This window comes from Tianweitania sediminis (assembly GCF_017813335.1).
Classification (GTDB): Bacteria; Pseudomonadota; Alphaproteobacteria; order Rhizobiales; family Rhizobiaceae; genus Tianweitania; species Tianweitania sediminis.
On sequence record NZ_JAGIYY010000001.1, the window covers coordinates 508,804 to 953,326 of the forward strand.

Annotated in this window: 448 protein-coding genes, 5 tRNA genes, 1 pseudogene and 1 riboswitch (1 of these 455 cut by a window edge); of the genes and pseudogenes, 243 read left to right on the top strand and 211 right to left on the bottom strand. The window is 62.1% G+C overall.

Annotation, left to right across the window (positions count from 1 at the left end):
* From dnaK to J5Y06_RS02360, 7 genes are all read left to right on the top strand, one after another.
* Positions 1–173, top strand: partial view of a molecular chaperone DnaK gene (gene dnaK, locus J5Y06_RS02330; protein ID WP_209333491.1) — the 3' portion only. 1,744 nt of this gene lie to the left of the window's left edge; the window shows 173 of its 1,917 coding nt (coding positions 1,745–1,917); its start codon lies off the left edge, out of view; the stop codon is at positions 171–173.
* A gap of 199 nt (positions 174–372) precedes the next feature.
* Positions 373–1,503 (top strand): molecular chaperone DnaJ, encoded by a 1,131-nt coding sequence (gene dnaJ / locus J5Y06_RS02335; RefSeq protein WP_209333492.1) that lies wholly within the window; start codon positions 373–375, stop codon positions 1,501–1,503.
* Between the two features lie 121 nt (positions 1,504–1,624).
* A complete protein-coding gene (locus J5Y06_RS02340; RefSeq protein ID WP_209333493.1) occupies positions 1,625–2,218 on the top strand; it encodes an NADPH-dependent FMN reductase in 594 nt (197 codons plus the stop codon).
* Positions 2,215–2,910: an orotidine-5'-phosphate decarboxylase gene (gene pyrF, locus J5Y06_RS02345; RefSeq protein ID WP_209333494.1), complete on the top strand. Its 696-nt coding sequence runs from the start codon at positions 2,215–2,217 to the stop codon at positions 2,908–2,910. The genes J5Y06_RS02340 and pyrF overlap by 4 nt, the downstream gene beginning before the upstream one ends.
* A 29-nt stretch (positions 2,911–2,939) precedes the next feature.
* Positions 2,940–3,233 (top strand): DUF1330 domain-containing protein, encoded by a 294-nt coding sequence (locus J5Y06_RS02350; protein ID WP_209333495.1) that lies wholly within the window; start codon positions 2,940–2,942, stop codon positions 3,231–3,233.
* 114 nt (positions 3,234–3,347) lie between these two features.
* Positions 3,348–4,583, top strand: a complete 1,236-nt coding sequence (locus J5Y06_RS02355) for a polyhydroxyalkanoate depolymerase (protein ID WP_209333496.1) — start codon at positions 3,348–3,350, stop codon at positions 4,581–4,583.
* Between the two features lie 169 nt (positions 4,584–4,752).
* Complete coding sequence (locus J5Y06_RS02360) at positions 4,753–5,391, top strand: transglutaminase-like cysteine peptidase (RefSeq protein WP_209333497.1); 639 nt, start codon at positions 4,753–4,755, stop codon at positions 5,389–5,391.
* Between the two features lie 137 nt (positions 5,392–5,528).
* On the opposite strand, the gene J5Y06_RS02365 is transcribed toward J5Y06_RS02360, so the two are convergent.
* Both J5Y06_RS02365 and gshB read right to left on the bottom strand, forming a co-directional pair.
* Entirely contained in the window at positions 5,529–7,067 is a 1,539-nt protein-coding gene (locus J5Y06_RS02365) for a YifB family Mg chelatase-like AAA ATPase (RefSeq protein ID WP_209333498.1), read from the bottom strand.
* Positions 7,068–7,214: 147 nt separating this feature from the next.
* On the bottom strand, positions 7,215–8,159 hold the full coding sequence (gene gshB / locus J5Y06_RS02370; RefSeq protein ID WP_209333499.1) for a glutathione synthase: 945 nt from the start codon (positions 8,157–8,159) through the stop codon (positions 7,215–7,217).
* 190 nt (positions 8,160–8,349) lie between these two features.
* Here gshB and J5Y06_RS02375 point away from each other — a divergent pair, with 190 nt between their 5' ends.
* The 3 genes from J5Y06_RS02375 (at position 8,350) to J5Y06_RS02385 (ending at position 11,841) form a co-directional block, all read left to right on the top strand.
* Positions 8,350–9,573, top strand: a complete 1,224-nt coding sequence (locus J5Y06_RS02375) for a glycosyltransferase family 2 protein (RefSeq protein WP_209333500.1) — start codon at positions 8,350–8,352, stop codon at positions 9,571–9,573.
* Between the two features lie 19 nt (positions 9,574–9,592).
* Complete coding sequence (locus tag J5Y06_RS02380) at positions 9,593–10,006, top strand: GtrA family protein (RefSeq protein ID WP_209333501.1); 414 nt, start codon at positions 9,593–9,595, stop codon at positions 10,004–10,006.
* Positions 10,007–10,089: 83 nt separating this feature from the next.
* On the top strand, positions 10,090–11,841 hold the full coding sequence (locus J5Y06_RS02385) for a GtrA family protein (protein WP_209333502.1): 1,752 nt from the start codon (positions 10,090–10,092) through the stop codon (positions 11,839–11,841).
* 41 nt (positions 11,842–11,882) lie between these two features.
* Here J5Y06_RS02385 and J5Y06_RS02390 read toward each other — a convergent pair whose 3' ends face one another.
* From J5Y06_RS02390 to hisB, 9 genes are all read right to left on the bottom strand, one after another.
* A complete protein-coding gene (locus J5Y06_RS02390; protein ID WP_385931141.1) occupies positions 11,883–12,206 on the bottom strand; it encodes a septal ring lytic transglycosylase RlpA family protein in 324 nt (107 codons plus the stop codon).
* 584 nt (positions 12,207–12,790) lie between these two features.
* Entirely contained in the window at positions 12,791–13,801 is a 1,011-nt protein-coding gene (coaA, locus tag J5Y06_RS02395; protein ID WP_209333504.1) for a type I pantothenate kinase, read from the bottom strand.
* The gene (locus J5Y06_RS02400) at positions 13,798–14,121 is read right to left on the bottom strand and encodes a phosphoribosyl-ATP diphosphatase (protein WP_209333505.1); all 324 of its coding nucleotides are present in this window, start codon (positions 14,119–14,121) and stop codon (positions 13,798–13,800) included. Before J5Y06_RS02400 ends, coaA begins: the two co-directional genes overlap by 4 nt.
* 19 nt (positions 14,122–14,140) lie before the next feature.
* A complete protein-coding gene (gene hisF, locus J5Y06_RS02405) occupies positions 14,141–14,926 on the bottom strand; it encodes an imidazole glycerol phosphate synthase subunit HisF (RefSeq protein ID WP_209333506.1) in 786 nt (261 codons plus the stop codon).
* A gap of 97 nt (positions 14,927–15,023) precedes the next feature.
* Positions 15,024–15,341 carry a hypothetical protein gene (locus J5Y06_RS02410; protein ID WP_209333507.1) on the bottom strand — a complete coding sequence of 106 codons (318 nt, stop codon included), beginning with the start codon at positions 15,339–15,341 and terminating at the stop codon, positions 15,024–15,026.
* A 2-nt stretch (positions 15,342–15,343) separates the two neighbouring features.
* On the bottom strand, positions 15,344–16,087 hold the full coding sequence (gene hisA / locus J5Y06_RS02415; RefSeq protein WP_209333508.1) for a 1-(5-phosphoribosyl)-5-[(5-phosphoribosylamino)methylideneamino]imidazole-4-carboxamide isomerase: 744 nt from the start codon (positions 16,085–16,087) through the stop codon (positions 15,344–15,346).
* On the bottom strand, positions 16,084–16,734 hold the full coding sequence (hisH, locus tag J5Y06_RS02420; protein ID WP_209333509.1) for an imidazole glycerol phosphate synthase subunit HisH: 651 nt from the start codon (positions 16,732–16,734) through the stop codon (positions 16,084–16,086). The genes hisA and hisH overlap by 4 nt, the downstream gene beginning before the upstream one ends.
* Entirely contained in the window at positions 16,734–17,228 is a 495-nt protein-coding gene (locus tag J5Y06_RS02425) for a DUF2628 domain-containing protein (protein WP_209333510.1), read from the bottom strand. The genes hisH and J5Y06_RS02425 overlap by 1 nt, the downstream gene beginning before the upstream one ends.
* A gap of 3 nt (positions 17,229–17,231) precedes the next feature.
* Positions 17,232–17,834 carry an imidazoleglycerol-phosphate dehydratase HisB gene (gene hisB, locus J5Y06_RS02430; protein WP_209333511.1) on the bottom strand — a complete coding sequence of 201 codons (603 nt, stop codon included), beginning with the start codon at positions 17,832–17,834 and terminating at the stop codon, positions 17,232–17,234.
* Positions 17,835–18,019: 185 nt separating this feature from the next.
* On the opposite strand from hisB, the gene hslV reads away from it, so the two are divergent.
* The 5 genes from hslV to J5Y06_RS02455 all read left to right on the top strand — a co-directional run bounded on the left by hslV (position 18,020) and on the right by J5Y06_RS02455 (position 22,606).
* Positions 18,020–18,568 carry an ATP-dependent protease subunit HslV gene (gene hslV, locus J5Y06_RS02435; RefSeq protein WP_209333512.1) on the top strand — a complete coding sequence of 183 codons (549 nt, stop codon included), beginning with the start codon at positions 18,020–18,022 and terminating at the stop codon, positions 18,566–18,568.
* A complete protein-coding gene (locus tag J5Y06_RS02440) occupies positions 18,561–19,082 on the top strand; it encodes a GNAT family N-acetyltransferase (protein ID WP_280818990.1) in 522 nt (173 codons plus the stop codon). The genes hslV and J5Y06_RS02440 overlap by 8 nt, the downstream gene beginning before the upstream one ends.
* On the top strand, positions 19,072–20,268 hold the full coding sequence (locus tag J5Y06_RS02445) for a hypothetical protein (RefSeq protein WP_245247526.1): 1,197 nt from the start codon (positions 19,072–19,074) through the stop codon (positions 20,266–20,268). The genes J5Y06_RS02440 and J5Y06_RS02445 overlap by 11 nt, the downstream gene beginning before the upstream one ends.
* A gap of 6 nt (positions 20,269–20,274) precedes the next feature.
* Complete coding sequence (hslU, locus tag J5Y06_RS02450; protein WP_209333513.1) at positions 20,275–21,570, top strand: ATP-dependent protease ATPase subunit HslU; 1,296 nt, start codon at positions 20,275–20,277, stop codon at positions 21,568–21,570.
* An 85-nt stretch (positions 21,571–21,655) separates the two neighbouring features.
* Positions 21,656–22,606: a DUF1402 family protein gene (locus J5Y06_RS02455; protein WP_209333514.1), complete on the top strand. Its 951-nt coding sequence runs from the start codon at positions 21,656–21,658 to the stop codon at positions 22,604–22,606.
* Between the two features lie 12 nt (positions 22,607–22,618).
* On the opposite strand, the gene J5Y06_RS02460 is transcribed toward J5Y06_RS02455, so the two are convergent.
* From J5Y06_RS02460 to J5Y06_RS02470, 3 genes are read right to left on the bottom strand one after another with little or no spacing between them, the layout of a single operon-like run.
* The gene (locus J5Y06_RS02460; protein WP_209333515.1) at positions 22,619–23,158 is read right to left on the bottom strand and encodes a Smr/MutS family protein; all 540 of its coding nucleotides are present in this window, start codon (positions 23,156–23,158) and stop codon (positions 22,619–22,621) included.
* Positions 23,155–24,255, bottom strand: coding sequence for a murein transglycosylase A (gene mltA / locus J5Y06_RS02465; protein WP_209333516.1), 1,101 nt, complete (start codon positions 24,253–24,255; stop codon positions 23,155–23,157). Before mltA ends, J5Y06_RS02460 begins: the two co-directional genes overlap by 4 nt.
* Before the next feature lie 22 nt (positions 24,256–24,277).
* Entirely contained in the window at positions 24,278–24,991 is a 714-nt protein-coding gene (locus tag J5Y06_RS02470) for a Tim44/TimA family putative adaptor protein (protein ID WP_209333517.1), read from the bottom strand.
* 193 nt (positions 24,992–25,184) lie between these two features.
* Between J5Y06_RS02470 and J5Y06_RS02475 the strand changes: the two genes are divergently transcribed.
* Positions 25,185–25,664 carry an FxsA family protein gene (locus J5Y06_RS02475; protein ID WP_209333518.1) on the top strand — a complete coding sequence of 160 codons (480 nt, stop codon included), beginning with the start codon at positions 25,185–25,187 and terminating at the stop codon, positions 25,662–25,664.
* A gap of 118 nt (positions 25,665–25,782) precedes the next feature.
* Positions 25,783–26,271: a protein-export chaperone SecB gene (secB, locus tag J5Y06_RS02480; RefSeq protein WP_209333519.1), complete on the top strand. Its 489-nt coding sequence runs from the start codon at positions 25,783–25,785 to the stop codon at positions 26,269–26,271.
* Positions 26,272–26,320: 49 nt separating this feature from the next.
* On the opposite strand, the gene dnaQ is transcribed toward secB, so the two are convergent.
* The 5 genes from dnaQ to J5Y06_RS02505 all read right to left on the bottom strand — a co-directional run bounded on the left by dnaQ (position 26,321) and on the right by J5Y06_RS02505 (position 29,948).
* Positions 26,321–27,034 carry a DNA polymerase III subunit epsilon gene (dnaQ, locus tag J5Y06_RS02485; RefSeq protein WP_209333520.1) on the bottom strand — a complete coding sequence of 238 codons (714 nt, stop codon included), beginning with the start codon at positions 27,032–27,034 and terminating at the stop codon, positions 26,321–26,323.
* A 61-nt stretch (positions 27,035–27,095) separates the two neighbouring features.
* Entirely contained in the window at positions 27,096–27,689 is a 594-nt protein-coding gene (coaE, locus tag J5Y06_RS02490) for a dephospho-CoA kinase (protein WP_209333521.1), read from the bottom strand.
* Positions 27,686–28,528 carry a shikimate dehydrogenase gene (locus tag J5Y06_RS02495; protein ID WP_209333522.1) on the bottom strand — a complete coding sequence of 281 codons (843 nt, stop codon included), beginning with the start codon at positions 28,526–28,528 and terminating at the stop codon, positions 27,686–27,688. The genes coaE and J5Y06_RS02495 overlap by 4 nt, the downstream gene beginning before the upstream one ends.
* Positions 28,521–29,117 (bottom strand): Maf-like protein, encoded by a 597-nt coding sequence (locus J5Y06_RS02500; protein WP_209333523.1) that lies wholly within the window; start codon positions 29,115–29,117, stop codon positions 28,521–28,523. Before J5Y06_RS02500 ends, J5Y06_RS02495 begins: the two co-directional genes overlap by 8 nt.
* A gap of 9 nt (positions 29,118–29,126) precedes the next feature.
* Positions 29,127–29,948, bottom strand: a complete 822-nt coding sequence (locus J5Y06_RS02505) for a pyruvate, water dikinase regulatory protein (protein ID WP_209333524.1) — start codon at positions 29,946–29,948, stop codon at positions 29,127–29,129.
* 418 nt (positions 29,949–30,366) lie between these two features.
* Here J5Y06_RS02505 and hemE point away from each other — a divergent pair, with 418 nt between their 5' ends.
* The 8 genes from hemE to J5Y06_RS02545 all read left to right on the top strand — a co-directional run bounded on the left by hemE (position 30,367) and on the right by J5Y06_RS02545 (position 38,825).
* The gene (gene hemE / locus J5Y06_RS02510) at positions 30,367–31,386 is read left to right on the top strand and encodes a uroporphyrinogen decarboxylase (protein ID WP_385931138.1); all 1,020 of its coding nucleotides are present in this window, start codon (positions 30,367–30,369) and stop codon (positions 31,384–31,386) included.
* Between the two features lie 3 nt (positions 31,387–31,389).
* Positions 31,390–31,884 carry a protoporphyrinogen oxidase HemJ gene (hemJ, locus tag J5Y06_RS02515; RefSeq protein ID WP_209333526.1) on the top strand — a complete coding sequence of 165 codons (495 nt, stop codon included), beginning with the start codon at positions 31,390–31,392 and terminating at the stop codon, positions 31,882–31,884.
* A 159-nt stretch (positions 31,885–32,043) separates the two neighbouring features.
* Positions 32,044–33,309 carry a transcription termination factor Rho gene (rho, locus tag J5Y06_RS02520; protein ID WP_209333527.1) on the top strand — a complete coding sequence of 422 codons (1,266 nt, stop codon included), beginning with the start codon at positions 32,044–32,046 and terminating at the stop codon, positions 33,307–33,309.
* 37 nt (positions 33,310–33,346) lie between these two features.
* A complete protein-coding gene (mnmE, locus tag J5Y06_RS02525) occupies positions 33,347–34,648 on the top strand; it encodes a tRNA uridine-5-carboxymethylaminomethyl(34) synthesis GTPase MnmE (RefSeq protein ID WP_209333528.1) in 1,302 nt (433 codons plus the stop codon).
* Positions 34,649–34,661: 13 nt separating this feature from the next.
* Positions 34,662–36,518: a tRNA uridine-5-carboxymethylaminomethyl(34) synthesis enzyme MnmG gene (mnmG, locus tag J5Y06_RS02530; RefSeq protein ID WP_209333529.1), complete on the top strand. Its 1,857-nt coding sequence runs from the start codon at positions 34,662–34,664 to the stop codon at positions 36,516–36,518.
* On the top strand, positions 36,515–37,171 hold the full coding sequence (gene rsmG / locus J5Y06_RS02535; RefSeq protein WP_245247527.1) for a 16S rRNA (guanine(527)-N(7))-methyltransferase RsmG: 657 nt from the start codon (positions 36,515–36,517) through the stop codon (positions 37,169–37,171). The genes mnmG and rsmG overlap by 4 nt, the downstream gene beginning before the upstream one ends.
* A gap of 11 nt (positions 37,172–37,182) precedes the next feature.
* On the top strand, positions 37,183–37,959 hold the full coding sequence (locus J5Y06_RS02540; protein WP_209333530.1) for a ParA family protein: 777 nt from the start codon (positions 37,183–37,185) through the stop codon (positions 37,957–37,959).
* The gene (locus J5Y06_RS02545) at positions 37,959–38,825 is read left to right on the top strand and encodes a ParB/RepB/Spo0J family partition protein (RefSeq protein WP_209333531.1); all 867 of its coding nucleotides are present in this window, start codon (positions 37,959–37,961) and stop codon (positions 38,823–38,825) included. The genes J5Y06_RS02540 and J5Y06_RS02545 overlap by 1 nt, the downstream gene beginning before the upstream one ends.
* Before the next feature lie 6 nt (positions 38,826–38,831).
* Here the strand turns inward: J5Y06_RS02545 and holA are convergent, their stop codons facing one another.
* Positions 38,832–39,866: a DNA polymerase III subunit delta gene (holA, locus tag J5Y06_RS02550; protein WP_209333532.1), complete on the bottom strand. Its 1,035-nt coding sequence runs from the start codon at positions 39,864–39,866 to the stop codon at positions 38,832–38,834.
* A 161-nt stretch (positions 39,867–40,027) separates the two neighbouring features.
* Between holA and J5Y06_RS02555 the strand changes: the two genes are divergently transcribed.
* Positions 40,028–40,651 (top strand): tetratricopeptide repeat protein, encoded by a 624-nt coding sequence (locus J5Y06_RS02555; protein WP_209333533.1) that lies wholly within the window; start codon positions 40,028–40,030, stop codon positions 40,649–40,651.
* Between the two features lie 107 nt (positions 40,652–40,758).
* Positions 40,759–41,025, top strand: a complete 267-nt coding sequence (locus J5Y06_RS02560) for a hypothetical protein (protein WP_209333534.1) — start codon at positions 40,759–40,761, stop codon at positions 41,023–41,025.
* A gap of 23 nt (positions 41,026–41,048) precedes the next feature.
* Here the strand turns inward: J5Y06_RS02560 and J5Y06_RS02565 are convergent, their stop codons facing one another.
* From J5Y06_RS02565 to J5Y06_RS02575, 3 genes are all read right to left on the bottom strand, one after another.
* Positions 41,049–41,267, bottom strand: coding sequence for a hypothetical protein (locus J5Y06_RS02565; protein WP_209333535.1), 219 nt, complete (start codon positions 41,265–41,267; stop codon positions 41,049–41,051).
* 27 nt (positions 41,268–41,294) lie between these two features.
* The gene (locus tag J5Y06_RS02570) at positions 41,295–41,450 is read right to left on the bottom strand and encodes a hypothetical protein (protein ID WP_209333536.1); all 156 of its coding nucleotides are present in this window, start codon (positions 41,448–41,450) and stop codon (positions 41,295–41,297) included.
* Positions 41,451–41,640: 190 nt separating this feature from the next.
* A tRNA-Gly gene (locus J5Y06_RS02575) sits at positions 41,641–41,715 on the bottom strand.
* 151 nt (positions 41,716–41,866) lie between these two features.
* Here J5Y06_RS02575 and J5Y06_RS02580 point away from each other — a divergent pair.
* The 4 genes from J5Y06_RS02580 to J5Y06_RS02595 all read left to right on the top strand — a co-directional run bounded on the left by J5Y06_RS02580 (position 41,867) and on the right by J5Y06_RS02595 (position 44,335).
* Positions 41,867–42,364, top strand: coding sequence for a prolyl-tRNA synthetase associated domain-containing protein (locus J5Y06_RS02580; RefSeq protein WP_209333537.1), 498 nt, complete (start codon positions 41,867–41,869; stop codon positions 42,362–42,364).
* A gap of 43 nt (positions 42,365–42,407) precedes the next feature.
* The gene (gene trxA / locus J5Y06_RS02585) at positions 42,408–43,361 is read left to right on the top strand and encodes a thioredoxin (RefSeq protein ID WP_209333538.1); all 954 of its coding nucleotides are present in this window, start codon (positions 42,408–42,410) and stop codon (positions 43,359–43,361) included.
* An 84-nt stretch (positions 43,362–43,445) separates the two neighbouring features.
* Positions 43,446–44,117, top strand: coding sequence for an LON peptidase substrate-binding domain-containing protein (locus tag J5Y06_RS02590; RefSeq protein ID WP_209333539.1), 672 nt, complete (start codon positions 43,446–43,448; stop codon positions 44,115–44,117).
* The gene (locus J5Y06_RS02595; RefSeq protein ID WP_209333540.1) at positions 44,114–44,335 is read left to right on the top strand and encodes a Trm112 family protein; all 222 of its coding nucleotides are present in this window, start codon (positions 44,114–44,116) and stop codon (positions 44,333–44,335) included. The genes J5Y06_RS02590 and J5Y06_RS02595 overlap by 4 nt, the downstream gene beginning before the upstream one ends.
* Positions 44,336–44,341: 6 nt before the next feature.
* On the opposite strand, the gene J5Y06_RS02600 is transcribed toward J5Y06_RS02595, so the two are convergent.
* The 3 genes from J5Y06_RS02600 to J5Y06_RS22980 are packed head-to-tail and all read right to left on the bottom strand — an operon-like array spanning position 44,342 to position 50,167.
* Positions 44,342–47,713, bottom strand: a complete 3,372-nt coding sequence (locus J5Y06_RS02600; protein WP_209333541.1) for an error-prone DNA polymerase — start codon at positions 47,711–47,713, stop codon at positions 44,342–44,344.
* Positions 47,710–49,215: a Y-family DNA polymerase gene (locus tag J5Y06_RS02605; RefSeq protein WP_342453377.1), complete on the bottom strand. Its 1,506-nt coding sequence runs from the start codon at positions 49,213–49,215 to the stop codon at positions 47,710–47,712. Before J5Y06_RS02605 ends, J5Y06_RS02600 begins: the two co-directional genes overlap by 4 nt.
* Positions 49,208–50,167, bottom strand: a complete 960-nt coding sequence (locus J5Y06_RS22980) for an ImuA family protein (RefSeq protein ID WP_245247529.1) — start codon at positions 50,165–50,167, stop codon at positions 49,208–49,210. Before J5Y06_RS22980 ends, J5Y06_RS02605 begins: the two co-directional genes overlap by 8 nt.
* A gap of 183 nt (positions 50,168–50,350) precedes the next feature.
* On the opposite strand from J5Y06_RS22980, the gene J5Y06_RS02610 reads away from it, so the two are divergent.
* Complete coding sequence (locus tag J5Y06_RS02610) at positions 50,351–50,773, top strand: metallopeptidase family protein (RefSeq protein ID WP_209333543.1); 423 nt, start codon at positions 50,351–50,353, stop codon at positions 50,771–50,773.
* 1 nt (position 50,774) lies between these two features.
* Here J5Y06_RS02610 and J5Y06_RS02615 read toward each other — a convergent pair whose 3' ends face one another.
* Complete coding sequence (locus J5Y06_RS02615) at positions 50,775–50,981, bottom strand: DUF1737 domain-containing protein (protein WP_209333544.1); 207 nt, start codon at positions 50,979–50,981, stop codon at positions 50,775–50,777.
* Positions 50,978–51,859, bottom strand: a complete 882-nt coding sequence (locus J5Y06_RS02620) for an HpcH/HpaI aldolase/citrate lyase family protein (RefSeq protein WP_209333545.1) — start codon at positions 51,857–51,859, stop codon at positions 50,978–50,980. Before J5Y06_RS02620 ends, J5Y06_RS02615 begins: the two co-directional genes overlap by 4 nt.
* Positions 51,860–51,976: 117 nt before the next feature.
* Here J5Y06_RS02620 and msrA point away from each other — a divergent pair, with 117 nt between their 5' ends.
* Entirely contained in the window at positions 51,977–52,582 is a 606-nt protein-coding gene (gene msrA / locus J5Y06_RS02625) for a peptide-methionine (S)-S-oxide reductase MsrA (protein WP_209333546.1), read from the top strand.
* 60 nt (positions 52,583–52,642) lie between these two features.
* On the opposite strand, the gene J5Y06_RS02630 is transcribed toward msrA, so the two are convergent.
* The 3 genes from J5Y06_RS02630 to J5Y06_RS02640 form a co-directional block, all read right to left on the bottom strand.
* Positions 52,643–53,080 (bottom strand): OsmC family protein, encoded by a 438-nt coding sequence (locus tag J5Y06_RS02630; protein ID WP_209333547.1) that lies wholly within the window; start codon positions 53,078–53,080, stop codon positions 52,643–52,645.
* Positions 53,081–53,172: 92 nt separating this feature from the next.
* On the bottom strand, positions 53,173–53,631 hold the full coding sequence (locus J5Y06_RS02635) for a YbaK/EbsC family protein (protein ID WP_209333548.1): 459 nt from the start codon (positions 53,629–53,631) through the stop codon (positions 53,173–53,175).
* Positions 53,631–54,878, bottom strand: coding sequence for a ubiquinone biosynthesis hydroxylase (locus J5Y06_RS02640; RefSeq protein ID WP_209333549.1), 1,248 nt, complete (start codon positions 54,876–54,878; stop codon positions 53,631–53,633). Before J5Y06_RS02640 ends, J5Y06_RS02635 begins: the two co-directional genes overlap by 1 nt.
* Positions 54,879–54,966: 88 nt before the next feature.
* On the opposite strand from J5Y06_RS02640, the gene J5Y06_RS02645 reads away from it, so the two are divergent.
* From J5Y06_RS02645 to J5Y06_RS02680, 8 genes and pseudogenes are all read left to right on the top strand, one after another.
* The gene (locus J5Y06_RS02645; protein WP_209333550.1) at positions 54,967–55,848 is read left to right on the top strand and encodes an acyl-CoA thioesterase; all 882 of its coding nucleotides are present in this window, start codon (positions 54,967–54,969) and stop codon (positions 55,846–55,848) included.
* Between the two features lie 212 nt (positions 55,849–56,060).
* The gene (locus tag J5Y06_RS02650; RefSeq protein ID WP_209333551.1) at positions 56,061–56,399 is read left to right on the top strand and encodes a P-II family nitrogen regulator; all 339 of its coding nucleotides are present in this window, start codon (positions 56,061–56,063) and stop codon (positions 56,397–56,399) included.
* Between the two features lie 29 nt (positions 56,400–56,428).
* Positions 56,429–57,811: an ammonium transporter gene (locus tag J5Y06_RS02655; protein ID WP_209333552.1), complete on the top strand. Its 1,383-nt coding sequence runs from the start codon at positions 56,429–56,431 to the stop codon at positions 57,809–57,811.
* 142 nt (positions 57,812–57,953) lie between these two features.
* Entirely contained in the window at positions 57,954–58,673 is a 720-nt protein-coding gene (locus J5Y06_RS02660; RefSeq protein WP_209333553.1) for a Crp/Fnr family transcriptional regulator, read from the top strand.
* 241 nt (positions 58,674–58,914) lie between these two features.
* Positions 58,915–61,860, top strand: a pseudogene (locus J5Y06_RS02665) (DNA translocase FtsK); the annotation flags it as partial.
* Positions 61,861–61,987: 127 nt separating this feature from the next.
* On the top strand, positions 61,988–62,677 hold the full coding sequence (locus J5Y06_RS02670; protein ID WP_209333554.1) for an outer-membrane lipoprotein carrier protein LolA: 690 nt from the start codon (positions 61,988–61,990) through the stop codon (positions 62,675–62,677).
* A gap of 150 nt (positions 62,678–62,827) precedes the next feature.
* Positions 62,828–63,637, top strand: a complete 810-nt coding sequence (locus J5Y06_RS02675; protein ID WP_209333555.1) for an exodeoxyribonuclease III — start codon at positions 62,828–62,830, stop codon at positions 63,635–63,637.
* 50 nt (positions 63,638–63,687) lie between these two features.
* Positions 63,688–64,077, top strand: a complete 390-nt coding sequence (locus tag J5Y06_RS02680) for a cupin domain-containing protein (protein WP_209333556.1) — start codon at positions 63,688–63,690, stop codon at positions 64,075–64,077.
* A gap of 36 nt (positions 64,078–64,113) precedes the next feature.
* Here the strand turns inward: J5Y06_RS02680 and J5Y06_RS02685 are convergent, their stop codons facing one another.
* Positions 64,114–64,569: a Crp/Fnr family transcriptional regulator gene (locus J5Y06_RS02685; protein WP_209333557.1), complete on the bottom strand. Its 456-nt coding sequence runs from the start codon at positions 64,567–64,569 to the stop codon at positions 64,114–64,116.
* 60 nt (positions 64,570–64,629) lie between these two features.
* Positions 64,630–65,313, bottom strand: a complete 684-nt coding sequence (locus tag J5Y06_RS02690; RefSeq protein WP_209333558.1) for a response regulator transcription factor — start codon at positions 65,311–65,313, stop codon at positions 64,630–64,632.
* A 90-nt stretch (positions 65,314–65,403) separates the two neighbouring features.
* On the opposite strand from J5Y06_RS02690, the gene J5Y06_RS02695 reads away from it, so the two are divergent.
* Together J5Y06_RS02695 and J5Y06_RS02700 are read left to right on the top strand one after the other, a co-directional pair.
* Positions 65,404–65,961: a L,D-transpeptidase family protein gene (locus J5Y06_RS02695; protein WP_342453355.1), complete on the top strand. Its 558-nt coding sequence runs from the start codon at positions 65,404–65,406 to the stop codon at positions 65,959–65,961.
* A gap of 90 nt (positions 65,962–66,051) precedes the next feature.
* Complete coding sequence (locus tag J5Y06_RS02700; RefSeq protein ID WP_209333560.1) at positions 66,052–66,294, top strand: hypothetical protein; 243 nt, start codon at positions 66,052–66,054, stop codon at positions 66,292–66,294.
* Here J5Y06_RS02700 and J5Y06_RS02705 read toward each other — a convergent pair.
* The 5 genes from J5Y06_RS02705 to tsaD are packed head-to-tail and all read right to left on the bottom strand — an operon-like array spanning position 66,291 to position 69,780.
* A complete protein-coding gene (locus tag J5Y06_RS02705) occupies positions 66,291–66,986 on the bottom strand; it encodes a class I SAM-dependent methyltransferase (protein WP_209333561.1) in 696 nt (231 codons plus the stop codon). The two genes, J5Y06_RS02700 and J5Y06_RS02705, sit on opposite strands and share 4 nt — an antisense overlap.
* Entirely contained in the window at positions 66,947–67,372 is a 426-nt protein-coding gene (locus J5Y06_RS02710; RefSeq protein ID WP_209333562.1) for an EVE domain-containing protein, read from the bottom strand. Before J5Y06_RS02710 ends, J5Y06_RS02705 begins: the two co-directional genes overlap by 40 nt.
* Positions 67,369–67,665 (bottom strand): YciI-like protein, encoded by a 297-nt coding sequence (locus J5Y06_RS02715; RefSeq protein WP_209333563.1) that lies wholly within the window; start codon positions 67,663–67,665, stop codon positions 67,369–67,371. The genes J5Y06_RS02710 and J5Y06_RS02715 overlap by 4 nt, the downstream gene beginning before the upstream one ends.
* A 46-nt stretch (positions 67,666–67,711) precedes the next feature.
* Positions 67,712–68,698, bottom strand: coding sequence for an NAD(P)H-dependent glycerol-3-phosphate dehydrogenase (locus J5Y06_RS02720; protein ID WP_209333564.1), 987 nt, complete (start codon positions 68,696–68,698; stop codon positions 67,712–67,714).
* A complete protein-coding gene (gene tsaD / locus J5Y06_RS02725; RefSeq protein ID WP_209334339.1) occupies positions 68,695–69,780 on the bottom strand; it encodes a tRNA (adenosine(37)-N6)-threonylcarbamoyltransferase complex transferase subunit TsaD in 1,086 nt (361 codons plus the stop codon). The genes J5Y06_RS02720 and tsaD overlap by 4 nt, the downstream gene beginning before the upstream one ends.
* A gap of 104 nt (positions 69,781–69,884) precedes the next feature.
* Between tsaD and hemC the strand changes: the two genes are divergently transcribed.
* From hemC to J5Y06_RS02755, 6 genes are all read left to right on the top strand, one after another.
* The gene (gene hemC / locus J5Y06_RS02730) at positions 69,885–70,811 is read left to right on the top strand and encodes a hydroxymethylbilane synthase (protein WP_209333565.1); all 927 of its coding nucleotides are present in this window, start codon (positions 69,885–69,887) and stop codon (positions 70,809–70,811) included.
* On the top strand, positions 70,805–71,536 hold the full coding sequence (locus J5Y06_RS02735; RefSeq protein WP_245247531.1) for a uroporphyrinogen-III synthase: 732 nt from the start codon (positions 70,805–70,807) through the stop codon (positions 71,534–71,536). Before hemC ends, J5Y06_RS02735 begins: the two co-directional genes overlap by 7 nt.
* Positions 71,537–71,647: 111 nt before the next feature.
* The gene (locus J5Y06_RS02740; RefSeq protein ID WP_209333566.1) at positions 71,648–73,168 is read left to right on the top strand and encodes a COG4223 family protein; all 1,521 of its coding nucleotides are present in this window, start codon (positions 71,648–71,650) and stop codon (positions 73,166–73,168) included.
* An 8-nt stretch (positions 73,169–73,176) separates the two neighbouring features.
* Complete coding sequence (locus tag J5Y06_RS02745) at positions 73,177–74,850, top strand: heme biosynthesis protein HemY (protein WP_209333567.1); 1,674 nt, start codon at positions 73,177–73,179, stop codon at positions 74,848–74,850.
* A 99-nt stretch (positions 74,851–74,949) separates the two neighbouring features.
* Complete coding sequence (locus tag J5Y06_RS02750; RefSeq protein WP_209333568.1) at positions 74,950–75,432, top strand: tellurite resistance TerB family protein; 483 nt, start codon at positions 74,950–74,952, stop codon at positions 75,430–75,432.
* A gap of 8 nt (positions 75,433–75,440) precedes the next feature.
* Positions 75,441–76,172: a glutamine amidotransferase gene (locus J5Y06_RS02755; RefSeq protein WP_209333569.1), complete on the top strand. Its 732-nt coding sequence runs from the start codon at positions 75,441–75,443 to the stop codon at positions 76,170–76,172.
* 27 nt (positions 76,173–76,199) lie between these two features.
* Here J5Y06_RS02755 and J5Y06_RS02760 read toward each other — a convergent pair whose 3' ends face one another.
* Positions 76,200–76,637 (bottom strand): Fur family transcriptional regulator, encoded by a 438-nt coding sequence (locus J5Y06_RS02760; protein ID WP_209333570.1) that lies wholly within the window; start codon positions 76,635–76,637, stop codon positions 76,200–76,202.
* Positions 76,638–76,769: 132 nt separating this feature from the next.
* Here J5Y06_RS02760 and aztA point away from each other — a divergent pair, with 132 nt between their 5' ends.
* The 8 genes from aztA (at position 76,770) to J5Y06_RS02800 (ending at position 85,418) form a co-directional block, all read left to right on the top strand.
* Complete coding sequence (gene aztA / locus J5Y06_RS02765) at positions 76,770–77,606, top strand: zinc ABC transporter ATP-binding protein AztA (RefSeq protein WP_209333571.1); 837 nt, start codon at positions 76,770–76,772, stop codon at positions 77,604–77,606.
* Positions 77,606–78,481 (top strand): zinc ABC transporter permease AztB, encoded by an 876-nt coding sequence (gene aztB / locus J5Y06_RS02770; protein ID WP_209333572.1) that lies wholly within the window; start codon positions 77,606–77,608, stop codon positions 78,479–78,481. Before aztA ends, aztB begins: the two co-directional genes overlap by 1 nt.
* A 19-nt stretch (positions 78,482–78,500) precedes the next feature.
* On the top strand, positions 78,501–79,496 hold the full coding sequence (locus J5Y06_RS02775; RefSeq protein WP_209333573.1) for a metal ABC transporter solute-binding protein, Zn/Mn family: 996 nt from the start codon (positions 78,501–78,503) through the stop codon (positions 79,494–79,496).
* 144 nt (positions 79,497–79,640) lie between these two features.
* On the top strand, positions 79,641–80,762 hold the full coding sequence (locus J5Y06_RS02780) for a TRAP transporter substrate-binding protein (protein WP_209333574.1): 1,122 nt from the start codon (positions 79,641–79,643) through the stop codon (positions 80,760–80,762).
* A gap of 364 nt (positions 80,763–81,126) precedes the next feature.
* Positions 81,127–82,455, top strand: a complete 1,329-nt coding sequence (locus J5Y06_RS02785; protein ID WP_209333575.1) for a dihydrolipoamide acetyltransferase family protein — start codon at positions 81,127–81,129, stop codon at positions 82,453–82,455.
* Between the two features lie 3 nt (positions 82,456–82,458).
* Entirely contained in the window at positions 82,459–83,850 is a 1,392-nt protein-coding gene (gene lpdA / locus J5Y06_RS02790; protein ID WP_209333576.1) for a dihydrolipoyl dehydrogenase, read from the top strand.
* A gap of 45 nt (positions 83,851–83,895) precedes the next feature.
* Positions 83,896–84,987, top strand: coding sequence for a CaiB/BaiF CoA transferase family protein (locus tag J5Y06_RS02795; RefSeq protein WP_209333577.1), 1,092 nt, complete (start codon positions 83,896–83,898; stop codon positions 84,985–84,987).
* A gap of 101 nt (positions 84,988–85,088) precedes the next feature.
* The gene (locus tag J5Y06_RS02800; RefSeq protein WP_209333578.1) at positions 85,089–85,418 is read left to right on the top strand and encodes an ArsR/SmtB family transcription factor; all 330 of its coding nucleotides are present in this window, start codon (positions 85,089–85,091) and stop codon (positions 85,416–85,418) included.
* 15 nt (positions 85,419–85,433) lie between these two features.
* Here J5Y06_RS02800 and J5Y06_RS02805 read toward each other — a convergent pair whose 3' ends face one another.
* Together J5Y06_RS02805 and J5Y06_RS02810 are read right to left on the bottom strand one after the other, a co-directional pair.
* Positions 85,434–86,204: a class II aldolase/adducin family protein gene (locus tag J5Y06_RS02805; protein ID WP_209333579.1), complete on the bottom strand. Its 771-nt coding sequence runs from the start codon at positions 86,202–86,204 to the stop codon at positions 85,434–85,436.
* Positions 86,201–87,328 (bottom strand): TauD/TfdA family dioxygenase, encoded by a 1,128-nt coding sequence (locus J5Y06_RS02810; RefSeq protein ID WP_209333580.1) that lies wholly within the window; start codon positions 87,326–87,328, stop codon positions 86,201–86,203. The genes J5Y06_RS02805 and J5Y06_RS02810 overlap by 4 nt, the downstream gene beginning before the upstream one ends.
* 108 nt (positions 87,329–87,436) lie before the next feature.
* Here J5Y06_RS02810 and J5Y06_RS02815 point away from each other — a divergent pair, with 108 nt between their 5' ends.
* The 4 genes from J5Y06_RS02815 to J5Y06_RS02830 all read left to right on the top strand — a co-directional run bounded on the left by J5Y06_RS02815 (position 87,437) and on the right by J5Y06_RS02830 (position 92,510).
* Positions 87,437–88,357, top strand: coding sequence for a LysR substrate-binding domain-containing protein (locus J5Y06_RS02815; RefSeq protein ID WP_209333581.1), 921 nt, complete (start codon positions 87,437–87,439; stop codon positions 88,355–88,357).
* An 82-nt stretch (positions 88,358–88,439) separates the two neighbouring features.
* The gene (locus J5Y06_RS02820; protein WP_209333582.1) at positions 88,440–89,399 is read left to right on the top strand and encodes an alpha/beta fold hydrolase; all 960 of its coding nucleotides are present in this window, start codon (positions 88,440–88,442) and stop codon (positions 89,397–89,399) included.
* A gap of 56 nt (positions 89,400–89,455) precedes the next feature.
* Positions 89,456–90,427 (top strand): SDR family oxidoreductase, encoded by a 972-nt coding sequence (locus J5Y06_RS02825; RefSeq protein WP_245247533.1) that lies wholly within the window; start codon positions 89,456–89,458, stop codon positions 90,425–90,427.
* Between the two features lie 622 nt (positions 90,428–91,049).
* Positions 91,050–92,510, top strand: coding sequence for a PAS domain-containing protein (locus J5Y06_RS02830; protein WP_209333584.1), 1,461 nt, complete (start codon positions 91,050–91,052; stop codon positions 92,508–92,510).
* 34 nt (positions 92,511–92,544) lie between these two features.
* On the opposite strand, the gene J5Y06_RS02835 is transcribed toward J5Y06_RS02830, so the two are convergent.
* From J5Y06_RS02835 to minC, 8 genes are all read right to left on the bottom strand, one after another.
* Positions 92,545–92,793 carry a hypothetical protein gene (locus tag J5Y06_RS02835; protein WP_209333585.1) on the bottom strand — a complete coding sequence of 83 codons (249 nt, stop codon included), beginning with the start codon at positions 92,791–92,793 and terminating at the stop codon, positions 92,545–92,547.
* 200 nt (positions 92,794–92,993) lie between these two features.
* Positions 92,994–93,467: a hypothetical protein gene (locus tag J5Y06_RS02840; protein WP_209333586.1), complete on the bottom strand. Its 474-nt coding sequence runs from the start codon at positions 93,465–93,467 to the stop codon at positions 92,994–92,996.
* A 26-nt stretch (positions 93,468–93,493) separates the two neighbouring features.
* Positions 93,494–93,964 carry a hypothetical protein gene (locus J5Y06_RS02845; protein ID WP_209333587.1) on the bottom strand — a complete coding sequence of 157 codons (471 nt, stop codon included), beginning with the start codon at positions 93,962–93,964 and terminating at the stop codon, positions 93,494–93,496.
* 37 nt (positions 93,965–94,001) lie between these two features.
* On the bottom strand, positions 94,002–95,486 hold the full coding sequence (locus J5Y06_RS02850) for a hypothetical protein (protein ID WP_209333588.1): 1,485 nt from the start codon (positions 95,484–95,486) through the stop codon (positions 94,002–94,004).
* Positions 95,487–95,643: 157 nt separating this feature from the next.
* A complete protein-coding gene (locus J5Y06_RS02855; protein WP_209333589.1) occupies positions 95,644–95,829 on the bottom strand; it encodes a hypothetical protein in 186 nt (61 codons plus the stop codon).
* Positions 95,830–95,944: 115 nt separating this feature from the next.
* Positions 95,945–96,211, bottom strand: coding sequence for a cell division topological specificity factor MinE (gene minE / locus J5Y06_RS02860; protein ID WP_209333590.1), 267 nt, complete (start codon positions 96,209–96,211; stop codon positions 95,945–95,947).
* Positions 96,208–97,023 (bottom strand): septum site-determining protein MinD, encoded by an 816-nt coding sequence (gene minD, locus J5Y06_RS02865; protein ID WP_209333591.1) that lies wholly within the window; start codon positions 97,021–97,023, stop codon positions 96,208–96,210. Before minD ends, minE begins: the two co-directional genes overlap by 4 nt.
* 20 nt (positions 97,024–97,043) lie before the next feature.
* On the bottom strand, positions 97,044–97,718 hold the full coding sequence (gene minC / locus J5Y06_RS02870; RefSeq protein ID WP_209333592.1) for a septum site-determining protein MinC: 675 nt from the start codon (positions 97,716–97,718) through the stop codon (positions 97,044–97,046).
* A gap of 396 nt (positions 97,719–98,114) precedes the next feature.
* On the opposite strand from minC, the gene J5Y06_RS02875 reads away from it, so the two are divergent.
* A complete protein-coding gene (locus J5Y06_RS02875) occupies positions 98,115–98,633 on the top strand; it encodes a sigma-70 family RNA polymerase sigma factor (RefSeq protein WP_209334341.1) in 519 nt (172 codons plus the stop codon).
* 71 nt (positions 98,634–98,704) lie between these two features.
* Here the strand turns inward: J5Y06_RS02875 and J5Y06_RS02880 are convergent, their stop codons facing one another.
* The 3 genes from J5Y06_RS02880 to J5Y06_RS02890 form a co-directional block, all read right to left on the bottom strand.
* A complete protein-coding gene (locus tag J5Y06_RS02880) occupies positions 98,705–100,492 on the bottom strand; it encodes a YbhB/YbcL family Raf kinase inhibitor-like protein (RefSeq protein WP_209333593.1) in 1,788 nt (595 codons plus the stop codon).
* A 118-nt stretch (positions 100,493–100,610) separates the two neighbouring features.
* Positions 100,611–101,396 (bottom strand): SDR family NAD(P)-dependent oxidoreductase, encoded by a 786-nt coding sequence (locus J5Y06_RS02885; RefSeq protein WP_209333594.1) that lies wholly within the window; start codon positions 101,394–101,396, stop codon positions 100,611–100,613.
* 9 nt (positions 101,397–101,405) lie between these two features.
* Complete coding sequence (locus J5Y06_RS02890) at positions 101,406–102,575, bottom strand: zinc-dependent alcohol dehydrogenase (protein ID WP_209333595.1); 1,170 nt, start codon at positions 102,573–102,575, stop codon at positions 101,406–101,408.
* A 136-nt stretch (positions 102,576–102,711) separates the two neighbouring features.
* On the opposite strand from J5Y06_RS02890, the gene J5Y06_RS02895 reads away from it, so the two are divergent.
* Complete coding sequence (locus tag J5Y06_RS02895; protein ID WP_209333596.1) at positions 102,712–103,206, top strand: YciE/YciF ferroxidase family protein; 495 nt, start codon at positions 102,712–102,714, stop codon at positions 103,204–103,206.
* Between the two features lie 39 nt (positions 103,207–103,245).
* Here J5Y06_RS02895 and J5Y06_RS02900 read toward each other — a convergent pair whose 3' ends face one another.
* Both J5Y06_RS02900 and fni read right to left on the bottom strand, forming a co-directional pair.
* A complete protein-coding gene (locus tag J5Y06_RS02900; protein WP_209333597.1) occupies positions 103,246–103,761 on the bottom strand; it encodes a sterol desaturase family protein in 516 nt (171 codons plus the stop codon).
* Positions 103,758–104,816 (bottom strand): type 2 isopentenyl-diphosphate Delta-isomerase, encoded by a 1,059-nt coding sequence (gene fni / locus J5Y06_RS02905; RefSeq protein ID WP_209333598.1) that lies wholly within the window; start codon positions 104,814–104,816, stop codon positions 103,758–103,760. The genes J5Y06_RS02900 and fni overlap by 4 nt, the downstream gene beginning before the upstream one ends.
* A gap of 97 nt (positions 104,817–104,913) precedes the next feature.
* On the opposite strand from fni, the gene J5Y06_RS02910 reads away from it, so the two are divergent.
* The gene (locus tag J5Y06_RS02910) at positions 104,914–105,855 is read left to right on the top strand and encodes a polyprenyl synthetase family protein (RefSeq protein ID WP_209333599.1); all 942 of its coding nucleotides are present in this window, start codon (positions 104,914–104,916) and stop codon (positions 105,853–105,855) included.
* A gap of 11 nt (positions 105,856–105,866) precedes the next feature.
* Here J5Y06_RS02910 and J5Y06_RS02915 read toward each other — a convergent pair whose 3' ends face one another.
* The 4 genes from J5Y06_RS02915 to J5Y06_RS02930 are packed head-to-tail and all read right to left on the bottom strand — an operon-like array spanning position 105,867 to position 110,716.
* Positions 105,867–106,796: a phytoene/squalene synthase family protein gene (locus J5Y06_RS02915; RefSeq protein ID WP_209333600.1), complete on the bottom strand. Its 930-nt coding sequence runs from the start codon at positions 106,794–106,796 to the stop codon at positions 105,867–105,869.
* Positions 106,793–108,277 (bottom strand): phytoene desaturase, encoded by a 1,485-nt coding sequence (locus J5Y06_RS02920; protein ID WP_209333601.1) that lies wholly within the window; start codon positions 108,275–108,277, stop codon positions 106,793–106,795. Before J5Y06_RS02920 ends, J5Y06_RS02915 begins: the two co-directional genes overlap by 4 nt.
* Positions 108,270–109,439 carry a lycopene beta-cyclase CrtY gene (crtY, locus tag J5Y06_RS02925; protein ID WP_209333602.1) on the bottom strand — a complete coding sequence of 390 codons (1,170 nt, stop codon included), beginning with the start codon at positions 109,437–109,439 and terminating at the stop codon, positions 108,270–108,272. The genes J5Y06_RS02920 and crtY overlap by 8 nt, the downstream gene beginning before the upstream one ends.
* The gene (locus J5Y06_RS02930) at positions 109,436–110,716 is read right to left on the bottom strand and encodes a glycosyltransferase (RefSeq protein WP_209333603.1); all 1,281 of its coding nucleotides are present in this window, start codon (positions 110,714–110,716) and stop codon (positions 109,436–109,438) included. Before J5Y06_RS02930 ends, crtY begins: the two co-directional genes overlap by 4 nt.
* A 144-nt stretch (positions 110,717–110,860) precedes the next feature.
* Between J5Y06_RS02930 and J5Y06_RS02935 the strand changes: the two genes are divergently transcribed.
* Together J5Y06_RS02935 and J5Y06_RS02940 are read left to right on the top strand one after the other, a co-directional pair.
* Positions 110,861–111,457, top strand: a complete 597-nt coding sequence (locus J5Y06_RS02935) for a DUF2585 family protein (protein WP_209333604.1) — start codon at positions 110,861–110,863, stop codon at positions 111,455–111,457.
* A 172-nt stretch (positions 111,458–111,629) separates the two neighbouring features.
* Positions 111,630–113,300, top strand: coding sequence for a pilus assembly protein TadG-related protein (locus J5Y06_RS02940; RefSeq protein ID WP_209333605.1), 1,671 nt, complete (start codon positions 111,630–111,632; stop codon positions 113,298–113,300).
* Between the two features lie 88 nt (positions 113,301–113,388).
* Here J5Y06_RS02940 and J5Y06_RS02945 read toward each other — a convergent pair.
* Positions 113,389–113,464: transfer RNA gene (locus J5Y06_RS02945), tRNA-Ala, on the bottom strand.
* A 133-nt stretch (positions 113,465–113,597) separates the two neighbouring features.
* Between J5Y06_RS02945 and J5Y06_RS02950 the strand changes: the two genes are divergently transcribed.
* The 4 genes from J5Y06_RS02950 (at position 113,598) to J5Y06_RS02965 (ending at position 116,883) form a co-directional block, all read left to right on the top strand.
* Positions 113,598–113,888: a YggT family protein gene (locus J5Y06_RS02950; protein ID WP_209333606.1), complete on the top strand. Its 291-nt coding sequence runs from the start codon at positions 113,598–113,600 to the stop codon at positions 113,886–113,888.
* A gap of 38 nt (positions 113,889–113,926) precedes the next feature.
* Positions 113,927–114,322 carry a GFA family protein gene (locus tag J5Y06_RS02955; RefSeq protein WP_209333607.1) on the top strand — a complete coding sequence of 132 codons (396 nt, stop codon included), beginning with the start codon at positions 113,927–113,929 and terminating at the stop codon, positions 114,320–114,322.
* Positions 114,323–114,408: 86 nt separating this feature from the next.
* The gene (locus J5Y06_RS02960; protein WP_209333608.1) at positions 114,409–115,278 is read left to right on the top strand and encodes a transglutaminase-like domain-containing protein; all 870 of its coding nucleotides are present in this window, start codon (positions 114,409–114,411) and stop codon (positions 115,276–115,278) included.
* A gap of 243 nt (positions 115,279–115,521) precedes the next feature.
* Positions 115,522–116,883, top strand: coding sequence for a vWA domain-containing protein (locus J5Y06_RS02965; protein ID WP_209333609.1), 1,362 nt, complete (start codon positions 115,522–115,524; stop codon positions 116,881–116,883).
* 307 nt (positions 116,884–117,190) lie between these two features.
* Here the strand turns inward: J5Y06_RS02965 and typA are convergent, their stop codons facing one another.
* A complete protein-coding gene (gene typA, locus J5Y06_RS02970; RefSeq protein ID WP_209333610.1) occupies positions 117,191–119,011 on the bottom strand; it encodes a translational GTPase TypA in 1,821 nt (606 codons plus the stop codon).
* A gap of 125 nt (positions 119,012–119,136) precedes the next feature.
* Here typA and J5Y06_RS02975 point away from each other — a divergent pair, with 125 nt between their 5' ends.
* A complete protein-coding gene (locus tag J5Y06_RS02975) occupies positions 119,137–119,418 on the top strand; it encodes a hypothetical protein (protein WP_209333611.1) in 282 nt (93 codons plus the stop codon).
* Here J5Y06_RS02975 and J5Y06_RS02980 read toward each other — a convergent pair.
* Positions 119,395–120,381: a small ribosomal subunit Rsm22 family protein gene (locus J5Y06_RS02980; RefSeq protein ID WP_209333612.1), complete on the bottom strand. Its 987-nt coding sequence runs from the start codon at positions 120,379–120,381 to the stop codon at positions 119,395–119,397. The two genes, J5Y06_RS02975 and J5Y06_RS02980, sit on opposite strands and share 24 nt — an antisense overlap.
* Before the next feature lie 3 nt (positions 120,382–120,384).
* Positions 120,385–122,433: a M3 family metallopeptidase gene (locus J5Y06_RS02985; RefSeq protein WP_209333613.1), complete on the bottom strand. Its 2,049-nt coding sequence runs from the start codon at positions 122,431–122,433 to the stop codon at positions 120,385–120,387.
* A gap of 144 nt (positions 122,434–122,577) precedes the next feature.
* Here J5Y06_RS02985 and J5Y06_RS02990 point away from each other — a divergent pair, with 144 nt between their 5' ends.
* Entirely contained in the window at positions 122,578–123,054 is a 477-nt protein-coding gene (locus J5Y06_RS02990; protein WP_209333614.1) for a MarR family winged helix-turn-helix transcriptional regulator, read from the top strand.
* Entirely contained in the window at positions 123,051–124,316 is a 1,266-nt protein-coding gene (locus tag J5Y06_RS02995) for a multidrug effflux MFS transporter (protein WP_245247534.1), read from the top strand. Before J5Y06_RS02990 ends, J5Y06_RS02995 begins: the two co-directional genes overlap by 4 nt.
* 3 nt (positions 124,317–124,319) lie before the next feature.
* On the opposite strand, the gene J5Y06_RS03000 is transcribed toward J5Y06_RS02995, so the two are convergent.
* Positions 124,320–125,066, bottom strand: a complete 747-nt coding sequence (locus J5Y06_RS03000; protein ID WP_342453378.1) for a DUF429 domain-containing protein — start codon at positions 125,064–125,066, stop codon at positions 124,320–124,322.
* Between the two features lie 19 nt (positions 125,067–125,085).
* Positions 125,086–125,331, bottom strand: coding sequence for a hypothetical protein (locus J5Y06_RS03005; protein WP_342453356.1), 246 nt, complete (start codon positions 125,329–125,331; stop codon positions 125,086–125,088).
* A gap of 176 nt (positions 125,332–125,507) precedes the next feature.
* On the opposite strand from J5Y06_RS03005, the gene J5Y06_RS03010 reads away from it, so the two are divergent.
* Positions 125,508–126,014, top strand: a complete 507-nt coding sequence (locus J5Y06_RS03010) for a GNAT family N-acetyltransferase (RefSeq protein ID WP_209333616.1) — start codon at positions 125,508–125,510, stop codon at positions 126,012–126,014.
* 122 nt (positions 126,015–126,136) lie between these two features.
* Positions 126,137–126,676: an inorganic diphosphatase gene (gene ppa / locus J5Y06_RS03015; RefSeq protein ID WP_209333617.1), complete on the top strand. Its 540-nt coding sequence runs from the start codon at positions 126,137–126,139 to the stop codon at positions 126,674–126,676.
* A gap of 53 nt (positions 126,677–126,729) precedes the next feature.
* Here ppa and J5Y06_RS03020 read toward each other — a convergent pair whose 3' ends face one another.
* Entirely contained in the window at positions 126,730–126,966 is a 237-nt protein-coding gene (locus J5Y06_RS03020; protein WP_209333618.1) for a DUF1674 domain-containing protein, read from the bottom strand.
* Between the two features lie 103 nt (positions 126,967–127,069).
* Here J5Y06_RS03020 and htpX point away from each other — a divergent pair, with 103 nt between their 5' ends.
* The 4 genes from htpX (at position 127,070) to purH (ending at position 132,899) form a co-directional block, all read left to right on the top strand.
* Positions 127,070–128,035, top strand: coding sequence for a zinc metalloprotease HtpX (htpX, locus tag J5Y06_RS03025; protein ID WP_209333619.1), 966 nt, complete (start codon positions 127,070–127,072; stop codon positions 128,033–128,035).
* Positions 128,032–129,411: an RsmB/NOP family class I SAM-dependent RNA methyltransferase gene (locus J5Y06_RS03030; RefSeq protein ID WP_209333620.1), complete on the top strand. Its 1,380-nt coding sequence runs from the start codon at positions 128,032–128,034 to the stop codon at positions 129,409–129,411. The genes htpX and J5Y06_RS03030 overlap by 4 nt, the downstream gene beginning before the upstream one ends.
* A gap of 91 nt (positions 129,412–129,502) precedes the next feature.
* Positions 129,503–131,215, top strand: a complete 1,713-nt coding sequence (locus J5Y06_RS03035; protein ID WP_209333621.1) for a heparinase II/III family protein — start codon at positions 129,503–129,505, stop codon at positions 131,213–131,215.
* Between the two features lie 67 nt (positions 131,216–131,282).
* Positions 131,283–132,899, top strand: a complete 1,617-nt coding sequence (purH, locus tag J5Y06_RS03040) for a bifunctional phosphoribosylaminoimidazolecarboxamide formyltransferase/IMP cyclohydrolase (protein WP_209333622.1) — start codon at positions 131,283–131,285, stop codon at positions 132,897–132,899.
* Here the strand turns inward: purH and J5Y06_RS03045 are convergent.
* Both J5Y06_RS03045 and J5Y06_RS03050 read right to left on the bottom strand, forming a co-directional pair.
* Positions 132,871–134,295 carry an MFS transporter gene (locus tag J5Y06_RS03045; RefSeq protein WP_209333623.1) on the bottom strand — a complete coding sequence of 475 codons (1,425 nt, stop codon included), beginning with the start codon at positions 134,293–134,295 and terminating at the stop codon, positions 132,871–132,873. The genes purH and J5Y06_RS03045 overlap by 29 nt on opposite strands.
* Positions 134,292–139,052 carry an NAD-glutamate dehydrogenase gene (locus J5Y06_RS03050; RefSeq protein ID WP_209333624.1) on the bottom strand — a complete coding sequence of 1,587 codons (4,761 nt, stop codon included), beginning with the start codon at positions 139,050–139,052 and terminating at the stop codon, positions 134,292–134,294. Before J5Y06_RS03050 ends, J5Y06_RS03045 begins: the two co-directional genes overlap by 4 nt.
* Positions 139,053–139,156: 104 nt before the next feature.
* Here J5Y06_RS03050 and J5Y06_RS03055 point away from each other — a divergent pair, with 104 nt between their 5' ends.
* Positions 139,157–139,753, top strand: a complete 597-nt coding sequence (locus J5Y06_RS03055) for a peroxidase-related enzyme (protein WP_209333625.1) — start codon at positions 139,157–139,159, stop codon at positions 139,751–139,753.
* 16 nt (positions 139,754–139,769) lie between these two features.
* Here the strand turns inward: J5Y06_RS03055 and J5Y06_RS03060 are convergent, their stop codons facing one another.
* From J5Y06_RS03060 to acs, 3 genes are all read right to left on the bottom strand, one after another.
* Complete coding sequence (locus J5Y06_RS03060) at positions 139,770–140,789, bottom strand: LLM class flavin-dependent oxidoreductase (RefSeq protein WP_209333626.1); 1,020 nt, start codon at positions 140,787–140,789, stop codon at positions 139,770–139,772.
* Positions 140,790–140,870: 81 nt separating this feature from the next.
* Positions 140,871–141,482 (bottom strand): LysE family translocator, encoded by a 612-nt coding sequence (locus J5Y06_RS03065; protein ID WP_209333627.1) that lies wholly within the window; start codon positions 141,480–141,482, stop codon positions 140,871–140,873.
* Between the two features lie 2 nt (positions 141,483–141,484).
* Entirely contained in the window at positions 141,485–143,446 is a 1,962-nt protein-coding gene (gene acs, locus J5Y06_RS03070) for an acetate--CoA ligase (RefSeq protein ID WP_209333628.1), read from the bottom strand.
* A gap of 167 nt (positions 143,447–143,613) precedes the next feature.
* Between acs and J5Y06_RS03075 the strand changes: the two genes are divergently transcribed.
* On the top strand, positions 143,614–143,886 hold the full coding sequence (locus tag J5Y06_RS03075) for an usg protein (protein WP_209333629.1): 273 nt from the start codon (positions 143,614–143,616) through the stop codon (positions 143,884–143,886).
* Between the two features lie 39 nt (positions 143,887–143,925).
* On the opposite strand, the gene J5Y06_RS03080 is transcribed toward J5Y06_RS03075, so the two are convergent.
* Together J5Y06_RS03080 and J5Y06_RS03085 are read right to left on the bottom strand one after the other, a co-directional pair.
* Positions 143,926–144,972 carry an aldo/keto reductase gene (locus tag J5Y06_RS03080; protein WP_209333630.1) on the bottom strand — a complete coding sequence of 349 codons (1,047 nt, stop codon included), beginning with the start codon at positions 144,970–144,972 and terminating at the stop codon, positions 143,926–143,928.
* Between the two features lie 98 nt (positions 144,973–145,070).
* Positions 145,071–145,745: a YggS family pyridoxal phosphate-dependent enzyme gene (locus J5Y06_RS03085; protein ID WP_209333631.1), complete on the bottom strand. Its 675-nt coding sequence runs from the start codon at positions 145,743–145,745 to the stop codon at positions 145,071–145,073.
* Positions 145,746–145,862: 117 nt separating this feature from the next.
* On the opposite strand from J5Y06_RS03085, the gene leuS reads away from it, so the two are divergent.
* From leuS to J5Y06_RS03100, 3 genes are all read left to right on the top strand, one after another.
* On the top strand, positions 145,863–148,463 hold the full coding sequence (gene leuS / locus J5Y06_RS03090; protein ID WP_209333632.1) for a leucine--tRNA ligase: 2,601 nt from the start codon (positions 145,863–145,865) through the stop codon (positions 148,461–148,463).
* On the top strand, positions 148,450–149,106 hold the full coding sequence (locus J5Y06_RS03095) for an LPS assembly lipoprotein LptE (RefSeq protein ID WP_209333633.1): 657 nt from the start codon (positions 148,450–148,452) through the stop codon (positions 149,104–149,106). Before leuS ends, J5Y06_RS03095 begins: the two co-directional genes overlap by 14 nt.
* A gap of 96 nt (positions 149,107–149,202) precedes the next feature.
* Entirely contained in the window at positions 149,203–150,096 is an 894-nt protein-coding gene (locus J5Y06_RS03100) for a 1-acyl-sn-glycerol-3-phosphate acyltransferase (RefSeq protein WP_209333634.1), read from the top strand.
* Between the two features lie 49 nt (positions 150,097–150,145).
* On the opposite strand, the gene fsa is transcribed toward J5Y06_RS03100, so the two are convergent.
* Positions 150,146–150,799 carry a fructose-6-phosphate aldolase gene (gene fsa / locus J5Y06_RS03105; protein ID WP_209333635.1) on the bottom strand — a complete coding sequence of 218 codons (654 nt, stop codon included), beginning with the start codon at positions 150,797–150,799 and terminating at the stop codon, positions 150,146–150,148.
* Between the two features lie 107 nt (positions 150,800–150,906).
* Here fsa and J5Y06_RS03110 point away from each other — a divergent pair, with 107 nt between their 5' ends.
* From J5Y06_RS03110 to J5Y06_RS03150, 9 genes are all read left to right on the top strand, one after another.
* On the top strand, positions 150,907–153,099 hold the full coding sequence (locus J5Y06_RS03110; protein WP_209333636.1) for a primosomal protein N': 2,193 nt from the start codon (positions 150,907–150,909) through the stop codon (positions 153,097–153,099).
* A 104-nt stretch (positions 153,100–153,203) separates the two neighbouring features.
* On the top strand, positions 153,204–153,599 hold the full coding sequence (locus tag J5Y06_RS03115) for an AGROH133_08824 family phage infection protein (protein ID WP_209333637.1): 396 nt from the start codon (positions 153,204–153,206) through the stop codon (positions 153,597–153,599).
* A 242-nt stretch (positions 153,600–153,841) separates the two neighbouring features.
* Positions 153,842–154,402 (top strand): F0F1 ATP synthase subunit delta, encoded by a 561-nt coding sequence (locus J5Y06_RS03120; RefSeq protein ID WP_209333638.1) that lies wholly within the window; start codon positions 153,842–153,844, stop codon positions 154,400–154,402.
* Positions 154,402–155,931: a F0F1 ATP synthase subunit alpha gene (gene atpA / locus J5Y06_RS03125; RefSeq protein WP_209333639.1), complete on the top strand. Its 1,530-nt coding sequence runs from the start codon at positions 154,402–154,404 to the stop codon at positions 155,929–155,931. The genes J5Y06_RS03120 and atpA overlap by 1 nt, the downstream gene beginning before the upstream one ends.
* Positions 155,932–155,958: 27 nt before the next feature.
* Positions 155,959–156,843: a F0F1 ATP synthase subunit gamma gene (locus J5Y06_RS03130; RefSeq protein ID WP_209333640.1), complete on the top strand. Its 885-nt coding sequence runs from the start codon at positions 155,959–155,961 to the stop codon at positions 156,841–156,843.
* Between the two features lie 56 nt (positions 156,844–156,899).
* Complete coding sequence (gene atpD / locus J5Y06_RS03135) at positions 156,900–158,339, top strand: F0F1 ATP synthase subunit beta (protein ID WP_209333641.1); 1,440 nt, start codon at positions 156,900–156,902, stop codon at positions 158,337–158,339.
* A gap of 58 nt (positions 158,340–158,397) precedes the next feature.
* Entirely contained in the window at positions 158,398–158,796 is a 399-nt protein-coding gene (locus tag J5Y06_RS03140; protein WP_209333642.1) for a F0F1 ATP synthase subunit epsilon, read from the top strand.
* Complete coding sequence (locus J5Y06_RS03145) at positions 158,729–159,424, top strand: glycosyltransferase family 29 protein (protein ID WP_385930947.1); 696 nt, start codon at positions 158,729–158,731, stop codon at positions 159,422–159,424. The genes J5Y06_RS03140 and J5Y06_RS03145 overlap by 68 nt, the downstream gene beginning before the upstream one ends.
* A gap of 132 nt (positions 159,425–159,556) precedes the next feature.
* A complete protein-coding gene (locus J5Y06_RS03150) occupies positions 159,557–160,258 on the top strand; it encodes a glycosyltransferase (protein ID WP_209333644.1) in 702 nt (233 codons plus the stop codon).
* A gap of 73 nt (positions 160,259–160,331) precedes the next feature.
* On the opposite strand, the gene J5Y06_RS03155 is transcribed toward J5Y06_RS03150, so the two are convergent.
* From J5Y06_RS03155 to J5Y06_RS03165, 3 genes are read right to left on the bottom strand one after another with little or no spacing between them, the layout of a single operon-like run.
* Positions 160,332–160,559, bottom strand: a complete 228-nt coding sequence (locus tag J5Y06_RS03155; RefSeq protein WP_209333645.1) for a hypothetical protein — start codon at positions 160,557–160,559, stop codon at positions 160,332–160,334.
* Between the two features lie 23 nt (positions 160,560–160,582).
* Positions 160,583–160,792 (bottom strand): hypothetical protein, encoded by a 210-nt coding sequence (locus tag J5Y06_RS03160; RefSeq protein ID WP_209333646.1) that lies wholly within the window; start codon positions 160,790–160,792, stop codon positions 160,583–160,585.
* Between the two features lie 11 nt (positions 160,793–160,803).
* Entirely contained in the window at positions 160,804–160,989 is a 186-nt protein-coding gene (locus J5Y06_RS03165) for a hypothetical protein (protein ID WP_209333647.1), read from the bottom strand.
* A gap of 146 nt (positions 160,990–161,135) precedes the next feature.
* On the opposite strand from J5Y06_RS03165, the gene J5Y06_RS03170 reads away from it, so the two are divergent.
* Positions 161,136–161,285, top strand: coding sequence for a hypothetical protein (locus tag J5Y06_RS03170; protein WP_209333648.1), 150 nt, complete (start codon positions 161,136–161,138; stop codon positions 161,283–161,285).
* Positions 161,286–161,481: 196 nt separating this feature from the next.
* Positions 161,482–163,032 carry an HAL/PAL/TAL family ammonia-lyase gene (locus J5Y06_RS03175; protein ID WP_209333649.1) on the top strand — a complete coding sequence of 517 codons (1,551 nt, stop codon included), beginning with the start codon at positions 161,482–161,484 and terminating at the stop codon, positions 163,030–163,032.
* Between the two features lie 20 nt (positions 163,033–163,052).
* Here the strand turns inward: J5Y06_RS03175 and J5Y06_RS23235 are convergent, their stop codons facing one another.
* Positions 163,053–163,187 (bottom strand): hypothetical protein, encoded by a 135-nt coding sequence (locus J5Y06_RS23235; RefSeq protein ID WP_280818991.1) that lies wholly within the window; start codon positions 163,185–163,187, stop codon positions 163,053–163,055.
* A 56-nt stretch (positions 163,188–163,243) separates the two neighbouring features.
* On the opposite strand from J5Y06_RS23235, the gene J5Y06_RS03180 reads away from it, so the two are divergent.
* Positions 163,244–163,432 (top strand): hypothetical protein, encoded by a 189-nt coding sequence (locus J5Y06_RS03180; RefSeq protein WP_209333650.1) that lies wholly within the window; start codon positions 163,244–163,246, stop codon positions 163,430–163,432.
* Positions 163,433–163,563: 131 nt separating this feature from the next.
* On the opposite strand, the gene J5Y06_RS03185 is transcribed toward J5Y06_RS03180, so the two are convergent.
* Positions 163,564–164,649, bottom strand: a complete 1,086-nt coding sequence (locus J5Y06_RS03185; RefSeq protein WP_209333651.1) for a sensor histidine kinase — start codon at positions 164,647–164,649, stop codon at positions 163,564–163,566.
* A gap of 194 nt (positions 164,650–164,843) precedes the next feature.
* Between J5Y06_RS03185 and J5Y06_RS03190 the strand changes: the two genes are divergently transcribed.
* Positions 164,844–165,011 (top strand): hypothetical protein, encoded by a 168-nt coding sequence (locus J5Y06_RS03190; protein ID WP_209333652.1) that lies wholly within the window; start codon positions 164,844–164,846, stop codon positions 165,009–165,011.
* A 137-nt stretch (positions 165,012–165,148) separates the two neighbouring features.
* On the opposite strand, the gene J5Y06_RS03195 is transcribed toward J5Y06_RS03190, so the two are convergent.
* A complete protein-coding gene (locus J5Y06_RS03195; protein WP_209333653.1) occupies positions 165,149–166,315 on the bottom strand; it encodes a YihY/virulence factor BrkB family protein in 1,167 nt (388 codons plus the stop codon).
* A gap of 217 nt (positions 166,316–166,532) precedes the next feature.
* The gene (locus J5Y06_RS03200; protein ID WP_209333654.1) at positions 166,533–167,693 is read right to left on the bottom strand and encodes an iron-containing alcohol dehydrogenase; all 1,161 of its coding nucleotides are present in this window, start codon (positions 167,691–167,693) and stop codon (positions 166,533–166,535) included.
* A 231-nt stretch (positions 167,694–167,924) separates the two neighbouring features.
* On the opposite strand from J5Y06_RS03200, the gene J5Y06_RS03205 reads away from it, so the two are divergent.
* Both J5Y06_RS03205 and J5Y06_RS03210 read left to right on the top strand, forming a co-directional pair.
* Positions 167,925–168,335 (top strand): rhodanese-like domain-containing protein, encoded by a 411-nt coding sequence (locus J5Y06_RS03205; RefSeq protein ID WP_209334344.1) that lies wholly within the window; start codon positions 167,925–167,927, stop codon positions 168,333–168,335.
* A gap of 46 nt (positions 168,336–168,381) precedes the next feature.
* Positions 168,382–170,025: an acyl-CoA synthetase gene (locus tag J5Y06_RS03210; protein WP_209334345.1), complete on the top strand. Its 1,644-nt coding sequence runs from the start codon at positions 168,382–168,384 to the stop codon at positions 170,023–170,025.
* A gap of 52 nt (positions 170,026–170,077) precedes the next feature.
* Here the strand turns inward: J5Y06_RS03210 and J5Y06_RS03215 are convergent, their stop codons facing one another.
* Together J5Y06_RS03215 and J5Y06_RS03220 are read right to left on the bottom strand one after the other, a co-directional pair.
* On the bottom strand, positions 170,078–171,022 hold the full coding sequence (locus J5Y06_RS03215; RefSeq protein WP_209333655.1) for a DUF389 domain-containing protein: 945 nt from the start codon (positions 171,020–171,022) through the stop codon (positions 170,078–170,080).
* Positions 171,023–171,269: 247 nt separating this feature from the next.
* Entirely contained in the window at positions 171,270–172,085 is an 816-nt protein-coding gene (locus J5Y06_RS03220) for an SDR family NAD(P)-dependent oxidoreductase (protein WP_209333656.1), read from the bottom strand.
* Between the two features lie 102 nt (positions 172,086–172,187).
* Here J5Y06_RS03220 and J5Y06_RS03225 point away from each other — a divergent pair, with 102 nt between their 5' ends.
* Complete coding sequence (locus J5Y06_RS03225; protein WP_209333657.1) at positions 172,188–173,081, top strand: LysR family transcriptional regulator; 894 nt, start codon at positions 172,188–172,190, stop codon at positions 173,079–173,081.
* Between the two features lie 103 nt (positions 173,082–173,184).
* Here the strand turns inward: J5Y06_RS03225 and J5Y06_RS03230 are convergent, their stop codons facing one another.
* From J5Y06_RS03230 to J5Y06_RS03270, 10 genes are all read right to left on the bottom strand, one after another.
* Positions 173,185–173,964, bottom strand: coding sequence for a phosphodiesterase (locus tag J5Y06_RS03230; RefSeq protein ID WP_342453357.1), 780 nt, complete (start codon positions 173,962–173,964; stop codon positions 173,185–173,187).
* Positions 173,961–174,776, bottom strand: coding sequence for an inositol monophosphatase family protein (locus tag J5Y06_RS03235; RefSeq protein WP_209333658.1), 816 nt, complete (start codon positions 174,774–174,776; stop codon positions 173,961–173,963). Before J5Y06_RS03235 ends, J5Y06_RS03230 begins: the two co-directional genes overlap by 4 nt.
* Positions 174,776–175,816, bottom strand: a complete 1,041-nt coding sequence (locus J5Y06_RS03240) for a LacI family DNA-binding transcriptional regulator (protein WP_209333659.1) — start codon at positions 175,814–175,816, stop codon at positions 174,776–174,778. The genes J5Y06_RS03235 and J5Y06_RS03240 overlap by 1 nt, the downstream gene beginning before the upstream one ends.
* A 7-nt stretch (positions 175,817–175,823) precedes the next feature.
* Entirely contained in the window at positions 175,824–176,648 is an 825-nt protein-coding gene (locus tag J5Y06_RS03245) for an ABC transporter permease (RefSeq protein WP_385930934.1), read from the bottom strand.
* Positions 176,645–177,466, bottom strand: a complete 822-nt coding sequence (locus tag J5Y06_RS03250; RefSeq protein WP_209333660.1) for an ABC transporter permease — start codon at positions 177,464–177,466, stop codon at positions 176,645–176,647. Before J5Y06_RS03250 ends, J5Y06_RS03245 begins: the two co-directional genes overlap by 4 nt.
* 62 nt (positions 177,467–177,528) lie before the next feature.
* Positions 177,529–178,665: an ABC transporter substrate-binding protein gene (locus tag J5Y06_RS03255; protein ID WP_209333661.1), complete on the bottom strand. Its 1,137-nt coding sequence runs from the start codon at positions 178,663–178,665 to the stop codon at positions 177,529–177,531.
* A gap of 22 nt (positions 178,666–178,687) precedes the next feature.
* The gene (locus J5Y06_RS22985) at positions 178,688–178,951 is read right to left on the bottom strand and encodes a hypothetical protein (RefSeq protein WP_245247536.1); all 264 of its coding nucleotides are present in this window, start codon (positions 178,949–178,951) and stop codon (positions 178,688–178,690) included.
* Positions 178,952–178,998: 47 nt separating this feature from the next.
* The gene (locus J5Y06_RS03260) at positions 178,999–179,820 is read right to left on the bottom strand and encodes an ABC transporter ATP-binding protein (protein WP_245247537.1); all 822 of its coding nucleotides are present in this window, start codon (positions 179,818–179,820) and stop codon (positions 178,999–179,001) included.
* Between the two features lie 184 nt (positions 179,821–180,004).
* Positions 180,005–180,418, bottom strand: a complete 414-nt coding sequence (locus J5Y06_RS03265; protein WP_209333662.1) for a VOC family protein — start codon at positions 180,416–180,418, stop codon at positions 180,005–180,007.
* A gap of 483 nt (positions 180,419–180,901) precedes the next feature.
* Positions 180,902–182,146 carry a cytochrome P450 gene (locus J5Y06_RS03270; protein WP_209333663.1) on the bottom strand — a complete coding sequence of 415 codons (1,245 nt, stop codon included), beginning with the start codon at positions 182,144–182,146 and terminating at the stop codon, positions 180,902–180,904.
* Between the two features lie 278 nt (positions 182,147–182,424).
* On the opposite strand from J5Y06_RS03270, the gene J5Y06_RS03275 reads away from it, so the two are divergent.
* A complete protein-coding gene (locus tag J5Y06_RS03275; protein ID WP_209333664.1) occupies positions 182,425–184,092 on the top strand; it encodes a Na/Pi cotransporter family protein in 1,668 nt (555 codons plus the stop codon).
* Positions 184,093–184,449: 357 nt separating this feature from the next.
* Here the strand turns inward: J5Y06_RS03275 and J5Y06_RS03280 are convergent, their stop codons facing one another.
* Both J5Y06_RS03280 and J5Y06_RS03285 read right to left on the bottom strand, forming a co-directional pair.
* Positions 184,450–185,637 (bottom strand): CaiB/BaiF CoA transferase family protein, encoded by a 1,188-nt coding sequence (locus J5Y06_RS03280; RefSeq protein ID WP_209333665.1) that lies wholly within the window; start codon positions 185,635–185,637, stop codon positions 184,450–184,452.
* Positions 185,638–185,639: 2 nt separating this feature from the next.
* Entirely contained in the window at positions 185,640–186,602 is a 963-nt protein-coding gene (locus J5Y06_RS03285; protein WP_209333666.1) for a hydroxymethylglutaryl-CoA lyase, read from the bottom strand.
* Positions 186,603–186,670: 68 nt separating this feature from the next.
* Here J5Y06_RS03285 and J5Y06_RS03290 point away from each other — a divergent pair, with 68 nt between their 5' ends.
* The 4 genes from J5Y06_RS03290 to J5Y06_RS03305 all read left to right on the top strand — a co-directional run bounded on the left by J5Y06_RS03290 (position 186,671) and on the right by J5Y06_RS03305 (position 190,433).
* Positions 186,671–187,429, top strand: coding sequence for a GntR family transcriptional regulator (locus J5Y06_RS03290; RefSeq protein ID WP_209333667.1), 759 nt, complete (start codon positions 186,671–186,673; stop codon positions 187,427–187,429).
* A 71-nt stretch (positions 187,430–187,500) separates the two neighbouring features.
* Positions 187,501–188,475, top strand: coding sequence for a Bug family tripartite tricarboxylate transporter substrate binding protein (locus J5Y06_RS03295; protein WP_245247538.1), 975 nt, complete (start codon positions 187,501–187,503; stop codon positions 188,473–188,475).
* Entirely contained in the window at positions 188,475–188,906 is a 432-nt protein-coding gene (locus J5Y06_RS03300) for a tripartite tricarboxylate transporter TctB family protein (protein WP_209333668.1), read from the top strand. Before J5Y06_RS03295 ends, J5Y06_RS03300 begins: the two co-directional genes overlap by 1 nt.
* 6 nt (positions 188,907–188,912) lie before the next feature.
* A complete protein-coding gene (locus J5Y06_RS03305; protein ID WP_209333669.1) occupies positions 188,913–190,433 on the top strand; it encodes a tripartite tricarboxylate transporter permease in 1,521 nt (506 codons plus the stop codon).
* 289 nt (positions 190,434–190,722) lie between these two features.
* On the opposite strand, the gene J5Y06_RS03310 is transcribed toward J5Y06_RS03305, so the two are convergent.
* Positions 190,723–191,493 carry a DUF533 domain-containing protein gene (locus J5Y06_RS03310; RefSeq protein WP_209333670.1) on the bottom strand — a complete coding sequence of 257 codons (771 nt, stop codon included), beginning with the start codon at positions 191,491–191,493 and terminating at the stop codon, positions 190,723–190,725.
* Positions 191,494–191,689: 196 nt separating this feature from the next.
* Between J5Y06_RS03310 and J5Y06_RS03315 the strand changes: the two genes are divergently transcribed.
* Together J5Y06_RS03315 and J5Y06_RS03320 are read left to right on the top strand one after the other, a co-directional pair.
* Positions 191,690–192,493, top strand: a complete 804-nt coding sequence (locus J5Y06_RS03315; protein ID WP_245247539.1) for a histidine phosphatase family protein — start codon at positions 191,690–191,692, stop codon at positions 192,491–192,493.
* Entirely contained in the window at positions 192,490–193,395 is a 906-nt protein-coding gene (locus tag J5Y06_RS03320; RefSeq protein ID WP_209333671.1) for an NAD(P)H-hydrate dehydratase, read from the top strand. Before J5Y06_RS03315 ends, J5Y06_RS03320 begins: the two co-directional genes overlap by 4 nt.
* 109 nt (positions 193,396–193,504) lie before the next feature.
* Here the strand turns inward: J5Y06_RS03320 and J5Y06_RS03325 are convergent, their stop codons facing one another.
* From J5Y06_RS03325 to J5Y06_RS03385, 13 genes are all read right to left on the bottom strand, one after another.
* Positions 193,505–194,047 (bottom strand): 3'-5' exonuclease, encoded by a 543-nt coding sequence (locus tag J5Y06_RS03325; RefSeq protein ID WP_209334350.1) that lies wholly within the window; start codon positions 194,045–194,047, stop codon positions 193,505–193,507.
* A gap of 168 nt (positions 194,048–194,215) precedes the next feature.
* Positions 194,216–194,842: a methyltransferase family protein gene (locus J5Y06_RS03330; RefSeq protein WP_209333672.1), complete on the bottom strand. Its 627-nt coding sequence runs from the start codon at positions 194,840–194,842 to the stop codon at positions 194,216–194,218.
* Between the two features lie 398 nt (positions 194,843–195,240).
* Positions 195,241–196,632 (bottom strand): ATP-binding protein, encoded by a 1,392-nt coding sequence (locus tag J5Y06_RS03335; protein ID WP_209333673.1) that lies wholly within the window; start codon positions 196,630–196,632, stop codon positions 195,241–195,243.
* Positions 196,632–197,369 (bottom strand): response regulator, encoded by a 738-nt coding sequence (locus J5Y06_RS03340; protein ID WP_209333674.1) that lies wholly within the window; start codon positions 197,367–197,369, stop codon positions 196,632–196,634. The genes J5Y06_RS03335 and J5Y06_RS03340 overlap by 1 nt, the downstream gene beginning before the upstream one ends.
* Positions 197,370–197,667: 298 nt before the next feature.
* Entirely contained in the window at positions 197,668–198,969 is a 1,302-nt protein-coding gene (locus J5Y06_RS03345) for a PQQ-dependent sugar dehydrogenase (RefSeq protein WP_209333675.1), read from the bottom strand.
* A 229-nt stretch (positions 198,970–199,198) separates the two neighbouring features.
* Positions 199,199–200,161: an alpha/beta fold hydrolase gene (locus tag J5Y06_RS03350; protein WP_209333676.1), complete on the bottom strand. Its 963-nt coding sequence runs from the start codon at positions 200,159–200,161 to the stop codon at positions 199,199–199,201.
* 536 nt (positions 200,162–200,697) lie between these two features.
* Positions 200,698–201,504, bottom strand: a complete 807-nt coding sequence (locus J5Y06_RS03355; RefSeq protein WP_209333677.1) for an ABC transporter permease — start codon at positions 201,502–201,504, stop codon at positions 200,698–200,700.
* Positions 201,501–202,526 carry an ATP-binding cassette domain-containing protein gene (locus tag J5Y06_RS03360; RefSeq protein ID WP_209333678.1) on the bottom strand — a complete coding sequence of 342 codons (1,026 nt, stop codon included), beginning with the start codon at positions 202,524–202,526 and terminating at the stop codon, positions 201,501–201,503. Before J5Y06_RS03360 ends, J5Y06_RS03355 begins: the two co-directional genes overlap by 4 nt.
* A 281-nt stretch (positions 202,527–202,807) precedes the next feature.
* Positions 202,808–203,332, bottom strand: coding sequence for a GNAT family N-acetyltransferase (locus tag J5Y06_RS03365; protein ID WP_209333679.1), 525 nt, complete (start codon positions 203,330–203,332; stop codon positions 202,808–202,810).
* A gap of 10 nt (positions 203,333–203,342) precedes the next feature.
* A complete protein-coding gene (locus J5Y06_RS03370; protein ID WP_209333680.1) occupies positions 203,343–203,900 on the bottom strand; it encodes a helix-turn-helix domain-containing protein in 558 nt (185 codons plus the stop codon).
* A 427-nt stretch (positions 203,901–204,327) separates the two neighbouring features.
* A complete protein-coding gene (locus tag J5Y06_RS03375) occupies positions 204,328–204,966 on the bottom strand; it encodes a LysE family translocator (RefSeq protein WP_209333681.1) in 639 nt (212 codons plus the stop codon).
* 490 nt (positions 204,967–205,456) lie between these two features.
* Positions 205,457–206,392: a serine hydrolase domain-containing protein gene (locus J5Y06_RS03380; RefSeq protein WP_209333682.1), complete on the bottom strand. Its 936-nt coding sequence runs from the start codon at positions 206,390–206,392 to the stop codon at positions 205,457–205,459.
* Positions 206,393–206,907: 515 nt separating this feature from the next.
* Complete coding sequence (locus J5Y06_RS03385; RefSeq protein WP_209333683.1) at positions 206,908–207,804, bottom strand: LysR family transcriptional regulator; 897 nt, start codon at positions 207,802–207,804, stop codon at positions 206,908–206,910.
* A 149-nt stretch (positions 207,805–207,953) separates the two neighbouring features.
* Here J5Y06_RS03385 and J5Y06_RS03390 point away from each other — a divergent pair, with 149 nt between their 5' ends.
* The 5 genes from J5Y06_RS03390 (at position 207,954) to J5Y06_RS03410 (ending at position 211,824) form a co-directional block, all read left to right on the top strand.
* Complete coding sequence (locus J5Y06_RS03390; protein WP_209333684.1) at positions 207,954–208,568, top strand: FMN-dependent NADH-azoreductase; 615 nt, start codon at positions 207,954–207,956, stop codon at positions 208,566–208,568.
* 11 nt (positions 208,569–208,579) lie between these two features.
* The gene (locus J5Y06_RS03395; RefSeq protein WP_209333685.1) at positions 208,580–209,035 is read left to right on the top strand and encodes a DoxX family protein; all 456 of its coding nucleotides are present in this window, start codon (positions 208,580–208,582) and stop codon (positions 209,033–209,035) included.
* Positions 209,032–209,316, top strand: coding sequence for a VOC family protein (locus J5Y06_RS03400; RefSeq protein ID WP_209333686.1), 285 nt, complete (start codon positions 209,032–209,034; stop codon positions 209,314–209,316). Before J5Y06_RS03395 ends, J5Y06_RS03400 begins: the two co-directional genes overlap by 4 nt.
* Before the next feature lie 1,567 nt (positions 209,317–210,883).
* Positions 210,884–211,297, top strand: a complete 414-nt coding sequence (locus tag J5Y06_RS03405) for an ion channel (RefSeq protein ID WP_209333687.1) — start codon at positions 210,884–210,886, stop codon at positions 211,295–211,297.
* Positions 211,298–211,407: 110 nt separating this feature from the next.
* Positions 211,408–211,824, top strand: a complete 417-nt coding sequence (locus tag J5Y06_RS03410; protein ID WP_209333688.1) for a host attachment family protein — start codon at positions 211,408–211,410, stop codon at positions 211,822–211,824.
* A 945-nt stretch (positions 211,825–212,769) separates the two neighbouring features.
* On the opposite strand, the gene J5Y06_RS03415 is transcribed toward J5Y06_RS03410, so the two are convergent.
* The 4 genes from J5Y06_RS03415 to J5Y06_RS03430 are packed head-to-tail and all read right to left on the bottom strand — an operon-like array spanning position 212,770 to position 217,284.
* Positions 212,770–213,846 (bottom strand): SDR family oxidoreductase, encoded by a 1,077-nt coding sequence (locus J5Y06_RS03415; RefSeq protein WP_209333689.1) that lies wholly within the window; start codon positions 213,844–213,846, stop codon positions 212,770–212,772.
* A 6-nt stretch (positions 213,847–213,852) separates the two neighbouring features.
* On the bottom strand, positions 213,853–214,785 hold the full coding sequence (locus J5Y06_RS03420; protein WP_209333690.1) for an SMP-30/gluconolactonase/LRE family protein: 933 nt from the start codon (positions 214,783–214,785) through the stop codon (positions 213,853–213,855).
* A gap of 29 nt (positions 214,786–214,814) precedes the next feature.
* A complete protein-coding gene (locus tag J5Y06_RS03425) occupies positions 214,815–216,524 on the bottom strand; it encodes a thiamine pyrophosphate-binding protein (protein ID WP_209333691.1) in 1,710 nt (569 codons plus the stop codon).
* A gap of 16 nt (positions 216,525–216,540) precedes the next feature.
* Positions 216,541–217,284: a GntR family transcriptional regulator gene (locus J5Y06_RS03430; protein WP_209333692.1), complete on the bottom strand. Its 744-nt coding sequence runs from the start codon at positions 217,282–217,284 to the stop codon at positions 216,541–216,543.
* A gap of 138 nt (positions 217,285–217,422) precedes the next feature.
* Between J5Y06_RS03430 and J5Y06_RS03435 the strand changes: the two genes are divergently transcribed.
* From J5Y06_RS03435 to J5Y06_RS03490, 12 genes are all read left to right on the top strand, one after another.
* Positions 217,423–219,135 (top strand): acetolactate synthase catalytic subunit, encoded by a 1,713-nt coding sequence (locus J5Y06_RS03435; protein WP_209333693.1) that lies wholly within the window; start codon positions 217,423–217,425, stop codon positions 219,133–219,135.
* 17 nt (positions 219,136–219,152) lie between these two features.
* Positions 219,153–220,037 carry a branched-chain amino acid ABC transporter permease gene (locus J5Y06_RS03440; protein ID WP_209333694.1) on the top strand — a complete coding sequence of 295 codons (885 nt, stop codon included), beginning with the start codon at positions 219,153–219,155 and terminating at the stop codon, positions 220,035–220,037.
* Positions 220,034–221,053 (top strand): branched-chain amino acid ABC transporter permease, encoded by a 1,020-nt coding sequence (locus J5Y06_RS03445; protein WP_209333695.1) that lies wholly within the window; start codon positions 220,034–220,036, stop codon positions 221,051–221,053. The genes J5Y06_RS03440 and J5Y06_RS03445 overlap by 4 nt, the downstream gene beginning before the upstream one ends.
* Complete coding sequence (locus tag J5Y06_RS03450; protein WP_342453358.1) at positions 221,050–221,790, top strand: ABC transporter ATP-binding protein; 741 nt, start codon at positions 221,050–221,052, stop codon at positions 221,788–221,790. Before J5Y06_RS03445 ends, J5Y06_RS03450 begins: the two co-directional genes overlap by 4 nt.
* On the top strand, positions 221,783–222,502 hold the full coding sequence (locus J5Y06_RS03455) for an ABC transporter ATP-binding protein (protein ID WP_209333696.1): 720 nt from the start codon (positions 221,783–221,785) through the stop codon (positions 222,500–222,502). The genes J5Y06_RS03450 and J5Y06_RS03455 overlap by 8 nt, the downstream gene beginning before the upstream one ends.
* A gap of 4 nt (positions 222,503–222,506) precedes the next feature.
* Entirely contained in the window at positions 222,507–223,784 is a 1,278-nt protein-coding gene (locus J5Y06_RS03460) for an ABC transporter substrate-binding protein (RefSeq protein WP_209333697.1), read from the top strand.
* A 64-nt stretch (positions 223,785–223,848) separates the two neighbouring features.
* On the top strand, positions 223,849–224,898 hold the full coding sequence (locus J5Y06_RS03465; RefSeq protein WP_209333698.1) for a zinc-dependent alcohol dehydrogenase: 1,050 nt from the start codon (positions 223,849–223,851) through the stop codon (positions 224,896–224,898).
* On the top strand, positions 224,895–225,662 hold the full coding sequence (locus tag J5Y06_RS03470; protein ID WP_209333699.1) for an SDR family oxidoreductase: 768 nt from the start codon (positions 224,895–224,897) through the stop codon (positions 225,660–225,662). Before J5Y06_RS03465 ends, J5Y06_RS03470 begins: the two co-directional genes overlap by 4 nt.
* A gap of 22 nt (positions 225,663–225,684) precedes the next feature.
* Positions 225,685–226,662, top strand: a complete 978-nt coding sequence (locus J5Y06_RS03475) for an NAD(P)H-quinone oxidoreductase (protein WP_245247540.1) — start codon at positions 225,685–225,687, stop codon at positions 226,660–226,662.
* Positions 226,663–226,760: 98 nt separating this feature from the next.
* Positions 226,761–227,720, top strand: a complete 960-nt coding sequence (locus J5Y06_RS03480; RefSeq protein WP_209333701.1) for a tripartite tricarboxylate transporter substrate binding protein — start codon at positions 226,761–226,763, stop codon at positions 227,718–227,720.
* Between the two features lie 4 nt (positions 227,721–227,724).
* Positions 227,725–228,198, top strand: a complete 474-nt coding sequence (locus J5Y06_RS03485) for a tripartite tricarboxylate transporter TctB family protein (protein ID WP_209333702.1) — start codon at positions 227,725–227,727, stop codon at positions 228,196–228,198.
* On the top strand, positions 228,195–229,697 hold the full coding sequence (locus tag J5Y06_RS03490) for a tripartite tricarboxylate transporter permease (protein WP_385930904.1): 1,503 nt from the start codon (positions 228,195–228,197) through the stop codon (positions 229,695–229,697). The genes J5Y06_RS03485 and J5Y06_RS03490 overlap by 4 nt, the downstream gene beginning before the upstream one ends.
* A 274-nt stretch (positions 229,698–229,971) precedes the next feature.
* On the opposite strand, the gene nirK is transcribed toward J5Y06_RS03490, so the two are convergent.
* Complete coding sequence (gene nirK, locus J5Y06_RS03495; protein WP_209333704.1) at positions 229,972–231,108, bottom strand: copper-containing nitrite reductase; 1,137 nt, start codon at positions 231,106–231,108, stop codon at positions 229,972–229,974.
* 49 nt (positions 231,109–231,157) lie between these two features.
* Positions 231,158–231,592, bottom strand: a complete 435-nt coding sequence (locus J5Y06_RS03500) for a pseudoazurin (protein WP_209333705.1) — start codon at positions 231,590–231,592, stop codon at positions 231,158–231,160.
* A 238-nt stretch (positions 231,593–231,830) separates the two neighbouring features.
* Here J5Y06_RS03500 and J5Y06_RS03505 point away from each other — a divergent pair, with 238 nt between their 5' ends.
* The gene (locus J5Y06_RS03505) at positions 231,831–232,097 is read left to right on the top strand and encodes a DUF1858 domain-containing protein (RefSeq protein ID WP_209333706.1); all 267 of its coding nucleotides are present in this window, start codon (positions 231,831–231,833) and stop codon (positions 232,095–232,097) included.
* On the opposite strand, the gene J5Y06_RS03510 is transcribed toward J5Y06_RS03505, so the two are convergent.
* Positions 232,052–232,756 carry a Crp/Fnr family transcriptional regulator gene (locus J5Y06_RS03510; RefSeq protein WP_209333707.1) on the bottom strand — a complete coding sequence of 235 codons (705 nt, stop codon included), beginning with the start codon at positions 232,754–232,756 and terminating at the stop codon, positions 232,052–232,054. The two genes, J5Y06_RS03505 and J5Y06_RS03510, sit on opposite strands and share 46 nt — an antisense overlap.
* A 145-nt stretch (positions 232,757–232,901) precedes the next feature.
* On the opposite strand from J5Y06_RS03510, the gene J5Y06_RS03515 reads away from it, so the two are divergent.
* The 3 genes from J5Y06_RS03515 to copM all read left to right on the top strand — a co-directional run bounded on the left by J5Y06_RS03515 (position 232,902) and on the right by copM (position 236,387).
* A complete protein-coding gene (locus J5Y06_RS03515) occupies positions 232,902–234,170 on the top strand; it encodes an NnrS family protein (RefSeq protein WP_209333708.1) in 1,269 nt (422 codons plus the stop codon).
* 64 nt (positions 234,171–234,234) lie between these two features.
* Complete coding sequence (locus J5Y06_RS03520) at positions 234,235–234,663, top strand: group III truncated hemoglobin (RefSeq protein WP_209333709.1); 429 nt, start codon at positions 234,235–234,237, stop codon at positions 234,661–234,663.
* A 230-nt stretch (positions 234,664–234,893) separates the two neighbouring features.
* Positions 234,894–236,387 carry a CopM family metallochaperone gene (gene copM / locus J5Y06_RS22990; RefSeq protein WP_342453359.1) on the top strand — a complete coding sequence of 498 codons (1,494 nt, stop codon included), beginning with the start codon at positions 234,894–234,896 and terminating at the stop codon, positions 236,385–236,387.
* 124 nt (positions 236,388–236,511) lie between these two features.
* Here the strand turns inward: copM and J5Y06_RS03530 are convergent, their stop codons facing one another.
* Positions 236,512–237,402 carry a LysR family transcriptional regulator gene (locus J5Y06_RS03530; RefSeq protein WP_209333710.1) on the bottom strand — a complete coding sequence of 297 codons (891 nt, stop codon included), beginning with the start codon at positions 237,400–237,402 and terminating at the stop codon, positions 236,512–236,514.
* A 95-nt stretch (positions 237,403–237,497) separates the two neighbouring features.
* Between J5Y06_RS03530 and J5Y06_RS03535 the strand changes: the two genes are divergently transcribed.
* A complete protein-coding gene (locus J5Y06_RS03535; RefSeq protein ID WP_209333711.1) occupies positions 237,498–238,607 on the top strand; it encodes an aldo/keto reductase in 1,110 nt (369 codons plus the stop codon).
* Positions 238,608–238,928: 321 nt separating this feature from the next.
* Here J5Y06_RS03535 and J5Y06_RS03540 read toward each other — a convergent pair whose 3' ends face one another.
* The 3 genes from J5Y06_RS03540 to J5Y06_RS03550 form a co-directional block, all read right to left on the bottom strand.
* Entirely contained in the window at positions 238,929–239,924 is a 996-nt protein-coding gene (locus tag J5Y06_RS03540) for a Bug family tripartite tricarboxylate transporter substrate binding protein (RefSeq protein ID WP_209334353.1), read from the bottom strand.
* A 404-nt stretch (positions 239,925–240,328) separates the two neighbouring features.
* Positions 240,329–241,252 (bottom strand): SDR family NAD(P)-dependent oxidoreductase, encoded by a 924-nt coding sequence (locus J5Y06_RS03545; RefSeq protein ID WP_245247542.1) that lies wholly within the window; start codon positions 241,250–241,252, stop codon positions 240,329–240,331.
* A 426-nt stretch (positions 241,253–241,678) separates the two neighbouring features.
* Positions 241,679–241,768: transfer RNA gene (locus J5Y06_RS03550), tRNA-Ser, on the bottom strand.
* 340 nt (positions 241,769–242,108) lie between these two features.
* On the opposite strand from J5Y06_RS03550, the gene rplU reads away from it, so the two are divergent.
* The 14 genes from rplU to J5Y06_RS03620 all read left to right on the top strand — a co-directional run bounded on the left by rplU (position 242,109) and on the right by J5Y06_RS03620 (position 254,665).
* Positions 242,109–242,423 carry a 50S ribosomal protein L21 gene (gene rplU, locus J5Y06_RS03555; protein ID WP_209333712.1) on the top strand — a complete coding sequence of 105 codons (315 nt, stop codon included), beginning with the start codon at positions 242,109–242,111 and terminating at the stop codon, positions 242,421–242,423.
* 124 nt (positions 242,424–242,547) lie between these two features.
* Positions 242,548–242,817, top strand: a complete 270-nt coding sequence (gene rpmA / locus J5Y06_RS03560; protein WP_209333713.1) for a 50S ribosomal protein L27 — start codon at positions 242,548–242,550, stop codon at positions 242,815–242,817.
* Between the two features lie 125 nt (positions 242,818–242,942).
* Positions 242,943–243,533: a GNAT family N-acetyltransferase gene (locus J5Y06_RS03565; RefSeq protein WP_209334355.1), complete on the top strand. Its 591-nt coding sequence runs from the start codon at positions 242,943–242,945 to the stop codon at positions 243,531–243,533.
* An 83-nt stretch (positions 243,534–243,616) separates the two neighbouring features.
* The gene (gene obgE, locus J5Y06_RS03570) at positions 243,617–244,660 is read left to right on the top strand and encodes a GTPase ObgE (protein ID WP_209333714.1); all 1,044 of its coding nucleotides are present in this window, start codon (positions 243,617–243,619) and stop codon (positions 244,658–244,660) included.
* Positions 244,660–245,844 (top strand): glutamate 5-kinase, encoded by a 1,185-nt coding sequence (gene proB, locus J5Y06_RS03575; protein ID WP_209333715.1) that lies wholly within the window; start codon positions 244,660–244,662, stop codon positions 245,842–245,844. Before obgE ends, proB begins: the two co-directional genes overlap by 1 nt.
* Positions 245,828–247,108, top strand: a complete 1,281-nt coding sequence (locus J5Y06_RS03580) for a glutamate-5-semialdehyde dehydrogenase (protein ID WP_209333716.1) — start codon at positions 245,828–245,830, stop codon at positions 247,106–247,108. The genes proB and J5Y06_RS03580 overlap by 17 nt, the downstream gene beginning before the upstream one ends.
* Positions 247,109–247,131: 23 nt before the next feature.
* The gene (locus tag J5Y06_RS03585) at positions 247,132–247,563 is read left to right on the top strand and encodes an OsmC family protein (RefSeq protein ID WP_209333717.1); all 432 of its coding nucleotides are present in this window, start codon (positions 247,132–247,134) and stop codon (positions 247,561–247,563) included.
* Between the two features lie 40 nt (positions 247,564–247,603).
* On the top strand, positions 247,604–248,191 hold the full coding sequence (locus J5Y06_RS03590; protein WP_209334356.1) for a nicotinate-nucleotide adenylyltransferase: 588 nt from the start codon (positions 247,604–247,606) through the stop codon (positions 248,189–248,191).
* 66 nt (positions 248,192–248,257) lie between these two features.
* A complete protein-coding gene (locus J5Y06_RS03595) occupies positions 248,258–249,547 on the top strand; it encodes an MFS transporter (RefSeq protein ID WP_209333718.1) in 1,290 nt (429 codons plus the stop codon).
* A 189-nt stretch (positions 249,548–249,736) separates the two neighbouring features.
* Positions 249,737–250,096, top strand: coding sequence for a ribosome silencing factor (rsfS, locus tag J5Y06_RS03600; RefSeq protein ID WP_342453379.1), 360 nt, complete (start codon positions 249,737–249,739; stop codon positions 250,094–250,096).
* Between the two features lie 21 nt (positions 250,097–250,117).
* Complete coding sequence (gene rlmH, locus J5Y06_RS03605; RefSeq protein WP_209333719.1) at positions 250,118–250,600, top strand: 23S rRNA (pseudouridine(1915)-N(3))-methyltransferase RlmH; 483 nt, start codon at positions 250,118–250,120, stop codon at positions 250,598–250,600.
* 107 nt (positions 250,601–250,707) lie between these two features.
* Entirely contained in the window at positions 250,708–252,066 is a 1,359-nt protein-coding gene (locus J5Y06_RS03610; protein ID WP_209333720.1) for a murein hydrolase activator EnvC family protein, read from the top strand.
* The gene (locus J5Y06_RS03615) at positions 252,056–253,381 is read left to right on the top strand and encodes a S41 family peptidase (RefSeq protein ID WP_209333721.1); all 1,326 of its coding nucleotides are present in this window, start codon (positions 252,056–252,058) and stop codon (positions 253,379–253,381) included. The genes J5Y06_RS03610 and J5Y06_RS03615 overlap by 11 nt, the downstream gene beginning before the upstream one ends.
* Positions 253,382–253,486: 105 nt before the next feature.
* Complete coding sequence (locus J5Y06_RS03620; RefSeq protein WP_209333722.1) at positions 253,487–254,665, top strand: divergent polysaccharide deacetylase family protein; 1,179 nt, start codon at positions 253,487–253,489, stop codon at positions 254,663–254,665.
* On the opposite strand, the gene J5Y06_RS03625 is transcribed toward J5Y06_RS03620, so the two are convergent.
* Positions 254,662–255,552 carry an NAD(P)/FAD-dependent oxidoreductase gene (locus J5Y06_RS03625; RefSeq protein ID WP_209333723.1) on the bottom strand — a complete coding sequence of 297 codons (891 nt, stop codon included), beginning with the start codon at positions 255,550–255,552 and terminating at the stop codon, positions 254,662–254,664. The genes J5Y06_RS03620 and J5Y06_RS03625 overlap by 4 nt on opposite strands.
* Positions 255,542–256,006, bottom strand: a complete 465-nt coding sequence (locus J5Y06_RS03630; RefSeq protein ID WP_209333724.1) for an RrF2 family transcriptional regulator — start codon at positions 256,004–256,006, stop codon at positions 255,542–255,544. The genes J5Y06_RS03625 and J5Y06_RS03630 overlap by 11 nt, the downstream gene beginning before the upstream one ends.
* A 98-nt stretch (positions 256,007–256,104) precedes the next feature.
* Between J5Y06_RS03630 and J5Y06_RS03635 the strand changes: the two genes are divergently transcribed.
* The gene (locus J5Y06_RS03635) at positions 256,105–256,638 is read left to right on the top strand and encodes an RNA pyrophosphohydrolase (RefSeq protein WP_209333725.1); all 534 of its coding nucleotides are present in this window, start codon (positions 256,105–256,107) and stop codon (positions 256,636–256,638) included.
* On the opposite strand, the gene J5Y06_RS03640 is transcribed toward J5Y06_RS03635, so the two are convergent.
* Complete coding sequence (locus J5Y06_RS03640; protein ID WP_209333726.1) at positions 256,639–257,559, bottom strand: LysR family transcriptional regulator; 921 nt, start codon at positions 257,557–257,559, stop codon at positions 256,639–256,641. It abuts the gene before it with no gap.
* A 109-nt stretch (positions 257,560–257,668) separates the two neighbouring features.
* On the opposite strand from J5Y06_RS03640, the gene J5Y06_RS03645 reads away from it, so the two are divergent.
* Positions 257,669–258,667 carry an NAD(P)H-binding protein gene (locus J5Y06_RS03645; protein WP_209333727.1) on the top strand — a complete coding sequence of 333 codons (999 nt, stop codon included), beginning with the start codon at positions 257,669–257,671 and terminating at the stop codon, positions 258,665–258,667.
* An 8-nt stretch (positions 258,668–258,675) separates the two neighbouring features.
* Here J5Y06_RS03645 and J5Y06_RS03650 read toward each other — a convergent pair whose 3' ends face one another.
* Positions 258,676–259,692, bottom strand: a complete 1,017-nt coding sequence (locus J5Y06_RS03650; protein ID WP_209333728.1) for an alpha-ketoacid dehydrogenase subunit beta — start codon at positions 259,690–259,692, stop codon at positions 258,676–258,678.
* A 3-nt stretch (positions 259,693–259,695) separates the two neighbouring features.
* A complete protein-coding gene (locus J5Y06_RS03655) occupies positions 259,696–260,925 on the bottom strand; it encodes a thiamine pyrophosphate-dependent dehydrogenase E1 component subunit alpha (RefSeq protein ID WP_209333729.1) in 1,230 nt (409 codons plus the stop codon).
* A 184-nt stretch (positions 260,926–261,109) separates the two neighbouring features.
* Between J5Y06_RS03655 and J5Y06_RS03660 the strand changes: the two genes are divergently transcribed.
* Positions 261,110–261,622, top strand: a complete 513-nt coding sequence (locus tag J5Y06_RS03660) for an Lrp/AsnC family transcriptional regulator (protein WP_209333730.1) — start codon at positions 261,110–261,112, stop codon at positions 261,620–261,622.
* A 45-nt stretch (positions 261,623–261,667) separates the two neighbouring features.
* On the opposite strand, the gene leuB is transcribed toward J5Y06_RS03660, so the two are convergent.
* The 9 genes from leuB to J5Y06_RS03705 form a co-directional block, all read right to left on the bottom strand.
* On the bottom strand, positions 261,668–262,777 hold the full coding sequence (gene leuB / locus J5Y06_RS03665) for a 3-isopropylmalate dehydrogenase (RefSeq protein ID WP_209333731.1): 1,110 nt from the start codon (positions 262,775–262,777) through the stop codon (positions 261,668–261,670).
* 76 nt (positions 262,778–262,853) lie between these two features.
* Positions 262,854–264,437, bottom strand: coding sequence for a DUF6311 domain-containing protein (locus tag J5Y06_RS03670; RefSeq protein ID WP_483414785.1), 1,584 nt, complete (start codon positions 264,435–264,437; stop codon positions 262,854–262,856).
* 45 nt (positions 264,438–264,482) lie between these two features.
* Positions 264,483–265,088 carry a 3-isopropylmalate dehydratase small subunit gene (gene leuD / locus J5Y06_RS03675; RefSeq protein WP_209333733.1) on the bottom strand — a complete coding sequence of 202 codons (606 nt, stop codon included), beginning with the start codon at positions 265,086–265,088 and terminating at the stop codon, positions 264,483–264,485.
* Positions 265,089–265,216: 128 nt separating this feature from the next.
* Positions 265,217–265,996, bottom strand: coding sequence for a succinate dehydrogenase iron-sulfur subunit (locus J5Y06_RS03680; RefSeq protein ID WP_209333734.1), 780 nt, complete (start codon positions 265,994–265,996; stop codon positions 265,217–265,219).
* Positions 265,997–266,008: 12 nt separating this feature from the next.
* Positions 266,009–267,835 carry a succinate dehydrogenase flavoprotein subunit gene (gene sdhA / locus J5Y06_RS03685; RefSeq protein ID WP_209333735.1) on the bottom strand — a complete coding sequence of 609 codons (1,827 nt, stop codon included), beginning with the start codon at positions 267,833–267,835 and terminating at the stop codon, positions 266,009–266,011.
* Positions 267,836–267,842: 7 nt separating this feature from the next.
* Positions 267,843–268,226 (bottom strand): succinate dehydrogenase, hydrophobic membrane anchor protein, encoded by a 384-nt coding sequence (gene sdhD, locus J5Y06_RS03690; RefSeq protein ID WP_209333736.1) that lies wholly within the window; start codon positions 268,224–268,226, stop codon positions 267,843–267,845.
* 6 nt (positions 268,227–268,232) lie between these two features.
* Entirely contained in the window at positions 268,233–268,631 is a 399-nt protein-coding gene (sdhC, locus tag J5Y06_RS03695) for a succinate dehydrogenase, cytochrome b556 subunit (protein WP_209333737.1), read from the bottom strand.
* A 199-nt stretch (positions 268,632–268,830) separates the two neighbouring features.
* A complete protein-coding gene (locus J5Y06_RS03700) occupies positions 268,831–269,217 on the bottom strand; it encodes a hypothetical protein (RefSeq protein ID WP_209333738.1) in 387 nt (128 codons plus the stop codon).
* A 63-nt stretch (positions 269,218–269,280) separates the two neighbouring features.
* Positions 269,281–269,742: a GNAT family N-acetyltransferase gene (locus J5Y06_RS03705; RefSeq protein ID WP_209333739.1), complete on the bottom strand. Its 462-nt coding sequence runs from the start codon at positions 269,740–269,742 to the stop codon at positions 269,281–269,283.
* 132 nt (positions 269,743–269,874) lie between these two features.
* Here J5Y06_RS03705 and J5Y06_RS03710 point away from each other — a divergent pair, with 132 nt between their 5' ends.
* From J5Y06_RS03710 to J5Y06_RS03720, 3 genes are all read left to right on the top strand, one after another.
* Positions 269,875–270,246 carry a hypothetical protein gene (locus tag J5Y06_RS03710; RefSeq protein ID WP_209333740.1) on the top strand — a complete coding sequence of 124 codons (372 nt, stop codon included), beginning with the start codon at positions 269,875–269,877 and terminating at the stop codon, positions 270,244–270,246.
* A 98-nt stretch (positions 270,247–270,344) separates the two neighbouring features.
* Positions 270,345–271,649, top strand: a complete 1,305-nt coding sequence (locus tag J5Y06_RS03715; protein ID WP_209333741.1) for a hypothetical protein — start codon at positions 270,345–270,347, stop codon at positions 271,647–271,649.
* Positions 271,646–272,509 (top strand): COG3904 family protein, encoded by an 864-nt coding sequence (locus J5Y06_RS03720; protein WP_209333742.1) that lies wholly within the window; start codon positions 271,646–271,648, stop codon positions 272,507–272,509. The genes J5Y06_RS03715 and J5Y06_RS03720 overlap by 4 nt, the downstream gene beginning before the upstream one ends.
* A 33-nt stretch (positions 272,510–272,542) precedes the next feature.
* On the opposite strand, the gene J5Y06_RS03725 is transcribed toward J5Y06_RS03720, so the two are convergent.
* Positions 272,543–273,760: a GGDEF domain-containing protein gene (locus J5Y06_RS03725; RefSeq protein WP_209333743.1), complete on the bottom strand. Its 1,218-nt coding sequence runs from the start codon at positions 273,758–273,760 to the stop codon at positions 272,543–272,545.
* A gap of 162 nt (positions 273,761–273,922) precedes the next feature.
* Here J5Y06_RS03725 and J5Y06_RS03730 point away from each other — a divergent pair, with 162 nt between their 5' ends.
* Entirely contained in the window at positions 273,923–274,243 is a 321-nt protein-coding gene (locus J5Y06_RS03730) for a hypothetical protein (protein ID WP_209333744.1), read from the top strand.
* A 71-nt stretch (positions 274,244–274,314) separates the two neighbouring features.
* Here J5Y06_RS03730 and leuC read toward each other — a convergent pair whose 3' ends face one another.
* The 6 genes from leuC to J5Y06_RS03755 form a co-directional block, all read right to left on the bottom strand.
* Positions 274,315–275,724 carry a 3-isopropylmalate dehydratase large subunit gene (gene leuC, locus J5Y06_RS03735; protein ID WP_209333745.1) on the bottom strand — a complete coding sequence of 470 codons (1,410 nt, stop codon included), beginning with the start codon at positions 275,722–275,724 and terminating at the stop codon, positions 274,315–274,317.
* Positions 275,725–275,782: 58 nt separating this feature from the next.
* Complete coding sequence (locus J5Y06_RS23240) at positions 275,783–275,911, bottom strand: hypothetical protein (protein ID WP_280819015.1); 129 nt, start codon at positions 275,909–275,911, stop codon at positions 275,783–275,785.
* A 45-nt stretch (positions 275,912–275,956) separates the two neighbouring features.
* On the bottom strand, positions 275,957–276,511 hold the full coding sequence (locus J5Y06_RS03740) for an MgtC/SapB family protein (protein ID WP_209333746.1): 555 nt from the start codon (positions 276,509–276,511) through the stop codon (positions 275,957–275,959).
* 94 nt (positions 276,512–276,605) lie between these two features.
* Entirely contained in the window at positions 276,606–277,205 is a 600-nt protein-coding gene (locus tag J5Y06_RS03745) for a GNAT family N-acetyltransferase (protein WP_209334358.1), read from the bottom strand.
* The gene (locus tag J5Y06_RS03750) at positions 277,202–278,578 is read right to left on the bottom strand and encodes a dicarboxylate/amino acid:cation symporter (RefSeq protein WP_209333747.1); all 1,377 of its coding nucleotides are present in this window, start codon (positions 278,576–278,578) and stop codon (positions 277,202–277,204) included. The genes J5Y06_RS03745 and J5Y06_RS03750 overlap by 4 nt, the downstream gene beginning before the upstream one ends.
* Before the next feature lie 202 nt (positions 278,579–278,780).
* Positions 278,781–279,524 (bottom strand): Bax inhibitor-1/YccA family protein, encoded by a 744-nt coding sequence (locus J5Y06_RS03755; protein WP_209333748.1) that lies wholly within the window; start codon positions 279,522–279,524, stop codon positions 278,781–278,783.
* Positions 279,525–279,762: 238 nt separating this feature from the next.
* Here J5Y06_RS03755 and J5Y06_RS03760 point away from each other — a divergent pair, with 238 nt between their 5' ends.
* The 4 genes from J5Y06_RS03760 to J5Y06_RS03775 all read left to right on the top strand — a co-directional run bounded on the left by J5Y06_RS03760 (position 279,763) and on the right by J5Y06_RS03775 (position 285,448).
* The gene (locus tag J5Y06_RS03760; protein WP_209333749.1) at positions 279,763–280,548 is read left to right on the top strand and encodes a 3-hydroxybutyrate dehydrogenase; all 786 of its coding nucleotides are present in this window, start codon (positions 279,763–279,765) and stop codon (positions 280,546–280,548) included.
* Between the two features lie 306 nt (positions 280,549–280,854).
* On the top strand, positions 280,855–282,003 hold the full coding sequence (locus J5Y06_RS03765) for an efflux RND transporter periplasmic adaptor subunit (protein ID WP_209333750.1): 1,149 nt from the start codon (positions 280,855–280,857) through the stop codon (positions 282,001–282,003).
* 5 nt (positions 282,004–282,008) lie between these two features.
* Positions 282,009–285,176, top strand: a complete 3,168-nt coding sequence (locus tag J5Y06_RS03770) for an efflux RND transporter permease subunit (protein WP_209333751.1) — start codon at positions 282,009–282,011, stop codon at positions 285,174–285,176.
* Between the two features lie 113 nt (positions 285,177–285,289).
* Positions 285,290–285,448, top strand: a complete 159-nt coding sequence (locus J5Y06_RS03775) for a DUF3309 family protein (protein WP_209333752.1) — start codon at positions 285,290–285,292, stop codon at positions 285,446–285,448.
* Between the two features lie 24 nt (positions 285,449–285,472).
* On the opposite strand, the gene J5Y06_RS03780 is transcribed toward J5Y06_RS03775, so the two are convergent.
* The 11 genes from J5Y06_RS03780 to J5Y06_RS03830 all read right to left on the bottom strand — a co-directional run bounded on the left by J5Y06_RS03780 (position 285,473) and on the right by J5Y06_RS03830 (position 299,495).
* Positions 285,473–286,594 carry an MFS transporter gene (locus tag J5Y06_RS03780; RefSeq protein ID WP_209334359.1) on the bottom strand — a complete coding sequence of 374 codons (1,122 nt, stop codon included), beginning with the start codon at positions 286,592–286,594 and terminating at the stop codon, positions 285,473–285,475.
* A 171-nt stretch (positions 286,595–286,765) separates the two neighbouring features.
* The gene (gene pyc / locus J5Y06_RS03785; protein ID WP_209333753.1) at positions 286,766–290,224 is read right to left on the bottom strand and encodes a pyruvate carboxylase; all 3,459 of its coding nucleotides are present in this window, start codon (positions 290,222–290,224) and stop codon (positions 286,766–286,768) included.
* A 136-nt stretch (positions 290,225–290,360) separates the two neighbouring features.
* Complete coding sequence (locus tag J5Y06_RS03790) at positions 290,361–291,461, bottom strand: branched-chain amino acid ABC transporter substrate-binding protein (RefSeq protein ID WP_209333754.1); 1,101 nt, start codon at positions 291,459–291,461, stop codon at positions 290,361–290,363.
* A 159-nt stretch (positions 291,462–291,620) separates the two neighbouring features.
* Positions 291,621–291,974, bottom strand: a complete 354-nt coding sequence (locus J5Y06_RS03795) for a DUF6867 family protein (RefSeq protein WP_245247544.1) — start codon at positions 291,972–291,974, stop codon at positions 291,621–291,623.
* A gap of 8 nt (positions 291,975–291,982) precedes the next feature.
* On the bottom strand, positions 291,983–292,708 hold the full coding sequence (locus J5Y06_RS03800) for an ABC transporter ATP-binding protein (protein WP_209333755.1): 726 nt from the start codon (positions 292,706–292,708) through the stop codon (positions 291,983–291,985).
* Positions 292,708–293,631, bottom strand: coding sequence for an ABC transporter ATP-binding protein (locus J5Y06_RS03805; protein ID WP_209334361.1), 924 nt, complete (start codon positions 293,629–293,631; stop codon positions 292,708–292,710). Before J5Y06_RS03805 ends, J5Y06_RS03800 begins: the two co-directional genes overlap by 1 nt.
* Positions 293,632–293,720: 89 nt before the next feature.
* Positions 293,721–295,172, bottom strand: a complete 1,452-nt coding sequence (gene livM / locus J5Y06_RS03810) for a high-affinity branched-chain amino acid ABC transporter permease LivM (protein WP_209333756.1) — start codon at positions 295,170–295,172, stop codon at positions 293,721–293,723.
* Entirely contained in the window at positions 295,172–296,101 is a 930-nt protein-coding gene (locus tag J5Y06_RS03815; RefSeq protein WP_209333757.1) for an ABC transporter permease subunit, read from the bottom strand. The genes livM and J5Y06_RS03815 overlap by 1 nt, the downstream gene beginning before the upstream one ends.
* A 230-nt stretch (positions 296,102–296,331) precedes the next feature.
* Positions 296,332–297,330, bottom strand: a complete 999-nt coding sequence (locus tag J5Y06_RS03820) for a 4-hydroxyproline epimerase (protein WP_209333758.1) — start codon at positions 297,328–297,330, stop codon at positions 296,332–296,334.
* A gap of 8 nt (positions 297,331–297,338) precedes the next feature.
* A complete protein-coding gene (locus J5Y06_RS03825) occupies positions 297,339–298,583 on the bottom strand; it encodes an NAD(P)/FAD-dependent oxidoreductase (protein WP_209333759.1) in 1,245 nt (414 codons plus the stop codon).
* 18 nt (positions 298,584–298,601) lie between these two features.
* Positions 298,602–299,495 (bottom strand): dihydrodipicolinate synthase family protein, encoded by an 894-nt coding sequence (locus J5Y06_RS03830; RefSeq protein WP_209333760.1) that lies wholly within the window; start codon positions 299,493–299,495, stop codon positions 298,602–298,604.
* Positions 299,496–299,576: 81 nt separating this feature from the next.
* Between J5Y06_RS03830 and J5Y06_RS03835 the strand changes: the two genes are divergently transcribed.
* Positions 299,577–300,221: a GntR family transcriptional regulator gene (locus tag J5Y06_RS03835; RefSeq protein WP_209333761.1), complete on the top strand. Its 645-nt coding sequence runs from the start codon at positions 299,577–299,579 to the stop codon at positions 300,219–300,221.
* A gap of 64 nt (positions 300,222–300,285) precedes the next feature.
* Here J5Y06_RS03835 and J5Y06_RS03840 read toward each other — a convergent pair whose 3' ends face one another.
* Both J5Y06_RS03840 and J5Y06_RS03845 read right to left on the bottom strand, forming a co-directional pair.
* Entirely contained in the window at positions 300,286–300,636 is a 351-nt protein-coding gene (locus tag J5Y06_RS03840; protein ID WP_209333762.1) for a hypothetical protein, read from the bottom strand.
* Between the two features lie 242 nt (positions 300,637–300,878).
* A complete protein-coding gene (locus tag J5Y06_RS03845) occupies positions 300,879–302,375 on the bottom strand; it encodes a CoA-acylating methylmalonate-semialdehyde dehydrogenase (protein ID WP_209333763.1) in 1,497 nt (498 codons plus the stop codon).
* A 148-nt stretch (positions 302,376–302,523) separates the two neighbouring features.
* Here J5Y06_RS03845 and J5Y06_RS03850 point away from each other — a divergent pair, with 148 nt between their 5' ends.
* A complete protein-coding gene (locus tag J5Y06_RS03850) occupies positions 302,524–303,408 on the top strand; it encodes a LysR family transcriptional regulator (protein WP_209333764.1) in 885 nt (294 codons plus the stop codon).
* Between the two features lie 48 nt (positions 303,409–303,456).
* Here J5Y06_RS03850 and J5Y06_RS03855 read toward each other — a convergent pair whose 3' ends face one another.
* The 3 genes from J5Y06_RS03855 to J5Y06_RS03865 all read right to left on the bottom strand — a co-directional run bounded on the left by J5Y06_RS03855 (position 303,457) and on the right by J5Y06_RS03865 (position 306,008).
* The gene (locus J5Y06_RS03855; RefSeq protein ID WP_209333765.1) at positions 303,457–303,876 is read right to left on the bottom strand and encodes a hypothetical protein; all 420 of its coding nucleotides are present in this window, start codon (positions 303,874–303,876) and stop codon (positions 303,457–303,459) included.
* 81 nt (positions 303,877–303,957) lie between these two features.
* Positions 303,958–305,019 carry a TraB/GumN family protein gene (locus tag J5Y06_RS03860; protein WP_209333766.1) on the bottom strand — a complete coding sequence of 354 codons (1,062 nt, stop codon included), beginning with the start codon at positions 305,017–305,019 and terminating at the stop codon, positions 303,958–303,960.
* Between the two features lie 50 nt (positions 305,020–305,069).
* Positions 305,070–306,008 carry a tyrosine recombinase XerC gene (locus J5Y06_RS03865; RefSeq protein ID WP_385930866.1) on the bottom strand — a complete coding sequence of 313 codons (939 nt, stop codon included), beginning with the start codon at positions 306,006–306,008 and terminating at the stop codon, positions 305,070–305,072.
* 112 nt (positions 306,009–306,120) lie between these two features.
* On the opposite strand from J5Y06_RS03865, the gene rimM reads away from it, so the two are divergent.
* From rimM to J5Y06_RS03885, 4 genes are all read left to right on the top strand, one after another.
* Positions 306,121–306,672: a ribosome maturation factor RimM gene (gene rimM / locus J5Y06_RS03870; protein ID WP_209333768.1), complete on the top strand. Its 552-nt coding sequence runs from the start codon at positions 306,121–306,123 to the stop codon at positions 306,670–306,672.
* A 2-nt stretch (positions 306,673–306,674) separates the two neighbouring features.
* On the top strand, positions 306,675–307,391 hold the full coding sequence (trmD, locus tag J5Y06_RS03875; protein ID WP_209334362.1) for a tRNA (guanosine(37)-N1)-methyltransferase TrmD: 717 nt from the start codon (positions 306,675–306,677) through the stop codon (positions 307,389–307,391).
* A 192-nt stretch (positions 307,392–307,583) separates the two neighbouring features.
* Positions 307,584–308,084, top strand: a complete 501-nt coding sequence (gene rplS / locus J5Y06_RS03880) for a 50S ribosomal protein L19 (RefSeq protein ID WP_245247545.1) — start codon at positions 307,584–307,586, stop codon at positions 308,082–308,084.
* A gap of 102 nt (positions 308,085–308,186) precedes the next feature.
* Positions 308,187–308,753, top strand: a complete 567-nt coding sequence (locus tag J5Y06_RS03885; RefSeq protein WP_209333769.1) for a GNAT family N-acetyltransferase — start codon at positions 308,187–308,189, stop codon at positions 308,751–308,753.
* 4 nt (positions 308,754–308,757) lie between these two features.
* On the opposite strand, the gene J5Y06_RS03890 is transcribed toward J5Y06_RS03885, so the two are convergent.
* From J5Y06_RS03890 to acnA, 3 genes are all read right to left on the bottom strand, one after another.
* A complete protein-coding gene (locus J5Y06_RS03890) occupies positions 308,758–309,135 on the bottom strand; it encodes a DUF2794 domain-containing protein (protein WP_209333770.1) in 378 nt (125 codons plus the stop codon).
* 310 nt (positions 309,136–309,445) lie between these two features.
* The gene (locus tag J5Y06_RS03895; protein ID WP_209333771.1) at positions 309,446–310,198 is read right to left on the bottom strand and encodes a DUF1223 domain-containing protein; all 753 of its coding nucleotides are present in this window, start codon (positions 310,196–310,198) and stop codon (positions 309,446–309,448) included.
* 179 nt (positions 310,199–310,377) lie between these two features.
* A complete protein-coding gene (acnA, locus tag J5Y06_RS03900) occupies positions 310,378–313,068 on the bottom strand; it encodes an aconitate hydratase AcnA (RefSeq protein WP_209333772.1) in 2,691 nt (896 codons plus the stop codon).
* Between the two features lie 266 nt (positions 313,069–313,334).
* Between acnA and ccmA the strand changes: the two genes are divergently transcribed.
* The 6 genes from ccmA to J5Y06_RS03930 all read left to right on the top strand — a co-directional run bounded on the left by ccmA (position 313,335) and on the right by J5Y06_RS03930 (position 317,278).
* Entirely contained in the window at positions 313,335–313,943 is a 609-nt protein-coding gene (gene ccmA / locus J5Y06_RS03905) for a heme ABC exporter ATP-binding protein CcmA (RefSeq protein WP_209333773.1), read from the top strand.
* 28 nt (positions 313,944–313,971) lie between these two features.
* Positions 313,972–314,637 carry a heme exporter protein CcmB gene (gene ccmB, locus J5Y06_RS03910; RefSeq protein WP_209333774.1) on the top strand — a complete coding sequence of 222 codons (666 nt, stop codon included), beginning with the start codon at positions 313,972–313,974 and terminating at the stop codon, positions 314,635–314,637.
* Between the two features lie 79 nt (positions 314,638–314,716).
* A complete protein-coding gene (locus J5Y06_RS03915; RefSeq protein WP_209333775.1) occupies positions 314,717–315,478 on the top strand; it encodes a heme ABC transporter permease in 762 nt (253 codons plus the stop codon).
* A complete protein-coding gene (gene ccmD / locus J5Y06_RS03920) occupies positions 315,475–315,636 on the top strand; it encodes a heme exporter protein CcmD (RefSeq protein WP_209333776.1) in 162 nt (53 codons plus the stop codon). Before J5Y06_RS03915 ends, ccmD begins: the two co-directional genes overlap by 4 nt.
* Positions 315,633–316,235 (top strand): DsbE family thiol:disulfide interchange protein, encoded by a 603-nt coding sequence (locus J5Y06_RS03925; protein WP_342453360.1) that lies wholly within the window; start codon positions 315,633–315,635, stop codon positions 316,233–316,235. The genes ccmD and J5Y06_RS03925 overlap by 4 nt, the downstream gene beginning before the upstream one ends.
* The gene (locus J5Y06_RS03930; protein WP_209333777.1) at positions 316,232–317,278 is read left to right on the top strand and encodes a DUF2332 domain-containing protein; all 1,047 of its coding nucleotides are present in this window, start codon (positions 316,232–316,234) and stop codon (positions 317,276–317,278) included. The genes J5Y06_RS03925 and J5Y06_RS03930 overlap by 4 nt, the downstream gene beginning before the upstream one ends.
* A 19-nt stretch (positions 317,279–317,297) precedes the next feature.
* Here the strand turns inward: J5Y06_RS03930 and J5Y06_RS03935 are convergent, their stop codons facing one another.
* From J5Y06_RS03935 to J5Y06_RS03960, 6 genes are all read right to left on the bottom strand, one after another.
* Positions 317,298–317,465: a hypothetical protein gene (locus tag J5Y06_RS03935; RefSeq protein WP_209333778.1), complete on the bottom strand. Its 168-nt coding sequence runs from the start codon at positions 317,463–317,465 to the stop codon at positions 317,298–317,300.
* 148 nt (positions 317,466–317,613) lie between these two features.
* Positions 317,614–318,282 (bottom strand): septation protein A, encoded by a 669-nt coding sequence (locus J5Y06_RS03940; protein ID WP_209333779.1) that lies wholly within the window; start codon positions 318,280–318,282, stop codon positions 317,614–317,616.
* Between the two features lie 98 nt (positions 318,283–318,380).
* A complete protein-coding gene (ftsY, locus tag J5Y06_RS03945) occupies positions 318,381–319,688 on the bottom strand; it encodes a signal recognition particle-docking protein FtsY (protein ID WP_209333780.1) in 1,308 nt (435 codons plus the stop codon).
* Between the two features lie 9 nt (positions 319,689–319,697).
* Positions 319,698–321,017 (bottom strand): tRNA (N(6)-L-threonylcarbamoyladenosine(37)-C(2))-methylthiotransferase MtaB, encoded by a 1,320-nt coding sequence (gene mtaB / locus J5Y06_RS03950; RefSeq protein WP_209333781.1) that lies wholly within the window; start codon positions 321,015–321,017, stop codon positions 319,698–319,700.
* On the bottom strand, positions 321,017–321,901 hold the full coding sequence (gene dapF / locus J5Y06_RS03955; protein ID WP_209333782.1) for a diaminopimelate epimerase: 885 nt from the start codon (positions 321,899–321,901) through the stop codon (positions 321,017–321,019). The genes mtaB and dapF overlap by 1 nt, the downstream gene beginning before the upstream one ends.
* Before the next feature lie 80 nt (positions 321,902–321,981).
* Positions 321,982–322,965 carry an MBL fold metallo-hydrolase gene (locus J5Y06_RS03960; protein WP_209334365.1) on the bottom strand — a complete coding sequence of 328 codons (984 nt, stop codon included), beginning with the start codon at positions 322,963–322,965 and terminating at the stop codon, positions 321,982–321,984.
* Between the two features lie 188 nt (positions 322,966–323,153).
* Between J5Y06_RS03960 and J5Y06_RS03965 the strand changes: the two genes are divergently transcribed.
* The 13 genes from J5Y06_RS03965 to J5Y06_RS04020 all read left to right on the top strand — a co-directional run bounded on the left by J5Y06_RS03965 (position 323,154) and on the right by J5Y06_RS04020 (position 337,049).
* Positions 323,154–323,687, top strand: coding sequence for an AprI/Inh family metalloprotease inhibitor (locus J5Y06_RS03965; RefSeq protein WP_209333783.1), 534 nt, complete (start codon positions 323,154–323,156; stop codon positions 323,685–323,687).
* Positions 323,688–323,703: 16 nt separating this feature from the next.
* Positions 323,704–324,900 carry a cell division protein ZapE gene (gene zapE / locus J5Y06_RS03970; RefSeq protein ID WP_209333784.1) on the top strand — a complete coding sequence of 399 codons (1,197 nt, stop codon included), beginning with the start codon at positions 323,704–323,706 and terminating at the stop codon, positions 324,898–324,900.
* Positions 324,901–325,070: 170 nt separating this feature from the next.
* The gene (gene mdh / locus J5Y06_RS03975) at positions 325,071–326,033 is read left to right on the top strand and encodes a malate dehydrogenase (RefSeq protein WP_209333785.1); all 963 of its coding nucleotides are present in this window, start codon (positions 325,071–325,073) and stop codon (positions 326,031–326,033) included.
* A gap of 33 nt (positions 326,034–326,066) precedes the next feature.
* Complete coding sequence (sucC, locus tag J5Y06_RS03980; protein WP_209333786.1) at positions 326,067–327,260, top strand: ADP-forming succinate--CoA ligase subunit beta; 1,194 nt, start codon at positions 326,067–326,069, stop codon at positions 327,258–327,260.
* A gap of 18 nt (positions 327,261–327,278) precedes the next feature.
* Positions 327,279–328,181, top strand: coding sequence for a succinate--CoA ligase subunit alpha (sucD, locus tag J5Y06_RS03985; protein WP_209333787.1), 903 nt, complete (start codon positions 327,279–327,281; stop codon positions 328,179–328,181).
* Positions 328,182–328,351: 170 nt separating this feature from the next.
* Positions 328,352–331,345: a 2-oxoglutarate dehydrogenase E1 component gene (locus J5Y06_RS03990; protein ID WP_209334366.1), complete on the top strand. Its 2,994-nt coding sequence runs from the start codon at positions 328,352–328,354 to the stop codon at positions 331,343–331,345.
* Between the two features lie 4 nt (positions 331,346–331,349).
* On the top strand, positions 331,350–331,685 hold the full coding sequence (locus J5Y06_RS03995) for a YciI family protein (RefSeq protein WP_385930851.1): 336 nt from the start codon (positions 331,350–331,352) through the stop codon (positions 331,683–331,685).
* Positions 331,686–331,688: 3 nt separating this feature from the next.
* Positions 331,689–333,008, top strand: a complete 1,320-nt coding sequence (gene odhB / locus J5Y06_RS04000; RefSeq protein WP_209333788.1) for a 2-oxoglutarate dehydrogenase complex dihydrolipoyllysine-residue succinyltransferase — start codon at positions 331,689–331,691, stop codon at positions 333,006–333,008.
* A gap of 75 nt (positions 333,009–333,083) precedes the next feature.
* Positions 333,084–333,500, top strand: a complete 417-nt coding sequence (locus J5Y06_RS04005) for an MAPEG family protein (protein ID WP_209333789.1) — start codon at positions 333,084–333,086, stop codon at positions 333,498–333,500.
* Positions 333,497–334,249, top strand: coding sequence for an SDR family oxidoreductase (locus J5Y06_RS04010; RefSeq protein ID WP_209333790.1), 753 nt, complete (start codon positions 333,497–333,499; stop codon positions 334,247–334,249). The genes J5Y06_RS04005 and J5Y06_RS04010 overlap by 4 nt, the downstream gene beginning before the upstream one ends.
* A 24-nt stretch (positions 334,250–334,273) precedes the next feature.
* The gene (lpdA, locus tag J5Y06_RS04015) at positions 334,274–335,683 is read left to right on the top strand and encodes a dihydrolipoyl dehydrogenase (protein ID WP_209333791.1); all 1,410 of its coding nucleotides are present in this window, start codon (positions 334,274–334,276) and stop codon (positions 335,681–335,683) included.
* An 88-nt stretch (positions 335,684–335,771) separates the two neighbouring features.
* Positions 335,772–335,894, top strand: coding sequence for a hypothetical protein (locus J5Y06_RS23245; RefSeq protein ID WP_280818992.1), 123 nt, complete (start codon positions 335,772–335,774; stop codon positions 335,892–335,894).
* A 120-nt stretch (positions 335,895–336,014) separates the two neighbouring features.
* On the top strand, positions 336,015–337,049 hold the full coding sequence (locus J5Y06_RS04020) for an aspartate-semialdehyde dehydrogenase (RefSeq protein ID WP_209333792.1): 1,035 nt from the start codon (positions 336,015–336,017) through the stop codon (positions 337,047–337,049).
* A 74-nt stretch (positions 337,050–337,123) separates the two neighbouring features.
* Here the strand turns inward: J5Y06_RS04020 and rpsP are convergent, their stop codons facing one another.
* The 5 genes from rpsP to J5Y06_RS04045 all read right to left on the bottom strand — a co-directional run bounded on the left by rpsP (position 337,124) and on the right by J5Y06_RS04045 (position 341,656).
* Positions 337,124–337,537 carry a 30S ribosomal protein S16 gene (gene rpsP / locus J5Y06_RS04025; RefSeq protein WP_209333793.1) on the bottom strand — a complete coding sequence of 138 codons (414 nt, stop codon included), beginning with the start codon at positions 337,535–337,537 and terminating at the stop codon, positions 337,124–337,126.
* A 60-nt stretch (positions 337,538–337,597) separates the two neighbouring features.
* Positions 337,598–337,957: a chorismate mutase gene (locus tag J5Y06_RS04030; RefSeq protein WP_209333794.1), complete on the bottom strand. Its 360-nt coding sequence runs from the start codon at positions 337,955–337,957 to the stop codon at positions 337,598–337,600.
* Positions 337,958–337,967: 10 nt separating this feature from the next.
* Positions 337,968–339,539, bottom strand: a complete 1,572-nt coding sequence (gene ffh / locus J5Y06_RS04035; RefSeq protein ID WP_209333795.1) for a signal recognition particle protein — start codon at positions 339,537–339,539, stop codon at positions 337,968–337,970.
* Between the two features lie 276 nt (positions 339,540–339,815).
* Complete coding sequence (locus tag J5Y06_RS04040; RefSeq protein WP_209333796.1) at positions 339,816–340,511, bottom strand: DUF1236 domain-containing protein; 696 nt, start codon at positions 340,509–340,511, stop codon at positions 339,816–339,818.
* Positions 340,512–340,615: 104 nt separating this feature from the next.
* Positions 340,616–341,656 (bottom strand): zinc-binding metallopeptidase family protein, encoded by a 1,041-nt coding sequence (locus J5Y06_RS04045; RefSeq protein WP_209333797.1) that lies wholly within the window; start codon positions 341,654–341,656, stop codon positions 340,616–340,618.
* Between the two features lie 336 nt (positions 341,657–341,992).
* On the opposite strand from J5Y06_RS04045, the gene J5Y06_RS04050 reads away from it, so the two are divergent.
* Positions 341,993–342,808 carry a lytic murein transglycosylase gene (locus tag J5Y06_RS04050; RefSeq protein WP_209333798.1) on the top strand — a complete coding sequence of 272 codons (816 nt, stop codon included), beginning with the start codon at positions 341,993–341,995 and terminating at the stop codon, positions 342,806–342,808.
* A 79-nt stretch (positions 342,809–342,887) separates the two neighbouring features.
* Here J5Y06_RS04050 and J5Y06_RS04055 read toward each other — a convergent pair whose 3' ends face one another.
* Positions 342,888–344,117, bottom strand: a complete 1,230-nt coding sequence (locus J5Y06_RS04055; RefSeq protein ID WP_209333799.1) for an argininosuccinate synthase — start codon at positions 344,115–344,117, stop codon at positions 342,888–342,890.
* A gap of 102 nt (positions 344,118–344,219) precedes the next feature.
* Here J5Y06_RS04055 and J5Y06_RS04060 point away from each other — a divergent pair, with 102 nt between their 5' ends.
* The 3 genes from J5Y06_RS04060 to J5Y06_RS04070 all read left to right on the top strand — a co-directional run bounded on the left by J5Y06_RS04060 (position 344,220) and on the right by J5Y06_RS04070 (position 347,448).
* Positions 344,220–345,737, top strand: a complete 1,518-nt coding sequence (locus J5Y06_RS04060) for a glycosyltransferase family 39 protein (protein WP_209333800.1) — start codon at positions 344,220–344,222, stop codon at positions 345,735–345,737.
* 85 nt (positions 345,738–345,822) lie between these two features.
* Entirely contained in the window at positions 345,823–346,743 is a 921-nt protein-coding gene (locus J5Y06_RS04065; RefSeq protein WP_209333801.1) for a hypothetical protein, read from the top strand.
* A 63-nt stretch (positions 346,744–346,806) separates the two neighbouring features.
* Positions 346,807–347,448, top strand: a complete 642-nt coding sequence (locus J5Y06_RS04070; protein ID WP_209333802.1) for a LysE family translocator — start codon at positions 346,807–346,809, stop codon at positions 347,446–347,448.
* Here the strand turns inward: J5Y06_RS04070 and J5Y06_RS04075 are convergent.
* The 7 genes from J5Y06_RS04075 to J5Y06_RS04105 all read right to left on the bottom strand — a co-directional run bounded on the left by J5Y06_RS04075 (position 347,436) and on the right by J5Y06_RS04105 (position 352,164).
* Positions 347,436–347,921 carry a hypothetical protein gene (locus tag J5Y06_RS04075; protein WP_245247549.1) on the bottom strand — a complete coding sequence of 162 codons (486 nt, stop codon included), beginning with the start codon at positions 347,919–347,921 and terminating at the stop codon, positions 347,436–347,438. The two genes, J5Y06_RS04070 and J5Y06_RS04075, sit on opposite strands and share 13 nt — an antisense overlap.
* A 14-nt stretch (positions 347,922–347,935) precedes the next feature.
* Positions 347,936–349,177, bottom strand: coding sequence for a dual-specificity RNA methyltransferase RlmN (rlmN, locus tag J5Y06_RS04080; protein ID WP_209334369.1), 1,242 nt, complete (start codon positions 349,175–349,177; stop codon positions 347,936–347,938).
* A gap of 164 nt (positions 349,178–349,341) precedes the next feature.
* Positions 349,342–349,845 (bottom strand): invasion associated locus B family protein, encoded by a 504-nt coding sequence (locus J5Y06_RS04085; protein WP_209333803.1) that lies wholly within the window; start codon positions 349,843–349,845, stop codon positions 349,342–349,344.
* Between the two features lie 235 nt (positions 349,846–350,080).
* On the bottom strand, positions 350,081–350,443 hold the full coding sequence (locus J5Y06_RS04090) for a YkvA family protein (protein WP_209334370.1): 363 nt from the start codon (positions 350,441–350,443) through the stop codon (positions 350,081–350,083).
* A gap of 84 nt (positions 350,444–350,527) precedes the next feature.
* A complete protein-coding gene (locus tag J5Y06_RS04095; protein WP_209333804.1) occupies positions 350,528–350,824 on the bottom strand; it encodes a 4a-hydroxytetrahydrobiopterin dehydratase in 297 nt (98 codons plus the stop codon).
* Between the two features lie 8 nt (positions 350,825–350,832).
* Positions 350,833–351,426: an RNA 2',3'-cyclic phosphodiesterase gene (gene thpR / locus J5Y06_RS04100; RefSeq protein ID WP_209333805.1), complete on the bottom strand. Its 594-nt coding sequence runs from the start codon at positions 351,424–351,426 to the stop codon at positions 350,833–350,835.
* 102 nt (positions 351,427–351,528) lie between these two features.
* Positions 351,529–352,164: an arylesterase gene (locus J5Y06_RS04105; RefSeq protein ID WP_209333806.1), complete on the bottom strand. Its 636-nt coding sequence runs from the start codon at positions 352,162–352,164 to the stop codon at positions 351,529–351,531.
* A gap of 73 nt (positions 352,165–352,237) precedes the next feature.
* On the opposite strand from J5Y06_RS04105, the gene J5Y06_RS04110 reads away from it, so the two are divergent.
* From J5Y06_RS04110 to J5Y06_RS04125, 4 genes are all read left to right on the top strand, one after another.
* Complete coding sequence (locus J5Y06_RS04110; RefSeq protein ID WP_209333807.1) at positions 352,238–352,951, top strand: ABC transporter ATP-binding protein; 714 nt, start codon at positions 352,238–352,240, stop codon at positions 352,949–352,951.
* Positions 352,952–352,955: 4 nt separating this feature from the next.
* Positions 352,956–355,505, top strand: a complete 2,550-nt coding sequence (locus J5Y06_RS04115) for an ABC transporter permease (RefSeq protein WP_209333808.1) — start codon at positions 352,956–352,958, stop codon at positions 355,503–355,505.
* A 67-nt stretch (positions 355,506–355,572) separates the two neighbouring features.
* Positions 355,573–356,823 (top strand): flavodoxin-dependent (E)-4-hydroxy-3-methylbut-2-enyl-diphosphate synthase, encoded by a 1,251-nt coding sequence (ispG, locus tag J5Y06_RS04120; RefSeq protein WP_209333809.1) that lies wholly within the window; start codon positions 355,573–355,575, stop codon positions 356,821–356,823.
* 2 nt (positions 356,824–356,825) lie between these two features.
* Entirely contained in the window at positions 356,826–357,725 is a 900-nt protein-coding gene (locus J5Y06_RS04125; RefSeq protein ID WP_245247552.1) for a transglycosylase SLT domain-containing protein, read from the top strand.
* 12 nt (positions 357,726–357,737) lie between these two features.
* Here J5Y06_RS04125 and J5Y06_RS04130 read toward each other — a convergent pair whose 3' ends face one another.
* Positions 357,738–358,655 (bottom strand): polyprenyl synthetase family protein, encoded by a 918-nt coding sequence (locus J5Y06_RS04130; RefSeq protein WP_209334372.1) that lies wholly within the window; start codon positions 358,653–358,655, stop codon positions 357,738–357,740.
* 120 nt (positions 358,656–358,775) lie between these two features.
* On the opposite strand from J5Y06_RS04130, the gene mtgA reads away from it, so the two are divergent.
* Positions 358,776–359,528, top strand: coding sequence for a monofunctional biosynthetic peptidoglycan transglycosylase (mtgA, locus tag J5Y06_RS04135; protein ID WP_385930836.1), 753 nt, complete (start codon positions 358,776–358,778; stop codon positions 359,526–359,528).
* Positions 359,529–359,674: 146 nt separating this feature from the next.
* Positions 359,675–359,857, top strand: a complete 183-nt coding sequence (gene rpmF, locus J5Y06_RS04140) for a 50S ribosomal protein L32 (RefSeq protein ID WP_054313720.1) — start codon at positions 359,675–359,677, stop codon at positions 359,855–359,857.
* Between the two features lie 99 nt (positions 359,858–359,956).
* Here the strand turns inward: rpmF and phaR are convergent, their stop codons facing one another.
* On the bottom strand, positions 359,957–360,550 hold the full coding sequence (gene phaR / locus J5Y06_RS04145) for a polyhydroxyalkanoate synthesis repressor PhaR (RefSeq protein ID WP_209333810.1): 594 nt from the start codon (positions 360,548–360,550) through the stop codon (positions 359,957–359,959).
* A gap of 215 nt (positions 360,551–360,765) precedes the next feature.
* On the opposite strand from phaR, the gene phbB reads away from it, so the two are divergent.
* The 5 genes from phbB to J5Y06_RS04170 all read left to right on the top strand — a co-directional run bounded on the left by phbB (position 360,766) and on the right by J5Y06_RS04170 (position 367,362).
* Positions 360,766–361,488, top strand: a complete 723-nt coding sequence (gene phbB, locus J5Y06_RS04150; protein ID WP_209333811.1) for an acetoacetyl-CoA reductase — start codon at positions 360,766–360,768, stop codon at positions 361,486–361,488.
* Between the two features lie 640 nt (positions 361,489–362,128).
* Positions 362,129–365,572, top strand: a complete 3,444-nt coding sequence (locus J5Y06_RS04155) for a helicase-related protein (protein ID WP_209333812.1) — start codon at positions 362,129–362,131, stop codon at positions 365,570–365,572.
* Positions 365,573–365,574: 2 nt separating this feature from the next.
* Positions 365,575–365,934 (top strand): RNA-binding S4 domain-containing protein, encoded by a 360-nt coding sequence (locus J5Y06_RS04160; RefSeq protein ID WP_209333813.1) that lies wholly within the window; start codon positions 365,575–365,577, stop codon positions 365,932–365,934.
* Positions 365,935–366,099: 165 nt separating this feature from the next.
* Positions 366,100–366,438 (top strand): ferredoxin FdxA, encoded by a 339-nt coding sequence (fdxA, locus tag J5Y06_RS04165; protein ID WP_209333814.1) that lies wholly within the window; start codon positions 366,100–366,102, stop codon positions 366,436–366,438.
* A gap of 339 nt (positions 366,439–366,777) precedes the next feature.
* Positions 366,778–367,362, top strand: a complete 585-nt coding sequence (locus J5Y06_RS04170; protein ID WP_209333815.1) for a CarD family transcriptional regulator — start codon at positions 366,778–366,780, stop codon at positions 367,360–367,362.
* Positions 367,363–367,428: 66 nt separating this feature from the next.
* Here J5Y06_RS04170 and J5Y06_RS04175 read toward each other — a convergent pair whose 3' ends face one another.
* The gene (locus tag J5Y06_RS04175; RefSeq protein WP_209333816.1) at positions 367,429–368,547 is read right to left on the bottom strand and encodes an NADH:flavin oxidoreductase/NADH oxidase; all 1,119 of its coding nucleotides are present in this window, start codon (positions 368,545–368,547) and stop codon (positions 367,429–367,431) included.
* 258 nt (positions 368,548–368,805) lie between these two features.
* Here J5Y06_RS04175 and J5Y06_RS04180 point away from each other — a divergent pair, with 258 nt between their 5' ends.
* Positions 368,806–369,672 (top strand): RNA polymerase factor sigma-32, encoded by an 867-nt coding sequence (locus J5Y06_RS04180; protein ID WP_209333817.1) that lies wholly within the window; start codon positions 368,806–368,808, stop codon positions 369,670–369,672.
* Between the two features lie 84 nt (positions 369,673–369,756).
* Here the strand turns inward: J5Y06_RS04180 and J5Y06_RS04185 are convergent, their stop codons facing one another.
* The 4 genes from J5Y06_RS04185 to thiB all read right to left on the bottom strand — a co-directional run bounded on the left by J5Y06_RS04185 (position 369,757) and on the right by thiB (position 374,761).
* Positions 369,757–371,223, bottom strand: coding sequence for a M48 family metalloprotease (locus tag J5Y06_RS04185; RefSeq protein ID WP_209333818.1), 1,467 nt, complete (start codon positions 371,221–371,223; stop codon positions 369,757–369,759).
* A gap of 172 nt (positions 371,224–371,395) precedes the next feature.
* Complete coding sequence (locus J5Y06_RS04190) at positions 371,396–372,127, bottom strand: thiamine ABC transporter ATP-binding protein (protein ID WP_209333819.1); 732 nt, start codon at positions 372,125–372,127, stop codon at positions 371,396–371,398.
* Positions 372,124–373,734: a thiamine/thiamine pyrophosphate ABC transporter permease gene (gene thiP, locus J5Y06_RS04195; RefSeq protein ID WP_209333820.1), complete on the bottom strand. Its 1,611-nt coding sequence runs from the start codon at positions 373,732–373,734 to the stop codon at positions 372,124–372,126. Before thiP ends, J5Y06_RS04190 begins: the two co-directional genes overlap by 4 nt.
* A gap of 22 nt (positions 373,735–373,756) precedes the next feature.
* Positions 373,757–374,761, bottom strand: coding sequence for a thiamine ABC transporter substrate binding subunit (gene thiB / locus J5Y06_RS04200; protein WP_209333821.1), 1,005 nt, complete (start codon positions 374,759–374,761; stop codon positions 373,757–373,759).
* Between the two features lie 45 nt (positions 374,762–374,806).
* A riboswitch (TPP riboswitch) is annotated at positions 374,807–374,932 on the bottom strand.
* A gap of 85 nt (positions 374,933–375,017) precedes the next feature.
* Here thiB and J5Y06_RS04205 point away from each other — a divergent pair.
* The 5 genes from J5Y06_RS04205 to J5Y06_RS04225 all read left to right on the top strand — a co-directional run bounded on the left by J5Y06_RS04205 (position 375,018) and on the right by J5Y06_RS04225 (position 379,375).
* Positions 375,018–375,653, top strand: a complete 636-nt coding sequence (locus J5Y06_RS04205; protein WP_209333822.1) for a thiamine diphosphokinase — start codon at positions 375,018–375,020, stop codon at positions 375,651–375,653.
* Between the two features lie 12 nt (positions 375,654–375,665).
* Complete coding sequence (locus J5Y06_RS04210; protein ID WP_209333823.1) at positions 375,666–377,480, top strand: ABC-F family ATP-binding cassette domain-containing protein; 1,815 nt, start codon at positions 375,666–375,668, stop codon at positions 377,478–377,480.
* A gap of 150 nt (positions 377,481–377,630) precedes the next feature.
* On the top strand, positions 377,631–377,936 hold the full coding sequence (rpmB, locus tag J5Y06_RS04215) for a 50S ribosomal protein L28 (RefSeq protein ID WP_209333824.1): 306 nt from the start codon (positions 377,631–377,633) through the stop codon (positions 377,934–377,936).
* Between the two features lie 78 nt (positions 377,937–378,014).
* Positions 378,015–378,695 (top strand): queuosine precursor transporter, encoded by a 681-nt coding sequence (locus J5Y06_RS04220; RefSeq protein ID WP_245247553.1) that lies wholly within the window; start codon positions 378,015–378,017, stop codon positions 378,693–378,695.
* A gap of 5 nt (positions 378,696–378,700) precedes the next feature.
* Positions 378,701–379,375 (top strand): spermidine synthase family protein, encoded by a 675-nt coding sequence (locus tag J5Y06_RS04225; RefSeq protein WP_209334375.1) that lies wholly within the window; start codon positions 378,701–378,703, stop codon positions 379,373–379,375.
* Between the two features lie 15 nt (positions 379,376–379,390).
* On the opposite strand, the gene J5Y06_RS04230 is transcribed toward J5Y06_RS04225, so the two are convergent.
* The 4 genes from J5Y06_RS04230 to J5Y06_RS04245 form a co-directional block, all read right to left on the bottom strand.
* A complete protein-coding gene (locus J5Y06_RS04230) occupies positions 379,391–380,392 on the bottom strand; it encodes an esterase-like activity of phytase family protein (RefSeq protein WP_209333825.1) in 1,002 nt (333 codons plus the stop codon).
* 10 nt (positions 380,393–380,402) lie between these two features.
* Positions 380,403–382,301 (bottom strand): cobaltochelatase subunit CobT, encoded by a 1,899-nt coding sequence (cobT, locus tag J5Y06_RS04235; protein WP_385930823.1) that lies wholly within the window; start codon positions 382,299–382,301, stop codon positions 380,403–380,405.
* Between the two features lie 21 nt (positions 382,302–382,322).
* Positions 382,323–383,309: a cobaltochelatase subunit CobS gene (gene cobS, locus J5Y06_RS04240; protein ID WP_209334376.1), complete on the bottom strand. Its 987-nt coding sequence runs from the start codon at positions 383,307–383,309 to the stop codon at positions 382,323–382,325.
* A gap of 167 nt (positions 383,310–383,476) precedes the next feature.
* Positions 383,477–384,085, bottom strand: coding sequence for a J domain-containing protein (locus J5Y06_RS04245; RefSeq protein ID WP_209333827.1), 609 nt, complete (start codon positions 384,083–384,085; stop codon positions 383,477–383,479).
* Positions 384,086–384,248: 163 nt separating this feature from the next.
* On the opposite strand from J5Y06_RS04245, the gene J5Y06_RS04250 reads away from it, so the two are divergent.
* The gene (locus tag J5Y06_RS04250) at positions 384,249–384,554 is read left to right on the top strand and encodes a BolA family protein (RefSeq protein WP_209333828.1); all 306 of its coding nucleotides are present in this window, start codon (positions 384,249–384,251) and stop codon (positions 384,552–384,554) included.
* Between the two features lie 68 nt (positions 384,555–384,622).
* Here J5Y06_RS04250 and aroB read toward each other — a convergent pair whose 3' ends face one another.
* Positions 384,623–385,750, bottom strand: coding sequence for a 3-dehydroquinate synthase (aroB, locus tag J5Y06_RS04255; RefSeq protein WP_209333829.1), 1,128 nt, complete (start codon positions 385,748–385,750; stop codon positions 384,623–384,625).
* Positions 385,747–386,343 carry a shikimate kinase gene (locus J5Y06_RS04260; RefSeq protein ID WP_209333830.1) on the bottom strand — a complete coding sequence of 199 codons (597 nt, stop codon included), beginning with the start codon at positions 386,341–386,343 and terminating at the stop codon, positions 385,747–385,749. The genes aroB and J5Y06_RS04260 overlap by 4 nt, the downstream gene beginning before the upstream one ends.
* A gap of 134 nt (positions 386,344–386,477) precedes the next feature.
* Here J5Y06_RS04260 and J5Y06_RS04265 point away from each other — a divergent pair, with 134 nt between their 5' ends.
* The 5 genes from J5Y06_RS04265 to J5Y06_RS04285 all read left to right on the top strand — a co-directional run bounded on the left by J5Y06_RS04265 (position 386,478) and on the right by J5Y06_RS04285 (position 390,249).
* Entirely contained in the window at positions 386,478–386,645 is a 168-nt protein-coding gene (locus J5Y06_RS04265; protein WP_209333831.1) for a histidine kinase, read from the top strand.
* Positions 386,645–387,559: a site-specific tyrosine recombinase XerD gene (locus tag J5Y06_RS04270; RefSeq protein WP_209334377.1), complete on the top strand. Its 915-nt coding sequence runs from the start codon at positions 386,645–386,647 to the stop codon at positions 387,557–387,559. Before J5Y06_RS04265 ends, J5Y06_RS04270 begins: the two co-directional genes overlap by 1 nt.
* Before the next feature lie 93 nt (positions 387,560–387,652).
* A complete protein-coding gene (locus tag J5Y06_RS04275; RefSeq protein WP_209333832.1) occupies positions 387,653–388,603 on the top strand; it encodes an acetyl-CoA carboxylase carboxyltransferase subunit alpha in 951 nt (316 codons plus the stop codon).
* Between the two features lie 183 nt (positions 388,604–388,786).
* Positions 388,787–390,019 carry a L,D-transpeptidase family protein gene (locus J5Y06_RS04280; protein ID WP_209333833.1) on the top strand — a complete coding sequence of 411 codons (1,233 nt, stop codon included), beginning with the start codon at positions 388,787–388,789 and terminating at the stop codon, positions 390,017–390,019.
* Positions 390,016–390,249 carry a sulfurtransferase TusA family protein gene (locus tag J5Y06_RS04285; protein ID WP_209334378.1) on the top strand — a complete coding sequence of 78 codons (234 nt, stop codon included), beginning with the start codon at positions 390,016–390,018 and terminating at the stop codon, positions 390,247–390,249. The genes J5Y06_RS04280 and J5Y06_RS04285 overlap by 4 nt, the downstream gene beginning before the upstream one ends.
* Before the next feature lie 3 nt (positions 390,250–390,252).
* Here J5Y06_RS04285 and J5Y06_RS04290 read toward each other — a convergent pair whose 3' ends face one another.
* A complete protein-coding gene (locus J5Y06_RS04290; RefSeq protein ID WP_209333834.1) occupies positions 390,253–391,383 on the bottom strand; it encodes a CobW family GTP-binding protein in 1,131 nt (376 codons plus the stop codon).
* 7 nt (positions 391,384–391,390) lie between these two features.
* A complete protein-coding gene (locus J5Y06_RS04295) occupies positions 391,391–392,512 on the bottom strand; it encodes a D-alanyl-D-alanine carboxypeptidase family protein (RefSeq protein WP_209333835.1) in 1,122 nt (373 codons plus the stop codon).
* Between the two features lie 193 nt (positions 392,513–392,705).
* Here J5Y06_RS04295 and J5Y06_RS04300 point away from each other — a divergent pair, with 193 nt between their 5' ends.
* Positions 392,706–393,890 (top strand): M20 aminoacylase family protein, encoded by a 1,185-nt coding sequence (locus J5Y06_RS04300; RefSeq protein ID WP_209333836.1) that lies wholly within the window; start codon positions 392,706–392,708, stop codon positions 393,888–393,890.
* Positions 393,891–393,908: 18 nt separating this feature from the next.
* On the opposite strand, the gene J5Y06_RS04305 is transcribed toward J5Y06_RS04300, so the two are convergent.
* The gene (locus tag J5Y06_RS04305) at positions 393,909–395,141 is read right to left on the bottom strand and encodes a threonine ammonia-lyase (RefSeq protein WP_209333837.1); all 1,233 of its coding nucleotides are present in this window, start codon (positions 395,139–395,141) and stop codon (positions 393,909–393,911) included.
* 45 nt (positions 395,142–395,186) lie between these two features.
* A tRNA-Arg gene (locus J5Y06_RS04310) sits at positions 395,187–395,263 on the bottom strand.
* Between the two features lie 242 nt (positions 395,264–395,505).
* On the opposite strand from J5Y06_RS04310, the gene J5Y06_RS04315 reads away from it, so the two are divergent.
* Positions 395,506–395,799 carry a hypothetical protein gene (locus J5Y06_RS04315; protein WP_209333838.1) on the top strand — a complete coding sequence of 98 codons (294 nt, stop codon included), beginning with the start codon at positions 395,506–395,508 and terminating at the stop codon, positions 395,797–395,799.
* A 22-nt stretch (positions 395,800–395,821) separates the two neighbouring features.
* On the opposite strand, the gene J5Y06_RS04320 is transcribed toward J5Y06_RS04315, so the two are convergent.
* The 6 genes from J5Y06_RS04320 to J5Y06_RS04345 form a co-directional block, all read right to left on the bottom strand.
* Positions 395,822–396,970 (bottom strand): GGDEF domain-containing protein, encoded by a 1,149-nt coding sequence (locus J5Y06_RS04320; RefSeq protein ID WP_209333839.1) that lies wholly within the window; start codon positions 396,968–396,970, stop codon positions 395,822–395,824.
* A 141-nt stretch (positions 396,971–397,111) separates the two neighbouring features.
* Complete coding sequence (locus J5Y06_RS04325; RefSeq protein ID WP_209333840.1) at positions 397,112–397,867, bottom strand: iron ABC transporter ATP-binding protein; 756 nt, start codon at positions 397,865–397,867, stop codon at positions 397,112–397,114.
* Positions 397,864–398,799, bottom strand: a complete 936-nt coding sequence (locus J5Y06_RS04330) for an iron chelate uptake ABC transporter family permease subunit (protein WP_209333841.1) — start codon at positions 398,797–398,799, stop codon at positions 397,864–397,866. Before J5Y06_RS04330 ends, J5Y06_RS04325 begins: the two co-directional genes overlap by 4 nt.
* Positions 398,800–398,839: 40 nt before the next feature.
* Positions 398,840–399,829, bottom strand: a complete 990-nt coding sequence (locus J5Y06_RS04335; protein WP_209333842.1) for an ABC transporter permease — start codon at positions 399,827–399,829, stop codon at positions 398,840–398,842.
* A gap of 85 nt (positions 399,830–399,914) precedes the next feature.
* Positions 399,915–400,838: a siderophore ABC transporter substrate-binding protein gene (locus tag J5Y06_RS04340; RefSeq protein ID WP_209333843.1), complete on the bottom strand. Its 924-nt coding sequence runs from the start codon at positions 400,836–400,838 to the stop codon at positions 399,915–399,917.
* Between the two features lie 50 nt (positions 400,839–400,888).
* Positions 400,889–402,937, bottom strand: a complete 2,049-nt coding sequence (locus J5Y06_RS04345) for a TonB-dependent receptor domain-containing protein (protein WP_425348066.1) — start codon at positions 402,935–402,937, stop codon at positions 400,889–400,891.
* Between the two features lie 264 nt (positions 402,938–403,201).
* On the opposite strand from J5Y06_RS04345, the gene J5Y06_RS04350 reads away from it, so the two are divergent.
* The 7 genes from J5Y06_RS04350 (at position 403,202) to J5Y06_RS04380 (ending at position 409,876) form a co-directional block, all read left to right on the top strand.
* Positions 403,202–404,713 (top strand): glycosyl transferase family protein, encoded by a 1,512-nt coding sequence (locus J5Y06_RS04350; protein WP_209333845.1) that lies wholly within the window; start codon positions 403,202–403,204, stop codon positions 404,711–404,713.
* Between the two features lie 136 nt (positions 404,714–404,849).
* Positions 404,850–405,539, top strand: coding sequence for a ribulose-phosphate 3-epimerase (gene rpe / locus J5Y06_RS04355; RefSeq protein ID WP_209333846.1), 690 nt, complete (start codon positions 404,850–404,852; stop codon positions 405,537–405,539).
* Positions 405,536–406,228 (top strand): phosphoglycolate phosphatase, encoded by a 693-nt coding sequence (gene gph, locus J5Y06_RS04360; RefSeq protein WP_209333847.1) that lies wholly within the window; start codon positions 405,536–405,538, stop codon positions 406,226–406,228. The genes rpe and gph overlap by 4 nt, the downstream gene beginning before the upstream one ends.
* A gap of 59 nt (positions 406,229–406,287) precedes the next feature.
* Positions 406,288–406,653, top strand: coding sequence for a response regulator (locus tag J5Y06_RS04365; RefSeq protein WP_209333848.1), 366 nt, complete (start codon positions 406,288–406,290; stop codon positions 406,651–406,653).
* A gap of 162 nt (positions 406,654–406,815) precedes the next feature.
* Complete coding sequence (locus J5Y06_RS04370; RefSeq protein ID WP_385931112.1) at positions 406,816–407,871, top strand: DNA topoisomerase IB; 1,056 nt, start codon at positions 406,816–406,818, stop codon at positions 407,869–407,871.
* An 84-nt stretch (positions 407,872–407,955) separates the two neighbouring features.
* Positions 407,956–408,921, top strand: coding sequence for a lysylphosphatidylglycerol synthase domain-containing protein (locus J5Y06_RS04375; protein ID WP_209333849.1), 966 nt, complete (start codon positions 407,956–407,958; stop codon positions 408,919–408,921).
* Between the two features lie 64 nt (positions 408,922–408,985).
* Positions 408,986–409,876: a DMT family transporter gene (locus J5Y06_RS04380; protein WP_209333850.1), complete on the top strand. Its 891-nt coding sequence runs from the start codon at positions 408,986–408,988 to the stop codon at positions 409,874–409,876.
* On the opposite strand, the gene J5Y06_RS04385 is transcribed toward J5Y06_RS04380, so the two are convergent.
* Entirely contained in the window at positions 409,843–410,751 is a 909-nt protein-coding gene (locus J5Y06_RS04385) for a YihY/virulence factor BrkB family protein (protein ID WP_209333851.1), read from the bottom strand. The two genes, J5Y06_RS04380 and J5Y06_RS04385, sit on opposite strands and share 34 nt — an antisense overlap.
* 172 nt (positions 410,752–410,923) lie before the next feature.
* Here J5Y06_RS04385 and J5Y06_RS04390 point away from each other — a divergent pair, with 172 nt between their 5' ends.
* From J5Y06_RS04390 to J5Y06_RS04420, 7 genes are all read left to right on the top strand, one after another.
* On the top strand, positions 410,924–411,121 hold the full coding sequence (locus J5Y06_RS04390) for a twin transmembrane helix small protein (protein WP_209333852.1): 198 nt from the start codon (positions 410,924–410,926) through the stop codon (positions 411,119–411,121).
* Between the two features lie 25 nt (positions 411,122–411,146).
* Complete coding sequence (locus J5Y06_RS04395) at positions 411,147–411,722, top strand: cob(I)yrinic acid a,c-diamide adenosyltransferase (protein WP_209333853.1); 576 nt, start codon at positions 411,147–411,149, stop codon at positions 411,720–411,722.
* Between the two features lie 51 nt (positions 411,723–411,773).
* Entirely contained in the window at positions 411,774–412,532 is a 759-nt protein-coding gene (locus J5Y06_RS04400) for a rhomboid family intramembrane serine protease (RefSeq protein ID WP_209333854.1), read from the top strand.
* Between the two features lie 153 nt (positions 412,533–412,685).
* A complete protein-coding gene (locus tag J5Y06_RS04405) occupies positions 412,686–413,432 on the top strand; it encodes an electron transfer flavoprotein subunit beta/FixA family protein (protein WP_209333855.1) in 747 nt (248 codons plus the stop codon).
* A gap of 25 nt (positions 413,433–413,457) precedes the next feature.
* Complete coding sequence (locus J5Y06_RS04410) at positions 413,458–414,387, top strand: electron transfer flavoprotein subunit alpha/FixB family protein (protein ID WP_209333856.1); 930 nt, start codon at positions 413,458–413,460, stop codon at positions 414,385–414,387.
* 102 nt (positions 414,388–414,489) lie between these two features.
* Positions 414,490–415,365, top strand: a complete 876-nt coding sequence (locus J5Y06_RS04415) for a 3-hydroxybutyryl-CoA dehydrogenase (protein ID WP_209333857.1) — start codon at positions 414,490–414,492, stop codon at positions 415,363–415,365.
* 165 nt (positions 415,366–415,530) lie between these two features.
* Complete coding sequence (locus J5Y06_RS04420) at positions 415,531–416,367, top strand: outer membrane protein (RefSeq protein WP_245247557.1); 837 nt, start codon at positions 415,531–415,533, stop codon at positions 416,365–416,367.
* A 61-nt stretch (positions 416,368–416,428) separates the two neighbouring features.
* Here J5Y06_RS04420 and J5Y06_RS04425 read toward each other — a convergent pair whose 3' ends face one another.
* Both J5Y06_RS04425 and tlpA read right to left on the bottom strand, forming a co-directional pair.
* Positions 416,429–417,511, bottom strand: a complete 1,083-nt coding sequence (locus tag J5Y06_RS04425) for a GGDEF domain-containing protein (RefSeq protein ID WP_209333858.1) — start codon at positions 417,509–417,511, stop codon at positions 416,429–416,431.
* Between the two features lie 174 nt (positions 417,512–417,685).
* Positions 417,686–418,342 carry a thiol:disulfide interchange protein TlpA gene (tlpA, locus tag J5Y06_RS04430; protein ID WP_209333859.1) on the bottom strand — a complete coding sequence of 219 codons (657 nt, stop codon included), beginning with the start codon at positions 418,340–418,342 and terminating at the stop codon, positions 417,686–417,688.
* A gap of 29 nt (positions 418,343–418,371) precedes the next feature.
* Between tlpA and argH the strand changes: the two genes are divergently transcribed.
* The 4 genes from argH to J5Y06_RS04450 all read left to right on the top strand — a co-directional run bounded on the left by argH (position 418,372) and on the right by J5Y06_RS04450 (position 424,086).
* Positions 418,372–419,772 carry an argininosuccinate lyase gene (gene argH / locus J5Y06_RS04435; RefSeq protein WP_209333860.1) on the top strand — a complete coding sequence of 467 codons (1,401 nt, stop codon included), beginning with the start codon at positions 418,372–418,374 and terminating at the stop codon, positions 419,770–419,772.
* Positions 419,773–419,852: 80 nt separating this feature from the next.
* Entirely contained in the window at positions 419,853–420,056 is a 204-nt protein-coding gene (gene lptM / locus J5Y06_RS04440) for an LPS translocon maturation chaperone LptM (protein ID WP_209333861.1), read from the top strand.
* Positions 420,057–420,061: 5 nt separating this feature from the next.
* On the top strand, positions 420,062–421,333 hold the full coding sequence (gene lysA / locus J5Y06_RS04445; protein WP_209333862.1) for a diaminopimelate decarboxylase: 1,272 nt from the start codon (positions 420,062–420,064) through the stop codon (positions 421,331–421,333).
* Between the two features lie 125 nt (positions 421,334–421,458).
* On the top strand, positions 421,459–424,086 hold the full coding sequence (locus J5Y06_RS04450) for a TIGR02302 family protein (RefSeq protein ID WP_209333863.1): 2,628 nt from the start codon (positions 421,459–421,461) through the stop codon (positions 424,084–424,086).
* A gap of 4 nt (positions 424,087–424,090) precedes the next feature.
* Here J5Y06_RS04450 and gluQRS read toward each other — a convergent pair whose 3' ends face one another.
* Positions 424,091–424,981 carry a tRNA glutamyl-Q(34) synthetase GluQRS gene (gene gluQRS, locus J5Y06_RS04455; RefSeq protein ID WP_209333864.1) on the bottom strand — a complete coding sequence of 297 codons (891 nt, stop codon included), beginning with the start codon at positions 424,979–424,981 and terminating at the stop codon, positions 424,091–424,093.
* Between the two features lie 46 nt (positions 424,982–425,027).
* Between gluQRS and J5Y06_RS04460 the strand changes: the two genes are divergently transcribed.
* Positions 425,028–425,672 (top strand): DNA-3-methyladenine glycosylase family protein, encoded by a 645-nt coding sequence (locus tag J5Y06_RS04460; protein ID WP_209333865.1) that lies wholly within the window; start codon positions 425,028–425,030, stop codon positions 425,670–425,672.
* Between the two features lie 142 nt (positions 425,673–425,814).
* Entirely contained in the window at positions 425,815–426,372 is a 558-nt protein-coding gene (locus J5Y06_RS04465) for an HNH endonuclease (RefSeq protein ID WP_209333866.1), read from the top strand.
* A gap of 8 nt (positions 426,373–426,380) precedes the next feature.
* Here J5Y06_RS04465 and J5Y06_RS04470 read toward each other — a convergent pair whose 3' ends face one another.
* Positions 426,381–427,022, bottom strand: a complete 642-nt coding sequence (locus J5Y06_RS04470) for a disulfide bond formation protein B (protein WP_245247558.1) — start codon at positions 427,020–427,022, stop codon at positions 426,381–426,383.
* Positions 427,023–427,081: 59 nt separating this feature from the next.
* Here J5Y06_RS04470 and J5Y06_RS04475 point away from each other — a divergent pair.
* Positions 427,082–427,166 (top strand) — tRNA-Leu (locus tag J5Y06_RS04475).
* A gap of 232 nt (positions 427,167–427,398) precedes the next feature.
* Positions 427,399–427,626 carry a hypothetical protein gene (locus J5Y06_RS04480; RefSeq protein WP_209333867.1) on the top strand — a complete coding sequence of 76 codons (228 nt, stop codon included), beginning with the start codon at positions 427,399–427,401 and terminating at the stop codon, positions 427,624–427,626.
* An 80-nt stretch (positions 427,627–427,706) separates the two neighbouring features.
* Here the strand turns inward: J5Y06_RS04480 and J5Y06_RS04485 are convergent, their stop codons facing one another.
* The 3 genes from J5Y06_RS04485 to secA form a co-directional block, all read right to left on the bottom strand.
* Complete coding sequence (locus J5Y06_RS04485) at positions 427,707–428,993, bottom strand: GNAT family N-acetyltransferase (RefSeq protein ID WP_209333868.1); 1,287 nt, start codon at positions 428,991–428,993, stop codon at positions 427,707–427,709.
* Positions 428,994–428,996: 3 nt separating this feature from the next.
* Entirely contained in the window at positions 428,997–430,409 is a 1,413-nt protein-coding gene (locus J5Y06_RS04490) for a lipopolysaccharide biosynthesis protein (protein WP_209333869.1), read from the bottom strand.
* A gap of 136 nt (positions 430,410–430,545) precedes the next feature.
* Positions 430,546–433,296 carry a preprotein translocase subunit SecA gene (gene secA, locus J5Y06_RS04495; protein WP_209333870.1) on the bottom strand — a complete coding sequence of 917 codons (2,751 nt, stop codon included), beginning with the start codon at positions 433,294–433,296 and terminating at the stop codon, positions 430,546–430,548.
* A gap of 283 nt (positions 433,297–433,579) precedes the next feature.
* Here secA and J5Y06_RS04500 point away from each other — a divergent pair, with 283 nt between their 5' ends.
* From J5Y06_RS04500 to J5Y06_RS04525, 6 genes are all read left to right on the top strand, one after another.
* Entirely contained in the window at positions 433,580–434,509 is a 930-nt protein-coding gene (locus tag J5Y06_RS04500; protein WP_209333871.1) for a peptidylprolyl isomerase, read from the top strand.
* Between the two features lie 134 nt (positions 434,510–434,643).
* Entirely contained in the window at positions 434,644–435,885 is a 1,242-nt protein-coding gene (gene argJ / locus J5Y06_RS04505; protein ID WP_209333872.1) for a bifunctional glutamate N-acetyltransferase/amino-acid acetyltransferase ArgJ, read from the top strand.
* A 5-nt stretch (positions 435,886–435,890) separates the two neighbouring features.
* A complete protein-coding gene (locus J5Y06_RS04510; RefSeq protein ID WP_425348067.1) occupies positions 435,891–436,679 on the top strand; it encodes a GNAT family N-acetyltransferase in 789 nt (262 codons plus the stop codon).
* Positions 436,676–437,092, top strand: a complete 417-nt coding sequence (mutT, locus tag J5Y06_RS04515) for an 8-oxo-dGTP diphosphatase MutT (RefSeq protein ID WP_209333874.1) — start codon at positions 436,676–436,678, stop codon at positions 437,090–437,092. The genes J5Y06_RS04510 and mutT overlap by 4 nt, the downstream gene beginning before the upstream one ends.
* A gap of 78 nt (positions 437,093–437,170) precedes the next feature.
* Positions 437,171–437,479, top strand: a complete 309-nt coding sequence (locus J5Y06_RS04520; protein ID WP_245247559.1) for a hypothetical protein — start codon at positions 437,171–437,173, stop codon at positions 437,477–437,479.
* 74 nt (positions 437,480–437,553) lie between these two features.
* Entirely contained in the window at positions 437,554–437,736 is a 183-nt protein-coding gene (locus J5Y06_RS04525) for a Flp family type IVb pilin (RefSeq protein WP_209333875.1), read from the top strand.
* A 7-nt stretch (positions 437,737–437,743) separates the two neighbouring features.
* On the opposite strand, the gene J5Y06_RS04530 is transcribed toward J5Y06_RS04525, so the two are convergent.
* The gene (locus J5Y06_RS04530) at positions 437,744–438,610 is read right to left on the bottom strand and encodes a methyltransferase domain-containing protein (protein ID WP_209334383.1); all 867 of its coding nucleotides are present in this window, start codon (positions 438,608–438,610) and stop codon (positions 437,744–437,746) included.
* A 63-nt stretch (positions 438,611–438,673) separates the two neighbouring features.
* Between J5Y06_RS04530 and J5Y06_RS04535 the strand changes: the two genes are divergently transcribed.
* The 5 genes from J5Y06_RS04535 to J5Y06_RS04555 all read left to right on the top strand — a co-directional run bounded on the left by J5Y06_RS04535 (position 438,674) and on the right by J5Y06_RS04555 (position 441,424).
* On the top strand, positions 438,674–439,441 hold the full coding sequence (locus J5Y06_RS04535; RefSeq protein ID WP_342453383.1) for a ComF family protein: 768 nt from the start codon (positions 438,674–438,676) through the stop codon (positions 439,439–439,441).
* 77 nt (positions 439,442–439,518) lie between these two features.
* Positions 439,519–439,773 carry a glutaredoxin 3 gene (gene grxC / locus J5Y06_RS04540; RefSeq protein ID WP_209333877.1) on the top strand — a complete coding sequence of 85 codons (255 nt, stop codon included), beginning with the start codon at positions 439,519–439,521 and terminating at the stop codon, positions 439,771–439,773.
* A gap of 9 nt (positions 439,774–439,782) precedes the next feature.
* Positions 439,783–440,643 (top strand): carbon-nitrogen hydrolase family protein, encoded by an 861-nt coding sequence (locus J5Y06_RS04545; protein ID WP_209333878.1) that lies wholly within the window; start codon positions 439,783–439,785, stop codon positions 440,641–440,643.
* Positions 440,640–441,065 carry a DUF1178 family protein gene (locus J5Y06_RS04550; RefSeq protein ID WP_209333879.1) on the top strand — a complete coding sequence of 142 codons (426 nt, stop codon included), beginning with the start codon at positions 440,640–440,642 and terminating at the stop codon, positions 441,063–441,065. The genes J5Y06_RS04545 and J5Y06_RS04550 overlap by 4 nt, the downstream gene beginning before the upstream one ends.
* Before the next feature lie 89 nt (positions 441,066–441,154).
* Positions 441,155–441,424, top strand: coding sequence for a hypothetical protein (locus J5Y06_RS04555; RefSeq protein ID WP_209333880.1), 270 nt, complete (start codon positions 441,155–441,157; stop codon positions 441,422–441,424).
* Between the two features lie 17 nt (positions 441,425–441,441).
* On the opposite strand, the gene ubiG is transcribed toward J5Y06_RS04555, so the two are convergent.
* Positions 441,442–442,191 (bottom strand): bifunctional 2-polyprenyl-6-hydroxyphenol methylase/3-demethylubiquinol 3-O-methyltransferase UbiG, encoded by a 750-nt coding sequence (gene ubiG, locus J5Y06_RS04560; protein WP_209333881.1) that lies wholly within the window; start codon positions 442,189–442,191, stop codon positions 441,442–441,444.
* A gap of 165 nt (positions 442,192–442,356) precedes the next feature.
* On the opposite strand from ubiG, the gene J5Y06_RS04565 reads away from it, so the two are divergent.
* The gene (locus tag J5Y06_RS04565) at positions 442,357–443,064 is read left to right on the top strand and encodes a hypothetical protein (RefSeq protein ID WP_209333882.1); all 708 of its coding nucleotides are present in this window, start codon (positions 442,357–442,359) and stop codon (positions 443,062–443,064) included.
* A 189-nt stretch (positions 443,065–443,253) separates the two neighbouring features.
* Entirely contained in the window at positions 443,254–444,507 is a 1,254-nt protein-coding gene (locus J5Y06_RS04570) for an aspartate kinase (RefSeq protein WP_209333883.1), read from the top strand.
* The last annotated feature ends 16 nt before the right edge of the window (positions 444,508–444,523 follow it).

A 444,523-nucleotide genomic window follows, 5' to 3' on the forward strand; every position in this document is an offset into this window, starting at 1 on the left:
AGACCAACACGCTTGCCGAAGTGTCCATGAAGCTTGGTCAGGCCATGTATGAGGCCAGCCAGTCGGAAGCCGCAGAGGCAGATGCCAAGGCGGATGCCCGCAAGTCGGGCGAAGACGTGGTCGACGCCGACTTCGAGGAAATCGACGAAGACGACCGCAAGAAGTCCGCTTAACCGCGCGGCTTGATCAGAAGGCCCGGTTTGTCGCCGGGCCTTTTGTTTTTGGTGCCGTGGCTGCAACAGCTGCACGGCGCAAAAAGCAGGACTTGCTGCAGCGATGCACTGGCATCGTCTTCTCCGCCCGCTTACATAGGCGGCGCAGCAGGCATCTCCCGATCTCATCAGCTCGACCATCAGGGTCCATCAAGGCGACATGACCAAGGCCGACTACTACGAAGTGCTGGGCGTCCAGAAGGGTGCGGACGACAAGGAACTGAAGGCGGCCTTTCGCAAGCTCGCCATGCAGTACCATCCTGATCGCAATCCGGGTGACCATGCGGCCGAGGTCAAGTTCAAGGAGATCGGCGAAGCCTATGAGTGTCTGAAGGATCCGCAAAAGCGCGCCGCTTATGATCGTTTCGGTCATGCCGCCTTCGAGAATGGCATGGGCGGGCGCGCCGGCGGGTTCGGCGCAGCTGGCGGTTTTTCAGACATTTTCGAAGACATCTTCGGCGAGATGATGGGCGGGCGTCAGCGCCGCTCGTCCGGCGGACGCGAGCGCGGCAGCGACCTGCGCTACAACATGGAAATCGAACTCGGCGAAGCCTTCACCGGCAAAACGGCAGAGATCCGCGTACCGTCCTCCATCACCTGCACGGAATGCGGCGGTTCGGGTGCCAAGCCAGGCACACAGCCCACCACCTGCTCCATGTGCTCGGGAACGGGCCGCGTGCGGGCCGCACAAGGCTTCTTTTCCATCGAGCGCACCTGTCCGCAGTGTCAGGGCCGCGGCCAGACGATCAAGGATCCCTGCCCGAAATGCGCGGGCCAGGGACGCGTCACGGAAGAACGCTCGCTGTCCGTCAACATTCCAGCCGGCATCGAAGATGGCACCCGCATCCGCTTGTCCGGCGAGGGCGAAGCCGGTTCGCGAGGCGGACCCGCGGGTGACCTTTACATCTTCCTTTCGGTGAAGCCGCACGAGTTCTTCCAGCGCGACGGAGCCGATCTTTATTGCAAGGTGCCGATCTCGATGACGGCGGCGGCCTTGGGCGGGCAGTTCGAAGTCACGACGCTGGATGGCACCCAGGCGCGCGTGAAAGTTCCCGAAGGAACACAAAACGGCCGCCAGTTTCGCTTGAAAGGAAAGGGCATGCCGGTTCTCCGGCAGCCCACCATGGGCGATCTTTACATCCAGGTTGACGTGGAAACGCCGCAGAACCTCACCCGGCGTCAGCGCGAACTGCTTGAAGAATTCGACCAGCTGTCATCCAAGGAAAACTCGCCGGCGTCGAGCGGCTTCTTTTCCCGCATGAAGGACTTTTTCGAGTCCTTTGGCGACTAGCCACCTCCAACGCTTGGGACAGCATGGACGCTACGGCATCGGAGGCCTTCCATGCCGTTCCCTCTGCCCGTAGAGTTCGCGCCGGCAGGCGGAAGCCTGCCTTGCAGGCAGGGGCTCCACCATGATCATCCCGCGAATTCTTGTTTTTGCCGGCTCGCTTCGCGTCGGCGCCTTCAGCGGTCAGGTTGCGGACGTCGCGCAAAAGGAGCTTGCCCTTCAGGGCGCCGAGGTGACGCGGATTTCGCTCGGCGATTATCCGCTCCCGCTCATGGATCAGAACCTGGAACGGGAAAAGGGTATACCGGGTGAAGCCATGCAACTGGCGCGGCAGATCCTGGCCCATGATGGCATCCTGATCGCGAGCCCGGAATACAACGCGTCCATCCCGCCGCTCCTGAAGAACGCCATCGACTGGGTGAGCCGGGTGCGGCGCGACGGTGACCGCGCCGTGAAGCCGTTCGGAGAACAGGCGGCGGCGCTGTGCTCCTCGTCCGACGGGGCATTTGCGGGTATGCGCGGGCTCTACCACCTGCGCGCCGTTCTGATGGCCTGTGGGGCGGAAGTGGTGACGCCGCAGTGTTCGGTGCCCCACGCGAGCAAGGCCTTTGACAGCAATGGCGATCTGGTTGAAGAGCGGCTGCGCAAGCAAATGGAAACCGTATGCCGGGCGCTTGTTCAGCGCGCCGCGCAGCTTTCGAAAAGAGCAGATGCATGACCGACCCGCGTGATCGCCTGATTGTCGGGCTTGATGTGCCGGACATTCGGACTGCCACGCAGGTCGTGGGAGAGCTTGGCAATACGGTGGGTTACTTCAAGATCGGCTACCAGCTCGTTTTCACCGGCGGTCTCGAGCTCGCCCGCGATCTCGTGAAAGACGGCAAGCGCGTTTTCCTTGATCTCAAGCTGCTCGACATCGACAACACGGTAGCGAAGGGCGTCGAAAGCGTGCTGGCGGTTGGCGCTTCCATGCTGACGCTACACGCCTATCCCAAGGCCATGCGCTCAGCGGTTGCGGCAGCACGGGGCACAGACCTTTGCCTGCTTGGTGTCACCGTGCTGACGTCGATGGACGAAAACGACCTGCGCGAAGCCGGATATGGTGAAACCCCGGCCGCCCTCGTGGCCCGTCGCGCGGAACAGGCGCGCGCTGCCGGCATGGGCGGCCTCGTGTGTGCGGCAACCGAGGCCACCGCTGTGCGCCGAATCGTGGGTCCGGACATGGCGGTCGTGACCCCCGGCATCCGTTTCGCCGGATCAGACCAAGGCGACCAGAAGCGCGTGATGGCGCCCCGGCAGGCGCTGGAGGCCGGCGCGAGCCATCTCGTTGTCGGCCGGCCGATCGTTGCTTCAGGTGATCGCCGCGAGGCTGCGGAACAGATCCTCGCCGACATGAGGCGGTCAACCTGAGGCGTAGTTGATCAAAGAAAGGGAACATCATGGCCAAAGCTTACTGGATTGCACGCGTCGATGTGAAAGACACGGAGCGCTACAAGGACTACGTGGCAACCGCCAAGCCAGCGTTTGAGCGCTTCGGCGCGCAATTCCTCGCGCGCGGCGGCGCTTTCGATGCTCTCGAGGGCACGTCGCGCGGGCGCAACGTGGTTATTGAATTCGCTTCCATGCAGGCTGCCCGCGACTGCTACAACGCGCCTGAATACCAGGCGGCCAAGGCAATCCGCCTCGAATGCGCCGACGGCGACGTGATCATCGTCGAAGGTTACGACGGCTAGCGGCGGCGCAAAAACCCTGAAGAAGGCTTCTATTGCGTTGCAGCATTGCGGGAGCTACGCTGCCTTGACGCCTTGGCAAGGCTCGCATGCGAGCCGCATGACTTCAGGATCCTGATGTTCTATCAGCTTTATGCCCTTCAACACGCGGCGCTTCAGCCGTCGCGTGCCTTTGCGGACGCGGTTCATTCGCTTTACACGAACCCGCTCAACCCCCTCAGCGACACCGTGTTCGGCCGGTCCATGGCGGCCGGCGCCGAGCTCTTCGAGCGCACCACCCGCCAATACGGGAAGCCGGCCTTCGATCTTCCGGCCGCACTCGTCGACGGAAAGACGGTGGCCGTTACCCAACGCGAGGTTTGGAGCCGCCCCTTCTGCCGGCTGCTTCATTTCAAGCGCGATCTTCCCGCCAGCCGCCCGGCTGATCCCAAGTTGCTGATCGTTGCGCCGATGTCGGGCCACTACGCCACGCTTCTGCGCGGCACCGTGAAGGCGATGATGAGCCACGCCGATGTCTACATCACCGACTGGGTCGACGCTCGCATGGTGCCGCTGGCGCAAGGGCATTTCGATCTCGACGATTACATCGATTATGTCATTGCGATGCTGCATGAGCTCGGCCCGAACACCCATGTCATGGCGGTATGTCAGCCCTCGGTGCCCGTGCTTGCGGCCGTGGCGCTGATGGAACAGAACGGCGACCCGCTTGCACCTGCGAGCATGACGCTGATGGGCGGGCCGATCGACACGCGTCGCAACCCGACGGCAGTCAACAAGCTGGCGCAGGACCACGGCATCGACTGGTTCCGCACCAATGCGATCATGCAGGTTCCCTTCCCTGAGCCGGGTTTCATGCGCGAGGTTTATCCGGGCTTTCTGCAGCTCTCTGGCTTCATGAGCATGAACCTCGACCGGCATATCGGCGCTCACAAAGACTTCTTCATGCACCTCGTGAAGAACGATGGTGAGCCGGCGGAAAAGCACCGGGAGTTCTACGACGAATATCTCGCCGTGATGGACCTCACCGCCGAGTTCTACCTGCAAACGGTGGAAACCGTATTTATCGAGCATCGCCTGCCTCAGGGAAGGATGACCCACCGCGGCACGAAGGTGGACCCCTCTGCGATCCGCAACACCGCCTTGCTGACGGTGGAAGGAGAGAATGACGACATCTCCGGCCTCGGACAAACCGAAGCAGCACACGATCTTTGTTCATCGTTGCCGGCCGCTATGCGCACCCACTATGTCCAGCCAGCCGTTGGCCACTACGGCGTGTTCAACGGCTCGCGGTTTCGCGCCGAAATCGTGCCGCGCGTTGTCGACTTGATGAAGGCAAACAGCGGGAAAAGCTGAGGCGCAAACCGTACGGTCGCCTTTTGCTCGCGACCTATCGCAGCGGCCGAATGCGACAAGTCTGCAACAGAAACCTCACCGCATTCACCAAGGCGTGAGAGCACCAACTCTCCACGTTGACTTTGGTTCCAGTCCCCACTTAATTTTTTCTTAATAAGAGGGGACAAGCATGACAGCACGACGAGGGGTCACACGGGCGCTGCTTTTCGCAGGCGCCTTTCTTTTTTCTGCGGTAACGATTTCAACCAGCGCGCCGGTCGCGTCGGCCGGGAGCATGGCGACAGGAGGCATTACTTCCCAGCCCATCGGTCATTTCGAATTCTGCCGGCGGCTGCCGGGCGAGTGCACCAGCCACACCGACAACAAGCGGCCGCTGCTGCTGACCCGGGAAACGTTCGGGATGATCTCGAGGGTGAACCTCACGGTGAACCGTTCGATCAAGCCTATGAGCGACAGTCGGGTTTATGGCCAGCAGGAACATTGGGCTTACCCGACTTCCAAGGTGGGAGATTGCGAAGATTTCGCACTCGAAAAGCGCCGGATCTTGATGGGGCGCGGCGTTTCCGCGGCCAATTTGCTGATGACCGTGGTGCGCAAGCCGGATGGCGAAGGGCACGCCGTGCTGACCATCCGCACCGATGGAGGCGATTTCGTGCTGGACAACCTCGACAATCAGGTCCTGCCATGGCGGGAAACAGGCTATCGCTTCCTGAAGAGGCAGGCGGAGGACCATAGCGGTCGCTGGGTTTCCATTCGCAGCGGCACGGTGCCGGCTCTTGTCAGCGCTGTGCGGTCCACCACGCACTGAGTGGTTGCGCCCTGACTTCTCTGGATCAGGCGAAAACGAGCGAGACACAGCACAAATTGAAGGCCGCCTCCGGGTGGCCTTCTTTCGCATCTGGCCGGTCGCGGCACCACGAAGATCCCGCGTTGCTGTCAGGTCGTTCAGGCGGCCACCGCCTGCGCTGGATGATTTGCCATCATGCGATAGGAAATCGCTTCCGCGAGATGAATGCGGCCGACGCTGTCCAAGCCTTCCAGATCCGCCAGTGTACGGGCAACCCGCAGTACCCGATGATAGGCGCGAGCCGAAAAACGGAGTTTTTCACTGGCTTCGCTAAGCAAGGCGCTGCTGCGCGCATCCAGCGCCGCAACCGTTTCCACTTGTGCGGCGGCACAATGCGCGTTCGTTGTGGCGGCTGATCCCAGGGCCTGGAACCGCGCCTGCTGGACTTCGCGGGCCCGCGCAACACGCTGCGCCACCGCCGCACTGCTTTCGCTGCCCGAAGAAGGACGGATCAGGTCAGCCGCCGTTACGGCGGGTACGTCAATCCGGAGATCGATGCGGTCAAGCAGCGGGCCAGAAATGCGTGCCTGGTAATCCGTGCGGCAGCGCGTGCCACGGGCGCACTGGAAACCGGGCTCTCCGGCCATGCCGCAGCGACACGGGTTCATGGCTGCCACCAGTTGAACCCGCGCGGGGTAGCTCACGCGGCTGTTGGCGCGGGCAATGACGCATTCGGCACTTTCCAGCGGCTGGCGCAGCGAATCCAGAACAGCCGGCGCGAATTCCGGAAGCTCATCCAGAAACAGAACGCCGTGATGGGCAAGCGAGGCTTCTCCCGGACGCACGCGCAACCCGCCGCCAACCATGGCCGCCATGGACGCCGAATGATGCGGCGATCGAAACGGACGCTTGTCGGTCAAGCGACCATCGGCCAGTTCACCGGCAATGGACGCGATCATGGAAACTTCCAGCAGTTCCCTTGCCGACAAGGGCGGAAGGATCGTGGGTAGGCGTTGCGCCAGCATCGATTTGCCGGAACCGGGAGGACCCACCATCAGCAAGTTGTGTCCACCGGCGGCAGCCACCTCCAGCGCGCGCTTTGCGGTTTCCTGGCCTTTGATGTCGGCCAGATCAACGGTGGACGGCTGCGGTGGGCGGATGCTGGCTTTGGGCCGCGCCAAGGTCTGGGTGCCCCGGAAATGGTTGGCCAGCGCTATGAGGCTTCGCGGCGCGAGGATGTCGATCTCGGCGCCGGCCCAAGCCGCTTCCGGTCCGGACGCATGCGGGCAGATCAGGCCCTTGCCCTGCGCCTGCGCGCCGATCGCAGCCGGCAGGGCGCCCGCCACCGGAGCGATCGTGCCATCGAGCGACAACTCGCCCAAAACGACATAGGAGGCGAGCGCATCGGCAGGAATAGCGCCCAGCGCCGCCATCAGGCTGAGTGCAATCGGCAGATCGTAGTGGCTGCCTTCCTTCGGCAGGTCGGCTGGGGCGAGGTTTACGGTGACCTTCTTCGGTGGCAAGGCCAGGCCGGACGCGTGCAAGGCTGCCTGGACGCGTTCCCGGCTTTCCGCCACCGCCTTGTCGGGCAGCCCGACGATGTGAATGTTCATCTTGCCAGGAGCGATCATCACCTGGACGTCGACTGGAACGGCTTCGACACCCTGGAAAGCAACCGTGCGGACCCGCGAAACCATGCTCCAACTCCCGCACTCGACCCGAACCATTCCCTTGCGTCAAGGAAGCACGGCAACAAGGCCAAAGCAAGAACAATCAAGGAACAATTTAGCGTTTGGGTGGCAATCGGGTTGTGCGGGGTTGTGTCACCGGAACTTGTTCTCCGATCAGCCCTGTCGTTTGGCTTCCACCGCGTCCCAGAACAGGGAAGCGATGTCCGCGCCGCCGAAGCGTTTAACTTCCCGAACCCCTGTGGGAGACGTGACGTTGATCTCGGTCATGTAGTCTCCGATCACGTCGATCCCGACGAGAATGAAGCCGCGTTCGCGCAGCGATGGGCCAATGCGCGAACAGATCTCGCGCTCGCGGTCGGTCAGTTCGGTGGCCTCGGCCCTCCCGCCCACATGCATGTTGGAGCGGGAATCGTGATCGGCGGGAACGCGGTTGATAGCGCCCACCGGCTCGCCATCGATCAGGATGATGCGCTTGTCTCCCTTGCGCACGTCCTTGAGGTAGCGCTGAACGATAAAGGGCTCGCGGAACATCTGTGTGAACATTTCCAGGAGCGACGCAAGGTTGCGGTCGGCTTCCAGGAGATGGAAGATGCCGGCGCCGCCGTTGCCGTAAAGCGGCTTGACGATGATGTCGCCATGCTTGCGGCGGAACTCGGCCACTTCCAGCGGATCCTTGGTGATCAAGGTTTCCGGCATCAGGTCGGCGAATTCGGTGACAAAGATCTTTTCCGGACTGTTGCGAACCCAGGCCGGGTCGTTCACCACCAGCGTTTGGGGGTGGATGCGCTCCAGAATATGCGTGGTGGTAATGTAGTTCATGTCGAAGGGCGGATCCTGGCGCAGCAAGATCACGTCCATCTCGGAGAGGTCCCTGCGCACCGGCTCGCCGAGCTCGAAATGACGCCCCTTCTCGTCGGCGAGCTTCATGTCTTCCGTTCGGGCGACCACGCGGCCATCCACCAGCGACAGCCGGTCCGGCGTGTAGTGGAACAGCGTGTGGCCGCGGCGCTGAGCTTCTAGCGACAAGGCAAAGGTCGTGTCGCCCGCAATCTGCACGGTGGAAACGTGGTCCATCTGGACGGCGATCTTGAGCGGCATGGCGGAAGCTCCAAGGCATTTGGCTGCGCCACACCTAGTGCTTTCGCGGCGCGCTGCCAATCCGTCCCGGGCCCGCCGATGCGGCGTTAACGCAACGCGAAGGTGTTGATTGTAGGAAAGGCATCACCGGCCGCGACAAGCCGGCGCCCTTCAAGCGTTGCCGCGCTCAGGCTGCGGCAGGAGCGACGTGATGAACGCTGTGACGCCCGCGCACCACCTCGACGGCAAACAGATCGAGCTGACGATCCTCATGCCATGCTTGAACGAAGCGGAAACGCTTGCGCTGTGCATTCGCAAGGCAAAAGCCTTTCTCCGGGCGAGCGACGTGGCGGGCGAAGTGCTGATCGCCGACAACGGCTCCACGGACGGATCCCAGGAGATCGCCGCAGCGGAAGGCGCGCGGGTCGTTCCCGTTGCCGAAAAGGGTTACGGCGCCGCGCTGATCGGCGGGATCGGAGCCGCGCACGGTCGCTTCGTGATCATGGGCGACGCCGACGACAGTTACGATTTCAGCGCGCTCGATGTCTTTCTGCAAAGCCTGCGCGCAGGCAACGACCTCGTGATGGGCAACCGCTTCCGCGGCGGCATCGAACGCGGTGCCATGCCGTTTTTGCACCGCTATCTCGGAAATCCCGTGCTGTCGCTGATCGGCCGGATGTTCTTCAACGTGCCGACGCGCGATTTTCACTGCGGTTTGCGCGGCTTCAACACGCAGGCCATCCGCGCGCTTGACCTGCGCACCACGGGCATGGAGTTCGCCAGCGAAATGGTCGTGCGCAGTGCACTCAGCGGCCTAAGGATTGCGGAAGTGCCCACCACGCTGAAGCCGGACGGGCGCAGCCGCCCACCGCACCTGAAGACATGGCGCGACGGTTGGCGGCACCTGAAGTTCCTCTTGATGTACAACCCGCGTTGGCTGTTTATCATTCCGGGCCTTCTTGCCTGCGCGATCGGCCTGAGCCTGACCGCTGTTCTCACATCAGGGCCGGTATCGCTGACCCCCAGCCTTTCGCTCGACTTCAACACTTTCACGGCGGCCTGCTTCCTGATCGTGACGGGCGTGCAGTTGGTGAGCTTTGGCATGCTTTCACGACTTTATGCAGAGATGACAGGCGTGCTCCCGCGCACTGCAGGCTCGTCCTGGCTGAAGACGCATGTCAGCACCGACCGCCTCGCCCTGGTTGCGCTCGCCTGCTTTCTGCTCGGCGCCATCCTGTTCGGTTCGGCGGCAGCGTCTTGGGCGGCGCTGGGGTTTGGTGCCTTGCACGATCCCAGCATCCCCCGCGTGGTGCTGCTTGGCCTCACCTTGATTGTGATTGCCGTGCAGGTGTTTTTCTCCGCGTTCCTGCTCGGCGTTCTCGAGATCCCCGTAACCCGGCGGCGCCGCGCCGAGTCTGATCTCGGCAATGCGTAAGGGCCGTTTGGAGCAAGCGGTGGCGCGTGGGCAGACCCTGCGCTTCCTTGTTGTGGGCGGCGGAACGGCGCTTGGCTATTTCCTTTTGTTGCTCGCCGCCGACCGGCTCGGCCTGCCGCCGTTGTTCAGCCATCCGATGGCCTATGGACTTGCCTTTGCGGTGGCTTACGGTCTGCAGCGGCAGTGGACGTTCCGCGCAGCCGCGCCACACGCAACAGCCCTTCCGCGCTACCTTCTCACTCAACTGCTTTGCGGGTGTTTGGCCGGCATCCTCGGCCACGCAGCCCAAGCGGCAGATTGGCCGGCCGTTACATCAGCCGTTGCAGTCACGGTTGCCGTCAGCGGTCTCAGCTTCCTTTTGTCGTCACGCTGGGCCTTCAAAACGGTCCACACATCGCTTTCCGCTGACGATCTCGTGCAGTCCCGACTATGACCATGCTGGGTGCAACTCATTCGGAGCTCAATTCCCCCGCGCACCGGGCGGTGAGGCCCTCGGCGCTCCTCCTGACAGCCGGGTTGGCGACGCTCGTTCTCTTCCCCACCTATGCAGCCACTGGCTTCGCCACGCTGTCGGATGGGCGCGGCGACAACGACAGCATGATGCGCCTCGTGGAAGTGCGCGACCTTCTCGGGGGGCAGGGGTGGTTCGACCTGCAGCAATATCGCCTCGGCTTCGAAGGCGGCATTCCGATGCACTGGTCGCGGCTGGTGGACGCGCCCATCGCGGGGCTAATCCTTCTGGCGGGGGCTTTTGGAGCAACGGCCGCCGGGGCGGAGACCTTCGCGGCCATCGTCTGGCCGCTGCTTCTGTTTTTCCTGGCGCTGCTGGCGCTTCTTCACGCCGCCGCGCGCATTGCCGGGTCCGGTGCAATCCTGCCCGCCGCCGTGATCGCCTCCGTCACGCTTTACTACATCGGGATCTTCGCACCCGGCGCGATTGATCATCATAACGTCCAACTTGCGCTGACTCTGGGGATGATCGCCGGTCTTTTGTCCGGAGATAACCGCTTCTGGCTGGCCGCGGGAGCCGGTGCCTGCGCCGCGCTGATGCTGGCGGTGGGCATGGAGACTGCGCCGTACGTTGCGGTGGGCGGCTTGTGTGCGAGCCTGCTTTACCTCCTTCGTGGGGAAACCGAGCGGCTCACGGCGACCGGCTTCGGTCTCGGCTTCGGGTGCGCCGCCACGCTCGCCTTTCTCTTTACCGTGCCGTTTTCTTCCTGGCTGCGACCAGCCTGTGACGCCTTTTCCGCAGTCCAATTTACCCTTGCCGCTGTTGGCGGCTTCGGTCTGGCGGGCGTTGCGTCCTCCCGGAATGCGGGCTCAAGCCTAGCCCGACGCGTGATCGCCCTCGCAGTTCTGGGAGCGGGCGTCAGCGCGCTTCTCGTTTTGGTATTTCCCGGCTGCCTCAGCAACCCCTACGCCATGGTCGATCCGTGGCTGCGGGAGAACTGGCTGGACGAGATCTCCGAAGCGCAATCCTTTTTGGATGTCGCGCGGGACAACCCGGCCAAGCTGCTTCTTTATTATGGCTACGGGCTGATGGCGCTTGGTGTTCTTCTTTTCCGATGGAAGCAGGAAACACCTCGTCGCGCCGACCTGATCGTCATTGCCATGCTTGCTGCCGCCCTTGTGATCAGCATCTGGCAAATCCGTGGATCGCTTTTCCTGTTGCCGTTCAGTGCCATTCCCTTGGCAGGATGGGTGGCAAGGGCGCGGCTCGCTGCCCGCTTGCAGCCGACCGCCCGGACAACAGGGCAGATGGCAGGAGCGTGGATCCTGTCCTTTGTTGTGACGTGGATCCTGATCAGTGCCGGTGTAAACAGCGCCCTGGCTGCGTTAAGTGGGAGCGAAGCACCGCCGATGGCTCCGCAAACGGCGCATGCCTGCTACCGGCCGAGCGACTATTCCGTTCTGGCAAAGGAAACGCCGGCCACGGTGCTCAGCTTCACCAATCTCGGCTCAGCGATCCTGCGCAACACGCCGCATCGCGCCCTCGCAGGGCCGTACCATCGCAACAGCGATGGCAACCTGTTTGCCTTGCAGACCCTGTTGGCCGCGCCTGACGACGCGCGCGCGGCGATTGCGGGCAGTGGTGCCACGATTCTTGCGTGGTGCGCGGGCAACAGCGAAGCCGGCCATCTTGCCGCCCTCGCGCCCGAAAGCATCGCCGCGATGCTGAACCAGAACGAGGCGCCAGAGTGGCTGACGCCCATGCCGGTTCCGCTTGGCAGCGACTTGGTGCTTTACCGGATCACGCCAGCCAGCTGAAAGCTAACGCTGGATAGAGACCGCACGGCACCCGCCGCGCGTCAGGACTTTTCCATGCAGATCTTGGTGTGGCCCTTGCCGATGAAGCCAAGCTTGCCTGCGGCAGCCTTGGACAGGTCGAGCACACGTCCCTTGATGAAGGGGCCGCGATCATTGATGCGAACAACCACAGCTTTGCCGTTGCTGCTGTTGGTTACCTTGATTTTCGTTCCAAAGGGAAGGCTGCGATGCGCGGCCGTCATGGCCTGAGGGTTCATGCGCTCACCGGACGCGGTTTTGGAGGTGAGAGCGTACCAAGATGCGCTTCCGCATTGAGCGTGGGCAACTGTGGGCAGGGACAGGCTAAGGCCAGAGGCCAGCATCATGCTGGCGAGCGCCAATTTCTTCATTGTTTGGAAACCCGTTGTTCGGACGGGTGCCAAGTGCCGGTGAAAGAAGGCGGAGTCGAGGAAAGTTCCGATCACGCGGTGTCACAGTCTGAATCATCGCGTGAGAATTCGTTATGATCGGATGTATTATTGGGATTGACGCGGCGTCTCCTGCCCAATTCGTAAACTGTTACTTACCTGCCGTTGAGGGCTCGTTGAGCGGAATGCCAGCATCATCTTCAATGATGCTTGAGCATCAATTCAGTAAACGCATCTTCGTCATTCTTCCGCCAGAGCGCTCATCAACTTCAGCAGAAAGAATACTACCGGGATTCAACTTTGGTGGGCAATATTGCGGCTCCAATGGCTTCAGACCCGTCGAACCCGCTTTCACGATGAGGGTGCCTGACGCAGGCTGTTCGCGCTTTGCCACATTTTACCATCGCATCTGCGAGGCAAAAAAGTTGCGCTCCGGCTCTGGAGAGCGGCAAAGACGGTCAAGAAGGGGCACGAACTCAGGATCAAACATGGCAGGAGTGTGCCGCATTCCGCGCTGCCGCCCAAGTTCGAGACCCTCAGGTTCAGATCTTGCGGAGAGCCACTTCCTCAATGAAGTGGTTCGCGCCCTTCCGGAGGATCAGATCGGCGCGCGGACGCGTGGGCAGGATGTTGTCCTGCAGGTTCTTGAGGTTTATCTCGCGCCACAAGCCTTCAGCAATGGCCAACGCTTCCTCTTCCGTCACTTTCGCGAATTTATGGAAGAAGGCTTCAGGATCGCGGAACGCCGTTTGCCGCAGGCGCATGAAGCGCTCGATGTACCAACGATGGATGAGACGTTCGTCGGCATCGATATAGATGGAGAAGTCGAAGAAGTCGGACACGAACGGCACTGCTTTGCCGTCGCGCGGAATGTCCCGAGTTTGCAGGACATTGATGCCTTCGAAGATCAGAATATCGGGGCGATCCACCTCAACAAACGCATCGGGCAGAACGTCATAGGTCATGTGGGAATAAAGCGGCGCCCGGACATTGCGTTGGCCGGACTTGATGCTGGACAGGAAGCGGAGCAGGGCGCCCACATCATAGCTTTCGGGAAAGCCCTTGCGCTCCATCAGGCCTTCGCGGCGCAGGACTGCGTTGGACAGGAGGAACCCGTCCGTGGTGACGAGATCGACCTTTGGCGTGGAAGGCCAGCGCGCAAGCAGTTCCTTCAGAACGCGCGCGGTGGTGGATTTGCCAACCGCAACCGACCCAGCGATGCCGATGATATAAGGGGTCTTGCCGGTGCCATCGGCGTTGAAAAAGGCTTGCCGCTGCCGGAACAGAAGCTGGCTTGCTTCCACGTGGGCGGACAACAAGCGGGACAAGGACAGGTAAATGCGCCGGATCTCGTTGAGGTCGATCGGATCGTTCAACGAGCGAAGACGCCGGACTTCTTCCTCATCCAGGGTCAGCGGCGTGTCGGCCCGAAACTGCGCCCAGTCATCCGCTGAAAAGAAGCGGTAAGGAGAATATTTTTCAGCCTGGGTGAGGGTTTCGGCGAGCGCCAGACCACTCCCTGGAGGGTCGGTATCGACAGCGCCGCCGCTCATGCGCGGTCCCGCGCAGCCTTTTCGGCCAATCCGGATTGCCCGGTACGGCGCTCCAGTTCGGCCATCACCTCGTTCAACGGAACTCCGGCCACGGTCAAAACCACCAGCCAATGATAAAGCAGATCGGCGCTTTCCGCGACGAGCTCTCCGCGGTCGCCACCCACGGCTGCAATCACCGTCTCGACCGCTTCTTCGCCAAGCTTCTTGGCGGCGCGCGGCATTCCCGACGAGTATAGCTTTGCCGTCCAGCTGTCGGCGGTCCCGGAATGGGCCCGAGCGTGCACGATCGCTTCCAGATCGGCCAGTGTGAACTCGCTCATTGCAGAGGTAGCCTCGACATCAGGCTGGCGCATCCAGGCGCACAGCCAAGCCGGCTCTTGCCATGGCGGCCTTGGCTTCGGCAATGGAAAAGGTGCCGAAGTGGAAGATGGAGGCGGCCAGAACGGCGGCTGCATGACCATCCCGCACGCCTTCCACCAGATGCTCGAGTGTGCCAACGCCGCCGGACGCCACCACGGGCGCGCGCACCGCATCGGCCACCGCACGCGTCAAGTCGATGTCGTAGCCGGCTTTGGTACCGTCACGATCCATGGACGTCAGCAGGATTTCGCCGGCACCCCGCTCCACCACACTCTGGGCAAACTCGACGGCGTCCAAGCCGGTGGGCGTGCGGCCGCCATGGGTGAAGATTTCCCAGCGGTTCGCTTGACCAGGTTGCGAGACCTTCTTGGCGTCGATGGCAACCACAATGCACTGGTTGCCGAATTTGTCGGCGGCAGCGGCCACGAAATCCGGATCCTTCACGGCGGCCGTGTTGATCGACACCTTGTCAGCGCCCGCCAGCAGGAGCTTGCGAATGTCGCCGATCGTTCGCACACCGCCACCGACGGTCACCGGCATAAAGCATTGCTCGGCCGTGCGCGCGACGATGTCGAAGAGAACATCGCGCTCTTCCGACGACGCGGTGATGTCAAGGAAGCACAGTTCGTCGGCGCCGGCGGCATCATAAGCCTTTGCGGCTTGCACAGGGTCGCCGGCATCGATCAAGTCCACGAAGTTGACCCCTTTGACGACCCGACCGTCCTTGACATCCAGGCAGGGGATGATGCGGGCTTTCAGGGTCATGGGCGCGATCAGGTCCAGGAGAAACAAGCGTCAGAAGCCGCAATGCACCAGATGACCTGGAAGATCAAATCTGTTTGCCGACTTGGCAGAGGTGACGTCATGCCCTGGCTCGATACCAGCGAAGAAGGTGTTGGGAGGTTACCGCCAGCCAGCCGATCAACAGAACCAAGCCGGCAGGGATCGTAATCAGCATGAACCAGCCCATCACGCCGAACTGGTAGAGGGTTTCGCCATAGTCCGTGCCGTCGATGATGCAGGGGTTTACAAAGCCCTCATGTAAGGTGCAGCCATGAGCCTTTGCGATAGCGCCTGCAGTCAGAGCGGAGATGAGCGGGGCGGCGGCGAAGAACAGGATGGCGGCCAAGGCAAACAGCAACCAGAAGATCGTCCAGCTTTTGCCGCGCCTCGCTTGCATCCTCAAAGCTTCGGTCGGCTCGTGCTGCGCAGCAGCGCCAGTGCTTCACCGGGATCGATGCGGCCATCATAAAGTGCACGGCCGGAAATCGCGCCTTCAAGTCGTGCGGCATCCGGCTCAGTCAAGCGTCGGATGTCGTCCATGGACGCCAGCCCACCCGAAGCGATCACCGGGATCGACACGGCTTCGGCAAGCGCAATGGTGGCGCCCCAGTTGATGCCCGCCAACACGCCGTCGCGATCGATGTCGGTGTAGATGATGGCAGCCACGCCGGCACCCTCGAACTGCTTGGCGAGCTCGATCACGCCCAGCGACGAGGCTTCTGCCCAACCTTCCACGGCAACCTTGCCTCCCTTGGCGTCGATGCCAACGGCGATCTTGCCAGGAAAGCGGCGACAAGCCTCCCGCACAAGGTCAGGATCCCGCACGGCGACCGTTCCGAGGATGACCCGCGCCAACCCTTTTTCGAGCCACGCTTCGATTTGCGCGAAGGTGCGAATGCCGCCGCCGAGTTGCACCGGACTGCGTGTTGCGCGGAGGATCGCCTCCACGGCAGAACCGTTGCGGCTTTCTCCCGCAAAGGCGCCATCAAGATCCACCACATGCAGCCAGGAGAAGCCTTGCTCCGCAAAGGTGCGCGCCTGATCCGTGGGGTCTTCGTTGTAGACCGTGGCACTGTCCATTTCGCCCAGCTTAAGGCGGACGCAGTGGCCGCCTTTCAGATCGATGGCAGGAAAAAGGATCAAGGTTTCCACCTCAGGAAGTTGGCAAGCAGAGCAAGGCCGAGGCGCTGGCTTTTTTCCGGATGGAACTGCGCACCTGCAATGTTGTCGCGTGCCACCATCGCCGTAACGGGGCCGCCATAGTCGGTTGTTGCCACCAGTTGGTCGTCTTGCGCAGCCGCGAGGTGATAGGAATGAACGAAATAGGCGTGCAAGCCATCCTCGCCAGTGGGTATATCAGCCAAGAGCGCGTGTGGATGTTTCACGTGAATCGTGTTCCATCCGATCTGCGGGATCTTGAGCTGGGGGTCCGCAGGCGAAATTTCCGCCACATCGCCTGATATCCACCCAAGGCCATGGGTGGTGGTTTTCTCCAGCCCGCGCTCCGCCATCAGTTGCATGCCGACACAGATGCCCAGAAACGGGCGTCCCTTGCCGAGAACCGCGTCATTGAGGACTTCAACCATGCCTGGTACGGCATCAAGGCCGGCGCGACAATCGGCATAAGCCCCGACGCCCGGCAGCACGATCCGGTCGGCGCTTTCCACCCGGTGAGCATCGCTCGTCAGCTCAATTTCGGCGCCCAATCCGGCATCGCTGTTGGCGCGCTCCAGTGCTTTCTTGGCGGAATGAAGATTACCGGAACCGTAGTCGATGATCGCAACCCGCATTACTTTCCCCAAGGATAGCTGACGAGACCGACACTGTGCCGGATGGATGATCGGGCAGACGGTCCGGTCGGCAGCTTTTCCTGGTCCGGTAGCGTGCCCACAGCGGAAACGCCTAGGTCAGACTCACTTTCACTCGCCGCTGCAAACCGGAGCTCGGCTTCGGCGAGGTCCGCACCTTCCACAGTGCCCCAGAACACGTAGCCCCGGCGACGGAGGCTGTTCAGCCAGAGTGCAGGCGCTTCGAGACCAAAGTAGAGCGCAATCAGAAGCGACATGGCTGAACCTAGCAGGGGGTGTCCGCCCACTTGGCTCATCAAGGCTCCCGCAGCCAGCATCAGGGCGAAGGCTGCAGCGGCTTCGATCCACAGCCGGTGCAAAAGCAGCCAAACCACCGGCAGAATAAAAGCGAGCCCATGGACGCCATCGCGAACCAGAACCGCTTTTTCTGCTGCATCGCCCGCGTCGACTGGCTGCATAACGACGTAGATGGCCATGACTCAGCCCTTCAGGATGCCCTTGGTGGAAGGGATGGCATCACCCTGGCGGGGATCCGGCTCGGTTGCCGCGCGAAGAACCCGAGCCACGGCCTTGAAGCAGGTTTCCGCAATATGATGGGAGTTGGCGCCATAATGGTTGGTAATGTGCAGGGTTACTCCCGCATGCTGCGCAAAGGCCTGGAAGAATTCCCGGAACAGCTCGGTGTCGAAGGTTCCGATCTTCGGCGATGGAAAGCGGACGTTCCAGATCAGGTAAGGACGGCCGGACACATCGATTGCTGCGCGTGTCAGCGTTTCGTCCATGGCCAAATCGAGCGAAGCGTAGCGGGTGATGCCACGCCGCTCTCCAAGGGCCTGGTTAAGCGCCTGGCCGATCGCGATGCCGACATCCTCCACCGTGTGGTGGTCATCGATGTGCAGGTCGCCCTTGGCCTCGACAGTCAGGTCCATGAGCGCATGGCGCGACAACTGCTCCAGCATATGGTCGAAGAAGCCAATCCCCGTGGCGATGTCAAAAGTACCGCTGCCATCGACCGTGAGCGTGACCTTGATCTGGGTTTCCTTGGTGTTTCGTTCCACCGAAGCGCTGCGTGGCTGCGACATTCCTTGTCCTTCTCCGCGCCGAAACCAACGGGGTTCCGCGTGTGGCCGCTCCATACCAGCCGTATCCAAGGCTGAACAGTTGCCTGCTTTGCAAAGTCGTTTCCCCTTCATACATAGGGCGAAACATCAGGGGTGTTGCGCGGTGCCGCAAGGGCCGCGTCGGCACCGCCGCATCGGAGTGACCTATGAGTAATGAGATCATCATGCACGGCACAACCATCGTGACCGTGCGGAAAGGCAACAAGGTCGTGATCGCCGGAGATGGGCAGGTCAGTCTCGGCCAAACCATCATGAAGGGCAACGCCCGCAAGGTTCGCCGTCTCGGCAAGGGCAACGTGATCGCTGGCTTCGCCGGCGCCACCGCCGACGCCTTCACGCTTCTCGAGCGGTTGGAATCGAAGCTCGAACAATATCCCGAGCAGCTGACGCGCGCTTGCGTCGACTTGGCCAAGGATTGGCGCACAGACCGCTACCTGCGCCGGCTCGAGGCCATGATGCTGGTGGCCGACAAGAACGTGACGCTGGCGCTGACTGGCACGGGCGATGTGCTGGAGCCCGAACACGGCGTGATGGCGATTGGCTCGGGCGGCAATTATGCCTTGGCCGCCGCACGCGCCCTGGCGGAAACCGATCAGGATGCGGAAGCCATCGCCCGTACCGCCATGCGGATTGCCGGCGAGATCTGCGTTTACACAAACGGCAGCGTGATCCTGGAAAGCATCGACCTTGCTTGAAGCGCTGTATGATTTTCGGCCGGTGACGCCTGCCGACCTCCCAATGCTGGAAGGCTGGCTGCGCCAGCCCCATGCAACGGAATGGTGGGGCGACGATATCCTCGCTTCGCTGGAAGAGATCATCGAAGCCGCGGAAAGCGTGGAAACGGAGCCGCTGATCGTCGAGCTTGAGGGAAAGGCCCTCGCCTATCTGCAGGTGTATGACCCGCATCTGGAAGATGACCATCCATATCAGGACCAGCCCTTCGGCACCCTCGGCCTGGATGTAACCATCGGTGATGCCGCGATGCTCGGAAAAGGCCATGGCTCGGCGATGGTGCGCCAGATCGCCGAACAGCTTTTCGCTGAAGGTGCGCCACGGGTGATCATCGACCCTCATCCCGACAATGCCCGGGCAATCCGTGCTTATGCCAAGGCGGGTTTCCGCGAGATCGACCGACGCCATTCTCCTTATGGCGATGTCGTTCTGATGGCCTGTGATCCGGACGAGGACAACGCGCAGAATGGTGGCTGACACAAGCGACATGGTGCGGGAGCCCGACGAGATAACCGGTTCGACGCTCCACACAGCAGTCGCGGTGGGTGTGATCACCGCCCGCCAACGTGATCAGCTTTTTGCGCTGCAGGCCTCAGCGCCACTTGCTGCGGTCGGCAATCTCGAATCTGATGCCGACGAGGAAAACCTTCGGCTGATCGGCGGCGGCAACGATCTGTTCGTGACGGTCGGCACGGTCCTGCTCACCGCCGGCTTCTACTTCGCTTCCAACACCGTGCTGGCGGGACGGCCCCTTTGGATCGCCGGCGTGCTCGCCCTGTTCGGCTGGGGTGTCGCCGAGGTGGTGACGCGCCAGCACCGCATGAAACTGGCATCCACCGTTCTGGCATTGTTGTTCGCGGGGTCCACAGCGGCCTTGCTGGCCATCGTGGTGGAGCAGACCTACCAGATCCGGCTGCCGGAAACGATCTGGGAAGTTCTTGCCTTGCGCGGCCAGGTCTCGCAGGCCGGTTACCTCCTGCTAGGCGGCGTGATCGCAGCAGCACTCCTTTACTTCTGGCGCTTTCGCGTGCCGATCCTGGCAGGCGTGATCGCCATCGCTGCAACGTTGCTCGCTTTCCTGCAAACGACGCTGCTGCTTTACGACGGCGTCGCCAGCGGCACCGTCACTCCGCCGAGCCTGCAGGACATGCCCGAACTGCTGCGCGCCGCTCTTTACATGCCGCTGATCTGCGGTCTGGTCGTGTTCGCGACAGCCGTGGCGCTCGACCTTTATGATCGCGAGCGCCGCAAGATCTGGTCGGACTGCGCCTTCTGGCTGCATGTCGTTTCCGCGCCGATGCTGGTGCATCCGCTGTTCATCATGGCCACGGGTCAGGACGTTGTGTTCGGACGCATCGAGCCGGGTGTGGATGCCACAATCATGCTGTCGATCCTGATCATCGGCTTCGTTTATGTGGCGCTCGCCATCGATCGCCGCTCGCTGCTGGTGCCGACGCTGGCTTATTTCGGCTCGCTCGGCATCTACTATCTCGTGAACTCTGCCGCCAATACCACCGGCATTCCACCCTTCGCCTTGATCCTGCTGACGATCGGCGCGCTGGTGATCCTGTTTGGCGCGGGGTGGCAGCGCATCCGCCGCTTGATCGTCGGGTCGACCCTCCCCACATCCGTTCTCGACAAGCTCCCTCCCTTCAAAGTGTAAGTATTCATGACGAACTTCTCCCCCCGCGAGATCGTGTCCGAACTCGACCGCTTCATTATCGGCCAAAAGGATGCCAAGCGCGCCGTGGCCATTGCGCTGCGCAACCGCTGGAGGCGCCAGCAGCTGGAAGGCGCGATGCGCGAAGAGGTGATGCCGAAGAACATCCTGATGATCGGGCCGACCGGCGTCGGCAAGACGGAAATTTCCCGCCGCTTGGCAAAGCTCGCCGGTGCGCCCTTCATCAAGGTCGAAGCCACCAAGTTTACAGAAGTCGGCTATGTCGGCCGCGACGTGGAGCAGATCATTCGCGATCTCGTGGAAGTCGCGATCGGGCTCACGCGCGAGAAGATGCGCGAAAGCGTCAAGGCACGCGCCCACATGAATGCAGAGGAGCGCGTTCTGGAAGCGCTGGTCGGCAAGACCGCCAGCCCCGCGACGCGCGACTCCTTCCGCAAAAAGCTGCGCGACGGCGAGATGGACGACAAGGAAATCGAGATCGAGGTTGCCGACACGGGGGCTCCTGGCGGTTTCGAGGTTCCCGGCATGCCCAATATCGGCGTGCTCAACATCAATGACCTGATGTCCAAGGCGATGGGTGGCGGACGCACCAAGATGCGGCGGACAACGGTAAAGGAAAGCTACGACTTCCTGATCAACGATGAAAGCGACAAGCTGCTCGACCAGGAGGAAGTGACCCAGCGCGCCATCGAGTCGACCCAGAACGACGGGATCGTGTTTCTGGATGAAATCGACAAGGTCGCCGGCAGCGACACCCGCACCGGGCCCTCGCGTGAAGGCGTGCAGCGCGATCTTCTGCCGCTGGTGGAAGGCACCACCGTGGCAACCAAGTATGGGCCGGTGAAGACCGACCATATCCTGTTCATCGCGTCCGGCGCATTTCATGTGGCGAAGCCGTCCGATCTCCTGCCTGAGCTACAGGGCCGCCTGCCCATCCGGGTGGAACTGCGAGCTTTGGAGAAGGACGACTTCCGCCGAATCCTGACCGAAACGGAAGCGAGCCTCATCAAGCAGTACATCGCCTTGATGAGCACGGAAGGTGTCACGCTCGACTTCACGGACGATGCCATCGACCAGCTCGCCGGCATTGCGGTTGATCTCAATGCCAATGTGGAAAACATCGGCGCGCGGCGCCTGCAAACCGTGATGGAGCGGGTGCTCGACGAGATCTCATTTGTTGCGCCGGACCAGAGTGGTACCGCTGTCACAATCGATGCCGAATATGTCGACAAGCATGTTGGCGACCTTTCGAAGAACACAGATTTGTCGCGTTTCATTCTTTAAGGCACGGGGGCCGGTTCGACCGGCCCCTTTCTTTTGGGGCGGTGTTCCGGCAAGAGCAAACCTTCAGGAACAACGAGCACACATCATGCGGACACTCGGCATCGTCTTGCTCGGCTTGATCCTGGCGACACCCGTTTCGGCTACCACCTTGGTTCCCGCCGGCAACCGCCACGCGGAGCAGCCGAACGTGCCGGGTGGGTCTGCCCGTCGCACGGCGGCGCTCCAAACAACCTACGACGCAAAGTACCGGCGGGTCCTGAAGCTCCTGCAAACGGACCGGGCGCTGCGCGAGAAGATTGCCGACACTGCGCGTGACTACGGCATCGATCCCATCCATATCGCCGGCGCAATCGTGGGTGAGCACACCTACAATGTGGATGCCTATGACCGGCTGCAGACTTATTACGTGAAGGCGGCATCCTATCTCGGCTCGAGCTTCTCCTTCAAGCACAAGGGCGAAACCGTGGATCGGTTTGTCCAGCGCCCCCAGTTTGCCCCATGTGCCAAGATTCTCGACAGCTACGACCTGTGGGCTTGTCGCGAGCGGATCTGGAACACGCATTTCGCAGGTAAGGTCGTCGACGGGACCCAGTTTCCAAACGATCGATTCGGTGCCGTTTTCTTTCAGCCCTTTTATGCCGGACAGACATTCGGCCTGGGACAGCTCAACCCGCTGACTGCGCTGCAGATGAGCGACCTGGTTCATCAGATTTCCAGACTGCCCCGCCTCGATGCCGCGCAACCGGGCGCCGTTTACGAGACCATCATGGATCCGGACCTGACGCTGCCTTACGTCGCCGCGACGCTTCGAACCTCGATCGATGCCTATCGGCGCATCGCAGGCTTGGACATTTCGCGCAATCCGGGGATCACGGCGACCCTCTACAATGTGGGGTCGCCGGAAGAGCGGGCCACCGCCCTAAAGCAGGAAAACCAGGATCGCGTCGCCCGCGGCGAGCCTCCGCGCTGGCCGGAAGAGAACTACTACGGCTGGCTCGTGAACGACCGGATCAAAGATCTCGAAGCGCTTTTCTGACGGGGCAAACGGCTAACCCCCCCTGCGGCGTATCTTGACGTAAAGCGCTCCCGCGCCGCCATGATGGCGCGATGCCTCGTGAAAGCCCCCCACCAGCGCCCGGAACGGCGCAGTGGCAAACCAGGCGGGCACTGCGCGCTTCAGCACACCCTCGCTTCCGAAAGATGCGCCCTTGCCGGTAACCACCAGCACGTGGCGCTTGTCGCGTGCCTGGGCCTGATGAAGAAAGCCGAGCAGCATGGAATAGGCTTCGCTTTGCGTGAGGCCGTGAAGGTCCACCTTGCCGTCGATCACGATGCGGCCCTTGGCGATCTTTTCGCGCGTGGGCTGATCGATGTGCTGCGACACCGGCTTCAGATGGGAGCGAACCGAATCCCGGACAGCCGGCGCTGCGGCAGTGGGTGGAACGGGCTGCTCAGTCACTGCGCTGGCCTGGGCCGCGGCCACCTCCGGAAGCGCAGGCACTTCCTTGCCCTTTAACGGTGTCGCGGAAGAAGCAACGGCGTGCCAAAGGATCCGATCTTCGTCGGAAAGCCCGCGCCGCCGCTTCATGGCTGGTACCGAGCCGCGGCTGCCGCAGGCACCAGGATCGTGAAGTCGGCCTGGTGGCGGATCACACCAGCCAGTTCTCCGGCCTCGGCTCCCGACCCTGTAAACAGATCGCCACGCGCCGCACCCACAATGGCGGAGCCTGTGTCTTGCGCCACCATCAGCCGTTCGAAAGGTCGTCCGGCAAAGATGTCCAGATCCGGCGCTTCCACGAAAAATGGCGTCCCGAATGTGTGGATCAGTCGATCCACGGCCAGCGAGCGTCCCTCGGTCAGCGGGACCTTGGCGGCAGCGATCGGGCCGAGCTTCTCATCCTCGACAGCCGCTTCCTTGAAAAAGATGTAGGAGCGGTTCTGGTGCAGGATTTCATCTACCCGCGCGGGGTTGGCGCGGAACCAGGAACGAATCCGCTGCATCGTCACGGCCTCGCGGGGGATCTCCCCGAGATCAGCCAGGATGCTGCCGGGACCGGTGAAGCGCTGGCCACTCTTGGCCGCATAAGTGACCCGGCGCTGCGTTCCGTCCGGCATCAGAAGCCGGGCTGCCCCCTGTACATGGATGAAAAACACGTCCACCGGATCTTTCAACCAGGCAAAATCCAGGTGCTGATCATCCAGCGCGCCCTTCTCGATGGCAGCACGGTCCGGGTATTCCACGATTCCGTCCGGCGTGTCGCGACCGAAGGCCAGATAGGGATCCAGCCCAAGCGCTCGGTTCTCGTCCGTGATGTCCACCAGATCAGGAGGCCGGCGCCGCAGCGGGAAGCGGAACTGCGGGGTTCGGACGGGCGACGCCGCCACCACGGGTTCATAAAAGCCCGTGACGAAACCGCGCTGCTGTTCTGGTTGTGCAATACGGAAAGGGCGGAAATGAGCTTCAAAGAAGCTTCGCGCGTAGGCCGGGCCTTCTTCAGCCAGCGCTGCTGCATAGGCATGCTCGAAGTCCGCATGAGACAACCCGACCGCGCCGGTGCGATAGGGCTTCATCTGCGCCTGCCTGGCCGAACGGCAGAACGCCTCGAAAGCAGGGGCAGGATCATCCCTGCGCCAGCCCGTCAGGGCATCGAACCTTGTTGGGATCAGGCGAAAAGCTGGTTCCATGGCGCAAAACAAGGGCGCCGCATCAGTCTTCCGCTTCGGTGGCGACGAGCTTCCAGTTTGGATCCCTGGAGCGGGTGTCGCGGGCAAAGGTCCAGACATCCTTCACCTCGGCGACCGTTTCCGGGTCGCCTTCCACCACTTCCCCGGCCTCGTTGCGGGTTGCCGAAATCAGCTCGCTAACGATGCGCATGGTGATGTGGGCTTCCGACCCCTTCACTTCCGCACCCACAATATCAGCTTTGTTGATGCCCACGAAGGACGACTGGATCTTCTCGTTGCGCTTTTCACGCTCGGCAATGGCAGCGACAAAGCCCTCGTAAACTTCCTTGGACAGGAGATTCTTGAGCGTCTTGCGGTCCCCATCGGCGAAGGCCGTGACGATCATCTCATAGGCCATCTTCGCGCCGTCGACGAAGTCGCGCACGTCGAAGGAAGGATCGGAGTCGCGGATCGCCCGCAGACCGCTATTCGGCTCGCTGCCGGGGGTCGTGAGGACATCGATTGAGGCATAGGTGTCGGGCGCCGGTTCTGCCGGCTTGTTCTTGCGCGGAAGCGCCACCACGTTTTCCGAAGGCTTGGCAGCAGTTTTCTCCGTGTCGCGCTTGCGGGCAGCCGTATAAGGGTCGAAGGGCGGTCGTTCATTGCCCGTGCGGCGGCCAAGCACGTTGCGGAGCTGGTAGAAGATCACCACCGCCGCGATAATAAACAGGATCGTGCCCAGGTCGAAATACTCCATCACTGATGCCTACTGATCCCGTGTCCTAGAAGCGGCCCGACGCCGCGAAATCGGCTGAATTGTTCGTCGTTCTACGCTTCGCATATAGAACGCGCGGTTGCATCATTCAAATCGCGCTCCCGAATTCCCATCTATCGGGTGACGCACTCGCATTCACAACCGCGTTTACGAATTCCGAAAGGTTGAACGCCCTTTGCGCCTGTCTCTCATCCCGATCTTCGTGCTCGGCTATCTCATGCTGGAGATCGCCGGCTTTATCCTTGTAGGCGACGCGCTTGGCGTTCTGCCGACGCTCGGTCTCATTCTCCTGTCCGGAGTGGTCGGCGCGGTGTTGATGCGCGCACAGGGCCTTGCAGTTTTCAACCGCGTTCGCCTCGAGGCCGCCAGCGGACGGGTGCCCGGACGTGAGCTCGTGCATGGATTCATGATTCTGCTGGCCGGCATCCTGCTGTTGCTGCCCGGCTTCTTCACGGATGTGTTCGGGCTGCTTCTGTTTCTGCCGCCGGTGCGCGAGGGCGTTTGGCGCTTTCTCAAGAACCGCCTCACGATCATCACGAGCTTCAGCGGGCCCCGGCGACCGGCTGGGACGGGGCGGATCGTTGATCTTGATCGCGATGATTTCCACCGCACGCAAAGCGAGAGCCCTGCCGAACGGCGCCTCGACCGGGAATAGTCAGCGCGCCGTCAATAACCGCTTCGGCTTGTCTCATGATCGGCAATCGTGTTAGCGAGCCGCCCATTACGGAAGGGACCGCGATCGAGCGCCCTGGTCACAGCTCCGAAAGGCTTCCATGTCCGACAAGCCCGAAACACCGAACGCCGCGTCCAACGGCGCCACCGCGCCCACGCTCAACATCCTGACGCAGTATGTGAAGGACCTGTCCTTCGAGAACCCGGGTGCCCCTGCCTCGTTGCGCGGGTCGAACCAGGCTCCTAACATCGGCATCAACGTGAATGTCGCGGCCAATCCGCTTGGCGGACGCGACTACGACGTGAACCTGACGCTGTCTGCTCGCGCCGGCGGCGAAAAGGACGTGCTGTTCAACGTCGAACTGGTTTACGGCGGCGTGTTCCGGATCGAAGGTTTTCCCGAAGAACACATGCTGCCGCTGTTGTTCATTGAATGCCCGCGCCTTCTGTTCCCCTTCGCACGGCAGATCCTTGCTGAAGCAACGCGCAATGGCGGCTTTCCGCCGCTGCTTCTTGATCCGATCGACTTTGGGCAGATGTTCCAGCAGCGCATGGCTGAAGAACAGGCCAAGAGCCGCTTGCAGGTTTAGGTCGAAACAGTGTCTCGATAAACAAAGAGCCCGCTTTGAGCGGGCTTTTTCATGCCGCGTCGCTGAGGCGCGATTGCGTTCGCCAAAGGGCTTTCTCGCCGAGGCCGGCAACAAGGGCTGCATGGGCAGCGCGCTCAGCTTCGCTCAAGCGGGGAGCCAAGGGTCGCGGACGCGGCAGCGTTTCCAGATCCACGCTTACTTCTGCGATGCCCGTGTTGTTCGCGGCCACGACATCCAGGCTGAGCGCCGCCTGCTTGCCGCCGATCAGTTCAATATAGACTTCCGCAAGAAGCTCCGAGTCGAGCAATGCCCCGTGCTTGGTCCGCCGGCTGTTGTCGATGCCGTAGCGCCGGCAAAGAGCATCGAGCGAGTTCGGCCCCATCGGGTGCTTGCGCTTGGCCACAGCCAGCGTGTCGACTATCCGCCCCACCTCGATCTCGGGATGGCCGAGCCGCGCGAATTCGGCATTAAGAAAGTTCACGTCGAAGGTCGCGTTGTGCGCCACGAGCCTGGCACCTTCGAAGAAACCGAGCAGCTCATCGCAGATGTCGCAAAAGGCCGGCTTATCTGCCAGATCCGCCGCACTGATGCCGTGGACCGCCTGTGCCTCCGGATGGATCTCGCGACCGGCTGGATTGATGTAGAAGTGGATCGTCCGCCCCGTCGGGAAACGGTTCACAAGTTCCACGCCCCCGATCTCAATCACGCGGTCGTCGCGGTGGTCAAGGCCGGTGGTTTCCGTGTCAAAGATGATTTCGCGCATCGATTCGCATCCGTTTCGGCTAGTGTGCCGGCAACGCTCCGTTTGACAACCCCGCGGATGGTCAGGCTTCCGCTGATCCACGGATTGAGGAGAGGATCTCGTCCACGGCCCTTCTGGCGGGCTGCAATCCTTGACCCGTATCGATCACAAAGTCGGCGCGGCGACGCTTGTCTTCGTCTGGCACCTGCTTGGCCAGAATGGCTTCGAACTTTTCCGGCGACATGCCCGCACGGGCCAGCACCCGCTCCTGCTGGACCTCCGCGGGTGCCGTCACCACCACGATCTTGTCCACGCGTCCTTCTCCGCCCGTTTCAAACAGAAGCGGGATGTCGAGAACCACGACGGCCGTTCCTGCTTCTCGGTTCTTCTGAAGAAACGCTTCGCTTTCTGCCCGCACAAGCGGATGGATGATCGCTTCCAGCCGCTTCAGCTCGGCTGGATTGTTCAACACCGCAGCACCAAGCCTTGTTCGATCCACGACGTCGTCAATGACCGCTTGCGGAAAGGCTTCGGCAATCAACGGCATGGCCCTGCCGGCGTAAAGACGATGAACGGTTTCATCCGAGTCGTGAACCGGCACGCCGGCATCGCGAAACATCTGCGCCGTGGTGGACTTGCCCATGCCGATGGACCCGGTCAGGCCAAGCACGATCATCCCTGGCCTCCCAGATCGGCAATGACGCGCGCGCGCAAGGCGTCGGACACAACAGGACGAACGCCAAACCAGCGCTCGAAGCCGGGAACCGCCTGATGTAGCAACATGCCAAGGCCATCCACTGCGCGCAGCCCGCGGGCGGATGCATCCTGAAGAAGGGGCGTGTGCAGCGGAACATAAACGATGTCCGTGACAACGGCGGTCTCCGGCAGTCGCGACAGGTCGATTTGAGGACCTGAAGACCCGTTCATTCCAAGCGAGGTCGTGTTCACCAGGAGACCGGCGTCCTCCAGTTGCGCGTCGGCATCGTCCCAGCCGACGGCGGTTACACCGGTGCCGAAGTGGTTTGCCAGCGCCTGCGCCCGTTCCAGGGTGCGGTTGACCAACCGGATGTTTCCGACACCTCTTTGCAGCAGCGCATAAAGGACGGCGCGCGACGCACCACCGGCGCCCAGCACAACAGCCTTGTTGCAGCGCTGCCAACCCGGCGCCCGTTCATCGAGATTGGCGCCGAAGCCGTAGGCATCCGTGTTGCCGCCCACCAGAACATCACCCTCAAACCAGAGCGTGTTCACGGCGCCGATGGCTTCTGCCTCCTCCGTTCGTTTCGCAACAAGGCGAAACGCTTGCTCCTTGTGCGGTATGGTGACGTTGCCGCCAACGAAGCCCTGATCCCGAAGCTCAGAAACAAATGTCGGGAAGCGTTCTGGAGCGACTTCAACGGGATCGTAGCTGCCGGAAAGGCCGTGTTCGCGCAGCCAATGGCGGTGAATCACAGGGGACCGCGAATGCGCCAAGGGAAAGCCGCAGACAAAAGCGCGGCCGGCGGCGTCAGCCATCCAGCGCACCCTCGTTGCGGAGCGCGGCCAAGAGCGGCAGCAGCGGCAAGCCCATGATCGTGAACAGGTCGCCATCCACGGCCTCGAACAACTGGATGCCCTCGCCTTCGATCTGGTAAGCCCCGACGCTCTGCAAGGCCTTGTCGCCGACGCGCGACAAATGACGCCCGATGAAACCTGGATCGAGCGTGCGCATGGTCAGGCGTGCGACCGCCGTTTCGCGCCAGATCGTTGCGCCGCCCCTGGCAAGAACTACAGCGCTGTTCAGTTCGTGCGTGCGTCCCGAAAGCGACAAAAGATGCCGGCGTGCCGCTTCCATGTCGGTCGGCTTGTGGAAAATACGACCATCCAAGGACAGCGTCTGGTCGGCGCCGATCACGAGCGCATCCGGATGCTGCTCGCTGACCATCGTTGCCTTGGCTTCGGCCAGAATGCCCGCCACCTCTTCGGCGGTCACACCCGTATCATAGAGCGTTTCCTCGATTGCCCGTTCGTCGACGCCGGAGGCCACGGCTTCCACCGAAAGACCGGCGTCGCGCAACATCTTGAGCCGGAACGGACTTGTTGAAGCAAGGATGAGCTGGGTCATGGAAAAGGGCTAACGCGTCCGGCTCCGCAACGCAACGATTGCGGCTGCCGTTTCCTCGATGGAGCGACGGCTGACATCGATCATCGGCCAAGCGTGCCGGGTGCAGATCTGGCGGGCATAAGCGAGTTCCGCAGCGATCTGGGCGCGATCCACATAGGTGGACGAATCGAAGCCGATGCTTGCGCCGAGCAATCTGTTCTCGCGCACCTGCGATATCCGCTCGGCCGTGGCCACCAGGCCCACGATCAGCGGCCTGGTCGCCGACGCAAGGCTGTCTGGGATCGGCACGCCAAGCACGATCGGAACATTGGCCGTCTTGATGCCGCGGTTGGCAAGGTAGATGCTCGTCGGCGTCTTGGAGGTGCGGGATATTCCAACCAGCACGATGTCTGCCTCGTTGACGTCAACAGGAAGCTGGCCATCGTCATGTTCCATGGTGAAGTTCAGCGCGTCGATGCGCCGGAAATAGTCGGCATCCAGAACATGCTGCGCGCCAACGCGACGGCCAGCCGGCGTTCCGAGATAGGACTGGAAGACCGTCAGCACCGGTTCCAGCACTGACACATATGGCAGGCCCATCGCCGAACAGCGGGCATCGATCGTCGCCGCCAGATCCTGATCCACCATCGTGTAAAGCACGATGCCCGGTTCGGCCTCGACTTCTTCCAGCACCTTCTCGACCTGCTTCTCGGTACGGATCAGCGGGTAGATGTGCTCTATCGCTCGCGCGTTCTTATACTGGGCGGACGCTGCGCGACCCGCGGCCAGGAGAGTCTCGCCCGTCGCGTCAGAAATCAGATGCAAATGAAAGTAGCTTTGCGGTTTGCTCACATTCTTTTCCGCTGTCTGTGGGCGAGTGTGGAAAGAACGGGACGGCGAACGCCCGCCCGTCAGGGCCAGTGTAGAGAGGGCCTACTTGTCCACATTTGGAGATCGTCGGCAAAGGTTTCTGCGGTGATGGCGAAGATCGGGGATAAGGGTGGTTTGTTCAACAACCCCAGCCTTGGCTTCGACTCAAGAGGCAAGCGGTAAACTCCCTTGGAGTCGCGATCTTTTTGGGTAATCCACGTTCTTCTCCACAGGTGCGCACGGTTTCCCTGCTTCGTTCGGCCAGTGGCGCATCGCCGCGCTCCCTGTGGGATCTGTTGAATTCCCGTTCCGAACAGAGTCATAGAAATAGAAGACTCTTCTTTAAGATCTTTTCTTTTTTAGAACCGCTTGGGATGGACGCGCTTTGACGACGCGACGAATGATGGTCGAGGTCCTGAATGGTGCCACGATCTTTCCACCGCCGATCTGGATGATGCGTCAGGCAGGCCGCTATCTCCCGGAATACAGGGCAATGCGCCAGGAGGCCGGGAGTTTCCTCGACCTTTGCTACAATCCTGATTTTGCCGTGGAAGTGACGCTGCAACCGATCCGCCGCTTTGGTTTCGATGCATCGATCCTGTTTTCCGACATCCTGGTTGTGCCGCATGCGCTGGGTCGCGATCTTCGCTTCGAAGAAGGCCGAGGTCCGCTGATGACGCCGATGGCTCTGGAAGACATTGACCGGCTGGACCCGTCGGGTTTCCATGAACATCTGGCGCCCGTTTACGAAACTGTGTCGCGCCTTCGGTCCGCCTTGCCCTCAGAAACGACCTTGATTGGGTTCTGCGGAGCGCCTTGGACGTTGGCCACCTATATGATCGCGGGTCACGGCACGCCCGACCAGGCGCCAGCCCGCTTGTTTTCGCATCGCCATCCTGAAGCCTTCAGCCGGCTGCTTGCACTTTTGGCCGATCATTCTGCCGAATATCTCTGCCGGCAGATCGAAGCCGGGGCGGATGTGGTTCAGATCTTCGATTCCTGGGCGGGGGTGCTGGACGAGATTTCTTTCGAGCGTTGGTGTGTTGAACCAGTGGCCCGCATCGTCCGGCAGATCCGCTTGCGTCATCCCAATGTGCCGATCATCGGCTTTCCGAAAGGCGCCGGCAGCCTTTACTCAACCTATCGTGAGCGCACCGGTGTGACGGGCTTGGGGCTCGACTGGTCAGTGCCGCTTTCCCAGGCTGTTGATCTCCAGCGCGACGGCGCCGTGCAGGGCAATCTCGATCCGATGCGGCTCGTTGCAGGCGGCGCCGCCCTCCAGGAAGGCGTCTCGCTCATCCTAGACCGACTGCGCCATGGTCCCCATGTGTTCAATCTCGGGCACGGAATCACGCCGCAGACGCCCATCGAGCATGTTCAGGCGATGGTTGATCAGGTCCGTAGCGGAAGGGGAAGCTAGGGAATGCGTGCGATTGCAGGTCTGCTGGCCACGGCTTTGGGTGTGATCGGGCTGTTTGTTTTTGCCGGAGAGGATTTCTATCTTTGGGCCAAGGCCCTGCACGTGATCGCGGTGATTTCCTGGATGGCGGGGATGTTCTACCTGCCCCGCTTGTTCGTGTACCATGCAGAAGTTGGTGCCGGGACGCCGCAGTCCGAAACGTTCAAGGTCATGGAACGGCGTTTGCTGCGCGCCATCATCAATCCCGCCATGACCGCGACCTGGATCCTGGGTGTTTGGCTTGCCTGGCAGGGCTTCGGCTTTTCCGCCGGCTGGCTGCACGCCAAGATTGGTCTTGTGCTCGTGCTTTCCGGATTGCATGGCTATCTCACAACTGCGCAACGACGCTTCGAGAACGACGAAAACCAGAAAACCGCGCGGCATTGGCGGCTGATCAACGAAGTGCCCACTGTGCTCATGGTGCTGATCGTGATCCTCGTTATCGTAAAGCCGTTCTGACGCGGCACCGTTTGACTTGCGTCCAATCTAAATCAGCGCTATGTGTCGGGCCCTCCCTATACAGGCGCCTAGGTTCCAGTTCGGTGTGCATCGCGCCCGCCTGCTCTTAACGGCAGCCACTCCCCTTCCTTCCGATTTGACTGAGACCCTCAGGTTCCCATGCAGGAAATGAAACTCCAAGAGTTCAAGAGCAAGAAGCCGGCCGACCTGGTGGCCTTTGCCGAATCGCTCGAAGTCGAAAACGCGAGCGTCATGCGCAAGCAGGAGCTGATGTTCGCGATTCTCAAGAAGCTCGCTGCGCAGGAAGTCGAAATCATCGGCGAAGGCGTGGTGGAGATTCTGCAGGATGGCTTCGGGTTTCTACGTTCCGCCAACGCGAACTACCTGCCGGGTCCCGACGACATCTACATCTCGCCGTCGCAGATCCGCCGCTTCTCTCTTAAAACCGGCGACACGGTCGAAGGCCCGATCCGCAGCCCCAAGGAAGGCGAACGGTATTTCGCGCTTCTGAAGGTCAACACGATCAATTTCGATGATCCGGAAAAGATCCGGCATAAGATCCACTTCGACAACCTGACACCGCTTTATCCCAACCAGCGCTTCAAGATGGAGCTGGACAATCCGACGACCAAGGATATCTCGCCGCGCGTGATCGATCTGGTTGCGCCTATCGGCAAGGGCCAGCGCGGGTTGATCGTGGCCCCGCCCCGTACCGGTAAAACGGTTCTCCTCCAGAACATCGCGCATTCGATCACCGCCAACCACCCGGAATGCTATCTGATCGTGTTGCTGATCGATGAGCGACCCGAAGAAGTCACCGACATGCAGCGGTCGGTGAAGGGTGAAGTCGTTTCATCCACTTTCGACGAGCCGGCCACGCGCCACGTGGCCGTGGCCGAGATGGTGATCGAGAAAGCCAAGCGGCTGGTGGAACACGGACGGGACGTGGTGATCCTGCTGGACTCGATCACTCGCCTCGGTCGCGCCTACAACACCGTTGTTCCGTCGTCGGGCAAGGTTCTCACTGGCGGTGTGGACGCGAATGCGCTGCAGCGTCCCAAGCGCTTCTTCGGCGCCGCCCGCAACATCGAAGAAGGCGGTTCGCTCACCATCATTGCGACGGCGCTCATCGACACGGGTAGCCGCATGGACGAAGTGATCTTCGAAGAGTTCAAGGGCACAGGCAATTCGGAAATCGTCCTCGATCGCAAGGTTGCCGATAAGCGCATCTTCCCATCCATGGACATCCTCAAGTCCGGAACGCGAAAGGAAGACCTCCTCATCCAGCGTCAGGATCTGCAGAAGATCTTCGTGCTTCGGCGTATCCTGGCGCCGATGGGCACCACCGATGCCATCGAGTTCTTGATCGACAAGCTAAAGCAAACGAAGACCAATACGGAATTCTTCGATTCGATGAACACCTGATCGATTCGGAGCGGGAACGGTTGGCGCCTGCACTTCGATGAGCGCTTCTGACACGATCTTCGCGTTGTCATCGGGTTCCCTCCCCGCCGGTATTGCTGTGGTTCGGATTTCCGGTGAAGCAGCACCAAGCATCCTGCAGGCTATGATCGGCAGGTTGCCTGAAGTGCGGCATGCTGAATTGGCGCTGCTCCGCGACTGGGACGGGAGCATGCTCGATCAGGCGCTGGTTTTTCGCTTTGCTGAAGGTGCGAGTTTCACCGGTGAACCTTTGGTGGAGCTTCACTGCCATGGCGGTTCTGCCGTTGTTCAAGCAGTTCTGAACGCTGTCGCCGCTCATCCGGGCACGCGACCTGCCGATGCCGGCGAGTTCACGCGACGCGCCTTTATCAACGGCAAGATGGACCTTACCGCGGCCGAAGGGGTCGCCGACCTGATCTCAGCGGAAACGGAAGCTCAGCGTCGTTTGGCCCTGACAAGTGCGTCGGGCGCGCAGGAGGCCCTTTATTCGGGATGGCGTGCCGCCTTGATCGAAGCGCGCGCTTTGATTGAAGCCGATCTCGACTTTGCGGATGAGGCGGATGTTCCGGGGTCGGTTGCGGAGCAGGTTTGGGATCGCGTCCGCGACATCAAGGTAAGCGTTGAGACGCATCTTGCCGGTGCGCGAACAGGCGAAATCATCCGGCAAGGGTTCCGTGTGGCGTTGGTGGGTGCGCCGAATGCGGGCAAATCCAGCCTGCTTAATGCGCTCGCCAAGCGCAACGTCGCCATTGTTTCCCCTGTGGCCGGCACTACCCGCGATGTTATCGAAGTCGCCTTGGACCTGAATGGTTTGAAGGTGATTGTTTCTGATACAGCCGGGCTGCGCGAAACGGACGATGTGGTGGAACGGCTAGGCGTCGAACGGAGCTACGAGGCCTTGGCAGCTGCGGATCTCGTTCTTCACCTTCATCCGGCCGGGTGGACCCATCCATCACTGGAAGCTCCCAACGCGGTTGCGATCGCATCAAAGGCAGATCTCGACGCCTCCGGCAAGGGAGGTGCTCACCGTATCTCCACGGTGACCGGTGAGGGTTTGGATGAACTGGTGCAGCTACTTGGGGAGCAGGTCCAATCCAGGGCTTCAGGGGCTGGACAGGTCTTGCCGGTGCGAAGCCGACAGGTTCATCATATCGAGAACTGCGCCGCGGCTTTGCAGCGCGCTCTAAGAGATGGTATGCCGCTGGAGTTGTGCGCTGAGGAACTGCGGCAGGCGGCTGACGCGCTGGGATGCGTTACCGGCGCAATTGGTGTGGAAGATCTCCTCGATCATATCTTCTCGCGGTTCTGCATTGGCAAATGATTCACGTGAAACCATGAACGATACCACCAGCTTCGATGTGATTGTTGTCGGGGGCGGCCATGCCGGAACAGAGGCCGCCGGCGCAGCCGCGCGCTTGGGCGCTAAAACGGCATTGGTGTCGATGAACCTCGCAGCGGTTGGGGCCATGTCGTGCAATCCCGCTATTGGTGGCCTCGGCAAGGGTCACCTGGTACGGGAAGTCGATGCCTTGGACGGGTTGATGGGCCTTGCGGCCGACCAGTCTGGCATTCAGTTTAGGCTCCTTAACCGTCGCAAGGGTCCAGCCGTTCACGGGCCGCGAACACAGACTGACCGGAAGCTCTACCGGCAGGCAATCAAGGGCTTGCTTGCAGCACAGGCTAACCTTCAGATGGTGGAGGGCGAGGCATCCGATCTCCTACAGGATGAGGGCCGGATTGAAGGGGTCGTGCTTTCCGACGGGCGTGTTCTAACGGCTTCAGCTGTTGTTCTCACCACCGGGACATTCCTTGGCGGGATCATCCATATGGGCGAGGAGCGCTGGCCAGCGGGACGCATGGGTGAAGCGCCATCTCGAGCTTTGGCGAAACGCCTGCGCAGCAGTCTAACGCTGGGACGATTGAAGACGGGTACTCCGCCGCGCCTAGACGGACGCACGATCCGGTGGAGCGAGATCGAACACCAACAGGCCGATTCGGATCCGAAACCGTTTTCGCTTCTAACGTCTCGGATTACTATTCCGCAGATTGCGTGTGGGATCACGCGCACGACGCCTGCCAGTCACGCAATCCTGCGAGACAACTTGCATCGGTCCGCGATGTATTCCGGTTCAATCAGTGGTGTCGGTCCTCGTTATTGTCCCTCAATCGAGGACAAGATCGTGCGCTTCGGGGACCGTGAAGGTCACCAGATCTTCCTTGAGCCAGAGGGGCTGGATGACCACACCGTCTATCCCAACGGCATCAGCACATCGCTTCCGGCAGAGGTACAGACTGCGCTGGTGCGGTCGATTCCCGGGCTCGAAAACACCGAGATCCTTCAGCCGGGTTATGCCATTGAGTACGACTATGTCGATCCACGCCAGCTTGACCGTTCTTTACAGGTGAAATCGTGCCCTGGCTTGTTCCTAGCGGGTCAGATCAATGGCACAACGGGGTACGAAGAAGCCGCTGCGCAAGGCTTGGTTGCCGGCCTCAACGCGGCACGCCTGGCCGGCAAACGCGATGTCGTGACATTTAGCCGAACGGAGTCTTATATCGGCGTCATGATTGATGACCTGGTGACGTACGGCGTATCCGAACCCTATCGGATGTTTACGTCGCGCGCTGAGTTTCGCTTGTCACTGAGGCCGGACAATGCTGACGATCGTTTGACGCCGATGGCGATGGAGCTCGGTCTGTGCGGCTCCGAGCGTGAGACCAAGTTCTCGGTGGTTTCGATAGAACGGGAGGCCGGCCGCGCGCTCCTGAAAAGCTTGTCAGCCTCGCCGAGCGAACTTTCCAAGGCCGGCTTGAACGTCAATCAAGATGGGCGTCGACGCAACGCATTTGAGCTGTTGTCCAGCTCGGAGATTGGGGCTGACGATCTTGCCGCCGTCTGGCCCGAGGTCACTCGGCTGGACAAAAGCACGCTGGACAGTGTGGCAGTGGAAGCGCGCTACTCCGTGTACCTCGAGCGTCAAAGATCCGACGCTGCCGCTATCAAGAAAGAAGAACATCGCTTGATCCCCGCGGGATTACAGTTCGGCAGAATCGCTGGTTTGTCTGCCGAACTCTGCCTGAAACTGGATCGCCATCGTCCCCGAACCTTGGCCGATGCGCAACGGATCGAGGGAATGACTCCGGCCGCGCTAGCGCTTCTTCTTGTTCACGCTCAGCGAGCAGCTGCTTGACGGACCAGGAGAAGCTGGAGGTCTTGCAGCGCGTCACGGGTGGCGTTTCACGTGAAACAGGCAGGAAGCTGCTCGAGCTTGAAGTTCTTTTTCTGCGCTGGGCGCGCACGATGAATCTCGCGTCACCCCAAACGCTCGGTCAAACATGGTCGCGACATATTCTTGATTCCGCCCAGCTGTGGGTCCACCGGCGCGATGCGCAACATTGGCTTGATCTCGGGTCCGGCAGCGGCTTTCCGGGGCTCGTGCTCGCGATCCTAGCACGAGAAGACGGCCACTCTGTCGTTATGGTCGAAGGCAATCAGAAGAAGTCTGCTTATCTTCGCCAGGCGATCCGGGTGCTTCATCTCCCTGCCGAAGTGCAAGCGACACGCGTAGAGTCCCTGCCTTGTAAGATCTGGGAAACGTCTGCCCTCGTGGTCACCGCGCGTGCCTTCGCACCTTTAGGACGCATCTTCGACTGGACCGACGGTTTCGGCGGTGGAGCTGCCCGCGCTCTGTTGCATAAAGGTCGTGGATATCAAAACGAAGTTGCCGAAGCGCGTGACGGCTGGACCTTTGATCTGCTAGAACATCCAAGTTCGACCGATGCTGATGGTGTGGTGCTTGATGTCACGGGCGTGCGGCGAATCGATACTCAGCTCGGCAACTGAAGCGGCGACCCATGCGCATCATCACCCTGGCGAATCAAAAAGGCGGGGTTGGAAAAACCACCACCGCTATCAATCTTGCCACGGCTTTGGCGGCGATCGGCGAGCGAGTTTTGATCGTCGACCTTGATCCGCAAGGCAATGCAAGCACCGGACTTGGCGTTGACCGGCAGGATCGTGTTCTGTCGTCCTATGACGTACTTGCAGACAAGGTCCCGCTGTCCGACGTCGCCGTTCAGACGGTGGTGCCGAACCTCTGGATTGTTCCATCCACGATGGATCTTCTCGGCGTGGAGATGGAAATTGCCTCTTACCCCGATCGAACGCATCGGCTGAAATCTGCGTTGGGTGACGCGCGATCCCTGTTCAGCTATGTCTTAATCGACTGCCCGCCCTCGCTGAATCTTCTCACCATCAACGCCATGGCCGCAGCGGATTCTGTTCTTGTGCCGCTTCAATGCGAATTCTTCGCACTGGAAGGCTTGAGCCAGCTCCTGCGCACGGTCGAGATGGTGCGCCAGACGATCAATCCCGCTCTGGTGATCCAGGGCATTGTGCTCACGATGTATGACGGTCGCAACAATCTCGCAAATCAAGTGGTCGACGATGTTCGTGCTCATATGGGTGACAAGGTCTATCAAACGGTCATTCCCCGTAACGTACGGATTTCCGAGGCCCCGTCACACGGCAAGCCGGCGATTCTTTACGACCTGAAATGCTCCGGCAGTCAGGCATACCTGCAACTCGCGTCCGAAGTCATTCGGCGCGAACGACGTCTCAAGGCTGCATAATGGCTGAAGATGCTGGAAAACGTCGCCTAGGCCGCGGCTTGGCAGCGCTTATTGGCGAAATCGAACGTCCGGCCCAGGAAGAGCGTCCCGTTGCGCGCGCGGAGGGACGCCTTCCCATAGAGCTTGTTGTCGCCAACCCCCGCAACCCGCGCCGCAGCTTCGGCGACAGCGAGCTTGCCGACCTGGCGCAGTCGATACGAGAACACGGCGTTGTTCAGCCTGTGCTCGTGCGGCCAGGTGCAGGCGGGAAATACGAGATTATTGCCGGTGAGCGGCGTTGGCGCGCGGCGCAGCGTGCGGGTCTGATTGATCTTCCGGTGCTGATCCGGGAAGTTGACGACCGCGTGGCACTTGAACTTGCCATCATCGAGAATGTCCAGCGTGCTGATCTCAATCCTCTTGAAGAAGCACTCGGCTACCAGCAGCTTATCGATGACCATTCCTACACTCAGGCGGATTTGGGTAACGTGATCGGCAAAAGCCGCAGCCATGTCGCCAACACGCTCCGGCTTTTGAAGCTCCCTCCAGCTGTTCAGGACATGCTAACAGAAGGAACGCTGTCGGCTGGTCATGCGCGCACCCTTGTCACCGCCAGTGATCCGCTCGCACTTGCGCGTCGAATCGTCGATGAGGGTCTTTCCGTGCGGCAGGCCGAAGCGCTGGCGCAAAGCCCCGAGCCGGCGAAATCGCCAGACCGCGCTGGGGAACGCATCAAGGATCCGGATACGGCAGCTTTGGAAAAGCTCCTGAGCGACGTCATGGGGCTCAATGTTGCGATCCAGCATAAGGCGAAGGGGGGCGAACTGCGCATCTCCTATCGCTCTCTTGAACAGCTGGACGATCTTTGTCGCCGTTTGAAAGGTTGACGGAGGCTAGGCTGCCCGGCCGCTCGCGGACAAGGCAAGCAAGCTGCGCTCGATGATAACGTCGGCGAGATCCGCATGTTTGCGGCTCTCCAGCACAGCCGCGCTCAGCCGATAGACGACGGCATCCCACTGGGCGCTGGTCAAACGCCCCAGCGCGCGCTCGGCGGCGGTCTTCCGCTCGAAGTAGAGGGGCGGGCGAGCACTGGCCACCACCACGGAGGCACTGCGGTTGTTGAGCTCCATCTCTCCCGACAACGCATGCAAGCCGTGAACCTGGCGCAGCGCGGAAAGGAGCAGGGTCGTTGGACTGCCGCCGCCGCTTCGAAACTGACCGTAAGCCTGCTGGAAGGCCGCAGGATCTCCACGAAGCGCCGCGTTGATGGCGTCATCGGCGGTGGTAGCCGACACGTCCCCGATCAGCCGATCGACGTCAACGACCGCAACTTCGTTGCTCCCGTGACAGAACAAAGCCAGCTTCTCGATCTCGCCGCGGCTCGCCATCCGGTCGCCACCGAGATGCGCCTTCAATCGGTTGCGTGCGGCGAGACCGATCTGCAATCCAGCCCGTCCAAGGATGTCCTCGATCAACGCGTCAAGTGCACGCGCATCATCGCTGTAGCAGGGCAGCGCCATGCCCGCCGAAGCTGCTTCCACAATTCCGCGGAGCCCTGCGCCTTTTTTCAGATCGCCCGCTTCGATGAGGATCGCTATGTCCCGAAGTTCCCCTGCAATCAAGGTTTTGATCGCGTCAGCCAGCTGACGACCGCCCGATGCATTGCGCACCCAGATGAGGCGCGACTGTGTAAACATGGAAACCGTCTGCACTTCTTCGTAGAGCCGCTCGGGGTGGGTTTCGACCTCCGCCGCATCGAGCCGAACGACTGAAAAGGGATCAGCCAGATCGAGCCCCGCTCCCGCAGCGAAACGGGCGGCCCGCTCCGCCACGAGCCCTCGATCGGGGCCGTAGAAGAGGATCACGCGCGCGGCGCGATCCGGCCGGGCGATCCAGCCATCCACCTCATGATTTTTCCGCTGCGCCATTCTGTTTAACTACTTTCGTTTTTCATTCTTGCGTTTCGTGCGCGGCCACCGCATGCCTCCATCACAACAGCTCTTGCGCAACCTATTAGCTGCGCATTAACGTTAGCGGTTCCTAAGCTATAGGCCCGCCGATGCGACTGCCTCTTCTTGGCTTGCTCTTTATGACCATCGGCAGTCTTGAAGCAGCCGCTGAAAGTCGGCCTCCGGCGATCACGTGGGAGTGGTTCAATGCTGCCACCATCCACTTGAAGAACCAGGGAGCCGGGAACCGCAGCCAGACCCTTGCAGCCCATTACTACCGTCTCGCGGCCGAGCGTGGCAACGCAGCTGCAGCCTACAAGCTCGGAGAAATGTGGGAAGAAGGGCGCGGTCTTCAGCAAGATTATGGCCAAGCCCTGAGATGGTACCGGCTGGCTGCCGAACAAGGTGATCGATACGCGCTCTTCAAGCTCGGATTGTTTTCTCAGAAGGGGTGGGGCGGTGGCAAGGATGCGAAGAAAGCGGCCCGCTTCTACCTCGCGGCGGCACAGGCGGGTAACCTTTGGGGGCTTCACATGCTCGCCTTCATGCTGGCAGATGGCGATGGTCTCGACCCGGACGGTGGGCGCGCCATCTTGTATTTCGAGCAATCGCTGCCGTTTACCGGCGACCATTGGGCCAAGTGGAAGCTCGCTGTCTTGTTGGGGGATCGCGATCCTGGGCGAGCAGACCGGCTGATGCAAGAGGCTGCGGCCGCAGGCAACCCTGAGGCTCTGAAAGCCAAAGCCGCGCAGCCCCGCAACTGACGGGGGAACGATGCCTGCTGCACCTCGTTGATGCACAGGGTGACTGGAACGCCGCATGACTCCATTTCGTTCAGCTGCGCTTGTCTAGATAATCGTGGGGATTAGTGATGTCCGAGCAGTCTGCGTTCGAACTGGAAGGACGCCTCAACGGCCTGCGAGAAGCGTTGGCCATGATTGCGGCTGTTCTTGCACGGGACGAAAGCAACGGCTTGCGACTGGCGCTTGAGGAGCGCATTGCGCTTCTCAACCACCAGGAAGATCCAGGCGCAGTTCCTCATGCAAGTTTTGCCGTCGAGGCCGCCGCGACGCGCGAGATCGAGCTTTTGATTTCCGATATGCGCAGCCTGATGGCGAGCGACAACGAGAAAGCCTGATCAGGCGCGGCGGCGCGGGCGGTTTACTTGTCGTTCTTTTTCTGAGGCTGCTTTGCAGCGCCCCCGGCGTCAGGCTCGTCCTGCCAATGGCTGATCCCGTCCCCGTGCAGCGACAGGTCAACCGATTGGATCGTCGTCAAGTTTTCCTGGCCGGTGACATCAGGGCTGGAGGCGCTCGAAGCGCCTTCCTGCCTGCTTCCTGATCGGCTGTCGTCCTGCGATGCTTTGCGCTTGTCTTCCATGAGAAGCTCCTGTGCTTTCTGCCAGTCTCAGGTATCGCCGTCGTTCGGCCTTGCCTTATCGCCCTTTTTGTTTGTGTCAGAATCCTTGGCGTCCTTGGTTTGCCCGTAATAGGTGCCGCCAAGATGGCCGCCAGCCGTGGTGTTTTCCACCTGCTTTTCCACGTCGGATTTGTGCTTGGTCATTCGCTTTCTCCGTATTGTGTCGAGTGAACAACGATCGAAGGCCAGGGCTGTTCCTGGCGCAGCTTGCGGAGAAGGGGCTGAACTGAAGTTGAAGAAGACAAGGAGATCGGCCAGGGGCCTTGGCAAAGCCCGAAAGCAAAACGGCCGCCCGAAGGCGGCCGATTTGAGTGCTTGTTTCCCGGAGGAAAACTGGAGCGGGTGAAGCGATTCGAACGCTCGACCCCAACCTTGGCAAGGTTGTGCTCTACCCCTGAGCTACACCCGCTCGAGCGGCAACGCCGCAAGCCGCGCCTGTATGGCCGAAAGTTTTTGCGATTGCAACAGGGAAATGACGTGCAGCCTGCTTGCAGGTTCTGCTGGATTGTTCGACTGCAGGAGAGTTGATTGTGTGCAAGCCTGGGGCAGCGGAGTTGGCGATGGGGTTCGATCGCGAAGGGCTGGAGACTTTCCTTGCGGAACAGGGGATCGCGGTGCAGACCGTGGATCATCCGGCGCTCCATACGGTGGCCGAGTCGCGCGACTTGCGCGGAGAGATCGGCGGTGCCCATACCAAGAACCTGTTCTTGAAGGACAAGAAAGGACGCTACTTCCTTTTGACCGTCGATGAAGCCGCAGAGGTCGACCTGAAGTCGATCCATCACCTGATCGGGGCTTCGGGAAAGGTCTCGTTTGGCAAGCCGGATGCGTTGCACGAACTGCTCGGCGTTCTGCCAGGAGCCGTGACCGTTTTCGGCGCCATCAACGACCGAGATCACTTGGTGACCGTTGTGATCGACAGCGGCCTTATGCAGAACGACATCATCAACGCACATCCGTTGGTCAACACGGCCACCACATCGATCAAGAGAGACGATCTGCTGCGCTTCCTCGAGGCCGTGGACCACACGCCGCTTGTCTTGAAAATAGCCGCCTGATCACCACTTCGTGGCGACACCGCCATCATACCCAGAGGCCTTCATGAGCAATCCGTCATCGAACCCCTATGCTTCCGGTGGTCAGGGCTACCAGACCAATGTCACGGTGAATAACGGCGCTTCGGCGGGCGACCTCATCAAGGACGCGACAACGGCCACCTTCGCCACGGATGTGATCCAAGCGTCGCGTGCCCAGCCGGTGCTGGTAGATTTCTGGGCGCCCTGGTGCGGGCCGTGTAAGCAGCTCACACCTGTTCTCGAAAAGGTCGTGACGGCTGCGCGGGGCGCGGTGAAGCTGGTGAAGATGAACATCGACGAGCATCCGTCGATTGCCGGCCAGCTCGGCATCCAGTCCATCCCGGCCGTAATCGCTTTCAAGAACGGGCAGCCGGTGGATGGCTTCATGGGGGCGGTTCCAGAAAGCCAGATCCAGGCCTTCATCGATCGCCTGACGGGTGGGGCAGGGGGTGGCCTTTCGGCCGAGCTCTTGCCGCAAGCCGAGGAAGCTGCGCAGCGTGGCGACGCAGCGCTTGCCGCCGAGCTTTACAACGCGGTGCTGGATGAGGATGCCAGCAACGTGGATGCCTTGGCCGGGCTCGCCAACCTCCTGTTCGATGCGGGCCAAGCGGATGACGCCAAGGCTCTGCTCGAGCAGGTGCCGGAAGACAAGAGCGGACATGCCGGCGTGTCGGCGCTTCGTGCCAAGTTCACCCTTGCCGACCAGATTGCTGAACTTGGCGACGAACGCGAGCTGCAGCGGCGGCTCCAAGCCGATGCCGCCGATCACGCCGCGCGCTTCGACCTCGCCTTGATCGCCAACGCGCGCGGCAACCGCGAGGAAGCGACGGATCAACTGCTTGCGATCATGAAGGCAGATCGCGAATGGCGCGAAGACGGCGCGCGCTTGCAGCTTCTGAAGTTCTTTGAGGCCTGGGGCATGACGGATCCCGCCACGCTGTCGGGCCGGCGGAAGCTGTCGTCACTGCTGTTTCGCTAAGGAGCGGCGCCCTGCCACAGCCCGGCGGCACTTGAGAAACAATCAAGGCGCACCAAATCACCGCGAAGCAGTGAGGAGGTAGAGGTGCAGGCGGGCAATGCCCATTATCGCACGGCAGATGATCTTCCAGCCGTGGTTCCTCTTTTCCCCCTGTCAGCGGCCCTGCTGCTGCCAGGCGGGCGCATGCCGCTCAACATCTTCGAGCCGCGTTACATCACGATGACGGACAAGGCGCTCGGGGGCGACCGGCTGATCGGCATGATCCAGCCAAGGCTGGACGGTGCGATCAGCAGCAGCGGAGAACCGGAACTCTGCGCCGTGGGATGCCTCGGGCGTTTGGTGTCTTTTACCGAGACCGGCGATGGCCGCTACCTTGTCAGCCTGCAGGGAATTTGCCGGTTCCGGCTGGTGGAAGAAGCGGATGGCCGCACCCCCTTCCGGCAGGGGCGAATCGCACCATTTGTGAGTGATCTCGACGAAGAAAGCGGAAGCGGCGACGTGGATCGCCCGGCCTTGCTGAAGACCTTCAAGGCTTATCTCGAAGCCAATGAGCTCGAAGCCGACTGGGAAGGCGTCAGCCGCGCGGAAAATGCCACGCTGGTGAACGCCCTGTCGATGATGTCGCCTTATGGAGCGGCTGAAAAGCAGGCGCTGCTTGAAGCGCCGGATTTGCGGACGCGTGCGGAAACCTTGATCGCCATCACGGAAATGGCCTTGGCGCGCAGCCGCGACAGTTATGGTTCGGGCCTGCAATGAGGGGTGACAACCCGCTTCAACGTCTTCCAGCGGAGCGCGTGGCTGCCTTGGACGTGAAGATGCTGGAGCTTCTTGCGTGTCCCGTCACAAAGGGTCACCTGCGGTATGATGCCGAACAGCAGGAACTGGTTTCACCCGGTGCCCGTCTCGCCTACCCCGTGCGCGACGGCATTCCGATCCTGCTTCCTTCCGAAGCCCGTCAGCTCGAGATCGAGTAGGCGCGCTTACTGGAAGTTGCGGCCGGGCGGCATCACCTTGGCCGAGGCCTTGGCGAGCTCTTCATAATCGCTGAGAAGGTCGGGCATGTCGCGCAGCATGTTGGAAACGCGGCGCGACGGCGCGCGGCTGCTTGGCCGCTCAAGCACCGGCCGCCTTGCCTCGTCCACATGCGAAAGGCCATGGATCGTTGGGCCAAGCTCCGACAAAGCGGCCAAACGCGGCGTCAGGTCCTCGATGCGCTGGGCGACAACATGGATCACCTCGTTCTGCTTTTGCAGCTTGCCGCTGACACGCACCAGCCGCGCGCCGATCACGATGGGGCGGAATTTTTCAAAGGTCTTGTTCCAAACAACCACATTCCCGAGGCCGGTTTCATCCTCGATTGACATGAAGATCACTCCCTTTGCCGAACCGGGGCGCTGGCGCACCAGAACAAGCCCGGCCACGGACACAAAGCGGTTGTTGGGAAGCGTGTTGAGATCGGCACAGGTGATGGTTCTTTCCCGGGCAAGCGGACCGCGCAAAAAGCTCACAGGATGCGCCTTGAGGGACAAAGTTAGCGTGCGGTAGTCATGGATCACATGCTCGCCCAGCGGCATCGACGGCAGCCGCGTTTCCGGTTCGAGGTCCCGCAGGGCAGTTCCTGGCTGGGTGAAAAGCGGCAGGCTTTCAGCGGCCGAATGAGGATCGAGCGCCCGGGCGGCCCAAAGCGCTTCACGCCGGTCGAGCCCTAGGGACCGGAATGCATCCGCTTCGGCCAGCCGCACGATGGTGGACGGGGAAAGACCGCTGCGCAGCCAAAGGTCGCGCACGGAATCAAAGCCATTCCCGCGCGTGGCAACCAGGCGCTCCAGTTCCTTCGACTTCAGGCATTTGATCTGGCGAAATCCCAGCCGCACCGCGTAACGGCTCTTGATGACATCCTGCATGGACATGTGTCGGGCCGCCATGCGATCCGGTACGAAGGACGCGTCTTCCAGCGTGCAATCCCAATTGGAATGGTTGATGTCGACGGCGCGAATGTCGATCCCATGCTCGCGGGCATCGCGGACAAGCTGTGCCGGCGCATAGAAGCCCATCGGCTGGGCATTCAGGATCGCGGCGCAAAACACGTCCGGGTAAAAGGTCTTGAACCAGCAGGATGCATAAACCAGCAGTGCAAAGGACGCGGCGTGGCTTTCGGGAAAGCCATATTCGCCGAACCCTTCGATCTGCCGGAAACAACGCTCCGCAAAATCACGCGGATAACCATTGCCGACCATTCCCTCGATCATTTCCCGTTCCAGGGTCGAGATGGTGCCGACGCGGCGGAAGGTCGCCATGGCACGCCGCAGCTTGTCGGCCTTGTCTGGGCTGAAGCCACCGGCTTCGATGGCAATCCGCATGGCTTGTTCCTGAAACAACGGAACGCCCAGCGTTTTGCCGAGGATCGCTTTCAGCTGCGGCTTTATGTATTCCACCGGTTCCTTGCCTTCGCGGCGGCGCAGGTAAGGATGCACCATATCGCCCTGGATGGGGCCGGGCCGCACGATCGCCACCTCGATCACCAGGTCGTAGAATTCCCTGGGTTTTAGCCGGGGCAGCATGGACATCTGCGCCCGGCTTTCGATCTGGAACACGCCCAGCGTATCAGCGCGGCAAATCATGTCGTAAACATCTTCCACGCCTTCGGGGATGGTTGCGAGCGTGGTGGCCTTTTCGTCGGGGTAGTGTCGGGCGGACAGTTCGAAGCAGCGCCGCAAGCAGGACAGCATGCCCAGCGCCAGAATATCGACCTTGAACAAGCCGACCGAGTCCAGGTCGTCCTTGTCCCATTCAATCATCTTGCGCTCGGGCATGGCCGTTTTCATTACCGGGACGATCTCGTCGAGGCGGTCGCGCGTGATCACGAAGCCGCCGACATGCTGGCTGAGATGGCGGGGAAAGCCCAGGATTGCATTGGCGCAGGTGAAGAACCGGCGAGTCAAAGGATCGTTCATGTCGAGACCGGCCGCGCCGGCTTCGCGCGGGCCGAGATCATTTTCCGACCAGCGCCAGCTGGTTGAAGACAGGGCAACGATCGTGTCTTCCGACAGGCCGAGCGCTTTTCCCACTTCGCGCAAGGCGGAGCGCGACCGGTAGGAAGTCACGGCCGCGGCAAGGGCGGTGTGCCGTTGGCTGTATTTGTCGTAGATATAGGCAATAACTTCGTCACGTTTTTCATGCTCGAAGTCGACGTCGATGTCCGGTGGTTCGCCTCGTTCCTTGGAAATGAAGCGTTCAAACAGCGTGTCCATCCGGTCCGGACCGATGTCGGTGATCGCCAGGCAGTAGCAGATCAGCGAATTGGCGGCCGAACCGCGGCCCTGACACAGGATCTTCTTTGACCGTGCATGGGTGACGATGTCGTAGACGGTCAGGAAGTAGCCGGCATAGCCAAGCTCCCCCACGAGATCGAGTTCCTTGCGCAGCGTTTGCCTGACCTTATCGCTGACGCCTTCAGGGAAACGTCGGGCGGCCCCTTCCCAGGTCAGCCGCTCGAGTTCCTCTTGCGCCGTGGCGCCATCGCGCGTCGGCTCGTTGGGATAATTATGTTCCAGCATCTTCAAGGAAAATCCGAGCGTGCCGGCGAAGCGAAGCGTTTCGGCCAAAGCTTGCGGATGACGGCGGAACAAACGCGCCATTTCATCCACCGGCTTCATGTGCCGCTCGGCATTGGCGGCTCGCGCAAAGCCGATGTCTCGCACCGTGGTTTTCAAACGGATCGCGGTCACCACATCCTGCAGGGCGCCAAGTTCCGGGCGGTGGTAAAGAACGTCATTGGTGGCCATCAGCGGCAAGCCGGTGCGCTGCGCCAGAAAGGCCATCTCGTCGAGGCGAAGCCGGTGATCGCTCGTGTAGTCCGGGGCAACTGCAAGCCATACCGAGCCGTTGAAGCGGCGCTTCAGCTCGTGGAGAAAAGCGGCGAGGTCTTCGGACACAGGGGTGTTGCCGAGCAAAACAGCCAGCGAAATCTGGTTTCCCCATTCAAGAAGATCCTGCTTGTAAACCTGCGGCGCGCCCTTGGGGCTTTCGTCGCGCAGGTTGGCCTGGCTCAAAAGCCGGCACAAATGTCCCCAACCCCGCCGATCCTGCGGGTATGCCAGCACATCGGGCGTGCCGTCGCAAAACACCAGGCGACTGCCGGGATGGAAGGCGATGCCCGCGGTTCGGGCCATGCTCCATGCCCGCACCACGCCCGCCACCGTGTTGCGGTCGGCAAGGCCGATGGCCCGGTAGCCGAGTTTCACCGCCTGTTGCACCAACTGCTCGCCGGACGAGGTGCCGTGCAGAAAGGAGAAGTTCGATTGCACCCCGAACTCGGCATAAGGAGCAGCGGCCGCGCCAGCCGTGGTCATGCAAAGATCCCATGCACATACCAGCGCGGCTGAAGCGGGGGCGGCGCGTCGCCCTCCAACGGCGCTGCTTCATCTTCCTTTTGGAGGTCAAACAAGGAGCGTTCGCCGCCGTAAAGGCCTTCCCGGAACAGCCAATAGCGATGGCCATCGCGATCTTCGACGCGGAAATAGTCCCGGGTGCGCGCTTGCGGGTCATGCCACCATTCAGGCGCCAGGCGTTCAGGGCCTTCTGCACGGGTGATGCGATGATGCATGCGCCGCCAGCGGAAATGCGCGGGCGGACCTTCCGGCACCTCGGCCGTGACATCTACGGGTTCGGGCCGGCGCAGCAGCCTCACCGGTCGGGAAAAGGCATCCAGGCTCGGCGGCCCGACCTCGGTTGGATCCATTGTCGCTTCAGCCACGCCAGGCACGTGAACCACCGCGCGTTCCGGAATGTGGCTTGCCTTTAAAACGGGGTGCACCACGACCTGGTGCCCCAGCCGCGCTTCCACCCGGTCAACCAGCAAGGCCACCGTTGTGGCTTCATCGCCCGGTTCGGCGATCAGGTCGGACTGGATTTCCGCATAAGGCTGCGCAAACAGAACTGACAAGCGCACCAGGTCGAAGCCATAGCCCGGATCCAGCGTTTCGCCGACGGTTGCCAGCTTTTCGCGGTAAAGAAGCTGCATCAAGCGCGGATCGCGCAAGGGTCTTGCCGACCGCACGCGCAAGCGAAACACCTCGCCATCCACGCGAAACAAGGCCAGTTCGAGTGCCGTTGCGCCTTCGCCGCGCTGCGCCAGGGCCGGCTGCAGCGTGTTGGACAAGGTGCCTACCAGCTGTTCGATTTCTTCCGTTCCGCCGATCGGCTCAAAGAAGCGGCGCTCCACCGACAGAGCGGGCACCGGCTGGCGGGGGGTGATCGCTTCTTCAACCGCGCCCACTGCCTGGTCCAGACGCTGGAGGAGCCGCGGCCCGAAGCGGCGGGCGAGCGGCGCACGCGGCGCTGCCAGAACGGCGCCAACCCGCCGCAATCCGACACTTTCAAGCCCCTGGCGAACAGGCGGCGGCAAGCGCAAGGCTGCGAGCGGGAAAGGTGCCAAGGCATCGGCTTCGTCGCCAGCCGAAACAATGGCGCCCGAATGAAAACGGGCCAGCGCATAAGCGGCGCCCGGCGTGGAAGCCAAACCCGCCCGCACGTTGAAACCCTGGTCGGCAAGGCGGCGAAGCGCATCATCCATCAGGGCCGCTTCACCGCCAAACAGATGGGCGCAGCCGGTGATGTCGAGATAAAGCCCGTCCGGCCGGTCCACCGCCACCAGCGGGGTATATCGGTCGCACCAGTCGGCGAGGGCTTCCAGCAAGCGACGGTCTGCATCGGGATCTTCTTCCGTCACCTCGAGATCGGGATGCATGGCACGGGCTTCCGCAATTCCCATGCCGAGCCTGATGTTGCGCTGTTCCGCGGTGCCATCCAAGGCCGCGATGCGCTGCGCATTGTCTTCGCGGCGGCTAACCACCAGCGGCGCGGCGCCAGTTCGCTGGATGGTCCATGACTTGCCCAAACGGCGGCGCCAGATCCGATCCGTTGGCAGGTGGGGAAACCACAGGGCCAGGAACCGTTGACTGCTTGGGAAAAGTTCGGGCTTGGAGGCGGCGTTCATGAGGGTTCCATTCCAACGTAAAGGTACCCGGACGGGCAGCCCGGCTCTTGTCCACGGTGAGCAGGAGCCCAGGTGGTCCGAGCGAGCCCTGCAAAGGGCCGGTCAGAGTTTGCCGCAGTGTGGCCGGTGCCGGTTCCACGCGCAGGCGAACGGGCGCAGCCGTTGGCGTGGGCTCTGCCGACTGGCGCAAAAGGAAAACCGGCCGGCCAGCAGCCCTTGCGCGGCGATGCAGCCGGCGCGTTGCCGTCAGGTCCAGCATGCGCGGATTGCCGCGTAGTTCCAGGATCACACCCGCCAGATCCGGCAGGCGGGCCGCTTCCTCGCCGATCCACAAAGCGTCGGAAAGCTTTGGCGCTTCCGCAAACAGGAGCTGCGTGGGGCTGATGCCATAGGCGCGGTGAAGACCGGCGGCGTAAGGAAATCCGGCTTCCGAAAACACTTCCGCCGTACCCAGCCACAACAAGGGCAGGCGCTTGTCGGGGGTCTGGGATAAAAGCGCGACGCCCAGGGCCAGCGCAAAGCCCGCCGCAACTCCGGAGGCACGCGCTGTTTGGGCATGGATCTCGGTTAGGGCTGCCAGCGGCAAGCCGCCGCCCAAGAGCGTGTCTAACGGTTCAACACCAACCGGCAGGAGGTCGCCATCGGGCAAGCCTCGTCCGTCGCGGCGAACCAGAACGGCCGTGTCGTCCAGCGCGTCCGGCGTTTTGGCGCCCCCGCCGGTTAACCGTTCCGGTGGAACGCCTTCGATCCTGGCAATTTCCCGACGCAAGGCGCAAAGCGTTTCTTGCGCGGCGGCATGCATCGCCATCGCGGCCGGCTCCGATCAGTTCGTTCTCTTTATGTTCTAATAGATTCCAAAGGGCCCCCGGAGAGTCAAGCGCAGCTCAAGAGAATTTATTCCTGACGCGGAGTGGAACCGGATGTGCCGCAGCGGAATAGGCCTCGTAAGGCGGAAAACGAAGGTCTATATGCCGCTGCAAAAGGATACCGAATGGCCCGTCTCTACCAAACCCGTCAGTGGCATGACCAACTCTCCCCTTCCATCGAGGAGTTCGAAATGCTGGCGCTGGAAACCTATGCTCACCTCCCGCAGGAGTTCCGGACGCTGACGGGCGAGATCATCATCCAGATCGCCGAGTTTCCCACAGAGGAGATCATGGACGACCTGGCGCTGGAAACACCGTTCGATCTCCTGGGCCTTTTTGAAGGCCGCGGCATTGCCGAGCGCTGGACGCCGCAAACTGGAGAATCGCCGAACAAGATCACCTTGTACCGTCGCGCCATTCTCGACTACTGGTCAGAAAACGAGGAAACGCTGGGCGACATCGTGAGCCATGTGCTGATCCACGAGATCGGCCACCATTTCGGCCTGTCGGACGACGACATGGAGCGGATCGAGGAAGCGGCGGAATAACCTACTGTTCGCCAAGCTTCATGTCGGGATGGTAGTCCTTGCCGGCAACTTCCTTTACGACCGCCTGGCCGCACCGCATGATGCCGCTCGCAGCATCGAAAGCATAGGTCGGAGATCCCGCCAGTTCCCAGCCCGCATTCAAGGCAGCCGTGACCTTGTGGCAGAAGCTCGAATCATCCGGGCCGCTCAGGAAGCGATACAATTTCATGGCTGTTCGTTCCCTTCCTTGTCTCCCGCCAGAAGGCGCTCGGCCTGGGCAAGGTGAAGCCGTTCCACCATGCGCCCGTTGATCTGAATAACACCCTTGCCGGGTTGATCCGCAAAAGCATCCACAATGGCCTGGGCCTCCGCGAGCTCTTTGGGGTTGGGCGCGAAGATGGCATTGGTAGACGCGATCTGGGCCGGGTGGATCAGCGTCTTGCCGTCGAACCCCATGTTGCGCGCTTCCCGGCATTCGGCGGCGAACGCGTCGAGATCGCGAAAATCGTTGCTGACGCCGTCAAGAACGGCAAGGCTTCCGGCGCGCGCGGCCATCACCATCTGGCTTAACGCAGGAACAAGGTAGCGCCGATCCGGGGTCATGCGGATGCCTGTGTCCTTGGCCAGATCATTTGTTCCGGCTACGAAACAACCGAGACGAGCGGCGCGGTCGCGGCCGAGTGCTGCAATGGCGCCGATGTTCAGCATGGCCTTTGGCGTTTCGATCATGGCCCAGACGCCGATTCGCTTGGATGCATCGATCTCGTCCAAAGCGTCATCGGCCGCCAGAATGTCACGTGGCGTGTCGACCTTCGGCAAAAGCACGGCATCGGGGCGGCAGGCTTTCACCGCTTCCAGGTCGCTGGAGCCCCATTCGCTGTTCAGCGCGTTGATGCGGATCACCAGTAGTGCCGGCTGGTCCGGTTTGGCTGCAAAAAACGCGCACAGGCGTTCGCGGGCAGCGGCCTTTTCTTCCGGAGCCACCGCATCCTCCAGGTCGAGGATCACGGCATCGGCGGCAAGCGTGCCGATCTTTGCCAAGGCCTTCGGGTTGGAGGCCGGCACATACAGCACAGAGCGCAGCGGAGCAGCAGGGTCCCTTGTCATTCCCTGTCATTGCCACCGGGGATCCCGGAAGTCACGCAGGTTTGCATGGTCACTGTCGCTCCAGTTGCTAGATTGGGGAACACCAGGCTCAGCCAGCCTCATGCAAGGGAAGCTCCTATGCCCTTTTCTCGACCGCTTACCGCTCTTTTTGCCACCGCCTCACTCGTATTGGCGACACTGCCGGCGCATGCCGAAACACGCTCCGCCATCTTTGCTGGCGGCTGCTTCTGGTGTGTGGAGTCCGATTTTGACAAGGTGCCGGGGGTGCTGTCCACCACCTCTGGCTATACGGGCGGCGATCTCCAGAACCCCACCTATGAAAACCACCACGGGCACAAGGAAGCCGTGCAGATCGAGTATGATGATACAAAGGTCGATTACGCGACCTTGCTCGACGTGTTCTGGCATTCCGTGGATCCCACCGACGGCGGCGGGCAGTTCTGCGATCGCGGTGACGCTTATGAAACCGCGATCTTCACCGGCAGCCCGGAAGAAAAGAAACTGGCGGAAAGCACCAAGGCTTCCGCCGCTGAGGCCTTGAAGCAGCCGATCGTCACGCCGATCGTGGCAGCGGGAACATTCTGGCCGGCGGAAGACTACCACCAGGATTATTACACCAAGAACTCGCTGCGTTATAAGTATTACCGATATGCTTGCGGGCGCGACCAAAGGCTGGAAGAGCTTTGGGGTGCCGACGCCCACAAGGGCATTCCAAGCCACTGACGAGGCTAAGCCAAGGACGCAAAAACGCCGGCGCGCACGTGGCGCACCGGCTTCGCGTGATCAGGCGAGCTTGGCGTCCAGGCTGACTTTGATGGCGCCAAGCGCCTTGGACACCGGGCAGCCTTCCTTCGCCTTGGTTGCGAGTTCCTGGAACTTGGCATCATCAATGCCCGGAACCGTGCCGGTGAGTGCGATGGCGCTTTCGGTGATCTCGAAGCCGCCACCTGCAGCAGGGCCGTAATGCACGGTTGCCACCGCATCGAGCTTTTCCGCGGGGGTGCCGTTTTCGGCCAGGAAATGCGACAGCTGCATGGCAAAGCAGCCGGCATGGGCGGCAGCGATTAGCTCTTCCGGATTGGTGCCGGATTTGCCGCTTTCATCCTGGAACCGGCCCTTGAACGAATAAGGCGTGCCGGCAAAGGCACCGCTTTGGGTTTCGAGCGTTCCGGTTCCTTCGGTGAGAGAACCCTTCCAAACGGCGTTGGCTGTGCGCTTCATGCTTTCGAACTCCTGCGGCTGATGGTTTCGCGTCCGGCTGCGCCGGCGCATGCTGCTTCAAGATAGGGTGTGGGGCCGACGGGTTCCACGACCTATTGGCAGACGTCCACCCAACTTGCGCCGGTAAGCGACATCAGGCGCTCGGGGGACAGCCGCACGGCCGCATTTGTCGCGCCCGCGGCGGGAACCACCTCTTCAAACGGCTGGAGACTTGTGTCGCAGAATATGGGCAAGGGATGAGGCAGGCCGAATGGGCAAACGCCGCCCACCGGATGGCTCGTGAGCTCAACCACCTGCTCAGCGTCCAGCATGCGCGCCTTGCCACCAAAGCGGTCGCGGAACTTGCGATTGTCCAGGCGCGCCGTTCCACTCGCAACGATCAGCAGGTTTGTGTGGCCAACCCGAACCGCCAGCGTTTTGGCAATCTGCTCGGGCGCGACGCCATGCGCCGTTGCCGCCAGGGCGACTGTTGCCGAACTGTCTTGCGTCACCACCACTTCGATATCGGGGGCGTGCTCGGCAAAGAAGGTGCGAACAGTGTCCAAGCTCATCAGATTGGCTGGCCCTGCAAGAGCTTCGGCGCCGGGCCGGCAAAGCCGGATGCCTGGTCGATAAAGAAGCTTTTCAGGCGAGGCAGGCGGTCCACGATTCCAAGCCCGAATCCGCGCAGCGCCCGCACGGGAGCGATGTCGTTGGAAAACAGCCGGTTCAGTAGGTCGGTGGTGACGCCCATCTGCACCGTGTCGAAGCGGCGCCAACGCTGGTAAGCTTCCAGCACGTCGAGCGCGCCGATGTCTCGGCCAAGGCGATCTGCTTCCACCACCACCTGCGCTAACGCCGCGGCGTCCTTAAAGCCAAGGTTAAGGCCCTGGCCGGCAATGGGATGGATGCCGTGCGCTGCGTCACCCACCAGAGCAAAGCGCGGCTTCACGAAATCGCGTGCGAGCGTCAGGCCAAGCGGCCAGGCACGGCGCGGACCTTCCACGCGGATCTCGCCAAGCTTCAAGCCGAAGCGGCGCTCAAGTTCCAGTTCGAAGATCAGATCATCTTCCGCAACGAGGCGCTCGGCGTCTTCCGTGCGCTCTGTCCAAACGATGGAGGAGCGATCGCCGGTCAGCGGCAGTGTTGCAAAGGGGCCGGCGGGGAGGAAATGTTCTTCCGCGCGTCCGTTGTGCGGCCGCTCATGCTTGACGGTGCAAACGATGCCGGACTGGCCATACTCCCATTTCACCACCTTGATGCCGGCGAGGTCGCGCAGCTTGGAGCGAACGCCGTCCGCAGCAATGAGGAGCCGCGTTGTCCGGGTTTGGCCGTCGCTCAGCGCGACATTGATCGTGGCGCCATTCTGCTCAAAGCCGCTGACGCCGGTCCCTTCCTTGAGCTCGATGCCGAGCGTTTCCGCCTTTCGCCGAAGCGCCCCGTTGAGATCCACATTGGCCACCATGTGGGCAAAGGGTTCGCCATCCGTTGTCGTGCCGTCGAAGGTCAGGAAGACGGGTCGCACCGGATCGGCCGTGCGCGAGTCGGTGACGATCATGTCGTTGATCGCCTGGGCGCCAGAGGCGAGTTCGTCCCAAACCCCGAGCGCGGTGAGCATGCGCCGCCCCGCGGCGGCGATGGCGGAAGCGCGGCCGTCCTTTTCCCAGCTATCGGCCGGTGCTGCATCCACCAGCATGATCTGCAGGCTGGGTCGGGCGTGCTTCATTGCAACGGCCGTTGCCAAACCGACGTAACCAGCGCCCGCAATAACGACGTCAAGTTGCGCAGCTTCGGCGGAAGATGGGTTTTCGAAGGCCATTCGGCTTCTCCCTTGATTGGCGGGCTGGCTTGACTTGCCATGGGACCTGTTCGTAACCGAGGCACAGCCGAACAGCCAGAGGTGTCGCATGTCGAAGGTCATGCAGGATTTGCTTGATATTCTCGATCTTGAGACGCTGGAACTCAACCTGTTCCGAGGTCGCAGCCCGCAATCTGCATGGCAACGGGTGTTTGGCGGCCAGGTGATCGGCCAGGCTCTGGTTGCCGCGCAGCGCACGGTAGACGTGGATCGGCACGCGCATTCCCTGCATGGCTATTTCATGCGGCCGGGCGACCCGAAAGTGCCCATCATCTATGAAGTGGACCGCATCCGTGACGGCCGCTCCTTCACCACCCGTCGCGTCGTGGCGATCCAGCATGGGCACGCGATCTTTTCTCTGGAAGCCTCGTTCCAGGTGGATGAGCCCGGCCTCAACCATCAGTTTCCGATGCCGCTCGATGTCGCGCCCCCCGAAACCCTGGAGTCGATGATCGACCTGGTGCAACGCTATGGCCAGCGCTTGCCCGAAAATGTGCGCCGCTTCTGGGCGCGCGAACGGCCGCTCGACATCCGCCCCGTGGGCATCGCGCATTACACCACCCGCGATCCGCTGCCCCCCTTCAACAATGTCTGGATCAAGGTCAACAACGCCACCGAGATCCCCCGTGCGCAGCAGTTTGCCATGCTGGCCTATGTGTCGGACATGACCCTGCTCGACACCACTACCTTCCCGCACGGGCGCTGGGGCTTTGATCCTGACATCCAGATGGCGAGCCTGGATCACGCGATGTGGTTTCACCGTCCTCCGGCCACGATGGACCAGTGGTTCCTTTATACCCAAGACACCCCCTCAACGATGGGCGCGCGCGGCTTCACCAGGGGACAGATCTTTTCGCGCGACGGGGTCCTGATTGCTTCCGTTGCACAGGAAGGCTTGATCCGGCTGCATGAAGTGCCGGCATCTGCCTAGATCGTAACCTGCAGCCTAAAAGTTAGGCATATGGCAGATGCGCGGTTCGCCTCACCAGGCATGCCGCAGCCGATCCACGCTTATTTTTCAGAATTCCTCTCCTGAAAGCCGAACTGGCACGGAGCTTGATTCCTCGTGAGCACTTGCCGCCGAACAGGGGGCAGAGGGACATGACGGGCATGAGCCCGCCAAGCGCAGGGGTGAACGATCGAATGAAAATCGTGATGGCAATCATCAAGCCGTTCAAGCTGGACGAGGTTCGCGAGGCGCTGACCGCCGTCGGGATCCAGGGCCTGACGGTCACAGAGGTCAAAGGCTACGGCCGCCAGAAGGGGCATACGGAGATTTACCGCGGCGCAGAATACGCCGTGAGCTTCCTGCCGAAGATTAAGATCGAGGTGGCGGTCGGTGCCGATCTCGTGGATCGCGCGGTGGAAGCCATCACGGGAGCCGCCAAGACCGGGCAGATCGGGGACGGCAAAATCTTCGTGTACTCGATTGACCAGGCAGTGCGGATCCGCACCGGCGAAACCGACACCGACGCGCTTTGAGCCGCGGCCCGCACTTCAAGGAGATTTCCATGACGCTTTCGAACCGCCTCCTTTCGGCTGCGCGCACCGGCATGACCGCCGCGCTTGCCCTCGGCGCCTTCGGCACCCTGGCTGCCTTCGCCCAGGAAACTGCACCCGCGGCAGTCGATGCCGCTGCTGCAGCCGCTCCTGCAACCACCATCGACAAGGGCGACACGACCTGGATGATGCTGTGCACCATCCTCGTTCTTTTCATGCTGCTGCCCGGCTTGGCCCTTTTTTACGGCGGCCTGGTGCGCACCAAAAACATGCTTTCGGTTCTTATGCAGTGCACCGTGATCTTCGCCCTCGTGTGTGTGATCTGGGTTCTTTACGGCTATTCCTTCGCGTTCGGCGGCTCCACCAGCCCTTACTGGGGCGGGTTGGGCAAGCTGTTCCTGTCAGGCGTGACGCCTGACTCGGAAGCGGCAACCTTTTCCGAAGGCGTGATGATCCCCGAATACGTGTTCATCTGCTTCCAGATGACGTTCGCGTGCATCACGCCGGCGCTGATCATCGGTGCCTTTGCCGAACGGATCAAATTTTCCGCCGTTCTGCTTTTCACCGTTCTTTGGGTCACGCTGGTTTATTTCCCGATCGCCCATATGGTCTGGGACGCCAATGGCCTGATCTTCGGCTGGGGCGCACTGGACTTCGCTGGCGGCACAGTTGTGCACATCAACGCCGGCATCGCTGCTCTCGTTGGCAGCCTCATGATCGGCAAGCGCACGGGCTACGGTCGTGACAACATGGCGCCGCACTCGATGACCCTCACCATGGTGGGTGCGTCGATCCTGTTTGTTGGCTGGTTCGGCTTCAATGCCGGTTCCAACCTCGAGGCGAACGGCGGCACAACGCTGGCGATGATCAACACCTTCACCGCGGCTGCCGGTGCCATTCTTGCCTGGTCGGTCGTGGAAGGATTGACCCGCGGCAAGGCATCCATGCTGGGCGCAGCGTCGGGCCTGATCGCGGGCTTGGTTGCCGTCACTCCGGCTGCGGGCCTAGTGGGCCCCGTGGGCGCCATCGTGCTCGGCGCGATCGCTTCGGTGGTCTGCTACTACTTTGTGGCCGTCGTGAAGGTGAAGAGCGGCTATGACGACTCACTTGACGTGTTCGGGATCCATGGCGTGGGCGGCATCATCGGCGCGATCGGAACCGGCATCTTTGCTTCGCCATCGCTAGGCGGCATCGGCTATGCGGATGGTGTCACCATGGGTGGTCAGGTCTGGACGCAGATCCTCGCGGTGCTGGTGACCATCCTCTGGTGCGGGATCGTGTCGGCTATTCTTTACAAGCTTGTGGATGTGATTGTGGGCTTGCGGCCGACGCTTGAAGCAGAGCAGCAGGGCCTCGACCTCACGTCGCATGGCGAAGTGGCCTATCATTCCTGATCGCAGCCATTGAGCGATCCGCTGACGGCCCGGCAACGCCGGGCCGTTTTGCTGTTGCAGCTCCTTCGCAGGAAAGGCTTGGCAGTCTAACCCCGGCTATTGTAAGCAGATGAAAATTCAGATTTTTTGTCGATGAGATCCCGTGGCCAATCCTTTGGTTCTTTTTTTGTCGCGGCGTGATGATCTCAGCGACGATGAGATTGCCGCCATCAACGCCCTGACGTCCAACACGCAGGACTTCGAGGCAGGCACGTCGATTATCCGGCAGGGCGAACGGCCGCAATCCAGCCTCCTGGTCACCGAAGGCCTCGCCATCCGTTCGCATTATCTTGCCGATGGCAAGCGCATGATCAGTGCCCTTCATGTGCCGGGCGACTATGTCGACCTGCATTCGCTGCTTCTTGACCAGATCGACCACGACGTCGTTGCCCTGACGGCCTGCCGTGTGGCGCTGACGCCGCATGGGGAGCTGCGGCGCATCACGGAGCGCCTTCCGCACCTCACGCGTCTGCTTTGGCTTTCCACGGTGATCGACGCGGCAATGCACCGTGCCTGGATTGTTGCGCTCGGGCGCATGTCGCCGCTGAATCACATGGCGCACTTCCTTTGTGAGATGTATTCCAGGCTGGAAGTGGTTGGGCTCACGGAAGGGTATACGTTCAAGCTGCCGATCACCCAGATTGACCTCGCGGATATGCTGGGACTGTCCGTGGTTCACGTAAATCGAACCCTGCAGGAACTGCGCGCCACCGGCTCCATTTCATGGCTCGGCTCCACCGTCAGCATCAAAGACTGGGACGCATTGCGGGCCCTTGGACAGTTCGATCCCGCTTATCTGAACCTGCAGAAGCGGCCTCGCTGAGCTCCGCGCCATCTTCATCCCGTTGCGTCACCAACCTGGACTGCCGACCTGCCGCGCAAGCCGTGCATGGTTAACGCCGCTTTAAACGTCTTCTCGATAGGGTGCGGTCGAACCGTCAGGAGCTAACGGCCTGACGCTCGTCATGATCGAGGAACGGCGGATGCGCACAGGGCTATCGGCACCCTATTCAGAAATGAATGACGGCTACGGTGCGGGGGCATTTCTGAAGCGCCAGCTGGGCCGTCTGCTCGGCCTTGTGCTGCTTGGCGGAACCGCGCTCGGCGTTGCCGCCCTTGCCACATGGAACGTGGCCGACCCGAGCTTCAGCCACGCCACCGACAATCCGATCACCAATGCGATCGGCTATCCCGGCGCGGTTTTTGCCGATCTCGCAAGCCAGTTCTTCGGCCTTGCCGCTTTGGCGGCGCTCGTGCCCGTTGTTGCCTGGGGCATTCTTCTTTTGAGTGGCAGGCGCATCGACCGCAAGCCGTTGCGCGGCTTCGTTTGGTTCCTCGGCGCCGTGTTCGCCGCCGGCGTGGCAGGCTGCATCCCGCCGAGCGCTACCTGGCCCCTTCCAACGGGTTTGGGCGGCGTGTTCGGGGACATTGTCCTCAAGCTGCCGGCCTTGGCGCTTGGTGGCTACCCGCAGGGCGTTGCCGCCACCGTCCTGGCTGTCGTGCTTTGCGTCCCCGCGCTGGCCGGGTTGGCCTTTGGGGCCGGTCTCGTGGGACGCACCACAGCGCCTATTGCTGACGACGTGTTCGACGACGAAGAGGATACAGCATCCGCTGGCAGCTTCGACGACGAGGAGGACGCAGGCGGCGGTTCGGTTGTGATGGGCGCGCTGACCCATTGGTGGCTGTCGGGTCGGGCGATGCTCCGGCGCGCATCTGGTTCCGGCGAACGCCATGCTCCGGCCCGAAGCACACTGCGTCAGGCTATGGGTCGTATCGATCGCGATCTCGATATTGTTGCAGAACCGGTTGTGCCTTCCAGCCGCCGGGTGGAGCCAGGCTTCGGCGCAGCCGAGGATGAGTTCGACATGGACCGCCTGGTGGGCGTAACCCAGCCTGCTGCGCAACCGCGTCACGCCCCTGTCTCCGCGCCTTCGGTGGAAGCGCCTGCACGGCGCCCCATCGTGGTGGATGCGCCGGCTCCTCCGATCCAGCAGCAGCCAGCCCGGGTGGAGCCGGACTGGTCGAACTGGACGCCGGTTCAGGAGCGACCCAACGGCCACGTCCAGGCCTTCCGTTCCATGCCCGGTGCGGTGCGCGGCGTCCGCAAGCCGGAAGCGCCGGCCGCCGCCATGACGCAGGCGGCCGAACCACAATTCGAACCCTCGACCTTTGCGGACGAGGAGGACGACGCGCCCTTCGATCTGCCGTTCGATGAAAGCGATCTGGCGCTGGATGCACCTTTTGAGGTTCAGTCGCGGCGGGAAGCGCCGGACCAGCTGTTCGATGCACCGCAGATGACCCGCGGAGAAGCCACGGCCCGCGGCATCCAGCGCACCGATGCTGCGGCTTCGTCGCGTGTGGTGGAAGCGCCCCTGCCAAGCCGCGCCAAGATCGATGCGCCGGCGCCACGCCCTATCCCGGCTCCCGTTCCGCCGCGTGCGCCGGCCATCGTGGCCGCAAGCGACAGCGGCAGCTTTGAAAAGCCGTCGCTCGCCTTTTTGGCAGAACCCAAGAACATTGGCCGCGACCCGACCTTGTCGAAGGATGCGCTGGAACAGAATGCGCGCTTGCTTGAAGGCGTTCTGGAAGACTTCGGCGTCAAGGGCGAGATCATCCATGTGCGGCCCGGTCCGGTGGTGACGCTTTACGAACTGGAACCGGCGCCTGGCATCAAGTCGTCTCGCGTGATCGGACTGGCCGATGACATTGCCCGCTCCATGAGCGCCATTGCCGCCCGCGTGGCCGTTGTGCCGGGGCGGAATGCGATCGGCATCGAATTGCCGAACGCCCGCCGTGAGACCGTTTACCTGCGCGAGCTGCTGGCAAGCGCCGAGTTCGAAACCTCCAAGGCCAAGCTTGCCTTGGCGCTTGGCAAGACCATCAATGGCGAAGCCGTGATTGCCGACATTGCCAAGTTCCCGCATCTGCTTGTGGCCGGCACCACCGGTTCGGGCAAGTCGGTCGCGATCAACACCATGATCCTGTCGATCTTGTATCGCCTGCGGCCCGAAGAATGCCGCCTGATCATGATCGATCCGAAGATGCTGGAATTGTCGGTGTACGACGGCATTCCCCATCTTCTGACGCCGGTCGTCACCGACCCCAAGAAGGCGGTGGTGGCGCTGAAATGGACTGTGCGGGAAATGGAAGACCGCTACCGCAAGATGTCCAAGGTGGGCGTGCGCAACATCGAGGGCTTCAACCAGCGCGTGGCTCAGGCTCAAGCCAAGGGCGAAGCCATCAGCCGAACCGTGCAGACCGGCTTTGACCGCGAAACCGGCGAAGCGGTTTATGAAACGGAAGCACTCGACCTGCAGCCGCTGCCCTTCATCGTGGTGATCATCGATGAAATGGCCGACCTGATGATGGTGGCCGGCAAGGACATCGAAGGCGCCGTGCAGCGCCTGGCGCAGATGGCGCGTGCCGCCGGCATCCACGTGATCATGGCCACCCAGCGCCCGTCGGTCGACGTCATCACCGGCACCATCAAGGCGAACTTCCCGACCCGTATTTCTTTCCAGGTCACGTCCAAGATCGACAGCCGCACCATCCTTGGCGAGATGGGCGCCGAACAGCTGCTCGGCATGGGCGACATGCTTTACATGGCCGGCGGCGGGCGGATTCAGCGCGTGCACGGTCCGTTTGTTTCGGACGACGAGGTCGAAAAGGTGGTGGCCCACCTCAAGACGCAGGGCGCGCCGGAATATCTCGACGCCATCACCGAAGACGACGAAGACGAGGAGGACGATGCGCCTTCCGCGAAGGGCTCAGGCGGCGGCTCGTCGGGCGGCGGCAATTTCGAGGACTCGGAAGACCCGTATGACCAGGCAGTGGCCGTTGTGCTGCGCGACGGCAAGGCCTCGACCTCTTACATCCAGCGCCGCCTCGGGATTGGCTACAACCGTGCCGCTTCCATCATCGAGCGGATGGAAAAGGAAGGGATCGTTGGCCCGGCCAATCACGCGGGCAAGCGCGAGATTCTCGTGCCCACGGAGGACGACAAGTTCTAGTGAGCGCCGTGCGAGGTCCTTGGCGTCACGCACCCGACGCCATACCTGATGCGTGTTGAGCCCCAAAGAAGCCGACATGGCTGCTTATGGGTGTTCGAAACGAATCGCGACCATCAAGGAGCCCCTCATGCGCCAGCAGTTGTCCCGCAGCCTCGCCGCTTCGTCGGACCGTCGTTCCGTTCTCCGGCTGATGGGCGCCGGCACTCTCGCCGCCCTGCTGCTGGCCAGCCCGCTGGGCGGTTTGGCTCCGGCCAAAGCGGCTCCGGATGCCGCCGCGGCGCAGAAGGTTGCGGATCATTTCAGTCGTGTTCGCACCATGTCGGGCGAGTTCGTGCAGTTCGGCCCGCGCGGCGAGCAAACGGGCGGCAAGTTCTACATGGAGCGCCCCGGCAAGATCCGCTTCGATTACGAAGGCAAGAATGGCTACCGTGTCACGTCGGACGGCACGTCGGTGGTGATTTTCAACGACAAGATGCGCACCGCCGACCTTTACCCCTTGTCCAAGACACCGCTGAAGCTGCTGCTCGACAGCCGCATCGACCTGTCCGGCAACAAGCTAAAATCCGTGAAGCAGGAAGCGGACCTGCTGACGATCACGCTCAGCGATCGCAGCGTGTTCGGCAACGCCACCATCACCATGATGTTCGACCCGAACAGCTATGAGCTGAAGCAGTGGACGGTCACCGATGCGCAAGGCAAGGACACGACCGTGATGATCTTCAACACGCAGGAAGGGGTGAACCTCAATTCCAGCCTGTTTGCGATCAACTATAACCAGGTCGACCAGATGAACAGCAAGAAGTCCAGCAACCGCTAGCCATCCCGTCCTGCGCAGAAAGAACAGCCGCCTTTCGGGCGGCTGTTTTTCGTTGCAGAACCCTGTTCTGCGGTAGCGCGGCGGTTGCTTGTGCCCCTTCCGGCTGGCAGGGTCTCGCCGCTCCCCATCCCTGCAGATCGATCGCTCCCCATGCCCTTTTCGCTCGCCACCTGGAACATCAACTCGGTTCGGTTGCGCATGCCGATCGTGGAGCGCTTTCTACGAACCTACCAGCCCGACGTGCTTTGCTTGCAGGAGATCAAGGTTCCGGACGAGCTGTTCCCGACAGAAGCCTTTCATGCGATCGGCTATGAACACGTCACCTTCCATGGGCAGAAGGGTTACCATGGCGTCGCCACGGTGGCGCGGCACAAGATCGACCTCGAGGAAAAGCGCAACTTCTGTGAGATGGGCGATACTCGCCACATGTCGACGCGCATCGAAATCGCGGGCAAATCGATCCTGCTGCACAACTTCTATGTTCCGGCGGGCGGCGACGAGCCGGATCCTGCAAAGAACCCAAAATTCCGCCACAAGCTCGATTTTGTACAGGAAATGCATTGTATGGAGGCGCTTGCGGGCGAGAACACGGCGTCCATTCTCGTAGGCGATCTCAACATCGCGCCGCTGGAAAACGATGTGTGGTCACACAAGCAGATGCTGAAGGTCGTCAGCCACACGCCGGTGGAAACGCAGGGGTTGGAAGCGATGCGGCAGGCTTGCGGCTGGGAGGACCTGATGCGCCACCACATCCCGGCAGACCAGAAGCTTTACACCTGGTGGAGTTATCGCTCTGCAAACTGGCAAGTGGCCGACAAAGGGCGGCGGCTCGACCATGTATGGGGCTCGGCCAACCTGAAGCCGCTGTTGACCGATATCGAGGTGGTGCGTGACGCGCGTGGCTGGGACCGCCCTTCCGACCACGTGCCGGTGATCGCGCGGTTCGCACTGGACGTTTAGGGCCGCGGGCCTCTTCAATGGGCCCGGTTGCTACGAAGAGGGGATGCATCATGGCGCGCCGCGATTTTGATCCTTCCACCACGAAACCGGACGGGCGTGCTGCCCGCACCGCACGGTTGTTCAACCCGGAGGTAGAGGGGCCTTGGCGCGGCTCCCTCCCTGGCGATGCGCTTGGCGGCGCCGTCACGGTGCTCGCCTATGGCAACGAAACGCCAGGTCAAGGACCCAGGCTCCACGTGCATCCCTATGACGAAACCTTTCTCGTGATCATGGGGCGGGCCCGGTTCTTTGTGGGAGATCAGGTGATCGAGGCTGGAGCGGGCGAGGCGGTGCTCGGTCCTGCGGGCGTTCCGCACCGGTTCGAGAATCTCGGTCCGGGCCGTTTGCAAACGATCGACATCCACCATTCGCGGCAATGGATCCAAACCGATCTCGATTGACGGTTCTGCGCCTGAAAATGGCGCGGTGGACTTCCCTTATTCGCCGAACCGGCTCGACAACCGGGCGATCTTTGCGACGAGTTCCTGAAGGTCGGCCGCTATACGCTCATGCAGAAGATGCGCCGCATCCGGATATTCCTCCAGGATGCGGCGAAACAAGCGGCGGTTGAGCCGGATCAGGCTGACATCAGTGGCCGCGATCGCGCTTGTGGGGCGACTGGTGTCGGTGATCAGGGCGAGTTCGCCAAGGATAGCGTTACGCCCCAGCACCTGCAGTTCAACAGCGGCGTTGCCCACGCCATGCACCAGTCGCACGGAGCCAGAAACGATGAGAAACCCGCAATCGGCCGAATCTCCTTCGGCGTAGATCAACCGGCCGGCGGCGACGTTCAAGTTTTCCGCGCCGAAAGCCAGCAGCCGAAGCTGCTCCTGGGTGAAACCCTCGAACAGCGCCGCACCGGCTAAGATCCGGATATCGTCATCCAGCGCCATTCACACGTTGATCCTTGGCGACCCGTTCCCTGGAGGTCCACCACTTCTCACCGGCGATGGTTAAGGAACGAGCTTATACCCGCCGCTTTCTGTCACAAGAATTTCAGCATTGGAAGGATCGCGCTCGATCTTCTGCCGCAGCCGGTACACGTGGGTCTCAAGCGTGTGCGTGGTGACGCCGGAATTATAGCCCCAAACTTCCTCGAGCAGGATGTCACGCGTCACCACCTTCTGGTCGGCGCGGTACAGGTACTTGATGATCGAGGCTTCCTTTTCCGTCAGGCGAATCTTGCCGTTCTTGTTGTCCAGCAAGAGCTTCTGGCTTGGCTTGAAGGTGTAGGGCCCGACGGTGAAGGTCGCGTCCTCGCTTTGCTCGTGCTGGCGCAGTTGGGCGCGGATACGGGCGAGCAGAACGGCGAACCGGAACGGCTTGGTGACATAATCGTTCGCGCCGGCTTCCAACCCGAGGATGGTATCTGAATCGGTATCCTGGCCGGTGAGCATGATGATCGGCGCCTTGTAGCCACCCTTACGGAGCATCTTCACAGCTTCCCGCCCATCCATGTCCGGCAGGCCGACGTCCATGATCAGCAGATCCACCATGCGGCTGCGCGCCGTGGCAATGCCTTTGCCGGCCGTCGGCTCTTCGATAACCTCGAACTCTTCATACATGCCGAGCTGCTCGGCGAGCGTGGTACGCAGGTCGTCGTCATCATCGACAATGAGGATGGTGCGAGAAGTCATCAGCCAGTTCCGTTGTTTACACAATCAAATGAGAAGCGGGATGAATTTGGCAATATGCTGAACGTGTTCCAAGGCAGGGGAAGGCTCACAGTGAAGTGTTCAACAGTGAAGAGTGGCCGCACTGACCGAAGCCGCCTCCTTGTGGTTCGGCCGAGACCCTCCCGACCAACGCAGGGTCTCCTGTCGGTGGGCAACACTGTTTTTCCGTGCGCGCTCGGCCGTGGTGGGATCACCGCAAACAAGCGGGAAGGTGATGGTGGCACTCCGCTGGGTCGCATGCGCCTCTTGTCCGGCTTTGTTCGCGATCGACGCTTTGCTTTCTGCAGCCCGCTGCCGCTCCAGCGGATCACCCGGGATCTCGGCTGGTGCGAGGTGCCGGATGACCGTAACTACAACCGCCCCGTCCGCATCCCCTACGGCGCCAGCCATGAGCGCATGATGCGCAACGACGCACTCTATGACGCCTGCATGGTGCTCGACTGGAACATCCGGCCACGCAAGCGTGGGCGCGGCAGCGCGATCTTTTTCCACCTGGCACGGCCGGGCTTCACGCCAACGGAAGGCTGCGTGGCGGTGACCCCGAAGGTGATGGCGCGCTTGCTGCCGCGCTTGTCGCCCCGCTCGGTGATGGTGGTGCAAAGAAACTAGACGCCGCTTCTCCTTGTCAGCACGTTCTGCCCTGCCTGGGATCGCTTTCCCGCTTCGTGCATTCCTTTTCGCTGCAGAAAGGAACCCAACATGGCTCTGTCCGAAAAAGCGTTGTCCATCCTCACCTTTGCCGCTTATCACCGCCTGGCAAGCGGGATGATCGTTCGCGATGTCGTTCTCGAGGACGGCGCCGGCCACAAAGCAGATGCAGACGGTGTCGCTGAAATGAAGGAGGCGGGGCTGCTTGAGGTGAACGACACGCGCGGCACGCTGACGGACCAGGGCGAAGCCATGCTCTCCAAGGTCGTTGAAGCGATCAGGGGCGTGGGCTAGCCGAGCGACCAAACCGTCGTGCGCTTGACCTCGGCGTCTTCCAGGGCCCGGGTGACCGCAACCTCGTATACGGCTTGTTCAACCAGATGCTGCCGCGGCAAGTAGCTTCGACCCGGGTCTCCCACCAGAACGGTGGCGCCGCGCATAGCTAGGTTCTGAAACCAGGGCAGGAGTTGCTCGGCAAAGTTGCGGTCATAAAAAACATCTCCCGCCAGAACGACCTGCCAGCCTTCGTCGACGCCGATGAGATCCTGAGTGCGGGAGGCGAGCTGCACCTTGTTCGCTTCGGCGTTCAAGGACATTGCCTGGGCGCAGAACGGGTCGATGTCGGCTGCGTCTACCCAGGCAGCGCCGGCCTTGGCGGCGGTGATTCCCACCAACCCTGACCCCGACGCGAAGTCGAGCACGCTTTTGCCGCGAACGAGTTCGGGATGATCGAGCACAAAGCGCCCGAGGCCCTGTCCGCCGGCCCAGGCAAAGGCCCAGAAAGGCGGCGGCAGCCCAATTGCCTCCAGCTCCTCTTCCGTGCGCAGCCACAGGTCGTGGGCTTCCGTTGCGAGGTGGAGTACGATTTCCGGCACATGCGGCGGGCGCATCACGGTAGTGTTGGCCAAAATGAAAGCGCGGGCAGCGCTCGGCGACAGGGTCACGCTCAGTTCTTCACGCCACCCATGCGACAGACTTCCTGCCATTCAGCGGGCGTCACCGGCTGAACGGACAAGCGCATGGAGGTGACCAGCGACATGTCGGCGAGCTTCGGGTTGGCCTTGATGGCCTTCAAGGTTACGGGCTGCGGCACGTCCTCCACCGCGCGGATACCGACGCAATCCCAGCGCGGGTCTTCCGTGGTGGGGTCCTGATGTGACAGGGCAGAGACTTCCACGATGCCGACGACCTCGAGCCCCTCGTTGGAATGGTAGAAGAAGCCGCGGTCGCCGATCTTCATCGCGCGCATGTTGTTGCGCGCCTGGTAGTTGCGCACGCCGGTCCAGGTTTCGCCAGCCTTCCCCTTCGCCTTCTGCTGTTCCCAAGACCAGGTCGAAGGTTCGGACTTGAAGAGCCAATATTGCTCGGTCATTGCGCTTCAGGCTTGTTGAAGACCCAGTTCCAGCCGCGGATCTCCACATTTTGGAACAGGCCGGCCTTGGCGTAAGGGTCGTTCTCGGCAATCCGCTGCGCGGCATCCCTGCTCTCAGCGTCCACGATCACAATGGAGCCGGTGGGCTTGATGTCTTCGCCAAGCGTCGGGCCGGCCAGAACCAGCTTGCCCTCGGCATTGAGCGCGTTCAGGTATTCGACATGCGCCGGCCGGTTGTCGAGGCGAACCTGCAGATGATCCGGCTTGTCCGTGCAGTAAATGGCGTAGTTCATGGCACAACTCCCTTTGCGGCTTCCATGCGCATCCGCGCGCGCCCGGTCAATCCGCTTCGTGGCGAAGCGGCCGGGTCATCAAGGCAGTCACCGCCTCGCGGATTGTCTGCTCGCCCTTCAAGATCGCATCGACCGCTTCGATGATGGGTGCGTCGACCCCGCGCTCTCTCGCGATCCTGACGGCAATCGCAGCCGTTGCAACGCCTTCCGCGAGCGGCCGGCCGTTGAGGTCCTCGCTGCGTCCCAACGCTTCTCCATAGGCAAAGTTACGCGATTGGCTTGAGCCGCATGTGAGCATCAGGTCGCCCAAGCCGGACAAGCCCATCAGGGTTTCGCTGCGCCCCCCGAGCGCTTCGCCCAGGCGCCGCAACTCCACGAAGCCGCGGGTGATGAGAGCCGCCTGCGCGCTGGCGCCGAGCCCTGCGCCCGCGGCAGCACCGGCAGCAAGCGCCAGCACGTTCTTCAAGGCGCCGCCGACTTCCACGCCCGTAAGGTCGTCGCTCGAATAACAGCGCAGTCGCGGTGTCGACAGCGCCGCGGAGAGTCCGGCAGCAAGTGTGCGGTCCTGTGCTGCGACCGTGACCGCCGTGGGGAGCCCACGGGCGAGGTCGGTAGCGAAGCTTGGGCCTGACAAGGACGCTGGCTGGTTTCCCGGCAGAACCGAACGAAGAACCTGCGAAGGCAGTTCGCCGGTGTCGCGCTCAATCCCTTTCGCACAGATCACCACGGGAACGCCGCCGGGAATCGCGGAAGCAAGCGAGCCCAGCACCGCACGCAAGGTTTGGGCCGGGACAACCGCCAGAACAAGGGTTGCTCTCTCAAGGGCAACGGCCGCGTCGCTTGTGGCTCGAAGTGTCGGGTCGAGGCTGATGCCGGGAAGATAGCGGGGGTTCTCGCCGCGGCTGTTGATGGCTTCGATCGTCGCGGCATCGCGCGCCCAAAGCAGCGTTTCGCGGCCGGCTGCGGCAAAGGTGTTGGCCAGCGCCGTTCCCCAGGCGCCGCCGCCCAGCACAACGGTCCGCCCCCTCTTCATGCCTTGGCACCCCGGCGGCCGGATCCGACCAGTGGCACAGCATCGCGGTCGAGCGGCCAGCGCGAGCGCGGCCTAAAGCGCATGGGGTCGTCATCAACAAGTCCGCAGGCGAGGCGTTCAGCGGCGGCCCAGGCAATCATCGCCGCGTTGTCCCCGCAAAGCCGCATCGGCGGCGCAATGAAACGAAAGCCGTGGCGGGCGGCGAGCGTGGTAAGACCATTTCGCACGGCGGTGTTCGCCGCCACCCCGCCTGCCACCACCAGCGCGGGTTCGGCGGCATCGGCATAAAGCTCTCGGAACCGGAGCAGGGCACGCCCGACCCGATCATCGAGCGTGTCCACGATCGCGCGCTGAAACGAAGCGGAAATGTCTGCCCGGTCCTGTCCCGACAAAGGTGCAATTGCGGTTGCAGCCTGTCGCACGGCGGTTTTCAGCCCGGAAAACGAGAAGTCCAGCCGTTGCTCGCCTTTCAGCGGCCGCGGAAAAGCGAAGCGTTTTGCGTTTCCGGCTTCCGCCGCGCGCTCCACGTTGGGACCGCCGGGGAAAGGCAAGCCGATGAGCTTTGCCGTTTTGTCGAAGGCTTCGCCCAGAGCATCGTCGATAGTGGTGCCCCAGCGCTGGTAGTCGCCAACACCCCTCACAAGCACCAGTTGGGTATGGCCGCCGGAAACCAGGAGCAAAAGGTAAGGAAATGCCACGCCGTCCGTCAAACGCGCGGTCAGCGCATGACCTTCCAGATGATTGACCGGCAGGAGCGGCTTGCCGGTAGCGGCTGCAAGCGCCTTGGCCGTCATCAGGCCGACGATAAGGCCGCCCACGAGCCCGGGCCCAGCCGTTGCGGCAATTGCATCCACGTCGCCGAGCTTGAGATCCGCGTCACGCAAGGCTGCCGCGACAATGTCGTCCAGCGCTTCCACATGGGCGCGGGCCGCGATTTCGGGCACAACGCCGCCAAAGGCGGCATGCTCGTCGACCTGGCTCAAGACGATGTTGGACAGGATCGTGCCGGCGCCTGCTTCATCGCGTTCCACCACCGCCGCGGCGGTTTCGTCGCAGCTCGTTTCGATGCCGAGAACGCGCAAGCGCACCGTTGAAGCCTTCCCGTGATTGCCGCTGGCGCCGTTCCCCGTTAGGAGGAGCGCCAAGCCCATTCGATCGGGCGCGACTATCACGGACGCCGTTCTTCATGCAAACAGACCTCATCCGCATTGGCACCCGCGGCAGCGACCTCGCCCTGGCGCAGGCGCGTGAAACGCGGACCCGGCTGATGGTGGCGCATGGTTTGCCGGAAGACGCGTTCGCCATCGTCGTGATCACCACCACGGGCGACCGCATCACCAACCGCCCCCTGTCGGAAGTCGGCGGCAAAGGCCTTTTCACCAAGGAAATCGAAGAAGCGCTGCTCGACCGGCGCATCGACCTTGCGGTTCATTCGTCCAAGGACATGCCGACCCTTCTACCCGAGGGGCTTGAACTTTCCGCCTTCCTCCAGCGCGAAGATCCCCGCGACGCCTTTATCGGCAAGACCGCGCCTACGATCGAAGGTCTGCCGGAGGGCGCCGTTGTCGGATCAGCGTCGCTGCGACGCCAGGCACTCCTCAAGCGCATGCGGCCCGATCTCCAGGTCGTGCTGTTTCGCGGCAATGTGCCGACCCGGCTAGCCAAGCTCCACGCTGGCGAGGTGGATGGCACGCTGCTGGCGCAGGCCGGCTTGAAGCGCCTCGGGCTCGAAGCGGCCACCACGGATCTCCTGCCGCTCGACACCTTTCCGCCCGCACCAGGGCAGGGCGCAATCGCCATCGAGACACGGGTTGGCGACGGCCGGATCGCTGCCATCCTGCAGCCGATCCACCATGCCCCAACCGGCGCGGCACTAGCCTGCGAACGGGCGTTTCTCGGCGCGCTGGACGGTTCCTGCAAAACGCCCATCGCTGGCTATGCCAAAGTCGACGGTGAGGCTCTTTCGTTTCACGGCATGATCCTGACGCCGGATGGCGTTGAAGCGCATGAGATCCGGCTCAACGGCACGCTTGCGGATGCGGTCGGCATCGGGGCGGAAGCGGCTGCTGATCTCCGAGAACGGGCAGGGCCGCACTTTTTCGCGACATGGTAGAACGTCGTTTGGCGCGGGTTCTCGTAACACGCCCTGAACCCGGCGCCAGCCGCACCGCCGCGCTTTTGAAGCAGCGCGGCTTTGCTCCCCTGGTGCTGCCGCTCACGGAAATCTTCCCCGTCGACGGCTTCATTCCCGACCACCCTTTCCACGCCGTGGCAGTGACCAGCGCCAATGCCGCTCGGATGATGGAGTCCAGCAACATCGCTAAGCTTCGGCACGCACCCTGTTACGCAGTGGGTGCGCAAACGGCCGCGGCATGCCGCGACGCCGGCTTCTCCCATGTGTTGCAGGAAGGGGGAACCGCCGACGCACTTGCTGACCGGCTGATCAAGGACATGCCGGCCGGGGCCGGGATCCTTTACCTCTGCGGATCACCCCGCAAGCCGGTGCTGGAAACGCGCCTGCGCGCGGCGCAATGCCATGTTGAAGCCGTTGAAGTCTACCGGACCCATCGCCTCATTCCAGCGGAAGCGTGCCGAGGCCGGCTTGCCGAAACAGGGTTCGACGCCGCCCTGCTTTACTCCGCGGAAGGGGCGCGAGCGCTCCTTGCCCTTCTGGCCGACCTGCCAGCGCAGAGCTTTTCTGGTGCACGCTTCATTTGCTTGTCGGCGGATGTTGCGGCTGTCTTGCCGAGGGAATGGCAGGTTTTTGCGGCCATCCAGCCGGTGGAAGAGGAGCTTCTGGCCGTACTCCAGGCGCAGTTTCTTCCGGAAAACCGCTGATCGTGAATCAGGGCAAGGGTCTTTTCGAAAGACCCTGCTGTGCTAGATCGCACAAAGAGATGTTGCGTGCGGCATCGCAAATGTCGGTGTGTAGAACGCGGAGACGACAGGATGGTGAAACCCCCGAGCAAACGGCACTCCAAGAGCGGCCGCGAGCCCGTCACCATTGATCACGAATCGACGGAAGCCAAGATTACGGCTTCGCCCGGTGATGGTGGCCCGTTTGAGGGCTCGCCTGCTGGCAGTGCCTCGTCGTTCAGTGAAGCAGAAGGTTCGGCTTTGTCGGGGCAACCTGAACGTGGACCTGCCACGCAGCCCGGCCAAACACATGAAGGCGCTGCCGGCACAAGCGCGCAAGCAGATCGACCCGTTGAAGACGATGCCCTGATCGACACGCATTTCGATGCGCAGCCGCAGCAAGGCGAAAGCACTACGCCGGCACACTCCTCCAGTGACATGCTGCATGCGGACCGACAGGACGCAGCAACCGCCGATGCGTCTTCCGCAAACGATGTCGGGCGGTCCGGAACAGATGAGTCCCAGCTTCCCCCAGACCCCTACGACACGCCGGAGCCGGATGTGAGCACCCCCGTTTCAGACAACAACTCCACGAACCGCCGCGCTGGCGCCGGCATCGGTGCGCTTCTGGCGGCGGCGGTAGCGGGCGGCATCATCTCGCTTGCCGGCTACACTGCGCTTGAAACCGCCGGCGTGTTTGGCGCCGAAACGGGCCGATCCGCGGCAGACATCCAGTCGCTCCGGCAGGACGTCGCGCAGCTGCAAAGCGAAGCCGGCGCCGGGGCAAACGCCGGCGACATCGAGGAGCTCCGCAGCCAGGTCGCAGCCCTTCAGGAGGCGAGCGGCAACGATGGCTCCGAGCAGATCGACGCACTCGCCACACGGGTGGAGGATCTTTCGGCGCAGCTGTCGCAGGTCGCGGAGAATTCCGCACCCCAGGATCTCGGACCCATCACCGGGCGGCTCGACTCGCTCGAAACAGCCGTGCAGAACGCGACGCAAACGCAAGGCGGGTTCGAAGAGCGCTTCAGTTCCCTGCAATCGTCCATCGACTCCATGCAGTCGTCGATCGCCACGCTGGAGCAGCGGGTGGAGGAACGTGCCAACCACCCGCGCCTCGCCCTTGCCATTACGGCTTCTGCGTTGAAGGCGGCCATTGATCGAGGTCAGTCCTTCCAAACCGAGCTCGAGGCTTACACGCAAGCGGCTTCCGATCCTTCGGAAGTCGAGCCCCTGCGCGACATGGCCGAAAGCGGCGTTCCGACCCGAGCCGCCATTGCCGATTCGCTGCCGCAAGCCGCTGATGCCATGGTTGCCGCCGGGCGCAGCACGCCGGAAGATGGCGGCGTCTTTGATCGTCTCTGGTCCAGCGCCGCCAGCGTCGTGGACGTCCGGCCCGTGGGGGCAAACGTTCAGGGCAATGCGCCGGCGGCGGTCGTTGCGCGTCTCGAAGCGGCGGTTCGGGCCGGCGATTACGCCCGCGCGCTCAACGAATATGAAGCGCTGCCGGACGCGTCCAAGCAGGCCGGTGCCGATTTCATCGCCAAGGTGCGCGCGCGCCAAACGGCGGATGATCTTGTCAGCAAGGCCTTGAACGAAGCGCTGAAGGCCTAGGAACAACCATGCTGCGTTTGCTTGCCTTCCTTCTTGTCATCTTCGCGCTCGGACTAGGGTTTACCTGGCTCGCCGATCGACCGGGCGAGATGCTGTTGACCCTGGGCGGCTATCAGTACCGCGTCTCGATCATGGTGGCTGCGGTGGCCGTGGTGGCCATCGTTGCCGGCGTGATGCTCCTTTGGTGGATCCTGAAGGAACTCTGGAACAGCCCTTATGCCGTGACACGCTATTTCCGCGGACGGCGGCGGGATCGTGGCTACGAAGCGCTTTCCACGGGTCTGATTGCAGCCGGATCCGGTGATGCGGTGAAGGCGCGCCAGATGCGCAAGCAGGCGGTGAAGCTGATCAGCAGCGATCGGGAACCTCTGGTTCATCTCCTTGATGCGCAAACCGCGATGTTGGAAGGCGATCACGACGGTGCTCGCAAGAAATTCGAGGCGATGCTGGACGACCCGGACATGCGCCTGCTCGGCTTGCGCGGCCTTTACCTGGAAGCCGAGCGGCATGGCGACCACGCCGCCGCAAGGCATTATGCCGGGCGCGCGGCGGCTGCCGCGCCGCAACTTGCTTGGGCATCCGACTCGGTTCTGGAAGAAAAGGTCGAACAAGGCGATTGGGATGCCGCGCTCAAGATTGTGGAGGCCCAGAAGTCCACCAAGCAGATCGACCGCGACGTACTTAACCGCCGCAAGGCCGTGATGCTCACCGGCAAGGCAATGGCGCTGTTCGACACCCAATTCGATCAAGCCAAGGCAGCGGCGCTCGAAGCCAACCGTTTGCAGCCGGAATTCGTCCCGGCCGCCGTGATGGCGGCGCGCGCTTATTTCCGCGGTGACGATCTTCGCCGGGGGTCCAAGCTCCTGGAGCATGTTTGGAAGCGCAACCCTCATCCGGAAGTGGCGCAGGCCTATGTTTTCGCACGCTCAGGCAACTCCACGCATGACCGGCTTCAGCGGGCGCAGAAGCTGCAGTCCATGCGGCAAAACAATGTAGAATCGGCCCTCATCGTCGGTCGCGCCGCGCTTGATGCACGCGAATTCACCCTCGCCCGTGAGCAGGCGGAAGCAGCCCTGCGGCTGGAGCCGCGGGAAGCCGTTTACCTGCTTCTGGCCGACATCGAGGAAGCTGATGTCCGCAACCAAGGCAAGATCCGCGAGTATCTCGGCAAGGCTTTGCGCGCGCCGCGAGATCCCGCCTGGGTGGCCGACGGCATTGTTTCGCAAACATGGGCGCCGGTTTCGCCGGTGACGGGCCGCCTGGACGCTTTTGAATGGAAGGCGCCGGTGGATCGTGCGTCGCCTGTTATCGAGCAGCACCATCCGGAAAACGAAGCGGAACGGTATCAGCCTGAAATCCTGCCGGCCCCAACCACCGTTGTTCCTTCGCCGGGTGTGGAGGAGCCGGAAGACCGGCCTGCTGATAGCGTCGAGCCCCGAGCGGAAATGGATGGGCTGATCGACGTCACGGACGAGCCCATGCCGGAACCCGCGCCCGAGGAGGAAGCCTCCCCGGCGCCGATCAACGGCGATGCGCCTGTTCAGCCCGCTGCGAACGAGCCTGTCATCGGGGAGCCAGAGCATGAGCGCGAGGATCTTGCGCTGCCGCGTCCTCCGGATGATCCGGGCGTCGACGGCAAGGATGACGGCAAAGCCGCTTCTAGCCGCTTCCGCTTGTTCTAGCCTCGCGGAACTCCACCTCACTCCGGCTTGCGGTGCGATCCCCGCGCCATGGTCCGGTTCAGCCGCAACCAAGCCCATGCACCGGAAACAGGCAGGCAGATGTTTGAGCGACTGAGATCCTTTCTGAAAGGCCTGCCGGCCAAGGAAACCACAGGATTGGGCGCCGATGATCCGCGCGTGGCCGTGGCGGCTCTGCTGATTCATGTCATGGATGCCGATGGCGTGCGCAGCGAAGAAGAACGCGCTGCCATGAAGCGGGCGCTGCAGGAAAGTTTTGGCTTGGAAGGCGGCGAACTCGAATCGGTGGTGAAGGCCGGGGAGCACGCGGAACAGGAATCGGTGGATTTTTACGCTTTCACCAGCGTGGTGAACCGCGAACTCGACGAGCAGCAGCGGCTCGAACTGATTGCGTTGATGTGGCAGATTGTTTTTGCCGACGGATCACCGCATGAATTGGAAGACAATGTGGTGTGGCGCGTCGCGGAACTGATCGGCGTCGAACGGCGCGCCCGCATGGAAATGCGCATCAAGGCAAGCGGGCGCACACCCCTGCTTCAGGACGGCGACAGCCAAGGGAACTAGTCTGCGAAATGAAGGGCGCGGAAAAGGCGAAGATCCTGATCGTTCTGCACCAGGAGCGCTCCAGCGCCGGACGGGTGGGGCAGGCTCTTCTGGAAGAAGGGTTCGAACTGGATATCCGTCGCCCCCCTTTGGGCGATCCGCTGCCGTCCACCCTTTCCGACCATCGCGGCGCGGTGATTTTCGGCGGGCCGATGAGCGCCAACGATCCCGACGAATTCGTGAAGCGCGAGATTGACTGGCTCGCCGTTCCCCTCAGGGAGAACAAGCCTTTCCTCGGCATCTGCCTCGGCGCCCAGATGCTGTGCAAGCATCTAGGCGGCACGGTCGGCCCGCATCATGACGGGCATGTCGAGATCGGCTGGTATCCGATCCACCCGACGCCCGAAGGCAAGGCGCTGCTGGATTGGCCGGAAATGGTTTACCATTTTCACCGGGAAGGCTTTTCCTTGCCGCGCGACGCGACGCTGCTGGCCACCGCCGATGCTTATCCGAACCAAGCTTACCGCTATGGCCACCATGCATTCGGCATCCAGTTCCATGCCGAGCTGACGCGGGTGATGATGCAACGCTGGATCGTGCACGGCGCACACCGCTTCACCTTGCCGGGCGCGCAACCGGGACGCGACCACCTTGGCGGCCGCATGATCTGGGACATGCACCTGAAACGTTGGTTGGGTGACTTCCTGGCGGAGATCTTCGGCACGACGCGGCAAAAGATCGCGGTTCCAAAATACGGCTGATCCGATCGCAGCTCTGTCTGACCGACTCTAGTGGGCGAGGCAGGCCGCGCAGGTGCCCCGCATTTCGATGATGGTCTTTTCCAGCTTGAACCCGTTGCTGCCAGCCCAGCCGGTAAGCCGCTCTTCCACCGCCTCGTCGGTGAACTCTTCCACGCGACCACAGCGTTCGCAGATCGCAAACGCGATCACGCCGTGTCCATGAGGGTGGCTCCCCGGCCCATGGTCGTGCCGATGGCTGCAGGCCACAAAGGAGTTCAAGCTTTCCAGCCGGTGAACAAGGCCAAAGGCGATCAACTTTTCCAGCGCCCGATAAACCTGAAGCGGCGCGCGGAACCCGTCATCGCGGAGATGATCGAGCAGGGAATAGGCGCTCAAGGGCGCGGCAGAATTCTGCAGGGCAGAGAGAACCAGCTGCTGGTTCTTGGTCAGTGCGTGGGAAGGGGCTGCGGGCGCTGCTGCGGCCATAAAAGCGATGGTCCTTCGTAATCAGAGTGCCGGTTGCATCGGCGGCTGGTCGAATGTAATAACATCACGTGCTGCCGATCTCAAGTCGGTCCCTTTTTTGCAGGCGGTGTAGCCGCATCCGATAGCCGGTCCATGTCTGACGCTGCCATCACCTTCGATAACCTGACGCTCGGATATAACAGCCATCCGGCTGTGCATCATCTCTCCGGAACGGTGACGCGCGGCGCGTTGACTGCGGTGGTGGGCGCCAACGGGTCGGGCAAGTCTACCTTGATGAAAGGCATCGCCGGCATCCTGAAGCCGATGGCCGGCGCAGTGCAGGTGAACAACAAGGCCCGCATGGCTTACCTGCCGCAAGGCACGGAACTTGACCGCTCCTTTCCTGCCCGCGTCATTGATCTCGTGTCCATGGGCCTTTGGCCGCGGCGCGGCCTTCTTGGTCGCTACAGCCGCAGCGACTGGCAAAAAGTGGAAGCGGCGATTGCTGCCGTGGGCCTGGTGGGCTTCGAGGCGCGATCGCTCGACACCCTGTCAGGCGGACAGTTGCAACGCGCCCTTTTCGCGCGCGTGGTGCTGCAGGATGCTGAACTGATCCTCCTCGATGAGCCGTTCAACGCGGTTGACCAGCGCACCATTGCCGATCTTCTCGCGTTGATGCAGCACTGGCATCGGGAACATCGGACTGTTCTGGTTGTGGTGCATGACCACGACCTCGTCCGGCAGCACTTGCCGGAAGCCCTTCTTTTGGCACGGCGCCCGATCGCCTGGGGTCAATCAGCCGTGGTTCTGAACAGCGAGAACCTCGCGAAAGCGCGCCATTTCGACGAAGCCTGGGACGAGAACGCACCGTGGTGCGCACCGGGCGAGCATGCGCACGACCATGTCCACGACGCCCCGCATGCCCATGTTCACCACGACCATGGGCATCACGAACATGGGCATCACGACCTGCACAAGGGTGCCGCGTGATGGAAAGCGCGTATCAGTTTCTCGTTGCTCCCTTTGTCGAGTTCGAGTTCATGCAAAGGGCGCTGGCAGGCGCCATTCTTCTGGCGCTGGGTTCGTGCCCGATCGGCGTGTTCCTGATGCTGCGACGCATGAGCCTGACGGGCGACGCCATGGCGCATGCCATCCTGCCGGGCGCAGCGGTCGGCTTTCTCTTGTTTGGCCTGGAACTCGTGCCCATGACCATCGGCGGGCTCGTCGCCGGCGTGGTGGTGGCACTTGGCGCCGGCGCGGTATCGCGCCTCACGGTTCAGAAGGAGGACGCCTCCATGGCCGCCTTCTACCTGATCTCGCTGGCGCTCGGTGTGTTGATCGTCTCCATGCGCGGCTCCAGCGTCGATCTTCTCCATGTGCTGTTCGGCACCGTTCTGGCGCTGAACGACGACGCGCTTTTCCTGATCGGCGGCATCAGCGTGGTCACGCTCGTTTCGCTGGCAATCTTTTGGCGCGCTCTGGTCGCCGAGTGCCTCGACCCCTTGTTTCTGCGTTCCGTATCCTCGCTCGGACCGCCGGTGCATTTCCTGTTTCTCGGGCTTGTGGTTTTGAACCTCGTTGGCGGGTTCCAGGCACTCGGAACGCTGCTTGCGGTGGGCTTGATGATGCTGCCGGCAGCCGCCGCGCGTTTCTGGACCACGCGGCTCGAACCGCTGTGCCTCTTGGCGATTGCCATCGGCATTGCATCCTGCGTCGCGGGCCTGCTGATTTCCTACCACGCGTCGCTGCCGTCCGGCCCGGCGATCATCCTTTCGGCCGGGATTGTTTATCTCCTTTCCATGATCATCGGCCCGCGCGGGCTGATCCCTACCCGCCTGCGCCCGGCCGCTCACCGCACAGCCTGACCCCCAGGAGCAATTAGCCATGATCAAGCACAGCTTCCTTGCTGCCACCGCAATACTCGCGATTACGTTCCCGCTGTCGCCGGCGTCGGCGGCCGAGCCGCTCAAGGTCGTGGCGAGTTTCTCAATTCTCGGAGATCTCGCCAGCCGCGTCGGTGGCGATGCGGCCGAGATCACGACGCTGGTTGGGCCGAACGGGGATGCGCATGTTTATGAGCCGAGCCCCGCTGATGCCGTGGCGCTGAAAGCTGCGGATGTGATCCTCGCCAATGGCCTTGGGCTCGAAGGTTTCCTGCCCCGCCTGGTGCAAGCCAGCGGGACAAGGGCAGCGCTTGTGGAACTCGCAACCGGCGTGGCGCTCATCGACACGGCCGAGCACGAGCACCGCGACAGCCATGAGGAAGCCCACGGCGACAAGCACGGGCACGAGGACGGGCATGGGCATGAGGAAGCGCATGCCGCGGACCATCACGACCACAATCACGGCGACCATGACCCGCATGCGTGGCAATCAGTGGAGAATGCGAGAATCTATGTCCGCAACATCGCGGACGCGTTTTGCCGCGTGGATGCCGACCGCTGCGACAACTACCGCGCCAATGCTGAAGCCTATGATGGCGAGCTTGTCGCCCTGGACGAGGAGATCAGGGCTGCCGTTTCCGCCGTTCCCGCGGAAAAGCGCGTGGTGATCACCGGACATGAAGCGTTCGGCTATTTCGCCGACGCTTACGGCATGACGTTTCTGGCGCCGGAAGGCGTGTCCACGGCATCGGAAGCCTCAGCCGCCGACGTCGCCGCCTTGATCAAGCAGGTTCGCGAAGACAAAGCATCTGCCATCTTCCTGGAATCGATCTCAAACCCGCGGTTGATTGAGCAGATTGCGCGCGAAACCGGCGTGACGGTGGGCGGCGAACTTTATTCCGACGCGCTTTCCGAAGCAGACGGTCCGGCCGCGACTTATCTCGACATGATGCGCCACAACGTGCGGGTCATTCGCGCGGCCATCTCCGGCAGCTGATTTTCCAAGGACGGGCGCGGCTACCCGCCATGCTTCCGGTTTTTTGACTTCCAAAGGCTGGTCTTTCGGCTTAGGCGTTCGCGGCGGGCAGACGCGGAAGAGCATCCGGCCGTCGTGCTTGCCTGAACTCCAAGGGAGGATTTTGTGGATCGTCGCTCATTTTTCCGTACCGCAGGCCAGGCTTCAGCCGGTGCTGCGGCTGCAACCGTGCTTGCCGCACCTGCCATTGCGCAATCGCAACCCAAGATCAGTTGGCGCCTGACGTCGGCTTATCCGAAGAGCCTCGACACGTTGTATGGCATCAGCGAACAGCTGTCCAAGCGCGTGTCCGAAGCCACCGATGGCAACTTCACCATCCAGCCATTTGCGGCCGGTGAAATCGTCGGCGCCTTGCAGGCAACCGATGCCGTCACGGCTGGCACCGTGGAATGCGCCCACACGCTGTCATCGTTCTCGATCGGCAAGGATCCGGCCTTTGCCTTCGACACATCGCTGCCGTTTGGTTTGAACACGCGCCAGCATATCAGCTGGCTTTATTACGGCGGCGGACGCGAACTCGTGAACGAGTTCATGGACGAGTACAACATCCACGCCATTCCGGCCGGCAACACCGGCGCGCAGATGGGCGGCTGGTTTCGCAAGGAGATCAAGTCGCTCGACGACCTGCAGGGTCTCAAGATGCGCATCGCCGGTCTCGGCGGCACCATCATGTCGCGGCTGGGCGTCGTGCCGCAGGTGATCGGCGGCGGCGATATCTACCCGTCGCTCGAGCGTGGGACGATCGACGCTGCAGAGTTTTCTGGCCCGTACGATGACGAGAAGCTCGGCTTCCAGAAGGTCGCGCCGTTCTATTATTATCCTGGCTGGTGGGAAGGCACGGCCAACGTGATGCTCGCCATCAACAAGGACAAGTGGAACGAGCTCCCGAAGCAGTACCAGGCGCTCGTGGAAGCCGCTTCCTCCGAAACCATGTCGCATTGCGTCGCCAAATACGACGCGCGCAACCCGGAAGCGCTTTACCGCCTCGTTGCCAATGGCGCGCAACTGCGGCCCTTCCCGCAGGATGTGCTTCAGGCGGCCTTGACGGAGTCGCGCAAGCTTTACGACGAATACGCGGCCAGCAATCCCAAGTTCAAGAAGTTCTACGACAGCTGGCTGCCGTTTTCGCAGAAGCAGCAGGTGTGGTGGCGCGTGGCGGAAATTCCATTCGACAGCTTCGCTTCCGCCAGTGCCGGCCAGCAGCAGCAACAGCAGCCGCAACAGTAAAAAAGTAAGGGGTGCCCGCAACGGCACCCCTTCTTCCTTTCAGCCTGAAACGTTTCCTTGTCGCCGTGCAAGCGACGTGTGGCCCTTTCGCCTCATCGCGCCTGTTGCATTCCGGCCCGGCAATTCGATTGCCCCGACTGAGCAACCCGGCCCGGGAAAACGGTGGCCGTTCCCGCGAACGCGCTTGTCGCCTTCCGCAGCAGAATCCTGAGGCAAGTTGCGCTTGTGGCGAAAGACTTTCCTGCAACTTCGCCGCTGTGCAGCATCAAAAGGAAGTCTTCGCCGGCCGGCTGACATTAAGATAGCATGTTTTGCGTGGACGGCTTCGTTGTTCGAGCTCGGCGTGAAGGGTGGAAGGTGAGGAATGGGTATTCTCAGGATCAAGATGCCGGACATCGGCGAAGGGATCGCCGAAGCCGAACTGGTGGAATGGCATGTCGCGGTTGGCGACCCCGTGCAGGAAGACCAGCTGATTGCATCCGTGATGACGGACAAGGCAACGGTGGAGATTCCGTCCAGCGTGTCAGGCACCGTGGTATCGCTCGGAGGCGAAGTCGGCTCCAAGCTTGCGATCGGCAGTGAACTGATCCGCATGGAAGTCGTGGGCGCAGGCAACGTGTCGGACAATGACGCGCAGCCGCCGGCCGCGTCCGAGCCGGTGGGCGTGCATGCTTCCGCTCCCGCTGATGAAGCGCCGCAGCCGGAGCCGAAGGCGGAAGATAAGCCTGTTGAAGCGCCAAAGCCCGCACCGGCACCGGCGAGGCCCGCGGTTTCCGCGCCAGTCGGCGGGGCCGTCGCACCGCGCGCTGAGGGCGAAAAGCCGCTCGCTTCGCCGGCCGTCCGGGCGCGTGCGAAGGAAGCCGGCATCGACCTTCGTCAGGTGGCGGGCTCGGGCCCCGCCGGGCGCATTACCCATGCCGACCTGGATGCCGTGTTCGAGAAGGGCGGTGCGCAGAGCGGCGGATCAGCCAAGCGCGGTTTGGCTCCCGACACTTCGATGAAGGACATCAAGGTGGTCGGCCTGCGCCGCATGATCGCCGACAAGATGGCGGCATCCAAGAAGCATATCCCGCACATCACCTATGTGGAAGAAACCGACGTCACCAAGGTGGAGGAGCTGCGCGCGACGCTGAACAAGACCAAGCGCGACGACCAGCCCAAACTGACGCTCTTGCCGTTCCTAATCAAGGCGATGGTGATCGCCATCCGCGACCAGCCGGGTGTCAACGCGATCTTCGACGACGAGGCGGGCGTGATTCATCAATATGGCGGCGTCCATATCGGCATGGCGGTGCAAACGCCAAACGGCTTGATGGTGGCCAACGTCAAGCATTGCGAAGCCCGCGACCTGTGGGACACGGCCGCCGAGGTGAACCGGCTGGCGGACGCGGCGCGCAAGGGCACGATCACACGCGACGAGTTGCGCGGATCAACCATCACCATCACCTCGCTGGGTGCACTCGGCGGCATCAGCCACACCCCGATCATCAACCATCCGGAAGTCGCAATCGTCGGCGTGAACAAGATGCAGATCCGACCGATGTGGGACGGCACGCAATTCGTGCCACGCCAGATGATGAACATGTCATCGTCGTTCGATCACCGCATCATCGATGGCTGGAACGCGGCGACCTTTGTTCAGCGCATCAAGACGCTGCTCGAAGAGCCCGCACTGCTCTTCATGGAAGGCTGAGCCATGACCGATCGCAAATGCAAGGTGCTCGTTATCGGCGGCGGCCCAGGAGGCTATGTGGCTGCCATCCGCGCCGGCCAGGCCGGCATGGACACGGTGCTGGTGGAAGCCGCGACCGTCGGCGGCACCTGTCTCAACGTTGGCTGCATTCCGTCCAAGGCGATGATCCATGTCGCCGAGCAGTTCGAGGCGGCCCACCGCTTCACCAGCCCGAATGCCCTCGGGATCAGCGTCTCGTCACCGTCTTTCGACCTGCCAACCGCGATGAAGTGGAAGGACAGCGTGGTGGGCAAGCTCACAGGCGGCGTCGCCGGTCTCCTGAAAAAGGCGAAGGTCACCGTGATCAACGGCGCGGCCTCGTTCAAGGATGGCAAAACGGTTCTCGTTACCAAGGCTGACGGCTCGACAGAAACGATCACGCCCGAACATACGATTATCGCCACGGGTTCGGAATCGGTCGAACTGCCGTTCCTGCCGTTCGGTGACGATGTGATTTCGTCCACCGGTGCGCTGGCACTGGAAACGGTGCCGGAAAGGCTCTGCGTCGTGGGCGGGGGCTATATCGGGCTTGAGCTCGGCATCGCCTATTCAAAGCTTGGAAGCGCAGTGACCATCGTCGAAATGGCCGATCGCATCTTGCCGCTTTACGACTCCGAGCTCACTGCCCCGGTCGCCAAGCGGCTGGAGGAACTCGGGATCACCGTGCTCACCGGCGCCAAGGTGACGGGAGCAAAGGACGGCAAAGTTGCGGTCACCGACGCCAGCGATTCTCACATGGAGATCGAGGCCGACAAGGTGCTGGTGACCGTGGGACGGCGCCCGAACACCAGAGGCCTCGGCCTGGACAACCTCGTCCTCGACATGGAGCGCGGCTTCATCAAGATCGACGATCGCTGCCGCACCTCCATGCGCGGCATCTATGCGATCGGCGACGTGACGGGCGAGCCGATGCTTGCTCATCGCGCCATGGCGCAGGGCGAGCTTGTTGTCGAGGTGATCGCCGGCAAGAACGACCTGTGGGACAAGCGCGTCATCCCGGCGATCTGCTTCACGGATCCGGAAATCGTTTCCGCGGGGTTGCAGCCAGACGAAGCGAAGACTGCCGGGTTTGATACGGTGGTGTCTCTTTTCCCGTTCCGCGCCAATGGTCGCGCCATGACCATGGAACGCGAAGATGGCTTCGTGCGCATTGTGGCGCGAAAGGACAACCATCTGGTGCTCGGCATCCAGGCGGTGGGCGCCGGCATCTCCGAAATGGCGGCCGGTTTCGGGCTGGCAATCGAGATGGGCGCTCGCTTGGAGGATATTGCCGGCACCATTCATTCGCATCCGACGCGCGGCGAAGCCTTCCAGGAAGCGGCGCTGAAATCGCTCGGCCACGCGTTGCACCTTTAGCTGTCGGGAGCTACCAGTTCGCCCAACTCGGAACTGGGAGGAAGCATGGGACCGTTGGCCGGGCTACGGATCGTTGAAATGGCTGGGCTGGGACCTGGCCCGTTCTGCGGCATGCTTTTGTCCGATATGGGCGCGGACGTGATCCGCATCGATCGGCCGGGCAACCAAAGCTTGGTGGGCGTTTCCTACGACATCATGCATCGCGGCCGCCGCCTCGTCGAACTCAACCTCAAGGATGGCGCGGAGCGGGACCAAGCCCGCGCGCTGATCAATAAGGCAGATGGCCTGATCGAGGGGTTTCGCCCCGGTGTCATGGAGCGCCTGGGGTTGGGCCCTGAAACATTCGAGGCGTCCAATCCAAAACTCGTTTTCGGCCGCATGACGGGGTGGGGCCAAACCGGTCCGCTGGCGCAAACCGCCGGCCACGACATCAACTATCTGTCGATCACCGGTGCGCTCGCGACAATCGGGCCGCGGGAAAAGCCGGCCATTCCGCTGAACCTCGTCGGCGACTTCGGCGGCGGCGCCCTTTACCTCGCCTTCGGCATGGTTTGCGGTCTCCTGGAGGCGAAGTCGTCCGGTCGGGGGCAGGTGATCGATGCCGCCATTTCCGACGGCGCGGCGCATTTGATGGCCATGATGTATTCAATGCACAATGAAGGGCGCTGGAACACAGCCCGAGAAAGCAATCTCCTGGATGGCGGCGCGGCCTTTTACGAGACCTACCCGTGTGCCGATGGCAAGTTCATCTCAGTGGGTGCCATCGAGCCACGCTTCCAGAAGGTTCTGCTCGACGCTCTCGGCATCAGCACGGCGCTGATCGTCCATGACCTCCAAGCACCGGAAAACAAGAAGCTGCGGGAGGAACTGGCGCGTGTGTTTGCCTCCCAGCCGCGGGCTTATTGGGTGGAACTGCTCGAAGCCCTTGATGGCTGTACGGCGCCCGTGCTCGACATGGCGGAAGCGCCGGAGCATCCGCACAACAAGGCACGCGACACGTTCGTGACGCACCAGGGTGTGCGTCAGCCAGCGCCGGCACCGCGCTTCAGCCGGACTGTGCCTGAGCTGCAGAACTGGTCACAAACGGAGCCGGTTCGCGCGGATACCGTGCTCGACCAGTGGAAGCGGCGGCACTAGGAAGTGCCCTTTCGAGCACATTTTCCGTGCTACGAAAATCTTTATGCAACCAGCTGCCACCCGTTCTAGTTTGACGTGCTTGAAAATCCAGGGAGGCTTGGTTGCACGTTCCGCAGGAACTCAGAAGCGCGGATCAATCGGCAGAGCTGCTGAGTGTTCTGGCCAATTCTCATCGGTTGAGGATCATGAACCACCTCCTGGCCGAGGAGATGGCCGTTCATGAGGTTGCCGATCGCGTTCAGCTAAGCCAGTCCGCGATTTCGCAGCATCTGGCTCGGTTGCGGCGGGCGGGTGTCGTGAGCACGCGGCGCGATCGCCAGACCATCTATTATTCAAGCCAGTCCGAAATCGTCCGGCACCTGATCGACGCGTTGGACGGCCACTTCAATCCTCCCAATCCCGAACCGAACAGCCCAAGCGAAGAGGATTGAGCGGCGAGACGCCGATCAATGCCGGTAGGACGGATCCTTGCGGTCCAACTGAGCCTTCAGCGCGTCGAAATGCGCAAACGCCATGTCGTTGTAGTCGCGCCAGCCTTGCGCCGTTTTTTCCGCGATCTCATCGGACATGACGTTCAGCGGCTGCCCGCTGGCATAGGCCAGCATCAGCGTCTTGGCTGCGCGTTCAAAGAAGTAGAGGTCCTCGAAGGCTTCCGCAATCGTGGCGCCCGTGGTGGTGACGCCGTGGTTGCCCATCAGCAGGACCTGATGGTTGCCGAAGCAGGCAGCCAGGCGCTCGCCTTCTTCCGCCTCGTCGGCGATGCCGCCAAAGCCGAGGTCGACGCCCATCTTGCCGAAGAAGCGGGCCGTGTTCTGATCGATCGGCTTCATGGTGGGGTCCTTCAGCGAAGCCAGGGCGGTCGCATAAGGCGGATGGCAATGCAGGAGGACGCGGGCGTTGGGGCGAAGCCGGTGCAGGGTTCCATGGATCGTCCAGGCGGACGCATCCGGCGCGTTCGGACCCTTCATGACGTCAGGATCGTCTGCGTCGAGCAGAAGAAGGTCGCTGGCGCGGATCTGGCTGAAATGTTTCCAGCGCGGGTTCATCAGAAAGCGACGCCCGTCCGCGGACACGGCGGCGCTGAAGTGGTTGCCAACCGATTCGTGCCAGTCGAACTCCGCCGCCAGCCGGAAAGCGGCGGCCAAGTCGACACGCAGTTCCGCTTCCCGCGCGTCCTCGCCGGCACGCTCGAGCCGGCTTACGGTTGCCGAACTCACTTGAAGCGTCCTTCGGTGGTCAGCGCACGATAGGTGGAGCGCATTTCGCCGCGATCCGTGTAGCAGCCGCGCAAATAGCGGTCGCCGCTGGTGGCAGAATAAGCGGCGCGTCCATGCACGATGCGGTGGTTGTCAAACACGATGCATTGCCCCGCGCTGAGTCGGAAGCGCATCAGGTACTTGTCGGATTGCAGCATTTTGCCGAAGCGGACGAAGGCCGGATAGTAGCGGTCAAGGAAGCTTTGATCGAGATCGAAGATATCGGCCATGTGCTGGCTGATCGTCACGCCCGAAACTTCGCCATGGCTGTCGAGCTCGATCACGTGCTGGCGCGAACGCACGTCATAGTCATCGTGCTCGCAGTAATAGGGGATCGGCGTTTCGGACAGGATTTTGAAGTCTTCCGGGTGCTCGCGGCGAAGGTCGTTGGCGACAGCCGCACCATCGAGGAAGAGATTGGCGCCGCCTTCCACCGAGTTGGCGCGCACATGGAGGAACTGGACACCGGGCGCGACGTCTTCCGCCGGCGTATCAGTGTGCAGTTCCAGCGCCTTGGCCGTGTAGGCGAGGTTGGTCGGCTTGATGTGCGTGCGGACGTCGAAATACTCGCCGAAGAAGGTTGGCCGGACATGGCCAATCAGGCGCGCGGTTTCCGTCAGGCCTTCGTTGGAATCCGGCATGTCGTTGATGATGGCAACCCCTTCCACCAGCATCGCCTTGATCCATTCTGCAACAAGCGCCTTGTCTCGCATCAGCTCGGGCTGCGAAAACCGCGCAATCTTCTCGTAGTGATCGGCAAACCAGACCTTGCGGGGCAAATCCGCCGGATCAAAACGGCGCTCGCCCTTGGCGTATTTGGCGAGGAAATCGAGCGTGTGGCGCGTGACGTGCTCTTCGCCACGCCAGGAGATTTCCAGCGAACCCTCGACCACGCGGGCAGTTTGGGGCTGGGGCGCGTCCTTCTGGTGAAAAATGTCGAAAGTGCGCTCGCGCGTTTGGCTGTCGAACGAAGTCGGGCAATTGTCGCGAAGCCAGTAGTAGTTGAAATATGCCGTGGACCCGTCCTTCAACGGAACGCGCAAACCGTTGGCTTCCAGTGTGACCGGGCTGACGATCTGGTCCATGTCTTGTTCTCCAATGATCTAAGCGAACCTTGGAGGGGAGGATGACGCTGGCGCCAGCGCGCGGGAAGACCTAGAAATCTCAAGTTAGTATAAGCTTGGGGTTATGATGTGATCCGCAGCCTGCCTCCGCTTCGCCTGCTCACCGTGTTTGAAACGGTGCTGCGCAACGGCAGCATTCGCGCGGCTGCTTCGGAGCTCAACGTTTCGCAGCCCGCCGTCAGCCAGGCCCTGCGGCAGCTGGAAGACCATGTCGGAACACGCTTGCTCGACAGGACGACGCGGCCGCCGGGTCTCACGGAAGCCGGTCGGCTCCTGCAAAGCGCAACAACGGAAGGGCTCGGCCGCATTGCTGAAGCGTTGCAGGACATCCAGCGCCTGAGCGGCACGGCGGAACAGTCGGTGACCATTGCGTGTTCCGTGGGCTTTGCCACCTACTGGTTGATGCCACGGCTCGCCGGCCTCTATGAAACGCATCCCGGGATCGCCGTAAATGTGCTGACCACCAGCCAAGGCGCGCCGCGGCTCACGGCCAGCGTCGACATGGCAATCCGCTTCGGCAGCGGCTCGTGGAGCGACGGCGAAGTCCATCGCCTGTTTCATGAGCGCGTGGAGCCGGTTTGTAGTCCGGAACTGGCCGAGCGGCTGCCGCGCGAGGGTGCGTTGCAAGCCGCAACCCTGATCCATGTCGACGTGGACGACGAAAGCTGGACCCGATGGGCGACTTACCTACGTGCGATCGGGCAGTTGCCGGACAACCGGCGACCCGGCCTCCGGTTCACCAACTATGTGCAGGCAACACAGGCAGCCCTCAGTCATCAGGGGGTGATGCTCGGCTGGCGTTCCATTACCGGCGATCTGGTGAAACAGGGCCGGCTGGTGGTTCTTTCTGAGCCGCATTATCGCCCGGGCAGCGCGTTCTTCCTTGTTGCAGCGCATCGGCCCACCCATCAGCGGGCGAGCCAAACGGTTGCCGCCTGGTTGAGGAGCCTCGGCGACAGCGACCCATCCGGCGCTGCGAGAGCAATCTGAGCGGAAGGCAGCTGCCCCTTCTTTCTGCGCTCCACGGAGCGAAGCTCTTGCGGAGCGTGCCTGCTAATGACATGCGTTCATTATGAACGCTGTTGTTTCTCCTCGTCCTCGACCGGCCGACACGCATTCCCCGCTTCTGTCTTACGGCGGGCAGAAACCGCCGGCACCGGCCTGGTTCGCTCAAGCGCTGGCCAATGAACCAGAGGCGCTTTTTCTCGACATCGACGGGAGCTCGATCGAGGTGCTGCGGTGGGGCACTGCCACCGCCAAGGCTCCGCTTCTGCTTCTCCACGGCAATGGCGCCAGTGCAGACTGGTGGCGCTTCATCGCGCCGTTCCTCAGCCAGGACCGGCAGGTCGTCGCTTGTTCGTGGCCTGGCATGGGGCATTCGGATTGGCGCGGCCACTATGCCATCGACGACTTTGTCCAACTCGCAGATGCGGTTGCCGAACAAGCTGGCCTGCTCCAGGCGAAGGTGCCGCCGGTTCTGGTCGGCCACTCCTATGGCGGCATGGTGACCTGCCTCAGCGCTGCCCGGGCGGTGGTGCCATGGTCGGCCGCGGTGATCATCGACAGCCTTCTTGTTGATTTCCATTCACGACAAGGCTGGGACGTGCTTGGCGACCCCGCGCGCGCTGCCAGCCAGACGTGGCCGAAGGCCAACATATTCGGGTCCCTCGAGGAAGCCCTGACGCGCTTTCGCTTCCTGCCGCCGCAGCCTTCGGTCAGCGACTACGTCACGGACTTCATCGCCCGCAGTGCGCTTAAGCGGGTGGGCGATGCCTGGACATGGCGCACCGACCCGAAGCTGCGCTTTCTCGGCATACAAGACGGGCGCCTCGATGAAGCGCTGCCGCGCATCAAGTGCCCTTTGACGCTGATCCGCGGCGAACTTTCGGCGCTCGTTTCTGCCAAGGGCATGGAAACAATGGCGGCGGTTGCGCCGGCTGAAACGCGCTTCATCGCCGTGCCGGAAGCCTACCACCATGTGCCGGTGGACCAACCCCTGGCGCTGGTGGCGGCGTTACGCGCGGTTCTCTGAGGAAAACAATTCCCGGTTTCGCGCGTTGAGGCTCCTTCATGCAAAGGAGGCACGCAATGAGCGCAGGCGACATCAAGGCCGTAGAAGAAAAGCAGCGCAGGATCCAGAAGGACGTGGATGCCAAGGATGCGCAATCCGATGGCGGAAGCGGCAGCGACGAGGCGATGCAGGCTGGGGCGCGCGCTTATCCCGTGCCGCCCTTTCCCAAGCAGCATCATCCGAAGCCGGGCGAAGAACGCAAGATCGACCCCGCGCCGATGTATGATGCGCCGTTCTACAAGGGTTCGGGCAAGCTCGACGGCAAGGTGGCGCTGATCACGGGCGGTGACTCAGGCATCGGACGCTCAGTGGCCGTGTTGTTCGCGCGCGAAGGGGCGGATGTCGCAATCGCCTATCTCAGCGAAGACAAGGACGCGGCCGACACCAAGGCCGCCGTGGAAAAGGAAGGACGGAAAGCGATCCTCATTGCCGGCAACGTGGCTGACCGGAGCTTCTGCCAACAGGCCGTCGACCAGACGATCGAGGCGTTTGGCGCGCTCGATATCCTCGTCAACAACGCCGCGTTTCAGATCCATACGAACGACTTCGAGGATCTCACCGAGGAGCACTTCGACACCACGCTGAAAACCAACCTGTATGGGTACTTCCACATGGCGAAAGCTGCGGTGCCCCATCTCAAGCCGGGCTCTGCGATCATCAACACGGGGTCGATCACGGGCATCGAGGGCTCAAAGGAATTGATCGATTATTCCATGACCAAAGGCGGTATTCACGCTTTCACCAAAGCCTTGTCCAGCAATCTGGTCAGCAAGGGCATTCGGGTCAACTGCGTCGCACCCGGACCTGTGTGGACACCACTGAACCCGTCGGACCGGGACGCTGAAGGTGTCTCGAAATTCGGCTCGCAAACGCCCATGAAACGGCCGGCGCAACCGGAAGAGATCGCGCTGGCCTATGTGTTTCTCGCGTCGCCGCAGATGTCGAGCTACATCACCGGCGAAATTCTGCCGATCGTCGGGGGCTACTGAGGCGCTTCGGTGCTTTCAGAACGCTCCGGCGAGTGGTTCGGAGCTGCCCAAGCCCAGAAAACAGCGTCTCCTTGCTGGGGAGACGCTGCGGCTCCGGCTTGCTGCACCTGCTGCGGCGCCGGCCTGCGCTTGATGTCTTTCGCTCGCGCGATCTGCTTGCTGAACGGGTAGGCACTTTTCATGACGCTTCCTCCCACGGCATTCGCAGTGATGCCTGCGGGTACTGTGCGCCGGATATGATCAGGGTGCCATATCTTTTGAGAGGAGCTCGATCACATCCGCGGGGGTGTGAAGGATCTCAGCGCGCGGGCTTTTTCGCGGGAGCCGGGTTCAGTTCGGAAGAGGTGGAAGCCCCCCTAGTCGGCCTCGTGAAGGCCATCGACTGCCATCGCAAGGATGTCCTCGCGACGTCTGGCGCGAGATCGCAGCTTCGGAGAGCTTCTTATTTGATTTGTCGCTAATATAGAATCGCATTCGGGAGCTTCCTGGCTGCTGAAGGACAAAGACAGCCAACGGTTCCCCTGTTTTCACACTCTTGCGTTCGCAAACACCAATCCCTCCCATTGCAGCAGAGCTTGTCCGCCGCTAGGTCTCGCATGAGTTGATCAAAGCAGGCGAAGTAGTGGACGATCATCAGGACGAAGAAGAGCGGATCGACCGGGAACTGGTTCGCACAGGAGATGGTCCCGATCCGTTTTCAGCTGCAGTGCGTGCCACCCGCATGCCGATGCTCATTACGGATCCACGACAAGCCGACAATCCGATCGTTTTCGTCAACAATGCCTTTTTGCGCCTGACGGGTTACAGCCGCGACGAGGTGATCGGCCAGAACTGTCGCTTCCTGCAGGGACCGGGCACCAATCGCGACGACGTCGCAAAGGTCCGCGCCGCCGTCAGCAGGATGTCGTCCATCGAGATCGACCTGCTCAACTACAGGAAGGACGGTACGAGTTTCTGGAACCGCCTGCTCCTGTCCCCCGTGTTTCACGACGAGGAACTCACTTATTTCTTCGCGTCCCAATTCGACGTGACGCGGGAAAAGCAGGAGATCAACGCGCTGCACGGCAACCGTGACAGCCTGGAAGAAGAGCTGCGCTCGCGCATCGTTGACGTCGGTCTGGCGGAAGAGCGACTGCGGTTCACCCTTCGCGCCGGGAAGCTGGGCTTCTGGACCCTGGACCTCAAAACCAACCGCCTCGTTGCTTCACCGCTGTGCAAGCAGAATTTCGGACGGCAGGCGTCCGCTACCTTCACCTTCGACGATCTCAACCAGTCCATTGCTCCCGAACATCTGGAAGCCTGGCGGGAAAGCTTGGCAGAAGCTCTTTTGCCTCCGGGCGAGATGAAGGTCGAATACAAAATCAACACACCGGATGAGGAACAGCGCTGGATCGAGCTGCGCGGGCAAACCGCCTTTGACAGCAGCGGAACGCCGCACAGCATGAGCGGGGTGTCCATCGACATCAGCGAGCGCAAGCAAGCGGAGGAACACCGTAATCTTCTGGCGCGCGAGCTCAACCATCGCGTGAAGAATTCGCTGGCAACGGTGCAGGCGATCTTCGGCCAGACCCTGAAAACGGCCTCCACCATCGAGGAAGCACGCCAGGCCGTGTCGTCGCGCATCCAGGCTCTTGCCGGTGCACAGGACGTTTTGATCGAGCAGGGCTGGACGCGATCCGAACTAAGCCATGTTCTGAAGAATGCCCTCCGACCCTTTGAAGACGGCCATGGCCGCATCCATTACGGCGGCCCGCGTGTGGCCGTGTCGGCTGCTGCAACAACGGCCTTCAGCTTGGCGCTCCACGAATTGGCGACGAATGCGCTGAAATATGGCGCGCTTTCCAACGAAAGGGGCCGCGTTGCCATCGAGTGGCAGGTAGAAAAGGGGCAGTTCAACCTCACCTGGCGCGAAAGCGGCGGCCCGCCCGTGTCGCTGCCGCAGCGGCGAGGGTTCGGATCAACGATGATCGAGCGCGCCCTGGCATCCTCCGTGCAGGGCACGGCGGAGATCGCCTACCCGCCGACCGGCGTTGTTTTCCGGGTTACCACGGAACTGCGGCACCTCCGCCCCGAGGAGCTGTAGCGTCTGCACACGCGAGCCCGCAACGGGCTCGCTGTCAGTTGATGGAGGGAAACTGCGCCTTCATGCGGTTGCGGGTGTAGATGATGGCGTCTTCCGTGTCGGCATTGGCTTCATGCACGGAAATCTTGGCGAGGGCCAACGCCATCATGGCAAAAGCATAATCGGCACGCTCCAGCACGTCGGTTGCGACTTCAACGAAGCTGCCGCGGTCGGAGCGAAGCAGTCGAGCCAGGTCCGCATGATTAAAGCTGGGGACACGCTGTTCGGACGCCTTGTGTTTCACGGGGAGCCTCGTCACGCACGAATCGTCGATCCAACCTGCCGGACTGAGGAAGGTGTGGCAACGCTGCATTCGCGCGAGGCTGGTGGGAAGCTGGATTGTGGAGTTTCAATGACTTGCCACAGTCAGGATGATGCCGGCCTGGACATCAATGGACAGCTGATGCGCCGCATGTGCGTGCCGCGCGTTTCGGCGTGTGGCCGTCAGGAATGGCTTTGGCGGCCTTGTTCACCTGCAACAAGCAGGCCGAGATGCTTGATGTAGCTCGTTGTTTCGAACGCGCTGCTGCGGGCTTCCGCCAGGAGCTCGTTCATCTGCCGAAGCTCCATCCGCTGAAGCGCGCAGAGCTGCATGCTGTTGGCCAGCATCTGCAGTGTTTTCTCGTAGTTGGCTTCTGACTGCCGCAGCAGGGCGGCGAGATCTTCGATCCGTTCCATCAGCCGGCGCTTGTCGGCTTCCGCTTGTCGGGCATCGCGCTCGGCCGTTTCTTCCAGCCGGGCGAAGCTTCGCTCGTAGAAGGCGATCTTGCTGGCAGCGGCCTGGACCATTTCAAGCAAGGGCCCAAGCGACTTTGCATCCTCGACAGCTTGCTGCGGGCGCTGCGGGGTTTCCGGACGCGGAAGCGACGGCTCGCTTTCCGCAGTCTCCATCAGGTCAAGTTCAAGGCCAAGGTCCATATGCGTCCTCCCCGAGAGGACGAGAATCAGCCCGCACGAAGTTGCGCGTTCTTTTCCCGTTTGATGCTGCCGCCGAAGCCGTTGACGATCGCCTGGTTCAGCCGCGTCAGCCAGGTTTCGGCTTCGATGGCGCGTGCTTCAAAGGCCTTGGCGCGCTGGTTCGCCGCGCGGATCTCTTCTTCGGCGCTGTTGAGGCGCGCAGCCATCTGGATGCTGGCATCACGATGCGCCGCGTTCATGGCTTCGATCTCAAGTTCGAGCACCTGAACGCGCTCTTCGCTGGCCTTGATCGCCTCGCAGGCTTCCTGGACGAGGAGCAGGGAAGACGCCCATTCCGGCTTGCGGGGCTCGTCTTCCCGCTCGAAACGATAGGTCGGCTTTGCGGCAACGGACGCTTCCCGCACCTGGCGCGGCTCGTAGTCCATTTCCTGGCTGGCTTCACTGGAAGCGGTGCCTTCCCAGGCATCATTGCCCACGACGTTCACTGCACGGCTCATTTTGAACTCCTCGTTCCAGCGCGCGAAAGTTACGGAATTAGTCATTGTCTTCATTCGAAGGCTTCGGCCCGACAGGCAGGAAGCTCACGTTGGATTGCGGCTCGGATTGCTTTGGATCGTCCAGCGCCATCGGCTGGAAGGACCGATTGGCGCGCTTCAGGGACTCGTTCAGGCGCTGCAGGGAAGCCCGGCTCTCGCGCGCAATGTTCAGCGCGCCTTGCGCCAGCGTGCGTTCCGCCCGTTCATTTTCGAGCTCTTCCACAAGCCGGCGATGCGATGCTTCCAGAGCCGCCCGCTCCAGCTCGAATTCCTTGGTGAGCTCTTCCACCCGTTCCGACCGAGCGCGCGCCTTTTCCAGCGCGCTTGTAAGAGCGACTTCTTTGGCGGAAAGCGCCTTCGTGAGCATGTCGCAGCGCTTCACGAGGCTTTCCGCCGAACGCTGGGTTTCCGAGAGCTCCGCAGCCTTGGCCGCAAGCCTTTGTTCCAGGCTGGCGTTCTGGCGTTCGGCCGCCTCGCATTGCTTTTCGAGGTTGCGCACGAGACTATCCGAATTGCGGAGGGCCGCGTCCTTTTCCGAAATCAGATGGCGGGACTGCCCGACGACCTGCTCCGCGGAGGTCACACGGGCGGTCAAAGCTTCCAGCCGCAGCACCAGAGACGCTTTTTCGGCGCTGAGAGCAGACAGTGTCAGGTCGTGCGCATGCTCGCGCTGCTGGCGGGCCGCTTGCTCGGCTTCGAGTTTCTGCTGGAGCTCCGCGATCCTTGTTTGGCGCTCCTGCGCCTGGCGGTCGCTCTCGTTCAAGCGCGACTGGAGGTCGACGCGGTCCATGACCTGTTTGTCGATTGCGCCCTGCAGCCGCTCCAATTCGCGTTCCAGCGTGGCGCTGCGGTCGGCGTGCAGGATCGCTTGTTCCTGCGTAAGCTGCAACTCCGCGGCGCGCTCGGCAAGGAGCTCGCTCAGTTCTCCGACCTCGGCATCCAGGCGCTGGCGGTTTTCGCGCTCGGTTGCAAGCTGCTGGTCGGCATTCGCAAGCAACTTCTGGGTTTCTGCCAGCTTCGACCGGTCGGCTGCCGCGGAGGCATGCACGTGATCGAGATCGTCTTCCATCGCCTTGTTGCGATTGAACAGCACGTGGTAGTCGTTTGAGAGCGTCGAGAACTTTTCAGCGTTCTGCTGCAGTTCTCGCTGGAAGCGGGCGCGCTCCTCGCTTTCGCGCCGGAGCAGTGCCTCGAGTTCGAGCACCCGGGCCTTAGCCTTCGGCAGTTCCGTGGAAAGCTCCTCGATCGGCTTGGACAAGAGATGGAAGTCGTCCGAAAGGGACTTCAGGTCTTCCAAACGGTCCGCCATGTAACTGAAGCGGACATGCAGGAGCTCGTTGCGCTCGCCCACCTTTTGCAGCGCTGGGGTGGGGGCCGCTGCGGGGGCAACCTGCGGCTGCGGGTCCACAGCTTCCGACGCAGTTCCCGAGGAACTGTCGGCGCTGGCACGCTTGCGCAAAAGGAAGTCCCACGGCGCGGTCATCTTTTTCTCCCGTGCGCCGACTCTACCCTTAACGCTTCATTAAGCAATAACGCCCGGGGCTTATCCTCTTCATTCCTTGGGCTTGTTGCATGCGAGTCACTGCGCGCGGAGGCGTCAAAGATGCAGTTGTGAAAGGAGGGGCACGGCACCGGGCGGGCTACTGCAATCCGGATGCGTCGACCAGATTAACCGGAGCCGGTGCGGGTGGCGCAGCCTGATCGCCAACCAACCCGCTCAGTTCGAGCTGCTGCTCCTTCGGAAGCATCGCAGAAACCGCGGCTGCGACGAGCAGCACGAGCATGAAGATCGGAATGTACCATTCTGGCGCGCGAAAGCGGTGCATCGAGTGAGGTCTCCCGTGATCCACATTCGCGTATCACGGAAACAAGATGCGTCGCGGCCAAGCCGCCGGCAAGGCGGCTTAAGGATTCGTTTACTTTAAGGTTAAAACGGCGGGGCTAAACCGCAAGCGCCGCCGAACGGGCATTCGGGATCTGGATATCGATCTCCAACGTGGAGGTCGTGTCGCCGCGATCCATCCGCACATGCACGTCGTCATGGTCGATCTGGATGTGGCGCGCGATCACGGCCATGATCTCCTCGCGCAGCTTGCCAACCAGATCGGGCTGGTTGCGGCTTTTGCGCTCATAGGCCAGCAGGAGCTGGAGGCGCTCACGGGCAACCGGCGCGCTGCCGCGCCGCTTGAAGATGTCGAACATGCTCATGCCGCTTTCCTTCCGAGCAGTCGGTCGAGGAGGCCGCGCTTGTCTGTTGGCAGCACCATCGGCACCGTTTCACCTTGCAGCCGCTTGGCTGCCTCGAAGTAGGCTTTTGCCGCGATATTGGACGGCTCGTTCACAGTCACTGGCGACCCAAGGTTGGATGCGCGCAGAACGGCCTGGCTTTCCGGAACGATGCCGAGCAGCGGCGTCGAGAGGATCTCCAGAACGTCGTCGATGTTGAGCATCTCGCCGCGTGCGGCCCGGGCAGGGTCGTAGCGCGTCACGAGAACATGCTTCTTCACTTCTTCACCCCGTTCGGCCTTGAGCGTGCGCGAGTCGAGCAGCCCGATGATGCGGTCGGAATCGCGAACCGAAGAAACTTCCGGGTTGGTCACGATTACAGCTTCATCGGCAAAGCGCATGGCGAGCTGGGCGCCGCGCTCGATGCCGGCCGGGCTGTCGCACAGCACATAATCGAACTTGGCGCGCAGCGGCGCGATGACCTTGGCCACGCCTTCTTCCGTCAGCGCGTCCTTGTCGCGCGTTTGAGAGGCCGGCAGGAGATAAAGCGACTCGAGGCGCTTGTCGCGGATCAACGCCTGCGTGAGCTTGGCCTGGCCCTGGGTGACGTTGACCAGATCGAAAACGACACGGCGCTCGGCACCCATGACCAGGTCGAGATTGCGCAAACCGACGTCGAAATCGATCAACACCACCTTCAAGCCGGTTGATGCCAACGCCGCCCCCAACGCGGCCGTCGACGTTGTTTTGCCCACGCCTCCCTTGCCGGAGGTAACAACCACTACCTTCCCCATTTCCGTGTCTCCCGTCGGGTTCAGTTGAGGGTCGTGACGCAAACCACGCCACCCTCGAGATAAGCTTGGATCGGCCGCCCGATATGCGTGGCTTCCATGTCTTCGGCGGTGCGGTACCAGCCGTCCACGGACAGAAGCTCGGCCTCGTTGCGGCGGCAAAAGATGCGCGCGTCTTCCTTGCCATTGGCGCCGGCAAAGGCGCGGCCGCGCAAAGTGCCGTAGATGTGAACGGATCCGCCGGCGATCACTTCTGATCCCGAAGCCACGGATCCGAGCACGACGATGTCGCCTTCCGGATGGTAGATCGACTGGCCGGAGCGCACCGGCTGGTCAAGGATCAGCGTGTTGGCAGCTTCCAGATCTTCCGGCTCTTCAGTCACGACGGCTTCCGGTTCCGGCGCGGGCTTGTCGTCCGCTCGGGGCACATCGACCGTGACAGGACGCGCGCCCTTCAGCAAAGGTGGCAGGCTTGGATCGAGATCTTCGCGGCCCGCTTCGTCGATGGCGTAGATCCGGATACCGCGGCGGCTAAATTCCGCTACCAGCTCGGCGATCTCTGCGTCGTTCGGCTTCAAAAGGTTGAGGTCCAGCACCACCGGCCGACCCGCAAAAAAGCCCGGTGAATTCGCAGTCCAATCATCCAGCCCGCCGAACCACTCGTCCAGCGGCGCTTCGGGAGCCAGTGCGAAGGCCATGAAGGATCGCGCGGGAAAGCGGATCGACTTTCTTTTGGCAGGAGGGGCAGGAAGCTCGGCTTCCGGTTCGGGTGCGCAGTGCAAGGCAGGCAGGTCCTTAATGAACAGTTAACCCTAGGCGCCGGCTGGTTAACAAGCTGTTAAGCAGCGACATTGACAGCGGCGGCTTGCCCGTAGCTGGCGGCGACCATCGTCTTGCTTCGAGGCGCTCAGCCTCTTGGCGTTTTCTCGCCCTGCCGTAACTTATGTGATGGCGAGGGGGGCACTTGGCGGTCAGGGTTGGGCTACAAAGGAGTGCCAATGGAAACCTCTCGGAGCGATGGCCTACTCCCTGACCAGTTGCCGGAGCGGGCGATCACGGTCTCATCAAGCAGCCAAGCCAACATGTCCGCCGAGATGGTCGATCTCATTCCGGCGCTTCGGGCTTTCGCTCGCACTTTCTGCAGTCGTCCAGATGAAGCCGACGATCTGGTTCAAGAGACCCTCGTCAAGGCGATTGCCAGCATCAACCAGTTTCAGCCCGGCACCAAGCTGAAGTCGTGGCTGTTCACGATCATGCGCAACACCTTCTACACGCGGACGCGGCGCGCAAAGCGCGAGCAGCCGGGTGGTGCCGACTGCATCTCCAGCTATCCGTCAGGAGAAGCGACCCAGGAGTGGTCGTTGCGCGGTGCGGAAATCGAACGGGCCATCGCTGCATTGCCGGAACAACAGCGCGAAGTTCTGATCCTCGTCGGTGTGCTTGGGGTGAGCTACGAGGAATCGGCGCGGATCTGCAATTGCGCCATCGGGACAATCAAGAGCCGGATGAACCGCGCACGGCAGTCGCTTCTTGAACTTCTGGGAGAGACCACGCCGGAAGCGGCCATTGAACGCTCCTCTCCGCTCGTTGATCCCGGCGTTTCGCCCAATTGAACAAGCAGCCAAGTTGAGCTGATCGAAGAATGAAAGCCGCCCGGCGGGGAATCGCCGCAGCGGCTTTCGTTTCAGTCGCGGGCAAAGGTGCCGACGATCTCGCCTTGTGCGACCACCTTGCCCTTCATGGCCTCGATTACCGCATCCCGCTTGGCGCCGGGGTCAAGTTCCAGCGACGGTACGGACAGGGCAAAGACTTGGAAGTGGTAGTGGTGCGCAGGATCGCCCACGGGCGGCTTCGGGCCGAAATAGCCGGTGCTGCCCCTGCTGTTCGTTCCTTGCTTCACATCCGGCATGTCCGGAATCACCACGTCAGTCGGCATGCCTTCGCGTAGCTTGGTCACGTCGGCCGGGATGTCGTAGACGATCCAATGTACGAACGGCTTCGGCTGCGCCGCATCCGGATCTTCCGCGAGCAGGACGAAGGACTTGGCGCCATCGGGCGCATCGCTCCATTCCACCGCAGGCGATGCATTGTCGCCATCGGCAGCGAACGTCACGGGTATCGCTTCATCCCGCGGAAAGCTGGCGGTCACCTCCAGAGCTTCGGACTGCGAGGGTTCCAGAATGGCATTCGCCAGCTCGGACGGTGTCGGCTCCGGGAAGCTGTTTGGCACCGGTTGAGCCTCTTGAGCGGCGGCTTGATCACCGGTGTAGGCAATGCGGTAAATCACGCCGTTGCTGTCATCGGACACAAACATGGAGCCATCCGGCGCCACCGTCAGTCCGGCAAGGCGGCCAAGATAACCGAAGCCGTTCTCGCCTTCATTGAGGAAGCCGGTGACGAAGGGTTCGACCGCCACCGGACGATCATTCTCGAAACGGACCCGTGCGACTTCGTAGCCGCTCGGCGGACGGCGGTTCCATGAACCGCGCATGGCGATAAAGGCGTCGCCGCGGTATTCCTCTGGAAAGGCTGCGCCCTTGTAGAACGCCATCTGCATGGGCGCGCTGTGCGGCGTATATCCCGCCAAGGGCTTCTCGGTTTCGCGGGCAAGTTGTTCGAGAGACACGCCTTCCGGCGGGTTGTCCTGCGGGTTGATTTCACCCATGCCGTAGATGTAGGGCCAGCCATAATCCTTGCCCTTCTCGATCAGATTGACCTCCTCGATCTGCGCCTCGTCTCCGAGCCAGTCGATGCCATGGTCGATGCCGTAAAGATCGCCTGTTCCAGGCTGCCAATCGAAGCCGATCGTGTTGCGCAGGCCCTTGGCCAAGATGGTGCGGGACGATCCATCCTTCTTGGCGCGAAGCATGGTGGCATTTTCGGGATTGCTTTCAGCGCAGGCGTTACAGGTGCTGCCCACCGAAATGTAAAGCATGTCGTCCGGACCGATCGCAATCGTGCGGTTCGGATGCTGCCCGGCGTCCGGCAGATCGTTAATGATGCGGCGTAGCGGGCTGAAGCTGCCGTCATCTTCGACGTCGGCAACGTAGACGTCGTTCACCGTCACGAGGAACACTTGGTTCCCGTCGAAAGCGATCCCGTGCATGCCGTCACGGCTCGCTACCGTGCGGGTGGTGTCCGCTTCGCCGTCACCATCACCGTCCTCGACGAGGATCACGTCGCCGACTGTTCTGCGGGTGGCGTAAAGCCGGTCTTTCGGCCCCACCGCCAACATGCGCGGGTTCACGAGGTCGCGCGCGAAGACCGTTACTTGGAAGCCGTCCGGCGCCTTAAGCATGTTCTGGAGTTCTGCGTCGCCGGGAACCGTAAGTTTCTCCGGCTCAAGGATCGTGCCCTGGATCGTCACGTCGGAGTATTGCCCGACCTTGCCCTGTGGTTGAGCGGAAGCTGTGCCCACAAGGGCTAACAAAGATGTGGTCAGTGCAAGGGTTCGCATCGTCGGCTTAGGCATCTTGTTGTCTCCGATAAACAGTGCTTGCGAGGGGTCTGGTTGGCGTTGGCAACGCGTGCCCACCCGCGCTAGCGACGGAAAAGGTCCGGCATCGCTGCCGGGCCTTTTTGATGAGGGGTCAGTTTCCTGAGCCGGGTTCCGCCATCTTGCGGTGCTGCTCGGCCAGCATGCCTGAAGGCGTGACTGTCGCGATGGCAGACTGGATCTTGTTTTTCCAGCCGCTGACCGTGTCGCCATCACCGCGCATCATGGCATCGTAGCCCGTGCGCGCCACCATAGCCGGATCGTCCTTTTTGCCCTGCCCAACGGATGTATCGAGCATGTCGGCGCGTTCGAAGAATTCCGTATCCGTTGGTCCCGGCATCAAGCAGGTAACGGTGACGGCCGTGTCCTGAAGTTCGTTGCGCAACGCAAAGGCAAAGCTGTCCACGAAGGCCTTGGTGCCGTTGTAGACTGCCTGGAACGCGCCCGGCATGAAGCCTGCGATCGAGCCCGTGAACAGGATCTTGCCGTGGTTGGCGCTACGCATGTCGCGCCCGATCTTGTGCACAAGATAGATCGTGCCGGTGATGTTGGTATCCACGACATGGCGGATGTCGGTGAAATCCTGGTCCAGGAAGGCGTGACCTAGACCGCGGCCGGCATTGGCCATCAGAATGTCCACCGGCCGGCCGCCCGCCTTCACGGCTTGGTAGAGCTGGTCGACCCCATTGATCGTTGCCAGATCGGCCTGAACAGCCTTCACGTCGTTTCCGGATGGGCGGAGCTGGTCTGCGGCGCTTTCGATTTCCGCTTCATCCGCAACAACGATCAGGTCATAGCCGTCGTTGGCGCAGATCTTGGCGAGCTCCAGCCCGATCCCGGTGGATGCGCCGGTGACAACAGCGAGTTTCTTGCCTGCCATGTGAGGTCCTTAAGGCTTGAGAACGACTTTGATGCAGCCGTCCTGCTTGTTGTTGAATGTGTCGTAGAGAGCGGGGCCTTCTTCGAGGCTGGCGCGATGGGTGATCACGAACGACGGATCAATGTCGCCATTCTCGATGCGCTTCAGCAATTGCGGCAGGTAAGCCTGCACCGGCGTTTGGGCCATCTTGAAGGTAAGGCCGCGGTTGATGGCCGAGCCGAACGGGATCTTGTCGAGGAAACCGCCGTAAACGCCAACAACCGACACCGTGCCAAAGTTGCGGCAGCAATGGATCGCCTGACGCAGCACATGCGGGCGGTCCGTGCCAAGGAAAGTCGCGACCTTGACGCGGTCAATCACCGCATCGAGCCCTGAACTGATCAGCGGCTCGGTTCCAACGGCGTCGATGCACGCATCCGCACCCCGACCCTTGGTCATGTCGATGATGCGCTCGTAGATGTCATCTTGAGCGAAATCGAGCGTTTGGGCGCCGGCCGAGCGCGCCATTTCAAGACGCTCAGGAACCGTGTCGATTGCGATCACCCGTTCGGCGCCCAAAAGGAACGCGCTGCGGATCGCCATCTGGCCCACCGGACCGCAACCCCAGATCGCGATCGTGTCGCCCGGCTGAATGTTGCAGAAGTCAGCGGCCATGTAGCCCGTTGGAAAAATGTCGGACAGGAAAAGCGCCTGTTCGTCGGTCATGCCGTCCGGCACCTTCACGGGACCGACGTCGGCGTAGGGGACGCGCAGATATTCGGCCTGGCCGCCGGCATAGCCGCCCAGCAGATGCGAATAGCCGAACAGGCCGGCAGGGGAATTGCCCCAAAGCTCCATGGCCTTGCTGCGGCTCGGGTTGGAGCGCTCGCAGCCAGAATAAAAGCCGCGCTTGCAAAAGAAGCATTCGCCGCAGGAAATGGTGAAGGGGACGACGACGCGGTCGCCGACTTTCAGGTCGCCGGCATCCTTGCCCACCTCAACCACTTCGCCCATCGCCTCATGGCCGACGACGTCGCAGCTGTGCATGTCGGGAATGACACCGTTGTAAAGGTGCAGGTCCGAGCCGCAGATCGCGCAGGCCGTTACCTTGATGATGGCATCTCGCGAATCCTCAAGCTTCGGATCCGGCACCGTTTCGCAACGGATATCGTGTTTGCCATGCCAGGTGAGGGCCTTCATGCGCTGTCTCCTTGTGCTGTCCCCTTTCAATCTCCGTTGTCGTCAGTGGTTCCGGACGGAAAGGTCACGGCCGGCGAACGGAACCTTGCGGCGGGGTCGAAGTTTGTGACGCGACCCCTCAACAGGAGAAAGCGCAGTGGCCAAGGAAAAAACGCTCAACGATCTTTTCTACGACACGCTGAAAGACATCTATTACGCCGAACGCAAGATCCTGAAGAACCTGCCGAAGATGGCGCGCGCCGCGCAGTCGCAGGAGCTCAAGGACGCTTTCGAGAAGCACAAGGAACAAACGGAAGGCCAGATCGAACGCCTGCAGCAGGTCTTCGAGATCATTGGCAAGCGGGCCTCGGGCAAGACCTGCGATGCGATCGAAGGCATCATCTCGGAAGGCGAGGAGATCATGGACGAGTACAAGGGCATGCCTGCTCTTGATGCCGGCATCGTTTCCAGTGCCCAGGCGATCGAGCACTACGAGATCACCCGTTATGGTACGCTGAAGCGTTGGGCCGAACAGCTGGGCATGAATGATGCTGCCAAGCTTCTCGATGAAACGCTCCAGGAAGAAAGCCAGACCGACGAACTGCTCAACCAGGCGGCGGAGAAGGTCAACAAGGAAGCCATTGCGGCTTGATGGCTGCCGGCGGGCGGGAGATGGCTCCCGCCCGCCCCCTTAATGCAGGTTTCGCGAGGGTGGCTGCGCGTCGCCGGTATCATCGCGAAGCGCACTCCGTCTCTCGGAAAGGTCCTTTTTCAGGACGTCCACCGGCGGCGCATATAGAAAGCCGAACGATACGGCGCCTTCCTTGCCGTCCACCGCATGATGCAAGCGGTGCGCCTGGTACAAGCGCTTGAGATAACCCTTGCGCGGCGGCTTCTTGAACAGCCAGCGCTGGTGAACCAGCCCATCGTGGAAGACGAAGTAGAGCGCGCCATAGATCGTAACCCCGAGCGCGATCCACGTCAGAAGCGGCACCCATGTGCCCAACGCAAACAGCCCGATCGAGATGCCGGCGAATACGAGGGCATAAAGATCGTTTTTCTCGAAGACGTGATCATGGTCTTCGTGGTGGGACTTGTGCCAGCCCCAACCCCATCCGTGCATCACCCAGCGATGAAGCGCATAAGCGCCCAGTTCCATCAGCACCACGGTGCCGATAACCAAAAGGGCGGCCACAAAGGGGTTCATCGAAGGTCTCCTCGTGTGCTCTGCATCGGCGCGCGCCGCAGGCTCGCCAGATCCTGAGAGCCGGTGCAAAAGCACGCCACGCGCAGCTGTTCCACCGTGATCTCAAACGCCTCGATAACAGCTTCCGGCGAGATCAAGGCGGTTTCGAGGACGTAGGCGGCCTGGCCAATGAGATCGGCCCCGAGACGAATGGCCTTCGCGGCGTCGAGCCCTGTGCGAATGCCGCCGGACCCGATCAAAAAAATGTGTGGTGCAGCGGCTCGTGCCTGCGCCACTGCCTCGGCAGTGGGGATGCCCCAATCCGCAAAGGGCTGTGCAACCCGACGATGCCGATCCGTTTGCCCCCGATGCCCTTCGATGGCCGCCCAGCTTGTGCCGCCGGCGCCCGCCACATCGACCGCCTGCACCCCCGCCTCCACCAGGCGTCGCACGACCTGCGGGGACAAACCGGCTCCCACTTCCTTGGCGACAACCGGGACCTGAAGGCCTGCGCTGAGCCGGTTGATCGAGTCGAGAACACCGCGCCAATTGGTGTCCCCGCCCGGTTGCAGTGCTTCCTGAAGCGGGTTCAGGTGGACGATCAGCGCATCGGCGCCGATCGCTTCCACCACGCGCCGCGCCTGGTCAAAGCCTTGAGGGCCAAGGAGTTGCGCGGCGCCGATGTTGGAAAGCAGCGGAACGGACGGGAGGAAATCGCGCAGCCGCTGGGACAAGCCGCTGTTGCTGCCGCCTTCAAGGGCCACGCGCTGCGACCCCACCGCAAAGGGTATTCCCAGCGCCTGCGCAGCCACGGCAAGATTGTGGTTGATCTGCTCGGCGCGGACGGCACCGCCCGTCATCGAACTGATCATCAACGGGGCAGAGAGGTCGTACCCAAGCCAGCGTGTGGACAGATCGATATCCGCCAGAGCGATCTCGGGCAGGGCGCAGTGCACGAAGCGGATGTCGTCGAAGCCGGTCCGGGCCGAAACAACCCCCGCTCCCGCCAGAACGAGATCCAAATGGCTGTCCTTCCGCGACAACAAACCCGAAGGCGGCGCTGCCTTGGCATCCATTCATCCGCTCCTACTTCGAGTTGATCGAGATAGGTATTGCATTGTACGCCGGATGCCAGTCCTTTTGGAGGAAGTTGGCGCACCCGGAGGAGGCCTGATGCTGAAGCAGCCCCGTGACTCGGCTCGGGAGGAGTTGGAGCACCTGAAGGTGCGTATCGAACGGCACCTGGTGGCGCTGGTCGGCTCCGCCCATCCCAACGAGCCGGTTTTGCGCACGGCTGTTCGGGAAAGTGTTCTGAGCTCCGGCAAGCGGCTGCGTCCGATGATGGTCGACCTTGCCGCCCGCGACCTCGGCTTCGTTTCGGACGTGTCGCTGCATGCGGGCTGTGCCATCGAGCTGATCCACACCGCGTCCTTGCTGCTCGACGATCTGCCTTGCATGGATGATGCGCTGACGCGCCGCGGCCAGCCGACCATCCATATCCGCTATGGCGAAGACGTTGCTATCCTGGCGTCGATTGCCTTGTTGAGCGATGCATTCGCCTTGCCGAGCCGTCTTCCGGATCTCACCGGCGACCAGAAAAGCGACTTAGCGGGGGTGCTGGCGCAGGCCGTCGGCATGAACGGCCTGGTTTCCGGCCAGTTTTCGGATCTTCGCACCGCAGGGCGCCCGGGGGAAAGTATTCAGGACCTCAACGATCGAAAAACTGGCGCTCTTTTCGTGGCGGCCATGCGCATGGCGGGCATTCTTGCCAACGCATCGCCTTCGAGCCAACAGGCGCTAGGCGTGTTCGGCGTGGAACTTGGCCGCGCCTTCCAGTTGTTCGACGACCTGCTTGATGTTGCTGGTGATCCAGAACGGATGGGCAAGAACAACGGCATGGACCATGGCAAGACGATCGCCGCCCAGCAATCCACCAGCGAAGCCCTGATGGCGCAGGTTCACAGCCATCTTTCGAACGCCGTGGCTGCCCTGGAGCGCGTTCCGGGCGGCGCCCCTCGCTTGCTGGCTTTCACCAATTTCCTTTTTGGCGACCCGGACGATCTCCGGAGCAACCCGTCCACCAGCGGTGCACTTTTGCCAGGCCTTCTGGCCTGAACCCGATCCGGTCAGATCAAGGGGCGCTGCCAAAGGTCCGGTGAGCGTGGCGAGGTCCCGCCGCCGCGCCGCGACCCAACAGCCATAGCGGCACCCCGCGCGGTGAAGCCGATCTTGTCGCGCTTGGTGGTGCGCACACGGATATCCCAGGCAGCCTCTCTCTTTGCCACCACCTTTAGGCCGATCGCCCGGTACACCAGGAGCGCCGTGGCAATAGCCCAGGCCGCGCGCAGGGGAAGCGCCGGCAGCCCCTGTTGGGCAGAGGCGTAAAAGGGCTCGGCGGCCGCAACCAGCCGCTCGGCCAATCGCGCAAGCCCTGCGCGGTGTTGCGGCGCCGCCATCGTTTCGGAAGCGATGCCTTCTTCGGCAAGCCAGCTCAGCGGCAGGTAAACGCGGTCGTTTTCGGCATCTTCAACGATGTCGCGCGCGATGTTGGTGAGCTGGAAGGCAAGGCCAAGGTCGCAGGCACGGTCCAGAACAAGCGGATCGCGCACGCCCATGATCTGCGCCATCATGATCCCCACCACGCCGGCGACGCCGTAGCAGTAACCGAGCAGGTCATCGAGCGTCTGGTAGCACTTGCCTTCGGCATCGGCCTGGAACCCGTCGAGATGGGCTGCGGGAAGCGCCGGCACGATGCCATACCGGTGCGCAACCTCGGCCAGGGCCGCGAAAGCCGGATGATCGCTGGTTTCGCCGCTAAGGGCAGCCGAGGTCGATCGGCGTAGGGCGGTTAGCCGCTCTTGCGGGTCGCCCACGCCCGCCGACTGACCATGGCCGAGCACCTGCCCGTCCACGACGTCGTCGCAATAGCGGCACCAGGCATAAAGCTTTGCCACATCGCGGCGCGTGGCTTCGTCAAACAACCGTGACGCCGCCGCGAAGCTCTGCGAGCCACGTGCAATCGCCTGGTCGGCGTAGGCTTGCGTGGCGTCCGTCATCCGGCCGGCTGGATCATCAGTTGCGCGGTGGCCTTGGCCGAACCGATCACGCCTGGCACACCAGCGCCTGGGTGGGTGCCGGCGCCCACGAAATAAAGGTTCTGGATGACATCATCGCGGTTATGCGGCCTGAACCAGGCGCTCTGGGTGAGGATCGGCTCCAGCGAAAAAGCAGAGCCCAGATGGGCGTTGAGTTCGTCACGGAAGTCGAACGGCGTGAAGTGCCGGACGGTGACAAGCTGGGAGCGGAGGCCCGGCATGTAGCGCTGTTCAAGGTAATCGAGGATCCGGTCGCGATAAAGCGGCCCTTCCGTGTTCCAGTCGATCTCCGCGCTCCCGAGATGGGGAACGGGCGCCAGCACGTAATAGCTCCCGCTGCCGGAAGGTGCCAGTGATGGATCGGTGACGGACGGCGCATGAAGATACAACGAGAAATCGGTGGCGAGCTTCGGACCAGAAAAGATCTCGTTGATCAAGGGACGGTAGCGGGGCCCGAAGCAGACCGTGTGATGTGCCAGTTGATCGTGGATCTTGTTCAAGCCGAAATAGATCACGAACAAGGACATCGAGTGCCGCTTGGCAGCGAGCTGTGCGCCGCGCTTCTGGCCGCGCGCGTGGTTGCCCATCAGCTTCCCATAGGTGTGAACGACATCGGCGTTGGAGGCCACCAGATCGACGTCCAGCCTGTTGCCCCCGGACAGAACCGCCCGAGCCTTGTTTCCGTCGAACACGATTTCGTCCACCGGCGCATTGAACCGCAACTCACCGCCGAGATCGCGGAAAAGCCGCACCAGCCCCTGCACCAGAGCTCCGGTACCGCCGCGGGCAAACCACACGCCGCCCTTGCGTTCCAGCGCGTGGATCAGGGCGTAAATCGCGGAGGTCGAAAACGGATTGCCGCCCACCAGCAGCGAATGAAACGAAAACACCTGGCGGAGATGCTCATCCTGAATGAAGCGGGCCACCACCGCATACACGCTGCGCCAAGCCTGTAACTTCGTCAGCTGAGGTGCAACTGCAATCATGCTGCGGATATTCAGGAAAGGCACCGCGCCCAGCTTCTCGTAGCCTTCGCGGTAAAGCTCGTGTGAATAAGCAAGGAAGCGTTTGTAGCCGTCCACGTCGGCGGGGTTGCGGGCGCGGATCTGCTCGTCGAGCGCATGCTGGTCGTCAAGGTAGTCGAAGGTGGAGCCGTCTTCCCAGGCGAGCCGGTAAAACGGTGTGACGGGAAGAAGCTCGGCATAATCTTCCATCCGCCGGCCGCTGAGCTCGAACAGCTCACGGATGCAGTTCGGATCGGTAATGACAGTGGGACCGGCGTCGAACACAAAGCCCTGGTCTTCATAAACGTAGGCGCGCCCCCCAGGCTTGTCGCGCTTTTCGAAAATCGTGGTCTGGATGCCCGCACTTTGCAGGCGGATGGCCAGCGCCAACCCGCCGAAACCGGAGCCGATCACGGCTGCTTTGCGCATGTCAGGCATGGATGCGTGTGTCCTCGGCTGGAGTTTGAATGAGGGCGCGAAGGGCTTCGCCCACCGGCACGGGCGGCTTGCCGCTCAAGATGCGCAGCTTGTCGAGCGGCGTCAGCGACCCGGCATAGAAACGCTCGATGAGCGGCTGCGGCAAGCGATAAAAGCGCTGCATTACCCGCCAGCGATCTTCTGGCCGGCCAGCCAGAAACAGCATGCGGTTGAGGGCGCGGAAGAAGCGCCGATCCCGCCATAGGGCAGCGGACAAGGTGTCGATCCGCTGTCGCAGGGCATCGGGGGTAAGTTGGTCAAGCGCGGCCACCACATCGGCCACGCGAACTGCGTCCGGAAGCGAATAGCCGGTGGTCGGATGAAAAAACGCGCCAGCGAGGCCGATCTGCGGCGCCGCATGCTGCCGGTTCCGGTGTGCGGGATCGCCGGCAAGCGCGATCGGCAAAACACCCTGCTCGCGGCGCACAACCTCCTGCACGGTCCAGTTGCGGCCAGAGCAGTAGTCGGCGATCCTCCGTTCGAGGCCGGCAATATCGAGCGCCGCATCGTCGAGATAACCCGTGTCTTCCACCAGCACCGCGTCGGCCGAGAAGGGAAGGAGGTACGTGAAACGATAGCCGCTATCCTGTGGCGTCGTGGCATCCATGATCACCGGCATAGCCAGCCCATGCCCGCCAGCAATCCGCAGTTCGAGACCGAGAAAGGACTGGAAGCGGATTCGAAGGGCCGGATCCGGCTTGAAGCCGCTCGCGTCGACCACTGCGCCAGCCTCCAGTTCGGTGCCGTCGTCTAGCCGAACGGAGGTGGCAGCGATCTCGCGCACCGGGGCGTTGAAGCGGATCTGATCCTCGCCGAGCGCCTTCGTCAGCACATCGTGGAAGCGCCCAGAAGGAATGCTGTTATAGCCGGCGGACAGCGTACGCTCCAGGCCAGGAAAGCGGACGCTTTGATGGGGCCAATGGTGCGCCACCATCGGATGCAGGAACTTCCGCTGCTCCCCCGACAAGTCGTTGTCGTGGAAGGACCAGGTGTGGTTGCCGCCAAGCCGCGCATCCTTTTCGAGGATGACAACCTTCAGCGCCGGCTTTGCTTCTTTCAGGCGCAGCGCCAGCAAGCCGCTGGCAAGGCCGCCGCCGACAAGGAGGAGATCGGCCGTTTTCATGCAGCGAGCCGTTCTGTCGCCCGTATCACGGGAGCGCGCGTTGTGATCGCTGCTTCGATGATCGCGGCGGCCCGTGCTGCGCCCCCGCCGGTACGCATCTCTTCCGCCAGCGGCTGCATGGCAGCCTGGAAGGCCGACTTGTTCTGGAGGAGGGCCCGGAGCGCGGTTTCGATGCGGCGCGAACCGGCGCGCGCGGGGACCCCCTCGCCAACCCCGCACCGCTTCACCCGCGCCGCCATGCCCGGCTGATCGAAGGCAAGCGGGATGCACAGCATCGGCACCTTTGCGGTGATGGCGTCGAGCACGGTGTTGACGCCGCCGTGGGTGATCACGAGGTCCGCCCGCTGCATTGCCTCGCTTTGCGAAACGCGATCCACCACGAAATCGGCGTCAATCGTTGCGGCCTGAGCGTCGGTCAACCCGCCGCAATGGGCCACCAGCAGTTGCAGGTGGAGGCGGCGGCAGGCCTTCGCAATCTTGTGCCACAAGCCAAGCCGATGCCCCTGCAAGGTTCCGAGTGAGGCAAACACGAAGGGCCATTTGGAATCGAGCGGCGGCAAGGTCGCGCCTTGCGCAGGCGCCGGCCCAGTCCGCAAGGGCCCAACATAATGAAAGGAGGGGGGCAGCGCCTGACGCGGGAGGTCCAAGTCCGCGGTCAGCTGGGAGATCTGCGCCAGGGGCGAGAGGCAGTCGCTCAACGTCTGCTTGCGCGTGCAGCCGAGCCGTTCCGCTTCCTGCGCAATGACGTTGTGATGCGCGGCCGTCATCCAATCGGCGATGCGCGCGGCGATGCGGTTGCGGTGGAGCGCCTGCTCGCCTTGGTCGAAGCTGAAAGGAAGAACCGGAAGCGGCACCAGCGGTTCACGGTTGATCGGCACGGCGGCGGCCACCGCAACAAAGGGCAGGCGGAGATGTTCCGCCACAAGGCTGCCGGCTGCTTCCATCTGGTCGCAGACGATCCCATCGACCTGAAGCGCCCGCAGCATGGCCGGCGCCTGCCGGCAAAGGTCATGCGTCATCGCTGCCATGTCGCGGATGGTGCGGCGTATTCCAAACACGAGATCCGGCGACCGCGCATGCGTGACGACACTTTCCGGGGTCCAGGCACAGGCGCTTTCATCCAGCGCGGCAAGCTGAAGCCCTTTCGGCAACTTGTCGGCGAGGCGCGGATGTCCAACGAGAACGCATTCATGGCCGAGCTTTGAAAGCTCCCCTGCAATGGCACCCATGACGTCGAGATGGCTGAAGAAGGGAGGGGAAAAGAACGCGATGCGCAATGGGGCCGCGATCCTGCTGCTTCGGAAGAGTTATGCAGGACATAGGCGCATCATGCAAATCGCCTAGATGTCCTACAGGGCGCTGTCAAAGCTGTGATCGGCACCCATATATTAGCCGTTGCGAAAAGTTCCGGACCCGCCTTGTTGAAGTCGCTCGCAGAAACCGCCGGAGCCGTTCGCCGCCGGAAGAAGTTCATCCCGAAGCCAGCAACATGGGCTGTTTACATCGGCGTCATCCTCGCGATCGTGCTGGTGAAGGCTCTGCTGCTCCATCTTTTCGGCCGGAGCCTGATCTGCCCCTGCGGTGTCAAACTGTGGCTGCAGGCATCGACGGGCGAAGAAAACTCGCAACATGTCGCTGACTGGTACTCCATTTCGCACCTGATCGCCGGCATGGGATTTGCCGCCGTGATGATTTGGACCTCGCCGAAATGGCCGTTTGGCTGGAAGCTCGTTGCAGCCGCAGCCTTCAGCGCCGGCTGGGAGATCGCCGAAAACACGCCCTGGATCGTGGCCGCCTTCGCCAACATGGCACATGGCGAACATTACACCGGAGACACGATCCTCAACTCGATGTTCGACACGATCTTCGTGCTTGCGGGGTTTGGGGTCGCGTTGTCGCTGCCGCGTTTTACAACGATCGTGCTGGCTGTTGTTCTGGACGTTGCGACCTATGCCGCGATCGGGGACAGCCTGGCGGTCGGCACGCTGCGGTTTGCCGGATCCTTGGTTTCACCTTGACCGTGCCGGTGGAGAAAAGGCGCATCTCTCTTGCATCCAGGACGACCGCCACCGGTTTGGTGAACAAAAACCAAACAACAAGGAAAGCAGAACCGCTTTAAACTGCAAGTATCCGTAAGACGTTTTTTAATCGGTGTCGGCTAAGTTGTGCCTCAGACTTGGGGGCACATCCATGATTGATTTTCTGAAGTCGAAGAGCGGAAACATCGCTCTTTCTGCAGCCGTGATGCTTCCTGCGCTGGTTGGCGGCGTCGGGATGGCTATTGATTATTCCAGACTGACGGACGCCCGTTCCGTACTTCAGCAGTCAGCGGATGCTGCTGTTCTTGCGGCTGCCAAGATGCCGCACAACGACGCTCAGCGCCGTCAGGTCTTCGAACAAGTTCTTAGAACGAATTCAGGCGGCGATCTTAGGATTTCGAAGCTGGATCTGGCGATCAGGGACACGCTGAACGAGGTTGAGCTGACCGGCACGGCGACCGCCGACGTGGACCTGATCTTCCTCCACCAGATGGGCCAGCACGCCGTGACGGTGAAGGCGTCAGCCTATCAGGCGACCAAGAACATTGCGGTTTCGCTTGTGCTCGACAACACGGGATCCATGGGCCAGGCCGGCATCGACGCGCTGAAGAAAGCGTCACATGCTCTTGTCAGCGCGGTGGAAAGCAGCGCCGGCGACCGCACCGATATTCACATGAGCCTGGTGCCGTTCGTCACGGCCGTCAACATCAAGGCTGATGGGTTCGACGAAAGCTGGATCGATAAGGACGGGAAGTCGCTTTACAACGGCTGGACGTTCTTGAATCCAGCCTTGCGCGAGGCTCGCAGAAATGGCGAGCGGCTTGCCGCCCTTCCCGACAACTATGCCGATGAGATCAACGGCGTTGATCAGGCCTGCAACAACCAGGGTGAAGGGCAGCCGGCGATCGAAAAACGCGAAGCGTGCCAGAAGCGTGCGGACGCGAAGGTTTACCCACATGCGAGCAAACTGTTCGCGCTGTCCGGAACCACCTGGAAAGGGTGCGTGGAAGCCCGCCCCAGTCCGTACAACCTTTCGGTTGATGCACCGTCGGCGGCGAAGCCCGACACCTTGTTTGTACCTTATTTCGCACCCGACGAGCCCGGCGTCTCAACCTCGGCGGGCGGCAATGATGCTAACACGTTCAACAATTCCTGGCTGAACGACGCCATCACAGGCGCCGACTCGCTCGTGCAGCGCTCCACGCTGAAATATGTGCGTCCCGACGTGAAGACCATTCAAGAAGCCAAGGGCGTCACGCGTGGCCCCAATCGGTCGTGCCCGACGCCGGTGACGCCGCTCACCACCGACTTGTCCAAGATCCGGGCGGGCATCGATGCCATGCAGTTCTGGAATGGTTCGGGCACCAACATTCCCGAGGGTCTTGCATGGGGCTGGCGCATGCTGACGCCGAACGCCCCCTTCCCGCAGGCTGAAGCGCTCCAGTTTGGCGACGTCACGAAATACATCGTTCTGATGACTGACGGACGCAACGTCGCTTATGGCGGAAAGAACACGATCAACAAGTCCGATTACAGCTCGTATGGCTTCCTTGCCTCGGAACGCATCGGTGGCACCACGGATCAGGGCAAGGCGGAAACCAAGCAGAACGAGTGGACGCTGCAGCTATGCGAAGCGGTGAAGAAGACGGGCATCCAGATCTTCACGGTTGTTTACAACGAAAAAGATCAAGGCGTGCAGAACATGTTCAAGAAATGCGCGACGCAGCCCACCAACTTCTTCATGGCCGATAACACAACTGCGCTTCAGGCCGTGTTCGCCCGCATCGGTGCCAACATGTCGGTGCTGCGCCTCACGCAGTGATCGACGTCCAAGGCTCGGGATGAGCAAACATAAGGCATCGAGCGAAAAGCAGGCCGGGCGATTGTCGCCCGGTCATTTCGCTGGGAACTGGTGGAGCTGAGGGGGATCGAACCCCTGACCTCGTCATTGCGAACGACGCGCTCTCCCAGCTGAGCTACAGCCCCGATCCACCGACAGCCGGCATCTAGGGCTCGCCCAAAGAACCTGTCAAGCAGCGCTCGCGGAGTGCTGACTGCGGGGAGGCTTGTTCGCAACGGGGGCAATGGCTACATCTCGCTCGCCCAACAGGAGACCGGCATGATTGCTTTGATCCAGACCCTCGTTCTCGTGCTTGATCTCCTTTGGTGGGTCATCATCCTTTCGGCCGTGTTTTCCTGGCTTTACGCTTTCAATGTCGTGAATTCGCGCAACCAGATCGTCAACACGATCGGCACCATGCTGTTTCGTGTCACGGAGCCGCTTCTGGCGCCGATCCGCCGCTTTCTGCCGGATCTCGGCGGCATCGATCTGTCGCCGATCGTGCTTTTGATCATCATCTTCTTTATTCGCACGTTCCTTCTCACCAGCGTTGCACCCGCGCTGATTTGATCGCATCCTGTGCGCCGTCAGGCGCGAAGGAGTGGCAAGTGGAGCGTTTCACCGGCGGATGCCTTTGCGGCGATGTCCGCTTCACCGCGGTTGGCCGGCCTAATCGGGTCGGCCTTTGCCATTGCCTGGATTGCCGAAAGCATCATGGAGCGCTGTTTCATGGCTCCGCCATCTACCCTGCCGAGGCCGTGACGATCCACGGCGAGGTTCGGACGTTTCGCGACCGATCCTTTTGCCCGCAGTGTGGCAGTTCGGTGTTCGGCCAATTCGACCCAATGGAGATCGAACTCAGCCTCGGTGCCTTCGATGTTCCGGACCAGTTCCAGCCGACCTACGAGCTTTGGACCGTCAGGCGGGAAAGCTGGCTGCCGCCTTTCCCGTTGAAGCGGCAATACGAACGTGATCGCGGTCACGGCCGCTTCGAAGACGAGTAAGTCGGTTCGCTGCAATTTTAGCAAAAGCTTGGAACGTCCAGGTCGCGTCCGACGTTGATCATAATCTTGATCCGCGGACAAACGACATGCTTATTCGCATCGGCTACGAGCTGGGCATCCAATGTCCCATGCCTACTCCCATCATCTCAGCACTGGAAGTGCGCCCGGAGCGACGGGTGGATCTGGTGCGCGAGCATCGGCCCCAACTGACGCCTGACACGCCCTCGACACTCTACCCCGACCAGTTAGGCAATCTATGCCGCCGCTTCACCGCACCAGCCGGCGATCTCACGCTTCGCTATGATGCGGTGATCGCCGACAGCGGCGATTATGAACTGGTCAATCCGTTGATCCGCGAAGTTCCCATTGCCGAACTCCCGGACGATGTCATGGTCTACATGCTGGGAAGCCGCTACTGCGACACTGACCTGATGATGGACGCCGCGTGGAACCTGTTCGGCCAGGTGGAGCCCGGCTGGCAGCGTGTGCAGGCGATTTGTGATTACGTGCATGATCGTATTTCGTTTGGCTATTCTTATGCGCGCTCCACGCGGACGGCCGGGCAGGCCTATGACGAGCGGGTCGGGGTTTGCCGCGACTTTGCGCATCTAGCGATTACGCTTTGCCGCTGCATGAACATCCCGGCGCGCTATGTGAATGGTTACCTGGGCGACATCGGCGTGCCGCGTGATCCGGCACCGATGGATTTTTCCGCCTGGTTCGAGGCTTATCTGGAAGGTGGCTGGTATACGTTCGACGCCCGCCACAACATCCCGCGCATGGGTCGCGTGGTGGTGGCCTATGGCCGGGATGCAACGGATGTGCCGCTGATCCACACCTTCGGGCCGCATCGCCTGACGACGTTCAAGGTTTGGACGGACGAGCTTGCTCCGGAAGAAGCTCGTGCCATCTTGGCAGACAGCAGCATGCATGTTCCGGAACTGGAAGCGGCCTGAGGCGATGTCCCGTTTTGGGGCGCAGGCGTTAACGGCTGTGCCCCAGTGGATCAGGCAGGTCCCGGCAGTTGCGATCCCGGCAGCCTGATTCGCAACGCGATCTTTACGGTTCGCTAACCGTCATCAACCAACCAGCCTAATCGGATCAAGGGCTTAGCTTGGCTCAACGCCGCTTGGCGCGCCTAGCCGGTTTTGTGGCAGCCAATCTGCACAGTGCTCATCAAACGAGGAGCGCGGTTGCAGATGGTTACCTTCAAGACATTCGCCAAAACCTGTCGGGCCTTTTCCGCACACAAGGGCGGCACCTTCGCCGTCGCCTTTGCCGGCGCCAGCGCCATGTTGCTGCTGGGCCTCGGCTACGCCGTCAATGTGGGGCAGATCTATAGCGCGAAGTCGGCGCTGCTGGCCTCGCTCGACACGGCCGTGACTTCCACAGCCCGCGGCATCACGCTCGGGGATACGACCAAGGAGGAGGCCCCGGACCTGGTCCGCGCCTTCCTGGCCACCAATGCGCAGAACTCTATGCTGCGCGGGCGAGACGTTCAGCTCACGAACCTCACCATCGACGACACAGCCAGAACCGTCAGCGCCACGGCGACCGTGGATCTCGCCATGCTGTTTCCCGTGTTCCAGTCTGGAAATACCCAGCATATCGAGGTCAGCTCGGCCGCCGTTTACTCAGACAAGAAGATCGAAGTCGTGATGATGCTGGATGTCACCGGCTCCATGGCTGAGAAAAACAAGCTTCGAGATCTAAAGGTTGCTGCTTCGAACGCCGTGGATACCTTCTTTTCCATGCAGGACAAGAAGAAGGAGCGGATCCGCATGGCAATGGTGCCATATTCCACCGCAGTCAACGCTGGCAGGCTTGCGCCGAGCTCGGTGTTCGTGGAGCGAAGCCTCGGAGACCGCCGGGGCGCGCCGAGCAACCGCGCACCACGCCTCGTCAGCAACACAGCTTCGGAAGGCACCTGTGCAACCGAGCGCAAGGGCCACTATGCCTTGAGCGATGTCGGTCCGGACGTGGCGATGGTGAACCGCGACTTCTTCTCCAAGTCCCGTGCCGGTGCCGAGTGCCCGTCAGTGGCGATCGTTCCGCTGACGACTGATAGCGCAAGCCTCAAGAAATCCATTAGAAAATTCGAGGCAGCAGGAACTACTGCCGGCCACATCGGCATCCAATGGAGCTGGTACCTCCTGTCCAGCAAGTGGAACAGCGTGCTGCTACAACCTGCCCAGCCATCGGCGTACGATACGAAGAAGACGGGCAAGATCGCAATTCTGATGACCGACGGATTGTTCAACGTTGAATATAGCGGGGCGAAGGAGGACGACGACGTGTTTGTCGACAACCCGAACAGCGGCCCCGCCCGCCGTTCCAAGCAAACGGCAAAGGCGCTTTGCGCGGCCATGAAAGAGCAGGGCATCGAAATCTTCACCATCGGCTTCGCCCTCACGAGTGACGCCAAGGACACGCTGCGCGATTGCGCCTCCGCCGACAGCGGCAAGACACGGCATTACTTTGAGGCAGCCAATGGACAGGAGCTGGACGACGCCTTCCAGACGATCGCGCGCAACGTGGAGCGCCTTGCTCTCACCCGCTGATTGCGGGAGGCTGACAACGAAAAAGCCGCTTCGCCTGAGCGAAGCGGCTTTCGTGTTTCGTCCGTGGCGCGGTCTTTTCCCCGGGCGCTATCCAGCGCTCGTCCGCGCGTCACGCCTTAGCGGGAAGGCTGCTCCCCGCAGAGACGATCCGTCGAGACCACGCAACGAGAAACGAAATCACTCGACATTCGATCACCTCCTTCCAATTTGTTGAACACAAGCGGGAATGTGGGACCGATCTGCCTGGTACGCAAGAGAAAACCGGCTGACCTTGCGTCAACCGGTTTTTAGTTAGGCTCAGATAGGATCAGGCTGTCTTTGCCGATTTCTCGAAGCGCTTGCGTTCGTTCGGGTCGAGGTAAAGCTTGCGAAGGCGGATCGACTTCGGCGTCACTTCCACCAGTTCGTCGTCCTGGATCCAGGACAAAGCGCGCTCAAGCGTCATGCGGATCGGCGGCGTCAGCTTCACGGCTTCATCCTTGCCGGCGGCGCGAATGTTGGTGAGCTTCTTGCCCTTGAGCACGTTCACTTCGAGATCGTTGTCGCGGGAATGGATGCCGATCAGCATGCCCTGATAAACCTTCACGCCGGCGTCGATGATCATCGGGCCGCGGTCTTCCAGGTTCCACATGGCGAAGGCAACCGACTCGCCCTGGTCGTTGGAGATCAGAACGCCGTTGTTGCGGCCGGCGATCTCGCCTTTGTAGGGCTGATAAGCGTGGAACAGGCGGTTCATGATTGCCGTGCCGCGGGTATCCGTTAGAAGCTCTGACTGATACCCGATCAAACCACGGGTCGGCGCGTAGAACACCATGCGCACGCGGTTGCCGCCGGACGGGCGCAACTCGACCATCTCGGCCTTGCGCTCGCTCATCTTCTGCACGACCGTCCCGGAATATTCCTCATCGACGTCGATGACGACTTCCTCGACCGGCTCCAGCTTCTCGCCGTTTTCGCCGTCCTTCATCACGACGCGCGGACGGGAAATCGAAAGCTCGAAGCCCTCGCGGCGCATGTTCTCGATCAGAACCGCCAGCTGCAACTCGCCGCGACCCGATACGAAGAAGGAGTCCTTTTCCGTCGATTCTTCGATCTTCAGCGCGACGTTGCCTTCCGCTTCCTTGAACAGGCGGTCGCGGATGACGCGGCTCGTGACCTTGTCGCCTTCGGTACCGGCCAGCGGGCTGTCATTGACGATAAAGGACATGGTGACGGTCGGCGGATCGATTGGCTGCGCTTCCAGCGGCTGGCTGACCGAGGGATCGCAGAACGTGTCGGCTACCGTGCCCTTCTGGAGGCCGGCGATGGCGATGATATCGCCTGCCTGTGCTTCGTCGATCGCCTGGCGCTCGATGCCGCGGAAGGCAAGGATCTTGGAAAGGCGGCCGTTTTCAAGAACGGTACCGTCCTGCGCCAGAACCTTGACGGCCTGGTTCGGCTTGATCGTGCCGGAGTGGATGCGGCCAGTGATAATGCGGCCAAGGAAAGGGTCTGCTTCGAGGATCGTGCCGATCATGCGGAACGGACCTTCGCCCACCGTCGGCGCCGGCACATGCTGCAGCACGAGGTCGAACAAGGGAGCGAGACCCTGGTCCTGGGGACCTTCCGGCTTCAGCGCCATCCAGCCGTTGCGGCCTGAGCCGTAGAGGATCGGGAAATCGAGCTGCTCGTCCGTGGCGTCGAGATTGGCGAACAGGTCGAAAACCTCGTTCACCACTTCCTCGTGGCGGCCATCGGGCCGGTCGATCTTGTTGATGGCAACGATCGGCTTCAGGCCGACTTTGAGCGCCTTGCCGACCACGAATTTGGTTTGCGGCATCGGGCCTTCGGCGGCATCAACCAGCACGATCGCGCCGTCCACCATCGACAGGATGCGTTCGACCTCACCGCCGAAATCGGCGTGGCCTGGCGTATCGACGATGTTGATGCGCGTGTCCTTCCAGACAACCGAGGTCGCCTTGGCAAGGATCGTGATGCCACGTTCCTTTTCGATGTCGTTGGAGTCCATCATGCGCTCGGCGACGCGCTGGTTCTCACGGAAAGAGCCGGACTGCTTCAGCAGTTCATCGACAAGCGTTGTTTTGCCATGGTCAACGTGCGCGATGATCGCGATATTACGAAGGTTCATAAAGAGGCTCTCGGGAGTTGGCGCGCGCGAAAAGCGCCCGAAAAACGGTATTGCGCTCGGATTTGGGGCGCTCTTACCCGATTTTTCGCAGATGCGAAAGGGGTCAGCGGCAACGAGAGGGAACCATGGGGCGGCTCGGCCGTTTTTTCGCCATGAAGACGCTCAGCCTTTCCACCTTGATTCTCACTGCCGCTCTTGCCGCCACGGCTTTCCCGGCAGGTGCGGCCTCCCCTACTCTGTCAGCCGCAAAGGCGCCTGCTGACGGGGGCGATACGATCCGAGTCGTTCGCGCCGCTGCTGCGCCCAAGAGCGCCGATTGCGACAAGGCGACCTGGCCCTATATTCCGGCCGCCTGCCTGCAGCGCGAAACCGCGCCGCAGCCCTCAAACATCTCGCTCAACAACTGAGTGCGCCAGCGCGTCGCCCCAATCCGTGCGGCGCGCTTCCTTATATACCGCGCCTTCGCGTCGGGTGACCAGGCGCTCGCGCGCAAACCCATCCGCACAGCACAGTTTTAGCCCGACCTTGCCTGAGCTTTCGCGCGGCGGGGTGAGAATGCGCGCCGCAGGTTGCTGCACGGGCAGTCGCGACGCAGCGATGTAGATGTATTTCTCGTCTTCCCACGGCACAGCGCCGCGTTTCGTCATGCGATGCAGGCTTGAGCGCGCAACGCGCCGCGAAAAGTGGCACCAATCCGGTTCCACCAGTGGACATCGTGCATCGTGAGGGCAGGGGGCGACGAGGGTCGCGTCAGCCGCAATCAACCGGTCACGCGCGGCCAGAATGCGCTTCCACCCGGCGGGCGTGCCGGGTTCCACGACCACGAGCAGTCCCGCTGTTCGCGCCCACGCCTGATCGACCAGCGCAAGCTGCACGGCGGGCGCAAGCTCATCGAGAACATAGGCCAGCGTCACCAGATCCGAGCTGGTGTCCGGCAATGTGTCGCGAGCGATGTCAAAGGCCCGCCATTCCGTTGAAAGGCCGCTTGCTTCGCTGAAGCGTGAGCCGAGTGCCCGGATGGCCGGACTGGCGTCGAGCAACAGCGCCTGACCGAGGCTCGGCCAGCAATCGGCCGATGCCCACATCGCCGTTCCGGGGCCTGCCCCGACGTCGAGAAGGCTCCCTGGCCGGAAATCCGGCATCCGTTCAGCGGCATGCTCCAGAGCTGCCCGCACTGCTGCATAGGTCGCGGGCAGCCGCGCCGTCACATAGGCCAAAGCGGCAACGGGGTCGCCAAGGTGCAACTGCCCATCGAGTATCTCGCCACGATAGCGCTGCGTCAGGCGCTCGGACGCGCGTTGCAGGTCGGCCAGCGGAACGCCTGACAGTGCGGTGTCCACCGCTTGGCGCAGCCGGGGCGGGAGCTCCATGGGTCAGGCGATGCCGCGCTTGGCCATCATGGCATCAGCCGAGGGCATGCGACCGCGGAAGGCCGTGTAGAGGGTTTCCGGCTCCTGGGTACCACCGGCTGCGTAGATGAAGTCGCGCAGCTTCTTTGCGGTTTCAGGGTCGAACGGATCGCCCGTTTCCTCGAAAGCCGCAAAGGCGTCGGCATCCAGCACTTCCGACCACATGTAGGAGTAATAACCGGCCGAATAACCGTCACCCGCAAACACATGCTGGAAATGCGGCGTTCGGTGCCGCATGGCAATTCCCTCGGGCTTTTGGAGCGCCTTCAGCGTTTCCGCCTCAAAGGCAAGAGGATCGTCGGGCGCCTTGGACAGCGAATGATAGGCCATGTCGATCAAGGCCGAAGAGGTGAACTCCACCGTGGCGAAGCCGGCATTGAAGGTCTTCGCCGCGTCCATCTTCTCGATCAGAGCCGGCGGCATCGGCTCGCCCGTTTTCGCGTGGCGGGCGTGCTTCTGCAGGATCTGCGGCACGGTCAACCAATGCTCGTAAAGCTGCGAGGGCAGTTCCACGAAGTCACGGCTGACCGATGTGCCGGACACGGAGGGCCAGGTCACATCCGACAGCAAGCCATGCAGGGCGTGGCCGAATTCATGAAACAGCGTGCGTGCTTCATCCAGCGACAGGAGCGCCGGCTGCCCTTGCGGCGGCCGGGCGAAGTTCATGATGTTGTAGATGATCGGCTTTGAGCCAGCGCCCAGCCTGTAGCCACTCTGCAGACCACTCATCCACGCGCCGGAGCGCTTGCTTGGGCGGTTGAAGTAATCTGCCAGGAAGGTTCCGCGCGGGGAGCCGTCGGCATTTATCACGCTGAAGACGCGCACCTCGGGGTGCCAGGCCGCGATCCCCTTTTCTTCCTTGAAGGTAACGCCGAACAGCCGGGTCGCCACATCAAAGCAAGCGGCAATCACATTTTCCAGCTGGAGGTATGGCTTCAGTTCCGCTTCATCAAAAGCAAAGCGCTCCACCCGCACCTTTTCAGCGTAATGGCGCCAGTCCCAGGCGGCGATCGGGTGGTTGTGGCCCTCACCGGCGGCAACAGCCTGCAGGCTTTCCTGATCCTGCGCGGCTTTCTCGCGTGCCTTGATCCAGACGGGTTCCAGCAACGCTTGAACAGCCGCTGGCGTTTTCGCCATGGTTTCTTCGAGCTTCAGCGCCGCATAGCTTTCATAGCCCAGCAGTCGTGCCTTTTCCGCCCTCAGTTCCAGCGTCCGGCGCACAACTTCGCTGTTGTCGGTGGCGCCACCATTCTGGCCGCGCATGGTGAAAGCGGTGAACGCCTTTTCGCGCAGGTCGCGCCGCTCCGAGAAGGTCGTGAACGGCTCATAGATCGAGCGGGACAGCGTCACCGCATAGCGGCCGGGCTCGCCGCGCGAACTTGCCGCTTCCGCCATGGCCGCCTTCAGGAACTCCGGCAAGCCATCGAGCTCACCAGCATCGAGCATCATCACCCAGCTCGATTCATCGGCCAGCACGTTCTGTCCGAAGGATGCGCCTAGTGCGGCCAGTTCCTCGTTGATCTTCGCCAGAGCTGCCTTGTCCTCGTCGGGAAGTTTCGCACCGGATCGCACATAGCGCCGCCAGGTTCTTTCCAGGACGCGGCGTGTTTCTTCGTCGAGATCAAGGTCGTCGCGGTGATTGAACAGGTTATCGATCCGAGCAAAGAGCTGCGGGTTCATGGATATCGCGGAAAAGTGCCGCGCCATCTTGGGCGAGATTGCCCGCTCGGCAGCTTGGATGCGCTCGTTGGTGTGCGCACCCGCAAACAACCAGAACACAGCGGACACACGATCCAGCGCATCGCCGCTCAGCTCGAGCGCCGCAAGCGTGTTTTCAATCGTCGGCGCGTCGTTGTTGGTGGCGATCGCCGCGATCTCGGCTGCATGCGCGGCCAGTGCGGCGTCGAAAACGGGCTCGAAATCAGCGTGGTCGATCGCGGCAAAGTCAGGTAGATCAAGCGCACCGGACCAGTGTGTGAGGGGATGCGTGGTGAGGTCGAGTGTCTGGGTCATGCCGGATCCGATTGTTGCCGTCACATCGCCGGTGGCGGTGCTCCCGATTTAGGCGCGGTGCCGAAGCGCCGCAACCTTGACGCTCACGGTCGTGCAAACTAAGTTCCGCTTATTATCTGGCTTCCTTACAATTTGCGCTGATCTATGCATTCCATTGATCCGGACTCCTTCGGCTTTCTTGTCACCGACGTGGCACGGCTGCTTCGCAGCGAAACGGACCGCCGGATTGCCGAAGGCGGCTTTGACATGACGCATGGCGAGGGCCGTGCGCTCGCCCATGCGGCGCGCGCCGGTACAGTGCGGCAGAACGTTCTTGCCGAGCGCATGGGGGTGGAGGCCATGACCTTGTCAGGGCAGCTCGATCGCTTGGAAGCGCGTGGGTTGATCCGGCGGGTGCCAGATCCCACGGATCGGCGTGCCAAGCTGATCGAGTTGACCGACTGCGCGGATGCCATGCTGGTCGAGATCCAGCGTGTGGCCTCGGCCCTGCGCGACGAACTTACGACCAACTTTGCCGCGGAAGATTGGCAGCGCTTCATGGCCATGCTGAAAATCATTCGCGGAAATCTCAGCGCCTTGCGCGGCGGGGATGCGGCCTCGACCGGAGACAGCGCGTCTTGAACGTCCAGCCGCGCTTTGATCCCGCCGTGCAGCCGCTCATGAGCGAACGGCGTGTTGGCCTGCTTGGCGCGATGCTTGTTGCGCTCGGGCCATTGTCCATGGCGCTGTTTACCCCTGCCATGCCGGAGATCGTCACCGCGTTCGGCACCACCGAGCAGATGGTGAAGCTTTCGCTGTCGTTGTATTTCGCCGGGTTTGCGTTTGCCCAACTCGTCGCCGGTCCGCTGTCGGATGGCCTGGGGCGGAGGCCAGTGACGCTCGGCTTCATCGGGATCTATTGCGTCGCCAGCGCTGCGGCTCTCGTGGCGCCGAGCATCGAATGGCTGATTGCCGCGCGCTTTCTTCAGGGCATCGGGGCAGCGGTCGGGATTGCGATCTCGCGCGCTGTGGTGCGCGACCTGTTCACCCGCGAGCGCTCGGCGCGCATCATGAATCTGATCGGGCTGATCCTCGGCGTCGCGCCCGCACTGGCGCCAACCATCGGCGGTCTTACGCTCGAGTTCTTTGGCTGGCACGCCATCTTCCTCCTGATGTTCGTTGCAGGCGCTGTGATCGCGATCGTGATTCACCAGCAGCTGCGTGAAACGGTTGTGCGCGATCCATCGCGCATTCAGCCGCGCGCTCTTCTGGCCAGTTACGGGAAGGTTCTGCGCAGCCGCTATTTCCTGACGTCCGCAATCATCATCGGCGGCGCAACCGGCGCCCTTTACGCGCAGGCAACGGCGCTTCCCTTTATTTTGATGACGCGTGTTGGCCTCAGCCCAAGCCAGTTCGGCATCGGCATGTTGATGCAGTCAGGCCTCTTCGTTGCGGGCAACCTCGTCGTTCGCCGGGCCCTGCACCGCCACAGCGCGACAAGCCTCGTGCCAGTCGGCCTGACCTTTACCGCAATCGGCGTCACCAGCCTGTTCTTCACCATGCACTTTGCCGCGCCCAGCTTCCTCAGCGTGATGCTGCCCTGTGCGGTTGCGACCTTCGGGTTGCCGTTCATCTTTCCAGCCATCTCGACAGCCTCGCTGGCGCCGTTTCCGCAAATGGCCGGGGCTGCCTCAGCCATGGCCGGCTTTTTCCAGATGGGCAGCGGCCTGCTTGGCGGCCTAGCCATTTCGCTTTTCTCGGACCCCGTCAGCGGGTTGGGAACCGTTATCCCCGTGATGGGCTGGATTTCGGTCGTGGCGTGGCTCTTGTGGCGCCGTTTGCCCGAGCCGGCCCTCGGCAAGATCAAGACCGGCCCTTTTGTGCCGGATGCCCCGCCGTCCTGAGGCTCATGCCCAGATCGCGATGCGCAGTCCGCGCTCGTCCGTGAGGGGCGGATCAGGATGGGAAACCGCTTCCCCGTACCAGATGCGCCGTGCCACCAGCATCAGAACCAGCGCATCGAGGCGATCGTCTTCCCCGGCACCTTTCGGAAGAGGCTCGGCGAAGAACGCTTCCGAAACTCCGGCTCGCAACAGTAGAGCCCGCCGTTCAGCAAGTCCGGGCAAATGCAAGCGGCCAGCCTTTTTCTTCGGGTGACGCATGGGCGTTCCCCCATTAAGCGTGGCAAAAGCGAGTTCCGGATGGGCTTCATGAACCCGGCTGGCGACGCGCCCATCTCGTGTCACGGCAGCGTCCACCTCGCGGATCTTCGCAAACAAGCCAAACGCCTGAATGGAAACGGCGCGCGGCGGGTCGGATGTTTGCCGCGCTACCTCGCAAGCATAGCGATGCGCGCTCAAGCGGCCGGGGCCCGACGCTGGCATATCCGCTCCGGCGAAGATTGCTGCACGGGACGGGACCGAAAACACGCTGCTGCGGCGACTGCCCAGCTTCAAACGAACAGCCTTCTCCGGACCGCGACCTTCCCGTCCGATTGTCGCGGGCAAACCGATCGGCATGTCGATGGCCACGATCGCGGTGTTGCCGGCAGCCGCAATCAAGGCTGGGAACGTTGGGAAAATTTCCACTCGGGGCGGGTCTTGCCCGTGGTCAGCAACGGCGATCCAGCCTCCACGGCAGCCGTCCACCCCCACAAAAACGGGTGCCTCGGCATCAGCCAAGAACGAAGCCGCCGAGATAAAGAATCAGGCCGATAAACAGGAGAATGCCGATCGCGCGCCCGATCCTTGTCCCCCACACCTCGATCCAGTCGTCGGCGTCGGCGTCGCGGGCAGCGAAATGGTCCCTGCCGCGTTGTGCCGTGCGCTTCATGACCGCCATGGCTCCACCATCCGTTTGCGTGTTGGCGCGCGCGATGATGCGCTCGGCTTCCATCTGTCTTTGTTCGTCGGGGGTCACGCTTGGCCTGCTCCGTGTTTCCTCACCATAACAGCATCAAGCTACGAAGGCAGGCTGCCATTGGCGCAGCAGTGTCTCGCTTGTGAGTCCATCCGGCACCACCGCCCGGTTTTTCCAGGCCTTCTTTCTTGTTGCTGCTTTCCTTCCGGGCCGGTGGAGCCTATGGTTAAGAAATCATGAAAACGGTGACGATCGATATCCGCCGAGCCGACCCCAGCGATGCTGACGCCATCGCCGAGGTTCATGCGAGCGCATGGCAGGGTGCCTATGCAGGCATCATCCCGCACCGTGCGCTGAACAACATGATCGGCCGTCGTGGCGGCAACTGGTGGGCAAACGCCATCCGGCGGGCGGCATCGGTGCTTGTGGTGGAGATCGGTGGCGACATCGCCGGCTATGCGACGCTCGGGCGCAACCGGGCTCGGGATCTTCCGCAGCAAGGTGAGATTTATGAACTTTACCTGCGGCCGGAGTGTCAGGGCATCGGGCTTGGCAGCCGATTGTTTGCCGCCGCGCGCCAGAAGCTGAGCGACCACGGACTTCAGGGCATGGTGGTTTGGGCCCTGGAAGACAATGGCGGCGCCGTGTCGTTCTACCGCGGTATCGGCGGACGCGACGTCGCCGAGGGCGTGGAAGTGTTCGACCACAAGGCGCTGCGCAAGGTCGCCTTCGTTTGGGAGTGACGGCGGCGACGGTTCGCCTGTTGCCCGATGCTTTCAGCCAGATCCCGGGCCGCTAGAAGCGTTGCTTATTGCCTGTTAACCGGCCGCGCGCTAAGCGCAGGACGATCAACGGAGACAACCCCTTGCGTATCGATGCTATCCCCGTGGGCAACAACCCACCGGAAGACGTCAACGTCATCATCGAAGTGCCGATCGGTGGCCAGCCCATCAAGTACGAAATGGACAAGGAAGCCGGCGTGCTGTTCGTCGACCGCTTCCTTTACACTCCGATGAGCTATCCCGGGAACTACGGCTTCGTGCCTCATACGCTGTCGGGCGACGGCGACCCGATTGACGTTCTGGTTTGCAACACGCGCGGTCTGGTGCCGGGTTGCGTGATCAACGTCCGGCCAATCGGCGTTCTGATCATGGAAGACAATGCCGGCCAGGATGAAAAGGTGATCGCGGTTCCTTCGCCGAAGCTCACGCGGCGCTACGAGAATGTGCACGATTACATCGACCTGCCGGAAATCACCCGCATGCAGATCGAGCACTTCTTTACCCACTACAAGGATCTGGAACCCGGCAAGTGGGTGAAGATCGGTGGCTGGCACGATGCGGCCAAGGCGCGGCGGATGATCGTCGAGGCGATCGAACGCGCCAAAAATAACCCGGACGCTTGATCCGGCACAAAGGCGCATGGGGTTTCCATGCGCCTTTCGATCGCAACGGAGATCTAGAAATCCGTTGCGATGCCCTTTTTCTCCCAATCGCCATAGCGGACTGGATCATGGCCGCCGCGCCCGCCGCGTTCGGCGGGCATGCCGGCTTCGAACGCGTCATAGGCAGCGCGACGCGCTTGCGCTTCGGCCAGTGCGCGTTCCGCTGCAGGCGTCAGCGGCCGCTTATCCTCCGCAGGTGCTTCTCCGGCCTTTTGCGCGACCTCAGCGCCTTCATTGTCATGGTCGATCATTGAAGTCGTTCCTTGTGCTTCCCATGATAATAGGTGCGGTGCGAGGCCCCTGGAAGGGGCGAGGCCGCACAAGAGCGAGCCGGCGCAAAGGAGGCGCCCGTTAATGAACATGATCCGCACGGCGATGCTGCTGGCCTTCATGACCGCGCTGTTTATGGGCGTCGGTTACCTGATCGGAGGCACGAGCGGCATGGCGATTGCCTTCCTGTTTGCTGCCGGCATGAACCTGTTCAGCTACTGGAATGCCGACAAGATGGTGCTGCGCATGCAGCACGCGATGGAAGTGGATCGCGCTTCGGCGCCAGAATACTACGGCATCGTGGAAAACCTGGCGCAGCGGGCCAACCTGCCAATGCCGAAGGTCTACATCATCGACAACGACCAGCCGAACGCGTTTGCCACCGGTCGCAATCCGGAAAACGCTGCTGTTGCCGCGACAACGGGCTTGTTGCGCCGCTTGAACGCCGACGAGGTCGCCGGCGTGATGGCGCATGAACTGGCGCATGTGCAAAACCGCGACACACTCACTATGACCATCACTGCGACGCTCGCCGGCGCGATTTCCATGCTCGGCAATTTCGCGTTCTTTTTCGGCGGCAACCGGGACAACAACAACCCCCTCGGGATCATCGGGGTGCTGGTTGCGATGATCGTGGCGCCCCTGGCCGCGATGATCGTGCAGATGGCCATCAGCCGGACGCGCGAATATTCGGCCGACCGGCGCGGGGCCGAAATCTGCGGCAATCCACATGCGCTGGCTTCGGCGCTCAACAAGATCGCGCGCGGTGCGCACCAGATCGTCAATGTCGATGCCGAGCGCAATCCGGCTACCGCTCATATGTTCATCATCAATCCATTGTCCGGCCAGCGCATGGACAACCTCTTTTCGACGCACCCGGCGACGGAAAACCGCATCGCCGCTTTGCAGGCCATGACCGACATCCAGCCGGGGCCACGCTTCGAGCGCGGAAGCTCGTTCAGCCGGCCCGCGGCCAACCCCTTTGGCGGTGGTTCCACCTCCGGGCCCTGGGGTGGCGCCCAGAAGCCGCCGCGTGGACCCTGGTCTTGAGGGCGCCGAACCAGGCTGGCGCTCATTCCGGCAAACAAACAAAGCAGCAGCACGAGCCGTCGTCCGTTGCGGGCCTGCCGGCGCGGCAAGCGGCAGCAAAGCTGCTGTCGGCAGTCGTGGATGCTCATACGTCGATGGATGGCCTCACCGACGAGGACAACGGCCATCCCGCCTACCGGGCGCTCGACGGGCGCGACCGCGCCCTTGTGCGGGCGATCCTCCTTTCAGCCCTGCGCCGCCGCGGTACGATTGCTGCGGCCATTGCAGCGCAGCTTGAACGCCCGCTGCCCGGCAACGCGCTTGCCCTCGACCATCTGCTGCACGTCGCGGCAACGCAGATCCTGTTTCTTGACGTTCCGGACCGGGCGGCCGTGGATCTTGCCGTGGAACAGGCGAAGGCCGACCCCCGCACGCGCCGTTTCGACAAGCTCGTGAATGGCGTGTTGCGTTCGATCGTACGGCAAAAGGCTGCGATCCTGGCGAGTCCTCCGGTTCCGGATGTGCCTGACTGGTTTGTTGCGCGCCTGGTCGAGGCTTACGGAACAAGCAAGGCCGAGGCGATCCTTGAAGCGCACCGAACCGAGGCGCCGGTGGATTTCACGGTGAAAGCGGATCCGGAAGCCTGGGCCGAGCGCCTCGGCGGCATTGTTATGCCCACGGGCACCGTTCGCGTGGCGCGGCCGGGAGGCCCCATCTCAACCCTTCCTGGATATGATGATGGCGCGTGGTGGGTTCAGGATGCGGCGGCGGCCCTCCCGGCGCGGCTGATGGGTGACGTGGCGGGACTGCATGTTGCAGACCTTTGCGCAGCACCCGGTGGCAAAACGGCGCAACTGATCCACGCGGGTGCCCGCGTCACCGCGCTCGACGTGTCGCGCAACCGGCTGAAGCGGCTTCGCGCCAACCTTGATCGGCTCGGCCTAGAAGCCACCGTTCTGGAAGCCGATTTGGCGAAGTTCGAGCCGGACCAGCTGTTTGATGCTGTTCTGCTCGATGCGCCCTGTTCGTCCACTGGAACGATCCGCCGCCATCCCGACGTGGCCTGGAGCAAGACGCCGGAGGAGATCGCAAAACTCGCTGCGGTGCAGGCGCGCTTGCTCGACCACGCCGTTCGGATGGTGAAACCCGGCGGCCACGTTGTGTTTTCCAACTGTTCCCTTCATCCGCTCGAAGGCGAGCAACTGCTGCAAACGGTGCTTGCCGAACGCGACGATCTTGCGCTGGAGCCGATCGAACCCGCTGCCTTTCCGGAACTGGCATCGTTTATCACGGCGTCGGGCGCCGTGCGCACCACCCCGGCGGATCTGCCCCATGCCGACCCTGCCTTGAGCGGGATGGATGGATTTTTCGCCGCGCGACTGCGCCGGCTTGGTTAAGAAACGGTTGCCCGGTCACTCGAAGACAAGCTTTGGTTAACCATTCCTTGGTCTAAGCTTCAGCAGCAATAATGCCGGAGCATATAATCAGGTGAACGCAGCCGTGGAGGCGCCACAGCTTTGGGGTCTGGTCGCACGTGCCTTGTGGCGCAAGGCGCGCCGGCGCTTGCGCGCGGGACCGACTTGGCGGTGGCGCTATTCCGGTCGCACGCCGGACCGCATCCTGATTGCGCCGCCCGACCTGCGGCTTGCGGATCCCCAGATCGCCCAGGACATCTATTACGGCCGCTTTCCTTTTGCCGGGCAGGTGGTGGAAACCGCCGGCCGCTCTCCGTTCGAGATCAAGGCGGCCTCGCCGGAATGGGTGGACGCGCTGCATGCGTTTCGCTGGCTGCGCCACCTTCGTGCCGCCCAGACCGATCTGGCGGCCGCCAATGCGCGTGCCCTGGTGAGCGAGTGGATCACGCTGCATGGGCGCCGGATCGCTGGCCCCGCCTGGGAGCCAACGGTCACTGCCAAGCGCGTGATTGCCTGGCTGCAGCATTCAACGATCATTCTTCAAGGCGCGGAATTTCCGTTTTACCGCGCTTTTCTGAAGTGTCTGGCGATCCAGATCCGCTACCTGCGCAGTGCCGTGATCGAAATGCCCGATGGCGAGGACCGGCTGCGCGCCCGCATCGCCCTGGCGTTTGCGGCCTTGTCGCTTCCAACGCCCGCGATGGTGCTTCGCAACGCGACGCGCCAACTTGCGGAAGAACTCGACCGGCAGATCCTGCCGGACGGTGGCCACCTGTCACGCAGCCCTCTGGCGCTCCTGGAGCTGCTCGCGGACTTACTGCCGCTGCGCCAAACCTATGCCAACCAGTCCTCCACGCCGCCAGCCGCACTCCTCGGCGCTGTGGACCGGATGCTGCCTGCCCTACGCTTTTTCCGCCATCAGGACGGTTCTCTCGCCCGCTTCAACGGGATGGGCGTCACGGTCCACGACCGCGTCGCCTCCATCCTGCGCCATGACGATACGGGCGGCGCGTCGCTTCTGCAGGCACCGCATTCGGGTTTTGAACGGCTTGCGATGGGCGGTACAACCGTTATTGCCGACGCAGGACCCGCGCCCACCATCGACCTGTCGGGCCAGGCGCATGCCGGTTGCCTGTCCTTTGAACTCTCCTCGTCGCGCCGCTGCTTTATCGTCAATGCCGGTGTTGATACGTTTGGCTCGCGCGATTTCCGGCCTCTGGCCCGCGCAACGGCGGCGCATTCCACTGCCGTGGTGAACGACGCTTCATCCGCGCGCTTCAACCTTGCTTCCGGCATGAATGGTCTTCTCGGCACCCCGTTGGTGGCAGGACCCCGGCAGGTCCGCTCGCGTCGGCTCGATGAAGGGCAGGACGAGGCCGCGATCCAGGGCTTCGTGGCAAGCCATGATGGCTACCTTTCGCGCTTCAACCTGTTCCACGAACGTCAGATGGTGCTTGCCAACGGCGGCACTGCCTTGTTTGGCAATGACCGTTTCACGAAACCCGGCGGGCTTGCGCCGGGCGGCGACCACGTCGCGGTCCGTTTCCATCTCCATCCCGAAATCGATTTGCAGCAGGTTGGCGAGGAACTGCGTCTCGTGGCGCGGGATGGCGAAAGCTGGCGGTTCATCTGCGAAGCGGTTCCGCCGTTGGTCGAGGAGTCGATCTTCTTCGCCGGATTGGCCGGCCCCACCAAAACAAGGCAGATCGTGCTGCATTACCGCGCGTCCGATCATCCGGATCTCGCCTGGGCCATGCTGCGAAACGGCGGAAGCGATCTGCAATAACGCCTTGCCATCCGGCGCCACCTTGGCCTAGGTCGCGGTCACTTTTTCCAGCGCCGAGATCTTTTCCATGGCCGTTCCTTCCAAGAATATCCCTGCGCCTGATCGCGTTGCCCTGAAGCGCGCCCTTCTTTCCGTGTCGGACAAGACGGGCCTCCTTCCGTTTGCGCAGGCCCTGCACGACGCAGGTGTGGCCCTCCTGTCCACTGGCGGCACGGCCAAGGCTCTGGCGGAAGCCGGACTGCCGGTGACGGATGTGTCCGCCGTCACGAGTTTCCCCGAAATCATGGACGGCCGGGTCAAGACTTTGCATCCCGGCGTCCACGGCGCCTTGCTCGCCATCCGCGATGATCCCCAACATCAGGAAGCCATGGCGGCCCATGGCATTACGCCGATCGACCTTCTCGTGGTGAACCTTTACCCGTTTGAAAGCGTCCGGGCGTCAGGCGCCGACTACGCGTCGATCGTGGAGAACATCGACATCGGCGGGCCAGCCATGCTGCGAGCTGCTGCCAAGAACCACGCTTACGTGTCGGTGGTCGTGGATCCGACCGATTACGCGTCCGTTCTGGACGAGATGAAGGCGCAGGAGGGACATGTCAGTCTTCTGTTCCGTCAGCGTCTTGCCGCCAAGGCTTACGCCCGCACGGCCGCTTACGATGCGGGTATCGCGGCCTGGTTTGCTCAAGCCGTTTCTGGAACGAGCGCCACCTATCGCAGCCTGTCGGGCACGCTGGCCTCCGAAATGCGGTATGGGGAGAACCCGCACCAGATGGCGGGCTTCTACCGAACCGGTGACCCGCGGCCCGGGGTCGCGACCGCGCGCCAGTTGCAGGGCAAGACCCTGTCCTACAACAACATCAACGACACGGACGCCGCCTTCGAGCTGGTGGCGGAGTTCGACTCCGCCGCCTTTGCTGCGGTTGCGATCATCAAGCACGCCAACCCCTGTGGTGTTGCCACGGGTGAAACGCTTCGTGACGCTTACGCCAAGGCCCTGGCCTGCGACCCGGTGTCGGCCTTCGGCGGCATCGTTGCGCTGAACCGAACCCTCGATGTGGCGGCGGCGGAAGAGATCGTGAAGGTCTTCACCGAGGTCATCATCGCGCCTGATGCGACGGAAGAAGCGCAGGCCGTCGTCGCCGCCAAGAAGAACCTGCGTCTCCTCGTCACCGGCGGATTGCCCGATCCGCGCGAACCGGGGCTTGCGTTCAAGACCGTGGCTGGTGGCTTCCTGGCTCAATCGCGCGACAACGGCGTCGTGGACGATCTCGACCTGAAGGTCGTGACGCAGCGCGCTCCCAGCGAAGGGGAACTGGCGGACATGCGATTTGCGTTCCGTGTCGCCAAGCACGTGAAATCGAACGCGATCGTTTATGTGAAGGATGGGGCCACGGTTGGTATCGGCGCCGGGCAGATGAGCCGCGTGGATTCATCTCGCATTGCCGCAACCAAGGCGCAGGACGCTGCCGACGCCGCTGGCTTGCCCGTGTCGGCCACCAAAGGCTCCGTCGTGGCTTCCGACGCGTTTTTTCCGTTCGCCGACGGGCTCCTGGCGGCCGTTGAAGCCGGAGCCACGGCGGTGATCCAGCCGGGCGGCTCGATGCGCGACGATGAGGTGATCGCGGCCGCCGACGCCCATGGGCTTGCCATGGTGTTCACGGGAATGCGGCATTTCCGGCACTGAGGCTTCTGAGCGGTGCTTTTGCGGGTGCCGCCGGATAAGGGGTGGTGGCCAGGATCCACAGCCCGCCGACAAAGAACAGGATGATCACCGCCATGCCAAGAGCGGGCGACCCGCTCGCGGCGGTGACCGTCGCCACCAGAAAAGGCGCAACGAAGCTCGTGGCGCGGCCGGCGAGCGCGTAAATGCCGAAATATCGGCCCGCCTCGTCCGGAGCGATGCTTCGCGCGAAATATGCACGCGATGACGCCTGCACGGGCCCGAATGCCATTCCGATCAACATGCCATAGAGGATGTAGGCTTTTTCAGCGGATGTGCCGAACAAGCCGCCGTTGTCGACGCCGTCCAGCGGCAACAAACCGAACAGCGTTCCGTCCGGCGCGGTGGAAACGATTCCAACCGTCGCAACGCAAAGCAGCAACAGACACACAACAACGATGCGCTTGGATCCGAAGGTTCTGTCGAGCCGGCTTGCAAGCAGGCAACTGGCAATGGCCACGATGTTGAGGATGATGCCAAACAGGCCGATCTCCGTGACCGTCCACCCAAACATCAGCGCGGCAAATGTTCCGCCAAGCGCAAGCAGGGCGTTGACCCCATCCTGATAGATCATGCGAGCAACAAGAAAGCGCAGGATGCCAGGCTGGCCCCGGATCTCCCCTACCGTGCTTTTCAGTTCCGCCCATCCGTTGTGGACCGCCGTGCGCATCGGCACGCCCGTGTGGGTGTCGGGCGTGAACAGAAACATCGGCAGGATAAACAGGAGATACCAGACCGCGGTAAGCGGCCCAACGATGCGGGCGTCTTCGCCCTGGACCGGATCAAGCGGCAAAAGCGGCGGAATGCCAATCAGGGTCAATCCCGTTTGAGGGGAAGCGGCAAGAAAGGCGATCACAAAGATCAGCATCAGCATGCCTCCCGCGTAGCCAAGCCCCCAGGCGAGATTAGAAATCTGTCCGATCTCGCTGGGCGTTGCCAGGCGCGGCAGCATCGCGTCGTTGAAGACGATGGAGAATTCCGCCGCCACCGTGGCGAGCGCAAACACCAGCAGCACCCAAAGCAGGCTTGATCCCGGCGCGGCAAACCACAGCAGCAGAAGGCAGGCAACCTTCAAGATCGCGAAACCGGCAATCCAGCGCTTGCGGTGGCCGGTCTGGTCGGCAAGGGCACCGAGCAATGGTGACAGTAACGCCATCATCAGTCCCGCGACGGCGATGCCGTAGCCCCAGGCCGCCTGTCCGGCAGCGGGATCATCGGCCATCCGCGACACAACGTAAGGGCCGAAGATGAATGTGGTCACAACCGTGAAGAAGGGCTGTGCCGCCCAGTCGAAGCCCATCCAACTCCAGATGCCGATCCGACTGACTGGTTCCGCAGGTGCGAGGTGCGCGTCGCTCATTCTTGCGCGAGATCAGCCAGAACGCCGGCAGCAACGGTGAGTCGGGCAACGGTGAGGTCGCCGCTTTCCGTCAAGGCCTTCAGCCGATCGCGCGCTCGCAGCGCGTGTTGTTTCCTTGCGCTCACCCAACCCTCCACCGTGAACCCGCCGCTTGCATCGCCAAGCGCCGCAGCGGCAATGCGCCGGCGCGCCGCTCCTATCGTGTCCATGGCGCGTGCCAAAGCAAGCCCCTCATAATAGTCGGCCGCTGAAACAGATGCGGCGGCATCCTCGATCCGGCCAATCCGAAACGCTTCTGTTACGGCGAAGAAGGCTTGTGCGGCTTGCAACAGCGGCGTTCCCGCCCGATCGGCGACCTGGAGGATTTCCGGCACGAGACGCAGGATCTCGAGCATGGCCAAACGTTGTGCGAGGTCGTTGCCCGCGCCTGCCGCAGCATAGGTCCGGGCTGCCTCTGCCGTAGCGTCCTGCACGAAGCTCGGCATCAGGGCCTGCAACTGCGGTTCCAGCTCTGTGCGCGCTTTCTTCAGCGCGTCGATCTGAACCGCTAGCGGCTGCTTTGAGCCGCCGTCGTTGCGCAACTGCCAGCTGGTTGCCTGCCAGGCAAGGCGCGTGATTGCGCCATAAAGATCGAGCTGCGCGTCACCGCTGATCCTGGCATCCAGCGCGTTGACTTGGGCGTAGAGCGTGTCGAGTTCGAACCCGTCCCGCACGAGAGTGTAGGCCTGCACGATTTCGGCTGGCGCAGCCCCGGTCAGATCCTGAAGGCGGGACACAAAGGTGGGCCCGCCGCGATCGATCACGTCGTTCGCCAGTTCCGTTGCGATGATCTCGCGGCGGAGCCGATGGCTCAGAATCTCATCGCGATAGGCGACCTGCATTTGCGCCGGGAAATAACCGAGCAGCGTGCCTTCGTAGTGAGGCTCGTCAGGCAGGGCGGTCGCAACCAGGTCCCCAAACAGCGTCAGCTTGGCATAGGCCAGAAGGACGCCGAGTTCCGGACGGGTGAGGGGAACGCCCCGCTGTTCGCGCTCCGCGATCGCGCTGTCACTCGGGAGGACCTCCACCACGCGATCCAGCAGGCCTCGCTCTTCCAGTCCCAGAATGAAGCGGCGCTGATGCGGCAGCTCCAGAAGGCCGCGCTGCTCGGCAAGCGACAGAGCAAGCGTTTGGCGATAGTTGTTCTTCAAAACCAAGGCCGCCACTTCTTCCGTCATCTGCGACAGAAGGACGTTGCGGTCATCCCGCGACAGGCTGCCACTGCGCATGGCGGATGCGAGGGCAATCTTGATGTTGACCTCGACGTCGGACGAGTTCACGCCACCGGAATTGTCGATCGCATCGGAGTTGCACCGGCCCCCGTTCAAGCCGTACTCGATGCGGGCTCGCTGGGTGACGCCAAGATTGGCCCCTTCGCCAATCACCTTGGCCCCGATCTCGGGTGCGGTGATCCGGATCGCGTCGTTGGCACGATCCCCGACATCCGCATTGGTTTCCGTTGTTGCGCGGACATAGGTGCCGATGCCGCCAAACCAGAGCAGATCAACCGAAAGCCGCAGGATTGCCGTCATGATCTCATTGGGAGACGCGACGGTTTTGCCGATCTGCAGGAGTTCAGCTGCTTCCGCCGACAAGGTGATCGCCTTCTGGCTGCGCGGCACGATCATGCCGCCTGGGGACAGAAGGGCCGCGTTGTAGTCCTGCCAGCTGGAGCGCGGCAGGTCGAACAAGCGCTGGCGCTCGGCAAAGGAGCGTGCGGCATCCGGCGAAGGGTCCAGAAATATGTCGCGGTGATCAAAGGCCGCCACGAGCCGGATTTCCCGCGACAAAAGCATGCCGTTGCCAAACACGTCGCCGGACATGTCTCCCACGCCCGCCACGGTGAAGGGCTGCGTTTGGATGTCGCGATCCATTTCGCGGAAATGCCGCTTCACGGCTTCCCAGGCGCCGCGGGCGGTGATGCCCATCTTCTTGTGGTCGTAACCGGCGGAACCGCCACTGGCGAAAGCATCATCAAGCCAGAAGTCGTGGCTTTGGCTAATGGCGTTGGCCGTGTCGGAGAAGGTGGCCGTTCCCTTATCGGCGGCCACAACGAAATAGGGATCATCACCGTCGCGGCGCAGCACCCCGGCCGGCGGCACGACCGCGTCGCCCACGATGTTGTCGGTGATGGACAGGAGCGTCGACACGAAGGTCACGTAGGCCTGCTTTCCCGCAGCGAAGATTGCGTCGCGTGTTCCCCCCGTTGGCAGTTTCTTGGGGTAAAAGCCGCCCTTCGCGCCGACCGGCACGATCACTGCGTTCTTGACCTGTTGTGCCTTCACGAGCCCGAGAACTTCCGTGCGGTAGTCCTGTGCCCGGTCAGACCAGCGCAGACCGCCGCGGGCAACCGGGCCGAAACGCAGGTGAACGCCTTCGACATCCGCGCCATACACAAAGATTTCCCGCCACGGACGCGGTTCCGGGAGGAGGGTAATAGCGCGCGACTCAAGCTTCAGGGCAAGCGTGTCGCCCGTTGCACGACCGGGCACGAAATGGTTCGTGCGCAAGGTCGACTGCACGAGGTTGAGAATGCGGCGAAGGATGGTGTCGTCGTCAAGGTTCGGGACCTCATCGAGCTCTTTGAGGATCAGCGCCTCATGCCGGCTTTCCGCATCGGCGTCGCCGGCCTGCAAACGCGCGTTGAACAACCCCACAACATTGCGCGCGATCTCCGGATAGCGGTTCAATGCGGCCGCGATGAAATCCTGGCTCTGTGGAATGCCCGCCTGCTGCAGATAGCGGCCATAAGCGCGCAGCACCACGATCTCATCGGGTTGAAGATCGGCCGACAGGGCCAGACCGTTGTAGCCGTCGTTGTCGGCTTTGCCGCGCCACACGGACAAAAACACGCTTTCCAGCAAGGCGCCCGCATCGTCCAGGTTCACGGCGCGGCCATTGGCAGGCTCCAGTTCCATGTCATGGACGAACACCACGTCGTGCTTTCCATCGCCGGGAACCTCGAAGGTGCGCTCGCTGATGACCCGGAAGCCCATCTGCTCCAGAACGGGCACCCGCTGCGACAGCGGCAGAGGCTGCGCCACATGATAGATCTTCAGCGACAGGGCGCTGAGCGCCTGATCCTGGCGACGATAGAAATCGGCGTAGATCGGGTTGTTTTGCGACAACTGCCCGATTCGTTCGGCATCAACCAGTGCATCGGCCGGCGCAAACCCCTCGCGATAGGCTTCCGGCAAGCGGCCGGCGATCGCCAAGGCAGCCGGGCTCGGCTCGACCTCAAGCGCGACGTCGCGCAGCGCGTCATCCCAGGTCCGCACGAGGCTGCGCACCGCGTTTTCCAGTTCGGCTTGCGAGGGCTGCGGGGTGACACCTTCCGAGCGGCCGATGATGAAATGGACGCGCGCGAGCGACCCTTCGGGAAAGGCAGGGTAAAAGGCCGACAGGTGGCCGTCATAGACGGCGCTCAGATATGCGCCGATCCGCTCACGAACGCGCGAATCGTAGCGGTCGCGCGGTACGAAAACAATGACGGACACGAAGCGGTCAAACTGGTCGGTGCGCGTGAGAACCCGCACCCGAGGTCGCTCGCCGAGCGCCATGATCGCGGTCGCCTGATCCCGCAGCGTCGCTTGGCTGACCTGGAACAACTCGTCGCGGGGATAGGATTCCAGAACGTGGATGAGGGCTTTGCCGTTGTGATCGGCAGGGTCGAAGCCCAGTTCCGAGATGATTGCCCGCGCCCTGGAACTCAGAAACGGGATGTTCATCACCGAGCGGGTGTAGGCGGTGGATGTGAAAAGGCCGACAATGCGCAATTCGCCGGCGAGTTCGCCGTCAGGCGTATAGGTTTTCACCCCGACATAATCGAGATAAGCGCGCCGGTGGATGGCTGTTTTCGTGTTCGCCTTGGTGACGAGAAGCGGTTCAGGTCCATGCAGGAAGGCGCGGACCTCACGTGTTGCCACGACCGGCTCATTGCCGCGCCGCAGAACCCGCAGATCGGCATCGGCCAGAATTCCGAGCCCCGGCGCATCGATGCGCTCGAGCGCACCTTCGCTGGCGTCGCCGACATAGCGGAACTCACGCATGCCGAGAAAGATGAAGTTGTCGTCACGCAGCCATTCCAGGAATGCAACGGCCTCATCAGACTTGAGCTCGCCATTTCGGCCCGGCAGGGCCCGCAATCCGTCGATCGCCTGCTGCAGGCGATCGAGCATCGGGCGCCAGCCGGTGACGGCGGCGCGCACCTGTTCGAGGATCTGGTGCAGCCGCGCTGCCAAGGCCTCTGCGGCGTCGCTTGCCAGTCGCGGCACGTGGATCTGAATCAAGCTGACCTTGTGAACGGAGGCGACCGCTTCCCCCGAGCTCGCGCTTAAGCCGCTGAAGCGACCGGCCGGATCGGTTTCGACGCGCAGGACGGGGTGCATGACCAGCAGCGGCTCGCCCGCTTCTTCCGCCACTTCTCCTTGAACGGAGTCGAACAGAAACGGCATGTTGTCGTTGACCAGGGTGATCACGCTGACCGGCGACCCGGCGCCCATCGCGAGCGTGTCGATTGTCACGACCGCTTCACCGCGGCGGTGGCGCGCCAGCGCGGCCAAGGCGAGGTTCGCTGCAGTTTGCCGCTCTGCTTCGCCGTATTGCGCGAGATCTTCTGCAGGCGCGTGAGAAAAGAGGTGCGGCGCAAAGGTGGTTGCGTCCAAACCGGACGGGAGTGTCGCGAGGCTTTTTGCAGCCGTTCCAGGTGCTTCAGACATCAAGTCCCTCCGTTTCCGTCCCGATTTCTGCTCTACCTAGCGGAGAGCGCATCTTTTTCGACGCGCTTGGAACCGATTCTGGAGCAGACGGGAGTGAAGCGCCGATGACGAAGCCGCAGAAGACCAAGAAAGTTTCGAGCCAACCGGCTGTGACGGCGCTGAACCTGCCGCAAGCCGAGCTGAGCGAGGGCACAAAGGCCTATTTCGCAAAAGCCAAGGAAAAGCTGGGCTTGCTGCCAAACGTGCTCGCTGCCTACGCCTTCGATGAAAAGAAGCTGCGCGCGTTTACCGACATGTACAACGACCTGATGCTGGGCGACTCCGGGTTGAGCAAGCTTGAGCGGGAAATGATCGCGGTGGCCGTTTCGTCCGTGAACCACTGCTATTACTGCCTGACAGCCCATGGCGCGGCAGTGCGGCAGTTGTCGGGAGATCCTGCTCTAGGCGAGATGATGGTGATGAACTATCGCGCCGCGGATCTCACCGAGAAGCAGAAGGCGATGCTCGATTTCGCGGTGATGCTGACGGAAAGCCCGTCCATGATCGAGGAAGCCGACCGCCAGGCGCTCCGAGATGTCGGTTTTTCCGATCGGGACATCTGGGACATCGCCGCCACGGCCGCCTTCTTCAACATGTCGAACCGCGTCGCAGCCGCCGTCGATATGCGGCCGAACGCGGAGTATCACGGGATGGCAAGGTAACCAGATTAGGGCTGGCTTATCGCCAGCCCAGCCCTGGTGCGACATGCTTCAGGATCGCCTCGATAACGTGGGCGTTGTAGTCGACGCCGAGCTGGTTCGGAACGGTCAGAAGCAGCGTATCGGCTTCGGCGATCGCCTCGTCGCCCTTCAGCTGTTCCACCAGCACATCGGGCTCGGCCGCATAGGAGCGGCCGAAAACCGCCCGCTTGTTGGGCTCGATATAGCCGAAGTGATCGCTGGAACGATCGTTCCCGAAATAAGTGCGGTCGCGATCGTCCACGAGAGCGAAGATCGAGCGGCTGACCGACACGCGGCCGGTTCGCTCGTGCCCTGCGGCCTTCCAGGCTTCGCGATAGGCACGGATCTGTTCAGCCTGCTGGACGTGGAACGGCTTGCCGCTTTCGTCGAACTTCAGCGTCGAACTTTGCAGGTGCATGCCGAGCTTTGCTGCCCACTCGGCCGTCGCATTGGTGGCTGCACCCCACCAGATGCGCTCCAGCAAGCCTTCCGAATGCGGCTCCAGGCGCAGAAGGCCGGGCGGGTTGGGGAACATCGGCTGCGGGTTCGGTTCGGCGAACCCCTTGCCTCGCAGCACCTGGAGGAAAACCTCCGTGTGCTGGCGCGCCATGTCGGCTTCGCTTTGGCCGTCCTGCGGCTGATATCCGAAGTAGCGCCAGCCATCGATCACCTGTTCCGGCGATCCGCGGCTCAGGCCAAGCTGCAGGCGGCCGCCGGCGATCAGGTCGGCCGACCCGGCGTCTTCGGCCATGTAGAGTGGGTTCTCGTAGCGCATGTCGATCACGGCGGTGCCGATCTCGATGCGCTTGGTTCTGGCGCCCACTGCCGCCAGCAGGGGAAAAGGCGAAGCGAGCTGGCGCGCAAAATGGTGGACGCGGAAATAAGCACCGTCTGCGCCGAGTTCTTCTGCCGCGACCGCAAGTTCGATGGATTGCAGCAGCGCGTCGGCCGCCGAGCGGGTGCCCGAATGCGGCGAAGGGTTCCAATGACCGAAGGAAAGAAAGCCGATGTTTTTCATGAGCCTCAGATAAGCCCCGCGCTCATGCTTTAACAGGCCTCAGAACGGCCACAGCGCTTCACACACTGTCTTCGAACCCGCTCATCGCGCGGCGATCGCAACGGCCGCACCGCCCATCGCCATGGCACTCAAGCGATTGGCCAGCCGCATGGCGGAGGGGCTCTTCATCAAACGCCGCGCCTGCTGCGCAGCAAATGCCCAGCCGAGGTCGATGATCACCAGGACGATCACCATAGTTGCGACCAGCTCGGCCCAGCCCAGCATCGACACGCGGCTGAGGTCAATGATGGTGGGTAGAAGCGCCAAGTAGAACATCATGATCTTCGGGTTGCCAAGCGTCACGGCAATCCCAGCCGCAAACATGCGCCATGGGCGGTCAGCGCTGGGCAATGCTGCCTTCTCCGCGCCGACAGGTGCCGTCCACATTCTCCACGCGAGATAGACCAAATAGGCGACGCCCGCCCATTTGATCACGGTGAAGACCAGGTGGAAGCTTTGCGCTATAAAGGCTAGGCCAAACACGGCTAGCGACAGCCAGATCGCTTCGCCCACCCACATCGCCGCCAGAAACGGCAGCACGCTGCGCAAGCCGCCGGTGAGCACGCGCGCCACCAAAGCCGCGATGCTCGGCCCCGGCGAACCGGCCGCCACAAACAGCGCGCCGGCGAAGATCAGCAGCGAAGCGATGTCCAAGCTCAGGCCTTTTCTTTCTTGTTTTGCCGATTGGCGACGAGATCATCGACAACGGCCGGATCGGCAAGCGTCGAGGTGTCGCCAAGCGCACCGTAATCATCTTCCGCAATCTTTCTGAGGATGCGGCGCATGATCTTGCCGGAACGGGTTTTCGGCAGGCCCGGCGAGAACTGGATCTTGTCGGGCGACGCGATGGCGCCGATCTCCTTGCGAACATGGGCAACAAGCTCCTTGCGGAGCTCCTCGGAGCCTTGTTCGCCCGCCATTAGCGTCACGTAGCAATAGATGCCCTGGCCCTTCACATCGTGCGGATAACCAACAACGGCCGCTTCGGAGACCTTCTCGTGGCTGACAAGAGCGGATTCCACCTCCGCTGTTCCCATCCGGTGGCCGGAAACGTTCAGCACATCATCGACGCGGCCAGTGATCCAGTAATAGCCGTCCGCATCGCGGCGGCAGCCATCTCCGGTGAAGTATTTGCCGGCATAGGTCGAAAAGTAGGTTTGAACGAAGCGCTCATGGTCGCCGTAAACCGTGCGCATCTGGCCAGGCCAGGAGTCGATGATGCACAGGTTGCCATCGGCAGCGCCTTCCAGAACCTGACCTTCACTGTCCACGAGCTTTGGCTTCACGCCAAAAAACGGACGCGTGGCCGAGCCGGGCTTGAGGTCGGTGGCACCGGGCAGCGGCGTGATCAGGATGCCGCCCGTTTCGGTCTGCCACCACGTGTCGACGATCGGGATGCGGCTTTCGCCGACCACCTTGTAATACCATTCCCAGGCTTCCGGGTTGATCGGCTCGCCGACCGAGCCCAATACCTTGAGAGAACTGCGCGAGGTCTTTTTCACATAATCGTCGCCCGAGCCCATCAAGGCGCGGAGCGCAGTCGGTGCGGTGTAGAAGATGTTGACCTGGTGCTTGTCGACGATCTGCCAGAAGCGGGACTGGTCGGGATAGTTTGGCACGCCTTCAAACATAAGGGTGGTGGCGCCGTTTGCGAGCGGGCCATACAGCAGGTAGCTGTGGCCGGTGACCCAGCCGACATCGGCCGTGCACCAGTAGATATCGCCGTCGTGGTAGTCGAAGACGTACTGGTGCGTCATCGAGGCATAAACCAGGTAGCCGCCGGTGGTGTGCAACACACCCTTCGGCTTGCCGGTCGAGCCCGAGGTATAAAGGATGAAGAGCGGATCTTCCGCGTTCATCGCTTCCGGCGGGCAATCGGGCGACAAATCCGCAACCGCGTCGCCATACCAGATGTCACGGCCATCGACCCAGCCGACCAGATTGCCGGTGCGCTTCACCACGACCACGGAACGCACAGCGACATCCGAGCGGGCGGCGATGTCGATCGCCTTGTCGGTGTTTTCCTTCAAGGGAATGGTCTTGCCGCCGCGGTAGCCTTCGTCCGCAGTGATCACGACGGTTGACTGGCAGTCGACGATGCGGCCTGCCAGGGCGTCCGGCGAAAAGCCACCGAAGACCACCGAATGAATCGCTCCGATGCGCGTGCAGGCGAGCATCGCGTAGGCTGCTTCCGGGATCATCGGCATGTAGATCGTGACGCGATCGCCACGCTTGACACCCTGCTGCTTCAGGAGGTTCGCAAAGCGGCCGACGTGCCCGTGCAGTTCGCGATAGGTGATCTTTTTGTCTTCGGCCGGATTGTCGCCTTCCCAGAGGATCGCGACCTGGTCGCCTTTGGTTTCAAGATGGCGGTCGACGCAGTTCACCGAGACATTGGTCTCACCGTCCTCGAACCACTTGATCGACACGTCACCCTCAAACGAGGTGTTCTTGACCCGGCTGAAGGGCTTCGACCACTGGATGCGCTTGCCGTGCTCTGCCCAGAAACTGTCCGGATCCGCCACACTCTTCTCGTACCAAGCGCGGTACGTCGCGTCGTCGATCAGCGCGCGCTCCTTCCACTCGGCCTGAACGGGATGAAGATGCGGTTCGGTCATGCGAGCCTCCCTGGCAGATGAGCTTTGCGGCGCTTCTTAGCAGCCGACTGTTTTGCGCCATATTAGACCTTGGCAGCGTCGGGTCCAGCCGCAGGGTCCCACAACCGTTCATTAACCAAGCCGGCTCAGGATCAGGCTGTTGGAGGAGCGTTTCGAACGAGGTTGCGATGAGGAACCAAGCCGAACTTGAGATGATGTTGCGCGGATATGGGCTGACGACCGCCAACATCCTTTACCACATGCCCGACCACCCACACATGCTGCAAACCTATATCTGGCAGGACTATGATCTCGCACCGCGCTTTCCGGTGCTGATGCAGTTTATCGAGTTTTGGAAGGAAAAGCTCGACGGCCCGCTTCATTCAGTCAGCTATTCGCACCACCGGCTGATCGGTCCCAACGAGTGGCGCAAGGTCGACGGCGAGTTCGTTCTGCACTGAACACGAAGACGGCGCGCTTTCGAGCGCCGCTCCCCTTGATCAGCCCTGCTGCTTGAACGGTTCGGGACGGCGCCCGGCCGTTTGGCGCTCCAGCATCCAGCCGGGATATTCGGGCGCCAGTGCGCTGATCTCGTCCAGTCGCGCCATGTCCTCTGCGTCGAGGGTGAGATCAACGGCGGCCAGGTTCTGCTCGAGCTGGTCCATGCGGCTGGCGCCGATGATCACGCTCATCGCGAAGGGCTTTGCGAGGATGTAGGCAAGGGCGACGGTTGCCACCTCGGCGCCATGCTTTTTCGCGATTTCGCGCATGACCCCAACGATCGGCCAGGCCTTGTCGGTGTTTACCGGCGGGAAGTCGAACGTCTTGCGGCGGCCTTCCGCTTCGTTTGGAGCGCCCGGACCATATTTGCCCGACAAGAGCCCGCCGGCCAGCGGCGACCAGACCATCAGGCCAAGCTTTTCCTCGTTCATCAGCGGCACGATCTCGCGCTCGAGGTCGCGACCGGCGATGGAATAATAGGCCTGCACCGTTTCGAAGCGGGCGAAGCCGTTGCGCTCGGAGATGCCCAGCGCCTTGGCGATGCGCCAGGCCTGCCAGTTCGACACGCCGATGTAGCGCACCATGTCGCTGGAAACGAGATCGTCCAGCGCCCGCAGGGTCTCGTCGATCGGCGTCACCGGGTCGGTGCCATGGAGCTGAAACAGGTCGATATGGTCGACCTGCAGGCGCTCCAGGCTTTGTTCCACCGAGTCCATGATGTGGCCGCGCGACGAACCCCGCTGGTTAGGCTTGTCGCCCATCTGGCCATGCACCTTGGTGGCGATCACCACCTCATCGCGCGGCACGTCGAGATTGAGGAGCGACTGGCCGAGCAGTTCTTCCGAAGCGCCAAAGGAATAAACGTTGGCCGTGTCGATGAAGTTGACGCCGGCGGCGAGCGCGCGGCTGACAATCTGGTCCACGCCGTCCTGATCGAGGCTGGCGATCTGGCCCCACATGCCGCCCCCTGCTTCGCCGAAGGTCATGGTGCCAAGGCAGATTTCGGACACGAACATGCCGGTCCGTCCGAGTTGATTATACTTCATGGGAGTATCTCCTGCTGCTCAAGGGAGCAAAACAGGAGCTTAGATGGACTTCAGGATGCGAAGCGCAACGCCATGTGCTCGAGAAAAGCGCGGCCTCGCTATGTGGGATAATCGCGCTGTCCGAAGATGGCGGAGCCAACGCGCACCGATGTTGCACCGAAGGCGATCGCCGTTTCATAGTCGCCCGACATGCCCATGGACAGCTTCTCCACGCCACATTCGCGGGCGAGCTTCTCCAGGAGCGCAAAATGGGGGCCGGGGTTCTCGTCGGCTGGCGGGATGCACATCAACCCTTCAATGGTGAGGCCGTGCACCTCGCGGCAGCACTGCACGAAGGCAACGGCTTGCGTCGGCTCCACACCCGCCTTTTGCGGCTCCGAGCCAGTATTCACCTGCACATAACAGCGGGGCGAACGGCCTTGCCGGGCCATCTCCTTCGCCAGCTCGGCGGCGATCTTTTCGCGGTCCACCGTTTCAATCACGTCGAACAGGGCGACGGCATCCTTGGCCTTATTGGATTGCAGCGGGCCAATGAGGTGCAGATCGACGCCTTCGAACTCTTCCCTCAGGGCAGGCCATTTTCCTTGGGCCTCCTGCACCTTGTTTTCACCAAAGGTGCGCTGCCCCGCCAGAAGCACCGGACGGATGTCGTCGGCGTCAAACGTCTTGGACACCGCCACGAGCTTCGCCGAGCCAGCCGGCCGGCCGGCTTCCGCTTCAGCCGTGGCGATCCGCGCCTGCACTTCCTTCAGCCGTTCCGCCGTGCCTGACATCGCTACCCCTGCTCACCCGTCGGGCCGGTCTGCACCGGCCGTGGTTGACGCTCCCCCGAAAGCATGGTGAAGGTCGCGCCGACTATCCTCACGGCCTTCTGAAGCGATTTTCCGGGCATGGCAATCGAACGTTACAATCCGCGAGTGGCGGAACCCAAATGGCGCGATGCCTGGGATGCAGCCAAGCTGTTTCAAACCGACAACAGCGATCCGCGTCCGAAATACTACGTGCTCGAGATGTTCCCGTATCCGTCGGGCCGCATCCACATGGGCCACGTCCGCAACTACACGCTGGGCGACGTGCTGGCCCGCTACAAGCGCTCCACTGGCTTCAACGTGCTGCACCCTTTTGGCTGGGATGCCTTCGGCCTGCCGGCCGAGAACGCCGCGCGCGACAAGAACGTCAACCCGCGCGAATGGACCTATTCCAACATTGAGACCATGAAGGGCCAGCTGAAGACGCTGGGTTTCTCATGGGACTGGACTCGCGAATTCGCGAGCTGCGATCCTTCTTATTACAAACACCAACAGAAGCTGTTTCTGGATTTCTGGCAGCACGGGCTGGTGGAACGGCGCGCCGCAAAGGTGAACTGGGATCCGGTCGACATGACCGTGCTCGCCAACGAGCAGGTGATCGATGGCAAGGGTTGGCGTTCCGGCGCTCTCGTCGAGCAGCGCGACCTGACGCAGTGGTTCTTCAAGATCACGTCCATGAGCCAGGAGCTGCTGGACGGTCTCGACACGCTTGAGCGCTGGCCCGACAAGGTCAAGCTGATGCAGTCGAACTGGATCGGGCGTTCGGATGGATTGGCCTTCGAGTTCGGGCTGGTCGGCGCGCCGGCGGGCTTTGAAAAGCTGCCGGTGTTCACCACGCGTGCGGACACCATGTACGGCCCGACGTTTGCGGCCATTTCGCCCGACCATCCGCTGGCGACCGAACTGGCCAAGAAAAACCCGGAGGTGGTCGCCTTCATCGAAAAGTGCCATCAGCTCGGCACGTCGCTCGCCGAAATCGAAACAGCCGAGAAGATGGGCTTCGACACCGGCATCAAGGTGACGCACCCAGCTGACCCTACATGGACGCTGCCGCTCTTTATCGCGAACTTCGTGCTGATGGATTATGGCACCGGCGCCATCATTGGCTGCCCGGCGCATGACCAGCGTGACCTTGACTTCGCCCGCAAATATGACCTGCCGGTGATCGACGTCTTCAAGCCCCTCGATAGCGACGCGAGCGTCGGCGATGTTGCTTTTGTCCCCCCCAAGACGGAAACGGTCCGTTATGTGCAGTGGGGGGGCGAGCCCACCGTGCAAACTTGCCAGGAAGCGATGGAGCGCTCGCTGGCGCTGTTTGAGGAAGCTGGCTGGGGCCAGCGCAAGGTGCAGTATCGCCTCCGCGACTGGCTGATTTCGCGCCAGCGCTATTGGGGCTGTCCGATTCCGGTGATCCATTGCGACGCTTGCGGCGCAGTGCCCGTTCCCGCCGACCAGCTGCCGGTGGAACTGCCTGCCGACGTGACCTTCGACAGGCCGGGCAACCCGCTCGACCATCATCCGACATGGAAGCACACCGCTTGTCCGAAGTGCGGTCGCCAGGCGCGGCGCGACACCGACACGATGGACACGTTTGTGGACTCGTCCTGGTATTTCGCGCGCTTCACCGATCCCTGGAATGCGTCGGAGCCCACCACCCTGTCCGTGGTCGACGGCTCCACCGGCTGGCTTCCGGTCGCGCAATATATCGGCGGGATCGAACACGCGATCCTGCACCTGCTTTATTCCCGCTTCTTCGTGCGTGCGATGAAGAAGACGGGCCACCTGAACGTAGTGGAGGAGCCCTTTGAGGGTCTCTTCACGCAAGGCATGGTTGTTCACGAGACCTACAAGGGACCGGACGGCTGGGTCACCCCAGCGGAAATCAAGATCTCCGATGCCGACGGCAAGCGCACGGCATCCCTGCTGGCCGACGGTTCGCCGGTGGAAATCGGCGGCATTGAGAAGATGTCGAAGTCCAAGAAGAATGTGGTCGATCCCGACGACATCATTGAAACCTACGGTGCCGACACGGCCCGCTGGTTCATGCTCAGCGATTCGCCGCCCGAGCGTGACGTGATCTGGACTGAAGCGGGTGCGGATGCCGCACATCGCTTCCTGCAGCGGATCTGGCGCCTCGTTGCGGAAGCCGCGGATGCCCTGCGTTCTGCTGAAGGCAAGGGAGCGGATGACGAGGCGATCGCCAAGGCTGCACACCGCGCCTTGAAATCGGTTGGCGAAGACATCGAGAAGCTTGCCTTCAACAAGGCCGTGGCCCGCTTGTACGAGCTGGTGAACGTGTTGGCGGCTCCCTTGGGCACTGCCGCCGAAACCGGCAAGGCCAGCGCTGCCTTGCGGGAAGCGGTGGACTTCCTCATTGCCATGGTCGCGCCGATGATGCCGCATCTCGCGGAAGAATGCTGGGCTGCGATCGGCGGAACGGAGATGATCGCCGCTCGGCCGTGGCCGCAATATGACCCGGCCTGGCTTGTGGACAATGACGTCACGCTGCCGATCCAGGTGAACGGCAAGAAGCGCGGGGATTTGACAATTTCGCGCGACGCTGACCAATCTGCCGTGGAAGCAGCGACTCTGGCGCTCGATTTCGTCCAGAAAGCGCTGGAAGGTCGCCAGCCGAAGAAGGTGATCGTGGTGCCGCAGAGGATCGTGAATGTCGTCGGCTGACGGTCGCAAGTTCCGGCAGGACCGCTTCCTGCGTGTGGCGCTGGTTTGCGCCACCAGCGTGCTCGTTCTGGCTGCCGCAGGCTGCCAGGTGCGGCCGCTTTACGGCGCGGGAGCCGTTGTTTTCAGCGCTTCCACCGGCGAAGCGACGCCCCTGTCGTCGATCAGCATCCGGCCGGTGAACAACCGTCCGGCGCAGATCGTGCGCAACCAGATGATCTTCCTGTTCAACGGCGGCGCCCAGCCGCAAACACAGACGCGCTACACGGTGGCGCTCAACGTGACGTCGGAAACGGCGTCTGCTGCTTATGTGCAGGTGGCTGAGGAAGACGAGCCGACCGCCGGAACCGTGACGATGCGCGGCGCTTACGAGCTGAGCGACAACCAAACCGGCGAGGTGATTCGCCGGGGCAGTCGCCAGGTGGTTGCTTCCTACGATGTGTCCCGCCAGCAGTTTGCTGCCTTGCGGGCCGAACGGGACGCGCAGGAGCGGGCAGGCCGCGAACTCGCCGAGCTGCTTCGCCTCGCCATCGCCCAGGATCTTTCGCAGCCCGTTGGCTTCAACCGGAACTCCAGCGTTGCCCCGCCAGTTGCGGAAGTCACGCCGCGTCCCGGCGACCAGACGGACGGTCCGCTTGCGGACTGAAGGTCAGCGAAAACGAACCATGGCCAATGTTATGGCGTCGGCGTCATTTGCGCGTCATGCTCGTCAGCCAAACGGCTTCCCATGGGGCAAGGTGTCATGACAGTGAGACCGTCGGTGACTACCGAGGTCGGCAATTTCTCCGGGGAGCTTTACGGAGCCTCCGACGTGCGTCACATCGTTGACCAGCTGATCGACGAACGAACAACCAACCTGTCACGCCATCCGCTTTGGCCGGTGGCCAAGCCCGTGCTGTTTCGCTTGATGCATTATCATCAGGCGGTGCGCATGGCGGATCGGATCGCGCCCATGCCGGGCTGGGACGCGCTGGAATTCATCAGCCAGTTCCTTCAGCTCGACCTGACCGTGCGCGGCCTTGAGAATATTCCCGCAAGCGGCGGCTTCATTCTGGCTCCCAGCCACCCAACAGGGATCGCTGACGGGATCGCCGTGTTCGACCTTCTGAAGAAGGTGCGCCGCGACATCGCGATCTTCGCCAACCGCGATGCAGAACGGGTGGCGCCGCAGTTCCGAGACGTGATCATCCCCGTGGAATGGCGGGCCGGCGAAAAGAGCCATGCCAAGAGCCGCGATACGCTGGAGATGACGGCGCGGGCTTTCGGCGAGCAACGGGCGGTTGTGCTGTTTCCGGCCGGTCGCATCGCGTTCTGGAACGAGGGGCGGCTCACGGAGCGGCCCTGGCAGCCGTCGTTCGTAGCCCTCGCGCGCCGTTACAAGTTCCCAGTCGTTCCGGTGAACATCGCCGCCCGCAATTCCGGCCTGTTCTATTTCCTATCCAAGCATTCCACCGAGCTTCGCGATATGACGCTGTTTCGCGAGCTTTTGAACAAGAAGGGGATGAAGTTCACCTTCCATGTGGGGCAGCCGATCGATCCGGATCGGCTCGGCGGTGACCCGGCCGAGCTCACCGCGAAGTTGCAGGACTTCACGGTGGAGACGCTCAAGGCCGATCCCGAGGCGATCTTCATCTAAACAAAAAAGCCCGGACGAGCCGGGCTTTTTTCTTGGTGTCGTTTGCCGATTAGCCGATCTTCTGGCCGGTCTTTTCCCAATCCGCCAGGAACGTTTCCAGGCCCTTGTCCGTCAGCGGATGCTTTACGAGCGCCTTCAGGGTGGCCGGGGGCGCCGTCACGACATCGGCGCCGATCAGCGCGGCCTGCTTCACATGATTCACAGTGCGGATCGATGCCGCGAGAATTTCGGTGTTGAAGTCGTAGTTGTCGTAGATCTGACGGATCTCCTGGATCAGTTCCATGCCGTCCAGTCCGATATCGTCCACGCGGCCGATGAACGGAGAAATGAAGCTCGCGCCGGCTTTTGCTGCAAGCAGCGCCTGGTTGGCCGAGAAGCACAGCGTAACGTTCACCAGCCGGCCGCTGGATGTGAGATCCTTGCAGGCTTTCAGCCCATCCAGCGTCAGCGGCAGCTTGATGCAGACATTGTCGGCGATCTTCGACAGGAAATCGGCTTCACGCATCATCTCCTTGTATTCCACCGCCACAACTTCCGCCGAAACAGGCCCCTGAACGATGGAACAGATTTCCTTCGTCACCTCCGCGATGGAGCCGCCTGATTTCAGAATCAGGGAGGGGTTGGTGGTGACGCCGTCGAGCAGACCGAGGTCGTTCAGCTCGCGAATGTCCTTTACATCGGCGGTGTCGACGAAAAACTTCATGGCCGTCTCCCTTGCAAAGGCGCGCCACGCAGCCGCGCCTGGGCGGGCGAAACGCCCGCGTTTGATCGGCCTTGCTCTAGCCGAAGAAAGCGGCAAGGTCACGCCCGATGACGCAAGATTCGCTTGAACCGCGCGTGGTGCCGGTGCTTGTGCCGATGCCGGCGGAGGCTCCTTATTCCTATCAGGTTCCGCCGGGCATGACCGTTGTGCCGGGCTCGGTCGTGCGGGTGCCCCTCGGACCACGGGAAGTGGCGGGCATCGTGTGGGACGGGGAGGGCGGCGGGGTGGACCCGCGCAAGCTCCGGCCGATCTCGGCTGTGTTTGATTGCCCGCCGATCACGGAGCGGATGCGGCGCTTCGTGGAATGGGTGGCGAGCTATACGTTGTCTGCACCCGGCATGGTGGCGCGCATGATCCTGCGGGTGCCCACGGCCTTCGACCCCGAACCTCCGATCGACGGCCTGCTCTTCACGGCTACCAAGCCCGACCGGGTCACCCCGGCCCGCGCCAAGGTTTTGGCGATGCTTGCGGAAGACGGCGGAAACCTCGCCTGGAGCCGTTCAGGTCTGGCCCACGCGGCCGGCGTTTCGCTGACGGTGATCGACGGGTTGGCCGCTCAAGGCGTGTTGAAGCCGGTTCAGATCCCGGCTCCCGCTCTGGTTCCCGAGCCCGACCCTTCCTATGGCGCGCCGCAACTGACGGATGGGCAGCGGAAAGCGGCCGAGGCGCTGAAGGGGAAGATCGGAGCGGAAGGCTTTTCCGTGTCGCTGATCGACGGGGTTACCGGCTCGGGCAAGACGGAAGTGTATTTCGAGGCGATTGCTGCCGCACTTCAAAAAGGAAAGCAGGTGCTGGTGCTGGTGCCCGAAATTGCCCTGACCCAGGCTTTTCTCGACCGGTTTCACGACCGCTTCGGAGCCAAGCCGGCGGAATGGCATTCCGATCTCGCACCGCGGATGCGCGAGCGCGTGTGGCGCCAGGTTGCGGAAGGCCGCGTACGGGTGGTGGCCGGGGCGCGATCAGCCCTCTTTTTGCCGTTCAAGGAGCTCGGCCTGATCGTGGTCGATGAAGAACACGATCCTGCCTACAAGCAGGAAGACCGCGTTTATTACAACGCGCGCGACATGGCGGTGGTGCAGGGCAGGCTCGGGAGATTTCCCGTGTTGCTGGCTTCCGCAACCCCTTCGATCGAAAGCAAGGTCAACGCGCAAAGCGGACGCTACCATCTTGTGCACCTGCCGGCGCGGTTTGCCGAAGCGGCCATGCCTTCCATCGAGGCGGTCGACATGCGCCGTGTTCCACCAGCGCGCGGGCAGTTCTTGTCGCCGGTGCTGATCGACGCCGTTCGCGGCAGCGTGGAGCGCGGCGAACAAGCGCTGCTCTTCCTGAACCGGCGCGGTTATGCACCCCTGACCCTTTGTCGGTCCTGTGGCCATCGCTTCCAGTGCCCGCAATGCTCTTCCTGGCTGGTGGAGCACCGCTTCCGCGGCCAGTTGATCTGCCACCATTGCGGTCATCACGAAGCGAAGCCTGAGGCCTGCCCGGAATGCGGCACATTTGACCACCTGGTCGCCTGCGGACCCGGGGTGGAGCGCATCGCGGAAGAAGTGGACGCCGCCTTTCCCGATGCACGCACGCTCGTGCTGTCGTCGGATCTTCTGGGCGGCACAAAACGGCTGCGGCTCGAGCTCGACGCCATCGCGAAGGGGGAGGCCGATATCGTGATCGGCACGCAACTCGTCGCCAAGGGCCACAACTTTCCAGGCATGACCACGGTTGGCGTGGTGGATGGCGATCTCGGCCTCGCGAACGGTGATCCGCGCGCTGCCGAACGCACCTTCCAGCTTCTGAGCCAAGTGACCGGCCGCGCCGGGCGCACGGGCAAGGCAAGCCGCGGCCTGATCCAGACCTACCAGCCCGACCATCCTGTGATGCGCGCGCTGGTGTCCGGCCATGCCGAAACCTTCTACCACCAGGAGATTGCCGAGCGTCAACGTGGACAATTGCCGCCGTTCGGCCGGCTGGCCGCCATCATTGTCAGCGGCGAAACACGCGCCGAAGCCGAAGGGCATGCCCGCGCGATGCGCCGCGCCGCCGTTGCGCATGACCTCATCGACATCCTCGGTCCCGCTGAAGCGCCCATGGCCGTTGTGGCCGGGCGCCACCGGTTCCGGCTCCTGCTTCAGGGCGCGCGCAACGCCGACATGCAGGGTTACCTGCGCATGCTTCTGGCGGCCTCGCCCAAGCCGCGCGGGTCGCTGCGCGTACAGGTGGACATCGACCCGCAGAGCTTTCTTTGAGCGTCGACCTGCTCACCCGCAAAGGCCGCTTTGCCCGGTTCGGGCGAAAACGGTAGGGAAGGCCTGGACATCCCACGCGATTCGCCAACCCTCTGGAAGCCCGCATGAACATCGCATTTCCCTGGCCGGTGACCGATGGCGAATGGCTGGCCTTTCTTGCCGCGACGATCACGATCCTGTTTGGCCTGGCCTTCTTGATTGCGCCCTACGCCAGCTTTCGCCTTTTGCGCCTGCAGCCAGCCCCGGGGCACCCTGCGGCCATTGCCGAAGGACGTTCACGCGCGGCCGGCTTTTACCTCGGCGTTGGCTTGTGCTGCCTGCTCACCGGCCAGTTTTGGATCTATCTCGCCCTAGGCTTTTCCTGGGCGTTCGCCGCGTTTGGTCGGCTTGTGGCGATCTTGTCAGACAAGGCGAGCACGCTGGCTAACTGGCTGTGGCTGGCGCTGGAAACTTTTCTGGCCTGCCTTGCGCTGGTGTACGCGCTTGGTCTCGTACCCTGATACGGCGGATGTTCTGAACAGCCTGCGACAAAACTCACCCCAAACGCGTCCCGCCGCGTGTTGCGGCACCCAATTGCCTGTGCTAGACGGCAATCGACTTTTGACCGGGGGCGGTGGAAGCCTGCAGTTCCTGGTTGGGTTTTCTTCACAAGGTCAAAGATTTAGCCAGAGTTTTCCAGCTCGCGCCACAATCTGAGGCCGGTTAAGCATTCGGCCCTTCTGGCAGAGAGAAAAGACATCTCGTGGCTCAATCCACTTCGCTGATCGCTGGTGTTGCCGACCGCTACGCGGGCTCACTGTTCGACCTCGCGCGTGACACCAACAGCATCCCTGCTGTTGAAGCGGATCTTGGCCGTTTCGAGGCTCTGCTTGCCGAAAGCGACGACCTGACGCGCCTGGTGAAAAGCCCAGTGTTTTCTGCAGAAGAGCAGGAAAAGGCGATCGGCGCCGTGCTGAGCCGCGCCGGCATCACCGGGCTGGTGGCCAACTTCCTCCAGGTGGTCGCGCAGAATCGCCGCTTGTTTGCCGCGCCTGGCATGATCAAGGCTTTCCGCCGCATCGCTGCGGAACATCGTGGTGAAACCACCGCCGAGGTGACAACCGCGCATCCGCTTACCGCGGAACAGGAATCCGAACTGAAGGCGACCCTGAAAAGCATCGCCAACAAGGATGTTGCAATCAACGTAACGGTTGATCCGACGCTGCTTGGCGGCCTTGTGGTCAAGATGGGCTCGCGCCAGATTGATACGTCGCTCAAAACAAAACTCGCTTCGCTTAAGCTCGCACTGAAAGAGGTCGGCTGATGGATATCCGCGCCGCGGAAATTTCCGCAATTCTGAAGGACCAGATCAAGAATTTCGGCCGTGAAGCCGAAGTCTCGGAAGTTGGTTCGGTTCTGTCCGTCGGTGACGGCATCGCTCGCGTTTACGGTCTCGACAACGTCCAGGCGGGCGAAATGGTCGAGTTCCCCGGCGGCATCCGCGGCATGGCGCTGAACCTCGAAAGCGACAATGTCGGCGTGGTTATCTTCGGCGCCGACCGTGACATCAAGGAAGGCGACACCGTCAAGCGCACCGGTTCCATCGTGGACGTGCCGGTTGGCCGTGGTCTGCTCGGCCGCGTTGTTGACGCGCTCGGCAACCCGATCGACGGCAAGGGCCCGATCGTGTCCGACGAGCGTCGCCGCGTGGACGTCAAGGCGCCTGGCATCATCCCGCGCAAGTCGGTGCATGAGCCGATGTCGACCGGCCTCAAGGCCATCGACGCGCTGATCCCGATTGGCCGTGGCCAGCGCGAGCTGGTGATCGGCGATCGCCAGACCGGCAAGACCGCCATCATCCTCGACACGTTCCTGAACCAGAAGCCGCTCAACGACGGCGACGACGAATCGCAGAAGCTTTACTGCGTTTACGTTGCTGTGGGCCAGAAGCGCTCCACGGTGGCCCAGTTCGTGAAGACGCTCGAAGAGCGCGGCGCGCTGGAATATTCGATCATCGTTGCGGCAACGGCATCTGATCCGGCTCCGATGCAGTTCCTGGCACCGTTTGCCGGCTGCGCGATGGGCGAATACTTCCGCGACAACGCCATGCATGCCGTGATCGCTTATGACGATCTGTCCAAGCAGGCCGTTGCTTATCGCCAGATGTCCTTGCTGCTGCGCCGCCCGCCAGGCCGTGAAGCTTATCCGGGCGACGTGTTCTTCCTCCATTCGCGTCTTCTTGAGCGCGCTGCGAAGCTGAACGACGACAATGGCAAGGGTTCGCTCACTGCGCTGCCGGTGATCGAAACGCAGGCTAACGACGTGTCGGCCTATATCCCGACCAACGTGATCTCGATCACCGATGGCCAGATCTTCCTGGAAACCAACTTGTTCTTCCAGGGCATCCGCCCTGCCGTGAACGTGGGTCTGTCCGTGTCGCGCGTCGGCTCGTCGGCCCAGATCAAGGCGATGAAGCAGGTTGCGGGCTCCATCAAGGGCGAGCTGGCCCAGTATCGCGAAATGGCTGCCTTCGCGCAGTTCGGCTCCGATCTCGACGCCTCCACCCAGCGCCTGCTGAACCGCGGCGCACGCCTGACCGAACTCCTGAAGCAGCCGCAGTTCTCGCCGCTGAAGACGGAAGAACAGGTCGCCGTGATCTTCGCGGGCGTGAACGGCTACCTCGACAAGCTGCCAGTGAACCAGGTCGGCAAGTTCGAGCAGGGGCTGCTGTCCTACATGCGCACGGAAGGCAAGGGCGTGCTCGACACGATCCGCACCGAAAAGGCGCTGTCGGATTCAACCCGCGAAAAGCTCAAGGCGGCGATCGACGCCTACGCCAAGACCTACGCGTAATCGACGAGCGAAGGACAGAGCCGCCGCATGGCTTCCCTGAAGGACCTCCGCAACCGCATCGCTTCGGTTAAGGCGACGCAAAAGATCACCAAGGCGATGCAGATGGTCGCCGCGGCGAAGCTGCGTCGTGCGCAGGAAGCTGCGGAAGCCGCGCGGCCTTATTCGCAGCGCATGGCAGCCGTTCTGGCCAACATCAGCCAGGCGGTGTCGGATGGCGCGGATGCGCCGGCCCTGATGACCGGCACCGGTCGCGACGACGTGCACCTCCTCGTGGTGTGCACGGCCGATCGCGGGCTGGCCGGCGCCTTCAACAGTCAGATCGCGCGCTTTGCGCGTGACCACGCCCGCAAACTTCTGGCCCAGGGCAAGACGGTGAAGATCTTTACCGTCGGCAAGAAGGGCAACGATATCCTGCGTCGCGAGTTCGGCTCGCTGATCGTGGAACGGCTCGAGCTTCGCGACGTGAAGCAGATCGGCTTTGGCAACGCTGAGCAGATCGCGCGCCGGGTCATTGCGATGTTCAATGCCGGTCAGTTCGACGTTTGCACGTTGTTTTATTCCGAGTTCAAGTCGGTGATCAGCCAGGTGCCGACAGCGCAGCAGCTGATCCCGGCCAGCGCACCCGTGGCAGACGCTTCGGCCACTGCAGGCAACGGCGCGATCTACGACTACGAGCCGGATCCGGCGGAGATCCTCAACGATCTCATTCCGCGCAACATCGCGATCCAGATTTTCCGCGCGCTTCTCGAGAATGTCGCGGGCGAAATGGGCGCCAAGATGAGCGCCATGGACAACGCGACCCGCAACGCGGGCGACATGATCAACCGTCTGACGATCACCTACAATCGCCAGCGTCAGGCGCAGATCACCAAGGAACTCATCGAAATTATTTCGGGCGCGGAAGCGCTCTAGGACAATCGCTCCGAGGCGAAAGCCAGTGCGGAGCCTCAAGAAAAGGGTTTGAAACGATGGCAGAAGGCAAGCACGGCCGCATCTCGCAGGTCATCGGCGCCGTGGTGGACGTTTCGTTCGACGGCGAACTGCCGGCGATCTTGAACGCGCTGGAAACCGACAATGGCGGCAATCGCCTTGTTCTGGAAGTGGCGCAGCATCTCGGCGAAAATGCCGTGCGCTGCATTGCCATGGATTCCACGGAAGGTCTCGTCCGCGGCCAGGCCGTTCGCGACACGGGAACGCCGATCATGGTGCCGGTTGGCGAAGCCACGCTCGGTCGCATCCTAAACGTCATCGGCGAGCCGGTTGACCAAGCCGGTCCGGTTCCCGCTGAAGGCCGTCGCGCCATCCACCAGGAAGCGCCGCCTTACGTCGACCAGTCGACGGAAGCGCAGATCCTGGTCACCGGCATCAAGGTGATCGATCTCCTGGCCCCTTATGCCCGCGGCGGCAAGATCGGCCTGTTCGGCGGCGCCGGCGTCGGCAAGACCGTGCTGATCCAGGAACTGATCAACAACGTCGCAAAGGCGCATGGTGGTTATTCCGTTTTCGCCGGCGTGGGTGAGCGCACCCGCGAAGGCAACGATCTTTACCACGAGATGATCGAGTCGGGCGTCAATAAGGATCCGCACGAAAACAACGGCTCCACGGAAGGCTCCAAGTGCGCCCTCGTGTTCGGCCAGATGAACGAGCCGCCCGGTGCGCGTGCCCGCGTCGCTCTGACGGGTTTGACGATCGCTGAGCATTTCCGCGATCAGGGTCAGGACGTGCTGTTCTTCGTGGACAACATTTTCCGCTTCACGCAGGCCGGTTCGGAAGTGTCGGCTCTGCTCGGCCGTATTCCGTCGGCCGTGGGCTATCAGCCGACTTTGTCGACCGACATGGGCCAGATGCAGGAACGCATCACCACCACCACCAAGGGCTCGATCACGTCCGTGCAGGCCATCTACGTGCCCGCCGACGACTTGACCGATCCGGCTCCGGCGACGTCCTTCGCGCACTTGGACGCCACGACGACGCTGAACCGCGCGATCTCGGAAAAGGGCATCTACCCGGCCGTGGATCCGCTCGACTCGACGTCGCGTATGCTTGATCCGATCATCGTCGGCGAAGAGCACTACACGGTTGCCCGTCGCGTTCAGGAAACCCTTCAGCGCTATAAGTCGCTGCAGGACATCATCGCCATTCTCGGCATGGACGAGCTGTCGGAAGAGGACAAGGTCACGGTTGCCCGCGCCCGCAAGATCGAGCGCTTCCTGTCGCAGCCGTTCTTCGTCGCCGAAGTGTTCACCGGCGCTCCGGGGCAGCTGGTGCCGCTCGAAGACACCATCCGCTCCTTCAAGGGTCTCGTGAACGGCGAATACGACCACCTGCCGGAAGCGGCCTTCTACATGGTCGGCTCGATCGACATGGCCGTGGAAAAGGCGCAACGCCTGGCTGCGGAAGCGGCTTGATCTGAGACCAAGTGACCGGCGAACCCTCGCCGGTCGTTTCCGTTTTTTGTGAGACGTCATGGCTGAAGCCTACAAGTTCGAGCTCGTTTCGCCGGAACGCCTGCTGGTGTCGGAAAGCGTCGAGTCGGTCGTAATCCCCGCCACCGAGGGCGAGATGACCGTTATGGCCAACCATTCACCGGTCATGACCACCATCAAGCCGGGCGTTGTGCGTGTGAAGACGGTGTCCGGCAAGGAAGACCGCTATGTGGTTTATGGCGGTTTTGCCGATATCCTGCCGGATGTCTGCACGCTGCTGGCCGAGTCTGCCGTACATGTCGACAGCTTCAACAAGAGCGATATCGCGACCCGTATCCAGGCGGCACGCGAGGATGTCGGCAGCGCGCCAGATGATCAGTCTAGAACCCGCGCGGAGGAATTCCTCCATCACCTCGCCGCGCTCGAAGACACAGTGTAAAGGCGCGGACGCCGTGAGCGGTCGGGTGTTCGTTGTTGGCAACGGTCCGCTGCCGCGCGATCTCTCCGACGAGGTCGACAGCGCCGACTTTGTTCTGCGCTTCAATGAACCGAAGGCCTCGAAAGGCATGTCCGGCACGAAAACGGACATGCTGATGGTCAACAATTCCGGCAAGCCGATGCAACGGCGGCTGCGCGATCCCGGATACTTCCGGTCGGCCATCGTCCAGGCTGCCAAGGAAGTCGTTTTTCCCTACCACCCCCACACCATCCGCACCTGGCTGATCCAGCCGACGCTTTTGTCGCGCCTTCGCGGGCGGAAGTCGGACTGGACGCTGCAGGCACTGGAAAGCCTGGGTCAGGCGGGCAAGGAAGTGCGCATCATGCCACCTTCCTTTTATGAGGAGGCCTGCGCGGAGCTCGGCTTGACGCGCGAGCAGATGCGGGAAGTGTTTCCGAGCACCGGCTATCTCGGACTGAGGCACATCCTCCAGCATTTTCCAGCGCCCCAGTACAGGGTGGAACTGTGCGGCTTTTCGTGGGAAGGCTGGAAGCGGCACGCCTGGGCTGACGAGCGCAGCTGGGTGGAAAACAAGATCGCCAACCGCCTTCTGTTCACCATCGACTGAGGCCCGAGCCGGTGCTATGCCGGCAGGCAAGCCCACGCGGATGCCGCATCCGGTTCGCCCGCGCCAGCCAATCACCGTCCCGGCCGCTTTTCTTCACCCCCCGCTGCCGGATCAAACCCGCAGGAATGGCCCATGGAACAGTCGCTCGACATCTATATCGGTTGGGATTCACGCGAACCCATCGCCTACGACGTCGCGAAAAAGACGCTTGAAGATCACGCCAGCATCCCGGTGCGCGTGTTTCCGATCAAGGTGCAGGAACTCGTTGCCCAAGGCGCTTATACCCGTGACATCGACCCGCTCGCGTCGACGGAATTCACCTATTCCCGCTTCTTCGTGCCCTTCATGGCGGGCTACAAGGGCTGGGCGCTGTTTTGCGATTGCGATTTCCTGTTCCTGGATGACATTGCCGGGATCCTGCAATACCGCGATCCGTCATTGGCCGTTGCCTGCGTGAAGCACGACTACACGCCCAAGGCGACGGTGAAGATGGACGGCAAGGTTCAGACTAATTACCCCCGCAAGAACTGGTCGAGCTTCATGCTGTTTAACTGCGAGCATCCATCCACGCGCCAGCTGACGCCCGAACTCATCAACCGCGAAAGCGGCGCTTATCTCCATCGCATGCAGTGGGCGAAGGACGAGGAGATCGGGGAAATCCCGACACGCTGGAACTGGCTGGAAGGCTGGAACGACAAGCCCGAGACCGGTTTGCCGGGCGCGGTCCATTACACGAACGGCGGACCGTGGTTCAAGGACTGGCAGAATGTCGACTACGGCGATCTTTGGCGCGCCGAGGCCGACAAGGTTCAGCCCGGCTGGCAGCCGATCTGATTTGAATGACCCGAAAGGGCCCGCTGGTGGGCAGCGAGCCTTTTGTTTTCGACTTCAGCCGACGGGAAGAGCGTCAGTCTTCGTTATAGTGGTTGGCTGAGTGATCCTGATGCTGCTCGGTCTGGATCTGCTTGCTGTCCAGACCGCGGGCGCTGGAATGCTGCGCCTTGTCGCGGTTCGAGAGGATCATGTTATCTCCAACCATGCCTTCGGGCATGGTGGTCATGGCGCCGGTGCCGGAGCCTTTGCCCTGCATTCCCTTGCCGCCAAACGTGTTCTTGCTACCGTGTCCTGTAGCCATCGATGTTTCCTTTCGGGTTCTGCTCAGGCGGGGTGAGAACCGCCGCCCTTCTTTTCCGAATGATGCGTGTGGTGGCTGTCCGGCTCTCCGCCGCCGCCCGAAACGTTGCTCCGGTTGCGCTGATCGGAGTCGGCACCAGGCTTCTTTGGATCAAGCGGATCCTTGGCATTTTCGTGCGATGCGCCTGGTCCACCTTGGCGGATGCTCGCCGGCGTTTTGCTGGATGTCGACATTGCTGCGCCTCCTATCGGTCCTGCTGGTAACCCTGGTGCGTGGTGTTCACCTTGGAGTTGCCTTGTTGGCCTTGCTTGTCGGGATTTGCCGCTGAAGTTTGGCCGTGAATGGCGTCGTCGACCGAAACATTCTTAGCGTCACCGGGGCCGCTCTTGCTCTGGTTCTGCGGCGGAACAGGTGGTGGTTTGCCAGTCATGAGATGACACTCCTTTGCCCTTGAGGGTGCTTAGCCAACCGCGTGAGCGGGCGAAAGTTCCCGCCGAGCATCATGCGTGGGGCGCTGGAACAACGGGCAGTTTTCGTTGGTTCAGAAGCGTGAAGATCAATTGACGGAGCACTGTCATGACCCCCACCCCGGACACAGCCCCCGCAAAGGACCAGCCTGATCAGGATCCCGCAGAAGGTTCGCGGGAAGTGATCGAGCGGCAGTTGAAAGAGGCGGACGAAAAGCCTGGCGGAAGCAACAACAAGGATCGACCGAAAGGCGGTTGATCCCGCCCCACGTCGGGTCGCTTAAACCGATGGGACGACAGGCTGCCTGGCCTCGACCGATTGCGCCTTTCATGCATAGTGGGGCTTTGCCGGAGCCTCTTTGCCTGATGCAGTCGATCGACAGCCTTTCTCTGAACCGCTTCCACAAGGAAGCCGTCAGACCGCACGGTCGCGCCTCCCCGCGGCTGCGCTGCGAATGACGTCGACCTTTCGGCTGGACGGGCGCCGGCTTTCCATAGGTGATGTTGTTCGCGCGTCTTTGGGCCCGTCGAAACTCGAGGTGGCAGAGGACGTTCGGGCGCTTCTTTTTCGTGCCCGCGCTGTGGTGGAGCAGCATCTGGCAGCCGAAACGCCCGTTTACGGCTTGAACACGGGGCTTGGCGGCAATGTCGGGCATCGGTTAAAACAAGACGAGATCCCCGCCTTCCAGGAGCAGACCGTGCGGGCCCGAGTGGCCGGCGTCGGCGAACCCTTGCCGCTGCCTGCCTGCCGGGCCGCCTTGTTCTGTCGTATCGTCAGCCTGGCCAAGGGAGGAGCAGGGATCACGCCTGCGGTGTTCGACCTCCTCGTTTCCATGCTGGAGCGCGACGTTGTCCCGGTGATCCCATCGCGCGGTTCGCTTGGAACAAGCGACCTGATCATCCTGATGAGCATGGCCGCTGTCGCGATCGGTCGGGGCGATGCTTATTTCGAAGGCAAAATCCGGCCTGCCCGTGAAGCCCTGGCGAAGGCTGGACTCGCTCCCGTTCAGCTTGGTGCCAAGGATGGATTGGCGATCGGAAGCGCGTCGTCGGTCACACTGGCGACCGCAACGCTTGCGCTGGAAAAGATCCGCCCGCTTCTGCTTGTCCATTTCGGCGCGGCGTCCCTTGCGCTGGAAGGCTATGGGGCCAATCCACGCGCCTTTGACCCCAGGCTGGCGCAGGCGCGGCCCGCAGCCCGGCAGGAAGCTGCTGCTGTGGCGTTTTCGCAGGCCCTGGCCGGCAGCAGCCTGCATGATGCGCCGCGTCAGGTTCAGGACGCCATCAGCTTCCGCACGCTGCCGCAAGTCACGGGCGTTGTCCTCGACTCCTACCTCGCGGCCTGCGCCGCCGTTGAAATCGAGCTCAACGGTGTTTCCGACAACCCTCTTGTTCTCCCCGCGGAAGGGGAGATGCACTCGGTTGCAAATTTCCACACGCCAGCCATTGCACTTGCCTTCGACGCCTTGGCGATCGCGATGACCCATCTCGCCACTGCGTCCGCTTACCGGTCGATCAAGCTGATGACCGGCCGCATGACGGGCCTGCCCAACTACCTCAGTCCGGTCGGCGGGGCCTCGGCAGGCTTCGTGCCGATGCAAAAGGCACTGGCAGCCCTTCATGCGGAGGTCCGCCTGAAGGCTACGCCCGCCAGCCTCGATGGGCTTGCGGTTTCCGACACGGTGGAAGACCTCGCACCGCAGACCGCGCTTTGCATCCGCAAGCTTGCGGAACAGGCGGACCTTGTTGCCTGGATGCTTGCCATGGAAGCGATGTTTGCCGCGCAAGCCGTGTCGCTGCGCCAAGCAAGCGGATCGCCGCACCGGTTGGGCGGCGCCGGGCAGTTCATGCAGGGCGTGATCCGCGCCGCTGTTCCGCCTCTGGAGGAAGATCGTGAAACAGGGCCGGACGCGGCCGTGCTGCGCGACGTTCTTTTCCGCCCCGACGTCATCGAGGGGCTGGAGCGGCTGTTTTCGCAAACGCTGCCCGAGCTCCAGCAATCCTGATTGCAGTTCCGGTTGCCTGATCAGGAACGGCTGAAAACGAGCTCAATGCGGTCAGCCAGAACCTTGGTGCGGATGACCTGGATCGGGTGATCGTCCGCGTCGACATCAGTCGCCCGGCTGATCAGAACAATGGCATCGGATGCGCAACTGAGCACTCTGGATCGAGCGCGGGAACCCGTTCGGCGGTAAGGCGTGTTTCCAGCCGCCGGTAATGCAGCGGCGCGCCGACGCCAGCGCACAACGCCAGTCGCAGCAGAACCTTGACGCAAGCTGGGAGTGCCTGCTCGAAGACATGGCGCACGGCAACAAGTCCGCCACTGAAGCCGGTGAGTGCGCTGAAGGCGAGATCTTCACCAGAGCTTCGCCGCTTCCGGCGAGCCGGGCGATTGGTCCATTCTGATCGTGCCGCAGGATACGCCAACCCAGACCGCCGACGCTCTCTTGAAATGCGACCAGTCCCTGCGGCGCCCACGGGGGACTGAGGCTCAGCGCGGTCAGTGATCAAAAGGTGGCGCTCGACGCTTGTTCGCGTCAGAGTTCTTCCGTGTGGCTCGGCAGGATGTTGGCGGTCGGACAGTGCAGATGCCAAACGATCTGCCCACTCGACCGGTCCAGGCTGGCGGTGCCACCCAAAGACTGCGGTGCGACCCGAAGAAGCACAACCGACCCGAAGCCCCGGCGCTCGCCTTGGCGCGTTTCGCCGGTGAGCCCCGGTACCGTCTCTGTCCAGCGCAGGTCGAACTGAGAAGGCTCGGTATTCCCTCCCTGCGTGCTCCAGGTCACGGCGATTGTGCCGCCGTCGCGGGACAAGGCGCCGTATTTCGCCGAATTTGTTCCCAGCTCGTGGAAGGCCATACCGAGGTTCTGCACCGCAATGGGTGACAGCAAAATCGGTGGACCTTCCACCGAAATCCGTTCCTCGAGACCGTAAGGCGCGAGTTGGTGCAAAAGGAGCTCCGACAGGCTGGCCCCCGACCAGTCGGTGGAAACAAGGAGGTCGTGCGAGCGGGCAAGCGCAAGGATGCGATTGCGGACGGTGACCTCGAATTCCGCAGGATCCGTCGTGCTCTTTCTGGTTTCCCGGATGATGGAGTTGATCACCGCGAACTGGTTCTTCACGCGGTGGTTGATCTCGCGCAGCAAAAGGCGGATGCGGCGCTCGTTCTCCCGCGCCGCCGTGATGTCGCGCGCCACCTTGGAGGCACCCACAATCACACCGTGGCGATCCTTGATGGGGGACACGGTGATGGAGATATACACGGGTGTGCCATCCTTGCGACGACGCACCGTTTCGTAGCTTTCGACGCGGTCGCCGCGCTTGATGCGGCCGATGATCTCGTCTTCTTCCTGGATGAGATGGTCGGGGATCAGCATCGTGATCGAGCGCCCGACCGCTTCCTCGGCGGAATAGCCGAACAAGCGCGCCGCCGCCGGATTCCAGGTCTTGATGATGCTGTTCAGGTCTTTGCTGATGATGGCATCGAAGGAGGAGTCGACGATCGCCGCCAACCGCGCATGCGCGAGCGGGTCTGCGAGCTGCTCCAATCCCGCGACAAGCTCCGGGACCGGGTTGTCGCTACGGAGCGGTTCTGCTTGCACGGCCACCGGATCGGTCATGCGTCGCTTCTCCTGGATGATCTTGCTTCCATTATCTTCTTCTGAATCGCTCATCAGCGAAAGCAAGCCTTTTTTGCCGCCGTCGGAAGCAGCTGGATCAGCCGTGGCACTTGCCATGGGAATATAAGTGCGGCCGCGCGTGCATCCATGACAGGCACGACCGCGTTTGCCTTGCTCCACGAAGGAGACCCATCATGAGCACCGAGAATCCTGCCGCAAAGCCAAACGACGACAAGCTGAAAGACAGGCACCGCGATGTCACCAGCGCCAATGAGGACATGAAGCAAGACTTTCAACAGGATGATGACCAGCCGCCGCCCCATTCCGACAAGGTCGGTGGCTTGCGCGGCAATCCGAGCTGACCCATCGCGGACTTCAAATCCTGGTACTGGCGCAAGGAGCCGGGGCTGCCATCGCTGTGGCGTCCCGGCTTCTTCCTTTTCAAGCCTGAGCCGGACTGGCTCAGCTGAAGCGAGCCGCTGACTTGTTTCCCCTTACCTTAGGATTTTCTGCGCCGATTGACCGCGCTGAGCGCCAGGCTCGCCGGCAGCGCCAGGGCCAAGGTTCCCAGCGAGAAACGAGGTGGGTTCGGGCGCGACCGGCGCATTGCGGCATGGTAGCCAGCCTGCCATTCAGGGCTTTTCGATGCGAGATCGTGTTCCGACAGCGCGCCGCCGCGCGATCCGTTGCTGTCGTTGTTTGCGGTGGAACCGACCGTGTCTGCTGCAGTGGCGTCCCGCTGCCCCAGGCGATCGTCTTGACCTGTGGTGGAATCAACCTTCGTTTGGCGTTCGGCTTCGGCATTGAGTTCGGCGCCGCCAATCAGAACCGTCACAGAAATCCACATCCAGGTCAGCATCGCGATGAGGCCGCCGAGCGAGCCGTATGTTTCGTCGTAATTGGCGAAATTAGCCGCGTACCAGGAAAACAGGATGGAAATGATGATGATGACCACGACGGACAGAACCGCACCGGGCGTGATCCACACCCACTTCGCATTCTGGCGGCTTGGCCCCCACCGATAAAGCGCGGCGATCGCCGTCATCAGGATGAGGGCCAGAACCACATAGGAGCCGATCTGCACCAGCCATTCCATGCCACTTCCAAGGCCGATCACGCTCAAGAGGATTGGAACCACCACCGCTGCGCCAATCAGGAGGATGCCGCCCACGAGGCCGGCAGCAATGAAGGCAAGCGCCACCAGGCTCAGCTTGATGTAGCCGCGCTTCTCCGTTTCGTCGTAAGCGACATTCATGGCCTCAAACATGGTTTTCACGCCCGAGCTTGCGCTCCAAAGCGCGATCGCGAGCGAAACCAGAAGCGCGAAGCCGAGCTTGGTGCCCCCACCCGATGCAAGGCTGGTCACTTGCTCCTGAATGATGGACATTCCGCCTTCGGGAACGATCGCAGACAGCATGTTCAGATGGTCGCTGACGGTCGCAGGATCGGCAAACAGGCCGTAGACCGACACAAAGGCAGCCAAGGTCGGGAACATCGACAGCAAAAGGTAATATGTCACCGCTGCTGCGATCAGGGTCACGCGGTCATTGCTGAACTCGTTGTAAGTGCGCCAAAGGATGTCCTTCCAACCGGCGGCGGGAACTTCAGCGGGCGATGTGGCGTGGCGACCGCGATCTGCAGTGTTGGTTTGGTTGCTTGAGGCCATGGCGGTGGACGGGTTCTCCGGATGGGCTGATCCTTGTGAACGACCGAAGCAGCGGCTTTGTTCTAGTCAACAGTGAAGATTCTATCGGTTTGTGACAGAGGAAGGCTCGTGAAGGCCGCCGCAGAACGCTAGGAAGCGACGGACCTGGTACAAAAAGATCCGACGCAGCCCGGTTCTCTGGTCGTCCTTAGCCGGACGCGGCGCGAGGCTATTTGTTTTACCAGGCGGCGCGGTAAATCGCGAGCGCGTCGGCTTCGGACACCGAGCGGGGATTGTTGACGAGCAGGCGCTGCTGCTTCATCGCGTCGCTCGCCATCTTCTTCAACGCATCCTCGCCGATGCCGACGTCGCGCAACCTGGGCTGCAGCCCAACACGCGCCGAAAGGGCAGTCAGTTCCTCGATAAACGCCGCACAGCGCGCTTGGCTGCCTTCTTCCATCGCGAGGTGCGGAAAAGCGTCGGCCGCGATCTCGGCATAAAGGTGCGCGGCTTCCGGCGCGTTGAAGCGCAGCACATGCGGCAGAACCAGCGCATTGGACAGGCCATGCGGGATATGGAACGTGCCGCCGATCGGATAGGCCAAGGCATGCACCGCAGCCACCGGCGAGTTGGCGAAGGCCTGGCCGGCAAGCATGGAGCCGAACAGCATCGCTCCACGCGCTTCGAGCTTGGAGCCGTCGTGAACCACCGCCTCGATGTTGGCACCGAGCAGCTGTAGCGCCTGACGGGCGAGCATCTTCGACAAGGGGTTGTTGTTGGCGTTCTTGGAGGCATAGGCCTCGATGGCGTGAACCATGGCATCGATCCCCGTTGCTGCAGTGATCGAGGCTGGCAGGCCCACCGTCAGTTCCGGGTCGAGCAGGGCAATGTCGGGCAAGATGATGGGGGAAGACACGCCGCGCTTTTCTTCTTCGCCCACTGTGATGATGGAAACGGGCGTCACCTCCGAACCTGTGCCGGCGGTGGTGGGAACCAGCACGAGCGGCAGCCGTGGACCCCTGGCCTGGGCGACACCCCAGGCGTCGTCCAGATCCTCGCCCGAACCGATCAGCAGCGCGGCCAGCTTGGCCACGTCGAGCGACGACCCGCCGCCGAAGCCGACGACCCCTGTCGCGGCCGCCGCTTTGCCGGCTTCCACCGCCTTCATCAGCGTGGCGCGCGACGGGTCGGCTTCCACCGCGTCGAAAACCGAAACGGTCAGCCCGGCTTCTTGCAGAGAGGCCACCGCCCCGTCGCACAGGCCCAGCCGGCGCAGGCCGGGATCGGTCACGAACAGCACCGAACCACCCAGCCGCTTGCCCGCGATTGCAGCCAGGCGCCGCGCCGCACCCGGCTCGAAGACGAGCGTGGGCGTGGTGTTGAAGGTGAATGGTGTCATGATCGCTCCTCCGCTTCTCCGTCTTCAGGTGGTGGCGCTTCGCGCCGCCGCGGTCAAGGCGTGTCGACGATGCCGCGAACGAAGATCTTGCCGTTCTCCGTGAAGACGGTTTCGCGAAAGAGGATGCCTGTGATTTTGTTGCGATCTCTGCTTTCTTCGGCAGTTGAACCCTTTGCCCGTTATCGCGAGCATGCGGGTCAACGCCGATTTCACCAGATGGGAGTGCTGATGGTGGCCAAGGGGTACAAGGAGATGCTGGCCGAAGCCGAAAGCGTCGTACAATCCGTGTCCGTGGCTGAAATGGCCGCCAAAGGCGAAGATGTCGTGCTGGTGGATATCCGCGATCCGCGCGAGCTGGAACGCGAGGGCACGATCGAGGGCGCGCTGCATGCGCCGCGTGGCATGCTGGAGTTCTGGATCGACCCGGAAAGCCCTTATCACAAGCCGGTGTTTGCCGAGGACAAGACCTTTGTCTTCTTCTGCGCAGCCGGGTGGCGCTCGCTTCTGGCGGCACAGGTGGCGCAGGACATGGGCTTGAAGGCGCGCAGCATGCGCGGCGGCTTCGCCGAATGGAAAGAGGGTGGCCATCCCGTGGCGGAAAAGAAGCGCAGGGACGCCCAGGCCGTGGACAATCAGGGCTGAGGCGGACTGCCCGATCAGACGAAAGGGAGGAGCAGGGGGAGTGACCGTGAACAAATATGAGCAGGGGCTCGAGCGCCGCGAAGCCAATCATCAGCCGTTGACGCCGCTGACCTTTCTGGAGCGTGCGGCGCGCACCTATCCCGACCACATCGCCGTGGTGCATGGTCAAGCACGGCTTAGCTACCGTGACTTCTACCGCAACACCCGGCGGCTCGCCTCCGCCCTGGTTGGGCAGGGGATCGGCAAGGGCGACACGGTCACCGTGATGCTCTCAAACACGCCGCCCATGCTTGAAGCGCATTTCGGGGTGCCGTTTGCCCGCGGAGCCGTTCTCCATTCGCTCAACACCCGTTCGGATGCCGCCACCATCGCCTTTCAGCTTGACCATGCGGAGTCGCGCATTGTGATCGTTGATCGCGAATATTCGGCGGTGATGAAACAGGCGCTGGAACAGGCCAGCGTCAAGCCTGTCGTGATCGACTTTGACGATCCCGATTATCCCGCCGACGCGCCCGTTCCGAAGGGAGAGCGCATCGGCACGCTTGATTACCACGCGTTTCTTGAAAGCGGCGATCCGGACTTCGCCGTATCCATGCCCGATGACGAATGGGATGCGATCGCGCTGAACTATACGTCGGGAACCACCGGCAACCCCAAGGGCGTGGTGGTGCATCATCGCGGCGCCGCCCTGGCCGCTTACAGCAACATCATCCATTCCGGCATGAACCGGCATCCGACCTATCTCTGGACGCTGCCGATGTTTCATTGCAACGGCTGGTGCTTCCCCTGGACGCTGGCGATCCAGGCCGGCACTCATGTGTGTTTGCGCTGGGTGCGCGCCAGGGCGATGTATGATGCGCTGGCCGACCATGGCGTCACGCATCTGTGCGGCGCGCCGATCGTGATGTCGACGCTGATCAATGCAGCCGACGCGGACAAGCGGCCGTTTGAGCAAAGCGTAACCTTCAACACCGCCGCAGCCCCGCCACCGGAAGCCGTTCTGCAGGCGATGGCGGAAGCAGGCTTCAACGTTACCCATGTTTATGGCCTCACCGAAACCTATGGCCCGGCCGTGGTGAACGAGTGGCACGACCACTGGGATGTGCTGCCGGCGGCCGAACAGGCGGTGAAGAAAGCGCGTCAGGGCGTCAACTTCCTGGCGCTGTCGGAACTCGCCGTCCTCGACCCGCAAACCATGCAGCCGGTGCCGGCCGATGGCGAAACGCTGGGCGAGGTGATGTTTCGCGGCAATATCGTCATGAAGGGCTATCTCAAGAACGAGAAGGCCACGCAGGAAGCCTTTGCGGGCGGATACTTCCATTCCGGCGATCTCGGCGTGCTGCATCCCGACGGCTATATTCAGCTGAAGGACCGCTCGAAGGACATCATCATTTCCGGCGGCGAGAACATTTCCTCCATCGAGGTGGAAGACGCGCTTTATCGCCACCCCGATATCGCCTTTTGCGGCGTGGTGGCGATGCCGGACGAAAAGTGGGGCGAGCGGCCGGCAGCCTTTATCGAGCTCAAGCCTGGCCGGACCGCAACGGAAGCCGAGATGCTGGCCTTCTGCAAGGCCAACCTCGCGGGCTATAAGTGCCCGGCGCGGGTGATCTTTGCCGAGATCCCAAAAACCTCCACCGGCAAGATCCAGAAGTTCTCCTTGCGCAAGATGTTGGACAAGGGCAACTGAGCGGCAACGGCGTCGGCGCTGGAATGACGGTCAACGTTGGCGAAGCTGGGCTTCAGCGTCCTCCCGTTGCTGCCGTCTCATTGGGCTGCCGCTGGGCACTGCCTTGAACGAAGGTTCGCTTCAGGGCGAGGATCGATCCGCCACCAAAAAGGACGCAGATCACCTCCACCAGCCAGCGCTTGGAGGCGCCGAGCGCAACATCGGGAAGACCCGAGGCAAGGCCTATTCCGATCAACGCCATGCTCGGGATCAGCGCCAGGGCGACCATCACCCCAGTGCCGAGCACCTTCATGCGCGACGAAACGATGACGCCGCCCGCAATCCCGGCAAGCAGCGAGGTTGCCACGCCGCTCGCCTGCACGCTGGACCAGTAGTTCACCCAATAACCGGCGGCGAGCTGATCGACGGCCTTGTTGTTGAGGAACAAGGCCAGCGGGGTCATGATCGCAGCAGAAAGGGCGAGCGCAAGATAGCCGTAGGCGTTGGATCTCAGACCGGCCATCATGCTGTGCCGATCCACCAGCGCTCCGAAAACAACGCGCAGAAGCGGCTCGAAGCCGGGCGCGATCAACATCGCTCCGACCACGACGTGGATCGTATCGGAAACGAGGCCAAACGCCGCCACGCCCCCCGCAAGGGCCATCAAGGCCAGGAAGTTGAACGAGGGATTGGTGTCCTGGCGCATCATTGCGCCTGTTTCTTCCCAGATGGCGTCATTGCCCTCTTCGTCGAGCGGTCCGGATGCGTCGGCGCGGATCGTCGCGTTGGGCTCACTGATGCTGACAGCGCCGGTGCGGAGCAGGCCGTGTTCGCGCATCAGGTTGAGGATCTTGCCGCTTGCTTGGTTTGCGGCCTCCACCATCAGGACATCTCCTTCCGGTACTCTGGACGCGCCGGGCTGAAGGGTAATGCGCGCAACGCCTGGATGGTCGTGCAGCATGTCCAGCAGAAGGCTGCACTCTTCGGGAGAACCTGAAAATTCGATCTGCCTCGGCATTTGTCTTTCGTGTTTGTTGCAGGGGTGTCAGGCTTGGCAAAACTGCAGGAGCGGTAGCTTGCGCGCACGTGAGAACGGCCTACCGCCTTGCCGCCTGGCAGCCGAACCTTTCTTCGGCTGCTTAGTTCCCGAAGTGGCTGCGCCGATGCAGGCGTGTTCGCCGGATAAGGCGCTGAGAGCGCTCCGGTGCAGGCGCGCTTGAATTAGTCCTTGCCCGTATTCCTTGCCGGCACCTCAGTCTGTCGCGTCAGCCGCGATCGACGGACCGGGCTATCTCCTGCCGTAGTTGGTCGACCTTTGCGCCTGCCCACTGCCGGGCGTCGTCGCCAAACACGAGCCGCGACGGCACTTCGTCATGCGACGCCAGCGCCACGATCCGCGCGGCGAGCAGCTTCGGATCGCCGGGTTGATTGCCGTTGGCTTCTTCAACGAAGGCGCGATACCTCGCAATCGCCTCGGCATAGTCTGGAATGTCGATGCTGCCGAAGCTTGCCGACTTCTGGTCCATGAAGTCGGTCCGCAGCATTCCTGGCTCGACGAGAAGCGAGCGGACGCCGAACGGCGCCAATTCCTGTGCAAAGCCCTCCATCCACCCTTCCACCGCGAACTTCGAGGCCGAGTAGACCGCCCCACCGGCGTTGGAGACCAACCCGCTGACCGACGAGATGGTGACGATGAGGCCTGAGCGACGCTCACGCATAGAGGGGGCAACCGCGCGCGCGACGTTCATCGTGCCGAACAGGTTGACCTCGAACTGACGCCGTACCGCAGCATCCGTAATGGTCTCGAAGAACCCGAGTTCCGCATAGCCGGCATTGTTGACCAGCACGTCAATTGCTCCAAACCTGCCGACGCTTTCAGCGGCGATCAAGCTCGCGGCTTTCGCGTCTGTGATATCGAGAGCGAGCGCATGCAGACGATCGTGCTCGCTTCCCAGAGCATCGCGCAGGGCCTCGGTGCGCCGCGCTGTTGCGACAACCGTTTCGCCCGCATCCAGCGCTGCGCGCGCGATCTCGCATCCAAGCCCCCGGCTCGCGCCCGTCACCAACCAAACCTTACTCATCGCCTGCTCCTTTTTCTTCCAATTGTCGGGAGCTAGGTAGTCATGCTAATTAATGGTGATAACAGGCTAATTAGTAACGGGCCTTAGTAGCCGGGATCATCGATGCGGCCGGATCAGCTCGGCGACCTAGCCGTTTTTGCTGCGATCGCTTCCGACCGCAGCTTCACGCGGGCCGCAAAGCGCCTCGGCGTGACGCAGTCGGCGTTGAGCCAGACCATGAAGCGGCTGGAGAGCCAACTCGGTTTTCGCCTGCTTTCCCGCACAACACGCAGCGTCGCCCCGACCGCGGCGGGCGAGCGTCTGCTCGCCACCCTTGCGCCGGCACTCGCCGGGTTGGACGAAGAGATCCAGGCTTTATCCCAATCCCGCGGTGCAGCCATCGGCACCGTCCGGATCACCACGGGCAAACACGCCGCAGACACAGTGCTTTGGCCGATGCTTCCTTCCTTCATGCGCCGCAATCCCGGCGTCGAGGTGGAGGTGACCGTGGAGGGTGGGATGACGGACGTCGTGGCAAGCCGCTTTGATGCGGGCATCCGGCTCGGCGAGCGATTGGAGAAGGACATGATCGCGCTGGCCGTTGGGCCTCCGCTTCGCGTCGCCGTTGTCGCCGCCCCCAGCTATCTGAGCAACCACCCGCCACCGAGTGAGCCCGCCGACCTCACGGCACACCGCTGTATCGCCCACCGCGACGCGCAGGGCGACCTGTCTCCGTGGTCGTTTGAACGCGCGGGTCGTGCAGTGACGGTCACGCCAGGCCGCGGGCCGGTCTTCAATGACGGTGACCTGCTTGTGGCCACCGCCGTCGATGGGTTCGGCATTCTTTACATCCTAGAGGATCTGGTGGCGGGCCCAATTGCCGATGGCCGTCTCACGCGTCTGCTCGAGCCGTGGTGCGAGCCGTTCGCGGGCTACCACCTGTATTACCCTGATCGGCAGGGCACGACGGCCTTTGAACTGTTCAAGGAGGCCCTTCGCGCAAGCAGGGTCATGTGAGGGTCTGACAAGCGTCGGCGTCAATTTCTTTGATGATTGCGCGAGAGCACGGGGTAATGCCGCTTCGACGTCCCTGACGTTGAGCTTATGCTCTTACCAACTTTCAGCTCCGGATTGCCTCTGCATCGTGAAGGAAGTGAACCGTGTGCACCACCACGTTGTCCTGATCGATCAGGATCACGCCGTAGGCTGCGGGTTCGAGTGTGGTGCCGAAGCGGTCTTCGTTGAAGATCGCGGCTGCCTGGTGGCTTGTTCCTGAAAGCGTGTTGAACCCGATGCCGCGCCAGGAGCCGGAGGTTTGGCGGTGCACGTGGCCTGCAAAGATGTGGCGGACATTGCCGTGCCGCTTCAACCGCGCGTGGAACGCTTCGCTTAGGCCCAGCCCAATCCGGTCCAGCGCGGGCAGGTGGATGGCGAAGGGCGGGTGGTGCATGAAGATGAAGACGGGGCGTTCGCCAGCTTCAACAAGTGCCCTGTCGAGCCATTCCCCACGCTCAGGGCACAGCTCACCTTCGGTCCGACCATCCTGCAGCGTATCGAGCAGGATCACCCGCGTTGCGCCGACTTCAACAACCTCCTGCACGAAGCCCCGACGTACGGTGTAATTGGGGAACGCTGCGAAAAAAGCGCTGCGATCGTCGTGGTTGCCCATCAAAACACGCCACGGCACCGATGTTTGCTCCAGCCGCCGAGCGAGCGCTTCATAAGCAGGCGGTTCGCCATCATGGGTGAGATCACCTGAGATCACGAGAAGATCGGCGTCGCCGTGCTGCGCTCCGATATGAGACAGGCAGGCGTCGAGCCGCTCATGCGGATCAAGTCCGAACAGATCTGTTCCCGGCACGGTGAGATGTGGATCGGTAACGTGGATCAGCTTGATCACGAGAAGGACCCTTTCGCCTCGCCTGAAACCAAGCCAAGAAGCTCCGAGCGCACCTGAGGTGCTCCGCCCATGGCCATGCCGCAGGCCTGCAGCCCGGCTTGCGAGGCGTCGAAAGCTTCGGTCCAACCGCCCGCTTCGCGGATCAGGCAGAGGCCCGCAAGACAGTCCCAACTGTTCATGCCCGGCTCGTAGTAGGCGATGAGCCGACCGCAGGCGACATGAGCCAGCATCAGGGCTCCGGAGCCGTTGCGGTAAAACATGCCGCCGGCAGCCAGCAACCGGTCGATGAAGCCCGAAATGGCGGTTGACGGAATGCGCAGATTGGCGCCGATGCCCACCAGACGATTTTCCACCGCGCCATCCTTGTCGACGCGCATTGGCTTGCCGTTGAGAAAAGCACCGCGTCCGCGGGCTGCGACAAACAGATCGCCGTTTGCGGGGTGCAGAATGAGGCCGAGCTCAGTTTCGCCATGCTTGACCAGTGCGATCGAGACACACCAGTCCGTCAGGCCGTGCAGAAAGCAGCTGGTGCCATCAATGGGATCGACCACCCAGGTGAAGCCGCCTGAGCCTGCTTTGAGGCCGTTTTCCTCGCCAAGGAACCCATCATCGGGAAAGGCAGCTGCAAGACCTTCGCGGATCAGGTCTTCCACGGCGCGGTCTGCGGCCGAAACCAGATCCTGCCCATGCGATTTCTGTTCAACAGGAAGGCGCGCGAGATCGGCGCGAAAGGTGCTTGCCAGCGCGGCGGCCTCGGCAATCAGGCTGCGGACCGCGATGAAGCGGGGGAGATCGGGGAATTCGCAGGGCATCAAAGGCTTTCAAAACGATCAGGTGAGGGCCTGAAACTGTTGCGCAGGATCAAGGGTGCCGGAACCCGCGCACGAACAGGCGGCACGAAAGGATCAGCCTGACGGCGATCAAGCATCTTGATGGCCGCACTGGCGATCGCATCAGGGTCCTGACGAAAAGTCGTGAGATCATAAGCCTGCCAGGCAGCTTCCGGCACATCGTCGAACCCGACAACGGCAAGATCCAAGGGCGTGGATTGGCTGGCAAGACTGCGCAGATGGTCGATGACACCAAAAGCCATCAGATCGTTGACGCAGAAGATGGCCTGCGGCAACGGCGCCTGCGCGAGAAGCAGGCGTGCGGCTTCCCGGCCGCCGCGGTAGTCCGTGTCGACGCCTCGAACAATGGATGCCTTCGCCCCGTGCTCCTGCGCGGCAGCACAGAAGGCCTGTTCACGCTCGAGGATGCTCGGGGTGGCAGATCGCGAGCCGACGAGCCCCAGGCGCGTGAACCCTTGTGCAACGAACATGCGGGCGGCCTGTTGCGCGGCGACGATGTTGTCCACGAGCACACTGTCCACCTCCGGTTCGGATCGGCCGATCACGATAACCGGCTGGCCGTTGCGCTTCGCGAGGTCCACGAAAGAGGCCGGCGGCGATCCGGACAGGATGATCGTGGCTTCGGCCCGATAACCGAACAGGGCCTGCTGCGCGGCATTGATCTCCTCTTCGGTGGTGCCGGTGTTGATGATCAGGGGTACGCTGCCGCGTTTGATCAGGGCTTTGGACAACGCGGCGGTGAGATGCGCACGAAACCCAAGTTCCGGCGCGGTCGCCACGACGCCAACCAAACGGCTGCGGTTGGTGAGCAGGCTGCGAGCAAGATTGTTGACCTGGTAGCCGAGTTCGGTGGCGGCCCGCATCACCTTTTCGCGGGTTTCCGGCGCGATGCTCGCGCCCGGCGTGAAAGCGCGCGACACGGCCGATCGTGACACGCCGGCGCGTTTTGCCACCTGAAGGGCGTTTACGAACTGGGCGCTTGAACCGTCCTGATCCGACATGATGCTTCTAGTGCCCGACCCGGGAAAGCACGTCGGCTTTCAGAAAACGCTCCACAAACAACATGAAGCCGATGGAGGGGATCAAAAGCAGCACGGCGGTGATGGAGGCGATCTGATAATTACCGCCGGAACCCGCTGTGTAAAGCAGCAGAGGCAGCATGTTCACATCCGGCGCGCCCACGAAGTAGCTGCCGGTGAACTCATCGAGAGACTCCAAAAAAACGAAGATCGCGCTCGCCATCAAGCCGGGAAGGGCCAGAGGCAAGGTGACATCGAAGAAGGTCCGCAGCGGGCCCGCGCCGATGGAACGCGCGGCCTGTTCCAATTCGTGGTCCACGGCGGAAAAGGCAGCAGTGGCGATCCACACAGCGAAAACAAGCCCGTGGGTGGTATGGACGATCACGACGCCGAGTATCGTGCCATTGAGGCCGATTTGGTAGAACAGCCTCGCGATGTTCACGTACACGGTGAGGTTGGGAAAGGCCTGCGGGATAAGGAATGCGAGCAGGATTGCTCCGCGCCAGGGGAGCTTGAGCCGCGCCAGCGCGTAGCCTGCCGGAACCGCAAGTGCAAGCGAAAGCAGCACAGTCAGACATGCCACCAAGACGGAGTTGCTGAGCGACTCCAGGGCATTTCCCCTGGCCGAGAAGACCTTGCTCCAGAAGCTCAATCCGTATTCCAGTGGCAACGTGTGCGGGTAATACCACTTCTCCGTGAACGCCCAGAGCAGCAGGTTGCCGAGGGGGCCGAAGATCACGAAAGCCAGAAGGCCGAGGCTTGCGGCACGGGGCAGCCACCAAAGATCGAGTGACAAAGGGCTCATGCGCATCATGAGCGCTCCCGAAGGGTCATGCGCAGGTAAATCAGTGCAGCGGCGGCACTCATCACGAGCGAGATCGTGCCCAGCGCGTTGGCCGTCCCGTAATCGCCATAGGCGTTGATGCGGAAAGCAATGTCGGCGGTCAGCATCGTCGGCGATTGCGCGTTGATCATCAGGGGCACCGACAGCACCGACATCATGGTCACGAAAGACAGGATGAGGCCGACCATTATTGTGCGCGCCACCTGCGGAACGACAATCTCCACGAGAATGCGCAGGCGTGATGCGCCGAGGTTTCGGGCAGCCTCGATCGTGCCGCGGTCGAGCGACGCCATCGATCCTGCGACCAGCAACGCGACAAAGGGCGTCTGCTTCCAGACAAAGGCGATCACGATGCCGCGCCAGTCCAGCAGGCTCACGGCCTGTGCCGGATCGATCAGCCCGGACGCGGCAAGGGTGCTGTTCATCAGCCCGTTCTTGGCCAGAAAGGTGCGCATCACCTGCCCAACCACGATAAAGGGGATGAACATCGGCCAACGATAAAGATTGCGGAGGATCGCAACGGCGCGCGGGTTCTCGCCAAGCGTCAGGTAGCCGCCGATGGCGATTGCCAGCAGGCCGATCAGCACGGTCGACAAGCACACGATCACCAGCGTGAAAAGCATGTCCTGGCTGTAGAAGTCGAAGGCCTTAACGAAGTTCGCCAGTCCGAAGCCGGTTTCGACTTCAAAGGCTCCGATCACGGATGCGCTCAGCGGCAGGATGAAAAACAGGAGGACCATGGCCAGCGCGGGCAGAACAAGCAGTAGGCCGGTCAGTCGGGTGGTCATGAAGTCAGTCCGAACAAGAAACCGCGCGACAGGATCGCCGCGCGGTTCGCCCTTGTGGCGGCTTAGTTGGAAACGGAGCGCTCGTAAGCTTCCAGAATGGCGCTGTTGTAGGGCGCGATCGGGAAAGGCTTGCCATTCTTGGCCAGGTCTTCAGGCGTCACATCCGTAAACAACTTGTTCCAGGACGCAGGCTCGAGCTCGGCCTGCACATGCTGCGCGTCGATCCCCGGATACCAGCTGAAGCGTTCCACGATGCCTTCCGCCTGCACCTTCGGGCTCGTCGCCAGTTCAACGAACTTCTCGGCCAGCTTCACATCGGTGGCCTTGGATGGGATCACGTAATGCATCGGCTGGCCGGGCATGCCGGGCTCGGGCAGAACCAGCTTAAATTCGGGTGGAAGCTGGCCATTCGCCTGCCAGGAATAGAACATGTCGACCCAAACCGGACCGATTGCGATTTCGCCGCGGCTCAGCATGTCGAGGGTCCCGGCATTGCCGGGGGTCAACTGTGCATTTGTGGTGAAGTCCTTCAGGCTCGCAAGCGCGCCGTCCCACTTCTTTGTTTCGGCTTCCTCGAACGGGCCATTCATCAGCTTGTTCGCGTCGCCCTCGCCGAAGGCATAGATCCAGCCCATCACGAAGCTGACGCCCGAAGCGCCGCCCTTGATGCCGTTGTAGCCGAACTTGCCTGGGTTTTCCTTGGCCCAGTTCACCAGCTCTTCGTAGCTCTTGGGCGGGTTGGACACGAGCGCCGGATTATAGGCAAGCGCCGTCTGGCTGTTGAACATGGGCATGACATAGCCCTTCACATCCGTGCCCAGCGCCATGTCGGCATTGGCGCGGGTGACCAGCTTGCCGGTTGAGATCCGGTCACGATACTGCTCGAGATAGCCGGCCTTCACCAAAGGACCGACGAACTTTTCATGCACCACGGCGACATCGTAGTCCCAGGTCTCGGCATTCGCCTTGCCTTGTGCTTCGGAGCGCTCGACGATCTTCTGCGAACCCGCGTCGCCAGGGCCGGTGCCGACGACGCGAACCGTGTTGCCGGGGTTCTGTTCTTCAAACAGCGGCGCCAAATATTCGTTGACGTAGTCGACCATGTTCTGGTCGCCTGCCGTCAAAACGGTCAGCTCGGCGGCAGTCGCCGGCGATGCCAAAAGTCCAGTGGCCAGAGCGGCCTTGAGAACGATCTTCATATCAGGATTTCCAATTGTGGGATCATGGCTCGGAAACTTCCAGCAAAGCGCTGGAATGGGGAGGCGCCGCCTTTTGTGAGGCGACGCTGAACAGGAACAGCGACTGGTGCGACACGCGGATGCGCACGGCGTGGCCGGGCGGAAAGGCTTCCGGCGCGTCGACATTGACCAAGCTGTCGCCCAGGCGCACGGCATGCCGCCAAGTGCCGCCGGGATAGCTGACATGAGCAATCTCGCCGAGGAACTCGACACTGCCTGCGGGCGCGTCGGACGCGGAAAGGGGCATGAGTTCTGCCGCTTCGGCCCGGAACCGCGCTTCCACCGCTCCGGACCTCAGGCTGCGGTTGTGCAGGGCACGGCGGCAGCCTTGTTGATCTCGCTGGGGGCTATCTCGAAGCGGTCCCCTGTTGCCGTCCCAAATAGCTCCAGGCGATTTTCCGCGCCCATGAATGCCGCTACGAAGGGCGACGCGGGCTGGTTGTAAACCGCTTCCGGTGTTCCCTGCTGGGCGATGCGGCCAGCATTCAAGATGACGATCCGGTCGGCCATCACCATCGCTTCTTCGCGGTCATGGGTGACGTGGATGGCGGTAATCCCCAGCCGCAGCTGCAGGGCTCGGATTTCGTCGCGAACGGTCAGGCGGATGCGGGCGTCAAGGTTCGACAGCGGCTCGTCGAGCAGCAGGATCTCGGGATTGATCGCCAAAGCGCGGCCGAGCGCGACGCGCTGGCGCTGCCCACCCGACAATTGCGCCGGCTTGCGGGAGCCGAGACCAGAAAGCCCGAGCAGCTTTTCCATATCGCCGACCCGCGCCTCAATTTGCGCCCGCGGCAAGCGCCGCAGCCGCAGCCCGTATCCGATGTTCTGGGCAACCGTCATGTGCGGCCACAGGGCATAGGACTGGAACACCAGAGCCATGCCCCGCTTGTCCGCCGCCATCGTCGTGATGTCGCGCTCAGCGATGCGGATGGCGCCTGAGCTCGGAGAAACGAAGCCGGCGATCGTGCGGAGCAGGGTGGTCTTGCCGCAGCCCGATGACCCAAGCAGCGCCACGAACTCGCCTTTGGCGATGTCCAGATCGACAGCATCGATCACCTGCGTCTTGCCGTAGCCGACGCTGACATCGCGAAGTTGGAGAAAAGCTGGCTTGGTCATGTTCCCTTCCGTTGCACAGCTGTGCATCGACCAAGGGAACTCCTAGTCCGCGCATTTAACGGCTTGATGACAGCCGCGTTCTTGAAGCTATGTTTGTGTGCGACCGCGCCTCAAGGTGGCGCACACGTGTTGCAGCATCGCGGCTCGTGCGCGTCCGCTGGGTGCTAGACCCTAGCGCATCTGCTCAGCGTGCGAAAATCGCATCGAAGTCGCGGAAGCCCTTGATCTCGATTGGGTTGCCGCTCGGATCAAGGAAGAACATCGTCCGCTGCTCACCGGGCTCACCTTCGAAACGAACCACAGGAGGAATATCTAACGCCACGCCTTTGTCTTCGATGCGCCGGGCAAGCTCCAGCCAATCCTGCAGCGGCAGCACCGCGCCCAAATGAGGCATCAGAACCATGTGGTCTCCGACTTTTCCCGTGCGGGTCGTCGCGAACGGCTGCCCGAGGTGGAGAGAAAGCTGGTGCCCGAAGAAGTCAAAGTCGACCCAGGTGTCGGTGCTGCGACCCTCCTCGCACCCCAACACGCCGCCATAAAACGATCGTGCCTCGTCAAGGTCAGTGACATGGTAGGCGAGGTGGAACCGGGAATGCATCTGATGGGTCCTCGAAGAAGGGAACAGCGTCAACACTGATAGCGGAGGTGAACAAGGTTTGCACGCCGTCCGTCCGGACCCATTCTGTAACGAGCCGAGGACAAGAACGGGTGAACAAGAAGCCATCGCCCGGCTTTCCGTTCGCGCTAGTTGCCCGGTTGAATGAGCGGTTTGTCGTCACAAGGTCGGTAGTCGCCGGCGACCTGGACGACCTGGACGAGCGACCGGATCTGTCGCCTTGGGTCGCTGCCTTATGGGATCAGGAGCATTGTTAAAGGGATGGCCCTGCCCTCGTGGACACAGCTGTGAAGCGGGCTTCCCCCATCGCGAAAGATCCGGTTTAACTTTGCGTGAGGGATCGCTGGCATTGCTGAGGCGCTGCCAGATGAAGTCTGTGACGCTGTTCTGATCGAACGAGAAGCTTTTTCCGAACGGCTCAAGCTGGCGCCTGTTCCTGGTCTTCAGGGAACGGCCTCTCAGGCATCAAAGCACCTTTTCAATCCTGATCATCACGCCGCTTTTTGGCAGCGCCGGCATGCGGGAGAGATCGACGGTCAGATTTTGCTTGGGAACGGTGAAGCGGATCTCGCGGGTCATCGTGCGCAGCATGGTTTCCATGAGCGCGATCGTCATCCACTCCCCGGCGCAACGATGGTTCTGATCGTGATCTCCGCCGCCTTGTGGGATCAAGGTGAAGGCGTTGCCACCCCAGCCCAGAAAGCGTTCAGGTTGAAAGTCTTCCGGTGCACTCCAGAGCCGCGCATCATGGTTGGTGCCGTAGAGATCGAGCATGAAGCGCTCTCCCTCGACGAAACTGCGTCCCCGCCATGTAAATGGCTGTCGCACGATACCTGCCACCACTGGAAAGAATGGCGTCGTCCGCCGCACTTCCTGAACAAACGCCTGCAGGTAGTCATCATCCGATGCGACGCGCTGGCGCGCCCGCGGATGCTGGTGGAGTGCGAGCATCGCAAATGTGGCAAACCGAGCCACAGCGACTGTGGGCCGGAGGATGTTGAGAAGCTCGATCGCCGCCGTGCCTGCGGGAAGCAGGTTTCCATCCTGGTCCCGGTGCAGCGCAATGTCGTGCAAAGCGCTTCCCTCCGGCGGCACCAACGAACCCTCCCTTACCGCTTCCACAAAGCGGCGTGCCTTGCGTTCCGCGCCCCAGCGCCGCACGCGCGCCAGCCAGTTCGGCGGCCCAACCCGACCCGCATTGTCGATCATCGCCCCGAGCTGGCCAATGAGCCGATCTCTTTCTGCTCCTTCCAGCGGAAGGCCAGCCCACCGGCAAACCGAGCGACCGAGCGCAAGGCGGAAGATCGTGTGCGACGACACCTCCTGGCCCACCACGCGGTTCGCCTCGTTGCGCAGTTCCTCGGATGTGAGGCGGGCCACGAGCTCCAGGCGTTCTGATCTCATCAGCGCCATGAACATCGCTTTTCGGTGGTGATGCTCCTTTCCGTCCAGCGTTGCCACGCTGTTTTTGTCCTGGAGCAAGTGGAGAACGGAGGTGGGCAGGGCGCCTTTGCGGGTGAAGCGCTCCGGCGCATAAAACGTCCTCGCCGCATCTTCACCTTGAGCCACAAAGAAGCTCTTGCCGAGCAAGCGCGCCTGAAAGACGTCGGAGTGCAAATTTGCACATCTGTTCGAAACGAAGCGGTAGCCCTCACGCAAAAAAGCGAGCGAGGAGTCCAGCGCTTTCACCTTCGGGATTTTCTCAGTCATTCACTCACCGCTCAATCCACCACCAATGGGAGATTTGGGCCGATGATCCCCAACGGCAACCGTAGCAGGAAGATCGGGAGAACTCTGACCTGACCGGCTTGAGTTCAAGGCCCTGCAGCTGCCCTCCTTGAGGGAGCAGGCCAGATAAGAAAGATCACCGCCAAGATCACCTTGGTTTCGATCAAGAGACCAAAGCGTTCCTTTAACCGGCTAACTTTTGAAATGGACTTTCTGCATGGGAGTGCATAGCCTTCCAGAGTTATGGAAGGAGCAGAGCTATGTCCGGATCGGTGTTTTTCCTGCATCTCGCGGGCGCGATCGCACTGCTCCTGTGGGCCACGCGGATGGTCAAGACCGGGGTTGAGCGTGCTTACGGGGACGTGCTGCGGGTCAAGCTTCGCAAGAGCATGCAAAGGCCGCTCCTGGCTGTCGCAACGGGCGCGGGACTAGCCGTAGCCTTTCAAAGCTCGACAGCCGTCACGCTCCTGGTCGGGTCCTTTGCAGGTTCGGGCATCGTGTCGACGCTTGGCGGCCAACTGGCGGTACGCGGTGCTGAAGTCGGTTCTGCCTTGGTTGTACGTTTGCTTAGCTTCGACCTTTCTTTTCTCGTGCCTCTCTGCGTGACCGCGGGCACGACCATCTTCATGACGACTGTCAGGCGGGAATGGCGACAACTCGGTCGCATACTGGTCGGTGTCGGCCTGCTCCTGCTGTCGCTTGAGATGATCGGCCAGACCTCGGAGCCTCTGCGCGAGAGTTCGGTTGTTCCGGTCATCATCGGCTTCTTGTCGGAGGACACGGTCACCGCCTTCCTGCTCGCGGCTCTGGCGACTTGGCTGTTTCACTCCAGCATTGCCGCCGTCCTGCTTCTGGCGACGCTTGCGGAAAAGGGCATCGTCCCGCCCGAGCTCGGGCTCGTGATGGTGCTCGGCATCAACCTCGGCAGCTCGATTATCGCGCCGGTGCTCACCCGCAGGTCGCCGCCTGCCGTTCGTGTGGTGCCGATCGGAAATCTTCTCATGCGGGGCGCGGGTTCGGTGACGGCGCTGGCGTTCCTGACGGCCTTGGACCCGCAGCTTTCTTGGCTTGGCACCGCGCCCGCCGACCGTATCGTGAACGCCCATATCGCCTTCAACGTCCTGATGCTGATCGCCGGCGTGCCGTCCGCACCGCTGGTTGCCAAAGCATCAAGGTGGCTCGTCCAGCAGACCGTTGGAGACGCTTCCTTGTCCACCGCCGAGATCGAGGTTCCCAGCGCATTGAAGGATGGGGCGTTGAGTTCTCCACGGCTCGCGCTCGGCAATGCAACGCGTGAGGTCGTCCGCGTCTGTGAAGACATCGAGATCATGCTGGAACGCATTTTCATGCTCTATGAAGCCGCAGACCAGAAGGCTATCGAAGATCTCGCCGCGCTGGATGACCGGGTCGATCGGCGCCATGCGGCGCTCAAGCTTTACCTTGCCCGCATCGATCCGCATCGGATGGAAGACGACGACGCTGAGCGCTGCCAGGAGCTGCTCGGCGCATGCGTGAAGCTTGAACAGGTGGGCGACGTAATTGTTCGCAACATGCTCGTCCATGTCCGCAAGAAAGTGCAGCACAAGCTCGAATTCACCGAAGACGGCTGGTTGGAGCTTGCGAGCTTCCACTCCACCGTTCTCGCCAACGCCCGCCTCGCGTTCAACGTGCTCGTATCCCGAGATGCACGGACTGCGCGCGAACTTGTTCTGCAGAAGGACCAGCTCCGGGAGGCAGAGAAGGAAACGGCACGCCGGCACTTCGAGCGTCTGCGCGAGGGCACGGTGAGGAGCCTGGACACCAGCACGATCCACCTGGACACGATCCGCGACCTGAAGCAGATCAATTCGCTCCTGACAGCCATTGCTTACCCTGTTCTTGAAGAACGAGGTCTCCTGAGCGGCTCCCGGCTTCGCGCGGCTGAGTGAAGCTCGCCTGATATGGACGGGGCCGACAACACGGTTATCTTGGAACGGATGATCGCTCGAGGGCCCGTGCCATAGCCATCTTCCAGTCCCGAACGCTTCGATGGCTTCGTCGAAAGGCCGGCCTCGGCCTGTGAAGGCGGACTTAGCGGATGACCTTGCCTTCTGGGCCGCGTTGATTCGTGCGGGAAAAGGGTTGCTCGGGTAGGCCGTTTGCGGTCACCGGAAGCAATCCGGTAGTTCCTTTCAGCTGCGACTGATCCAGGAAGGGCCGACACGCACGACGATCCACCTTCCACCTCCCTTGCTCGGGAGCTGCGGCACCAAGGAGCATCTTATCCGCGGCCATTTCCAGAGGGTTCAACGTACCTTCAGTCGGCCAACGTCTTCACTCGAATATCCCACCGAAGCCAGAACTTCTTCGCTATGCTGGCCAAGCTCCGGCGCCGGGTGGCGTACCGTGCAGGGGGTGCCGTCGAGCTTCACCGGAAAGCCCAGCATCCGAACGGCGCCATGCCCCGGGTGATCCACATCGATTGCCATTTCTTGGGCGATCACCTGCGGGTCGGCGAAGGCTTGCGCGATGTCCTGGACGCGGCCGCAAGGCACGCCTGCGGCATTGATGCGCGCGATCCAAGCCTCGGACGTGTCACGGGCCAGGGCGCCATCAATCAGGTCGTGCAGTTCGGCACGCCGCTGGAAGCGCTTGGCGTTGGTGTCGAAGCGTGAATCGTCAAGCAGGTGTTCCAGATCAAGTGAAGCGAGGAACTTGCGCAGGATCACGTCGTTCGATGGCGCAACAGCGATCTCGCCGTCGGCCGTCTTGTAGAGGCCGTAGGGCGCCACTAGGGGATGATCGTTGCCTGTGCGCTGGGGCAGCCGCCCGGTGACGAAATACTCGGATGCGAGGTAGGCCATCATGGAAATGGCTCCATTCACCATGGCGGCTTCGACGTGTTGACCCTTGCCGTTGAGATCACGCGCCCGCAACGCGTTGACGATGCCGAAGGCAAGGTAAAGGCCGGCAACAAGGTCGGTGATCGGCTGTGCCGAGCGCACCGGCTCGCCGCCCGCAAAGCCGTTCACGCTCATCAGCCCGCTCATGGCCTGTGCGATGAAGTCGAAGGCGGGACGATCCACATAAGGGCCGGTCGATCCGAAGCCGTTGACCTGGGCCGTAACAAGCCGGGGGTTGAGTTCGTTTAGCCGATCCTTGCCGAAACCCATCTTGGCGAGGACGCCTGGGCGGAAATTGTCGACAAGAACATCGGCCGAGGCGATCAGACGGCCAAGGGCTGCGCGGCCGTCGTCCGAGCGCAGATCGAGCAGAACCGACTTCTTGTTGCGGTTGAAGGCTGCATAATACCAGGAGAAGCCGTCTCGCAACGTGCCCTGGCTTCGGATCGGATCGCCTTCTCCCGTTTCCACCTTGATGACCTCGGCGCCCATGTCGCCCAGCATCATGGTGCAGAACGGTCCGGACAGGACCCGCGTCAGGTCGATAACGCGGATGCCGTCAAGCGGAAGGCGAGGGGGATTTTCGTCCATGCTTACCCGTTCGCCGTCGCCACCGCGTCCATCGGATGAAGTTCGAGCCGCGGCCCCGCCTTCATCAGTTGGCCGGGAAGCGGGTGGCCGACAGCCGTTTCAATGCGCCGCGCGGTGGGGATGAGGCGGGACAGATCCACGCCGGTTTCGACGCCGCATTCATCCAGCATGTAAACAAGATCTTCCGTGCAGATATTGCCGGTGGCCTTCGGCGCGAACGGGCAGCCGCCAAGCCCGCCGATGCTCGACTCGTAGCGCGTCACGCCTTCCATCAGCCCCGCATAAACGCAAACGAGCCCCACGCCCCGCGTGTTGTGGAAATGGAGGGTAATGTCGATGTCGGGAACAGCAGCGCGTAGGCCGCGACAGCGCTCCTGAACCAGCGGCGGCGTTGCCATGCCGGTGGTGTCGCCCAAAGAAATGGTGGTGATCCCCATGTCGCGGTAGCGTCGGGCGATGTCCACTACGGCTGAAACTGGTACGTCACCTTCGAAAGGGCAGCCGAACGACGTGGCGATCGCGCCGTAGACGGGCTTGCCGGCTGCTTCGCCCATGCGGCAGATTTCGGCGAAGCCCGCTAGCGAATCTTCGCGCGAGCGGTTGACGTTTTTGCGGTTGTGGCTTTCCGACGCGGACATGAACACGACCATCGCGTCAATGCCGGCTTCAATCGCGCGTTCAGCACCTTTGGCGTTGGGTACGAGTGCGGTGAGTTCGACACCGTTTTGACGATCGATGCCCGAAAGAACGTCGGCCGCGTCGCGCATCTGCGGCACGGCACGCGGCGATACGAAGGAGGTCGCCTCGAAGTGGCGCAGCCCAGCGCCGATCAGGCCATTCACAAGTGCAACCTTCTCCTCGGTCGGCACCCAGCGGGGCTCCGATTGCAGCCCATCGCGAGGGCCGACCTCGATGATCGTCGCTTTGGCAGGAAAACCTTGGAGCGGTGCTGCGCTGGGGCTCATTTCGCCTCCCGCCGAAAAGAGTTGTCGTGGTCCACCAGATTGGTATACCGTTCCGGCAAGAGGGGTCAATGGTGGATAACATTGCGCTGACATTGCAAAGAACCGACAACGTTGGGGAAGACCCGACGGCGACAACCGGTTCGCGCGCAGAGGCGTCGGTGAGCGAGCGCGTCCTGTCGCGCATGCGGGCAGACATTTTCCTGCTCAAGCTTGCACCCGGGGAGGCGATTGCCGAGCGCTCGCTGGAACGCAGCTATGGTGCGTCCCGCACCCCCATCCGCGAAGCGCTGGGTCAACTGATCCGCGAAGGGCTGATCGTCCGCACCTCCCGCGGCTATGCAGTGGCGCCGTTCGACATGGACGAGCTGGAAGAAAGCTTCGAATATCGTGAACTGCTCGAGGATGCGGCGGTGCGGCTTGCTTGCCGCCGCGCCGAGCCGCAAGCGCTGGACGCGTTGCAGGAAACGGTCGATCGCGGTTTAACGGAGTTCACACCGCAAAGCTGGTTTGAAATCGGCCTCGACGTACACGTCCGGCTGGCCGAACTTTCAGGAAATCGTTTTCTGCGCGAGGCGGTGCAGGACGTGATTTCACGCACCATGCGGATTCGCTGGCTGGTGGCCAACACGCCCGAAGGGCGCAGCGCGGCCCATCGCGAGCACAGTGAAATCCTGCGTCTCGTGCGTGCACGTGATGCCGAGGCGGCCGCAACGGCGCTTCGCCAACACGGGCGCGATGTTCGGCGGCAGGCCTATGCCGCTCTGGAAGAAAGCCGCCGTTATCTTGGCGCGCGAAGCTTCGTCGGCACGAGCCTGGGAGGCGACTAGCCGAACGGCACAACTTCACCTTGCTGGCAGGAGGGCCATGCAAGGCGGATCATCACATAAGGGAGGAACCAATGATGACCAAACTGACGAGACTTCTCACGGGCGTCGCGACCGCGGCCATGATTTTGGCGGGTGCAGGAGGAGCTTCGGCCGCCGAGTGCATCGCTCCGGCAGACCCGGGTGGCGGCTGGGACTTTACCTGCCGCACCGTCGGCCGGCTTTTGTATGACCTGAAGATCGCCGAAGAACCCGTGCAGGTCACCAACATGCCGGGCGGGGTCGGCGCCGTGGCCTATGCGAATGTGATGTCGAAGCGTCCATCGGATGCCGACCTGATCGTCGCTACCTCAACGGTTGGCGTCACGCAGATTGCCCAAGGCAAGTATCCGGCCGATACCGATGTCATGCGCTGGATTGGCATGCTTGGGACAGATGTCGGCGTCATCGTTGTGCCGAAGGACTCGCCTTACAAGTCGCTGTCGGACCTAATGGACGCCTACAAGAAGGATCCAGCCTCCGTCGTGGCTGCTGGATCTTCGGGCGCTGGTGGCTGGGACCACATCCGGCTCCTGATGGTTGCAAAGGCAGCCGGCATGGAGGCCGATGCCTTCAAGCAGATCCGGTGGGTGCAGTTTGACGGCGGCAGCCCAGCCGTGACCCAGATGATTGGCGGCCAGGTGCAGGTGGTTACCACCGATCTCGGCGAAGTCGCGGGCTTCGTGGAATCCGGGGATATCCGCATCCTCGGCACCTTGTCGGACGAGCCGGTTCCAGCCTTTCCGGATGCGCCGACTGCCAAGTCCCAGGGCTTCGATGTCACGGGCTACAACTGGCGGGGCTTCTATACAGGCGGTGAAGTATCCGATGCCGACTATCAGAAGTGGGTAGACACCATGAAGAAGCTTTACGACAGCCCGGAATGGAAGAAGGCTGCCGAAGGCAGCGGCCTCGTTCCGATCTGGCGAGGCGGCGCGGAGTTCGAGACCTATGTCGGTGAGCAGGCCGAGCAGATGCGTCAGATCTCCAAGGACATCGGAGTGATGTGATGGGAGATCGGATCCTCGGCCTGATCATTTTTGGCCTTGCGATCTGGTATGGTTGGACTGCGGGTTCCTATGAGGCGAGCTTCGGTGATCCTCTTGGGCCCGCGGCCTTCCCGCAGATGTTGTCGGTTCCGGCGGCGCTCCTCAGCCTGTTCCTGATTGTTCGGCCCGATCCCGACCCCAGTTGGCCCGAGCACCGGCGGCTCCTGTCGCAGGCTGCCACGATTGCCGTTCTCGTCGCCTACGCCTTCTTTCTAGAAGATCTCGGCTTTGTTCTGGCGACGACCGTCGCGGTGATCGCCCTCAGCCGCCTTTTGGGTGCGGGTTGGCTGAAGTCGGCGACTTCCGGCGTGCTGATGGCCGTTGGCTTGTTCGTGCTTTTCGACACTCTGCTGGGCCTTCCGCTGCCGCTCCAACCCTCTTTCATGGGCTGACAGGTCTTGGAAATCCTTTCTTCGCTTGCGGACGGGTTCGCGATTGCCGCGACGCCGACGAACCTCTTGTTTGCCGTTTTCGGCTGCTTTCTGGGAACGATCATCGGCGCTCTCCCGGGCATCGGCCCCGTGAACGGCGTTGCGATCCTGATCCCGATCGCCTTTGCGCTGAAACTCGATCCCACCACGATCCTGATCCTGCTGTCGTGCATCTACTACGGGTGCACCTATGGCGGGCGGATCGCCAGCATCATGCTCAACATCCCCGGCGACGCCTCGAGCATCATGGCGACGCTCGACGGCCACCCGATGGCAAAGGCCGGCAAGGCGTCGGAAGCTCTGGCCATTTCTGCGGTTGCGTCGTTCATAGGCTCAAGCGTCGCAACGCTCGGGCTGACACTGTTTGCGCCCTTTCTCGCGAAGGCGGCGATCTATTTCGGGCCGAGCGACTATTTTGCCCTTTATGTTCTGGCCTTCGCCATGATCAGCGGCCTCGGCGGTGCAAATCCATGGAAGATGTTGCTGGCAGGCTTCATTGGCCTGATGCTCTCGTCGGTGGGCCTCGATCCGGGAACGGGTATGGCGCGCTACACCGGCGGCTCGTTCAACCTTTATGACGGCTTCGATCCCATAGTGGCGATCGTGGGGCTCTTTGCGATCAGCGAGGTGCTTCTCTACCTTGAGACCGCCACCCATGCGAGTGGATCCCTGGTTCCCATGGGCAAGGCGATCCCTCGCTTCCGCGAGATGCTTCCCGGGCTCGGCGCGTCCTTCCGCGGCTCGCTGGTGGGCTTTGTATCCGGCATCCTGCCGGGCGCGGGCGCCTCACAGGGCGCTTATATGGCGTACGTGATTGAGCGGCGCTTCAGCAACAAAAACAACACGTTCGGCAAAGGAGATCCACGCGGCCTTGCGGCCCCGGAAGCGGGTGACAACGCAGCGGCGGGCGGCGCGCTGATCCCCATGCTGACGCTTGGAATCCCAGGCAGCGGCACCACCGCTGTAATGCTCGCGATGCTTGTTTCGCTCAACATTCAACCCGGGCCTCTGCTGTTTGAGCGCCAGCCTCAGATGGTTTGGGGGCTGATTGCCTCTCTCTACATCGCCAACATTGTTCTGTTGGTCATGAACATACCGCTCGTCGGTCTGTTCACGCGTATGCTCACCATGCCGCAATGGATCCTGATGCCCTTCATCATCATCGTCAGCTTCCTGGGCGTTTATTCAATCAGCCACTCGACTTTCGATCTCATGGTGATGATCGGCTTCGGCGTGCTGGGCTATATCTTCCGCAAGCTCGACATCTCGCTGATCCCATTGGTGCTCGGCATGCTTCTGGGGGCCGACATGGAAAACAACCTGCGGCGCGCCCTGTCGATCTCCAACGGCGATTTCGCAATTCTCGTGCAAAGTCCGATTGCGGCAACGCTCTACTCGCTGACGGCGCTGATCCTGCTTGGCGCTTTCGCCTTGGCACTGCTTAAGTCCCGTCGGGAGCGACTGGATACCACGGAGGTGGAGGACTGAGGTAGGGGCGCCGAACCTTGGCCATGCTTATGAAGCTTCCGGGAGTGGTGCTCCCTCGAAATGCCGGCTGTTCAAGGGGTCTGTCCGTTTGCCGAAACGCGCCGACGGGCGTTCCGGAGATGCTCATGACGGCTGGACGGGAAACGACAGGCGCTCACATCAGGAAGAAAAACAGAAATCAAGAGATGAGCCTGTTCAGGCAAGCTCGATTTGCAGCATGATACAGCTTTGCTCCGAAAGGATCCTGCCCTCGCTCTCGAAACAAAGCTGAAGTCCCTCGACCGGAGCTTCAGGAAGCCAGCGAGTCGATCTCGGCCGCAACCTTTTCGTCCAGCCCCAGCTGTTCGCGAAGCCGGCTGAGATACAAGCGGTTGGCGTCGCTTCCGCCATCCACCGCCGCGCTCGACGCCAGATAGAACTCTTCCGCCGTTTCCCTGTCCTTCACCTGCGCCAGGAGCTCCGGCAGGGCTCGCGGGCTTGCAAGCTCCCGTTCCAGTACACGACGGTCATCCGCATCCTCCGCGTGGCCCATGATGCGGTAGCGTTCTTCGGCCGAAATCGTGCCATCCGCATGCGCCGCCGCGATCATGGCGCGCAGCAGGAGCAACGCGGTTTCTTCGCTGAAGGCGTCCGCCGCCTGTTCGTCCTCGGCAGAGAACGTTTCTGCAGCCGTAGTGCTGGCCGCGGGGGCGTTGGCCGCGCTCGCTCCTTGCGCCTGCTGTCCGCCACCGAGGGCGTCCCCGACCGATTTGAACAGGCCTCCCAGCGCTCCTCCGATCCCGCTGCCTGATGCTCCTCCAGCAGTTGGATTGGCGGCTCCGGTGGCCGCACCTGATGCCGCGGATCGGGACTGGTGATCCTGATAGGCCCGATAAGCCATGTAGCCAAGAGCAGCAAGGCCGGCTTTGCGGCCGAAACCGCCCCGCCCGCCAAGGAGGCTTCCTGCCGCGAGACCGCCAAGGCCACCCATCCCGCCGCCGAAGCCGCCATAGCCGCGGCGCGTTCCACGTCCTGCCATTCGGCTGGCCAGCATCATGCCAAGAAGGTGCTTCATGCTCATGGGATTTCCTTGTTGTTTGTTCGTTTGCAGCCAAACGCGATCGTCGGAAGCGCGTTCCGTCGGGTCGTGCCAGGAAGGATCAGAGATCACGTACGCCACCGTGCTGCCGGCCACTCGCGCAACGTTGAGTGCCCCGCGAAACGGCGCGGGTTCAGCGAACGTCCTTTGCGGTTCCACGCGGAAAACACCTCGAACTTTGTCCGCGTTGGCCAGTTTAGGAGCAAAACTCAAGGGCACACCGATGCAATACAGATGGCCGCGACGCTTATGGATCGTTCGACATGGGGAAAGCACAGGAAACGTAGCAAGGCAGGCTGCGATCGACGCCGGATCGCCGGAGATCAATATCGATCACCGAGATATCGACGTTCCGCTGAGCCCCCGTGGTGAAACTCAAGCGGTTGCGCTCGGACGCTGGTTTGCCAGGAACAGCGCCGACGGTCTGCCCGAGGTGGTGCTGACATCACCTTATGCACGAGCGCACGCAACCGCCCGCTTGATCACCCAGCACGGCGGCTTTTCCGACGCCGAATTCAGCGCGGATGAGCGCCTTAGAGAAAAAGAGTTCGGCGTTCTGGATCGCCTCACCACGGCCGGCATCCAGGAAAGGTTTCCCGAACAAGCCCGTTTCCGTAGCCTGCTGGGGAAGTTCTATCATCGTCCTCCCGCTGGCGAGAGCTGGTGCGACGTGATCCTTCGCCTGCGCAGTTTCATGGATACCGTGGGTCTCCACCACGGCGGCCAGGACGTGCTGGTCGTCAGCCATCAGGTCGTGGTGCTTTGCTTGCGCTATCTGCTGGAGCGTTTGAGCGAAGAGGAGATCCTGGAAATCGACCGGGAAGGCGATGTGGCGAATTGCTCCGTCACCCAGTACGAGTTCTCGGAGATGCGAAGAAAAGGCGGCGAACTTCTTCTGAAGAAATACAACTTTCTGGCTCCGTTGCACGAAGAGCGTGCGCCTGTCACCGCAGAGCCGCCTGTCGCGGATGCTCTGCGATGACCGGGCAAACCGTCGATCGCGCGTTTCTCCTCAGACATCCGTTGCCCTTGCCAGAGGGGGAGGTCGACAAAGACGCGCGAGGCCGCGTGATCGTGATCGGCGGGAGCCGTGAAGTTCCAGGAGCGGCCCTTCTTGCAGGACTGTCTGCGTTGCGGGCCGGTGCCGGAAAAGTGCAGATCGCGACAGTGGAGAGCAGAGCGGCCGCGCTCGGAATCGCGATGCCGGAAGCTCGCGTGCTTGGTTTGCCTGAAAGCGAGGGCGGCGACATCGAGGCGAGCGCCGCTCAGGTTCTTCTGACCAGAATCAAGCAAGAAGATGCGGTGCTGCTGGGGCCAGGCATGCTGGATGACGACGTCGCGGGAGACTTGGCAGCCGAACTCTTGTCTTCGCTGGACGGGCCGCATTTGGTGGTGGATGCAGCGGCTCTCACAGGCCTCCGCGAAAAAGTCGGAACGCTGAAAAAGCATTCGGGGCGATCAGTGATCACGCCGCACGCGGGAGAGATGGCGACCTTCCTGGGAGACCAGAAACAGGCCGTGGAGGCGGATGCGCCCGGCGCCGCCCGTCGGGCCGCCGCGGCAACTGGAGCGGTCGTCGTTATGAAGGGGACGTGCACTCACATCGCGAGCCCTCAGGGCCAGGTTTGGGAATGCAAACACGGCAACGTGGGCCTTGCGACCTCCGGATCTGGAGACACGTTGGCCGGAATTATCGCCGGACTGCTTGCGCGCGGAGCGCATCCGTTGCTTGCTGCGCAATGGGGTGTCTACATGCACGGCGAAGCCGGACAACGCCTCTGCCAATCGCACGGTCTACTCGGTTACCTCGCCCGCGAGATACCCTTCCAAATACCCAAGATCATGATGGACCTCAACGGCCGTCCCAATGAGCTTCAAGCGTAGGACCAGAAATCGGTCCTGCCACGGTAGCCCGATCCCGACGCATTCGGATCTCTACGGCTATAAGGTGCCACCGAGCAGCGGTCGTCCCCTGAGACGACAGCCCCTTGTCCTACGTCAGCCTCTGTTTTAGCGCTTCGGCGCGAGCGCAGGCAATCTGCCAACGCCGCAGTTCGAGCCTAGCGTCGTCAAGGGCACGATGCGCAGGCTTCTCTGGTTCGGTTTCCCTGATGACATCCTCGACCAAACGCACGATCTGCTGCTCCTCTGTTCCTGGAGGAAGGATCCGGCCGACGGCATCGCGGAAGGCGTCGTCCGAAAGTTGGAGGCGCAGCGCATGCCTTGGCAGTCCGGCCGCTCTCAAGCGCGTGCTGAGCCACTTGCCGTCCCAGGAGGGCGCGCTGGCGAACAGGTCATGACCGGAAAGGCACCTGATCATCCTGTGTGCCATCTCGTTCACGGGTTGACCTTCGTGGCGCAGGCGGTCCCTCGAAATGCCGTGTATCAGTTCCGCCTCCGCCGACCAGTCTGTCCAGTCGCGGATAGGTCTCAGAAGTGCAGACGACTCGTCGCCGTTCTCCGCCACCCAAGCGACCTCTATCGGGTAGCTCTTCTTCGACAGGGAGGACGCCTCGAAATCCAGAAACACGATCATGCGTGAGAATGTAGTTCGCAAGACCTGAACAGCCATTGCCTCGTGCGCGTCAGCGAGGCGAGCGGCTCTATTCTTCTGCCGGACCACACCAGCAGCCGAACCTGCCTTATCTTGGCGCATTCGCGCCGGAAAATCGGCGGCGGGTTTTACCGAATGGGATAATTACGGCTAATATAGCTTCATAACGGGTTCGATTATCCCGCTCGCGTGCAAATACTGTAGAACATTGTAAAGCGGTATCGGGAGTAGGAATAGGAGAGCCTGCCTGAAAGTCGTGTGCAGGGCCTGAGGCTTGTACAAGACCTGTTCGGTGGTTGTCGGTTCTAGATTTTCCGACAGTGACGGGAAAAACCTCGGTACGAGCATGACATACGCGCGGTATTCTCCACGAAAGAACTGCTCCAGCGCCCATTCTTCGCGCCTTATCACATAGCTGAAGGCAAGATAGCCGAAGCAGAAAAACACCGCGCCCAGCGTCATGGATCCGACGGCCAGACCGACCCCCGCTAACCCTACCGACGAGAAGAAATAAAGGGGGTTCCGCGTTCGGGAATAAGGGCCTGATGTGATCAGCTGCTGGTTCTTTTGTCCGCCTATGTGAAGCGAGGCCCAGCAACGACCGATAATGCAGGTGAAAAGTGCGAGCGCACCCAGCTGACGGATCATTTCGTTCCGAACGTCACCATGCATCCACTTGGGTTCGGTAAAGAGCAACAGCGCAACAAGAAGGGGCGACAGCGTCCATAAGAAGCGAATGCGTTTGCGTTGGCGAAAGACCCGAACATTCTGCTTCATCCCGAGCGAGTACCTCGACACCGTTGAGCGCGGTCCAGACGATTTTGCGGCCGACGGATCGCAGGGCACGTGGTTCCGCCGTCTGCTTGCGGCAGCGCTGTTCGCGGTGTGTATGGCGATTTGTTATTGCTGTGTGTTTCGTCTTGTTAAGAGATGTTGTGAATGGCGGCTGGGGATGGAGCACGGCTACGGAAGCGAAGCTTCCTCTCGGCTGCGCCCGAAACTCCGCACCGCATTTACTCGCACCACCGGCACGCCGTGGTCACCGCGAATTGGACATGCGCCGAGAAGATCGCAACGTGATCGCGTTTTCGCGCGCCTCGCACAAAGCGATCATCCGGGGGAACCTAGGTTTCCCGCCCGACCTCAGCTCGGCCGACGATCACCACTTTTCTGGATCACCCTGCGCGAACAACTTTGCGGGTTGATGCATCGGACCCGGCATCGTTTGCCACATCACCCGCGGCGGGTAGTTCGATCTGCGCCACAAGCCCGTGCGGAACTCTGTTCAGGAGTTCGATTGTCCCGCCATGCGCGCGCACGATGTCATCAACGATCGAAAGCCCCAGTCCGAACCCGGTACGACTGGCCGGTGTTCGCGCGGGATCGGCTTTGAAAAAGGGTTCGAGCACAAGGGTCCGCACGGTGTCGCGAAGGCCCGGGCCGTCATCGATGACGCTTATGCGGACGGCGCCATTGGCGAGAACCGTCAATTCCACCAGGGAATTGCCAGCAAACTTGGTGCTGTTTTCGACGAGATTGGCCACCGCACGGGCCAGCGATCGCGGTTTGCAGCGATAGGTGAAACGGTCCGCGCCAGCATAAGTGACGTTGAAGCCAAGATCGGAAAAGTCAGAACACACGGTCGCCAGCAGACTGGGAAGATCCGCATCCACCAGCGTCTCGGACGCCATCTCCTTGCTGAGGTAGGTCAGCGTATCATCGATCATGTCGCTCAGGGAGGAGATGTCCTTGAGCATCGCCGCTTTGAGCTCCGGCTGCGTTGACCTTTCCACGCGCAGACGCAGACGGGTCAGCGGTGTGCGAAGATCATGGCTGATCGCGCGCAACATGCGCGTCCGATCATCGATCATGTGGCGGAGCCGGCTACGCATGTCATTGAGGGACTTCGCCAACGTCCTGATTTCAGCCGCGCCACTTTCCTTGAAAGGCCTGTCGGGCTCTTCGTCAATCTTCAAAGCTTCCGCGGCCCTCGCGAATTCAAGAAGGGGAGATGCAATCACCCGCGCCGCGTAGAGCGACAAGAGCGCCACCGGCAGGACCAGTATCATCAGTTTCAGCACGATGATGACTTCCTGGTCGCTGATCCATGCATCGGGAGGAGGTGGCGCGGGCAAAAACGCCAAGGCTTGGTCCTCGCCGATCCCGACGACCAAAACATCGCGAAGGCTGCCGGTTGCCGTTTCCGAACGCAAGGACGTGGGGAAGCCAGCCGGTAAATTCTCCTGCACCACGTGGCGGAGATCCGCGGAGGGAATGTTCGGTGTGCTTTGCTGAAGCTCAGCCACCCCAACCTCCTCGACCCGCAACCCCGTCCTTGACGATGCATCGAGGATCGCTGCCTTCTGCCCCGGGGCAGTGGACGCGCGTACCAGATCAACGACAGACTCGATCTTTGACGCGGTCGCACGCGCATAGGAGACGCTTTCCAGGTCTTCCCTCAGCAACCAATCGGAAATCTCGCTGAGGACAACCAGGCAAATGATCGGGCCCAGGGCCACAGCCGCGATCTGGCGGCGAATCGATCCGCCCCTGAAGCGCTTGCTCATCAGCAGCCCTCGACCATGGGCGTGAACATATAGCCGCCCAAACGGACCGTCTTAATGAACGAAGGCTCGCGGACATTCTGCTCGATCTTCTGCCTGACGCGGCTGATGTGGACATCGATGCTGCGCTCGACCGGACTGGCAAGGCCGGCGTGGGTCAGCCGAAGAAGCTGCTCACGGGTCATCACCCGCCGCGGATTTTGGCAGAATGCGAGAAGAACATCGAATTCGGCCGTGGTCATCGAAACGTGCACACCATCCGGATTTTTGAGTTGCCGCAGGATCGGATCGATTTGCCATCCCGCAAACCGCATCGGGGCCTGTTGCGACCGCTGATCCGCTGCATAGGACGCGCGCCGCAACAGGCCCTTGATGCGCGCCAAGAGTTCACGGGGATGAAAGGGCTTGCTGACGTAGTCGTCTGCGCCGAGCTCGATTCCGACAATGCGGTTTATTTCATCGCCGAGCGCCGTGAGCATGACGATCGGGATCGTCGATGATGCCCGCAGCCGGCGGCAGATGCTGAAACCGTCCTCGCCAGGCAGCATGGCGTCAAGCACAACCAGATCGAAGGATTGCTTTTTCATGGCGGCGTCCATGGCGAGGGCTGAGCCAACAGAAACAGCGTCCAGGCCGTTCTCCCGCAACATCTCTATCACCATGGCGGAAATCTCCTCGTCGTCCTCAACAAGAAGAATGCGGCACAGGGCTTCCGGCGCTCCACGATTAGAGATCGTCATCTGTTTTCTCTGTAAAGCATGATCGGCGACGGCGCTTGGCTCTCGTGTTTCATTGTCGCAGAAACACACCCGGAACGACAGGATCAAGTCGTGCCCGTCGATGTGATCGGCTCCCCGGCAGTGTCGGTGATGGGGGAGCCTGGCTTCGCTCGACGTTCCGCTTTCCCCAAGCAGCCCCCTGGGTGACCCAACGAGGTTCACGAATGGGAATAGTTCCCGAAGGGCCGACTTCAGGCCCTGAGCTGACTGTCGCTTTCGGCAGGCCACCAACGATAGCCGACGTCCACCACTCCCAAAATCAAGCGCCGGTGACCCGCCAAATGACATCACCTACGTCATCCGCCATCAGAACCGCACCGTCCGCAGCAAGGGCTACGCCGACAGGACGGCCGAAGGAGAACTTCTCATCTGCCGACAGAAAGCCGGTGAGGATGTCGCGTGGCATCCCGACCGGCTGTCCCTTCTCGAAGGCGACGAAAGCCAGCTTGTAACCCGACAGCTTGGAGCGGTTCCACGAGCCGTGCTGACCAATGGCCATGCCCGCCGGGAAGCCGGGCAACGTTCCTTCGGGCAACCAGCAGAGCCCCAGCGATGCCGTGTGCCCGCCCAGTGCATAGTCCGGCTGCAAGGCCGAGGCGACCTTTCCGGCATCCTGCGGCACCCGATCGTCAACCACCCGGTTCCAGTAGCAATAAGGCCAACCGTAAAAACCACCGTCGCGTACCGACGTCAGGTAGTCGGGCGGGGTCTCGTCGCCAAGTCCGTCTCGTTCGTTGACGACAGTCCAGAGCAGACCACCCTCTGGCTCCCAAGCCATCCCCACAGGATTGCGCAAGCCGGCTGCGAAGATGCGAGAGCGCCCGGTACGAAGGTCATACTCGTGGATGCAGGCGCGGTTCTCTTCCGCCTCCATGCCGGCATCGCCGATGTTGCTCAGAGATCCCACAGCCACATAAAGTTTGGTGCCATCTTTGCTCGCGATAAGATTGCGCGTCCAATGCCCGCCTGGGACCAGATCCATCAGCTTCTTGCCCGGCGCGGTGATCTTCGTGGCGCCAGAGACGTAGGGGTAAGCCACCAGCGCGTCGCTGGCACCGATGTAAAGCGTCTCGCCGACAAGCGCGATGCCGAAGGGCTGCCGAACATTTTCCAAATAGACGTGGCTCTCCTCGGCCGCTCCGTCTCCATCCGGATCACGCAACAGCGTCACCCGATTGGGGCTGTCGCCAGAAGCGCGCGCTCGTTGCATGGTGGCCGACATGGCGTGGTCGAACAACGAGCGCGGATTTCCCCGTTCAGCCATTGATTCAGCCACAAGCACGTCGCCATTCGGCAAGACGTACATGTTTCGTGGGTGCACCAACCCTCTTGCAAAGGCGTTCACCTTGAGCCCGGCAGCTGGCCGAGGCGTGTGATCGCCCTGCCATCCTCTCGCCGTAGGCATTTTCAGGGTCGGGATCTTGCCCTGCGGCTTGGGGGCGGGAATGGGGGGCGTACCTCCGTAGGCTGGCGCAAGGTGACCATCACCGGAGTGGCGAAGGGCAACAGCACCTGAGCCGACGAGAGCGACTAACCGGGCAAACGGGGAAGGTTTCGTCACGGTAAGTGTTCCTTTTTCGCACCATGGAGGCACTTGAGCAGTCTGTGCAACATTAGAGCTCCGCCGGTTGAAGACGAGCTGTTTCCCGCTCTAACATCTTGGGGCCTGATCGGGCGACGTTGTCTGGTCAGCCTCGAATTCATCTTTGTCGTTCCAACATCACGAACGGCACTCCGAAGCCGTCGCGAAGGCGCGCGTCGAGGTCGGCTTCTGCGTCGCTTCGGGCGGGTCAGTCGCGCACATGAAGGGCTGCAAGAGGCGGGGATGCGGCTCCCAGTCGCGTTGCTTCAAACACTCTGCCCGGCTCCACATGATGGACCATGTGCCCGACCCCAGGGAGCCATGTCAGTTGGCTACCAGGAACCTCCTCGTGGAGGCGGCGCGATTGGCTGCGGCTGTCAACGATCCGGTCAGCGTCGCCGGCGACGATCGCGACCGGCAACTCAAGCTCGCGGTATCTGCTCTGCAGGCGTTCGGCGGCTTCCAGCATCATCATCGACTCTTCAGCTGAAGATCTGATGGCCCCAGGTAGCAGGGCGAGTTCTTTCGGGAAGCGGCTGAACCTCGGTGGCGGATGTGCAGGCCTGAAAAGCTGCCTCACCATCAACGGCCATGCCGCGCGCACCACGTGAGGCAGTATCGAATGGCGTAGCAACGTTCCCAAGCCCGGCAGTGCTGCAAGGGAAACGAGGAGCGCATCAACGCGAGCGGTAGGGTAGTAATAGCCCGATGCCAAGACGAGGCTTCGCACGCTGGCTGGATGTCTCAGCGCCCATTCCACCGCCACGAGGGAGCCCCAGGAGTGACCCAATACGTGAGCGGTGCCAATTCGGAGTTGCCGAAGTGCGGCATCGAAGAGATCGGCTTGAGCTGCCGGTGTCCACCTTATTGAGCGCGGGCGTGTGCTCCAGCCATATCCCGGCCTGTCAAAGACGATGACGCGGAACTGCTGCGCCGCCTGTTCAACCAACCCGCTGATCACGAAGTCCTGGATTAAGCTCCCATTGCCATGCAGCAGAACAAGAACCTCCCCTGAACCAACATCCAAGTAGTGAAGTTCTACGCCATTGATCGACAGGACGCGTCCGATCGCTGGATTGAGGGTCCGCGCCCGCTTCGTCGCAGAACGAGTCGCGATAGCAGCCAGCACCCCGGCAACTGTCAGCCAAACTAGACGCTTACGCATCATCATGCCTTCGCCTTATTCTACCTGCGCAGTCATCAAGATCCACCAACCGGCGTTGGACGACGATCACCGACAACACGCCGTTGGGCAAGAACAGCTCCCACCGCAAAGAGCCTTCCAAAATCCCGTTCCCCATCAGTCCTGTGCCCGGCCTCCCGAAGGCTTCAGCTGCGGCAGAACATGCGCGCCAAAAGCTTCAATGAAAGCCTGCGGCTCGGTGCCGACGTGGTGGAGGTAGATACCGTCGAAACCAAGCTCAACGAACTTATGGAGCCAGGCAGCGTGCTGTTGTAGGTCCGCAGATATGAGCACGCTTCCGTGCATGTCTTCCGTACGCATGCATACCGCGGCCGCATCAAAGTGCGCGGGCGCCTGACGGATGTTTTCGCAGTCACGCCGGTGGCTGCGGGGGCCAGTGTCCTCGGCTATTTCGGTACCGCTAGCTGGGAAAAGAAGGGTTCTGAGATGGCCTGTCCTCTTGTGGAAGGACAAGCACCCGTCCAACGCAATCCTTCAGTTGAAGAAACAACTCTCGGACTGTCTCAGCGCCTCAAATAGAGCCACAGCGTCATCGGCGCCAGCACCGCTGTCAGCGCCACAGGGGCGATAAGGGCGAGCAGCACGTCGGCTGCGCTGGCGCCGCCACCCATCAGGCCCCGTAAAGCCGTTGTCATGAGAGAGACCGGGTTGATCTCGACAATAGCCTGCAACCAGCCCGGCATGGTGCTGGGATCGACCATGATGTTGGACGCGAAAACCAGCGGAAACAGGAAGGTGAAGCCGGCCGTCATCACCGTGGTTGGTGTGCGGATCAGCAGGCCGAGCACGATGAAGACCCACCCCATGCCGAAGCCGATCGCGGTTAGCATCGCGAAGGCCGCCACGACCCCGAGCACGCCCGCCTCCGGGCGGTAGCCGAGGATCAGCCCGATCGTCGGGATGATCGTGGCCGCAATCAGGTGGCGTAGGATGTCGCCCACCATCAGCCCGGCGAACGGCGCAAGCGACCAGATTGGCAGCGATCGGAAGCGGTCGAACAGGCCCTTGCCGAAGTCGGTCGAAAGGCCCATTCCCGAATAAACCGAGTTGAATACGACGGTCTGCACGAGGATGCCCGGTAGGAAGAACTGCAAGTATTCGCTTGGTGAGCCCGCCAGTGCGCCGCCGAACACAAAGGTGAATAGCAGCGTGAACATGATCGGGGTCATCACCAGGTCGAACAGCTGTTCGGGCACGTGCTTGAACTTCAGGACCGCGCGCCACCCGAAGACGAGCGCATTCGAAAGGGCGGACGGCGCCGGGGGACGCGCCACGCGCCGCAACCGCATGAGCGAAGTGGCCTCGGTCATGTCCTCGTTCCCTTTTTCTCCTGCAACTCCGCACTCGGCCGCGGCCTATCCGTCAGCGCGAAGAAGACCTGCTCCAGACTCGGCTGGCCCATCGAGAAGTCGGCGAGCTCGATACCGGCGGCGATGAGGGCGGCCAGCGCCTCGTTCGCGGCCTGTGCGGTGCCCGCCATCACATGCAGCTCCGCACCCTCCGCACTGCGGCTGACGCTTTGGCCGAGCAACGTCTCGAGCAGGTGCGCCGCCTCATCTCTGCGGTCCGGATCGGCGAGGGCGACATGCAGGAAGCCGGAGCCGGTCGCTGCCTTCAAGTCGCGGCTCGTCCCCTCGGCGATCTTGCGGCCATGGTCGATCACCGCAATTCGGGCGGCAAGCTGATCGGCTTCCTCCAGATACTGGGTCGTCAGCAGGATGGTCACGCCGGACGCGGCAAGGCCGCGGATCATGTTCCACACATCTTTTCGCGCGTTCGGGTCGAGACCGGTGGTCGGCTCGTCGAGGAACAGCACGCCCGGCGTTACGATCAGCGACGCCGCAATATCGAGCCGACGGCGCATGCCACCGGAATAATCCTTGACTTGTTTTCCGGCGGCACCCGAGAGTCCGAAAGCCGCCAGCAGTTCATCGGAACGCTTTTTCGCCTCTCGACCGCGAAAGCCCCAAAGCCGCGACAAGAGCACGAGGTTTTCGCGGCCGGTGAGGTCCTCGTCCAGGGAGGCGAACTGTCCCGTCATGGCGATCGCGCCTCGCACCGCATGAGGCGCCGCAACGAGATCGTGCCCCATGATGGTCGCGGAACCCTCGTCCGGCTGCGATAGCGTTGCCAGCATCCGCATGAGCGTCGTTTTCCCAGCTCCGTTCGGACCCAGGATCGCGAAGATCATGCCCCGCGGCACGTCGAGATCGATGCCGTCGACAGCCCTGACGGTTCCGAATGACTTGGCGAGACCGCGCGCGGAAATCGCCAGGCCTTCCGGGGCGGAACTCGCAGCGGCGGGTTGTGGGGATGGCAACATCTCGTTCATGGCCGCATTCGAACTTCGACGGACAGGCAGGGACGCGCCTATAGCAGTTTTTAGTGCGCTTCCGACAGTCCTCCCTGTGGCGAGCACCATAGCCTCAACTCCGACCGCGTGCTTACCGGCGACGATCTCGGGCTGCTGCGTGGCTGGCTCGCGGCTATAAACTCGCGGTAGGCTTAGCGTTACAGCTTTACGAGACGCTGCGAGCGGTAGTTTGCGAGATCGAAAGATCGCTGTGTGAGCCGGAGGCTGGACCCGCCAGGAACCATGCCCCGAACACGGGATCAAATCCGTCGGAACATATAGGTTGTCGCATGGCGTGCCCGTCCGTCGGGATCCCAGGCGAAGTCTGGGATAACGCCTGCGACCTCGAAGCCGATGGAGGCGTAGAGCGGCTCGGCTGCGTCTCCGGTCCGTGTATCGAGCGTGACCAGCGTCCTGCCGAGTTCCTTGGCCTGCTCGATCGCTCGGACCATAAGGCGTCGTCCAATGCCGAGACGCCGAGCGCTCGGATGGACGATCATCTTGGCAACCTCGCAGCGATGCGGCTGGTTCGGCGGCATGGCGGTCAAGAGCTGGACAGTGCCGACAATCTCGCCGCCGCGCTCCGCGCCGAACAGCACACGTCGCGCTGCGGCGACCTCGGGCAGGACATCGTGCAACCAGAATCGAGCGGCATCCTCGTAGGATAGGGGGGCCATGAAACTGATGGCGGCTCCTTCCTCCACACTGTCGGCGAGGATCCGTGACAGGGCTCCGACGCGCCCTTCGACGGCAGCGGCATCGAGTTCGATCACTTGCGTTTCCATGCGGGACCCCTCAGGCCATGGCGATGATGTAGCGGGCCGACCGGTCTCCAGTCTCGAAGGAAGACGGGCCCTGGAGCTGGTAGCGCAGGCAGTCGCCCGGACGCAGTTCGTGACGAACGCCGTCTACGGTGAGCACCAACATCCCGGCGAGCAGAACCAAGTGATGCTCGTGTCCTGGAATGGAAGGACGGTCATAGGCGAAGCGCTGGTGCGGCTCGATCTCGCCCTCGATCATTTCGAGCTTGAGTTGCCCGCTAGGCGGCGACACGGCACGGCGCGCGAAGCCGTGCGAAGGGTCCGTCCAGAGGCTCTGGTCCTCATGGCGAACCAGCGCCGGGAAGTTGGGTTCAAGCGGCGCGAAGAGTTGAGAAAGCGGCAGGGCGAACGCTGAGGCGAGGCGTCCGAGTGTCTCTACGGTCGGGCTAACCTCGGCCTTCTCGATCCGTGACAGCGTGGCGCGGCTGATACCGCTCTTCGCCGACACCTCCGCGAGGCTGAGCCCTCTGCTACTGCGAACACCTCTGAGGTGCTCCGCCAAGACGCGCTGCGTCTGCGAGGTAGTTTTCATATATGAGAGATAATCCCAAATATGGGCTATGCGCAAGATCGCTTCGTGGAGTGACCGTTTTCGGCGGACGGTAGATCAGCCTACCGTGGTACTTGGGGTCGAAAGAAGAACGTCTGCTTCCGCCCTAATAGCTCACAGCAAACGGTCCGCTGACGGCCCCGTTTCCGCTGTAGGAAATGCTTTCCCACGGGCGACGGTAAGCGGGCGCCAATGACTGAGATTGGGGTGGATTCCTGTCCGTCCGCTTCTGGGCGGCTGAACGGAGAAAGCAGCCATTAGGTGGCCGCGGCGCTTCGACCGCAACACGCCCAGCCACCGTCCCGAAAGGCACCGATAGACGGCTCAAATGGGATGGGAGGGACTGTCCAGGGAGGTTGGTTGTTAGGAGGAGGGTTGCGCCCCTCCGCTCTCGACTTGATGATGATAATCAGGTCGCCGCTCGCCGCCATCCGACAGCGAGGGCGCCGGCACCGATCATGAGCGATCCACCCACACGGTTGACCACACGCTGGATACTCGGCTTGCGTATGGACCTTCGAGCCGTTGAGGCAAGGAAGCCATAGAGTGCAGCGTTCACGGTGGCCAGAAAGAGGAACGTCAGCTCGAAGATGACCATCTGCTGGTAGACGGGCCGCGAGGTCTCCAGGAACTGGGGCAGGAACGCCACGAAGAAGATAATGCTCTTTGGGTTCAGGGCCGCTACGACGTAGGTGTGCAGAAAGATGCGGAAGGGTCGCTCTTTTGGGGCGCCTGCCACCGCCTCGTCGGTCGCGCCCGTAGACACCGGAGCTCGCCAGAGCTTGATGCCGAGGTAGACGAGATAGGCGGCACCGACCCACTTCAAGGCGGTGAAGAGCGTGGCCGAAGTCGCAAGAAGCGCGCCCAGCCCGAGCATGGAGGCCGTCATGGCGGTGAAATCGCCGAGCGCAACACCGGCGACGGTCGAAGTGGCCGCCTTCCGGCCGTGGCCGAGCGCGTAGGATATAACGAGGAGTATAGTTGGTCCCGGGATCGCGAGCAGCACCGCGGACGCGGCGACGAAGGCTAACCAATGCTCAAGTGACATGAAGGCTCTCCGGCTAGGGAACTGAACCAATCCACTGAAATCGGGCGAGTACAAGCCCTTTGATGCATCTTTAGATGCCACCTTTCGGGTGGTCCGCAAGGCCTCCTCCCCGGCTGAAATGGGGTCGTGAGCTGACGAAGCAACTGCGCCTGCTGGGTGAGCTAGAACGGCAGCTTACCGCCAAGCGCTTGCAAAAGCGGACCGTCCGGATGCGACCCCCTACTCGCTGCTGGAAATAGATCCCCGGATTGCGATGAGGTGGATTGCCTCAACGGCCACTCGTGGGTGGTTTGCTGCCAGTCGGTTTCTGGACGAATGATGATGAAGGGGACATTCGAGCGGCCATCGGCTTATCGTCGGCCGCACATGAGTGGGCGGAAGATCCCTCAGATCCATACGTCGTTAGTGGCCGTTCGGCCGCTCGACTGCTCGTCGCCGGTGTTCGCCACGCCTCTGGGCTCAATCAGAAGCAGCTTCACCTGCGCGCTCCTCAAGGCGAAGCGCGTGCGATCTCTTTCAGCAGGTCGATGAATGCGCTGGTACGGATGCCCTTCGGATTCTGGCTGAGATCGACGGTCTGTACCACCACTAGCCGCCTCGACGGCACGACGGCTATGTTCTGCCCCCCGTAGCCAGAAGCGTAGAAGGCATGCGGGCCCCACATGTCCTCGGGCAGCGTCCACCACATGTACCCGTAGCCCTGCCGTATCCGCTTTGCCCACGAATAGGTCGTGGTCGACTCCCTGATCCACGATGCCGGGATGACCTGTCTCGTGCCCCACTTTCCATCGTTCAGGAAAAGCTGGCCGAAACGAGCGGCGTCGCGGGCGCTGAGCCGAAACGGATAGGCGGGATGCTCCGACAGCTTCTCAACGGCGTAGCGGCCATCCTTGACCGAGAAGTCCTCCATGCCAGTCGGCGTGGCGATCCGGCTCTCGAAGCTACCGAAGATGTCCTCTCCGGTTTGCTGTCGGTAGATCGTTCCCAAGGCATTGAAGTCCCAGTTGTTGTAGAACCAGAAGGATCCGGGCGCGTGACTTCCGCGTGCTTGCCGCTTGCGCTTGATGTCGGCGGTCTCGTGGGCGGCGGGGTGATAGATGCCCGACCGGGATGTCAGCAGGTCGCGAACCGTCGCGGTCTTTTCATCGTTCGTGAGGCTGGGCTCATTGTCGTCAATGCCGAGGTCGGCGAGGCTGGCAGAAAGGTTGGTTCGACCCTCGTTAACGCGATGCCGTAGAGCGCGCTGAGCAGGCTCTTGCGGACGGAAGCCATTTCCACCTTGCGGGACGTGTCGCCCCACTGGGCGATCACTCGCCCATCCTGAACGATCATCAGCGCGGTGGGCTTGAGCGTTCTGGATCGCCGCCGGGCAGTCTCCAGTCTCTCGGCGGACCAGCCCGCCGCCACTAGATCGATGTCCTGCCACGATTGGGCATAGGCCGTCCCGGTGACGAGAATGCCGAGAACCAGAAGCAATGCGAAACGGAGGATCATCCGTCCGTCCCCCCTCTCATTTAGGCGTGGAACATCCAATGGTGGCGGCTTCAAGCCGGTCTCCTGTCCTCTCGTATGATCGCAACGGCGCGCCCCACTCAGCCTCGTCGCGCCGATGCGGGAGATGTCGATGATGGTCGGCGCACTCAAGGGCATGCTGATCCTGCGGGAGGCCGTTGGTCCGTGGCGGCTCGCAGGATACGCCGCCTCTCATCGGAGGCGTCGTCCTTCCTTCCGCCAGATGAATGTCGGCTTCCGGGTAAGGGGTATCCCGGCCGGATCGTCTGGAAGGGGGTCGTAAAGCTGACCAGGCAAACTTTGCCCGATCACGAAGGTCCCGAACGGCAGCTTACCGCCTTGCGCTTTCTAGAAGGGACCGTCCGGAGACGGCCCACAGACAAGCTTGACCACTCTGTGCTCCTTTGGGTCGAGCGAGGAGCGGCCCGATTACGCCAAGCGTGTCGCGAGGTCTTCCAAAAGCCATCGTCCAGCCTGGCCCAATGCTCGGTCACGTATGTGCGCGGCGTAGATCATGATGGAGCCCGATGCGCCCGAAAGGTCCTCTGTCAGTTCGAGCGGGACAAGACGCCCAGACGCCACATGCTCCTTGATGAGGTGTTCGGGCATCCTGCACCAACCGAATCCCGCAAGCAGGAAGTCCATGCGTCTCGCGAGGTCGACGAACTTCCAAGATCCCGTGCCAACGACGCCGTAGCTGGGGCCGTCGGGATCAGTAGGATCGGAAAGGATGAGCTGAACGTGCTGTTGGAGGTCCGCCCGGCTCGCAGGGCGTCCAAGACTTGCCAGGGGATGCCCGGCAGCGACCACTGGGACCGGGCGAATGCCCAGCAACGGGATCGCGGTAATGTCGTCTGGAACGGCGGGTATGAGAAGGCAAAGTGCGACCGCCGCCTTGCCGCTGCGAAGGCGTCTTTCTGCACCCCCGAGCCCCTCGGTCGAGAAGCTGACGGGAAGGTTCGGAAAGGAGGCGCGAAGGGCCCGCAGGCTGTCGATGAGCGGCGCGGTCGGCACGAGCGGATCGATTGCCACGGCGAGCTCGGGTTCGAGGCCGTCGCGGGTGCCGGCGGCTACCGCTTCGAAACGAGAAGCGCTCGCCAGAACCGCTCGGGCCTGATCGATGAGTACGCGCCCGACGTCAGTGACCGTCGGGCGATGTCCGCTCCGGTCGAACAAGCTCACACCCTGTGCCTCTTCAAGGCTGGCGATGGACTGGCTAATCGCAGATTGCACGCGGCCAAGGCGCCGTCCCGCTGCCGAGAAGCTACCGCTTTCCGCGATCGCCACGAGAACCCTGAGTTGATCAAGGGTCAAACTCCCGATCATGATCATCTCCCTTCCTGATGGAGATGATCACAATAACATCTCTCCTTCAAGGGAGTGGTGTTCAGTACGTTGGAGCAGCTTGAGCCGGGCAGCCCGGCGGATCAACACCTAACAACGTTCCGAACCATCCAGATACAGGACGATCACCCATGTCTAAGCTTCTCGTTGTCGAGACCAGTCCCCGTGGCGATCATTCGATCTCTCGCAACCTCACCGAGCGGTTTGTCAACACGTGGCTGTCTGCTCATTCAGACGGTGTAGTGATCAACCGCGATCTCATGACGACAGACCTCCCGTTCGTGACTGCTCAGTGGTTGCAGGCCTATTTTACCCCTGCCGAACTTCATTCCACCGAGATGAAGGACGCCCTTCGGCTTTCGGATGAGCTCGTTGCCGAGCTGTTGGCGGCAGACCACGTCGTGATCGCGACGCCCGTCTACAACTACAACATTCCCGCCGCCTTGAAAGCGTGGGTCGACCATGTCGTACGCAAGGGCCTTACCCTCGGAAACGACGGAGCAGGCTTGCTGAAGGGAAAGAGGGCGACCGTGTTGATGGCTTCGGGCGGCATCTACACCGAGGGCTCTCCGATCCGCGACCGGGATATCGCGACCCAATACCTGCGCCTGATCCTCGGCGTCATCGGGGTGACGGACGTCACCTTCATCGCGGCGGGGGGAGCGAAGGTCGTCGATCTCGGCGAGGTACCCCGCGACGAGTTCCTAAACAGGTTCCACGGCGAGATAGAAGCAGAGGCAGCGTGAAGGATAGGCACATGGAACGAGACTTTGTGATGAACCCTGCAGCCACTGCCAATGTGCAACGGGGAAGCCACCTTCGTTGGCTCGGACTCTGGACCCTCAGGATTGTATTGGGCCTGGCATTTGTGGTGTTCGCCCTCATGAAGTTTAGCGGCAGAGAGGCAATGGTGCTCGAATTCGATGCAGTCGGACTGGGGCAGTGGTTTCGATACTTCACGGCCACTCTCGAGATGATTGCAGGGATTGCGATAATCATACCTCGGACTTCCGTTTTCGGTGCACTCCTGGCGCTTGCGGTCGATCTGGGCGCATTCATCGCGCAGTTGACGCTCCTGCATATCGACTGGATTCACACGGTCGTCATCGCAGCACTGCTGATGCTCACGGTCTATCTCCAACGTGCGCAGCTCGGTTGGATGCGCAGTCGCATTGGACGGGCAAACACATCACAGGCTGAGGGGAACCGATGATCGAGCAGGATCACATTTCCTTCGGCCCGGTTCATCTGGAGGTAACCGACCTCAGCCGGACATCGATGTTCTGGGAAAGGCTGTTCGGGTTCGTGAGCCGCACGGGCGAGAACGATAGCGTTGAGATCGGAGCGGCGAGCGAGACCCTCATCGTGCTCCACGCGGGTGCCAGACACCCGCCCAGCAGGGAAACAGTGGTCTTTATCACCTGGCGATCCACACGCCGAACGAACGAGATTTCGCGCGTCTGCTCAAGCGGTTCTCCGGTCTGCGCGTCATAAGGCTGGGTTGTCCGTGTCCAGGAGTGTTGGCGAGGCGCAGCCTTTGCAAGTGAACCGCTGTCGGAATAGGCCCGAACGCAAGTCCCCACCGATTCCGGCCGCCCAGGTACAGGTGTCAGGTGAGCCAACGGCGAACCCAGCACCAGACCAGGCGCCGCATGAAGTGAGATTAGGTTCCGGGGAGGGGAGAGCCTCACGGACGAGCGGTGCCAAGCTAAGAACCGGGTGAAGTTGGAAGGGCAAGGAAGAGCTAAGGCACGCGACCTTGCGGGAGGTGCACGAAGCTGATCATCCGGACACAACCTGACAAGTAACTTCGAAATCTCTGACTTTTGATCTCAAGTAAGCACTGGATCCTGCCTTGCGCGCGATATCGGCCGGTCCACTTAAGCGATGGTGGCTGTTTGGCGGCATCAACCCGTCGGGTGATATGCTCCATGGTGCTCTCCTCGATCAAGGCATCTCCATGTCAGCGGCGCCTAATCCCTCCCGCAAGGCCGCAGAAGACGCCCATCGTGAGTTCGACTCGTCAACCTGGGCCGGAAAGTCGTCGCCCTTCAAGCGCGGCAAGCCAGATCGCGTCCGGCGATCGCGTCCAAAATGCCGACTCGTAAGCCATGCCTCCAGCAAGTGACGACGGTTCGGTCCGATGCCTGCTTCAAAGTAGCCAAACGTCACGGAAAAACCGGTGATGATTTCCGAAACCGGCCGACACAAGGGTCGTCACCGACGGTGGAAAGGCATCAACGACAAGGGGAGTGGCTTGCGCACGTTCTGGATGCGCTAGCACGATCGAGGACGCATGTGGTGGGTGTTGCCTTTACACATCGTCAACGCACCAGCCTGGAATGCTCCCCATCGTGGTCGATGGGATCATGGCTTCATCCTAGAGAATCTCAGCGTGGACCCAGCCTGTCTGCCGCCCTCAAGCGCACGACTGGGGCGGATCGGTCATTGCTGCCTGAAAGCAGGCACTACAGCCAGAAGTCGCTGATCATTTCGGTGTGTACCGGTACTTTCCTATTCGCCCCCCAGGCACAGCAATGATTGTCCGCTCATTTGTACGTAAGGAAGTCACAGTCTGAGAAAGTCGTTGATCCGCATGCAGTAGAGCAGCTTCTCTGGCGGAGACGGAGGGTTCTCCGCTCGGAGGGGCCGAACTGCGCTCTTCCGCCGACTCGAACGTCAGCGGTGACTGGATAGATTCTGAAGGAGCTGGTGCGCAGAGGCCGCGCTTGTGCCGTCAGTTATCAGCCAACACGCAACAAGCGCGAGACAGAAGCTGAGCACAAGCGCGACTGAGATCGAGAGCTTATGCATGGTGGCGTAGATACGCGCCAGTGAGCAGCAAGTTCCATGAGGATGCTGGATGGGCGAAGCTGTCGCAGCGATCGCTCGTCGCGCTTCTTGCCTGATCCGACGGCCCCGTTCGCTGGCTGACGCGGCGGCCGGATTTCAACCATTCCGGCACGTGCTTGACCACTGCAAACAGGGCCGTTTAGGGTGTCAGCGTAGCGCACCGCTCCTCCACGTGCTTGGCGAGCCTGCTAGCCGAAGGAGTCGAGGGATGGCGCTTTTTATTGGCTTCGTGCTCGTCTCGCTTTTGGGACTAATCCACCATTACGGACTGCTTGCTGTTCGTGCGATTAAGCCCAGCTCGGATCATCGGCCACGGGCCGCAATTATCGTCACATTCATCGCGCTGCTGGCGCTCCACACGATCGAGATCCTGGGTTTCGCAGTAGCTTACAAGGTCTTGCTGATCTGGGGCGCTGTTGGAGATCTCGCCAGCTACGACAGGAGCTGGAGCGGGTTGATCTACTTCTCCGGCGTGAATTTTGCCACACTTGGGTACACACAGATAGAAACCAGCGGCGCGATACGCTTGATCAACATGATGCAGTCGCTCGGCGGCTTCATGGTGCTAACCTGGTCGGCGACATTTCTCTACTCGGTCTCGGAACGAGCCTGGAAGGAGTAGCCCCTTTCGCAAGAAGATGGTTTTCGAGCGGTGCGGCTGAGGGGAACATTCTGTTGACCCTCCCGTTGGCCTCCAAATGTCCTCTGCGGGCATGCCAAAGGAGCTCTACAATGTCCGAGACCGTATCTATTCCTGAGAAGACCCTCGTTGTTGTGGCTGATGGTCACCAAGCCATTCTGCTCCGGAGCCACGGCGTCAAAGACGCGCTGACCTTGACGGAGGAGCGTCGCGTGACTCCAAAAAACCTAGACGACGAAGGTCCGTCCGGCTCTCGTCCCGTCGATCAAACGCCTCGCCAGACGGATGAAGCCACCTTTGCCAAACAATTGGCGAACGCACTTTACTCGATGAAGCAGGAGCACAAATTCCAGCATATGGTGCTCGCGGCTGATCCACAGACTCTCGGCCAGCTTCGGGACACTATGCACAAGACCGTTTCAGAAAGCGTCATTCTGACGTTGAACAAAGAACTGACAAACCACAGCGCCAATGAGTTGGCTGCGGCAGTGCGCGACGCTGCCGGCTAGCTCGACGGCTACGTCACCGGCTGCGCCTTCTCGCGTTTGGGCGGCGGCATGAACGGCCGCAAGTCGCCTATGCCGCACGACGCGGCTGGCCCACACTTAGAGTGCTGTTTGGCACCGGGTGGGCGGAGAATGCAGTCCTGAGCAATGGCCACCTTGAGCTCGGCACGCAGATCCTGACAGGATCATCTTCATTGCACGCAGTTGACCTCAGGTATCACGCAAAATGATGAGGCTGAACGTTAGTTCAGGGTGCTACAATGCAAGGAGAAAGGGCGTCGCGGCGCATGGGGGCGCCGACTGTCTCCGTCGCCAAAAAAGTCCCGAACGTTCGATTCAGCTGCAAACGGCGTTTGGCGGAGTAATGGGGGAATACATCTAGTGGGATGTAAACGCAGTTTGCTGAACACCTTCTTCTGAAGGAGGGAGCCACCTGCCGAGACCGCTGCCGTTCTGATCTGTGTGATGGGGCAAAGTTTACCTGCTCAGCTTGCGACCCATTCAGCCATTTAAAGTCGCAGACGGCTTTCTCACAAACCCGCCGTTGCAAGCAGCTCGAGGATTGAACCCGCCCCGCGGGAGAGCGCCACGTCAGCTGAGGACGTGTGTACCTCGATGGGGGTCGCGACATGTTCCTTGCGGCTCGACCCGGCATCCCTGCCTTTGATTGTCACCTGAGCCTGCCAAGATCACGCGATCTCACAGGGGGGGAGCATTGCCGCCATCTGCGCTCCACAGCACCTCTGGCTGCGACAGCGGTGCCATGCCGCCAAGTTCTGTTGCAAATCCGTACTGCCGGAATTCCCAGGGCGCGGACATGGCTGGCGAAATGAGCCGACCTCCTGCCGTCAGCTAGAACCCACACGGTGCCGACGAGTGCAACAACAGCGCCCACAGGACACTTACCTGACAACGTGATTCCCGGTGCCATTGGCGGCTTCACTACCTCTAGGGAAGAACCCTTGCTTCCTTCAACTGCCGGAACAGTCCGTCAAACATCTCTTCGGTGTCTTCGCAGTCATGGAAGCCGTGCTTTCGCGCTTTGATCGTCGACATGATCGAATGCTGCGGGATGGTTGTGCCATGGCGGAAAGTGAAGTCCATGAATTGCCAGTTCGCCACGATTTCCTCATAGCGGTAAGGCTTCAGCCCGTACTTGGCGACAATGCGATCCCAAACGGGACCCTTGTCGGCCATAACCGTTGCCAGCGAAAACGAATGTGCCACGCCGGGCTCTACGCCGAAGTGGCGTGCCGTCAGCGGCCAGATATTCGCCCAGGAGAAGCAGTCGCCGTTCGTGATGTTGTAGGTTTCGCCGGCCGCGCGGGCTTCCCGTCCCGCCCAGTCGATTGCCCGTGCGAGCAGGTCCGCATCGGTCGCTTCCTGGAAGCAGGCTGGGCCGCCCGGAAACCGGAGCGGCTGGTTCATCTCTCGACAAATCGCGGCATAAACACCCAGCGCCGTCACCGCATTCATGGGGTTTCCAAGCGCGAAGCCACAAACGATCTGTGGCCTCAGGATCGTGAAAGCATATCCCATGGAGTGACTGCGTTCACGCAAAAGATCTTCTTGATCGTAATAGAAGTTCGACGCGATGAAGCGCGGGTCGCTCTCCTTGGCAGGGATCTTATAGGTCCCGTGATGAATGCCGTAGGCCTTTGTGCCCTGGAGCAGCGTGATGTGGCTGACTTCCTGGCCGCTCGCCTCGAGTGCGTCGAGTAGGTTGTTCAGCATCACGACATTTGCGTTGATCTGGGTCGTTGCGTTCCATCCTTTAACGAGCCCGGCCTCTTCATGGAGTGCAGCGTAGACCACGTGGGTGATCTTGCCTGCGTCTGCGAAGCTCTGGCGAAGGGCCTCAGGAACTTGCAGGTCGGCGGCCATCCAATCAGCGCTTGTCTCGAAGTCCGGCTTGCGTCGAGAAAGTCCGATTGTTCGCACGTCGCGGTCACCCGAAAACCGTTCAAGTGCAGCGCGCCCCACCACACCCAGCGCACCGACGATCAGAACAGTCTTCGGAGCCATGGTGCCTCAAGCCTCGTGTTCGAGCCGCAAACCGGCGGTAGGCCAGTCCGCCGTCATCAGCTTGCCCGTGGATGACATCGTCACATAAGCGGTGCGCATGTCTGATCCGCCGAAACAGATGTTTGTTGCGAAAGGATCGGGCGTCTTGATCGCCTCGATTTTGCTGCCATCTGGCGAAACAACGGTTATCGCGCCGCTGTAGATCGTGGCCACGCAGATGTTTCCGGCTGCATCGACGGCGAGCGAGTCGAATCCCTGGTAGCCACCCAGTCCAGCGACAAACCGCCCGCCGTTAGGCGACTGCGGCCACGGAAGTAGTTCCAACTGGCCAGGGCTGGCGATCGTAAACGCCCAAAGCCGGCAGGTGAATGTCTCCGCCACATAAAGTGTGGCGCCATCGGGCGATAGACCCACCCCGTTGGGGCTCATGATGGGATAAACAACCTCGCGGATGAAGGAGCCATCGGCCTTTGCGTAGCAGACGGTCCCGCGGTCCATATCCCGCGGCCGAATCTTTCCATGATCGGTGAAATAGAAGCCGCCATGGGCATCAAACACGAGGTCGTTCGGGCCCTTCAACGGGGCTTTGTCGGACGCTGTATAAAGGACCTTCAATTCGCCTGTTTTGAGGTCGAGGCGCTCGATGCGCCCTCCCGAATAATCGGTCGCCTGACCATGCGGGCGCAGACCAGTCTCGTCCGTTTCATGCCAGTTAAAGCCGCCGTTGTTGCAGATGTAGAGAGCGCCGTCCGGTCCGACCGCGGCGCCATTCGGTCCGCCGTCAAGTTGAGCGACTACCTCAGTACGGCCGTCTGGATGGCACCGCGTGACAGCGCGGCGGGCAACCTCCACCAGGATCACCGAGCCGTCCTTCATCACGACAGGTCCCTCGGGAAAACGCAGCCCCTCAGCCATCGTCTTGAAAAGAACCTCTCCCATGTCTTCCTCCCTTGCCTGCTGAGTTGCGGCTATTCCAGATGGCGTGTGTTCGCGAAGGACAGGCTCGCGAACGAGAAATCCATCGACGTTTCAACATCGATGACGAAGGGGCGCCCCGTTGCCGCCACCGCTTCTTGGGCTTCGGCCAAGGCTTCAACAAGTCCCACTGCCCCTGTCACCTTGCGGCCGCCGCATCCCATCCCGCGCGCAATCGCTGCGTAGTCGAATTCTTCGAAGCTCGTGGCGAAGGGACCGCGGGAATGTTGAGACCACCCGAGTGCATGATTGTTCATCACCACCGCGATGATCGGCGCCTGCGCTTCAATAGCCGTCATCAAGCCGTTCATGGTCATCGAGAAGCCGCCGTCGCCGGCAAACGCAACAACGGTGGTTTGCGGGTTGAGGAGCTTCTGCGCCACGGCGGAAGGGATGGCATATCCCATCGGCCCCGCACCCGCTGGCTGGGAGAAACGACCTGTTCCGCGGGCTTGGAAGTAGTGCATCATGAAGATGCGGTTTTCCCCCGCGTCGCAGGTGAAGATCGTATCGGGCGGCAGATGCGCTTGAAGCGCCGAAATGATCTCCGGCGCGTGCATGGCACCCGGTTGCGTTGACTTCGGGTATGCCACGGCGCGAGGAGCCGTCGTGGAAAACCAGTTGCCGCTTTCTCGCTCGTCGGGGACGGCCAGTGCGAGTTGCTGCAAGATTGTGCCTGCATCTCCGGCGAGAGTGTGATCGACGGGCAGCGTCCAAGACAGGTTGCGGGGTTCGATGTCGATCTGCACGATAACCTGCCTTGACGGGTCCACGAGTGCAGGATCAGCGCCAACCGTGTCTGAAGCCGACAGCTTTGTTCCCACCGCTAGAACAAGATCGGCTTGCCCAAGGGCGCGGTGTGCTGTTGGATTCCCGTAGGCGCCGATTGTGCCTGCGGACAAGGGTGACGCCTCGTTGAAGACACCCTTTCCGGCCGGCGATGTGACAACAACAGCGCCCCACGCATTGGCGAAGGCCTCCAGCGCCTGTTCGGCACCTCCAAGTCGCACCCCGTTACCGGCAATGACCAACGGCCGCTTTGCCTTTGTTAAGGCCTGGAGCGCCTTGTCCATGGGAGGCACTGCTGGCTCCGCGCGCGCGACAAAGGGCGGGGCTGGGTAGATACGCGGCAAAGCGTCGCCGCCGGCCATTCCTGAAAGCGCGCGCGCTCCGTAGATAACCGCAACCGGCCCGGGCTGACCGGTTAATGCATGCTTCAGCGCCAGTTGAGTTGCGATAACGGCAGGGTTGGGCTCATCGGCAGAAAAGACTTCCTTTGCGACGCCACGGAACGCGGCCCGAGCGTCCCAGCCGCCATATTCGCCGGTGCCCGATTGATAAGGAGCATGCAGCGAGAAGGGCGGTGTATCGGTGAAATCCGTCATCAGAAGGAGTGGTGAAGAAGAAAGGCGCGCCTCGATGGTTCCGACCATCCCGTTTCCGAGGATCCAGGGTCCTTGGCCAAGCAGGACACCGGGCACTCCAGTCATGCGGCCGACGGTCTCTGCCATGATCGCGCCGAGGCTCTCCTCCCGCACGAGCACCGTTTGAATGGCGTCCTGCCGCTTTTCCAAAGCACCGAAGATCTTTCCCGTGTGGCCGCCGGACAATCCGAAAACGTAGCGAACGCCCGCCGCCACAAGCACATCTACGATGGCATCGGGAGAAGGCACGGGATCCGGGTACTGCGGCGAATACGACATGGGCGTGGCTGTCCGTTCAGAGCTTGCGGAGGTTGGCGATGATCTCGTCAGAGCTGCCCGCAATGTCGGCTTGCATGGCTGCTCGGGCTGCTTCGGGGTCGCGTGCCCGAAATGCTTTCAGCATGAGCACATGGCTGTGCTTTGCTTCGTCTGCCCCGCTTTTCGGCATCTCGCGGCGTGCGTACAGGGCGTTCAGAAGAGGCCCCATTTGCAGCCATAGCCCTTCGACGATCCTCAGCAGTCTCGGCAAACGCGCTTCCGCACAGACACGCAGATGAAACTCCTGGTTCCAGATCAGTGCCGACTTAAAATCCAATTCCGCCTTGGATCGGACGAGTTGTTCATGCACCTGTTCCAGATGGAGGATCGCGTCCCTGTCGATCTTTTTGGCGGCCTCTGCAGCGCTGACCCCCTCAAGGTTGAGGCGGAGGTCACGCAACTCGACGTAGTCTTCGGCTGTGAGCTCGGCCACTCTGAACGAGCGCCCGGCGATCTGCGTCAGAGCTCCTTCGGCCGCCAGTTGCACAAGCGCCTCGCGCGCGGGCGTCGGACTGATGTTCAACGCCGCAGCGAGATCCCGGATGTTAAGTTTGGCGCCGGGTGGAAAGCGGCCTGTCATCAAACCGCGACGTAGTTCCTTATAGGCCTCGCTGACAAGGTTCACTCGCGCGAGATTGCGCAGACCGTCACCAAATTCTTCTGCGCCTGGATCAAAGTCCGTCTTTGACGCGCTCCAGGCGGCACCTCTTGCACTCGCCATCCAAGGCTCCGCTCTCAGCTTCGACGCGACAGGAATCGCGCAAAGTTCTGCTCGTGTCCAGTTCGTATTTGAAATATCAAATTTCGTATTGAAATATCTCCTTGGCTGTGATTTTCAGAAGACAGGGAGGAATTCAAGATGGACCAGACGCCTCAGATCGCCGGCCAGGAACCAGTCGCCGTGACCCTCGCCGTCTCGCTGAAGCGGCACGGCGTTGAAGTTCTTTTTGGCCAAAGTCTGCCAAGCGCGCTTCATCTTGCTGCGCCGGACTTCGGAATGCTGCAGGTCAACTACCGCACCGAGAACTCGGGCGGTGTGATGGCCGACGGATACGCGCGGATTTCCCGAAAGATCGGAGTCGTGACCGCGCAGAATGGTCCCGCGGCCACGCTCCTCGTTGCGCCCATGGCCGAGGCCCTGAAAGCTTCAGTGCCCCTCCTGGCAATTGTTCAGGAGGTCAATCGCGATCATACGGACAAGAACGCCTTCCAGGAGTTCGACCACTTTGCCCTGTTCTCCTCCTGCGCAAAGTGGGTGCGGCGGATCGATGTCCCGTCGCGGGTCGAGGACTATGTCGATATGGCCGTCACTGCAGCGACCACAGGCCGTCCTGGCCCAGCGGTGCTGCTCTGCCCAGCCGATCTCCTCAACGATCTGCAGCGTCTTGCAGAACCGCGCAGCAGCGAGATGGGTTACTTCCCCTTGGATCGCGTTTGCCCCGATGCTGAGCGTATTCAGGAGGCGGCTCGGCTTCTGGCTGCTGCCGAGCGGCCCGTCGTCATTGCCGGCGGTGGTGTTCATCTGTCCGGTGCAACCGATGAAATCGGCAGACTTCAGGAATTGGCCTGCTTGCCTGTTGGCACAACGAACATGGGCAAAGGCTCCATCGACGAGACGCACGAACTTTCGCTCGGTGTGCTCGCCAATGCTCTGGGATCAAACTCACCCGCGCGGCACTTGAAAGGCTTTCTGGAAGAAGCCGATGTCGTGCTGCTGATCGGCACGCGAACGAACCAGAACGGCACGGACAGCTGGAAGCTCTACCCAAGGGGCGCGACCTTCATCCATCTCGACATCGACGGAATGGAGGTCGGGCGCAATTATGAAGCCGAACGGCTCGTCGGCGATGCCAAGCTTGGTTTGCAGGCGCTGATCCGGGCATTGGAAGAAACAGGTTTAGAGTCTCGACGCAGCCGCCGGGCCTCAGTCGTGCGGGACATTGCCGCCCGCCGTGAGAAGGGTCGCCAAGAGGCGAGCAGCGTCACGGCTTCCTCGTCGCAGCCGCTACGGCCCGAGGCGCTGATGGCCGAGTTGGATCTTGTTCTGCAGCCTGATGACATCGTCGCCGCGGATGCCAGCTACTCCTCGCTTTGGGTTCTGAACTTCCTGACGGCAAAGAGGGCGGGGCAGCGGTTCTTGACTCCACGCGGGATCGCCGGGCTGGGCTGGGGGCTACCGCTCGCGCTGGGCGCCAAAGTTGCTGCCATGAACCGCCGGGTTGTCGCAGTAGTGGGCGACGGTGGCTTCGCGCATACATGGCAGGAGTTGGAAACCGCTCGACGCATGGGGCTGCCTGTCACGGTGATCGTGCTGAACAACGGTATTCTCGGTTTCCAGAAGCACGCGGAACTCGTGAAGTTTGGTGCGCACACCGTAGCGATCGATTTCGCGCCGGTGGACCATGCGGCCATCGCGCAGGCTACCGGCTGCAAGGGAGTTCGGATCGAGACCCGCGAAGAATTCGCTCAGGCGCTTCGCGAAGCGCTTTCTTCCGAAACCGCAACCGTGCTGGATGTTATCACTTCGGCGGATGCATACCCGCCTATCTCGGTCTTCGAAAACAAACTCTGAAGGCCGGGAGCGCTCGCGTGGAGATCTTGATCCAGCTCGTTCTATCCGGAATTCTGCTCGGCGGCGTTTATGCCCTTGCAGCTCTGGGTTTGAACCTCATCTTCGGCGTGGCGAAGATCATCAATTTCGCCCATGGCGAGTTTCTGATGCTCGGCATGTACGCCGGCTTCTGGCTGATGACGCTGACCGGCATCAACCCCTACTATGGCGCGCCGTTGATCGCCGTCGCCTTCTTCATCCTCGGAGCTCTCTTCTACACGGGGGTAATGCGGTTCACCATCTACAAGCCTGAACTGACTCAGGTGTTCGTCACGCTGGGCTTGTCGATCGCGCTGCAGAACCTCGCCCTGATGTTCTGGCAGGCCGATTACCGCACCATTCAAACCATGCCTCCGGGGTATGCTTCGCTCATGGTCGGCAACATCAACCTGCCAACCGACCGTGTCATCGCCTTCGGCTTCGCCGTGGCCATTTTGACCGCGATCATCGTATTCCTGAAAACCACCTTCACAGGACGCGCCATCGAAGCGGTTTCGCAGGACCTCATGTCAGCGCGTCTGATGGGGATCTCGCCTCAGAAGATCTTTCTCCTGACCTTCGGGCTTGGCATCGCCATCACAGGTGTAGCAGGCGGCGTTCTCATTCCCTCCTTCTATGCGTTTCCATCCGTTGGCTCCTTCTTCGTGTTGGTTGCTTTCGTGGTTGTCGTGCTTGGCGGACTTGGGAGCGTAACCGGCACAATCGTCGGAGGCCTCACCCTCGGCATAATCGAGACGCTCGTTGGCTACTTCACGCCGGACCTGAAGGAAGCAACTCACTTCGTCCTGTTGATCTTGCTTCTTGCCGTCCGGCCGCACGGGCTGCTGGGCATCAAGGGCGCTGAGAAGGAGACGCTTAAATGAGCCGCCTCTCGGGCTATTTCACCTGGAAGCGTGCCGACCTGGCTTGGGCGCTGCTGCTTCTTGTTTGCACCCTTGGGTTGCCGTTCGCGATTTCAAACGACTACTACGTGAACGTCCTTGTGCTCATGTTTCTCTACGCGGGCATGGCATCGGCTTGGAACATCATTGGCGGAATGGCGGGGCAGTTCTCGCTGGGCCACACCGCCTTTGTCGGCGTCGGCGCTTATACGTCGACGCTTCTTTACAACTACGCCGGCGTCTCACCGTGGATTGGTATGATAGCGGGCGGTTTGATCTCGATGGTCCTCGCCGTGATCATCGCTTTCCCGGCATTTCGGATGCGCGGCGTCTTCTTTGCCATGGCAACATTGGCGTTTGGCGAGACGGTGCGCATCCTGCTCATGGCGTCCCGCAAGTACATCGACGTCCCCTACGGTCTTTCGATCAACTATGAGCCCGGCCTCTCCCGCATGATCTTCGAGGAACGCACCAGCTATGCCTTGCTGACTGGCGGCTTCCTGATTCTGGTGACAATTGCCGCCTTCGTGATCTCACGAAGCTATATCGGCGCATATCTGCGGGCGATCCGCGATAGCGAGGAAGCGGCGGTCGCCTCGGGCATTGCCATGCGGCGCTACAAGATGATTGCTCTGCTGATCTCCGCCTTTTTTACGTCGATTGGCGGAACGCTGCTGGCTCAGTACGTCCTTTACATTGAGCCCACATCCGTCTTCAACATGGCCATTTCTGTGGACCTGCCGCTGATGGCGCTGCTTGGCGGAATCGGAACCATTGCCGGGCCGATCATCGGAACGGCCATCGCGCTCCCGCTCCGGGACATCCTGCTCGAAACCTTCGGGCAATCCGCACCTGGCTTGCATCTTGTCATTTACGGCATCGCGCTCATCGTGATCGTCATCCTGCTCCCGAACGGGCTGATCGGCGGGGTTCGCTCGCTGCGTAACCGGTTCACTTCCAAGCCGAAGCCTCAGCCAGTTCCAGAGACAGCGCCATGATGCTTCAGGTGTCTTCGCTCACGATGCGCTTCGGCGGCTTGATTGCCGTAAACGACGTCGACATGACCGTCAGTCAAGGTGAGATCCTCGGGCTGATTGGACCCAATGGAGCCGGGAAAACCACGCTGTTCAACGTTGTCGCCGGGGTGTTTGCACCCTCCAGCGGCACGGTGACATTTGACGGCACCCGGATCGAAGGCCGTAGTCCCGATGCCACCTGCCACCTGGGCCTGGCGCGCACCTTCCAAATCCCGCAGGTCTTCCATTCCATGACCGTCGAGGAGTCCATTGCGGTAGGAGCCTTTCTCCGGCACCGCGACATGGCTTCCGCATACAAATATGCGCGCGCGGTTGGGGCACGGGTGGGCCTTGGGGGGCGTTTGAGCGCACCCACTGACACCTTGACCACTGCCGAACGCAAGCGGCTCGAAGTCGCCCGCGCCCTCGCGACCGAGCCCAAGATGATCCTGCTCGATGAGGTAATGGCGGGGCTGAACTTCACCGAAGTCAACAGGATGCTGGAACTGGTCTCCCAGCTCCGCTCGGATGGCATGACTGTTCTTTTTGTGGAGCATAACCTGCATGCGGTCATGAAGATCTGCGACCGCATCGTCGTTCTCGACCATGGCGTCAAAATAGCCGATGGCTTGCCGAAGGACGTGATGAACAACCCGGACGTGGTGCGGGCCTACCTTGGCACGGCCGCCAACGGCCAAGAGGAAACTGCCGATGCTTGAGGTCAGCAACCTTCATGCCGGCTACGGAGACGCAGAAGTCCTATTCGGTGTCGATCTGAAAGTGCAGCCGGGGGAGATCGTTGCCATCGTTGGCTCCAACGGTGCCGGTAAAACAACGCTGCTCCGCGCAGTGTCAGGAATCCTGAAGCCGACCTCGGGAAGCATCCGCTTCAAGGGCAAGGAAATGGTTGGCAAGCCGACCCATGAGATGGTGGAACAGGGCCTGATCATGGTGCCTGAAGGGCGCCGTCTTTTTCCACGGATGTCGGTGCGCCGGAACCTGGAGATTGGCGCCTATTCCAAGCGCGCCAGACCCCATCTGACGGAGCGCCTGGAATATGTCTATGAACTCTTTCCGATTTTGAAGGAAAGAGCTGAGCAGCTTGGCGGTACCCTTTCAGGGGGCCAACAACAGATGTGCGCAATTGCGCGCGGGTTGGTAGCAACGCCTGAAGTCCTGATGCTCGACGAGGTCTCCCTCGGTTTGGCTCCGGTGATGATCTCGAGGGTGTACGACGCAATCCGTACCATCCGTGACCTTGGCGTCACGCTGCTGCTGGTCGAACAAAATGTCAATCAGGCCCTGTCGATCGCCGATCGAGCCTACGTCATCCAGCAGGGCCAGATCGCGTTGTCCGGGACGGGCGCGGAGTTGCAGGGTAATGAGGAGGTGCGTCGCATCTACCTTGGACTGAGTTCAACGGAGGAGTAATGCAATGACCATCGACAGACGAACTTTCGGAAAACTGGTCGCCGCCACAGCAGGCGCATCCGCAATCTCCATGCCCTTTGTTCGCACGGCAAGTGCGGATGAAGTCGCCAAGCTTGGCGTTCTTTTGCCGCTGTCCGGCCCCCTCGCGTCGCTCGGCAACGATGTGATGCGCGGGTTCGAACTTGCGAAGAACCTGGTGAACGAAGAAGGCGGCGTATTTGGAAAGCCGGCGGAACTGGTTGTGGTCGACGTCCCGTCCTCTACCGAGGCGACGTCTCAGGCGACGCGCTTGATCACTTCGGAACGCGTGAAGGTGATCATGGGCTCTTACGCCTCCTCGATCTCTTTTGCCGCTAGTCAGGTCGCCGAGCGGAATAAGGTCATCTACTTCGAACAGGGTGCCGTTGCCAACGACATCACCTCACGCGGCTTCAAACATCTGTTTCGGTTCATCTATCCAGCCTCGGAGCTGGGCGGCGGCGCGGCCAAGTTCATGCTGGAGACCGTTGCACCGCAACTCGGCATCGAGAACAGCGCGCTGAAGGTTGCACTTCTCTACGAAGACAGCTCCTACGGCACGGCAGTGGGCGAAAGCGCTCGTGCGGTGCTAGCTGAAGCAGGCGTGAACGTGGTGGATGCCACGTCCTACAGCTACAAGACCACCGATCTCTCTTCGATGGTGCAGCGGTACAAGCAGTTGCAGCCCGATGTGCTGATCGTTTGCCAGTACACGCCTGATGGCATCCTGTTTTGGCGCCAAGCTCGCGAAGCAGGGCTTGCCGTCAAGGCGATGATAGGCAACGGCGGCGCGCACAACGTCAACGAGTTCGCCGAAGCTCTTGGGGATGACGTCAACGGCATCTTCAACGCAGGCACCTCGGTGTACATCGACAAGGACGGCCTTGTTCCTGAAACCGCTGCTTTGTTTGAACGCTTTCACACGGAGCACGAGAAACGCTACGATGGCCGTAAGCCGTCCGCGCACACCGGCATGGGCTTCAACGCCATGTGGACGGTGCTCAAGGACATCCTTCCGGCAGCTGGTTCCATGGACACACAGGCGATCCGCGACGCTGCGCTCGCCCTGGACAAGCCTGTTGGCTCCACCATTGTCGGCTGGGGCGTGAAGTTCGACCCTGAGACCCAGAACAACACGCGCGCTTTCCCGACCTACGATCAGTGGCAAGGCAAGACCATCAAAACTGTGGCACCTGAACGGTTCGCGATTGCAGAAGTGAAGGCCATTCCTTTGCCGACGTGGGGCAAGCGCGGCGACATTTGACGGCTTGAACATCTGACCGGGGGTGATCCCCCGGTCATCACCTCGCAACTTGCCAGGAACAGGTATGCTCGCGCTGAGGAAAACAGCACCCGCGCCCGGTCTCGAACTGCTTAACACTTCGCAGCCGGACAAATTGGCGGAGAACGAAGTCATGATCGCCGTGGCTGCCGCCGGTGTTTGCGGATCGGATCTTCACGTCGACGACTGGTCTGCGGGCTATGAGTTCATGGTCCCGCTGTTGCCGGTCACCCTCGGACACGAGTTTTCTGGACGTGTTGTGGCGGTGGGCTCCGCCGTACGCTCCGTCTCGGTTGGACAGCGTGTAACGGCTTGGCCATCGGCGCCATGTGGTGTCTGCCGTGCCTGCAAAACTGGACGCCCCCAGAACTGCTCGGACAAGCGAACTGTTGGTCTTTATCGAGACGGCGCCTTTGCCACCCATACAGTAGCGCGGGAAAGCGGCGTTTTCCCGCTTCCGGAGTCAGTGGACTTCGAACTTGCAGCGCTTGTCGAGCCGCTGTGCGTCGGCGCCCGCGCCGTTAACGTAGGCGAGATCCGGCAGGGCCAGAAAGTTGTCGTTCTCGGCCCTGGTACGATCGGACAGGCCATTGCGCTGTTTGCCCGGTTGTCGGGCGCAATCAGCGTGGCAGTTGCGGGCTTCGACGATGGGTCCAGACTGTCGGTGCTCAACAAGCTTGGCTTCGAAGACACGTTCGATCTCGCGGAAGCAGGATCGGCCGACGAACTGTTTCAGCGCTTCGGAAACGCAGACGCCGTATTCGAAGCAACAGGACACGCATCGAGCATCGCGGACGGACTGCGTCTCCTGCGAAACGAGGGTACCCTTGTTCTGACTGGTATCCACGCCGAACCAACCACGATCAACCTTCTTGAGATCGTCAGACGCAAGCTGCAGATCCGAGGAAGCCATGGCTCGCGGCGCGAAGACTGGGCTCGCGTGATCGACACGCTCGAGCATCGCGGCGAGGAGTTCAGGGGCATGATCACCCACCGCTTGCCGTTGTCGCGCGCGCTCGAGGGCTTCGCCCTGGCCAGGGAGCGCAGCGCATCCAAGGTCCTCATTCTTCCTGATGAAAGGGAAGCGCAATCATGAGCAAGGTCGAAAAGCCGGGCCGCGTTGCCTTTGTCACCGGTGCCGCGCGCGGCATCGGGGCGGCGCTGGCGGAACGCCTTGCGCGGGATGGTCTGCGGGTGATTGCTGCCGACGTTCTCGGAAGCGTGGACGAGACAGCCGCAACACTGCGGTCCAGCGGGCTGGCTGTGGAAGCAGCCCGGATCGATCTTGGCGATCTGCCTGCCCTCGAACCCTTCATGCGTGACCTGATCGACCGCGTGGGCCGGATTGATGTCTTGGTCAACAACGCCGGTATCTCGCCCAAGCATGAAGGGATCCGGGCGGCCGTTGATGAAACCGAACTCGGTGAGTGGCAGCGCGTAATCGATATCAATCTCACCGCCTGCTTTCTGCTCGTTAAGGCCAGCCTCCCTTCCATGAAGGCCAACAAATGGGGCCGGATCGTCAACATGGCCTCGCAGGCCGGCAGGACGAAGTCCATGGTTGCAGGCTCCCATTACGCCGCTTCCAAGGCCGGCCTCATTGGCTTCACGCGCACCTTGGCGGGAGAAGTCGGACCCTTCGGGATCACCGCCAACTGCATCGCTCCGGGGCGGATCGATACGCCCATGGCGTCCGAAGCGGGAAGCGAGGTCAATGCCCGCTACGTGAGCACGATACCGGTGGGACGCATCGGCACGCCGGATGATGTTGGCGCCGCCGTTTCTTACCTTGCGTCTGACGCTGCGGGTTTCGTGACTGGGGTCTGCCTGGACCTCAACGGCGGCCACTTCATGGCTTAAGGACCAGAGTATGACAGCAACAATGAAGCACGTAGTGCTAAAGGCGCCTGGCCCGGCAACCAACATGTATGTGGCGGAAGGTCCTCGACCACAGCCTGGCCCAGGCGAGGTGCTCATCAAGGTTCGTGCCGCTGGGGTCAACCGTCCTGACATCAGCCAGAGGCTGGGAAACTACCCACCGCCAGCAGGTGTGACGGAGATCATGGGCTTGGAGGTCGCCGGTGAGGTCGAGCAGGTCGGCGACGGCGTGGACGCATGGCAGCCTGGCGATAAAGTCTGCGCCCTGGTGGCAGGTGGTGGCTACGCCGAGTATGTCGCGGCCCCGGCCCCCCAGGTCCTGCGCGTTCCAAATGGCATGGACTTCACTACAGCGGCAGCGATTCCAGAAACCTACTTCACCGTTTGGACCAACGTCTTCCAGTCCGGCGCACTGAAGCCGGGTGAAAGCATCCTGGTTCATGGCGGAGCATCAGGAATCGGCACGACCGCGATCCGCTTGGCACATGCGCTTGGATCGAGGGTTTATGCCACCGTCAGTTCTGGGGAAAAGGCGGCAGTCTGTCGTTCTCTCGGCGCCACGGAAGCCATCGACTACCATCAGGAAAAATTCGCGGACCGTATCCTGGAGCTGACCGGAGGGGGCGGCGTCGATGTTATCCTGGACATGCGCGGGGGCCCCTTCTTTGCGGAGAACATGCGTGCAATCGCGACCCGCGGGCGCATCGTCCATATCGCGTCTCTCGCGGGGCGCGAGGTCACGCTCGACATACCAACTCTCATGCGCAAGCGAGTAACGGTGACCGGGTCGACCCTTCGCGCTCGTTCTGTCGAAGAGAAGGGGGAAATCGCATGCGAATTGCGCGACCGCGTATGGCCGCTGTTCGACGCAGGCACGATTGCTCCCGAAATTTTCCGTGTCATGCCCATGAGCGAGGTGATCGCGGCTCACGAATTGGTTGAGTCAAACACGCATATCGGAAAGGTCGTACTGGCGATGTGAGAGGCGCCAGCGTTTTGGGTGATCGTCTCCCTCGGGGATCCGTTCACCCCGCATAAGAGGCCGGCAGCAACCGCGGGCCAAACAAAGGGAGTGAGATCATGTTTAGACGTACATTCGTCGGCGCGGCGTTCGCGATAGTTGCCGCTGCTGCTTTCGCGGTTCCTGCCGGAGCACAAGAATGGCCGGATCGGGAGATTACCCTGATTGTCAACTATGGCGCGGGCGGCGTCACTGATGTGACGGTACGCGCGCTTGCAAGCGAAGCTTCGAAGATCCTGAACGTCCCGATCCAAGTGGTGAATCGACCCGGCGGACAAGGAACAGCAGGTCCGACCTACTTAGCGGCTCAGAAGCCGGACGGCTACACGATCGGCGTCACGAGCTTCGCACCGCTCGCAATCAACCCGCACATGATGGACGTTTCCTACAAGATCGACGACTTCGACTACCTCGGCGGTTTCGGTCGTTTCCGCTACGGGATCGCTGTCGCTGCGAACTCGGACATCACGTCGATGGAGGAGCTTATCGCCGCAGCAAAGGCCCGCCGGGTAACCTTCTCCGCGTCTGGTCCGCCAAACAACCTGGCGCTGTCGAAGCTTGGCAAGAGCCTTGGGGCCCAGTTTCAGTTCGTACCTTTCCCATCCGGTGCGGAATCTGTGACGGCCGCTTTGGGCGGTCATGTCGATGCCGTGGTTCAAACGCCAACGGAAATGTTGGCACTGATCGAAGCCGGAAAGCTTCGTGTGCTTGCGTCTGCAAGTCCAGTTCGCTGGACGGAGAAGCCGGACGTGCCGACCTTGATCGACCTCGGCTATGACGTGTCCATCGATTCTTGGGTTGGTCTCGCCGGCCCGTCCGGGATCGATCCTGCGAGACTCGAGGTCCTACGCAAGGCTTTCGCCGATGCCGCCAAGAGCCCTGAAGTCGCCGCAGCATTCCAGAAGCTCGGCATGTCTGCGGATTACATGAGCGGGGCTGACTACAAAGCGTTCCTGGAGAAGGGAACGGAGGCCATAAAGCTGGACTTGATCGAAGCTGGCCTCATCAAAAAGAACTAGGCGAATGATTGCCTTGCGCAAACGCCTGGTCCCGCTCGCCACGCTTCTTGCCGTGGCGGGCGCATGGGCAGTGGCCGGATCACTGGACCTGTGGACCATCGATGGTCCTGGTCCCGGCCTCTTGCCGAAAATCGCGTTGATGGTCACGGCAATCGTCGCGTTGATCCTCTTGATCCGTCCCGACCCAGTTCCGGAAAGCGAAACAGAGGAAGTCGAGCGGTATCCTCGAAGCTTTGTTGTCTACAGCCTCGCCTGTGCGTTCATAGCTGTTTCCGTGCCTTGGCTGGGTTTTGTGCTGCCAGGTCTTGTCTGTGTTTGCGCCATTCTGCGCTTTGCAGAAGACAGATCCTGGTTCGTTTCTCTCGGCTATGCTGTCGCGCTGCTGGCAGTAATCGTGCTGCTCTTTGGAACACTGCTGAACGTTCAGTTCCCCGATGGACCGCTCGAGGACGTTCTCCAGTCGAACGGGCTGCTTTGAACATGTTGGATGGTCTGCTTCAAGGCTTCGCGGTCCTCTTGACCTTCGAGAATCTGGCTTTCTGTCTCCTTGGTGCTTTCCTCGGCACCATCGTAGGAGTGCTTCCAGGTCTCGGTCCCACGGCCACGATCGCCCTGCTCTTGCCGATCTCTCTTAAGATGGACGTGACGGGGGCGATCATCCTGCTTTCGGGCATCTACTACGGCGTAGCCTATGGTGGCACGATCACGTCCGTGCTGATGCGGATCCCAGGTGAAGCCTCGTCTGTGGTGACTTGCCTGGACGGTTACGAGATGGCGCGCAAGGGACGAGCCGGCGCGGCCCTGGGCATCGCAGCGATCGGCTCCTTCGTGGCAGGCACCTTTGGCATCCTCGGCATCACCTTGATCGCACCGCTTTTAGCGGAGGTCGTGCTGTCCTTTGGACCGGCCGAATACGCGGCCATGATGTTCGCCGGCCTTTGCCTCATCATGTTCTTCGCACAGTCTGGCGTCTTGAAGGCCCTCCTGATGGCCGCGATCGGCCTGACCCTCGGCACAATCGGGCTGGATCCGATTTCAAGTACCCCGCGGCTGACATTTGGACTGACGGACCTGATCGATGGCATCGATATCGCCACACTGGCGATCGGTCTTTTCGGTATTTCCGAATTGCTCATGCTCGCGCGCAACAGGCCTGACAGCGGCGCGGTTCTCACCCCGCCGAACCGCCTTTTCGCCTTTCTTCCGAACCGGGAAGAAAGCCGGCGTAGCGTCATGCCCATTGCCCGTGGCTCGGTGCTCGGTTTTCTTGTCGGCCTTTTGCCTGGTGGTGGAGCGGTTCTCGCGTCCTTTCTTTCTTACGCAATCGAGCGCAAGCTTTCCAAGCACCCGGAGGAGTTTGGCCGTGGTGCCGTGGAGGGACTCGCAGGCCCTGAAGCCGCAAACAATTCCGGCACCGCCGGCGCCTTTGTGCCGATGCTGACCTTGGGGATCCCGTCCAATGCCGTGACGGCTCTTCTCCTTGGCGCCTTTCTGATCCACGGCGTCGTTCCCGGGCCGCTCATCATGGAACAGCATCCTGAGGTCTTCTGGGGCGTGATTGCTTCCATGTATGTCGGGAACGTCATCCTTGTTCTGTTGAACGTGCCGCTGATTGGCTTGTTTGTGAGAGCGCTGGATGTGCCGCGCGCTTATCTTGCGACCATGATTCTGATGGTCTGCGTCATCGGCGTCTATTCGTCGAACCTGGCGCCCTTCGACATTGCGCTAACCATCGCCTTCGGTTTCGTCGGTTACGCCTTTCGACGCGCCAACTATGACCTTGCCCCGCTGATCCTCGCCTTTGTTCTGGGGCCTACCTTTGAACGATCCCTTCGCCAACTCCTGCTCATCGAGGACGGTGATCTGATCGGCGGCCTTTGGAACAGCCCAATCGCGCTAACTCTCGTCACACTCGGTGTTGTTCTCTTGGTGAGCGGTCTTGCCGGCCTGGGCCGGAGCTATTCGCATGAGGACTGACGGTTGAATGGCGAGTGCAGCCAGCCGGCTGAAGCTTTCACTGGTGCAGATAGCGCGTATCAATCGCTTGTAGCGACGTGCTGCCGCAGAAGCTGATCAGCAAAAGCAAGGCAGCTTGCTCATTCCCATCACCATTAACTGCCTTCCGCTTTGGGGCCGAGAGCTGGTGATGGCTTGCGCGTTCAGCCCGCAGGAGCGCTCGTCTCTCGCAAGGCGGCGCAGAAGAATGGCCGGGAATCTTCTCCGGCCATCGCTCAAGGTCCGTTCGAGTTCGCTATTCCGTGTGTTCGGACGCGTGGAAGATCTCGTGGTTCGCTTCGCCTTCCACAATCAGGAAGCCTGCAAGCCCGCGTTCCACCCGCGACAAGGCATGATCCACCAGAACATAGCGGCCGGGTACCTCGGTCTTAAACTCCACGATCGTGGCGCCACCAGCAGGTACCGTCGCCGTTTGCACATCAGTGAGGGGCGGCGAGGTCACAGAACCAAGCTGATAAACCTTGTCGAAGATCTCGCCGATGACGTGGAAGGACGATGTGAAGTTTGGACCGCCGACGCCGAAGTAGATTCGAACAGTTTCACCCACCTGCGCCTTGAGCGGGAAGTGCTCCGTGAGCGCGCCGACATGGCCGTTGAGCACGAAATATTCCGGCCGCTCGTTCAGCAGCTTCTCGTAGCTTTCGGTTAGCAGGCCCGATGAACCGAAGGTTTCTTCCGTGTAGATCTCGCCCTGCATGACGTAGAACTCGCGGTCTACAGGCGGCAGGCCTCCTTCGGGCTCCACCAAGATCATGCCGTACATGCCGTTGGCGATGTGCATTGCGACAGGCGGCACAGCGCAATGGTAGACATAGAGGCCCGGATTCAGAGCTTTGAAAGTGAAGCCTTTGGTTTCGCCAGGTGCTGCTGTGGTGGCTTCCGCACCGCCTCCGGGTCCGGTCACGGCGTGGAAGTCGACGTTGTGCATCATGGAGCTGTCTTCGGCGTTCTTCAGTGTCACCTCGACGATGTCACCGACCCGCACGCGAACGAAGGGTCCCGGCACGGTGCCGTTGAAGGTCCAGTAGCGGAAGGTGGTGCGACCATCGAGCCGTGCTTCCAGTTCAACCGTCTCGAGCTCGACCTTTACAGTTTCTGGCTGCTTGCGCGTGATGGGGCCCGGAATGTCGGTCGGGTTCTTGCCGATATCCGTCAGGCCGTCCACAACCTGGTAGATGCGGTTGCTGAGGCTGCCGCCGGGCGAGGGCATTGCGTTGGCGCCGTGTGCGCCATGGCTGTGCTGTGCCGCAGCCGAGGACGTGCCGGCGGCCAGAACGGCACCCGCGACGGCGAGGCCGGCTGTTCCCCGCAGGAGATTGCGCCGAGAAATGTCGACGTGTTCGCCGTCCACGGCATGTTGGATGCTGTCCATGGTCTCATTTACTTTCTGGATTGGAAGGACGCGGGGCCGAAGCCCCTTATTACTGGGCTGCCTGCGCCAGTAGCTCGGCCATCTTGGTCTTGGCCTTGCCAGGATGCTTCACAGCCTGAGCTTCTTCGGATGCGGTTGCTTCGCCGGCCTTGATCAGGGCCACCATACCCATTCCATAGTGCGGCGTGCACTTCACGCCCCAGATGCCTTCCTTGTCGAGCGTGACCTTCAGCTCTTCGTTGATCTTGCCCTTGAACGGCTCGGCGCCTTCTGGCGTCATGCCCTTGATGCTTTCGGCATTGTGTCCCTTGTCGACAACAACGAAGGTCACCGTGTCGCCTGGGGCAGCCTGGACGAAGTCCGGCTCGAACACCATCGCACCCTTCTCGCCCTTGTTAAGCATCTTGACCTGGTGGTCAGCCGCAAAGGCTGGGCCAGTGAAAGCGAGCGCTGCAGCAGCGGCCATGAGGATCACGGGTTTCATGGTTTCTCTTCCTTTTTCGTCCTGCGAACCGCCCAAAGCATCGCGTTCGCGATCGGGCTTGGGGAGTGCATAAGCCCAGCGAGCCGGATGCGGTTTGCGCTGGAACAAGGTTTGCACGCTTTCAGGTATTGCCGTGGCTCATGCCGGGTTCGCAGCAATTCGTTTGCTCCGGCGCAACGAAAGACAGTGGCAAAAGGGCTAATCCCTCTCCACCAAGACAGGGAGCCGCGTGAGGCCAATGGATGCGGAACTCAGCGAACTAAGGCTGGTGGACGACGTGATGCGCCAATGGCCGGCGGTCATCGGCGTCTTCCTGAAGCACCGGCTGCACTGTGTGGGCTGCCCTATTGGACGCCTGCATACGATCCGGGATGCCTGCGTCGAGCATCAGGTCGACCTGGATCGATTTATGGCAGACCTCCAGACGACAATTGCAGCGCTTTTCCAGCCAAGGAGCCGTCAATCCCCGGATGCATTACCCTCGGCGATCATCAGCAGCTTGTGAGGATCGCGCATAAGCAAGTGCTGGCGATCGCCCTCAAGCAGGCGTCGCGCTTCCCAGCCGCTCATGATGCGGCTCACCGTGTGCAGCGTCGTGCCAATCATTTCTGCCAGCTCCTGGCGCGTGATGGCGAAGTCGATGAGGATGCCCTGGTCGACCTTACGGCCGGCCTGACCCGCGAGACGGGTGAGCGCATGCGCCAGGCGGCGCTGAACTTCTTCGGTCGACAGCTCGGTGATGCGGGTATGAGCCTCTTCCAGCCTTTGGCCAAGGGCCCGCATGGCGCCAGCACTCAGCGCGGGCACTTTTTCCACCAGGCCCGGCCACAGCGCGGACGGCCAGCTCAGGATCAGGCACTCGGATGCTGCCAGAGCGGTTGCCGGATAGGTGGTGCGACCGATGGCTGCTGCCATGCCACAAATCTCGCCTGCCACGACGAAGCGGATCAGCACCTGATCGCCGTCCGATGTGATCTTGACCACTTTCAGGCGCCCGTCGAGCACCAGAAAGAAATCGACGGCTTCCCCGCCTTCCTCGAACAAGGTGGTGCCTTTGACGAGGCGGCGAGTCGATGCCCCTGCAATCACGAAGCGCAGATCTTCCTCGGACAGGCCGCGGAATTGGGCGAGGGGGCGGAGAAGAGAAGCATCGAGGCGCGACATGGCTCGCACCTAGCGCTTTGGCGCGTGTACATCCAGCATCCCGAAACCTTGCGGCAGCACAAAGTTCGGCTCGCCCCCCTCCGTTAAACAGTGTTGCCCCTGCGTTCTTCCCCCCGCAGGCGGGCAGCACGACGGAACAGCATCCATGAACAGGCCCTCTTCTTCCCCGCACAGCTTCGCATCGCCCGCGACGGACCGATCCGTGCCGAGGGCGCGACGCAAGGCTGGTGACACCGGGATAGACGGCCGCGGCCGGGTTTTAGGCGGCCCGGCGATCCTCAGCTATGGCTTCAGACCCTTCTTTTTGCTTGGCGGGCTTTATGCCGCCGTTGCCGTGCCGTTCTGGATCTGGGCTCACGCAAGTGGCTATCCCCTGCATGGCCCTTTTCCCGGCACCCTTTGGCATGCCCACGAGATGCTGTTCGGCTTTCTGTCCGCAGTGATCGCCGGCTTTGTGCTCACGGCCGTGCCAAATTGGACGGGACGTCTTCCCTTGAGTGGAACGCGTTTGGCCGTTCTGGTGCTGTTGTGGCTGGTTGGACGCATCGCCTGCGCCACCGTCGCTGCGCCTTGGGCGGCACTGGCGCTGGACATGCTGTTTCCGGTCACCCTCGCGCTGGCGATCTGGCGCGAAGTGCTTGTTGGCCGCAATCGCCGCAACATTCCGGTAGCAGCGCTGCTGACGCTCCTTGCCGTGGCAGGCGGCCTCCATCACATGGAAGCTGGCGGCCTTATTGAACCGGGCCTTGCGGTGCGGCTCGCGATCGGCGTGACCACGATTCTGATGACTTTGATCGGCGGGCGGATCATTCCGAGCTTCACCCGCAACGGGCTAGTAAAAAAGGGAAGCAACGCCTTGCCAGCTGCCTTCGGGCTACCGGACAAACTGGCGCTTTTCACAACGGTCCTCGGGCTGCTTGCCTGGATCATCGTTCCGGAGGCCGCCTGGGCTGCCGCGCTGCTGGTCGCCGCCGGAATTCTGCTGATCGCACGTTTACTGCGTTGGAAGGGTTGGCTTGCCCGGCGCGAACCGATCCTCGCAGTGCTTCACGTCGGCTATCTCTGGCTTTCGGTTGGAGTGGCGATGCTCGGCCTGGCAATCCTTTTGCCCTCCGCGGTTCCGGCCGACGCGGCAATCCACACGCTGACCGCCGGTGCGGTGGGAACGATGACGTTATCGGTGATGTCACGTGCCAGCCTTGGCCATACAGGACGCTTGATCGCCAGCGACCGGATCACGACCGCGATCTATGCTGCCGTGTCGCTGGGAGCCTTGCTGCGGATCCTGGCCCCGATCATTCCCGAGGCGTATCAGGCCCTGATCATCGCAGGTGGCAGCCTCTGGGCCCTTGCCTTCCTGCTATTCGTCATGCGCTACGCCCGGATCCTTTGGCGTCCTCGACAGGGACCGTGATCATCGGTCACTCGACCCGCAACGGCCATTCTCTTACTTGCACTCAGAACCCTTGGGAACCGACATGAACGCGCCTCGAACAAGACCCGTCCCTCCCGAGCCGGAGCTGCCGGTCGATCACCCGCTGATCGACCGGTCCTTCATCGCGAGGCTGGTGCGCGCGTTCTACGGCCGCGTACGGTCAGACCCCCGCCTTGGCCCGATTTTCGCAGCAGAGATCGCGGACAGTTGGGAGCCTCACCTGGAAAAGATGACGGATTTCTGGTGCGCCGTGATCCTCAAGAACGGTGCCTACAGCGGGCGCCCTGTTCCAGCTCACGTCCGGCTGAAAGGCATCGTCGAGGAAGATTTCGGCATCTGGCTTCACCACTTCCACATGACCATTTCGGGCCTCTGCCCGCCTGAAGTCGCAACGATTTTTGTCGATCGTGCCGAGCGCATCGCCCGAAGCCTGAAGCTCGCGATGTTCTTCAAGCTGGAACGCAGTTCCTAGTCTACGCAACCGCAGGCACAGGAGCAGTCGTAGCTTCGGCCGTCTGCCAATCGATAGAGCGCGCAGTAGCTTCACTCTCCCGCCAAGTTCTCAGCGGTCGCAATCTCGCGGAACGCTTTTCCCATCCGTCAAGTTTGCAATTTGGCAGGATCAGAAAGACCGCCTCATCTCAGCTCATAGAGCGCCAACAAGCGTCCTTCGTGGGCTGGTTCGAAGAAGGAAAGTAGACCGTGCCGATTTTGGATCTCCAAAGCTTTTCCCGACACGCGAAACTGATCGCCGCCGCCACGGCCGCGACTGTCGCGACCCCCGCCCATGCCCATGTGAAGTGGTTTGCGCCTTACATCGTCGGCGCTCAGCCGGCCCCCATCACCAACACGCTGTCGGACGTGTGGTTCTGGACCGCGATCGTACTGGTGCTCGTGTTTTTCGTGGGGACACGGGCCGTTGAGCGAACCGGCTTCGGCGAGCGGGTTCTTTCAGGCATGGACCGCGTGACGGATCCGCTCTGGAACCGTCTCGACGATTTCGTGCGGGTGGTGATCGGTGCCTTTTTCGTGGCGATCTTTGCGGTCGGCGGCGTTTACCTGACGCCGGATCTCAAAACCCCGGCCGAGTGGGTTTCCTGGCTCCAGCTCCTGATTGCCTTCGGTGTTTTCTCACGCAAGACCATGCCTTTCTCTGCGGCCGGCATCATCCTGCTCTGGGTGCTGGCGTTGCGCGATTATGAGCTCTTTCACCTGTTCGACTACCTTGCGCTCGGCGTTGCAGTTGGGGGCTATCTCGTGCTTGCGGCGTCAAACAACCCCGAATGGCGCAAACACCGCTTCGAGGTGCTGCGCTGGGGCGTCGCCATCGCCTTGATGTGGTCGAGCCTGGAGAAGTTTGCTTATCCAGACTGGTTCTATCCTCTCGTGGAAGAAAAGCCGTTTCTGACCTTCGGCATGCCGCGCGATGTGTTCATTCCAATGGCTGGCGTGGCTGAGTTTACCATGGGCTTTGGCCTCCTGTGGACGCCGTTGGTGCGCCGGCTTTCAGCGATCAGCCTGTTCATAATCTTCAACGCGGCCGTTTATCCTTTTGGCCGCATCGATCTTGTCGGTCATGCACTGATCATGGCGATCATCGTTGCCATTTTTGCCGACCATACGCGCGAACTGCACTTCCTGCCCAAGCTCAAACAGTCGCTCGCGAGTGTTCCAGCCGGCCTGGCGATCGCTTTTGTCATCTTCGTTGCGGGATACTGGGGCTTGCACCGGACCTTCTTCGGCGCGGAAGGCCAGCAACAGCAGGCGGGATTGGCGACCCATTCCTACAATCCCGAACATCCGCATGGACCGCAGGCGGCTGGAGGCATTGGTGCGCCCCCGACCTCAGGTCCTGCCGAGCACGGTGGACATGGTGGTCCTGGAGGGGCCGCGGACACAACTGTGCTGACGCCGCCGGAGCAAACTCCAGCCAATGCCGCCTACGAGGCAACCATGTCCACGATGCACCGGCCGATGATGGAAGGCATGCGCCATCCTGATCCGGACGTCGCGTTCATGCTGGGCATGATCCCGCACCACCAGGGCGCCATCGACATGGCGCGGGTTCAGCTGCAGTACGGAGCGGATCCTCAGGCGCGCGCTTTTGCGGAGCACCTCATCGGCGAACAGGAAGCAGAAATCGATCAAATGCGCCAATGGCTGCAACAGCGGGGTGTCGAGAGCGGCAGCCGATGATGCGTTCAAGCGGAGAGCCCGACCACGGGCTGGGCTCTTCAGTTCCCAGTTGGCCCCTCTTCGCGTGCTTCAGGAAAATGAAGGAAGAAAGCTGCCGACCGCCCAGCTCCTACGCCGCAGGCGATCAGCCACTTTTCCAGCGAAGCGCGTCTGAAAGCGCCCTCAACGCCGGCGTTACCTGCCGGCTCGGATAATAGAGGTGCAAGCCGGGAAACGTGGGGCACCACTCGTCCAGAACCTGCACCAACCGGCCGTCAGCAATCTCCTCGGCAACATCGGGCTCCAGCATGTATCCCAATGCCGCGCCGGCACGAACAGCGGCGGCGGCGACCGTTTCGTCGTTCCCGGTCAGCTGCCCGCGGGGGTGGTAGCGTATCTCGCGACCGTCGCGCGCAAACTCCCAAGGCAAGAGGCCACCGCCAGCCAGCCTGTAGTTGATGCAAAGGTGCCTTTCCAGGTCGTCCGGTGTGGAGGGAAGTGCGTGTCGGGAAAAATAGCTTGGCGTGCCAACCACGACCGTGCGCAGGTCTGGCCCCACGCGCACCGCGACCATGTCGCGCTCCAAGGTTTCTCCGAAGCGGATGCCAGCATCATAACCCTCTGCCACCAGATCGCTAAGCCTGCTGTCTACGTTCACCTCAACCGAAACCTTCGGGTGCTCGCTGAGGAAGCGCGGCAGGACCGGCGCAAGCACCATCCGCGCGGCAGAAGAAAATGTTGTCAGGCGAATGTGGCCCGCGGGTTCGCCGCGCCAGTTCGCCAACGCGGATAATCCGCTCGCCACTTCGGCCAGTGCCGGATCAAGCGAACGCAGAAGCCGTTCACCAGCGGGCGTTGGAGCTACACTGCGGGTTGTCCGAGCAAGCAGCTGTACGCCAAGCCGCTGCTCCAAGTTCCGCATCGCGTGACTAAGCGCGGAAGGTGAAAAACCGAGTTCTGCCGCGGCGCGCGTAAAGCTGCGGACGCGCGCCACAGCCGCAAACGCTGCCAGATCGTCAAGCTCGCCCCGCTTCATTGCTGCATATCCTTCACAAGCCCTTGCGGCGCGGTCCGCCTAATCTGCTCCCGCAAGAGAGGCTACTTTAGTGGAACATGTCAGGAGATGCAGCAATGAGCCTTATCGAATATCGTACACTTGGCCGATCAGGACTGGTGGTTAGTCCACTTGCCTTGGGCACCATGACCTTCGCTGCTGGCCGCTGGGGCGCGGACGAGACCACCTCTCGCGCCATCTTCCATGCTTATACCGAAGCTGGCGGCAACTTCCTCGACACAGCCGATGTCTACTCCGGGGGCGAGAGCGAGGCGATGCTGGGTCGGTTCCTTTCCGAATCTGGCTCACGTGACAGGCTGGTAATTGCCACCAAATCGGGCTTTCCACGTCGTCAAGACACTCCCCTGGCCGGAGGAAATGGCGCTCGAAACATGCGAGACGGTATCGAGGGCTCGCTGCGCCGGCTCCGTACCGACTTCATCGACCTTTACTGGACGCACGTCTGGGATCGTACAACGCCTGCGGAAGAAGTGCTGCGCGCGCTTACCGATGCCGTCCGCCGCGGCGACATCCTCTACTACGGCTTCTCTAACGCGCCTGCTTGGTATGTTGCTCAGATTGCCACGCTTGCGCGTGCGCATGGGCTCCCGGAGCCAATCGGCCTGCAGTATTCCTATTCTCTCATAGATCGCGGTTTAGAACTCGAGATCGCACCGGCGGGACAAGCTCTTGGACTGGGGCTGGTAGCTTGGAGCCCGCTCGCGGCCGGCATGCTGACTGGCAAATACGGCCGCGAAAAGCTTGCCGACGCGGGCCCGGCAGGTTCGCTTCCAGACCGGCCCGGCGAGACGACGGACCGCGGCAGCGACGGGAGGCTGAATGGCGACAACCCTTATGGCGGGATGCTCTTTACCGAAGGCAACTTCAAGATCGTTGACGTGCTGCGAGCAGTCGCAGCCGAGCTCGATCGTCCAATGGCGCAAGTGGCACTGGCCTGGGTGACAAACCGACCAGGCGTGTCCTCGGTGCTGATCGGAGCGAGCCGGACGGAGCAGCTTCAGCAGAACATCGCTTCGCTTGATGTCGTCCTCTCGCCAGATCAAAGGGCTCGGATCGAGGCGGCAGGAACACCACCTATGCTCAACCCCTACTTCATCTTCGATCTGCCCCGCGAACGCATCTTTGGTGGGCAGTCAGTTGATCCTTGGGTCGACATGCGAACCTGAGCGCGGGATAACTTCGCGCTGAACGGGAAAGTTCTACTCAGCGACGGCAGCCCGCTGGCAGCTGACATGAGGCGCCGACGCTTACGACTCTGGAGCAAATCAAAATAGATGCGGAGAAAGTGGTCGTATCCGGAACCAGCTTCGCCAAGGGCTGCATAACGCAGAAGAGGCTCATCGGCCGTCTTCTGCCTCTTCGTTTCGCCGCCCGATGGCAGCAAGAGCACGCCATCGATGCAGTTGCAGGCCGCAGACAAGCATCGATATTGGCGCGCGACCTGCACCGGAAATCAAGGCAGCGAAAGGAGCGTCTGCCGAGCGAGATCAGTCGACGCGGGCACCCGACGCCTTCACGACGTCGCCCCATTTTGCCGCCTCCGCCTTGATGAAGGTCGTGAAGTCGGCCGAGCTCTCCGGCACCGGCGTCCCGCCGAGTCCCTTGATCTTCTCGATCATGGCGGGCTCCTTCAGCGCTTCTGTGATCGCCGCGTTGAGCGTCTCCACGATCGGCGCCGGCGTGCCGGCGGTGACAAAGACGCCGAACCAGGAGGTGGCCTCGTAGCCGTCCAGGCCCGCTTCGGAGATCGTCGGCACGTCCGGTAGTTCCTCCGCACGTTCCGAGGAGGTGACCGCAATGGCGCGCAGGCTTCCCGCGCGCACATGCTGGATCGCGCTCGGCAGATTGTCGAACATGATCGCGATCTGGTTTCCGAGCAGATCCGTGAGCGCGGGTGCACTGCCCTTGTAGGGAACGTGCAGCATGTCGACGCCGGCCTTGGTCTTGAAGAGCTCGCCCGACAGGTGGATCGAGGTCCCGTTGCCGGAGGAGGCATATTCCACCGCGCCGGGATTTGCCTTTGCGTGGGCGATCAGCTCTTGGACGGTGGAGAAGGGCTGCTGCGGATTGGCCACCAAGATATTGGGCACCGTGGCGATGCGGCTGAGGGCCACGAAATCCTCAATCGGATCGAAGGGCATGGAGGAGTAGAGGCTCTGGTTGATCGCGTGGGTGCCGACCGTGCCGACGAGCAGCGTATAGCCATCGGGCTCCGCCTGGGCGGCGGCTGCCGAGCCGATGTTGCCACCGGCGCCGCCCCGATTCTCCACGACGACCTGCTGGCCCAGCTTCTGAGAAAGCGCCTCGGCGACGAGACGGCCGAGAATGTCGGTGGTGCCTCCGGCCGGAAACGGAACGATCATCGTGATCGTGCGGCTCGGATACGCCTCCTGCGCCACCGCGGACCCGGTGAAAGCGTGGCTGAACGCACCCGCCAAACCCGCCGCGAGCACCGCCGCAGCTATTGCACGTCGTGAAATCATGCTCTCTCTCCCTCTGAAGAATGTCCTCACAAGGTACGCTACCAGACTCTTCGTGGCGGCAGGAAGCCCTTCGTTTGAAGTGTCAGGATCGTTCGGTCCGATTGCCAGACTGGGCGAAGCTAACCGGGATCGGATCAACCATTCGACACGCACCATCAGCATGGTGCGTCCGTCGCTGCCCGGACGTCATGAGCGGAAACTCGGCGACGATGGGATTACTGATGACAGACGTCGAGCTCGCGGACGTGAGGCCGATTTGTGCCGTGCGATACTTCGGGCCGATGCATCGAGCCGTTGCCCTGTCGAGACTCGGCCGCCCCTTAGATGCGGCGACCGTCGGGAGGCCATCTAAACGGAAACAGCGCTCGTGATGCGGCTATCGCTACTGGATCGTTGCGCCTTCTTTATTCGTGGTAACCGCGTCCAGCGTCCACAACGAGTGTTTGGGCCGTTATGGACGGATTCTCGGCCAACATGATCACCGCATGAGCCACATCTTCAGCTTCTACCCAGCGACCCAGCAGTGTTGATGATAGCGATTTGGACACACGCGCTTCTGGCCAATCAGCGGTCCACGGGGTTCTGGTCAATCCTGGCGCGACGGCATTGACCCTGACATGAGGCGCTAGCGCCTTGGCCAGGTTGATTGTCATGTTGATCAACGCGGCCTTGCTTGCCGCATAAGCCATGCTGCTGGCCGATTTTCCCAGACCTGCAATGCTGGCTATGTTGATGATTGCCCCACCGTCTGAAAAGTAAGGGGCGGCTGCGCGACTGCACCAGAATGGTCCCAGCAAATTCGTTGAGAAGATGGCGCCCCAGAACTCAGGTGTCATTTTGTCGAGATCGCTCATCGGGATGGGATCGCGTGTGTTCGAAGTTCCGGCATTGTTGACAAGCAGGTCCACTTTGCCGCCTAACTGTCGGGCCGAGCTAGTTATCATGTCTTCAACTGCGCCACGGTCTGAAACATCCGCGAACGCAGAGACAACGGTTTCATTATACGTGGCTTTCAGCCCAGCGATGACCTCAGATGCTTTGGCATCTCCAGGCAATGCATTCACGGCCACCTGAGCTCCTCTTTCAAGGCAAGCCTTGGTTACTGCAAGCCCGATGCCGGAGGCACCGCCAGTGACGATCACACGTGTGCGCGGTTCTATGATCATCTTTTCTCCCGATGGCGTACTTTGGCGAAGCTGTTGCCGACGAAGGCAAATTGCAACTCCGATAACTTCAACGAACAGCTCGCAGCGGGCGCGGGCGATGCGGACATCCTTATTGCCCGAGCCGGATCTGCCGGAATAGGCTGCGAGGTAGTCTTCGGCCATCCGGCTGAACCTCGGCTTCCTTGAAGCTGGCCGCCTCACGTAACGCCTGTCCAGGTTGTATCCGGCTGTCCCGTCATCATCGATTGCGTTCTGATCCAGGGTCGGCTCGGCCGCAGCCGAAAAGTCTGGACGATGCTCTGCGGCCCGAACAGGCGCCGAAATGAACGTCGGGTGGTCCTGCGGCGGCGACGCTGCAGGCACGCCGAGCGCCTTCGGCATCCTGATCTGGAAAAGGTAAACCGAACCCGAACGCACAAGGTAGGGCCCAGCGCCGCGCGCCTTTGTGTGCCTTCCGACCGGTCCCGACCCGGTCTTTTCTAGCGATACACCATGTTCTCCAGCCATTGATTCCACTCCGCAAGGGGGCAGACGGGCCGAAGTTGCCGGAAAACGCGCGGTTCAAACTGGCGGAGAGTCTCAGGTAAGTGGCGGAGAGGGGGGGATTCGAACCCCCGATGGGCTTGCACCCATGCCGCATTTCGAGTGCGGTGCATTCGACCACTCTGCCACCTCTCCGCGGCTGGTCGGCCTGTTGTCAGGCGCGGCGCACTCCATATAGGCAGCCGCGCCTTTGCACAAGGGTTTCCTGCCTTTCAACCCGGGTGTACCTTCGGGTCTCCTTAAGGACACCCGCTGCATTCTTGACGCAGCGGCGCTCCTCGGGTATGGAGCCGGCCAACTGACCGTGGACCCTCGATCCGCGGTTGTCGCTTTTGCGTGTAACGCAGGAACGGAAAACCGGGGCTGGCGCAAGCCGATCCGGTTTCTCGAGCAACAACAGTTCGAAACCAGACTGATAAAAAGACGGCCGGGCGCTTTGCGCGTTCAGGCTGGATGAACATCGAAAGGAAAAACAATGTTCGCAGTCATCAAGACCGGCGGGAAGCAGTATCGCGTTGCCGCCGACGACGTTCTGACCATCGGCAACATCACGGGCGAGGTCGGTGACACGGTGGAATTCGGCGAAGTGCTGGCTTATGGCGACGGTGACAACACCACGCTTGGCGCACCGCTGGTTCAGGGCGCAAAGGTCACCGGCGAGATCGTCGAACACGGCCGCTCCAAGACGGTGATCGCGTTCAAGAAGCGCCGCCGCCAGAACTCGCGCCGCAAGCGTGGCAATCGTCAGATGCACACGGTGGTGCGCATCACCGGCATCAACGCCGCCTGAGCGCGAACCAAGCAACCGCAAGGCGGATCAGCGATTGATCTGCTGACGTAACGACAATTTACCGGCGCCAGCTTGATCCAGAAGGGCGGATCAGGCAAAAGGGCGCCAATCAAGGAGTGATCCCATGGCACACAAGAAAGCTGGCGGTTCGTCGCGCAACGGTCGCGATTCCGAATCCAAGCGCCTTGGCGTGAAGAAGTTCGGTGGCGAAACCGTCAAGGCCGGAAACATTCTCATTCGTCAGCGCGGCACCAAGTGGCACCCGGGCACCAATGTGGGCATGGGCAAGGACCATACCCTTTTTGCGCTCGTACCAGGCTCGGTCGCGTTTCAAGCGAAAGCCAACGGCCGTACCTACGTGGCCGTCAATCCGATGGCTGAAGCAGCGGAATAGCCGGTTCCGCACCACCAACACCGGCAACCCATCTCGGGGACCCGGTGTCTGGCAAAGCCAGCAAGAGATCAGGGGAGATGGGTTTCCATCTCCCCTTTTTCTTTGTGCTTTGGAGGGACTGCACCATGGTTGCCGAACAGGAAGACCTGGAACATGAAAGTCGGCTGATCATCGATTGTCCGGTTTTGATTACCGATCGCCTCGTGATGCGCCCGCCGCACGAAGCTGATATCCCGGATCTCGTGCGATACGCCAACGATCGACAGCTGGCGGCAATGTTGTCGAGCATGCCGCACCCTTACCGCGAAACCGAAGCGCGCAACTTCATCGCCCGCTGGTCACCGGGTTCCAATGGCGTTGGTTATGCGCTGACGCGGGCCGAAGACGCCGGTTTTGTTGGCTGCGCGAGCATTTCCCCCGGCGCACAAGGAGCAGAACTCGGTTACTGGATCGGTCGTCCCTTCTGGGGACAAGGCTATGCGACGGAAGCCGCGCATGCTCTCGTGGATCTGATGTTTCGTGCCACCCAGGAAGATGTGCTCCATGCGTCCTGCCGCGTGGTGAATACCCCGTCGCGCCGCGTGATCCAGAAATGCGGCTTTCATTATGCCGGGCCCGGCATGGGGCATTCCCGCGTTTCCGGCCTGGTGCCGGTGGAGCGCTACCAGCTCGACCGCAAGACCTGGATCAGCCTGCGCACCTGGCCGTTGAACTGAGGGGCATTGCGGCCCCTCGCACTTGCCGGGCGCATAGTTTATTGCATCAAACGGCTGTTTGGCCGACCTGAAAGAACGAAGCCATGAAATTCCTCGATCAAGCCAAGGTCCATATCAAATCGGGCGACGGTGGTGCGGGCGCCGTGTCGTTCCGGCGCGAAAAGTTCATCGAGTTCGGCGGCCCGGATGGGGGAGACGGTGGACGCGGTGGCGATGTGTGGGCGGTTGCGGTGGACGGCCTCAACACGCTGATCGATTATCGTTACCAGCAGCATTTCAAGGCCCAGACCGGCGTCCACGGCATGGGACGCAACTTGGCCGGCGGCAAGGCGCCCGACGTCATTCTCAAGGTTCCCGCCGGGACCCAGATCTATGAAGACGACAACGAGACCCTGATCGCCGATCTCACCGAAGTCGGGCAGAAGGTGCTGCTTGCCAAAGGTGGCAATGGCGGCTTCGGCAACGCGCATTTCAAGACGTCCACCAATCAGGCGCCGCGGCGTGCCAATCCCGGGCTGGCAGGCGAGGAAAAGTCGATCTGGCTGCGCTTGAAGCTGATTGCCGACGCCGGCATCGTCGGACTGCCCAATGCCGGCAAGTCGACCTTCCTTGCCGCTGTCACGGCCGCCAAACCGAAGATCGCGGATTATCCGTTCACCACCTTGCATCCCGGCCTTGGTGTTGCGCGAATAGACGCGCGCGAGTTCGTCATTGCGGATATCCCTGGGCTGATTGAGGGTGCCCATGAAGGTGTGGGCATCGGCGATCGGTTTCTTGGCCATGTGGAGCGCACACGGGTGCTCCTTCATCTTGTGTCCGCGCAGGAAGAAAACGCGGCGCAGACCTACAAGACTGTGCGGGCGGAACTTGAAGCCTATGGCCATGGACTTGAAGAGAAGCCCGAAGTCCTGGCGCTGAGCCAAGCCGATACGATCGACGCGGAAACGCGCAAGAAGAAGGTTGCGGCGTTGAAGCGGGCATCCGGCAAAACGCCGCTGGTTCTGTCAGCGGCCACGGGGGAGGGCACGGAAAGCGTTCTGCGCGCCCTGATGGAGGTCGTCCAAGCCGCGCGTGCGGAAGAAGAGCCGGTTGTCGAGGATCCTCGCTGGCAAACGGGAGCGACGTGATGCGGAAGCCGCTGTCGTCTTACCGCCGGATCACGGTGAAGATCGGCTCCGCGCTTCTTGTGGATCGGTCGACCGGCTTGCGGCGGTCGTGGCTGCAGTCGCTCGTGGAAGACATCCGCCAACTCGCGAAGGGCGGGGCGGATGTTCTCGTGGTGTCGTCGGGTGCCATTGCGTTGGGGCGCACCATCCTTGATCTCGGACGGCGGCCGTTGAAGCTCGAAGAAAGCCAAGCGGCGGCGGCCGTGGGCCAGATCGCGCTGGCTGGCGCCTGGTCGGAAGAACTTGCGCGCGCTGATCTGAAATCCGGCCAGGTCCTGGTGACGCTCGGCGACACGGAAGAGCGTCGCCGGTACCTCAACGCCCGCGCCACGATTGGAACGCTGTTGAAGCTGGGCGCCGTTCCGGTGATCAATGAAAACGACACCGTGGCCACGACGGAAATTCGCTACGGCGACAATGACCGGCTCGCCGCGCGCGTCGCCACCATGATGGGTGCCGACCTCCTGATCCTGTTGTCAGACATCGACGGGCTTTACACGGCGCCGCCGCAGCGTGACCCCAGCGCGCAGTTCGTGCCCTTTGTGGAGCGCATCACGCCCGAGATCGACGCCATGGCGGGTGCTGCGGCCTCCGAACTGTCGCGCGGCGGGATGCGCACAAAGCTCGATGCCGGCAAGATCGCCACTGCGGCAGGCACGGCCATGATCATTACCCAGGGGGATCGCCTTCATCCACTGGCGGCAATCGATCGGGGCGAGCGCGCCACCTTTTTCCAGCCCTGGGCGCAGCCGGTGCGTGGATATAAGACCTGGATCGCCGGTCACCTCGAACCGGCCGGGCGTTTGACGGTGGATGCCGGTGCAATCAGCGCCTTGCTCGGCGGCAAATCGCTGTTGCCGGCTGGTGTAAAGGCGGTCAGCGGCCAGTTCGAGCGGGGCGACACGGTTGCAATCCTCGGTCCCGATGGCGCAGAAATCGCGCGGGGCCTTGCGGCCTATGATGCGCCGGACGCAAGCCGCATCGCAGGGTTGAAAACTACGGAAATCGCGGCGGTGCTCGGATACGAAGCGCGCTCGGCCATGGTGCACCGTGACGATCTGGTGATGACGCGCACCGCGTCGAAGAGCGCGGCGTCCGGCATTGTTCCGCGACAACAGGAAGCAAGCCATGCTGAAAGCGCTTGAAGTGAGCGATGTCGCCGCTCTGATGGCAGATCTGGGCTGTCGGGCGCGCGCGGCCTCCCAGATCCTGGCAATTGCAGCGCCGGAGGCCAAGCGCGAAGCGCTGCTGGCTGCCGCCCGGTTTGTTCGGGATGGTGCCGCGGTTATTCTTGAGGCCAACGAGATCGACCTTGCCAACGCACAAGACGCGGGCTTGAGTGCGGCGTCCATCGACCGGCTGACCTTGGACCCGACGCGGATCGCTGCGATGGCTGCGGGCATGGAAGCGATCGCGGAACTGAAGGATCCGGTCGGAACCGTAATGGCTGCCTGGGAGCGGCCGAACGGACTCCGGATCGAGCGCGTGCGTACCCCGCTCGGCGTGATCGGCGTCATTTATGAAAGCCGCCCAAATGTGACGGCAGACGCCGGCGCTCTCTGCTTGAAAGCTGGCAATGCTGTGATCCTGCGAGGCGGCTCGGATTCGGTGAACACGTCGGCTGCAATCCACGCCTTTCTTGTCCAGGGCGTCCAGGCTGCCGGCTTGCCCGCCGGTGCCATCCAGCTGGTGCCGACCACCGACCGCGGTGCCGTGGGTGAAATGCTGAAGGGTCTCGACGGGAATGTCGACGTGATCGTCCCGCGTGGCGGCAAGAGCCTGGTGGCGCGCGTTCAGTCCGACGCCCGGGTGCCGGTGTTTGCCCATCTGGAGGGCCTTTGCCACGTTTATGTCGATCGCTCCGCCGAGCTGGACATGGCGATGAAGGTGATCGTGAACGCCAAGATGCGCCGTACCGGCATCTGCGGTGCGGCCGAAACCCTCTTGGTCGACCGCGCTGCGGCAGACACACACCTCGTGCCGATGCTCGACGCCTTGAGCGCGGCCGGATGTGCCATCCGCGGGGACGACGATGTCGTACGCCGCTTCCCCCGCGCGCAAGTGGCTCGGGAAGAGGATTGGCGCACGGAATATCTGGACGCGATCATTTCCGTTCGCCTGGTGGATGGGATCGAAGGAGCGATCCGCCACATCGCCACGTACTCATCCCACCACACAGAAGCGGTGATTGCGGAGGATCCTGCCGTGGTGTCCCGGTTCTTCAACGAGATCGACTCGGCCATTCTTCTTCACAACGCGTCGACCCAGTTTGCCGATGGCGGCGAGTTCGGCTTCGGCGGCGAAATCGGCATTGCTACGGGCAAGATGCATGCGCGCGGGCCGGTGGGCGTGGAGCAACTGACGTCCTTCAAATATCGGGTTCATGGAACAGGCCAGGTGCGGCCGTAACAGTGGCTTGAGGGGAGGCCCACATGTCAGCGCAGGGGGAAACACGGACAGCCACGGTCGAGCTGCGCAACATTGCCGGGACGCAGGCTGCGCTCGGCTGGGCGGGTGGGCACACGCTGGTTGTTGATCGCCCCGACGGGGTTGCCGGGGGGCTTGGTCTCGGCTTCAACGGCGCCCAGATGCTCGCGCTGTCGCTCGGCGGATGTTTTTGCAACGACCTGCGTTACACCGCCGAACAGATGGGCGTGGAGCTCGGCGCCGTTGCGGTCAGTGTCACGCTGACGCTTGAAGGCGAACCGCTGCTCGCGCGCGCAGCAAACATGCAGGTGGACTGCAGGCTCGTGGACGGCTCCGACGCAAGCGCTGTGATCGAAGCGGCGAAGGCCACCTGCATGGTCAGCAATTCGCTGCGCAAAGGCTTCCCCGTCACCATCAGCGAAACCGTTCGTGGCTGAACACAACCGGATTGAAGGCGTGTCTCGCGCTTATCTGCGGATGCCCTATGTCGAAAAGGGCATGGCGGTGGGCTTGTTTGGCGGGTCGTTCAATCCACCGCATGCGGGACATGCCCTTGTGGCAGAGATCGCGCTGCGCCGGTTGAGGCTCAACCAATTGTGGTGGATGGTGACGCCCGGCAACCCGCTCAAAAGCACACGCGAGCTGGCGCCACTTGCGGAGCGGATCCGCTGGTCTGAAGAGGCAACGGAAGATCCGCGCATCAAGGTTACCGCTTTCGAGGCCGCATATCAGGTGCGCTACACAGCCGACACGCTTGCCCTGATCAAGGCGCGCAATCCCGGCGTGCGCTTCGTTTGGATCATGGGTGCCGACAGTTTGCTGAGCTTTCATCACTGGCAGCGCTGGCGGGAAATTGCCTCGACCTTCCCGATCGCGGTTGTGGACCGCCCAGGCTCGACCCTCTCGTTTCTTTCTTCCGTAATGGCGAAAACGTTCGACTACGCGCGCGAAGACGAGTCGGACGCGGAAGTGCTCGTGCAACAACAGGCACCGGCCTGGACCTTTCTCCATGGTCCGCGGTCCTCGCACAGTTCAACCGCCATCCGCGCCCGCAGGTCGCCCTAGCCACTCGCGTCAGGCGGTGTCGCATTCCTGACGGCGTTTCCCCGTTGGCTGCAGCAGGATTGGACCATGAGCCTTGCTGCGGAAAACCAGTCGAAAGCCTTTGCTCCCGTCGCAAGCGACGGGGCGGTCTGGTTTGCCATTTCCAGCGTGATTGCTTCCATGGCGCTGACGGCCGTGGGCAACGGCATGATGTTCGCCTTTATTCCGATGCGCCTCGGTTTCGGCGGCTATGATCCGGCCTGGGCCGGCAGCATCCTGACGGCGCTTTCGGCCGGCGGCATCGCCGGGTGCCTTCTGACGGGACGACTGGTCAGCCGCGTCGGACACGCCCGATCGTTTCTGGCTTTCTCCGCGCTGATCATCCTGTCCAATGCGCTCGTCGGCGCAGCGGTCGACCCCTGGCTCTGGATGGTAGCCCGCGCCATCTACGGCTTTTCCATCTGCGGCATGTTCATCGTGGCGCAAAGCTGGCTGAACGATGCCGTTTCGAACGCCGTGCGGGGCAGGGTTATGGCGGTGTTCTACGTCGCTTATATCTCTGGCCTTGGCTGCGGCTCGCTTTTGGCCGGCTTCGTGGATCTCAGAACGGCAAGTGCATCGTTGATCTCCATCGGCATCACCGCTCTTGCTGCGCTTCCGGTCTGCTTGACCCGGCTGCCGCCGCCGCCCGCGCCGGAAGCGGCGTCCGTGGCGCTGCGGCGTGCCTGGCGCATTTCTCCCGTGGGTGTTGCCGGCATGCTTGCCGTGGGTGGCCTGTCCATGATGATCACCGGCTTTGCGCCGATCCATGCGACGGCCAGCGGCATGACGCAGGAGCAGGTGGCGACCCTGATGTTTGCCATGCCAGTCGGAACCATGCTGTTTCAGCTGCCGTTCGGCTGGCTTTCCGATCGGACCGATCGCCGCTACGTGCTGATCGCGGCTGCCGCACTTGTTGTTGTGGCCGGTCTGATCGCCAGCTTCACCGATGGGAGCGGTCTGGCCTTGACCATCGCCATTTACGTGATCTGGAGCGGCGCCAGCGAATCCATCTATTCCCTGTCGAACGCGCATGCGAACGACCGTGCGGACAAGGACGATCTCGTGCTGCTTGCCAGCACCATGCTGTTTGCCTGGTCGATTTCGGGTTTCGTGGTGCCTGGGCTCGGAACCGTACTCACCGCTTTTTTCGGCACCCAGTCGTTTATGTGGGTTGCGGTCGCAATCGGCGCCGCCTTTTGCATCTTCGTGGTGACGCGTGTATTGTCCACCGGCAGCCGCGCGCCTCTGCCCGGCCTCACTTTCGCACCAATGGCCGCGCAAACACCTCCTGCGGTGGACCTCGCTTTTCCGACGGACGCTCCTCGTGCGGACTAGTTTCCGCCGACAACGGGACTTCCCTGGCGCAAGTTGTGATCCCCTCCTGTCTTGAAACTGTAGTGGGTATGCGCCTATCTATAGTGTGCGCCTGGCGTAAACAGGCGTATCCGTTGTTCCAATTCGAAAGGGAAGACCCTGAGAACAGCACTACAGAGGAAGGCGGAAACCCCGCTTTCGCAGGTCGGGATCGGCGCATCGGCGTCAGGACCCTCCCTACTCGACACCATCCTTGCGAGCCTCGACGACTCCAAGGCAGAAGAAATCGTTTCCATCAACATCCAGCGCAAGTCGAGCCTCGCCGACCACATGGTTGTGGCGTCGGGCCGGTCCAACCGCCATGTCGGCGCCGTGGCCGAGCACCTTTTGAAGGCGCTCAAGGACAACGGCGTCCATGATGCACGCGTGGAAGGACTGCAAAGCGCCGATTGGGTGCTGATCGACGCCGGCGACGTGATTGTTCACGTGTTCCGGCCGGAAGTGCGAGACTTCTACAACCTGGAAAAGATGTGGCAAACGCCCGATCTCGAAGACGAGACGGTGCACTGAGCTTCATCTCGAAAGGGTGAAATGCGGGTCGGGATCAACGCAATCGGCCGCTTGAAGGCCGGTGCGGAGCGCGACCTCGTCGCGCGCTACCTCGACCGCTTCACCAAGGCCGCACCACCTCTGGGGCTGGAGTTTTCCGGTGTAAGCGAGGCGGCGGAAAGCCGCCTTGGCAGCGCTGCGGAGCGGATGCGCGAAGAAGCATCCCGTGTCGACGTCGCCCTAAGCGGCGGTGCAGCGCTCGTGCTGCTCGACGAGCGCGGCAAAAACGTCGGCTCGACCGCCTTCGCCCAACTCATTGCACATCAACGGGACGCCGGGACGCGCCAGATGGTCTTTGCGATCGGCGGCCCCGACGGACATGCGCCGGTTCTGCACGAAAAGGCATCGCAACTTATTTCATTCGGCGCCGCGACATGGCCACACCAGCTTGTTCGTGTCATGCTGGCAGAGCAATTGTACCGCGCCGCGACCATTCTTTCCGGGCACCCATATCATCGCGCCTGAAACGTTGCCGGCCGGATCCTGCCAAGGACAGGAGCGCGGCCGTGCATGCATGGTTGATGATTCCTTTACAAAGGCGCGCTAGGGAAAGGGAAGGAGCGGCGGTCGGCATGGTTGTTCGCAAGAAACTGGTTGGACGGAAAACAGGCGCGCTCCTTGCTGCGCTCCTGTTGCTGGCTGTGCCGTCCAGTCTTCTTGCGCAGGACGTCGCCTCGCAAACTGCAACCATCGACGATCCCGTGGCGGCCATTGAGGCTCGCCGCGCCGCCACCCAGGCGGATTACGAACGCGCGCTCAGCGAGATCCAGCTTTCGGAAGAACGGAAAGCCGCCATTGCTGCCAGCATCGCGACGCTGAAGAAGGACAATGCGTCCATCACGGCGGCGTTGATCCAGGCTGCCAAAACCGAAAAGAAGCTGGCCGAAGATGTGGAAGAGATCAGCGTTCGGCTGATTGCGCTGCGCGGGCAGGAAGACGGCATCAAGGCTTCGCTTGCAGAACGCCGCGCGGTGCTTGCTGAGGTTCTCGGCGCTTTGCAGCGCATGGGCTTGAACCCGCCGCCGGCGATCCTTGTGAAGCCGGAAGATGCGCTTTCCTCCGTGCGTAGCGCGATCCTTCTTGGTGCCGTGGTGCCGGAAATGCGCAGTGAAACGGCCATGCTGCTCGCTGACCTGCGCGAGCGATCTCGCGTCGCCGCCTCCATCGAGGCCGAGCGCGGCCGGCTGACGCAAACGGCCAATGAACAGGTGGCGGAAAAGCGTCGCCTCGGCATGCTTCTGGAAGAAAAGCGTCGCCTTCAGGCGCAGTCGGAAACGGTTCTGGCGGCCGAACAAAAGCGTTCGGAGGAGCTCGCCGCGTCTGCGTCGTCCTTGCAGGACCTGATCGGCAAGCTTGAACAAGAAGGTCAAACCGCGCGGGCGAAGGCGGAAGCTGCGGCGGCTGCTGAAGCCGAGCGCCTGGCGCGGGCCGAAGCCCTGCTCGACCGGCCGGTGCCGGAAGCCAACCGTTTGGCGAGCATCCCCTTCGGCGCGCTGAAGAAGCAGGTCGCGCTGCCCGTCGCCGGGCGCCATGGCTCGCGCTTCGGCGACCCGGATGATAACGGCGGCGTGAAATTCGGAGACACCATTACAACACAATCGGGCGCGATTGTTACGGCACCAGCAGCCGGTAACGTGTTGTATGCAGGCGCCTTTCGTTCTTATGGTCAACTCTTGATCCTGGACGCGGGCGACGGTTATCATGTGGTTCTGGCGGGTATGGGCAGAATCAGCGTGACGCTTGGGCAGTCTGTGTTGGCAGGCGAGCCGATCGGAGCGATGAGCGAAACGAGGGTCGCCGGTCCTGTTTCGCTGAAGGACGGCAGCACCGGACCCGATCTTTATGTCGAGTTCCGGAAGGATGGGAAACCCGTTGACCCGGCCCCTTGGTGGTCGGAGCGGATCGCTGGAAGGACTGCAAATGATTCGTAAGCTGTCGCTGTTGTTCGCCGGCGCCCTGATGGGGGCATCGGCCATGAGCGTAGTCTACGGTGCGCCCGGCTCGACGGCCAACGCAGCTGGTTCGGAAACGTATCGACAACTCGCAATCTTCGGCGACATCTTCGAACGTGTTCGCGCCCAGTATGTCACGCCGCCGGACGACAAATCGCTGGTGGAAAATGCCATCAACGGCATGCTCACCTCGCTTGATCCTCATTCGTCGTATCTCAACCAGGATGCGGCGAAAGACATGCGCGTCCAGACCAAGGGCGAGTTTGGCGGGTTGGGCATCGAAGTCACGATGGAAAACGACCTGATCAAGGTCATCACCCCGATGGATGAAACGCCTGCTGCAAGGGCTGGCGTGTTGGCGGGCGATCTGATTGCCGAAATCGATGGCCAGGAAGTGCGGGGTCTGAGCCTCAACGAAGCCGTCGAAAAGATGCGCGGCCTTGTGAACACGCCGATCGACCTGACGCTGATCCGCGATGGCGCGACCGAGCCGATCAAGGTCACGATCATTCGCGACGTCATTAAGGTGAAGGCCGTGCGGTTCCGCGTCGAAGGCGATGTGGGCTACCTCAAGATCAACTCCTTCACGGAAAAGACCTATGACGACCTGCAAGCGGGTATCGAAGCCATTCGCAAGCAGGTCCCGGACGACCAGCTGAAGGGTTACGTGCTCGATCTGCGGCTCAACCCGGGTGGCCTGCTCGACCAGGCGGTGAGCGTGTCCGACACGTTCCTCGACCGCGGCGAGATCGTTTCCACCAGGGGTCGCGACCCGCAGGACGTGTCTCGGTTCGACGCCCGTCCCGGTGACTTCGTCAATGGCAAGCCGCTGATCGTGCTGGTCAATGGCGGATCGGCGAGTGCATCGGAGATCGTCGCCGGCGCCCTGCAGGACCATCGCCGTGCGACTGTGGTCGGCACCCAGTCCTTCGGCAAGGGATCAGTGCAAACCATCATCCCGCTGGCGGAAAACGGTGCACTGCGCTTGACCACGGCGCTGTATTACACGCCGGCTGGCAAGTCGATTCAGGGCAAGGGCATCACACCGGATATCAAGGTCGACCAACCTTTGCCGGATGAACTCAAGGGCCGCGACTTCAACCGTGGTGAGTCAGACCTGCGCGGACACATCAAGGGCGTCGAGGAAAGCGATGAGGGCTCCGGCTCCGCATCCTATGTTCCGCCGGAAGCCAAGGACGACATCCAGCTGCAGTATGCGCTGGATCTGGTTCGCGGTGCGAAGACGGATGCGGCTTTCCCGCCGAACCCGGACAAGGCCGTGATGAACCAGTAAGGTCGGCAGCCTCGAGCTTTGCAAACATCCGGCGGAAGCCTTTCCGCCGGATGTTTGATTCCAGGGGCAAATCAGATCAACGACGGCAGCGGGGGCGAGCGCGCGATGGAAAGCAACGGGTCACCAGCGCCGCGCGTGCGCGACATCGATCTTCCCCTCGGTATGAACGTGAACACACGCCCCAAACAGGCCGGATCGCGCCGGCTGCCTCCTGCTTCAACCGTGTTTTCGGCGCTCATTGTTGTGGCGATGCTCGGCACAGCCACGGCGATCGCCACGCGCGAGCGTCCGTTCCGTTTCCCGGAGCCGGTTGTTGTGTCTGTTCCGGTCGACGCCACAATCCAAGCCCCGCCGGAACCGGCCGGGACACCGACGGCGCCGTCGGCCGCCGGACCATCGATCATCCGGGCGGAAACGCCGAATACGCCGCCGCCAAGCGTCACCATCATCCGCGATCCCAGCCAAACCGTCCAGGACCAGCGCGTGGCGCACCTGCCGGATCGCAGCCTGATCGAGGAAAGCCCAGACGGGCCGCTTCCGAAGCGGGCTGAAAACGGTCGCCGGCCTTTTGATACCTATGCGCGGCCGTGGTCGGGTGCGCGGGGCGCCAAGATCGCCCTTGTAATTGGCGGGCTTGGCGTGTCGCAAACCGGGACGCAGGACGCCATCGCAAAGCTCCCCCCGGAAGTCACGCTGGCCTTTGCTTCGGGTGGAAACAGCCTGTCGCGCTGGATGCAGGCGGCCCGACAGGCCGGCCATGAACTCGTTCTGCAGGTGCCGCTGGAGCCGTTTGATTATCCCACCGTTGATCCCGGCCGTGGCACGCTGACTGTGGACGCCACCGCATCCGAGAACATCGCAAACCTTCATTCCGTTCTTGGCCGCATGACGAATTATGTGGGCCTCGTGAACTACATGGGCGCTCGCTTTGTTGCCGATGCCGATGCCCTGAAGCCTCTGATGGCCGAACTCGGCACGCGTGGCCTGATGTATCTTGACGATGGCACTTCCGCGCGCAGCGAAACAGAAGCCGTTTCCCAGGCGCATGGCGTGCCTTTCGCAGCCGCCGACACGCAGATCGACGGAACGCGGGAGCGCGGCGAAATCCTGAAGAAACTCGATGAGCTGGAGCGTACCGCCCGGGCGCAGGGTCAGGCGGTGGGCATCGGCTCGGCCTTCGACACGACGGTGGATGCCGTGGCGAGCTGGGTGGCGGAGGCCAAGAAGCGCGGCATCGAGATCGTTCCGATCAGCGCGGTCGCGCGTGATCCGGAGCGCCGCTAGAAAAGCAGCGAGCGATGCAACGCCACGCCGGCGCTCACCCCATCGGCGCTCGCCCAAGTGACACTGTGGGCGCCGCGCGCAATATCACCGGCAGCAAAGACGCCTGGCACTGAGGTCGCCTTCCATCCATCGGTTCGGATGATGCGCCCATGGGGCAGATCGTCCATGGCACAGCCGAGCTGCTCGGCCAAGTCACTGTTGGCGCGCATGCGCGGTGCCACAAACAAGGCGTCGATCTTGTTCACACGACCGTCCGCCATCTCGACCGCGGAAAGTTCGGTTCCTTTGCCGTGCAAGGCTGCGATCGGGGATGGCTCGATGTGCACGCCGTGGCCCGTGAGCTCGGCCGACATTATTGGATCGAGTTCGGCTCCGTTCAGGTAAAGCGTTGTCGGTCCCCAGTCGGTCACCAAATGCGCCTGGTGCGCCGACATCGGCGATGAATAGAGAACGCCGAGCTGCTTTCCTCCAAACTCGAAGCCGTGGCAGTAGGGACAGTGGATCACGGATCGGCCCCAGCGTTCTGCGAGCCCCCGAAGGTCCGGAAGGTCGTCCGAAATCCCGTAAGCCAGCACAAGGCGCAGCGCCTGAACTTCCTCGCCATCGTCCAGCTTGATCGCGAAACCGTCGCCTCTCGCCTCGGCCGACACGACACGGCCATCCACGAAGTCAACGGTTGGATAGGTCAGGACCTGCTTCCGGGCCGCCTGGAGGATCGCCTCCGGCTCGCTGCCGTCCTGCGTTAGAAAGCCGTGCGAATGCGCCGCGAAGCGATTGCGTGGCGAGCCCGCGTCGATCACGCGCACATTGCGGCGTGCTCGAGCGATATAGGTGGCGGCGGAAAGGCCCGCGAAACTACCGCCGATCACGATGGCATCAAGATGCATGAGCTGTCTCCAAATCGAACTGACCGCCTCGTTGCTTGAGGCGCCCATGGAAATCCGCGCTGAGCGCGGCAAGCGTGACGTCACCCAGTCGCGAAAGCAGCAGCGCCTCCGCATCTGCGAAGGCGCTGGACAGGGCCGCATTCACCGCCTGTTCCACCAGACACCCCGGCGACTCCGTGCGATTGCCGATCGCCAGCAGGGTAGGTTGGCCGACCGCATCGTAGATGTCGCGGAGCGTGACCTCCTCCAGGTCGCAGGCCAGCATCCAGCCGCCGCCATGGCCCTTCTCGGATGTGACGTACCCTTCATCCCGCAGGCCTGCCATGATCCGACGGATCACTGCGGGGTTGGTGCTCATCGCCGTCGCCAAGCGCTCGGACGTGATCGATTCCGACTGTTCCGCCATGTGGAGGAGCACGTGAAGGATGCCCGAAAGCTTGCTGTCGCGTTTCATGTAACTTCAATTAGTACATGAAATTGGTCGCGTCAAGCAGGGTGTCTTTCAAGCCCGTTCCACTCGCTCTATGAAGCGCAAAACGGAGTGCCACCGCCATGTCGAAGAAGTCCACGGTTTCCCCCGAAAGCCTGCCCTATCGTCCCTGCGTCGGCGTCATGGTGCTGAACAAGGCCGGCAAGGTCTGGGCGGGGCGTCGCATTCCGGAAGAAGACGGCGAGATGGCCGGCACGGACAGGCTGTGGCAGATGCCGCAAGGCGGCATTGACGCGGGCGAGGACCCGCTGCCGGCCGCCTTGCGAGAAGTCTATGAAGAAACGGGAATGAAAAGCCTGGATCTCATGGCGGAAGCGCCGCACTGGATCAACTACGACTTGCCACCGCATCTGGTGGGCGTGGCGTTCAAGGGGCGCTTTCGCGGCCAAACGCAGCGCTGGTTTGCTTTCCGATTCACCGGCGACGAAAGCGAGATCCAGGTCAACCCGCCGCCGGGCGGTCACACACCGGAGTTCGATGCCTGGGCCTGGAAGGACATGGCGGAGCTGCCGGATCTGATCGTGCCCTTCAAGCGCTCGGTTTACCTGCAGGTGGTGGAGGTTTTCCGCACCCTCGCCAACCAGCCCGCCGGTTGATCACGCGCCGTTCTCGACTGCTTTTGGCTGCGGTTCGCCGGATGATCGGCAGTAGGTCTGGTATTGCTGAACGAGGTAGTCGTACACCGTCTTGATCCTCGGCGTGCGGCGGAGGTCTTCATGCGTCACGATCCAGATCGGCAGCTCATGCACGACGGTCTCGGGGAGCACCGGCACCAGGTCTGCGTGGCGCAAGCCGACCGGGCGCTGCAGGACACCGATGCCAAGACCTGAGCGGATGGCGGTGAACTGCGCCGGGTGGCTGTCGGTGCGCAGCCCGAACGCCTGCCGCCCCACCTTCGGAGCGAAGGCTTCCACCACTGCGAGATCTGCTTGCGCCCGATCGGGACCGATCAGGTCGTGCTGTGTCAGCTCTTCGGGGGATTGCGGCAATCCCTTGCGGGCGACGTAGTCGACATGCGCAAAGAAGCTCAGCGGCACTGTGCCGACCTGACGCGCCACAAGGGCGGCCTGCTTGGGCCGGTTCATGCGAATGGCGATGTCCGCTTCCTGACCCAGGAGGTCGACCAGACTGTTGGATATCGCCAGTTCCATTGCAAGCTTCGGGTGCGCTTGGCGGAGGTCGCGAAGCATTGGCGGCAGGACAAAGGTCCCCATGAAGTCCGAGGCACTGAGCCGGATCGACCCGGTCAATGTTCCGGGCTGGCCAGAAGCGCTCCGGAAAAAGGCTTCCGAAGCCAGATGCATGGTTCTGACATGCGCCGCAAGTTCGCGGGCCTGCTCCGTCGGGATCAGCCCGTTGGGTGCACGGATGAACAAGGCTGTGCCAGTGGCATGTTCCAGCGCTTCGATGCGGTGGCGCACGGTTGGCTGGGTCAGCCGAAGCTGGCGCGCAGCCGCTGACAGGCTGCCCGTTTCCACCACGGCAAGGAAGGCTTGCTGGTCACCCCATGCGGCCATGGCCGAATGCCTCTCGCTGATCGTTTTTCTTTAAGCAGTTCGGCAGCTTTCATCAATTCCTTGTTGGCCGGAGAGCGATCATCCTTTTTGGACGAAATGGAGATCGATCATGGCTGAGAAAGCAAGAACAGCTCTGGTGCTTGGCGCCACGGGTGGCGTCGGCGGTGCAGTAACAAGGGCGCTGCTCGCAGATGGGTGGGAGGTTTGCGCCTTGGTGCGAGATCCCAAAACAACTGTGCTTAGCTGGCGCGGGCAACAACCCCGTTGGATTGCAGGGGATGCGATGGAGGCCGACGCTGTGCTTCGCGCGGCGGAGGGCGTGGGTGTCATGTTCCATGGGGTAAACCCGCCCGGCTACCGCGATTGGGACAAGCTCGTGCTGCCGATGATCGACAACACCATTGCCGCCGCAATCGCCAACAACGCTCGCATCGTCCTGCCGGGCACCATCTACAATTTCAATCCCGAGCAGGTCGCGGTGATCAACGAAGACAGCCCGCAGCAGCCCTCAAGCCGCAAGGGCAAGATCCGCCGGGAGATGGAGCATCGCCTGGAGCGAGCTTCCGCGACAACGCCGGTGCTGATCCTGCGCGCTGGTGACTTCTTCGGCGCGGATGCCCGACAAAGCTGGTTTACCCAGGCGATGGCGCCCGGCGGAGCGCCGCTGAAGCGCATCCTAAAACCGGTGGTTGGCCGCAGCGGGCATGCCTGGGCTTACCTGCCGGATCTTGCGAGCACCTTTGTGCAACTCATGAACATGGGCAGTGCCCTGCGGCCCTTTGAACGGGTGCAGTTCGAGGGGGTGTGGGACGCCGACGGCACAATGATGGTGGAAGCGATCCGGAGTGTCGTGGCCAAGCGAATGCCGGTGTGGGGCTTTCCCTGGTGGGCGATGGGCCTTGCGGCGCCGTTCGGCGGCTTCCCTCGGGAAGCCTGGGAACTGCGCACTCATTGGCAGCATTCCATGCGGCTCGACAACCAGCGGCTCCTTGCCCTCCTCGGGAAAGAACCTCGCACGCCGCTGCTCCAAGCGGTCCACGCAACGCTTGTTGGCACTGGCGCACTGCCTCAAGACGCGCCGTCGCACCAAGCTTTGCTGGCCGCCTGAGGCTCCGCTCAGTCTTTCGCAGTCGCCTCGACAAGCGCTTCCCCGACGCGCTTGGGGCCGGGGAAGTAATCCCACTCGTGAATGTGGGGGTAGGGCGTGTCCCACCCCGTGACCCGCAGAACAGGCTTTTCCAAGTGGTAGAAGCAGCGCTCCTGCACCTGAGCGGCGAGTTCGGCGCCGAAGCCTGAGGTGCGGGTTGCTTCGTGGATCACCACGCAGCGACCGGTCTTTTCCACCGACTGCACGATCGTATCGATATCGAGCGGCACGAGCGTGCGGAGATCAATGATCTCGGCGTCAATCCCGGTGTCTTGCGCCGCCGCTTCCGCGACATGCACCATGGTGCCGTAGGCCAGAACCGTCACGGCACTGCCTTCCCGGCGCACCACGGCCTTGCCGATGGGGACGGTGTAATGCTCGTCCGGCACGTCCGACAGCGGGTGCTTTGACCAGGGCACGACCGGGCGATCGTAGTGGCCATCGAACGGGCCGTTGTACAACCGCTTGGGTTCCAGGAAGATCACCGGATCCTCGTCCTCGATGGCCGCGATCAGGAGGCCTTTTGCATCGTGGGGGTTCGACGGGATCACCGTTTTCAAACCGGCCACATGGGTGAACAGCGCTTCCGGGCTTTGGCTGTGCGTTTGCGCGCCGAAGATGCCGCCGCCGCAAGGCATGCGCACCACCATCGATGCCGTGAAGTCATTGGCCGAGCGGAAGCGCAGGCGCGCCGCTTCCGACACGATCTGGTCGTAGGCAGGGTACATGTAATCGGCAAATTGGATCTCGGCGATCGGCCGCAGTCCATAGGCGGCCATGCCAACGGCGGCACCGACAATGCCCGTTTCGGAGATCGGCGTATCAAAGCAGCGCGAGGCGCCATACTTCTTCTGCAAACCTTCCGTGCAGCGGAATACGCCGCCAAAGAAGCCGACGTCCTCGCCGAAAACAACCACCCGCTCGTCGCGCTCCATGGACACATCCATGGCGCTGCGGATCGCTTCAATCATGGTCCTGCTTGGCATGGATCAGTATCCCAGCTGCTGGCGCTGTTCGCGCAGGTGGCGTGGCATGTCCTTGTATACATCCTCGAACATGGTGGCAGGCGACAGGCGCGGTCCATCATGCAAGGTGCCGAGCGCACGGGCTTCCGAAGCTGCAGCAGACATTTCCGCATCAAGTTCGGCGGCAAGCTGGACGGATCGTTCTTCGCTCCACTCGCCGGTGCGGATCAGGTGCGTTTTCAGGCGTTCGATGGGGTCGCCCAGCGGCCAGCCTTTTTCTTCCGCCTTGGAGCGGTATTTCGAAGGGTCATCGGAGGTGGAATGCGGCGCAACGCGGTAGGTCACCCACTCAATCATGGTCGGCCCGAGATTGCGACGCGCCCGTTCGGCGGCCCATTCGGATGCGGCGCGCACGGCGAGGTAGTCATTGCCATCAACGCGCAGCGCCGGAATGGCGTAGCCATGGGCACGGGCTGCAAAGGTGGTCTTCTCGCCACCAGCGATCGACTGCGGCGAGGAGATCGCCCACTGGTTGTTGACGACGTTGAGGATCACCGGCGGCTGATAAACCGAGGCAAAAACCAGCGCCGCGTGGAAATCGCTTTCCGCAGTGGAGCCGTCGCCAATCCAGGCCGCCGCGATCTTGGTGTCATTGCGGATGGCGGATGCCATCGCCCAGCCGACTGCCTGGATATATTGCGTGCCGAGATTGCCCGAGATCGAGAAGAAGCCTGCTTCGCGAGCCGAGTACATCACCGGCAGCTGGCGGCCCTTCATGCGGTCGGCCGAGTTCGACAAGATCTGGTTCATCATGTCCACGACCGGCCAGTCCTGGGCGATCAGGAGGCCCTGCTGGCGATAGGTCGGGAAGTTCATGTCGCCCTTCCGGAGCGCCGACTGGAAGGCACAAGCGACCGCTTCCTCGCCCGTGCACTGCATGTAGAAGGAGGTCATGCCCTGGCGCTGCATCTTCATCATGCGGCTGTCAAAGGCCCGCGTCTTCATCATCGCGCGCAGGCCGTTGCGCTTGGTCTCGACGTCGAGCTCAGGTGCCCATTCCCCGACCGCGTTGCCGTCGTCATCAAGGACGCGGATCAGCTCGAAGGCGAGGTCGCGTATCTCGCGCGGATCGACGTCCACTGGCGGCCGACGCACTGCGCCTGCGGCTGAAAAGGGGAGCGATGAGCTTTGCCGTCCACCCTCCTCGGTGGGGGGCGCGGGAACATGCAGCGAAAGCGGGGTATGTTCGGCCATGGCAACTCTCCTCCAGCGCCGCGGGATCGACCGCCCGCTATTTCTTAGATGGCCCGCGGGTAGCGAACGTCGAGATGGGCGGGTATGGTTCGGCGCGCATCCTATCCTGCCGTGACAAGCAGAACTTCCCTTTTCATCCTCAACATGGCAGGCACACCGAAGCATTTGCCCGAGGAGTGGAGCCATGCCAGAACAATCTTCTGCCCGCGGACGTCGCCGCAGCAGCCTCGACGCCACGGACCGCCGCATCCTTTCGGCCCTGATCGCCGACGGGCGCCTCACCAACAGCGATCTTGCCGAAAAAGTCGGCCTTTCGCCATCGCCCTGCTGGAGCCGCGTCAAACGGCTTGAAGCGGACGGCATCATCGAGCGCTACGTGGCCGTTCTCGACCATGCGGCCATCGGCTTGCGCGACATCGTCTTCGTGGAAGTGTCGCTTGCCAAGCACGACACCCAAATCCTCGAGCGCTTCGGCCAAGCGATCGCGCGCATCCCGGAAGTGATCGAAGCCAATCTGGTGACCGGCGAATACGACTACCTGATCAAGGTGGCGGTGGCCGATACTGCCGACTACGAACGCTTCCTGCGCGAACACCTCTACAAGATCGAGGGCATTCGCCAAACGCGCTCGACCTTTTCCTTGCGGGCGCTGAAGCGGGCAGTGTCTGTCGATCCGCTGCTGTTCACGGAGAAGTAGGCGAAAACGAAAAGGGCTCCCGCAAGGAGCCCTTTCAGTGGGTGGTCAGGCCGCAGCCTGATATTTGGCGATGATCGCCTCGCCCATTTCGGTCGTGCCGACTTGGCGCATGCCGTCCGACATGATGTCGCCGGTGCGCAGACCGTCTTCCAGAACTGCCGCAATGGCCGTCTCGAGGCGGTCGGCTTCCGCCGTCATCTCGAAAGAATAGCGCAGGCACATCGCGAAGGACGCGATCATGGCGATCGGGTTGGCGATGCCCTTGCCGGCGATGTCCGGCGCCGAGCCATGCACCGGCTCGTAAAGAGCCTTGCGCTTGCCGGTTTTTGGGTCCGGCGCGCCGAGCGAGGCGGACGGCAGCATGCCGAGAGAGCCCGTGAGCATGGCAGCCACGTCCGAAAGCATGTCGCCGAACAGATTGTCGCAGACAATCACGTCGAACTGCTTGGGCCAGCGCACGAGCTGCATGCCGCCCGCATCGGCGAGCATATGATCGAGCTTTACATCCGAGTACCGCGCCTTGTGGGTTGCGGTCACGACCTCATTCCACAGCACGCCGGACTTCATGACGTTGCGCTTTTCCATGGAGGTGACGTGGTTCTTGCGGGTGCGGGCAAGCTCAAACGCCACGCCGGCGATGCGCTCAATTTCGAACGTGTCATAAACCTGCGTATCGATCGCGCGCTTCTGGCCATTGCCGAGATCGGTGATCGTTTTCGGCTCGCCGAAATAAACGCCGCCGGTGAGTTCGCGCAGGATCAAGATATCCAGGCCCTCGATCACCTCCTGCTTCAGCGAAGAGGAGGAGGCGAGCGCCGGGTAGCAGATCGCCGGGCGCAGGTTGGCGAACAAATCCATGTCCTTGCGCAACCGCAGCAGCCCGGCTTCGGGGCGAACCTCATAGGGCACGCCGTCCCACTTCGGACCGCCGACGGCGCCAAACAGCACCGCGTCCGCAGCCATGGCCCTCGCGACGTCCGCTTCGGCGATTGCTGCGCCATGCGCGTCATAGGCGCAGCCGCCGACCAGCGCTTCTTCGGTCTCGAAGGTTACGCTGCCGGTCTTGTTCATGACCGCGATGAGCTTCTTGACCTCCGCCATGGCTTCGGGGCCGATGCCGTCGCCGGCGAGAAGAAGAAGCTTGTGCGTGGTCATGAGAGGATGTCCTTGGTTCGGCGGGATGGATGTTTGCTAGCGGGCAGGGCTGCGCGACGCAAGGGCAGGCTGCACGTCACAAAAGACACAATTCGAATTCCGTCCAGCGGGTACGACTTCGGCACGAGCTTTCCGGGTGTGACGCGGGATAGATAAAGAGATCTCCTGGGCCGGCGTCCTGCTTGCCTCGACGGGCGGCAACCTCATCCGGATTGCGGCGCGCGGAATGAACCAGCCGGAACTCTTTGGCACCGGCTTCTGTCAACAGGAAGTCGAGGATCTGCTGCTTCTCGAGATCTGTTTCGCTTTCGATGTCGCGGTAGACCTTTCCCGACCATCCGCCATTGGCCAGCAGCGCGTTCACCTGCTCGCGCGCGATGTGGATTGCGGTCCGCTCCGCATCTTTTGGCCCTTGCCTGCCTGCGAGAACCACATCAGCGGCCTGTGCCGCCAGAACGGTGGTCGCAAGAAGAAGTGCCAAGGCGCCGGGCCGTTTGATGCTGCCGACCATCAGTCCGGCGAGTAAGATCAGGCTGTAGGCGAGCGGCGTGCCGAAGCGGCCGGCGGCGCGGAAGCGACCGTAGAGCGGCTCGAGAAAGTCAGGCACAGGCAGCGACAGAAGAACGCTTCCGGCCACACGAAGGCTGAAAACCAGGCCGAAAAGATAAAGGATCATGCCCGCCAGCAAGAGAAGCCGAAGTCGGCGGCTGCGGAGGTGGTGCCAGACGCGCACCCGGTAATCTTTGGAAGCCGCGTAGCACGCAGAACCGCAGAGCAAGGCGAGCCAGGCTCCAGCTCCCAAGAAGATGAAGCTGTCGCCTTGTGCTTCCACGAGAGGGAAAAGCGGCGGAAACACACCCCACCCAAAGCTTTGAGCCAGCGCGAGAATGTCGAGGCTGAACGGCTTCGCGCTGCCCAGCCGCGTGTCAAAGCCTGCAAAGGCGCCGATGATCCAAAGCAGCAAGGCCGGGAAGGCGAAAACCAGAAGCGTTGCGGCGTAGCGTCGTTGCGCCAACAGGAAAACGAGGATGATCGATGCTGCCATCGCCCCGAGGTAACCGTGCGACCAAGTCGCGAAGGCCAACGCGGGGAGGAACTCCCACCGACGCGCCGCTGACGCACCATCCCGCTTGCTCTTGAGCGGAACCGCTGTCATCGCCCACAACACGACCCAATGGGAAGAGAGCGCCACGTGCTGGGGCCCGATCAAGCGCACCGGCATGATCAGGCAGAATACAAGCAGGCCGGTGATCAGCCACCTCGTGAGGGGTGTTTCGCTTATGCTTCCCGCCAGTCGAGCGGCAAACAAGGCGAACAGGAGAAAGTTGATCAGAACGATGTCGTGCAGCGACGGTGCTGGCAGCCCGAGGCCGTGCAAGCCTTTCGCTGCCAGAGCGTACCAGGGTGCGCCATCGCTGAAGAAAATATTGACGCCGCCGAAATGCGGATTGGCGCCGAGCGGCCAATGCCAGCCATCCCGCGCAAAGAATTGGAAGGCCGCCGCGGCATTGGCATAGTCGCTCACACCAACAAGATCGCCCCGCAGGATCGCCAACGGGGAGCCGAGTGCAAGCCAGGCCGCTACGATGCCAAGGAAAAGGGCTCCAACAGGTTGGAGCCCAGTCCCATGCGCAAGCTTAGGGAGCGGATTTCCGTTTATAAGCGCCGCCCATGCTTGGTCGCATCAAACCTTGAGGGTAGGCGCTCACGCCCAAGGGCGGGCTGCGGCGTTCTGCTGCTCGAAGGCGGCAATTGCCGCGCTTTTCTGAAGCGTGAGGCCGATGTCATCGAGACCATTCAACAGGCAGTGACGCTTGAAATCGTCAAGGTCGAAGCTGATCACGCCGCCATCCGGGCCGCTGATGGTCTTTGCTTCCAGATCAACCGTCAGCGTGGCGTTGGCGCCGCGCGAAGCGTCGTCCAGCAGCTTCTCTAGATCTTCCGGGCTGACCGTGATCGGCAAGATGCCGTTCTTGAAGCAGTTGTTGTAGAAGATGTCGGCAAAGCTGGTGGAGATCACGCAGCGAATACCGTAGTCGAGGAGCGCCCAAGGGGCATGCTCGCGCGACGAGCCGCAGCCGAAATTGTCGCCGGCCACCAGGATCTGCGCATTGCGGTAGGCGGGCTTGTTGAGAACAAAGTCCGGATTCTCAGAACCGTCTTCCTTGAAGCGCATTTCGGCGAAAAGGCCTTTTCTCAGGCCGGTCCGCTCAATCGTCTTCAGATAGTCCTTCGGGATGATCATGTCCGTGTCGATGTTGACGATCGGCAGCGGTGCGGCCACGCCCGTGAGCTTGGTGAACTTGTCCATGATCCTCTCCCTTCGAAACGTTCGATGCGTACCCGCTGTTACGGCTGCCTTAGCAGAGCCGTCCGCAACTGAAAAGCGGCGCAGGAAGCGCCGCTGTTTTCAGATCCTGCAAATAGTTGGATGGCGCGTCAAACGTGGCGCTCCACCATCATCTTCTTGATCTCGGCAATGGCCTTTGCGGGGTTCAGACCCTTCGGGCACGTTTGCGCGCAGTTCATGATGGTGTGGCAGCGATAAAGCCGGAACGGATCTTCCAGATTGTCGAGACGCTCGCCGGTTGCCTCATCTCTGGAGTCGATCAACCAGCGATAGGCCTGCAGGAGCACCGCCGGGCCAAGGTAACGGTCGCCGTTCCACCAATAGCTCGGGCATGAGGTCTGGCAGCAGAAGCACAGGATGCACTCATAAAGACCATCGAGCTTCTGGCGGTCCTCATGGCTTTGCAGCCATTCCTTCGCCGGCTCCGGCGAAACCGTCTTGAGGTATGGCTCGATGGAGGTGAGCTGCGCGTAAGGAACCGTCAGATCAGGAACGAGGTCCTTTACGACCGGCATATGCGGCAGTGGGTAGATCTTCACCGCACCAGTGATGTCATCGGCGCCCTTGGTGCAGGCCAGCGTGTTCGAACCGTCGATGTTCATGGCGCAGGACCCGCAAATGCCTTCGCGGCAGGAGCGGCGCAGCGTCAGCGTGGGGTCAATGTTGTTCTTGATCCACAACAGCGCGTCGAGCACCATCGGGCCGCAATCGTCGGCGTCGACAAAATAGGTGTCGATGGACGGATTCTGCCCATCATCGGGCGACCAGCGGTAGATCTTGTATTCCCGCAGATTCGTGGCGCCCGCAGGTTTCGGCCAGGTCTTCCCCGTGCGGATTTGCGAGTTCTTGGGAAGGGTAAGTTCAACCATGACCTTTTCCGATCAATACACGCGCGCCTTCGGCGCAATCTTGGCGAGGTCGATGCCGCCGTCTTCCTGCTTCAACAGCGGTTCCGTATGAACCGGGCGATAGCTCAGGTTTACCGTGCCGTCGGCATCGAGATGCGCGAGGGTGTGCACCCGCCAATTGGCGTCGTCGCGCGACGAGAAATCCTCGCGGGCGTGCGCCCCGCGGCTCTCCTTGCGCGCTTCGGCGCCGTAGACCGTACAGATGGCGTTGGCCATCAGGTTTTCCAACTCCAGTGTTTCCACGAGGTCGGAATTCCAGATCATGGAACGGTCGGTGACCCTGACGTCCGGCAGCTCCTTCCAGATCGCGGAGATGCGGCGACAGCCGTTTTCCAGCGACTCTTGCGTCCGGAACACGGCTGCGTCTTCCTGCATGGCGCGCTGCATCTTTTCGCGCAGCTGAGCTGTCGGCGCGCTGCCGTTGGCATGGCGCAGGCGATCAAAACGCGTCATGATCTTGTCGACGGAAGCCGCATTGGGCGAGGGAATTGCCGCTTCGCGGTCAACGACCTGTCCTGCACGGATTGCAGCGGCGCGGCCGAACACAACAAGGTCGATCAGCGAGTTCGAGCCGAGGCGGTTGGCGCCATGCACCGATGCGCAGCCCGCTTCGCCGACCGCCATCAAGCCGGGCGTGACCCGGTCCGGGTTGTCGGGGCTCGGGTTCAGCACTTCACCCCAATAATTCGTGGGAATGCCGCCCATGTTGTAATGCACCGTCGGCAGAACCGGGATCGGCTCCTTGGTGACGTCCACGCCGGCAAAGATCTTGGCGCTCTCGGAGATGCCCGGCAGCCGCTCGTGCAGAACGGCCGGATCCAGGTGATCAAGGTGCAAGAAGATGTGGTCCTTGTTCTTGCCCACGCCGCGGCCCTCGCGGATCTCCATGGTCATGCAGCGCGAAACGACGTCGCGGGACGCCAGATCCTTGGCCGAAGGGGCGTAGCGCTCCATGAAGCGCTCGCCTTCCGAATTCACGAGATAGCCCCCTTCGCCGCGTGCGCCTTCGGTGATGAGGCAGCCCGCGCCATAGATGCCGGTCGGGTGGAACTGCACGAATTCCATGTCCTGGAGCGGCAGGCCCGCGCGGGCGACCATGCCGCCACCGTCGCCGGTGCAGGTGTGGGCGGAGGTTGCCGAGAAGTACGCGCGACCATAGCCGCCCGTCGCCAGCACAACCATTTTGGCGGAAAAGCGATGGATCTTGCCATCGTCGAGGTTCCAGGCAACGACGCCCGTGCAGGTGCCGTCCGGATCCATGATCAGGTCGAGCGCGAAATACTCGATGAAGAACTGCGCGTTGTGCTTGATGGACTGGCCATAAAGCGTGTGCAGGATGGCATGGCCGGTGCGGTCGGCGGCAGCGCAGGTGCGCTGCACGGGGGGACCATCACCATAGTTCATCATGTGGCCACCGAACGGCCGCTGGTAGATCTTGCCTTCTTCGGTGCGCGAGAACGGCACGCCGTAGTGCTCAAGCTCGTAAACGGCGGCCGGCGCTTCGCGCGCCAGATATTCCATGGCGTCGACGTCGCCCAGCCAGTCGGAGCCCTTCACTGTGTCGTAAAGGTGCCACTGCCAGGAGTCCGGTCCCATGTTCTGCAGGGACGCGGCGATGCCACCCTGAGCCGCAACCGTATGCGAGCGGGTGGGAAACACCTTGGTTATACAGGCCGTTTTCAGGCCCTGTTCGGCCATGCCCAGCGTGGCGCGTAGTCCGGCGCCGCCAGCGCCAACAACAACGACATCAAACTTGTGGTCAACGAACTGGTAGGCGGGGGACGTTTGTGCTGTCGCCATGAGCGCGTCAGCCTCCGAATGCGATCTTGAGAAGGGAAAATACGCAGGTGGCGCCGATCAGAACGGCGAAGAAGCTGTTCAGCATCATCAAGGCCACCTTCAACAGCTCGCTGTGAATGTAGTCCGACACCACTTCCTGCATTCCGAGCCGCATATGTTCCAGGCTGATCAGGATGAACAGGATCACCGGAACGAAGATCAGCGGGTTGGCGAGCGTGGCACGCGCTTCAAGGAAGCTGGTGCCAGCCAGCGACAAAAGCAGGCCGATCACGAAAAGCGACAAGGGCACCAGCGCCACAGAGGTGACGCGAACTGCCCAGAAATGGCTGGTGCCGCTGCGGGTGGAGCCCAGTCCGCGAACCTTGCGAAGAGGCGTGCGCAATTCAACCATGGACTGTCACACCACCAAATAAAGCGCGACCCAGGTCAGCGCCGTGAGAACAAGGGAAGCAACCAGCGATGCCCAGGCGGTTTGGGTGGAAACATGCTTTTCCATGGCTACGCCGGTGTCCCAGAGCATGTGGCGCAGACCGCCAACCGTGTGCATGAACATCGCCCAGGTGAAGCCGATCAGCACGAGCTGGCCGAGGATCGATCCCATCACGGCGTTGGCCGTGTTGAACCAGTCTTCCGATGTTGCTGCAGCTACCAGCCACCAGGCCACCAGCAGAGTGCCGACATACAATGCGCCACCGGTGACGCGGTGAACGATCGACAGCGTCATCGTCACAGGCCAGCGGTAGATGGTGAGATGCGGCGAAAGTGGCCGCTTCGCGGCTGCAGTTGGTCGGCTCATGGCTCCCCCGGTTCGGACCGCGTGGTCGGAAAACCGGCACCGGCCCTACGGATTGCGACATTGGCTAAGGGGTCTCTTAGATCGCTTTTTGCAGCGCGTCAAAGCCCCGAACAACTGTTTGTTGCGCCATGGCGACGCAGTGTTTTTGCGGGTTGGGCAGGCCGATCAGCTTCAATCGATTAGTGCGCTGCGAGATGTATCAGGAGCGGCGGCAGTTCAGCGTCGGCTTGCCTGCCACCATGTAGAGAGCTTCGTCGTTTTCTATGACAATGGCCTGGCTTGAGCCGCCAAAGCGGGCGGTTTGCGCTGGGGGTGCGGCCGGCAGGTCGACCGAAACCCCATCCGTGCCGAGGATCCGCACGGCATCACCCAGGCTTTCGATGCTGATCGAGCCGTCTTCGCCGCAGCTGTAGGTCGCAAGGCGCGGCTGGGGCGCGGCTTGTTCGGTGACACTGACAGAAGCCGCACCCTCCGGTGCCGGTCCTCCGGACGGGGAGGTGCCGGCATTTTCAGGTGCGACACAGGACGAAAGGATGAGCATGCCCGCGAAAAGGGCAGCTCCGCGGGGGATCCGAGATCCGGGCAATCGATTCGCTTCCATTGGCATAGGCTTAACGTCGGCGCCGGGCCCGATCAACGCGCGGCGCGGTTAACCTGCGTCGAAAGCGATGATGTAGCTCGTCCAATCGGCCGGCGCGGCAATCTGCTCATAAAGCTTGCGGCCGTCATCGGGCTGGCGCGGCGCGTTCAACACCAGGCGGCTCCAGCCCCGCTCTTCCCCATGGTCGGCTAGGACGTCCACCATCGCTTTCGCAATGCCTTGGCCGCGAACATCCTGATGAACAAAGATGTGGTCGGCCTGTCCGTAGCGCAGACCGGTGATGGGCTCGGGCAGGTCGGTGAAGATCATGAAGCCGATCAGGCGGCCATTGATCTGCGCCCCGAGCACTTCCGCCGAACGGTCCTGCAGCAGCATCTCCGCGTAGTAGCTGTCTGGCCGTCGAGGTGCCCCGCGCTTCAGCGCCTGGGCATATGCCGCCAGCAGCGGGGCGAGTTCCTGCGCGTCCTTGAAGTGGAGGACGGCGATGTCTGTGGTGGTGCTTTGGCTCATGCAATCCAAGATGCGACATTAACCATAACTGTCAATTGCGTGGTGCGCGATGGAGCTGCGCACCGTGACTTTGGTTAAGGATTAGTTAATTAGTTGAGCAGGGAAACCTTGTTTCCGATGCTGGAGGCTTACATGCACACACGCTTCTTGCCCAAGATCACGGGTCTGCTCGGAGCCATGATGGTTGCGGCCGTTGTGTCGTCCCCGGCATTGGCCGGGGGCTTCGTTTACGATTCCATCCACGAGGACAGCTTCGGCAACCTCATTATCCAGAGCCCGAGCGGCTACAAGCGCGTGGTGGTCGGCAAGGGCTACCTGGCCGCCGAGCTGAACGCCGAACTGTTCGGTGAAGAGCAGCCGGTGGTTGCCTACGAGCCGCGCTACGACAATCGCCGCCACTACAATCCGCGCTGCAATCGCCAGCCGGTGCTGCTGCATGGTCGCAGCTACATGTACGGCCTGCCCGACAACGTTGTTCCAGTTCCAGCCGGCATCTGCCGCTGACAAAGGCGTGAGCCGCGACGCTGGCGCAGGCCCTGAAATGGTCATGATCGTCAGCGTCTCGTTAAGCTACCGTTAACCGTGGAGTTATGCAGCGCCCCATGCAGCAAGTTCAGACCGCCCGCCGTTTAAAGCACCAGATCGCCTCATTGGAAACGATGAGCCGCTTCGTGCTGGCGACGCTGGCGCTGGGGTCGGGCGTTTACACTTATCTCGGCGTGCGCAGCCTTCTGGACGGTTCCGCAACCGTGGTGTTCTTCGCGGCGCTGATCTATTCCGCTTCCGTGGCCGTCGCCATGTACGGCTTCTGGACCTACCTCCTGCGTTTCCTACCGGAAATGCGCGACGGCAGTTCGAGGCTGTCCCTGCTCGCCATCATGGCGCTTGGCATGGGCATGATCATCGCCATGTCGTCCTGGCTCAATGCAGCGGCGCTGGCCGGTTCGGCGGCCGTGGAACAGCATCTAGCGGTGACGCTGGAAGGCTACACCTCGGATCTCGACCAGGCGAACAGCAATGCCCTGGGTGCGCTGTCGCTCCTGCCGGACATCCAGCGTGCCGGCGAGCGGTTTTCCCGCCTTGCGGAAGACGAGCGCACCAGCGGTTCCCTGACCGGCACCACCGGTTCGGGTTCTGTTGTTCAGTTGTTGACGCAAATGGCCGCCCAGATGCGGGAACTGGAAGCGAGCATCCAGGCGTCCCGCGAAACGGTGGCGACCTTGTTTGCGGAAGGGCAAACACGGCTGGCCGAAATGCGTCGCCTTGTTTCTGCGCCCGGTGCCATTGCACCGCGCTCCGACGCCTTTGCCGAACAGGCGGTGATGCTGGCGGGCGTGATTTCCTCGCTCGAGCAAACGTCGATCGCACCGTCAGTAAGCCGGGCGGCCGCGGACCTGTCGGTTGGCTTCATCGCCCCGATCGCCGATGGTGCGGATCCTAATCTGGCGGGGCGGCAGGACATCGTGATGAACACGATTCGCCAATCCGTTGGCGCCCAGTCGCAGGCCTTGTCAGACGCGGCAGCGGAGATCCTGGCGCAACCGCGCGTCGCCGAGCGGCGCTACGTTCCGCTGACGGCCGCCGAAGCGGTGCTGCGTTATGCCGGTGATTTCATTCCGAGCTGGGCCGGTGCGATCTCCATCGACCTTTTGCCGGCGGTGCTGGTGGGCATCCTGTGCGTGGTTCATTCCGCAGCCCGGCGCGGCGAGGACCTGATGGAAAACGCCGACCGGATCAGCGCAGCCGACATGATGCGCTCGATCGAACTGCATCAGGCCCTGATGGCGCGACAGCAGGTTGCAACCTCGTCGCCTCCACCGCCAGCCGCCGATCCGCTACCGAAGGTCGCTGCTGCGGAAAACGTCACGCCCCTCACCATCAACGAACGCAAGCGCGGTGAACCATGAGCGATTCCAGTCTGCATGGCGATGTTCAGCGCGAGGCGTCACGGGAGCGTCCCAGCCTTCTTATGCGGTACTTCCGGCGCTTCGATGAAGGCGAGGTGATGCGCTGGGCTTTCCGCGGCCTCCTGATCGGCGCGATCGCGGTTCTTGTGCTCGACCTGCGCGAACTATCTGAAAGCAACGGCTTCCTGCCGAGCCTTTCGGCTTTGCCGGGGCATTCGGCCGAGCCGATCTTGCCGCCGATGCCGGACGGCGCTTATCCCGACAATGCCACGCGTGACCCCCGCAGTGACGTCACAACTAAAGAGGCGCTGCTCGAACAGGAGATGCGCTTTTCCCTGGAAGGAGATGGCCGACTCAAAGCTGTGGGCCGCATCGGACAGGGCAGTGCAGACCGCCTTGCCGAGGAACTGGAAGAACGCGGCGAGTATGTCCAAACCATCGTGATCGATTCCCCCGGTGGTGCGCTCGAGGACGCGATCGCCATGGGACGTCTCGTGCGGGAAAAAGGGTTTGCAACCGAAGTTCAGGATGGCAGCATCTGCGCTTCGTCGTGCCCGCTCTTTTTTGCCGGTGGAACGGAGCGAACGGCGGGAAAAAAGGCTGCCCTCGGACTGCACCAGTTCTACGCAATGGAGGGCAGTTCAAGCAACGCAGCGGCGGCCCTGTCCAGTGCGCAGGCCACAACGGCCAAGATCAGCCGTTACCTGATCGACATGGGCGTGGACGCCACGCTGTGGCTGCACGCCCTCGATACGCCGCCGCAGCGTTTGTATTATCTCACGCCCGACCAGCAGGCGCAGTACAGGCTGGTTACGGGATCGGGTAGCCTGGCGGCGGCCGAAACTAGGCCGAAAGGCTAAGCCGCCGAGCGGCTCCCATCTACTACGGTTCGGTCAGGCGCGGCGGGCGCGAAAGGTGCGGCCGCTGGTGGGCGCGCTTTGGCCGCCGACCACGGCGGGCGCAACGCGAACGCCATCGCGGCCCGCGGCCTTGGCATGATAAAGCGCAGCGTCGGCACGCGCCATGAGATCGAGAAGGTTTTCGCCTTCCTGCCGCTCCGCGACACCGAAACTGGCGGTGAAGCGCTGTTCGGATGGCGTGCCTGCAATCATCGAAGACGCGAAATCCGACCGGATCTCTTCGGCAAACAGCCTCGCGGCTGGCAGGTTTGTTCCCGGCAACACGATCGCAAACTCCTCGCCACCTACGCGGCCAATCACGGGGCGGCTGCTTGTTGCGGCTTGTGTCAGCTGGTCCGCGAAGGTGGTGATTACGAGGTCGCCCACCGCGTGGCCATAAGTGTCGTTGATCGCCTTGAAGTGATCGAGATCGCAGAGAACGAGGGTAAGTGGCAGGCGCGAATTGTCGTTGAAGCGCAGGATCGGCTCCAGCCGTTCCTCAAAGCCGCGCCGGTTCAGCACGCCCGTCAGGGAGTCGGTTTCCGATCGCTTCATGAAGGTGGCCAGGAGGTCGCGCATGATCACCACCATGGCCGCAAGTGCGATTGCGATGGAGAAGAAGGCGCTGGTTGTTTGTGAAAACAGCGCATAGGTGGTGGCCATGTAATCATTGGCGGTGGAGCCGACGCTGCCAAGTGCCAAGCCGATCAAGGGCTTAGCCAGAAAATGCAAACCGCTCCCGGCGATCAGGGCTGCGAGACCGTAGTCCAGTTTCTGCTTTCGGGGCGCGGTTAGGATCAGATACGCGCCGATCAACTGCAGCAGTGCGTAGGGCAACTGATAAAGAAGCATCGGCAGCAAAGCCAGGTGGGGCTGGCCGCCATGGATGAGGATCGTGGCGAGCGCATAGGTCAGAAGCAGCGCCAAGAGGAAGCCCGGCACGGGACGGTCGTATTTGCGCGCAAGCCCGACGTTAAAGGTGGCAAGCGCGAAGGCGAAGGCCATATAGGCGCCTATGATGGGGAAGTTGCCGTCCGACACAACGGCGACAATGAATTCAAGACTGACGTAAACGAAGCCGAGCACATAGCTCAGGGACATCCAGCGCGAAGCCGTGGCGCTCCGGTCATAGGCCGCCATCAACAGGAACACCGACGCCAGAAGCGCAGCGGTGGTTAGGTTGATGGCCAGGATGAAGCCGCCGCCGCTCATGTTCTTCAGGTTCCGGTCGCAGAACTCGACTTCTATGGCGATGCCCCGAAGTTTCGGTTAACACGGCGGGTAAGAAGTTGGCGGAACCGCTTGCGAAAACATCGCGTTGTCGCGCTGTTTACAGCGGCTCTGCCTCTTCAAGGCGAGCAAAAGGAGTTCAGAATGGCTGAGACGATCACCTTGACCGATCACGAAGCGATCCGCGATTGGGCGGCGGCACGGATGGGAACCCCCGCCGTTGTGGATATTTCACCCGCCGCAGGAACCCAGCCAATGCTGCGTTTGGTGTTCGATCAGAGGGCTTATCTGGACACGGACCAGGCAGAACGGCCTGTGAATGCCGGCGGCCTCGAGCTGGTTGAATGGGATGAATGGTTCAAAATCTTCGAGGAAAGCGAGCTGGCTTTGGTCGTTTCGGCCGATGTTCCGGGGCAGCGGGACAGCTTCCACGAACTCATTCGGCGCGACGAAACGGGCAAGTAGCAGCACCCGTTCGTTGAAAAAAAAAAGCGCGCCGAGGCGCGCTTTTTTGCGGTGGTGGGGAGGACAGGCGCTTACCGGAAGGAGCGGATGTCCACGAAGTGCCCTTCAATCGCAGCCGCCGCCGCCATGGCCGGGGAAACGAGGTGGGTGCGGCCCTTGAAGCCCTGACGACCCTCGAAGTTGCGGTTCGAAGTGGAAGCGCAGCGCTCGTAGGGGCTCAGCCGGTCATCATTCATGGCCAAGCACATGGAGCAGCCCGGTTCGCGCCAGTCGAAGCCGGCTTCCACGAAGATCTTGTCGAGCCCTTCGGCTTCCGCCTGTTCCTTCACGAGGCCCGAACCCGGCACGATCATCGCGTTGACCTTCGGGTTGACCTTGCGACCTTCCACCACCTTCGCAACGGCGCGTAGATCTTCGATGCGGCCATTCGTGCACGAGCCGATGAACACGCGGTCGAGCGCGATGTCGGTGATCTTCGTGCCGGCCTGAAGGCCCATATATTCCAGGGCGCGGATCTTCGAAGCGCGCTTGTTTTCGTCGGCGATCAGTTGCGGGTCCGGAACCACGCCTTCCACGGACACGACGTCTTCCGGTGACGACCCCCAGGACACGATCGGCGGCAGGGCGGCCGCGTTCAGGCGCACCACCTTGTCGAAATGCGCGCCCTCGTCGGTGCTGAGCGTCTTCCAGTAAGCGAGTGCTGCGTCCCACGCTTCGCCCTTTGGTGCGCGCGGCTTGTCCTTTACATAGGCAAAGGTGGTTTCGTCTGGAGCGATCAAGCCAGCGCGTGCGCCCCCTTCAATCGACATGTTGCAGATCGTCATGCGCCCTTCCATCGAGAGCGCCCGGATCGCTTCGCCCGCATATTCGATCACATAGCCCGTACCGCCGGCCGTGCCGATCTCGCCGATGATCGCCAGGATGATGTCCTTGGCGGTCACGCCTTCCGGCAACTGGCCGTCGACCTGAACCAGCATGTTTTTGGCTTTTCTCTGGATCAGCGTTTGGGTCGCCAGGACATGCTCGACCTCCGAGGTGCCGATCCCATGCGCGAGCGCGCCGAACGCGCCATGCGTGGAGGTGTGGCTGTCGCCGCACACGATCGTCATGCCAGGCAGCGTGAAGCCCTGTTCGGGACCAATGATGTGGACAATGCCCTGGCGCACATCCGCCGCATCATAATATTCCACACCGAATTCGGCCGTGTTGCGAGCAAGCGCCTCGACCTGGATCCGACTTTCCTCGTTCTTGATGCCGAACTTGCGCTCCGGCGAGGTCGACACGTTGTGGTCGACCACGGCCAGCGTTTTCTCGGGGTGCCGAACCTTGCGGCCGGTCATGCGCAGGCCTTCGAAAGCCTGAGGGCTGGTGACCTCGTGGACGAGGTGGCGGTCGATATACAGGAGGCAGGTGCCGTCGTCCTGACGGTCAACAACGTGGTCGTCGAAGATCTTGTCGTAAAGCGTGCGTGGTGCGGTCATGATCGGTGATCCGTTATTCGTTGGCGTGGCTGGATGCCAAAGGCTCTGGCGAACGGATCTAGCGAAGTCGTGCCGTTGAAGCCCCGCAAACATGCGAAAAGAAGCGGCCCGGCAGACGCTTGCGGTCCTGCAGGGTGAAACGGCGATAGGCGGGCTTGCCAAACAGCGCTTCCATGTGCCGGCTCATATCAAGCTTCCGCTGTTTCGGCAATCGAGCGTGGATCGCAGGCGCTCAGGTCTTTGGCTTGTTGGGATCGGCGGGGGAGTAAGCGTGCTTGCGCGCCGGCTGGTCCCCGTCGTCGCTTTCTGTTTCGCCACCGCTGATCCAGTCGCTCAGGAAACGCACGAGCGCCAGAACCATAAGCGCAAGCCCCGTGCCGAGGAGGGCGATCTGCCAAAGGCCGAGCCCGCAAGCGAGGCCGATCGCCCCCGCCAACCACATGCCAGCGCCCGTCGTGAGACCATGGACCTTGCCGCGGCCGGCCCAGATCAGCCCGGCTGCCAAAAAAGCCACGCCGGCCGTCACCGCTTCCACCGAGCGGATTGGATCAACCTGCACGGGGGCGTCCCTGAAAATCGGCTGAAGAGTGATCTCGACGGTGAGGATGCCGTAAACGGCTGCTGCCACGCAAACCATGATGTGGGTGCGCAGGCCCGCCGAATGACGCTGCCATTCCCGTTCGAAGCCGATGACCGCTCCCAAAATCGTGGCGAGGAGGATGCGAGCCGTCAGAACAGGAAAGGGGATGATCGTCGGGCTGCCGAACTCTTCGAAAAGCGCTTCCATGTTTGCGTGCCCAAGTTGGTATCCCGGCAAAGCTTACAAGATGGTCCTGGGGTCCGCTACCGGATGCCCGCTTTCGACGCCCAGCCGAACACCGTCACTCCGCCGCGGGTTGATCCTGCCTCAGGTCAAGCATCAGGAGTTCCTCATCATAGCTTTGGCCATTGATGATCAACGCATCACGTTCCACGCCATAGGGCACGAAGCCAAGCGCATGATAAAGGCGCCGCGCTGGCAGGTTGTGCATGGTGGCATTGCAAAGCAGGATCACGCGCTCCTTGCGGGCATGGGCGATGATCGCTTCCACCATGGCGCGGCCGACACCGGTTTTTCGCCAGGCGGGCTTCAGGTACACCGCCACCATCGTTGCCTTGTGTCTCGTCTTGGCGCGACGCTCCGGCAGATAACACGCTGTGCCGATCAGGGTCGCACCGCTGAACGCACCGATGGTGACACCGGGGACTGCCGGCTCGCAGCGCAACGCCATGTCCGCGTCGCTGAGATCAGCCTCGTCTTCCGGGCTGGCGCTGAAAGCTTCCGGCGTGTCGTGAAGCGCTTCCATGCGGATCGCGCGATAAGCGGCAGCATCCGCCGCGGTGAGCGGGCGGATAACCGTTTCGGGTGTTGTGGTGATGACCCCCTCCCAAGCGTCCGTGAGGAGGGGCGGCTGCCGTTGCAGCCGCCCCTCGATCGTTATGCGGCTTGTGGTGCCGCATCCGTGTCCAGCGCGTCAATACCGCCGGCGCGGTCATATTGCGCCTCGTCAAGGATGCCGGCGCGCTTGGAGACCAGCGTCGGGATCAGCGCCTGCCCGGCGACATTGACGGCCGTGCGGCCCATGTCGAGGATCGGGTCAACGGCAAGCAGAAGCCCGACGCCGGCAAGCGGCAGGCCCAGCGTCGAAAGGGTCAGCGTCAACATCACCACGGCGCCTGTCAGCCCCGCCGTTGCCGCCGAACCGATCACCGACACGAACACGATCAGGAAGTAGTCCTGGATCCCGAGCGGCACGCCATAGAACTGCGCCACGAAAATGGCGGCAATGGCCGGGTAGATGGCCGCGCAACCGTCCATCTTGGTGGTGGCGCCCAGCGGCACGGCAAAGGCTGCATATTCCCGCGGAACGCCAAGGCTCTTTTCGGTAACCGTTTCCGTCACGGGCAGCGTGCCAATGGAAGAACGCGACACGAAGGCGAGTTGGATGGCGGGCCACGCACCGGCGAAGAAGCGGGCCGGATTGAGGCCGTTCAAGGTGAGAAGAACCGGGTAGACAACGAACAGAACCAGCGCGAGGCCGATGTAAACGGCGGCCGAAAACCAGCCGAGTTGCGACAGGGTGTGCCAACCATACTGTGCCACGGCGTTGCCGAGCAGGCCGATCGTGCCGATCGGCGTCAGGCGGATGACCCACCAAAGCACCTTGCGGGTCAGCGCCAGAAGTGAGCGGTTAAAGGCCAGAAACGGCTCGGCAGCGTCACCGATCTTGAGGGCGGCCACGCCGATTGCAATGGAAACAACGAGGATCTGCAGCACGTTGAAGTTCAGCGCCGTGGTGGCGCTCCCGTCCGTGACCCTGGTGGAAGCCTGCAAGCCCAGGATGTTGGCGGGCACGAGGCCCTTCAGGAAGTCGATCCATGAGCCGGTGGACGATGGTGCCGCAGCGGCTTCTGCTGCAATCTGCGTGTTTAGGCCAGGCTGGATCACGAGACCGAGCGTGATGCCGATCACAACCGCAATGAGGGCGGTGATGGCGAACCATAGAAGCGTTTGCCAGACCAGTGCAGCCGCGTTGGACAACTGTCGCAGGTTGCTGATGGAGGCAACAATGGCGGTGAAGATCAAGGGCGGAACAAGCGCGCGCAGGAGCTGCACGAAGATCGAACCAATGGTCGACAGCGTTTGTGTCAGCCAGTTCGGATCCCCGTTGAGGCTAGTTCCCATGTTGCGGGCAATGAGGCCGAGCACCACGCCAAGCACCATGGCGGTGAGAACCTGAAAGCCGAAACTGGCGTAAAAGGGCTTGGGCGCAGCGGGTTTCGCCGCGCTTGAGGCGGAAGTGAGTGTAGGCATCTGGTGTACTCCACGAGCCCGCCGCCCCTGTCTCGGTGCGCGGACAATCCTAAGCGTGACTTAAGACGGCCGCTGCCGTTCAAACAGGCAAGCTGCTGCAAAGTTCGGCAGGAATGGAGTTTTTTCGTCCACCAGTTAGCGATACGGCATAAAAAAAGCCCCGGCGGATGCCGGGGCTTTTTTCAACTCGCCTGCACTGGTGTTATTCGCGGTTGCCCATGAACGACAGCAGGAAGGTGAACATGTTGATGAAGTCGAGATACAAGCGTAGCGCACCCATGATGGCCTTACGGCCAGCGACCATCGTGTCGTCGCCCTCGTAGTACATTTCCTTGATCTGCTGGGTGTCATAGGCGGTGAGGCCAGCAAACACCAGAACACCAATCGCGGAGATCGCGAACTGCAGCGCAGAAGACTGCAGGAAGATGTTCACGACCATGGCGATCAACAAGCCGACCACGCCCATGAACAGGAAGGAGCCCATTCCCGACAGGTCACGCTTGGTGGTGTAGCCGAACAGCGACAGGGCACCGAACGAAGCGGCCGTCACGAAGAAGGTCTGAACGATGCTCTGGCCGGTGTAGATCAGGAAGATCGTGGACAACGAAAGTCCGACGAGGCCTGAATAAACCCAGAAGGTCGCTTGCGCCGCTGCAACGCTCATCGTGTGAATGCGGAACGACAGGAACATGACCACGGCCAGCGGAGCCAGGATCACGACCCAGCGAAACGCGCTCTGGTAGAGCAGCTGTCCAAGCGGGGTCAGCGTGCCGTCGGCGACCGCCATCTGAAAGGCGCCCCAGGCCACGAGGCCGGTGATGCCCAGGCCCATCGCCATGAGATTGTACACACGCAGCATGTAGCTGCGCAGGCCCTCGTCAATGCCGGCATCAGCACGGGCGCCGTAAGTGGCCTGCCGAGTCTGATAGTTGCGAAGATTAGCCATTGTTTCCTCTGTTGCTTTTGTCTCGTCCGGTGTCCGGTCGCGGATTAACCGAGGCGCCGCTGGCGAGACGTCCAGCATGCCTAGAGCGGAATATGAGGTTTTGCGAAGGCAAGAACAAGAGGCGTCGCGCGCGGGAATGGTCACGTGATCGTCAAATCGTGACGCAGCGGCAGGATGATCTGGATTGTTGAAAAGCCACGCGATATGCCGGGCTGTTTCGGCTTGGACGCCGCGGGAGATGACCATGAACAAGACGGCGCTCGTGACTGGATCGAACTCCGGGATTGGATTGGCCATCGCGCGGGAACTCGCTGCCGCTGGCTATGCCGTTGCGCTGAATTCCTTTACCGATCGGCCCGAGGATCATGCGTTGGCGCAAACGTTGGCGCAGGAATTCGGGGTCGAGGCGGTTTACCTGCCGGCCGACATGGCCGATCCGCAGATTTGCCGCGGCCTGGTGCAACAAGCCCATGAGCATTTCGGCCGCCTGGATGTTCTCGTGAACAATGCAGGGATCCAGCATGTGGCGCCGGTGGAAAGCTTCCCCTTGGAACGCTGGGATGCGATCATCGCGATCAACCTGTCTTCTGCCTTCCACACCACTGCCGCGGTTGTTCCGCTGATGAAGGCCGCGGGAAGCGGGCGCATCGTCAACATCGCTTCCGCGCACGGCTTGCGCGCGTCGCCCTTCAAGTCCGCCTATGTTGCAGCCAAGCACGGGGTGGTCGGGTTGACCAAGACCGTGGCGATTGAGCTCGCGCAAAGCGGCATTACCTGCAACGCCATCTGCCCCGGCTTCGTGCGCACACCGCTTGTGGAGGTGCAGATCGACGATCTCGCGGCGGCTCATCCGGACATGGACAGGGATCAGGTGGTGCGCGACATCGTGCTGCAGAAGCAGCCTAGCAGGCAGTTCGCCACGGTCGAGCAGATCGGCGGGTGCGTTGTGTTTCTGTGTTCAGACGCCGCCGCCCAGATCACCGGAACAACGCTTTCAGTGGATGGTGGCTGGACCGCCCAGTAACGATCCTCCACCGCTCATCGAAAAACGATGAGCCGCGCAACGAATTTCAGCAGTTTGCTTCCAGCAGATTGCGCGCGAAACTGCATCAAGGTTTGAGGCTGGCCGAGGGTGGCCCTTGTCTGCAGCGTTCCGGCTTAACCAATGTTTTCGCTTCTAAGGGAAGCTGAACTGCTGTATCGATCCACCGGTGCGCGAGGGGCAAGAAAGTCGCCAAGCGCTGTCGGCATCGCATCCGCAGATCCGTCCTTGAAGAAGGATGGGTGCGATCCCGCGAATAAGGGGCGGCAAGGCCGCGTCGGTTGAAACATGGCAAAGTTCAGATTTCACAAGGTCGCCGCGGTTGCGGTGTTGATCGGCACGGCAGCCTGGATGGGGACGGGCAAGTTCTCCTCCGTTGGCTCGGCCGCACAGGAAGCGCCGGCTGCGGCTGCGCCCGCTGCAGGTACGCCTGAGGCCGCGCCGGCACCGGAGGCCGTTGCCCGTACGGTGGCTTACGTCGTGCCGCCTCGGCGCATGCATGCCCGCGCCATTCGCATGTCCGGGGTCACCGAAGCCAACAAGCGCGCAATCCTGGCCACGCGAGCCGGCGGCATCATCGATGAACTGCCGGTGCAGCAGGGGCAGCGGGTCGAAACCGGCGATCTCATTCTGCGTCTTGCCGCGGAAGAAAAGGCCGCGGCCGTAGAAACGGCACGCGCGGTGTTTACGCAGCGCCAGGCGGAAAACAAGGCTTCGGAAAGTCTCGCCAAATCCGGCAACCTCGCGCGCTTGCAGATCGATGCATCGCGTGCGGCCCTGGCACAAGCACGCTCCCAACTGGAAGCGGCGGAAGCCGAACTCGCCCGCGACGCGGTTTTGGCGCCCTTCAACGGCGTGGTCGACAAGATCGATGTCGAGCTCGGCAGTTCGGTGATCCAGGGCGGGCAGGTCGCCACCCTGCTCAACCTCGACCCGATCCTTGCCGTCGGCGAGGTCAGCGAGCGCGAACTTGGTTTCCTCGAGGTCGGCTCCGAAGCGGATGTGCGGCTCATCAACGGCATGCAGGTTGAAGGAACGGTTCGCTACATCAGCCGCGAAGCGTCCGCGCAAACCCGCACCTTTCGCATCGAAGTCGCGGTGCCCAACAGCAAGGGCGAAATTCCCGCCGGAATGACCGCGGAAATTACCCTGCGTGCCGCTCCCGTGGATGCGGTGTTCCTGCCGCGTTCCGTGGTTACGCTGTCGGTGGACGGTGAGATCGGCGTGCGCAGCCTCGATCCAAGCGACAAGGTGGTGTTCATTCCAATCGACCTCGTGGACGATACGCCCGAAGGCCTCGTTCTGGCGGGCATCCCGAAAGACACGCGCATCATCGTAGCCGGCCAGGACCTCGTGTCCAACGGCGACCTCGTCAAGCCGGTTGAAGCCGACATGGCGACGCTCAGAACCCTTGCGGGTGAAGCAACAGGCGGCTGAAGAAGATGGGCTTGGTTGGCTACGCCATTCGCAACGCACGGCTGACGCTGTGCATCCTGCTGTTCTTCATTGTGGCGGGCGCGCTCGTTTACCGCGCGATCCCCAAGGAAGCCGAGCCGGACATCCAGATCCCGATCATCTATGTCAGCCTGACCTACCAGGGCATCTCCCCGGAAGACGCCGAGCGGCTCCTGCTGCGCCCCGTCGAAACGCAGATGAAGAGCCTGCAGAACGTCAAGGAGATCCGTGCCGCAGGTTACCAGGGCGGCGGCTTCGTTCTGGTGGAATTCATGGCCGGCGCGGATCTGTCCAACGCGCTGCAGGATGTCCGCTCCAAGGTCCAGGACGCACGGCGCGACCTACCCCAGGGCGTCGATGAACCAACGGTGACGGAAGTCAACGTGTCCGACTTCCCCGTGCTCGTGGTGACCTTGTCGGGCGACGTTCCCGAACGGGCGCTCACGGTCGCAGCACGTGAACTGCGCGACCGCCTCGAAGAGGTGGAGGGCGTGCTTGAGGCAACCCTGCAGGGCGCGCGCGAAGATCTCGTCGAGGTCATCATCGATCCCGTCAAGCTGTCATCCTATGGATTGCGGCTCGACCAGCTGATCCAGGGCGTGGGCGCTTCCAACAGCCTGGTCGCGGCGGGCGCGATCGAAGGCAGTGAAGGACGCTATGCCGTAAAGGTGCCGTCCTTGATCGAAACGCCCGAAGATGTGGCAGACCTGCCGATCGTGGCGGGGCCGAACGCCGTGGTGCGGGCAAGGGACCTCGCAACCGTGCGCTCGACGTTCAAGGACGCCGAGACCATTACCCGCCTCGACGGGCAGCCCGCGATTGCCATCGAGGTCAAGAAGCGCACGGGAACGAACCTGATCCACACGGTGGAGCAGGTGAAGCTCGTTGCGGAGAACTTCAAGGCAAATCTGCCGGAAGGCACGGTCGTGTCGTTCAGCCAGGACAAGTCGACTTTCATCAACCAGATGCTGAGCGACCTCCAGAACCACGTGCTGATCGCCGTGATCCTGGTTTTCATCATCATCCTTTATTCCCTGTCCGGCCGGGCCTCGATCCTGATCGGCTTGTCGATCCCTTCGTCGTTCCTGCTTGGCATCTTGATGCTCGGCTTGATGGGCTACACGGTCAACATGATCGTGCTGTTCGGCCTGATCCTGGCCGTCGGCATGCTGGTGGACGACGCCATTATCGTCACCGAATATGCCGAGCGCCGGATGTCGGAAGGCATGGACCGCAAGCAGGCCTTCGCGGAAGCAGCCAGCCGCATGGCGGGCCCGGTGATTGCCGCGACCCTCACGCGTATCGCGGCCTTTTCGCCGCTCCTGTTCTGGCCGGGCCTGGTTGGCGAGTTCATGAAATACCTGCCGATCACGCTGATCGTGACCTTGGCGGCATCCATGCTGTACGCGCTGGTGTTTACGCCCACGATCGGTGCGCTGATCGCCAAGGCCCACCCGCATGAAGAAGAGCAGGCGCGCGACGGGTTCTACATGAACACCGTCAAGGCCGCGGTCCGCTTCCCGAAAACGGTGTTGCTGCTGACGGTTGCGATGCTGGTCGGCGTCTTCATGGCCTACGGCAGATATGGCGCCGGCGTCGAATTCTTCCCGAATGTGGAGCCGGACTACGGCCTGCTTTACGTGCATGCGCGCGGCAATCTTTCGCTGGAAGAAAAAGACGTGGCGGTGCGCGAAGCCGAAAGGCGCATCCTCGGATGGCCGGGCATCAAGTCAGTTTACACCCGTTCCGGGTCGACCCGCGGTGGCGGCAACGAAACGGCGGAAGACGTTGTTGGCGTCATCCAGTACGAGTTCATCGATTGGCGGGAGCGCAAGCCGGCCAACGATATCCTGGATGACCTGCGCGTGGCGATGACCGGCATCCCTGGCGCCGACATCGAGGTGCGCGTTCCCGAAGCCGGTCCGCCCACCGGGAAGCCGATTCAGGTGGAACTCTCGACGGCCAATCCTGAAGGTCTGGCAGATACGGCGCGTGCGGTTGCCGCCACCATCGGCAAAGTGCCCGGCGTGATCGACCTGACCGACGGTTTGCCGCCTCCCGGCGTGGACTGGGCGCTACAGGTGGACCGGGCAAAGGCGGCGCAATATGGCGTGAGCCCCGCTTCGGTCGGCACGGTGGTGCAGCTCGTCACAACAGGGCTCAAGCTTACCGATTACCGCCCTGCGGGGTCAGATGATGCGGTGGACATCGTGCTGCGCTTGCCTGAAGAGCGCCGCACGCTGGCGACGCTCGACCAGCTGCGCGTTGAAACACCCGGCGGCTCCGTTCCGATCTCCAACTTCGTCAGCCGCGTCGCCGAACCAAGCGTCAGCATCCTTAACCGCATCAATGGCCAGCGCACCATCAAGGTGGAAGCCAACATCGCGAACGGCTTTCAGGTGGCGGCCGTGCAGGCGCAGGTCACGCAGGCCGTGTCTGACATGAACCTCGGCGCGGTGCGCTGGAAGCTGGGCGGCTCGGATGAGGAAAGCCAGGAAGCGGCGACCTTCCTGACCAACGCCTTTGGGGCCGCGATCTTCCTGATCTTCGTTGTGCTTCTCGCACAGTTCAACAAGTTCACCAGCGTTTTTCTCGTGCTGATGACCGTGGTGATGGCCACGATCGGCGTGTTCCTCGGCTTGCTGATCACCGGCCAGCCGTTTGGTATCGTGATGTCGGGCATTGGCGTCATCGCGCTGGCGGGTGTGGTGGTAAACAACAACATCGTGTTGATCGACACCTATGACCGCCTGCGCGAAGAAGGATGGAGCAAGCGGGACGCCATTCTGCAGACTTGTCGTGAGCGCGCGCGCCCGGTGGTGCTGACGGCGCTGTCGGCCATTCTCGGCGTGCTGCCGATCGCCTTCGGCCTGGGGCTGGAAATCTTCCACCAGGAAACCACGATCAACGCGCCGTCGACGCAATGGTGGATTTCCCTGTCCTCGGCCATCGTCTTCGGCTTGTCGTTCGCCACCGTCCTGACGCTGGTGGTGACGCCTTCGGCCCTCATGGTGTTCACCCGTGACAAGAAGCGGGCTGCCAAGCGCAGCCTCCTTTCCCGCTTGTTGCGGCGCAAACCGGATGAAAAGGACGTCCCGGAAGCGGGCAACGAGCCGTTCGGTCCTGCGGTGCCTTACCCAAAGGCGGCCGAGTAAGTGCCGCCGGGTGCTCGACTCAGGGTTGAAGCACCGGGGAACTGTTGGGTTTCCCGCGCATTGCTGCCGCGGATGAGCCAGCACATCATTGGCTCCCGTGGAGGAGAGCCGACGTGACCCTTTCCAGCCTTCTGATCATCATTCTGATCCTGCTTTTGATCTGTGCGATCCCGAGTTGGCGTTATTCCCGGGGTTGGGGCTATGGCCCTTCCGGGATCATCGGCGTCATTCTCGTGGTGCTGGTTGTTCTGGTGATGATCGGCCAAGTTTGATGCGCCAGGCACCAGGCAGCAGCATCAACTTCCAAGCGGAGGCCGAGCGCTGTCCGCGGTTGCAGCAAAGCCTGCTGCCAGGCTGATCGCCAGCAGAAACACGGACAGAACCATGAAGATCACCGCGAAGCCGGTGTTCTGGCCAATGAAGCCAATGAACGATGGCGCCACGAGGATGCCTGAATAGCCCAGCGTGGTCACCACGCTCATCCCGGCCCCAGGGGGCAGGCCCGGCTGGTTGCCTGCAGCCGAAAAGGCGATCGGGATGATGTTGGCCAGTCCGAGACCCGCGAATCCAAGAGCGCCGATCACCAGCCATGGGGTCGGTGAAAGCCCGGCCACCAGCAGTCCGATTGCAGCGATCAGGCCGGATATCCTCAGGGTCCTCACTGCGCCGAAGCGGTTGCGAACCGCGTCTCCAAGGAAGCGCATGACCGCCATGGTGGCGGAAAAGGCGGCGAAGGCAAAACCAGCCGTCGCGATGTCGGCGCCGCGTTCCTGGCGCAGGTAAAGAGCAGCCCAATCGAGAATGGCGCCTTCCGGGATCATCGCAAATAGTGCGATCAGGCCAACCACATAGATGGTCGGCTGGCGAGGAAAGCGCAGCGGTTGTCTCGCTCCTTCCTGCGGCTGATCCTCGTCAATGAGCGCCACCGCTGCCACCCCGACGGCTGCCAGCGACAAGGCCGACACCACCAGCGCGTGGGAAAAGGAACCGAGCGCCTGGATGGTGATGCCGCCAAGCGCACCGCCGGCAAAGCCGCCAAGGCTCCAGAAGCCGTGCGAAGCCGACATGATGGCGCGCTTCAATGCCTTCTCCACCGCCACCGCATTGGTGTTCATGGCAACATCCATGCCGCCCACCAGAGCACCGAACAGCACCATCGCAGGTGCGGCCAGCCAAAGGTTCGGCATGATCACCACGAGGGGAAGCCCAAAGCAGCAGGCAAGCGCGAACCAGCGAAGCACACGTCGCGAGCCGAGGCGCGGTATCAACACGCCACAGGAGGGCATCGCTACCAGGGCGCCGAGACCGAAGCCGAGGATAAGAAGCCCGAGCGTGGCCTCGCCGATCTCCAGCCTCGTCAGAAGCAACGGTATTTGTGGCGCCCAGCTGCCCACGATGAAGCCGTTCGCCAGAAACATGGCCGCAACCGCCCAACGGCCGCGTCGGGCCTTCCGTTCAAGATCCGTATTCAAGATGCTCTCCACTCACCCGCGGCAGAGCTAAATCGATTGAAGCACCAGTCAATGGGCCAGCGATAGACTGCCGGCAGCCAGCCGGTCACGTTTCGTCACTGCCGCGAAACAGAAGATCTAGGCATAAACCACCAACAAGTCCTTGGCGTCGATCTGGTCGCCCGCGCGAACCAGAACCTCGGAGATCGTGCCGTCGCGTTCGGCATGGAGCGCCGTTTCCATCTTCATGGCCTCGATCGACAGAAGCACGTCGCCGGTCTTCACGCTTCGCCCCGGAGAAATCGCGAGCGTAGAGACCACGCCAGGCATCGGTGCACCGACCTGCGCCTCGTTTCCGCTTTCCACCTTGCGGCGAGCCTTGGACGCATTTGAGCCGCGCAGCCGGTCCGGCACCTTGATGCGGCGTGGCTGGCCGTTGAGCTCGAAGAACACGGTCACCATGCCTTGATCATCTACATCGCCGATCGCAAGGCAGCGCACAATCAACGTCTTGCCACGCTCCAGGTCGAGCGCAATCTCGTCTTCCTGGCGCATGCCATAGAAGTAGTTGGGCGTCGGCAGCACACTGACGGGGCCATAGGTTTCCTGCGCCGCAGCAAAGTCGGTGAAGACCTTGGGGTACATCAGCCAGGAGGCGAACTCCTGCTCGCTCGCTGGCCGGCCGAGCTTGTCTGCGAGCTCCTTGCGCTTGGCTCCGAGATCCGCCGGCTCAAGCAGGGCGCCAGGACGCGCGGTGATGGGCTCAGCACCCTTCAGCGCCTTCTTCTGCAAGGCTGCCGGCCAGCCGCCCGGAGACTGACCGAGGTCGCCTCGCAGCATGGACACGACGGAGTCGGGGAAGGCGATGTCCTTGGTTGGGTTTTCGACGTCCGCAACGGTCAAGTCCTGGCTCACCATCATCAGCGCCATGTCGCCCACCACCTTGGAGGAGGGGGTTACCTTGACGATGTCGCCAAACATCAGGTTCACGTCGTGGTAGGCTTGCGCCACCTCGTGCCAACGGGTTTCCAGTCCCAGCGAGCGCGCCTGCTCCTTAAGGTTGGTGAACTGGCCACCGGGCATCTCATGGAGATACACTTCCGACGCTGGGCCCTTCAGGTCGCTTTCAAACGCCGCATACTGATTGCGCACCGCTTCCCAGTAGAACGAGACGCGCCGGATCGCTTCGGCATCGAGGCTCGTGTCGCGCTCAGACCCTCGCAGCGCTTCCACCAGCGACCCGAGGCATGGCTGTGAGGTGTTGCCGGAAAACGCATCCATTGCCGCATCCACCGCATCGACACCAGCTTCCACGGCGGCCAGCACCGTGGCGGCCGCAATGCCGGATGTGTCATGGGTGTGGAAGTGGATGGGCAGGTCGGTCGCATCGCGCAGCGCCTTGAACAGGACACGCGCGCCGGCGGGCTTCAGGAGACCGGCCATGTCCTTCAGCGCGATGATGTGAGCGCCAGCTTTTTCCAGTTCGGCGGCAATCCCCGTGTAATAAGTCAGGTCGTATTTGGTGCGCCGGGGATCGAGGACATCGCCCGTGTAGCAGATCGTCGCTTCGCAGAGCTTGTTTTCGGTGCGAACAGCATCCATCGCGACGCGCATGTTCTCCACCCAGTTCAGGCAATCGAAGACGCGAAACAGGTCGACGCCGCCGGATGCCGCTTCGCGCACGAAATGCTGCACGACATTGTCGGGGTAATTCGTGTAGCCGACGCCGTTTGCGCCGCGCAGAAGCATTTGCAGGAGGATGTTTGGAGCGCCCTTGCGGACGAGTGCCAGCCGCTCCCACGGATCCTCGGTCAGGAACCGCATGGCGACGTCGAAGGTCGCGCCACCCCAGCATTCCAGCGAAAGGAGTTGCGGAAGCGCGCGTGCATAGGCGCCAGCAACCGCGGCGATGTCGGCGGTGCGCATGCGGGTGGCAAGCAGCGACTGGTGCGCGTCGCGCATGGTGGTGTCGGTCACAAGCACGCGCGTTTCGGCGCGCATCCACCGAGCGAAGCCTTCCGGTCCGAGCGCTTCCAGCTTTTGCTTCGTACCATCCTGCACCGCAGCCTCGAAATGCGGAACACGCGGAGCAGCAATGTCGCTTCGCGGCGTCGGGCGGCCGCGCGTTTCCGGGTGTCCGTTGATTGTGACGTCCGCCAGGTAGGTCAGGAGCTTGGTGGCCCGGTCCTGCCGCTTCACGCTCGCAAAAAGCTCCGGCGTCGTGTCGATGAAGCGTGTGGTGTAGCTGTTGTCGAGGAAGGACGGGTGGCCGATAATGGCCTCAAGAAAGGTGAGGTTGGTCGCCACGCCGCGGATCCGGAACTCGCGAAGTGCGCGGTCCATGCGCTTGATCGCTTCGCCGGCAGTGGGCGCCCAGGCCGTGACCTTTTCCAGGAGCGGGTCGTAAAAGCGCGTGATCACCGCGCCGGAATAGGCGGTGCCGCCATCGAGCCGGATGCCGAACCCCGTGGCGCCGCGGTAAGCAGTGATGCGGCCGTAGTCGGGAATAAAGTTTTGTTCCGGATCTTCCGTTGTGATGCGGCACTGCAGGGCGTGTCCGTTCAGCCGGATCTCGCTTTGCGCCGGGACACCGCTTTCGGGCGTGCCGATTGCAGCTCCCTCGAGGATGTGAATCTGCGCCTTGACGATGTCGATCCCGGTGACCTGTTCGGTGACCGTATGCTCGACCTGAATGCGCGGGTTGACCTCAATGAAGTAGAACTTGCCAGTGTCCGCGTCCTGTAGGAACTCGACCGTACCGGCGCCGATGTAATCCGTGGCTTTGGCGATCTTCAGCGCATAACCGCAAAGCTCCGCGCGCTGGCTCTGGTCGAGGTAAGGGGCTGGCGCGCGCTCCACGACCTTCTGGTTGCGACGCTGGATGGAACAGTCGCGTTCAAAGAGATGCACCGCGTTGCCATGGGTGTCGCCAAGCACCTGCACTTCGACGTGGCGCGCGCGCTCGACGAGCTTTTCGAGATAGACTTCGTCCTTGCCGAAGGCGGCTTTGGCTTCCCGCTTGGCTTCCGTGACTTCCCGCGCAAGATCCGCTTCAGCGCGGATGGCGCGCATGCCACGGCCACCTCCGCCCCACGACGCCTTCAGCATCACAGGGTAGCCGATCGCGTCAGCAAGTTTGCGGACCGCGTCCATGTCGTCGGGCAGCGGCTCGGTTGCCGGGACCACCGGCACGCCGACCTCGATCGCGAGGTTGCGGGCGGCGACCTTGTTGCCGAGCCGGCGCATGGTCCCCGGCTTGGGGCCGATGAAGATGATGCCGTTTTCGGCGCAGGCATCGGCGAACTCAGGGCTTTCCGAAAGAAGGCCGTATCCCGGATGGATCGCGTCCGCGCCAGAAAGCCTGGCAACGCGGATCACCTCGTCGATGGAAAGGTAGCTTTCGATCGGACCAAGATCCTTTGACAGATGAGGACCGCGCCCGATCGGATAGCTTTCGTCGGCCTTGAAGCGATGTAGCGCGTATTTGTCTTCTTCCGCCCAGATCGCAACGGTGGCGATGCCGAGCTCGTTTGCGGCGCGAAACACGCGGATCGCGATCTCGGAACGGTTGGCGACGAGGATTTTCTTGATCTGCACTTCTGAGCTCCGAGCGCGGGGTCTTGGGAGCTTAGCCGATGTTGCAGCGCAAACAAGCAGCAGTGGCGGCATCGGCTGCCGCCAAAAGCAAAACGCCCGGCACGAAGCCGGGCGTTTGTCGCGAAGCCGGAGCGGCTTACTGCGAGATGGTTTCGTAGGTGCCGTTCTTCCACTCGTAGAAGACGTAGCCCGGCAAGGTGACGTCGCCCTTGTCGTCGAACTCCAGATTGCCGAGCACGGTGTTGAACTGGCCTTCGTCGAGCGCCTTGGTGACGGCCTCGAACTCGGTGGAACCGGCAGCCTTCACGGCTTCGGCCCAGGCCTGGATCGCAGCATAGGTGTAGAGCGTGTAGCCTTCCACCGGCTGGTTGGCGGCCTTCAGCGCGTCCACGACGGGCTTGGCGGCCTCGTTCTTGCTTGGATCCGGAGAGAAGGTCATCAGCGTGCCTTCGCCGGCCGGGCCGGTGATCGCCCAATACTCGTCGGTGACAAGCGCGTCGCCCGACATCAGCACGGTGTTCATGCCCTGCTCGCGCATCTGACGCACCATCAAGCCGGCTTCCGTGTGGTAGCCGCCGACGTAAAGCACGTCCACGCCTTCGGACTTCAGCTTGGAAACGAGAGCCGTGTAGTCCTTTTCACCAGCCGTGTAGGCTTCGTACATAGCCGGCTTGCCGCCCTTTTCCTCGTAGGCCGCCATCGTGGCGTCTGCGAGACCCTTGCCATAGGCGGTCTTGTCGTGAACGAAGGCGACCTTCTTGCCTTCGAAGTTGTCGATCAGGTAAGCGCCGGCCACTTCGCCCTGCTGGTCGTCACGGCCGCAAACGCGGTAGATGCCCGGGCCCGGACGCTCATCCGTAAAGGCCGGGTTGGTGGAAGCAGGCGAAATCTGGATGATGCCTTCTTCGGAATAGACTGCCGAAGCCGGGATCGAGGAGCCGGAGCAGAAGTGACCGGCCACGAAAACGACGCCGTCACCGGCCATCTGGTTGGCAACAGCCACGGCCTGCTTGGGGTCGCAGGCGTCGTCGCCGACCTTCAGCACGAGCTTTTCGCCATTGATGCCGCCGGCATCGTTGATGTCCTTGACGGCCTGCTCGGCACCCGCGCGCAACTGAGCGCCGAACGAAGCATACTGCCCGGTCATCGGGCCGGCGGTGCCGATCGTGATGTCAGCCAGAGCCTGACCGGACATCAGCAAACCAAGCGCCGCGCTGGCAAGAAGAACCTTCTTCATTTGAACTCCCATAAACACCTTCAATGTTCCCATTGCGAGGCCGGTGAGGTGCTGTTTCCGGTTCCTCGCTTGCGGTTCCTGTGGAACCGCTTATCCGGCATCAAAGCGCAATTTTCCTTCGAAGAAAAGGCCTTGCTCCAGAATAGCTTAACCCGCCGATCACGCCCGGCGTTTCCAGCCGAGGCCGCCGTTGCGGTCGTATTCGAACCCATATTGGCGCGCCATCTGCTGGCTGCGGGTGATCCGCTGGCCGATGGTGGCGATAACCAGAAGGACGATCAGATCGACGACGTAGTAGTAGGGCGACAACAGGGTGCCGTTGAAGAGCGCGAAGTGGATGAAGCGCGTCGCTGCAGTCAGCAGCACCATGTAGAAGGCGAGCGTTCCCATGGAGCGCCACGTCAACGCGATGGCGCGGCCGGTCAGATATGCCGCACCGCCGGCAAGAATGATCGTGACGAACAGGAACTCCCAGAACGTCACTTCCCAGATCCAAGTCATTTCCGGTGCCATGTCGATTCCTAATGCGCCCCGCCTTCCAGATAGGCAGCTCGGACTTCCGGCCGTTTCAAGAGCTCCGCACCCGTGCCGCTCATCGTGATGCGGCCGTTCACCATGACGTAAGCGCGATGGGCAAGCTTGAGGGCGTGGAAGGCATTCTGCTCCACCAGGAAAACGGTAAGGCCTTCGCTCTTGTTGAGTTCGCGAATGACTTCGAAGATCTGCTTGACGATGAGCGGCGCCAAACCGAGCGAAGGTTCATCCAGGAGAAGCAGCTTCGGGCGACCCATCAACGCGCGGGCGATCGCCAGCATCTGTTGTTCGCCACCAGACAGCGTGCCACCGCGTTGCGAGGCGCGTTCCTTCAAGCGGGGGAACAGCTCGTAGATGCGCTTGAGGTCACTGTCGAAGTGCTCGGGCGCCACGAGCTGTGCGCCCATCTGCAGGTTCTCGAGCACGGTCATGCGCGGGAAGATGCGGCGGCCTTCAGGTGACTGCGCAATACCCAGGCGCATGATCTCATGCGTCGGCATGCGCGTGATATCGGTTCCGTCGTAAAGGATGCGCCCTGTGCGCGCCTGCGGACTACCGCAAATGGTCATCATCAGCGTCGACTTGCCGGCACCATTGGCGCCGATGAGCGTGACGATCTCGCCCGGATTGACCTCGACATCCACGCCGCGCAAGGCGACGATCTTGCCGTAATAGGTTTCAACGCCGGAAACGGAAAGAAGCGGCTGCGCCATCAATTGCTGTCCCGTGCGGCCTGCGGATCGGCCTGATGCTCATGCTCGTGGCGGGCCGCGGTCACCTCGGCGCGCACCTCAGGCACATCGATCTCGGCTTCATCGTCGACACCCAGGTAAGCCGCGATCACCTTCGGATCGTTTTTCACGAAGCCTGAGTCGCCATCGGAGATCTTGACGCCGTAATCCAGCACCACGACGTGATCGGAAATCTCCATCACCACGCCCATGTCGTGCTCGATCAACAGCACGGACGTTCCCTGCTCGCGGATGAACTGCAGGAATTGGTTGAGCTCCGTCGATTCACGCGGGTTCAGGCCTGCAGCCGGTTCGTCGAGGCAAAGGAGTTGCGGGTCCGTACACATCGCGCGCGCGATCTCGAGTCGCCGCTGGTCGCCGTAGGGCAGGTCGCCGGCGGGATCATCCGCACGGTCAACGAGGCCTACGCGCTCCAGCCAGTAAACGGCCTTTTCCACCGCTTCCCGATGCGCCTTGCGGTAGGAGCTCAGCCCAAGAATGCCTGCAAAGGTGAAGCCCGATGCCACCGTTAGCGGGTTGTGCTGGGCAACGAGCAGGTTTTCGAGCAACGTCATGCCGCCAAACAAGCGGATGTTCTGGAATGTGCGCGCGACTTTGGCCTTCTTCGAAATCTCGAAGTCGGGCATGCGCTCGAGAAGGAACACGCCGCTCCCCTTGTCTGTCTCGTAGCGAGCACTGGAGCCGGTGACCTTTTCGACGAGGTTGGCTTTCGCGCCGGCGCCATGGCGCATCACGATGCGGCCTTCCGTGGGCTTATAGAAGCCGGTCACGCAGTTGAAGACGGTGGTCTTGCCGGCGCCATTCGGCCCGATCAGCGCGGTGATGTCGCCGCGCCCGACTGAAAAGGATAAGTCGCCCACGGCCACCAGCCCGCCGAAGCGCATGGTGAGGTGTTCCACCGTCAGAACGGGATCGGTTTCCCACCGATGCACGCTGGTGCCCGCCACCGGCACCCGAGGCTCTGCCGCGATGCTCAATGACCTTCTCCCTGCGAAACCATGTCGGCGCCGATCTTCTTCTGCTCCTTGAGCACGGCGGACGGCGTTCGCGTCGTCACCAAGCCTCGCGGCTTCCAGACCATGATCGCAACCATGGCAAGACCGAAGATCAGCATGCGGTACTGGACCGGATCGAAGCCCGGCAGCAGATTGCCGAGGAAGCCAACGTTGCGCAGCAGCTCGATGCCGCCGATCATCACCACGGATGCGACCACGACGCCGATCTGTGAGCCGAGCCCGCCAAGAACGACGATCGCCAGAATGATCGCGGACTCGAGGAAGGTGAAGCTTTCCGGCGAAATGAAGCCCTGCCGGGTGGCGAAGAAGGAGCCCGCGAAGCCGCCAAACATCGCCCCGATCGAGAACGCCGTCAGCTTCGTGTTGGTGGTGTTGATCCCGAGCGAACGGCAGGCGATCTCGTCTTCGCGCAAGGCTTCCCAGGCACGTCCCACCGGCAGCTTGCGCAGCCGCATCGTCACGAAGTTGGTGAGCAAAGCCAAAAGGAAGATGATGTAGTAGAGATAGATGAAGCGGTGGATGGTGGAGTATTCGAGGCCGAGCAGAGCGGATGCGCCATCCTCTCCGCGCGTGAACTCGTAGCCGAAGAAGGTGGGCTTGGGGACGCCGGAGATGCCGTTGGGGCCGCCGGTTACCTCGTACCAGTTGAGCAAGACGACGCGAATGATCTCGCCAAATGCGAGAGTGACAATAGCCAGATAATCGCCGCGCAGCCGCAAGACGGGGAAGCCGAGGGCAAGACCCCAGAATGCAGCGAGCATGCCGGCCAGGGGCAGCGCCGTCCAGAACCCGATGAACTCGAAGTGCGTGGACAGCAGCGCAAAGGAATAGGCTCCCACCGCATAGAAGGCGACGTAGCCAAGGTCCAGCAGGCCTGCGAGTCCCACCACGATGTTGAGACCCCAGCCAAGCATCACATAGGTCAGGATCAGGATGGAGAGGTCGATCAGCTGACGCTGCTGACCAGGGAAGATCGCCATGATCAGGAAAGGCAGGAATGCGGCGATCGCGAAAAGGGCGATCGCAATTGCCCGCGACACCCAGCCGGGCCGCACGGCAACCTTGCCGCCGCTGCTGCGGCGCAGCCTGCGGGTGATCGGGCGCTCGGTCCGGAAAACGAAGAGGTTGAGCAGGAGCCGGCCGACAAAGACAATCGCGACGGCGGTGAACCAGAGAACCCAGCGGGTGGTGATGTCGAGGCCGCCCGGAGCAATCTCGGTTCGAAGGGCAAGAAAGAAGAAGCCGAGCACGCCGGTAAGCAGCGCTGCACCGACTGCGTCGATCAGCGTGTCGCGCAGCGTGTAGCGCTTTACGGGCGGGCCACCGGCGTCGCTGCGGGCTTCGCGCAGGGCTTGAGCGCCCGCCGGCTTCATTTCCGAAGCGGAGGGAACAGTGGTGTCTGACGCCATCAGACCTTCTCCACTTCCGGTTTGCCGAGCAGGCCCGACGGCAGGAAGATCAGCACGATGGCCAGGATCGAAAAGGCCGCCACGTCCTTGTATTCGACGCTGAAATAGCCCGACCAGAACACTTCGATGAGGCCGATCAGGATGCCTCCGAGCATGGCGCCCGGCAACGAGCCGATGCCGCCCAGAACGGCCGCTGTGAAAGCCTTCACCCCCGCGAGGAAGCCGATATAGAAGTCGATCACCCCATAAAGCAGCAGGAACATCAGTCCCGCCACGGACGCGAGCGCCGCGCCCATAACGAAGGTCAGCGAGATCGTGCGGTCGACGTTGACGCCGAGCAGCGATGCCATCTTGCGATCCTGTTCGCAAGCGCGTTGCGAGCGCCCGAGCGAAGTGCGCGAAATCAGCAGGGTGAAGCCTGCCATCAGCACAAGGGTGGTCAGGATGATGATGATTTGCATGTAGGAAAGTTGGACGAGGATCGCGCCGGTTTCCGTGTCGCCCTGCATCAAGGTGATGCCGCCCTGGATCTGCGGCGGAAGCGGCTTCACGCGTGCGCCCTGGGAGATCTGAACGAAGTTCTGCAGAACGATCGACATGCCGATGGCGGTGATCAACGGGGCGAGGCGGAAGGAGCCACGCAACGGGCGATATGCGATCCGTTCAACCGTCCAGCCCCAGGCGGCGGTAAACAGCATGGATACAATCAGCACGATCAGGAGAACCAGCGGCAGGAATGCGAAGCCGAGCACGCTGGTGAGGATCAGGAAGGTCGCCAAGGCAATGAAGGCGCCGATCATGAAGATGTCGCCATGGGCGAAGTTGATCATGCCGATGATGCCGTAGACCATCGTGTAGCCGATCGCGATCAGCCCGTAGATAGACCCCAGCGTCAGCCCGTTGATAAGCTGCTGAAGAAAATATTCCATACGGTAGCTTTGCTCCCCGAGGGTGGCCGCGGCCTTCTGCGAGCTGCCGGTACCCTGCTGATTTTTTCTAGTCCTAGCGGCTCGCTTTCGGATTGCAACGCCAAAATTCTGCAACAATGGCTGAAACGTAGGCTTCGGCCACTTCTAAGGCATTTGGCCTGTGGACTAGCGCGGTGACGTTACTGGAGCAAAGCACGTAACCGAGGGAGATCGCCAACCTTCAGTTGCGGCTAAACGCTGAAGCCATGACGAAACGGGTCGCGATCGTCGATGAAGATCGTGTTGAAGCCGGTTTGCCGCGCCCATCCAGCGATGGAGGGAATGATCGCCGGGCGACCTGCGACTTTGGCCTCGCGTTCCACCCGACCGTTGAAAACCGATCCGATGATCGACTCGTGTGCGAAGGCGTCGCCAGCCTTCAGCTTTCCCTTGGCATGGAGTTGCGCCATGCGGGCGGAGGTCCCGGTACCGCAGGGCGAACGGTCGATTGCCTTGTCGCCATAGAACACCGCGTTTCGGGCATGCGCCCCTTCCACCGTGGGCGCACCGGTCCAAAGTATATGCGTTAAGCGGTTGATGGCGGGGTTTTCCGGATGGGCGAACTGGTAGCGCTCGTTGAGGCGCTGGCGCAGAACCGGGCTCATGGCGATAAGATCGCCGGCAGCGAAATCCGCGATGTCGCGGAAGTTCGGCTGCGGATCGACGATGGCATAGAAGTTGCCGCCATAAGCAACATCGACCGTGATCTCGCCGAGGCCGGGACAGTCGATCGCCAGGCCTTCGGCGTAAAGGAAGGACGGCACGTTGGTGATGCGCACTTCCTCGACGTAGTCTCCTTCCTGCCGGTATTCCGCAATCACCAGGCCAGCGGGGGTATCAAGCCGAAGCGTGCCCGGAGTTTTCGGCCGCACCAGCCCCTGCTCGATCGCCATCGTGACCGTACCGATCGTGCCATGGCCACACATCGGCAGGCAGCCCGACGTTTCGATGAACAGGATGGCAATGTCGCAATCATCGCGTGTAGGCGGGTAAAGAATGGAACCCGACATGACGTCATGGCCGCGCGGCTCAAACATCAGGCCGGTGCGGATCCAGTCATACTCGGCGAGGAAATGGGCGCGGCGCTCCATCATCGTTGCGCCCTGCAGCAGAGGCCCTCCGCCGGAAACCAGGCGCACCGGATTGCCGCAGGTGTGGCCATCAATGCAGGAAAAGGTGTGCCGGGCCATGGGTGCTCCTAGAAGCGGTTAGCCACGAAAGGCTGAAGATCGATCGGCAGCGTTTGCGCGAGAAGAAGGTCGCGGATCAAGCGTCCCGTCGCCGCAGCCTGGGTGAGACCGAGATGCCCGTGGCCGAAGGCATAGAAGATGCCGGGCCTTTTTGCAGGTGAGATCACGGGAAGGGAGTCCGGCAGCGAAGGTCGATACCCCATCCATTCGCGTCCACCTTCCGTTTTGAGCCCCGGCAGGAATTGCCGCGCCTTTTCCAGCATTGCCTTGGAGCGGGCGTAGTTGGGCGGGCGCTTGAGCCCAGCGAGTTCAACAGCGCCACCGATGCGCACGCCGGTAGTGAGCGGCGACACAACGAAGCCGTGGCCCACGAACGTGAGCTGGCGCTTCAGATCAAACGCGCCCGGCGGCAGCGTCGTGTTGTAGCCCCGCTCGGTTTCCAGTGGAATGCGGTCGCCGAGACCAGCCGCAAGTTGATGCGACCAGGCACCCGCCGCCACGACAACGCGCCTCGCCAGGCGTGTTGTTCCATCCTTGAAGCGGATCGTGGTGCCGTTGCCGCCGGGTTCGAGGGCCTGGATGGTCGCGCGCTCGAACCGGGCGCCTTGTTGTTCGGCATAGGCCCAGATCGCCTGACCGAACAGTTTGGGATCAGCGACCTGTTTCCAGGTGGGCTGGAAGGTGCCGTGCGTGAAGCGCGGCGACAGCCCCGGCTGGAGCTCGGCAAGGCGGCTGCCGGCCACGTGTTCAAAGGGGATGCCGAGCTTTTCGCGCGCATCCCAGCCAGGTAGCGACCCGCGGAACTCGGCCTCGCTTTCAAAGAGGTCGATGGCGCCATTGCTGCTGATCATGCCTGCTGTTCCGGCGCGCCCGGCAAGGCCCGCCCATTCGCTTTCGGCCAGCCGCATCAAGGCTGCCTGGGCATTCAGTCCCGCCTCGAAAAGCTTCGGGTTTCCGGCCTTCAAGAACCGAAACAACCAGGGTGCGAGTTGCGGCAGGTAGGCCGGTGGGATGGCCAAGGGACCGAGCGGGTCCATTAGCCAGCCGGGCAGCTTTCGCAGCATGCCCTTATGGGCAAGCGGGAGGGGATCGGAAAAGGCAAGCGCGGCCGCGTTTCCCGAGCTCGTTTCCTCGCAAATGCCGGTGCGATCATAAAGAATGACCCGTTCACCGGCTTCGGCGAGATTGGCAGCAACGCAGATGCCGATGATGCCTGCGCCGACAACAACGATTTCCTCTGGCGCGGTGTTCATCGACTGGCGATCCTTGGCTCAGAAGCGGGGCAGGCTCGGGCGACTGGCCAGCGCATCAGTGATGATCTTTTCGACGGCTGCCCGCCTTTCGCCGAACAGCGGCAGGCGGGGACGCCGCACCCGATCGTTGGTGTTGATCGCATGCACTTCCGCGAGCTTGATGTTCTGCACGAGATAGGTGGACACGTCGAGGTCGAGCAATGGCCGGAACCAGCGGTAGATGGAGAGCGCTTCATCGCGGCGACCTTGCTTCATCAACTGATAAATCGCCACCGTTTCGCGGGGGAAGGCAGTGACCAGTCCGGCTACCCAGCCGACGGCGCCCACCGACAGCGCTTCAAAGGCGAGGTTGTCGACCCCTGTGAAAAGATCGAAGCGATCGCCGAAGGCCGAGATGATCTCCGTGGAGCGACGGATATCGTCCGACGACTCCTTGATGGCGACGAAGCGCGTGTCTTTTGCCAGTTCTTCCATGATGGGGATCGTGACGTCGACGCGGTAAGCGACGCGGTTGGAATAGACCATGACCGGCAGGTCGGCGGCTGCCGCCACCGCGTTCAGCGCCGCCACGGTTTCTTCGGGGTTGGTGTGATAGATCGGAGACGGCACCACCATCAGCCCGGATGCACCGGCTTTTGCGGCACGCCTGGCCATCTGCTCGGCTTCGCGCGTGCCGGCCTCGTTGACGGTGAGCAGCACCGGCTTACCCCCAGCAACGCTTTGCGCCGTCTTTAGAACCGCAATTTTTTCGTCATGGCTCAGCATCGGACCTTCGCCAAGTGAGCCAGCAACGATGATGCCGTCGCAGCCCGCCTCCATCTGGAGTGCGAAGCAGCGCTCGTTTTCAGCGTGATCAAGCTCATCGTCGGCCGTGAACTTCGTTGTGACGGCTGGAAAAACACCTGACCACATCGCGTAGTACCTCTGATATATCAACAGAAGCTTTGTTAAGGCTCGTTCTAAGTTTCTGTCAAGCTGTGATATATCAATAGCATGAGCCAGATAGTCGATCTGCCGGTTTCCCTGCGCGCCTACCGCGCTTTGGAAGAAATGATCGTGACGCTGGAACTGGCGCCCGGCAGCACCACCACGGAAGCCGCGCTTGTGGAGCGTGTGTCGCTCGGCCGAACCCCTGTTCGCGAAGCGATCCAGCGTCTTGCCTGGGAGGGCTTTCTCCTTGTGCGCCCACGCGCGGGCCTTCTTGTTGCGCCGCTGGAGGGAACCGGCTGGAACAAGGTTCTCGATGCACGATGTGGCATCGAAGTGGTGTTGGCCCGTTCCGCAGCGCTTGCGATCCAGGCAGATGCCCAGCGTCCTTTTCTGCAAGCTTCCGAGGGCATGTATGCCGCGGCCGCAGCCGACGACGACCGTGCCTTTCTGGCTGCCGACAAGGCTTGGGACGAGGCACTGGCGAAAGCTGCCGACAATCCCTACGCGGTGCGGGTGGCAGCGCCGCTGCAAACCCACAGCCGGCGTTACTGGTACCGCTACCGGCGCGGCAGCGGATTGGCGCAAGCCGCCAATCGGCACATCGCGGTGATCGAGGCGGTGCTGCGCGGCGATGCGGCAGGTGCGGAAGCCGCTATGGGCAACCTCATGGACATGCTCCGGCAGGACGCGGCTGCGATCATGGGCTGAAGCCCCAAAGCAAAAACCCGGCAGAGCCGGGCCTTTGAAACGTTCTGGAGCGGAAGGCCCGGGATCAGGCGTTGCGGCCTGCCACGAAGTTCGTGCTCTGCCAGCCTTCACCCGCCGAAAGGATGCAGCTGTTTCCATCGGTGCCCGTGGCGATGATGGTCCAGGTTCCAGCGTCGGAAACAAACACTTCCAGAACCGCGCTCTTGTCGACGACGCCGACAGCCTGTGGCGCTTCCTTGAACTGGTCGGAAAGCTTCTGAACAATCTCGTTGCGCGCCGCGCACGTGTTCATCTGCGCCATGGTTTCGCTCGCAAGCTGCGGAGCCGGAGCCACGGGGTCAGCATGGATTGCTGGAGCAGAGGCGAAAATACCGGCAACAGCAACTGGTGCAAGAAGGGTAGCGATGCGTATCATTGGCCTTCTCCTATTTTGGCCGCACGTCGCCCATGAAGGAGACATAGCTCCTCCGACGCTTCGTGTCGGTCCTGCTTCTGGTTTCGCCGGTCGTTTGTTTGTTTCGCGCCGCCGCAAGTAAGGAAGCTTAAAGCCGGCTTCCCGTTTCATCACGTTTTCTTGACGGCTGTTAAAAAGCCTTGCCGGAACAAAAAAGGCGACGCTTCAAGCGCCGCCTTCCTGCAATCCAGAGGTTCGTGAGGTCAGTTCATCGTCGGGATGACGAACTCAGCGCCTTCCTTGACACCGGACGGCCAGCGCGAGGTCACCGTCTTCGTCTTGGTGTAGAAACGGAAAGCATCGGAACCGTGCTGGTTCAGATCGCCGAAGCCCGAACCCTTCCAGCCGCCAAAGGTGTAGTAGGCAATCGGAACCGGGATCGGAACGTTGATGCCAACCATGCCGACCTGAACGCGTGACGCGAAATCGCGCGCGGCATCCCCGTCGCGTGTGAAGATAGCGACGCCGTTGCCATATTCATGCTCGTTCGGCAGCTTGAGCGCTTCCTCGTAGTTTGCCGCCCGCACCACCGAAAGAACGGGACCGAAGATCTCTTCCTTGTAGATCGACATGTCCGGCGTCACTTCGTCGAACAAGCAGCCACCCATGTAGTAGCCGTTCTCGTAACCCTGCATTTTGAAGCCGCGGCCATCCACCACGAGCTTGGCGCCTTCCTTGACACCAGCATCGACATAGCCCTTGACGCGGTCGAGGGCCTGCTGGGTCACCAACGGACCGTAATCGGCGGACGGATCGGTTGACGGACCGACCTTCAGGCTTTCCACGCGCGGGATCAGCTTTTCGACGAGACGATCGGCTGTTTCCTTGCCAACTGGCACCGCAACCGAGATGGCCATGCAACGCTCGCCGGCAGAACCGTAGCCGGCGCCGATCAGCGCATCCACGGTCTGGTCCATATCTGCATCCGGCATGATGATCATGTGGTTCTTGGCGCCGCCGAAGCACTGGGCGCGCTTGCCGTTCGCCGTGGCACGCGAATAGATGTACTGCGCGATCGGCGTGGAGCCGACGAAGCCGATTGCCTTGATGTCCGGATGGTCGAGAATGGCGTCCACGATCTCCTTGTCGCCGTTGACGACGTTGAGGATGCCGGCGGGCAGACCTGCCTCGAGGAACAGTTCCGCAATCTTCATCGGCACGCCCGGGTCACGCTCCGACGGCTTCAGGATAAAGGCGTTACCGCAGGCGATTGCCGGGGCGATCTTCCAAAGCGGGATCATGGCCGGGAAGTTGAACGGCGTAATGCCGGCAACGACGCCGAGCGGCTGGCGCATGGAATACACGTCGATGCCGGGACCTGCGCCGTCGGTGAATTCGCCCTTCATCAGGTGCGGGGCGCCAATGCAGACTTCCACGACTTCAAGGCCGCGCTGGATATCGCCCTTGGCATCGGGAATGGTCTTGCCGTGCTCGCGAGCGAGTAGTTCGGCGAGTTCATCGTAGTCGCGTTCCACAAGCTGCAGGAACTTCATGAGAACGCGCACGCGCCGCTGCGGGTTGGTTGCTGCCCAGGCCGGCTGCGCAGCCTTGGCGTTTTCCACGGCCTGGCGGAGTTCCGCAACCGTGCCGAGCGCAACCTTGCCGCGGACGCTGCCGTCCATTGGCTGCATGATGTCCTGGCTGCGTCCGCTGGTGGAGGCGACGTGCTTGCCTCCGATGAAATGTCCGACCTCAGTCATTCTCGCTCCCTCGTCAGGCTGGTGGGTGGTGGCGCGTTTCTACGCCTCCAAGCCCGACCTGCGCAATGCGAGCGGCGCAGCAACCGTTGTGCATGAATTGATGTCGCTTCAGGGAAGGGCTACAAACGCCGCAAGGGGAGGGTTGTGCGTGAACTGGGATGACATCCGCATCTTCCTGGCGGTTGCGCGGGCGGGGCAGATCCTAGGCGCGGCGCGCCGCCTCGGGGTCAACCACGCCACCGTTTCGCGCCGGGTCGCCGCGCTCGAAGCGGATCTGAAGACGCGCCTGTTCCGGCGGGTCACCACAGGCACCTTGTTGACGCCCGCAGGCGAGCAGTTCCTGCAAGTGGCCGAACGCATGGAAGCCGACCTGATCGCCACCCGGGCCGAGCTTTCCGGCGAAGAAGAAGCGGTATCCGGACCGGTCCGGATCGGCGCTCCAGATGGCTTCGGCGTGGCGTTTCTGGCGTCGAGGCTGGGCGTGCTGATCAGCCGGCATCCGCAACTCGAAATCCAGCTGGTGCCGGTGCCGCGTTCCTTTTCCTTGTCTCGGCGCGAAGCGGATCTGGCCATTACCGTGGACCGGCCGGTGGAAGGCCGGCTGATTGCGGGCAAGCTGGTCGATTATTCGCTGGGTCTTTACGCCGGTTCGGGATATGCCAGCGAGCATGGCGTGCCGCAAACCGTCGAAGACCTGCTGCAGCACCAGCTGGTCGGCTATGTCGGCGACCTGACCGTCAGTCCATCTCTCGATTATGCGCCGGACCTCACGCCGGACTGGACGAGCCGGTTCGCAATCTCATCGGCCTTGGGGCAGGTGGAAGCGGTGCGGTCCAATGCCGGCATCGGCATTCTGCACACCTTCATTGCACGCCAATACGCAGCCGACCTCGTGGCAGTGCCGGGATTTGCCGCAATCCGGCGAAGCTACTGGCTGGTTTACCACGAGTCGGTTCGGGGAGTGCGGCGGGTCCAGACCGTTGCAGCGTTTATCCAGGAAGCAGTGGAACGCGAGCGGGCGATCTTTTCCTGAAACGAAAAAGGCCCGCGGAAGCGGGCCTAATCCGAGTTCATTGTTGCCTTACTGGTTGGCGGCCGGAGCCGTACCTGTAGCCGGAACCGTGCCGGGAGGTGTTTCACCACCAGCAGGGGCTGGAGCAGCGGCAGGCGCGGCGGAGTCAACCGGGGCAGGTGCATCGGCAGGGGCTGCAGCCGGAGCGGCTGGCTCATCCGCGATGGGAGCCGGTGTCACCGAAGTCGTGGCAGCTGTGGGTTCGGCATCCGTGCCAGGGGTGTTGTTCGGCACGAACACGAAGTAGGCGACGATTGCCAGCACGACGACAACTGCACCGATCAAGATGCCGTTGCCGGAGCCGCTGCGGCCTGGGCTGACATTGGTCTGGTTATAGGTCGAGCCCGGCGTGACCACCGGATCCGGCGACGCCGGGTCAGTCGTGGTGCGGTTGGGCGAAAGCGGATCATGGTTGGGCGGAAGTGCCATTTTCGCGGATCTCCATCAGTTGTTGTGGCCTGATAACGCGGTTATCCTCGAATCGGTTTCACAGGAATTTGAAACGCGGTTTCAGTGCACCGCGTCCAGCCTGAAACCGCGGGCACGCAGCAGTTCAACCAGTCCTTCCTCACCTGGAAGGTGGAGCGCCCCGACGGCCAGGAAGGCGTTGCCCGCTTCAAGAAGAGGAGCAGCGCGTTCTGCCATTGTGTGGTTGCGGGCGGTGACCATCACCCGCTCGAATTCGGAATAGCTATCGGTGCTTCCGTGAGGAAGCGTTTCATCAAGGGCCGCCCAGATCATGCCGATCTCGGCTCGGTTGTAGAGGCCCACCATCGTTTCCACGACGTCGTCGATTTGGTCAGCTAGTGCTACGGTTTCGAGCAGGGCCTGAAGGTGGAAGTCCATCGGCAGGCTCGCCATGGCCTCTAGCTGGTCGAGGGCGGTTTCGAGCCCGAGCACGGGCTTGCCGGCAGCCTTTGCTTCCTGGGCGATCTTCATGTCCAGGACCGGCTCACCGGTGGCGCGCCGCGCAACCTCGCAGGCCGGCGTTGCGAGAACCGTCGCAAGCATCCAAGGCTTCATCTTGTTGACGCTGTTGAGGTTGAGCCCCTTCGCGGCCAGCCTCGTTTCCAGCATGCGGCGCTGGTCCCCCGTGAGGCGGCTGCTTAGCGAGGTGCCGTCCGTGAACATGGTGAGGTCTGGATGCTCGGCCAAAACAGCCAGCATGCGGCCGGGCTCTAGGATGTCGGTGGTTTCGATCACCACGGTCGCCGCTTCACGCAGTGCTGCCTCCGCAGCGGTGGGGAGCGCAACAACTCTCGGATCGGCAACATGCATGGTGCCCAGCAGGAAGGAAGGGGCAACGCCGTCCTTCTCGATCCGCCAGAAGATGGCCCTGCCATTCGGAATGGCGGCCGCGGCAGCTTCCACCCGGCGCATTGCCGCCGGATCGCTGCCTGCGAGGTGTTCAACCAGATCCATTCCGGAGCAAGCGGCAGTTTCGGCCGCCCTGCTTTGCACGGCTGTCGTCAGGACGGCGAGAAAAACAAGAAAGAACAGCAGGTTGGCGGCCCCAAGCCCCCACAAGGCAATTGCCGCTGAACGATGAACCAAGGACAGGAATGAAGCCATCTCTCCTTTCTACAGAAAGAACGCGGCCAATCCGTTAAGACGTGCGCTGGTTACCGGCGCGGATGCGCCGAGGCATAGATGTCGAGCAGGCGGTCGGCATCGACGCCGGTGTAGATCTGCGTTGTGGACAGGCTGGCATGCCCCAGCAGCTCCTGGATGGTGCGCAGGTCGCCGCCGCGCCCGAGAAGATGCGTTGCAAAGGAATGGCGCAGCGCATGCGGTGTTGCGGTGTCGGGCAGGCCCAGTGCGGAACGCAGCCGCTGCATTTCACGCTGGACGATTGCGGCCTGCAGCGGCCCGCCGCGCGCGCCGCGAAATAGCGGCTCGTCAAGTGCCAGGTGATAAGGGCAAAGGCGGCGGTAAAGCGCGACCGCTTCCTGCGCCGCGGCCAGAACCGGAACAAGCCGCATCTTCCCGCCCTTGCCGGTGACGCGGATCGCCTGTTCACCACCCCGGAGCGTACCGGCGGTCAGGCCCAGCGCTTCGGAAATGCGCAGGCCTGACCCGTAAAGCAGTGTGAGAACGGCTGCATTGCGCGCGGCGATCCAGGGTTCTTCCGCCAGTTGTTCTCCCGTCGACACCACGCGCTTGGCGTCCGAGGCGGTGAGCGGCTTGGGGAGGGACTTTGGCTGACGCGGTGTTCGCAGCGCGCTTGCACCGGCTGCGTTGGCAAGACCGCGTTTCTGGAGAAAACGAAGAAAGGAACGCAGCCCCGCCATGCCGCGCCCCACGGTGCGTGCACCGGCTCCTTCGGCGCGACGGCTGGACAAAAAGGCACGCAGATCCACCGGCTTGAGGTCTGCGATCTCGGCAACACCCGGGGGGCCACCAAGGTGGTTTGTCATGAAAAGGAGGAACTGCCGGGTGTCGCGCTCGTATGCATCGACCGTGAGGGGCGACAGACGGCGCTCCTTCGCCAGGCCATCCAGCCAGGCCAGCCGAGCCTCAACAAGATCCGCTTTTGCCGGGATAAGGATTGCGTCCGCCAACAATCTGGTTCCTTGCACTGCCGCCACCATGAGCGGGTCGGCTTACCAGCGGGTGAAGATTGTGTTTCGCTGCCGTCCGGCGTAGGACCGCCTGCTTTCCGAGCAGGTTACCATGAGCGACAGCAAATACATCAACCTTGCCGTGGTCGGCGCCGCCCATGGCATCAAGGGTGAGGTGCGGGTGAAGACCTTTACGGGCGATCCGCTCGCGCTGGGCGATTACGGGCCCTTGCGCACGCAGACAGGCCAGGAGCTCGTGGTCGCCCAAGTCCGGCCCGCCAAGGATGTGGTGATCGTGCGCTTCAAGGGCGTGGAAACGCGCAACGACGCCGAGGCCCTGAATGGAACCGAACTCCTGGTGCTGCGCGACAAGTTGCCGGAGCCGGAGGAAGACGAGTTCTACCATGTCGATCTGATCGGATTGCGCGTCGAAACGGCGTCCGGCGAGCCGGTGGGCACGATCGCCGCGATCCATGACTTTGGGGCCGGCGAGATGCTGGAAGTGAAGCGCCCGGGTGCAAAACCGGCACTCGTCCCCTTCACCCAGGCGGCCGTGCCGACCGTCGACATCAAGACCGGCGTAGTACAGGTGGAGCCGATCGCGGCGGGCCTGGTGGACGACGAAGACGACGGGGATGCCGGGCGTCCGGACGGGGAGGGCTGAGCCTGACCTTTCGCGCAACGGTTCTGACACTTTACCCAGACATGTTTCCGGGGCCGCTCGGCATGGCTCTGGCGGGACGTGCGCTGCAGAACGGTACCTGGTCGCTCCAAGCACTCAACATCCGCGACTTCGCGGAAGACCGCCACCGTACGGTGGACGACACGCCCGCGGGGGGCGGCGCGGGCATGGTGATGCGTGCCGACATCCTGGCCAAGGCGATCGATCATGTCAGCGATGACCGTCCCAGGCTCTTGATGAGCCCGCGCGGCAAGCCGCTGACCCAGCACCGCGTGCGCGAACTGGCCGCCGGTCCTGGTGCGGTTCTCGTCTGTGGCCGTTTCGAAGGCGTCGACCAGCGCGTGATCGAAAGCCGCGGGCTCGAGGAAGTGTCGATCGGCGACTACATCCTTTCGGGAGGGGAAGCGGCCGCCCATGTCGTACTCGACGCCGTGGTGCGCCTGCTGCCCGGCGTCATGGGCAATGCGCTGTCAGGCGATGAAGAAAGCTTCGAAAACAACCTCCTGGAGCATCCGCACTACACCCGGCCGCCGGAATGGGAAGGCCAGCCGATCCCTGCGGTTCTTCTTTCGGGCGACCACGGGAAGATTTGTGCCTGGCGGCGTGCTGAAGCCGAACGGTTGACCGCCCTGCGCCGCCCGGATCTGTTTTCCCGCTACCAGCCTTTCGTGGGCGGGAAAAAAGCCAAGCCGGAGACGTGACAGCCGCGGCAATCTGGTGTATTGGCGCGCCACCATGCGGACAGCTGTCCCATGCCCGTCAACAATCGACGGTGAAACCGCCCCTGGCATCTGCTTTTCCGGAAGCGTTTGTCATAGCCGAACGGTCCTTGAACTGAGCGGTGAGCGCAGGGCGCTCTGGCAGTCGGAAGAAGCAAGAAGAGGTATGACCCGATGGATATCATCCGTCAGCTCGAGGCTGAACAAGCCGCAAAGATCGAAGCCAAGCGCACGCTCCCGGAATTCCAGCCGGGCGACACCGTTCGCGTCATGGTGCGCGTAACGGAAGGCACGCGCACCCGCGTGCAGGCCTATGAGGGCGTTTGCATTGCCCGCGCCGGTTCCGGCTTCCAGGAAAACTTCACCGTGCGCAAGATCTCCTATGGCGAAGGCGTGGAACGCGTGTTCCCGGTTTATTCGCCGATGGTGGAAGGCGTTGAAGTCGTGCGTCGCGGTAAGGTGCGTCGCGCCAAGCTGTATTACCTGCGCGATCGCCGCGGCAAGTCGGCCCGTATCGTGGAAAACACGAGCATCCGCGCCCGCAAGCTGAACGACGCCGAGCGTGAAGCCGCCCAGGCTGAGCGTGCACGCATCGAGGCAGAAAAGGTCGCTGCAGCCCAGAAGCTCGCAGCCGAGAAGGCAGAAGCTGAAAAGGCCGCTGCATCCGCAGAATAGTTGAGGGCAGCGCGTCGCGCTGTTGATCCAGCAATGTGAATGGCCGTATCGGAAACGATGCGGCCATTTTTCTTGGCCAGCAGGAACCAGGCCACGCGAAACATGATCACCATCCGACCCGCGCTCGAAACCGACATGCCGGCCGTCACGACCATTTATCGCCATTCCGTTGAGCATGGCACCGCTACCTACGAACTGGAGGCGCCGGACGAGACGGAGATGCTGGCACGGTTTCGCTCCCTGAGGGGCGCCGAATACCCCTATCTTGTTGCGCTTGATGAAGCGGGCGAGATCCTTGGCTACGCCTATGCCGGGCCGTTTCGAGCGCGGCCCGCTTATCGCTTCTTTGCTGAGAACTCGGTCTACCTTGCTCCGCATGCGCAACGAAAAGGCGTTGGACGGCTGCTGATGCAGGCCCTGATCGAGGCCTGTGAGAAGCTCGGTTTTCGCCAGATCGTTGCTGTGATCGGCGATGGTTCACCCAGCAGCGCGTCAGTGAAGCTGCATCGAGCCTTGGGTTTTCAGATGTGCGGCACAATGATCGGCTCGGGTTTCAAGCACGAGCGATGGCTCGACACAGTTCTTATGCAACTGCCACTGAATGGCGGCACTTCGAGCCCGCCGGACCCCGACTCGATGCCCGAGCGGCGCTACCGCGCCAGTCTATGAGGCGTCACGCTTCCACGAGCTTCAAGGTCTTGTCGAACGCCTTCAGGGCCGTGGCCAGTTCGTGTCCGCGCTTGAGGATCAGGCCGCTTGCGGCCACTACGGAATAAGCGCCCTGCTTGCGGGCGAGAGCCGGGTTCTTCACGATCCTGAACAAAGGGACTTCGCTGGTGCGCCGGAACACGGAAAAAACCGCCTGATCTTTCAGGTGATCGATCGCGTAGTCCCGCCACTCATTCGCAGCAACCATCCGGCTGTAGATCCTAAGGATCTGGTCGAGTTCCTGGCGATTAAAGGTCACCGGGATGCTTAGCCGCGCGTTCCGTGCTTCCGCCAGTGGGATCAGCTGGGCTGTTTCCCGTGAATCATCCGCTGCTTGCGACATCGTCCGCCTCGCTTTTCCTGATCATCCAACAAGAGGTGGAGCGGGAACGTTTCGGTTGCAAGCAACGTGGCAGACACTGCGCGCTTCAGCTGTCACAAAGATTAAGCCCGCGTTACACTTGGTGATCGCGAGCCACAATCTCGCCTTACAAACATCGACCTGCGGCCATTAAGCAGAACCAACATCCGGACGTTGCCTGAGACGGTTCGATCCGGTCCCGACCGTAACCCCAAGCCCCCCGCCCACGGGCGGTGCCGGGTCGAACCAACTCCTTATCCCCAAAGCTTGGACGATCCGTCGGCGCGATTTTCTAATTTCGCGTCGCTGCAGCCGATCCGCGGAAGCGCAGCATTGCAGCCCCAAGGATCTTGCTTGGGCGGCCTTCTGCGTCCACGGTTTGGACGAGCACCGCGCAGCCGCCATTTCCCTTCTTCACGACTTCGCTCATCGGGATCTCGAAATGAGCGGGCTTGCCATGCCAAACGCCGGGCGTTTGCATGGAGCGGACAGCATGAGAGTATGTCACAGTTTTACCGGCGTTCTCACCGCGTTCGATTGTGACCGGGTTGGCGGCGTCATAGGAAATCAAAACGACGTGGGCGTTCTGCTTGGGACCGGCGAGTTCCCCCACATCGATTGTCAGAACGCCGTTTTCCTTGCGAACGGAGACTTGGACCGGCAGCGCATCGTCGTTTGCACCGAGTTCCCGCTCGACTGCTTTGCGGTCCGCACCGTTGACATGGGTCCGGCCGTTGATCACAGCCTGTGGGGTGTAGACCGTGCGGGCGCCCAACGCATCCGCGTATTCGCGCTGGCGATCCGTGTTTTCCGGCGCGGCCAAAGTGTCTCGCCAACCCCGATAATCCCAGTAGTCGACATGATAGGCGAGTGCCACCACGCCTTCCTGGCGCGCCATCGTGCTGAGCACTGCATCCGCTTTGGGGCAGGAATCACAGCCTTGGCTCGTGAAGAGCTCCACCACGCCGCGAATGCGTTCCTGCGCATGTGTGGGGACAAGGGTCAGAACCAGCGCCGCCACGGCGGTGAAAAGCTTTAAGCGCACGACATACCAACAGGCTGTTTGAAGGACGGCCAAGAAACAAAAGATAATGCTGAAACACTAGGCAGAAGCCGGATGGGCGGGAAGTCACGTTGCGGTGACACTCGGGCCGTCACCCATCACGAGGCTGCGGGCCTTCAGAAAGATAAGGGCCGCACGAGGCGGCCCTTATCCAATTCCGATCAGGCTGCGAGGTCGCGCAGCACGGTCTGCAGGATGCCGCCGTTGTTCATGTAGGTGACCTCGTCCAGCGTATCGATGCGGCAGACTAGCGGCACTTCACGCACTGTTCCGTCGGCAAAGGTGATCACGGCCGTGCGCTTTTCACGCGGCTGGACGTTGCCAAGGTTATCGATAGTGACGGTTTCGTCCCCGCGCAGCCCAAGCGAGGCCCAGGTCGTTCCTTCCTCGAACACGAAGGGCACGACGCCCATGCCCACGAGGTTGGACCGGTGGATGCGCTCGAAGGATTGCGCGATCACGGCCTTCACGCCAAGCAGGTTGGTGCCTTTCGCAGCCCAATCGCGTGACGATCCGTTTCCGTACTCCACCCCGGCAAACACCACCAGCGGCACGCCTTCGGCCTTGTAACGCATGGCCGCGTCGTAGATCGAAAGCTCATCCTTGGAGGGGTAGTGGATCGTGTAGCCGCCTTCGCGGCCGTTCGGACCCATCATGTGGTTGCGGATGCGGATGTTGGCGAAAGTGCCACGCATCATCACTTCATGATTGCCGCGGCGCGTGCCGTACTGGTTGAAGTCGGCGACGCCCACTCCATGCTCCATGAGGTAGGCACCGGCAGGGGAAGCCGCCTTGATGGAACCCGCCGGCGAGATGTGATCGGTCGTGATCTTGTCGCCAAATAGGCCCAGGATGCGCGCGCCCTTGATGTCGGAAATACCCGAACCGGACTTGCCCATGCCCACGAAGTAGGGCGGGTTCTGAACGTAGGTGGAGTCGTCGTCCCAGGCATAGGTCTGGCCAGCCGGGATCTGCACGTTCTGCCAGTTCTCGTCGCCCTTGAAGACATCCGCATATTTCCGCTCGTAGAGTTCGCGGGTGACGTATTTCAGGATGAACTCGTTGACCTCCTTGGACGACGGCCAGATGTCCTTGAGATACACCGGCTTTCCGTCCGAGCCTTCGCCGAGCGGCTCCTTGGTAAGGTCCTTCTGGACGGTTCCGGCGAGCGCATAAGCAACCACCAGCGGCGGCGAAGCCAGGTAGTTGGCCTGCACGTCGGGTGAAATGCGGCCTTCGAAGTTGCGGTTGCCCGACAGCACGCCCGCGGTGATCAGACCCTTGTCGTTGATCGTCTTGGAGATCGGCGCCGGCAGTGGGCCGGAATTGCCGATGCAGGTGGTGCAGCCAAAACCGACGAGGTTGAAGCCGATCGCGTCGAGATCCTTCTGCAGGCCGGCCTTTTCGAGATATTCAGCCACCACCTGGCTGCCCGGCGCGAGTGAGGTCTTCACCCAGGGCTTGGACTTCAAACCCTTGGCGACGGCATTACGGGCCAGCAGGCCCGCTGCAATCAGGACGCTCGGGTTGGAGGTGTTGGTGCAGGAGGTGATCGCTGCGATCGCCACGTCGCCATGGCCGAGATCGAAGCTTTCACCTTCCACGGGGTAGCGGTTGGTGAGCTGACCCGGCTTCTTGTAATCACCTTCCAGCGCTTCAGCGAAGCCGGACGCGATGTTTTCCAGCGCGATGCGGCCTTCCGGACGCTTCGGACCGGCCATGGAAGGTACAACGTCGCCCAGATCCAGCTCGAGCGTATCCGTGAAAACGAGATCCGAGCCATCGCCTTCGCGCCACATGCCTTGCGCCTTGGAATAAGCTTCCACCAGCGCAATCCGATCCTTGGCGCGGCCGGACATGTTGAGGTAGCTCAGCGTTTCACCGTCGACGGGAAAGAAGCCGCAGGTCGCGCCGTATTCCGGACCCATGTTGCCGATGGTGGCGCGATCGGCGAGCGGCATGTTGTCCAGGCCCGTGCCGAAGAACTCCACGAATTTCGAGACCACGCCCTTCTTGCGCAGCATCTGCACAACGGTGAGCACGAGATCGGTTGCGGTGACGCCTTCGCGCATCTTGCCGGTGAGCTTGAAGCCGATCACTTCCGGCAGGAGCATGGATACGGGCTGGCCGAGCATGGCGGCTTCCGCCTCAATGCCGCCCACGCCCCAGCCGAGCACGCCCAGGCCGTTGATCATCGTGGTGTGGGAGTCGGTGCCGACGCAGGTATCCGGGTAAGCGACGGTTTCGCCGTCTTCTTCCTTGGTCCAAACGGTTTGACCTAGATATTCGAGGTTCACCTGGTGGCAGATGCCGGTGCCGGGCGGAACAACGCGGAAGTTCTGGAAGGCCTGCTGGCCCCATTTCAGAAAGCGGTAGCGCTCGCCGTTGCGCTCGTATTCGAGCTCCACGTTGCGGGCAAACGCGTTCGGCGTGCCGAATTCATCGACAATCACGGAGTGATCGATCACCAGGTCGACGGGCACCAACGGGTTAATCTTCTCGGGATCGCCGCCAAGGGCCTTGATGCCGTCGCGCATCGCCGCAAGGTCCACCACGGCCGGAACGCCGGTGAAGTCCTGCATCAAGACGCGCGCCGGGCGGTAGGCGATCTCGGTTTCGACCTTGCCCTTGTTGCTCAGCCATTCGGCAACTGCCTGGATGTGCTCCTTTGTGACAGTCTGGCCGTCTTCGAAGCGCAGGAGGTTTTCCAGAAGCACCTTCATGGAAAAGGGCAGCTTCGAAACGCCCGCCAAGCCGTTCTTCTCGGCTTCGACGAGGCTGAAATAGACATAATCCTTGCCACCCACGGTCAGGGTGCGACGGGATTGGAAACTATCGAGTGATTTGGTCACGTCGGTCCTCAACTTCAGTAGCCGATGAGGAGCGGACGCCTGCTGCGCGGTTTCAAGGATCGCGCGTAGGTGCGGGTGCGATCATTTCCGCTGTCCGTTCCTCGCGTCGACGCCTGAAAGGGCTCGCACGCTGGGTTCGGCGCATATTTTGCAGATCCCACACCGACCGCTGGCGTGGTTGTCCGGGATATAGAGAATTTCGTAGAAGAGTTCTAGACAGATTCCACTCGGAAATCGGCTGCGGAGCGGTCGTGAAGGGAAATGGCATGCGGCTCACCGCACAAGATCTCGGTGCGGAGCGCGGCGGCGAACGCATCTTTTCCGGGCTGCACTTCGCAATCGGTGCCGGCGAAGCGCTGCTCGTCACCGGCCCGAACGGGGCCGGGAAGTCCACGCTGCTGCAGGTGCTGTGCGGGTTGTTGCCCGCCGCAGAAGGCACGATCCTGCTCGAAGGCGCCGGCGAGGAATGGCCGACCGTCGCCGCTGCCGCGCATTATCTCGGCCATGGCAACGCGATGAAGCCGGCCATGAGCGTGGAAGAAAACCTCCGCTTCTGGCGCGAGTTTAACGGCGAGCCATGCCTCGAGGTGGACGAAGCGCTGGAGGAAGTGGGCCTCGGCAGCCTGGGTTACCTGCCCTTTTCCACCCTTTCGACCGGGCAGCGCCGGCGCGCAGCCATTGCGCGCCTGCTCGTTTCCTGGCGGCCGATTTGGCTTCTCGACGAGCCCACGGCCGGCCTTGATGCTCGCTCCGAGACACGCTTCACGGCGCTTATGGAAGCGCACCGCGCCGACGGCGGCCTCATCATTGCCGCCACGCACTGGCCGTTGCATCTGCAGGATGTGAAGGAACTCGTGCTGGGAGACGCGGCGTGAGTTCGGTTCTCACGCCACGCGTGTCCTCATGCTAGCTCTTTATGTCCGCGACCTGAAGCTAGGCATCCGCGCAGGGGGCGGGGCTCTGGTCGGCATCCTGTTTTTTCTTGCGGTGATCGCCACGGTGCCGTTTGCCATCGGCCCGGAACTGACCCTCCTGGCGCGGATCGGCCCGGCCATGCTCTGGACAGGCGCCTTGCTTGCGTCTCTCCTTGGCCTCGACCGCCTGTTCCAGGCCGATCGCGAGGATGGCTCGCTGGACCTCCTCGTGCTTGCAGCCGAGCGCCACATGCTGCCGCTGATCGTACTCTTGAAATGCCTGGCGCACTGGACCGCGAGTGTCCTGCCGCTCGTGATTGCGGCGCCCGTACTCGGCATCCTCCTCAACATGGATCCGCTTGCCAATGCCGCAACCACGCTGACGCTGCTTGTCGGATCTCCCGCGGTCACCTTTGTCGGGGCCATCGGTGCCGCGGTTGCCGTGACGCTGCCGCGGGGCGGGCTCCTCGTCTCGGTTCTGATCCTGCCACTCGTCATCCCCGTGCTGATCTTCGGCGTGTCGACAGCCTATGCTTCCGTCAACGATCCGGCGCCGTTTTTGCCACCGTTTCTGATCCTGTGCGCCTTGACCTTGTTTTTCACCGTGCTCGGCCCGCTGGCCGCAAGCGCGGCACTTCGCGCGGCGCGCGGTTGATGTCGGCGTGCTAGCGCTCTGTTCAAGGGAACTCCGCAGCAATTGCAGCCTGTCGCTGGCCGCCTTATCCTGAAGACCCATGACCGAAACCACGCTTACCGGCCGCTTTGCCGGCCTTGCCAACCCAACGCGCTTTCTTGCGCTGGCCGATCGGCTGATCCTGCCGATGGCTGTTCTGAGCCTGCTGCTCCTGGCCGCTGGCCTCGTGCTTGGCTTTCGCGCTCCCGCCGATTACCAGCAGGGCACCACCGTGCGGATCATGTATATCCACGTGCCGTTCGCCTGGTTGTCGATGATGTGCTGGGGCGTGATGTCGGTTGCTGCCCTCGGCACGCTCGTTTGGCGCCATCCCCTCGCGGATGTCGCGCTGAAGGCTGCCGCGCCCGTGGGCGTCGTGTTCACCGGTCTTGCGCTTGCCACCGGCTCCATCTGGGGCAAGCCGATGTGGGGCACCTGGTGGGTGTGGGATGCCAGGCTGACATCGGTTTTCGTGCTGTTCCTGATGTATCTGGGCGTGATTGCCCTGACGCGTGCGATCGACGACGCGGGCCGGGCCGGACGTGCCGCTGCGGTCATCACGCTGGTGGGCGCGGTCAACCTGCCGATTATCAAGTTTTCCGTGGATTGGTGGAATACGCTGCATCAGCCCGCCGCTGTGTTCCGCATGGACGGGCCAACGATCCATCCGACCATGCTGTGGCCGCTGATGATCACGGCCCTCGGCTTCACCGTGCTGTTCTTCACGCTCCATCTTGCCGCGATGCGGACAGAAGTCCTGCGGCGAAGGATCTTCGCCATGCAACGCTTGGCCGCCCGCCGTGAAGAAGGGCGCAGCGCATGACCCATCTTCTTTATGTCGCGGCAGCTTATGGCTGCGCCGCACTGGGCCTGGGCGGGTTGATCGCCTGGATCGTGTGGGATCAGCGCGCTTGCCGCCAGCGCCTGACGCGATTGGAAGCAAGCGGCGTGAAACGCCGTTCGGAGCGTGCCCCGTCGTGACCGAGCCCGCACACCCTCAGCTGGAAGCGCGTTCTGGTCGTCGCCGCCGCCTCAGCGTGCTGCTCGTTCCCCTGATCCTGTTCGGCGTTCTGGTTGCCTTTTTTCTGGCGCAGCTGATGTCGGGGCGGGATGCGTCCACCGTGCCATCGGCGCTGATCAACCGACCGGCGCCGCAGACGGATCTTCCGCCCCTCGCCGCGACAAGTCTTCCGGGCCTGCGTTCAGCCGATTTCCTTGGCAAGGTCACGCTGGTCAACGTGTTCGCATCGTGGTGCGCGCCGTGCCGGGAAGAGCATCCGGTTCTGCTGGCTTTGTCCCGCGACGAACGGTTCACGCTCGCCGGCTTGAACTACAAGGATGCGCAAGACAATGCGGCTGGCTTTCTCCGCGAGCTCGGCAACCCCTATGACGCGATCGGCGTCGACGCCAGCGGACGCACCGGCATCGACTGGGGCGTTTATGGCGTTCCGGAAACTTTTGTGGTGGGCCGCGACGGCATCATCGCCTTCAAGTTCGTCGGGCCGCTCAGCGCAGAGACCGTGCGCCACGAATTGATGCCGGCGGTCGAGGCAGCCTTGGCAGAAGTTCCTGGCGCATGAGCCCTTCGGAAGTCAGGGCTCATTTCGAAAAGCAGGCACAGGCCTGTGCGCATCTCGGATCGCCCTTTACGGCAATGTTGTGCTTAACGCTCGGCAGGATCTTGGACCCAAGCGACCGCGTTGGCAGCGCCATTCTGCAGTGGAAGGGCGATGCAGGGGCTGACGCGTTGGCACTGCGTCTTTGTGGCGGTTTGCACCGCCTCGTTCTTCAAGCGCAGGATGCCAAACTGGCTGCTGCCTACCCGCCGAACGCAGCAAACCGGGACGTCCTTGAAGTTGTCTTGCCCCAAGTTCTCCATCGTCATTCCCAGCAGCTCCTCGCCGAACTGCAACGCGCGCCTCAGACCAACGAGATCGCCCGCTCGGGCATGCTGCTGCCGGGATTTCTGTTTCTTGCGCGACAAACCGATCTCCCCTTGAAGCTTTATGAGATCGGGTCCAGCGCGGGACTGAACCTGCTGTTCGATCGCTTCGGTTACCAGTTTGCTGGGCGGCGGTGGGGGCAGTCAGCATCACCGGTTCAGATTACGCCCGAAATCCGTGGAAAGAAGGCTATTCCACTTGGGGGCAACCTGATGATTGCATCACGCCGCGGGTGCGACCTTGCTCCGATCGATGTGCAAGAAGCGCAGGCACGCATGCGTCTGCGCTCCTTTGTGTGGGCTGATCAGGACCAGCGGCTAGCTCGTTTGGACGGTGCTCTGAAGCTGGCCCAACAAACGCCCGTCGACCTCGATCAGATTGACGCTGAGGCCTTCGTTCGCAACGAACTGGCGGAGACTCCGCAGGGCGCCGTTCGCGTGGTGTTCCACTCCATCATGTGGCAGTACATGCCCGTTGAGGCGCGAGATGCCATTGAAGCGCAGCTTGCGGCCGTCGGGAGTGCGGCGTCCAAAAGCAGCCCGCTTGCTTGGTTGCGAATGGAGCCAACTGGCGCTGGTGCGCCCTGGGCGGAGCTGACACTCACCCTATGGCCAAATGCCCGCACACTGCACCTTGCAAACTGCGACTACCACGGTCGCTGGATCGAGTGGCTTGTATGATTGCCGCCTCAGCCAAACCTCAGCCGTAGAAGTCGCGACGCAGGTCACCCAGCATCTGGCTGCGGTCGGCGCGCAGGTCCGCCAGTTCGCGCGGGCTCAGGCACTCGATCTCATTCGCAAGGCGATTGTAGCGACGACGCTTCTCGATGTGGCGTTGCGCGTGAACAAGAAGATTGGTGAACAGCATGTGAGCGTCCTTGATCAGCCGAACGTCGGCTGGTTCGCTCCTCCCGTGGCGTTGATTGCAGCCACAGGATGCCACGACTGGCGAATTTTAAAACGGTTCATGCTGCAATGCAGCAATGCACCTTTCGCATGGCGTGTTTCATAAAGCCTTAATGATCCGTCGTGGAGGTAGCGGGTTTCGCCGGCTGCTTGATCTCGTGCCGCATGATGAGCGGCATCTGCGTCAGGGTGAAGATCATCGTGATCGGGAACATGCCCCAGGTCTTGAAGCCGACCCAGAAATCGGTCGAAAAATTGCGCCAGATGACTTCGTTGAGGATCGCCAGAAACAGAAAGAAAACGCCCCAGCGCAGGGTCAGCTTGCGCCAGCCTTCCGTGTCCAGCTTGAAGGCCGAATCGAACACGTAGCCCAGCAGCGACTTGCCGAACAGGAGCCCGATCAGCAGCGCCCCGCCGAACAGGGTGTTCACGATGGTGGGCTTCATCTTGATGAAGAGCTCATCCTGGAGCCAAAGCGTCAACCCGCCGAAGATGAAGACCACTACGCCGGACACCAGCGGCATCATCGGCAATGTACGAAGCAGGATCCAGGAGGTCAGCAGGGCAATGGCCGTCGCCACCATGAAGAGGGCGGTGGCAAGAAAGAGCGGATCCCCGACGGCTGCCAGAGCGGGAAACCGCTCCATCAGCCATTCGCCACGCGTGTTGCCGAAAAAGAAAACAAGGAGCGGCCCGAGCTCGAGCGCGAGTTTGAGGAGCGGGTTGATCTCCTTTTTGCGCGAATCGGCGGGGTCGCGTTCAAGAATGCGCGGTGTCATGGTCGTTGATGCCTTCTGCGGGTCGCCAGGTGCGGCGCCCCTTTGGGTGAAAAGCTGTGCCGCGCGAACACGGCGATGTTGAGGAGAGGTTCTCCCGCTCAGGTCAGGCCGGCAATCGCGTTGGCGAAATCGTCGGCCCGGAACGGCTCGAGATCGTCCACCTGCTCCCCAACGCCGATGAAATAAACCGGCAGCTTGTGCTTGGCGGCAATGGCGACAAGGATGCCGCCGCGGGCGGTGCCGTCGAGCTTGGTCATCACCAGCCCGCTAACCCCCGCCACGCTGCGGAAGATTTCAACCTGGTTCATGGCGTTCTGCCCGGTGGTGGCATCCACCGTTTGCAGCACCGTGTGCGGCGCGTCCGGATCGAGCTTTTTCAGCACGCGCACGATCTTGTCGAGCTCGCCCATCAACTCGGCCTTGTTTTGCAAGCGGCCGGCCGTGTCGATGATCAGAACATCCGCGCCATCGCGCTTGGCCTGCGCAAATGCCTCATAGGCGAGGCTCGCCGCATCTGCGCCAAGACGGGATGAGATGACCGGCGCGCCTGTCCGCTCGCCCCAGATCTTCAGCTGTTCGATGGCCGCGGCCCGGAACGTGTCGCCGGCCGCGAGCGTGACCTTCACGCCGCCTGCTGTGAGCTTTGCGGCCAGCTTGCCGATCGTGGTTGTTTTGCCGGTGCCGTTGACGCCAACCACGAGGATCACATGCGGCTTGTGAGCAAGGTCAAGTTCGAGCGGCTGGGCAACCGGGCGGAGCACCGCTTCCACTTCGCCTGCCACAACGCGACGAACGTCTGCCTCAGTGGTGCGGCTCGAAAAGCGGCCTTCCGCCAGCTTGTCGGCCACACGCATTGCCGTTTCCACCCCAAGATCGGCGCGGATCAGGACCTCTTCGAGTTCCTCCACGATTTCTTCGGTAAGCAGCGTCCTGGTGAACACGCCGGCCAGATTGTCGCCAAGCTCGCGGGACGATCGTGACAGGCCTTCACGGAGCCGTTGCAGCCAGCGATTGCGCTGCGCTTCCGCGGCATTCACCTGGACGGGACGCTCGACCGTTTTGCCGACGGTGATCCGGTCTTCGCTGCCCGGCGCAGCGGAACGCTCCATGCGTGGTTCCGGCGGGCGCTCAGCTGGTGGCGCTTCGGCCGGCGGTGCGTCGCGAAGCGGCACCTCATGGGGCTGGGCCGGTGGGATCTCCAGCGGGACTGGAGCCGGTTCGATCGGCTCTGCAGGCGTGGGCTCTACCGCAGGCTGGATCTCGGCTGGCGTGCTCGGACGAGGCGGCTCGGCCGGTACGGGAAGTTCTGCCGGAGCTGGCTGCGGCGCGGGCTGGGGTTCGGGCGGGCGCGGCTCTTCCGGCTGCGCGCCAAAGGAAAACATCTTCTTGAAAAAGCCGAGAGCCATGACCGTCCTTCAGGCCGCGTGTGCGGCGCGTTGGCGCTCGATGCGCGCTTCCGTCCAAAGCCGGTCGCCAGTCCAGCCGGTGACGACAACGTCAACGATCTGGCCGGGCTGCCCGCTTGTAACGGCTGCCAGCGTGAAGCCTTCCGTGCGGCCGATGCCATCGCGCTCCACAAGCACGCGCTGCCGCGTACCGACCAAGCTGGCGAGGTGTCGTTCGTAGGCCGCATCGCCCACGGCTCGCAGCCGTCTGGCGCGTTCCTTGACGAGGCCGCGGTCAAGCTGGGGCATGCGTGCGGCGGGCGTACCTTCGCGTGGGCTGAAGGGGAAAACATGGAGATGCGACAGGCCGCACTCCTCCACGAGCTTCAGCGTGTTTCCAAACATCGTCTCGGTTTCGGTCGGAAAGCCGGCAATCAGATCGGCGCCGAACACGATGTCGGGGCGCACGGCCCGAATGTCGTGGCAAAAGCGGATGGAATCATCGCGCAAATGACGGCGCTTCATGCGCTTTAGGATCATGTCGTCGCCAGCCTGCAGCGACAGATGGAGATGCGGCATCAGCCGCTTCTCGCCGCCGATGAGCTCGATCAGTTCGGGATCGGCTTCCACGGAGTCGATCGACGACAGGCGCAGGCGCGGCAGATCGGACACCTGCCCAAGAACCGCGCGGATCAAGCGACCGAGCCTGGGCGAACCGGGAAGATCTGCGCCCCAACTTGTCAGGTCGACACCCGACAGCACCACCTCGGCATAGCCGTTGGCTACCAGGCGCTTCACCTGGTCGACCACGGCGCCGGCGGGGACGGACCGCGAATTGCCGCGGCCATAAGGGATGATGCAAAAGGTGCAGCGATGGTCGCAGCCGTTCTGGACCTGCACCACGGCGCGCGCCCGGCCTTCGATGGCATCCACCATGTGCCCTGCGGTTTCACGCACGCTCATGATGTCGTTGACGCGCAGCTTTTCCGTGTCGTTGACACCGAAGTCGGGCAGGGCGCGATAATTGTGCGCCTTGAGCTTTTCCTCGTTGCCGAGAACGAGATCCACTTCCGCCATGCTGCCGAAGCTCGCTGGCTCGGTTTGCGCCGCACAGCCGGTAACGATGATGCGCGCAGCCGGGTTTTCGCGCCGCGCCTTGCGGATCGCCTGCTTGGCTTGGCGCACGGCTTCGGCTGTCACCGCGCAGGTGTTGAACACCACCGCGCCGCCGGCCAGTGCGCCCAGCCCGGCTTCAGTCGCTTCTCGGCGCATCACCTCGGACTCATAGGTGTTCATGCGGCAGCCGAAGGTCACGATCTCCAGCTTGTTGCCTGCTGTGGTATCCTCCATCAGGCAGCGTCCTCGGCATCGCGCTGCCATTGGCCGGTAGCGGGATCAAAGGTGCCGGACCATTCCCATTCGGCCGGGCCGGTCATGATCACGTGGTCGTTGTCTCGCCATTCCACCGTGAGCGAGCCGCCCGCAGGCACCGTCACAGCCACCGAGCGACCGGTGCGCCGGGTGCGCGCGGCCGACACCGCCGCGGCACAAGCGGCCGATCCGCAGGCGCCGGTGAGGCCCGCACCGCGCTCCCAGGTGCGGATCGTCATGGCATCGGAAGCGGTGACCTGCGCGATCGTGATGTTGGCGCGCTCAGGAAAGATCGGGTGGTTTTCCAGCATGGGGCCGAACTTTTCCAGTTCGTAGGACCATACATCCTGGTCAACCCAGAAGATCGCGTGCGGATTGCCCATGGATGCAACGGACGGCGAATGCAGCACGGGCGCATCGATCGGACCGATCTGCAATTCGATCATGCGGGTGTCGCGGAATTCTTCTGCAAGCGGAATATCCTGCCAGCCAAAGCGCGGCAGACCCATGTCAACGGAGATCAGGCCATTGCCATGCTGGTCCGCGTTGAGAATGCCGGCAACCGTTTCGAAGGTGAAGCTGTTGCGACCCGTTTCGGCGGCCAGCGCCTGCACCACACAGCGCATGCCGTTGCCGCAGGCCTGCGCAGTCGATCCATCCGAATTGAGGATCACCACGTAATGGTCGGTGCCGGGTGTTCGCGGATCGTGGATTGCCATGATCTGATCAAAGCCGGTTGCGGGATCAGCGGCGAGCGCCACCGCTGCGGCGGGCAAAACGCGGTCCGTGCGACCGCGCATGTCGGCAACGATGATGTTGTTGCCGAGTCCATTCATCTTCGCGAAAGGAGCGGGTGACGCCATGCTTTCCTGCGGGTGTGCTTGTCCGCGGCTATATGGCCGACAACAGCAGGAATTACCAGCGCAGGCGCCTCAAGGCCGCACTAAGGAACGTCCCAAACCTGCCCCGGGCGCAGGGCTTGGAAGCGGTCGAGATCGATATCGGCGCCTGCCAGCGCCTCGGCAAGATCTTGTGCGGGCGCATCCACGGCCTCTCCGGTCAGCCGGAAGGTGCCCCAATGGTAACCGCCCGCCAGCGGCGCATCGAGGATCTTGAAGGCTTCTACGGCATCAGCCGGATTCTGGTGGTTGGCTTCCATGAACCAGCGCGGTTCATAGGCGCCAATCGGCAGAAGCGCGAAGCGGAACGGGCCGTGTCGCTCGGCTGCCAAGCGGAAATTGATTCCATCGTGAAAGCCGGTGTCGCCCGCGAAATAGATCTTGCCTGCCGGCGTTTCGATCACGAAGGCGGCCCAAAGGGCCATGCGGCGGTCGCTGTTCCATCGCGCCGACCAGTGATGGGCCGGTTCCAGATGCACCATTGAGTCGCCCACCGCGAACGCGTCACGCCAATCGCCGACGCTAATCCGCGCCTTGGGAATGCGCTTGTGCACCACCGTGTCGTTGCCGAGCGGCGTGATGATCCGCGGATCGTGCTTCTCAACGAGGCGAGCCAGCGTATCGAGGTCGAGATGGTCGTAGTGATTATGGCTGAGCAGCACCGCGTCGACCGGCGGCAGGTCCTCGAACCGCATGCCGGGCGGATTGACGCGCGCTGGACCGGCAAAGCGGAACGGCGACACGCGCTTTGACCAGACAGGATCGGTCAGGAAGTTGAGACCGCCCGCCTGGATCAACAGCGTGGCGTGGCCGATCATCGTGATCCGCAGCGCTTCCGGACGAAGCCGATCTTCCGCGACAGCTTGGGGGAAGGGGCTCGGCCAATGCTTGGGCCAGGGCGCCCGCTTTTCGGTGAAGATCCAGCGATGAAGATCGCGGAACCCGCCCGGCAGCTTGCCACCTGGATTGAAGAAGAGCGTCCCATCGAAGTGGTCGCTGGTCGGACCGGTGAAGTAGCGGTTTCGCATCGCAGCGAGATAGAAGCCTTGTGCTACGTCATCAAGACAACGATGCAGCAATGACACACCCGTGACCTGGATCGCGCATGCATCCCCGCAATTTAGCCCACGATTCTGTTATTTTCTAACCTTGTGCCATAGGTATGTTTCAACCGCAGGCGGCGGACAGGGTTAGAAAACGAGGAAGGGGCGAGGCGATGCAGATCGGCAAACTTGGATTGGTGGCGTCAACGGTTGTGCTGCTCGGCGCTGCTGGGTGCCAAAGCGAGCGCATGGCCTCCCTGAACACGCGTCCGGCGCCCCTGCCAGCTGCGCCCGCCGGAACGGTGACGGCGCAGCAGCTCCCTCCGCCCGCACCCACCACATTCCCGGAAACACCTCCGCCGGCACCAGCCCCGACCACCCAGGTCGCAGCGCTGGATCCCGCGGCTGGCGCTGCTGCGGCGTCAACGCCCGTGACAGAAGGCGCGGTAGCCGGCGTTTGGAACGTGTCGGTTGCCGGCCAAAGCTGCCGCGTCGCGACGCCGCGCACCAAGTTCGGCCAAGGCTTCCGCGCGGCACCGCTGCGCTGCCCGGCCCCGCTTGATGGCGTGAAGTCCTGGGCCGTCCAGGGCAACCAGGTCGTGCTCTACAACGACGGCGGCTCACAGGTTGCGTCGCTTTCCTCCACCGGACCCGAGAAGTTCGACGGCACGACGTCCAGCGGCTCGCCCGTTTCGCTGACGCGCTGAGCAGCACTTCAGGGTCATGACAGCAAACACCGTCGCGGGAGCAAACCGCAGCCTGCGACGTCGTTATGAGCAGCTTGCAACCGAGCAGGGCTTCGTTGCGGATCCCTACCAGGACAAGATCGTCGACACGCTCGACGACCTTCTCCAGGCTCTCAGTAAGGACGATCTCGACAGCCGGCCGGGCTTCTTTGCGCGCTTGTTTGCTCGCAAGCCGAACCCTGCATCGGCCCCGCAAGGGCTTTACATCCACGGCAGCGTCGGGCGCGGCAAGACCATGCTGATGGACATGTTCTTCGACCAAGCGCCCGTGGCCGGCAAGCGTCGGGCACACTTCAACGATTTCATGGCCGATGTGCATGACCGCATCGCCCGCCACCGCGCCGAGGTGAAGGCCGGAACGGCAAAGGGCGACGACCCGATCCCGCCTGTGGCACAGGATCTCGCGGACCAGGCAAAGCTGCTTTGCTTCGACGAGTTCAGCGTCACTGACATCGCCGATGCGATGATCCTGTCGCGCTTGTTCACGGCGCTTTTTGATCAAGGTGTGGTTCTGGTCGCCACGTCCAATGTCGCACCCGATAACCTTTATCGCGACGGCTTGAATCGCCAGCTGTTTTTGCCCTTCATCGGCCTGCTCAAGCGCCATGTCGCGGTGCTCGATATCGGCGGCACGCACGATCACCGCATGGCGAAGCTGAAGCGGTTGCCGGTCTACATGACCCCTTTGGATGCGCAAACGGCCGGGCGCATGGATCAAGCCTGGGCCGTGGCGTGCGAAGGCCACCGGCCCGCACCAGCCAAGGTCAGCGTGAAGGCGCGCGAGATCGCCGTTCCGCTGGCTGCAGGGCGTGCCGCCCGGTTCCGCTTTGAAGACTTGTGTTCGCAGCCCCTGGCAGCACGCGATTATCTCGCCATTGTGGAGCGGTACCCGACGTTGTTCGTGGACGGTATTCCGGTGCTTGATGCTGCCCGGCGCAACGAGGCCAAGCGGCTGATCCTTCTCGTGGACGTGCTTTATGATCGCCACGCAACCTTGATTGCCACCGCAGCCGCGGAGCCAGATGCCCTTTTCCAGGGGCGCCCCGGTTCAACGGAAGCCTTTGAATTCGTACGCACCGCCTCGCGCCTCGTTGAGATGCAAAGCGAGACGTGGCAGCGCCAATCCGACGCCACATCAAGGCCCGAACCAGCGCCGGCGCCTTTATCGGATTGACGCTTACGTAAGTCGCGCTCGATCTAAACGTTTGAAAATGCTGCCCGTCCAAGAATCATTTGAGTTTTCGGATAGGCGGGGGTATTGCCTGCCGCGACGTCGCGGGCGTCATCATCCGGTCGCCTGCTCGTGTGAATGATCGTAGCGTCGCAGACGGGAGAGCTCCAAGCATGGCACGCAACAAGATCGCGCTTATCGGTTCTGGCATGATCGGCGGCACGCTCGCCCACATGATCGGCCTGAAAGAACTGGGCGATGTCGTTATGTTCGATATTTCCGAGGGGATGCCGCAGGGCAAAAGCCTCGATATCGCACAATCTTCTCCCGTCGACGGCTTCGACGCCAAGTATCACGGCGCGAACGATTATTCCGCCATCGAGGGTGCCGATGTCTGCATCGTCACGGCCGGCGTGCCGCGCAAGCCCGGCATGAGCCGCGACGACCTGCTCGGCATCAACCTCAAGGTGATGGAGCAGGTCGGTGCCGGCATCAAGAAATATGCGCCCAACGCCTTTGTGATCTGCATCACCAACCCGCTGGATGCGATGGTTTGGGCGCTGCAGAAGTTCTCCGGCCTGCCGAAGACCCACGTGGTTGGCATGGCTGGCGTTCTCGACTCCGCGCGCTTCCGGTACTTCCTGGCCGAAGAGTTCAAGGTATCGGTTGAAGATGTGACCGCCTTCGTTCTCGGCGGCCATGGCGATACGATGGTGCCGCTGACCCGTTATTCGACCGTTGCCGGCATTCCGCTGCCGGACCTCGTTAACATGGGCTGGACCAGCCAGGAGAAGCTCGACCAGATCGTGCAGCGCACCCGTGACGGTGGCGCCGAGATCGTCGGTCTGTTGAAGACCGGCTCGGCTTATTACGCCCCGGCGTCGTCGGCGATCCAGATGGCGGAAGCCTATCTCAAGGACAAGAAGCGCGTTCTTCCGGCGGCTGCACACCTTTCCGGCCAATACGGCGTCAAGGACATGTATGTCGGCGTGCCAACCGTGATCGGCGCCGGCGGCATCGAGCGCATCATCGAGATCGACCTCAACAAGGCTGAGCAGGCCATGTTCGACAAGTCGGTGTCTTCCGTCCAGGGCCTGTGCGAGGCCTGCATCGGCATCGCGCCGAACCTCAAGTAATCCTCCCCGAGCCCTTTCAAGGACGGATATTCCATGAACATCCACGAATACCAGGCCAAGGCGCTGCTCAAGAAGTTCGGCGCTCCCGTTGCCGAAGGCGTGCCGATCTTCTCCGTTGACGAAGCGGAAGCCGCTGCCAAGCAGTTGCCCGGCCCGCTTTATGTCGTGAAAAGCCAGATCCATGCCGGCGGCCGCGGCAAGGGCAAGTTCAAGGAGCTCGGCGCCGAGGCCAAGGGCGGCGTTCGCCTCGCCAAGTCGGTCGAGGAAGTGGTTTCCCACGCCAAGGAAATGCTCGGCAACACGCTTGTGACGAAGCAGACGGGCGACGCCGGCAAGCAGGTCAACCGCCTTTACATCGAAGACGGCGCCGATATCGACCGCGAGCTTTACCTTTCGATCCTGGTGGATCGTTCGGTTGGCCGTCCTGCCTTCGTTGTTTCCACCGAAGGCGGCATGGACATCGAGGCCGTGGCCCATGACACGCCGGAAAAGATCATCACCGTGGCCGTGGATCCGGAAACCGGTCTGACCCAGTCCGACCTCGACACGCTGACCTCGACCTTGAAGCTCGAAGGCGAGGCGAAGGCTGACGGCGAGAAGCTGTTTCCGATCCTCTACAAGGCTTTTGTCGAGACCGACATGAGCCTGCTCGAGGTCAACCCGCTGATCGTCATGACCAACGGCCGTTTGCGCGTGCTCGACGCCAAGGTGTCGTTCGACGGCAACGCCATGTTCCGTCACGACGACATCAAGGAACTGCGCGACGAAACCGAAGAAGACGCCAAGGAAATCGAGGCTTCCAAGTGGGACCTCGCTTATGTGGCGCTCGACGGCAATATCGGCTGCATGGTGAACGGCGCCGGGCTCGCCATGGCGACGATGGACATCATCAAGCTTTACGGCAAGGAGCCGGCGAACTTCTGTGACGTTGGCGGCGGTGCCGGCAAGGAAAAGGTCGCGGCAGCCTTCAAGATCATCACGGCAGACCCGAAGGTCGAGGGCATCCTCGTCAACATCTTCGGCGGCATCATGAAGTGCGATGTCATTGCCGAGGGTGTTGTTGCTGCGGTTCAGGAAGTCGGATTGAAGGTGCCTCTGGTTGTTCGCCTCGAAGGCACGAATGTCGAGCTCGGCAAGAAGATTCTGAACGAGTCAGGCCTCGCCATCACGGCTGCCGACGATCTCGACGACGCCGCCAAGAAGATCGTTGCGGCGATCCAGGCCTAACCCAAGGACCGGTTTCTCATGTCTATCCTGATCAACAAGAACACCAAGATCCTGGTCCAGGGCCTGACCGGCAAGACCGGCACCTTCCACACCGAACAGGCGCTCGCCTACCACGGCACCCAGATGGTCGGCGGCATCCATCCCAAGAAGGGTGGGGAAAGCTGGTCCGGTTCGAAGGGCGAAAGCCTGCCGATCTTTGCTTCGGTCGCCGAAGGCAAGGAAAAGACCGGGGCGGACGCGTCCGTGGTTTACGTGCCGCCGGCAGGCGCTGCCGCAGCCATCATCGAGGCCATTGATGCGGAAATCCCGCTGATCGTTTGCATCACCGAAGGCATCCCTGTGATGGACATGGTGAAGGTCAAGGCCAAGCTCGACAAGTCCAAGTCGCGTCTGATCGGGCCGAACTGCCCCGGCCTCGTGACACCGGATGAGTGCAAGATCGGCATCATGCCGGGTTCCATCTTCCGCAAGGGATCGGTGGGCGTTGTGTCACGCTCGGGAACGCTTACCTATGAAGCGGTGTTCCAGACCTCGAATGCCGGCCTTGGCCAAACCACGGCGGTTGGTATCGGTGGCGATCCGGTGAAGGGTACCGAGTTCATTGACGTCCTGGAAATGTTCCTGGCCGATGATGAAACCCAGTCGATCATCATGATCGGCGAAATTGGCGGTTCGGCCGAAGAAGACGCAGCGCAGTTCCTGCGCGACGAAGCCAAGCGCGGTCGTTCGAAGCCGATGGCCGGCTTCATTGCCGGGCGCACGGCGCCTGCGGGCCGCACCATGGGCCATGCCGGCGCTGTGATTTCGGGCGGCAAGGGCGGCGCGGAAGACAAGATTGCGGCCATGGAAGCCGCTGGCATCCGGGTGTCGCCGTCGCCGGCCCGCCTGGGCCAAACGCTGCTGGAAGTCCTCAAGGGCTGAGCAGCCATGAGCGAGCTTTCTGGCCAGCCTCGTTGGCCAGAAAGGAAACCCGGCGGGCGAAACGGGCCGGGACTGATGGGGTGGGAGCACAGACGGGCTGTCCGTCTTTCGCATGAGCGGCGGTTCACGCTGCCACAACAAGGAGAGCGGGCACGATGCCCGCAACAATCATGGCGCGCAACGACCAAGCCAATGACCAATTCGCCGGCACCTCGTTTCTTTACGGCGGCAATGCAGATTACATCGAACAGCTTTACGCCCGCTTCCAAGAGGACCAGCAGTCGGTTTCTGCCGAATGGCGCGCCTTTTTCGGCGACCTCAAGGACAACGCGGCTGACGTTGCGAAGAATGCCGAGGGTGCTTCCTGGACGAAGCCCAACTGGCCGGTTCAGGCCAATGGCGAGCTCGTTTCGGCGCTCGACGGCAATTGGGGGACGGTCGAGAAGCACATCGAAAAGAAGCTGAAGGACAAGACTGCCGCTTCGAGCGCCCCCAGCACGTCCGAAACTGACATCCTCCAGGCGACGCGCGATTCCGTGCGCGCCATCATGATGATTCGTGCCTTCCGCATGCGCGGGCACCTTCATGCCAATCTCGACCCGCTCGGCATTGCCAAGCCGATCGAGGACTACAACGAGCTTTCGCCCGAAAACTACGGCTTCACGGAAGCCGATTACGACCGTCCGATCTTCATCGACAACGTTCTCGGTCTCGAATATGCGACCGTGCGCCAGATGCTGGACATCCTGAAGCGCACCTACTGCTCGACCATGGGCGTCGAGTTCATGCACATCTCCAACCCGGAGGAGAAGGCCTGGATCCAGGAGCGGATCGAAGGGCCGGACAAGGGTGTCGAGTTCACCGCAAACGGCAAGAAGGCGATTCTCCAGAAGCTGGTGGAAGCGGAAGGTTTCGAGCAGTTCATCGACGTCAAGTACAAGGGCACCAAGCGCTTCGGGCTCGATGGCGGCGAAGCGCTGATCCCGGCGCTGGAGCAGATCATCAAGCGCGGCGGCCAGCTTGGCTTGAAGGAAGTTGTGCTCGGCATGGCGCACCGCGGCCGCCTCAACGTGCTTTCGCAGGTTATGGGCAAGCCGCACCGCGCGATCTTCCATGAGTTCAAGGGCGGCTCCTATGCGCCCGACGACGTGGAAGGCTCCGGTGACGTGAAGTACCATCTGGGTGCCTCGTCGGACCGCGAGTTCGACGGCAACAAGGTTCACCTGTCGCTTACCGCCAATCCATCGCATCTCGAGATCGTCGATCCCGTGGTGATGGGCAAGGCGCGCGCCAAGCAGGACCAGCTTTTCGGGCGCAACAAGAGCCACGACATGGTGCCGCCGGAAGAGCGCGCCAAGGTGCTGCCGCTGCTGCTGCATGGCGATGCGGCCTTTGCGGGCCAAGGCGTGGTGGCCGAGATTCTTGGCCTGTCTGGCCTGCGCGGCCACCGGGTCGGCGGCACGCTGCATTTCATCATCAACAACCAGATCGGCTTCACGACCAATCCGCGCTTTTCTCGGTCTTCGCCTTATCCGTCGGACGTGGCGAAGATGATCGAAGCGCCGATCTTCCACGTGAATGGTGATGATCCAGAAGCGGTGGTTTATGCCACCAAGATCGCCATCGAATACCGGATGAAGTTCCAGAAGCCGGTTGTGGTGGACATGTTCTGTTATCGCCGCTTCGGCCATAACGAGGGTGACGAGCCGGCATTCACGCAGCCGATCATGTACCGCAACATCCGCGGTCATTCGACCGTGGTGAAGGCATATGGCGAAAAGCTGATTGCCGAGGGCCACCTCACGGCCGAGGAGCTCGATAAGCTCAAGGCTGACTGGCGCGCTCATCTCGAAGTGGAGTTTGAAAGCGGCCAGGCTTATCGCCCCAACAAGGCGGACTGGCTCGATGGCCAATGGAGCGGCTTGCGCACGGCCGACAATCAGGACGAGCAGCGGCGCGGCAAGACGGCCGTTCCCGCCAAGACGCTGAAGGACATCGGCAAGAAGCTCACCGAGATCCCGAAGGACTTCGAAGCGCACAAGACGATCACGCGCTTCATGGAAAATCGGCGCAAGATGATCGACACGGGCGAGGGCATCGACTGGTCGACCGCCGAAGCGCTCGCGTTCGGGTCGATTCTCGTTGAAGGCAACCCGATCCGCTTGTCCGGCCAAGATTCCGAGCGCGGCACGTTCTCGCAGCGTCATTCGGTGCTTTACGACCAACGCGAGGAAGCCCGCTACATCCCGCTCAACAACCTGTCGGCGGCGCAGGCGAACTACGAAGTCATCAACTCGATGCTTTCGGAAGAAGCCGTGCTTGGCTTCGAGTATGGCTATTCGCTGGCCGAGCCGCGGGCGCTGACCTTATGGGAAGCGCAGTTCGGCGACTTCGCCAACGGCGCGCAGGTCGTGTTTGACCAGTTCATTTCCAGCGGTGAGCGCAAGTGGCTGCGCATGTCGGGCCTCGTGTGCCTGCTGCCGCATGGCTATGAGGGTCAAGGCCCCGAGCACTCCTCGGCTCGCCTCGAGCGCTGGCTGCAGTTGTGCGCTGAAGACAATATGCAGGTCGCCTACTGCACGACCCCCGCGAACTATTTCCACATCCTGCGCCGGCAGTTGAAGCGCGATTTCCGCAAGCCGCTGATCCTGATGACCCCGAAGTCGCTGCTGCGCCACAAGCGTGCGGTCTCGACGCTGGCCGACCTGTCGGGCGAAAGCTCGTTCCACCGCCTCCTGTGGGACGACGCGCAGTATGAAGGCGACCAGCCGATCAAGCTCGTGAAGGATTCCAAGATCCGTCGCGTGGTTCTGTGCTCGGGCAAGGTTTATTATGATCTCTTCGAAGAGCGCGAAAAGCGCGGCATCGACGACGTCTATCTGCTGCGCGTGGAACAGCTTTATCCGTTCCCTGCCAAGGCGCTGATCAACGAGTTGTCGCGCTTCCGCAATGCGGAGATGGTGTGGTGCCAGGAAGAGCCCAAGAACATGGGTGCTTGGTCGTTCATCGATCCGTATCTGGAGTGGGTGCTGGCCCATATCGACGCCAAGCATCAGCGCGTGCGCTACACCGGGCGTCCGGCCGCTGCCTCGCCGGCAACAGGCCTGATGTCCAAGCACCTTGCGCAGTTGCAGGCCTTCCTGGAAGACGCGTTGGGCGGATAAGATCGTGTTCTTTCACCTGAAGCTCCTGCCTCCACGTCCGGACTTCCCGCTCGGCGCGAGTGAAAAGGAGCTTGCGGTGATGGCTGAGCATGCCGACTATTGGCGTGCTTCGGCGGACACAGGCGTTGCCGTGGCGGTTGGGCCGGTGTTCGATCCGGCCGGCACCTTCGGCATCGCCATCGTCGAAGTGGAGGATGCCAAGCAAGCCGAACAACTGGCGGATGAGGATCCGGTTGTTTTGTCCGAGCTTGGCTTCCGCTACGAAGTTTCTCCCATTCCATCCATGATCCTGCGCGACCCGCCCGCTGCCCTCGCGCCCATCAACCCAGACAGGACCTGACCTATGGCAACCGAAATCCGCGTTCCGACCCTTGGCGAATCCGTGACGGAAGCCACGATCGGCAAGTGGTTCAAGAAGGTGGGCGACAGCGTTGCCGCCGATGAAACGCTGCTGGAACTTGAAACCGACAAGGTGACCATCGAGGTACCGGCTCCGGCCGCCGGAACGCTGTCGGAAATCACGGCAGCCGAAGGGGATACCGTGGGCGTTGGCGCCCTTCTCGGTCAGATCGCCGCTGCCGGCGCCGGTACGGCGGCCCCAAAGGCAGCCGCAGCCCCCAGTGGTGCGAAGCAGGCCGAAAGCGCAGCCGATTACGGTGGCCGCCGTGAGGCCACATCGACCGCCTCTGCGTCTGGCGCCGGCAGCGCCGCCACAACCGCTGAAGCCGCGGAAAAGACCGCCGCTGTGGCCGGTGATGCCGGTCCGGTGGAACGCCGCGACACGCCTCCGGCGCCTTCCGCCGCCAAGATGCTCGCCGACAACAACCTGTCGGCCGATCAGGTGCAGGGTTCCGGCAAGCGCGGCCAGGTCATGAAGGGCGATGTGATCGATGCCCTGTCGCGAGGCGCGGCATCCGAACCTGCCGAGACACCACGGGTCGCGAAAGGAAGCGGCAACGAGGAGGCGCGCGAAGAGCGGGTGAAGATGACGCGTTTGCGTCAAACCATCGCCAAGCGCCTGAAGGACGCGCAGAACGTCGCGGCCATGCTCACCACCTTCAATGAGGTGGACATGAAGCCGGTCATGGATCTGCGGTCCAAGTACAAGGACCTTTTCGAAAAGAAGCATGGCGTGAAGCTCGGCTTCATGGGCTTCTTCACCAAGGCCGTGACGCATGCCCTGAAGGAAATCCCGGCAGTCAACGCCGAGATCGACGGCACGGACATCGTTTACAAGAACTACGCCCATATCGGCGTGGCAGTCGGCACCGACAAGGGCCTTGTTGTTCCGGTTGTGCGCGATGCAGACCAGATGACCATCGCCGAGATCGAAAAGGAAATCGGTCGCCTGGGCATTGCCGCGCGTGACGGCAAGCTCGGCATGTCCGACATGCAGGGCGGCACCTTCACGATCTCCAACGGGGGCGTTTACGGCTCGCTGATGTCGACGCCGATCCTGAATGCGCCGCAGTCCGGCATCCTGGGCATGCACAAGATCCAGGAGCGTCCGGTGGTTGCCGGCGGGCAAGTCGTGATCCGGCCGATGATGTATCTCGCGCTGTCCTATGATCACCGCATCGTGGACGGGAAGGAAGCGGTGACCTTCCTTGTGCGCGTCAAGGAAAGCCTGGAAGATCCGGAACGTCTGGTTCTGGATCTCTGATGATCGAAGCGGGAACGCTTTCGAGGTGAAGTCCGGCCGCCGGTCGTCGGCGGCCCGCGAGCGAGGGGATGAGTTATGCCGGTTTTGACGGAAGCAGCCCAATCATTTCTCCAACTCGGCGCCTGGAGCGTTCTGCTCCTTTTTGTTCACATCGCGCTTCAGGGCATGTTTGCCACGCGGGACCTCGGGCTTGATTACAACGCCAGCCCACGCGACGAGCAGAAGACGTCGACGTCGCGACAGGCTCAGCGCGCTGAACGTGCATCGCTCAATTTCCGAGAAACCTATCCCGCCTTCGTGCTTCTGGTGCTCGGACTGGCGATTGCAGGACAGGATACCACAACCGGCTTTCTCGGTGCGTGGCTCTGGTTCTTGGCCCGCATCATCTACTATCCGCTATACCTGATGGGCATTCCTTATATCCGCTCTGTTGTTTGGCTGGCCTCGCTGATCGGCCTTCTGCTGATGTTCATCGCGCTGGTTTCGGCATGAGCGGTCGCCCGGTTGTCCTGATCACAGGCGGTTCGCGCGGCATCGGTGCGGCGACGGCCGTCCAGGCGGCTGCTGCTGGCTATGACGTGGCGCTGAGCTATGTTCGCAACAAGCAGGCTGCCGAAGCGGTCGTTGAGGCGGTGGAGAGCCATAGTGGCCGCGGCCTCGCCGTGCAGGCCGATGTGGCCGTTGAAGCCGACATCATCAATCTCTTCGCGACCACGCAGCAGGCTTTCGGGCGGCTCGACGCTTTCGTGAACAATGCGGGTGTTGTGGACGGCAAGCAGCGCGTCGATGAAATGAGCGCCGAGCGCCTCCAGCGCATGATGGCGATCAACGTCGTGGGTCCCATGCTTTGCGCCCGCGAAGCCGTGAAGCGGATGTCAAAGCGATACGGCGGCAAGGGCGGCGCCATCGTCAATGTGTCGTCCGTCGCAGCCTTGCTCGGCAGTCCCGGCGAATATGTCGACTATGCAGCATCCAAGGGGGCGCTCGACGTGATCACGATCGGCCTTGCAAAGGAAGTTGTGGCGGAAGGCATTCGCGTCAATGCGGTACGACCGGGGATCATCGACACCGAGATCCACGCCTCCGGCGGCCAGCCCGACCGCGTGGCTCGCGTCGCACCTTTGGTGCCGATGGCGCGTGCCGGCAGGGCTGACGAAGTGGCCGCCGCGATCTTATATTTCATGTCCGAAGGCGCTTCCTATTCGACGGGTGCCTTCCTGAATGTCAGCGGCGGACGCTGACGCGCTACGATCAAGGGAACCCACATGAGCCACGACGTCGTCATCATCGGGACCGGTCCCGCGGGCTATGTCTGCGCGATCAAGGCAGCACAGCTTGGCCTCGACACGGCCGTGGTTGAGAAGAACCCGAATTTCGGCGGCACCTGCATCAACATCGGCTGCATTCCTTCGAAAGCGATGCTGCACGCCTCGGAAATGTTTTCGGCAGCGGGCCACGAGTTCGCCAAGCTCGGCATCAAGGTGCCTGCGCCTGAGCTCGATCTGCCGGCGATGCTCGCTCACAAGACCGATACGGTTGCGGCCAACGTCAAGGGCCTGGAGTTCTTGATGAAGAAGAACAAGATCACCGTGTATCGCGGCTTCGGCAAGGTTCTTGGCACGGGCAAGGTGCAAGTAACGGCCGAGGACGGCGCAACGCAGGAGGTGGCGGCCAAGAACATCGTGATTGCCACCGGCTCGGAAGTGGCCGGGATCCCCGGTGTCTCCGTCGAGATTGATGAGGAAGTCATCGTATCCTCCACCGGCGCCCTGTCGTTCTCCAAGGTGCCGGAAAGCCTGATTGTCGTGGGTGGCGGCGTGATCGGCCTCGAGCTGGGTTCCGTCTGGTCGCGTCTCGGCGCCAAGGTCACCGTGGTCGAATATCTCGACACGCTGCTTGGCGGCGGCAGCGATGGCGAGGTCGCCAAGCAGTTCCAGAAGGTGCTTTCCAAGCAGGGCATGGAGTTCAAGCTCGGCGCACGCGTCACGGCCGTGGAAAAGGGCGGTGCGGGTGCCCGCGTCACCTTCCAGCCGGCCAAGGGTGGGGAAGCGGAAGTAATGGAGGCAGAGCGTGTGCTGGTGTCCACCGGCCGCAAGCCGTTCCACGACAAGCTTGGCCTTGCCGAAGCCGGTGTTGCGCTCGACGAGCGTGGCCGCGTCGCTGTCGACAACCACTACAAAACCAATGTCGACGGCATCTACGCCATTGGCGACGTCATTGCCGGTCCGATGCTCGCCCACAAGGGCGAAGACGAGGGCGTTGCAGTGGCCGAGATCCTCGCGGGCCAGCATGGCCATGTGAACTATGATGTGATCCCGAGCGTGGTTTACACCAACCCGGAAGTGGCTTCGGTTGGCAAGACCGAGGAAGAGCTGAAGAAGTCAGGCGTCGAGTACAAGGCGGGCAAGTTCAACTTCTCCGCCAACGGGCGTGCCCGCGCCATGCTGCAAACAGATGGCTTCGTGAAGATCCTAGCCGATGCCAAGACGGATCGCGTGCTCGGCGTTCATATCCTCGGTTTCGGCGCCGGTGAGATGATCCACGAGGCGGCGGTGCTGATGGAGTTCGGCGGTTCGTCGGAAGATCTGGCCCGCACCTGCCATGCGCATCCGACGATGTCGGAAGCCGTGCGGGAAGCCGCGCTCGGCACCTTCTTCAAGACGATCCATAGCTGAGCAGCGAAACGCTGCCCCCACAACGCTCTTCGTGCAGATTGACTCTGCGCGAAGAGTGCGTAGAAGCACAGTCGTCTCCGGAGCCTTCATGCGCAACGCCAGCACGGCATTCATGGCCTACGCGTCCGCCGCCCTCGCGGTCGACGACGCTTGCCTGCGCATCTCCGCGAAAACCACGGCCAAAACGACCACGACCGCGAAAACGGTCTGATCCCTTCGGCCTGCTCACCCTCTCCCGGGTTAGGCCTGGAGGGAGCAGCCGAGGCGGACCCGCAAAAGGCCGGCGGGTTTTTCCAAGGCGCACCAGCGGAGAGGAAAAGGAGAAGGTTCAATGGGTTACAAGGTCGCGATCGTTGGTGCCACAGGCAATGTGGGCCGCGAAATGCTGAATATCCTGGAAGAGCGCGGTTTTCCCGCAGACGAAGTCGTTGCGCTCGCGTCACGCCGCAGCCAGGGAACGGAAGTGTCTTATGGCGACAAGACGCTGAAGGTTCGGCCGCTCGAGCAGTATGACTTTTCCGACACCGACATCTGCCTGATGTCAGCCGGCGGCAACGTGTCGAAGGAATGGTCGCCGAAGATCGGCAAGCAGGGCTGCGTTGTCATCGATAATTCGTCCGCGTTTCGCTATGATCCGGATGTCCCGCTGATCGTGCCGGAAGTGAACGCCGATGCGGTCGCGGGCTTTGCGAAGAAAAACATCATCGCGAACCCGAACTGCTCGACCGCGCAGATGCTGGTCGCGCTGAAGCCGCTGCACGACCACGCCACGATCAAGCGCGTCGTTGTTTCGACCTACCAGTCCGTTTCGGGCGCGGGCAAGGAAGGCATGGACGAACTCTTCACGCAAACGCGGGCCGTGTTCGTCGCCGATCCGGTGGAGTCGAAGAAATTCACCAAGCGCATTGCCTTCAACGTCATTCCCCACATCGACGTCTTCATGGAAGACGGCACGACCAAGGAAGAGTGGAAGATGGTGGCCGAAACCAAGAAGATGCTCGACCCGAAGATCAAGGTCACCGCAACCTGCGTGCGGGTTCCCGTGTTCATAGGCCATTCGGAAGCGATCAACCTGGAATTCGAAAAGCCGATCTCGGCTGACGAAGCGCGCGAGATCCTGCGCGAAGCGCCGGGCTGCCTTGTGATCGACAAGCGCGAAGACGGCGGCTACATCACGCCGATCGAAAGCGCCGGCGAAGATGCGACCTATATCAGCCGCATCCGTGAGGATTCCACGCTGGACAACGGGCTGAACCTTTGGGTGGTGTCTGACAACCTGCGCAAGGGTGCTGCCTTGAATGCCGTTCAGATCGCCGAACTGTTGGTGGAGCGTAACCTGATTTCGCCGCGCCAAAAGGCGGCCTGAGCCAAGCGGTTCAACTTCTGAAACAAAAAAGCCGGGCGCGAGCCCGGCTTTTTCGTTCGCCTGCGAGTTGCCGCTTAGGAAGCAGCTTCCTCGGCCGGTGCATTGGCCGCCTCGGCGGCAGCAGCCTCATCGGCAGCCTTCTTGGCAGCAGCGGCTTCTTCAGCCTGCTTGGCAGCGGCAAGACGTTCCTGAGCCTTCTTGCCCGGCAGTGCCTTGGTCGGGTTGGCGCGCGTGTCGCGCTTGGCAATGCCAGCCTGATCAAGGAAGCGCAGCACACGATCGGTCGGCTGGGCGCCATGCGACAGCCAATGCTGCAGGCGCTCCTCGTCGAGCTTCACGCGCTCACCGTCCTTCGGCAGCATCGGGTTCCAGGCGCCGACCTGCTCGATGAAGCGGCCGTCGCGGGGCGAGCGGGCATCGGCGATGACGATATGGTAATAAGGGCGCTTCTTCGAGCCAGCGCGGGCCAAACGGATCTTGAGGGACATTTCGTTGCTCCAGGTCTTCTTGTTGCTTGTAATCTTGCTTGATGTTGATGGTGGTCCGGCTCAGCTTTGCGCGCTTTGCACCAGACCGGCATCGGTACTGCCGGAAGCCACCGCCTCGTGATGGCGGATGACTTCCTTGACGATGAAGTTCAAGAACTTCTCCGCGAAATCCGGATTGAATTTCGCATCCTTGGCCAGCGTCCGAAGACGGGCAATCTGTTCACGCTCACGCGTCGGATCGGCGGCGGGCAGCTTGTGCGCGGCCTTCAAGCGACCGACCTGCTCCGTAGCGCGGAACCGCTCGGCCAGCAGGTAAACGATGGCAGCGTCGAAATTGTCAATCGAGGCACGCAGGTCGCGCAGCAGTTCGCGTGCACGCGCCACGTCGTCCTGCTCGGCTGTTGTTGTTTCGCTGCCCATTCGCTCCCCCTTATTTCTTTTTCGGCAGGCCTGGCATGCCGCCCGGCAGACCCGGCAAGCGCATGCCCCCACCGGGAAGGCCCGGAAGACCACCCGGGAGCCCACCGCCCATCCCGCCCAGCCCCTTGCCCAGCCCGGCGGCCTCGGCCTGCTTTTGCAGGGCTTCCAGCTGCTTGGGATCCATTTTGCTGAGATCGGGCATGCCGCCCATCCCCGGCATCATGCCGCCCAGCCCCATCTTCTGCGCCATGCCACCCATGAGGCCGCGCATCATGCCACCCTTCTTGTTGCCCATGGCCTTCATCATGTCGGCCATCTGACGATGCATCTTGAGGAGCTTGTTGATCTGCGCGGCATCCGTGCCCGAGCCGGCGGCGATGCGCTTCTTGCGGCTGTGCTTGAGGAGATCGGGATTGGCGCGTTCCGCCTTGGTCATCGACGAGATGATGGCGATCTGCTTGCAGAACATCTTGTCGTCGAGGCCGGCCGCCGCGATCTGGTCCTTCATCTTCCCCATGCCCGGCATCATCCCCATGATGCCGCCCATACCGCCCATCTTCTGCATCTGGCGCAGTTGATCGGCGAGATCATCCAGGTCGAACTTGCCCGACTGCATCTTCTTGGCCATTGCCGCGGCTTTTTCCGCGTCGATGGTTTCGGCAGCGCGTTCCACGAGCGATACAATATCGCCCATGCCCAGGATGCGATCGGCGATACGCTTGGGGAAGAATTCTTCCAGCGCATCCATCTTTTCGCCCGTGCCGATCAGCTTGATCGGCTTGCCGGTGACGGCGCGCATCGACAGGGCCGCACCGCCGCGGCCGTCGCCGTCCATGCGGGTGAGCACCAGGCCCGTGATGCCGACGCGATCGTCGAAGTTGCGGGCGAGATTGACGGCGTCCTGACCGGTCAGGGAGTCGGCGACGAGCAGGATTTCGTGCGGACGGGCAGCCGACTTGATGTCGGCCATCTCCACCATCAGCGGCTCGTCAATGTGGGTACGGCCGGCGGTGTCCAGGATCACGACGTCATAGCCGCCGAGGCGGCCGGCCTGTTCGGCGCGCTTGGCGATGTCGACCGGCGACTGACCGGCGATCACCGGCAGCGTGGTGACCTTTGTTTGTTCGCCGAGCTGGCGCAGCTGTTCCTGCGCGGCCGGCCGGCGCGTATCGAGCGACGCCATCAGGACCTTCTTGCCCTGACGCTCGGTCAGCCGCTTGGCGATCTTGGCCGAGGTCGTGGTCTTGCCCGAGCCCTGAAGGCCGACCATCATGATGAAAACCGGGGCGGGCGCGTTCAAGTCGATGCTGACGCCTTCCGCACCCAGCATCTCGACCAGCTCGTCATGGACGATCTTCACGACCATCTGGCCGGGCTTGATCGACTTCAGGACTTCGGCGCCAACCGCCTTGGTGCGGACCTTGTCGACAAAGGAGCGCACGACGTCGAGCGACACGTCTGCCTCGATCAAGGCGCGACGCACTTCCCGCATGGCGGCCGTCACATCGGCATCCGAAAGGGCGCCGCGGCCGGTCAGGCCGTTGAGGATCGAGCCAAGGCGATCCTGAAGGGTTTCAAACATTCGCGTCTTCCTTTTCCCGGGGCAGGCCCTGAGATAAGCGCGTGCGGGGCAGTTTCCAAACAACCGACAAAGCGGAAAAACACCCGGGGGCGCATCGCGCTGCCGGATGTTGACCTCCAGGATCCAGCTTGGAGCTGGTCCAGGTCGGCGCTTGGAGTGCTACCTCTTCGCGGAATTCAGGGGGTCTTCAACAGGAAGACAGGGCCGAAGTCAAGGTCGCTGCACGAAAAGGCCGCCGGCGTGATGCCGACGGCCTTTAAGGAGATCAGACCGATCTTAGCGGACGACCGAAACGATGCGGCGCGTGCCCGGATCGATCAGAACCGGCTGGCCATTGATATAGGCGTAGCGATACTCGTAATCCGGCACTTCGCGCAGTTCCACCGTTTCAGGAACGCCTGCGCCCACCACAACCTCGCCTTCGAGGTAGACCGGCTCCACCTGGTTCTGGACAACATATTCGCGGACCACAGGCGTCGGGTTGACGGCTTCGCCGATCACGCCGCCTGCCGTTGCTCCAACCACGCCGCCGATGGCTGCCCCAACCGGGCCGCCGATAAGCGCGCCGGCGACAGCGCCCGTGGCGATGCCTGCTGCCGCACCGCTGGTACCGCCGCCCTGGGCGTTGGTTGCTGCAACAGTCTCATCATATTCGACAACCGGCACGGCATCGGCCGGACGCTCGGTGACGACGACCTGGCTGCCGCCCGAGAACGAGCTTGTCAGGTAGTCGGAGTAAGCCCAGCCTGGCTTGCCGTCCACGGTCACCTGGCACCACTTGCTGCCGGATGCGCAGCCTTCCAGCGTCGCCTGTTCATTGGCGCCGATGGAGGCGATCACTGGATACTGCGGGCCAGGTCCCGACCGCACGTTGAGGTCCGTGGTTGCGGTGACGCTCGTTTGAGCGAGCGAAGCACCCGCGGTTGCGAGCAAAAAGCCGGCCGTTGCGCTAAGAAGCGTGAGTTTCTTCATGATCAGGAATTCCCTTGGGTTGCGCCCTTCGGCGGGATGAACGAAGCGGGTGGTTCTTCGTTCCCCCGCTCGATCACGAAAGATGTGATCGGGTTGGCACGTGGTTAAGCGGCGCTGTGTTCCACATGCTGGGCTGCTACGCCGCTCGTCTGCTTGAGAAGACCGTCGATAAAGGTCAGCTTCTTTGCCACCGGCTGGGAGATCACGAAGGGGTAAAGGTCTCCCAAGCCCATGCAGCGGTTGATGGAGTTCACGACCTCTGAAAGGGTAATCCAGCGGCTGAGAACGCCTTGAAACTCCGTTGCGTTAGGGTCTGGCGGTGTGGGAACGTCAAGGCGCTCCAAAGGCACCTTGAAAGCCTCCGCCATCTCGAGCGTGTCAACGATGTGGAGGTAGTGCGCCCAGCATTCAGCCCAATCTTCCCAGGGATGGCTGGCCGCATAGGCTGAAATGTGCTCATTCGCCCAGCCGGTGGGTGCACCGTTCGAGTAGTGGTTCTGCAGGGACTGAGCGTAGTCGACCTGTTCGTCGCCGAAAATGTCTCGGAAGGCAGCCAGTTGTTCCGGGTTGTCGCGGATCAGGCGATCCCAGTAATAATGTCCGAGTTCATGCCGGAAGTGGCCAAGAAGCGTGCGGTAGCGCTCCCCCATGGCGACCCTCATGGCTTCGCGCTCGGGGGAATCTGCTTCCGCGACGTTGAGTGTGATCAGGCCGTTGTCATGGCCGGTGAGGATCCGTTCTCCACCCGGGCCTGGCCCGATGGGATCGCCCAGGAAATCGAAGGCGATGCCGACTTCCTCCTCCGGCGACGCTTTGGGCGCAACCGGAAGGTGAAGCGCAAGCAGCGTGTAGACGGTGCGCTTCTTCGCCATCTCAAGCTTGGTCCAGCGGAGGCGATTTCCTTCCACGGACAAATCCGGAATCGTGTGGTTCAAACTGCACGCGAGGCAGAGATTGAGGTTTTCTTCGGCCACCCAGTTGCAGTCACATTCCCCGGCGTTCGTGCAAATGAGCGCACCTGCCGCGCCAGCCACGACGAACTCGCCCCGGTGCGGGTGGTAGGCCACCGGCGTGTTGCAGTTCAAGCAAAGGGAGTTTTCGAAATAAAGGCGCTGGCCGCAATGCGGACAGGTGAAGAGTTTCATGTTCTGGAAGCTCCGAGCAACAAGCTGGTCACTGTCTCCGCCTCTTTGCCGTGGGCAGAACAGCAGCATGCCTCGTAACGTGGCCGGGGGGTAGGTGTTCCGCTCACGCGGGAGCGAAACGATTTTCGGGCGCGATCAATTTTCCGCCAGATTCATGAGGTCTGGCGAGAAAGAAGCCGGGTGTTGCCTCGTTCAACTTGCCAGCGACAAGATTTTCTGCAAACCGGCATGAGCGAGGACGACCCCCAGCGGTCGTTGGAAAGATCATCTTAACGACACCGCTGCAGATAAACGAACATGATCGCGCAGGTCGCGGCCGCAACAATGGAGAATTGCATGGCGCTGTTGAGAAAGCTGCTTGGTTTTGCGGGGGTGGCGGCTGTCGCCTTGGGTATGGGCGGCCAGGCACAAGCGGCTCAGTGCGGCAACAACGCCGGCGGCTTTGAAGCCTGGAAGGCGCAGTTCTCCCGCGAAGCCGCGTCACAGGGCATTGGCAACCGCGCTCTGAACGCGCTGGCCGGAACGACCTACGCTTCCAAGACAATCGCCGCCGATCGCAACCAGCATTCGTTCAAGTTGACGCTGCAAGAGTTTATGCAGAAGCGCGGATCAGCCACGATCGTCGCGCGCGGCAAGAAGCACAAGGCGTCCAACGCCAAGCTTTTTGCTTCCATCGAGCAGCGCTACGGCGTTCCCGCGGGCCCGTTGATTGCCATCTGGGGCATGGAAACGGGCTTCGGCTCGTTTCTCGGAAACCAGAACACGCTTTCGGCTGTGGCCACGCTTGCCTATGACTGCCGCCGTAGCGAGTTCTTCACCGATCAGCTTTATTCTGCGCTTCAGCTCGTTGATCGCGGTGTTCTGACCGCGTCCGCCCAGGGTGCGGCGCATGGCGAGATCGGCCAAACGCAGTTTCTGCCCAAGAACGTCCTGCGCTATGGCGTGGACGGCGATGGCGACGGCCGGATCGACATGGTGAACTCCAAGGCAGATGCGCTCGCGTCCACGGCCAACTTCCTGCGCGGACATGGCTGGCGTCCCGGCGCCGGCTACCAGCAGGGCCAGCCGAACTATGCGGCGATCCAGGGCTGGAACGCGGCTGGCGTTTACCAGAAGGCCATTGCCCTGATGGCAGCCGACATCGACGGCTAAGCAGCGTCTCATCTCCATGAATGGAAAAGCCCGGTCTCGCGACCGGGCTTTTTTCTTGCTGGCCTGCCAGTGATCCCGATCAGCCGCGCCGGTTGCGGGCGCCGAGCGTGCGCAGGCGCAGCGCGTTCAAACGAATAAAGCCGGCAGCGTCCTTCTGGTCGTAGGCGCCGCGATCGTCCTCGAAGGTCACGAGCGCGTCGGAATAGAGCGACTTGTCGGACCGGCGGCCGGTGACGATCACGTTGCCCTTGTAGAGCTTGAGGCGGACCTCGCCTTCCACATGCTCCTGGCTCTTGTCGATCAAGGCCTGCAGCATCTCGCGTTCCGGCGAGAACCAGAAGCCATTGTAGATCAGCTCGGCATAGCGCGGCATCAGCTCGTCCTTGAGATGGGCGGCGCCCCGGTCGAGCGTGATGGATTCGATGGCGCGATGGGCCTGAAGCAGGATCGTGCCGCCCGGCGTCTCATAAACGCCGCGGCTTTTCATGCCGACGAAGCGGTTTTCCACGAGGTCCAGCCGCCCGATGCCGTTGTCACGGCCGAGCTCGTTGAGCTTGGCCAAGAGCGAGGCCGGCGACAGCGTTTCGCCATTGATCGACACGGCATCGCCCTTGGCGAAACCGATCGTGACTTCCGTGACCTCGTCCGGCGCGTCCATCGGTGACACGGTGCGCTGGTGGACATATTCCGGCGCTTCGGTCCACGGATCTTCCAGCACCTTGCCTTCCGACGATGAGTGCAGGAGGTTGGCGTCCACCGAGAAGGGCGCCTCGCCCTGCTTGTCCTTGGTGACCTGGATCTGGTGTTCCTGCGCGAACTGCAGCAGGTCCGTGCGCGACTTGAAGGTCCAGTCGCGCCACGGCGCAATGACCTTGATGTCCGGGTTCAGCGCATAGGCAGACAGCTCGAAGCGAACCTGGTCGTTCCCCTTGCCGGTCGCGCCATGGGCGATGGCGTCGGCGCCGGTTTCTCTGGCGATCTCGACAAGACGCTTGGAGATCAGCGGTCGGGCAATCGACGTGCCAAGCAGGTACAGGCCCTCATATTCGGCATTGGCGCGGAACATCGGAAACACGAAGTCACGCACGAATTCCTCGCGCACATCCTCGATATAGATGTCCTTGATGCCCATAATCTCCGCCTTCTTGCGGGCGGGCTCCAGTTCCTCGCCCTGGCCCAGGTCGGCGGTGAAGGTCACAACCTCCGCGCCAAGCTCGGTTTGCAGCCATTTGAGGATGATCGATGTGTCCAAACCGCCCGAATAGGCGAGAACCACCTTCTTGACGTCCTTGTAGTTGCTGCTCGACATGAAGCTTTCCCGGGGATTGGCGAAGTCGCGGCTCTTTTAGCAGGACGCTTCCGACGCACAAGCGCTCTTCCCATGAGCGGGTCGCGCCGTTAAAGCCGCGCCATGCCAAACCCGCCCGCCTTTGCTTCCGATCCTGCGAACCCGCAGCCGCATGGGGCCGGGGTAGCACGCTGGCATTCCTTGCTGGAAGGGCGTTGGCTGGGCGTACCGTGGCCGATCCTCCTCATGGTCGGCTATTTCGTTCTCCAGGCCACGCTGCTGACGCTGACCCGCAACGGGGCGAGTTTCGACGGCGCGGAACAGTTGGTGACAGCGCAAGCGCTGCAATGGGGGTATGGCCGCTCGCAGCCGCCGCTTTATACTTGGCTCCTGGTGGCGCTTCAGCAGTTCATTACCGCGCCGCTGGCAGCCGAGCATGTGTTGAAGGCGCTGCTTTTCATCGCCGGCTACCTCGCCATATACGGCAGCGCACGGCGAATCGGGCTCGGCCGCCCGGCATCGACGCTTGCCATGCTGTTCTTGTTTCTGATGCCCGAGATCGGGTGGCAGGCGCAGACCGCCTATACCCATTCCGCTCTTGTGTTCAGCACGGGCGCGATGCTGTTGTTTGTTTACCTCGGCCTCGCCCCGACAAGTCCGGCTTGGGAGCACGCACTTTTCAGCGCGTTGGCGGGCCTGGCCATGTTGTCCAAGTTCAGTGCAGGCTACCTCGTCGTCGCCATGCTCGTCGGATTGGCCGCCACGCACCAACTGCGGCTATGTTTTCCCGTCCGGCGGCTGCTCCTGACCTTGGCGGTGTTTGCCGCAATCGTCGCGCCGCACGCCTTGTGGTCGTTGAACCACCTCGACCTGTTGTTTGCCCTGTCGGGGCGTTTCGAACTCGAAACCTACGCCAACCCATTGGTGGGACGTCTTATCGGGCTGGCGACCTATTGCGTGTCGGTGCTGGTTTTTATTGCGCCCCTTGGCGTCGTCGCCGGGGCTGCATCAGGTTTTCCGTGGCGTTTTCTGCGTCCCATGAGTGCCGGCGAGCAGCGTTTGCACGCGATGTTCCTCGCAGGGCTCGCCGTCATGGCGCTGACGCCGGTCGTGTCCGGCGCATCCGACTTCGCGCCACGCTGGCCGCTTGCCGCTGTTTTTCCTTATAGCCTTGTTGCTGCAAGTTTCGTGGATCGCCTGCGCCCGGAGCGCATCGGACCTCTGGTGCTTTTCTGTGCGGCGATCGCGGTCGCCTTCATGCTGGCAATCAACACGCGGTCCAGCCTGCCGGGCTCGCGCTATGAAAATGACTACGCGGGACTTCTGGCCCGTTTGGAAGATCAGGTCGGGCCGATCCAGTCGGCGGTGATTTCGGATTACCCTGTTCTCGCCAATCTGCGGATCGCGCGCCCGGAGCTCCGGCTGATCATGCCCGAGTTTCCCTTCACGGAGCGCTTTCTTGATCGCGACACGGTTTATCTCTGGACGGGTGACGAAGGGATGCCGGGAAGCCTCGTGGCGGAGGCCGCAAAGGTGGGCCGGGACCCGCAATCGCTGACCACCGTGGAAGTGCCCATCATCGACAGCTATGGAAACGTGACAGATGCCACGCTCCACGCTGCCGTTTCGACGCGCCCGTAAAGCTCTTTTTACCCGCCCCCTTTAGGTTTCGCTCCGGCGAGATCTTTAAGCGGACGAGGGGAGCAGCACGGTGCGGGGGCAAACAATGGTATGCGTATCCAAGCGGCTTCGCTTGACGGTTCTTGCGGCCTTTTCCCTGCTTGCTTTCGTTGATCAGGAGGCGAGCGCCAACCCGCGTGCATGGCAGGCGGCCGGAGCCGGTGCCGTTGCGATTCTTCCTGTTCCCGACAAGGCATACGGGATCGTCGGCGCTTCCCTTGCCTGCGCGGAACAGAACTGGACGCTTGTGCTGCGCACCGGACGTGATTGGCGGAGAGGCCTGCGCACCGGTGGTGCAACGCCTGTTGCGGAAACCGGAACAGCCCAGTTGGGGATCGGCAGGACGACCTTTGCGATGCCTGCGTCACACCAAGGCGGCACGATCGCGCTCGCGCTCCCTTATGAAGCGATCGCGCCTCTGCAAGCCGCAACCACGCTCGCGCTGGAGGTCGGCGGCGCCGCCGGACCGGCTTCGGCAAAGTTCTCGTTGACCGGGTCCAAGCGGGTGCTCGACGCCCTTCTTCCGGCCTGCAGCCCGCGCCGCATGGAAGGCTACGACCTCGTTGCCTTTGCGCCGGTGGGCGAGGCGGTGGCGGCCGCTCGCGAAGCCCTGAAGGACGACATTGCAGCCTTCAAGCTGGCCACCGCGTCGGAGCCGCGCCTTCAAGCATCCCGCGTTTTCCTGGACAGCAAGCGCAGCCTCCTGTTCACACAGTTGTGCGGCTCGTCCTGGTATTTCGGGCGCAGCGGCTGCAACGTTTCGGCCTTTGCCAGCGACGGCACCACCCCGCTCACGCGGCTTGTTTATGAGAACGAAGGCAGCACCACCTATCTCGACCGCACGGCGACATCCGATGGCTGGCCGGCAATCACGTCCGTGCCGCTCAAGGGCAAGCCGGAACTGACGACCTTTCGCTGGAACGACGAGCGTTATGGCGTCGAACCCAGTCTGCTCGCACAGGAATAACATGGCCGTTTTCAGGGTTTCGAAAACCGTCTAGAAGAAGCGTCGCCTCCTTCTGGTGCCGCCATGACCTTCCTCCCCGAGTTGTCGATTTTTTTGCAGTTCGCATTGGCGACGCTGGTGATCGCGGTGACGCCCGGACCGGATATGACCCTGTTCGTGGGACGCGCGCTTTCGAACGGACGCGCGGCGGGCTTTGCCTGCATGTTCGGCGCGATGTGCGGCATCGTGATCCATACGTCACTGGTCGCGCTCGGCTTGTCCGCGCTGATCGTGGCCTCGCCGGAAGCTTTCTTTGCCTTGAAGATCGGTGGTGCCGGTTATCTTGTGTTTCTAGCCGTGCAGGCGATCCGCAAGGGCTCGGCCTTTTCGCCAGACACAACCAAGCGCAAGCCGCGCTCCCTGCTGTCCAACTGGGCGACAGGGCTCAGCATCAATCTCCTGAACCCAAAGATCATTCTGTTTTTCATGACGTTCCTGCCGCAGTTCGTTTCAGCAAGTGATCCGCACGCGCCCGGCAAGCTGTTCTTTCTCGGGTTGATGTTCATTCCGCTGTCACTGCCGGTCACCATCCCCATGGTGATTGCGGCCGATCGTTTCGCCGGGCTCCTCAAGAAGAGCCCGCGCGTGACGCGCATCGTAGACTATCTCTTCGCGGGGATCTTTTCTGCCTTTGCGCTCAAGATCCTTAGCGCTCAGGCGCGCTGATCAGTCTCCCGGCGCCAACTGCCCGCACCGCGTCCGGCGAGCATCCAGTAGGCGATCCCCGCCACCATGCCGGTGGCCAGCACCACCAGCGTGAGATCCGCATCGGCTGCAGGCGACAAGGGTGCGGCCTGGGCAGCGTCGAAGCCCTCGATCACCAGAACGCCATTCGCCCGGTAGGTCGCGGCTGCAGCCAGCGCCGTCATCGCACCGGCAAAGGCGTGGAACAGGAAGCCGCGCCAGCGGAGAAGCTCCGACACGATGATGGCGAACGCGGCTGGAAGAAAGGCGAAATAGCCGATCACCACGGCCACGAAGGGCACTGACACTACGAGCCCGCCCAAGGCGAGCCACTGTTCTTCATCGGTCGTGAAGCCCAGAACCGGAACCACCATAGCATGAAGGAAAAGGCTCGCTGCCGTGATCGCAACGGCGTAGCCCAGCACGATCACCGCAAAGCGGCCAATAAGCGCCATCGCGCGAGCCAGCCTTAGTCTTCGTCGTCGCCGTGATTGGCAATCATTGCCGCTTCATAAGCCAAACGCTCGGTCTTCTTCATGCGTTCGGACTCCGATTTCAGCTGGCCACAGGCGGCAAGGATGTCGCGGCCGCGCGGCGTCCGGATCGGCGAGGCATAGCCGGCATTGTTGATGTAATCGGCGAAACGCTCGATCTGCTCCCATTCCGAGCACTGGTAATTGGTGCCGGGCCAGGGGTTGAACGGGATCAGGTTGATCTTGGCCGGAATACCCTTGAGCAGCTGCACCAGTGCCTTGGCATCGTCCAGGCTGTCGTTGACGTCGCGCAGCATCACGTATTCGAAGGTGATGCGGCGGGCGTTCGACAAGCCGGGATAAGCGCGGCAGGCGGCGATCAGGTCTTTCAGCGGATACTTCTTGTTGATCGGCACAAGAAGGTCGCGCAGGTCGTCGTTGGTGGCGTGCAGCGAAATTGCCAGCATCACGCCGATCTCTTCGCCGGTGCGGGCAATTTCCGGCACCACGCCAGAAGTCGACAACGTGATGCGACGCTTGGACAACGACAGGCCGTCGCCGTCCGCGGCAATCAGCAGCGCCTTCTTTACTTCCTCGAAATTGTAGAGCGGCTCACCCATGCCCATCATGACGATGTTGGTGATCTTGCGCCCGTCGGCCGGGACAATCGCCCCATCCGGCGTGTCACGGTCCGGAAAGTCGCCGAGCCGATGGCGCGCGGTGATGAGCTGCGCCAGGATCTCTTCGGCGGTCAGGTTGCGAACCAGCTTTTGCGTGCCGGTATGGCAGAAGGAGCAGGTCAGCGTGCAGCCGACCTGGCTGGAAATGCACAGGGTGCCGCGCCCTTCCTCCGGGATGTAAACAGTCTCGATCTCCACGGGACGTCCGGCGCCACGAGGCGGAAAGCGGAACAGCCACTTGCGCGTGCCGTCTTCGGAGATCTGTTCTTCGACGATTTCGGGCCGCGCCACGGTGAACCGCGCATCAAGCTTGGCGCGCAGCTCCTTCGACACGTTGAACATGGCGTCGAACTCACCCACGCCGCGCACATACATCCAGTGCCACAATTGCTGCACGCGCATGCGGACCTGCTTTGGCGCAACGCCAACTTCAACCAAGGCCTCGCCGAGTTCTTCGCGTGTCATGCCAATCAACGACGGCTTCCCGTCAAGCGGGTGCACGGCCAGGCGCTGCCTTGATGCGGAAGGCTTGGCAACGGGAGCAACGGCAACGGGCATGTCGAGCACGGTGGTCATGACGTCCATTCTTGGGAAAGGCGGCGGCCTGCCAGCGGGCAAAGGCATACGGTTCCTAACATAGGAACGTCGTTTCGTCACCGCCATCGCGAAATGCGAAAAGGCCGGGCGCGCTGACGCCCGGCCTTTTCATGGAAGACATTGGCTTACTTGCAGGTTTGGATCGACGACAAGGCAGCCGTAATGCCCTTCAAGGAGAAGGTGTAGCTGGTGTCGTTGCCGCGTCCGGACTTCGCGGCGACCTTCATGTCAGCGCCGGCGCGCATGGCGGCAACCAGTTGCGGTTCCTCGGCCGGGTTCTCCATCCAAGCGGACTTGCCGCGTGTGAACATAGAGAAGGAGCGGTCGCCGACCTGGACCTGAACCTTGGAATTCGTCTGGAAATCATAGGAAGCGATGAACTGCGGTTCAAAGCTGACATTCTGGCCCGGCTTCTGGCTGACGAAAAAGAAGATGTCGCCGTGATCCAGAGAGTTTGGCTGCTTGGCTGTGGGAACAGTCAGGACGTAGCAGACCTTGCCGCCGTTGCCTTGATAGCTGTAGGTCCCCCAATCGCCATGAACACCGATCTTGGTTGCTGCCTGCGAGAAGGCCGGGGTGGCCAAGGCAAGAAACGCAAGGCCGGTGAGGGTCGTGAGCAATCCACGCATCGTTTCGCTGATCTTCCTGTTGGTGCCTGAAGGGCGGGCGGCATGGGAGTCGCCGACCGCATCGCGATCATTTTAGTTTAATTAATCTGCAGTTACCAAAGCGTGAACCCCGGCAGATCCCCTTGCGCAGCCGATCCGAAGCCGCAGGACCATGCTCGCTGCCGCTCAGGCAACCCATGTGCTGCTATGGTGAAGCGCCAGAACAAGGCGAGAATTTGACTGGGGTTGGTCCCGATCAGTGTGTCGGAGCCAGAGCGTGCTTCGCGGCCTCCCGGTGACGCGGCTTGATTTGGCTATGCACGGCCCCAAGGGCTGCCGTCAGAACGGCGAGATCGTCGGTGAACCCGAAGCCGATCAAGAAATCGGGAACGATGTCAAAGGGCAGCACGAAATAAGCGAGTGCCGCGAGCAGGGTTCCGCGCGTCCGCAGGGGTGTTTCGGAGTCGAGTGCGCAGTAGTAGCCGGCCACGACTTCCTGCGAGAACGGGATGTAGGCTGCCGCCTTGCGCAGGGTCTGCCAGAACGTGTCACGCACGCGCCGTTCGCGCCGGGCGTTTTCTTCCGCGCTGACCGGCTTCAGAATCCGGTCCGTATCCACATGCGCCACAGCCGTTCTCCCATTGTTGCCCGCTTGGAATGTGGGGGAGAACGGCTCAAAGCCAAGGGTCTGAGGAACTGTCGCTCAGTTGTCAGCGTAGCCGTCGAGCCGTTCGGCCATGTCGAAATCGAGCTCCGTCAGACCGTCAGCAGTATGCGTGGAAAGGGTGATATCCACCGTGCGGTAACTGTTCCGCCATTCTGGATGGTGGTCCATCTTTTCTGCCAATAAGGCGACGCGCGTCATGAAGCCGAAGGCCGCGTTGAAGTTGCGGAAAGAGAAGCGCTTCGTGATGGCCGCACCATCTTCAGACAGCTGCCATTCGGGCACCTGCGCCAGTCGTGCGGCGATCTCGTCCATGGGAAGCGGGTTGCGCGCCATCCGCTTGATCAGGGATGCGCGCCAGCCAGCCACTCGTCGGCCGACAGCATGGTGGTGCGGCGTTCATGGGCATCGAGCGGCCAAGCTTCTTCCACGAGGTAGGGCCCGCCGCCCACGGAATCCTTGGACGACATCAGAACAAAGCGAGCGACCTTGAAAGGCGTGGTCGCGAAATTGCCGCGTGCCGACAGATAGGCGGCAATATCGATTGTGCTTGGGTTGCGAAGCCTTGCGAGTGTCACATGCGGCACGAATTTGCGCGGATCGGCAAGCAAACCCTGGCGCTGGCAGATGCGCTCGATTTCGCCTTGCAGCTGCATCAACTCGGTGGACGGGGCGACCGTGGCATGAATGGAATGCGGCTTCTTGGAGCCGAAGGCGCCGACCCCGGCAAGCCGCAGCGAGAAGGCAGGGCGTCGGATCCGGTCCAGCGCATTGGCGATCTCGTCAGCCACATGGCCTTCGACGTCGCCGATGAAGCGCAGCGTGATGTGGTAATTCTCGACGTCGATCCAGCGCGCGCCCGGCAAACCGCCGCGCAGCAGGGAGAGCGACAAGGCAGCGTCGCGGGGAACCTCGAGGGCGGTGAACAAGCGTGGCATGGGGGCCTCCCTGATTCGGTTCCGTCGAAGCCAACCCGACCATCTTCGGCTCGGATGGGCAAGCGGAACTTGCCCGGATTTGCTGCAGCGCAGACGTTTTCCTCAGTTCCCGAGTCCGCGCACCGCGCGCTCGATCACCGGAAGCGACCGCTCCACCATCACGTCCACGCCGCGCTCGTTGGGGTGGAGACCGTCTGCGAGCTGCAGGCCGGAAACGCCAACCACTCCATCAAGAAAGAACGGCACCAGCGGGACGTCGTATTTCCGGGCCAGATCCGGAAAGATCGAGTTGTAGGCCTTGCCGTAGGCCGCACCGAGATTGGGAGCGGCCATCATGCCCGCCAGTACCACCGCGATGCCGCGATCGGTCAAACGTTTCAACATCGCATCAAGATTGTCGCGCGTTTGCTGCGGCGGCAAACCGCGCAGCATGTCGTTGGCGCCGAGTTCGAGTACCACCAGATCGGTTCCATCAGGCACCGACCAGTCGATGCGCGACAAGCCGCCGGATGTGGTGTCGCCGGATACGCCCGCATTGGCGACCGTCACGTCCAGGCCCCGTGCTTTCAGCGCAGCTTCGAGCTTTGCGGCAAAGGAGTCGCTGGGGGCAAGCTGATACCCTGCCATGAGGCTGTCACCGAAGCCGACGATTTGGAGGGGATCGGCGGAAGCAGCCACCGGGGCGCTTGTAAGAGCGATTGCAGTTACAGCGCTCGCGAAAAGGTGTTTGATCGCCATTCGTTTAATTCCGTATCAAAACCATATTCGGCTCTGCTTCCAAGCCGTATTGCCCATATAGGACTCCGTTTTCGTGACAAAAGCCGTGATCGCGCTTTCCAATGTTTCCCTGACCCTGGGCCAGGGAGCCTCTGAAGTTCATGTTTTGAAGGATGTGAGCCTTGAGGTGCGAAGCGGCGAAACGGCCGGCATCGTTGGCCCGTCCGGCTCCGGCAAGTCCACGCTTCTGATGGTTGTGGCCGGTCTGGAGAAGGTCGACAGCGGCACGGTTGCCATCGCCGGTGAAACGATCAACGGCTGGAGTGAAGACCGCATCGCGGCCTTTCGCGGCAAGAATGTCGGCATCGTCTTCCAGTCTTTCCACCTGATCCCGAACATGACCGCGCTTGAAAACGTCGCAGTTCCGCTGGAATTGGCGGGTCATCACGAGCCTTTCACGGTGGCGGAGCGCGAGCTTGCGGCAGTGGGCCTCGACCACCGCCTCACGCACTACCCTGGCGAGTTGTCGGGCGGCGAACAGCAGCGCGTGGCGATTGCGCGCGCTCTGGCGCCCGATCCGAAGATCCTGATTGCGGATGAGCCCACGGGCAACCTCGACCAGGCAACCGGACGACAGATTGCGGATCTCCTTTTTGCAAAGGCGCGCGAGCGCGGCATGACCTTGATGCTGGTTACGCACGATCCGTCGCTGGCGGCGCGGTGTTCGCGCCAGATCGCCATGCGGTCAGGGCGGATCGAAACCGCTGCGACCGAGCCGGCAGCCAACACTGCTGTGCCGGCGGAGTGATGGCATGCTGAACACCCGCGATTTTCGCCTGGCCCTGCGCTTTGCCGTGCGCGAAATGCGCGGCGGGTTGTCCGGCTTCTTGATCTTCATTGCCTGCATCGCCATCGGTGTGGGCGCCATTGGCGGCGTCAATTCCGTCGCCCAGGCGATTACGGTGGGCGTGGCCAGCCAGGGCCAGTCGCTGCTCGGTGGAGACATCCGCTTCGAACTGAACCAGCGAGAAGCCACGGAAGAAGAACGAACGTTTCTAGCGCAAGCGGGCGATGTCGCGGCCAGTGCCAGTCTTCGTTCCATGGTCCGGCTTGCCGATGAAAGCGACCAAACTCTGGTTGAACTCAAGGCGGTCGATGACCTTTATCCGCTCTACGGCACCTTCACGAGCGAGCCCACGCTGGCGCAGGAGGACTTGTTCGGCCTCCGAGATGGTCGCTACGGCGCCGCGGCGCCGGATTTGTTGTTTCAACGCCTCGGCCTCGAAGTGGGCGACACGATCCGCTTGGGCCTGAGCGAGTTCGAAATGCGGGCCAAGATCGGCATCGAACCCGACTTCCTGTCGGACGGCGTCGGTTTTGCGCCCCGCCTGATGATCTCGCTTGACGGCATGCGCAATGCCGGCCTGGTCCAGCCCGGCAGCCTGATTGAACATGCTTACAAGGTGCGGCTGCCAGCCGGCAGCACAGAAGCTGACATCGCGCAGATCCGTGATCAGGCTTCGCAGCAGTTTCCGGAAGCTGGGTGGAGCTTCCGGTCGCGTCTCAACGCGGCGCCGTCCTTGTCGAGCAATATCGAGCGCTTTTCCCAGTTCCTGACGCTGGTTGGCCTGACCGCGCTTGTTGTGGGTGGTGTCGGCGTTGCCAATGCGGTGCGCTCGTATCTCGACTCCAAGCGGCCGGTGATTGCAACCTTCAAGAGCCTCGGTGCGTCCGGGCGCTTCGTGTTCGTGCTTTACCTCATCCAGATCCTGATTATCGCCGTGATCGGTGTTCTGATCGGGCTTCTGCTTGCAGTCGCCATGCCGTTCCTGGCCGCCGCGGGGCTCAAGAACATCCTGCCGATCGCATCCGGGGGCGGCGTTTATCCCGGTGCGCTATTTCTCGGCGCGATGTTCGGCCTCCTTGTGACGCTGGTGTTTGCGCTGTTGCCGCTTGGCCGCGCACGCGATGTTCCGGCCACCGCCCTGTTTCGCGAACTTGGTTTCGAACAGCGCGGCTGGCCGCGCGCGGTTTACCTGGTAGCGGCAGCGTTGGTTGCCGTGGTCCTGGCCGCGCTTGCCATCCTTCTGTCGTTTGATCGCTCGGTGGCGTCCATCTTTGTGGTCGCCATCGTCGGCTCGTTTCTGGTCTTGCGGGCGGTCGGCGCCCTGGTGCAATGGCTGGCGCGCCACGCACCTCGCGTTCGTTCCACGGCGCTGCGCCTTGCCATCGGAAACATCCATCGGCCGGGTGCTTTGACGCCGTCCGTTGTGCTGTCGCTCGGGCTTGGATTGACCCTGCTTGTGACGCTGGCCCTGATCGATGGGAACCTGCGGCGCGAAATCGGCGGCAACCTCACCGACCGCGCGCCGAACTTCTTTTTCGTCGATATCCAGAGCACGGAAGTGGAGGACTTCGCGTCCTTGGTCGCGCAGCAATCGCCGGACGGCAAGCTTGTGCGCGTGCCGATGCTGCGCGGTCGTATCACCGCGCTCAACGGCGTTCGGGTGCAGGAAGCCAACATCCCACCCGAGGGCGCCTGGGTGCTGCGCGGCGACCGTGGCATCACCTATGCGCGCAACACGCCCGAAGGCACGACACTGACGGAAGGCGCGTGGTGGCCGGAAGATTATGCCGGGGAGCCGCTGGTGTCGTTTTCCGCCGAAGAAGGGCGCGAGATCGGATTGAAGCTTGGCGATACGATCACGGTAAACGTGCTCGGACGTGACGTCACAGCCCGGATTTCGAGCTTCCGTGATGTGCAATGGGAGTCGCTCGGCATCAACTTCGTGATGATCTTCTCACCGAACACCTTTGCCGGAGCGCCGCATGCCTGGCTTGCGACCCTGATGGATTCCAGCGCCACCGACGCGGAAGAAGCGCAACTTCTCAATCAAGTCACCCGCACCTTCCCGGCCGTAACCTCCGTGCGGGTCAAGGAAGCGCTCGATATCGTCAACAAGCTTGTGGAACAGCTTGGATCGGCCATCCGCGGCGCGGCCTCCGTTGCGCTGCTGGCGTCGATCCTTGTTCTGGCCGGCGCGCTTGCGGCGGGCAACCGGGCGCGTACGCATGATGCAGTTGTTCTGAAGACGCTTGGCGCCACACGACGGACGCTAATCGCAGCGTTCAGCCTTGAATACCTTTTGATCGGACTGTCGACCGCGATCTTTGCGCTTCTCGCCGGCGGCGTGGCCGCCTGGTTCGTGGTGGGAGAGATCATGCAGTTCCCTTGGCGGTTCCTGCCGGACGTGGCTGTGTCTACCATCATCATGGCGCTGGTACTGACCGTCGGTATCGGCCTGATCGGAACCTGGCGCGTGCTCGGCCAGAAGGCAGCACCGGTGCTGCGGACGTTGTGATCTGCTGGAAATGATTGACAGCTAAGCTACCCTCAGTCACCTGAGCGATAAAAAAGAGGCTTCGGCCATGCAAGACTACTTCTCTGCCCCTTTTCCCCGCCGCGACTCAGTTGGCGTGCCGGTCGGCAACGTGCTGGTTGGCGGTGGCGCGCCGGTTGTCGTCCAGTCGATGACGAATACCGACACGGCCGACGTCGATTCCACGGTGGCACAGGTCGCCGCGCTGCATCGTGCAGGCTCCGAGATCGTGCGCATCACGGTGGATCGGGACGAGAGTGCCGCGGCAGTTCCTCGCATCCGCGATCGGCTGGCGCGGCTCGGGATTCACGTGCCGCTGGTGGGAGATTTCCATTACATCGGCCACAAGCTTTTGGCCGATCATCCGGATTGTGCCGAAGCGCTTGCGAAATATCGCATCAATCCCGGCAATGTCGGCTTCAAGGACAAGAAGGACAAGCAGTTCGCGGCCATCGTGGAAACGGCGATCCGCTACAACAAGCCGGTGCGCATCGGCGTCAATTGGGGCTCGCTCGACCAGGAACTGCTCACCACGCTGATGGACCACAACAAGGCGAACGGTTCACCGTTAACGGCCGTCCAGGTGATGCGTGAGGCGATCGTGCAGTCGGCTCTGCTTTCCGCGGAACTGGCAGAAGAAATCGGCCTTGGCCGCGACAAGATCATCCTGTCGGCCAAAGTCAGCCAGGTGCAGGATCTGATTGCCGTTTACACGATGTTGGCTCAGCGTTCCAACCATGCGCTGCATCTCGGCCTTACCGAAGCCGGAATGGGCACCAAGGGCATCGTCGCTTCGTCGGCGGCGATGGGCATCCTGCTTCAACAGGGCATCGGCGACACGATCCGTATTTCGCTGACGCCGGAGCCTGGCGGCGACCGCACACGCGAGGTGCAGGTCAGCCAGGAACTCCTGCAAACCATGGGTTTTCGCCAGTTTATCCCGATCGTCGCCGCGTGCCCGGGTTGCGGACGTACGACCTCCACGGTGTTCCAGGAACTGGCGCAGAACATCCAGGCCGATATCCGCACCAACATGCCGATCTGGCGCGAAAAATATCCTGGCGTGGAAGAGCTGAAGGTCGCCGTGATGGGCTGCATCGTCAACGGCCCTGGCGAATCCAAACATGCCGATATCGGCATTTCGCTCCCTGGCACCGGCGAAACGCCCAGTGCACCCGTGTTCATCGACGGGCAGAAGGCGGCGACGCTGAAGGGGCCAAACATCGCCGCGGATTTCCAGGTGATGGTCGCCGACTACATCGAGCGCCGGTTCGGGCAGGGCCGGCAGGCTGCGGAATAGTTTTGGCGCGGCGTCAGGCCCTTCTGGCTGCCTTGCTTGTTGCGGCCTTCGGCTCGTCCAGCCTTTGTGCGGAGCCGGCAAAGTCCGCAGCTCCACCGTCTGCTGCAATCAGCGATGTGCAGCGCGCAGAAGCCAAGAAGCGCGGCTACATCGCCCGCATTTGTGACCTCATCGAAACGCATGCGTCCGCCAACAAACTCCCGAAAGCCTTTTTCGCGCGGTTGATCTGGAAGGAAAGCCGCTTTGATGCGGGTGCCGTGTCGCCGGCCGGTGCGGAAGGGATCGCGCAGTTCATGCCGGGAACCGCAGCGATGCGCGGACTTGAAAACAGCTTCGACGTCGAGCAGGCCTTGCCAGCGTCGGCTGCTTACCTGGCAGAGCTTCGATCCCGGTTCGGCAATCTCGGCCTAGCTGCGGCGGCTTACAATTCCGGCGAAGGGCGTGTGTCGCGCTGGCTCGCGTCCGGCGGTTTCCTGCCCCTGGAAACGGAAAACTACGTGCTCGACATTCTTGGTGCGCCCGCCGACAGCTTTGTTGGCGCCAAGGATGGCGCTTCAGTACCGCTCGATCCAAAGAAAAGCTTTGCGGAGGCATGCCGCGAACTACCGGTGGTGCGGGTCGCGACCATGCCGATGGCGCGGATTTCCACCAAGCCGTGGGCGGTGCAGGTTGCGGGAAATACCCGGCGTGCGGCCGCCGTGCAGCAATATGAGCGGGCCAAGCGCCGCGTCGGTTCCCTCCTGCGAAACGAGGAGGTTGCGGTCAGCCGGATCCGGTCGCCGCGAGGGCGCGGGGGCATCTATGTGGTGCGGGTGGGCGCCGACAGTCGTTCCGAAGCGGACAATCTGTGCCAGCGTCTTCGTGGCTCCGGGGGCAGCTGCATCGTACGGCGCAACCGGTAAGGTGGGGGTGCTCTAGCTCTTTCGCTCCGCAACGAACCGCGCTGCGGCCTTCAACACTGCGCCGCGCTCGCCATAGGGTTCAAGAAGGCTTTCAGCCTGGTTCACCAGGCCAGCCAGCTGCTGCCGCGCCCAATCGATCCCGTGAAGGCCGGCGAGCGTAGCCTTGCCGGCGGCGGCATCCTTGCCGGTTTTCTTGCCCATCGTCGCGCCGTCGGCGGTGATGTCCAGGATGTCGTCGGCCAGCTGAAAAGCCAGGCCTATGGCCGCGCCGAAGGCGTGCAAGCGTTCGCGATCTTCTGTGCTGCCGCCGCCGAGAATGGCGCCTGCCTCGCAGCCAAAACGGATCAGCGCACCGGTCTTCATGGCCTGAAGCGCAATGATGCCGCTCTCGTCGGGTGCATCCTTTTCGGCCGCCAGATCCAGCGCCTGACCGCCGACCATGCCCCCGAAACCAGCGGCCCGCGCCAAGGCCGACACCAGCGCAAGCTGTTGCTTGGGCGAAACGCCGAGCGCTTCATCCGCCAGAAGATCAAAGGCGAGCGTCAGGAGGCCGTCGCCTGCCAAGATCGCGGTGGCTTCATCGAACGCCTTGTGAACGGTGGGTTGTCCGCGGCGCAGGTCGTCGTCGTCCATCGCCGGCAGGTCGTCATGGATCAACGAGTAGCAATGCACGCATTCGAGCGCGGCAGCCACGCGCCGGCTCGTTGCGGCGTCGACGTCGAACAAGGCCGCGCTCTCGATCACAAGGAATGGCCGCAGGCGCTTGCCGCCATTGAGGACGCCGTGACGGGCCGCTGCCATCAGATGAGCGGGCCGCGCGAGCTCGCCCAGCAGCGGTGCCGTGCTCAAGACGCGCCGCAACTCCGCTTCAACCAGGGCTGCGCGGTCAACAAGAAGTAATTCGAAGGGCGAGGGGGTTGCACTTTGCATAAGCGATGCGATGAACGGATCGGCGCTGCGGGTCAAGGCGCTGCTGCACTCCGATGCCGCCCAGCGCCCTTCAAACGGCAGCCAAACTGATCTAGACGGAAGCGAAGCGGGGAGTTTTTCGTGAGCATACCGGCTGTCGAGCCCGAGCAAGAGCCCCCCATGCCGCCGAAAGGACGTGGACCCCTGCGCAGCCGCCGTCCCGCAACGCACTGGTTCAAACGCATCCTGCAGATCCTGGTGGTGCTGGTCCTGATTCCGCTCGGGCTGACGATTGTTTATGCCGTTCCAGGCGTTCGACCCGTTTCAACCCTGATGCTGCGCGACGCCGTGACCCTCGAGGGATACGATCGTCGCTGGGTCCCGATCGAGGAAATCGCACCTGCCTTGCGATACTCGGTGATCATGTCGGAGGATGGGCAGTTCTGCTCGCACAGGGGCATCGACCTGCGTGAAATGCAGGGCGTGATCGAGGATGCTCTGGCGGGAAAGGAAACCCGCGGCGCATCAACCATCCCGATGCAAACGGTCAAGAACCTGTTCTTGTGGAACAGCCGCTCCTTTATCCGCAAAGGGCTGGAAGCGCCGCTCGCGGTTTATCTCGACCTTGTCCTGTCCAAGCGTCGCATTCTCGAGATCTATCTCAACATCGTGGAATGGGGGCCGGGCATCTATGGCGCGGAGTCCGCCTCGCTTTACCATTTCGGCAAGGCGGCCGCGGATCTCAGCGCACGTGAAGCGGCCCTTCTCGCGGTGGCGTTGCCCAATCCGCTCGAGCGCAACCCCGGCAAGCCGACCCGAAACCTCCTGCGGCTGGCCGATCGGGTGCAGGGCATGGCCGCGAGATCCGGCGGTTATACAGGCTGCGTGCGCTAGGAGCGGACTCAGATTTTCCGCACAACGTGCTGGCCAAGTGCGCTCGTGTTGTGTATAGGCACGCGACTTTCACAAGAAGACCGGCCGGCCGCCGAAGCTCGTAGACGGGCTCGCGCGCAAGAATTTGCCGGACGATGGAGCTGAAAATGGCCGTACCTAAACGAAAGACCTCGCCGTCCAAGCGCGGCATGCGCCGCTCGGCAGATGCCCTCAAGGCGCCGACCTATGTTGAAGACAAGAACTCCGGCGAAATGCGCCGCCCCCACCATGTCGACCTGAAGACCGGCATGTATCGTGGCCGCCAGGTGCTTGAGCCCAAGGAAAGCTGAGCTTCCTTTTCCCGACGATCAGATGAGGCTGGCGTTCTGCCGGCCTTTTTTGTTTGTGCTTGCGCTCCCGCAGGAGGGCGGCGGTAGAGTTTCCTGATGCTACTTGTTGATGGCGTCGAGCTTCCGCTGCATTGCCGCCATCTGTTCCTTCAGCTCAGAAAGATCGTCGCCTGAGGGCTTCGGGCGACTTTCCGCAGGGTCCGGCTGCGTTGTCGCGGCTGGAAAGCTCGTAAACATGCGCATGGCGTTCTGGAACATTTCCATATTGCGGCGCGTCTGTTCCTCGATCACCTTCATGGGCGGCATCGACATCATGCCCATCGGCGTTTTGCCGAAGTTCGCATTGATCTGGTCGCGGAAACGCTCCTGCTCCTTCGAGAAGGCCAACATCGACTGCTCCAGGAAGCTCGGCACGATCATCTGCATCTGATCGCCGTAGAAGCCGATGAGTTGCCGGAGGAACGAGATCGGCAGCATGGTCTGGCCGTTCTTGTTTTCCAGCTCGAAGATGATCTGGGTGAGCACGGAATGCGTGATGTCATCGCCGCTTTTCGCGTCCTGCACCGTGAACTCCTCGCCGCGCTTCACCATCTCGGAAAGATCTTCCAGCGTGACGTAGGTACTGGTGCCCGTGTTGTACAAACGGCGATTGGCGTACTTCTTGATCGTCACCGGATCGCCTTTTGTGGGCATCAATGCGCCTTCCTGCGGCTGTCGCGCATGCGCCCTCGGGCGGAAGCGCGGAATGACTATGCGGGAAGTATGCGCAATCCGTTGGCAAATGAAAGCGAATTGTGCAGGTGCGTTCTGGCCAGCTACCGCGCGCAAACATCTGCCAATGCGACCGCTCCGATAGCTGGACGTCGCGCATGCCATCCCGCACTATTGCTGCAGCGGGAGGATGGATCATGACGCGAACGGCGCTGGTCAGCGGGGGAACACGCGGTATCGGAGCAGCCATTTCGATTGCTCTGAAGGAAGCCGGCTACAAAGTGGCCGCCAATTACGCCGGCAATGATGCCGTGGCGGCGAGTTTCACCGCGGAGACCAGCATCCCCGCGTTCAAGTGGTCGGTCGCCGATTATGATGCTTGCACGGCCGGCATTGCCGCTGTCGAAGACATGCTGGGGCCGGTCGAGATCCTCGTCAACAATGCCGGCATCACGCGCGATGGCATGTTCCACAAGATGACGCGCGCCCAGTGGCAGGAGGTGATCGACACCAATCTGAACGGCGTCTTCAACATGACGCATCCGGTTTGGACCGGCATGCGGGAGCGAAAGTTCGGGCGGGTCGTGACGATATCCTCCATCAATGGCCAGAAGGGTCAGGTGGGGCAGGTGAACTATTCTGCGGCAAAGTCGGGAGACCTCGGCTTCACCAAGGCGCTGGCTTTGGAAGGTGCCCGCTTCGGCATCACGGTGAACGCGGTTTGCCCCGGTTACATCGCCACAGACATGGTGATGGCGGTTCCTGAAACGGTTCGCGCCGGCATCGTTGCGCAGATCCCGGTCGGGCGTCTCGGCGAAGTGGCGGAAGTCGCGCGCTGTGTGCTTTTTCTTGTATCCGACGACGCCGGCTTCATCACCGGCTCGACGCTGACCGCAAATGGCGGCCAATTCGTCATCTGAGGCGGGTCGCCTTGCACGCAGCATCTGGGCGCTTCGGAACAGAAGCGTAAACGGTCCTACACACGCAACGCATCGCTTCTGTTGAGCGCCTGTGGATAATCGGTGTGTAACCGGTGCTGAACACCACATCTAGCCGTGAACAAACCCAGTAGATGTCGATACTTCTGATTCGTCGATGATTCGTTGCCGCTTCACTCCGAAGGTAAACAAAGCGGAGGTTGCTATCGCTTTTCAGGTTCATTGCGGCTTAAGATTTGCCAGCGCGGGCAAAGACTTGCCGGGTCCTCAAAGGCGGAACCAGTTCGGCGAACCGGTGAGGCGGCAAAAGGTTAACGTCGCTGCCGAGCGGGGGCAACGCTGGCTGCTGCGCCGATTCAGGATGTGGTGTCGATCAGCCGATCGACACCACATGTAGTCGTGAACAAAGGGCCAACTTGAGAGTGTCAGCGATTCGTCGGTGATTCGTTCCAGACTCGTTCCAGGAGTTAACGCGCCGCCGCTTTTCTGCCCCTCAGGTGGACAATGGCGGTCGGCTGTGGATGACTGGCTCTGTGATCGGCGCGGCAGAACCTCTATATGCGTGGGACGGGCGACGTTCGTCGACCGCTCCGCCGCCTCGTTTGGAGACGACCTTCTCTCCATGATTGCTTCTACCAGCCGTTCGCCTGCGCCTCTCGTTCTGTCGGGCCGAAATGTCACGGCCGTTCTCGGCCCCACCAATACTGGCAAGACGCATCTCGCCATCGAGCGGATGGTGGCGCACACAAGCGGCGTCATTGGACTGCCGCTCCGCCTGCTGGCGCGGGAAGTTTATGGACGCGTGTGCGAGAAAGTCGGCGCCGACAAGGTCGCGCTGATTACCGGCGAAGAAAAGATCCGGCCGATCGGCGCGCGCTATTCCGTGTGCACGGTGGAAGCCATGCCGCGCGAAACCGATGCCGCCTTTGTTGCTCTCGACGAAGTTCAACTCGCGGGCGATCTCGAACGCGGCCACATATTCACTGACCGCCTTCTTCACCTGCGCGGGCGTGAAGAAACGCTGCTGCTCGGCGCAGGCACGATGCGTGGCATTCTCGAGAAGCTTCTGAAGGGCGTGTCGGTCGTGTCTCGGCCGCGCATGTCCCACCTTGCTTATGCCGGGTCCAAGAAGATCACGCGGCTGCCGCGGCGTTCGGCCATTGTCGCGTTTTCGGCAGACGAAGTTTATGCCATTGCCGAACTCATCCGCCGCCAGCGTGGCGGCGCGGCGGTGGTGCTCGGCGCTCTTTCTCCCCGCACCCGCAACGCGCAGGTCGAGCTCTACCAGTCCGGCGATGTCGACTATTTGGTGGCGACGGATGCGATCGGCATGGGGCTTAACCTCGATGTCGACCATGTTGCCTTCGCACAGGATCGAAAGTTCGACGGCTTCCAGTTTCGCAACCTGACCCCTGGCGAGATCGGCCAGATCGCCGGACGCGCCGGTCGCCATGTGCGCGACGGAACCTTCGGCGTCACGGGCCAATGCGACCAGTTTGCCGATGAAGTCGTGGAGCGGGTGGAAGCCCACAGCTTCGATTCGGTGAAGGTCCTGCAGTGGCGCAGTGCCGAACTGGATTTCGCCAGCCTAGAAGCGTTGCAGCGGTCGATCGACACGATCGCGCCTGTGGAAGGTCTCACGCGCGCATTGCCCGCCGTGGATGCGCAGGCGCTGGCGCAACTGGCAAAGGACGGCGACATCCGCCGGTTGGCGACCAACCGCGAACGCGTCGCACTCTTATGGGAAGCCTGCGCGCTTCCTGATTACCGCCGGATCGCGCCGGCGCAGCATGCCGATCTCATCGCCTCCATGTATAGTGATCTGGCCGAACGCGGGCATGTCGACGAAGCTTATATGGCCGAGCAGGTGCGGCGTGCAGACACCACAGATGGGGATATCGACACGCTTTCCCATCGCATCGCTCAGATCCGGACATGGACTTTTGTTTCCAATCGGCCCGGCTGGCTTGCAGATCCGCTGCACTGGCAGGAAAAAACGCGCGAAATCGAAGACCGATTGTCCGATGCGCTGCATGAGCGATTGACGAAACGCTTTGTAGACCGCAGGACATCCGTCCTCATGAAGCGGCTGAGAGAAAACACGATGCCTGAAGCCGAAATCCAGCCCGCAGGGGGCGTGCTTGTTGAAGGTCACCACATCGGCGACCTGCAGGGCTTCCGGTTCACCTCCGATCCGAGCGTCCAAGGCGAAGATGCCAAGGCGGTGAAAGCTGCCGCGTCCAAGGCGCTGGCTCAGGAATTCGAAAGCCGTGCCGACAAGTTTGCTGCCGCTCCCAACGGGGACTTCGCGCTGGCATCCGACGGGACGCTGCGCTGGATTGGCGCGCCCGTCGCGACGATCGTTTCGGGCGAAGATCCGTTGAAGCCGCGCGTCATTCTTCTTGCGGACGAGCAACTCACCGGACCGGCCCGCGACAAGGTCATGGCGCGGGCCGAGCGTTTTGTTGCGTTCCAGGTCGAGTCCCTGCTGCGGCCGCTGGTGGACCTGCGCGACGCCGAACAATTGTCGGGCATTGCGCGCGGCATCGCTTTCCGCCTGGTGGAAAACTTTGGCGTTCTTAACCGCCGTGACATCGCCGATGACGTGAAAAGCCTGGACCAGGAAGCCCGCGCCGCCCTGCGTCGGATCGGTGTGCGGTTCGGGGCCTACCACATCTTCGTGCCGGCACTGCTGAAACCCGCGCCGGCCGGGCTTTTGACGCTGCTTTGGGCGTTGAAGAACGACGGCAAGGACAAGCCCGGCTTCGGTGATCTGGTGACGATGCTGGCCGCTGGCCGCACGTCGGTCGTTGTGGAGCCGAGCTTCGATCCCGCCTTTTACCCGCTTGCTGGATATCGCCAGCTCGGCCGCCGCGCCGTGCGCATCGACATTCTAGAACGCCTTGCCGACCTCATCCGGCCGGCGCTTGCGTGGCGGGCTGGAACAGGTGTGCGCCCAGCCGGTGCGTTCGACGGGCAGGCCTTCACCACCACACCACAGATGATGTCGATCCTCGGCGCCAACGCGGAGGACATGGAAGAGATCCTCAAGGGTCTCGGCTATCGGGCCGAGCCGAAGCCGGCCCGCGAAATCCGCGATCGCATGGCTGCCATGGATACCCGCGCAGCGGAAGCTGCGGCAGCCGCGGCGGCGAAGTCTGAAGCAGCAAAGGCCGAGGCTGAACAAGCCGCGATCAGCGAGGCTGCCTCGAGCAGTCCTGTTCAGCAGGAGAACAATGTCGAGGTGATTGATGAGATCCTTGCCGCGCAGCGCGAAGCCAGCGAAGGCGGTGCGGACAGCCTGGCTGCCGGTGCCAGCGTGTTCGGGGCGGATCCTGAACAGCCGGTGACCGGAAACGAGCCGGCGCAAACCGCTGGAGGCGGCGAGGGAAGCCAGGTCGCGGAGGCCGCTGATCAGCCCGCACCGGAGGCTGCAAGCACCGAAGCGATCGCCGAAGCAATGCAGGCACCGGAAGCCGATGCGACCGAGGCGATGCAAGCTGCGACCTCTGTTTTGGGCGCTCCGGAGTCGGAGCCCGTCGGGGATGCGACCATCGAAACCACGGTGGACGCGCAACCAGAGACTGCGCCCACAACGGACGCCGAACCTGCCGAGGAAGAAAAGCCGATCCTGCTTTGGCGTCCGGCCCGGCACGACCGGGCTCCGCGCCATGGACCACGACCGAACCACCGCAACCGCGGAGGGGATCGACGCGGCGGGGCGCCCGCTGCACCGGGCGAGGCGGGGGAAATGCAGAATCGCGGCAACAACCGCAACCGGCGCTTCGACAAGGGAGGCGATGCCGCACCGCAGCAGCGTCCACCGCATCGGCATGACGGCGAGCCGCGCGACAAGCGCCCTGGCGGCGAAGACCAGCGCAAGGGCGGCAATCGGTTCGAAGGGCGCGGCGGTAAGGAACGTGGGCCGCGTCCCGAAGGCGGGCGTCCGCGCGATGATCGCGCCAAGTTCTCGGCGGCACCCAAACGCGAGGAGCGGCCGGCGCGGATTGATCCAGACTCCCCCTTCGCCAAGCTCGCCGCCCTGCGCGACCAGTTGAAGAAGTAGCGTTGAGCGAGGCTCGGCAACGCCTCGACAAATGGTTGTTCTTCGCGCGTCTGCAGAAATCGCGCACGCTGGCGGCCAAGCTCGTGTCCGCGGGCAAGGTTCGGATCAACCGTGAAAAGGTGGACAACCCGGCGCGCAGCATCAAGCCGGGCGACGTCCTGACGATTACGCTGGAGCGCCAGGTGCTGGTTGTTCGATGCGAACAGCCAGGCACGCGGCGCGGGCCGGCCGTGGAAGCGCGCAGCCTTTACACCGACCTTTCGCTGGCCAAGCCTGGCGGAGACCTGCCCGCGTCCTCAACCGGGGTCAATTCTCCGGAACACGAACGCGAAGATGGGGACCTCACCGACCCGGAGGCGTGAGGGGCAGGGCGGCGCGTGGAAAACGGTTCCTTCTGAGGCTCCACTGGCGACATTTCCGCCTCTTGTCAGCCTTCTGCAAAGCGACTACCTCCGCGCCAGCCATACCGCCAGCAGTCTTCGCGCCCCTTCCCCTTGCGTGAAGTTCCCTCAGGGAGCCCAGCCATCATGACCTATGTCGTCACTGACAACTGCATCCGCTGCAAATACACGGATTGCGTTGAAGTGTGTCCGGTGGACTGCTTCTACGAAGGTGAGAACATGCTGGTGATCCACCCTGACGAGTGCATCGATTGTGGCGTGTGCGAGCCTGAATGCCCTGCCGACGCCATCAAGCCGGACACCGAGTCTGGCTTGGACAAGTGGCTTACCCTCAATGCGGATTTTGCCTCGAAGTGGCCGAACCTGACGGTGAAGAAGGATCCGTTGCCCGACGCGGAGACCTTCGATGGCGAAGCCGGCAAGCTTGAAAAGTATTTTTCCAGCGAGCCCGGCAGCGGCGACTGAGCCGTCGGCTTAACGCATCAGCAGAGACGATCGATCGCGGGGAAAGCGCACGTCAGCCCCCCGCGTGCAGGTGCAGCAAAATGTTGATTCTGTCGGCTTTTTGTGCTAGCGCTATTCGAATGCCGATGACACACCATCGTTTTATGGCGCTGACGCCCTAATCCCGACAGGTGAAGACTGTTGCCGACCAGGTGGGGCCTGGGCGAATGCACCTGATTGGCATTCGCGCTTGCCTGATTTGCGACGGCTCGGTCGTGTGGAAGCGGTTACGGGTTTTGCCCGAAAGGGTCAAGCGGTTCGTCGACGCTTTGTCGACGCGGAACACAGGAGTAAGTGCGTATGGCTATCCAGCAGAAAAAGTCGGCGGCGCGGAACGGTTTCAAAACCGGCGAATACATCGTTTATCCCGCTCACGGCGTTGGCCTGATCGCCGCCATCGAAGAGCAGGAAGTCGCAGGCCACAAGCTGGAACTGTTCGTTATCGATTTCCAGAAGGATAAGATGCGCTTGAAGGTGCCGGTTGCCAAGGCAACCTCCATCGGCATGCGCAAGCTTGCTGAAACCGATTATGTCGATCGCGCCTTGAAGGTCGTGCAGGGCCGTGCCCGCGTGAAGCGCACCATGTGGTCGCGCCGCGCCCAGGAATATGATGCAAAGATCAATTCGGGCGACCTCATCTCGATTTCGGAAGTCGTGCGCGACCTTTATCGCGCCGACAACCAGCCGGAGCAGTCTTATTCCGAGCGTCAGCTCTATGAAGCAGCGCTTGACCGCATGGCGCGCGAAATCGCAGCCGTGAACAAGATGTCGGAAACTGAGGCGGTTCGCCTGATCGAGGTCAACCTCAACAAGGGGCCGAAGCGCGGCGCCAAGGTTGAGGATGCGGCCGAAAACGACGAAACCGAACAGGAAGAAGCGGCCTGATCTTTTAGGCCGATCGCAACAAAAAAGCCGGTCGTTTGACCGGCTTTTTTGTTGTCGACGCCGCCCTCAGGCAGGGTTCAAGGCGCGGTCCATGTTGCGGATGGCATAGCCTTCCTGCTTTGGCCAAGCGGAGTAATCCCCCTTGTTGAGGCCGAGCGTGCGCTCCGCGTGAAGCGGGAAGTTGGGGTCGTCAAGCGCCGGACGGGCGAGGGCCACCAGGTCGGCCTGGTTGTTGTCCACGATTGCGGCCGCGTCTTCCGCGGTGGTAATCAAGCCGACCGCCACGGTGGGAACTTCTGCAAGCTTCCTGATTTCAGCAGCCAGCGGCACCTGGTAGTTGCGGGCAGGCGCAAAGCGCGCACCAGCGAAGCCACCTGAAGAACAATGAACGACGTCCACCCCCGCTTCCTTGGCCGCCATGGCAAACACGGCAACGTCTGCCGGGGTGAGGCCATCCGGGTGGGAGTCAGTCGCCGAAACGCGCAGGAATAGCGGTTTCTCCTTAGGCCATGCGGCGCGCACGGCGCGGATCACGTCCAGCGGAAAGCGCATGCGGTTTTCAAGGGAGCCGCCATACGCGTCGGTGCGGTGGTTGGCGAGCGGCGACAGAAACTGGTTGAGGAGATATCCGTGTGCCGCATGGATCTCCACCACATCAAAGCTGGCGGCGTTCGCCCGGCGTGTGGCGGCGGCAAAATCTTCCGACACCTGCTTCATTTCCTCTGCGCCCAGTTCGCGAGGCTCTGGAAAGCCGTCAGCATGAGGCTCGGCGCTTGGGGCTTCCGGCTGCCATTGCTGAAAAGCAAGGGCGCGCTTTTCTTGCGGCGTTTCGTCGAACTTTCCGCGCCACGGAACGGGTGAGGACGCCTTGCGCCCGGCATGCGCCAATTGGATGCCGGCTGCAGCACCATTGGCTTGCAGGAACTCGACGATGGGCCGCCAGGCCTTCGCCTGTTCATCTGTCCAAATGCCCGTATCGGCATAGCTGATGCGGCCCTGCGGTGAGACGGCCGTGGCTTCCGTGATTACCAGGGAAAAGCCGCCCAGCGCGAAACGTCCGAGATGCACGAGGTGCCATTCATTGGGCCGGCCATGACGAGCGGAGTATTGGCACATTGGGGCAACGATGAAGCGGTTCTTCAGGCGGAGACCTGCAACCGGAAACGGATCAAACAGTTTGGTCATGGCAACTCGCAAAAACGGCAGGAAAGAAAGCCCACACTCAGCGGACGAGGGGTCTGCATCATCTTGGGATCAACAGCATGAAAATGCAGCCGCCGTTGGCTTGAAAAATTTTGAAGCCGCGCCAAGTGGAAAATCGGGAACAATCCTGCTGGTGCCCGCGTTGGTGGCATACTCGGGACCCATTCCGGCCATGGGCTGCGACCTTTCTGGTCCTTCTCGAGTGTGACTCAAGGGGTCGGGGCAAAGGGAGCGTGCCAAATGGACGACACGGCGAAACGAACGTTGATCCGCGCCGCCATGAAGGCACCGTACCTCGAACGAAATGAAGAGCACGATCTGGCGATCCGCTGGAAGGACCACCAGGATCAGGAAGCCCTTCACCGCATCACCACTGCCCACATGCGCCTCGTGATCTCGATGGCGGCCAAGTTCCGCTATTTCGGCCTGTCGATGAGCGACCTCATTCAGGAGGGGCATGTCGGTCTTCTGGAAGCTGCAGCTCGGTTCGAGCCCGATCGGGAAGTTCGGTTCTCGACCTATGCCACATGGTGGATCCGAGCTTCGATCCAGGACTACATCCTGCGCAACTGGTCCATTGTCCGCGGTGGTACGAGTTCAGCGCAGAAGGCGCTATTCTTCAATTTGCGTCGCCTGCGGGCACGCCTGGCGCAGGGCTCCGAGCCGCTGTCCAACGTTGCCATCTACGAAGAGATCTCAAACGCGCTCGGTGTCACGGTTGCCGATGTCGCGGTGATGGATTCCCGCTTGTCGGGATATGACACCTCGCTAAACGCCCCGATGGGCAATGACGACAGCAACAACGCATCCGACCGCATGGACTTCCTTGTTGCGGACGATCCGCTCCCGGATGAAATCGTGACAGAAACAATTGATGTCGAACGCCGGTCACGCTGGCTGGGCAGCGCTCTCGAGGTTCTGAACGAACGCGAGCGTCGTATCATCGAGGAGCGCCGCTTGCAGGACGACGGCGCGACCTTGGAGTCCCTTGGCGAAAAGCTCGGCATTTCCAAAGAGCGCGTTCGGCAGATCGAGAACCGTGCGATGGAAAAACTCCGCACTGCACTCGTGAAGGTTAATCCAGAACTGTCGCTCACGGCAGCTTGAGCTCCCGAAAAGACAGCAAGATCAGGACAGATGGCGCCCTTGTGGCGCCATTTCCCGTTCGAGGGGTAAGCAGGCTGTCCGGCTTCAGCGATCGGTGACGATCTTGACCTTGTCGCCCGGCGTCAGTGTCGCGCCGGTGGGCAGCGCGTTCAACATGCGGAACAGGTCGAGCTTTCGGTCGACGCCTTCCATTTGCGCCGCAAGCGACGCCACGGTTTGGCCGGGCTGCACCGTCAGGATGCGGATGCGCAACGGCTTCAGGTTCGCCTTTTCTTCGGCGGTCAGGACGCGGAAGCTCGAGCCGACGCTGCCTGCGACGGAGGGCAGGGCAGCGCTGGCCAGCGGGGCCGCCGTGAGGAGGCGGTACACCTGCTCGCCCGCCCGCACCACCGTCACCTGGAATTCCCAGCTGTCGACCCGGGCGCGCGCAGTTGCCGCTTCATGCCCGTTGATGCTGGTTTCTGTCACCGACGCATTATCGAGACCCGCTACCCAGCCGCTGCGCAGGTAACTGGCCAGCGTCGTGTTGCGGTCGATGGTCACGCCATCGAAGCGAACGGCGATGTCACCCGGTCCGGTGGCTGTCACCGCTTCGGCGGAATTGTCGATGGTGAAGCCTTCCGGCACGGTGAAGGACACGCCGAGCCCCGGATGCAGGAAGGTGCGCCCGCGCACATAGCCTTCTTCCGGCGTGTCGCCATAAAGAAGCCCATCGATACCAGCCAGGAACGAATCCCGGTCGCGCACGCCCGTGCCAGGGGTGCCGAACTGCCGTGCATGGCGCTGCGCCAGTTCGAAGCGCTGCGGCGCTGTTGGATGGCTCGCCAGAAAGTCGAGGCTCGGATCATCGGCCCCGCTGACACTCCGGAAATCCGTGTAAGCCTGCATGGACTGGAGGAAGCGGGCGGCCGCGAAGCCGTCATAGCCGGCTCGCGCCAGAGCACGGATGCCGATAGCATCGGCTTCCAGCTCCTGATTGCGCGAAAACTGCGCCAAGCGAAGCTTGCCTCGGATCAAGGCCAGCTTGGCGTTCTGGTCGCCGTTCAGAACATCGCTCACCACCCGCGACGCAAGAACTTCCTCGGCTTCTCTTTGCTGGCGCTGGATCCCGTGATTGGCCGTCACATGCGCCATTTCGTGGCTGATCACGGCGGCAAGCTCGGCCGAATCATTGGCGAGCGCGAGCAAGCCACGGGTGATGTAGAGGTAGCCTCCCGGCAGGGCGAAGGCGTTGATGCTGGGCGAGTTGAGGATGGTGATTCGAAAGGTCTGTGCCGGGTTTTCCGGATCAAGCGTGAGGGCCCCGATCGCCTTCGCAACCATCCGCTCGAGCTTCTGGTCGGAATACTCGCCGCCATAGGTCGCGAGAATGCGCGGGTGCTGGGCTCGCGCCACCGCCGCCAAGCGATCGTTGCGCGACACGGTTTCCACCGTAACGGGGTTGTCGGAGGGACGAACCGCTTCAAGAGAGGGGTCGTTGCTGAAAGCGTCCATGCTGACGCAGCCCGAGGCGAGCGTCAGCAGCGCCAGCACACCCACTGTGCGGCCCATCAACCTGCCTGCAGGGTTCGGTCGGCCCATTCTGGTGCGCCTGGTGGAACTCAGCCCAATGCCCTTTCCGGTGCTTTTTCTCGAATCTGGAAAGGCGGGTGACCTAGCCACATCTCACGACGGGATACAACAAGCGCGCAGTCCACGCAGCTTGTCGCGCAGGATTATGTCGTCATCCGGGCGAAGGAAGCGGCTTGCCCAGATAGCGGCGGAATGGTTCAGGGGCTGCGGCACCGAAGAAGTCCTGGGCGGGACCGGTTGCAATCGTTCGTCCGTCGTCCAGAAGAACCACCTGGTCCGCCAGGCGCTCGGCGTCTTCGGGATGGTGGGTCACGAACAGGATCGTCATGCCACGCCTACGATGAAGCGCGCGCACCTCTTCCACCATTTCCGCCCGTAGCGCCGGGCCGAGTGAGGCAAATGGCTCATCCAGGATCAGAACCGGTCGTTCCCGCACAAGGGCTCGCGCAATGGCGACGCGCTGGCGTTCGCCACCCGACAGTTCATGCGGCAGGCGTTTTTCCTTGCCCCCAAGCCCGGTCGCTTGCAGCGCCTGCGCCACGGCGCTTCGATCTGCTTCGCCCAGCTTCAGGTTGGGAGCGCGGCCAAGGGCGACATTCTTCTCGACCGGCAGGTGAGCAAACAAGTTGTTTTCCTGAAAGATCATCGAAACCGGCCGCTGCCATGGCGGCACTCCCGCCATGTCCGCTCCGCCGATCCTGACGGTGCCTCCGTGAGGCTCCTCAAACCCAGCCACCAGGTTGAGAAAGGTGGATTTGCCGGAGCCGCTTGGTCCCATGATGGCGGTGATCTCGCCAGCGGGAAGCAGCGCGTCGAAATGGAATTGAGCTTCGCCATAGCCGAAGCCAACGTTGTCCAACTGCACGGCCAAACCTGCGCTCATCGCCTCCTCCCGCCCAGCCGGTCGGCGAGGAGCATCAGCGCCAGCGTCAAGAGCGCAAGAAACAAGGCAAGCCCTGCGGCATCGGCCGTGCGATAGCTGCTCATGCGCGCGAGCAGGAGGTAGGGGAGCGTTTGCACCTGTTCCGAGCCGAACAAGGCGATCACGCCAAGGTCTCCGAGCGACAAAGCCATGGCGAAAGCGAGGGCTGCGAGCAGAGGTCGGCGCAGCACCGGCCAATCCACGAGACGAAATCTCTGCCAGCCCTGGATGCCGAGGGACGCGCAAAGTCGGTCATGTCTATTGGCGCCATCCTCGTAGGCGGGGCGGATAAGGCGCAGCGCAAAGGGCATGGCCATTACGCCGTTGACGAGGATCACCATGGCAGGCGCAAGCGCAAAAACATCAGCCGCGCGGCGCAGCAGAATGAACCAGCCCGCCCCGATCACGATCGGCGGGATAACAAGAACATAGCCGGCCCCGGTTTCGGTCAACCATCGGAAAGGGCGAAAACTGCCTGTGCGATCCTGCGAAAGCGTGCGCCTTGCACGGATCAGGCTGAGTGACAAAAGAACGGCCAGGCCGGCGGCAAGGGAGGATAGCCACAGGCTGGTTGCCGCCGCGTTGCGCACGGCATCCTCAAACAACAGCCGGGCGAGATCCGCCGACATTCCGCTGATCACCGTTGCCGCGATCGGACCAAGCACGAAGAGCGTTGCCAAGGCGATCAGGGCGGCGTTGGCCATGCGCTCGCCCGTGGACGGGCGGTGGAAGCGGCGCGGTGACACCGAAGGGTTGGCTTCTCCGGCGGTGTCCGCGCCAAGCCGTGCCAGAAGCACCAGAACAAGCGCTGTCACGCCGAGTTGCACCAGTGTCAGCGAAACTGCACGTGCAGGGTCGAAATCAAACCGAAGCGCCTGGTAAATCGCGACTTCGAGCGTGGTGGCACGAGGGCCTCCGCCCAAGGTGAGAACCAGCGTGAACGACGTCACGCATAGCATGAAAACGAGGCCGGCTACGGAGGGCAGCGATTGGCGCAGGGCAGGCCATTCGATGAAGCGAAACGTTGAGAACGGAGTGAAGCCGAGCTGCGCGGCAAGGCGATGCTGGTCGGCCGGCACCGTATCCAGCGCTTCCAGAAAAAGGCGGGTTGCAAGCGGCAGGTTGAAGAAGACGTGCGCCACGAGAATGCCCGACAAGCCATAGATCCCCGGCCAGGTCCCGCCGGTTAGAACGCTCAGCGAGGAAGCAAGCAAGCCGGCGCGGCCAAGCAGGGCCAGAAGCCCAAGCGCCGCGACGATCGCCGGCAAAGCCAGGGGAACGGCAAACAGTTGCAGGATCACTTGCCGCCCGGGAAAGCGGGGATGTCGAGACAGCGCGCGCGCCACAAGAAGCGCGGGGAGCACAGACAGCAGAGTTGAGAGCGTTGCCTGCCACAGCGTAAAGCGCACGAGGCGGAGAAGGTAGGCATCGAAGGCAGCCAAGGCGGCTGCCGGGTTGCGCATTCCTTCAACAAGGAGACCGGCAAACGCGCCGCCGATCAACACAGCGAGCACGGCCAGGGCTGCCGCGCCCTGCCGGAGCCGTGGATCGGAACGGAGGCGCGCCACCGTTTGTGTTCCGCGCGTGGGCTTAACGGCTCATCACCGCCAGCCACTCATCCACCCACTGCTTGCGGTTGGCGGCAATCTCTTCCGCCGGAAGGCTGAGTGTCTTCGTCGGCTCTACCAGCTTGTCGAAAGCGGGATTGAGCGGTTCGGATGTTTTTGCAGCCGGAAACATCCAGTTGGTTTCGGGAACGGCATCCTGAAAGGCAGGAGTCAGCATGAACGCCATGAAGCGCTTTGCCAGGGGATTGTTCGCGCCCTTGGTGGTGAGTGCGGCGACTTCCACCTGCAGGTAGTGGCCTTCCTCGAATGCCGCCGCCTGATAGCGCTCGGTGTTTTCGGCAATCATGTGGTAGGCAGGAGACGTTGTGTAAGACAGCACCATCGGGGCTTCGCCGCTGGTGAAGAGGCCATAGGCCTCGCTCCACCCCGGCGTCACGGTCAGCACGCGATCGCTCAGCTGCTCCCAGGCCGCTTCCGCTCGGTCGCCATACACAGCCTTGATCCAGAGCAGGAGACCGAGACCCGGCGTGGACGTCCGCGGATCCTGGATCACGATCTTCTGCGAGGCATCGCCTTCCACCAGTGCCTTCAAGCTCCCAGGTGGCGTTGCAACGGCTTCGGTGTCGTAGACGAAAGCGAAGTAGCCATAATCAAACGGCAGGAATGTCTCATCTTCCCAGCCACCCGGGATTGCGAGCGAGGCCGTGTCGACGCCGTGCGGCGCGAAGAGGCCGGTTGCGCGCGCTTCGGCCGTAAGGTTGGTGTCGAGGCCAAGCACGATGTCGGCCTGGGTTGATGCCCCCTCAAGCTTCACGCGATTAAGCAGCGCCACCCCATCGGCCACCGCGACAAAGGAAACGTCGCACTGGCATTCGGCTTCAAACGCCTTTTCCACGAGGGGGCCCGGTCCCCATTCCGCCGTGAAGCTTCCATAGGTGTAGACGGTCAGCTTTTCCTGCGCGGCGGCCGGCAGGAGCCCGGCTGCGAAGGCACCGGAAAGAAACAAGGTCAGCAATGTTTTGCGCATGATCAGCGCCTCCTTTGATCAATGTTACAGGGGATGGAGGCGCTTCAAACAAACGCGTCTAATCCCTCCGCCGGTGCAAACCGGATCAGGTTCAGCGGGTTGGCCGACCCAAAGGTCGCTTGCCTCTCAGCCGGTCGCAATTTTTTCGCGCCGGCACCCCGTTAGAGCACCAAAAGAGATAGAGGTAAGTTGTGCGCCGGGCAAGCTTTGCCCCGTACGTTTGCCAGAACCGGCCACCATGCTATGCGCTCGGTGGATGAGCCTTTTCACGCTTCTTCTTGGCGGCGACCTTCAGGTCACGCCGCGTCTCGCAAGCCAGATTGTCGGCAGCCGCGTGATTGCCGCCGATTCCGGCATTCGTCATGCAGGGGCCCTAGACGTCGAACCGGAACTCTGGGTCGGTGATTTCGACTCTTCCGACGATAGGTTGCAGGCCCTGATGGCGCGCGTTCCACGCAAACCTTTTCCCGCGGAAAAGGACTTCACAGACGGCGAGCTTGCCGTGGATCTGGCTTTGGCCAACGGCGCAACAGAGCTGGTGCTTGTTGGCGCCTTCGGTGGACCGCGCCCCGATCACGCCTTTCTCCACATGACAATGGCGCTGCGGCTCGCAGAAGCCGGCACCAGGGTCCTCTTGTCCAGCGGTCACCAGGAAGGTGTGCCGCTGACCGCGGGCCTGCGCGGGTTCGACTATCCGGAGAACACCCTGTTCAGTGTTCTTGGCTTCACGGATGTTGTCGTGTCCATAAAAGGAGCGCGCTGGCCGCTATCAAAACGGCCTGTACCGTTCGGGTCATCGCTCACGCTTTCCAATTTCGTGTCGAGCTCCCTATCTGTGGAGCTCCATTCCGGGCAAGCCCTGCTTCTTGCCCATATCTCCACTCAGGACTGATCGCTTCAACGTATGGCTCCACCCCTTCTTCGCCTCGACGACATCAAGCTGACCTTTGGTGGCACTCCGCTGCTCAACGGCGCCTCGCTTTCGGCTTCAAGCGGCGACAAGATCGCGCTTGTGGGTCGCAACGGATCGGGCAAGTCGACGCTCCTCAAGATCGCGGCCGGTCTTTCCGAAGCGCAGGACGGGCTGATCTTTCGCCAGCCGAGTGCGACGATCCGGTACCTTTCCCAGGCGCCGGACCTTGAAGGCTATGCCAATGTGCGCGCCTATGTGGAAGCCGGTCTTGGGCCTTCGGATGACCCGCATCGCGCGACTTATCTCATCGAGCATCTCGACCTGACTGGAGAGGAAACGCCGGAAACGCTTTCCGGCGGGGAAGCGCGCCGCGCCGCGCTGGCCCGCGTGCTGGCTCCGCAGCCAGACATCCTGCTTCTCGACGAGCCAACCAACCATCTCGATCTTACCACGATCGAATGGCTGGAAGACGAACTCATCCGCTTGTCTTCGGCCCTGATCCTGATCAGCCACGATCGCCGCTTTCTTGAGCGCGTCACACGCGCAACCGTCTGGCTCGACCGGGGCGAAACCAAGCGGCTCGACAAGGGCTTTGCCCATTTCGAGGAATGGCGCGACCAGGTCCTTGCCGAGGAAGAACGTGACCAGCACAAGCTCGGCCGCGCCATCCAGCGTGAAGAACACTGGATGCGCTATGGCGTCACCGCACGGCGCAAGCGCAACATGCGTCGTGTCGGCGAACTGCAGGCCATGCGCCAGCAGTTTCGGACCCATCGCGGCGCGGAAGGCGTTGCCGCTATGGCCGCCAGTGACGCGCAGGAATCCGGCAAGCTGGTGCTGGAAGCCAGGAACATCGCCAAGAGCTATGACGGGCGGCCGGTTGTCAGCGGCTTTTCCACCCGGATCCAGCGCGGCGACCGCATCGGCCTTGTTGGTCCGAATGGCGCTGGCAAGACCACGCTCTTGCGCATGCTGATTGGCGATCTCCAGCCGGATAGCGGGTCCGTCCGGCTCGGGACCAATCTGGAGATCGCAACGCTCGATCAGCGGCGCGCCAGCCTCGACCTCAACGACACGCTCGCGCAGTACCTCACCTCAGGACGCGGCGACAGCCTCACCGTCAACGGCGAAGAAAAACACGTCGTGTCCTACATGAAAGACTTCCTGTTCAAGCCAGAGCAGGCGCGCACACCCATCAAGGAGTTGTCGGGTGGTGAACGGGCGCGGCTGATCCTGGCGCGGGTTCTGGCACGTCCCGCAAACCTTCTGGTGCTCGACGAGCCCACCAACGATCTCGACATGGAAACGCTGGACCTGCTGCAGGAACTCGTTGCCGGTTTTCCCGGTACCGTGCTCCTAGTTAGCCACGACCGCGATTTCCTGGACCGGACCGTCACCTCCATCATCGCGCCGGAAGGAAACGGCACCTGGATCGAGTATGCCGGCGGCTATCAAGACATGCTGGCGCAGCGAAAGGCCGATGTGGCTGCAAGAAGCAGCGTCAAGGCTGCCAAGCCGGGAGCGGCTGCTTCCTCCGCACCGGGGGCGCCGAAGACTGCGTCAAACAACAAGAAGCTGTCCTACAAGCAGAAGTTCGCGCTGGAAACGCTGCCAAAGCGCATAGCGGAAACGCAGGCAGCCATCGGCAAGCTCGAAGCGGTGATGGCCGATCCCAACCTTTACGCGAAGGACTTCAAGAAGTTCGAAACCACAAACAGCCAGCTGGACAAAGCGCGCACCGAGCTCGCCGCCATGGAAGACAAGTGGCTGGAACTCGAAATGTTGCGCGAGGAGATCGAGGGGTAAGGCGTGTGCTTGACGCGGGGGGCATTTGCCCTTATGGCACACCCGAATTCCATGTGGCTGCGACGATCCCGAGCGCCAATCCGTTGGTGCGGCGAGGATCCATGCCCGGGCGACCGGCAGCTGCCAAGAAAAAGAACCTGAGGTAAAGCCATGTCCCGCTCCTGCGAACTGACCGGCAAGGCCGTGATGTCCGGCAACAATGTCAGCCACGCCAACAACAAGACCCGTCGTCGCTTCCTGCCGAACCTCGTGCAGGTGACGCTGATCTCGGAAGCCATGAACCAGTCGGTGCGCCTGCGCATCTCGGCCAATGCGCTGCGCTCGGTCGAGCATCGCGGCGGCTTGGATGCCTTCCTTGCCAAGGCTGATGCGTCGGAATTGTCGCCGAAGGCGCGGCTCCTGAAGAAGCAGATCGCCAAGAAGACGGCTGAGCAGACGGAAAGCGCCGCCGCTTAAGGCGCCGGCTGCTTCTTCATCGAAGGCGGCTTCGGCCGCCTTTTTCCGTTTGCTGGTTCCATCACCCAGGATAAAAAAATGTCCGCTTCCAAGCCGATCTGGCCCTTCGTGGCCGCAATGGCCCTTGTGGTCGTTCTTTCCAACATCCTCGTTCAGTTTCCCGTACAGGGCCAAGTGGGCCGGCTTGCGCTGGCCGATCTCCTGACCTGGGGCGCCTTCACCTATCCGCTGGCATTCCTGGTCACGGATCTCGCCAATCGCCGCTATGGGCCAAGCCTTGCACGGCGGGTTGTCTTTGTAGGCTTCGCGCTGGCGGTTGCGACGACGGTTGTTTTCCCGCCGCTTCTGTTTCGACTCGGGTTGATCCCTTTCGAGCTGGAGCCCGGCCGCCTCGTGCGGGTGGCCATTGCATCGGGCACAGCCTTTCTCGTGGGCCAGCTCCTCGACGTGTCGGTGTTCAACCGGCTGCGGCAAACGTCATGGTGGCGCGCTCCAGTGGTCGCTTCGATCGTGGGTTCGATCATCGACACGGCGATCTTCTTCACGGTCGCCTTCGCAGCGGCCTTCGCCTTCGTGGGACCGAGCGACGCGTTTTCCCTTGAAGCAGCCCCGTTGCTTGGCTTGTTTGAACCGCAAACCGCGCGCTGGATCTCTTGGGCCCTGGGGGACCTCAGCGTGAAGCTCATCATCGCAGTGGTGGCGCTCATCCCTTACCGGCTGATCACTGCACGCTGGTGGAACCAGCCGCTCGCGGCTTGACACCCGTGATCCCTTGGGAACAGCTCGACAGTGCTGCCATTCCTGGTTCAGGGGAAAGGCTGCGGCTGAAGCGCCGTGGCACGGAATATTCCATCATGCTCGGGACGAACGAGCTGATGAACAGCCGCTTGTCCGGATCGGAAGAAGCGCTCGCCAGTCTAGCCGTGGAAGCACTCCGGGAACGGCAGCGCCCCCACCTCTTGATCGGCGGTCTTGGGATGGGCTTCACCTTGCGGGCCGCGCTTGCAGCCACGCCGCCGGAGGCCACTATTACGGTCGCTGAACTTGTGCCGGCCGTGATTGCCTGGGCGCGTGGGCCGATGGCGGAACTCTTCGATGGCTGCCTCGCTGATTGGCGCGTCACCCTGCTTGAAGGCGACGTCCTCGCGATGATCCGCCGTCCGGATGCTGCCTTCGATGCCATCCTGCTTGACGTCGACAACGGTCCCGAAGGCCTGTCGCGGCCCGATAACAATGCGCTCTACGATCCCCGCGGGCTGGCTTCGGCCAAGAATGCACTCAGGTCGGGCGGGGTGCTTGCGGTCTGGTCGGCGGCGCCCGACAGCAGCTTCACGCATCGTTTGCAGCGCGCCGGTTTTCAGGTGAAGGAAGCCCGCGTCAAGGCGCATCGTGGCAAAAGCGGCGCCCGCCACGTGATTTGGCTGGCGGTCAAGCCGTAGTCCGCAGGGCGGAACTCAGTCGTCTGCGTAGATGAATTCCAGATACAGGTTGCGCTGCAGGAAGGACTGGTTGTCGTCCGAAATGATCGACACGCGGGTCGAGCCATCGGGCGCTTGCCAGACATCCAAGCCTTCCATGTTGTCGATCTGGTAGCCCATGTCGGCTTGCAGAAGGATCTCGCCATCCACCGTGGCATCCGCCTTGATGCTCGCTGCGGCTAGGCTGCGCAGCCGCATCGCCACGCCCGAAGCATAGGAAAAGCGACGTTCCAGGAGCAGGATGTCCCCGTTGGGCAGGAAAGCGCCATCCGTGACGTCGAAGTTGTCGCGGCGCTTGACGTAGAAGATGCCCTTGCGCGGACCGAAAAGAACGGCGGCAAAAAGATCGCCGGCGGGATTGAGGCTCATCTCCGACACAACAAGAAGGGCTTCGCCGAAGACGCTCGTTGCAGGTGCGGCAAGGATGGTTTCGAGGCCGCGGTTCAGGCGCAACTCATGGCGCGGAATGAGAAACGGCACATTGCCGAGCGGGCGCGGGGGCGAGCCCTTCGGAAGGCTGTAGCGTGTTACGCGATGCTCGCGTTCGAAGCTGACAACCGCTTCGCCCTTCCAGAGGGCCAGGCCCTCCGCATCAACCAAGGCTTTCTTGCTCGTTGTTTGTCCTTCGGGCCCGGGGATCGCGTCCATCGTGAAGTCGCGGATGCCCACGGGATGCCCGCTGGCCGCGTCACGCTCCACCTCGCCGGAAAACCAGAAGCCGGTGTCCGATACGCCGAGGAAGCGCCTGCCTTTGTCCAGGAAGCGGAAGGCCGAGAAGCCGCCGAAGTCGCGGTGATTGCCCACCATTTCAAGCCCACCCACGAAGGTGAAGCGGCCGAAGGTGGGTTCGGCGCGCCCAATACGGAATTCAGAGATCTCGCGCGTTGTCACGCTGATCGGTTCGGCCGTCGCTGCGACCGGGAGCAGGAGCGATAGCGCAAGCGCCAGGCCGCAAATCCATCCCGCGGCCCGCTTCATGAAGGTAGATTCAACCTGCACGCCGCCGCAGCGCCGAGCGGTTGCCGCGGGTCGATTCTTCCGTAAACAGCGACGCCAGCTGTTCCGTCATGGCACCGGCTAACTCTTCCGCATCCACGATGGTGACGGCGCGACGGTAATAGCGCGTCACGTCGTGGCCGATGCCGATTGCCAGAAGTTCCACGGGCGAGCGCGTTTCGATCAGGTCGATGACGCCGCGCAGATGACGCTCGAGGTAGTTGCCGGGGTTCACCGACAGCGTGGAATCGTCCACCGGCGCGCCATCGGAAATCATCATCAGGATCTTGCGCTGTTCAGGGCGCGCGATCAGCCGCTGATGCGCCCAAAGCAGCGCTTCGCCATCGATGTTTTCCTTGAGCAGGCCTTCACGCATCATCAGGCCGAGGTTGCGCCGGGCGCGGCGCCAGGGTGCATCGGCGGACTTGTAGATGATGTGGCGCAGATCGTTGAGGCGGCCCGAATTCGCCGGCTTGCCCTGCTTCAGCCATTGCTCGCGAGACTGCCCGCCCTTCCAGGCGCGGGTGGTGAAGCCGAGAATCTCAACCGACACGCCGCACCGTTCAAGCGTGCGCGCGAGGATATCAGCGCAGGTCGCCGCAACCGTAATGGGACGGCCGCGCATGGAACCGGAATTGTCCAGAAGCAGCGTCACAACCGTATCGCGGAAGTTGGTGTCGCGCTCCTGCTTGAAGGACAGGGGCTGCATCGGATCAAGCACCACCCGAACGAGACGCGCGGGATCGAGGTAGCCTTCTTCCAGGTCGAAGTCCCAGGAGCGGTTCTGTTGCGCCATCAGGCGGCGTTGCAGGCGGTTGGCCAACCGACCCACCACGCCCTGCAGGTTCATCAACTGCTTATCAAGAAAGGCTCGCAGACGGTCGAGCTCTTCCTCGTCGCAAAGCTCTTCCGCGCCAACGGTTTCGTCGAAGGCGGTGGTGAAGACCTTGTAGTCGAAGTTGCGCTCGAACTGGTTGAACGGATTGTCGGGTCGCCTGGTTTCGCCGGGGGTCTCCGAGTCGAGATCCTCGGATTCGGCCTGTTCCTCGGCGGCAGTTGCCGCCGCTTCGCTTTCGCCGGCTTCCTGTTCGTCGCTCGAGGAGTCGGCTTCTTCCGATTGCGACTCCTCGGAGCCGGTTTCGTCCTCGCCGCCTTCTTCGCCGCCCTCATCTCCTTCGGGCTCGTCGCTGTCGTCTTCCTGGTCGTCTTCGGCCTGCTCGTCGTCGCCGATTTCCTCGGCCATCTCCATGGAAACGAGCATGTCGCGGACAAGCCGCGCAAAGCCGTTCTGGTCGTCCAACTGGTTCAACAGCCCGTCCAGATCGCCGCCAGCCTTTTCGTCCACCCAGCCACGCCAAAGGTCGACCATGCGTTCGCCGCTCTTTGGAACGGCGCGTCCGGTGAGCTTTTCGCGCACCATCATGGCGATCGCCTCTTCCAAGGGAGCATCGGCGCGGTCGGTGACGCCGGCCAGATTGGCCTTCGCGTATTTGTCTTCCAGCATGGTCGACAGGTTGTCACCCACGCCCTTCATGGCGCGCGTGCCAATAGCTTCCACCCGCGCCTGCTCCACCGCATCGAAGATCGCGCGCGCCTGCCGGCCTTCCGGTGCCAGGCGGGTGTGGATTGCGGCATCATGGCAGGCCTTGCGGAGGGCCATGGAGTCGCCCAGGCCGCGCGTGACCGCGACATCGGCCGCCGATGCCTTCTTCGGCAACTCCGGCAAGCGCGCGCGGCTGCCCGTCAGTGCCGGCTTGTCCTTGGCGAAAGCCACTTCAAGCTCGTTGTCACCCGACAACGCACGCATGGAGACCGTCACCGCACGGCGGAATGTGTCCGCCTCGGTGCCGGTCTTCGATTTAGCGCGGGAATTGTCGCCGGGTCCTGCCATGCTCAAAGTCTACTCTGCTGCTCAGCCCAGCACCATGTTGGCGGCGCTTTCCGGCAGTTCCTCGCCGAACGCGCGCTGGTAGAACTCGGCCACCACCGCGCGCTCCAGCTCGTCGCACTTGTTGAGGAAGGTCAGGCGGAACGCAAAGCCGACATTGCCAAAGATCTCGGCGTTTTCGGCCCAGGTGATCACCGTGCGCGGGCTCATCACCGTTGAAAGATCGCCGTTGGTGAAGGCTGCGCGCGTTTGATCGGCAACCCGCACCATGCGGCTCACCGTTTCGCGGCCCTTGTCGGTGCGGTAGTGCTTGGCCTTGGCGAGCACGATCGCGACTTCCTCGGCATGCGGCAGGTAGTTCAGCGTGGTCACGATCGACCAGCGGTCCATCTGCGCCTGGTTGATCTGCTGCGTGCCGTGATAAAGCCCGGTGGTGTCGCCAAGGCCCACCGTATTGGCGGTGGCAAAGATGCGGAAGGCGGGGTGCGGGCGGATCACGCGGCTCTGGTCGAGCAGCGTCAATCGGCCGGATGCTTCCAGCACGCGTTGGATCACGAACATCACATCCGGACGGCCAGCATCATACTCGTCGAAAACGAGTGCGACATTGTGCTGGTAGGCCCAAGGCAGAATGCCGTCCTGGAACTGCGTGACCTGCTTGCCGTCCTGCAGAACGATCGCGTCCTTACCGACGAGATCGATGCGGCTGACATGGCTGTCCAGGTTGACGCGGATGCAAGGCCAGTTGAGGCGAGCCGCCACCTGCTCGATATGGGTCGACTTGCCGGTGCCGTGATAGCCTGAAACCATGACACGGCGGTTGAAGGCGAAGCCCGACAGGATCGCCAGCGTGGTCGGTTCGTCGAACAGGTAGTCGGGGTCGATGTCCGGCACGTGCTCGCTCGTGGTTGAGTAAGCCGGCACCACCATTTTGGCGTCGAAGCCAAACGTGTCCTTCACCGACACGGTTGTATCCGGAAGATTGACGCTGTCGCGGTCGAGCTTGTCCATCATGCCTCCAGGCGGCGCCTCCAAGTCAGGCGCAGGCCTTCTTTGATCTTCGTGAGTTATGCTCATTCCTTAGACCGGCTGCCGCTCGCTGGGAATAAAAAAGGCAAGCCACCAAAGGTGCAAAGCATCGAAAGGGTTGCGCCAGATCACCACAGGCGCGAAGCGCTTCAACAGTAGCCGGCCTGCTTCAGGAGCTTGTAGGCCTGAATCACTTCCCGCAGCCGGTCTTCCGATCCGCGATCGCCCCCGTTGGCGTCCGGATGATGCTGCTTCACCAGAAGCTTGTAGCGCGCCTTGAGTTCCTGAGCGGTGGCTTTCACCGTCAGGCCCAGCGTGTCCAGCGCCTTGGCTTCCAGCGGCTTTGCCTTGCGCGCCTGAGGCTCGACCGTGCCCGTCCCGAACATGTTGTAGGGGTCGCGCATGCGATAATAGCCGGCACGTCCGGAGCGCATCTGCGAGAAATCGGCTGCCGGGCGCGAAGTCGAGCCCGTCCCCATTTTCCAGGTCGGCCGATGACCGGTCAGCGCTTCCTTCTGGAAGCGGGCGATGTCGTTTTCCGCAACGCCGGAGAAGTAGTTGAAGCCCTTGTTGTATTCGCGCACGTGGTCGAAGCAGAAGCGAAAATACTCGCCTTCCTTCATCCGGCCCACAGGCGCCCGATGCGTTCCCGGCTCGTTGCATCCGTCCCATTGGCAGCACGGCGCCTGCGCCTTTGACGCAGCCTGGGGATCCGGGCGGATCCGCACCTTTTCAAAGTACTTCGAGTAAGTGGTCATCGGCGGTCAAACTGTTTCCTAGCTCGAAGTATGCGAGCTTGGCGCTGCAGTACAAGAATTGACATTTGGGATTTGTGGCCCACAACGCTGCTTCGCAGCGCGCCGGGCGGTTTTCGAGGATGTATGATCAGCCCCAGGCAATATATGGGATGTGGCGGAACCGATGTCTATCCAGGAAGTAATCGAAAAAAAGCTGACGGAGGCCCTGCAGCCGGAGCGCCTCGAGGTGATCAATGAAAGCCATTTGCATGCCGGCCATCATCATGTTGAATCCGGCCACCATGCGGAGTTCGACGGCTCCGGAGAGACACATTTCCGTGTGAGAATCGTGTCGACGCGCTTCAACGGCTTGAGCCGCATCGAGCGCCACCGCACGGTGAACGACCTCCTGAAGGACCAACTCAGCGTGCAGGGAGTCCATGCGCTGGCGATCGAGCCGGCCGCGCCGGGTGAGGCGACACGGTGGTAAACGCCTGTCCGTCCGATTCAAGCGCAAGGTGCCCTGAAGGAATCGGACGAGACGTGCGGGAGTAAGCTCTAGCTGCCGGCCGATTCCTGTTCGAGGAACGCCAGGACTGCTGATGCCGGCACGTCCCTGGCGATGAAGCTCTGTCCGATGCCGTGCGTGAGAATGAAGGTCAACGCTCCCCGCTGCACCTTTTTGTCCTGGGCGATATAGCCGAGCAGCCTTTCGGCGTCCGGCAGACCGCCAGGCACGTCGGCCAGCCGAGTGGGAAGCCCCACAGTCTTCAGATGCGCTTCCACCCGGGCTGCGTCGTCGGGGCTCGCCTGGTTGAGGCGTGCCGAAAAACGGTGCGCCAGCGCCATGCCAATCGCGACGCCCTCGCCATGCACCAGCCGCGCGCTGTTGTAGCCCGTGGCCGCTTCCAGCGCATGGCCGAAGGTGTGGCCGAGGTTGAGCAGAGCCCGATCGCCGGTTTCGAACTCGTCGCGCGCCACGACGTCGGCCTTGGCCTGGCAGGAGATGGCGATGGCTTCGGTGCGGGCTGGGCCGCCGGCAAAGATCTCGCGCCAGTTTTCTTCCAACCAGGCGAAAAAGTCCGGCTTGTCGATCAGGCCGTATTTGGCGACCTCGGCATAGCCTGCGCGGAACTCGCGCTCGGGCAGCGTGTCGAGCACGCTCGTGTCTGCCAACACAAGGCGCGGCTGGTGGAACACGCCGACGAGGTTCTTGCCCTGCGCCGTGTTGATGCCGGTCTTCCCTCCGACGGAAGAATCAACCTGTGCCAGAAGCGAGGTTGGTAGCTGCACAAAATGCATGCCGCGGCGCACGATCCCAGCGGCGAAACCGGCCAGATCGCCGATCACGCCGCCACCCAATGCGACAACCGCGTCGCCGCGTTCGAGCCGCGCGTCGATCACGGCGGAAACAGCCGCCTGAAGATGCTCAAAGCTTTTGGTGGTTTCGCCGGCAGGCAGGACCAGCGCGGAATGGCCAATACCCTGCTCGTTGAAACCGTCCTGCAGCGCAGGCAGATGCGCGACCGCGACATGTTCATCGGTGATGATCGCAACGCGTGCCCCCGGCAGTACCGCGGCAAGTTCCGCCCCGGCGCGCGCCAGCAAGCCAGCCCCGATGCGGATCGAATAAGCGCGCGTGCCGAGCCCAACGGTCACGGTCCGGATGGAAGGCGTGTCGGTCATGTTGCGGGGCTCGTTTCGGCGGGCAAGTGGTCGAGATGGCGGTCAAGGGCGTCGAGCACTTCGCTTGTGATCACTTCGCGCTTTTCGTCGCGGGTTTCCACCGTGATGTCAGCCTGCGCATAGGTGGGGTAGCGCGCAGCCATGAGACCCGCCATGGTTCCACGCGGATCCGCCGTTTTCAGAAGCGGCCGGTTGCCCTTCTTCATGGCCCGCTCCATCAGGACGTCGAGATCTGCCTTTAGCCAGACTGAGATCCCCCTTTCGGCGATCACCGCACGGGTGTTGGCGTCCATGAAGGCGCCGCCACCGGTCGACACAATCCCTGGCCCTTCGCGCACGAGCCGCTCCAGAACCCGGTGCTCCAGGGCGCGGAATTCAGGCTCGCCATACCGCTCGAAGAGTTCCGGGATTGTCAGGCGCGACACCGCTTCGATTTCGTGGTCGCTGTCAACGAAAGGCAGGTCCAGCGCCTGCGCCACGCGACGGCCAATGGCGGTCTTGCCAGCACCCATCAGGCCAACAAAAACAACCGTACGGCTGCCCAGCCGGTCGAGAAGCTGCTGGCGCAGCGACGGTTCCAGGACTTCGATCATCGCCTTCCCTTGTTGCGGCGACAAGCACCGCAAAAGTCCGGGCGCGTCAAGCGTCAAGCGTGCTTGCAACCCGTTGCGGCGCGGCCGATAAACGGTGCGAAGCGGACGATTTGATTGCGAGACACCCCTCCTTTATGCCGACTTTATTCCGGTTTCTGACCGTGATCGCCATCGCAATTGGCCTCGTTTATGGCGCGATGTTCGCGCTGGCGACCTTTGTCACGCCTCGCAAGGTACAGATGGTGGTGCCGATTCCGCTGGAGCGCGTCGATCCCAACACCGTGTCGACGCCAAGCCAATGATCGGCAGCGCAGCCCGAATCGAGGCTTTTCTCGAAATGATGAGCGCCGAGCGCGGGGCCAGCGAAAACACGCTGCAATCCTACCGCCGTGACCTCGAAGATGCTGCGAGTTCCATCCAAGGCCCGCTTGCGCAAGCATCAGCCACGCAATTGCGAGGCTACCTTGCCGAACTGGCAGGCCGTGGTTTTGCGGCCAGTTCGCAGGCGCGCCGGCTGTCTGCACTGCGGCAGTTCTTCAAGTTCCTGCACGGCGAGGGCGTGCGCAACGACGATCCGACAGGCGTGCTCGACATGCCGCGCAAGGACCGCACCTTGCCTCAAACACTTACCGAAGACGACGCCGCCCGCCTGCTTGACCGTGCAGAAGCCGAGATCGCGGAAGCGGTGACGGACGAGGAACGTTTCGCAGCCCTTCGCATGCACGCGCTGATCGAGGTGCTTTACGCAACCGGTTTGCGTGTCTCGGAACTCGTGATGTTGCCCGTGAGCGTCGCCCGCCGCGATGAGCGCTTCTTTTTCGTGACCGGTAAAGGAAACAAGGAGCGCCTTGTGCCGCTGTCGGCAAAGGCAAGGGGCGCCATGAAGGCGTGGCTCGCCGCCCGTGCTGCCAACCCTGCACAAGCAGGCAGCCGTTTTCTTTTTCCGGCAGCCTCGGACAGCGGGCACTTGCCGCGCCAAGTGTTTGCGCGGGACCTGAAGGGCCTGGCTGCCCGTGCCGGACTGGATGCAGCCTCGTTGTCGCCCCACGTATTGCGGCATGCCTTTGCCAGTCACCTCCTGCAGAACGGTGCAGACCTTCGTGCGGTGCAGCAGCTGCTCGGGCATGCCGACATTTCCACGACGCAAATCTACACCCATGTGCTGGAAAAGCGGCTGATTGCGCTGGTGAACGACCATCATCCGCTTGCCGACTAGGGCTCCGCGTTCTATTTGCCACCCGCAACAGCGGTCAAATCTTGTGAGCCGCGCACCCCTGACGGGTTCAAGTCCGAGGTTCCTGGCAGCCGCATGTATAATTATCTCGATTTCGAAAAGCCGGTGGCCGATCTTGAAGCCAAGATCGTCGAGTTGAAAAAGCTCAGTGAAGACGGCGGTGCCGTTGATGTCGCGGACGAGATCGCCCGACTTGAGAAGCGCTCCCGCGATGCCCTGCGCGATGCTTACCGTGCCCTGACACCCTGGCAGAAGGCACAGGTCGCACGTCATCCGGACCGTCCGCACTGCGTCGACTATATCGAGACCTTATTTACCGACTTCACGCCCTTGGCGGGGGATCGCTCGTTCGGCGAAGATCATGCGCTCCTTTGCGGCTTTGCGCGGTTTCGCGGCGAACCGGTGGCTTTGATCGGCCAGGAAAAGGGGACTGACACCCAAAGCCGGCTGAAGCACAATTTCGGCATGGCGCGGCCGGAAGGCTATCGCAAAGCCGTGCGGGTCATGGAACTTGCAGATCGCTTCGGCATCCCGCTGATTGCCCTGGTGGATACGGCAGGCGCTTATCCCGGGATCGGAGCGGAAGAGCGCGGTCAAGCGGAAGCCATTGCCCGATCCACGTCGGCCTGTCTTCGTTTGCGTGTGCCCAGCGTATCGGTGATCATCGGCGAGGGCGGCTCCGGCGGCGCCATCGCAATTGCGACGGCCAACAAGGTGTATATGCTCGAGCATGCAATCTATTCGGTGATCTCGCCGGAAGGAGCCGCTTCGATTCTTTGGCACGACTCGACGCGCGCGCGTGACGCCGCGACCAACATGAAGATCACGGCGCAGGATCTCCTTGAGATGCGGGTAATCGACGGCATCATCGGCGAGCCGCTTGGTGGCGCCCATCGCGGGAGCGAACTGGTGATCGAAGCCGCCGGCAACCAGATCGAGGCTGGATTCCGTGAACTAGCAGCCACCACGCAGGATTATCGCGAACACCGCCGTGAGAAGTTCCTCCAGATCGGTCGCACGCTCTGAGCCATTGCATCGGCTTGGTCACAAAATTGCCGTTGCGTGAAGTGTATGGGACCGCGGGGCAGCGCTCGCGCGGCCGATGATCCAGGCTTGCGGTAATCTTTTGGCAAGGTTAACCCTTCTAGGATCGCGGTTGAGTGGTGCAAACCTCCACGTTCCCTTGTTGATTGCCGATCCGACGCTGCCATGACGCTACGCCTTCTTCGCGCCAGCCTGATCCTTTCCGCTGTTTTCCTTGCCGGCTGCAACGAGTCGCTGGAAGACATCGCGCCGAAAGCCTCGCAGGAGCTTTCGCCAAAGCTTGTCGCCGAGATGAAGACGAAGAGCATGACGCCGGCTTCGCCGATCATGGTGCGGATCTTCAAGGAGGAAGGCCAGCTGGAGGTCTGGAAGCAGAAGTCCAACGGCCGCTACGACCTCCTGTCGTCGTTTGACATCTGCAAATGGTCCGGCAAGCTCGGGCCCAAATACGTGGAAGGCGATCGCCAGGCTCCGGAAGGCTTCTACACGGTTTCGCCGGGTCAGATGAACCCGAAGTCAAGCTTCTACCTGTCGTTCAACATCGGCTTTCCCAACGCCTATGACAAGGTGCATGGCCGCACAGGACAGCACCTGATGGTGCACGGCGCCTGCTCGTCGTCCGGCTGCTATTCGATGACGGACGCGCAGGTGGCGCAGATCTACGCACTGGCCCGCGAAGCCTTCAAGGGTGGCCAGACGTCGTTTCAGATCCAGGCCTTCCCGTTCCGCATGACCGCGGCCAACATGGCGCGCTACAAGGATGATCCGAACTACAAGTTTTGGACCATGCTGAAGGAAGGCTACGACCACTTCGAAATCACCAAGGTCCCGCCGAAGGTCGACGTGTGCGAAAAGCGCTACGTGTTCAACCAGGTGACGGAACCGGGCCGGCCATTGTCGCCTGCTGGCGCCTGCCCGGCGACACCGCAGCCCGAAGCGTTGCAAACGGCTTACCAGACCTACACCAAGAGCTACGAAGCCGCCTTCACCATGGCTGCGAGCGGTGCATCCAAGCTGGCGCCGATGTCATCGATCGCCGGCCTGAAGGAAGCAGCGCTGGTTGCTGAATGGAGCAAAAAGCGCTCGCGCGGCGAGCGCGTGCCGCTGGAACCGCCGTCGCTCAACCCGGATGGCTCAGTCACGCAAACGGACCGGATGGGCCGGATCGACTCGCCGGCCGGCCGCAGGATGGCTGCTCTGGAGGCTGAAAAGGAAGCCAAGGAAAAGGCCGAACAGGCGAAGAAGTCTGCTGAGGTGGCTGCAGCGTTGCCGGCTGCGGTTGCTGTGCCGGCCGCAGCCCAGGCGATGCCGGTTTCGGTTTCGCCGGAAACCGGAACGGCTGAGCCGCGCAAGGGCTTCCTGTCCAGCTTGCGCAAGCGCATGGCGTCAGCAAACTGACAGCGGAAGCGCCCGAGATCTACGACCTCAGGGGGTTGAACTGCCCCTTGCCCGTTCTGCGCAGTCGCAAGCGGCTTGCAGCGCTTCCCAGCGGGACAATCCTGGTGGTGGAAACCACAGATCCTCTCGCGAGCCTCGATCTTCCGGCGATGTGCATGGAAGATGGCCATCAGCTTGTATCCGTGGAGCGCACGGACGGCGGCCACCGCTTCACGATCGTGAAAGGCTGACGCCTAGATCCGCAGCCCTGCAATCGCCAGCGGATTTTCCGTCAAAGCCATGCGGTCCGGGCTGTCCACCCGCGGTTGGCTCGTCAGGGCGGCAAACAGCCGCCGGACATAATCTTCCTCGATGTCGCGGGTGATCAGCACCATGCGAGTTCCGCGCGGCCCGTCCGGCCAGCGCTGCAAACGCGCCGGCGGATGCAGAATAGTCTGCACGCCATGCAGAACAAGCGGATGGTCGCGGTCTTCCACCAGTTCGATGATGCCCTTCATGCGCAGCAGGCGCTCGCCATAGCTCGCCTGCAGAAGGTCCACGAACATTTCCACGGCCGCGCTAGAAATCGGATGGGGATGCGTCAGCGTGAAGCTACGGATGCCGGAATGATCGTGATCATCATGGTCACCGTGATGATGGTGATGATCGTGCTCCCCATGCTCATGCCCGTGGTGGTGATGGTGATCGTCGTCCTGATCCATCATGGCTGCCGCGCCCAGCCAGCGTCGCACATCAGCTGTTTTGGTTTGTGGATCATACAAACCGCAGGCAAGCAGCGCCGGCAGATCGGCTGCCTCCGACACGTCGAGAATGTCTGCATTGGGGTTGAGCGCTGCCAACCGAGCCCGCAGCGGAACAAGATCTTCCGGCCCAACCAGATCGGTCTTGGTGAGGAGAATGCGATCGGCGACGGCTGCCTGCTTGACCGCTTCGGGATGGCCGTCGAGCGTGCTTGATCCGTGCACGGCATCAATCGTGGTCAGAACGCCGTCGAGGCGAAGAGCCTGCACCAGAAGCGGATGCGCCATCAGGGCATGCAGAACGGGTGCCGGATCCGCCAAGCCGGTTGTTTCGATCACGATGCGCTTCAGCGACCCGAGGCGGCCGTCGCGCAGCCGTTCCACCAGATCGGTAAGCGTGTCCACCAACTCGCCGCGCACCGTGCAGCACAAGCAGCCGCCGCCGAGTTCGATGACGCCATCGGTCGCGTTTTCCACCAGGGCGTGGTCGATCGACACTTCGCCGAACTCATTGACGATCACCGCCGTGTCGGCGAGCGCCGGCTCTTTCAGGAGCCGGTTGAGCAGGGTCGTCTTGCCCGACCCGAGAAAGCCGGTGAGCACGGAAACAGGGATGGGAAACATCGTGTTGTCAGCCGCCCTGCTCGGTTGCCGCAATCGCCGCCGTGTCCGGGGCGTATTCCGGACGTGGGGTGGGGATCGGCACATCGGCATAGCGCGGCTGGGTCGATTTCGGACCCGTTGCGCCGCCGAGCCCGACACTCACCACCACGCGTGGTCGTGTCAGTTCGGAAAGGAAGGGCGAGGGCACCAGCGGCTTGCCATTCGCGTCACGAGTCTTGGCGATGCGCTGTTGCGCTTCTTCCGTGCAGATGTCCGCGCGCATGTTGCCGGCCTCGCTCAGGTTTTCGCCCGTGGGACGCAGTTCGGCCAGGAGCGGCTTGTCTGCCTCGTTGGCAGAAAGACCTTCCGTCAGCAATTCGGCCGTGCGGTAGGCGCGGGCATCGGGTGACACGGCACCGAGAACCACTGCGATCACCTGGCGCCCGTTGCGCGTCGCGCTGGCGGTGACGTTGAACCCAGCGGGGCAGGTATAGCCGGTTTTCATGCCATCAGCGCCTTCGAACCGACCGATCAGGTCATTGTGGTTCGGCATCACGTTGTCGCCGGCAGCGATCGCCTCGATGTCGAAGTAGTCGGCGTAATCCGGGAAGTCGCGGCGGATCGCGGTGGCCAACACCGCCAGATCATGAGCCGTAGAATAATGGTTGTCGTCGTGGAGGCCGTGCGCGTTGACGAAATGCGAGCCGGTCATGCCAAGGCGCGCGGCTTCCTTGTTCATTCGCTCCGCAAAACCTCTTTCAGAGCCGCCAACGGTTTCGCCCAAGGCCGTGGCCACATCGTTTGCCGACTTCACCATCATGATCTTGATGGCGTTGTCGACCGAAAGCACGGAGCCAACGGGATACGCCATCTTGCTCGGCGGCTCTCGCAGCGCGTTCTTGGAGATCTCGATAGGGGACAGAAGGGTGATCTCGCCGGCCTGTATGGCACGGAACGCCACATAAACGCTCATCAGCTTGGTCAAGGAAGCGGGATACCAGCGCTTAAACGCGTCTTCCTGTGAAAGGACCCTGCCGCTTTTTGTGTCCACCACGATGGAAGGGCCCGCCCAAGCGGCTCCAAATGCGGTGGAGGCGAGGAGGCCGGCGCTCAGAACGGCGGCAAGCAGGCGTCGTGTCACAACAATCATCCGATCTCCAGCAGTACCCACGTTCGGGGCGCTTCACGAAGGGCTTCAACAGATTATAGCGGCAAATGCTGAGGGTTCCATCTACCGCAGCCGCTAAGACCATAGTTTGACCTCAACATGGCGGGGCTGGTCGGCTTGCTCCGCGTTCCCCGCCAGTTTAGCGTTTCTCGCGAAATGACCTGGAGTTTGCCCGATGCCGATCCTCAACCGCGCCGCCCAACTGCAGGATGAGGTGGCGGACTGGCGGCACAGCCTCCACGCCATGCCGGAGCTCGACTTCGACCTTCACCAGACGTCGGCTTTTGTTGCGGCCAAGCTGCGGGAGTTCGGCTGTGACGAGGTGGCGACCGGCATTGCGCGCACCGGTGTTGTGGGCCTGATCAGGGGAAATGGGGCAACACAGGACGGCGGTTCGGGCGCGACGACGATCGGCTTGCGTGCCGACATGGATGCGCTTGCGCTGACGGAGATTACCGGCGCGCCTTATGCCTCGCGCACGCCTGGCGCCATGCATGCCTGCGGCCACGACGGGCACACGGCGATGCTGCTTGGCGCTGCCCAGTATCTCGCGGAGACCCGCAATTTCTCGGGGACAGTGGCCGTGATTTTCCAGCCCGCGGAAGAAGGCGGCGGTGGCGGTCGCGTGATGGTGCAGGAAGGGATCATGGACCGCTTCAACATCGAGCGTGTCTACGGCATGCATAATATGCCCGGCCTGCCGCTCGGGCAGTTTGCGATCCGACCCGGGCCGATCATGGCGGCGACGGCTGTTTTCACAATCAAGATCAAGGGGCGAGGCGGCCATGCCGCCATTCCCCACAACACGATCGATCCGATCGTGATCGGCAGTCAGCTTGTGCAGGCGCTGCAAGCGATCGTGTCGCGCAATGCCGATCCGATCGATTCCCTCGTCGTATCAGTCACCAAGTTCCACGGCGGCGACGCCTACAACGTCATTCCGGAAGAAGTGGAGATCGCAGGCACCGTTCGGACCCTGCGCTCAGAGGTGGCGGATCTCGCGCAGAAGCGGATTGAAGCCCTGTGCGCGGGCATCGGAGCCGCGCATGGCGCCACGATCTCGCTTGATTTCCGAACGGGTTACCCGGTTACCGTTAACGACGGCGAGCAGGCATCCTTTGCGGGCGCAGTTGCTGCCGAAGTGGTCGGCGCAAAGTCCGTCGACCTCGACGTGGCGCCCCTGATGGGCGGCGAGGATTTTTCGTACATGCTCCAGGCCCGACCCGGCGCCTTTATCTTCATCGGCAATGGCAACAGCGCAGGGCTGCACAACCCGGCCTATGACTTCGACGACCGCGTGATCCCCTATGGCATCAGCTACTGGGTGCGGCTGGTGGAGACCGCGCTGCTGCAACGCTGAAACGGGCAGCGTGGCGCTTCAGACCTGTTCCACGGTGTAGTGCTGCTGAAGGTCTGCCATCACGCGAGCGCTGTGTGCGGCGTCTCGCCCCTCGATCATCACTTCAAGACGCGCGGCCTGCACGCTCATGGATGTAAAGAGCCGGTGATGGGAAACCTCGATGATGTTTGCGCCGGCGGCGCCGATCCGCGCTGAGATCTCGCCAAGAATGCCGGGGCGATCGGGAATATCGAACACCAGCCGCATCAAGCGACCATCGCGTATCATCGCGCGCTGCAGAACGCTTGCCAGAACCCGGCTGTCGATGTTGGCGCCGCAGATCGGAATACCGACTTCGCGGCCTCGAAACAGGTCGCGATGGGTCATCAGGGCCGCCACGCCAGCCGCGCCCGCACCTTCGGCTACAATCTTCGCTTCCTCGGCCAGAAGCGCAATGGCGTCTTCGATGGCATGTTCGGAAACCGTGAGCACGCCTTCGGCATGCCGGCGCAGGATGTCGAGGGGTTTGCGCCCGACATCGCGCACCGCAATGCCCTCCGCAACCGTGGCTCCACCGACCTTGATCGGCTGATTGGCGAGTTCCTGCGCCATCGCGGCATAGGTCTCAACCTCGACGCCGAATGTCCGGATTGGCCGACCGGCGCCAAGGGCGGCGATGGCGCAGCCGGCAGCCAGTCCGCCGCCGCCGATCGGAACGATCAGCGTATCGACGGCAGGGGCATCCTCGAGCAGTTCGAGGCCCAGTGTTCCCTGCCCGGCGATCACCGCCTCATCATCATAGGGATGAACGAAAACCAGCCCCTCGGCGTCGGCGAGGTGCCTTGCATGCGCCGCCGCTTCAGCAAGGGTCGCGCCGCGAAGCTCGATCTCGGCGCCCCAGCGGGCGGTCCGCGTCACCTTGGTGGCCGGCGTAAATTCCGGCATCACGATCACCGCCCTGATGCCGAGCATGGAGGCATGGCGCGCCACGGCCTGGGCATGGTTGCCGGCCGACATGGCGATGACGCCGTTTTTCCGCTCCTCGGGCGACAAAAGGGCGAGGCGGTGGGCCGCACCGCGCTCCTTGAACGCGCCCGTCACCTGCAGCGTGTCGAGTTTCAGCCACACGCCAGCGCCGACCGCGCGGCTCAAAACGTCGCTGTAGATCGTGGGCGTGCGAATGACGCTCCCAGCAATGCGATCTGCCGCCGCCCGAACGTCCTGGAACCCGATCATGCCATGCTCCACCTGCGCTTGCCGACTTCCTAGCATCGACAATCGTCGGCCGCTGCCCGTGTACCGATAAGGGAACGAATGTGGTGATCCCGACAGGAATCGAACCTGTGACCTACAGATTAGGAATCTGTCGCTCTATCCTACTGAGCTACGGGACCCGCGACGTCTTGAAAAACACGTCCCACCACAAGCGCTACCATAACGGGTGGAGCCGCGTCCGCCAAGGCTTGCCGAAGCGACAACCGCCACTTTCCCGCTGCAAAGGAGAAAGCGAACCTTCCGTGTCGGATCGCGTTTCTTTCGTGCGTTCTTGGACTCGACAGAACGAAAAACAAGTTTAGCGTTGAAGCATCAGCCCGGCCGACGGGACACTGGTGCGGGCGAGTGGAGGCTGCGTATCATGCCAAACGACAGGGAAGCCAAGGATTCGCTCGCGGCCGGTCAGCCGCTCGAAACCTTCGGGATCAGCAAGCGCAACCACCTTGCCCAACGCAAGGCCGTGGGCGACCTGCTTCAGCGCCAGAAACGGCTATTCGTGTTGCGCAAGGATTTCAGCCAGGGCGGCATGACGGCCCGCATCCGCTACGGCAACCGGTATTATGACGTGGACGGAGCAGGACTGGCGCAAATCCGCGACGGCATCGATCCCGCGGATATCTGGACCGCGGAGGAAGTCGATCCGACCAGCCCCTGACCCTGGCCCGAGTTGAGGTCTCTTAGGCCGCGACCTGCAGGCGAGACACGCCCACACGGTTTCTTCCTTCGTTTTTCGCCCGGTAAAGAGCGTTGTCTGCGCGCTCCAAGATGGCGTCGAAGCTTTCGCCACCCACCGCCGAGAAGGCCACACCGATCGAGACAGTGGCCTTGATGGTGCCGCTTGCGGATTCGATTGTCGCCGCGCTGAAAGTAGCGCGGATGTCTTCTGCCAAGCGGGTGGCGAGCCGGAAACTGGCATCCGGCATCACGATGCAGAATTCCTCGCCGCCCAACCGCGCTGCCAGATCCCCGAACACGACCTTATCGCGGATGATGCCCGCGAACTTTTCCAGCACGAGGTCACCGCCGGCATGACCGAAGCGATCATTGATGCTTTTGAAGTGATCGAGGTCGAGCACGATCACAGCCATGCTTGCGGGGATGCGGCCGGCGCCCAGCCCCTCAAACAAGGCACGGCGGTTCAGCAAGCCGGTCAACGCGTCGATGCGGGCGGTCTGTTTATGGTGAAGCGCGATGCGAGCCTGGTTCATGGCCAAGGAAATGGCGCCGATGCCTGATAAGCCGATGATGGCGGCAAGCGAGTTCAGATCCTCCGCCCAATTGTTCGGGCGCGCATGGAGGATCCAGGCGTGATCCGCGATCAACGGTACGGCACACAAGAAGAAGGATGCTGCCGTGAGCGCGTAAAGAAGGGTGTTCACCGTCATTGCGAATGGCGCTTCGCGGCGGCACGACCAGTAAGTTCCAGCCGAAAGCAGCAAGAGGCAACCCAGTGCGATGTTGCCGAGGATGGTTCCGATGCCGGAAAAACCGAGAGCGAACGGGTAAAGAACCACGCCGACCGATAGCATCGCGGCGCCGGCAACCTTGAGGCGATGCATCCTGCCGCGGAATTGAAGCGCACCGGCATAGATCAGCGAGAACCCGACAATGAAGCCGAGAAAGGACGCGCACTGCGTGATGGGGTCGTAGTTGTCGCCAAGTGCTACAAACAGAACAACGCCCACCACAACACAGGCGAGACCGGCCGACCACGTCAGCAGGTAAGCATCCATTCGGGTGGTCATCCAGCTAAGCAGCAGGGTGACGCAAAGCGCCATGGTGGAGAAGCCGACGGCCGCCAAAAGGGAATATTGGTCAAGAAGCATCAAATTTTGGCTGCCGGAACATCGCTTCTGCTCAATGACGCTTTTGCCCTAATGTTCTACCAACAGGAAGATCAGGCAGCCATACGAATGGCAGATGCGTGGCGCGATGGTTTACGCTGGGTTAGCAACCATGCCGCGGCATCAATAGAAGACGGCGATCTTGCGTCCGGCAATCTCATGGATGGCCATGTCGGTGTTGAAGATCTCGGTCAGCACCGACGCCTGCATCACCGCGTCCGGCGCTCCCTGGAACGCCACCTTGCCCGCCTTCATGGCCACGATGTGATCGGAATAACAGGAGGCGAAGTTGATGTCGTGCAGCACCAGCACGATCGTCTTGTTGAAGTGGTCTGCCGCACGGCGCAACAAGCGCATCATGCCGGCGGCATGGCGCATGTCGAGATTGTTCAGGGGCTCGTCGAAGAGCGCATAGTCGGTGTCCTGGCACAGCACCATGGCGACAAAGGCGCGTTGCCGCTGGCCGCCGGAGAGCTCATCGAGGAAGCGATCGGCCAGCGGCTGGAGGTCGAGAAACCCAAGTGCGCGGTCCACATGAACCTTGTCTTCGCCTGTGGGGCGGTCCTTGGTATAGGGATAGCGGCCGAACGCCACCAGGTCGCGTACTGTCAGGCGCGCCGTCATGTGGTTGTCCTGGCGCAGGATCGACAAGCGACGAGCAAGCACGTCGCCGCGCGTTTTGGTGACGTCCAGCCCGTCGATGCCGATCCAGCCCGTGGACATTGGAAGCAGACGGCTCATCATGGACAACAACGTCGACTTGCCGGCGCCGTTCGGCCCGATAATGGAGGTCACGCCGCCCTTGGGCAAGGTGAGGTCCACGCCATCCACCACCAGCGTGTCGCCATACTGTTTGGAAACCGATTTCAGCTCGATCATCGCACAACGCCTCGCAGCAGGAGCGTGAGAAACACCAGCCCACCCACGAATTCGATGACGATGCTGAGCGAAGCGTTGAGGGCGAGCACGCGCTCCAGCACCACCTGGCCTCCGACGATGCACAGGATCGCGATCAACGTGGCGGCCGGCAGGATGTGCTTGTGCCGGCTGCTTGGCATCACCTGATAAGCGAGGCTCGCCACAAGGAGGCCAAAGAACGTGACCGGTCCAACGAGTGCGGTGGACACGGACACAAGGATCGCGACGATCACCAGGATCAGCGTCACCGCCTTCTTGTGATCGACGCCAAGGCCGATCGCCGCATCGCGGCCAAGCGCAAGCACGTCGAAAGTGTGAAAGATGCGCCAGCCCACCAGGCTGACGCCGCCGATCATGCCGGCGGATACGAGAAGCAGATCGGTGTCGGCGATGTTGAAGCTTGCGAACAACCGGTCCTGCAGCACCGCAAACTCATTGGGGTCGATGACCCGCTGCAGGAAGGACGTGATCGAGCGGAACAGGATGCCGATCACAACTCCCACCAGCAGCAGAAGGTGGAGGCTGCGGCCTTCGCCGCTGAAGAGCCAGCGGTAAAGCAGGCCCGAAAACAGAACCATGGCGACGACCTCACCCAGAAACATCAGGCGGGGATCAATCTCGGTCACCCGCAGCGAACCCAGATGGAACACGAGCAGCGTCTGGATCAGAACGTAAAGCGCATCGAAGCCCATGATGGAGGGAGTCAGAATGCGGTTGTTGGTGACTGTCTGAAACAACACGGTGGAAACGGCTACCGCGTAGGCGACCAGCACCATGCCCGCCAGCTTTGCACCGCGGAAGGGCAGAACGAAGCTCCAGCGGCCATTGGCGCCGACCGTCATGAAGCCGACCATCGCGATCAGCGCCAGAACGGCCAGAAGTGTGAGAACCATGCCCGGCGTGGCTTTGGGCGCAAGCCTTGGGAGCGCCCTATCAAGCGACACGGGCGTTTGGCCTGAGGATGAGGAACAGGAAGAAGGCGCTGCCCACGATCCCGATCACGGTGCCGATCGGCACCTCGTAAGGGTACAAGATCAAGCGGCCCGCGATGTCGCAGACCAGAACAAATCCCGCGCCGAGGATCGCCACCCAAGGTAGCGATTTCGACAGATTATCGCCAAGCGCCAGGCTGACCACGTTCGGCACGATCAGGCCGATAAAGGGCACCATTCCAACGGTGACCACCACGGCCGCCGTGACCATGGACACGATCAGGAGCCCGAGTGCTACGATGCGTCGGTAGTTCAGCCCCACATTGGTGGCGAAAGCCTCGCCCATGCCTGCCACCGTGAAACGCGCGGCGGCAAAGTAAGCCAGCAGGGTGAGGCCTGCGGCGATCCAAAGAAGCTCGTAGCGGCCCCGCAGCACGCCTGAGAAATCGCCGGTGGTCCAGGCGCTGATCGATTGCAGCATATCGGTGCGATAAGCAAAGAAGGTGGTGATCGCGCTGATCACGCCGCCCAGCATGATGCCGACCAGGGGAACAAGCAGAACGGAGCGCAGGGGAATACGGCGCAGGATCGCCAGAAAAAGGCTCGTTCCCGCCAGGGCGAAAAGCGCTGCCACCAGCATCTTGCCGAACATCGGCAAGCCGGGCGCAAGAAGCATCACGGCGAGGATGCCGAGACTGGCAGATTCCACCGTGCCGGCGGTGGACGGTTCCACGAAGCGGTTGCGGGCCAGCATCTGCATGATGGTGCCGCACACGGCCATGCCGGATCCGGCGAGGATCAAAGCCAGCGTCCGGGGCAGGCGGCTGATCATCAACACCTCGGCCGCGCGCCCGCCATCCTGGCCGGACAGCAGCGCTGCCAAGGACACTTCGCTGACGCCCACGAACAGGCTCACCACCGCCAGAAGCGGGATCGTGGCGGCAGCCAGAAGCAACCAGGATATGTGCCATCTGCGGGCGCGGGTCGGCATGAGCACCAATCAAGCAACAGGGCAGCCCGCCCGGTGTTTCGGGGGACTGCCGCAAGCGACTGACAAATTGGAGTTGCGTCGTCAACTATCGCTTTGAAAGGGCCTTGGCGATCTGATCGGCGTTCTGTTGCATGGCGGTCAGGCCGCCGCCCACCAGGTACCAGTTGGCCGAATTCAGGTAGACGACCTGATCTTCCTTCCAGGCCGTGGTCTGGGCCACCAATTCATTGTCCAGAAACTGCGCCGCAGCTTCGCCTTCGCGCCCGATGGCCGCATCGCGGTCGATCACGAAGAGCCAGTCCGGGTTGGTTTCCAGGATCAGCTCGAAGGACGCGGCCTGACCGTGGTTGGCCGTGTCGAGATCGGTGCGTGCCGGCTGCACGCCATAATCCGAATAAAGCACGCCGAAGCGCGAGCCCGGACCATAAGCGCTCATCTTGCCGCCTGTCGTAAGCACGATCAGCCCCTTGCCGGCATCGGCTGCCGCGTCTCGCGCGACCTTGATCGAGGCATCCAGCGCCTGAAGCTTGGCGTCCGCTTCCGCTTCCTTGCCGAAGATCTTGGCTAACGTTCGGACGTTGTCCTTCGCGCTTGCCACGAAGTCGTCCTGATCCACCGTCAAGTCGATGGTGGGCGCGAGCTTCGCGAGGTCGTTATATTTCGGGCTCGAGCGGCCGCCCACGATGATCAGATCAGGCTCGGCCGCACTGACGGCTTCATAGTCAGGCTCAAACAGGGAGCCGACCTTGCTGTAATCGTCCGTGCCGAACTTGGCGAGGTGCTGGGGATACTTCGCCGTTGGCACCCCCTGCACCTCCACGCCGAGTGCATCGAGCGTGTCAAGGCTGGCCACGTCGAAGACTAGAACCTTGTCCGGGCGTGCCGGCAACGTCGTTTCACCTTGCGCATGGGTAATCGTGATCTCCTCCGCGGTGGCAGAGCTCGCAAGCCCTGTGGCGCAAAGCGGCGCAACCAGAATGGCGGCGAGGATCGAACGTCGTGAGAACATTGGAGTTTTCCTGAACTGGAAGCTGGCACGGCAGGAGCCGGCGAGACGGTTTAGAAGTTGGTGGTAAGGCTGACCCAAAGGCGGCGGCCTTCCATGGTGGTGTTGTAGTCCGTGGCATCCACCGTCTTGTCGAAGGCGTTGTAGACCGCAGCCTTGAACACCGCGCCGCCTTCGTTGGGCGAATAAGACAGACCGAAGTCGACGGTGGCGTAGTCGTCGTATTCTCGACCGGCCGTGCCGTTGATGATCACGGGTCTTCCGTTGCTGCCGATGCGGGCGCCGGACGCAATTTCCTCGCCATGGTAGTTCACCGACGTCCAGGCTTCCAGACCATCAACCGGGGTCAGCCAGTCGGCGCGCAGGTTGGCCATGTGCTCGGGCGTGCGGGCCAGCGGGAAGCCGGCAAAGGCGCCGGTCTTCTGCTGCGAGTCTGTGTAGGTGTAGCTGCCGCGCAGGGACAGGGTGTCGGTAGCGTCCCAGGTCGCGGTGAGTTCCACGCCCTGGATGGTCGCATCGTCGATGTTGTAGTTGTACCAGAGCCGGTAGTTTGGATCCTCGCTCCAGCGCACCGGATTGCCGCTGTCGTCGAGCACGAGCGCGTTGGTGATCTTGTCCTTGAAGTCCGTGTAAAAGTAGGTGGCACCTGCGGTGAAGCCCGAATAATTGTCCCAAAGGACGCCCAGTTCGTAGCTGGTGCTCGTTTCCGCCTTAAGATCGGGATCAGCGATAATCACGCCGCATGTTCCCGCCGGACCATAGGAACAGCCGCCACCCCCGGTGGTGTAGGCATAGCCGGGCGAAATGGACCGAATGTCGGGTGCCCGGAAGCCGGTGGACACGCCACCCTTGACCGTCAGTTGCTCCGTCGGATTCCACACGCCGTAAAGCCTGGGGCTGATCTGCGCGTCGTAGAGTTCGTGCTTGTCGTAGCGCAAGCCGCCGTGCAGCGCGAACGTGTCGGTCATGCGCCACTCGTCTTCGGCAAACAGCGCCCATTGCAGGACCTGGAACTCCTCTTCGACCCCGGTGCGCCGGCCGGAGTTCTGATCGGTCAGCAAGGCATCGAAGACCTGCCCGCCAGTGGTGAGCATGTGGTCGCCCCAGAGTGTGAAGGGTGTCGTTGCCTTGGCGTCGAGTACGGAGTTGCGGATCTCAGGCGACCGGACATTTTCCACGAACTGGCTGAGGCGTGGCGTCCAGGCATAGCTCGTCCGTTCCGCCCATTCCTGGGAAAACGACACTTCCGACGTGGTCCAGCCCCAGCGGCCGACATGGGTGAAGGACCAATGGTCGCGATCATTGTGGTTGTAGCTGCCGTTGCCATCCGCTGCCAGCGTTTCGCCCGGATTAGCCTGCCGCTTCGCCCGCGTGGTGCCGCCTTCAAGCAGGAAGTCGTGGTTTTCATTCGGTGTAAAGGTCATGCGGGCGGTCAGGTCCCGCTCGTCCGCGCCCGTGGTGCCGCTCAAGAAGCTGTCTTCTTCGCGCCGATAGGCACGGCCCCAGAACTGCAGGCCAAGCTTGTCCTGGTAAACCGGTCCGCTGCCGTAAAACGACACCTGGCCGGCATTGCCGAAGCGATCGTGCTGCTGCACCGTTCCGTCCAGGGTGACGCTGCCGCTCCAGTGATCGGCGACCTTGCGGGTAATTACGTTGATCACCCCACCCATGGCGTCCGAACCGTAAAGCGAGGACATCGGCCCGCGTACGACCTCGATCCTCTCAATGGCGCTGATCGGCGGAATGAAGCTCTGCTCAAAGCCGGAATTGCCGTTTGTGCGCGCGTCGCGCGTTGATTGCCGCTTACCGTCGACGAGGATCAGCGTGTATTGCCCCGGCAACCCACGGATGAAGATGTCCTTTTCGTTGGCGACGCCGGTGACGGCGACGCCCTGCACTTCGCGCAGCGCATCCGTCAGATCACGGAACGTGCCTTTTTCCAGCTCTTCCCGTGTGATCACCGAGATGCTGGCCGGTGCATCCTTGACGTTCTGCTCGAAGCCGGTGGCGGTAACCACCACCTGCTGGAGTTCGACGGCCCGGTTGTCCGGCGTGGCCTGGCGAAGCGTCCGCGGGTTTTCGTCTTCCTCGACATCGATCACCGTGGTTTGCGCTTGCGCTGCGCTGGCAAGAAGCAGTGCCAGGCATGAGCTGGCGAGCAGCTTGGGGAGCCGAGCCCCCGCGCGGCCTTCCCTGGGTGGTGTCGTTCTCGTGTTCACGCGCATTTTTGTCCCTGCCCTAAAACTTGAGCTGGGTTGTCTTCTTATGTACAGAACGCGGGTGGTCAACGGGCGTGTTGGCGAGCGATTCCAACTTCAGGAAAGCGCAAAACGCTTCAGCAGCGATGCTGCGAACGGGTGCTTTGGATGAACAAGCGACTGCAGAACGCAACAGGAGCAGGATCAGACGACGGAGCTCAGACCTCGATCCTGCCTGGTGAGCCGCCGTTTGACGGATCCGCAACATCGTCGCTCGGTGGCCTGCGCCTTCTCGTGGCGCTCGACGCTCTTCTTGTGGAGCAGTCGGTTGGTCGAGCGGCAGCCCGCCTTGGCATCCGTCCGCCGGCCATGAGCCGCATCTTGAAGCAGATCCGCGATCGTTACGGCGACCGGATTCTGCGGAAAACCGCGCGTGGGATGGTGCCGACGCCTTTTGCCGAAACGCTGCGCCTGCGGTTGCGCGCGCTGGCTGCAGAAGCTGCGGATCTCATGGATCCATCAAGTCCGATGCAGGATGCGGGGCGTCCGCTTGCGTTCACCAATCGCTCACCCATACGCGAGGCACCTCCCTTGACCCTGCGGCGCACCCTCGACATCGGGGGGCCGACACCAGAAGACTTTGCCCGCAAGCTCGAACAAATCGGACCTGGCGCCGAGCCGCGCCGCAGGCTCGCCCGGTTCATCGCAACAATCGGTGTCGGCGCAGGTCAAACGCGGCCGCTGACGCTGGAAGAAGCGGACGAAGCGTTCACAATCATTCTCGACGGCGAGGCCGACCCTATCCAGATCGGCGCTTTCCTCGTGGTGCTGCAGTATCGCGGCATCACGGCGATGGAGCTTGCCGGCGTGGTGAAGGCGGGTCGCCGGCATATCGGCGCCCCGGCCGAGCTTGGGGAGCTAGCGGCCGATCTGGATTGGCCGGCTTATCTTTCTCCCCGAAGCCGCGCTGAACCATGGTTCTTTCTCGCAGCCAAGCTCGTGGCGCAGGCCGGCTATCGCGTCGTTCTTCATGGTTCAGCAGGAACGTGGCAGAACGGATCGCGGCTGGCCGAGGCCGCAGAAATGCTCCATGTGCCGGTTGCGCGGTCGATCGAACACGCCCGCACGGTTCTCGCGGCAGGGGCAGGCGCAGGGCTCGTTTACCTGCCCCTACCAGCGTTTGCGCCGCAGATCGCGGCCCTGCTTGCGCTTTACGGCTTGTTTGAGATGCGCTCGCCGCTCAACCTCGCTACTGCGCTTTTGAACCCGATTGGTGCGTGCGCTTCGGTTCTCGGCGCGAGCCGCAGCGCTTATCAACTGGCGCATCGCGATGCCGCAGCGTTGCTGGGCTGGTCGGATCTTGCCATCCACGGCAGCCATCGCGACGTTTGGCAAGCAACGCCAGATCGCGCCACAAGGCTCGACCGTCTGGTGAAAGGGCTCGCGCGGAGCGACCACATCGCTTCACGGCCACAAGCCAAAGCCCCAGGCGCGACCGGCCTTTCCAGCCTCGAATACTGGAAAGCCGTTTGGGACGGGCGGGCGCCGGACTGCCGGCCTCGCCAGATCGTGATCGATACGGCGGCGTTGGCTCTTCTCGTGCTGGAGCATCGGCCGGCCGACGGGTTCGCGCTCATGCAGGAAAGAGCGACGGCCCTTTGGGCCGACCGCCTGGTCTGACGCTTCTTCTTTCGATTAGAAGTGCCCAGGTCGCATCTTCGCTGCGAGCGCCAACTCATCCCTCAAGGCCCGGCGGCTTGACGCCACGGACGGCGACGACTAGCCCGTGGCAACTCGTTTTTGCCTGGACCCGATCATGACCGGCCGCACCATCATCGCACCCTCGATCCTTTCAGCCGACTTCGCCCGGCTCGGCCCCGAAGTGGAAGCCGTGGTGGAAGCCGGCGCAGACTGGATCCATCTCGACGTCATGGATGGGCATTTCGTGCCGAACATCACCTTCGGGCCACCCGTGATCAAGGCGATCCGCAAAAGCACGACGGCTTTCTTCGATTGTCACCTCATGATTGCGCCAACCGACGCCTACCTTGAAGCCTTCGCCGATGCGGGCTGCGACGCCATCACTGTGCATGCCGAAGCAGGGCCACACCTCGACCGCACGCTTCAGGCGATCCGCAGCCTCGGGAAGCAGGCGGGCGTTGCGCTGAATCCCTCCACACCGGAAAGCGTGATTGACTATGTGCTCGATCGGCTCGACCTCATCCTCCTGATGACGGTGAACCCCGGCTTCGGCGGCCAGGCCTTCATTCCGGCTGTTCTCGACAAGGTCCGCCGCGTCAGGACGATGGTCGGCGAGCGTCCCATCCGAATCTCCATCGACGGCGGCGTCACGCCCCAAACCGCGCCCCATGTGGTTGCTGCCGGCGCCGACACGCTGGTTGCGGGCTCTGCCGTGTTCCAGCCAGGCGGGGTGGAAACCTACCGACGCAACATCGCTGCGATCCGCGCTGCCGCGGATGCGGCTATCCCAGGAGAAGGCCGTTGAGCGCCCTCTGGCCGAAGGCGGTTCTGTTTGATCTCGACGGCACGCTGATCGATTCGGCGCCTGACATCCATGCGGCCACCAACACCCTTCTCGCCCGCGAGGGCTTGGGTCCGCTGTCGCTGGACGTGGTCAAGAGCATGATCGGTGAGGGAACAAGGCGCCTGGTGGAACGGGCATTTGCCGCTTGCGGCCGGACCCTCGACCCGGCGGAGCTTTCCGCACGCTACGAGGCGATGGTGCCGCTCTACGCGGCCAATCTTACAGGGCTGACGACCTTGATGCCGGGAGTTGCCGAAGCCATGCAGGCGCTGCAGGGCGAGGGCACCGCAATGGCGCTCGTGACCAACAAGCCAGATTTCGCGATAGCCGAAATCCTGCAGCATTTCGGCCTTGCCCGGCATTTTCCCGTGATCGTGGGCGGCGATGCCGGCGTGCCGCACAAACCAGCGCCCGACATGCTGTTTCTGGCGCTGGAACGCCTCGGGGGCGTTTCGGCCGCCGATGCGGTTTTCGTGGGCGACAGCCCGGCCGATGCGCGCTCGGCCCAGGCGGCGGGCATGAAGCTCGTCTTGATTGAAGGCGGCTATTCGCGGGAACCGCTGGCAAGCCTTGGGGCGGATGCTGTTTTGCCCGATATGCGCGACCTGCGCGGCGCGATCGAACGGCTCCAACCAGGGGCCGATCGTTAAGATTTTCAGCGAATCGGATTCAGCGAACGTCAAGCATTCGAGGGGTAAGCATCGCACCCATGGGAAAGCTTCTCGTAGTTGAAGACGACGAGTCGGTGCGCATGTTCACCGCGCGTGCGCTCGAAAGTTCAGGCCACAGCGTGCAAACGGCTGCCGATGGCGAGGACGGGCTAGACGCAATCATTGCGGCCGGCGGAAACTTCGACCTCGTTTTGTCGGATATCCGCATGCCGATCATGGACGGCATCGAGATGGCGAAGCTTGCTGCCCATACCTATCCCGGCCTGCGGATCCTCCTGATGACGGGTTATGCCGAACAGCGCGAGCGCGCCGCCGATCTCGAGGGTATCGTGATCGACGTCGTGGCCAAGCCTTTCACCCTGGCAGAGATCCGAACTGCCGTGCGTGCCGCGCTTAGTCAGTAGCTTTCCCTCCGGCCGGAACCGGCAGGCCGTTCCGCAAGTTCTCCAGCAGACAACTGATCAGAACCCCTCGGAGGGCTGAACGTGCTGGATCGCGCCATCAAGACGGAAGACATCCATCCCGAGGACCTCGTCGAGGAAGAAGAGGAAGTGGGCGGCGAGACCGTGGCCGAGAAGGTCGAGGCGATCGCTGATGTTCCGAAGATTCCGGGCCTGGTTTATCAAACGGACGAAGGTCCTGGCATCCGGCGCGTCAAAAGCGGCACGGGTTTCGGTTATCGAGATCCCGACGGCAACAAGATCACCGATCCGGAAACGCGCGACCGCATTCGCGCGCTGGCGATTCCTCCGGCCTGGACGCATGTCTGGATTTCACCCGATCCTGCCGGCCATATCCAGGCCACGGGGCGCGATGTGCGCGGGCGCAAGCAGTATCGCTACCACCCCAAGTGGTCGGAACATCGCGATGAGCTGAAATATTCCAACCTGTCGAACTTCGCCGAAGCGCTGCCGTCCTTGCGCAAGCAGGTCGAAGCCGATCTGGCGCGCCGCGGCTTGCCCTATGAACGCGTCGTGGCGTCCCTGGTGTGGCTCTTGGAAAACACGCTGATCCGCGTCGGCAATCCTGCCTATGCCCGCGACAACAAGAGCTTCGGGCTGACCACCCTGCGCGACCGGCACGTCAAGATCGACGGCACCAAGATGCGCTTCTCCTTCAAGGGCAAGTCCGGCAAGGAATGGAACCTCCGCCTTGTGGACCGCCGCATGGCCAAGCTGATCCGCTCCACGCAAGACCTGCCGGGACAATCCCTGTTCCAGTATATCGGCGAGGACGGTTTGCGCCACGCGATCCGGTCGGACGACGTGAACAGCTATATCCGCAGTCATGCCGGCAGCGACTTCTCCTCGCGAAATTTCCGGACATGGGGGGGGACGCTGAGCGCGGCCTCCATTTTTGCTGCGACGCCTTTGCCGGAAACGCAGCGCGCCACCCGCATCACGCTCAACGAAACGATCGACAAGGTGGCGGGTCGCCTGGGCAACACGCGTGCGGTATGCCGGCGCTCCTATATTCACCCGCGCGTGGTGGAAAGCTGGTCAGCAGGGACGCTGACCGACGAACTGCGCGCCGCTCGTCGTCGGTTTCGAAAGCCGGTGGAAGGACTGGACGAGGAAGAAACGCTCTTGAAGGTCTGGCTGGCGGCGTCGGCGACTTCTTGACCCGCTGGCGATCGAAGTCCATCACCGGCCTGAACCGTTGCGGGCCGGTGATCCGGCAAGGAAAACAGGCGTGACCCTCCCGGCATGACGTTCAGGCGATTCTTGTGGCCAGCGATCGGCGGCTTGGCTGTCGTGTTTTCGATTTGGCTTCTCGTGCATGAGTTGCGCGGAATGTCGATCGACGAGCTGATGGGCAGTTTCGCCGCGATTTCCATGCACCACTGGATCCTCGCGGGCTTAGCGACGCTGGTCGCCTATGCCGGCCTCGCCGGTTATGACCGCGTGGCGCTGCTTCACCTGCGCCGCAGCCATATCTCCTTCCCTTTCATCGCGCTCTGTTCCTTCACCACCTACGCGTTGTCGCACAACATCGGTGCGTCGGTGTTTTCCGGCGCAGTGGTGCGCTACCGCGCTTATGGTTCCAAGGGGTTGAGTGCGCGCGAGATCGGCGTTCTCGTTGCTTTCTGCTCCTTCACCTTTGCGCTCGGCGTGATGCTTCTTTTTGGCCTTGTTCTGGTGACGCATCCCGACATCACGGACCGCTTTGTTGGACTTCTTCCGGTGGAAGCCTCGGCTGCCATGGGGTGGTTGCTGCTCTTGTTGATCGCGCTTTACGTGCTGTTCAGCTGGCTGGGGCTGCGGCCGTTGAAGCTTGGCACGTTCGAGATTCATTATCCGCGGCTGCCCGTTGTGGCGCGGCAGTTGCTGGTTGCGCCCATCGAGATCCTCGCGGCTGCTGCCATCATCTATTTTGTGCTGCCCGACCAAGGCAACCCTGGCTACTGGGTGGTGCTGGGGATCTTCCTTGTTTCCTTTTCCGCCGCGCTGATCAGCCATGCGCCTGGTGGGATTGGCGTGCTCGAACTGGTTTTCATTACCGCACTGCCCGAACTGCAGCAGGAGGATGTGCTGGCGGCGCTGCTGATTTTCCGCTTGTTCTACCTCCTGCTCCCTTTTGTGCTCGCGCTCCTGGTTATCCTGGGCTTCGAACGATCACAGTGGGGCAAGAGTGCGCCGGTGCCGGAGGCGCCACGCCCTTCCGAGCGTTAGGCCAGCGCTTCCGATCCTTCCTCGGCTCCCTTAAAGGGGGCCACTCACCAAGCGAGCGGCCGCCATGCTGATCCCTTCCCGCGCCATGCCGCCGCTGTTTGTGGTGTTGTGGTCTACAGGCTTCATCAGCGCCCGCTATGCTATGCCTTATGCAGAGCCATTCGCCTTTCTTGCCACCCGGTTCGCGATTTCGCTGGGTGTGCTGCTGGTGGCGGCACTCGTGTTCAACCGACCCCGCTTGCCGGTCCGTCTGGCCGTCAACGCGATGGTTGCCGGTGCTCTGCTCCACGGGCTCAACCTCGGTTTCGTGTTCTGGGCGATCCACCAGGGTTTCCCGTCTGGCCTGACATCCGCGATTGTCAGCCTGCAGCCGCTGCTGGTGGCTGCGTTCGCAGGGCTGCTTCTCGGTGAGGTGGTGATGGGTCGCCAGTGGTGCGGCATCGCGCTTGGTTTTGCTGGAACGGTGCTCGTGCTTCTGCCCAAGCTGAACTTCGCCGATGCGGGTGCCGCGCCCCTGGCAATTGGCGCCTGCGTGATCGGCCTGATCTCTGTCAGCGCCGGCGTGCTTTGGCAAAAGCGCTTTGTGGCGGGGGCCGATCTCGTTTGGGGGACGACCTGGCAGTATTTCGGCGCCGTGATCGTCTGTCTGTTCGCCGCCGTCTCCTTCGAGGATTTCAACTTCGACTGGAACGTCGATCTCGTTCTTGCGCTCCTGTGGTCCGTCTTTGTGCTGTCGATCGGCTCGATCTTCCTTCTCAACACCATGATCGGCCAGGGCAAGGTGTCGAAGGTGTCCTCCTTGTTCTACCTCGTCCCGGCGGTCACCGCCGTGATGGCCTTTGTCTTGTTCGGTGAGGCGCTGAACGGCATCCAGCTGGTGGGCATGGGGGTGACGGCGCTGGGCGTGGCGCTGGCCACCAATCAGGCATCGGCGCGCCGCCTGGCTTCGCGGTAGCGCCGGATAGAAGCATTGAGTTCGCCGCCCAGAATGAAGATGCAGGACAGGATGTACAGGAAAACTATGGCGACCATGATGGACGCGAGCCCGGCATAGGTCGTCACATAGGTTGAAAAGCGCGCCAGATAGGACGCAAACAGCGTCGAGCCCGCGATCCAGGCCACCAGGGTGAAAGCAATGCCGGGGAGCACGTGGATGAATTTGCGCTTCCCCGCTGGAAGCCAGAAGTGCACCGCCATGAGGCTTAGAACGATCACGGTTGCGGCGATGATGTAGCGCCACAGGTTCAGCGTGCCGATCATGCTCGGGTCGATCCAAACAAGGCGCTGTTCCGCAAAGCTTGCCACCAGCGGCGCCACAACAAGCAGCGTACTGATCACGACGATGCCAATGGTCGCGATGCACACGAACATGAAGCTCTGCATGCGGCGATACAGAAAGGATCGATTTTCGCTCACACGGTAGGCGCGGTTCAAAGAAACTCGCAGGGCTTCCACGCCATTGGAGGCGAAAATGGCGGCCGCAATCACCGATACCGTCAGGAAGTCGCCTCGCTGCACCGTGAGCACGTTGATCGCTTCCTGCGCGATCGGCTCCGCAATGGCCTCCGGCCAGGTGTCGAAGGCCAGATGTACGGCCGTGTCCGCAAAAGCGCTGGCTCCCAGAAACGAACCCAGGGCGGCCGCAAAGATCAGGAAAGGAAACATCGCCAGGATGGCAGACAGCGCCAAGTGGCTCGCCATGGACCAGCCGTCGTCGGAATCGAAGTGGCCATAGGCATCCAGCACGATCTTGCGCGTGGCAGCCCAGATGCGCGCGGGCGTGACGGGACGTTTCCTAGGATTTGCGGCAACCGGAGAGAACTCAAACATCCATCTTCATCTCGCTGCCGGTTTCGAGGATTCACCTTGCGTCAGAAGCGCACGCATTTTCCTTGCCGACGCGCATTTGCGGCTCAGCTTTCCTATATATAGGGCACGAAGGGTGGGTCGCAGAGGCGCAGAGCGCCAGCCGGACCGACCGGCTAATCCCGAAAGGAAGATCATGTCTGTTGTTTTCAACATGCTGGCCGTGCTTTTCATGGTCGCGGTCGCCGTTGTTCTTTTGCGCGGCCTCGTTGTGATGATGAAGGGCGGGTCTGGCACCACGTCCAACAAGCTGATGCAGGCGCGTGTCTTCCTCCAGTTTGTGGCCTTGGTTATGATCATGGCTGCGTACTGGTTTTCACAGCGCGCTGCTTGAACGCGTATGAGACGACATAGTCACCATGGTAAAGCTCAACAAGATTTACACCCGCACCGGTGACGACGGGACGACCGGCCTCGCTGCGGGGCCGCGCCGGTCAAAGGCTGATCTGCGGGTGGAAAGCTATGGCACGGTGGACGAAGCGAATTCCTGCATCGGACTGGCTCGCGTTCATCTTGCAGGGCAACCCGTCGACGCCATGCTGGAGCGCATGCAGAACGACTTCTTCGATCTCGGGGCGGACCTCGCGACACCCGTTGCGGATGCGGAGCTCGGCTACGAGCCCCTGCGCGTCACGCAGGCGCAGGTTGACCGCGTGGAACAGGAGATCGACACGCTTAACGCAGCTATTCCGCCGCTGAAGAGCTTCGTTCTTCCAGGTGGATCAGCGGCGGCCGCCGCTCTTCATCTCGCCCGCACCGTAGCGCGTCGCGCCGAGCGTCACATGGTGGCTCTTGCATCGCTTGATGGCGAAGCCGTCAGCCCCGAAGCGCTGCGCTACATCAATCGTGCGTCCGACTTCCTTTTCGTGGCTGCACGCGCGGTTAACGACGATGGTGCAAAGGACGTGCTTTGGGTGCCGGGGCAGAACCGCTGACGGCCTCATCACGGCGAGATCAATTCCTGCTTATCGAGGGCTTAGAGCGGCATGTTCATCCCGCTGCATGACGCCAACACCCTGAAGCGCATCAAGCTGCAATATGTGACGCTCGGCATCATCGGGTTCAACATCGCAGTTTATCTGTTCGGCTTTTTCGGCGGGGTAGCCCGCGAAGAGGTGGCAATCCTCGGTTTCGGGCTGATCCCGTCCACGATCTCCGGCATCGCCGAACGCCCCGACTTCATGGTGATCGTGCCGGACCTCGCCACCTTCGCCACTTACGGGTTTCTCCACGGTGGCCTACTTCACCTTGGCGGCAACATGCTGTTTCTTTGGGTGTTCGGCGACAATGTCGAAGACGCCATGGGCCATGCCCGCTTCGTCCTGTTTTATCTTGCCTGCTCCGTGGCGGGCGGAGCGGTTCACTTCCTTGTCGCACCCGACTCGCAGGTCCCGCTGATCGGTGCATCGGGCGCGATTGCGGGCGTGGTCGCTGCTTATTTGGTGCTGCACCCGCGCGTGAAGATCTGGATCCTGGCGTTTGGCCGTATTCCCTTGCGGCTGCCGGCCTGGATTGCTCTGGCGCTCTGGATTGTTTTTCAAATCGGCATGTTCCTGTTCTTTCCGGAAGACCAGGTCAGCTGGGCTGCCCATGTGGGTGGCATCCTCTGCGGCGGCGTTCTTGTTTTTCTTCTGCGCTTGCCGGAAATCCCGCTGATGGACAGCACCATCGTTACGCCGCGCGCGGTGGTTACAGACGCGCAGGTGCGCAGCGTGCCACGGGTGCGACGGCGTGTCTCGCCCTAGCCAAACAGGTGTTAGGTGTTGACGGGAAGCCGCGCACGGCGATAGGGCTTCGGCGTCCTTTTTTGGAGCGCGCATGTCGGCTTACGGCTAGCCAGTGCAGCCAACGCCTGTTACCGAGCGCGCAGCTTTTTGAACAAGCAAAGGTAGTTGACGATGAAGATCCTGGTCCCGGTGAAGCGGGTGGTCGATTACAACGTCAAGATCCGCGTCAAGTCGGACGGATCGGGCGTTGAACTCGCCAACGTGAAAATGTCGATGAACCCGTTCGACGAAATCGCGGTTGAAGAAGCGATCCGCCTCAAGGAGGCCGGTAAGGCCGAAGAGATCATCGTTGTCTCGATCGGACCGGCGCAGGCGCAGGAAACGCTGCGGACCGCCCTTGCCATGGGGGCGGACCGCGCGATCCTGGTGAAGGTTGAGGAGACCACCGAGCCGCTGACGGTCGCCAAGCTCCTCAAGGGCGTGGTGGATGCGGAAGCACCCGGCCTCGTGATCCTCGGCAAGCAGGCGATCGACGACGACGCCAATCAGACGGGCCAGATGTTGTCGGCGCTTCTTGGCTGGAGCCAGGCGACCTTCGCATCCAAGCTCGAAATCGACGGCGACAGTGCCAAGGTCACCCGCGAAGTCGATGGCGGCTTGCAGGTGGTGAACGTCAAGATGCCGGCGATCGTCACAACCGACCTGCGCTTGAACCAGCCGCGTTATGCGTCGCTGCCGAACATCATGAAGGCGAAGAAAAAGCCGCTTGACGAGAAGTCGGCTGCCGATCTTGGCGTCGAGGTGAAGCAGCGCCTTACCGTTTTGAAGACCGAAGAGCCGGGCGGCCGCAAGGCGGGCGTCAAGGTCAAGGACGTGGCGGAACTCGTTTCCAGCCTGAAGTCCGCCGGCGTGATCTGAGGTTTGGGAAGAAAGGATACACACCATGGCCATTCTCCTCGTTGCAGAACATGACAATGCGTCGCTGTCGGACCAGACAGCCAAGGCGCTTTCCGCCGCAACCCAGATCGGCGGCGATGTCGACGTGCTGGTCGCCGGAAAGGGCGCGCAGGCTGTTGCCGATGCTGCGGCCAAGCTCCAGGGCGTGCGCAAGGTGCTCCTCGCTGACAGCGATGACCTCGCCGAGCGCCTTGCCGAGCCGCTCGCTGCAACCATTGTTGCGTTGGCCGACGGCTATGACACGATCGTCGCCGCGGCGACATCCATGGGCAAGAACGTGATGCCACGCGTCGCTGCCCTGCTCGACGTGATGCAGATTTCCGAGATCATCGAAGTGGTGTCGGCCGACACGTTCAAGCGTCCGATCTATGCCGGCAACGCCATCCAGACCGTGCAATCAAGCGATGCGAAGAAGGTGATTACTGTGCGTACCGCTTCCTTCTCGGCGGCGGGCGAAGGCGGTTCCGCGTCGGTGGAAAACGCATCGGCTGCGGCCAATCCGGGCCTCTCGACTTTCGTTGAGAACCGCCTGTCGGAAAGCGATCGTCCGGAACTGACGTCGGCCAAGATCATCATCTCCGGTGGTCGTGCGCTGGGGTCCTCGGAAAAGTTCCAGGAGGTGATCACGCCCGTGGCCGACAAGCTCGGTGCTGCGATCGGCGCTTCACGCGCTGCCGTGGATGCGGGCTATGCACCGAACGACTGGCAGGTTGGCCAGACCGGTAAGGTGGTTGCGCCCGAGCTATACATCGCCTGCGGCATTTCGGGCGCCATCCAGCACCTGGCCGGCATGAAAGACTCGAAGATCATCGTCGCCATCAACAAGGACGAGGAGGCACCGATCTTCCAGGTTGCCGATTACGGCCTGGTGGGCGACCTCTTCACGATCCTGCCCGAGCTTGAAAAGGCGCTTTGACTTTCGTCACCAAACTTCGTCAAGATGCCAAAGGCGGGATCATCGGTCCCGCCTTTGTTTCACCAAGCGGCAGGATAGCTGCAGGGCAGGCGGGAGCGCATAATGGCGATCGAAACAGTGGGCATCATTGGCGCGGGCCAGATGGGCAGCGGCATTGCTCAGGTCGCCGCAGTGGCCGGGTACAGGGTGCAACTGTTCGACATTTCGGCGGACCGCATCGAAGCGGGACTTGCGACCGCAAACGGCAACCTTGCCAGGAGCGTTGCGTCCGGCAAGATGACCGACGACGAGCGCCATGCCGCGGTCGCCTTGATCAAACCGGCGCATGCCGTTGAAGACCTCGCCAATTGCGATCTCGTGATCGAGGCTGCCACCGAAGACGAAACGGTGAAGCGCAAGATCTTTGCGCAGCTTTGCCCGATCCTGAACCCGTCGGCCTTGCTGGCCACCAACACGTCTTCCATCTCGATCACACGGCTGGCCGCGCAAACCGACCGTCCCGAACGCTTCATCGGCATCCACTTCATGAACCCGGTGCCAGCCATGAAGCTGGTGGAACTGGTTCGCGGCATCGCAACCGAAGATGCGACCTTCGAGGAAGCCCGCGCCTTTGTGCGCACGCTCGACAAGACGGTAACGACGGCGGAAGACTTCCCGGCCTTTATCGTCAACCGCATCCTCTTGCCGATGATCAACGAGGCGATCTACACGCTCTACGAAGGCGTGGGCACCGTTGAAGCGATCGATACGGCGATGAAGCTTGGCGCCAATCACCCGATGGGGCCGCTGCAACTGGCGGATTTCATCGGCCTCGATACGTGCCTGTCGATCATGCAGGTGCTGCATGACGGACTGTCCGATTCCAAGTATCGGCCTTGCCCGCTTCTGGTGAAGTATGTTGAAGCCGGATGGCTCGGCCGCAAGGCGGGACGCGGCTTCTATGATTACCGCGGCGAGGCGCCCGTTCCGACCCGCTGAACGGGCTTTTGTGCGCGGGATGGTCGATTCCGTGACATATATGCATCAAGCGCGAACAGACCGGCCTCCAAACGCGATATACGCGTTTGTGAGGAGAAACTTTCAGGCGGGCCGACTAGTTGTTCCCTTGCTCGGCACAACCTGAGAAAGAGAGGGGCCCGCCCAATGATCAAGAAACTTCTGCTCGCTGCTTCCACTGCAGCTTTGACGTTCCCGGCTTTCGCGGCCGACGTGGTAATGGAAGAGCCACCTGCACCGATGGTCATGGAAGTTCCTGCTTCCACAGGCTGGAGCGGCGTGTATGTGGGTCTGCAGGCTGGCTACGGCTTCGGCGATGATGGCCAAGTTCAGCTCAGCCCCTTCACGAACCCGGGCCTGATCGGCGCCTTCACCCCCGCTGGTGCTGCTGCCGGTTCGAGCTTCAACGCCAACGGCGACTTTGACGACGGTTTCGTTGGCGGCGCTCACATTGGTTACGATCACCAGATCGGCAACATCGTGATCGGTGGTATCCTCGATGTTTCCTACACCGATCTGGGCGACGAACAGCGCGCCTTCTCGCGTTCGCCGGCAGAGTATGTGATCGAGCGCGAGCTTGATCTGCTCGCCACGCTGCGTGCTCGCCTCGGCTATTCCTTCGCCAATGACCGCTTCCTTGCCTACGCAACGGGCGGTGTGGCTTACGGCGACGTCGACTTCAACTATCGCCAGGGCGCTCTGTCACCGGCAAGCACCGTTTCCACCTCCGGCGGTCAGGACTCCGACTTCGGCTATACGGTCGGCGGCGGCGTTGAAATGCGCATGACGCAGAACGTGTCGTTCGGTCTCGAGTACCTTTACACCAACCTCGGCGACAACGACTTCAACGCCAATCTCCAGGGCGGCCCCTTCGGCGGCGTTGGTGGTGCAGTTGGCAGCAACCCGGGCGGCACAAACCTGACGGGTTCGGACGACGACTTCGACTTCCACACGATCCAGGCGAAGATTTCCTACCGCTTCTGATCGCTTCACGACCAAAGAAAAAGCCCGCCATTGGCGGGCTTTTTTGTTTGGAGGCTTGAGGTTAGTCTTTGCGGTAAAGTAGCCAGCTCTTGCCCGGCACGCTTTCGCGAACCTCCGCCTGTTCGCCGTAAACGCTGACGCGATTACGTCCCTTCACTTTCGACATGTACAAGGCCCGATCGGCCTTTGAATACAGGTCGGCGGCGCCTTCAGCCTGAGCGCCCATGCACAACCCGATTGAGATCGTGATGCGGCCGTAGCTGGATGCATTCGCTTTGTTGACGAAGGGCGTCTCCTCGATGGAACGGCGGATCTGTTCCGCAAAGGCCGCAGCAGCTTCCGTCGTCGTCTTGTCCAGGAGAAGCGCAAACTCCTCACCGCCGGTTCGCGAAACCATGGCCCGCTGACCTCCATGCGCCCGCAGGATGCCGGCCACGATCTGCAGGATCTGGTCGCCGACAGGATGGCCGAAGCGGTCGTTCACTTCCTTGAAGCGATCGATGTCGGCCAGGAGGAGGGCCGCATTGCTCCGGAGGGACGGTGACCCAAAGAGCCGTGCCAGCGCCGTGTCGAAAGCGCGGCGGTTGAAAAGCTGTGTCAGCGCATCGGTGTCTGCAAGGCGCTTGTATTCTTCGAGGCTGGATTTCACCTTTTCCAGCTCGGCTGATTTGTCGAGCATGCTGGCAAAGGTCTGCTGGCCCTGGTCGATCGTCGAGGCGGTGGCGTTGGTGATGATGCCGACGATCTTTTGCAGGATGTCCTGGGTCAGCGCCTGCGTTGACCGCAGGCCGTCCTGCGTTTTGTCGAGAATGCGGCCGTATTTTTCCAACGAAAGCTTTTCGCGGCTAAGCAGCAGCATGATGTCTTCGGCTTCACGGGCGATCTTGTCGCGGGCTTGTTCCACCGCTGCAACGCCGCTCGCCGCCAAAAGGTGGCGCTCGGAAAGAGAATCCAGTTCGTCCTGCGTCGGCTTATCGCCGAGCGCAAGGAGTTCAGCCCCTAGAGCGTGATTGGTGCCGACATAGGCTTCGTAGATCAATTCGTAGTTGCGTGGCACGGGCGAAATGTGCAGCTCTCGCATCGCAGATACGATCGTCGATGCGATATCGGCTCCACCGACAGCTTTTGTATTTGCAGGCTGCATTCGATCCCCACTAGCCCACACAACAACACCATCTGACGCGCCAGTCCCGGCGGTTAGCAGATGTCTTGCGACGACCGCACCCCCATGCAGTACTGTCACTCGTATGACTTTAATGCCGCATTTCTAATACTGCGTTAAAGTCATGCAACCTTAGGAAGGCTCAGGGCCGGCGAATCAATTCTGGCGCGCAGCCTCCAGCAGGCGGTAGGCGTCCGGGCTGTCCCAATGGGCAGGCCCGTTCATATGCGCCAGCAAGCACCCGTCGTCGTCTATCAGCAGCGTCACAGGCAGCCCGAGCGCCAGCGCGCGCTCCTTGGTCTGGTTGAAAATGCCAAGGGTCGCATCGCGATAGTAGTTGAGAGACGAAACACCCGTTTCGGCAAGGAAGCTCTTCGGCTTGCTGTCATCACCTTGATCGATGTTGACGGCTACGACTTCGAAGTCTTGCCCGCCTTCCTTCCTTTGAAGCGCATCGAGAGCAGGCATTTCTGCGCGGCACGGCGCGCACCAGGTTGCCCAAAGGTTGAGAAGAACGGTTTTTCCCCTGAAGTCGGCGACAGTCAGGGGTTCGCCATTCGGTCCGTGGAAGGCAAGGTCGTCCAGCGCCTGCGAAGGATCGGCCGCCAGCATGGCTGCCACTTCGCCGGTCGCGGCGGCGCCCACAGCCTGCGCCTTCTCTGTTTTCGCCGCACAGGCACGATCCTCGGCCGAGGCAAGCTTGCCAGTTTCGGTACCGCTCAAGTATACGGCAACCGCACCTGCAAGGGCGCCTGCCAGCGTGGCAACCGCGATCCAGCGCTTTGCCGGAAAATGTTTGGTGCGCTCAACCATCTATCCGTCTCCGGGGCCGCGTTATAACGATGACCGATCACAACGCCAGTAACGAAATGTGGGGTGGACGCTTCGCCTCGGGGCCGGCCGCCGTGATGGAAGCGATCAATGCCTCCATCGATTTCGACAAGACACTCTACGCGCAGGACATCCGCGGCTCGATCGCCCACAGCGAGATGCTGGCGAAACAAGGCATCATTTCGGCAGAAGATCAGCGCGCCATCGCCGAGGGCCTGCGCACGATCCAAGGTGAGATCGAAGCGGGTACCTTTGCTTTTTCGCGCCAGCTCGAGGACATCCACATGAATGTGGAAAGCCGGCTGGCGACACTGATCGGACCGGCAGCAGGGCGACTGCACACGGCGCGGTCGCGCAATGACCAGGTGGCGGTGGACTTCCGGCTTTGGGTGAAGGACGAGTTGCAGCGTTTCGATCATGCGCTGCAAGGCTTGATCAACGCCTTTCTCGGTCGCGCCGACGAGCATGCGGCAACCGTTATGCCGGGGTTCACGCATCTTCAAACCGCCCAGCCTGTGACCTTCGGGCACCATTGCATGGCCTATGTCGAGATGTTCGGCCGCGACCTGTCGCGCGTCCGTGACGCGCGCGCCAGGCTCGATGAATCCCCGCTGGGTGCTGCGGCCCTTGCCGGCACCGGATTTCCCATCGACAGGCACATGACGGCCCATGCTTTGGGCTTCCGTGAACCGACCCGCAATTCCATCGATTCCGTTTCGGATCGCGATTTTGCGCTAGAGTTTCTGTCCCTCGCCGCGATCTGCGCGACGCACCTGTCGCGCCTGGCGGAAGAAATCGTGATCTGGTCGACCCCACAATTCGGCTTCATCCGGTTGTCGGACGCGTTTTCCACCGGCTCCTCGATCATGCCGCAGAAAAAGAACCCGGACGCGGCCGAGCTGACACGCGCCAAGACAGGGCGCATCAATGGCCATCTGATTGCGCTGCTCACAGTGATGAAGGGCCTGCCGCTCGCGTATTCCAAGGACATGCAGGAAGACAAGGAAGCGGTCTTCGATGCCGCCGAAACGCTCGACCTGATGATTGCCGCCATGACCGGAATGGTGAGCGACATGGCCATACAAAAGGAGGCCATGGCGCGCGCTGCGGGCTCCGGTTATTCCACGGCCACCGATCTCGCGGACTGGCTGGTGCGCGCGCTCGGCTTGCCGTTCCGCGAAGCCCACCATGTCACCGGCCGCGCGGTCGCACTGGCCGAAAGCCGGAAGGTCGGGTTGGACGCGCTCACGCTGGCCGACCTGCAAGCCATTCACCCCGGCATTACAGATGCGGTGTTTGATGTCCTGACGGTGGAGAACTCGGTCGCCAGCCGCACTTCGTTTGGTGGCACCGCACCGGATCAAGTGCGAAAGCAGATCGCGTATTGGCGTGAACGCCTGCAGGCTGTCTGAGCGCGCAGGACGCTTGCCAAGAAGCGGCCTTCTCGTGCATTGCGAAACAGGAACTCCGCTCTCGTTGCATGGATTGCTCGATGACCCTTTCCCGCTCCCTCTGCCTGGTGGCGCTTGTTGCCGCCGTTGCCCTCGGCGGCTGCGGCCGAAAGGCTGATCTCGATACGCCGAGCGAAGCGGCCAATGCGGCGCGTCAGAACACCGGCATCGGCATCAACCAGCCGGCCGAGCCTGCACCGCCTCCCGCACCCGAGCGCCGCTTCATTCTCGATCCGTTGATCTGATTCACGTGAACCATTTCCAACACCGCGACGGCGAGCTGTTTGCCGAAGACGTGTCCGTTCGCGCAATCGCGGAAGCGGTTGGCACGCCGTTTTATTGTTATTCCACGGCCACGCTCGAGCGACACTTCACCGTTTTTTCGCGCGCCTTTGCCGATCTCGACGCGACGGTCTGCTACGCTCTGAAGGCGAACTCCAATCAGGCCGTGATTGCAACGCTCGCGCGCCTTGGCGCAGGCGCCGATGTCGTGTCGGAAGGCGAACTCCGCCGCGCGCTGCAGGCTGGCATCCCACCCGAAAAGATCGTGTTTTCCGGCGTCGGCAAAACGGCGGCCGAGATGGATTTCGCGCTTCGGGCCGGCATCCACTGCTTCAACGTCGAATCCGAACCGGAGCTCGAACTTCTGTCTGCCCGTGCCATTTACGCAGGCTGCGATGCGCCGGTGTCGCTGCGCATCAATCCGGATGTGGACGCCCGAACACACAAGAAGATTTCCACCGGCCGGGCGGAAAACAAGTTCGGCATTCCGCGTGACCGTGCGCGCGAAGCCTACAAGCGTGCCGCGGCGTTGCCCGGACTACGCGTGGCTGGCATCGACATGCACATCGGCAGCCAGATCACCGAACTCGCGCCTTTCGACGATGCCTTCGCCGTGCTTGTGGAACTCGTGCAGCAGTTGCGTGCAGACGGCCACGCCATCCGCCATGTCGACCTTGGCGGCGGGTTGGGCATCCCGTACCAGCGCAACAATGAGCCGCCGCCGCTGCCCGACGCTTACGCGCAGATCGTCCACAAACATGTCGGTCCACTTGGCCTGAAGGTGATCTTCGAGCCGGGCCGCCTGATCGTCGGCAATGCAGGGGTCCTCGTAACAAGCGTTATCTTCCGCAAGGAAGGCGAAGCCAAGAACTTCCTGATCGTTGACGCCGCAATGAACGACCTCATCCGGCCGACGCTTTACGACGCCTGGCACGACATCGCGCCGGTCGTGGAAGCACCGCACACCGCGCGGCGATTGCGCTGCGATGTGGTGGGACCTGTTTGCGAAACGGGCGACTTCCTTGGACAGGACCGCGATCTGCCGGTGCTTGAAGCCGGCGATCTCCTGGCTGTTTTCACGGCCGGGGCTTATGGCGCCGTTCAAGCCGGAACCTACAACACCCGGTTGCTTGTGCCGGAAGTTCTCGTGTCTGGGGACCGCTTCGCGGTGGTGCGTCCGCGCCAAACCTACGACGAGCTGATCGGGCTCGATCGCCTGCCGGACTGGCTCGGAAGCTGAGCGCCAATCAGCCGTTTCTTCACGATGTGGTGCGCGACCGCCCTTCGCCTCGCCTTCGCCGTATATGCTGTTATCGTGCGGGGGGAAGCGGGGATCCGGATCATCCGGCAGCCGCGGGATAGGTGATGGCGCCGCTCAGCATGGATCATTCTCGGCAAGGGTCAAAACCGATCGCATCCCTTGGCCGCACGCGTGGCGTGACGCGCTGGGTGATGGCGGCCGAGCGGTTGTGGCCGCTGGTGCTGCCGCTTCTTCTCGTGATCGGGCTTTTCCTTGCCGCCTCGTGGTTTGGCCTGTTCCGGATCGTACCGGAGTTCCTGCGCCTGGCTTTGGCTGTTCTGTTCGGTGTCGCCGCGCTGGCCTCGCTGTCTCCGCTGCGCTTCTTTCGCTGGCCGCGCAGATACGAGGTTGATCGCCGCATTGAAACGCATAACCGCCTCCAGCACGCCCCTGTTCTGACTCAGTCGGACCAGCTGACGGGCAAGGAAGACCCCTTCGCCACGGCGCTTTGGCGCGAACACCAGCGCCGCATGGCCGACAAGCTTGCGCGGCTTTCCTCCGACCTTCCGCAAACCAGCGTGCCGGAGCGTGACCCCTTTGGCGGTCGCGCAGCCGTGGCCCTGCTTGTGATCATCGCTTTCGCGTTTTCGGTTAGTCCTTATGGTGGTCGGGTGTTCGACGCGTTCCAGGCGCGGCCCGGTGTTGCGCCGATTCCGCCGCGCGTGGATGCCTGGGTGACGCCGCCGGCCTATACCGGGCGCGCACCGATCTTTCTGACCGCAGATGCGGCGCTTGCGCAGCCCGTTCTGACCGTGCCGGCCGGCAGCGAGGTTGCCGTGCGGATTACCGGCGGCAGCGGCGATGAAGCGTTGCAGTTTGCCGACGGTGCCGGAACGGTGACAGAGATCGCGCCGCTCGGCGCGCCGGACGATGCATTGGCTGACGCGCAGCCTGCTCCGGCTTCAACCGGCGGCAGCCTTCAGTTCACAACCAAGCTGGCCAGCGACGGCGTGCTTTCCTTGCAACGCGACACGGCGGCGCTGCAGCAGTGGTCCTTCGTTGTGACGCCGGATCTGCCGCCAGTGATCCGCTTCACCGACGAGCCGAAGCGGGCGGCGAGCGGCAGCCTCGAACTCGCTTACAGCCTCGAAGACGATTACGGGGTGGCATCGGCGCAAGCGGTTATCACGCCGGCCGAACCGCCTGCAGTTGATGCCCGGCCGCTTTACGACGCGCCGGACATGCCGCTCGCCTTGCCGCGAAGAGGCGGTGAAAAGGAGCGTAAAACGACGCGCGATTTCAGTGACCATCCTTGGGCAGGGCGCGAGGTGGATCTGACGCTGAAGGCAGTCGATGGCGCCGGGCAGGAGGGGTTTGCGGAAGGGAAAGCGATGCGCCTGCCGGAGCGCGCGTTTGCCAATCCGCTTGCCCGCGCCTTGATCGAGCAGCGGCGTATCCTTGCCGCTGACGCCAACACCAAAGGCGCCGTGCTCAGCCTGATTGACGCGATCACGCTGCGCCCGGAAGACACGTTCGAAAACAACAGCCATTATCTCGGCATCATGTCGGCGCGCACGCGGCTTGATCTGGCAAGCAGCGACGACCAGCTGCGCGAGGTGGTCGATTATCTCTGGGAAATTGCGCTGACCATCGAGGACGGCGCCCTGTCGGACGCCGCACGGCGGCTGCGGCAAGCTCAGCAGGCGCTGAAGGATGCGCTGGAAAACGGCGCCAGCGACGAGGAAATCGAGCAGCGCATGGCTGAGCTGCGTGAGGCCATGAACGAGTTTCTGCGCGAGTTTGCCGAGCAGGCGCAGCAGAACCCCAATATGGCGCAAGAGATGCCGCAAAACGGTCAAGAGCTGCGCCAAAGCGATCTGGAGCGGATGATGGACCAGATCGAGGATCTGGCGAAATCCGGCCAGCGCGATCAGGCCCAGGAGCTTCTGTCGCAGCTTGAGCAGATGATGAACAACCTCCAGGCTGGGCGGCCGCAGCAGGGGCAACAAGGGCAGGGCCAGCAACAGGACGCGATGCGCCAGCAGATGGACCAGCTCGGCGAGCTGATGCGGCGTCAGCAGGAGATGATGAACGAGACCTTCCGACTCGATCAAATGCAGCGTGGGCAGCAGGGTGAGAGTGGCGAAGGCGAACAAGGTCAGCAGGGCCAAGGGCAGCAGGGGCAACAAGGTCAGGGACAGCAGGGTCAGCAAGGTCAGGGCCAGGGTGGGCAACGCCGGCCGATGACACCGCAGGAGTTTTCGGAAGCGCTGCAGCAGTTGCAGGAAGGGCAGGGGCAATTGCAGCAGGAGCTGCAGAACCTGACAGACGCCTTGCGCGGCATGGGCATCCAGCCGGGCGAAGGGTTCGGCCAGGCCGGGGAAGCCATGGGTCGCGCGGAAGGCGCGCTCGGCCAGTCCGAGGGACAGCGCGCGGTGGGAGAACAGGGCGCCGCGCTGGAAGCGCTGCGCCGCGGCGCGCAGGACATGATGCAGCAGATGCAGCAGCAGGCGCAACAAGGGCAGGAAGGCGGCGGCCAGGAGGGTGGACGCCAGCGCAGCGCCGATCGTGATCCGCTCGGGCGGCCCCGCGCGACAACCGGCCCCGATTTCGGCAGTTCGGTTGAAGTGCCGGATGTGATCGACGCGCAGCGTGCGCGCCAAATCCTGGAAGAGATTCGGCGCCGGCTTGGCAATGCGCTCAGCCCGCAGCTGGAGCGGGAGTACCTCGAACGGCTGCTCGACCTTCGCTAGCTCGCTACCCAATTCCAAGGATGTGACGGATGTCGGTTGGCGACATCCCTGCTTGTCGAAGCGCGTTCAAAGATTGACTGCCGATGCTTTTCGATAGCTTGCGGCCGCCCTCGTCGAGGATCAGCCGGTGGTGGTGGTAAACGGGTTCAGGCAAGCCAAGCAGGACCTGAAGCAGGCGCTGCACGGACGTTGCATGGAACAGGTCGCGGCCGCGCAAAACGGTTGTGATCCCTTGAAGGGCGTCATCCACCACGACCGCCAGATTGTAGCTTGTCGGGATCTCCTTGCGCGCGATCACGATGTCACCCCACGCCGCGGGGTCGGCGCGAATGGTCCCTGTTTCACCACCGGGTCCAGCGCCCGTTTCCGTCCAGGTCAGGGCCCCTGCCACTTGCAAGGCAGCGTCCATGTTCAAACGCCAGGCGTGCGGCTCGGCCATCTTCGCGGTGCGGACTGCATCGGTGAGGAAGCGCTCCGCCGTCGGGTAAAGCGGCACACCATCCGGGTCACGCGGCCACTTCAGTCCAGAGGCCTCGGCAACGGTGATCTGCTCGCGAACCTCGCCGCGGCTGAGAAAGGCCGGGTAAACCAGCCCCTGGTGCTGCAGGCGCGCCAGCGCGTCGCCATAGTCCGCCATGTGACGGGATTGTTGGCGCACCGGCTCCTCCCATTGGAGGCCGAGCCAACGGAGATCCTGGAGGATCCCCGCAACGTTTTCTTCCGTGGACCGACCCTGGTCGATATCCTCGATGCGAAGAAGAAAGCGCCCGTTGTTTTGTCGTGCCGCCGCTTCGTTCAGCAGCGCCGAGAGCGCATGACCAAGGTGAAGGCGGCCGGTCGGGCTCGGAGCGAAACGGTAGGTGGGAACGGGATTTGAACGGCTGGCAGGCACCATGCTTTGTTGCTAAAGCCGAAGCAACATCAAGAAAAGGGTGGATCCGGTGCGGCGCATCGAAACGCTGGACCATGTGGACGAAGATCTTCGTGCGCTCGTGGCTGCCGATCCGCGGCTCGCCGCTGTGTCCGCGCGTGCCGGCGCCATCCCGTTGCGCTTGTCCAAACCGGGCTTTGCAAGCCTGGCCGGCATCATCACCTCGCAGCAGGTGTCGCGCGCCAGCGCCGATGCCATTTTCAAGCGGTTCCTGAGCCTCGTCGATCCACTAACGCCGGAAAACCTGCTGGCCGCCGACGAAAGCGTGTTTCGCGAAGCGGGGCAGTCTCGTGCAAAGCACAAGACGTTGATCGCCTTGGCGAAGGCTTGCGCCGCGGGCAACGTCGATCTCCTGGATGTTGTGGAGCAGCCGGCGGAAGAGGCGATCCGGCAGCTCACCGCCGTTCCGGGCATCGGTCCGTGGACGGCCGAAGTGTACCTGTTGTTCTGCGCTGGCCACCCCGACATCTTTCCCGCGCATGATGTGGCGCTGCAAACATCGGTCGGCCATGTACTCGGTATCGATCCGCGGCCGTCGCCAAAGGCGCTGATCCGAATTGCCGAATCATGGTCGCCATGGCGGTCCGTCGCTGCCCGACTGTTTTGGGCGGACTACGCGATGATTCGCCGAACGGACTCGCTTCCCATCGTCTGAGAGGTGACGCTGCGTCAAAAGCGCTGCGGATATCCCGGAGTTGTACCCGTCAGCTTCTATTTTCCCGGCTTCACAGCACTGTCATGTCGGGATTACACTATCGCAGTCAGTCGAACGGCTTTTCCCGAAGGGAGGTGCGTAAGTGACGATCGCGGTGTCCCCGGATGGGTTGCCGGCGCTGGTGCTCAATGCGGACTATCGCCCGTTGAGCTATTACCCCTTGTCGCTCTGGTCTTGGCAGGACGCGATCAAGGCCGTGTTCCTGGATCGCGTGAACATCGTGGCCGAATATGATCACGAGGTGTCGTCGCCATCCTTTTCCATGCGCCTGCCAAGTGTTGTGTGCCTGAAAAGCTATGTGAAGCCGTCGCGCAATCCGGCCTTCACTCGCTTCAATGTGTTTTTGCGCGATCGCTTCCAGTGCCAATATTGCGGCGCCCATGAGGATCTGACCTTTGACCATGTGGTGCCGCGCCGCTGCGGCGGAACCACGGCCTGGGACAACATCGTTGCCGCCTGCTCGCCCTGCAACCTGCGCAAGGGCGGCATGATGCCCGCCGAAGCCAAGATGTGGCCGCAGCAAAAGCCGTTCGCGCCCACCGTGCACGACCTGCACAACAACGGTCGCCTGTTTCCGCCCAACTATCTGCACGAAAGCTGGATGGATTATCTCTACTGGGATGTTGAACTGGAACCCTGAGGCGGGTCTCAGCGCGAGCCGCGTGCCCAGGCCGCACGTAACAGGATCGCGGCCAGGATCGCGCTGGCAACGGCATTCCAGCCCGCAAAGCTCAGGCCAAGGACGCGCAACGCCGCCTTGTCGCAGGACGGCGGGATCACCGCATTGAGGCTGTCCAGAACGCCGCCGGATGTGCTCGTGCTCGCATCAACGGCCACTCCGCAATCGGTTGGGCCAGGCCATAAGGCCCATTCCACGCCGGCGTGATAAACCGCCAGGTATAGTCCGTAGAGCATGAGCAGGCCACCAAGCAGCAGCAGAAGCCTTGCCGCCAAGGCTGGCCCACGCCGGAAGGCCAGAAGAACTCCCAGGGCGACGATCGGCATGGCGACATAATAGGGAATGCGCTGCTCGTAGCAGAGCTTGCATGGCAGGTAGCCACCCAGAACCTGGAACGCCACGGCGGTGCCCACAGTCGCGGCCATCCCGATCAAGCCCAAGAGCCCCAGCCTTTGCTGGGGGACGGCTACGGGATCGGTGATCGCCATGACGAAAAGCCCTTCGTTGAACGGCAACCGCTTACGCGCGTCAGCCGCCGCGAACAACTGCGCAAGTGCAAACAAGCCGTCAACAAAGCTGGATGAGGCGTTCTTTTCGCGCGGCGGAGCCATTGACGGCGTCCGCGGCATTCGTATAGTCCGCCCCGATCGTCGGCTCGCCGACCATCGTTGCGGGTGTGGTGGAATTGGTAGACGCGCCGGACTCAAAATCCGGTTCCGCAAGGAGTGTCGGTTCGACCCCGACCACCCGCACCACCTTTCTCCCGAGCAGTTGATCGCGCTTACGGCTTCCGCGATCTTTTTCTCGGCCAGACCTCAGTTTGTTCTGAAAAAAGTCCCAATGATCAGCGATGGTCGCCCCTGTCGTCCTTCGGGACGATCAAGTGCTCAGCGTATCCATTGCAGTTCGTATCCGTGTTCCAGCCTCCGCGCGTCTTTTCGGCGCGGTGGTGGCTCTGTTTTTGCAGCAATTTTTGAGGAGGCAATTATGAACTCCATCGCGCTTTCGACCCGCAACATCAGTGATGTGGTCGAGCAATACCTCTTGTCCCGCCGTTCCAAGCTCGCGCCGATTTCCACAGCGGATGCCACCCGCGCCATCAGGATGGTGCTGACCCAGGGCCATGTCAGCGATCAGGAGATTGAGGATGTGGTTGTCACCGCCGCGATGATGCGCGGTTTGGCGATCCACCTGGACCGACCGAAGGCGGCGTAACCCTCACCGCTTGGGAGCAAACATGGAGGTCCGGTCGTTGCCGGACCTCTTTTCTTTTGAAGCTGCCCGAGGCTGATTTTTCAGCGGCGGCGGATCAGCTTGCGGATGCGATTGCGTACGATCCGCGCCATGTTGCGGCTTTCTCGGTAAAGTCCGATCTGCTGGTTGGCTTGGCGCACGAGCCGATCCGAGCCGGGCGTCAAGCCTATCAGCATGGTTCCGACGCTTGCCCTTTCGCTCCAGATGCGGCTCATCACGGGGTGATCCGGTACTGCGCAGGAGTCGGTGGCGGTGATGTTGGGATCTTCCAGGTGGACGCGCGTGACGGCCATCGCCAGGAGCGTACCCGGCGAATAAGCCGCATAGGCCTCGTCATAGGCCGTCTTCCAGGTGTAGGCGACGCCGTTCTCCACAAACACGATCAGCGCTGCAATCGGCCGCTCGTCCAGCTTCAGCTGATGGACACGGCACAAATCACCCTGCGCAAGGCGATAAACGGCTTCGCGCGCGAAGGCAGCCCGGTAGCGGTCAACCGCCATTGCCGACCCTTCGCGCCCTTTCCAGCCTGACATTTCGAGCGACAAAAACGCTTCCACCGCCAGCCGAACCTCTTCGGGGTTGCGAGCCGTGGTGTGTTCGAGCTTTCCTTGTTCGCCAAGGCGCCGGTGCAAGCGACGGAACTCGCGGAAATGATGCGAGCTCAGCGCCTGCTTCAGATAGGCATCGCCATCGAGCGAGCTTTGGAGATAAGGGCGATCGGCCCGAGACGCGAGTTCCAGCGGAAGATTTTTCAGTTCGCTGACATTGCGCAGAAGGCCCGCCACAGGCCCGTCCAAGCGGATCTCCGGCAGAACCAACACTTTCGGGAAGCGCAGATGCGTCCGTCCCAGCATGGTGAGGAAATCTTCCAGCACGCCAACGGGATCGTCGCGGTCGATGAGCGGCGTCCCAAGTGGGCCGAACGGGCTGGACCAGGTGCGCAGAACGGGGACGCCAAGGGGCACCGCCGGCCGTTCCACGGAGAAGGGAACCAGGAGCCGCAAACGCGAGCGTGCATCTTCGCCGTCGCGCATCACGGCGAGCCGCACTTCACGATCTTCAAGCCGCGGCATCGCCGGTGCGAGGAACCGCGGATTGAAGAAGATGTTCGGCTCCACCGTGCGCGCGCACAGATGATCCAGTTCGTCGACGAGCTCGAACCCTGCCGAAGCGGGGTAGATCGCGAGTTTGCGCAGCGGCCGCATCGCGCCGAGCGCCTCGATGCGCTCCGCGTGTTCAACGGGATGGGGCGCAAAGCCGGCAAGCTGTGCCACCATCGAGCCGGAGCCCGATGAGCTAAGTTCTTCAAGAAGCGGTGTTGCGGCCAAGGACTAATCTCTCCCCGATGCGGCTGAAGCTCCGAAGCGCACGATCATGCGCAACCCGAGCTTCCACCAAACCACGGCCGCCAGCGCGGCAGCCTCGAACACCATCGCTACGGCAGTCGCAATGGCAGCTCCCCACAGGCCGATCTGCGGGATGAGAACGGCATTGCCGACGACGTTGACCGCAAGGGTGCCCGCATAAACAACGACGCAAATGTTCTGCTGGCCGCTCATGGTGAGCAGGCTTTCGGCCGGGCCAACCGACGCCCGTGCGATGACCCCGGCCACCAGAACGAAAAGCAGCGGATAGCCGGCGGTGAACTCCGGGCCGAACAGCATCAGCAAGGGCTGCCCGGCGACAAGCACGAATGCACCCATGGCAACCGATGGCCAGAAGGTCCAGGCGACAGTTTCACGGGCAAAGGTAGCAAGCTTGGCGGTGTCGCCAGCATGCATGAGCTGCGCATAGCGCTGGGCTGCACCGGCTTTCACCGCGAAATACACGAAATGCACCAAGGCCAAGGTTTTCACCGTCGCAAAATAAACGGCGACGTCATGCGGCTCCATGTAGAAGCCGACCACCAGCACGTCTGCGTTGGTCAACAGAAACACGAAGCCTTCGATCAGGAAGATCGGCAGGGAAACGGAAAGCCAAGCCCGCAGGTCCGCTTGCCGCGGGCCCGCGCCAGCGGCGCGATCTGCCGAGCCGGTGATGCTGAGCACCTGGTAAAGCGCAGTGCAGTATGTCGCGGCCAGGGCCGCGAGCAGGGCGGTGATCGCATCAGGAGTGGCTCCCAGCGCCAGGGCGCCCGCCATGAACACGAGCAGCAGCACAGGGCGGATCACATAAGCGGGTGCAAGGGCCGCGATCGCCCAGGCGTTGGCACGCGCGATTCCTTCGAGCGTGTCCGACAGCGCGATCATCGGCAGCGTCACGATGCCGAGAAAGAAGGGGACGAGGTAGTATGGCTCCACCGCATCGGCGAACAGATAAAGACCGCCAGCGCCGATCAACGCGATAGCGCTCGATGCGAGCAGCGTGAACAGGCGGCTGGACACCAGGATACCGCGCAGGTGGTTTTCGCGGCCGGTTTCGCGATATTCGGAGATGAAGCGGATCACCGCCGTGTGGAAGCCGAAGCAGGACAGGTTGCCGACGATCAGCACGGCGACCCAGACCAGCACGAAGATGCCGTATTCAAAGCTGCCCATCCAGCGGGCCATGAACACCTGGCTGACAAAGGCGATCGCGGCGCTGAGGATGCGTATGGCGAACGCAATCAGGGACATGCGTCCAGCCTGATCGCGCCCGTTGCGCGGGATCAGCAGAGCATCGACCTGATCCAGCAGGGGGCGAGCACGGCTCGCCATCCGCTCCGGCAGGAAACGCTCGGCCGTCGTTGCCGCCGAAAAACGCACGCGAAACACTCCGACATTTGTCGGCGTGGTGTAACGCTCAGACTCCTAAGAAAGCGTTCGGTGGCGCTGTTTTCGTGTCACGTGGATCAAACAAGAAGGGCGCCCTCGGGCGCCCTTTATGTGGTTGCGTGCTGCCTCAGGCGAATGTGCCGTGGCAGTGTTTGTACTTCTTGCCGGACCCGCACGGACACAGTTCGTTGCGGCCAACGCGTCCCCACGTGGCGGGGTCATTGGGATCACGCTCTTCAGGAGCAACAACCTGCGTTTCGTCCGGGCGGACCAAGGTGAGGTCGCCGTCGCCCTGATAAATCTCACGATCACCGAACTCGTTCTCGCCGGTGTTCGGATCGAGGTGTTCGCCAAACATCTGCGGGGCAGCAGGAGGCGGCGTGTCCGCCGCCTGACGCACGAGCTCAACACGCATCATCTGCCCCGTTACCACCTCGCGCAGGTTGCCGAGCATGGCCTGGAACATCTCAAAGGCCTCGCCCTTGTACTCGTTCAGCGGATCGCGCTGGGCATAGCCGCGCAGGCCAACAGCCGAGCGCAGGTGGTCGAGGTTGACGAGATGCTCGCGCCAGAGATGGTCGAGCGTTTGCAGCAGGATGTTCTTTTCCACGTAGGACAGAACATCCGGGCCGAAACGCTCGGCGCGCGCCTGTGCCGCCGCATCGGCAGCTTCCGTGATGCGGGCGCGGATGTCGTCTTCCGCAATGCCTTCTTCGGCGGCCCAGGCAGCGATCGGCAGGTCCAGATTGAGGTGCTTGCGCACGCCTTCGGTGAGGCCCTCGATGTCCCACTGTTCCGCATAAGCGGTTTCGGGGATGTGCTTGGTTACAAGGTCGTCGATGACCTCGTTGCGCATTTCCGCAACGACTTCGCCCACGTCCTCGCTTTCCATCATCTCGATGCGCTGTTCAAACACGACCTTGCGCTGGTCGTTCATGACGTCGTCGTATTTCAGGACGTTCTTGCGCATGTCGAAGTTGCGCGCTTCGACCTTCTTCTGGGCTTTCTCCAGAGCCTTGTTGATCCAAGGATGGATGATGGCCTCGTCTTCCTTGAGGCCGAGGCGCTGCAGCATCGTGTCCATGCGATCCGACCCGAAGATCCGCATCAGATCGTCCTGCAGGGACAAAAAGAACTTGGAACGACCGGGATCGCCCTGACGTCCGGAGCGACCGCGCAACTGGTTGTCGATGCGGCGTGACTCGTGGCGCTCGGTGGCCAGCACGTAAAGGCCGCCTGCCTGCAGCGCCACTTCCTTCAAACGCTTGATATCGTCGCGGATCGCCTGCTCGCGGGCGTCACGCTCGGGGCCGGGCTCCATGGAGCCGAGTTCTTGCGCAATGCGCATGTCCGCATTGCCGCCAAGCTGAATGTCGGTTCCGCGGCCGGCCATGTTGGTGGCGATGGTGATCGCGCCCGGCGTTCCAGCCTGGGCAACGATGCTCGCCTCCTGTTCATGGTGGCGTGCGTTCAGAACCTGGAAGGTCTGGATGCCGTCCTTGCGAAGGCGATCCGCCAGAAGCTCCGACTTTTCGATCGAAGTCGTGCCAACCAGGATGGGCTGGTTCTTTTCGTTGGCCGCCCGGATTTCGCGCACGATTGCCCGGTATTTTTCTTCAACCGTACGGTAAACCTCATCGTCATCGTCCAGACGCTGCACGGGCAGGTTGGTCGGGACCTCGACCACGTCGAGATTGTAGATGTTCGCAAATTCCTCGGCTTCCGTGGACGCCGTACCGGTCATGCCGGACAGCTTCTTGTACATGCGGAAGTAGTTCTGGAAGGTGATGGACGCCAGCGTCTGATTTTCCGGCTGGACCTGCACATGCTCCTTGGCTTCCAGAGCCTGATGCAGGCCCTCGGAATAACGGCGGCCCGGCATCATGCGCCCGGTGAACTCATCGATGATGACGATCTCGCCGTTGCGGACGATGTAATCCTTGTCGCGCTGGAACAGGCGATGTGCCTTCAGCGCATTGTTCACGTGGTGGACGATCGCCACGTTTTCGATGTCGTAAAGCGAGTCGCCCTTCAGCAGGCCGGCCTCGCGCAGCAGGTTTTCGATCTTTTCCGTGCCTTCTTCGGTGAAGATGGCCGTACGCTGCTTTTCATCGACTTCGACGTCTTCCGCCTCCATGGACGGCATAAACTTATCGACCGCGATATAGAGGTCGGACTTGTCGTCGAGCGGTCCGGAGATGATCAGCGGCGTGCGCGCTTCATCGACCAGGATCGAGTCCACCTCGTCGACGATGGCGTAGTGATGACCGCGCTGCACCATCTGCGCGCGCTCATACTTCATATTGTCGCGCAGGTAATCGAAGCCAAGCTCGTTATTCGTGCCGTAGGTGACGTCACAGGCATAGGCAGCGCGGCGCTCTTCGTCCGAAAGCCCGTGGACGATGATGCCGGTGGAAAGGCCGAGGAAGCCATAAAGCTTCGCCATCCATTCGGCGTCGCGGCGGGCGAGATAGTCGTTCACCGTGACGACATGAACGCCCTTGCCTTCAAGCGCATTGAGGTAAACGGGCAAGGTCGCGACCAGCGTCTTGCCTTCGCCGGTCCGCATTTCGGCAATCGAGCCTTCATGCAGAACCATGCCGCCGACGAGCTGAACGTCGAAGTGCCGCATGCCCAGGATGCGCTTGGCGCCTTCACGCGCCGTCGCAAAAGCGGGAACAAGCAGGTCGTCCACGGATCGGCCCTGTGCAATCTGCTGGCGGAACTCCTCCGTGCGGCCGCGCAGAGCCTCATCGGACAGCCCGCTCAGCTCGGTTTCAAGCGCATTGATCGCTTGCACCCGGGGATTGAAGCCGCGGACGCGGCGGTCATTGGAAGATCCGAATATCTTGCGGGCTAGGCCGCCGAAGCTGACCATCCGTGTGGTCCTTTCAATCGTGACCGCGGTTGAGGACCGGGCCGCCCCGTTCCCTCTTCACCGGTTCGATGTTGTTTGAGTGGGGCAAGGTGGATGAATTGACGCGCCGGAATCCGTTCTGGACGCAAGGTTGTGCGAGAGATAAGAGGGCCCCCATACGTTGTCAACGTTGCGCGAGGCGGGGTAGCCGCGCGTAAATTCCGACACAATTCCCATCCTTGAGTGCGGCCAGCCCGGTTTGCCTCATGGCTGACCCATCGATCGCCCTCCTGGAGATGACTTCATGCTCTTGTTCTTCCGTCGCCCCCTCGTGAGCGCCGTTCTTGCCGCGAGCCTTCTGGCCGGCACCAGCCCCATGGTCTTTGCCCAGGACGATGCCGTTGTTGCGACGGTCAATGGCGACCAGATCACGGAAGCACAGTTGACGCTTGCCGAAAGCGATCTCGACCCGCAATTCGCGCAGCTTCCGCCAGACCAGCGCCGTGCTGCCGCTTTGTCGGCTTTGATTGAAATTCGCCTGCTTGCCAGCAAGGCGGAAAGCGACGGCCTTGCCGATAAGCCGCAGTTCAAGCAGCGCATGGAGTTCCTTCGCCAGCGGGCCTTGCACAGCGCTGTCGTGGAGCAGGAAATTGCCGCTGCCGTTACCGACCAGGCTATCCGGGCTCGGTACGACCAGGAAGTTGCCGCGCAGCCGCCGGTGAACGAGGTTCATGCCCGCCACATCCTGGTGAAAACGCAGGAAGAAGCCCAGGCTGTCATAAAGCAGCTCGACGAGGGCGGCAACTTCGAGGAAATTGCGAAGGAGAAGTCCACGGACGGCGCTGCCGCGCAGGGCGGTGACCTCGGCTACTTCGGTCCCAACCAGATGGTCCCCGAGTTCGAAAAAGCTGCCTTCGCACTGAATGCCGGTGAATACACGAAGGAGCCGGTGCAAACGCAGTTCGGCTTCCACATCATCAAGGTCGAGGACAAGCGCGAACAGCAGCCGCCAGCGTTCGAGCAGGTAAAGGATCAGGTCCGCTCCTTGCTTTTGCGCGACAAGTATCTGGAACTCGTCCGCAACCTGCGCACCAGCGCGACCGTGGAGATCTCCGATCCGGCCTTGAAGGCAACCGTGGATTCCATCGACAAGGCGCAGAGCGGTGAAGCCCAGCCTGAAGCGGCGCCTGCGGATGCCGCGCCGACCGACGCGGCGCCGGCCACTCAGCAGTGATTGAACAAGAGGGCGCTTCGGCGCCCTTTTCTTTTTGAAGCGCCCCAGCCTTCTAGCGGAGAATGCCGCTTGAGGCTTGCGCCGCTTGTGCCCTTACGCCAATGGAAAGCGAGCGCCCCGCCCTGGAGTTGACCATGTCCGCCGCTGTTTCCCCTCTTGCTCCGAAAAGCATGCCGGACATGCCTGCCATCGAAGGCGTGGCGATTGCCACCGCCGAAGCTGGCATCAAGTACAAGAACCGCACCGACCTTCTCGTGATGACCTTTGCCGCCGACACGCAGGTGGCGGGCGTGTTCACCCGCTCGAAGTGCCCATCTGCGCCGGTGGATCTTTGCCGGCAGAACCTTTCCCAAGGCACGGCGCGCGTTCTCGTGGTGAATTCCGGCAATGCCAATGCTTTCACCGGCCGAAAGGGGCGCGAAACCACGGCGACGACAGCGCGCGCCGCGGCAAACGCTGCGTCCTGCGGCGAGGACCAGGTGTTTCTGGCTTCCACCGGCGTGATCGGCGAGCCGCTCGACCCTGCGCGTTTCACGCATCTCCTCGCGGATCTCGCGCAATCGGCCCAAGCGGATCGATGGCTGGATGCCGGCCGCGCCATCATGACCACCGACACCTATCCGAAGTACGCGACCGCAACGGTCGATCTTGCCGGCGCTGCAGTCACGATCAACGGGATCGCCAAGGGCGCCGGCATGATCGCGCCGGACATGGCCACCATGTTGTCCTTTGTTGCCACCGACGCACCGATCGCCGCCCCGGTCCTCCAGGCGCTGTTGTCGGCTGGTGTCGAGGACACTTTCAACGCCATCACGGTCGACAGCGACACGTCCACCAGCGACACGTTGATGCTGTTTGCCACGGGCGCAGCAGCCAAGCGGGGCGCCCCGCGCATCACGGACGCTGCCGATCCGCGGCTCGACGCGTTCAAGCGCGCCCTCGGTGACCTCCTCAAGAACCTCGCCCTGCAGGTCGTGCGCGACGGCGAAGGGGCGAGAAAGCAGGTGCAGATCACCGTCCAGGGCGCGGAATCAGACGCCGCTGCCAAGCGCATTGCCCTTTCCATCGCCAATTCCCCCTTGGTGAAGACCGCCGTTGCCGGCGAAGACGCCAACTGGGGCCGCATCGTGATGGCGGTGGGCAAGTCCGGCGAAGCTGCCGATCGCGACAAGCTTGCGATCTCGTTTGGCCCGATCCGCGTTGCGCGCGACGGTGAACGCGATCCGCACTATTCGGAACAAGCAACCTCGGACTACATGAAGAACGAGGAAATCGAGATCACCGTGGACCTCGGCTTGGGTGCAGGCACCGCCACCGTTTGGACTTGCGACCTCACCAAGGAATATGTGGCCATCAACGGCGACTACCGGTCGTAACCGTGATCAACCACCTGCCAGACCGCGCCCAGCATCTAGGACTCGTCCGCCGTTTCGAGGCGGCGGGTTTTCGCGCCTGGCCGGCGGCTGACGTGCATTATGACGGCACATGGGTGATCCGCTTGACGCCAGGGCACGACGCCAAGCGGCTGAACTCGGTCAACCCGCTTGATCCGAGCGACCTTTCCAACCTTGATGACCGCATCCGGCGTGCAGGCGAGCGCTTCGCTGCCGCCGGTCGTCCTTTGACCTTCCGCCTATCCCCCCTGGCCGGCGACAAGCTGGAAGCGCATTTCGACCAGCTCGGCTGGGATCTCGTGCGGCCTTCTCTTGTTATGGCTTTGGATCTGACATCTGAAGCCGCGGTTGAAGAAGCACTCGATCAGATCCCGCTCAAGGATCTTGAACGCTTCATTGCTGCTGCTATGGCCGTTCATGGTCTCGGCCCCGCCCAGCGCCCCGGCTTGATCGACATCATCCGTGCCATTGAACCCCAAGTCGGCTTGTTTGCTTTGGAAGCGGAGGATCATCCGCTTGCTTCCGCTATTTGCGTGCATGACAAGGATCTTGCCGGACTGTTCGAGGTGGCTACCGACGCTCGGGTGCGTGGCCGCGGCTACGGCCGTCGCGTGGTGCTGTCGGCGCTGAAATGGGCCAAGGGGCGTGGCGCTCGTCTCGCTTGGCTTCAGGTGGAAGCCAGCAACGAGGTCGCCATTGCGCTTTACCGCTCCATCGGGTTCGAGGTGGTGTATGGCTATCATTACCGGCGGCCGCCGGGAGCCGCCGCCGCATGAGCCACTCCGACGCAAAGAAGCTCTTGTTGGTGGTTGCCTGCGCACTGGTGGATGCGGATGGCCGCGTGCTCCTTGCACAACGACCGGAAGGCAAGGCTCTGGCTGGCTTATGGGAGTTTCCCGGTGGCAAGGTGGAGCCTGGCGAAACGCCAGAAGCCGCGCTGATCCGGGAGCTACGCGAAGAACTTGGGATTGAAACGCAGGTGGCGTGCCTTGCTCCGCTAACCTTTGCCAGCCATGCCTATGACGACTTCCACCTGTTGATGCCGCTTTACGTTTGCCGGCGCTATTCCGGCATTCCCCAGCCGCGCGATGCCCAAGCCTTGAAGTGGGTGCGCCCAGCCAAGCTTCGCGACTACCCCATGCCACCCGCCGACGAGCCGTTGATCGCCCATCTCCTTGATCTTCTTTGATCCTTACCGCCGTTCTTAACAAATCCTTCAGGTGCTCGTGAAATTTTGACCAAAGAAGCGGTGCGGGGAGTTCTGAAGATGCGCGGTTACCCTCAACAGAACGATGAGGCGAGCGGTCACGAAGCGCTGGTTTCAGCGCTTGGTTCGGCAATGGTTCGTTTCGCCCTTCTGTTCAGCACGGCCGGCATTGCGTTAGCCCTGTTTCTTGCCCCGATGGTGGCGCGCGACGAGCGCACGGTGTTTGCGCGTGGTGCCGCGCTGGATTACGCCAGCACGGGAAGCATCGGCGCGGCTGGCAGCTACACGATCCGCCGCAGCGTCCTGTCGAAAAGTCCGAATGCTGTATGCGTCATCCGCGCAAATGGCAGCCGCAACGGCGATTGTTAACTTCTCTCCACCCGTCTTAACCTTTTCTAACGCCTTCGCGGGCATAAAGAGCGAAGCAGAGGGTGGCAACCAAGATGTTCCGGCGATTTCTCGCAGATGAAAAGGGTGTCTCCCTAGTGGAATACGGCCTGCTGATCGCTGTTCTGTCTTTGGCGATGCTTGTGGGCTTCGGAAATGCCGGCGATGCACTCACCTTCTTGTGGGGAAACAACAACAGTCGCCTCATCCAAGCGCTAGGAATTCATGGACCCGACTGAGCGGCCGCTAGTGCTTCTTTAGAACGTCTGCAAGGGAGGCCGTTGCGCTGCCGCGCGCGGCCGGCTTTTGTTGTGAAGCATGGGGTGCCCACCCCGACATCCACACAAACGAGAACGTTGCGCGGATGCGCCCATCCGGATCGGCGTGGCGAGCGGCGTAGATTTCCGCTGCACGGGCGAGGAAAGCGCGCGTGAGCGGGCGACGGCTGCGTGCCGTCAGGGCATTGGCCGCGCCCATAGCCCGCAGATCGCGCATCAAGGCAAAGAGATCATCGTAGCGAACAGTGACCGTTTCCAGGTCGGCTACCGTCAAAGCGAAGCCCGCGCGCTGGAGAAGAGCGCCTGCATCGCGCACGTCCAGGAAAGGAAGAACGCGCGGACTGGCGCCGCCGGCAAGTTCAGCTTCCGCTCCGAGCAGGGTGTCGCGCAACTCGCTTAGCGTGCCCGCGCCGGGAAGGGCTGCCAGAAACAGTCCGTCCGGCTTCAGCGCGCGACGAACCTGGATCAGCATGCCAGGGATGTCATTGGCTTCATGCAGCGAAAGCAGCGACACCGCGCAATCCAAAGACTCCGGTTCGAACGGCAGGACTTCAGGCTTTGCAACAAGGCCGTCGTTTTCATCAAGCAGCCGGGCGTCCGCCTCGACCCGGACGACCGCGTCCACCTTGCCGCTTCGACGGAGCACATCGGCCGCATGGCGGGTCTGGCTAAACAAGGCCGCCGCACGCGTGAAATGGCGCTGCACTGTGGCGAAACGATCTTCCAGATCCTCCGCAGCGCGGCGCATCAGGAAATCGGCGTCACCCGCGGTTCCCGCTTCCAGTGACCGAAGCTTGTTTCTCAAGGCCAAAGCCGTGTCGACAATCTGTTCCAAGCGGTGCACCTTGAAGTTGGCCGTTGCGGGTGTTGGGCTCATTTCGTGTTTGGATCAGCGTCGATCAAGTTCGGGAGTGGCCCCGCTGCTGTTTTCCAAGCGCTCGGAAGGGTGTTGTTTCCGCCCAGCTGTCTTGGCTGCCAAACGGAACTAGCGCAACCCGGCAGCCTGTGTGGCCGCTGCTGGCCATCCTTGCGGCGCATCGAGCGACCATTTTGTCCGGTGCTCGGCACGCCGTTTGACGCCGATTTGGGCGAAGGCGTCGTTTCCCTGGAGGCGATTGCCGATCCGCCTCCTTTCGCGCGGGCCCGCTCGGTTGCGGTGCATACTGGCTTGGCGCGGCGTCTTGCAGCTGATCTGAAATATCGCGACCGAACCGACCTCGCGCCGTGGATGGCGCAGTGGATGCTTCGAAGCGGTGGCGAACTGCTCGCCGATGCCGACCTTATTGTTCCAGTTCCGCTCCACCGCCGCCGCTTCTTCCAGCGCCGCTACAACCAATCAGCGGAACTCGCGCGCTGCCTGGCCGGACTGGCGGATCGACCTTTCGCCCCGCACGTGATCCTGCGGCGGCGCGCCACCCGCCAGCAGGTCGGGCTCGGCGCCAAACAGCGCGAAGACAATGTCCGCGGCGCCTTTCAGGTGACCGAAAAAGGGCGCATCCTGTTGAAGAACAAGCGCGTGCTCGTGGTGGACGATGTTTACACAACAGGCGCAACGGTGGGCGCGGTCTCGCGCGCGCTCCTGAGGGGCGGAGCGGCGGCCGTGGATGTGCTGACCTTTTCCCGCGTGCTGCCGGACAGCTTTTCAGCGGACGACCTAGAGCCTTGATCGGGAAGCTGCCGGGGCTTCCGGTGGCGCCTTCCTCTCTCTATATAGACGGCTCAAGATGAGCGCGGACCAAGTTGATGGCTGATGTTGTGATCTATACCCGGGTGGGCTGCGGTTATTGTTCTGCGGCCAAGCGGCTGCTCGACAAGAAGGGCGTATCCTATACCGAGCATGATGCGAGCTTTTCGCCGGAATTGCGCCAGGAAATGATCGCGAAGGCCGGTCGTTCGACCTTTCCGCAGATCTTCATCAACGGCCAGCATGTCGGCGGCTCGGACGACATCCACGCTCTGGATGCGGCGGGCAAGCTCGACCCGCTTCTGGCAGCCTGAGGCGCTGCGATGACCGTCTTTGTTGCAGCCGCCGTTCAAATGCGATCCTCAACGGATGTGGCGGAAAATGTCGCTGCGATGGAAGCGCTGGTGCGCGATGCGGCCGGTTGCGGAGCGACCTACGTCCAGACGCCGGAAATGACCGGTGCCTTGATGCGCGACCGGGCGGCGCTGCGCGCAGCGCTCAGGCCGGAAGTGGACGATCTTGTTGCGCGAAAGGCGGGGAGTCTCGCGTCGGAACTCGGGATCACCCTGCATGTCGGCTCAACGGCGATCGCGCTGGAAGGCGGCAAGGTTGCCAACCGCGCCCTCCTTTTCGGGCCGGGCGGTGAGCGCATTTCCACCTATGACAAGATCCACATGTTCGACGTGGATCTCGACAATGGCGAAAGCTGGCGCGAATCGGCGACCTACGAACCGGGCGAACGCAGCATCGTCGCGGAGCTTCCTTTTGCAAGGCTTGGTCTGGCCGTCTGCTACGACCTGCGTTTTCCGCACCTGTTTCGCGCTCAGGCATTGGCTGGCGCGGAAATCCTGTCGGTTCCGGCCGCGTTCACGCGCCAAACCGGGGAAGCGCACTGGCATGTTCTTTTGCGAGCTCGCGCAGTTGAGAATGGCGCCTTTGTGGTGGCCGCCGCGCAAGGCGGCCGCCATGCCGACGGACGCGAAACCTATGGCCATTCGCTGATCGTTGATCCGTGGGGCCGCATCCTGGCCGAAGCGGATGGCGACGCGCCGGGGGTGATCACAGCTACGATCGACACCGCGCAGGTTGCCGAAGCGCGCGCCAAGATCCCCAACCTCAAGAACACACGCGACTTTACCGTCCATGTAACTCCCGCCGCGGAGCAGGCGCAGGCAGCGGAATGATTTCATTCTCCCTTCGATGCGACGGCGGCCACGCCTTCGACGGCTGGTTTCGCAACGGCGCAGATTTCGATCGACAGGCAGAGCTCGGCCTCGTGACGTGTCCCGCCTGCAGCTCCGCCAACGTGGAGAAGTCCTTGATGGCGCCGGCGGTTTCGACGGCAAAGCGCAAGGAAAAGCTGGCCGTGGCGGCTACTGCCGAGCAGGCGAAGATGCTGGCGCAGCTGCAGGACCTGGCGCGCAAGGTCCGCGAAAGCGCAGAGAATGTCGGCGACAAGTTCGCCGAGGAAGCCCGCAAGATCCATTTCGGCGAAACGGAAGCGCGTGGCATCTATGGCGAGGCGACGCTCGAAGAAGCCAAGGGCCTGGCTGAGGATGGCGTCGCCTTCATGCCCCTGCCGAGCCTGCCGGAAGACCAGAACTAGGCGTCGACACTTTCCCAGCTTGTCTAACAAACTCCCCGCAGTGCGCTATGGTGAGCATCTGCAAATGAACTCACGCTCAGGAGGCCAGCTTGGACAATGATCTCGCGTCCCTTTCCCGCGATCAGCTCGTTGCCGAGGTGATGCGGCTTCGGACTGCCATTCGGGCCCACAGAGACACCACCGGCCATGAACTTTGCTGGCACCACCCGGATCTTTGGGATCTGCTGCCGGAAAAGGTCGATCCTGCGATCGCCGTGCCGCCCTGGCCCACGTTCATGCGCGGCTGCGTGCGCTACCGTGAAAGCCTGGATCAGCAACAACCGGGTGCTCCCGTTCACGTCAAGGAACTGGGCGAATGATCCGGTTGCCACCTACATCAGGCTGATGGCCGCTCCGCCAGAACCATGTAGTTGACGTCCATGTCCTTGGATTGGCCCCAGCGATCCGACAGCGGGTTGTAGGTCACGCCGGACCGGTCGATCACCACGAGGCCGGCATCCCTCAACGCCTTTTCCAGTTCCTCGGGGCGCACGAGCTTGTTGAACTGGTGGGTGCCGCGGGGCAGCCAGCGGAGCACGTATTCCGCGCCGAAGATGGCAAGGCCCAGCGCCTTCAGGGTCCGGTTGATGGTTGCCACGAACATGATCCCGCCGGGCTTCACCATCTGACTGCATTTGGCGACGAAAAGGTCGATGTCCGCGACGTGTTCCACCACCTCCATGTTGAGGATCACGTCGAACTGCTCGCCGGAATCGGCAAGCGCTTCAGCGGTGGTCGCCCGGTAGTCGATGGACAAACCGCTTTCGGCCGCATGCAGCTTGGCGACTTCGATGTTGGTTTCCGACGCATCCGCGCCCACCACCGTCGCACCGAGCCGGGCCATCGGCTCGCACAGCAACCCGCCACCGCAGCCAATATCAAGAACGCGCAAGCCTTCTAACGGCTTGGCACCCTGGGCGTTGCGCCCGAAGCGGGCTGCCACCTGGTCGCGGATGTAAGCCAGCCGGACCGGGTTGAATTTGTGCAGAGGGCTGAATTTGCCCTTTGGGTTCCACCATTCCGCGGCAAGTCGCGAGAAGCGGTCCACTTCCGCCGCATCGATGGTGGTTCTGACCATTTCCGCCATGGCGTTGTCTCCAATGAGCGCCTTCAAGTCGGTTGTGCGGCGGCGGAAGTCAAGGCCATCGAAAACCCCGGTTGGCGAAGCACATGAGACGTGGGAAATGAAGTGATGGCGCCGCTCACGCAAAGGCGCTAGCTGACTTTGGTCATGGTGCGCGGTGCAGGGACGATGAAACGCCTTTGGTTTGCTTCGGCTTTTGCCGGACTTATCGGGAGTTCCAGCTCCCCGGCCGTAGAGATGCGGACGCCGTTCAGCTTCGAGCAGCCGGAACGGGGCAACGCGGTGACGTGGATCATGCCGAATGCCGCTTTTTTCCCAGCCCCCGGCAGCAGCGCGGCGCTCGAACCCTTCCGTGGCGGGCTGCTCATCGACGAGACGCCGATGGAGATGCGTCCACCCCTTGGGGAGGGGCAGGGGTCGGGCAAGAAGTCCCACCAGTTTCCTTCCGTGTGGCTGGGGTTCATTACCATGGACGGAGAGCTGATCCCCGTCACTTCTGATGTTGTTCGCGCCGGCTCCTTGCCCGACACCAGCAGCTCATGGGACATCGTGGTGCGACCCGGGCGGGTGTGGTCGGATCCGATGGACGAAGGCTGGAACCGCGCCTCGTTTTCCTTCGCCTTGGTGGATCCTTCGAGCGGCGCCACGCATGACGGCGTTGCAATGTTTCTTTACCGCGGCACTGAAATCCGTGACCTGCGCTACCAGATCGTGCCGGAAAAAACAGCCGCGTCGGGCGAGTGCTTCACCGCCGCCGGGTTGCTGCCGGCTCGATTTGAGGCCGGCGACATTGATGAAGCGACCGTACGAGCCCGTCACTTGGCTGCTCGCAAGGCACCCCCAAGCCTTGGTGGATCCGCCACGGCGCGCCCGTGAAAGCGGTGCTTCGAAGCTTCCAACGGACCGCGATTTCCATCCCCCGGGCTTCTTAGCCGGTTGCTTGCACGGTTCTGCTGATTTGGGTATGGAAGCGCCGCATCCGCCCGCTGTTGTTGCGGGCTTCGTTTCGTGCAGGCGCCAGGTACCATTTCGGGGTTGCGCTGATTATCTTAGGGGCAGCAGGCCGTGGCGCGTATTGTGATGAAGTTCGGCGGAACCTCCGTCGCTGACATCGCCCGCATCCGTGTGGTTGCCCAGCACGTCAAACGCGAAGTCGATGCAGGCCACGAGGTGGCTGTTGTTGTTTCTGCCATGTCCGGCAAGACCAACGAGCTCGTCGCCTGGACGCGTGATGCGTCGCCCATGCACGATGCACGCGAATACGACGCCGTTGTTGCTTCCGGTGAACAGGTCACGGCCGGCCTCCTTGCGATCGCGCTGCAGCATATCGGCATCGACGCGCGCTCCTGGCAGGGTTGGCAGATCCCCATCCGCACGGACAATGCGCATGGCGCAGCCCGCATCACCGACATCGACGGGTCCGAACTGGTGCGCCGCTTCGGCCTCGGCCAGGTCGCGGTGATTGCCGGCTTCCAGGGCCTCGGGCCGGATAATCGCATTGCAACGCTCGGCCGCGGCGGTTCCGATACGAGCGCGGTGGCGATTGCTGCGGCCGTGAAGGCCGATCGCTGCGACATCTACACCGACGTGGACGGCGTTTACACGACCGACCCGCGCATCGAACCTAAGGCGCGGCGCTTGAACCGGATCTCGTTCGAGGAGATGCTCGAGATGGCTTCGCTGGGCGCCAAGGTGCTGCAGGTGCGCTCCGTAGAGCTCGCCATGGTGCACAAGGTGCGCACCTTCGTGCGCTCCTCCTTCGAGGACCCTCACGCGCCCGGAATGGGCGACTTCGACAACCCGCCCGGGACGCTTATTTGCGACGAGGATGAAATCGTGGAACAGCAGGTCGTTACCGGAATTGCATACGCAAAGGACGAGGCGCAGATCTCGCTCAGGCGCGTGTCCGACCGCCCGGGGGTGGCTGCCGGAATTTTCATGCCGCTCGCCGAAGCCAACATTAACGTCGACATGATCGTGCAGAACATCTCCGAAGATGGATCGCGCACCGACATGACCTTCACGGTTCCGGCCGGCGATCTCGACAAAGCGCGGCTCGTACTGGACCAGATCCAGAAGGATGTTGGCATTGATGTCGTTCAGTCCGAAGGCAACATGGCCAAGATCTCGGTGATCGGGATCGGCATGCGCTCTCACGCCGGGGTTGCGGCTTCGGCCTTCAAGGCGCTGGCCGACCGGGGCATCAACATTCGCGCGATCACGACCTCGGAGATCAAGATCTCCATCCTGATCGATGCCGCTTATACCGAGCTGGCCGTGCGCACGCTCCATTCCGTGTATGGGCTGGACAAGCACTAGCTTAAGTCTAAACCTC

Excerpts from the sequence above, each read along its gene's own strand:
- odhB (WP_209333788.1), top strand. The coding sequence starts at position 331,689 with ATGGCAACCGAAATCCGCGTTCCGACCCTTGGCGAATCCGTGACGGAA.
- J5Y06_RS02820 (WP_209333582.1), top strand. The coding sequence starts at position 88,440 with ATGAACGCTGTTGTTTCTCCTCGTCCTCGACCGGCCGACACGCATTCC.
- rplU (WP_209333712.1), top strand. The coding sequence starts at position 242,109 with ATGTTCGCAGTCATCAAGACCGGCGGGAAGCAGTATCGCGTTGCCGCC.
- minD (WP_209333591.1), bottom strand. The coding sequence starts at position 97,023 with ATGGGGAAGGTAGTGGTTGTTACCTCCGGCAAGGGAGGCGTGGGCAAA.
- J5Y06_RS04565 (WP_209333882.1), top strand. The coding sequence starts at position 442,357 with ATGAAACGCCTTTGGTTTGCTTCGGCTTTTGCCGGACTTATCGGGAGT.
- J5Y06_RS04295 (WP_209333835.1), bottom strand. The coding sequence starts at position 392,512 with ATGATTGTTGTGACACGACGCCTGCTTGCCGCCGTTCTGAGCGCCGGC.
- leuB (WP_209333731.1), bottom strand. The coding sequence starts at position 262,777 with ATGACCACGCACAAGCTTCTTCTTCTCGCCGGCGACGGCATCGGCCCC.
- J5Y06_RS04525 (WP_209333875.1), top strand. The coding sequence starts at position 437,554 with ATGTTCCGGCGATTTCTCGCAGATGAAAAGGGTGTCTCCCTAGTGGAA.
- J5Y06_RS02630 (WP_209333547.1), bottom strand. The coding sequence starts at position 53,080 with ATGAAGCGCACAGCCAACGCCGTTTGGAAGGGTTCTCTCACCGAAGGA.
- J5Y06_RS03520 (WP_209333709.1), top strand. The coding sequence starts at position 234,235 with ATGAACGCGCCTCGAACAAGACCCGTCCCTCCCGAGCCGGAGCTGCCG.
- J5Y06_RS02390 (WP_385931141.1), bottom strand. The coding sequence starts at position 12,206 with ATGATGCTGGCCTCTGGCCTTAGCCTGTCCCTGCCCACAGTTGCCCAC.
- J5Y06_RS04545 (WP_209333878.1), top strand. The coding sequence starts at position 439,783 with ATGACCGTCTTTGTTGCAGCCGCCGTTCAAATGCGATCCTCAACGGAT.
- J5Y06_RS04395 (WP_209333853.1), top strand. The coding sequence starts at position 411,147 with ATGGTAAAGCTCAACAAGATTTACACCCGCACCGGTGACGACGGGACG.
- J5Y06_RS03855 (WP_209333765.1), bottom strand. The coding sequence starts at position 303,876 with ATGGCACTTCCGCCCAACCATGATCCGCTTTCGCCCAACCGCACCACG.
- argJ (WP_209333872.1), top strand. The coding sequence starts at position 434,644 with ATGTCCGCCGCTGTTTCCCCTCTTGCTCCGAAAAGCATGCCGGACATG.
- J5Y06_RS02675 (WP_209333555.1), top strand. The coding sequence starts at position 62,828 with ATGCCCTTTTCGCTCGCCACCTGGAACATCAACTCGGTTCGGTTGCGC.
- J5Y06_RS04300 (WP_209333836.1), top strand. The coding sequence starts at position 392,706 with ATGCCGATCCTCAACCGCGCCGCCCAACTGCAGGATGAGGTGGCGGAC.
- J5Y06_RS03430 (WP_209333692.1), bottom strand. The coding sequence starts at position 217,284 with ATGGCGAGTGCAAGAGGTGCCGCCTGGAGCGCGTCAAAGACGGACTTT.
- J5Y06_RS03635 (WP_209333725.1), top strand. The coding sequence starts at position 256,105 with ATGTCGAAGAAGTCCACGGTTTCCCCCGAAAGCCTGCCCTATCGTCCC.
- J5Y06_RS03100 (WP_209333634.1), top strand. The coding sequence starts at position 149,203 with ATGACAGTGAGACCGTCGGTGACTACCGAGGTCGGCAATTTCTCCGGG.
- proB (WP_209333715.1), top strand. The coding sequence starts at position 244,660 with ATGCGGAAGCCGCTGTCGTCTTACCGCCGGATCACGGTGAAGATCGGC.
- J5Y06_RS03660 (WP_209333730.1), top strand. The coding sequence starts at position 261,110 with ATGCCAGAACAATCTTCTGCCCGCGGACGTCGCCGCAGCAGCCTCGAC.
- J5Y06_RS03470 (WP_209333699.1), top strand. The coding sequence starts at position 224,895 with ATGAGCAAGGTCGAAAAGCCGGGCCGCGTTGCCTTTGTCACCGGTGCC.
- J5Y06_RS04210 (WP_209333823.1), top strand. The coding sequence starts at position 375,666 with ATGGCTCCACCCCTTCTTCGCCTCGACGACATCAAGCTGACCTTTGGT.
- J5Y06_RS03165 (WP_209333647.1), bottom strand. The coding sequence starts at position 160,989 with ATGACTGGCAAACCACCACCTGTTCCGCCGCAGAACCAGAGCAAGAGC.
- hslV (WP_209333512.1), top strand. The coding sequence starts at position 18,020 with ATGAGTAATGAGATCATCATGCACGGCACAACCATCGTGACCGTGCGG.
- argH (WP_209333860.1), top strand. The coding sequence starts at position 418,372 with ATGACCGATCACAACGCCAGTAACGAAATGTGGGGTGGACGCTTCGCC.
- J5Y06_RS03445 (WP_209333695.1), top strand. The coding sequence starts at position 220,034 with ATGAGCCGCCTCTCGGGCTATTTCACCTGGAAGCGTGCCGACCTGGCT.
- J5Y06_RS04030 (WP_209333794.1), bottom strand. The coding sequence starts at position 337,957 with ATGGGCAGCGAAACAACAACAGCCGAGCAGGACGACGTGGCGCGTGCA.
- J5Y06_RS02875 (WP_209334341.1), top strand. The coding sequence starts at position 98,115 with ATGGTCGATCTCATTCCGGCGCTTCGGGCTTTCGCTCGCACTTTCTGC.
- J5Y06_RS03220 (WP_209333656.1), bottom strand. The coding sequence starts at position 172,085 with ATGAGTAAGGTTTGGTTGGTGACGGGCGCGAGCCGGGGGCTTGGATGC.
- rpmB (WP_209333824.1), top strand. The coding sequence starts at position 377,631 with ATGTCCCGCTCCTGCGAACTGACCGGCAAGGCCGTGATGTCCGGCAAC.
- J5Y06_RS03280 (WP_209333665.1), bottom strand. The coding sequence starts at position 185,637 with ATGGACGAAAATCCCCCTCGCCTTCCGCTTGACGGCATCCGCGTTATC.
- mutT (WP_209333874.1), top strand. The coding sequence starts at position 436,676 with ATGAGCCACTCCGACGCAAAGAAGCTCTTGTTGGTGGTTGCCTGCGCA.
- J5Y06_RS03375 (WP_209333681.1), bottom strand. The coding sequence starts at position 204,966 with ATGTCACTTGAGCATTGGTTAGCCTTCGTCGCCGCGTCCGCGGTGCTG.
- J5Y06_RS03360 (WP_209333678.1), bottom strand. The coding sequence starts at position 202,526 with ATGAACGAGATGTTGCCATCCCCACAACCCGCCGCTGCGAGTTCCGCC.
- J5Y06_RS03585 (WP_209333717.1), top strand. The coding sequence starts at position 247,132 with ATGTCAGCGCAGGGGGAAACACGGACAGCCACGGTCGAGCTGCGCAAC.
- secA (WP_209333870.1), bottom strand. The coding sequence starts at position 433,296 with ATGGTCAGCTTCGGCGGCCTAGCCCGCAAGATATTCGGATCTTCCAAT.
- J5Y06_RS03780 (WP_209334359.1), bottom strand. The coding sequence starts at position 286,594 with ATGTTTCTGGCGAACGGCTTCATCGTGGGCAGCTGGGCGCCACAAATA.
- J5Y06_RS03625 (WP_209333723.1), bottom strand. The coding sequence starts at position 255,552 with ATGCATCTTGATGCCATCGTGATCGGCGGTAGTTTCGCGGGCCTTTCC.
- J5Y06_RS02350 (WP_209333495.1), top strand. The coding sequence starts at position 2,940 with ATGGCCAAAGCTTACTGGATTGCACGCGTCGATGTGAAAGACACGGAG.
- hslU (WP_209333513.1), top strand. The coding sequence starts at position 20,275 with ATGACGAACTTCTCCCCCCGCGAGATCGTGTCCGAACTCGACCGCTTC.
- J5Y06_RS04275 (WP_209333832.1), top strand. The coding sequence starts at position 387,653 with ATGTATAATTATCTCGATTTCGAAAAGCCGGTGGCCGATCTTGAAGCC.
- J5Y06_RS03615 (WP_209333721.1), top strand. The coding sequence starts at position 252,056 with ATGATTCGTAAGCTGTCGCTGTTGTTCGCCGGCGCCCTGATGGGGGCA.
- J5Y06_RS03940 (WP_209333779.1), bottom strand. The coding sequence starts at position 318,282 with ATGACACCGCGCATTCTTGAACGCGACCCCGCCGATTCGCGCAAAAAG.
- minE (WP_209333590.1), bottom strand. The coding sequence starts at position 96,211 with ATGAGCATGTTCGACATCTTCAAGCGGCGCGGCAGCGCGCCGGTTGCC.
- J5Y06_RS03250 (WP_209333660.1), bottom strand. The coding sequence starts at position 177,466 with ATGACCACCCGACTGACCGGCCTACTGCTTGTTCTGCCCGCGCTGGCC.
- J5Y06_RS04365 (WP_209333848.1), top strand. The coding sequence starts at position 406,288 with ATGGGAAAGCTTCTCGTAGTTGAAGACGACGAGTCGGTGCGCATGTTC.
- J5Y06_RS04350 (WP_209333845.1), top strand. The coding sequence starts at position 403,202 with ATGAACAAGCGACTGCAGAACGCAACAGGAGCAGGATCAGACGACGGA.
- J5Y06_RS03820 (WP_209333758.1), bottom strand. The coding sequence starts at position 297,330 with ATGGCCCGGCACACCTTTTCCTGCATTGATGGCCACACCTGCGGCAAT.
- leuC (WP_209333745.1), bottom strand. The coding sequence starts at position 275,724 with ATGACCGCACCACGCACGCTTTACGACAAGATCTTCGACGACCACGTT.
- J5Y06_RS04245 (WP_209333827.1), bottom strand. The coding sequence starts at position 384,085 with ATGACCACTTACTCGAAGTACTTTGAAAAGGTGCGGATCCGCCCGGAT.
- J5Y06_RS03395 (WP_209333685.1), top strand. The coding sequence starts at position 208,580 with ATGGAACGAGACTTTGTGATGAACCCTGCAGCCACTGCCAATGTGCAA.
- hemC (WP_209333565.1), top strand. The coding sequence starts at position 69,885 with ATGCAAACAGACCTCATCCGCATTGGCACCCGCGGCAGCGACCTCGCC.
- mltA (WP_209333516.1), bottom strand. The coding sequence starts at position 24,255 with ATGGAACCAGCTTTTCGCCTGATCCCAACAAGGTTCGATGCCCTGACG.
- J5Y06_RS02745 (WP_209333567.1), top strand. The coding sequence starts at position 73,177 with ATGCTGCGTTTGCTTGCCTTCCTTCTTGTCATCTTCGCGCTCGGACTA.
- J5Y06_RS03815 (WP_209333757.1), bottom strand. The coding sequence starts at position 296,101 with ATGGAATATTTTCTTCAGCAGCTTATCAACGGGCTGACGCTGGGGTCT.
- J5Y06_RS02460 (WP_209333515.1), bottom strand. The coding sequence starts at position 23,158 with ATGAAGCGGCGGCGCGGGCTTTCCGACGAAGATCGGATCCTTTGGCAC.
- J5Y06_RS03915 (WP_209333775.1), top strand. The coding sequence starts at position 314,717 with ATGACCGAAACCACGCTTACCGGCCGCTTTGCCGGCCTTGCCAACCCA.
- J5Y06_RS03400 (WP_209333686.1), top strand. The coding sequence starts at position 209,032 with ATGATCGAGCAGGATCACATTTCCTTCGGCCCGGTTCATCTGGAGGTA.
- J5Y06_RS02940 (WP_209333605.1), top strand. The coding sequence starts at position 111,630 with ATGATTGATTTTCTGAAGTCGAAGAGCGGAAACATCGCTCTTTCTGCA.
- J5Y06_RS03155 (WP_209333645.1), bottom strand. The coding sequence starts at position 160,559 with ATGGCTACAGGACACGGTAGCAAGAACACGTTTGGCGGCAAGGGAATG.
- J5Y06_RS02340 (WP_209333493.1), top strand. The coding sequence starts at position 1,625 with ATGATCATCCCGCGAATTCTTGTTTTTGCCGGCTCGCTTCGCGTCGGC.
- cobS (WP_209334376.1), bottom strand. The coding sequence starts at position 383,309 with ATGGACAAGCTCGACCGCGACAGCGTCAATCTTCCGGATACAACCGTG.
- coaE (WP_209333521.1), bottom strand. The coding sequence starts at position 27,689 with ATGATCGTGCTTGGCCTGACCGGGTCCATCGGCATGGGCAAGTCCACC.
- J5Y06_RS03885 (WP_209333769.1), top strand. The coding sequence starts at position 308,187 with ATGATCACCATCCGACCCGCGCTCGAAACCGACATGCCGGCCGTCACG.
- J5Y06_RS02565 (WP_209333535.1), bottom strand. The coding sequence starts at position 41,267 with ATGGAAGACAAGCGCAAAGCATCGCAGGACGACAGCCGATCAGGAAGC.
- J5Y06_RS04265 (WP_209333831.1), top strand. The coding sequence starts at position 386,478 with ATGCCGACTTTATTCCGGTTTCTGACCGTGATCGCCATCGCAATTGGC.
- J5Y06_RS03055 (WP_209333625.1), top strand. The coding sequence starts at position 139,157 with ATGACGAAGCCGCAGAAGACCAAGAAAGTTTCGAGCCAACCGGCTGTG.
- minC (WP_209333592.1), bottom strand. The coding sequence starts at position 97,718 with ATGGCCTTCGCACTGGCTCCCGAAGCGCCGCTGGACGAGTGGTTCGGC.
- J5Y06_RS04095 (WP_209333804.1), bottom strand. The coding sequence starts at position 350,824 with ATGGCGCGCAACCCGCTTCCCATGGACGAGATCGCCGCACGACTGGCG.
- phaR (WP_209333810.1), bottom strand. The coding sequence starts at position 360,550 with ATGCCCACAAAAGGCGATCCGGTGACGATCAAGAAGTACGCCAATCGC.
- J5Y06_RS02425 (WP_209333510.1), bottom strand. The coding sequence starts at position 17,228 with ATGGCCATCTACGTCGTTATGCAGCCAGTCGACGCGGGCGATGCAGCA.
- J5Y06_RS04190 (WP_209333819.1), bottom strand. The coding sequence starts at position 372,127 with ATGAGCGCAGGTTTGGCCGTGCAGTTGGACAACGTTGGCTTCGGCTAT.
- J5Y06_RS02540 (WP_209333530.1), top strand. The coding sequence starts at position 37,183 with ATGCGCATCATCACCCTGGCGAATCAAAAAGGCGGGGTTGGAAAAACC.
- crtY (WP_209333602.1), bottom strand. The coding sequence starts at position 109,439 with ATGAAAACGGCCGATCTCCTCCTTGTCGGCGGCGGCCTTGCCAGCGGC.
- J5Y06_RS04290 (WP_209333834.1), bottom strand. The coding sequence starts at position 391,383 with ATGTTTCCCATCCCTGTTTCCGTGCTCACCGGCTTTCTCGGGTCGGGC.
- J5Y06_RS03060 (WP_209333626.1), bottom strand. The coding sequence starts at position 140,789 with ATGAAAAACATCGGCTTTCTTTCCTTCGGTCATTGGAACCCTTCGCCG.
- lptM (WP_209333861.1), top strand. The coding sequence starts at position 419,853 with ATGACCCTTTCCCGCTCCCTCTGCCTGGTGGCGCTTGTTGCCGCCGTT.
- J5Y06_RS02975 (WP_209333611.1), top strand. The coding sequence starts at position 119,137 with ATGGGGCGGCTCGGCCGTTTTTTCGCCATGAAGACGCTCAGCCTTTCC.
- J5Y06_RS02600 (WP_209333541.1), bottom strand. The coding sequence starts at position 47,713 with ATGACCACGGCTGGCGCGGCCGCTGCTCCTTATGCCGAGTTCGGGGTG.
- coaA (WP_209333504.1), bottom strand. The coding sequence starts at position 13,801 with ATGAGCGGCGGCGCTGTCGATACCGACCCTCCAGGGAGTGGTCTGGCG.
- hisB (WP_209333511.1), bottom strand. The coding sequence starts at position 17,834 with ATGTCGCAGCCACGCAGCGCTTCGGTGGAACGAAACACCAAGGAAACC.
- J5Y06_RS02470 (WP_209333517.1), bottom strand. The coding sequence starts at position 24,991 with ATGGAGTATTTCGACCTGGGCACGATCCTGTTTATTATCGCGGCGGTG.
- J5Y06_RS03705 (WP_209333739.1), bottom strand. The coding sequence starts at position 269,742 with ATGAGCCAAAGCACCACCACAGACATCGCCGTCCTCCACTTCAAGGAC.
- ccmB (WP_209333774.1), top strand. The coding sequence starts at position 313,972 with ATGCTAGCTCTTTATGTCCGCGACCTGAAGCTAGGCATCCGCGCAGGG.
- J5Y06_RS02965 (WP_209333609.1), top strand. The coding sequence starts at position 115,522 with ATGGTTACCTTCAAGACATTCGCCAAAACCTGTCGGGCCTTTTCCGCA.
- J5Y06_RS03890 (WP_209333770.1), bottom strand. The coding sequence starts at position 309,135 with ATGTCGCAAGCAGCGGATGATTCACGGGAAACAGCCCAGCTGATCCCA.
- J5Y06_RS03145 (WP_385930947.1), top strand. The coding sequence starts at position 158,729 with ATGATCAGTCTAGAACCCGCGCGGAGGAATTCCTCCATCACCTCGCCG.
- J5Y06_RS02555 (WP_209333533.1), top strand. The coding sequence starts at position 40,028 with ATGACCATCGGCAGTCTTGAAGCAGCCGCTGAAAGTCGGCCTCCGGCG.
- J5Y06_RS03340 (WP_209333674.1), bottom strand. The coding sequence starts at position 197,369 with ATGACGATCTCTAATCGTGGAGCGCCGGAAGCCCTGTGCCGCATTCTT.
- J5Y06_RS03480 (WP_209333701.1), top strand. The coding sequence starts at position 226,761 with ATGTTTAGACGTACATTCGTCGGCGCGGCGTTCGCGATAGTTGCCGCT.
- rimM (WP_209333768.1), top strand. The coding sequence starts at position 306,121 with ATGAGCGACAGCAAATACATCAACCTTGCCGTGGTCGGCGCCGCCCAT.
- J5Y06_RS04470 (WP_245247558.1), bottom strand. The coding sequence starts at position 427,022 with ATGGCTCCGCCGCGCGAAAAGAACGCCTCATCCAGCTTTGTTGACGGC.
- J5Y06_RS03290 (WP_209333667.1), top strand. The coding sequence starts at position 186,671 with ATGGTGGATAACATTGCGCTGACATTGCAAAGAACCGACAACGTTGGG.
- mtaB (WP_209333781.1), bottom strand. The coding sequence starts at position 321,017 with ATGGAGGATACCACAGCAGGCAACAAGCTGGAGATCGTGACCTTCGGC.
- J5Y06_RS02735 (WP_245247531.1), top strand. The coding sequence starts at position 70,805 with ATGGTAGAACGTCGTTTGGCGCGGGTTCTCGTAACACGCCCTGAACCC.
- nirK (WP_209333704.1), bottom strand. The coding sequence starts at position 231,108 with ATGGACAGCATCCAACATGCCGTGGACGGCGAACACGTCGACATTTCT.
- fsa (WP_209333635.1), bottom strand. The coding sequence starts at position 150,799 with ATGAAGTTTTTCGTCGACACCGCCGATGTAAAGGACATTCGCGAGCTG.
- J5Y06_RS03530 (WP_209333710.1), bottom strand. The coding sequence starts at position 237,402 with ATGAAGCGGGGCGAGCTTGACGATCTGGCAGCGTTTGCGGCTGTGGCG.
- J5Y06_RS04340 (WP_209333843.1), bottom strand. The coding sequence starts at position 400,838 with ATGTTCTCACGACGTTCGATCCTCGCCGCCATTCTGGTTGCGCCGCTT.
- J5Y06_RS03755 (WP_209333748.1), bottom strand. The coding sequence starts at position 279,524 with ATGGCTAATCTTCGCAACTATCAGACTCGGCAGGCCACTTACGGCGCC.
- ffh (WP_209333795.1), bottom strand. The coding sequence starts at position 339,539 with ATGTTTGAAACCCTTCAGGATCGCCTTGGCTCGATCCTCAACGGCCTG.
- J5Y06_RS03200 (WP_209333654.1), bottom strand. The coding sequence starts at position 167,693 with ATGACACCATTCACCTTCAACACCACGCCCACGCTCGTCTTCGAGCCG.
- J5Y06_RS03160 (WP_209333646.1), bottom strand. The coding sequence starts at position 160,792 with ATGTCGACATCCAGCAAAACGCCGGCGAGCATCCGCCAAGGTGGACCA.
- J5Y06_RS02885 (WP_209333594.1), bottom strand. The coding sequence starts at position 101,396 with ATGGCAGGCAAGAAACTCGCTGTTGTCACCGGCGCATCCACCGGGATC.
- J5Y06_RS02825 (WP_245247533.1), top strand. The coding sequence starts at position 89,456 with ATGAGCGCAGGCGACATCAAGGCCGTAGAAGAAAAGCAGCGCAGGATC.
- J5Y06_RS04390 (WP_209333852.1), top strand. The coding sequence starts at position 410,924 with ATGTCTGTTGTTTTCAACATGCTGGCCGTGCTTTTCATGGTCGCGGTC.
- J5Y06_RS02990 (WP_209333614.1), top strand. The coding sequence starts at position 122,578 with ATGCATTCCATTGATCCGGACTCCTTCGGCTTTCTTGTCACCGACGTG.
- J5Y06_RS02960 (WP_209333608.1), top strand. The coding sequence starts at position 114,409 with ATGCTTATTCGCATCGGCTACGAGCTGGGCATCCAATGTCCCATGCCT.
- J5Y06_RS04105 (WP_209333806.1), bottom strand. The coding sequence starts at position 352,164 with ATGGCGATCAAACACCTTTTCGCGAGCGCTGTAACTGCAATCGCTCTT.
- J5Y06_RS04155 (WP_209333812.1), top strand. The coding sequence starts at position 362,129 with ATGATTGCTTCTACCAGCCGTTCGCCTGCGCCTCTCGTTCTGTCGGGC.
- J5Y06_RS03235 (WP_209333658.1), bottom strand. The coding sequence starts at position 174,776 with ATGCCCTGCGAATTCCCCGATCTCCCCCGCTTCATCGCGGTCCGCAGC.
- purH (WP_209333622.1), top strand. The coding sequence starts at position 131,283 with ATGGCCGTTCCTTCCAAGAATATCCCTGCGCCTGATCGCGTTGCCCTG.
- J5Y06_RS03795 (WP_245247544.1), bottom strand. The coding sequence starts at position 291,974 with ATGGCACCGGAAATGACTTGGATCTGGGAAGTGACGTTCTGGGAGTTC.
- rpsP (WP_209333793.1), bottom strand. The coding sequence starts at position 337,537 with ATGTCCCTCAAGATCCGTTTGGCCCGCGCTGGCTCGAAGAAGCGCCCT.
- J5Y06_RS03630 (WP_209333724.1), bottom strand. The coding sequence starts at position 256,006 with ATGAAACGCGACAGCAAGCTTTCGGGCATCCTTCACGTGCTCCTCCAC.
- dnaJ (WP_209333492.1), top strand. The coding sequence starts at position 373 with ATGACCAAGGCCGACTACTACGAAGTGCTGGGCGTCCAGAAGGGTGCG.
- J5Y06_RS03515 (WP_209333708.1), top strand. The coding sequence starts at position 232,902 with ATGAACAGGCCCTCTTCTTCCCCGCACAGCTTCGCATCGCCCGCGACG.
- J5Y06_RS03935 (WP_209333778.1), bottom strand. The coding sequence starts at position 317,465 with ATGCTGTTCACCAATCTTCTTGTTCACGCGCAACGCCACATCGAGAAG.
- J5Y06_RS03330 (WP_209333672.1), bottom strand. The coding sequence starts at position 194,842 with ATGAAGCAGAATGTTCGGGTCTTTCGCCAACGCAAACGCATTCGCTTC.
- J5Y06_RS02845 (WP_209333587.1), bottom strand. The coding sequence starts at position 93,964 with ATGAGCCGTGCAGTGAACGTCGTGGGCAATGATGCCTGGGAAGGCACC.
- acs (WP_209333628.1), bottom strand. The coding sequence starts at position 143,446 with ATGACCGAACCGCATCTTCATCCCGTTCAGGCCGAGTGGAAGGAGCGC.
- J5Y06_RS02620 (WP_209333545.1), bottom strand. The coding sequence starts at position 51,859 with ATGACAAGGGACCCTGCTGCTCCGCTGCGCTCTGTGCTGTATGTGCCG.
- J5Y06_RS03225 (WP_209333657.1), top strand. The coding sequence starts at position 172,188 with ATGCGGCCGGATCAGCTCGGCGACCTAGCCGTTTTTGCTGCGATCGCT.
- J5Y06_RS04550 (WP_209333879.1), top strand. The coding sequence starts at position 440,640 with ATGATTTCATTCTCCCTTCGATGCGACGGCGGCCACGCCTTCGACGGC.
- typA (WP_209333610.1), bottom strand. The coding sequence starts at position 119,011 with ATGAACCTTCGTAATATCGCGATCATCGCGCACGTTGACCATGGCAAA.
- J5Y06_RS04260 (WP_209333830.1), bottom strand. The coding sequence starts at position 386,343 with ATGATCGAAGTCCTGGAACCGTCGCTGCGCCAGCAGCTTCTCGACCGG.
- aroB (WP_209333829.1), bottom strand. The coding sequence starts at position 385,750 with ATGACCGACACGCCTTCCATCCGGACCGTGACCGTTGGGCTCGGCACG.
- J5Y06_RS02655 (WP_209333552.1), top strand. The coding sequence starts at position 56,429 with ATGACGCTTTCGAACCGCCTCCTTTCGGCTGCGCGCACCGGCATGACC.
- J5Y06_RS03325 (WP_209334350.1), bottom strand. The coding sequence starts at position 194,047 with ATGATCGTGTTTCTGGATTTCGAGGCGTCCTCCCTGTCGAAGAAGAGC.
- J5Y06_RS03370 (WP_209333680.1), bottom strand. The coding sequence starts at position 203,900 with ATGAAAACTACCTCGCAGACGCAGCGCGTCTTGGCGGAGCACCTCAGA.
- lpdA (WP_209333791.1), top strand. The coding sequence starts at position 334,274 with ATGAGCCACGACGTCGTCATCATCGGGACCGGTCCCGCGGGCTATGTC.
- J5Y06_RS02915 (WP_209333600.1), bottom strand. The coding sequence starts at position 106,796 with ATGACGGACGCCACGCAAGCCTACGCCGACCAGGCGATTGCACGTGGC.
- J5Y06_RS04405 (WP_209333855.1), top strand. The coding sequence starts at position 412,686 with ATGAAGATCCTGGTCCCGGTGAAGCGGGTGGTCGATTACAACGTCAAG.
- J5Y06_RS02900 (WP_209333597.1), bottom strand. The coding sequence starts at position 103,761 with ATGAACCCCTTTGTGGCCGCCCTTTTGGTTATCGGCACCGTGGTGCTG.
- J5Y06_RS03825 (WP_209333759.1), bottom strand. The coding sequence starts at position 298,583 with ATGAACACCGCGCCAGAGGAAATCGTTGTTGTCGGCGCAGGCATCATC.
- fdxA (WP_209333814.1), top strand. The coding sequence starts at position 366,100 with ATGACCTATGTCGTCACTGACAACTGCATCCGCTGCAAATACACGGAT.
- J5Y06_RS03565 (WP_209334355.1), top strand. The coding sequence starts at position 242,943 with ATGGTTGCCGAACAGGAAGACCTGGAACATGAAAGTCGGCTGATCATC.
- J5Y06_RS04060 (WP_209333800.1), top strand. The coding sequence starts at position 344,220 with ATGCCAAACCCGCCCGCCTTTGCTTCCGATCCTGCGAACCCGCAGCCG.
- J5Y06_RS02670 (WP_209333554.1), top strand. The coding sequence starts at position 61,988 with ATGCGCCAGCAGTTGTCCCGCAGCCTCGCCGCTTCGTCGGACCGTCGT.
- J5Y06_RS03835 (WP_209333761.1), top strand. The coding sequence starts at position 299,577 with ATGAGCCAGATAGTCGATCTGCCGGTTTCCCTGCGCGCCTACCGCGCT.
- J5Y06_RS03390 (WP_209333684.1), top strand. The coding sequence starts at position 207,954 with ATGTCTAAGCTTCTCGTTGTCGAGACCAGTCCCCGTGGCGATCATTCG.
- J5Y06_RS04315 (WP_209333838.1), top strand. The coding sequence starts at position 395,506 with ATGCCAAACGACAGGGAAGCCAAGGATTCGCTCGCGGCCGGTCAGCCG.
- mnmG (WP_209333529.1), top strand. The coding sequence starts at position 34,662 with ATGAACGATACCACCAGCTTCGATGTGATTGTTGTCGGGGGCGGCCAT.
- J5Y06_RS03020 (WP_209333618.1), bottom strand. The coding sequence starts at position 126,966 with ATGATCGACCATGACAATGAAGGCGCTGAGGTCGCGCAAAAGGCCGGA.
- thiB (WP_209333821.1), bottom strand. The coding sequence starts at position 374,761 with ATGCGCAAAACATTGCTGACCTTGTTTCTTTCCGGTGCCTTCGCAGCC.
- J5Y06_RS04020 (WP_209333792.1), top strand. The coding sequence starts at position 336,015 with ATGGGTTACAAGGTCGCGATCGTTGGTGCCACAGGCAATGTGGGCCGC.
- J5Y06_RS02760 (WP_209333570.1), bottom strand. The coding sequence starts at position 76,637 with ATGGCCGCAGCAGCGCCCGCAGCCCCTTCCCACGCACTGACCAAGAAC.
- J5Y06_RS03365 (WP_209333679.1), bottom strand. The coding sequence starts at position 203,332 with ATGGAAACGCAAGTGATCGAACTCGATGCCGCTGCCGTCGAAGGGCGC.
- htpX (WP_209333619.1), top strand. The coding sequence starts at position 127,070 with ATGAACATGATCCGCACGGCGATGCTGCTGGCCTTCATGACCGCGCTG.
- J5Y06_RS03320 (WP_209333671.1), top strand. The coding sequence starts at position 192,490 with ATGACCGGGCAAACCGTCGATCGCGCGTTTCTCCTCAGACATCCGTTG.
- J5Y06_RS02650 (WP_209333551.1), top strand. The coding sequence starts at position 56,061 with ATGAAAATCGTGATGGCAATCATCAAGCCGTTCAAGCTGGACGAGGTT.
- J5Y06_RS04380 (WP_209333850.1), top strand. The coding sequence starts at position 408,986 with ATGCTGATCCCTTCCCGCGCCATGCCGCCGCTGTTTGTGGTGTTGTGG.
- J5Y06_RS03310 (WP_209333670.1), bottom strand. The coding sequence starts at position 191,493 with ATGAGCATGAAGCACCTTCTTGGCATGATGCTGGCCAGCCGAATGGCA.
- J5Y06_RS02880 (WP_209333593.1), bottom strand. The coding sequence starts at position 100,492 with ATGCCTAAGCCGACGATGCGAACCCTTGCACTGACCACATCTTTGTTA.
- J5Y06_RS03385 (WP_209333683.1), bottom strand. The coding sequence starts at position 207,804 with ATGATCGGGAGTTTGACCCTTGATCAACTCAGGGTTCTCGTGGCGATC.
- J5Y06_RS03595 (WP_209333718.1), top strand. The coding sequence starts at position 248,258 with ATGAGCCTTGCTGCGGAAAACCAGTCGAAAGCCTTTGCTCCCGTCGCA.
- J5Y06_RS04170 (WP_209333815.1), top strand. The coding sequence starts at position 366,778 with ATGGCTATCCAGCAGAAAAAGTCGGCGGCGCGGAACGGTTTCAAAACC.
- mnmE (WP_209333528.1), top strand. The coding sequence starts at position 33,347 with ATGAGCGCTTCTGACACGATCTTCGCGTTGTCATCGGGTTCCCTCCCC.
- aztA (WP_209333571.1), top strand. The coding sequence starts at position 76,770 with ATGTCTGACGCTGCCATCACCTTCGATAACCTGACGCTCGGATATAAC.
- J5Y06_RS03730 (WP_209333744.1), top strand. The coding sequence starts at position 273,923 with ATGGCTGAGACGATCACCTTGACCGATCACGAAGCGATCCGCGATTGG.
- ubiG (WP_209333881.1), bottom strand. The coding sequence starts at position 442,191 with ATGGCGGAAATGGTCAGAACCACCATCGATGCGGCGGAAGTGGACCGC.
- J5Y06_RS03505 (WP_209333706.1), top strand. The coding sequence starts at position 231,831 with ATGGATGCGGAACTCAGCGAACTAAGGCTGGTGGACGACGTGATGCGC.
- J5Y06_RS03245 (WP_385930934.1), bottom strand. The coding sequence starts at position 176,648 with ATGATGCGCATGAGCCCTTTGTCACTCGATCTTTGGTGGCTGCCCCGT.
- ftsY (WP_209333780.1), bottom strand. The coding sequence starts at position 319,688 with ATGGCTCTCGGCTTTTTCAAGAAGATGTTTTCCTTTGGCGCGCAGCCG.
- J5Y06_RS03240 (WP_209333659.1), bottom strand. The coding sequence starts at position 175,816 with ATGTCGGATCAGGACGGTTCAAGCGCCCAGTTCGTAAACGCCCTTCAG.
- J5Y06_RS04325 (WP_209333840.1), bottom strand. The coding sequence starts at position 397,867 with ATGATCGAGCTGAAATCGGTTTCCAAACAGTATGGCGACACGCTGGTG.
- sdhA (WP_209333735.1), bottom strand. The coding sequence starts at position 267,835 with ATGGCGACAGCACAAACGTCCCCCGCCTACCAGTTCGTTGACCACAAG.
- J5Y06_RS02785 (WP_209333575.1), top strand. The coding sequence starts at position 81,127 with ATGGGTATTCTCAGGATCAAGATGCCGGACATCGGCGAAGGGATCGCC.
- gshB (WP_209333499.1), bottom strand. The coding sequence starts at position 8,159 with ATGCCGCTCAAGATCGCCGTCCAGATGGACCACGTTTCCACCGTGCAG.
- J5Y06_RS04070 (WP_209333802.1), top strand. The coding sequence starts at position 346,807 with ATGACCTTCCTCCCCGAGTTGTCGATTTTTTTGCAGTTCGCATTGGCG.
- J5Y06_RS02750 (WP_209333568.1), top strand. The coding sequence starts at position 74,950 with ATGTTTGAGCGACTGAGATCCTTTCTGAAAGGCCTGCCGGCCAAGGAA.
- hemJ (WP_209333526.1), top strand. The coding sequence starts at position 31,390 with ATGCGTGCGATTGCAGGTCTGCTGGCCACGGCTTTGGGTGTGATCGGG.
- J5Y06_RS02545 (WP_209333531.1), top strand. The coding sequence starts at position 37,959 with ATGGCTGAAGATGCTGGAAAACGTCGCCTAGGCCGCGGCTTGGCAGCG.
- J5Y06_RS02840 (WP_209333586.1), bottom strand. The coding sequence starts at position 93,467 with ATGGACCTTGGCCTTGAACTTGACCTGATGGAGACTGCGGAAAGCGAG.
- J5Y06_RS02680 (WP_209333556.1), top strand. The coding sequence starts at position 63,688 with ATGGCGCGCCGCGATTTTGATCCTTCCACCACGAAACCGGACGGGCGT.
- J5Y06_RS02610 (WP_209333543.1), top strand. The coding sequence starts at position 50,351 with ATGGCCCGTCTCTACCAAACCCGTCAGTGGCATGACCAACTCTCCCCT.
- J5Y06_RS04330 (WP_209333841.1), bottom strand. The coding sequence starts at position 398,799 with ATGGTTCTCACACTTCTGGCCGTTCTGGCGCTGATCGCGATGGTCGGC.
- J5Y06_RS02360 (WP_209333497.1), top strand. The coding sequence starts at position 4,753 with ATGACAGCACGACGAGGGGTCACACGGGCGCTGCTTTTCGCAGGCGCC.
- J5Y06_RS02700 (WP_209333560.1), top strand. The coding sequence starts at position 66,052 with ATGGCTCTGTCCGAAAAAGCGTTGTCCATCCTCACCTTTGCCGCTTAT.
- J5Y06_RS03640 (WP_209333726.1), bottom strand. The coding sequence starts at position 257,559 with ATGGCCGCATGGGGTGACCAGCAAGCCTTCCTTGCCGTGGTGGAAACG.
- J5Y06_RS03830 (WP_209333760.1), bottom strand. The coding sequence starts at position 299,495 with ATGTGGTCAGGTGTTTTTCCAGCCGTCACAACGAAGTTCACGGCCGAC.
- J5Y06_RS03010 (WP_209333616.1), top strand. The coding sequence starts at position 125,508 with ATGAAAACGGTGACGATCGATATCCGCCGAGCCGACCCCAGCGATGCT.
- J5Y06_RS03860 (WP_209333766.1), bottom strand. The coding sequence starts at position 305,019 with ATGGCTTCATTCCTGTCCTTGGTTCATCGTTCAGCGGCAATTGCCTTG.
- J5Y06_RS03580 (WP_209333716.1), top strand. The coding sequence starts at position 245,828 with ATGCTGAAAGCGCTTGAAGTGAGCGATGTCGCCGCTCTGATGGCAGAT.
- J5Y06_RS03215 (WP_209333655.1), bottom strand. The coding sequence starts at position 171,022 with ATGCCGAGGCAGATCGAATTTTCAGGTTCTCCCGAAGAGTGCAGCCTT.
- rpmF (WP_054313720.1), top strand. The coding sequence starts at position 359,675 with ATGGCCGTACCTAAACGAAAGACCTCGCCGTCCAAGCGCGGCATGCGC.
- J5Y06_RS04205 (WP_209333822.1), top strand. The coding sequence starts at position 375,018 with ATGAGCCTTTTCACGCTTCTTCTTGGCGGCGACCTTCAGGTCACGCCG.
- fni (WP_209333598.1), bottom strand. The coding sequence starts at position 104,816 with ATGGATGCCAAGGCAGCGCCGCCTTCGGGTTTGTTGTCGCGGAAGGAC.
- J5Y06_RS03790 (WP_209333754.1), bottom strand. The coding sequence starts at position 291,461 with ATGAAGAAGGTTCTTCTTGCCAGCGCGGCGCTTGGTTTGCTGATGTCC.
- J5Y06_RS04220 (WP_245247553.1), top strand. The coding sequence starts at position 378,015 with ATGTCCGCTTCCAAGCCGATCTGGCCCTTCGTGGCCGCAATGGCCCTT.
- secB (WP_209333519.1), top strand. The coding sequence starts at position 25,783 with ATGTCCGACAAGCCCGAAACACCGAACGCCGCGTCCAACGGCGCCACC.
- J5Y06_RS03620 (WP_209333722.1), top strand. The coding sequence starts at position 253,487 with ATGGAAAGCAACGGGTCACCAGCGCCGCGCGTGCGCGACATCGATCTT.
- J5Y06_RS03175 (WP_209333649.1), top strand. The coding sequence starts at position 161,482 with ATGACGTCGACCTTTCGGCTGGACGGGCGCCGGCTTTCCATAGGTGAT.
- J5Y06_RS02645 (WP_209333550.1), top strand. The coding sequence starts at position 54,967 with ATGTCGAAGGTCATGCAGGATTTGCTTGATATTCTCGATCTTGAGACG.
- J5Y06_RS03765 (WP_209333750.1), top strand. The coding sequence starts at position 280,855 with ATGGCAAAGTTCAGATTTCACAAGGTCGCCGCGGTTGCGGTGTTGATC.
- J5Y06_RS03545 (WP_245247542.1), bottom strand. The coding sequence starts at position 241,252 with ATGGCCGAAGACTACCTCGCAGCCTATTCCGGCAGATCCGGCTCGGGC.
- J5Y06_RS02795 (WP_209333577.1), top strand. The coding sequence starts at position 83,896 with ATGGGACCGTTGGCCGGGCTACGGATCGTTGAAATGGCTGGGCTGGGA.
- J5Y06_RS04050 (WP_209333798.1), top strand. The coding sequence starts at position 341,993 with ATGGCGCTGTTGAGAAAGCTGCTTGGTTTTGCGGGGGTGGCGGCTGTC.
- J5Y06_RS02950 (WP_209333606.1), top strand. The coding sequence starts at position 113,598 with ATGATTGCTTTGATCCAGACCCTCGTTCTCGTGCTTGATCTCCTTTGG.
- J5Y06_RS04185 (WP_209333818.1), bottom strand. The coding sequence starts at position 371,223 with ATGGGCCGCACAGTGGGTGTGCTGGCGCTGCTGACGCTCGCCTCGGGC.
- J5Y06_RS03535 (WP_209333711.1), top strand. The coding sequence starts at position 237,498 with ATGAGCCTTATCGAATATCGTACACTTGGCCGATCAGGACTGGTGGTT.
- J5Y06_RS04450 (WP_209333863.1), top strand. The coding sequence starts at position 421,459 with ATGGCGCCGCTCAGCATGGATCATTCTCGGCAAGGGTCAAAACCGATC.
- J5Y06_RS22980 (WP_245247529.1), bottom strand. The coding sequence starts at position 50,167 with ATGGCGATGCATGCCGCCGCGCAAGAAACGCTTTGCGCCTTGCGTCGG.
- J5Y06_RS04415 (WP_209333857.1), top strand. The coding sequence starts at position 414,490 with ATGGCGATCGAAACAGTGGGCATCATTGGCGCGGGCCAGATGGGCAGC.
- J5Y06_RS23245 (WP_280818992.1), top strand. The coding sequence starts at position 335,772 with ATGCGCAACGCCAGCACGGCATTCATGGCCTACGCGTCCGCCGCCCTC.
- J5Y06_RS04425 (WP_209333858.1), bottom strand. The coding sequence starts at position 417,511 with ATGCAGCCTGCAAATACAAAAGCTGTCGGTGGAGCCGATATCGCATCG.
- J5Y06_RS02705 (WP_209333561.1), bottom strand. The coding sequence starts at position 66,986 with ATGGCAGGAAGTCTGTCGCATGGGTGGCGTGAAGAACTGAGCGTGACC.
- J5Y06_RS03180 (WP_209333650.1), top strand. The coding sequence starts at position 163,244 with ATGCAGCGGCGCGCCGACGCCAGCGCACAACGCCAGTCGCAGCAGAAC.
- J5Y06_RS04180 (WP_209333817.1), top strand. The coding sequence starts at position 368,806 with ATGGACGACACGGCGAAACGAACGTTGATCCGCGCCGCCATGAAGGCA.
- J5Y06_RS03045 (WP_209333623.1), bottom strand. The coding sequence starts at position 134,295 with ATGAGCGACGCGCACCTCGCACCTGCGGAACCAGTCAGTCGGATCGGC.
- grxC (WP_209333877.1), top strand. The coding sequence starts at position 439,519 with ATGGCTGATGTTGTGATCTATACCCGGGTGGGCTGCGGTTATTGTTCT.
- J5Y06_RS02685 (WP_209333557.1), bottom strand. The coding sequence starts at position 64,569 with ATGGCGCTGGATGACGATATCCGGATCTTAGCCGGTGCGGCGCTGTTC.
- J5Y06_RS03270 (WP_209333663.1), bottom strand. The coding sequence starts at position 182,146 with ATGACTGAGAAAATCCCGAAGGTGAAAGCGCTGGACTCCTCGCTCGCT.
- J5Y06_RS02615 (WP_209333544.1), bottom strand. The coding sequence starts at position 50,981 with ATGAAATTGTATCGCTTCCTGAGCGGCCCGGATGATTCGAGCTTCTGC.
- cobT (WP_385930823.1), bottom strand. The coding sequence starts at position 382,301 with ATGGCAGGACCCGGCGACAATTCCCGCGCTAAATCGAAGACCGGCACC.
- J5Y06_RS03510 (WP_209333707.1), bottom strand. The coding sequence starts at position 232,756 with ATGTCGCGCCTCGATGCTTCTCTTCTCCGCCCCCTCGCCCAATTCCGC.
- J5Y06_RS04045 (WP_209333797.1), bottom strand. The coding sequence starts at position 341,656 with ATGAAACTCTTCACCTGTCCGCATTGCGGCCAGCGCCTTTATTTCGAA.
- J5Y06_RS04420 (WP_245247557.1), top strand. The coding sequence starts at position 415,531 with ATGATCAAGAAACTTCTGCTCGCTGCTTCCACTGCAGCTTTGACGTTC.
- J5Y06_RS02580 (WP_209333537.1), top strand. The coding sequence starts at position 41,867 with ATGGGGTTCGATCGCGAAGGGCTGGAGACTTTCCTTGCGGAACAGGGG.
- J5Y06_RS03965 (WP_209333783.1), top strand. The coding sequence starts at position 323,154 with ATGCAGATCGGCAAACTTGGATTGGTGGCGTCAACGGTTGTGCTGCTC.
- J5Y06_RS03435 (WP_209333693.1), top strand. The coding sequence starts at position 217,423 with ATGGACCAGACGCCTCAGATCGCCGGCCAGGAACCAGTCGCCGTGACC.
- phbB (WP_209333811.1), top strand. The coding sequence starts at position 360,766 with ATGACGCGAACGGCGCTGGTCAGCGGGGGAACACGCGGTATCGGAGCA.
- J5Y06_RS03650 (WP_209333728.1), bottom strand. The coding sequence starts at position 259,692 with ATGCCAAGCAGGACCATGATTGAAGCGATCCGCAGCGCCATGGATGTG.
- hisH (WP_209333509.1), bottom strand. The coding sequence starts at position 16,734 with ATGCGGGTTGCGATCATCGACTACGGTTCCGGTAATCTTCATTCCGCC.
- J5Y06_RS03645 (WP_209333727.1), top strand. The coding sequence starts at position 257,669 with ATGGCTGAGAAAGCAAGAACAGCTCTGGTGCTTGGCGCCACGGGTGGC.
- J5Y06_RS03425 (WP_209333691.1), bottom strand. The coding sequence starts at position 216,524 with ATGTCGTATTCGCCGCAGTACCCGGATCCCGTGCCTTCTCCCGATGCC.
- leuS (WP_209333632.1), top strand. The coding sequence starts at position 145,863 with ATGGCAATCGAACGTTACAATCCGCGAGTGGCGGAACCCAAATGGCGC.
- J5Y06_RS04280 (WP_209333833.1), top strand. The coding sequence starts at position 388,787 with ATGACGCTACGCCTTCTTCGCGCCAGCCTGATCCTTTCCGCTGTTTTC.
- J5Y06_RS03760 (WP_209333749.1), top strand. The coding sequence starts at position 279,763 with ATGACCATGAACAAGACGGCGCTCGTGACTGGATCGAACTCCGGGATT.
- ispG (WP_209333809.1), top strand. The coding sequence starts at position 355,573 with ATGCAAGACTACTTCTCTGCCCCTTTTCCCCGCCGCGACTCAGTTGGC.
- J5Y06_RS23240 (WP_280819015.1), bottom strand. The coding sequence starts at position 275,911 with ATGAGCCGGCACATGGAAGCGCTGTTTGGCAAGCCCGCCTATCGCCGT.
- J5Y06_RS03770 (WP_209333751.1), top strand. The coding sequence starts at position 282,009 with ATGGGCTTGGTTGGCTACGCCATTCGCAACGCACGGCTGACGCTGTGC.
- rpmA (WP_209333713.1), top strand. The coding sequence starts at position 242,548 with ATGGCACACAAGAAAGCTGGCGGTTCGTCGCGCAACGGTCGCGATTCC.
- livM (WP_209333756.1), bottom strand. The coding sequence starts at position 295,172 with ATGGCGTCAGACACCACTGTTCCCTCCGCTTCGGAAATGAAGCCGGCG.
- J5Y06_RS03115 (WP_209333637.1), top strand. The coding sequence starts at position 153,204 with ATGAACATCGCATTTCCCTGGCCGGTGACCGATGGCGAATGGCTGGCC.
- J5Y06_RS04005 (WP_209333789.1), top strand. The coding sequence starts at position 333,084 with ATGCCGGTTTTGACGGAAGCAGCCCAATCATTTCTCCAACTCGGCGCC.
- J5Y06_RS02740 (WP_209333566.1), top strand. The coding sequence starts at position 71,648 with ATGGTGAAACCCCCGAGCAAACGGCACTCCAAGAGCGGCCGCGAGCCC.
- J5Y06_RS04250 (WP_209333828.1), top strand. The coding sequence starts at position 384,249 with ATGTCTATCCAGGAAGTAATCGAAAAAAAGCTGACGGAGGCCCTGCAG.
- J5Y06_RS03465 (WP_209333698.1), top strand. The coding sequence starts at position 223,849 with ATGCTCGCGCTGAGGAAAACAGCACCCGCGCCCGGTCTCGAACTGCTT.
- J5Y06_RS02910 (WP_209333599.1), top strand. The coding sequence starts at position 104,914 with ATGCTGAAGCAGCCCCGTGACTCGGCTCGGGAGGAGTTGGAGCACCTG.
- ccmA (WP_209333773.1), top strand. The coding sequence starts at position 313,335 with ATGCGGCTCACCGCACAAGATCTCGGTGCGGAGCGCGGCGGCGAACGC.
- aztB (WP_209333572.1), top strand. The coding sequence starts at position 77,606 with ATGGAAAGCGCGTATCAGTTTCTCGTTGCTCCCTTTGTCGAGTTCGAG.
- J5Y06_RS02500 (WP_209333523.1), bottom strand. The coding sequence starts at position 29,117 with ATGACCCAGCTCATCCTTGCTTCAACAAGTCCGTTCCGGCTCAAGATG.
- J5Y06_RS04010 (WP_209333790.1), top strand. The coding sequence starts at position 333,497 with ATGAGCGGTCGCCCGGTTGTCCTGATCACAGGCGGTTCGCGCGGCATC.
- rlmN (WP_209334369.1), bottom strand. The coding sequence starts at position 349,177 with ATGCCCGTTGCCGTTGCTCCCGTTGCCAAGCCTTCCGCATCAAGGCAG.
- J5Y06_RS02375 (WP_209333500.1), top strand. The coding sequence starts at position 8,350 with ATGAACGCTGTGACGCCCGCGCACCACCTCGACGGCAAACAGATCGAG.
- J5Y06_RS03450 (WP_342453358.1), top strand. The coding sequence starts at position 221,050 with ATGATGCTTCAGGTGTCTTCGCTCACGATGCGCTTCGGCGGCTTGATT.
- J5Y06_RS02710 (WP_209333562.1), bottom strand. The coding sequence starts at position 67,372 with ATGACCGAGCAATATTGGCTCTTCAAGTCCGAACCTTCGACCTGGTCT.
- J5Y06_RS04305 (WP_209333837.1), bottom strand. The coding sequence starts at position 395,141 with ATGCTAGGAAGTCGGCAAGCGCAGGTGGAGCATGGCATGATCGGGTTC.
- J5Y06_RS03720 (WP_209333742.1), top strand. The coding sequence starts at position 271,646 with ATGAGCGATTCCAGTCTGCATGGCGATGTTCAGCGCGAGGCGTCACGG.
- J5Y06_RS03800 (WP_209333755.1), bottom strand. The coding sequence starts at position 292,708 with ATGGCGCAGCCGCTTCTTTCCGTTTCCGGCGTTGAAACCTATTACGGC.
- J5Y06_RS03130 (WP_209333640.1), top strand. The coding sequence starts at position 155,959 with ATGGCTTCCCTGAAGGACCTCCGCAACCGCATCGCTTCGGTTAAGGCG.
- zapE (WP_209333784.1), top strand. The coding sequence starts at position 323,704 with ATGACAGCAAACACCGTCGCGGGAGCAAACCGCAGCCTGCGACGTCGT.
- J5Y06_RS03295 (WP_245247538.1), top strand. The coding sequence starts at position 187,501 with ATGATGACCAAACTGACGAGACTTCTCACGGGCGTCGCGACCGCGGCC.
- msrA (WP_209333546.1), top strand. The coding sequence starts at position 51,977 with ATGCCCTTTTCTCGACCGCTTACCGCTCTTTTTGCCACCGCCTCACTC.
- J5Y06_RS04335 (WP_209333842.1), bottom strand. The coding sequence starts at position 399,829 with ATGCCGACCCGCGCCCGCAGATGGCACATATCCTGGTTGCTTCTGGCT.
- holA (WP_209333532.1), bottom strand. The coding sequence starts at position 39,866 with ATGGCGCAGCGGAAAAATCATGAGGTGGATGGCTGGATCGCCCGGCCG.
- J5Y06_RS02755 (WP_209333569.1), top strand. The coding sequence starts at position 75,441 with ATGAAGGGCGCGGAAAAGGCGAAGATCCTGATCGTTCTGCACCAGGAG.
- J5Y06_RS03265 (WP_209333662.1), bottom strand. The coding sequence starts at position 180,418 with ATGCATTCCCGGTTCCACCTCGCCTACCATGTCACTGACCTTGACGAG.
- J5Y06_RS02410 (WP_209333507.1), bottom strand. The coding sequence starts at position 15,341 with ATGCAAGCGAGGCGCGGCAAAAGCTGGACGATCTTCTGGTTGCTGTTT.
- J5Y06_RS03140 (WP_209333642.1), top strand. The coding sequence starts at position 158,398 with ATGGCTGAAGCCTACAAGTTCGAGCTCGTTTCGCCGGAACGCCTGCTG.
- J5Y06_RS03080 (WP_209333630.1), bottom strand. The coding sequence starts at position 144,972 with ATGAAGTATAATCAACTCGGACGGACCGGCATGTTCGTGTCCGAAATC.
- J5Y06_RS04075 (WP_245247549.1), bottom strand. The coding sequence starts at position 347,921 with ATGGCGCTTATTGGCCGCTTTGCGGTGATCGTGCTGGGCTACGCCGTT.
- J5Y06_RS03095 (WP_209333633.1), top strand. The coding sequence starts at position 148,450 with ATGTCGTCGGCTGACGGTCGCAAGTTCCGGCAGGACCGCTTCCTGCGT.
- leuD (WP_209333733.1), bottom strand. The coding sequence starts at position 265,088 with ATGGACAAGTTCACCAAGCTCACGGGCGTGGCCGCACCGCTGCCGATC.
- J5Y06_RS02570 (WP_209333536.1), bottom strand. The coding sequence starts at position 41,450 with ATGACCAAGCACAAATCCGACGTGGAAAAGCAGGTGGAAAACACCACG.
- J5Y06_RS02595 (WP_209333540.1), top strand. The coding sequence starts at position 44,114 with ATGAGGGGTGACAACCCGCTTCAACGTCTTCCAGCGGAGCGCGTGGCT.
- J5Y06_RS04230 (WP_209333825.1), bottom strand. The coding sequence starts at position 380,392 with ATGAAGCGGGCCGCGGGATGGATTTGCGGCCTGGCGCTTGCGCTATCG.
- J5Y06_RS03350 (WP_209333676.1), bottom strand. The coding sequence starts at position 200,161 with ATGATGATGCGTAAGCGTCTAGTTTGGCTGACAGTTGCCGGGGTGCTG.
- sucC (WP_209333786.1), top strand. The coding sequence starts at position 326,067 with ATGAACATCCACGAATACCAGGCCAAGGCGCTGCTCAAGAAGTTCGGC.
- lpdA (WP_209333576.1), top strand. The coding sequence starts at position 82,459 with ATGACCGATCGCAAATGCAAGGTGCTCGTTATCGGCGGCGGCCCAGGA.
- J5Y06_RS02400 (WP_209333505.1), bottom strand. The coding sequence starts at position 14,121 with ATGAGCGAGTTCACACTGGCCGATCTGGAAGCGATCGTGCACGCTCGG.
- J5Y06_RS04055 (WP_209333799.1), bottom strand. The coding sequence starts at position 344,117 with ATGTCGAGCAGCAACTACAAGGACGTCAAGAAGGTGGTTCTCGCCTAT.
- thpR (WP_209333805.1), bottom strand. The coding sequence starts at position 351,426 with ATGCCACGCTTGTTCACCGCCCTCGAGGTTCCCCGCGACGCTGCCTTG.
- J5Y06_RS02445 (WP_245247526.1), top strand. The coding sequence starts at position 19,072 with ATGGTGGCTGACACAAGCGACATGGTGCGGGAGCCCGACGAGATAACC.
- J5Y06_RS03170 (WP_209333648.1), top strand. The coding sequence starts at position 161,136 with ATGACCCCCACCCCGGACACAGCCCCCGCAAAGGACCAGCCTGATCAG.
- J5Y06_RS04520 (WP_245247559.1), top strand. The coding sequence starts at position 437,171 with ATGCGCGGTTACCCTCAACAGAACGATGAGGCGAGCGGTCACGAAGCG.
- J5Y06_RS03300 (WP_209333668.1), top strand. The coding sequence starts at position 188,475 with ATGGGAGATCGGATCCTCGGCCTGATCATTTTTGGCCTTGCGATCTGG.
- J5Y06_RS02810 (WP_209333580.1), bottom strand. The coding sequence starts at position 87,328 with ATGGACCAGATCGTCAGCCCGGTCACACTGGAAGCCAACGGTTTGCGC.
- J5Y06_RS03485 (WP_209333702.1), top strand. The coding sequence starts at position 227,725 with ATGATTGCCTTGCGCAAACGCCTGGTCCCGCTCGCCACGCTTCTTGCC.
- J5Y06_RS03610 (WP_209333720.1), top strand. The coding sequence starts at position 250,708 with ATGGTTGTTCGCAAGAAACTGGTTGGACGGAAAACAGGCGCGCTCCTT.
- J5Y06_RS03540 (WP_209334353.1), bottom strand. The coding sequence starts at position 239,924 with ATGATTTCACGACGTGCAATAGCTGCGGCGGTGCTCGCGGCGGGTTTG.
- J5Y06_RS02920 (WP_209333601.1), bottom strand. The coding sequence starts at position 108,277 with ATGCCTGACATGCGCAAAGCAGCCGTGATCGGCTCCGGTTTCGGCGGG.
- sdhD (WP_209333736.1), bottom strand. The coding sequence starts at position 268,226 with ATGGTTGAATTGCGCACGCCTCTTCGCAAGGTTCGCGGACTGGGCTCC.
- hisF (WP_209333506.1), bottom strand. The coding sequence starts at position 14,926 with ATGACCCTGAAAGCCCGCATCATCCCCTGCCTGGATGTCAAGGACGGT.
- J5Y06_RS02455 (WP_209333514.1), top strand. The coding sequence starts at position 21,656 with ATGCGGACACTCGGCATCGTCTTGCTCGGCTTGATCCTGGCGACACCC.
- J5Y06_RS04115 (WP_209333808.1), top strand. The coding sequence starts at position 352,956 with ATGCTGAACACCCGCGATTTTCGCCTGGCCCTGCGCTTTGCCGTGCGC.
- J5Y06_RS03500 (WP_209333705.1), bottom strand. The coding sequence starts at position 231,592 with ATGAAACCCGTGATCCTCATGGCCGCTGCTGCAGCGCTCGCTTTCACT.
- gluQRS (WP_209333864.1), bottom strand. The coding sequence starts at position 424,981 with ATGGTGCCTGCCAGCCGTTCAAATCCCGTTCCCACCTACCGTTTCGCT.
- J5Y06_RS04085 (WP_209333803.1), bottom strand. The coding sequence starts at position 349,845 with ATGCGTGGATTGCTCACGACCCTCACCGGCCTTGCGTTTCTTGCCTTG.
- J5Y06_RS04410 (WP_209333856.1), top strand. The coding sequence starts at position 413,458 with ATGGCCATTCTCCTCGTTGCAGAACATGACAATGCGTCGCTGTCGGAC.
- J5Y06_RS03285 (WP_209333666.1), bottom strand. The coding sequence starts at position 186,602 with ATGAGCCCCAGCGCAGCACCGCTCCAAGGTTTTCCTGCCAAAGCGACG.
- J5Y06_RS03190 (WP_209333652.1), top strand. The coding sequence starts at position 164,844 with ATGAGCACCGAGAATCCTGCCGCAAAGCCAAACGACGACAAGCTGAAA.
- J5Y06_RS04065 (WP_209333801.1), top strand. The coding sequence starts at position 345,823 with ATGGTATGCGTATCCAAGCGGCTTCGCTTGACGGTTCTTGCGGCCTTT.
- J5Y06_RS02985 (WP_209333613.1), bottom strand. The coding sequence starts at position 122,433 with ATGACCCAGACACTCGACCTCACCACGCATCCCCTCACACACTGGTCC.
- J5Y06_RS03415 (WP_209333689.1), bottom strand. The coding sequence starts at position 213,846 with ATGGCTCCGAAGACTGTTCTGATCGTCGGTGCGCTGGGTGTGGTGGGG.
- J5Y06_RS04130 (WP_209334372.1), bottom strand. The coding sequence starts at position 358,655 with ATGCAAAGTGCAACCCCCTCGCCCTTCGAATTACTTCTTGTTGACCGC.
- J5Y06_RS03680 (WP_209333734.1), bottom strand. The coding sequence starts at position 265,996 with ATGGTTGAACTTACCCTTCCCAAGAACTCGCAAATCCGCACGGGGAAG.
- J5Y06_RS03335 (WP_209333673.1), bottom strand. The coding sequence starts at position 196,632 with ATGAGCAAGCGCTTCAGGGGCGGATCGATTCGCCGCCAGATCGCGGCT.
- J5Y06_RS03725 (WP_209333743.1), bottom strand. The coding sequence starts at position 273,760 with ATGAGCGGCGGCGGCTTCATCCTGGCCATCAACCTAACCACCGCTGCG.
- J5Y06_RS02715 (WP_209333563.1), bottom strand. The coding sequence starts at position 67,665 with ATGAACTACGCCATTTACTGCACGGACAAGCCGGATCATCTGCAGGTT.
- J5Y06_RS03655 (WP_209333729.1), bottom strand. The coding sequence starts at position 260,925 with ATGGCCGAACATACCCCGCTTTCGCTGCATGTTCCCGCGCCCCCCACC.
- J5Y06_RS03355 (WP_209333677.1), bottom strand. The coding sequence starts at position 201,504 with ATGACCGAGGCCACTTCGCTCATGCGGTTGCGGCGCGTGGCGCGTCCC.
- rlmH (WP_209333719.1), top strand. The coding sequence starts at position 250,118 with ATGCGGGTCGGGATCAACGCAATCGGCCGCTTGAAGGCCGGTGCGGAG.
- J5Y06_RS03960 (WP_209334365.1), bottom strand. The coding sequence starts at position 322,965 with ATGCGAAACCGCTACTTCACCGGTCCGACCAGCGACCACTTCGATGGG.
- J5Y06_RS04175 (WP_209333816.1), bottom strand. The coding sequence starts at position 368,547 with ATGACCAAACTGTTTGATCCGTTTCCGGTTGCAGGTCTCCGCCTGAAG.
- J5Y06_RS03110 (WP_209333636.1), top strand. The coding sequence starts at position 150,907 with ATGACGCAAGATTCGCTTGAACCGCGCGTGGTGCCGGTGCTTGTGCCG.
- J5Y06_RS02355 (WP_209333496.1), top strand. The coding sequence starts at position 3,348 with ATGTTCTATCAGCTTTATGCCCTTCAACACGCGGCGCTTCAGCCGTCG.
- J5Y06_RS03195 (WP_209333653.1), bottom strand. The coding sequence starts at position 166,315 with ATGGCCTCAAGCAACCAAACCAACACTGCAGATCGCGGTCGCCACGCC.
- J5Y06_RS03845 (WP_209333763.1), bottom strand. The coding sequence starts at position 302,375 with ATGACTGAGGTCGGACATTTCATCGGAGGCAAGCACGTCGCCTCCACC.
- trxA (WP_209333538.1), top strand. The coding sequence starts at position 42,408 with ATGAGCAATCCGTCATCGAACCCCTATGCTTCCGGTGGTCAGGGCTAC.
- atpA (WP_209333639.1), top strand. The coding sequence starts at position 154,402 with ATGGATATCCGCGCCGCGGAAATTTCCGCAATTCTGAAGGACCAGATC.
- J5Y06_RS03740 (WP_209333746.1), bottom strand. The coding sequence starts at position 276,511 with ATGGAAGCGCTTTTCGAAGAGTTCGGCAGCCCGACGATCATCCCCTTT.
- J5Y06_RS03075 (WP_209333629.1), top strand. The coding sequence starts at position 143,614 with ATGAGGAACCAAGCCGAACTTGAGATGATGTTGCGCGGATATGGGCTG.
- J5Y06_RS03455 (WP_209333696.1), top strand. The coding sequence starts at position 221,783 with ATGCTTGAGGTCAGCAACCTTCATGCCGGCTACGGAGACGCAGAAGTC.
- J5Y06_RS04385 (WP_209333851.1), bottom strand. The coding sequence starts at position 410,751 with ATGTTTGAGTTCTCTCCGGTTGCCGCAAATCCTAGGAAACGTCCCGTC.
- J5Y06_RS03460 (WP_209333697.1), top strand. The coding sequence starts at position 222,507 with ATGACCATCGACAGACGAACTTTCGGAAAACTGGTCGCCGCCACAGCA.
- J5Y06_RS03405 (WP_209333687.1), top strand. The coding sequence starts at position 210,884 with ATGGCGCTTTTTATTGGCTTCGTGCTCGTCTCGCTTTTGGGACTAATC.
- J5Y06_RS03150 (WP_209333644.1), top strand. The coding sequence starts at position 159,557 with ATGGAACAGTCGCTCGACATCTATATCGGTTGGGATTCACGCGAACCC.
- rplS (WP_245247545.1), top strand. The coding sequence starts at position 307,584 with ATGGATATCATCCGTCAGCTCGAGGCTGAACAAGCCGCAAAGATCGAA.
- J5Y06_RS03410 (WP_209333688.1), top strand. The coding sequence starts at position 211,408 with ATGTCCGAGACCGTATCTATTCCTGAGAAGACCCTCGTTGTTGTGGCT.
- sucD (WP_209333787.1), top strand. The coding sequence starts at position 327,279 with ATGTCTATCCTGATCAACAAGAACACCAAGATCCTGGTCCAGGGCCTG.
- atpD (WP_209333641.1), top strand. The coding sequence starts at position 156,900 with ATGGCAGAAGGCAAGCACGGCCGCATCTCGCAGGTCATCGGCGCCGTG.
- J5Y06_RS03260 (WP_245247537.1), bottom strand. The coding sequence starts at position 179,820 with ATGACCAAGCCAGCTTTTCTCCAACTTCGCGATGTCAGCGTCGGCTAC.
- J5Y06_RS03590 (WP_209334356.1), top strand. The coding sequence starts at position 247,604 with ATGCCCTATGTCGAAAAGGGCATGGCGGTGGGCTTGTTTGGCGGGTCG.
- J5Y06_RS02495 (WP_209333522.1), bottom strand. The coding sequence starts at position 28,528 with ATGGCTGACGCCGCCGGCCGCGCTTTTGTCTGCGGCTTTCCCTTGGCG.
- dapF (WP_209333782.1), bottom strand. The coding sequence starts at position 321,901 with ATGGCGTCACCCGCTCCTTTCGCGAAGATGAATGGACTCGGCAACAAC.
- hemE (WP_385931138.1), top strand. The coding sequence starts at position 30,367 with ATGATGGTCGAGGTCCTGAATGGTGCCACGATCTTTCCACCGCCGATC.
- J5Y06_RS02980 (WP_209333612.1), bottom strand. The coding sequence starts at position 120,381 with ATGGAGCTCCCGCCCCGGCTGCGCCAAGCGGTGGACACCGCACTGTCA.
- J5Y06_RS04040 (WP_209333796.1), bottom strand. The coding sequence starts at position 340,511 with ATGAAGAAACTCACGCTTCTTAGCGCAACGGCCGGCTTTTTGCTCGCA.
- J5Y06_RS04500 (WP_209333871.1), top strand. The coding sequence starts at position 433,580 with ATGCTCTTGTTCTTCCGTCGCCCCCTCGTGAGCGCCGTTCTTGCCGCG.
- J5Y06_RS03750 (WP_209333747.1), bottom strand. The coding sequence starts at position 278,578 with ATGCCTACACTCACTTCCGCCTCAAGCGCGGCGAAACCCGCTGCGCCC.
- sdhC (WP_209333737.1), bottom strand. The coding sequence starts at position 268,631 with ATGAGCCGACCAACTGCAGCCGCGAAGCGGCCACTTTCGCCGCATCTC.
- J5Y06_RS03990 (WP_209334366.1), top strand. The coding sequence starts at position 328,352 with ATGGCGCGCAACGACCAAGCCAATGACCAATTCGCCGGCACCTCGTTT.
- J5Y06_RS02855 (WP_209333589.1), bottom strand. The coding sequence starts at position 95,829 with ATGCACCGCTTTCGCGCGCCAGAATGGTACATTCCGATCTTCATGCTC.
- J5Y06_RS03275 (WP_209333664.1), top strand. The coding sequence starts at position 182,425 with ATGTCCGGATCGGTGTTTTTCCTGCATCTCGCGGGCGCGATCGCACTG.
- J5Y06_RS04480 (WP_209333867.1), top strand. The coding sequence starts at position 427,399 with ATGAACTCCATCGCGCTTTCGACCCGCAACATCAGTGATGTGGTCGAG.
- J5Y06_RS04375 (WP_209333849.1), top strand. The coding sequence starts at position 407,956 with ATGACGTTCAGGCGATTCTTGTGGCCAGCGATCGGCGGCTTGGCTGTC.
- J5Y06_RS02720 (WP_209333564.1), bottom strand. The coding sequence starts at position 68,698 with ATGAAGAGGGGGCGGACCGTTGTGCTGGGCGGCGGCGCCTGGGGAACG.
- J5Y06_RS03715 (WP_209333741.1), top strand. The coding sequence starts at position 270,345 with ATGCAGCAAGTTCAGACCGCCCGCCGTTTAAAGCACCAGATCGCCTCA.
- rho (WP_209333527.1), top strand. The coding sequence starts at position 32,044 with ATGCAGGAAATGAAACTCCAAGAGTTCAAGAGCAAGAAGCCGGCCGAC.
- J5Y06_RS04320 (WP_209333839.1), bottom strand. The coding sequence starts at position 396,970 with ATGCTTCTTGACCAATATTCCCTTTTGGCGGCCGTCGGCTTCTCCACC.
- ccmD (WP_209333776.1), top strand. The coding sequence starts at position 315,475 with ATGACCCATCTTCTTTATGTCGCGGCAGCTTATGGCTGCGCCGCACTG.
- dnaQ (WP_209333520.1), bottom strand. The coding sequence starts at position 27,034 with ATGCGCGAAATCATCTTTGACACGGAAACCACCGGCCTTGACCACCGC.
- J5Y06_RS03185 (WP_209333651.1), bottom strand. The coding sequence starts at position 164,649 with ATGACCGATCCGGTGGCCGTGCAAGCAGAACCGCTCCGTAGCGACAAC.
- J5Y06_RS02635 (WP_209333548.1), bottom strand. The coding sequence starts at position 53,631 with ATGAGCTTGGACACTGTTCGCACCTTCTTTGCCGAGCACGCCCCCGAT.
- J5Y06_RS03085 (WP_209333631.1), bottom strand. The coding sequence starts at position 145,745 with ATGTCAGGCACGGCGGAACGGCTGAAGGAAGTGCAGGCGCGGATCGCC.
- J5Y06_RS03050 (WP_209333624.1), bottom strand. The coding sequence starts at position 139,052 with ATGTCTGAAGCACCTGGAACGGCTGCAAAAAGCCTCGCGACACTCCCG.
- J5Y06_RS03475 (WP_245247540.1), top strand. The coding sequence starts at position 225,685 with ATGAAGCACGTAGTGCTAAAGGCGCCTGGCCCGGCAACCAACATGTAT.
- J5Y06_RS02775 (WP_209333573.1), top strand. The coding sequence starts at position 78,501 with ATGATCAAGCACAGCTTCCTTGCTGCCACCGCAATACTCGCGATTACG.
- J5Y06_RS03840 (WP_209333762.1), bottom strand. The coding sequence starts at position 300,636 with ATGATACGCATCGCTACCCTTCTTGCACCAGTTGCTGTTGCCGGTATT.
- rpe (WP_209333846.1), top strand. The coding sequence starts at position 404,850 with ATGACCGGCCGCACCATCATCGCACCCTCGATCCTTTCAGCCGACTTC.
- J5Y06_RS02560 (WP_209333534.1), top strand. The coding sequence starts at position 40,759 with ATGTCCGAGCAGTCTGCGTTCGAACTGGAAGGACGCCTCAACGGCCTG.
- J5Y06_RS03710 (WP_209333740.1), top strand. The coding sequence starts at position 269,875 with ATGCACACACGCTTCTTGCCCAAGATCACGGGTCTGCTCGGAGCCATG.
- J5Y06_RS02640 (WP_209333549.1), bottom strand. The coding sequence starts at position 54,878 with ATGGCCTTCGAAAACCCATCTTCCGCCGAAGCTGCGCAACTTGACGTC.
- J5Y06_RS03930 (WP_209333777.1), top strand. The coding sequence starts at position 316,232 with ATGAGCCCTTCGGAAGTCAGGGCTCATTTCGAAAAGCAGGCACAGGCC.
- J5Y06_RS02850 (WP_209333588.1), bottom strand. The coding sequence starts at position 95,486 with ATGACCGCGCCGTGGGACTTCCTTTTGCGCAAGCGTGCCAGCGCCGAC.
- obgE (WP_209333714.1), top strand. The coding sequence starts at position 243,617 with ATGAAATTCCTCGATCAAGCCAAGGTCCATATCAAATCGGGCGACGGT.
- J5Y06_RS22985 (WP_245247536.1), bottom strand. The coding sequence starts at position 178,951 with ATGCCCCTTTCCGCGTCCGACGCGCCCGCAGGCAGTGTCGAGTTCCTC.
- J5Y06_RS03805 (WP_209334361.1), bottom strand. The coding sequence starts at position 293,631 with ATGCGCTTCGGCGGGCTGGTGGCCGTGGGCGACTTATCCTTTTCAGTC.
- J5Y06_RS02690 (WP_209333558.1), bottom strand. The coding sequence starts at position 65,313 with ATGACTTCTCGCACCATCCTCATTGTCGATGATGACGACGACCTGCGT.
- J5Y06_RS02890 (WP_209333595.1), bottom strand. The coding sequence starts at position 102,575 with ATGAAGGCCCTCACCTGGCATGGCAAACACGATATCCGTTGCGAAACG.
- tlpA (WP_209333859.1), bottom strand. The coding sequence starts at position 418,342 with ATGGTTGAGCGCACCAAACATTTTCCGGCAAAGCGCTGGATCGCGGTT.
- J5Y06_RS03420 (WP_209333690.1), bottom strand. The coding sequence starts at position 214,785 with ATGGGAGAGGTTCTTTTCAAGACGATGGCTGAGGGGCTGCGTTTTCCC.
- pyrF (WP_209333494.1), top strand. The coding sequence starts at position 2,215 with ATGACCGACCCGCGTGATCGCCTGATTGTCGGGCTTGATGTGCCGGAC.
- J5Y06_RS03255 (WP_209333661.1), bottom strand. The coding sequence starts at position 178,665 with ATGAAGATCGTTCTCAAGGCCGCTCTGGCCACTGGACTTTTGGCATCG.
- mdh (WP_209333785.1), top strand. The coding sequence starts at position 325,071 with ATGGCACGCAACAAGATCGCGCTTATCGGTTCTGGCATGATCGGCGGC.
- J5Y06_RS04400 (WP_209333854.1), top strand. The coding sequence starts at position 411,774 with ATGTTCATCCCGCTGCATGACGCCAACACCCTGAAGCGCATCAAGCTG.
- J5Y06_RS02365 (WP_209333498.1), bottom strand. The coding sequence starts at position 7,067 with ATGGTTTCGCGGGTCCGCACGGTTGCTTTCCAGGGTGTCGAAGCCGTT.